This is a genomic window from Wolbachia endosymbiont (group B) of Aricia artaxerxes, assembly GCF_964026975.1.
Taxonomy (GTDB): domain Bacteria; phylum Pseudomonadota; class Alphaproteobacteria; order Rickettsiales; family Anaplasmataceae; genus Wolbachia.
Genome location: NZ_OZ034718.1, coordinates 576,713 through 1,038,085, shown reverse-complemented (window position 1 = coordinate 1,038,085; position 461,373 = coordinate 576,713). Strand labels below are relative to the sequence as shown.

General features: G+C 33.6%; 364 protein-coding genes, 4 tRNA genes and 37 pseudogenes (2 of these 405 only partly in view). 208 read left to right on the top strand and 197 right to left on the bottom strand.

What is annotated here, in order from left to right; genetic code table 11:
* Both AAGE00_RS04665 and AAGE00_RS04660 read right to left on the bottom strand, forming a co-directional pair.
* On the bottom strand, positions 1–1,234 hold the 5' portion of the coding sequence (locus AAGE00_RS04665; RefSeq protein ID WP_264704331.1) for a recombinase family protein. The gene continues 434 nt to the left of window position 1, outside the view; the window shows 1,234 of its 1,668 coding nt (coding positions 1–1,234); the start codon lies at positions 1,232–1,234; its stop codon lies off the left edge, out of view.
* Between the two features lie 325 nt (positions 1,235–1,559).
* Positions 1,560–2,306, bottom strand: a complete 747-nt coding sequence (locus AAGE00_RS04660) for a hypothetical protein (RefSeq protein ID WP_341815161.1) — start codon at positions 2,304–2,306, stop codon at positions 1,560–1,562.
* A 177-nt stretch (positions 2,307–2,483) separates the two neighbouring features.
* Here AAGE00_RS04660 and AAGE00_RS04655 point away from each other — a divergent pair, with 177 nt between their 5' ends.
* The 6 genes and pseudogenes from AAGE00_RS04655 (at position 2,484) to AAGE00_RS04635 (ending at position 6,083) form a co-directional block, all read left to right on the top strand.
* On the top strand, positions 2,484–3,437 hold the full coding sequence (locus tag AAGE00_RS04655; protein WP_341815160.1) for a hypothetical protein: 954 nt from the start codon (positions 2,484–2,486) through the stop codon (positions 3,435–3,437).
* A gap of 43 nt (positions 3,438–3,480) precedes the next feature.
* Entirely contained in the window at positions 3,481–3,813 is a 333-nt protein-coding gene (locus tag AAGE00_RS04650) for a helix-turn-helix domain-containing protein (RefSeq protein ID WP_264685158.1), read from the top strand.
* A gap of 40 nt (positions 3,814–3,853) precedes the next feature.
* A complete protein-coding gene (locus tag AAGE00_RS04645; RefSeq protein WP_341815159.1) occupies positions 3,854–4,231 on the top strand; it encodes a helix-turn-helix transcriptional regulator in 378 nt (125 codons plus the stop codon).
* A gap of 296 nt (positions 4,232–4,527) precedes the next feature.
* Entirely contained in the window at positions 4,528–4,659 is a 132-nt protein-coding gene (locus AAGE00_RS04640) for an ankyrin repeat domain-containing protein (RefSeq protein WP_007551899.1), read from the top strand.
* 3 nt (positions 4,660–4,662) lie between these two features.
* A complete protein-coding gene (locus tag AAGE00_RS07955) occupies positions 4,663–4,890 on the top strand; it encodes an ankyrin repeat domain-containing protein (protein ID WP_082246108.1) in 228 nt (75 codons plus the stop codon).
* A gap of 85 nt (positions 4,891–4,975) precedes the next feature.
* A pseudogene (locus AAGE00_RS04635) lies at positions 4,976–6,083 on the top strand (IS3 family transposase).
* Between the two features lie 667 nt (positions 6,084–6,750).
* Here AAGE00_RS04635 and AAGE00_RS04630 read toward each other — a convergent pair.
* Together AAGE00_RS04630 and AAGE00_RS04625 are read right to left on the bottom strand one after the other, a co-directional pair.
* Positions 6,751–8,841 (bottom strand): hypothetical protein, encoded by a 2,091-nt coding sequence (locus AAGE00_RS04630; RefSeq protein ID WP_341815158.1) that lies wholly within the window; start codon positions 8,839–8,841, stop codon positions 6,751–6,753.
* A gap of 8 nt (positions 8,842–8,849) precedes the next feature.
* Complete coding sequence (locus tag AAGE00_RS04625; RefSeq protein WP_341815157.1) at positions 8,850–9,701, bottom strand: hypothetical protein; 852 nt, start codon at positions 9,699–9,701, stop codon at positions 8,850–8,852.
* Between the two features lie 209 nt (positions 9,702–9,910).
* Here AAGE00_RS04625 and AAGE00_RS04620 point away from each other — a divergent pair, with 209 nt between their 5' ends.
* Positions 9,911–10,870, top strand: coding sequence for an IS5 family transposase (locus AAGE00_RS04620; RefSeq protein ID WP_341815149.1), 960 nt, complete (start codon positions 9,911–9,913; stop codon positions 10,868–10,870).
* On the opposite strand, the gene AAGE00_RS04615 is transcribed toward AAGE00_RS04620, so the two are convergent.
* Positions 10,854–11,450: a hypothetical protein gene (locus AAGE00_RS04615; protein WP_341815156.1), complete on the bottom strand. Its 597-nt coding sequence runs from the start codon at positions 11,448–11,450 to the stop codon at positions 10,854–10,856. The genes AAGE00_RS04620 and AAGE00_RS04615 overlap by 17 nt on opposite strands.
* A gap of 528 nt (positions 11,451–11,978) precedes the next feature.
* Here AAGE00_RS04615 and AAGE00_RS04610 point away from each other — a divergent pair.
* Positions 11,979–13,709, top strand: coding sequence for a recombinase family protein (locus tag AAGE00_RS04610; protein ID WP_341815180.1), 1,731 nt, complete (start codon positions 11,979–11,981; stop codon positions 13,707–13,709).
* Complete coding sequence (locus AAGE00_RS04605; RefSeq protein ID WP_213863718.1) at positions 13,702–14,316, top strand: RadC family protein; 615 nt, start codon at positions 13,702–13,704, stop codon at positions 14,314–14,316. The genes AAGE00_RS04610 and AAGE00_RS04605 overlap by 8 nt, the downstream gene beginning before the upstream one ends.
* On the opposite strand, the gene AAGE00_RS04600 is transcribed toward AAGE00_RS04605, so the two are convergent.
* The 4 genes from AAGE00_RS04600 to AAGE00_RS04585 all read right to left on the bottom strand — a co-directional run bounded on the left by AAGE00_RS04600 (position 14,233) and on the right by AAGE00_RS04585 (position 17,665).
* Positions 14,233–15,567, bottom strand: a complete 1,335-nt coding sequence (locus AAGE00_RS04600; protein ID WP_341815179.1) for a recombinase family protein — start codon at positions 15,565–15,567, stop codon at positions 14,233–14,235. The genes AAGE00_RS04605 and AAGE00_RS04600 overlap by 84 nt on opposite strands.
* A gap of 31 nt (positions 15,568–15,598) precedes the next feature.
* Positions 15,599–16,558, bottom strand: coding sequence for an IS5 family transposase (locus AAGE00_RS04595; protein ID WP_341815149.1), 960 nt, complete (start codon positions 16,556–16,558; stop codon positions 15,599–15,601).
* A gap of 86 nt (positions 16,559–16,644) precedes the next feature.
* Positions 16,645–17,043: a recombinase family protein gene (locus AAGE00_RS04590; RefSeq protein WP_341815178.1), complete on the bottom strand. Its 399-nt coding sequence runs from the start codon at positions 17,041–17,043 to the stop codon at positions 16,645–16,647.
* A 268-nt stretch (positions 17,044–17,311) separates the two neighbouring features.
* Positions 17,312–17,665: a hypothetical protein gene (locus AAGE00_RS04585; protein ID WP_341815177.1), complete on the bottom strand. Its 354-nt coding sequence runs from the start codon at positions 17,663–17,665 to the stop codon at positions 17,312–17,314.
* 139 nt (positions 17,666–17,804) lie between these two features.
* Between AAGE00_RS04585 and AAGE00_RS04580 the strand changes: the two genes are divergently transcribed.
* The gene (locus tag AAGE00_RS04580; RefSeq protein WP_341815149.1) at positions 17,805–18,764 is read left to right on the top strand and encodes an IS5 family transposase; all 960 of its coding nucleotides are present in this window, start codon (positions 17,805–17,807) and stop codon (positions 18,762–18,764) included.
* 29 nt (positions 18,765–18,793) lie between these two features.
* On the opposite strand, the gene AAGE00_RS04575 is transcribed toward AAGE00_RS04580, so the two are convergent.
* The 4 genes from AAGE00_RS04575 to AAGE00_RS04560 all read right to left on the bottom strand — a co-directional run bounded on the left by AAGE00_RS04575 (position 18,794) and on the right by AAGE00_RS04560 (position 21,453).
* A complete protein-coding gene (locus AAGE00_RS04575; protein WP_341815176.1) occupies positions 18,794–19,390 on the bottom strand; it encodes a hypothetical protein in 597 nt (198 codons plus the stop codon).
* A 287-nt stretch (positions 19,391–19,677) separates the two neighbouring features.
* Entirely contained in the window at positions 19,678–20,346 is a 669-nt protein-coding gene (locus AAGE00_RS04570; protein WP_265024777.1) for a RadC family protein, read from the bottom strand.
* 206 nt (positions 20,347–20,552) lie between these two features.
* Positions 20,553–20,915 carry a helix-turn-helix domain-containing protein gene (locus AAGE00_RS04565; protein WP_265032143.1) on the bottom strand — a complete coding sequence of 121 codons (363 nt, stop codon included), beginning with the start codon at positions 20,913–20,915 and terminating at the stop codon, positions 20,553–20,555.
* Positions 20,899–21,453: a helix-turn-helix domain-containing protein gene (locus AAGE00_RS04560; RefSeq protein ID WP_341815175.1), complete on the bottom strand. Its 555-nt coding sequence runs from the start codon at positions 21,451–21,453 to the stop codon at positions 20,899–20,901. Before AAGE00_RS04560 ends, AAGE00_RS04565 begins: the two co-directional genes overlap by 17 nt.
* A 121-nt stretch (positions 21,454–21,574) precedes the next feature.
* On the opposite strand from AAGE00_RS04560, the gene AAGE00_RS04555 reads away from it, so the two are divergent.
* Positions 21,575–22,540: an Rpn family recombination-promoting nuclease/putative transposase gene (locus tag AAGE00_RS04555; protein WP_264706885.1), complete on the top strand. Its 966-nt coding sequence runs from the start codon at positions 21,575–21,577 to the stop codon at positions 22,538–22,540.
* A 176-nt stretch (positions 22,541–22,716) separates the two neighbouring features.
* Entirely contained in the window at positions 22,717–23,676 is a 960-nt protein-coding gene (locus tag AAGE00_RS04550) for an IS5 family transposase (protein ID WP_341815149.1), read from the top strand.
* A 315-nt stretch (positions 23,677–23,991) separates the two neighbouring features.
* Here the strand turns inward: AAGE00_RS04550 and AAGE00_RS04545 are convergent, their stop codons facing one another.
* On the bottom strand, positions 23,992–35,844 hold the full coding sequence (locus tag AAGE00_RS04545) for an ankyrin repeat domain-containing protein (RefSeq protein WP_264686029.1): 11,853 nt from the start codon (positions 35,842–35,844) through the stop codon (positions 23,992–23,994).
* Positions 35,845–36,046: 202 nt separating this feature from the next.
* Entirely contained in the window at positions 36,047–37,294 is a 1,248-nt protein-coding gene (locus AAGE00_RS04540) for a hypothetical protein (RefSeq protein ID WP_264686030.1), read from the bottom strand.
* A 752-nt stretch (positions 37,295–38,046) separates the two neighbouring features.
* Here AAGE00_RS04540 and AAGE00_RS04535 point away from each other — a divergent pair.
* The 5 genes and pseudogenes from AAGE00_RS04535 (at position 38,047) to AAGE00_RS04515 (ending at position 47,040) form a co-directional block, all read left to right on the top strand.
* Positions 38,047–39,384 (top strand): hypothetical protein, encoded by a 1,338-nt coding sequence (locus AAGE00_RS04535; protein ID WP_096097233.1) that lies wholly within the window; start codon positions 38,047–38,049, stop codon positions 39,382–39,384.
* Between the two features lie 7 nt (positions 39,385–39,391).
* Complete coding sequence (locus AAGE00_RS04530) at positions 39,392–41,590, top strand: hypothetical protein (protein ID WP_096097234.1); 2,199 nt, start codon at positions 39,392–39,394, stop codon at positions 41,588–41,590.
* Between the two features lie 649 nt (positions 41,591–42,239).
* Positions 42,240–44,183 carry an ankyrin repeat domain-containing protein gene (locus AAGE00_RS04525; RefSeq protein WP_341815174.1) on the top strand — a complete coding sequence of 648 codons (1,944 nt, stop codon included), beginning with the start codon at positions 42,240–42,242 and terminating at the stop codon, positions 44,181–44,183.
* 356 nt (positions 44,184–44,539) lie between these two features.
* Positions 44,540–45,847 carry a hypothetical protein gene (locus AAGE00_RS04520; protein ID WP_019236482.1) on the top strand — a complete coding sequence of 436 codons (1,308 nt, stop codon included), beginning with the start codon at positions 44,540–44,542 and terminating at the stop codon, positions 45,845–45,847.
* A gap of 365 nt (positions 45,848–46,212) precedes the next feature.
* A pseudogene (locus AAGE00_RS04515) lies at positions 46,213–47,040 on the top strand (IS982 family transposase).
* A 52-nt stretch (positions 47,041–47,092) separates the two neighbouring features.
* Here the strand turns inward: AAGE00_RS04515 and AAGE00_RS04510 are convergent.
* The 6 genes and pseudogenes from AAGE00_RS04510 to AAGE00_RS04485 all read right to left on the bottom strand — a co-directional run bounded on the left by AAGE00_RS04510 (position 47,093) and on the right by AAGE00_RS04485 (position 52,702).
* Entirely contained in the window at positions 47,093–48,052 is a 960-nt protein-coding gene (locus tag AAGE00_RS04510; protein ID WP_341815149.1) for an IS5 family transposase, read from the bottom strand.
* 283 nt (positions 48,053–48,335) lie between these two features.
* Complete coding sequence (locus AAGE00_RS04505) at positions 48,336–49,892, bottom strand: recombinase family protein (protein ID WP_096097267.1); 1,557 nt, start codon at positions 49,890–49,892, stop codon at positions 48,336–48,338.
* A gap of 2 nt (positions 49,893–49,894) precedes the next feature.
* Positions 49,895–50,317 carry a DUF2924 domain-containing protein gene (locus AAGE00_RS04500; protein WP_019236408.1) on the bottom strand — a complete coding sequence of 141 codons (423 nt, stop codon included), beginning with the start codon at positions 50,315–50,317 and terminating at the stop codon, positions 49,895–49,897.
* A gap of 17 nt (positions 50,318–50,334) precedes the next feature.
* A complete protein-coding gene (locus AAGE00_RS04495) occupies positions 50,335–50,904 on the bottom strand; it encodes an ankyrin repeat domain-containing protein (RefSeq protein WP_019236409.1) in 570 nt (189 codons plus the stop codon).
* On the bottom strand, positions 50,905–51,612 hold the full coding sequence (locus tag AAGE00_RS04490; protein ID WP_230609168.1) for an ankyrin repeat domain-containing protein: 708 nt from the start codon (positions 51,610–51,612) through the stop codon (positions 50,905–50,907).
* Positions 51,613–51,888: 276 nt separating this feature from the next.
* Positions 51,889–52,702 (bottom strand): annotated as a pseudogene (locus AAGE00_RS04485) (IS982 family transposase).
* A gap of 227 nt (positions 52,703–52,929) precedes the next feature.
* Between AAGE00_RS04485 and AAGE00_RS04480 the strand changes: the two are divergent.
* Positions 52,930–53,259: pseudogene (locus AAGE00_RS04480) on the top strand (IS481 family transposase); the annotation flags it as partial.
* 225 nt (positions 53,260–53,484) lie between these two features.
* On the opposite strand, the gene AAGE00_RS04475 reads toward AAGE00_RS04480, so the two are convergent.
* Positions 53,485–55,245, bottom strand: a complete 1,761-nt coding sequence (locus AAGE00_RS04475; RefSeq protein WP_230609167.1) for a hypothetical protein — start codon at positions 55,243–55,245, stop codon at positions 53,485–53,487.
* Positions 55,246–55,640: 395 nt separating this feature from the next.
* On the opposite strand from AAGE00_RS04475, the pseudogene AAGE00_RS04470 reads away from it, so the two are divergent.
* The 4 genes and pseudogenes from AAGE00_RS04470 to AAGE00_RS07950 all read left to right on the top strand — a co-directional run.
* Positions 55,641–55,838, top strand: a pseudogene (locus AAGE00_RS04470) (IS5/IS1182 family transposase); the annotation flags it as partial.
* Between the two features lie 201 nt (positions 55,839–56,039).
* Positions 56,040–56,339, top strand: coding sequence for a transposase (locus AAGE00_RS04465; RefSeq protein WP_064085359.1), 300 nt, complete (start codon positions 56,040–56,042; stop codon positions 56,337–56,339).
* 415 nt (positions 56,340–56,754) lie between these two features.
* Positions 56,755–56,928, top strand: coding sequence for a DDE-type integrase/transposase/recombinase (locus tag AAGE00_RS04460; protein ID WP_230609163.1), 174 nt, complete (start codon positions 56,755–56,757; stop codon positions 56,926–56,928).
* Positions 56,929–57,032: 104 nt separating this feature from the next.
* On the top strand, positions 57,033–57,170 hold the full coding sequence (locus AAGE00_RS07950) for an IS3 family transposase (RefSeq protein WP_353272237.1): 138 nt from the start codon (positions 57,033–57,035) through the stop codon (positions 57,168–57,170).
* Positions 57,171–57,213: 43 nt separating this feature from the next.
* Here AAGE00_RS07950 and AAGE00_RS04455 read toward each other — a convergent pair.
* The 4 genes and pseudogenes from AAGE00_RS04455 to AAGE00_RS04440 all read right to left on the bottom strand — a co-directional run.
* Positions 57,214–57,562 (bottom strand): annotated as a pseudogene (locus AAGE00_RS04455) (ankyrin repeat domain-containing protein); the annotation flags it as partial.
* A 3-nt stretch (positions 57,563–57,565) separates the two neighbouring features.
* Positions 57,566–58,042 (bottom strand): hypothetical protein, encoded by a 477-nt coding sequence (locus AAGE00_RS04450; protein WP_230609162.1) that lies wholly within the window; start codon positions 58,040–58,042, stop codon positions 57,566–57,568.
* A gap of 7 nt (positions 58,043–58,049) precedes the next feature.
* Entirely contained in the window at positions 58,050–59,261 is a 1,212-nt protein-coding gene (locus AAGE00_RS04445; RefSeq protein WP_230609160.1) for a DNA modification methylase, read from the bottom strand.
* 70 nt (positions 59,262–59,331) lie between these two features.
* Entirely contained in the window at positions 59,332–59,832 is a 501-nt protein-coding gene (locus AAGE00_RS04440; protein WP_265024759.1) for a crossover junction endodeoxyribonuclease RuvC, read from the bottom strand.
* Positions 59,833–60,480: 648 nt separating this feature from the next.
* Here AAGE00_RS04440 and rhuM point away from each other — a divergent pair.
* Positions 60,481–61,442 (top strand): annotated as a pseudogene (rhuM, locus tag AAGE00_RS07945) (RhuM family protein).
* 1,013 nt (positions 61,443–62,455) lie between these two features.
* On the opposite strand, the pseudogene AAGE00_RS04410 reads toward rhuM, so the two are convergent.
* Together AAGE00_RS04410 and AAGE00_RS04405 are read right to left on the bottom strand one after the other, a co-directional pair.
* Positions 62,456–64,588: pseudogene (locus AAGE00_RS04410) on the bottom strand (AAA family ATPase).
* 303 nt (positions 64,589–64,891) lie between these two features.
* Positions 64,892–65,851, bottom strand: a complete 960-nt coding sequence (locus AAGE00_RS04405) for an IS5 family transposase (RefSeq protein ID WP_341815149.1) — start codon at positions 65,849–65,851, stop codon at positions 64,892–64,894.
* A gap of 102 nt (positions 65,852–65,953) precedes the next feature.
* On the opposite strand from AAGE00_RS04405, the gene AAGE00_RS04400 reads away from it, so the two are divergent.
* From AAGE00_RS04400 to AAGE00_RS04360, 9 genes and pseudogenes are all read left to right on the top strand, one after another.
* The gene (locus AAGE00_RS04400; RefSeq protein ID WP_341815173.1) at positions 65,954–66,442 is read left to right on the top strand and encodes a sigma-70 family RNA polymerase sigma factor; all 489 of its coding nucleotides are present in this window, start codon (positions 65,954–65,956) and stop codon (positions 66,440–66,442) included.
* A gap of 52 nt (positions 66,443–66,494) precedes the next feature.
* Positions 66,495–66,737: pseudogene (locus AAGE00_RS04395) on the top strand (AAA family ATPase); the annotation flags it as partial.
* Positions 66,738–66,853: 116 nt separating this feature from the next.
* Positions 66,854–67,813, top strand: a complete 960-nt coding sequence (locus AAGE00_RS04390) for an IS5 family transposase (protein WP_341815149.1) — start codon at positions 66,854–66,856, stop codon at positions 67,811–67,813.
* 43 nt (positions 67,814–67,856) lie between these two features.
* Positions 67,857–68,432: pseudogene (locus AAGE00_RS04385) on the top strand (AAA family ATPase); the annotation flags it as partial.
* Positions 68,433–68,455: 23 nt separating this feature from the next.
* Positions 68,456–69,013: pseudogene (locus tag AAGE00_RS04380) on the top strand (AAA family ATPase); the annotation flags it as partial.
* Positions 69,014–69,129: 116 nt separating this feature from the next.
* Positions 69,130–70,089, top strand: coding sequence for an IS5 family transposase (locus AAGE00_RS04375; RefSeq protein WP_341815149.1), 960 nt, complete (start codon positions 69,130–69,132; stop codon positions 70,087–70,089).
* A gap of 43 nt (positions 70,090–70,132) precedes the next feature.
* Positions 70,133–70,390, top strand: a pseudogene (locus tag AAGE00_RS04370) (hypothetical protein); the annotation flags it as partial.
* Between the two features lie 31 nt (positions 70,391–70,421).
* Positions 70,422–70,922 (top strand): hypothetical protein, encoded by a 501-nt coding sequence (locus AAGE00_RS04365; RefSeq protein WP_265024762.1) that lies wholly within the window; start codon positions 70,422–70,424, stop codon positions 70,920–70,922.
* 103 nt (positions 70,923–71,025) lie between these two features.
* Positions 71,026–71,253, top strand: coding sequence for a hypothetical protein (locus AAGE00_RS04360; protein WP_341814055.1), 228 nt, complete (start codon positions 71,026–71,028; stop codon positions 71,251–71,253).
* A gap of 135 nt (positions 71,254–71,388) precedes the next feature.
* Here the strand turns inward: AAGE00_RS04360 and AAGE00_RS04355 are convergent, their stop codons facing one another.
* Together AAGE00_RS04355 and AAGE00_RS04350 are read right to left on the bottom strand one after the other, a co-directional pair.
* Positions 71,389–72,459 carry a hypothetical protein gene (locus AAGE00_RS04355; RefSeq protein ID WP_265024763.1) on the bottom strand — a complete coding sequence of 357 codons (1,071 nt, stop codon included), beginning with the start codon at positions 72,457–72,459 and terminating at the stop codon, positions 71,389–71,391.
* The gene (locus tag AAGE00_RS04350) at positions 72,419–73,654 is read right to left on the bottom strand and encodes a hypothetical protein (RefSeq protein ID WP_265024764.1); all 1,236 of its coding nucleotides are present in this window, start codon (positions 73,652–73,654) and stop codon (positions 72,419–72,421) included. Before AAGE00_RS04350 ends, AAGE00_RS04355 begins: the two co-directional genes overlap by 41 nt.
* Before the next feature lie 146 nt (positions 73,655–73,800).
* Between AAGE00_RS04350 and AAGE00_RS04345 the strand changes: the two genes are divergently transcribed.
* The 15 genes from AAGE00_RS04345 (at position 73,801) to AAGE00_RS04275 (ending at position 86,655) form a co-directional block, all read left to right on the top strand.
* Positions 73,801–74,484: a hypothetical protein gene (locus tag AAGE00_RS04345; protein WP_265024765.1), complete on the top strand. Its 684-nt coding sequence runs from the start codon at positions 73,801–73,803 to the stop codon at positions 74,482–74,484.
* 13 nt (positions 74,485–74,497) lie between these two features.
* Positions 74,498–76,423, top strand: a complete 1,926-nt coding sequence (locus AAGE00_RS04340) for a DUF4815 domain-containing protein (RefSeq protein WP_265024766.1) — start codon at positions 74,498–74,500, stop codon at positions 76,421–76,423.
* Between the two features lie 17 nt (positions 76,424–76,440).
* Positions 76,441–77,619, top strand: a complete 1,179-nt coding sequence (locus AAGE00_RS04335) for a hypothetical protein (protein WP_265024767.1) — start codon at positions 76,441–76,443, stop codon at positions 77,617–77,619.
* A gap of 4 nt (positions 77,620–77,623) precedes the next feature.
* Positions 77,624–77,827, top strand: coding sequence for a hypothetical protein (locus AAGE00_RS04330; RefSeq protein ID WP_114516972.1), 204 nt, complete (start codon positions 77,624–77,626; stop codon positions 77,825–77,827).
* Entirely contained in the window at positions 77,814–79,247 is a 1,434-nt protein-coding gene (locus AAGE00_RS04325; RefSeq protein WP_265024768.1) for a hypothetical protein, read from the top strand. The genes AAGE00_RS04330 and AAGE00_RS04325 overlap by 14 nt, the downstream gene beginning before the upstream one ends.
* Positions 79,248–79,257: 10 nt before the next feature.
* On the top strand, positions 79,258–79,809 hold the full coding sequence (locus AAGE00_RS04320; protein ID WP_341815172.1) for a hypothetical protein: 552 nt from the start codon (positions 79,258–79,260) through the stop codon (positions 79,807–79,809).
* A complete protein-coding gene (locus tag AAGE00_RS04315) occupies positions 79,802–80,968 on the top strand; it encodes a phage tail sheath subtilisin-like domain-containing protein (protein ID WP_341814054.1) in 1,167 nt (388 codons plus the stop codon). Before AAGE00_RS04320 ends, AAGE00_RS04315 begins: the two co-directional genes overlap by 8 nt.
* A gap of 11 nt (positions 80,969–80,979) precedes the next feature.
* Positions 80,980–81,486: a phage major tail tube protein gene (locus tag AAGE00_RS04310; protein ID WP_341815171.1), complete on the top strand. Its 507-nt coding sequence runs from the start codon at positions 80,980–80,982 to the stop codon at positions 81,484–81,486.
* An 82-nt stretch (positions 81,487–81,568) separates the two neighbouring features.
* Positions 81,569–81,823: a phage tail assembly protein gene (locus AAGE00_RS04305; protein WP_262986551.1), complete on the top strand. Its 255-nt coding sequence runs from the start codon at positions 81,569–81,571 to the stop codon at positions 81,821–81,823.
* 115 nt (positions 81,824–81,938) lie between these two features.
* Positions 81,939–84,218 carry a phage tail tape measure protein gene (locus AAGE00_RS04300; protein WP_264954164.1) on the top strand — a complete coding sequence of 760 codons (2,280 nt, stop codon included), beginning with the start codon at positions 81,939–81,941 and terminating at the stop codon, positions 84,216–84,218.
* Entirely contained in the window at positions 84,218–84,574 is a 357-nt protein-coding gene (locus AAGE00_RS04295; RefSeq protein WP_213863735.1) for a phage tail protein, read from the top strand. The genes AAGE00_RS04300 and AAGE00_RS04295 overlap by 1 nt, the downstream gene beginning before the upstream one ends.
* Positions 84,571–84,711 (top strand): tail protein X, encoded by a 141-nt coding sequence (locus tag AAGE00_RS04290; protein WP_410542144.1) that lies wholly within the window; start codon positions 84,571–84,573, stop codon positions 84,709–84,711. The genes AAGE00_RS04295 and AAGE00_RS04290 overlap by 4 nt, the downstream gene beginning before the upstream one ends.
* Positions 84,712–84,797: 86 nt before the next feature.
* The gene (locus tag AAGE00_RS04285) at positions 84,798–85,757 is read left to right on the top strand and encodes an IS5 family transposase (RefSeq protein ID WP_341815149.1); all 960 of its coding nucleotides are present in this window, start codon (positions 84,798–84,800) and stop codon (positions 85,755–85,757) included.
* Positions 85,758–85,788: 31 nt separating this feature from the next.
* A complete protein-coding gene (locus AAGE00_RS04280) occupies positions 85,789–85,908 on the top strand; it encodes a tail protein X (protein ID WP_341815170.1) in 120 nt (39 codons plus the stop codon).
* The gene (locus AAGE00_RS04275; RefSeq protein WP_341815169.1) at positions 85,909–86,655 is read left to right on the top strand and encodes a phage tail protein; all 747 of its coding nucleotides are present in this window, start codon (positions 85,909–85,911) and stop codon (positions 86,653–86,655) included.
* Positions 86,656–86,667: 12 nt separating this feature from the next.
* Here AAGE00_RS04275 and AAGE00_RS04270 read toward each other — a convergent pair whose 3' ends face one another.
* Entirely contained in the window at positions 86,668–87,627 is a 960-nt protein-coding gene (locus tag AAGE00_RS04270) for an IS5 family transposase (protein WP_341815149.1), read from the bottom strand.
* 502 nt (positions 87,628–88,129) lie between these two features.
* Here AAGE00_RS04270 and AAGE00_RS04265 point away from each other — a divergent pair.
* Positions 88,130–88,830: pseudogene (locus AAGE00_RS04265) on the top strand (IS6 family transposase).
* Positions 88,831–88,913: 83 nt separating this feature from the next.
* On the opposite strand, the gene AAGE00_RS04260 reads toward AAGE00_RS04265, so the two are convergent.
* From AAGE00_RS04260 to AAGE00_RS04240, 5 genes and pseudogenes are all read right to left on the bottom strand, one after another.
* Complete coding sequence (locus AAGE00_RS04260; protein WP_213863747.1) at positions 88,914–90,317, bottom strand: phage portal protein; 1,404 nt, start codon at positions 90,315–90,317, stop codon at positions 88,914–88,916.
* Positions 90,318–90,445: 128 nt separating this feature from the next.
* Positions 90,446–90,643 carry a type II toxin-antitoxin system RelE family toxin gene (locus AAGE00_RS04255; RefSeq protein WP_019078751.1) on the bottom strand — a complete coding sequence of 66 codons (198 nt, stop codon included), beginning with the start codon at positions 90,641–90,643 and terminating at the stop codon, positions 90,446–90,448.
* Positions 90,644–90,736: 93 nt separating this feature from the next.
* Positions 90,737–91,024 (bottom strand): hypothetical protein, encoded by a 288-nt coding sequence (locus AAGE00_RS04250; RefSeq protein ID WP_007302904.1) that lies wholly within the window; start codon positions 91,022–91,024, stop codon positions 90,737–90,739.
* A 39-nt stretch (positions 91,025–91,063) separates the two neighbouring features.
* Positions 91,064–91,297, bottom strand: a complete 234-nt coding sequence (locus AAGE00_RS04245; RefSeq protein WP_213863749.1) for a gpW family head-tail joining protein — start codon at positions 91,295–91,297, stop codon at positions 91,064–91,066.
* A 1-nt stretch (position 91,298) separates the two neighbouring features.
* Positions 91,299–91,955: pseudogene (locus AAGE00_RS04240) on the bottom strand (terminase gpA endonuclease subunit); the annotation flags it as partial.
* 89 nt (positions 91,956–92,044) lie between these two features.
* On the opposite strand from AAGE00_RS04240, the pseudogene AAGE00_RS04235 reads away from it, so the two are divergent.
* Positions 92,045–92,745, top strand: a pseudogene (locus AAGE00_RS04235) (IS6 family transposase).
* On the opposite strand, the gene AAGE00_RS04230 reads toward AAGE00_RS04235, so the two are convergent.
* Positions 92,740–92,910: a hypothetical protein gene (locus tag AAGE00_RS04230; RefSeq protein WP_264953188.1), complete on the bottom strand. Its 171-nt coding sequence runs from the start codon at positions 92,908–92,910 to the stop codon at positions 92,740–92,742. The pseudogene AAGE00_RS04235 and the gene AAGE00_RS04230 sit on opposite strands and share 6 nt — an antisense overlap.
* A 580-nt stretch (positions 92,911–93,490) precedes the next feature.
* On the opposite strand from AAGE00_RS04230, the gene AAGE00_RS04225 reads away from it, so the two are divergent.
* The 3 genes from AAGE00_RS04225 (at position 93,491) to AAGE00_RS04215 (ending at position 102,909) form a co-directional block, all read left to right on the top strand.
* Positions 93,491–99,031, top strand: a complete 5,541-nt coding sequence (locus AAGE00_RS04225) for an ankyrin repeat domain-containing protein (protein WP_341815168.1) — start codon at positions 93,491–93,493, stop codon at positions 99,029–99,031.
* Between the two features lie 159 nt (positions 99,032–99,190).
* Positions 99,191–100,138, top strand: a complete 948-nt coding sequence (locus tag AAGE00_RS04220) for an IS5 family transposase (RefSeq protein WP_341815167.1) — start codon at positions 99,191–99,193, stop codon at positions 100,136–100,138.
* A gap of 26 nt (positions 100,139–100,164) precedes the next feature.
* Complete coding sequence (locus AAGE00_RS04215) at positions 100,165–102,909, top strand: ankyrin repeat domain-containing protein (protein ID WP_341815166.1); 2,745 nt, start codon at positions 100,165–100,167, stop codon at positions 102,907–102,909.
* Between the two features lie 319 nt (positions 102,910–103,228).
* Here the strand turns inward: AAGE00_RS04215 and AAGE00_RS04210 are convergent, their stop codons facing one another.
* Complete coding sequence (locus tag AAGE00_RS04210; protein ID WP_341815149.1) at positions 103,229–104,188, bottom strand: IS5 family transposase; 960 nt, start codon at positions 104,186–104,188, stop codon at positions 103,229–103,231.
* Positions 104,189–104,290: 102 nt separating this feature from the next.
* Here AAGE00_RS04210 and AAGE00_RS04205 point away from each other — a divergent pair, with 102 nt between their 5' ends.
* The 4 genes from AAGE00_RS04205 to AAGE00_RS04190 all read left to right on the top strand — a co-directional run bounded on the left by AAGE00_RS04205 (position 104,291) and on the right by AAGE00_RS04190 (position 106,328).
* Complete coding sequence (locus AAGE00_RS04205; RefSeq protein ID WP_341815165.1) at positions 104,291–104,533, top strand: hypothetical protein; 243 nt, start codon at positions 104,291–104,293, stop codon at positions 104,531–104,533.
* Between the two features lie 52 nt (positions 104,534–104,585).
* The gene (locus tag AAGE00_RS04200) at positions 104,586–105,116 is read left to right on the top strand and encodes an ankyrin repeat domain-containing protein (protein WP_265024771.1); all 531 of its coding nucleotides are present in this window, start codon (positions 104,586–104,588) and stop codon (positions 105,114–105,116) included.
* Between the two features lie 66 nt (positions 105,117–105,182).
* Positions 105,183–105,404: a hypothetical protein gene (locus AAGE00_RS04195; RefSeq protein ID WP_341815164.1), complete on the top strand. Its 222-nt coding sequence runs from the start codon at positions 105,183–105,185 to the stop codon at positions 105,402–105,404.
* A 15-nt stretch (positions 105,405–105,419) separates the two neighbouring features.
* Positions 105,420–106,328, top strand: coding sequence for a patatin-like phospholipase family protein (locus tag AAGE00_RS04190; RefSeq protein WP_265024773.1), 909 nt, complete (start codon positions 105,420–105,422; stop codon positions 106,326–106,328).
* A gap of 123 nt (positions 106,329–106,451) precedes the next feature.
* On the opposite strand, the gene AAGE00_RS04185 is transcribed toward AAGE00_RS04190, so the two are convergent.
* The 4 genes from AAGE00_RS04185 to AAGE00_RS04170 all read right to left on the bottom strand — a co-directional run bounded on the left by AAGE00_RS04185 (position 106,452) and on the right by AAGE00_RS04170 (position 110,516).
* Positions 106,452–107,375, bottom strand: a complete 924-nt coding sequence (locus tag AAGE00_RS04185) for a helix-turn-helix transcriptional regulator (RefSeq protein ID WP_341815163.1) — start codon at positions 107,373–107,375, stop codon at positions 106,452–106,454.
* A gap of 91 nt (positions 107,376–107,466) precedes the next feature.
* On the bottom strand, positions 107,467–107,694 hold the full coding sequence (locus AAGE00_RS04180) for a hypothetical protein (protein WP_341815162.1): 228 nt from the start codon (positions 107,692–107,694) through the stop codon (positions 107,467–107,469).
* Between the two features lie 82 nt (positions 107,695–107,776).
* Positions 107,777–109,444 carry a recombinase family protein gene (locus AAGE00_RS04175; protein ID WP_264704331.1) on the bottom strand — a complete coding sequence of 556 codons (1,668 nt, stop codon included), beginning with the start codon at positions 109,442–109,444 and terminating at the stop codon, positions 107,777–107,779.
* 325 nt (positions 109,445–109,769) lie between these two features.
* Complete coding sequence (locus tag AAGE00_RS04170) at positions 109,770–110,516, bottom strand: hypothetical protein (RefSeq protein ID WP_341815161.1); 747 nt, start codon at positions 110,514–110,516, stop codon at positions 109,770–109,772.
* A gap of 177 nt (positions 110,517–110,693) precedes the next feature.
* Between AAGE00_RS04170 and AAGE00_RS04165 the strand changes: the two genes are divergently transcribed.
* From AAGE00_RS04165 to AAGE00_RS04145, 6 genes and pseudogenes are all read left to right on the top strand, one after another.
* Positions 110,694–111,647, top strand: coding sequence for a hypothetical protein (locus tag AAGE00_RS04165; RefSeq protein WP_341815160.1), 954 nt, complete (start codon positions 110,694–110,696; stop codon positions 111,645–111,647).
* 43 nt (positions 111,648–111,690) lie between these two features.
* Complete coding sequence (locus AAGE00_RS04160; protein WP_264685158.1) at positions 111,691–112,023, top strand: helix-turn-helix domain-containing protein; 333 nt, start codon at positions 111,691–111,693, stop codon at positions 112,021–112,023.
* 40 nt (positions 112,024–112,063) lie between these two features.
* Positions 112,064–112,441: a helix-turn-helix transcriptional regulator gene (locus AAGE00_RS04155; protein ID WP_341815159.1), complete on the top strand. Its 378-nt coding sequence runs from the start codon at positions 112,064–112,066 to the stop codon at positions 112,439–112,441.
* 296 nt (positions 112,442–112,737) lie between these two features.
* Positions 112,738–112,869, top strand: coding sequence for an ankyrin repeat domain-containing protein (locus tag AAGE00_RS04150; protein ID WP_007551899.1), 132 nt, complete (start codon positions 112,738–112,740; stop codon positions 112,867–112,869).
* A 3-nt stretch (positions 112,870–112,872) separates the two neighbouring features.
* Positions 112,873–113,100 (top strand): ankyrin repeat domain-containing protein, encoded by a 228-nt coding sequence (locus tag AAGE00_RS07940; RefSeq protein ID WP_082246108.1) that lies wholly within the window; start codon positions 112,873–112,875, stop codon positions 113,098–113,100.
* An 85-nt stretch (positions 113,101–113,185) separates the two neighbouring features.
* Positions 113,186–114,293 (top strand): annotated as a pseudogene (locus AAGE00_RS04145) (IS3 family transposase).
* A gap of 667 nt (positions 114,294–114,960) precedes the next feature.
* Here the strand turns inward: AAGE00_RS04145 and AAGE00_RS04140 are convergent.
* Positions 114,961–117,051, bottom strand: a complete 2,091-nt coding sequence (locus AAGE00_RS04140; protein ID WP_341815158.1) for a hypothetical protein — start codon at positions 117,049–117,051, stop codon at positions 114,961–114,963.
* Between the two features lie 8 nt (positions 117,052–117,059).
* On the bottom strand, positions 117,060–117,911 hold the full coding sequence (locus AAGE00_RS04135; RefSeq protein ID WP_341815157.1) for a hypothetical protein: 852 nt from the start codon (positions 117,909–117,911) through the stop codon (positions 117,060–117,062).
* 209 nt (positions 117,912–118,120) lie between these two features.
* On the opposite strand from AAGE00_RS04135, the gene AAGE00_RS04130 reads away from it, so the two are divergent.
* The gene (locus tag AAGE00_RS04130; protein ID WP_341815149.1) at positions 118,121–119,080 is read left to right on the top strand and encodes an IS5 family transposase; all 960 of its coding nucleotides are present in this window, start codon (positions 118,121–118,123) and stop codon (positions 119,078–119,080) included.
* Here AAGE00_RS04130 and AAGE00_RS04125 read toward each other — a convergent pair.
* Complete coding sequence (locus AAGE00_RS04125; protein ID WP_341815156.1) at positions 119,064–119,660, bottom strand: hypothetical protein; 597 nt, start codon at positions 119,658–119,660, stop codon at positions 119,064–119,066. The genes AAGE00_RS04130 and AAGE00_RS04125 overlap by 17 nt on opposite strands.
* A 528-nt stretch (positions 119,661–120,188) precedes the next feature.
* On the opposite strand from AAGE00_RS04125, the gene AAGE00_RS04120 reads away from it, so the two are divergent.
* The 5 genes from AAGE00_RS04120 to AAGE00_RS04100 all read left to right on the top strand — a co-directional run bounded on the left by AAGE00_RS04120 (position 120,189) and on the right by AAGE00_RS04100 (position 124,894).
* Complete coding sequence (locus AAGE00_RS04120; protein ID WP_341815155.1) at positions 120,189–121,844, top strand: recombinase family protein; 1,656 nt, start codon at positions 120,189–120,191, stop codon at positions 121,842–121,844.
* 79 nt (positions 121,845–121,923) lie between these two features.
* On the top strand, positions 121,924–122,511 hold the full coding sequence (locus tag AAGE00_RS04115) for an L-threonylcarbamoyladenylate synthase (RefSeq protein WP_007302717.1): 588 nt from the start codon (positions 121,924–121,926) through the stop codon (positions 122,509–122,511).
* 17 nt (positions 122,512–122,528) lie between these two features.
* Positions 122,529–123,380 carry a DNA polymerase III subunit delta' gene (locus AAGE00_RS04110; protein ID WP_007302718.1) on the top strand — a complete coding sequence of 284 codons (852 nt, stop codon included), beginning with the start codon at positions 122,529–122,531 and terminating at the stop codon, positions 123,378–123,380.
* Positions 123,381–123,416: 36 nt separating this feature from the next.
* Positions 123,417–124,214, top strand: coding sequence for a hypothetical protein (locus AAGE00_RS04105; RefSeq protein WP_341815154.1), 798 nt, complete (start codon positions 123,417–123,419; stop codon positions 124,212–124,214).
* A 29-nt stretch (positions 124,215–124,243) separates the two neighbouring features.
* Positions 124,244–124,894, top strand: coding sequence for a VirB8/TrbF family protein (locus tag AAGE00_RS04100; RefSeq protein ID WP_007302720.1), 651 nt, complete (start codon positions 124,244–124,246; stop codon positions 124,892–124,894).
* A gap of 14 nt (positions 124,895–124,908) precedes the next feature.
* Here AAGE00_RS04100 and AAGE00_RS04095 read toward each other — a convergent pair whose 3' ends face one another.
* The 3 genes and pseudogenes from AAGE00_RS04095 to AAGE00_RS04085 all read right to left on the bottom strand — a co-directional run bounded on the left by AAGE00_RS04095 (position 124,909) and on the right by AAGE00_RS04085 (position 128,734).
* On the bottom strand, positions 124,909–126,408 hold the full coding sequence (locus AAGE00_RS04095; protein ID WP_372436128.1) for a proton-conducting transporter membrane subunit: 1,500 nt from the start codon (positions 126,406–126,408) through the stop codon (positions 124,909–124,911).
* A 276-nt stretch (positions 126,409–126,684) separates the two neighbouring features.
* Positions 126,685–127,103, bottom strand: a pseudogene (gene tnpA / locus AAGE00_RS04090) (IS200/IS605 family transposase).
* A 188-nt stretch (positions 127,104–127,291) separates the two neighbouring features.
* Complete coding sequence (locus AAGE00_RS04085) at positions 127,292–128,734, bottom strand: replicative DNA helicase (RefSeq protein WP_213863715.1); 1,443 nt, start codon at positions 128,732–128,734, stop codon at positions 127,292–127,294.
* A 102-nt stretch (positions 128,735–128,836) separates the two neighbouring features.
* Between AAGE00_RS04085 and AAGE00_RS04080 the strand changes: the two genes are divergently transcribed.
* The 5 genes from AAGE00_RS04080 (at position 128,837) to AAGE00_RS04060 (ending at position 134,840) form a co-directional block, all read left to right on the top strand.
* Positions 128,837–128,919: transfer RNA gene (locus tag AAGE00_RS04080), tRNA-Leu, on the top strand.
* Between the two features lie 22 nt (positions 128,920–128,941).
* Entirely contained in the window at positions 128,942–129,544 is a 603-nt protein-coding gene (locus AAGE00_RS04075; protein WP_007302723.1) for an RDD family protein, read from the top strand.
* 91 nt (positions 129,545–129,635) lie between these two features.
* Positions 129,636–132,137 (top strand): lipase family protein, encoded by a 2,502-nt coding sequence (locus AAGE00_RS04070; protein WP_213863714.1) that lies wholly within the window; start codon positions 129,636–129,638, stop codon positions 132,135–132,137.
* Positions 132,138–132,251: 114 nt separating this feature from the next.
* Entirely contained in the window at positions 132,252–133,571 is a 1,320-nt protein-coding gene (locus AAGE00_RS04065; RefSeq protein ID WP_213863713.1) for a dihydroorotase, read from the top strand.
* A gap of 84 nt (positions 133,572–133,655) precedes the next feature.
* On the top strand, positions 133,656–134,840 hold the full coding sequence (locus AAGE00_RS04060) for a ribonuclease D (RefSeq protein WP_012481740.1): 1,185 nt from the start codon (positions 133,656–133,658) through the stop codon (positions 134,838–134,840).
* Here the strand turns inward: AAGE00_RS04060 and coaE are convergent.
* Entirely contained in the window at positions 134,830–135,408 is a 579-nt protein-coding gene (gene coaE / locus AAGE00_RS04055; RefSeq protein ID WP_007302729.1) for a dephospho-CoA kinase, read from the bottom strand. The two genes, AAGE00_RS04060 and coaE, sit on opposite strands and share 11 nt — an antisense overlap.
* Positions 135,409–135,543: 135 nt before the next feature.
* Between coaE and AAGE00_RS04050 the strand changes: the two genes are divergently transcribed.
* From AAGE00_RS04050 to metG, 3 genes are all read left to right on the top strand, one after another.
* Positions 135,544–136,947 carry an NAD(P)H-dependent flavin oxidoreductase gene (locus AAGE00_RS04050; RefSeq protein ID WP_052264766.1) on the top strand — a complete coding sequence of 468 codons (1,404 nt, stop codon included), beginning with the start codon at positions 135,544–135,546 and terminating at the stop codon, positions 136,945–136,947.
* 83 nt (positions 136,948–137,030) lie between these two features.
* Positions 137,031–137,945 (top strand): hypothetical protein, encoded by a 915-nt coding sequence (locus AAGE00_RS04045; protein WP_096097170.1) that lies wholly within the window; start codon positions 137,031–137,033, stop codon positions 137,943–137,945.
* A 126-nt stretch (positions 137,946–138,071) separates the two neighbouring features.
* The gene (gene metG / locus AAGE00_RS04040; RefSeq protein ID WP_213863712.1) at positions 138,072–139,601 is read left to right on the top strand and encodes a methionine--tRNA ligase; all 1,530 of its coding nucleotides are present in this window, start codon (positions 138,072–138,074) and stop codon (positions 139,599–139,601) included.
* On the opposite strand, the gene AAGE00_RS04035 is transcribed toward metG, so the two are convergent.
* Positions 139,598–141,106, bottom strand: a complete 1,509-nt coding sequence (locus AAGE00_RS04035) for a WH2 domain-containing protein (protein WP_246485285.1) — start codon at positions 141,104–141,106, stop codon at positions 139,598–139,600. The genes metG and AAGE00_RS04035 overlap by 4 nt on opposite strands.
* Positions 141,107–141,201: 95 nt before the next feature.
* Here AAGE00_RS04035 and AAGE00_RS04030 point away from each other — a divergent pair, with 95 nt between their 5' ends.
* Positions 141,202–141,369: a hypothetical protein gene (locus tag AAGE00_RS04030; protein ID WP_246485284.1), complete on the top strand. Its 168-nt coding sequence runs from the start codon at positions 141,202–141,204 to the stop codon at positions 141,367–141,369.
* Positions 141,370–141,669: 300 nt separating this feature from the next.
* Positions 141,670–142,065, top strand: a pseudogene (locus AAGE00_RS04025) (hypothetical protein); the annotation flags it as partial.
* Positions 142,066–142,095: 30 nt separating this feature from the next.
* On the opposite strand, the gene AAGE00_RS04020 reads toward AAGE00_RS04025, so the two are convergent.
* Positions 142,096–142,434 (bottom strand): outer membrane protein assembly factor BamE, encoded by a 339-nt coding sequence (locus tag AAGE00_RS04020; protein WP_007302809.1) that lies wholly within the window; start codon positions 142,432–142,434, stop codon positions 142,096–142,098.
* Between the two features lie 129 nt (positions 142,435–142,563).
* Between AAGE00_RS04020 and AAGE00_RS04015 the strand changes: the two genes are divergently transcribed.
* Together AAGE00_RS04015 and AAGE00_RS04010 are read left to right on the top strand one after the other, a co-directional pair.
* Positions 142,564–143,553: a ribonucleotide-diphosphate reductase subunit beta gene (locus AAGE00_RS04015; RefSeq protein WP_213863688.1), complete on the top strand. Its 990-nt coding sequence runs from the start codon at positions 142,564–142,566 to the stop codon at positions 143,551–143,553.
* 75 nt (positions 143,554–143,628) lie between these two features.
* A pseudogene (locus tag AAGE00_RS04010) lies at positions 143,629–144,294 on the top strand (IS6 family transposase).
* Positions 144,295–145,047: 753 nt separating this feature from the next.
* Here the strand turns inward: AAGE00_RS04010 and AAGE00_RS04005 are convergent.
* Together AAGE00_RS04005 and AAGE00_RS04000 are read right to left on the bottom strand one after the other, a co-directional pair.
* Positions 145,048–145,947: a hypothetical protein gene (locus AAGE00_RS04005; RefSeq protein WP_213863689.1), complete on the bottom strand. Its 900-nt coding sequence runs from the start codon at positions 145,945–145,947 to the stop codon at positions 145,048–145,050.
* A gap of 128 nt (positions 145,948–146,075) precedes the next feature.
* Complete coding sequence (locus tag AAGE00_RS04000; protein ID WP_006012580.1) at positions 146,076–146,873, bottom strand: YgfZ/GcvT domain-containing protein; 798 nt, start codon at positions 146,871–146,873, stop codon at positions 146,076–146,078.
* 112 nt (positions 146,874–146,985) lie between these two features.
* Here AAGE00_RS04000 and AAGE00_RS03995 point away from each other — a divergent pair, with 112 nt between their 5' ends.
* Both AAGE00_RS03995 and groL read left to right on the top strand, forming a co-directional pair.
* Complete coding sequence (locus AAGE00_RS03995) at positions 146,986–147,276, top strand: co-chaperone GroES (RefSeq protein ID WP_007302813.1); 291 nt, start codon at positions 146,986–146,988, stop codon at positions 147,274–147,276.
* An 89-nt stretch (positions 147,277–147,365) separates the two neighbouring features.
* Entirely contained in the window at positions 147,366–149,024 is a 1,659-nt protein-coding gene (gene groL, locus AAGE00_RS03990) for a chaperonin GroEL (protein WP_007302814.1), read from the top strand.
* Between the two features lie 224 nt (positions 149,025–149,248).
* Here groL and AAGE00_RS03985 read toward each other — a convergent pair whose 3' ends face one another.
* Positions 149,249–150,208, bottom strand: coding sequence for an IS5 family transposase (locus AAGE00_RS03985; RefSeq protein ID WP_341815149.1), 960 nt, complete (start codon positions 150,206–150,208; stop codon positions 149,249–149,251).
* 231 nt (positions 150,209–150,439) lie between these two features.
* On the opposite strand from AAGE00_RS03985, the gene AAGE00_RS03980 reads away from it, so the two are divergent.
* Positions 150,440–150,943: a protein-disulfide reductase DsbD domain-containing protein gene (locus tag AAGE00_RS03980; protein ID WP_096097238.1), complete on the top strand. Its 504-nt coding sequence runs from the start codon at positions 150,440–150,442 to the stop codon at positions 150,941–150,943.
* Between the two features lie 143 nt (positions 150,944–151,086).
* Here AAGE00_RS03980 and AAGE00_RS03975 read toward each other — a convergent pair whose 3' ends face one another.
* On the bottom strand, positions 151,087–151,992 hold the full coding sequence (locus AAGE00_RS03975; RefSeq protein ID WP_341815153.1) for a hypothetical protein: 906 nt from the start codon (positions 151,990–151,992) through the stop codon (positions 151,087–151,089).
* Between the two features lie 624 nt (positions 151,993–152,616).
* On the opposite strand from AAGE00_RS03975, the gene AAGE00_RS03970 reads away from it, so the two are divergent.
* Together AAGE00_RS03970 and AAGE00_RS03965 are read left to right on the top strand one after the other, a co-directional pair.
* Positions 152,617–153,954 (top strand): alanine/glycine:cation symporter family protein, encoded by a 1,338-nt coding sequence (locus tag AAGE00_RS03970; RefSeq protein ID WP_213863695.1) that lies wholly within the window; start codon positions 152,617–152,619, stop codon positions 153,952–153,954.
* A gap of 380 nt (positions 153,955–154,334) precedes the next feature.
* Complete coding sequence (locus tag AAGE00_RS03965) at positions 154,335–156,548, top strand: hypothetical protein (protein WP_019236339.1); 2,214 nt, start codon at positions 154,335–154,337, stop codon at positions 156,546–156,548.
* Here AAGE00_RS03965 and AAGE00_RS03960 read toward each other — a convergent pair.
* From AAGE00_RS03960 to AAGE00_RS03950, 3 genes are all read right to left on the bottom strand, one after another.
* The gene (locus tag AAGE00_RS03960) at positions 156,535–157,125 is read right to left on the bottom strand and encodes a Maf family nucleotide pyrophosphatase (protein WP_007302819.1); all 591 of its coding nucleotides are present in this window, start codon (positions 157,123–157,125) and stop codon (positions 156,535–156,537) included. The two genes, AAGE00_RS03965 and AAGE00_RS03960, sit on opposite strands and share 14 nt — an antisense overlap.
* Positions 157,122–157,358 (bottom strand): translation initiation factor IF-1, encoded by a 237-nt coding sequence (infA, locus tag AAGE00_RS03955; protein ID WP_341815152.1) that lies wholly within the window; start codon positions 157,356–157,358, stop codon positions 157,122–157,124. Before infA ends, AAGE00_RS03960 begins: the two co-directional genes overlap by 4 nt.
* Before the next feature lie 99 nt (positions 157,359–157,457).
* Complete coding sequence (locus tag AAGE00_RS03950) at positions 157,458–159,215, bottom strand: hypothetical protein (RefSeq protein WP_341815151.1); 1,758 nt, start codon at positions 159,213–159,215, stop codon at positions 157,458–157,460.
* A 73-nt stretch (positions 159,216–159,288) separates the two neighbouring features.
* Between AAGE00_RS03950 and AAGE00_RS03945 the strand changes: the two genes are divergently transcribed.
* The gene (locus AAGE00_RS03945; RefSeq protein ID WP_341815148.1) at positions 159,289–160,245 is read left to right on the top strand and encodes an IS5 family transposase; all 957 of its coding nucleotides are present in this window, start codon (positions 159,289–159,291) and stop codon (positions 160,243–160,245) included.
* A 5-nt stretch (positions 160,246–160,250) separates the two neighbouring features.
* Here the strand turns inward: AAGE00_RS03945 and AAGE00_RS03940 are convergent, their stop codons facing one another.
* Together AAGE00_RS03940 and AAGE00_RS03935 are read right to left on the bottom strand one after the other, a co-directional pair.
* Complete coding sequence (locus AAGE00_RS03940) at positions 160,251–160,646, bottom strand: hypothetical protein (protein WP_341815150.1); 396 nt, start codon at positions 160,644–160,646, stop codon at positions 160,251–160,253.
* Between the two features lie 158 nt (positions 160,647–160,804).
* Complete coding sequence (locus AAGE00_RS03935; protein WP_007302822.1) at positions 160,805–162,082, bottom strand: adenylosuccinate synthase; 1,278 nt, start codon at positions 162,080–162,082, stop codon at positions 160,805–160,807.
* Positions 162,083–162,261: 179 nt separating this feature from the next.
* Between AAGE00_RS03935 and AAGE00_RS03930 the strand changes: the two genes are divergently transcribed.
* A complete protein-coding gene (locus AAGE00_RS03930) occupies positions 162,262–163,794 on the top strand; it encodes a hypothetical protein (protein WP_007302823.1) in 1,533 nt (510 codons plus the stop codon).
* Between the two features lie 371 nt (positions 163,795–164,165).
* Here AAGE00_RS03930 and argB read toward each other — a convergent pair whose 3' ends face one another.
* Together argB and yihA are read right to left on the bottom strand one after the other, a co-directional pair.
* Positions 164,166–165,074 carry an acetylglutamate kinase gene (gene argB / locus AAGE00_RS03925; protein ID WP_012481724.1) on the bottom strand — a complete coding sequence of 303 codons (909 nt, stop codon included), beginning with the start codon at positions 165,072–165,074 and terminating at the stop codon, positions 164,166–164,168.
* 4 nt (positions 165,075–165,078) lie between these two features.
* Positions 165,079–165,672, bottom strand: a complete 594-nt coding sequence (gene yihA, locus AAGE00_RS03920; RefSeq protein ID WP_007302825.1) for a ribosome biogenesis GTP-binding protein YihA/YsxC — start codon at positions 165,670–165,672, stop codon at positions 165,079–165,081.
* 113 nt (positions 165,673–165,785) lie between these two features.
* Here yihA and prfA point away from each other — a divergent pair, with 113 nt between their 5' ends.
* Together prfA and AAGE00_RS03910 are read left to right on the top strand one after the other, a co-directional pair.
* Positions 165,786–166,877: a peptide chain release factor 1 gene (gene prfA / locus AAGE00_RS03915; protein WP_007302826.1), complete on the top strand. Its 1,092-nt coding sequence runs from the start codon at positions 165,786–165,788 to the stop codon at positions 166,875–166,877.
* A gap of 118 nt (positions 166,878–166,995) precedes the next feature.
* Entirely contained in the window at positions 166,996–167,439 is a 444-nt protein-coding gene (locus AAGE00_RS03910) for a hypothetical protein (protein ID WP_012481725.1), read from the top strand.
* Between the two features lie 364 nt (positions 167,440–167,803).
* Here the strand turns inward: AAGE00_RS03910 and AAGE00_RS03905 are convergent, their stop codons facing one another.
* Both AAGE00_RS03905 and AAGE00_RS03900 read right to left on the bottom strand, forming a co-directional pair.
* Entirely contained in the window at positions 167,804–168,733 is a 930-nt protein-coding gene (locus AAGE00_RS03905; protein ID WP_007302828.1) for an AEC family transporter, read from the bottom strand.
* 291 nt (positions 168,734–169,024) lie between these two features.
* On the bottom strand, positions 169,025–169,483 hold the full coding sequence (locus tag AAGE00_RS03900) for a GNAT family N-acetyltransferase (protein WP_250147191.1): 459 nt from the start codon (positions 169,481–169,483) through the stop codon (positions 169,025–169,027).
* Between the two features lie 75 nt (positions 169,484–169,558).
* Here AAGE00_RS03900 and AAGE00_RS03895 point away from each other — a divergent pair, with 75 nt between their 5' ends.
* The gene (locus tag AAGE00_RS03895) at positions 169,559–170,719 is read left to right on the top strand and encodes a multidrug effflux MFS transporter (protein WP_264684792.1); all 1,161 of its coding nucleotides are present in this window, start codon (positions 169,559–169,561) and stop codon (positions 170,717–170,719) included.
* 440 nt (positions 170,720–171,159) lie between these two features.
* Here the strand turns inward: AAGE00_RS03895 and AAGE00_RS03890 are convergent.
* A pseudogene (locus AAGE00_RS03890) lies at positions 171,160–171,988 on the bottom strand (Mur ligase domain-containing protein); the annotation flags it as partial.
* 26 nt (positions 171,989–172,014) lie between these two features.
* Here AAGE00_RS03890 and AAGE00_RS03885 point away from each other — a divergent pair.
* Both AAGE00_RS03885 and AAGE00_RS03880 read left to right on the top strand, forming a co-directional pair.
* Positions 172,015–172,683 carry a septal ring lytic transglycosylase RlpA family protein gene (locus AAGE00_RS03885; RefSeq protein WP_012481726.1) on the top strand — a complete coding sequence of 223 codons (669 nt, stop codon included), beginning with the start codon at positions 172,015–172,017 and terminating at the stop codon, positions 172,681–172,683.
* 124 nt (positions 172,684–172,807) lie between these two features.
* A complete protein-coding gene (locus AAGE00_RS03880) occupies positions 172,808–173,767 on the top strand; it encodes an IS5 family transposase (protein WP_341815149.1) in 960 nt (319 codons plus the stop codon).
* A gap of 268 nt (positions 173,768–174,035) precedes the next feature.
* Here AAGE00_RS03880 and AAGE00_RS03875 read toward each other — a convergent pair whose 3' ends face one another.
* On the bottom strand, positions 174,036–174,671 hold the full coding sequence (locus AAGE00_RS03875) for a hypothetical protein (RefSeq protein WP_052264692.1): 636 nt from the start codon (positions 174,669–174,671) through the stop codon (positions 174,036–174,038).
* 161 nt (positions 174,672–174,832) lie between these two features.
* Between AAGE00_RS03875 and ubiH the strand changes: the two genes are divergently transcribed.
* Positions 174,833–175,990 carry a 2-octaprenyl-6-methoxyphenyl hydroxylase gene (ubiH, locus tag AAGE00_RS03870; RefSeq protein WP_007302833.1) on the top strand — a complete coding sequence of 386 codons (1,158 nt, stop codon included), beginning with the start codon at positions 174,833–174,835 and terminating at the stop codon, positions 175,988–175,990.
* A 250-nt stretch (positions 175,991–176,240) separates the two neighbouring features.
* Positions 176,241–177,197, top strand: a complete 957-nt coding sequence (locus AAGE00_RS03865; RefSeq protein ID WP_341815148.1) for an IS5 family transposase — start codon at positions 176,241–176,243, stop codon at positions 177,195–177,197.
* A gap of 122 nt (positions 177,198–177,319) precedes the next feature.
* Here the strand turns inward: AAGE00_RS03865 and AAGE00_RS03860 are convergent, their stop codons facing one another.
* Both AAGE00_RS03860 and AAGE00_RS03855 read right to left on the bottom strand, forming a co-directional pair.
* Positions 177,320–178,258, bottom strand: coding sequence for a gamma-glutamyl-gamma-aminobutyrate hydrolase family protein (locus AAGE00_RS03860; RefSeq protein ID WP_007302834.1), 939 nt, complete (start codon positions 178,256–178,258; stop codon positions 177,320–177,322).
* Between the two features lie 60 nt (positions 178,259–178,318).
* Positions 178,319–178,391 (bottom strand) — tRNA-Phe (locus AAGE00_RS03855).
* Between the two features lie 74 nt (positions 178,392–178,465).
* On the opposite strand from AAGE00_RS03855, the gene coaD reads away from it, so the two are divergent.
* Both coaD and AAGE00_RS03845 read left to right on the top strand, forming a co-directional pair.
* A complete protein-coding gene (coaD, locus tag AAGE00_RS03850) occupies positions 178,466–178,972 on the top strand; it encodes a pantetheine-phosphate adenylyltransferase (protein ID WP_007302835.1) in 507 nt (168 codons plus the stop codon).
* Between the two features lie 71 nt (positions 178,973–179,043).
* Positions 179,044–179,253 carry a zinc-finger domain-containing protein gene (locus tag AAGE00_RS03845; protein ID WP_007302836.1) on the top strand — a complete coding sequence of 70 codons (210 nt, stop codon included), beginning with the start codon at positions 179,044–179,046 and terminating at the stop codon, positions 179,251–179,253.
* Positions 179,254–179,268: 15 nt separating this feature from the next.
* Here AAGE00_RS03845 and AAGE00_RS03840 read toward each other — a convergent pair whose 3' ends face one another.
* From AAGE00_RS03840 to AAGE00_RS03830, 3 genes are all read right to left on the bottom strand, one after another.
* The gene (locus tag AAGE00_RS03840) at positions 179,269–179,895 is read right to left on the bottom strand and encodes a phosphatidate cytidylyltransferase (protein ID WP_007302837.1); all 627 of its coding nucleotides are present in this window, start codon (positions 179,893–179,895) and stop codon (positions 179,269–179,271) included.
* Entirely contained in the window at positions 179,885–180,580 is a 696-nt protein-coding gene (gene uppS, locus AAGE00_RS03835; RefSeq protein ID WP_007302838.1) for a polyprenyl diphosphate synthase, read from the bottom strand. The genes AAGE00_RS03840 and uppS overlap by 11 nt, the downstream gene beginning before the upstream one ends.
* Before the next feature lie 276 nt (positions 180,581–180,856).
* Positions 180,857–182,074: a hypothetical protein gene (locus AAGE00_RS03830; protein ID WP_007302839.1), complete on the bottom strand. Its 1,218-nt coding sequence runs from the start codon at positions 182,072–182,074 to the stop codon at positions 180,857–180,859.
* Between the two features lie 143 nt (positions 182,075–182,217).
* On the opposite strand from AAGE00_RS03830, the gene odhB reads away from it, so the two are divergent.
* The 5 genes and pseudogenes from odhB (at position 182,218) to AAGE00_RS03805 (ending at position 186,481) form a co-directional block, all read left to right on the top strand.
* Entirely contained in the window at positions 182,218–183,390 is a 1,173-nt protein-coding gene (odhB, locus tag AAGE00_RS03825) for a 2-oxoglutarate dehydrogenase complex dihydrolipoyllysine-residue succinyltransferase (protein ID WP_007302840.1), read from the top strand.
* A gap of 68 nt (positions 183,391–183,458) precedes the next feature.
* A complete protein-coding gene (locus AAGE00_RS03820) occupies positions 183,459–183,620 on the top strand; it encodes a hypothetical protein (protein WP_007302841.1) in 162 nt (53 codons plus the stop codon).
* Positions 183,621–183,914: 294 nt separating this feature from the next.
* A pseudogene (tnpA, locus tag AAGE00_RS03815) lies at positions 183,915–184,333 on the top strand (IS200/IS605 family transposase).
* Positions 184,334–184,440: 107 nt separating this feature from the next.
* Complete coding sequence (locus AAGE00_RS03810; protein ID WP_007302842.1) at positions 184,441–185,286, top strand: hypothetical protein; 846 nt, start codon at positions 184,441–184,443, stop codon at positions 185,284–185,286.
* Positions 185,287–185,704: 418 nt separating this feature from the next.
* Entirely contained in the window at positions 185,705–186,481 is a 777-nt protein-coding gene (locus AAGE00_RS03805) for an enoyl-ACP reductase (RefSeq protein WP_007302843.1), read from the top strand.
* 395 nt (positions 186,482–186,876) lie between these two features.
* Here the strand turns inward: AAGE00_RS03805 and AAGE00_RS03800 are convergent, their stop codons facing one another.
* Entirely contained in the window at positions 186,877–188,058 is a 1,182-nt protein-coding gene (locus AAGE00_RS03800) for a hypothetical protein (RefSeq protein WP_010406367.1), read from the bottom strand.
* 118 nt (positions 188,059–188,176) lie between these two features.
* Between AAGE00_RS03800 and ychF the strand changes: the two genes are divergently transcribed.
* Positions 188,177–189,271 carry a redox-regulated ATPase YchF gene (gene ychF / locus AAGE00_RS03795; protein ID WP_010406370.1) on the top strand — a complete coding sequence of 365 codons (1,095 nt, stop codon included), beginning with the start codon at positions 188,177–188,179 and terminating at the stop codon, positions 189,269–189,271.
* 5 nt (positions 189,272–189,276) lie between these two features.
* Here the strand turns inward: ychF and AAGE00_RS03790 are convergent, their stop codons facing one another.
* Both AAGE00_RS03790 and glpX read right to left on the bottom strand, forming a co-directional pair.
* Positions 189,277–190,734: a hypothetical protein gene (locus AAGE00_RS03790; RefSeq protein WP_264711296.1), complete on the bottom strand. Its 1,458-nt coding sequence runs from the start codon at positions 190,732–190,734 to the stop codon at positions 189,277–189,279.
* Positions 190,735–190,874: 140 nt separating this feature from the next.
* The gene (gene glpX / locus AAGE00_RS03785) at positions 190,875–191,798 is read right to left on the bottom strand and encodes a class II fructose-bisphosphatase (RefSeq protein WP_254230082.1); all 924 of its coding nucleotides are present in this window, start codon (positions 191,796–191,798) and stop codon (positions 190,875–190,877) included.
* Between the two features lie 212 nt (positions 191,799–192,010).
* Here glpX and AAGE00_RS03780 point away from each other — a divergent pair, with 212 nt between their 5' ends.
* Positions 192,011–193,270 carry an ankyrin repeat domain-containing protein gene (locus AAGE00_RS03780; RefSeq protein WP_341815147.1) on the top strand — a complete coding sequence of 420 codons (1,260 nt, stop codon included), beginning with the start codon at positions 192,011–192,013 and terminating at the stop codon, positions 193,268–193,270.
* Positions 193,271–193,347: 77 nt separating this feature from the next.
* On the opposite strand, the gene AAGE00_RS03775 is transcribed toward AAGE00_RS03780, so the two are convergent.
* Positions 193,348–193,421 (bottom strand) — tRNA-Arg (locus AAGE00_RS03775).
* Between the two features lie 151 nt (positions 193,422–193,572).
* Here AAGE00_RS03775 and AAGE00_RS03770 point away from each other — a divergent pair.
* From AAGE00_RS03770 to AAGE00_RS07935, 6 genes are all read left to right on the top strand, one after another.
* Entirely contained in the window at positions 193,573–194,310 is a 738-nt protein-coding gene (locus AAGE00_RS03770; RefSeq protein ID WP_007302769.1) for an ABC transporter ATP-binding protein, read from the top strand.
* A 140-nt stretch (positions 194,311–194,450) separates the two neighbouring features.
* Complete coding sequence (locus tag AAGE00_RS03765; protein ID WP_006013840.1) at positions 194,451–194,618, top strand: twin-arginine translocase TatA/TatE family subunit; 168 nt, start codon at positions 194,451–194,453, stop codon at positions 194,616–194,618.
* 126 nt (positions 194,619–194,744) lie between these two features.
* A complete protein-coding gene (locus tag AAGE00_RS03760) occupies positions 194,745–195,398 on the top strand; it encodes an exopolysaccharide biosynthesis protein (protein ID WP_007302768.1) in 654 nt (217 codons plus the stop codon).
* A 114-nt stretch (positions 195,399–195,512) separates the two neighbouring features.
* A complete protein-coding gene (locus tag AAGE00_RS03755; protein WP_007302767.1) occupies positions 195,513–196,169 on the top strand; it encodes an exopolysaccharide biosynthesis protein in 657 nt (218 codons plus the stop codon).
* Positions 196,162–197,556, top strand: a complete 1,395-nt coding sequence (gene cysS / locus AAGE00_RS03750) for a cysteine--tRNA ligase (RefSeq protein WP_012481729.1) — start codon at positions 196,162–196,164, stop codon at positions 197,554–197,556. Before AAGE00_RS03755 ends, cysS begins: the two co-directional genes overlap by 8 nt.
* The gene (locus tag AAGE00_RS07935; protein WP_012481730.1) at positions 197,525–197,938 is read left to right on the top strand and encodes a YqaA family protein; all 414 of its coding nucleotides are present in this window, start codon (positions 197,525–197,527) and stop codon (positions 197,936–197,938) included. Before cysS ends, AAGE00_RS07935 begins: the two co-directional genes overlap by 32 nt.
* A 30-nt stretch (positions 197,939–197,968) precedes the next feature.
* Here AAGE00_RS07935 and AAGE00_RS03745 read toward each other — a convergent pair whose 3' ends face one another.
* The 7 genes from AAGE00_RS03745 to hemJ all read right to left on the bottom strand — a co-directional run bounded on the left by AAGE00_RS03745 (position 197,969) and on the right by hemJ (position 207,378).
* The gene (locus tag AAGE00_RS03745; protein ID WP_007302765.1) at positions 197,969–200,902 is read right to left on the bottom strand and encodes an AsmA-like C-terminal domain-containing protein; all 2,934 of its coding nucleotides are present in this window, start codon (positions 200,900–200,902) and stop codon (positions 197,969–197,971) included.
* Positions 200,895–201,332: a ribonuclease HI gene (rnhA, locus tag AAGE00_RS03740; protein ID WP_007302764.1), complete on the bottom strand. Its 438-nt coding sequence runs from the start codon at positions 201,330–201,332 to the stop codon at positions 200,895–200,897. Before rnhA ends, AAGE00_RS03745 begins: the two co-directional genes overlap by 8 nt.
* Before the next feature lie 175 nt (positions 201,333–201,507).
* Positions 201,508–202,395 (bottom strand): heme o synthase, encoded by an 888-nt coding sequence (locus tag AAGE00_RS03735; RefSeq protein WP_213863697.1) that lies wholly within the window; start codon positions 202,393–202,395, stop codon positions 201,508–201,510.
* A 1-nt stretch (position 202,396) separates the two neighbouring features.
* A complete protein-coding gene (gene ctaD, locus AAGE00_RS03730; protein ID WP_213863698.1) occupies positions 202,397–203,947 on the bottom strand; it encodes a cytochrome c oxidase subunit I in 1,551 nt (516 codons plus the stop codon).
* Positions 203,948–203,962: 15 nt separating this feature from the next.
* A complete protein-coding gene (gene coxB, locus AAGE00_RS03725) occupies positions 203,963–204,727 on the bottom strand; it encodes a cytochrome c oxidase subunit II (RefSeq protein WP_213863699.1) in 765 nt (254 codons plus the stop codon).
* A 556-nt stretch (positions 204,728–205,283) separates the two neighbouring features.
* The gene (locus AAGE00_RS03720) at positions 205,284–206,795 is read right to left on the bottom strand and encodes an HlyD family type I secretion periplasmic adaptor subunit (protein ID WP_341815368.1); all 1,512 of its coding nucleotides are present in this window, start codon (positions 206,793–206,795) and stop codon (positions 205,284–205,286) included.
* 154 nt (positions 206,796–206,949) lie between these two features.
* Positions 206,950–207,378 (bottom strand): protoporphyrinogen oxidase HemJ, encoded by a 429-nt coding sequence (hemJ, locus tag AAGE00_RS03715; protein WP_213863700.1) that lies wholly within the window; start codon positions 207,376–207,378, stop codon positions 206,950–206,952.
* A 65-nt stretch (positions 207,379–207,443) separates the two neighbouring features.
* On the opposite strand from hemJ, the gene pdhA reads away from it, so the two are divergent.
* From pdhA to AAGE00_RS03700, 3 genes are all read left to right on the top strand, one after another.
* Complete coding sequence (pdhA, locus tag AAGE00_RS03710) at positions 207,444–208,424, top strand: pyruvate dehydrogenase (acetyl-transferring) E1 component subunit alpha (RefSeq protein ID WP_213863701.1); 981 nt, start codon at positions 207,444–207,446, stop codon at positions 208,422–208,424.
* Between the two features lie 205 nt (positions 208,425–208,629).
* Positions 208,630–210,054: an Asp-tRNA(Asn)/Glu-tRNA(Gln) amidotransferase subunit GatB gene (gene gatB / locus AAGE00_RS03705; RefSeq protein ID WP_213863702.1), complete on the top strand. Its 1,425-nt coding sequence runs from the start codon at positions 208,630–208,632 to the stop codon at positions 210,052–210,054.
* 132 nt (positions 210,055–210,186) lie between these two features.
* Positions 210,187–213,471 (top strand): ankyrin repeat domain-containing protein, encoded by a 3,285-nt coding sequence (locus AAGE00_RS03700; RefSeq protein ID WP_213863703.1) that lies wholly within the window; start codon positions 210,187–210,189, stop codon positions 213,469–213,471.
* Positions 213,472–214,151: 680 nt separating this feature from the next.
* Here AAGE00_RS03700 and AAGE00_RS03695 read toward each other — a convergent pair.
* From AAGE00_RS03695 to AAGE00_RS03685, 3 genes are read right to left on the bottom strand one after another with little or no spacing between them, the layout of a single operon-like run.
* On the bottom strand, positions 214,152–215,072 hold the full coding sequence (locus AAGE00_RS03695) for a tyrosine-type recombinase/integrase (RefSeq protein WP_010401376.1): 921 nt from the start codon (positions 215,070–215,072) through the stop codon (positions 214,152–214,154).
* A 2-nt stretch (positions 215,073–215,074) separates the two neighbouring features.
* The gene (gene lpdA, locus AAGE00_RS03690) at positions 215,075–216,454 is read right to left on the bottom strand and encodes a dihydrolipoyl dehydrogenase (RefSeq protein ID WP_052264753.1); all 1,380 of its coding nucleotides are present in this window, start codon (positions 216,452–216,454) and stop codon (positions 215,075–215,077) included.
* A complete protein-coding gene (locus AAGE00_RS03685; RefSeq protein ID WP_213863704.1) occupies positions 216,447–217,556 on the bottom strand; it encodes a PQQ-binding-like beta-propeller repeat protein in 1,110 nt (369 codons plus the stop codon). Before AAGE00_RS03685 ends, lpdA begins: the two co-directional genes overlap by 8 nt.
* A 315-nt stretch (positions 217,557–217,871) precedes the next feature.
* On the opposite strand from AAGE00_RS03685, the gene AAGE00_RS03680 reads away from it, so the two are divergent.
* Complete coding sequence (locus AAGE00_RS03680; protein WP_007302752.1) at positions 217,872–219,164, top strand: cbb3-type cytochrome c oxidase subunit I; 1,293 nt, start codon at positions 217,872–217,874, stop codon at positions 219,162–219,164.
* A 117-nt stretch (positions 219,165–219,281) separates the two neighbouring features.
* Here the strand turns inward: AAGE00_RS03680 and AAGE00_RS03675 are convergent, their stop codons facing one another.
* Complete coding sequence (locus AAGE00_RS03675; RefSeq protein ID WP_012481733.1) at positions 219,282–219,857, bottom strand: hypothetical protein; 576 nt, start codon at positions 219,855–219,857, stop codon at positions 219,282–219,284.
* 85 nt (positions 219,858–219,942) lie between these two features.
* Here AAGE00_RS03675 and AAGE00_RS03670 point away from each other — a divergent pair, with 85 nt between their 5' ends.
* The 12 genes from AAGE00_RS03670 (at position 219,943) to AAGE00_RS03615 (ending at position 234,830) form a co-directional block, all read left to right on the top strand.
* Entirely contained in the window at positions 219,943–222,516 is a 2,574-nt protein-coding gene (locus tag AAGE00_RS03670) for a valine--tRNA ligase (RefSeq protein ID WP_213863706.1), read from the top strand.
* Between the two features lie 41 nt (positions 222,517–222,557).
* Positions 222,558–224,588 carry a hypothetical protein gene (locus tag AAGE00_RS03665; RefSeq protein ID WP_341815367.1) on the top strand — a complete coding sequence of 677 codons (2,031 nt, stop codon included), beginning with the start codon at positions 222,558–222,560 and terminating at the stop codon, positions 224,586–224,588.
* A 219-nt stretch (positions 224,589–224,807) separates the two neighbouring features.
* A complete protein-coding gene (locus tag AAGE00_RS03660; protein ID WP_341815366.1) occupies positions 224,808–225,992 on the top strand; it encodes a hypothetical protein in 1,185 nt (394 codons plus the stop codon).
* Between the two features lie 86 nt (positions 225,993–226,078).
* Entirely contained in the window at positions 226,079–227,038 is a 960-nt protein-coding gene (locus AAGE00_RS03655; RefSeq protein WP_341815149.1) for an IS5 family transposase, read from the top strand.
* 107 nt (positions 227,039–227,145) lie between these two features.
* The gene (gene pyrF / locus AAGE00_RS03650) at positions 227,146–227,826 is read left to right on the top strand and encodes an orotidine-5'-phosphate decarboxylase (protein WP_012481735.1); all 681 of its coding nucleotides are present in this window, start codon (positions 227,146–227,148) and stop codon (positions 227,824–227,826) included.
* A 702-nt stretch (positions 227,827–228,528) separates the two neighbouring features.
* Positions 228,529–229,692 (top strand): phage major capsid protein, encoded by a 1,164-nt coding sequence (locus AAGE00_RS03645; protein ID WP_213863708.1) that lies wholly within the window; start codon positions 228,529–228,531, stop codon positions 229,690–229,692.
* Between the two features lie 74 nt (positions 229,693–229,766).
* Positions 229,767–230,324 carry a hypothetical protein gene (locus tag AAGE00_RS03640; protein ID WP_341815365.1) on the top strand — a complete coding sequence of 186 codons (558 nt, stop codon included), beginning with the start codon at positions 229,767–229,769 and terminating at the stop codon, positions 230,322–230,324.
* Between the two features lie 121 nt (positions 230,325–230,445).
* Positions 230,446–232,101 (top strand): hypothetical protein, encoded by a 1,656-nt coding sequence (locus AAGE00_RS03635; protein ID WP_341815364.1) that lies wholly within the window; start codon positions 230,446–230,448, stop codon positions 232,099–232,101.
* Between the two features lie 220 nt (positions 232,102–232,321).
* On the top strand, positions 232,322–233,110 hold the full coding sequence (dapB, locus tag AAGE00_RS03630; RefSeq protein WP_213863710.1) for a 4-hydroxy-tetrahydrodipicolinate reductase: 789 nt from the start codon (positions 232,322–232,324) through the stop codon (positions 233,108–233,110).
* Entirely contained in the window at positions 233,107–233,865 is a 759-nt protein-coding gene (gene pstB / locus AAGE00_RS03625) for a phosphate ABC transporter ATP-binding protein PstB (RefSeq protein ID WP_012481738.1), read from the top strand. The genes dapB and pstB overlap by 4 nt, the downstream gene beginning before the upstream one ends.
* Before the next feature lie 68 nt (positions 233,866–233,933).
* Positions 233,934–234,428: a hypothetical protein gene (locus tag AAGE00_RS03620; RefSeq protein WP_250147165.1), complete on the top strand. Its 495-nt coding sequence runs from the start codon at positions 233,934–233,936 to the stop codon at positions 234,426–234,428.
* A gap of 18 nt (positions 234,429–234,446) precedes the next feature.
* Positions 234,447–234,830 carry a hypothetical protein gene (locus AAGE00_RS03615; protein ID WP_250147166.1) on the top strand — a complete coding sequence of 128 codons (384 nt, stop codon included), beginning with the start codon at positions 234,447–234,449 and terminating at the stop codon, positions 234,828–234,830.
* A 131-nt stretch (positions 234,831–234,961) separates the two neighbouring features.
* Here AAGE00_RS03615 and AAGE00_RS03610 read toward each other — a convergent pair whose 3' ends face one another.
* The 4 genes from AAGE00_RS03610 to AAGE00_RS03595 all read right to left on the bottom strand — a co-directional run bounded on the left by AAGE00_RS03610 (position 234,962) and on the right by AAGE00_RS03595 (position 237,599).
* Positions 234,962–235,444: an IS630 family transposase gene (locus AAGE00_RS03610; RefSeq protein ID WP_265015457.1), complete on the bottom strand. Its 483-nt coding sequence runs from the start codon at positions 235,442–235,444 to the stop codon at positions 234,962–234,964.
* Between the two features lie 28 nt (positions 235,445–235,472).
* On the bottom strand, positions 235,473–235,808 hold the full coding sequence (locus tag AAGE00_RS03605; RefSeq protein WP_341813349.1) for an IS630 transposase-related protein: 336 nt from the start codon (positions 235,806–235,808) through the stop codon (positions 235,473–235,475).
* Positions 235,809–235,901: 93 nt separating this feature from the next.
* A complete protein-coding gene (gene dxr, locus AAGE00_RS03600) occupies positions 235,902–237,077 on the bottom strand; it encodes a 1-deoxy-D-xylulose-5-phosphate reductoisomerase (protein ID WP_213863711.1) in 1,176 nt (391 codons plus the stop codon).
* 27 nt (positions 237,078–237,104) lie between these two features.
* Positions 237,105–237,599, bottom strand: coding sequence for a hypothetical protein (locus AAGE00_RS03595; protein WP_007302735.1), 495 nt, complete (start codon positions 237,597–237,599; stop codon positions 237,105–237,107).
* A 286-nt stretch (positions 237,600–237,885) separates the two neighbouring features.
* Between AAGE00_RS03595 and proS the strand changes: the two genes are divergently transcribed.
* Positions 237,886–239,145, top strand: coding sequence for a proline--tRNA ligase (proS, locus tag AAGE00_RS03590; RefSeq protein ID WP_341815362.1), 1,260 nt, complete (start codon positions 237,886–237,888; stop codon positions 239,143–239,145).
* Positions 239,142–239,516: a holo-[acyl-carrier-protein] synthase gene (locus AAGE00_RS03585; protein WP_213863686.1), complete on the top strand. Its 375-nt coding sequence runs from the start codon at positions 239,142–239,144 to the stop codon at positions 239,514–239,516. Before proS ends, AAGE00_RS03585 begins: the two co-directional genes overlap by 4 nt.
* Positions 239,517–239,568: 52 nt before the next feature.
* Here AAGE00_RS03585 and AAGE00_RS03580 read toward each other — a convergent pair whose 3' ends face one another.
* From AAGE00_RS03580 to AAGE00_RS03560, 5 genes are all read right to left on the bottom strand, one after another.
* Positions 239,569–240,303, bottom strand: a complete 735-nt coding sequence (locus AAGE00_RS03580) for a hypothetical protein (RefSeq protein ID WP_213863685.1) — start codon at positions 240,301–240,303, stop codon at positions 239,569–239,571.
* 58 nt (positions 240,304–240,361) lie between these two features.
* Positions 240,362–240,751 (bottom strand): phage tail tube protein, encoded by a 390-nt coding sequence (locus tag AAGE00_RS03575; RefSeq protein WP_007302803.1) that lies wholly within the window; start codon positions 240,749–240,751, stop codon positions 240,362–240,364.
* Positions 240,726–241,127, bottom strand: a complete 402-nt coding sequence (locus AAGE00_RS03570) for a DUF3168 domain-containing protein (protein ID WP_033445336.1) — start codon at positions 241,125–241,127, stop codon at positions 240,726–240,728. The genes AAGE00_RS03575 and AAGE00_RS03570 overlap by 26 nt, the downstream gene beginning before the upstream one ends.
* A gap of 336 nt (positions 241,128–241,463) precedes the next feature.
* Complete coding sequence (locus tag AAGE00_RS03565) at positions 241,464–241,994, bottom strand: head-tail connector protein (RefSeq protein ID WP_007302801.1); 531 nt, start codon at positions 241,992–241,994, stop codon at positions 241,464–241,466.
* A gap of 102 nt (positions 241,995–242,096) precedes the next feature.
* On the bottom strand, positions 242,097–242,390 hold the full coding sequence (locus tag AAGE00_RS03560; protein ID WP_213863684.1) for a hypothetical protein: 294 nt from the start codon (positions 242,388–242,390) through the stop codon (positions 242,097–242,099).
* A gap of 694 nt (positions 242,391–243,084) precedes the next feature.
* Here AAGE00_RS03560 and dut point away from each other — a divergent pair.
* Positions 243,085–243,546, top strand: a complete 462-nt coding sequence (dut, locus tag AAGE00_RS03555) for a dUTP diphosphatase (RefSeq protein ID WP_052264873.1) — start codon at positions 243,085–243,087, stop codon at positions 243,544–243,546.
* A 68-nt stretch (positions 243,547–243,614) separates the two neighbouring features.
* On the top strand, positions 243,615–244,292 hold the full coding sequence (locus AAGE00_RS03550; RefSeq protein ID WP_213863683.1) for a hypothetical protein: 678 nt from the start codon (positions 243,615–243,617) through the stop codon (positions 244,290–244,292).
* A gap of 99 nt (positions 244,293–244,391) precedes the next feature.
* On the opposite strand, the gene nusB is transcribed toward AAGE00_RS03550, so the two are convergent.
* From nusB to yidC, 3 genes are read right to left on the bottom strand one after another with little or no spacing between them, the layout of a single operon-like run.
* Entirely contained in the window at positions 244,392–244,874 is a 483-nt protein-coding gene (nusB, locus tag AAGE00_RS03545) for a transcription antitermination factor NusB (protein ID WP_006014794.1), read from the bottom strand.
* Entirely contained in the window at positions 244,874–245,302 is a 429-nt protein-coding gene (locus AAGE00_RS03540; protein ID WP_052264871.1) for a 6,7-dimethyl-8-ribityllumazine synthase, read from the bottom strand. Before AAGE00_RS03540 ends, nusB begins: the two co-directional genes overlap by 1 nt.
* Complete coding sequence (yidC, locus tag AAGE00_RS03535; protein WP_019236304.1) at positions 245,280–246,989, bottom strand: membrane protein insertase YidC; 1,710 nt, start codon at positions 246,987–246,989, stop codon at positions 245,280–245,282. The genes AAGE00_RS03540 and yidC overlap by 23 nt, the downstream gene beginning before the upstream one ends.
* Positions 246,990–247,102: 113 nt before the next feature.
* Between yidC and AAGE00_RS03530 the strand changes: the two genes are divergently transcribed.
* Together AAGE00_RS03530 and AAGE00_RS03525 are read left to right on the top strand one after the other, a co-directional pair.
* Complete coding sequence (locus AAGE00_RS03530; protein ID WP_213863682.1) at positions 247,103–247,627, top strand: TIGR02281 family clan AA aspartic protease; 525 nt, start codon at positions 247,103–247,105, stop codon at positions 247,625–247,627.
* Positions 247,628–247,788: 161 nt separating this feature from the next.
* On the top strand, positions 247,789–248,748 hold the full coding sequence (locus AAGE00_RS03525) for an IS5 family transposase (RefSeq protein WP_341815149.1): 960 nt from the start codon (positions 247,789–247,791) through the stop codon (positions 248,746–248,748).
* A gap of 12 nt (positions 248,749–248,760) precedes the next feature.
* Here AAGE00_RS03525 and secF read toward each other — a convergent pair whose 3' ends face one another.
* Together secF and dnaA are read right to left on the bottom strand one after the other, a co-directional pair.
* On the bottom strand, positions 248,761–249,636 hold the full coding sequence (gene secF, locus AAGE00_RS03520; protein ID WP_341815361.1) for a protein translocase subunit SecF: 876 nt from the start codon (positions 249,634–249,636) through the stop codon (positions 248,761–248,763).
* Between the two features lie 157 nt (positions 249,637–249,793).
* Positions 249,794–251,176, bottom strand: a complete 1,383-nt coding sequence (dnaA, locus tag AAGE00_RS03515; RefSeq protein ID WP_213863681.1) for a chromosomal replication initiator protein DnaA — start codon at positions 251,174–251,176, stop codon at positions 249,794–249,796.
* A 325-nt stretch (positions 251,177–251,501) separates the two neighbouring features.
* On the opposite strand from dnaA, the gene AAGE00_RS03510 reads away from it, so the two are divergent.
* The gene (locus tag AAGE00_RS03510; RefSeq protein WP_007302792.1) at positions 251,502–252,239 is read left to right on the top strand and encodes a glutamine synthetase; all 738 of its coding nucleotides are present in this window, start codon (positions 251,502–251,504) and stop codon (positions 252,237–252,239) included.
* Positions 252,240–252,242: 3 nt separating this feature from the next.
* Here the strand turns inward: AAGE00_RS03510 and AAGE00_RS03505 are convergent, their stop codons facing one another.
* Positions 252,243–252,893: a hypothetical protein gene (locus AAGE00_RS03505; RefSeq protein ID WP_007302791.1), complete on the bottom strand. Its 651-nt coding sequence runs from the start codon at positions 252,891–252,893 to the stop codon at positions 252,243–252,245.
* A 161-nt stretch (positions 252,894–253,054) separates the two neighbouring features.
* On the opposite strand from AAGE00_RS03505, the gene AAGE00_RS03500 reads away from it, so the two are divergent.
* Positions 253,055–253,198: a hypothetical protein gene (locus AAGE00_RS03500; protein WP_341815360.1), complete on the top strand. Its 144-nt coding sequence runs from the start codon at positions 253,055–253,057 to the stop codon at positions 253,196–253,198.
* A 12-nt stretch (positions 253,199–253,210) separates the two neighbouring features.
* Here AAGE00_RS03500 and AAGE00_RS03495 read toward each other — a convergent pair whose 3' ends face one another.
* Positions 253,211–254,170: an IS5 family transposase gene (locus AAGE00_RS03495; protein WP_341815149.1), complete on the bottom strand. Its 960-nt coding sequence runs from the start codon at positions 254,168–254,170 to the stop codon at positions 253,211–253,213.
* Positions 254,171–254,272: 102 nt separating this feature from the next.
* Here AAGE00_RS03495 and AAGE00_RS03490 point away from each other — a divergent pair, with 102 nt between their 5' ends.
* From AAGE00_RS03490 to ubiA, 5 genes are all read left to right on the top strand, one after another.
* A complete protein-coding gene (locus AAGE00_RS03490; RefSeq protein WP_341815359.1) occupies positions 254,273–257,257 on the top strand; it encodes an efflux RND transporter permease subunit in 2,985 nt (994 codons plus the stop codon).
* 87 nt (positions 257,258–257,344) lie between these two features.
* Positions 257,345–258,898, top strand: a complete 1,554-nt coding sequence (gene nusA, locus AAGE00_RS03485; RefSeq protein WP_010407241.1) for a transcription termination factor NusA — start codon at positions 257,345–257,347, stop codon at positions 258,896–258,898.
* A gap of 7 nt (positions 258,899–258,905) precedes the next feature.
* Positions 258,906–261,227 (top strand): translation initiation factor IF-2, encoded by a 2,322-nt coding sequence (infB, locus tag AAGE00_RS03480; protein WP_052264741.1) that lies wholly within the window; start codon positions 258,906–258,908, stop codon positions 261,225–261,227.
* A gap of 9 nt (positions 261,228–261,236) precedes the next feature.
* The gene (locus AAGE00_RS03475) at positions 261,237–261,587 is read left to right on the top strand and encodes a ribosome-binding factor A (protein ID WP_006015187.1); all 351 of its coding nucleotides are present in this window, start codon (positions 261,237–261,239) and stop codon (positions 261,585–261,587) included.
* A 3-nt stretch (positions 261,588–261,590) separates the two neighbouring features.
* Positions 261,591–262,478, top strand: a complete 888-nt coding sequence (gene ubiA, locus AAGE00_RS03470) for a 4-hydroxybenzoate octaprenyltransferase (RefSeq protein ID WP_007302787.1) — start codon at positions 261,591–261,593, stop codon at positions 262,476–262,478.
* Between the two features lie 486 nt (positions 262,479–262,964).
* On the opposite strand, the gene AAGE00_RS03465 is transcribed toward ubiA, so the two are convergent.
* The 4 genes from AAGE00_RS03465 to mgtE all read right to left on the bottom strand — a co-directional run bounded on the left by AAGE00_RS03465 (position 262,965) and on the right by mgtE (position 271,708).
* The gene (locus tag AAGE00_RS03465; RefSeq protein ID WP_213863679.1) at positions 262,965–264,659 is read right to left on the bottom strand and encodes an ankyrin repeat domain-containing protein; all 1,695 of its coding nucleotides are present in this window, start codon (positions 264,657–264,659) and stop codon (positions 262,965–262,967) included.
* Positions 264,660–265,135: 476 nt separating this feature from the next.
* Entirely contained in the window at positions 265,136–266,152 is a 1,017-nt protein-coding gene (locus AAGE00_RS03460; protein WP_213863678.1) for an ankyrin repeat domain-containing protein, read from the bottom strand.
* 253 nt (positions 266,153–266,405) lie between these two features.
* Positions 266,406–269,834: an ankyrin repeat domain-containing protein gene (locus tag AAGE00_RS03455; protein WP_213863677.1), complete on the bottom strand. Its 3,429-nt coding sequence runs from the start codon at positions 269,832–269,834 to the stop codon at positions 266,406–266,408.
* Positions 269,835–270,337: 503 nt separating this feature from the next.
* Positions 270,338–271,708 carry a magnesium transporter gene (mgtE, locus tag AAGE00_RS03450; RefSeq protein WP_007302783.1) on the bottom strand — a complete coding sequence of 457 codons (1,371 nt, stop codon included), beginning with the start codon at positions 271,706–271,708 and terminating at the stop codon, positions 270,338–270,340.
* Positions 271,709–271,863: 155 nt separating this feature from the next.
* On the opposite strand from mgtE, the gene prfB reads away from it, so the two are divergent.
* Positions 271,864–272,965, top strand: a protein-coding gene (gene prfB / locus AAGE00_RS03445) for a peptide chain release factor 2 (RefSeq protein WP_230440360.1) whose coding sequence is annotated in 2 segments (ribosomal slippage) — positions 271,864–271,929 and positions 271,931–272,965 — 1,101 coding nt in all. Because the reading frame shifts where the segments join, the coding sequence is not laid out codon by codon here.
* Positions 272,966–273,210: 245 nt separating this feature from the next.
* On the opposite strand, the pseudogene AAGE00_RS03440 reads toward prfB, so the two are convergent.
* Positions 273,211–273,911: pseudogene (locus tag AAGE00_RS03440) on the bottom strand (IS6 family transposase).
* 68 nt (positions 273,912–273,979) lie between these two features.
* Positions 273,980–275,281, bottom strand: a complete 1,302-nt coding sequence (locus AAGE00_RS03435) for a Na+/H+ antiporter NhaC family protein (RefSeq protein ID WP_007302903.1) — start codon at positions 275,279–275,281, stop codon at positions 273,980–273,982.
* Between the two features lie 179 nt (positions 275,282–275,460).
* Here AAGE00_RS03435 and AAGE00_RS03430 point away from each other — a divergent pair, with 179 nt between their 5' ends.
* Together AAGE00_RS03430 and AAGE00_RS03425 are read left to right on the top strand one after the other, a co-directional pair.
* Complete coding sequence (locus AAGE00_RS03430; RefSeq protein WP_341815358.1) at positions 275,461–277,812, top strand: ankyrin repeat domain-containing protein; 2,352 nt, start codon at positions 275,461–275,463, stop codon at positions 277,810–277,812.
* Positions 277,813–277,920: 108 nt separating this feature from the next.
* Positions 277,921–278,844: an RluA family pseudouridine synthase gene (locus tag AAGE00_RS03425; RefSeq protein ID WP_007302901.1), complete on the top strand. Its 924-nt coding sequence runs from the start codon at positions 277,921–277,923 to the stop codon at positions 278,842–278,844.
* 7 nt (positions 278,845–278,851) lie between these two features.
* Here AAGE00_RS03425 and AAGE00_RS03420 read toward each other — a convergent pair whose 3' ends face one another.
* A complete protein-coding gene (locus AAGE00_RS03420; RefSeq protein ID WP_341815357.1) occupies positions 278,852–280,069 on the bottom strand; it encodes an MFS transporter in 1,218 nt (405 codons plus the stop codon).
* A gap of 222 nt (positions 280,070–280,291) precedes the next feature.
* Between AAGE00_RS03420 and AAGE00_RS03415 the strand changes: the two genes are divergently transcribed.
* Positions 280,292–280,924, top strand: coding sequence for a glycoside hydrolase family 25 protein (locus AAGE00_RS03415; RefSeq protein WP_007302899.1), 633 nt, complete (start codon positions 280,292–280,294; stop codon positions 280,922–280,924).
* 98 nt (positions 280,925–281,022) lie between these two features.
* On the opposite strand, the gene aspS is transcribed toward AAGE00_RS03415, so the two are convergent.
* Entirely contained in the window at positions 281,023–282,825 is a 1,803-nt protein-coding gene (gene aspS, locus AAGE00_RS03410) for an aspartate--tRNA ligase (protein ID WP_341815356.1), read from the bottom strand.
* A 131-nt stretch (positions 282,826–282,956) separates the two neighbouring features.
* Here aspS and AAGE00_RS03405 point away from each other — a divergent pair, with 131 nt between their 5' ends.
* Complete coding sequence (locus tag AAGE00_RS03405; RefSeq protein ID WP_341815355.1) at positions 282,957–284,333, top strand: ankyrin repeat domain-containing protein; 1,377 nt, start codon at positions 282,957–282,959, stop codon at positions 284,331–284,333.
* Between the two features lie 60 nt (positions 284,334–284,393).
* Here AAGE00_RS03405 and mutS read toward each other — a convergent pair whose 3' ends face one another.
* Complete coding sequence (gene mutS / locus AAGE00_RS03400; protein ID WP_017531728.1) at positions 284,394–286,895, bottom strand: DNA mismatch repair protein MutS; 2,502 nt, start codon at positions 286,893–286,895, stop codon at positions 284,394–284,396.
* Between the two features lie 113 nt (positions 286,896–287,008).
* Between mutS and AAGE00_RS03395 the strand changes: the two genes are divergently transcribed.
* On the top strand, positions 287,009–289,336 hold the full coding sequence (locus AAGE00_RS03395) for an ankyrin repeat domain-containing protein (RefSeq protein WP_213863756.1): 2,328 nt from the start codon (positions 287,009–287,011) through the stop codon (positions 289,334–289,336).
* 50 nt (positions 289,337–289,386) lie between these two features.
* Here the strand turns inward: AAGE00_RS03395 and AAGE00_RS03390 are convergent, their stop codons facing one another.
* A complete protein-coding gene (locus AAGE00_RS03390; protein WP_007302894.1) occupies positions 289,387–291,477 on the bottom strand; it encodes a heme lyase CcmF/NrfE family subunit in 2,091 nt (696 codons plus the stop codon).
* A gap of 146 nt (positions 291,478–291,623) precedes the next feature.
* On the opposite strand from AAGE00_RS03390, the gene AAGE00_RS03385 reads away from it, so the two are divergent.
* Positions 291,624–292,865 (top strand): hypothetical protein, encoded by a 1,242-nt coding sequence (locus AAGE00_RS03385; protein WP_007302893.1) that lies wholly within the window; start codon positions 291,624–291,626, stop codon positions 292,863–292,865.
* A gap of 214 nt (positions 292,866–293,079) precedes the next feature.
* Here the strand turns inward: AAGE00_RS03385 and AAGE00_RS03380 are convergent, their stop codons facing one another.
* Entirely contained in the window at positions 293,080–293,589 is a 510-nt protein-coding gene (locus AAGE00_RS03380; protein WP_341815354.1) for a RadC family protein, read from the bottom strand.
* Positions 293,590–293,691: 102 nt separating this feature from the next.
* On the opposite strand from AAGE00_RS03380, the gene AAGE00_RS03375 reads away from it, so the two are divergent.
* Positions 293,692–294,651 (top strand): IS5 family transposase, encoded by a 960-nt coding sequence (locus AAGE00_RS03375; protein WP_341815149.1) that lies wholly within the window; start codon positions 293,692–293,694, stop codon positions 294,649–294,651.
* Between the two features lie 45 nt (positions 294,652–294,696).
* Here AAGE00_RS03375 and AAGE00_RS03370 read toward each other — a convergent pair.
* Positions 294,697–294,888, bottom strand: a pseudogene (locus tag AAGE00_RS03370) (hypothetical protein); the annotation flags it as partial.
* A 730-nt stretch (positions 294,889–295,618) separates the two neighbouring features.
* Here AAGE00_RS03370 and AAGE00_RS03365 point away from each other — a divergent pair.
* Positions 295,619–296,725, top strand: a complete 1,107-nt coding sequence (locus tag AAGE00_RS03365; protein ID WP_012482049.1) for a D-alanyl-D-alanine carboxypeptidase family protein — start codon at positions 295,619–295,621, stop codon at positions 296,723–296,725.
* A 32-nt stretch (positions 296,726–296,757) separates the two neighbouring features.
* On the opposite strand, the gene AAGE00_RS03360 is transcribed toward AAGE00_RS03365, so the two are convergent.
* The 3 genes from AAGE00_RS03360 to AAGE00_RS03350 form a co-directional block, all read right to left on the bottom strand.
* On the bottom strand, positions 296,758–298,098 hold the full coding sequence (locus AAGE00_RS03360) for a DNA recombination protein RmuC (protein ID WP_007302846.1): 1,341 nt from the start codon (positions 298,096–298,098) through the stop codon (positions 296,758–296,760).
* A gap of 273 nt (positions 298,099–298,371) precedes the next feature.
* Positions 298,372–299,532 (bottom strand): porin, encoded by a 1,161-nt coding sequence (locus AAGE00_RS03355; RefSeq protein ID WP_265025370.1) that lies wholly within the window; start codon positions 299,530–299,532, stop codon positions 298,372–298,374.
* Positions 299,533–299,632: 100 nt separating this feature from the next.
* Positions 299,633–300,436 (bottom strand): hypothetical protein, encoded by an 804-nt coding sequence (locus tag AAGE00_RS03350; RefSeq protein WP_264685015.1) that lies wholly within the window; start codon positions 300,434–300,436, stop codon positions 299,633–299,635.
* A 372-nt stretch (positions 300,437–300,808) separates the two neighbouring features.
* On the opposite strand from AAGE00_RS03350, the pseudogene AAGE00_RS03345 reads away from it, so the two are divergent.
* The 5 genes and pseudogenes from AAGE00_RS03345 (at position 300,809) to AAGE00_RS03325 (ending at position 304,712) form a co-directional block, all read left to right on the top strand.
* Positions 300,809–301,509 (top strand): annotated as a pseudogene (locus tag AAGE00_RS03345) (IS6 family transposase).
* A 152-nt stretch (positions 301,510–301,661) separates the two neighbouring features.
* Positions 301,662–301,803, top strand: a pseudogene (locus AAGE00_RS03340) (IS66 family transposase); the annotation flags it as partial.
* Between the two features lie 493 nt (positions 301,804–302,296).
* On the top strand, positions 302,297–303,715 hold the full coding sequence (locus AAGE00_RS03335; protein ID WP_012481774.1) for an AAA family ATPase: 1,419 nt from the start codon (positions 302,297–302,299) through the stop codon (positions 303,713–303,715).
* Positions 303,716–303,784: 69 nt separating this feature from the next.
* On the top strand, positions 303,785–303,943 hold the full coding sequence (locus AAGE00_RS03330) for a hypothetical protein (protein ID WP_341815353.1): 159 nt from the start codon (positions 303,785–303,787) through the stop codon (positions 303,941–303,943).
* A gap of 68 nt (positions 303,944–304,011) precedes the next feature.
* A pseudogene (locus AAGE00_RS03325) lies at positions 304,012–304,712 on the top strand (IS6 family transposase).
* Between the two features lie 174 nt (positions 304,713–304,886).
* On the opposite strand, the gene AAGE00_RS03320 reads toward AAGE00_RS03325, so the two are convergent.
* The 4 genes and pseudogenes from AAGE00_RS03320 to AAGE00_RS03305 all read right to left on the bottom strand — a co-directional run bounded on the left by AAGE00_RS03320 (position 304,887) and on the right by AAGE00_RS03305 (position 313,440).
* Complete coding sequence (locus AAGE00_RS03320; protein WP_007302888.1) at positions 304,887–305,645, bottom strand: cell division protein FtsQ/DivIB; 759 nt, start codon at positions 305,643–305,645, stop codon at positions 304,887–304,889.
* Positions 305,626–306,579: a D-alanine--D-alanine ligase gene (locus AAGE00_RS03315; protein WP_012481821.1), complete on the bottom strand. Its 954-nt coding sequence runs from the start codon at positions 306,577–306,579 to the stop codon at positions 305,626–305,628. The genes AAGE00_RS03320 and AAGE00_RS03315 overlap by 20 nt, the downstream gene beginning before the upstream one ends.
* Positions 306,580–306,857: 278 nt before the next feature.
* Positions 306,858–307,558: pseudogene (locus AAGE00_RS03310) on the bottom strand (IS6 family transposase).
* 209 nt (positions 307,559–307,767) lie between these two features.
* Complete coding sequence (locus AAGE00_RS03305; RefSeq protein WP_341815351.1) at positions 307,768–313,440, bottom strand: ankyrin repeat domain-containing protein; 5,673 nt, start codon at positions 313,438–313,440, stop codon at positions 307,768–307,770.
* A gap of 1,150 nt (positions 313,441–314,590) precedes the next feature.
* Between AAGE00_RS03305 and AAGE00_RS03300 the strand changes: the two genes are divergently transcribed.
* Together AAGE00_RS03300 and AAGE00_RS03295 are read left to right on the top strand one after the other, a co-directional pair.
* Positions 314,591–316,030, top strand: a complete 1,440-nt coding sequence (locus AAGE00_RS03300; protein WP_230609244.1) for a hypothetical protein — start codon at positions 314,591–314,593, stop codon at positions 316,028–316,030.
* Positions 316,031–316,177: 147 nt separating this feature from the next.
* Positions 316,178–318,184: an ankyrin repeat domain-containing protein gene (locus tag AAGE00_RS03295; protein ID WP_341815317.1), complete on the top strand. Its 2,007-nt coding sequence runs from the start codon at positions 316,178–316,180 to the stop codon at positions 318,182–318,184.
* A gap of 297 nt (positions 318,185–318,481) precedes the next feature.
* Here AAGE00_RS03295 and AAGE00_RS03290 read toward each other — a convergent pair whose 3' ends face one another.
* The 9 genes from AAGE00_RS03290 to AAGE00_RS03250 all read right to left on the bottom strand — a co-directional run bounded on the left by AAGE00_RS03290 (position 318,482) and on the right by AAGE00_RS03250 (position 324,997).
* Positions 318,482–318,625 (bottom strand): hypothetical protein, encoded by a 144-nt coding sequence (locus AAGE00_RS03290; RefSeq protein ID WP_230609241.1) that lies wholly within the window; start codon positions 318,623–318,625, stop codon positions 318,482–318,484.
* Between the two features lie 93 nt (positions 318,626–318,718).
* Positions 318,719–320,194 carry a recombinase family protein gene (locus AAGE00_RS03285; protein WP_264374781.1) on the bottom strand — a complete coding sequence of 492 codons (1,476 nt, stop codon included), beginning with the start codon at positions 320,192–320,194 and terminating at the stop codon, positions 318,719–318,721.
* Positions 320,187–320,627: a DUF2924 domain-containing protein gene (locus AAGE00_RS03280; protein ID WP_341815316.1), complete on the bottom strand. Its 441-nt coding sequence runs from the start codon at positions 320,625–320,627 to the stop codon at positions 320,187–320,189. The genes AAGE00_RS03285 and AAGE00_RS03280 overlap by 8 nt, the downstream gene beginning before the upstream one ends.
* Positions 320,628–320,631: 4 nt before the next feature.
* A complete protein-coding gene (locus tag AAGE00_RS03275; RefSeq protein WP_341815315.1) occupies positions 320,632–321,096 on the bottom strand; it encodes an ankyrin repeat domain-containing protein in 465 nt (154 codons plus the stop codon).
* A gap of 38 nt (positions 321,097–321,134) precedes the next feature.
* A complete protein-coding gene (locus AAGE00_RS03270) occupies positions 321,135–321,839 on the bottom strand; it encodes an ankyrin repeat domain-containing protein (protein WP_264374784.1) in 705 nt (234 codons plus the stop codon).
* Positions 321,840–322,007: 168 nt separating this feature from the next.
* Positions 322,008–323,168, bottom strand: coding sequence for a phage tail protein (locus AAGE00_RS03265; RefSeq protein ID WP_341815314.1), 1,161 nt, complete (start codon positions 323,166–323,168; stop codon positions 322,008–322,010).
* Complete coding sequence (locus AAGE00_RS03260) at positions 323,168–323,962, bottom strand: baseplate J/gp47 family protein (protein WP_213864020.1); 795 nt, start codon at positions 323,960–323,962, stop codon at positions 323,168–323,170. Before AAGE00_RS03260 ends, AAGE00_RS03265 begins: the two co-directional genes overlap by 1 nt.
* Positions 323,963–323,964: 2 nt before the next feature.
* Complete coding sequence (locus tag AAGE00_RS03255) at positions 323,965–324,300, bottom strand: GPW/gp25 family protein (RefSeq protein ID WP_213864022.1); 336 nt, start codon at positions 324,298–324,300, stop codon at positions 323,965–323,967.
* Positions 324,301–324,307: 7 nt separating this feature from the next.
* Positions 324,308–324,997 (bottom strand): PDDEXK nuclease domain-containing protein, encoded by a 690-nt coding sequence (locus AAGE00_RS03250; RefSeq protein WP_341815313.1) that lies wholly within the window; start codon positions 324,995–324,997, stop codon positions 324,308–324,310.
* A gap of 102 nt (positions 324,998–325,099) precedes the next feature.
* Between AAGE00_RS03250 and AAGE00_RS03245 the strand changes: the two genes are divergently transcribed.
* Positions 325,100–326,059 (top strand): IS5 family transposase, encoded by a 960-nt coding sequence (locus AAGE00_RS03245; protein WP_341815149.1) that lies wholly within the window; start codon positions 325,100–325,102, stop codon positions 326,057–326,059.
* A gap of 12 nt (positions 326,060–326,071) precedes the next feature.
* Here the strand turns inward: AAGE00_RS03245 and AAGE00_RS03240 are convergent, their stop codons facing one another.
* The 10 genes and pseudogenes from AAGE00_RS03240 to AAGE00_RS03195 all read right to left on the bottom strand — a co-directional run.
* Positions 326,072–326,527 carry a DUF1016 N-terminal domain-containing protein gene (locus tag AAGE00_RS03240; RefSeq protein ID WP_341815312.1) on the bottom strand — a complete coding sequence of 152 codons (456 nt, stop codon included), beginning with the start codon at positions 326,525–326,527 and terminating at the stop codon, positions 326,072–326,074.
* Positions 326,511–326,765, bottom strand: a complete 255-nt coding sequence (locus tag AAGE00_RS03235; protein ID WP_264375275.1) for a PAAR domain-containing protein — start codon at positions 326,763–326,765, stop codon at positions 326,511–326,513. The genes AAGE00_RS03240 and AAGE00_RS03235 overlap by 17 nt, the downstream gene beginning before the upstream one ends.
* On the bottom strand, positions 326,766–327,230 hold the full coding sequence (locus AAGE00_RS03230) for a phage baseplate assembly protein V (RefSeq protein WP_264375274.1): 465 nt from the start codon (positions 327,228–327,230) through the stop codon (positions 326,766–326,768).
* Positions 327,217–327,699, bottom strand: a complete 483-nt coding sequence (locus AAGE00_RS03225; protein ID WP_264376267.1) for a hypothetical protein — start codon at positions 327,697–327,699, stop codon at positions 327,217–327,219. The genes AAGE00_RS03230 and AAGE00_RS03225 overlap by 14 nt, the downstream gene beginning before the upstream one ends.
* Complete coding sequence (locus AAGE00_RS03220; protein WP_264376268.1) at positions 327,696–328,202, bottom strand: phage tail protein; 507 nt, start codon at positions 328,200–328,202, stop codon at positions 327,696–327,698. The genes AAGE00_RS03225 and AAGE00_RS03220 overlap by 4 nt, the downstream gene beginning before the upstream one ends.
* 1 nt (position 328,203) lies before the next feature.
* The gene (locus tag AAGE00_RS03215) at positions 328,204–328,509 is read right to left on the bottom strand and encodes a hypothetical protein (protein WP_264685714.1); all 306 of its coding nucleotides are present in this window, start codon (positions 328,507–328,509) and stop codon (positions 328,204–328,206) included.
* A gap of 93 nt (positions 328,510–328,602) precedes the next feature.
* Complete coding sequence (locus tag AAGE00_RS03210) at positions 328,603–329,607, bottom strand: major capsid protein (protein WP_264376269.1); 1,005 nt, start codon at positions 329,605–329,607, stop codon at positions 328,603–328,605.
* Between the two features lie 37 nt (positions 329,608–329,644).
* The gene (locus AAGE00_RS03205; protein ID WP_264376270.1) at positions 329,645–330,013 is read right to left on the bottom strand and encodes a head decoration protein; all 369 of its coding nucleotides are present in this window, start codon (positions 330,011–330,013) and stop codon (positions 329,645–329,647) included.
* A gap of 77 nt (positions 330,014–330,090) precedes the next feature.
* Complete coding sequence (locus tag AAGE00_RS03200) at positions 330,091–331,134, bottom strand: S49 family peptidase (protein WP_264376332.1); 1,044 nt, start codon at positions 331,132–331,134, stop codon at positions 330,091–330,093.
* A pseudogene (locus AAGE00_RS03195) lies at positions 331,134–331,619 on the bottom strand (phage portal protein); the annotation flags it as partial. The pseudogene AAGE00_RS03195 and the gene AAGE00_RS03200, both read right to left, overlap by 1 nt.
* 220 nt (positions 331,620–331,839) lie before the next feature.
* Here AAGE00_RS03195 and AAGE00_RS03190 point away from each other — a divergent pair.
* Positions 331,840–332,784 (top strand): annotated as a pseudogene (locus AAGE00_RS03190) (IS110 family transposase).
* Between the two features lie 81 nt (positions 332,785–332,865).
* Here the strand turns inward: AAGE00_RS03190 and AAGE00_RS03185 are convergent.
* Positions 332,866–333,309, bottom strand: a complete 444-nt coding sequence (locus tag AAGE00_RS03185; RefSeq protein ID WP_341815311.1) for a hypothetical protein — start codon at positions 333,307–333,309, stop codon at positions 332,866–332,868.
* Between the two features lie 241 nt (positions 333,310–333,550).
* Between AAGE00_RS03185 and AAGE00_RS07930 the strand changes: the two are divergent.
* The 3 genes and pseudogenes from AAGE00_RS07930 (at position 333,551) to AAGE00_RS03150 (ending at position 339,930) form a co-directional block, all read left to right on the top strand.
* Positions 333,551–334,544, top strand: a pseudogene (locus AAGE00_RS07930) (virulence RhuM family protein).
* Positions 334,545–336,802: 2,258 nt separating this feature from the next.
* Positions 336,803–338,917, top strand: coding sequence for an AAA family ATPase (locus tag AAGE00_RS03155; protein WP_264685377.1), 2,115 nt, complete (start codon positions 336,803–336,805; stop codon positions 338,915–338,917).
* Between the two features lie 542 nt (positions 338,918–339,459).
* Positions 339,460–339,930, top strand: coding sequence for an NTP transferase domain-containing protein (locus AAGE00_RS03150; protein WP_341815310.1), 471 nt, complete (start codon positions 339,460–339,462; stop codon positions 339,928–339,930).
* Between the two features lie 29 nt (positions 339,931–339,959).
* Here AAGE00_RS03150 and AAGE00_RS03145 read toward each other — a convergent pair whose 3' ends face one another.
* Positions 339,960–340,919, bottom strand: a complete 960-nt coding sequence (locus AAGE00_RS03145; protein ID WP_341815149.1) for an IS5 family transposase — start codon at positions 340,917–340,919, stop codon at positions 339,960–339,962.
* 163 nt (positions 340,920–341,082) lie between these two features.
* Here AAGE00_RS03145 and AAGE00_RS03140 point away from each other — a divergent pair, with 163 nt between their 5' ends.
* From AAGE00_RS03140 to AAGE00_RS03100, 9 genes are all read left to right on the top strand, one after another.
* Positions 341,083–341,337 carry a hypothetical protein gene (locus tag AAGE00_RS03140; RefSeq protein WP_341815350.1) on the top strand — a complete coding sequence of 85 codons (255 nt, stop codon included), beginning with the start codon at positions 341,083–341,085 and terminating at the stop codon, positions 341,335–341,337.
* Positions 341,338–341,462: 125 nt separating this feature from the next.
* Positions 341,463–342,416: an NAD-dependent epimerase/dehydratase family protein gene (locus AAGE00_RS03135; protein WP_265024697.1), complete on the top strand. Its 954-nt coding sequence runs from the start codon at positions 341,463–341,465 to the stop codon at positions 342,414–342,416.
* Positions 342,373–344,700 carry a glycosyltransferase gene (locus tag AAGE00_RS03130; protein ID WP_265032314.1) on the top strand — a complete coding sequence of 776 codons (2,328 nt, stop codon included), beginning with the start codon at positions 342,373–342,375 and terminating at the stop codon, positions 344,698–344,700. Before AAGE00_RS03135 ends, AAGE00_RS03130 begins: the two co-directional genes overlap by 44 nt.
* The gene (locus tag AAGE00_RS03125) at positions 344,661–346,337 is read left to right on the top strand and encodes a WG repeat-containing protein (protein ID WP_341815327.1); all 1,677 of its coding nucleotides are present in this window, start codon (positions 344,661–344,663) and stop codon (positions 346,335–346,337) included. Before AAGE00_RS03130 ends, AAGE00_RS03125 begins: the two co-directional genes overlap by 40 nt.
* Before the next feature lie 4 nt (positions 346,338–346,341).
* Positions 346,342–347,331 carry a phytanoyl-CoA dioxygenase family protein gene (locus AAGE00_RS03120; protein ID WP_063630629.1) on the top strand — a complete coding sequence of 330 codons (990 nt, stop codon included), beginning with the start codon at positions 346,342–346,344 and terminating at the stop codon, positions 347,329–347,331.
* Positions 347,332–349,107 carry an ABC transporter ATP-binding protein gene (locus tag AAGE00_RS03115; protein ID WP_063630621.1) on the top strand — a complete coding sequence of 592 codons (1,776 nt, stop codon included), beginning with the start codon at positions 347,332–347,334 and terminating at the stop codon, positions 349,105–349,107.
* A gap of 1 nt (position 349,108) precedes the next feature.
* A complete protein-coding gene (locus AAGE00_RS03110) occupies positions 349,109–350,158 on the top strand; it encodes a GntG family PLP-dependent aldolase (RefSeq protein WP_341815369.1) in 1,050 nt (349 codons plus the stop codon).
* Positions 350,155–351,198, top strand: a complete 1,044-nt coding sequence (locus tag AAGE00_RS03105) for a threonine aldolase family protein (protein ID WP_211908064.1) — start codon at positions 350,155–350,157, stop codon at positions 351,196–351,198. The genes AAGE00_RS03110 and AAGE00_RS03105 overlap by 4 nt, the downstream gene beginning before the upstream one ends.
* A 140-nt stretch (positions 351,199–351,338) precedes the next feature.
* Positions 351,339–352,484, top strand: coding sequence for an MFS transporter (locus tag AAGE00_RS03100; RefSeq protein ID WP_341815326.1), 1,146 nt, complete (start codon positions 351,339–351,341; stop codon positions 352,482–352,484).
* Positions 352,485–352,501: 17 nt separating this feature from the next.
* Here the strand turns inward: AAGE00_RS03100 and AAGE00_RS03095 are convergent, their stop codons facing one another.
* The 7 genes from AAGE00_RS03095 to AAGE00_RS03065 form a co-directional block, all read right to left on the bottom strand.
* Positions 352,502–353,809, bottom strand: a complete 1,308-nt coding sequence (locus tag AAGE00_RS03095; RefSeq protein WP_264376873.1) for a UDP-glucose dehydrogenase family protein — start codon at positions 353,807–353,809, stop codon at positions 352,502–352,504.
* A gap of 47 nt (positions 353,810–353,856) precedes the next feature.
* Positions 353,857–354,756 carry a DMT family transporter gene (locus AAGE00_RS03090; protein ID WP_341815325.1) on the bottom strand — a complete coding sequence of 300 codons (900 nt, stop codon included), beginning with the start codon at positions 354,754–354,756 and terminating at the stop codon, positions 353,857–353,859.
* 456 nt (positions 354,757–355,212) lie between these two features.
* Positions 355,213–356,106 carry a helix-turn-helix domain-containing protein gene (locus tag AAGE00_RS03085; RefSeq protein WP_265044350.1) on the bottom strand — a complete coding sequence of 298 codons (894 nt, stop codon included), beginning with the start codon at positions 356,104–356,106 and terminating at the stop codon, positions 355,213–355,215.
* A gap of 49 nt (positions 356,107–356,155) precedes the next feature.
* Positions 356,156–357,061: a helix-turn-helix domain-containing protein gene (locus AAGE00_RS03080; protein ID WP_019236554.1), complete on the bottom strand. Its 906-nt coding sequence runs from the start codon at positions 357,059–357,061 to the stop codon at positions 356,156–356,158.
* Between the two features lie 79 nt (positions 357,062–357,140).
* Complete coding sequence (locus tag AAGE00_RS03075; RefSeq protein ID WP_341815324.1) at positions 357,141–358,271, bottom strand: hypothetical protein; 1,131 nt, start codon at positions 358,269–358,271, stop codon at positions 357,141–357,143.
* Positions 358,272–358,377: 106 nt separating this feature from the next.
* Positions 358,378–359,040, bottom strand: a complete 663-nt coding sequence (locus tag AAGE00_RS03070; RefSeq protein ID WP_230609182.1) for a RadC family protein — start codon at positions 359,038–359,040, stop codon at positions 358,378–358,380.
* 165 nt (positions 359,041–359,205) lie between these two features.
* A complete protein-coding gene (locus AAGE00_RS03065) occupies positions 359,206–360,117 on the bottom strand; it encodes a helix-turn-helix domain-containing protein (RefSeq protein WP_264376373.1) in 912 nt (303 codons plus the stop codon).
* 129 nt (positions 360,118–360,246) lie between these two features.
* On the opposite strand from AAGE00_RS03065, the gene AAGE00_RS03060 reads away from it, so the two are divergent.
* Entirely contained in the window at positions 360,247–361,176 is a 930-nt protein-coding gene (locus tag AAGE00_RS03060) for an Rpn family recombination-promoting nuclease/putative transposase (RefSeq protein ID WP_262986565.1), read from the top strand.
* A 347-nt stretch (positions 361,177–361,523) separates the two neighbouring features.
* On the opposite strand, the gene AAGE00_RS03055 is transcribed toward AAGE00_RS03060, so the two are convergent.
* Positions 361,524–369,050, bottom strand: coding sequence for an ankyrin repeat domain-containing protein (locus AAGE00_RS03055; protein ID WP_341815349.1), 7,527 nt, complete (start codon positions 369,048–369,050; stop codon positions 361,524–361,526).
* A gap of 102 nt (positions 369,051–369,152) precedes the next feature.
* Here AAGE00_RS03055 and AAGE00_RS03050 point away from each other — a divergent pair, with 102 nt between their 5' ends.
* Positions 369,153–370,112 carry an IS5 family transposase gene (locus AAGE00_RS03050; RefSeq protein ID WP_341815149.1) on the top strand — a complete coding sequence of 320 codons (960 nt, stop codon included), beginning with the start codon at positions 369,153–369,155 and terminating at the stop codon, positions 370,110–370,112.
* 12 nt (positions 370,113–370,124) lie between these two features.
* Here AAGE00_RS03050 and AAGE00_RS03045 read toward each other — a convergent pair whose 3' ends face one another.
* Together AAGE00_RS03045 and AAGE00_RS03040 are read right to left on the bottom strand one after the other, a co-directional pair.
* Complete coding sequence (locus tag AAGE00_RS03045; RefSeq protein WP_341815348.1) at positions 370,125–371,489, bottom strand: OTU domain-containing protein; 1,365 nt, start codon at positions 371,487–371,489, stop codon at positions 370,125–370,127.
* Positions 371,490–371,694: 205 nt separating this feature from the next.
* Entirely contained in the window at positions 371,695–372,954 is a 1,260-nt protein-coding gene (locus AAGE00_RS03040; RefSeq protein WP_341815347.1) for a hypothetical protein, read from the bottom strand.
* A 645-nt stretch (positions 372,955–373,599) separates the two neighbouring features.
* Between AAGE00_RS03040 and AAGE00_RS03035 the strand changes: the two genes are divergently transcribed.
* Both AAGE00_RS03035 and AAGE00_RS03030 read left to right on the top strand, forming a co-directional pair.
* On the top strand, positions 373,600–376,209 hold the full coding sequence (locus tag AAGE00_RS03035; protein WP_341815346.1) for a hypothetical protein: 2,610 nt from the start codon (positions 373,600–373,602) through the stop codon (positions 376,207–376,209).
* A 146-nt stretch (positions 376,210–376,355) separates the two neighbouring features.
* Positions 376,356–377,056: pseudogene (locus tag AAGE00_RS03030) on the top strand (IS6 family transposase).
* Between the two features lie 140 nt (positions 377,057–377,196).
* On the opposite strand, the gene ligA reads toward AAGE00_RS03030, so the two are convergent.
* The gene (gene ligA, locus AAGE00_RS03025) at positions 377,197–379,152 is read right to left on the bottom strand and encodes an NAD-dependent DNA ligase LigA (RefSeq protein ID WP_213863763.1); all 1,956 of its coding nucleotides are present in this window, start codon (positions 379,150–379,152) and stop codon (positions 377,197–377,199) included.
* Positions 379,153–379,306: 154 nt separating this feature from the next.
* Between ligA and AAGE00_RS03020 the strand changes: the two genes are divergently transcribed.
* On the top strand, positions 379,307–379,738 hold the full coding sequence (locus AAGE00_RS03020) for a hypothetical protein (RefSeq protein ID WP_250147183.1): 432 nt from the start codon (positions 379,307–379,309) through the stop codon (positions 379,736–379,738).
* Between the two features lie 16 nt (positions 379,739–379,754).
* Here AAGE00_RS03020 and tnpA (AAGE00_RS03015) read toward each other — a convergent pair.
* A pseudogene (tnpA, locus tag AAGE00_RS03015) lies at positions 379,755–380,173 on the bottom strand (IS200/IS605 family transposase).
* 224 nt (positions 380,174–380,397) lie between these two features.
* On the opposite strand from tnpA (AAGE00_RS03015), the gene AAGE00_RS03010 reads away from it, so the two are divergent.
* Positions 380,398–380,586: a hypothetical protein gene (locus tag AAGE00_RS03010; protein WP_017531751.1), complete on the top strand. Its 189-nt coding sequence runs from the start codon at positions 380,398–380,400 to the stop codon at positions 380,584–380,586.
* Between the two features lie 81 nt (positions 380,587–380,667).
* On the opposite strand, the gene pyrE is transcribed toward AAGE00_RS03010, so the two are convergent.
* The 4 genes from pyrE to hemC all read right to left on the bottom strand — a co-directional run bounded on the left by pyrE (position 380,668) and on the right by hemC (position 384,260).
* Positions 380,668–381,258 (bottom strand): orotate phosphoribosyltransferase, encoded by a 591-nt coding sequence (gene pyrE / locus AAGE00_RS03005; protein ID WP_213863764.1) that lies wholly within the window; start codon positions 381,256–381,258, stop codon positions 380,668–380,670.
* Position 381,259: 1 nt separating this feature from the next.
* The gene (locus tag AAGE00_RS03000) at positions 381,260–382,438 is read right to left on the bottom strand and encodes a dicarboxylate/amino acid:cation symporter (protein ID WP_213863765.1); all 1,179 of its coding nucleotides are present in this window, start codon (positions 382,436–382,438) and stop codon (positions 381,260–381,262) included.
* A gap of 68 nt (positions 382,439–382,506) precedes the next feature.
* Positions 382,507–383,391 carry a UDP-N-acetylmuramate dehydrogenase gene (gene murB, locus AAGE00_RS02995; RefSeq protein WP_213863766.1) on the bottom strand — a complete coding sequence of 295 codons (885 nt, stop codon included), beginning with the start codon at positions 383,389–383,391 and terminating at the stop codon, positions 382,507–382,509.
* The gene (hemC, locus tag AAGE00_RS02990; protein ID WP_213863767.1) at positions 383,382–384,260 is read right to left on the bottom strand and encodes a hydroxymethylbilane synthase; all 879 of its coding nucleotides are present in this window, start codon (positions 384,258–384,260) and stop codon (positions 383,382–383,384) included. Before hemC ends, murB begins: the two co-directional genes overlap by 10 nt.
* Before the next feature lie 119 nt (positions 384,261–384,379).
* Between hemC and AAGE00_RS02985 the strand changes: the two genes are divergently transcribed.
* Positions 384,380–384,664 (top strand): hypothetical protein, encoded by a 285-nt coding sequence (locus AAGE00_RS02985; RefSeq protein WP_250147184.1) that lies wholly within the window; start codon positions 384,380–384,382, stop codon positions 384,662–384,664.
* A 90-nt stretch (positions 384,665–384,754) separates the two neighbouring features.
* Here the strand turns inward: AAGE00_RS02985 and tnpA (AAGE00_RS02980) are convergent.
* A pseudogene (gene tnpA / locus AAGE00_RS02980) lies at positions 384,755–385,173 on the bottom strand (IS200/IS605 family transposase).
* Positions 385,174–385,399: 226 nt separating this feature from the next.
* Here tnpA (AAGE00_RS02980) and secD point away from each other — a divergent pair.
* Positions 385,400–386,914 carry a protein translocase subunit SecD gene (gene secD / locus AAGE00_RS02975; RefSeq protein WP_213863768.1) on the top strand — a complete coding sequence of 505 codons (1,515 nt, stop codon included), beginning with the start codon at positions 385,400–385,402 and terminating at the stop codon, positions 386,912–386,914.
* A gap of 279 nt (positions 386,915–387,193) precedes the next feature.
* Here the strand turns inward: secD and AAGE00_RS02970 are convergent, their stop codons facing one another.
* The 3 genes from AAGE00_RS02970 to AAGE00_RS02960 form a co-directional block, all read right to left on the bottom strand.
* The gene (locus AAGE00_RS02970) at positions 387,194–388,135 is read right to left on the bottom strand and encodes a P44/Msp2 family outer membrane protein (RefSeq protein ID WP_213863769.1); all 942 of its coding nucleotides are present in this window, start codon (positions 388,133–388,135) and stop codon (positions 387,194–387,196) included.
* A 59-nt stretch (positions 388,136–388,194) separates the two neighbouring features.
* Positions 388,195–389,421, bottom strand: coding sequence for a tRNA (N(6)-L-threonylcarbamoyladenosine(37)-C(2))-methylthiotransferase MtaB (gene mtaB, locus AAGE00_RS02965; protein WP_010402133.1), 1,227 nt, complete (start codon positions 389,419–389,421; stop codon positions 388,195–388,197).
* A 219-nt stretch (positions 389,422–389,640) separates the two neighbouring features.
* On the bottom strand, positions 389,641–390,195 hold the full coding sequence (locus tag AAGE00_RS02960; RefSeq protein ID WP_007301922.1) for a hypothetical protein: 555 nt from the start codon (positions 390,193–390,195) through the stop codon (positions 389,641–389,643).
* A 363-nt stretch (positions 390,196–390,558) separates the two neighbouring features.
* Between AAGE00_RS02960 and AAGE00_RS02955 the strand changes: the two genes are divergently transcribed.
* On the top strand, positions 390,559–390,807 hold the full coding sequence (locus AAGE00_RS02955) for a hypothetical protein (RefSeq protein WP_007301923.1): 249 nt from the start codon (positions 390,559–390,561) through the stop codon (positions 390,805–390,807).
* A 326-nt stretch (positions 390,808–391,133) separates the two neighbouring features.
* Here AAGE00_RS02955 and AAGE00_RS02950 read toward each other — a convergent pair whose 3' ends face one another.
* A complete protein-coding gene (locus AAGE00_RS02950) occupies positions 391,134–392,150 on the bottom strand; it encodes a hypothetical protein (protein ID WP_341815344.1) in 1,017 nt (338 codons plus the stop codon).
* 144 nt (positions 392,151–392,294) lie between these two features.
* Between AAGE00_RS02950 and recG the strand changes: the two genes are divergently transcribed.
* Positions 392,295–394,334 carry an ATP-dependent DNA helicase RecG gene (gene recG, locus AAGE00_RS02945; protein ID WP_052265032.1) on the top strand — a complete coding sequence of 680 codons (2,040 nt, stop codon included), beginning with the start codon at positions 392,295–392,297 and terminating at the stop codon, positions 394,332–394,334.
* Between the two features lie 730 nt (positions 394,335–395,064).
* Here the strand turns inward: recG and ykgO are convergent.
* The gene (ykgO, locus tag AAGE00_RS02940; RefSeq protein ID WP_006015378.1) at positions 395,065–395,193 is read right to left on the bottom strand and encodes a type B 50S ribosomal protein L36; all 129 of its coding nucleotides are present in this window, start codon (positions 395,191–395,193) and stop codon (positions 395,065–395,067) included.
* 61 nt (positions 395,194–395,254) lie between these two features.
* Positions 395,255–396,073, bottom strand: coding sequence for a pyruvate, water dikinase regulatory protein (locus AAGE00_RS02935; RefSeq protein WP_019236612.1), 819 nt, complete (start codon positions 396,071–396,073; stop codon positions 395,255–395,257).
* A 142-nt stretch (positions 396,074–396,215) separates the two neighbouring features.
* Between AAGE00_RS02935 and ccmC the strand changes: the two genes are divergently transcribed.
* The 4 genes from ccmC to guaA all read left to right on the top strand — a co-directional run bounded on the left by ccmC (position 396,216) and on the right by guaA (position 401,683).
* Positions 396,216–396,926 (top strand): heme ABC transporter permease CcmC, encoded by a 711-nt coding sequence (ccmC, locus tag AAGE00_RS02930; protein WP_007301928.1) that lies wholly within the window; start codon positions 396,216–396,218, stop codon positions 396,924–396,926.
* A 339-nt stretch (positions 396,927–397,265) separates the two neighbouring features.
* Positions 397,266–397,862 carry a hypothetical protein gene (locus AAGE00_RS02925; RefSeq protein WP_241653902.1) on the top strand — a complete coding sequence of 199 codons (597 nt, stop codon included), beginning with the start codon at positions 397,266–397,268 and terminating at the stop codon, positions 397,860–397,862.
* A gap of 564 nt (positions 397,863–398,426) precedes the next feature.
* The gene (locus tag AAGE00_RS02920) at positions 398,427–399,893 is read left to right on the top strand and encodes a type II secretion system protein GspD (RefSeq protein ID WP_213863770.1); all 1,467 of its coding nucleotides are present in this window, start codon (positions 398,427–398,429) and stop codon (positions 399,891–399,893) included.
* Positions 399,894–400,120: 227 nt separating this feature from the next.
* Complete coding sequence (guaA, locus tag AAGE00_RS02915) at positions 400,121–401,683, top strand: glutamine-hydrolyzing GMP synthase (RefSeq protein WP_052265035.1); 1,563 nt, start codon at positions 400,121–400,123, stop codon at positions 401,681–401,683.
* A 220-nt stretch (positions 401,684–401,903) separates the two neighbouring features.
* Here guaA and AAGE00_RS02910 read toward each other — a convergent pair whose 3' ends face one another.
* Positions 401,904–402,596 (bottom strand): TerC family protein, encoded by a 693-nt coding sequence (locus tag AAGE00_RS02910; RefSeq protein ID WP_026097226.1) that lies wholly within the window; start codon positions 402,594–402,596, stop codon positions 401,904–401,906.
* A 282-nt stretch (positions 402,597–402,878) separates the two neighbouring features.
* On the opposite strand from AAGE00_RS02910, the gene AAGE00_RS02905 reads away from it, so the two are divergent.
* From AAGE00_RS02905 to lepA, 3 genes are all read left to right on the top strand, one after another.
* Positions 402,879–404,255, top strand: a complete 1,377-nt coding sequence (locus AAGE00_RS02905) for a malonyl-CoA decarboxylase (RefSeq protein ID WP_019236618.1) — start codon at positions 402,879–402,881, stop codon at positions 404,253–404,255.
* 85 nt (positions 404,256–404,340) lie between these two features.
* Positions 404,341–405,363 (top strand): hypothetical protein, encoded by a 1,023-nt coding sequence (locus AAGE00_RS02900; RefSeq protein ID WP_019236619.1) that lies wholly within the window; start codon positions 404,341–404,343, stop codon positions 405,361–405,363.
* An 81-nt stretch (positions 405,364–405,444) separates the two neighbouring features.
* The gene (gene lepA / locus AAGE00_RS02895) at positions 405,445–407,241 is read left to right on the top strand and encodes a translation elongation factor 4 (RefSeq protein ID WP_213863771.1); all 1,797 of its coding nucleotides are present in this window, start codon (positions 405,445–405,447) and stop codon (positions 407,239–407,241) included.
* Between the two features lie 239 nt (positions 407,242–407,480).
* On the opposite strand, the gene AAGE00_RS02890 is transcribed toward lepA, so the two are convergent.
* Both AAGE00_RS02890 and AAGE00_RS02885 read right to left on the bottom strand, forming a co-directional pair.
* Complete coding sequence (locus tag AAGE00_RS02890) at positions 407,481–408,353, bottom strand: hypothetical protein (RefSeq protein ID WP_213863772.1); 873 nt, start codon at positions 408,351–408,353, stop codon at positions 407,481–407,483.
* Between the two features lie 95 nt (positions 408,354–408,448).
* Complete coding sequence (locus AAGE00_RS02885; RefSeq protein WP_341815343.1) at positions 408,449–408,820, bottom strand: glutaredoxin; 372 nt, start codon at positions 408,818–408,820, stop codon at positions 408,449–408,451.
* A gap of 68 nt (positions 408,821–408,888) precedes the next feature.
* Here AAGE00_RS02885 and ribF point away from each other — a divergent pair, with 68 nt between their 5' ends.
* The 4 genes from ribF to AAGE00_RS02865 are packed head-to-tail and all read left to right on the top strand — an operon-like array spanning position 408,889 to position 412,936.
* The gene (gene ribF, locus AAGE00_RS02880) at positions 408,889–409,821 is read left to right on the top strand and encodes a riboflavin biosynthesis protein RibF (protein WP_019236620.1); all 933 of its coding nucleotides are present in this window, start codon (positions 408,889–408,891) and stop codon (positions 409,819–409,821) included.
* The gene (gene lspA, locus AAGE00_RS02875) at positions 409,818–410,294 is read left to right on the top strand and encodes a signal peptidase II (protein ID WP_007301940.1); all 477 of its coding nucleotides are present in this window, start codon (positions 409,818–409,820) and stop codon (positions 410,292–410,294) included. Before ribF ends, lspA begins: the two co-directional genes overlap by 4 nt.
* 4 nt (positions 410,295–410,298) lie before the next feature.
* On the top strand, positions 410,299–411,627 hold the full coding sequence (locus tag AAGE00_RS02870) for a M16 family metallopeptidase (RefSeq protein ID WP_213863785.1): 1,329 nt from the start codon (positions 410,299–410,301) through the stop codon (positions 411,625–411,627).
* Positions 411,614–412,936 (top strand): pitrilysin family protein, encoded by a 1,323-nt coding sequence (locus AAGE00_RS02865; RefSeq protein ID WP_341815342.1) that lies wholly within the window; start codon positions 411,614–411,616, stop codon positions 412,934–412,936. Before AAGE00_RS02870 ends, AAGE00_RS02865 begins: the two co-directional genes overlap by 14 nt.
* Here AAGE00_RS02865 and purN read toward each other — a convergent pair.
* Complete coding sequence (gene purN, locus AAGE00_RS02860) at positions 412,930–413,496, bottom strand: phosphoribosylglycinamide formyltransferase (RefSeq protein ID WP_007301943.1); 567 nt, start codon at positions 413,494–413,496, stop codon at positions 412,930–412,932. The two genes, AAGE00_RS02865 and purN, sit on opposite strands and share 7 nt — an antisense overlap.
* A gap of 266 nt (positions 413,497–413,762) precedes the next feature.
* Between purN and AAGE00_RS02855 the strand changes: the two genes are divergently transcribed.
* A complete protein-coding gene (locus tag AAGE00_RS02855) occupies positions 413,763–414,179 on the top strand; it encodes a hypothetical protein (protein ID WP_007301944.1) in 417 nt (138 codons plus the stop codon).
* On the opposite strand, the gene AAGE00_RS02850 is transcribed toward AAGE00_RS02855, so the two are convergent.
* The gene (locus AAGE00_RS02850; protein WP_006015458.1) at positions 414,172–414,693 is read right to left on the bottom strand and encodes a Na+/H+ antiporter subunit E; all 522 of its coding nucleotides are present in this window, start codon (positions 414,691–414,693) and stop codon (positions 414,172–414,174) included. The two genes, AAGE00_RS02855 and AAGE00_RS02850, sit on opposite strands and share 8 nt — an antisense overlap.
* A gap of 103 nt (positions 414,694–414,796) precedes the next feature.
* Here AAGE00_RS02850 and AAGE00_RS02845 point away from each other — a divergent pair, with 103 nt between their 5' ends.
* From AAGE00_RS02845 to lgt, 3 genes are all read left to right on the top strand, one after another.
* On the top strand, positions 414,797–415,708 hold the full coding sequence (locus AAGE00_RS02845; protein ID WP_007301945.1) for an ankyrin repeat domain-containing protein: 912 nt from the start codon (positions 414,797–414,799) through the stop codon (positions 415,706–415,708).
* Between the two features lie 88 nt (positions 415,709–415,796).
* Positions 415,797–416,246: an SsrA-binding protein SmpB gene (smpB, locus tag AAGE00_RS02840; RefSeq protein ID WP_007301946.1), complete on the top strand. Its 450-nt coding sequence runs from the start codon at positions 415,797–415,799 to the stop codon at positions 416,244–416,246.
* A 6-nt stretch (positions 416,247–416,252) separates the two neighbouring features.
* Entirely contained in the window at positions 416,253–417,044 is a 792-nt protein-coding gene (gene lgt / locus AAGE00_RS02835; protein WP_007301947.1) for a prolipoprotein diacylglyceryl transferase, read from the top strand.
* A 214-nt stretch (positions 417,045–417,258) separates the two neighbouring features.
* Here the strand turns inward: lgt and AAGE00_RS02830 are convergent, their stop codons facing one another.
* The 4 genes from AAGE00_RS02830 to AAGE00_RS02815 all read right to left on the bottom strand — a co-directional run bounded on the left by AAGE00_RS02830 (position 417,259) and on the right by AAGE00_RS02815 (position 421,872).
* Positions 417,259–417,801, bottom strand: a complete 543-nt coding sequence (locus AAGE00_RS02830) for a hypothetical protein (RefSeq protein WP_007301948.1) — start codon at positions 417,799–417,801, stop codon at positions 417,259–417,261.
* Between the two features lie 84 nt (positions 417,802–417,885).
* A complete protein-coding gene (locus tag AAGE00_RS02825) occupies positions 417,886–418,413 on the bottom strand; it encodes a phospholipase D family protein (RefSeq protein ID WP_007301949.1) in 528 nt (175 codons plus the stop codon).
* 40 nt (positions 418,414–418,453) lie between these two features.
* Positions 418,454–419,941 (bottom strand): UbiD family decarboxylase, encoded by a 1,488-nt coding sequence (locus tag AAGE00_RS02820; RefSeq protein ID WP_213863775.1) that lies wholly within the window; start codon positions 419,939–419,941, stop codon positions 418,454–418,456.
* A 47-nt stretch (positions 419,942–419,988) separates the two neighbouring features.
* On the bottom strand, positions 419,989–421,872 hold the full coding sequence (locus AAGE00_RS02815) for a DUF3857 domain-containing protein (RefSeq protein WP_341815341.1): 1,884 nt from the start codon (positions 421,870–421,872) through the stop codon (positions 419,989–419,991).
* A gap of 339 nt (positions 421,873–422,211) precedes the next feature.
* Between AAGE00_RS02815 and AAGE00_RS02810 the strand changes: the two genes are divergently transcribed.
* The 3 genes from AAGE00_RS02810 to AAGE00_RS02800 all read left to right on the top strand — a co-directional run bounded on the left by AAGE00_RS02810 (position 422,212) and on the right by AAGE00_RS02800 (position 425,392).
* Positions 422,212–422,952, top strand: coding sequence for a DsbA family protein (locus tag AAGE00_RS02810; protein WP_213863776.1), 741 nt, complete (start codon positions 422,212–422,214; stop codon positions 422,950–422,952).
* Between the two features lie 191 nt (positions 422,953–423,143).
* On the top strand, positions 423,144–424,745 hold the full coding sequence (locus AAGE00_RS02805; protein ID WP_250147188.1) for a hypothetical protein: 1,602 nt from the start codon (positions 423,144–423,146) through the stop codon (positions 424,743–424,745).
* A 53-nt stretch (positions 424,746–424,798) separates the two neighbouring features.
* Positions 424,799–425,392: a TIGR02217 family protein gene (locus AAGE00_RS02800; protein WP_213863777.1), complete on the top strand. Its 594-nt coding sequence runs from the start codon at positions 424,799–424,801 to the stop codon at positions 425,390–425,392.
* 73 nt (positions 425,393–425,465) lie between these two features.
* On the opposite strand, the gene AAGE00_RS02795 is transcribed toward AAGE00_RS02800, so the two are convergent.
* Together AAGE00_RS02795 and AAGE00_RS02790 are read right to left on the bottom strand one after the other, a co-directional pair.
* The gene (locus AAGE00_RS02795) at positions 425,466–426,239 is read right to left on the bottom strand and encodes a hypothetical protein (RefSeq protein ID WP_213863778.1); all 774 of its coding nucleotides are present in this window, start codon (positions 426,237–426,239) and stop codon (positions 425,466–425,468) included.
* 194 nt (positions 426,240–426,433) lie between these two features.
* Positions 426,434–429,103: a 2-oxoglutarate dehydrogenase E1 component gene (locus AAGE00_RS02790; RefSeq protein ID WP_341815339.1), complete on the bottom strand. Its 2,670-nt coding sequence runs from the start codon at positions 429,101–429,103 to the stop codon at positions 426,434–426,436.
* A gap of 392 nt (positions 429,104–429,495) precedes the next feature.
* Between AAGE00_RS02790 and AAGE00_RS02785 the strand changes: the two genes are divergently transcribed.
* The gene (locus tag AAGE00_RS02785; RefSeq protein ID WP_007301958.1) at positions 429,496–430,863 is read left to right on the top strand and encodes a hypothetical protein; all 1,368 of its coding nucleotides are present in this window, start codon (positions 429,496–429,498) and stop codon (positions 430,861–430,863) included.
* 7 nt (positions 430,864–430,870) lie between these two features.
* Here AAGE00_RS02785 and trpS read toward each other — a convergent pair whose 3' ends face one another.
* From trpS to AAGE00_RS02760, 5 genes are all read right to left on the bottom strand, one after another.
* Positions 430,871–431,869 (bottom strand): tryptophan--tRNA ligase, encoded by a 999-nt coding sequence (gene trpS / locus AAGE00_RS02780; RefSeq protein WP_007301959.1) that lies wholly within the window; start codon positions 431,867–431,869, stop codon positions 430,871–430,873.
* 15 nt (positions 431,870–431,884) lie between these two features.
* Positions 431,885–432,445 carry a nucleotide exchange factor GrpE gene (locus AAGE00_RS02775; RefSeq protein ID WP_007301960.1) on the bottom strand — a complete coding sequence of 187 codons (561 nt, stop codon included), beginning with the start codon at positions 432,443–432,445 and terminating at the stop codon, positions 431,885–431,887.
* Between the two features lie 62 nt (positions 432,446–432,507).
* Complete coding sequence (locus AAGE00_RS02770) at positions 432,508–433,494, bottom strand: polyprenyl synthetase family protein (protein WP_052264648.1); 987 nt, start codon at positions 433,492–433,494, stop codon at positions 432,508–432,510.
* A 10-nt stretch (positions 433,495–433,504) separates the two neighbouring features.
* Complete coding sequence (rpsP, locus tag AAGE00_RS02765) at positions 433,505–433,819, bottom strand: 30S ribosomal protein S16 (RefSeq protein ID WP_213863779.1); 315 nt, start codon at positions 433,817–433,819, stop codon at positions 433,505–433,507.
* 134 nt (positions 433,820–433,953) lie between these two features.
* Complete coding sequence (locus tag AAGE00_RS02760; protein ID WP_213863780.1) at positions 433,954–435,753, bottom strand: peptidylprolyl isomerase; 1,800 nt, start codon at positions 435,751–435,753, stop codon at positions 433,954–433,956.
* 189 nt (positions 435,754–435,942) lie between these two features.
* Here AAGE00_RS02760 and AAGE00_RS02755 point away from each other — a divergent pair.
* From AAGE00_RS02755 to rho, 3 genes and pseudogenes are all read left to right on the top strand, one after another.
* A pseudogene (locus AAGE00_RS02755) lies at positions 435,943–436,715 on the top strand (IS5 family transposase).
* Between the two features lie 103 nt (positions 436,716–436,818).
* On the top strand, positions 436,819–437,424 hold the full coding sequence (locus AAGE00_RS02750; RefSeq protein WP_007301964.1) for a cell cycle transcriptional regulator TrcR: 606 nt from the start codon (positions 436,819–436,821) through the stop codon (positions 437,422–437,424).
* Between the two features lie 194 nt (positions 437,425–437,618).
* A complete protein-coding gene (gene rho, locus AAGE00_RS02745) occupies positions 437,619–439,025 on the top strand; it encodes a transcription termination factor Rho (RefSeq protein ID WP_213863781.1) in 1,407 nt (468 codons plus the stop codon).
* 265 nt (positions 439,026–439,290) lie between these two features.
* Here rho and guaB read toward each other — a convergent pair whose 3' ends face one another.
* Positions 439,291–440,778 carry an IMP dehydrogenase gene (gene guaB, locus AAGE00_RS02740; protein WP_213863782.1) on the bottom strand — a complete coding sequence of 496 codons (1,488 nt, stop codon included), beginning with the start codon at positions 440,776–440,778 and terminating at the stop codon, positions 439,291–439,293.
* Between the two features lie 123 nt (positions 440,779–440,901).
* Positions 440,902–441,696 carry a 16S rRNA (adenine(1518)-N(6)/adenine(1519)-N(6))-dimethyltransferase RsmA gene (rsmA, locus tag AAGE00_RS02735; RefSeq protein ID WP_019236635.1) on the bottom strand — a complete coding sequence of 265 codons (795 nt, stop codon included), beginning with the start codon at positions 441,694–441,696 and terminating at the stop codon, positions 440,902–440,904.
* Between the two features lie 77 nt (positions 441,697–441,773).
* On the opposite strand from rsmA, the gene AAGE00_RS02730 reads away from it, so the two are divergent.
* Together AAGE00_RS02730 and AAGE00_RS02725 are read left to right on the top strand one after the other, a co-directional pair.
* Positions 441,774–441,846, top strand: a tRNA-Thr gene (locus tag AAGE00_RS02730).
* A gap of 24 nt (positions 441,847–441,870) precedes the next feature.
* On the top strand, positions 441,871–442,581 hold the full coding sequence (locus AAGE00_RS02725) for a triosephosphate isomerase (RefSeq protein ID WP_213863783.1): 711 nt from the start codon (positions 441,871–441,873) through the stop codon (positions 442,579–442,581).
* Here AAGE00_RS02725 and AAGE00_RS02720 read toward each other — a convergent pair.
* From AAGE00_RS02720 to AAGE00_RS02700, 5 genes and pseudogenes are all read right to left on the bottom strand, one after another.
* Positions 442,519–444,210, bottom strand: coding sequence for a recombinase family protein (locus tag AAGE00_RS02720; RefSeq protein ID WP_213863784.1), 1,692 nt, complete (start codon positions 444,208–444,210; stop codon positions 442,519–442,521). The two genes, AAGE00_RS02725 and AAGE00_RS02720, sit on opposite strands and share 63 nt — an antisense overlap.
* Positions 444,119–444,394 (bottom strand): hypothetical protein, encoded by a 276-nt coding sequence (locus tag AAGE00_RS02715; RefSeq protein ID WP_017532679.1) that lies wholly within the window; start codon positions 444,392–444,394, stop codon positions 444,119–444,121. Before AAGE00_RS02715 ends, AAGE00_RS02720 begins: the two co-directional genes overlap by 92 nt.
* A gap of 106 nt (positions 444,395–444,500) precedes the next feature.
* Positions 444,501–444,971 (bottom strand): ankyrin repeat domain-containing protein, encoded by a 471-nt coding sequence (locus tag AAGE00_RS02710; protein WP_264376927.1) that lies wholly within the window; start codon positions 444,969–444,971, stop codon positions 444,501–444,503.
* A gap of 38 nt (positions 444,972–445,009) precedes the next feature.
* Positions 445,010–445,720, bottom strand: coding sequence for an ankyrin repeat domain-containing protein (locus AAGE00_RS02705; protein ID WP_135352802.1), 711 nt, complete (start codon positions 445,718–445,720; stop codon positions 445,010–445,012).
* A gap of 168 nt (positions 445,721–445,888) precedes the next feature.
* Positions 445,889–446,263, bottom strand: a pseudogene (locus AAGE00_RS02700) (phage tail protein); the annotation flags it as partial.
* A 220-nt stretch (positions 446,264–446,483) separates the two neighbouring features.
* Here AAGE00_RS02700 and AAGE00_RS02695 point away from each other — a divergent pair.
* Positions 446,484–447,428, top strand: a pseudogene (locus tag AAGE00_RS02695) (IS110 family transposase).
* 246 nt (positions 447,429–447,674) lie between these two features.
* Here AAGE00_RS02695 and AAGE00_RS02690 read toward each other — a convergent pair.
* The 9 genes and pseudogenes from AAGE00_RS02690 to AAGE00_RS02650 all read right to left on the bottom strand — a co-directional run.
* A pseudogene (locus tag AAGE00_RS02690) lies at positions 447,675–448,589 on the bottom strand (phage portal protein); the annotation flags it as partial.
* The gene (locus tag AAGE00_RS02685) at positions 448,590–448,814 is read right to left on the bottom strand and encodes a gpW family head-tail joining protein (RefSeq protein ID WP_019236402.1); all 225 of its coding nucleotides are present in this window, start codon (positions 448,812–448,814) and stop codon (positions 448,590–448,592) included.
* A 52-nt stretch (positions 448,815–448,866) separates the two neighbouring features.
* Positions 448,867–449,826, bottom strand: a complete 960-nt coding sequence (locus tag AAGE00_RS02680; RefSeq protein ID WP_341815149.1) for an IS5 family transposase — start codon at positions 449,824–449,826, stop codon at positions 448,867–448,869.
* Positions 449,827–449,945: 119 nt separating this feature from the next.
* Positions 449,946–451,772, bottom strand: coding sequence for a phage terminase large subunit family protein (locus AAGE00_RS02675; RefSeq protein ID WP_015588998.1), 1,827 nt, complete (start codon positions 451,770–451,772; stop codon positions 449,946–449,948).
* Entirely contained in the window at positions 451,769–453,253 is a 1,485-nt protein-coding gene (locus AAGE00_RS02670) for an ankyrin repeat domain-containing protein (protein ID WP_264376931.1), read from the bottom strand. The genes AAGE00_RS02675 and AAGE00_RS02670 overlap by 4 nt, the downstream gene beginning before the upstream one ends.
* A gap of 18 nt (positions 453,254–453,271) precedes the next feature.
* Positions 453,272–453,754, bottom strand: coding sequence for a hypothetical protein (locus AAGE00_RS02665; protein WP_015589000.1), 483 nt, complete (start codon positions 453,752–453,754; stop codon positions 453,272–453,274).
* A gap of 183 nt (positions 453,755–453,937) precedes the next feature.
* Entirely contained in the window at positions 453,938–455,830 is a 1,893-nt protein-coding gene (locus tag AAGE00_RS02660) for a hypothetical protein (protein ID WP_108784567.1), read from the bottom strand.
* A gap of 133 nt (positions 455,831–455,963) precedes the next feature.
* Positions 455,964–457,184: a DNA modification methylase gene (locus tag AAGE00_RS02655; RefSeq protein WP_253303060.1), complete on the bottom strand. Its 1,221-nt coding sequence runs from the start codon at positions 457,182–457,184 to the stop codon at positions 455,964–455,966.
* Between the two features lie 103 nt (positions 457,185–457,287).
* Positions 457,288–457,740, bottom strand: a complete 453-nt coding sequence (locus tag AAGE00_RS02650; RefSeq protein WP_226079873.1) for a crossover junction endodeoxyribonuclease RuvC — start codon at positions 457,738–457,740, stop codon at positions 457,288–457,290.
* 591 nt (positions 457,741–458,331) lie between these two features.
* Here AAGE00_RS02650 and AAGE00_RS02645 point away from each other — a divergent pair.
* From AAGE00_RS02645 to AAGE00_RS02625, 5 genes are all read left to right on the top strand, one after another.
* A complete protein-coding gene (locus AAGE00_RS02645) occupies positions 458,332–458,826 on the top strand; it encodes a sigma-70 family RNA polymerase sigma factor (protein ID WP_019236463.1) in 495 nt (164 codons plus the stop codon).
* Between the two features lie 94 nt (positions 458,827–458,920).
* Positions 458,921–459,742, top strand: a complete 822-nt coding sequence (locus AAGE00_RS02640; protein WP_264376933.1) for an ATP-binding protein — start codon at positions 458,921–458,923, stop codon at positions 459,740–459,742.
* 11 nt (positions 459,743–459,753) lie between these two features.
* Entirely contained in the window at positions 459,754–460,542 is a 789-nt protein-coding gene (locus AAGE00_RS02635) for an AAA family ATPase (RefSeq protein ID WP_341815337.1), read from the top strand.
* Between the two features lie 37 nt (positions 460,543–460,579).
* Positions 460,580–461,080, top strand: coding sequence for a hypothetical protein (locus AAGE00_RS02630; protein WP_264375362.1), 501 nt, complete (start codon positions 460,580–460,582; stop codon positions 461,078–461,080).
* A protein-coding gene (locus tag AAGE00_RS02625) for an AAA family ATPase (protein ID WP_264376934.1) crosses the window boundary here: on the top strand, positions 461,077–461,373 show its start. The gene runs 942 nt beyond the window's last position; 297 of the gene's 1,239 nt are visible here — the first part of the coding sequence; the start codon lies at positions 461,077–461,079; its stop codon lies beyond the right edge, outside the window. The genes AAGE00_RS02630 and AAGE00_RS02625 overlap by 4 nt, the downstream gene beginning before the upstream one ends.

Genomic DNA, 461,373 nt, shown 5'->3' with positions numbered 1-461,373 from the left:
TTTTTAGTTCTGAAAGCCTACGCTTGTATTCTTCTAAAATCCTGTTTGGATTTTTCAATAACTGCTTAACCTCTTCCCACACAGCTGTTTCTAATGCATCTGAGCGAATGGGTTTATTGTCACAAATCTTATTACCACCAAAACGGTAAGAATCTTTACCACTACAACGGTAATATGCATAATGACCACCTTCTTCTTCTCGTCTACTTCTCATGCAAGTTCCGTAACATCCGTAATTACAACGCTTACATATGACTAAACCTTGTAGTAAGTACTTTGCTCCTCTTTTTCTTGTCCTTGCTACTTTTCTATTTTCAGCTAATTGTTCTTGAACAATATCAAATATATCTTCATCTACTATATTTGGCACTTTAATATAAATCCAATTTGCTTTTTCAACAGGATAGACAGAGTGGTTACTTTTTGGCTGCTCACAAGAGCCTTTCTGTGGTCTTACTTGCTTTAATCTTACTCCTAACCTTCTTCTACCAAAAGCTGCTTGTCCTTTGTAAGCAGGGTTTTTCAACATACTCCAAATTGTACCTTTATTCCAGCGTTCTTTTCCTTTTTGTGTCTTAATGGACATAGTATTTAGCCGACGACATACTTCCCCAATACTTGTTCTTTCTCTGCCTATCCACAAAAATACTTTACGAACGACATCAGCTTCTTTTTCGTTAATCTCAAATAAAGCTTGTCCTCCTCCCATATGCTTATCTATATAACGATAACCATAAGGAGCTCCTCCCATTACATTTACATAGCCTTTGTTAGCTGCATAGATTTTACCACGACGACTTCGTTCCATAATTTTCGCACGTTCATATTCTGCTATCATACCTTGCATTTGTAACAGTAATTGAGATTCTGGGTTACCGTTAATCTCATAATTTAAAAAAACCACTTTTGCTCCTGCTTTTTCAAATTCTTCAATCAGCACCATTTGATATGCATATTTTCTAGATAAACGATCAGGAGAATGAATGTAAATCTTATCAATTTTACCTTCTGTTACTTTATCACGTAATTTTTCTAAATCAGGGCGGACTAAATGAGATCCACTGTAGCCGTTATCAATAAATTTATACTCACTTAACAATCTGTATCCGTCCAGATTAATTTGCTTCTCTAAAGCTGCAATTTGACTTTCTATCGTATTTCCTTCTACTTGTTTCCCCGAAGAAACTCTCGCATATAAACATACTGTTACCATTTGACCCTCCTTGAATCCCATTTTTATGTTTTAAGTTTTTTTGACTTATTTCCTTTGACACTACCTTTTCATAAGCATCTGATAAGCATTGTTCTGCTAACCGATTAGGTTCATAGCTACAGCTAATTTGGATAGCTAATCTCTTGTTTCTCATGACTTTTCCTTGAAATAATATGTTCATATCATTCCTTAAAGCCGATGGTTAATTGATTATTAGCGCTATAAGTAAATCGGACTCTTGGTTCTGGACACAGAAGTTTTCGAGAAATGGTTTTCTCTAGTTTTATTTTTATGTTTTTTGCAACATTGTCGGTAGTGTAAAAGCGCTGTTATCCGATATATCCACTTAGTCTCTTTTTCCATCTTTTCCAGTTTTCACTTCAACTTCACCATCACCTATTTTTAGGATATTGCCACCAAGATTTAAATCTCCCTTGCTCAGGCCCAAGTTTTTTGCACCTTCTATAACTTTTGCAACATCAACTATGCAGCTATGTGAAAATTCAATATAGAAGGTCTTATTATCGATTTCTACATTTTCAACAGTCCCTTCTATAGTAGCGTTCTCTCCAACTTCCCTGAGCTTTTTGAGTAGATTATATATTTGTGGCTCAATTTCTTTTTGCACTTTTTCAGTTATTTTCTTATCAACTTGTACATTAAATTCTGCTCCATTTAAGGCTAACTTCCTGATTATATCTTCTTGTTTATTTCCTTTGAATTCATCACGATAAATCTTAAACATTGTAACGTTAGCGAAGCTAAAGCCATCTTCATTGGCAGCATTTATTCTTATTCCTAAGTCCAAAGCTTCATCGATAACTTTACTTAACTCGTTTATATTTTTAGCTGCAATAGCTTTTTCCAGGAATTCATTTAGTTTCATATTTTCATATTCACTTAGTCTTGTCCTGCATAAAGCTGATCGAAATGGATTGAGCTTCTCAGGATATGTTAAGACAGGTAATTTACTAATCTTTTTATTCGCTGTTGGAGCAGCTTTTATTAAATTAGGCAATAATCCTTCTTTTGCTATTCGCTCTACCGCTTTTAACATTTTACTAGACAATCTTTTACTATTTATTTTTTTCATTGTAACTCTCACTTAATCTAATTACTATTCGATCATATCGTGATAAATATTATTTAATTGTTAATATTATACGACTTATTAATTTACTGTATATTATAATAACAAGTTTTACGGGCATTTACACTAGAAAAACACATCTTGTAAAAATTATTTCAATTTCAATCAAAGTTGGGTATTATGATTGTAAAACTGAAAGAAATGGATCTCTTGTCTTACTCCACTGAAAAGTTGAAGAAGCATTGTCAGCTACTTGATAATGAAGAAAAAATAATTCTATATGAGCAGCTGCTAGACAAGGCTAAAGACATACTTGAAAATTCAAGAGATAATGTTTCTGAACTGAAAAAGATCAGTAAAGCTGCTTTAGCAATAGAGGAAACTACCGATAAGCAGTTACTAGAAAAGTTTAATGATGACCACCCGCTAAGAGAATTGGATATTCTGATCTATTCTCCTCAAGGAAACACTGACGTAGCAAACTATTTATTCAGTATAGATAACTCATCAGAGCTTTATGATTTAAAAAAAGATAAGGATAAAGCTCTTTATAATGCAGTTAAGTCAAATGATGTTGAGCTCATAAAAAAGCTGCTCATGATTCTTGTACCTGAAAAAGTAAGTAATTTTGATACGAAATATTTGGAAGAATTAAAAATATCGTTATCAGGAATTCACAAAGAATTGCAATTATCACAAGATATGAAAAATTATCTTGTGAAGACGATAAAGTTCTATAGTTTTTTATGTAGTAATTTTAGCTTATTAGTTGCAAATCCTACTGATGTAAAAGCTATGATCAATCTGTTTGCTACCCAACCAAATATTGATTACCAAATAGATAAGCTTCTGCTTTCTTTTATTGTGAAAGATGTTGAGGAAAAAAAGCTAAACTCTGAAATTAGTCATATGATAGAACTTCTTGAGCAACACGAAAGATTTGCTGAGCTCGAATACAAGGTTAGAAGATTAAGATCAGAGTTTGCAAGTGGCAAAAGCAGATACTCGGCTGAAGTAATACGAAATAGCATTGCAGAACGAGAAAAAGAGATGAGGGAAATTGAGAAAAAATACGTAAGGCCAAACGATTTAATTAGCGAGAGGCAGAAATTATTAAAGCAATTACTTTGCTAGCTTTTTCATAAAATTTGTTGTAAATTTGAATAAGAGGTGAAAAGTGCAATTAGGTAAAAAAATAAAACAACTTAGGTTAGATCGTGCTTTGACACAGACCGAATTGGGAAAGAGAATAGGTGTTTCGTATAGACAGATACAAAAGTACGAAAATGGTTCAAATTGTGTTTTGGCCAGTAGATTATATGATTTAGCAAAAGCACTATCGATAGATGTTGCTAACTTTTTTACTGATATGCACACTGACTCACATGAAGCTTATGATGAAGAAATACTAAAGTTAGTCAAAGGATATAATGAAATTAAAGGCAAAAGGTTACGTAGTGTAGTTTATACATTGGTAAAATCTTTTTCTCAAAGTTATAATGAAAGTTAGTACTACTTTAATATACAAGTTAAGGTATTAATAAGTGATTGTGCAAGATAAACAACATCCTATTGATAAACAAATAGGTGAAAGAATAAGGAAAAGAAGGCTAATGTGTGGTTTTAGTCAAAGAGACTTAGGAAAAAAGCTTGAAATTTCATTCCAGCATGTACAAGGATATGAAAGCGGAGAGATTAGGCTTGTAGTTGATAGGTTATATAAATTAGCAGAAGTACTATCGGTTGATATGTCGTATTTTTTTACCAAAGCCTCTGAAGACTTACATGATAAGGCCTTCCATAGCGATGTAGGCAGCGAAGAAATATCAAGGCTAGTGAGGGAATATAGAAAAATTGAGGATGAAACTCTGCGTGACATTGTTCATTTAGTGATTAAGGCTCTTGCTAATACAGGCTTTAAAGCATAAATTCTCTCCTTGAGTCGTTGAAGAAAACTTAAACTTTCATTTTCTTCATCATTTTGCTTTTCTTTCACTTTGATGCGTGTAGTTATACCCTACACAAAGTATAATGTTTTAAAATAAAAACCTGCACCATGAAATATTGAGATTTAGAATATTAACTTATAAAGTCTTTTCGGCAGTTTTAGCGAGGGTTTATTAGCAAGGATGTTGGAGGTTAGCAATGACTATATCTGAAGGTGTAATACAGCGTATAAGGCATAATGATAAGAACGCGATAGGGGGATGATTTTTTGGTCAAGGTGGCTGTGCACCATCCAGCTAAGTTTGATAGCTTAGAAGTAACAAAATTTTTAGTAAATAATAAAGGTGTAAGTTTTAACGCTAAAACTAATGACGAAAACAAGCCTATTCATATTGCAGCTGATTTTTGAAATATCGATATTGTAAAATTTTCTCTTAATAAGGGAGTAGAAGTTGGTACAAAAGGTAAAAACAATTGGACTCCTTTGCATTATGCTACCAATAAAGGATATCTAGGAATTGTAAAGCTTCTAATAGAAAAGCAACAACAAGAATCATTTATTAATAATTCTAATATTAATAATTCTAAAACTACAGATCAGTCTACTATGCTGCCAAGGAAGGCCATTTACCATCTGTAGAATTTCTCATAGAATATAATGCACCCCATAAACTAGACCAAAAAAAAAATGGTTGATCCGAGTAGGAAAGTAAAGGGGTAAAAGTATGGCAACAAAAAAATATGAACCAGAGTTAAAAGCAAAGATAGCTTTGGAAGCAATAAAAAATCAAAGAAGCACAGCTGAGATATGTAGTGAATATAAAATACCATCAACAAATCTATATGATTGGCGTGATAGAGTATTGGCAAGGTTAAAAGACCTATTTGTTGAAGAAAGTGAAAGTGCGAGAAAACAAAGAATCTTAGCGCAAGAAATAGAAAGTTTACATAAAGTAATAGGAGAATTGACAGTGGAAAATAGTTATTTGAAAAAAAAATTACTGAAATAAGCAAAAAAGATAGAGTAAGATTTATAGAAAAAGATTCTGATCTGTCAATTAGGAAACAGGCTGATTTACTGGGGATTTGCAGATCTAGCCTATATTATAGGCCTATAATTAATAACGAAAGTGAAATTTGATTCAAGAAGTATATTTGGCTTCTGATTGCCGTTATGGATATCGTAAAATTACTGCTGAGATCATAGCGAGTGGAGTAGTAGTCAATCACAAAAAAATCTTAAGAATTATGAAAAAAATGAAGATTAGTGGGCTGTATTGTAGAAAAAGATGTAATACAAGTATTAAAGAAAAAAAGCATAAAATATATCCTTATTTACTCAAAGATTTGATTATTTGTAGAGTTAATCAGGTATGGGCTACTGATATAACATATATTATGGTAGAAGGTAAGTTTGTCTATTTTGTGGCAATAATGGACTTGTATAGTCGCTATATTATTGCTCATTCATTATCACCATATCTCGATGCTGGATTTTGCCTTTATACTCTCAAAGAAGCTCTAAAACAAGGTAAACCTGAGATTTTTAATAGTGATCAAGGGGTGCAGTTTACTAGCTACAACTTTATTATGGAATTAGAGCGTGCTAATATTAAAATCAGTATGGACCATAAAGGACGTTGCTTCGACAATATATTTGTTGAGCGCTTATGGAGAACTTTAAAGCAAGAAGCTATATATTATTATAGACCAAATAGTATCAGAGATTTGAATCTTATAATAAACGATTTTGTTGCTTGGTATAACTATAGAAGGCGACATCAGACTCTACATTATAAAGTTCCTGCTGATCTCTATTATCATAAACAGTAAATGAATATATTCATAAATACTTTAAATATGTGTCGACGTATTTATCAACATATTCATTTTAAAAATCGGATCACTTTGAAAAAAATGGTCTAGACAAATGGGTGCATTATAATGTATAACAATGTTACAAAAAATAATATCATAGAATTCAGTAGGATAATTCCTAGAAAACCCCTACATACTAAAAAAAGCAAAATGCTGTTAAAATGAGCTTAAGAATAAATAGCAAACATCTAACATAACAATTCTATTTGTAAATCAGGTGAGGCTTATCCTATAGAAAGCTTTCGAACTACGCAAGCGTATCTTTTGCCTTTAGTATTTCTTTATTGTTTAAGATAACTGTCTGAGCTCCTCTGCCTTAGCATTATATCTCCACTTTCTGCAAGTTATTCCATTAAGTAGTAAAAATATTAGACTTGCCGCAAAACTAAGAAAAAAAGACCAAAGATAGAGCAGATTGAACTTACAGTAAAAATAGAACAAAAAAACTCCAACAATAAATTATACAAACTTCATCAGGTTAACTTTAACTTAAGAAAACATAAATCAAATTTTCTTGCTCAAAGACCTTGCTTTTTCTCCAACCTTACTCAAACGTACTCTAGCTTAATGCATAATTTTACCCATAAACAACCTTATCTTTGGTACTTTTATTAGTTACAAGTCATCTAGAAAACCCAGATGCTCTACGAAGCCCACCAATCAATATCAGATCCTGCTCTTGTCCTACAGCATTTAATATAGCGTATAACAAAACCATCGCATCTCCCCCAGTAATACGCTTGCATCCTCCACAAAATTCGTATTCACTTAACTGTCGATTTGCCTCCACCCTTTTTCGTTCAACTTGTTCTGCGGTGTTAGCATACTTCAACTCTATTCCAATTGGATGAGTATCATCATTTTCCGCAGATTTTGATAATACTAGGTCTATTTTCCTTCCTCTCTGTAGCTGGAACTCAATAATTACCTTGGCAGGATTATCGCAACTTTGAAATATCCCACGCAACAAAGCCTGAAATTTAGCTTCATTGTTCACGAGTAGACGGTTTCCATTTAATAACGGAGACAACAGACGAGAAATCTCATTAAATAAAACTTCATACCTAGCCCTGTACTCACCATTAACATTACCATCATTACCAAAATTAGGCTCAGCACTCATCAACTGATCTGCAAGTTGATGTAAATTCCTAACATTACCCATTTGTTCTGAAAACCTTCCCTCGAAATAACCTTCACTATGAGAACGTGAGTAAGCACGTAGTGATTCGAATTTCTTTGCAGAAGCCACTTCCAGATGACCCTGGACATCTACTTCACAAAGTACTTGACGCACCTTAGCATCATCTGTGGCTTGAGGCAGTAACGACAGGTTCAATGCTTTGTCTGGTAAAGTCTGCCACTTTAAACGACGAAAAATGTGAAGCACAACAAAACCAATATTTGATAAAAATAGAGCTAAAGTTAACGCATGGCTTACAATATCTGCTGCATCTCCCCTACCACCTGTACGTTTCATTTTCTCTCCCTGAGAGTGGTTAAATAGATACTTGGTAACCCTTACCTCCCGCCCATCATTTGTTTCTAAGTCCCTCCTTGTAGATAAAACATTTCCAAAAACAAACGATGACGTACAGGAAAAAGTGTTACAATGAGGCGATTGAGTGAACTCTGATGCTATGGGTTGTAAAAAACGTTTTACATTTCCCCTAACTCCATTTCCATGAGGATGTAGTAAACCCGGTATTAAGGAAAGACCACCTTCTGAAAAGACCTGCACAGAAGTTCGGAGACCAGCACCTCCACGTAATTGAAAATTTAACGCTACACAAACAGCACTTGGTGATGAGGTATGAATAGGCAAAGACGAAACAGAACAACTTTTAGCATAATCTTTAGCTTGCTCTAATCCTTCCTCATCACCAACCTTCAACTCAATTATAATTGGAACCGAATCATTTGTCTGATCAACACCACGAACAAGCAAAACAACATCTGCATAACCTTTTCCTATAAGTAGCTCTGGGTAGAAATCAGCCACAGCTCGGTATCTAAAATTTACTAAAAACCCACACAGAAAACCGTGGTAATCAGACTCTGCACGAAACACTAAGCTATCTTCATGTTCATCATGGATATCAATAACATATTCCAAAATTCTTTTAACATTAGTACGCACTTCTCCTGTATCATCATTTGCCAACTCACTCATCAGGTCTAACAATTCACCTTGTTCTCTGATTGGGTTAATTTCATGAAAAATTGGAGCTCCAGGTTCATCACGTTGAGGAAATCTATCTATTTCATGAATAAACCTACATTCTTCTCCAAACCGAAATATTTTATACTCTTCCCAATCCAGATCCTTATCTTCCTGTAATTCTTGTGGAAGATTCTCTTCTACCTGCTGCTTCTCTTCTGCACTAAACCTTGACCCAGGGCTGTTCTCATTATCAGCAACAGTATAACACCTGACTATTCTTCTATTTTCTTTATTAGTGAGAACAGCAACTTTTAGATTTCCATAATTGTCAAAACGAAAATAGACTCTTTCATCTTCAACTAATATACCTGCATCATGTGCAGTAGAAAACATACCAAAAAAGAATGTAGGAAAAAAGCCAGGCTTATTAGCCGAATGCAAAAAAGATGGACAGTTGTTTAAAAAACCTACAAATTGTCTACTAAACTCATCACAACCTCCACTTAATAAAGCCCTAACTAATTCACGATCTTCATTATTACCATGCATAAATACTCCTATTTGTTAACAACTGCAGCAGGCGAAATACTAACATTAGTACCCACTAACGTAGATTGAGGACCTTCAGTGCTAGCAGAGAATAAATTCAAATTTCTCGCTGACTTACACAACTCTTCTATTAAATTGCAGGAGCTAGTTGCATCTATCATCTTAGAATTCCTTGTTTTATCTAAACTATTTGCTATCCTCTCTTTTAATGATTTAAAGCTTTTGTCTGAACAACAATCTTTAGCAAACTTTAAAATACTCAAGACCAAATCAACTTTTTCACCATCGCCAGCACTTTGAGTATCCTTGCTGTTCTCCTGATCTACAATCAAATTTGAAATTGCATTTTCCATTGCAACAAAAGCAATCCTATCTTTAAAAGGATCGACAACATTTATTTTATTTTGGTTAAATACACTAGATTCCCAAAGACTGCTAATAGCTGACCTTGCTTCATTCCTGTTATCCAAGTCATAATCTTTAGAAACTACAACAAATGAAAGCGATGAGAGAAGATGTGCATATCCTCTAGGTGAAAGCATTTTCTCTACTTCAGATCTTGAACATCCCTCGCTCAAGTACTGGATAACATACTTAGTTGTGCAAAGAAAACCGTGCTCTACTAAGTAACTAAGAGGACGATAGATCACACCCCTATCTTTCTTATTCGGTAGCCCAAGTAGTGACTTATGATCTACTTTTGCGCTTATGACTTTACCTAGAAGGGAACTTAAGGTAGAAGCAAGTTTATAGCTAGATTGCAATGGAGATAATTTTGCAATAGCAGAAACTAGCAATTTTTCTCTCTCTTCTTTCACTAATTTTTCTTCAGAACACAGACGATTATAGAAGTGTTCCACTCCCTTACTCCACTTGAAATCTACAGCCTTATTAAATCCATCTTCTGCTTCTATATTTTCTCTAAGGTTACCTGATTCTTGATCAATCCAGAAAGGCTTTGTTGCATAGCTAGTGTTGGTTGAGGTTATTGTAAGAAGAAAAGCTTTTTAATATATGGCTACTAACGAATTTTGTTGTAAAATAGGCATTTTTCAAACAAGTACAACTTATGCCACAAAAAATGAGAGTAAGTAACCAAAGAGAATATAACGAGTTTCTCAAAAAAAGAGGAAATGTTTTTCATTTTGTTAATCAAGCCATAGAAAATTGGTATGAAAATAGTCCAAAAGTTGCAGGTGGCAATAACACTTATAGTGATAAAGTTGTAATTTTAATACACATAATAGTTCATCTTTTTAGAATTGGCTTGAGACAAGCTGTAGGTTTTGTAAAAGGTTATATGGTACAAATAGGCAAAAAACTTAAGATTATCAGCTATACACAAGCTTCCAGAAGATTTAAAAAGCTTAATTTGAAGATTGATGACCATAGAAGCAATAAAGATGATCTGGAAAATGTTGAAATTGCCGTAGATAGCACTAGAGTTAGTATCTACAATAATAACGGTGGGCATAGTAAGCTTAATATTCGAAAAAGAAAATACAGTGGTTATGGTCAAGTAAGAAAATTACATGTTGTTTTAAACATAAATGATAAGAAAGCAATAAGCATGAACTACACTAGTGGTGTTGCTGTAGACTATTTGCCGGTCTGCGATATGTTAGAAGAAGTCAGTGATAAATATAACATTTGTTCTATTCGAGCAGATGCGGCTTATGATATAAAAAGTGTGTATAAAGAATGCAGAAAATACAATATTGTGCCTATTATTCGCCCTAGGAAGGATACTAAAATTTGTTTAGCTGACTACTTATCAGAAAGAAACAAGTATATTAGTAGAATTAGGTCATATGAGAATTATGAAGATGGTATTAATGAATGGAAGAAAAAAGTTAAGTATGGAGCACGGTCTTATATTGAAGTCTTTTTCTATAGGTTGAAGCAAATATTTGGGTTTGGCTTGAAAAATAAATCAGAGGTAAATCGTGAAAAAGAGCTGTTAATTAAGTGCTACTTATTGAACAAATTTACTGATATAGGTATGGCTGAATTTAAATTAGCTGCGTAAATTCACTGTGATTTACATGCCTATCAGTGCTATGCAACAAAGCCATCCAGAAATTGAAAACAGGATCACGTCTTCCCATGGAACTTAACAATTCAACTCTTGCAAGCTTATCACTGCAAGCTAAATTCCTATCTTCCTCACATGCACCTTTATGAGATAAGTCAGATCTAAAAGACTCTAACGCCTTGTCAAATAATTGCTTAATTTCACTCTCTACACACTCAATACATGCTATTTTATATATAGCAAATGGATTCAACACACCTGATTTAGCTAATTCTCCTACCAATTTAGCAACATCTAGTGTCGCACCTGACCAACAAGATTCATCACGAAACGCATTACATAAGAGGTCCGATTGCTCAACGGTTAGACCCTCTACTGTTACAGGGTGAGCCTTGACCCATTCCTCAATAGCTGAAGTTCTATCACCTTTAACAACATCCTTCAGCTTACTTATTACTTTGCTAGAGATAATCTCTTTATTTTTTTTAGGATCAGAACTGAGACGAGATCTTTTGCTTGGGCCTGCATTACCCTTCAAATCTTCCGTTCCACGTTTAGTTTTACTTTTTGGCATCTAATTACCTCAAAATCAAATATTCAATGAAGGTATTATACAAGCATTAGAATAATATATAAATCGAAAAATTAGTGTGCACCTAAATTTAAGCAGTAATTATAGACCTGCTGCAAAAGAGGAGATATTAAAGAGAGATGTAGCAAGAGGGAATGAGCTTAAATTATCAAATTAACGTTATTCTACTTTACCTCACTAGCATTTTCCTTACCTTGAGCCTTACTATTACTCACAAATATAAACGTTCGTTACATAGCTCTTAATATGTCTAAAGAGACGAAATTTCCCGAATTATTTATAATGAACCCTTACGATCACATTCTGGGGACGTACATCAGAAAACTTTTATATTATTAGTTTTGTAGTAAAATTATATGAGTACATCGTATCTATTAAATCAGAAGCTTTATGGATTACAGATTGAGAGCTTATTTGTTTGGGGTTATAAGCCTAATCGATTGGCAGATACATATCTAGCAGATGCTTATGAACAATTATTGAAATGTAAAATAAAGGAGGTGAAAGAAAATGACAACAGTAAGCTTATATGCAAGAGTTTCATCAAGACAACAAGCACAGGAGAATACGATAGAGAGTCAGATTGTAGAATTGGAGCGTCGCATTAGTAGCGATGGACATGAGTTATTAGATGAGCATAAGTTTGTCGATAATGGTTATAGTGGATCAAATTTAGAACGTCCTGGCTTAGAAAATTTACGTGATAGAGTAGCAGAAGGTAAGATTGATAAGATATATATTCATTCACCTGATCGGCTATCACGTAAATTTTCATATCAAATGATCTTACTCGAAGAGTTTAAAAAGGCTGGATCTGAAATAGTATTTTTGAATCATAAGTTTGATGATAATCCGGATTCCCATTTATTTCTACAGATTCAGGGAGCAATAGCAGAGTATGAACGTGCAAAGATTATGGAACGAAACCGTAGAGGTAAACTTCATGCGGCCAAAGCTGGGTGTATAAGTGTGATGGGTAGGGCGCCTTACGGTTATCGCTACATAGCAAAACATGTAGGTGAAGGAAGTGCTCAATTTGAGGTTGATGAAGAAGAGGCAAATATAGTGCGTAAAATATTTAGTCGGGTTGGCCAAGAAAGAGCAAGTATAGGAGAAGTTGTACATGAACTGAATAAGATACCGGTAATAACACGAACAGGAAAAAGGTATTGGAAAAGGAGCACTATTTGGAACATGTTAAAAAATCCTGCTTATATAGGACAAGCAGCTTATGGTAAAACTAGGACATGCTCAAAACCACAAGTAAAAAAATCAAAAAAAGGAACTTGTGGTAAACTTAAAAGTGGTCGCTTTAATAGTGATAAAGAGAATTGGACTTATATTCCAGTACCAAAAATAATCAATGAGCATTTATTTGATTCAGTGCAGGCACAACTAACTGAAAATAGGCAAAGAGCAAGAGTACGACAAAGAAGAGAAACATATTTATTGCAAGGTTTAATGGTATGTCAACGTTGTCAATATACTTATTGTGGTACAAACCACGTTCATAAAAAGTCGACATATTATTACTATCGTTGCTCTGGTACAAACTCTAGCAAATTCAATGGCAATAAAATCTGCGATAATAAATCAATACGCACTGATATATTAGATGGAGTTATATGGGAAGAAGTCAAGAGTATCTTGAAAGAGCCAGATAGGATTGCAAATGAATATCAACGTAGATTATCAGAGAACAAAAAACCTTTACATAATCAAACACGTGAAAAGCAAGAAAGTAAGTTAAGATTAAGTATCAAAAAATTTATTGATAGCTATGCTAAAGGGTTTATAAGCCAAGAAGAATTTGAACCAAGAATCACAACAATGAAACAGCATTTGAAAGAAATTGAAGAAGAGAAAGAAAGAACGCTTGATCAAAAAAAACTACAACAAGAATTGAGCCTTGTTACAGATAGCTTGAAAAACTTTTCCTCAAGTGTTGAATCAAAGCTTGATCAAGTGGATTGGCAGACTAAGCAAAATATTATTAGAATGTTAATTCATCAAATTGAAATCAATCACAATCACTTGTATATAGTATTTCGCATAAAAAGTCTTGCAAATTTTGATCAAAATAGCCATAATAGAATTATGCAATGTTGTACTAGCAGTCAAAGCAACAAGGACAACATTGCAAATTTAGAGTTCAAAAGGGTTATTCCTCGAGAACTACTGCGTCAGAAAGCTGGCGTTGAATTTGTATATAATGTTGACCTTGGAGGTTTTTATGAATAATAGTGAGAGAAAAGAAAAATTGGAAACTCGTATTCTATCAAGCAGAGGCAGGTCTTTATTGGATCACGAGCTACTAGAACGTACTCTGTCTGGATATGCAGAAGGAAGAGAAGTGGCAAAAAGGCTAATTGAGCTCTTTAGTAGTTTAGGAAGGGTAATTAATGCTGATTTTCATGAGCTAAAAAACGTTACAGGAATGAATGATGGAGCAATAGCAAATATCTTTTGTCTGAAAGAGATTTTTGATAGGATACTGAAAGGTAAGTTAAAAAAATTGTCAATTCTTGATAATAGAGAAGAGCTACTAAAATACTTTAAAGCAGCAATAGGGCAGTCACGAAAGGAAAGCTTACGAGTGGTATACTTAGATCGAAGTGGTCATTTAATATATGAGTATATTCAAGACTGTGGAACTATAGACAGAGTACCTCTGTATGTGAGGGAAATAATAAAACAGGGATTACTGATTGATGCAGCATCTGTTGCAATTTCACATAATCATCCAAGTGGAGATATAGAACCATCAAAAGAGGATGAGGATAATACACCTACGACAATGTTGCAAATTTTTATTTTCCTTTCCATTATGTCCAGAAGAGTTCGGTAGCTCTTTTACGCGAAATACCACATTTACGTCCTCAAGGTTAATTTCAATTCTCTTGACCAATGTTCTGATAATATCACGTTTAGTTAACCAGTCTGCGTTATCAAGGTTTAACGTAATATTGGAAGAAAAGTCTTCTAAATTGGCCACAACCAGAGTTACCTCCTGTTCTAATTCCTTTTGATAAAATATCTTTTTCTTCTCTTCTTTAATTGTTTTTAAGCTTTGTTTCATTGCTTTAATTCGTGGTTCAAATTCCTCTTGATTGATATATTCTTGAGCATAACTATCGATAAGTCTAGCAATACCACGTTTTAATTTATTTTCTTGTTTCTCTAGCAGGTCACTTTTTTGATCCAATGATGATTTTTTTAGTTCTGAAAGCCTACGCTTGTATTCTTCTAAAATCCTGTTTGGATTTTTCAATAACTGCTTAACCTCTTCCCACACAGCTGTTTCTAATGCATCTGAGCGAATGGGTTTATTGTCACAAATCTTATTACCACCAAAACGGTAAGAATCTTTACCACTACAACGGTAATATGCATAATGACCACCTTCTTCTTCTCGTCTACTTCTCATGCAAGTTCCGTAACATCCGTAATTACAACGCTTACATATGACTAAACCTTGTAGTAAGTACTTTGCTCCTCTTTTTCTTGTCCTTGCTACTTTTCTATTTTCAGCTAATTGTTCTTGAACAATATCAAATATATCTTCATCTACTATATTTGGCACTTTAATATAAATCCAATTTGCTTTTTCAACAGGATAGACAGAGTGGTTACTTTTTGGCTGCTCACAAGAGCCTTTCTGTGGTCTTACTTGCTTTAATCTTACTCCTAACCTTCTTCTACCAAAAGCTGCTTGTCCTTTGTAAGCAGGGTTTTTCAACATACTCCAAATTGTACCTTTATTCCAGCGTTCTTTTCCTTTTTGTGTCTTAATGGACATAGTATTTAGCCGACGACATACTTCCCCAATACTTGTTCTTTCTCTGCCTATCCACAAAAATACTTTACGAACGACATCAGCTTCTTTTTCGTTAATCTCAAATAAAGCTTGTCCTCCTCCCATATGCTTATCTATATAACGATAACCATAAGGAGCTCCTCCCATTACATTTACATAGCCTTTGTTAGCTGCATAGATTTTACCACGACGACTTCGTTCCATAATTTTCGCACGTTCATATTCTGCTATCATACCTTGCATTTGTAACAGTAATTGAGATTCTGGGTGGCTTTGTTGCATAGCACTGATAGGCATGTAAATCACAGTGAATTTACGCAGCTAATTTAAATTCAGCCATACCTATATCAGTAAATTTGTTCAATAAGTAGCACTTAATTAACAGCTCTTTTTCACGATTTACCTCTGATTTATTTTTCAAGCCAAACCCAAATATTTGCTTCAACCTATAGAAAAAGACTTCAATATAAGACCGTGCTCCATACTTAACTTTTTTCTTCCATTCATTAATACCATCTTCATAATTCTCATATGACCTAATTCTACTAATATACTTGTTTCTTTCTGATAAGTAGTCAGCTAAACAAATTTTAGTATCCTTCCTAGGGCGAATAATAGGCACAATATTGTATTTTCTGCATTCTTTATACACACTTTTTATATCATAAGCCGCATCTGCTCGAATAGAACAAATGTTATATTTATCACTGACTTCTTCTAACATATCGCAGACCGGCAAATAGTCTACAGCAACACCACTAGTGTAGTTCATGCTTATTGCTTTCTTATCATTTATGTTTAAAACAACATGTAATTTTCTTACTTGACCATAACCACTGTATTTTCTTTTTCGAATATTAAGCTTACTATGCCCACCGTTATTATTGTAGATACTAACTCTAGTGCTATCTACGGCAATTTCAACATTTTCCAGATCATCTTTATTGCTTCTATGGTCATCAATCTTCAAATTAAGCTTTTTAAATCTTCTGGAAGCTTGTGTATAGCTGATAATCTTAAGTTTTTTGCCTATTTGTACCATATAACCTTTTACAAAACCTACAGCTTGTCTCAAGCCAATTCTAAAAAGATGAACTATTATGTGTATTAAAATTACAACTTTATCACTATAAGTGTTATTGCCACCTGCAACTTTTGGACTATTTTCATACCAATTTTCTATGGCTTGATTAACAAAATGAAAAACATTTCCTCTTTTTTTGAGAAACTCGTTATATTCTCTTTGGTTACTTACTCTCATTTTTTGTGGCATAAGTTGTACTTGTTTGAAAAATGCCTATTTTACAACAAAATTCGTTAGTAGCCATATATTAAAAAGCTTTTCTTCTTACAATAACCTCAACCAACACTAGCTATGCAACAAAGCCATTCTGGGTTACCGTTAATCTCATAATTTAAAAAAACCACTTTTGCTCCTGCTTTTTCAAATTCTTCAATCAGCACCATTTGATATGCATATTTTCTAGATAAACGATCAGGAGAATGAATGTAAATCTTATCAATTTTACCTTCTGTTACTTTATCACGTAATTTTTCTAAATCAGGGCGGACTAAATGAGATCCACTGTAGCCGTTATCAATAAATTTATACTCACTTAACAATCTGTATCCGTCCAGATTAATTTGCTTCTCTAAAGCTGCAATTTGACTTTCTATCGTATTTCCTTCTACTTGTTTCCCCGAAGAAACTCTCGCATATAAACATACTGTTACCATTTGACCCTCCTTGAATCCCATTTTTATGTTTTAAGTTTTTTTGACTTATTTCCTTTGACACTACCTTTTCATAAGCATCTGATAAGCATTGTTCTGCTAACCGATTAGGTTCATAGCTACAGCTAATTTGGATAGCTAATCTCTTGTTTCTCATGACTTTTCCTTGAAATAATATGTTCATATCATTCCTTAAAGCCGATGGTTAATTGATTATTAGCGCTATAAGTAAATCGGACTCTTGGTTCTGGACACAGAAGTTTTCGAGAAATGGTTTTCTCTAGTTTTATTTTTATGTTTTTTGCAACATTGTCGGTAGTGTAAAAGCACTATTATCAGACACATCAACGTAATTCCTTTCACCTTCTTTTCCAATTCTAACTTCAACCTTACTATTTCCTATTTCTATAACATCACCTCCTAATTTTACCTCTCCTGTGGTTAATCCTAAATTTTTTGTACCTTCCAATATTCTTGCAATATTTACCTTACTACTCTCAGAAAATTTCATAAAAAACGTCTGATTATCCATTTCCACGTCTTCTATGATTCCTTCATTTTCAATAGCACTTTCACCGATTTCTCTCAGTTCTTTAAGCCACTCATCTATCTGTGGACGAACCTCTTGATAGAGTTTGTTATGCATCTCACTTATTCCCTTATCCTGCAAGGCTTTGTTGCATAGCTAGTGTTGGTTGAGGTTATTGTAAGAAGAAAAGCTTTTTAATATATGGCTACTAACGAATTTTGTTGTAAAATAGGCATTTTTCAAACAAGTACAACTTATGCCACAAAAAATGAGAGTAAGTAACCAAAGAGAATATAACGAGTTTCTCAAAAAAAGAGGAAATGTTTTTCATTTTGTTAATCAAGCCATAGAAAATTGGTATGAAAATAGTCCAAAAGTTGCAGGTGGCAATAACACTTATAGTGATAAAGTTGTAATTTTAATACACATAATAGTTCATCTTTTTAGAATTGGCTTGAGACAAGCTGTAGGTTTTGTAAAAGGTTATATGGTACAAATAGGCAAAAAACTTAAGATTATCAGCTATACACAAGCTTCCAGAAGATTTAAAAAGCTTAATTTGAAGATTGATGACCATAGAAGCAATAAAGATGATCTGGAAAATGTTGAAATTGCCGTAGATAGCACTAGAGTTAGTATCTACAATAATAACGGTGGGCATAGTAAGCTTAATATTCGAAAAAGAAAATACAGTGGTTATGGTCAAGTAAGAAAATTACATGTTGTTTTAAACATAAATGATAAGAAAGCAATAAGCATGAACTACACTAGTGGTGTTGCTGTAGACTATTTGCCGGTCTGCGATATGTTAGAAGAAGTCAGTGATAAATATAACATTTGTTCTATTCGAGCAGATGCGGCTTATGATATAAAAAGTGTGTATAAAGAATGCAGAAAATACAATATTGTGCCTATTATTCGCCCTAGGAAGGATACTAAAATTTGTTTAGCTGACTACTTATCAGAAAGAAACAAGTATATTAGTAGAATTAGGTCATATGAGAATTATGAAGATGGTATTAATGAATGGAAGAAAAAAGTTAAGTATGGAGCACGGTCTTATATTGAAGTCTTTTTCTATAGGTTGAAGCAAATATTTGGGTTTGGCTTGAAAAATAAATCAGAGGTAAATCGTGAAAAAGAGCTGTTAATTAAGTGCTACTTATTGAACAAATTTACTGATATAGGTATGGCTGAATTTAAATTAGCTGCGTAAATTCACTGTGATTTACATGCCTATCAGTGCTATGCAACAAAGCCATCCTGCAATAGATCGTAACTGAATATTGCTCCATTTAGCATCAATTCACATATTATGTCTTCCTTCTCATTTTTTTTGCATTTGATCAAAGGCATTTTCGATATTACTGTATCAGCAAAACTCTTCTGCCCTTCGCTATACGCATTTATCCTGATTCCAGCACTTAGTGCTTGGTCTATAGTCTTGTTCAGTTCTTCTACGCTTTTTGCCTTTACTACTCTACTTTTAAACCATCTTAATTCTGCATTTTCACTTGCACTTGGCTCTATCTTGCTTAAGGCTGGAATAAACGGATTTTGACGATTTGAAGATTTTTTGTTATAAACCTCACGTCCTTCTCCAAGATTGATTGATTTTTCAGAAACATCGCTAGGGGAAGGCACACCTTCAGGCTTCTCAAACCTGCTTTTATCATCAAATATTTTCGGATCAGTCTCATCTACAAGTATAAGCTGCTGATTTTTTTTGCTAGTACGCCTAATAGCACTATATAGTCCTTTTGGTAATTTTTTAGAATCAATGATTAACTCATAAGTATTTCCATCCATATCATCAAATGATACTGTTTTTTTAGTAGTCATATACCCTCCTATATTAAGCATATTATTCAAGTCTATAGAGCAATTTATTGCTTTACGATTAACTTAATACGCAAATTATAAAAAGATCTTGTATATTCTGCAACTATTTATAATAAAAGAATAGCTTTTTCAGGACTTTTATTCTTTAACTACAACTTAATATACAAACTATACAAAGATCTTTTATATTTTGTAATTCTCCAATACAGATTCTTGACTAAGTCTTTTTGCTACTTGATTTTATATTTCATTGTGTAGCCAAACTTCTCAAGCAATTGAAATTTGGTTTATAACAGCTCTCTTTCCTTAAAACTGCAATATCCTTTGTCTGTCATAATAATGTGATCCTCTAGTTCAATTCCCACTCCTTGACATGCTGATACTAATTCTCTAGTCATTACTTTATCATCTTCTGATGGTTCTAAACTCCCTCCTGGATGGTTATGAGCTAATATTATTGACGCTGCTTCCATTGATAACGCCTTTTTTACCACTTTCCTTTCAGATAAGTGTACTTCATCTATTGTACCAAAATACACTTCATCTCTTATCAAACGGTTCTGCTTATCCAAATATATTATCAGGACAGCTTCTTTTGCTGAAAAGCCTATGTTTACCCTTACATACTCTATCAGCTTTTCTTGGCTATCCATTACAGGGCCTCTTTTTAACCCTTCTCTGAGTGCTCTTTTATAAGCTTCTTTAACACATTCAATTGCTGCAGCTGCATGTTCGGTCATTCCTTCTATCATTTTCAGATCATCGATTTCTCGTCCTAAAATTTCTCCTATTCCTGGGCAGTTATCCATTAGAGTTTTAGTAACATCTTGTGCTTGCTTTCTGTCGTGAACTGCTCCTAGAAGCACTGACACTATCTCACGATCAAATAGAGCACTTCCTCCTCCACTCTGTAATACTCTCTCTATTTCTTCTGTAAGTTTTTTACCATTATTCATAAAATATACTCCTCGTTAATAACAAATTGTTTTTAATTATTTACTGCTGTTTTTTATCAGCATTGGCATAAAGCCATAGCTTCCGAGTGAAGTCAAATCAATTTTTCAATCTTTTTTACTTATTTTTTTATGAATAGGTTAAAATCTTAATAGATATTTATTTTTATCTAATTGAAAATTAATTCTTCATGTAAAAAAAATTGTTATTAATCAATTATTTTAGAAATAGCATCAGTAGAAAAACCTAACTGAAGTAAATTATTTGCAACTTTCATTTCCTCTATTTTATTAATCTTCTCTTTGTAAATTTGCTTTCTTTGCAAGAAAAATTCTACCCATATATTTAGCTCATCTCGTGATTCTTGGTTGTCAATTTTTCTATATTCTCTTGCCAAACTTAATAATTCATTTTCTCCTTCACAATCACTTTCTTTGTATTCCTTTATTAGATCTTCAGCATCTACTGACAATTCTTTTGCTATTTCCCATAACCTTTCACTTAAAATGGTGACACTACCTTGTTCATAGTGATGTATCTGTGAGGGTCCTATATTAAGCTTTTTTGCCAATTCTTCTTGTGTATATCCTCTTCCATTTTTTTATCTCTTGTCCTCCGTTTTGGCTTGTACAGCCGATATTCTCTCTATCAGCATATTCTTCAATTGGTAAGCCTGTTGCTCGATAGATAATGTCATTATCAAACCCTGCTTTAACTAGATTCTTTGCAATTTTTATTCTTGCTGCTTTTATATTACTTTCTTCCTCAGCTCGGATAGATTTGGTTAATGCATAAATTGCTTTGTGTCCTCCTGTTTTTTCTATAAAATTAGACATTTCCTGGGTCTTAGCTTTGTCGAAACAACTACTTTCTTTTAGTACTTTTCGTCTAGGAAAGAGATTTCCAACAGGAATTGATAATGCCCCTGCTAATATTTTTAACTTTTCAATTGGAATGCCACATGTTCCTTGTTCATATCTTAGCAGTGTATGATAGTTTATGTTTGCTTTGCCTGCTAAGTTTTTCAGGGTATATTTTCTTTTTAACCTCCAGCTCCTTACTTTTTGCGCTATTTGGTACCTTATGGAAACAGTAGTATGCTTTGCCATACAGAAATAGATATTATACAGGTTAATACTACCAAATAAAGATATACAAAATGTTTGCATTTTAGTTGAATATTTCTTCACAACTGTGTATAATTATTAATGCTTTTTATCTTACTTTCTCATGGCTCTTTCGAAGTTTCTCGATCCCAAGAATGATATATCGTTCAAGCGCATCTTTGGTACTGAAAAAAATAAGGACATTCTTATTCACTTCCTTAATGATATCCTTGGCTTCACCGGCAAAAGTACAATAAGGGATATAGAGTTCTTAAGTACTATTCAAGACCCTGATATTGCTTCTAAAAAACAAAGCATTGTTGATGTTCTTTGTAGGGATGAAAATGGGCTGCAAGTCATAGTCGAAATGCAGGTCGCTAAAACTAAGGGCTTTGAAAAACGTGCTCAATACTATGCTGCTAAAGCCTATTCAAGACAGGCTGATAAAGGCGATCAATATCATGACCTTAAGGAAATTATCTTTATTGCTATAGCAGACTGTATTTTATTTCCTGATAAGTCTGAGTACAAATCAAAGCATACTATTCGCGATGAAGATACTAATGAGCATGATCTAAAAGATTTTTACTTTATATTTATTGAGTTACCTAAATTTCCAAAAACCAAAGAAGATCAGCTTTCAAGTATAGTTGAAAAATGGGTCTACTTCTTTAGATATGCAGATGAAACTAGTGAAGAAGAGCTAGAGAGAATAATAGGAAGTGATCTAATAATTGAAAGAGCATATGAAGAACTAAATAGGTTCAACTGGTCAGAAAAAGAATTTATAGCCTACGAACAAGAGATCAAACGTATTCGTGATGAACAGGCTGTCCTTGCTCAAAAGCTCGATGATGCTAAACATGAAGGCATCCAAATTGGAGAAGAGAAGGGCAAGAAAGAAGGCATCCAAATCGGCCATGAAAAAGGTAGAGCTGAAGGTAAGGAAGAGGGTATAGCAGAGGGTGAACAACAGACTAAAATAGCTGTGGCCAAAAACTCACTCAAGGCCGGTGTCTCTATAGATGTTATCGCTCAAATTACCGGTCTCTCTCATTCTGAAATTTTACAACTCAAGGAAAAAACATAATTATTCACTTCAACATTTATGAAAACCTTCTCTAAGTTCGACATATCACCTAATTAAGAATGGCTTTGTTGCATAGCTAGTGTTGGTTGAGGTTATTGTAAGAAGAAAAGCTTTTTAATATATGGCTACTAACGAATTTTGTTGTAAAATAGGCATTTTTCAAACAAGTACAACTTATGCCACAAAAAATGAGAGTAAGTAACCAAAGAGAATATAACGAGTTTCTCAAAAAAAGAGGAAATGTTTTTCATTTTGTTAATCAAGCCATAGAAAATTGGTATGAAAATAGTCCAAAAGTTGCAGGTGGCAATAACACTTATAGTGATAAAGTTGTAATTTTAATACACATAATAGTTCATCTTTTTAGAATTGGCTTGAGACAAGCTGTAGGTTTTGTAAAAGGTTATATGGTACAAATAGGCAAAAAACTTAAGATTATCAGCTATACACAAGCTTCCAGAAGATTTAAAAAGCTTAATTTGAAGATTGATGACCATAGAAGCAATAAAGATGATCTGGAAAATGTTGAAATTGCCGTAGATAGCACTAGAGTTAGTATCTACAATAATAACGGTGGGCATAGTAAGCTTAATATTCGAAAAAGAAAATACAGTGGTTATGGTCAAGTAAGAAAATTACATGTTGTTTTAAACATAAATGATAAGAAAGCAATAAGCATGAACTACACTAGTGGTGTTGCTGTAGACTATTTGCCGGTCTGCGATATGTTAGAAGAAGTCAGTGATAAATATAACATTTGTTCTATTCGAGCAGATGCGGCTTATGATATAAAAAGTGTGTATAAAGAATGCAGAAAATACAATATTGTGCCTATTATTCGCCCTAGGAAGGATACTAAAATTTGTTTAGCTGACTACTTATCAGAAAGAAACAAGTATATTAGTAGAATTAGGTCATATGAGAATTATGAAGATGGTATTAATGAATGGAAGAAAAAAGTTAAGTATGGAGCACGGTCTTATATTGAAGTCTTTTTCTATAGGTTGAAGCAAATATTTGGGTTTGGCTTGAAAAATAAATCAGAGGTAAATCGTGAAAAAGAGCTGTTAATTAAGTGCTACTTATTGAACAAATTTACTGATATAGGTATGGCTGAATTTAAATTAGCTGCGTAAATTCACTGTGATTTACATGCCTATCAGTGCTATGCAACAAAGCCATTAAGAATCTGGTGAACTATCTAAAACAGCTATGAAGATTGCACAAAGAATTATATAAATTACTATCATAACGTTACCCAAACTTCTATATCAAAACTACGTGCTGTAAGTTCAATATGGAAAATACATTAATCACTTAGCATTTAATGTCTACTTCATCCATTTTAGCATTAAGACTATCAAACTTGCTACTGGTTGTTTCCCTAATTATTTTGGCTACCTTCACTTTAAATTTCCCACTACTTGGCATATTAACTCTTATATTATAACCTACCTATTGAGATTACCTACAAGCTTGGTTACTCCTATCTCAGAAAGACAAGTTGATACTTTGTCCTTTGAATGGCCTTGAACGGAAGCATTACTTAAATAACTTTGAGGCTCTAAATTCATTTGCTTTGCACCATCAACTTCTAATCTACCATCTCTGTTGTGTAATATCCGTTGTATTGATCGATTTAGTACAACATTTAGCCTGCTATTAAACTCTACCATAAACTTGTCAAACTTCTTCGAACTTAACTTACCAGGACATCCTGCTTCTCTACTAGGACATGCTTTCTCTAAATACGAACTTAAAACTCCTGAGATCTCATCAAATTTACCACTCATGATTTTTCCTGTAACTTCTTTCTGTATTTCCACAAAATCAATATTTAATCGATGCATTGATACACCACTTTTTAATCCAGCTTGCTCTATTACTTTCTTAAATACCTCTGTAATATTGAGTGCATAGCCCTGTGCTTCTAGTTGAGATATAGACTGATCTGCTGTAGAAATATACTTTTGACCCGTGACGTTTCTAACCAGCACATCAAGTAACATTATTGCACCATTTACATCCATCTTTGCATCAATTTGTGAGATTGGACTTTTAGTACCTGATACTACTTCAGGCAACTCAGAAGCTAATAACCCACTCACAGAGCTTTTTACCCAACCAAATAAATCATTTATCCATGAAGATGGTCTTGTGCTACTACTTGCTGCTATTCCAGGTTGATTACTTGAATCTACAGAAAGGAATTTATGTGATGAGTGATTATGATTGCGATTGTGATCCCCGTGGTGATGACGGCGTCTGCGTTGCACAGGTTTTTCTCCTTTTTCATTGAGTTTTTTCTCTAAATATTCTGCAATACTACTATCTCTAGCAATATCTAGCGGTGCCTTGCCGTAATCACCTCTAGCATCAAGATTAGCATGAGCATCGACAAGAACTTTTACTATATCAAGACTGTTGGTATCAGCAGCATAATGTAAAGGTGTCCAATTGTCTTTGTCTTCAGCGTTAACGTTTGCACCACGATTAAGAAGCAATTTGACCACATTTAGTCTTTCATTTAACACAGCTCCATGCAAAGGAGTTGCTTGATATTCCCCATTTTTAGTTTCAATATTAGCACCATTATCAAGAAGGAATTTTATTCTATCTAAATCACCGATTTCAGCAGCTGAATACAGTAGTGTACTGCCATCTTTGTCTTTGGTATCAATATTAGCACCTTGAGCAATAAGACCTCTAACTTTATTAAAATCACTATTTCCTATTGCGCTTAATAACTGTTTATCTAGGATTAATTGTGTTTGTTGTAAGTACTGTACAAGATTATTATGTCCCTTATCTCTAGCAATATCTAGTGGTGTGTTGCCACTACTATCTTTAGTACTAATATTAGCTCCATTATTTATAAGATGCTGCAATGTATCTAAATGACCACCCCAAGAAGCCAAGTGTAGTGGCGTCTCACCATTTTTATCAGCCTCATTAATACTTGCTCCTCTCATGAGAAAAAGTTGTATAACCTCTTCATCACTGCTCTCAGCAGTAGTGTATGTAGAACCTCTACCATATACATCTTGAATATCCTTGTGATTATTCATAACAGCAAAGTGAATAGGAGTCCTGCCAAGTATATCCTTAGCATTCACATTAGCTTCCTTATCAACTAAAAACTTAGCAATATCTGAATGACCTTTCAATGCAGCCCAGTGTAGTAATGTGCAGCCATATTTATCAGTCGCATTAACACTCACATCTTTACTAACAAGAAACTCTACTGTACCTAAATTACCACTCCAAGTATAATAAAACCCACCATGCGTTCTGTCGTCAATATCTTTCGCAATAAGATCACTAATTGTCTTTAGATCTTTTTCATTTTTTACAGTAAGTAACAATTCTTTATCTAAGTGTGCTTGCATAAAAACTTGCCTCATTGTATCAGAATTAGTATAACGTTCCTCATCTTCAGGAGTTCTACCACTGTTATCTTTAACATCAATATCAGCACCTTTACTTATAAGATACTTCACCATACCTAAATGATGAACAGAACATGAAGCATAATGTAGAGGGGTTTTACCATCTTTATCTTTAGCATTAACGTTAGCACCTCGATTTACAAGGCCTTGAACTTCATTAAAATCACTATCTTTTACTGCAGCCAGTAATTGCTCATTTAATTGAGCTTGTTTTAAGTATTTTACGATGCTATCATGCTTTCGGTCGATGGCGATATCTAGCGGTGTCTTACCATCCTTATCTTTAGCTTTGATATCTGCTCCCTTACTTGCAAGATACCCCACTACATCCAGATGGCCGCCACCAGAAGCCATGTGCAATGCTGTCTGCCCATCACTATCTTTTAGATTAACATCAACTTCCCCTTCATCTACAAAATACTTTACCACATCTAGCTTACCATTGTAAGCAGCATAGTGCAGGGGAACTCTACCGCCATTATCTTTAATTTCTAAGCTATTTTTTGCATCTGCTACAAAATATTTTACTATATCCAGATTACCACCATAAGCAGCAGAATGCATAACAGTCATCCCATTACTATACTTAGCATTCAAGCTAGCCCCTTGACTTACAAGATCTCTAACTTCATCAAAATTACCATATTGTGCTGCAATAAGTAATTCTTGATTTAGCTGCACTTGTTTTAAATAGTCTACAACATCGCTGCGCTCTTGATGAGTAGCAATATCTAGTAATGTTTTACCACCTTTGTCTTGAGTATAAACGTCAGCTCCCTTTTCTACAAGGTACTTTACTACACCCAAGTGACCATTCCAAGAAGCACAGTATAGTGGTGTTCGACCATATCTATCAACATCATCGATGCTCATTCCCTTGCTGAGAAAAAATTCTATAATGTTTGTATTATTATTTTCAGCAGCAACATGTATAGGTTTCCTGCCAAAAATGTTCTCAACGTTAATATTAGCACCCTTTTCTATTAAAAAGTTAGCGACTTCTAAGTAGCCTCTCCATGCAGCAAAATGTAGCGGTGTCCAACCATTATTATCAGACTCATTAATATCAACGCCTTTCCCAATAAGGTACTTTAGTATATCCAAATTACCACTATAAGAAGCATCACATATAGAGGGGCGACAACGATGATCTTTACCCTCTAAACTAACGCCATTTTCAACAAGGTATTTAAATATACCAAAGTGACCTTTTAATACAGCATTGCGTGCAGGGGTATTACCATCTCTGTCTTCAGTATTAACATTAGCTCCTCGATTGACAGAATCTCTTACTTTGCTCATATCTCCAACTTTTACAGCATCTAGCAATTCTTGATCTAATTCTCCCTTAGCATTACTAACAATATCTCTAACTTTTCTTACATTAGACCCACAATCTTCTATCTTCCATACACCTTGCATAACCTTGCCCCCTGGAATCCAAGTAAATACTCTTCTCCTATCTTTGTCATATTTAGCATAATCAGCAGCATACAAATACTCATTATGCTTAACATTCCTTATATTACATTTATCACCGTTAGGCTCAATCTTCCACACACCTTGTGTAACCTGTTCACCTGGAATCCAAGTAAATGCCATTCGTCTATCATTATCATAATTAAAATAGTTACTAGCAGCATACAAAGTTTCATTAAATGCAACATTCACTATATAAAAGTTGTCACCATCAGGTTTAATATTCCACCTAAACTTATCATTTTTTTCATTCTTTGGAGTCCAAGTAAATGCCATTCGTCTGTCGGTATCATAATTGAAACATTTGTTAGCAGCATATAAATATTCACCTTGATAAATATTCTTAATACATACTTTCGATGAAAATACTGCATTCCTTACTGATTCTGGCAATCTGCTTTTTAGTTTCTCAAGGTTAGATCTTTCTTCTTGATGAACATCAGGATAGTTCTTCATCTCGATTGCTTCTTTAACATAGTAAGCTAACTTAAATACTGCACTATTATTTAAATCATTATTTCTTTGCATTGCGTTAAATACAGCCACATAACCCAATATACGCTGACTAACATCATTATGGCTTTCTACACAACTTAATATTTTTTTCGTATCTACTTTCCTATATACGTCATTTATAACTCCCTTAATTGTATTATTAAACAACCTTTGATCGAAATTATAAATGTCATTAGCAAGTGTATTAACCGAACCATAACGATCATGTAACATACCATCCTTTAGCTTCTCTTTTACTACATTTTTTATTGAATATTTTAACTTTTCTACAAAAAACTCTGCCCATCTTTTTACGTTAGGCACGGTTTCTGCTTGATTAATAATCTCCTTCTTTAAAACCTTAACCGTTTCCATCATCTTATATGGATCGTTGTTTCTATCCTCAATACTTGTTGCATCCTTACTAAGGAAGAATTTGACCACATCTAAATTACCATTGCAACCAGCTATACGAAGAGGTGTTCTACTATCTTTATCTTCAGCTTTATCTTTAATATCATAACCTTTATCGATAAGGAACTCAGCTATATTTAATTTACCCTCCTGAGCAGCTAAGTGCAGAGGAAGGGCGTCCTTATTTTCAACACTAAAATCCTTTCTATCAAAAAGAACTTTTACTACATCCAACCTACCTCCTTGAATAGCCATATTTAAAGGTGTTAATTCATGCTCATTTCCAATATCTATACTTTTAATCTTTTTTATCAAATCCTCAGCTTTACTATTATTTCTTTGCAATGTTGCATTAAATACCTGCTCTTTTAATAAATCTACTGTTTCCTTATAAAAATCCTCTATAATATCTTCTGAATTACAAGTAGAGACTATGCATTTCAAATTAGAAACCATCGTATCATTAAAAGCAAACATCATTTCCCTTGCTGGTTGATAGGTATTCCAATTTTCTACTTTTGCTAAGGTATTATTCTTATGTGATAACACTAAACTATCATCAGCAATCTCTGTATCAAAATCCAATATAGACTTATCTCTAAAGTCAACTAAACCAACATCATTCTTATTAGTAGGTTGATTATGATAAATTTGTAATCCTTGTTCCTCTGGTTGATAGTATCTGAAAGAGCTAGGATTGATCTCTAGATGCTCAAGCCTTAAGTTTGTACTATCAATTTTATAAAGCTCATTGTTTATTCGTAATACAATTTGTTGATTCTCTGGATTTTGAAAATAATCAACTAAACCAATGGATAAAGACCATTTAGTACCTACACTATCAAATATTGTAATATCTTGTATCTTTAAACTATCCTCTGTAAGGTCAGAGATTGATTTGCCATAACATTCATTTATATAATCCCTTTTACCTTCTTCTATGCTTATACCATCAACATCTGTTACACTTAACTCAGCAAAATCAATGATACTATAAGGTATGTTTTGATAAGACACCACTTTGTTTTTTATTTTTAAATTGAGCCTTATTGGCGACAATGAAGTTTTGCTATTTAATGTATCTGGTAGTTTGATAATATACTGGTGTTGCCCTTTCTCTCCTTCTATTGTAATGTCCTGATAGTAATTACACAGCATCAGATAGTCATCATAACCATAGTTCCGTCCACCATTAAGGTATTTCTGATAACTACTTGTAACGTCAGAGCTACTATAGCTAAAATCAACAATGACTTGACCTGAGTACATGCCAGCAATTATCACTTTTTCACTAGGTACTCCCATATGGTTTTTAATAACTTCTACTTGAGATACTGGTATGTCAAAATTATTGTTATTGACAATATCTTTTGCAATTTGGTAAGTATCAAGTAATTGTTGGTCTAGAATACTTGCTTGTATAAATGCTTTTAACTTTTTTGCACTATTTTGTATTACCTCTCTACTAATATCACTTCCTGAACTTTTCAGCTCTTGATATCTAATATCTTCTATTGTATCAGACAAAGACTTATCTTGTATTGCAACAGACTCTGTTATTCCATTGCTATTTACTTGAATTACTAGATTTTTAAAATCATTGATTTTAGTACTTGAAACAATACTTTGTGTATTATTAGCTAAAACATCTAAGCTATAGCCGACCTTTTCTATATCTTCACTTATTCCCCACTGTGTGATATTAGCAACTTGAACCTTTATTATGTCAATATTTCCTTTTATTTTTCCTGTACTGCCCAAATCACTTACTATCTTAGCATTATCACTATCTTCATTAACAACAAATATTGTTTGTTTTAATCCCCTGTTATGCACATTTTCTTTGTTAACTACTCTAACTTCATAATCTTTGTCTGTGCAGTTAAATGAATTCTGCCAGACTTCTGCATTTTTTACATTAATCAATCTTGTTTTACAGTGAGTAGTAATATTTTGCTTGCTGTCAGAATTAGACACATAGTTATATGTGTTAACCAATCTTATGTTATTACTATTACCATAACGTATAGTTCTACCATGCAAATTTGCAACGACATTATTAGCCTTAACATTCATTACTAGAGTATTTTCTTTTCCTGGTCCACCTTCAAGAGTACCAGACGTATAGTCATTAATAATAAAAATAGTTTCATTATTTTTTGAGCCAACATAACGTATATTACTACCCTCTGGAATATGCATTACTGCTGGATAATTTGCTGCTGCTGTTAATGTTTTAGGTCCTGAAATATATAATACTGATCCTCTAGGAAATGTTTGCTTTTTTGTATTACTATGCTCTTTTCTTGTTGGATTAGTAAAGATAAAAGGTCCGCCTGAGAGAGTAAAGCTCTCTTGACAATTTCTATAAATTTTGCCACTGTTACATGGAGCGAACGCATCGTCACCTGTGTGCTTTGTATTGATTGTTTTGCTGCATTGAGATTTTTGTATCGGATTTGTTAATGGTGCATCTACAATTCTTAAGCCAAGATTTTCATACTCGTATTTTGTTAGATGAGGGATATGTTTTGCATCCGTATTAACAACATAAACTTTCTTTTCTTCAATCTCTTGATAGCATTGAGGACTATTCTTTATACCACAGATAAACCTTTCCCAACCTTCACTCATAACCAAAGTATAAGGTGTCATAGTCAATATCTTAGAGATATCAATAGAAGACAAATCTCTTTTTACACTAGAGGCTATATTGATCTTGTCAAAAGAGATATCTTTATATTTTTTTTCTAAATCACATGTCCACTTCATCTGCGTCGCACACTCAGGACCATACGGTGATGGCATAATACATATAGCCTGTGCACCCATATTTTTAATCACCTCACTATATTTCTCTTCAATGGAGATTACGTATTGTACAACCGCATCTATGTCATAATTGTCATTTAACAGTTTAATAGCTGCTTCTTTTACGTAAGTTAAATAACCTTTTATTCTAATTGTGTCTTCATATTCTTTTTCTACATCTCTTCCTGTAAAAAACTTGATTACCCCTGCAAAAAATACTTCCGCTTGTTCACCACCAGGTAATAGAGGTACTTGTTCTGCTATTGCTTTTGTATACTCTATTCTCTCATGAACTTCTACACCAATTGTTATTAATACATCAGCAACCATAGTAACTACTGCTACCCTACCTAAAACTTTACCTGCAGCAGATAACCCTCTTAAAATCTTAGTAGTAGCACTTACACTTTTTACTGTAAAGCTAACACTTGCACTTATAGGCCTTATGCTCATACTTGCTAGTTTTACACCACTACTAGCTGTCCAATAATAATTTAATGGATGATGATTACCTTGAGCTATTTCATTTATACTATACCCAAATTGATAAGCAATAGTTGCAAATGTAATACTTTGAACTATGGGGTTACTGATAATCTTAACAAACGTTTGACGTACAGGTTGTGGTACTTTACTAATCAATTTTCCTACTTTACTATTAGAAGAAATACTTACACTCGTCCTAACATCATCCATAGCATCTAGTATACCATTGATACCAAATACTTGCTTTAAAGCATTATTATCATGTCGTCCAAGTGTTGCTGTATCACCTATACTATCAAGCAAGTCATATATAGCCATCATGGAAAAAAACTTTCCACCTTTTGCTCCTTTTATTTTCGCTGAATCAAATTTATCACGATCAAATGCAATTCCTTTTTCTTGAAGGCTGCTTTCTACATTACTAATATAATCTGCAAAAACTTTTTCACCAAGATCATCAAAATGATTTTTAAACGTATCAAAAGTATCTTCCCTAACACCTTTTGCTAGCAAGTTCTGTTTAATTTCCTCTACAATATTAGAGTAATCTTGATTAGTTTGAACATCACCTATATCTTCAATGTATTTTTTATTCTCTAACAACTGCTTATCATTTGATAGTTGATGTAATTTATTATGAATTTTCTCTCTTTCTGCATCTGTAGTAAAATTTTTAATTATATCATCGAATTTTACTTCATAGCCATCGATGCTTAAATAATACTCAATATTTTGTCCTTTTATTTTTTCTTTTATAACGCGATCCTTATCTCTGCCTACTTTTACTAAGATCTCAATACCATCACTATAATCATCTACAAAATATCTTTCTGCATTCTTCATTTCTATAATATCACCTATTATCAATTTTTTATCATTACCATTGTTATCTTTTACTTTTACATCAGTCCTATCAGCATTGCCTATCATATCAAACACTTGCTCACGACCTATATCTACAATTTCATTAGTTAAATCCTTAGCATTATCAATATCAAATAGCTCTTTAACACGTTGCTTTTTTTCTTCCTTTGTAATCTTTTCTTCATCAAACGAATCTATGCAGGCCATACTTACACTTCTTTCTCTTCTTGGCTTTTTACTTGGTGGATACTCCGGCGATGAAGATTTTCTTTTAGAACACTGCCCTACAGTAGGCAACATATGATGTGAACTATGAACTACTCCAACAGGAATAAATCCTTCCTTGGTTGTCCTACTTGTTAAAATAAGTTTATTCGGATTATTAGATCCTTTATCGAAAACAACACCGATAAATTTTACCTCATCACCATCTGTAAGTGTTTTATAGGTAACACCTTCTTTGTACTCTTCATTTATTTGATCATTTGCTTCCCTCAATAAAGCTTGAGCCCCTTTACCCTGCCTTGATGCCTTAAGTTCTAACCCTATTGGAGTGTACTCCTCAGCATTTCCACCTTGAGCCACAAACTTAATACCATGAACTAGCATGTCAATACGTTCCCCTCTACCAGTTTGAAACTCAGTTAAAACTAATGCTCTAGTTTCTGGTGATTCCTGTAATTTTAAGTCACTATAATAACTAAACACTCCATTCAATATTCCCTGGAAATGAGCTTCTTTATTAACGAGACTCTTAAAAGGAAAGATTCCTTCTCCAATTTTTTCTAATAATCTACTATATCCTCTTATTGATAAGGATTGGATATCTAGTGCTTTATCAAATGTTTCTTTTAACTCATTAGGATAAGTAACTTCTTTAAAAGTACCTTGAAATCTATTATCTCCGTTGTTGTACTCTTGTAAAGAATTGTATTTTTCAGTCCAAATAGTAAGATATCTTTTAAAATCTGACTTGTACCTAGTATCAAAATTAAGATTTAATTCGATTATTTCCCTATTCCCTATTTCTCTATTTAATCTATCAAGAGGGAGCACTTCATCCAGCCCGTTCAGAACATCCTTTCTGTTAGCTTCAACAATATTTATTACATAAACCAACTTCTCTGTATTTTCTGGAATGAGCACCATTGTCACAACTGCATGACTCGCATCAAGATTAGCTGACAATCTCTCCCTGGCTCTTTCAGCTGCTAAACGTCCAGACCCACGAAGATTAGGACGTACCTCGGTAGGTATATTGTCTCCATAGATAAAAATGTATTTTTTAAAACCAGTTTTTAAATCTTCAACTCTATTTAGCAATAGTGATTGCCCTAGTAAAAATCTACTAAAATAATGTTTATCTCCCTTCTCAGGTGTACCAGGAAACGTATGATAAATACGTTCTAGATTATCTTTCACCTGTCCCTTTAATTCTATTGTTCCAATCCTTTGCGTATCCCAGTCATCAGCAGATTTTAGCATATCTTGAAAAAGAGGAATTATTTCTTCCCCACGATTTGATACTTTAATATCAGAGATAGGAGATGGATTATCAAGATTGACACCAACACATAAAATGTCATCTGCAGTGGTTAGAACTCGCTGAATATTTGGTTGAAAGCCTTGTGCATACTTTTCTGCTTGCTGCAAAGCCTTATCTGGAGTAGCATTAGAACCTGCTCCCGCTTTTAATTCAATAATAATGGGAATAGAATCCAATGCACGATCAGGACCACGAGCCAGCAAGATAATATCTGCATAACCCCTTCCTGCAAATTGCTCTGGGTAGACTCTAAAATTATACCTGTAGTGGAAATTCATGAAAACGCCTACCGCAAACCCATGATGTGCTGCTTCACGTGCTCTGCTAGCATAGATTAGTGAGTCTGCATATTCGGAGTGAATTGTGTAAATCTTATCAAGAATTCTCCTTAAAGATGCTTTAACTGTTCGCTGATTGGAAATAGCTAGCTTCGCTATATCGACTTCGGGATCCCTCCATAACCCTTTTCTCACTTTTTTAAATTGAACTTCAGAATTATGTTCTATGTCTACTCCTTTATCTTTCACATCAACAACTATTTCTCCCTGATGACCGGCATCTTTAATGATTTTTATTGATTTAACTTTAATTTTATCTAGGTTATTTTCGATAAGAGAGTAAAGCTTGCCTAATACCTCCTTCAATTCACCTTGATCAAACTCTTGAGTGTAAGAATGAGAACCACTTTCTGATATAACAAATAATTTTACTTTATCGATCACATCTTTTTGACTCTTCATTTCACCATTTTTTATAATAGCTACCTTCAAAGTCTTTGCACCGTCAAAGCTAAAATAAATCTCCTTGATGTCTAGCTTTTTTGCCATCTCTGTATCCAACAAAGTAGAAAAACTACCTAGGAAGAAGTGTGTAAAAAACCCTGCTTTTTCTACAGAGTGTAAATAAGATGGAATCTGATCCACAAATGACTGAAATCTCGGTTCAAAAGATTTAAAATCCTCATCTTGCCGGCTTATACCAACTTCTTTATCTGCTTCCTCTATCAATAACTGTATTAACTCAAAGTCTTGTGGTCTTACTTTACCCATGACTCTTTTTAAGCCTTTTGCAAGCTCTTTATCATTATCAATAATATTCCTTTCAAGACCAAAATTATAATGGTTTCGTTTACCTGGTGCACCAACATGAAATAATTGTATTTGAATATCCCCATTACCATATTGAGTCTCAACTTCACCAGAAACACTAATCGTTGCGCTAAGCATTCCACTCATTGCTCTTATTTCAGGTTCACCTCCCCAAGTATCAGGGTTCCTCATGTTTTCCAAGTAACGCTCAAAATCACCTTCAACAAAATCTCTGAACTCATTTCTATAAGAACTTATGTGATCAACTACTCGATTACGAAATAAGTTTCTTACTAAATTTGCAAATGTATCATCATAATTCGCAGCACCTAAATTCCGAACCAAACCTCTAATATGATCTAAATTTTGGGTTACAGTTCCATCATTTCCAAATAGTACTTCATACCTTTGTCGAAATAAAGCATCGTCGTTTCTGACGGGTATTAAGTAAGCCATAGTAACAGACCAAAACAAGCAACTACCGTCTCCTGGAACATCGATTCTCTTAATCTGACTTCCACTTTCGGAATCAACATCAGATCTCCGATAACGCTTAAGTTGAGAAAATTCTCTAGCTTGCTCTATATATTGCACTTCATCCGATAATTCAGTAATCTTTGAATTAACATCTTCTTTTTTTAGATGATCTGTTGGATATTGTATCTTGAACACAAACCCCCTTCATTATATTATACTAAACCCACTATACCAAGCTTATTGTATAACCATCAGAGATATCAATAATAAAAGCTATTTTTGCCTACATGCTGACTTGTGTATATAACATTTGTATTACAATGCAACATCTTTTTGACAGAAGCTAAAGTAGTAACAAGAAACCACCACCTACTTTATAGAATTGCCTTATAATACCTTAATTGCCTAACCCTAATTGCTCACATGCTTTGCTTAATTCAACTTCAGTTAAGCTAGTGAACTCTTCATCTGTAGACTTTCTATATGCTAGAAACTTATTCAATGAATCAGCATCTCTTTTTTCCAATATAGATCGTATGTAGCCTGCCTGTTTAGAACACATAAACTCTTTAACCTGATCAGAATTAGCTTTATTTAATAACGCCCATACTGGTTCCATACAGCCCTTTTCTACTAAAGGTGTTAATAAAACTGTACAGAAAAGAGGTGATTTATCCTCTAGTTCCTCTCTTATCACTAAAGCACGATGGCTATCAAATCCTTCCTTCATCCACATATGCATAAAAAGCTTTACACTTTCACTTACATAAGGCTCTGAATGTTTTTTGATTTCCATGTCTAACCAGATATTATAATCATCTTCTGGAACATCATTTGGCTTTAAACAATCAAATAATTCCTGAAATTTATCAAAGCGAAGTGCACCCTGTAGTGTATTCAAACTACCATAATAACCATTTTCAGCTAAGTCTCTTTTTAGAAGTTCTGGATATTTATCAGGACTTATTTGACTAAAACAAAACTCGAATATTTCAGGATAACTATTACAACGGTTCCCTGCTACATATACTGCTGTCTTCATCAAGATTTCATCCTTTTTCTGTTCACTCATCTCACTTTCAGGTAATGATTTTATTTTATTCCAAAAGAATTCCACTGCCTGCTCCTGCTTAAGGCTCACAGCACACTTAAGTCCATATTCATATGGATGACAGCCATCTAAATTTAATTTAGAGATATAACCGCTAATAAAATGTGACCAAAACTGCGCTAAAAGACCCGACCCGCAACACCTAACTAAGTGCTCATACTCCAATAGACTACTCTTACCTTGAGCTGATAATTCCTCTTTTCTTTCCTCAAACAAAGCAATAATATCTTCTTCTAGACAGCAACTACAGGCAATGGCATACTTATCAAAGAGATTACCTGAATCTGGCGCAATTAACTTTTTGCCTACGACTTGCCTATCAAGCTTAACTCCATGTAAATTGTCTACTTTTTTCCAACAATCCTCACTAGACAATACCTGTGCAAGAAAATTACGTCCTTTTTTGCCACTTTTTTGGTGCAGACGCCAATTTGCATAGCACCAGCGTTCAATTTGAAAAAGCTTAGATGCTCTATGGGGATCATCCTCTTTAATAGACGAAAACAAAACTTTTGGAATATCTGAACGCAACATAGCCACTACCTTAATTAATTAGATTATCAATTACATTTTAAGTATAGTATTCTATCTTTAAAACTTGTCAATCATTATTGTAGAAAATTTTCTAACCCAAAGTAGTTTTAGGCAAAAGTCTCTTAAGAAGGTCGGTACGGGATTTTTCTTTACCTTCAAATTCTGTTTTCATTATGAGTTTGCCTTAAATTCCTCCTTAAGAAAATTAGTATTAATCTAACAACGTATTTTACTAATAGCTTAAATAATATAGCCATTTTCAGTGCTCAAAACCAGGGACGGTGAGAACAATTTTTCTTGGAATCAGTTGGACTACCAAACGATACATACGAACTTTTCTAGATAATAATTTCATTATACGCTGAAATCAGCTATATTGGCTCACTTTTACTAAACCTACGTACGAACTGTTTTGCCTAAGCTTATGAAAATAATTTAAACCTTCTATTTTTATAACCTTATTTCTATGCGGCTTGTTCTCGCAAATATACGACCTTTTTTGCAATTTTAGAAAGAGTCAATAATTCAAATTTTTGCAGCACTAAAATAGACGTTTCTTTAGTTACAACAAGGTCTATTTTTTCGTAAATAAAAATGTTTTATAATAATTAATTATTAGAATGAAAATATCATACTTGGCTCTCAAGAAATTTCCTGTTGTGCAGTGGTAAGGTTTGGAGAAAAAGATTGACTTGGCAACGATAATTTACTAGACTAAAGTTTATATTAAAATACAAAATGGGGTTGCGGGTATGGAATCTGGTTTGGATCACAATTACAATAAAATACTTGATATATTAAAAGGTGCTATTAAAGGCGACGATAATCAAGTTAAAGCAAGAAAACACCTTAGAGTAGAAAGATGGTTGAGGGCTTATATTCAATTAATTGAAGATTTTGATGAGGAAAAACTAATTTTTTTTTCTGATATATTCTCTGATAATTCTTGTTGGGATGGAATAAAATTAAAGAATAAAGCTGTTGGTGAAAGGCTAACTGAAGAAAAAAATAAAAATGGAAAAGAAAATCCGCTTGATCTTGCAGATAGATATTACTTGGCATGTAAATATTGTCTAGAAGATAAGATTCCTGGATTATTTGAACAAGTATTTATGAGATTTAAGAGAAGTGCCTTTGAAGAAGATGGATCTGATGATGATCTGAGAAGAGAATTATTGGAAAATATCGAAGAAACTAGCCCTATAGAAGCTTTCTGGTCTTTTCTTATTGATAAGCAGATTGGAAAACTAAACGAATATAAATCAGTTGAAGGTTTGCAAAAATCCATACAGATAAATTCTAATAAAAACTGGGAAGAAGGTATAGAGTTCTTCTATAATAAATTACACAATGATTCCAGTATTTCTAGTCAAGATAAAGATGATCTGTTAATTGAAGCAGCTTTATCTGCAGTAAAGGGTTACAAAGAAGTAGACACCATAGAGTTTTGCCTGTCTAAAATGGATGATGAGCAAAAGAAAAAATTACTAGATAGAGATTATAAGGAAAATACTTATTATGCAGTGTTGAATGTGCTAGTAGGTCAGTATTACTTTGATTCTTTTATGGAATTAATCCGATTGTGTAGTCAGATTGAATGTGAACGTTACACAACTTTTTTATCTTCATTATCAGATCAAGTACTGAAGAATCCAGATCTGTCTGAAGAAACAAAAAAATGTATGATGAATGTTTGGGAACGTATAATAAAATTAAAAACTCAAGACCGCGGGGAGCAATCTATTTCCTCTATTTTTGTAGACTATTCAGTTACATATACAATAGCAAATTTAATTGTGGATCCAAGTAGACAAGGGGTAAGTAAAGAAGAAATATTAGGGAAGATATTAAAGCACGTAAAAGAAATGAGTGGTGAAGAGATGATAAAGGTTAAAGATTCTGTATTAAGTAAAATTCAGTTATTTCATGGGGGTAAAAAATTGCAGTTAGGAGAACAAGTATTTTCTAAATTAGCTCAAGAAGCTTCTAAAGAATCAATTTTGCGTGAAGCTGGTGATACTTTGCCACAGTCAAGTCTCAGTACGACTGATACCCCATATAATATAAAATCTTTAAGCCATAGCAAATAGGAGTAATATGCCAAGTAATGTCAAGCCGCTTGAGTTGGTACAGCTTCTGTTAATGAGAAATAAATCAAAAGACGAGTTCCTAGATTTTCAAAAAAGGTTCCAATCGTTTATCAATCAATCTCCTTCTTTTTTGCATTCAGTTGGAAAGCCAGGCTTTTTCCCTAGTTTCTTTTTTGGTATGTTTGCTACTGTATTAGACACAGAACTTGCTACTAAAATTGGTATTAAAAAACTTCATTTTCGTTTTGATGATAATAGAACTTTAAAAATAGCTATATTAACTAATGAGGGACTTAAGTGTATAACGATGTCTGATCAAGTTGATGGTAACATGCATCTAAAGTTCTCTCAAGGAGAGTTAGAAAAAATAGCACAGAAATGGAAAATGGGAGCAGAGTTTGATAAACTAGAAAAAGAAGAGCATGAAATAACAATTACAGGAAAAGAAGTAAAGTACGGAAAGGTTGATCCAGCTTTTAGTAAAAAGACTGATTATTCACAAAAAGGTTTTACAGAAATAGAAAAAGATCGTGACCAACAAGACCTAGAGAGCTTAATTTCAAAATTGAGTAATCAAGATTTCGAAGAAGTAAAAAAGAACGCTAGAAGAATGTTTAATTATATTACAAATGTCTATAAGAAATATGAAAAAGAAACTCTATTTAGCGGTAAAGAATCAAGTCATCATGGGTTTTTAGCTGGGTTTTTGATAAATTTTAAGTATCGTTTTCACCTAAAACTTTATCTCGAATTATTTGCTGGAAAAGGTTACGCAGACATTATTTTACTTGTGCGCGGTTCTGATAAGTCGCTAAGCTCTATTCCTATTATTATTGAGCTTAAAGCAGGTACTGGTGAGATAAGTACAGTGATAAAAGCATTGAAGCAAGCACAAGATTATGTTAAGGGCTCTTTTTCTAACTCTATAAGAATGATTACTATAGCTAATGAAGCTATTTGTGTAGGATTAAATTTTGACATGGTTCATCACGAAAATGTTAAAATTGATGTAGAAAATTTTCTTAGTCGAGAAGGTAATTCTGTAATAGAAAAGTTACTTGGCACTGAAGCAGCGAATGCTGAGGTGATAAGAACACAGCTAGAGTATCTTTACTATGGAATTGTTTGGAGCAATGGTGGAAGTGATAATATTAATTATGTCAGCAGAATGATCTTAGGTCAGCTAGTACTTATTTCTAATATTATTAAGCGTGAAAAGTTAGGTAAACATATTTTTATTTATGATCAAAATGATAAAATGGTTACTGGATCACAGAAACGCCCAGAAGCAGCAAAAGAAAGTATTGAGGATTGTGTTACAACTATAGTGCTAACTTTAGGTAAGAAGGTGCTTATACTCAACATAAATGAAAAAAATGAATTTGCATTGAGAGTGCCAGATAATAAAGGAATTCCTATTGAAAATATTAGGAGAATTCAAAACGTCAATGACATAAAGATACAAGAAATAACCTGTAACTTATACAGTACGCCTAGTAATAAGAATCCATTTGATCAGTACTGTAATAAGAATAAGGGAATTACAGTAAATACGTATGACTCATTGGACAAATACAAAAGAGGTAAAGAAATTTTACAAGGTAATTTTACTCGAATTGTGGAAAATAAAAAATTTAAAGCAGCTTTGAGCAAAGCTATAGAATCTGGTAAATATGATGATTACAAAAAACTATTTGAAGAAATTTCTCATATACTACATCCTTTCAAATCATTAATAAGCAATGAGGCTACATTTCAAGCTGTATTGCATGGTTTATTTAGTAGCTACGGAGAAGATAATATAAAAGTTATTACTGAATTTCAAATAGGTGGTGGAGAGAAGTTGGATGTTATTTTGGTTATAAATGCTACTGATCAAAAAAAAGAATACCCCCCAGTTGGAATAGAGCTAAAATTTGCTAAGAAAGGAGAATTGGATAAAAAAGAAAAAGATGCTAAGGACCAGTTGAAAAGATATAAAGAAGGTGAAGCGTATAAGGTAATTACTGATGCTGGCAAAGTGAAACTGATATATGCTGTTTTTAATAAAGGTGCAACAGATGAAGGTTCCCTTATAAAAATTGGTAATGAGTTTGTAGAGGTAGATGTAAGACATAGCTCTGTGGTTGCTTTTGGTCAACAGCCAGGTAGTCTCCAACAACCTTATGTTAAACAAGCAGGTCTATCTCGAGCAGTTAATCAGTGATCTAGTCTTAAGAAATAGTCATCTTAAGTAGGTTATGCTGTCGGGAAGTTTTGTGACAAAGTTATAGAAGGAAAACAAAATGATCCTGATACGAGTACATGGAGTGCTGTTAAAAGTTCGTTTTCCGATACATTTATTACTAAGCATAATATGAATTACATTTATAGTAATCAATCTCCAGTGAATTCCTTAGATAGCTAAGAGCTAAAAGTATGTATTGTGTAAATAGTTACCAAGGCTGGAAGGTTTTGAACTTTTTTTCACAACACTGATGTTCTTGCTAAAATATTTTTGAAAAAGTTAGTTGACTTATAAATAATTCTCTACTAATACTGGCATGTGTTTGTTTATTCTGCTGAAGTGGCTCCGCAGGTTACTGTATAAGCTTCAGCAGTTTCCGTGCTCCTTTAAAGCATCATGCTCTTATAGTAGTGATATCAAGTATAGGTCTTAACCATGTTGATTTATAGTAAAATTAGCTCAAATTTGGAGTCATAAGCAACTTTTAACCTCTCTATATACTCCATTGTTACTCACCATAAAAACTTAACAAAAGCTTAACGACGTGAGCAGTAAAAAGATTATGGTTATTGACTTAATGTTACATATCGCATACAATATATCATATATCTTAGCTTAAGGGGTAAGTATGAGTGAGTCTACTGGGATGGTAAAATCTATCATCAATCTACTAAAGCCAAAATCCAAATCAGAACTATATGATTTCGAATATGAGTCCATTATAGAACATCTATCATCTAAAGAGCATTTATTAAATGAGCTGATGAATGATATGTGGTACTCAGGAGACTTACCATCAGTCAGAAACTATAATGAACCATTATCTTTGATAGATAGCAAACTTGGATTAAGTGAACAAATTTGTGTTTGGTTTGCTCTGGACCATGATCTTACGCCAAGTCAAAAAATTTTAAACAAAAAGTTACTTAGTGCTCTAAAATGTTTAGCTTCTAACTGTGGTTCATTTGATAATACTGAGCCCCTTGAAGAATTTTTACATGATAATAAAAACAATAAAGATTTAAAAGTGATTCTTAACCTAAGAAGAGGAGAATCTCAATCAACAGTATTGCATGCGATTGCAGGAGCAAATATTGGTGGATTTCGTCGCATAGGAAATCAGGCTATAGATTTACTCTTAGAAGCAGGCGCAGATCCTAACATACAAGATAATAAAGGAAAAACACCATTATGCCTTGCTGCTGCCAAAGGTCATTACGATAATACAAACTCTCTCCTCTCAAAAGGAGCTAACCCTAATATAACAAGTAGAAAGGGTAAAACTCCACAACAAATAGCAACTAATAAACTCTGCTATAATATAGCAGAATTATTTTTAACTGATAAACAGAAAAAGATGAATAAGGAATTGTATGACTTACTTGCACTAGATTCAGACTGCACTAAAAATTTAAAGGAGTTTTTAAGTAAGCATAAAAGAGACTCAGACCTAAAAGTGGTGCTAAATATTCGGCACGGAATGGGTGAGTCAAAAGTGTTCTCATATGTTGAACGTTTTGCTTGGGACAATGAAGATCTTGCTCAAGAGTTAAGAAAAATATTTCTAGAAGCAGGAGCATTAGATTATGATAAAAATATTATTTATCGTCAGCAAAAGAAAGGACAGGTCAGTAAATTACTCGTTAATTTAACCTCAAATCAAAAGGAAAAGTTAAATGAGTTTTCTGATAAGGTGTTTCAGGCTCAAAACATGGCTGAACTTGAAGAGATTGTAAACGATGCTATAAAGTCTGGTGTACGATTAAACTATTCTCTTTCACAAGATTTCTTTTCAGGTAATGAGTACACTTTTACCGATTATGTGATGAAAAAAATCAGTGAGTTGGAAAAAAATCCTAAAGTTGCTAGTAATATAATATGTCAATTAGTATCAAAAGGGGCAGTGTTTGGTAATACAGTTGATGCTAACACACTGACATCAGAATTTAAAGAGCATAAAACTAACCTAAAAAAAGCTTATAGAGATTATATTAGCAATTCTCATAAGTTTATTGAAATCGCAAAAAGTGCAACCAATAGCGAGCTAAAAGATGCAAGAGTAGACAACTCCGTTTTTTACTTAGAATATTCTAAAGATAGTAAAATAGACATTATAAAGATAACAGATGGGGCAAGGGATTTAGGTCTAACAGATGGAGATGTAAAGTGTGGAAGAAATATAGTAAAGATCGGTAATAGTGAAGTAGAAATTAAAACTGAAGATGGCATAAGGAATTATACAGATCTTACAGAAGGCAGCAGTATAGTATTAACTTTCTATACTAGTTTGGGAGAATTGGAAGTTAGATTATATCCTGATGAGAACAATAAAAAATTGATAAGAGTAGAAGTGAGCGATGAAGATCTATTTGAAGAAATAGCAAGTCATGAAGAAATAGGGCAAAATTGCTTATTGGGAGGTTTATCGGTTATTGAAGCTATAGATCAAGGTGTTTTTGCTAGATCTGGTGGATTAATGCATCCTGAAGTAATAAGCGAGTCTAACAACAAATGGACAGAACGTGAAGAGTTAAGAAGAGTTTCTGACTCTAGGGGAGAAATTGCTAGGTAAATTATGCAGCTAACCACTTTTGCATCTAGAGTGATTATGCTTTAGTATATAATCAAGTTCTGTAACACTGTTCTAACCCCAACTATGAATTAGATTGTAGGTAAATTATTGAAAATCACTACTTTTTTAGTTAAGTTTGATCAAATTTAAAAGTAGCGTATGCATCATGCAGCTAATACCAACACTCATTGTTGGGAACGCAAATGATAAATTTGTTTAACTTCTCAATTATAGGCAAAAACAGCTCTTTTTCATGTGTTTCATAACTAACGGAAATTGGTATTAGAAAAATTATACTTGCATTAGCTTTTATTCATGCTAATTATGTACATAATATATCTATAGATTGAGGGATTATGATATTAGAATATATTTTAGGAACTAAGCAAGTTCATGCAAATGGTGGATTAGCTACTGAAGAACAGCACATGGAACGTTTTGGTCAGCAAACTCTGGAGCCTAGTCCATCATTGTTAGATCAAGAACAAACTGATGACTGGCATGAGTCCGTTGTTGAAGACAACAATACTGTTGTTGAAAGTTCTTTTATTCCAGAGAACTCAATTTTAATGAATTTAGCAAATCTGTTAACTGAAAGCGAAAAAGTTTCGATTGATGAATTTCATGACAAGATGGAAAGTATAATGAAAGAGTTTCATGAAAATAGATACGAAAGTTCTGCAAAGGTCACTCTAGAAAAGATGGAACGTTTAATAGATGAACATTTGAAAAGAAAAATAAAGCTAAATTTACGCTGTGATCACTATGAACGTAGTGTGTCGAATTTTATATTTAAAAAAATAATTGACATTGCTAATGCTAGCAGTGTTATGCGTATAACTCCTACTACTATATCACGTTATAAGGACAATGGGGAAGAGGCAATAGATGAGTGGGAAGAGGCTTTAGAACCTTTATTCAATATTGTCAATAAGCTGCTATTAGCAGGTGCAAAAATAGAGTCTGATTTTTACAATGATAGAATGATAGGTGAAACTATGTGGGGAAGTGATGAGCCTATTTTTACAGAGTGTAAAAAAATTAAGGACAAACTGAAAAGTATCGCATATGAAGGTTTAATAAATAAGAATGAACAAGTTCAAGATGATGATCTGCAAGTAGAAGTAGATAACAATCTTGTTCTTTTTAGGTGGCCAAAAAACAGTATTGTTGAAGTTGGAAAGGTTATGAATAGTAAGGTGAATGAAAACTTTAGTATAGAAAGTAGCATCCTACAGATTGGAGAGAGTATAGTAAGAGTTGAAAATATAGGAGGAAAAAGAAATTATACAGATGTCTTAGGAGATAGCATTGAAATGTCCTTTACCACTGAAGTAGGCGAGATTAGTATTCATCTGTATCCTAGTGATAGTAATATAATAAAAGTAAAGCTTGATGGAGAGAACCAGGAGAAGTTTAACAAATTAAAAGATAAATCAAGTCTAGGAGAAAGCTGCTTTTTAGGAGGAAAAAGTGTTCTACAAGCTGTTAACGATAAAGGTTTTGAAAGAAACGGTAGAATACTTATAGAGTCAGCTGAAACTATTAAACAATCAAATTTTGTAGTGAAAGAATCAGGTGTCCCATCTACTCTTATGAGGCCAATCGATAGTTTAGACCAGCTGCAAAAGGTGGGAGCTTCGAAAGAAATAGTAGTGTGTTAATGAAGTCAACTAAAATTAGTAAACAAAAGAAAGGTCTTGGAGGGTAAAAAAATTGATGTATCTTCAAAGTAAGATTTTCTTAGGTATAAACTATACTCTCAAGGTGAGAAGAAATAGTAGGGGGATAAGTGTTGACTTAATAATTTAGAGATTCTTCTAAAGAAATTATTTTTCTCTCTTGATGTTTATTCTTTTATAGGTATAGCCTTTTGTGTTTGATTGAATTGACTTTTGTGATACCTACAGAATTTCCTTTATCACCCCAACTATGGATTAAATAAAGAGATAAAAGTGCAGCTAAGAAGAGGAAAACAGGGTAAGCTCAAGTATTTTATCAATAATTAAGAGGTTACCCATGAAGAAAGATATTTTACTGTTGCGTCGAGGATTTTTGTCGCACAGTCGATGATAATTTTGCTAATATGCTCCTATCAAAAGGAAGAAAACCCACTAGAATAACGGACTTCGGAAATTCTCACCATAATTCTATTATATCATCAATCCCCTTGCAAAAGTTTCAAAGCTTTTTACCTACTTTATCTGCCACTTTATAAATCTGAGTTTTCTAAATTGCCAACATATGACCGATTTATCGCTCTTAAATCACGGGTTTTATGGATTACTTTTGCAATGGTTCTGCAAACAAGCAAAAATGACAGGTATTGCCTACATAGACACTTCTACAATCGCTGTTTGCCACAAAAAAAGAATCTCCAAGAACAAAGTTTTTGATGGTTTGGCAGAAATTAGTAAGAGCACATATGGTTGGTTTTTTGGCTTTAAATTGCACTTGGTAATTAATGAAATTGGAATCACTTACTCTAACCAAAGGTAACGTTGATGACAGAAAACCTGTGCCAACTCTCACTAAAAGACTGACCGGACTTTTGTTTGGAGATAAGGGCTATATAAAGAAAGAGCTCTTTGAGAAACTCTTTGATAGAGGCCTAAAACTCGTCACTAAAGTAAAAAAAGGTATGAAAAACGTACTCATTTCACTTAAAGAGAAGATTTTACTAAGGAAAAGATCGATTGTTGAGACTGTTTTCGACTCCTTGAAAAACAAATTTGAGATTGAGCACACAAGACACAGATCGCCAACAAATTTCCTAATTCATGTTTTTTCTGTTCTGATTTCCTATTCCATGCAGTCGAAAAAGCCCTCTATTTCTATGCCTTTCTTTGCTGGCTAATCCATAGTGGCTTTGTTGCATAGCACTGATAGGCATGTAAATCACAGTGAATTTACGCAGCTAATTTAAATTCAGCCATACCTATATCAGTAAATTTGTTCAATAAGTAGCACTTAATTAACAGCTCTTTTTCACGATTTACCTCTGATTTATTTTTCAAGCCAAACCCAAATATTTGCTTCAACCTATAGAAAAAGACTTCAATATAAGACCGTGCTCCATACTTAACTTTTTTCTTCCATTCATTAATACCATCTTCATAATTCTCATATGACCTAATTCTACTAATATACTTGTTTCTTTCTGATAAGTAGTCAGCTAAACAAATTTTAGTATCCTTCCTAGGGCGAATAATAGGCACAATATTGTATTTTCTGCATTCTTTATACACACTTTTTATATCATAAGCCGCATCTGCTCGAATAGAACAAATGTTATATTTATCACTGACTTCTTCTAACATATCGCAGACCGGCAAATAGTCTACAGCAACACCACTAGTGTAGTTCATGCTTATTGCTTTCTTATCATTTATGTTTAAAACAACATGTAATTTTCTTACTTGACCATAACCACTGTATTTTCTTTTTCGAATATTAAGCTTACTATGCCCACCGTTATTATTGTAGATACTAACTCTAGTGCTATCTACGGCAATTTCAACATTTTCCAGATCATCTTTATTGCTTCTATGGTCATCAATCTTCAAATTAAGCTTTTTAAATCTTCTGGAAGCTTGTGTATAGCTGATAATCTTAAGTTTTTTGCCTATTTGTACCATATAACCTTTTACAAAACCTACAGCTTGTCTCAAGCCAATTCTAAAAAGATGAACTATTATGTGTATTAAAATTACAACTTTATCACTATAAGTGTTATTGCCACCTGCAACTTTTGGACTATTTTCATACCAATTTTCTATGGCTTGATTAACAAAATGAAAAACATTTCCTCTTTTTTTGAGAAACTCGTTATATTCTCTTTGGTTACTTACTCTCATTTTTTGTGGCATAAGTTGTACTTGTTTGAAAAATGCCTATTTTACAACAAAATTCGTTAGTAGCCATATATTAAAAAGCTTTTCTTCTTACAATAACCTCAACCAACACTAGCTATGCAACAAAGCCATCCATAGTTGGGGTTTTATCAGACCCACCACATGATTCAGCGGGAGAAGGGCTATCAGGTTCTTACGCAATAACTTTGGAGTTCTGGAATCGTTTCATATGTATGTTTAAGATTATCACTATTTTTATTACATAGTTAAGTATCAGTTCCTGTAAAACTAGTTTACCTTAATTCTTTGTTTTAAAGTATTGGTTTTCTGGCACATAGTCTTTTCCATTGCCTATTGCTTTTGTAAATTGAGATTCTAAGCCGTAAAACTTCTCCAATTGGTCACTCCATAACATTGGTACTTCTCTTAAATAAGCTAGCTTCAAATCTCTTGGCTGTCTCCCATTTACTATGTCTTCCTTTATTTTTGGAGCTAAATAATTTAATCTCAAAATTTGCTGTATACGTCTTGTACCTATATTAATTTTGGCACTCATCTCTTTAACACTTCTATACTTTCCCTCTTCTAGCTGACGTTTCCATAGGTGAGCTCTCACCACTGCTTTCAGTAGTGCATTATTTGTTTTCCCTTCTGGCTCTACTACTGTGCATTTATTTCCTTTCTTTTTTATTGGTATAAATGTTTCCTCTGACTCAGAATGTACCTCTATTCCATCTTCTCTTATCATTACTCCCTTTATTAACTTTTTCACTACTTCTTTCTGCTTTCCAAAACTTAAATTTTCCCATTTTTCTTCGGTCTTTTCTCTCCAATTTTCATATATCTGCTCCGCTTTCCTCATCACTTCTTTTTCTACTTCTCCTGCTATTACATTTCGGTTTTCTGATTCACAACCTTTTCCCCTTAAATGATTGTTGCATACGTAATATCGATATCTCTTATTCTCCTTTTTTGCATATGTCAGTGTCATATTCACATCACAGCTCTTGCACTTAATTATTCCCCTAAGCAGTGCTTCCTCATATTTTGCTTTTCTATATGGTTGATTCCTTATCAATTCCTGCGCTTTTTGCCACTTTTCTTCTTCTATTATTGCTTCATGCTTTCCCTCATACTCTTTTTCATAATGTTTGATTTTTCCCATATATATTGGATTTGTTATTATTCTCCTTACCGTCGCTTTTTTAAAGATATCTGATTTTGTCCGGTATCCTTGACTATTTAACTCCCTTGCCAATTCTGCCATTGATTTTAGCTCCAAATATCTTTCAAATATGTGCCCTACTATTTTTGCTTCTTTTTCATTTATTATTAATTCTTTATCTTTTACATCATACCCAAGCGGTAAAGTTCCACCCATCCATAATCCCTGCTCTTTTGATGTTGCTATTTTATTTTTTACCCTTTCTACAATCATCTCTCTTTCTAGCTGTGCTGCTCCTGATAACACTGTTTGTACAAACTTTCCCATTGGCGTATTATTATCAAATATCTGCGTTACTGCTACAAAATTTACTCGGTGCCTTCTAAAAAATGATGTTACTTCAATGCTGTCTTTTGTCTCCCTTGATAGCCTATCCAGAGTATACACTACCACACAATCTACTTCTCCTCCTTTAACATCTTCAAATAATTCCTTTATTGCTGGTCTTTCTAAATTCTTTCCTGAGAAACCTCCATCATCGTACCTTTTGGCCAATACTACCCAACCCTCTCTGCTCTTTATGTACTTTTCACATGCTACTCGCTGCGCATCTAAACTGTTAAACTTTTGTTCTAGACCGTCTTCATTTGACTTTCTCGTATATATCGTGCATCTTACTTCTTTTAGCATTTTCAACTTCCATTTTTATCACGCATTCCAAATAATAAAGGTCCGTTGTAACTCATTCCCATTATTTTTCCGGCTACTGCTGACAATGATGTGAAAAATTCTTCTCGGTAGATTAAACCCTTGTCTGTTACCATTACCGCATGCGTTTCTTCCCCTCTCTCTAATATTAGCTCTGTTCCTGCTACTGGCAATTTGTCACTACTTATTCTTTTTCCCTTCTCTAGTCGATCTGCCAGATACTCTAGTCTTTTTGACCCTTTTCTTGACATTTTTCCATATGCTTCCTCCTGCATTCTATATGATAGTCTTGGTATCAGATATTTCTTTGAATGTTTAGGTGCCTCTTCCCCATATACCTTCTTCCATATTTTTCTCAGTTCTGATAACGATTTTCTCTCTAATAACAACACTTCCTTTTCTACCATTTTCTTCCTTTTCTCAATCAACTTCCATAACCTTCTACTAATTCTCTCATGATCTCTTCGCTATTTCCCATATATGCCAAATCTATCGGTGTATATCCTTTATCATCTTTCTCATTTACATCTCCCCTGGCTTCTAATATTGCTCTTACGTTCTTTATCTCCCTCATAAATACTGCTCCGTGTAGTGGCGTCCTTCCTATATAATTTCTAGTATTTACATCTGATCCTGCTTTTATTAGCTCCCTTACCGTTTTTTCACAGCTCATCATGCTTGCACAATGTAATGCCGTATATCCTCCATCATTTTTAGCATTTACTTCTCCTCCTCCTTTTATCAGTGCCTTAATATTTTCTACCTTTCCCAGAAATGCTGCTAGGTGTAACGGTGTATCTCCGCTATTATTTTCTATATTTATTTCTGCTCCCCTTTCTATCAGTAACTTGACTACTTTTTCATCAGAGAATTGTGCTGCTAGATGCAATACTGTATTACCACCTTCGTCTTTTTCATTTATTACATAAAATGAATTCTTCTTTAATTTTTCCAATCTCTTATTTAAATTGAACATCTTAGTTACCCCACCCATTTACCACCTTAAGTCTGTCTCATTAATCATTTCATTCACTTGGCTTATTATCTTGCTTGCTAAATTTTGACATTCCTCCTTTATTAGTGATTTGTCTCTTTTCCTTATTTCTCCTATCTCTATTATTTTTAGCTCCGGCATGTAGCTTCCATTCAACATGTCTGCTATTTCTCCCACTAGCCCCTCTATTCCATAGCAGGTCAGTTCTCTACTTTTTGTTATTCCTCCTTTTTCTCTCAAAAATTTACTCGCCTTTTCACTCTCTTTGCTATCACATAGACGATACTTTTCACTTTCCCATATGTAATACATTGGCGTTGCTCCGTACTTATTCAGTTGATTAACTTCAGCTCCAGCCTTTACCAGCTCTTTTATTATTTCAACTCCTGCTCCTCCTATTTTGCACGCAGAGTGCAGTGGCGTACATCCAGTGACATATTGAGTGGCATTTACTTCTGCTCCCGACCTTAGCAGCACTTTTACATTTTCTAAACTTTTTGCGAATACTGCACAGTGCAGAGGTGTATAACCATTTTTGTCTCTTGCATTAACCTCTGCTCCTTTTTTTATTAATAACCTTACTGTTTTGTAATCAGAGATTTCTACTGCTTGATGCAAGATCGTCTCTCCTTCTTCATTTCTTTTATTAATGTTTTTAAACCCGTTACTTGATACTTCTTTAAAAAACTTACTCTTGCTAAAACTCATTTCATACCTCACAAAATTAGCTTTTCTAGCGCCAGACAAATTTCTTATATTTACCTGCTGCTATTCAAGTCATGTCCTTTTTAGCATGAGAAAGCAAGTCCTTTTCTTTTTATTTCATACATTTTAACCTATTATTAATATAATATATGAGGATCTAAATATAAGTACTTAACTTATTATAGATACAACTTGACTACTTTTCCAACTTCTGTGCAAATGTCGATGTTCGTGCCATTTCAGTACTCCTGGGTAAAATACTAAAACCCCAGTTATGGATTAACCAAGGCAATAAAACTTAGAAATAGAAGGCTTTTTTGACTGCATGGAATATGAAATTAATGTAGAAAAAATATGTACCAGAAAATTTATTGGCGATCTGTGCCGAAGCTCAAATTTATTTTTTAAACAACCAAAGACTGTCTCAATAATCGACCTTTTTCTCAATAAAATCTTCTCTTTTAGTGAGACTAGTGCGTTTTTCATGCCTTTTTTCACTTTAGTGACAAGCTTTAAACCTCTATCGAAGAGTTCCTCAAAGAGCTCCTTCTTGATATAGCCTTTATCTCCGAACAAAAGTCCTGTCAGTCTTTTAGTTATAGTTGGCACAGGTTTTCTGTCATCAACGTTACCTTTGGTTAGAGTAAGTGATTCCAATTTCGTTAATCACCAAGTGCAATTTAAAGCCAAAAAACCAACCACACGTGCTCTTACCAATTTCTGCTAAACCATCAAAAACTTTGTTCCTAGAGATTCTTTTTTTGTGGCAAACGGCAATCGTAGAAGTGTCAATGTAGGAAGATTTTCGCTTGTTCGCAGAACCATTGAAGAAGTAATCCGTAAAACTCTCGGCTTTAAGGCAATAAATCTGTGATATGAAGGCATCTTTGAAAATTCTGATCTATAGAGTAACTTAAGGTAACAAAGATAAAAAGCCTTGAAGTTTTTACATGGCGATTGGTGGTATAACAGGATTATGGTTAGTATTTCTGAGTGCGCTATTTCTGGTTGGTTTTTTGCCATTTGATAAGAACTTATTTGCAAAATTTTCATCTACTACACGACAAAAATCCTCGACGCAGCAGTAAAATATCTTTCTTCATGGGTAACCTCTTAAATTATTGCTAAAATACTTGAGTTTACCCTATTTCCCTCTTTATTAATTCTACTTTTATCTGTTTTCTAATCCATAACTGGGGTTCTTAGAGCAATACAAGATAGTATAGCAAAACTCTCTAAACACTATAACCTCAACTCCAAAACTATTGTTAAGTGGAAAAAACGCTCATTCACTAAAGATGCTCAAACCATTCAATGCACCATAATTATGCTTTCAAACATATATTTGATCATGTTTATGAAGAAAATAATATCGAACATCGCTTAACAAAAGTCAGCCACCAGTCAACTAATGGGCAGGTTGAGCTTATTGAATAGAACACAATTCAACAGTCAAGAAATATTACTATAAGTCACATCAACAACTTAAAGAGCATCTCTATAACTTCGTTATAGCCTATCACTATGCGAAAAGACTTAAAACTCTCAAGGGTTTAAACACCTTTTGAATTCATATGTACAAAGTGGACAAAATCTCCAGAGTTGTTTATAGTTAATCCATGCCATCATATTCTGGGGCCATACATCTAAAAGGTTTAATATATTTTGCTCTATGGTTATCTTTTTAGATTCCTTGTCTATCCTATTCTGCCAATCTCCTGAACGGATACAAAAATAGTAATATCCTACATGCCTTGAAGCAGTTAATACATGTAAAGAGGCAAGCTCATCATGCAACTCAACCCACATAGACAAGGTTAACTGAAAAAATCAAGAACAGAAACAACAAGACCTCTCTTCACAATAAGTGATATTTTACCGCGCAAGATCCTTCTTAGATTCTTGACAACATTGTGCGTCCTGTAACATACCAGAGGGAACGTTATCAGAAAGAGAGGATATAGAATCAACATTACTTACACTAGCAACAGGTGATACATTTTCATCAGAATCAATATTACTTATACTAGTAGTAGAGCTAGCAAGAGGGGATACATTTCTAGAGCAAGAACTACTACCGTACAAGAAAGAAGTACTACCATGAACAATATCTGAAACAGGAGGAGAAGTAGGAAAAACATTAGGACGTCTAGAAAGATTAGGCATGCTATGGTAACTAGGCAAGAACTGGTGACGTGACATGGGAAATGGGAAGCCTTGAAAAGGTGGACGAAAACGATTAGGAAAGGGGTGAAAGGGCCTAAAAAATGGATGTAATGCAGGTGGACGGTTGAAATAAAGCGGGGGCTGGTACACTGAAAAGTGATCTCTATCCGCAAAACCTTGACGGCCACTTCTGCCTCCTACTCTATCATATGGCTTGCCAACATCAGAAAAACTCTCACATCTTTTATTTCTCACCTTTCCACGACTTTCATTACCACTCGAAGAGTCTTGTCGTGTAAAAAGCACTGTCCCATGTTCATCACTATCAGCCGCTCTGGACGAAGATGATTTACTTTCTGAACTTGGTTTCTCTTCGGAAATAGCACCCACACCATTAGAGACTGCCTTACAGTTTTCAGAACCCAACCTTTCACGATAGCTCTCACTCCTACTTGAAGAGTCTTGTCGTGTAAGAGACGCTGTCCTATATTTATCGCTATCAGCTGTTCTAGAGGAAGATGGCCTGCCTTCTGAACTTAGTTTCTCCCTAGAAATAGCACCTGTGTCCTTAGAGACTGACTTATGGTTTTCAGAATCCAACCTTTTACGGTAACTTTTACTCCTACTTGAAGAGTCTTGTCGTGTAAGAGAGGCTGTCCTACATTTATCGCTATCAGCTGTTCTAGACGAAGATAGTCTGCCTTCTGATCTTAGTTTCTCCCTAGAAATAGCACCTGTGTCCTTAGAGACTGACTTATAGTTTTCAGAATCCAACCTTTTACGGTAACTTTCACTCCTACTTGAAGAGTCTTGTCGTGTAAAACGTACTGTCCTATATTCATCGCTACCAGCTGTTTTGGAAGAGAATGGTCTACTTTCTGAACTTGATTTCTCTCTAGAAGTAGCACCCATGTCCCTAGGTACTTTTCTTCCTTCCATCTCCAGGAAACACAGATCAATTGCACGACGAAAGACTTGTTCCTTACTTTCCGATTTGGCAAATCTGAGCAGATTAGAAACATCTGACGAAGCATCACGGACAGAATGGATTAGCTTTTTGAAGGAAGAGTACAAGCGATCCCCTTTCTCAATGGAAGTCTCCAAACCCTCTACCATAGAAGAAAAAGTACTGATAGATTGAGAAAAGCTTTCCAAAAGACTAACAAAATCCTGCTTATTAGAATCAAATCGTGGTATTGATCCTAATGCTTCACCAGAGGAAACAAGCCTATAAAAATCCTCAGCATTGAAAGACACAAGCCCGGAGGATTCTTTCAGATTGTAGCACAAACTCCATAAAGCTCTAAAATCATTATCACTGGAACACTTTTGAATAAATTCATCTTTTGTCGCTAGCGCTACAGATTGCAATTGATCCACCTGTTCATTCAAACTTCTACTAACATCGAACAACGACTTAAGCTTGTTCTTCAAACAATTTAACAAGAAGAGAACTATACTATTGTCCATTTCTTTATACCTAATAACATACGTGCTCAGCTCATTGTAAGCCAATATCATAAGTACTTCAACAATTATTTTAAATTAACAATGTTTTATACCAAACATTCACTATTGGAAAAAAATGGAACAAGTTATAAATTTGCTTAACTCTCCAAATTAGAGGGAAAAAGAGCTCTTTTTCATTTGTTCTACTACCAATGAAACTTGGTATGAAACAGCTATATGCAGGTTTGCTGTAAAACTTCAGCAGTTTTCCACTCCTTTAAAGCATCATGCTCTTATAATAGTGATATCAAATATAGGTCTTAACTATTTTCATCTCAAGACCTTCTGCAAAAGGTGATTGAAAAAGTGATGTAAGAGAGGTAGAAGAAGAATAAGCAGATCAAGTAAGGTAAAAAATGAGCTTTAGTTACTATAAAATGAAGAAGCACCCAAGAAACTTTCGTAATATAACAGGTTTAACTATAGAGGAGTTTGAAAAGGTGGTGGAAAAAGTGAGGTCTGAGTGGAAAAAACTTGAAAAACAGAAAAAGTGCCATGGTAGAAGATCACAACTACCAACTCTGGAAGATAAGTTATTTTGCGTAATTTTGTACTGACCTTACCCAGAAAAAGTAGACAGGTAGTTAAGACGTTTTTTTCATGAAAATGATGAATCAAATTTTTCAGGAATGCAATAGTTAATAGTAGAATGTCTACGTTGTTTGTTATAAAAAATTGACCTTACCCAGAAAAAGTAGACAGGTAGTTAAGACGTTTTTGAAGTAAAATAAAACGTTTTTTCAAAGAGGTGTAGTATGACAAAAAGAAAAGAATATACAGCAGAATTCAAAATTGAAGCTATAAGACTAGTAAAAGAAACAGGTCAATCATCAGCAAAAATAGCAAGAGATTTGGGTATTAGCGGTGATTCATTAAGCAGATGGGTAAAAACATACAATGATAGAATGTCTGGAGTAGATGCGTTTCCAGGAAAAGGGAAAGTAGCTCATTGCGACAAAGAAAAGTTTGATTTAAAGAAAGAACTGGCAAGAGTAACTAGAGAAAGAGATATTTTAAAAAAAGCCCTGGGATATTTTGCAAACCAAAAAGAGTGAAATATTCTTTTATAAAAGAGCATGAAAACTGCTGTAAAATAAGAGAGCTATGCAGGTTTTTGAACGTATCTGCTTGTGGTTATTATAAATGGATTTCTAAGGAAAAAAGTAATAAAAAATCAACAAGAGAAGAGCTCATAAAAGATATTCAAAAGATATATCAAGCGTCACAATGCAGATACGGAGCTCCACGCTGAATTAAAGGTTTTAGGTAAAAATTATAACATCAAAACAGTGCAAAATGTTATGCAGGAAAATGGCATTCAAGCCCAACTTAGACGAAGGTTTAAGACTAAGAAACTTCAAACAGACAATAGAGTTATAACTCCTAACATATTGGATCAGAATTTCACCACTGATCAGCCAAACAAGATATGGGATTACATACATAAACACCAACGAAGGATGGCTATATTTGGCAGCAATAATAGATTTATATTCACGCATGGTAGTTGGTTGGTCAATGAGTAATTCAATAAATAAGCAATTAGTTATAGATGCTTTATTGATGGCTGTTGATAGGCGCAAACCCGTTAAAAATCTACTATTTCATAGCGATCAAGGATCACAGTACACCTCTAAAAATTAGAGATTTTTACTGAATACAAAAAGTATTATTTCTAGCATGAGTCACAAAGTTACGATAATGCTGTTTCGGAGAGCTTTTTTAGTTCACTAAAGAGGGAATTACTCATTGATACCTCACAACACTCCGCACAACAAGCTAGAACCGCAATATTTGAATACATAGAAATTTTTTATAACAAACAACGTAGACATTCTACTATTAACTATTGCATTCCTGAAAAATTTGATTCATCATTTTCATGAAAAAAACGTCTTAACTACCTGTCTACTTTTTCTGGGTAAGGTCAATTTCTTCATGTCCAGCTCCTGATGCTAAGTGTAACGGTGTATGTAGTAAAGCATTCTGCTCATTAACATTAACTCCTTTGTTGAGTAAAAACCTTACAGCATTTGCTTCATTCAACATCGCAGCTAAATGAAGTAAGCTATCTTTTCTTGCACAAGAGAGCGCACTTTTACCATCATCATCAGTGATCAGTGGATTAATATTTTTCCTATTGAGTAAGAGCGCAACCATACTAAGCTCGTTAATTTCTACTGCATAATGTAGCGGTGTCTTTCCATTTAATCCTCTGACATTAACATCTAATCCAGGTTAGACACTTTATTAATTCTAAACTTAAGTTAGCAGACATTATTTAAAACTTAATATTAGATAATTCTTGTAATGAGTTTGTAATCTCTTCGGTTAGCGCCATATGAATCTTTTCAGTGTCACTCAGTGATGCAAGTAGTGCTGACACTCTATTTGGAATATTAAGCAGATTATTACGGACAACTCTTGCTACATTAAATGCTTCAGTTTTTACTTCCTCTACTGCTACAAGTTCACCAATCTCAGCCCTAGCTTTTGCCTCAAGCAGTTTACCACGTTCCATTTCATTTTTTATTCTAGTTTTTAGCAACATCGTGGAAAGGTTACTTGTATTTTCGTTTTCTGGATTTTTCCTCCTCAGTGGCTGACTTGGATCTCTTATTGCCGCTACTGCTTCATTTGCTTGTTCTCTATTGATCAAACCATCCTCCAACTCAACTATTCCTTTCTTTACTAAATAACAGACATATTGCTTTGATACTCCTATCTCTCTTGCCCATTCTGTTTGTGTAATTTTCACTTTTTTCCTACTGTTTTTCTCCTTGAATTTCTGCAAAAGTTTTACCAGTACCGGCTAAAATGGCATCTCTTCCGGTATATATTTGCCAACGTTTTATGGTTACATCTACAAATTTTGAATCTAGCTCTATTGTTCTGCAAATTCTTCCTGTTCTCTCACATGCAATCAGTGTACTTCCAGAACCGCTAAATGGATCAAGTACTATGTCTCCTGGTCTGCTGCTGTTTACTATTGCTCTCTCCATTAGCTCTACTGGCTTCATCGTTGGATGTAGTGTATTATGCGTTGGCTTATCATAAAACCACAGATCACTTTGATTTCTACCACCATGCCACTCACGTTTATTGCCGCTTTTCCATCCATAGAGCATTGCTTCGTATTGTCTTTGATAATCAGACCTGCCTAGCGTAAAATGATTCTTTGCCCAAATGATAAATGTTGACCATTTTCCTCCTGCCTCTTCAAATGCTTTTTGCAACGTTGAAAACTCTGATGATGATATGCAGATGTAAATTGCACCTTTCGTATATGCTAAAATATGGGAACAGATGTCATAGAGAAAAAGTTCGTACTTTTCACCTTGATTATCATTTAATATCTTTTTGTCTTGGCTATTACCATAATCAACGTTATATGGAGGATCACAAACAGTAATGTCTGCCATTTTATCATCTAACAGCGCTTTATATGATTCAACTACAGAGCTATCACCACAATAGATTCGATGATCACCTAAAATCCATAAATCACCTGGTTTTGTTATTTCTACCTTTTTGTCATCAACAACTAAGTCAGAAAGATCTTCTTTTTCACTATCTAAATCATCAAGGAAATGTTGAACTTTTTCTAATTCAAACCCTGTCATTTTTAAGTCAAACTGTAAATCTTCTAACTCTTGAATTTCTACTTTCAAAAGCTCATCATCCCACTTTGCCCAATTAGCTGATTGATTTGCCAGCAATCGAAAAGCTTTGGTTTGTGGTTCATTTAGATTATCACTGAGGACTACTGGAATACTTTCCATACCAAGTTTTCTTGCTGCTTTAAGTCTTAAATGACCATCAACCACAGTTCCATCGCTTTTTGCAACTATTGGTATACGAAAGCCGAATTCCCTGATTGAAGCACACATTCTATTTACTACGTCATCATTTTTACGAGGATTACGCTTATATTCGACGAGGTTTTCAACAGGATAGTAGTGGATTGCTAAATTCATATAATTTAAATTCTTAATAATTAAAAGGTTAATATTCAAAATATGTCTGACGCTAAAGAAGGCCTGAGGTCTAACCCACCAAACCCGCCATTATGGCCGAAAGGACCCACTTTTTATGGGTTTTTGTCTTATTAATATCTTTACTAATATAGAACATTAATGCCAAAGCATCGGCCTCATTATCATCTCTAGGTGAAAAACTTTTTTCACGTATCGCTTCAATAACTTCACTCTTACTTGCATTGCCTTTGCCTGTTATAAAGCGTTTTATAGTTTTAACATTAACACCTTGGTAAGGAATATTGTTCTCTTCACACCAAGCAGACAGCACTGCAAGAAAACCACCATAGCAATGAGCTGCATCAGTTCCTAGATGTCTTCTCACTTCTTCAAAATACACTGCAGTGAACTCATGTTTCAAAGAATTAAGCCAATTACGAAAGTTTAAGAAACACATTCCACCTCCACTGAAACGGCTACCATGAAAGCTTTTGCTGCCACTTTCAATTACTCCATCTGTTAGAATTGCCCAGCCTGTCTGTTTACCGAGGTCCAGTGTTAGGATTGACATTATTTAAAACTATAAGTAGCACTGATTCCAAAATATCGTTTGGTTCCTCGAACGTACTATCAAAAAGCGGTTTATAGTTTTTTTGTTGGCCAACAACGGAAATTCGAGAATCATGTGCTACTGCAGAAAGTTGTTTTCTTGTTATATATATTCACCAAAATTACGAAAACTGTTCACTTTTTTTTTGCAAAGGATAAAAATCGTGTTAGACTTAAACGGAGATTTGTTCTGCAGTAGTAAGATTACCGACAATGCCATTTAATTAAATTTTAGAGGGTACTACGTGCGTTCTTTGGTGAATTGCTGTTGTTAATTATCTATAAAATCACATCTAGCTTTAAAACGAAGTTTTTACCTTATCTAAAAAAATACAAATCTACTCAATGTTTGTTTGCCGAGTTTCGGATTGACACTTAAAGTTTTTGTATTTGAAGCGCATCCACAAACTGCATCAATGCCCTTCTATAATATATATATACCGGATTTCTTACTACTTTTTCCGGGATTTTTTGAAAAAAAGTTAAAATAATTTCAAAACTGCTTACCAGCTAAAGAATAAAGTAGATAGTTCTCTATTTTTAGAGTTTTACAGTTGCTTGTCTTTTTTACAAATAACCTATATGCTATTTGAAGTAAGGTAGAGTAGATATGATAATAAATGAAAACGAAATTTTATTATATACAACTCCAGATGGAGATGTGAGAATTGATGTTTTGTATCGAGATGAAAACATTTGGCTTACACAAAAAAGAATGGCGGAGTTGTTTGATGTTAATATTAGAACAATTAGTGAGCATTTACAGAACATATTTGCTAGTCAAGAGTTAGATAAAGATTCAGTTATCCGGATTTTCCGGAATACTGCTGAGGATGGTAAACAGTACCCTACACAATTTTATAATTTGGATAGCTATTGGTTATCGAGTTAATTCTAAAAAGGCTACATCTTTTAGAGTATGGGCTACGAAAATTTTAAAGATCAAAGGATTTGCATTAGATAGCGAACGGCTAAAAAACGGCCCAAAGTTTGGTAAAGACTACTTCAATGAATTACTTGAAAAAATCAGGAGCATCCGAACGTAGGTTTTACCAGAAGATTACTGACATTTATGCTGAATGCTCTGCAGACTATGATCCAAATTCAGAAATAACAAAACAATTTTATGCAAAAGTACAGAATAAATTATATTGATGGCCTAACTGCAGCAGAGCTCTCGAGTTGACCACAAAAAACCAAATATTGGGCTAACTACATGGAAAGATGGTTCTGGCAACAAAATTCATAAGAGTGATGTGAGTACTGCAAAAAACTACTTGACTGAAAAAGAGTTGAGTGCATATTGTTTCCTAGATTATGCGGAACTTCAAGCAAGAAAGCATCGGCTAATAAAAATGCAGAATTGGGTTGAAAAGTTGGATGCATTTCTATTGTTCAATGATTATGAAGTACTTAAAGATGCTGAGTGCTGAAGTTGCAAAAGCTCTAGCTGAAGGAGAATACGAAAAGTATAGAGTTATACAAGATAAATTACATGAATCTGACTTTGATGAATTAATTAAAGCAAGTAAAGAAAGTGAGAAAATAACTACAACAAAAACCAGCTTGTAGTTGAGCTATCTGTGTTTGACATCTTGCTTTTGTTTTAATTTCAAGGGGGGTGAACCACCCTTTAGAAAGCCCTATCTGCCAATAAATAGTGAAAACATAAATCTTTGTCTCCATTATACTAGATAAACCTGGAGACGTAAATAAATAAATTTTGATCTTTGTCTCCATTTTAAGGTAGCTTCTGTTTCTTCTTTTATAGCAGCAACTCCAAACTTTTTTCCTTTAGATTCATCTACAAATTATTTATAGAGATTACCTAAAAATTCAACTTAAGAGTTTTAGATGAAAATAGTTATATTTCAATAAGACCTCCAAAATAACCAGCTCTGGTGATATATATTCACCGAAATTACAAAAACTGTTCACTTTTTTGAAAAAGTATTTTACAATAAATAAGAAATATGATAGAATAAGCTGAGGTTTTTTGTAGCAAGTAAAAGTTTAAGGTAAAAGATAATTTAGAAATGCCTCATAATCGAGTTTTAAGCTGCCTTACATAAGTAACTTAGTTCTTGGTAGTATAATTGTACCCTGGAGTCGTATAATCACTTTAAATTCGCACTAAATGCAATTGCCTCAAGGTTGTATTTTTTTCATTAAATTTAAGTAATGTTTTGTGGTAATCTCTCTAGGTCTTCTTCATTTCTATTTATCCAATATATTTTATATTTATTATTACTGTTATTATTTATTACTATTATATATATATAATATATAAGGGTTTTAGGAAGCTAGAATCCGCCTCACTGGCTGACTTTAGACATGTGGTTTCTAGGAACGCTTTTAGGAACGTAGGCAAAAAAGCTAGCTCTCACGCAGAATTTAGATTCCTGATTTCTAATTACTGATTTAGGAACCTAGGAATTAGGAATGTAATACAATCATTGATGGTGCTATTTCTTAAGTGCTAAGTTCTAGTTGAGTGGATGTAAATTGATAGTAGCTATATAGATTGAAATGGCAATAGAGAAAACTGGGTAAACTCTAAAATATTTTTACCCATAAAAAAAGACTTATCCTAACATTAAATTTTCCCTATAGCTAAAATCTTCAGCTCCAAGAGTGAATTTTCCTATACCACAAGCAAATGGTCCAGTTGGAATGTCAAGCCACTTATCCTCTCTTGAACCTGTAGACATCACTTTAACTAACTGCTTTACCTGCAAAAGTTCCTGTACCATACGCTCTAGTCTATCCCTTCCCATGCTGTGAAAAACTTCAGGTAGTCTATGGCGTTGCTTATATACTCCTGTGCTTCCTGTGTGAGTAAATGGATGCCCTGAAGCAGCAGATCGTGTAACTGCATCGATAAGACATATTTTAAGGTCTTTTTCACTAGTATTTTTAACTGTTAGTTGTATTGTTATATCTTCTAGTAGCCCTGTTTCCTGATTTCTTAGGTAAGTTCTTACAGTACGATCAGCTAACCCATTGGCCTTCACAACTGCCCCATGAAATAAAGCATTCTGTCTTGGTGTTTCTCCTACTGCCTTAAAGATCTCTAGCCTAGCTGTATTTTCTATTGGCCAAAAAGCGTATGAGCATCTAACACCATTAACAAGAGCAGAGGTACCTCTTATTGCATCTCTTGCTTGTTCAACAGTTAGTATAGGTTTTTCTCCTTTTGGTTTTCTCATGTGGTGAGCAGTAACAATTGAAGCTCCAGTACTATTTGCTAGATCAGACAATAGACACATCAGATAATCCCCTACAGCTGGGTCAGCATTTATATCTGCATGGATAAATTAAGCAAGTGGATCAAATACTATCAATTTCAGATCTTTAATTTTCTCGAGCTGTTTTATTATAGATTCGAATTCAGGAGAAACTTCGACAACTTTACCACGAACGTTTCTTAGTATTGTAAGTGATCCTCTGACGTTTGGCAGTGGTACAATAAATAGTTTGTCTTTATATTTTAATCTTTCACATTTAGGGTCAAGTCGTTCTAAGCGGCGATGTACTTCACCTGCATCATCTTCTGCTAAAAAGACTACCACTGATCCATGTTCAGTCACAAGCGAACCAAAACCACATATTTGATCTGTATCATTTACAACTTTGAGAGCCAAATCAAGTAGCAGCATTCCTTTTCCTGTGTCTCCCATAGCAGCAACTATTGAAGTAACGCCCAAAGGAAATATCCCTTCAACAAGAAATTTTTGCTCTGGTACTGGACCTACAAAGCGCTCTGCACTCCAATCTAAAATATTAAGTGGCTGTTTTATGGGTCTTTCTAAACTTTTCATATTTGAAGTATCAGTAGTTGGAATATCAGTAGCAGGTAAATTTATACATGGAGTTGAAGTTAAAAACTCTTTGACATCTATACCTTCCTCTACACAATCAGCAGCATCCCAGCCTTTTGTTTTATTTTGTGGAATATTAAGAACAACAAGTGATTCAACTCCGATTTCTAAAAGCTTTTTTTCAGCATTTTTAGCATATTTCTTACCTGCTTCATCATTATCTGGCCATATAATAATGTGTTTACCTTTTAGCGGAGTCCAATCAGTTTTCTCAATAGGTGCATTTGCTCCAGACATCGCTGTTGTTGCAGTTATTCCCTTCTCTATCAGCGCTTCTGCACATTTTTCCCCTTCCACCAGAACAATTTTATCAGACTTTAAGATTTCTGGAATATTATATAGAGGCCTTATTTCTGGTGATGCAAACTTAGATTGTTTGATATCAAAAGGCTTGTATACTTTTTTCTTTCCAGGAGGATCAGAACGATAAACTTTTACAATCACCTGACCATTTTCATCATAATAATTCCAACTTTGGGTAATGAATTTCTCAAAGTCTTCATCAACATATTGTTTCTCTCTGTATTTTTTATTATTTCCGAGCCATTCACTTATTGAAGCTATTACCTCAGGAAACTCTGTCCTTGCATTCTTTCTATGTACAGCTGCCCAAAGGTCGATAATGTCACCACCTTCTCCAGTTGCAAAATCATTCCATAACCCGGCTCTACTGCCACTTAGTTCTACTCTTAAACTTTTTCCTTTATTACCCCATATATCACCTACTTGAAACTCATTTTTGTGAAAAGTTCCGTTAGGTAGCAAGTACAAAAGACAAGATCTTAAGTTTAATAGAAGTTGTGCTTTAAGTTCTTGAACATTGTATGAATCACTCATGAAATTACCTGTAAGTTGAAAGTCTTGTTCTATATATTCACTGGATTTACAAAAACTGTTCAGTTCGTAGGTGCATTGTCTGATCAAAGTTTTGAGTGTCTGAGGTTTGAAAAAAGATTCCAGGTTTTCAGAGGGTAAAAAACTCACGATTGTCTGAGGTATTTTTTTCATGTCCTACAATATTTACTAAGAAAGTTTCATCCTTAAGTCTTTCATTTAAGGACACATCTTATGAAATCTCGAAACTCTTATTCAGGTAGGCTTTGTTGCATAGCACTGATAGGCATGTAAATCACAGTGAATTTACGCAGCTAATTTAAATTCAGCCATACCTATATCAGTAAATTTGTTCAATAAGTAGCACTTAATTAACAGCTCTTTTTCACGATTTACCTCTGATTTATTTTTCAAGCCAAACCCAAATATTTGCTTCAACCTATAGAAAAAGACTTCAATATAAGACCGTGCTCCATACTTAACTTTTTTCTTCCATTCATTAATACCATCTTCATAATTCTCATATGACCTAATTCTACTAATATACTTGTTTCTTTCTGATAAGTAGTCAGCTAAACAAATTTTAGTATCCTTCCTAGGGCGAATAATAGGCACAATATTGTATTTTCTGCATTCTTTATACACACTTTTTATATCATAAGCCGCATCTGCTCGAATAGAACAAATGTTATATTTATCACTGACTTCTTCTAACATATCGCAGACCGGCAAATAGTCTACAGCAACACCACTAGTGTAGTTCATGCTTATTGCTTTCTTATCATTTATGTTTAAAACAACATGTAATTTTCTTACTTGACCATAACCACTGTATTTTCTTTTTCGAATATTAAGCTTACTATGCCCACCGTTATTATTGTAGATACTAACTCTAGTGCTATCTACGGCAATTTCAACATTTTCCAGATCATCTTTATTGCTTCTATGGTCATCAATCTTCAAATTAAGCTTTTTAAATCTTCTGGAAGCTTGTGTATAGCTGATAATCTTAAGTTTTTTGCCTATTTGTACCATATAACCTTTTACAAAACCTACAGCTTGTCTCAAGCCAATTCTAAAAAGATGAACTATTATGTGTATTAAAATTACAACTTTATCACTATAAGTGTTATTGCCACCTGCAACTTTTGGACTATTTTCATACCAATTTTCTATGGCTTGATTAACAAAATGAAAAACATTTCCTCTTTTTTTGAGAAACTCGTTATATTCTCTTTGGTTACTTACTCTCATTTTTTGTGGCATAAGTTGTACTTGTTTGAAAAATGCCTATTTTACAACAAAATTCGTTAGTAGCCATATATTAAAAAGCTTTTCTTCTTACAATAACCTCAACCAACACTAGCTATGCAACAAAGCCATTCAGGTATTGATCCTAAAGTTGTTAATTTAATAAAATTTTACGCAAAATATTATAAATCGCTTACTGATCAAGATATTGAAGACATAGAACAAGACCTCTTCTGTGAGTTTCTTTCATGCATAGATCAGTATGATAAAACTAAGGGCAGTCTTTCAACCTTTGCTAAGCAAGTTGTTAAAAATCGTATTAATAATCTAGTCCGTAAACACTCACGTACTACTCCTAAGCTTGAAAATAATGTGCAACAAGAAAGTTACTGCTTTGAAGATGAAACGATACTACGTATTGATGTTGAGCAAATTATTTCAAAATTACCAAAGAAGTGGCAAGTTTTATGTGAACAACTTAAACATCACAGCATTGCTGAAGTTGCAGACATGAACAATATGTCACGGACTACTTTGTACAACATTTTCAAGAAAATGCGATCTAAATTTGCACCTGTTTACGGAAAAAAGCATAAGAAAAATTGAACAGTTTTTTGAAATTTGGTGAATTTATATATAAGTGCATATAGGTAAAAACATGAAAATAATAAACAGCGAAGAAAGAGCAAAAATAGTCACAGGTGTGAAGATAGTAATCTTTGGCCCTTATGGAATTGGTAAAACTAGCTTACTCAAAACTCTCGATGAATCAACAACACTTTGCCTTGATTTTGAAGCAGGACTTCTAGCTGTACAAGACTGGAAAGGAGATTCAATCAATATGCGCACTTGGAATGAGGCCAGAGACATTGCTTGTCTTATTGGTGGTCCTAATCCTGCATGGCTTTGTTGCATAGCTAGTGTTGGTTGAGGTTATTGTAAGAAGAAAAGCTTTTTAATATATGGCTACTAACGAATTTTGTTGTAAAATAGGCATTTTTCAAACAAGTACAACTTATGCCACAAAAAATGAGAGTAAGTAACCAAAGAGAATATAACGAGTTTCTCAAAAAAAGAGGAAATGTTTTTCATTTTGTTAATCAAGCCATAGAAAATTGGTATGAAAATAGTCCAAAAGTTGCAGGTGGCAATAACACTTATAGTGATAAAGTTGTAATTTTAATACACATAATAGTTCATCTTTTTAGAATTGGCTTGAGACAAGCTGTAGGTTTTGTAAAAGGTTATATGGTACAAATAGGCAAAAAACTTAAGATTATCAGCTATACACAAGCTTCCAGAAGATTTAAAAAGCTTAATTTGAAGATTGATGACCATAGAAGCAATAAAGATGATCTGGAAAATGTTGAAATTGCCGTAGATAGCACTAGAGTTAGTATCTACAATAATAACGGTGGGCATAGTAAGCTTAATATTCGAAAAAGAAAATACAGTGGTTATGGTCAAGTAAGAAAATTACATGTTGTTTTAAACATAAATGATAAGAAAGCAATAAGCATGAACTACACTAGTGGTGTTGCTGTAGACTATTTGCCGGTCTGCGATATGTTAGAAGAAGTCAGTGATAAATATAACATTTGTTCTATTCGAGCAGATGCGGCTTATGATATAAAAAGTGTGTATAAAGAATGCAGAAAATACAATATTGTGCCTATTATTCGCCCTAGGAAGGATACTAAAATTTGTTTAGCTGACTACTTATCAGAAAGAAACAAGTATATTAGTAGAATTAGGTCATATGAGAATTATGAAGATGGTATTAATGAATGGAAGAAAAAAGTTAAGTATGGAGCACGGTCTTATATTGAAGTCTTTTTCTATAGGTTGAAGCAAATATTTGGGTTTGGCTTGAAAAATAAATCAGAGGTAAATCGTGAAAAAGAGCTGTTAATTAAGTGCTACTTATTGAACAAATTTACTGATATAGGTATGGCTGAATTTAAATTAGCTGCGTAAATTCACTGTGATTTACATGCCTATCAGTGCTATGCAACAAAGCCATCCTGCATTAAGGTCTGATCAAGCGTATAGTCAAAAACACTATGAGCATGTCTGTAGCAAGCACAAAGATCTTCTTTCTAAAGTTTCTAAATACCGATGCATCTTTGTGGATAGTATAACCGTTGCCTCACGTTTATGTCTATTATGGGCAAGAATGCAACCTGAAGCTTTTTCAGATAGATCAGGGAGAGAAGATAAAAGAGCTGCTTATGGTACACTTGCTCAAGAGATGATGGCTTGGCTCAATCAATTTCAACACATCAGAGATAAAGACATTATCATAGTTGGCACATTAGGTCAATATCTTGATGACTGCAATCGTCCAACTTGGTTACCTCAATGTGAAGGGGCTAAAACTGCTAGTGAAATTCCAGGTATTGTTGATGAAGTAATTAGTATGGTTGGAATCAAGAAAGATGATGGCACAGAGAAACGTTCATTTGTCTGTCAGACTATTAACTCTTGGGGATATCCAGCTAAAGACCGCAGTGGCTGCCTGAATATGGTTGAAGAACCGCATCTGGGTAAATTACTTGCGAAAATTAAAGCCAAAACTTTGGCTCCTATTGCTTAATTAAAAATTGGAGAATAATTATTATGGAACAAAGCTTTTTCAATATCGGTCAAAAAGTTCCCTTTTTCAGTGTGAAAGAATATTTGGATGATCAATCACCGATACCAGAAGATATAATCTCACCAAGGATTCTGACAAAAAGAGGTCTATTAGTACTGGGTGGCCCTCCTAAAATTGGCAAAAGCGATTTTCTAATTTCATGGCTCGTCCACATGGCTGCTGGTAGATCATTTCTCGGTATGACACCAAATAAACCTTTGAAAATTTTCTACATGCAAACTGAAATTGAATATGAATATATGAAAGAACGGTTGCAACAACTTCAACTGAATAAAGAGCTTTTGGACATAGCTGCCAATAACTTAATTATCACGCCAAGAGTGCAATTATCATTTAGCAGTGAAGAAATAGATGAAATCAAAAATGTTGTCAAAGAGCGTTTTAAACCTGATATTATTGCGATTGACCCTCTTCGTAACATTTTTAACTCAAGTGAATATGGCAATGAAAACGACAATAGCGCTATGTTATTCTTCTTGCAAAAAACACTTGAAAGACTGAGAAATGTTATCAATCCAGATTGGCTTTGTTGCATAGCTAGTGTTGGTTGAGGTTATTGTAAGAAGAAAAGCTTTTTAATATATGGCTACTAACGAATTTTGTTGTAAAATAGGCATTTTTCAAACAAGTACAACTTATGCCACAAAAAATGAGAGTAAGTAACCAAAGAGAATATAACGAGTTTCTCAAAAAAAGAGGAAATGTTTTTCATTTTGTTAATCAAGCCATAGAAAATTGGTATGAAAATAGTCCAAAAGTTGCAGGTGGCAATAACACTTATAGTGATAAAGTTGTAATTTTAATACACATAATAGTTCATCTTTTTAGAATTGGCTTGAGACAAGCTGTAGGTTTTGTAAAAGGTTATATGGTACAAATAGGCAAAAAACTTAAGATTATCAGCTATACACAAGCTTCCAGAAGATTTAAAAAGCTTAATTTGAAGATTGATGACCATAGAAGCAATAAAGATGATCTGGAAAATGTTGAAATTGCCGTAGATAGCACTAGAGTTAGTATCTACAATAATAACGGTGGGCATAGTAAGCTTAATATTCGAAAAAGAAAATACAGTGGTTATGGTCAAGTAAGAAAATTACATGTTGTTTTAAACATAAATGATAAGAAAGCAATAAGCATGAACTACACTAGTGGTGTTGCTGTAGACTATTTGCCGGTCTGCGATATGTTAGAAGAAGTCAGTGATAAATATAACATTTGTTCTATTCGAGCAGATGCGGCTTATGATATAAAAAGTGTGTATAAAGAATGCAGAAAATACAATATTGTGCCTATTATTCGCCCTAGGAAGGATACTAAAATTTGTTTAGCTGACTACTTATCAGAAAGAAACAAGTATATTAGTAGAATTAGGTCATATGAGAATTATGAAGATGGTATTAATGAATGGAAGAAAAAAGTTAAGTATGGAGCACGGTCTTATATTGAAGTCTTTTTCTATAGGTTGAAGCAAATATTTGGGTTTGGCTTGAAAAATAAATCAGAGGTAAATCGTGAAAAAGAGCTGTTAATTAAGTGCTACTTATTGAACAAATTTACTGATATAGGTATGGCTGAATTTAAATTAGCTGCGTAAATTCACTGTGATTTACATGCCTATCAGTGCTATGCAACAAAGCCATCCAGATTCAGGCATAATACTCACCCACCATACAAAAAAACTATCCAAAAAAATGTTAGAAGAAGATCCATTTCAGGGTTTAAGCGGTGCTGGATCTTTAAGAGGATTCTACAGTACTGGCATGGTGATGTTTTCTCATGATGAAGAAAGCACTACCCGTCAAATAGTATTTGAGCTTCGTAATGGTGAACGTGTACCAAACAAACTTGTCGATAAGATAAATGGCAATTGGCAACTCGTAGACCAATGGAGTTGATTCTTTTTTTACTTAATTTATAGGAGACAATATGCTAGCAGATTTTTTAACTGATTTTAATAACGCAAAACTGCAAAGCAGTTTAATACCGAAAGGTACAATAGTCAAGGTAAAAATGGCAATAAAGCCTGGAGGTTATGAGAATTGGTTCACGAAAAGCTACACTACTGGTAGCATCTATTTAAACGCTGAATTTACTGTCACTGAAGGTCCATATGCAAAACGTAAGATTTATCAAGTAATTGGTATTAAAAGTGGCAAAGCAAGCGTTGAAGGAGAAGATACTTGGGGAGAAATGGGTCGTTCTATGCTTAGAAGTATTTTAGAGTCAGCACGGAACATTCATTCAAATGACACTTCAGAAAAAGCAGTTATTGCTAGAAAAGTCAACTCTATAGCTGATTTTAATGGGTTAGAGTTTACTGCAAAAGTTGGTATTGAGGCTGATCGATATGGAGAGAAAAACAAGATTGCTACGGTTATTACTCAAGAGCAACATCAAAATACTGAGCGTGATTGGATACCTTTCTAAAGCTGCTGTGTTTATTTGAAACAATTTTTATAGATGAATAAATCCCAAAAAACACTATTGATTTAAAGAATGTCTGTCTTATTTATCGCCTGGTATTAGTGATATGAATGCTGAACAACAGGTTTCTAAAGATAAAAACGGGGATATAGCTGAATTTTTGAGTTCAATTATAAGTGACATAAACCTTGTTAAAGAATTACTTACTAAACATAAAGGAACCATACGCTGGAAGAGAGAATATGATACTGTTTTACAGTTAATTAATGAGGAAGCGAGTAAGGGACGCTTTTTTACTAAAACCCAATTTTGCTATTTTTTTGAATGGTCTTAAGAGTCATCATTCTATTCTTAGATATATTAATGCCTTAGTTACTGAAGGTTATATAAAATTTCGTGAAAAAGAAGTACCAAGAAATAACAGACGCGTTAAAGTTATGTTACCATTAGACTGTTTTTAGCAATAGGGCTAGCTAGCACTTAAGTTAATGGTAGATGGATTAAGCCGATAGCCTGACCAGTTACACGCTTGTATCACATCATCGCGTTTTATATTTAGTCCCAAGGTGCTAGCTAGCTTTTCTGCTATTGTTTTTTGCATTCTGTTAAGAGGTCTGCGTACTTGCTGTTCTGGGTCTTCAATACCTAAACTATCTGCTATTTGAATGATACTAAGAAATTTATATTCTTTAACTGCTTCCAAGTCACGCAAAAATTGTTTAAGTAATACTCTAAAGATGCGGATGCTCGAAATTGCTTGTTTGCCTATAATTTCAATGTCATTAACATAAATAGTATTATCTTCAACTTTTAATCGCAGTATCTTTTTTTCTGGAAGAGTTGTTTCTTGCAGTGGAACATAAGGGAATGCTTGAAAAGAAACATTAGGTAATAGCTCTGGTACTCCTTTTTCAACTGCTTCGCTTAGTATTTGATTTAGAGTTTGATGTTTACAAATTAAATCAGCCATGGAAACAGTGTATAGGCTTAACAATATTTTTAAGTCTGCCTTTCCAAAAGTTATAAGAACAGCAACATTAGTTCTTAACCTATCTACAGTTAAATATGACTTATCAGTACATAAAGTTGGTATAATAACGCTTACTATTTTACTTTTAAAGCTTATATGATATATCCCATTTGCCGCCTTTTCCCATATGAGCCCTATTAATAGTTTTTCAAACCAACTTATAATTTTTTCCGTATTAAGTTTAATTGAAAGCACAAGATAACGCTGTTTTTTATAAGTATCAGGAAAAATATCACGACCACAATCCTCGCAAGCTAGATCATCACACTCTTCATCAAAATCATGAGAAATGATAACCTCGTTTTTGCAATAAGGATTTTGTATATTTGGAAAATCAAGATCTAAATCATTAGCGCAAATAACGAAGTAATGCTTCTCAAGTTTAACAAAATCAATCTGGTTGAGATACTCTGCAGCATCTATATAGTTCTCATCAGGATCTACCCAGGACCTATTTACTAACATAGTATCAATATCTTGAGAGTGTTTTCGACAAAACGGTAATTCCATAGCTATCTCTAATTAAAGACTTAAAATCATCTCGTTCTTTTCTATTGAGAACATATTCTGAGTAATCAATTTCTATATAATTTGCGTATTGCGTGTCTGTCTGAAAGGATAAAGTAACTTTTTTACTTTTGAACAATACTTTGATATGCTGAACAAGCGAAACATCATGCAGTACACTACCAACCGAAGGCTCTATCTTCTGCAACCACTCTTCAATATTATCCGTGTTTAACGTAAGATTAGTTTTAGATTTAGATGGACCAAATTTCAATTCAAATAGGCGAATATCAGGTACATGTTGTTTTACACAGTCATTCAAAAAAGTACTCACTTGTGCTGTTGTATTTTGGTGGCGCATGTTAGTAAATGAACATTCTCGTTGAAAATAACAGCTTACTATTTTATTTGCTATTTTTAATCCTTGATCAAAACTTTGAATAGATAGATTTACTTGGTTAGCATTTAAAGCAAAGTCAATAATAATTCTACTAGGTTTATAACCGTGTATTACCTTATTTGAACTCATTACCAAATCTTCATCTTTACTAGCACGTCGTATAAATAAGTAAATACTATTTTGGTAGTAAAAGAGTTCTTGAAACTGACTTTCAAAACTATCATTTTCGAATAGATCATGCTGTTTTAATATTTCCTGTATCGTACTTTTTGATAAAAAATCCTTAAATGAAGTGGACTTTTGTCTTGGAGGATTTTTTAATACGAAAGGTAAAAAACCTTTTTTCTGCACTTGATTAAAGCAGAAAATTTGTTTCAGTAAGTTATGATTAATTATAAAGAGAGTAAACAACAAGGACTTTTTGTCATATTTGTTATTTTGCAACAGAAATGATTTCAGAAGATCTTGGCTTAATACAGACTGTGCTACTTCAGCTATAGTTGTTTCTGATTTTGCACGACTAAAACGATTGACTAAGTAATAATCAAACAGAGATTCAGAAATTTTAATAAGCATCTTACGCTTTTGCTGAGTTGAAATATCATCGGATTTTTCGTAGTCTTTAAATAATTGCCTATTTTGCTTATTCTGAAAATAGTGGTTAAAAATCACACTTAATTGTCTACCAGAAAGAGAATTAAGCCAACTTTCACGTAAACTTGGATTTTGAAAGTCCTTAAGCAAAAAGGATACTGGCATTTCTAAATTATTTTCCCAAAATTCCTCACTAGCTATCATATATCTAAAAGTAAATATATTATGTCTAAAATAGATTAAAGATTAGTCAACAAAAATTTATTATGAAATAAAAGAAGAATTTTCCTAAAAAAACTGAACAGTTTTTGTAATTTTGGTGAATATATATACAGGAGTCAAATTTTCAAATGTCAATTCTTACACAGTCAGGAAGAGCAGCAATAGCAGCAAGCATAAAAGAGCAACCAATACATCTTGCTTGGGGCAGTGGTGATGCCAATTGGGAAAGTAGTCATCAAGTCGAAAAAGTTTTTGTTGAGGATGAAATAGCTCTAGATCACCATACTATTAAAGATGTAAGGGTTTTTACAGGACAAACAGTGTATCAATCCAGTATTGACTATATAGTTGAGAGCAGTAGTGGTATAATAAAACGTACGAAAAACAGCTCTATTGTAGAGAATAGTACAGTAACTATAGAATACATTCAAGACACACCACCAGAGTCCATTACATCTCAAAAACTGCTCAATGAGCTTGGCAGACGTACTGCAGATGAAGTGCTATTCTGCACAGGTGATGAAAACGGCGAACTTATAACTCCTTCTGGAAGGTTTAGGCCCTCAAATGTACCAACTAATAATCTTTTTCTCAAATTTACTTTCGATTTCACGGACGCAGCAAATCAAGTTATCAGGGAACTCGGGGTTATGGTTGGTACAAAGGTAAAGGAGAAAGCACCTCCTGGACAGAGATATTTTGAGCCAAAAGACGTGGAAAATCCTGGAATTTTGTTAGTTTTAGAACACACAGTACCACTGATCAGAACCGCAGCAACCCGGGAAACTTTTGCCTTTGTCGTTACATTCTGAAGAGGGGAAAAGAATGACTTTGAATAGCTATTATAATCGCTTTAATCCTGACAAAGAATACGAAAAAAGCTTATTTCTTGCAGGAAGAGGTCTACAGTCTGCAGAACTAAACGAGACTCAGGAATATGCTCTCTCTAAGCTTAAAGGTATAGGCGATGCAATATTTCGTGATGGCGATGTTATAACAAGAAGCAATTGTATTATAGATGGGGAAGCTGGTAAAGTTACACTTGAGTCAGGAAAAATCTATCTTCGTGGAGCAGTTAGAAAAGTAGAAGCAAAAGAGTTTGTTATTCCACTGAGTACCACAGTGCGTATCGGTGTTTATTATCTAGAATCTACGATTACAGAACTTGAGGACGAAAATCTTCGTGATCCTGCTGTTGGTACACGTAATTATCAAGAAGTAGGGGCAGCAAGGCTTAAAGTTTCCACCATTTGGGGATACCAAGTAGAAAGTGTTACTGTTAACTCTACAAATGGCGAATTTTACCCAATTTACAATATTGAAAATGGAGTATTGATAGAACATTCACCACCACCACAAGCAAATATAGTAACTACTGCTCTTGCTCGTTATGACAAAGAGGCAAATGGTTCCTACGTCGTAAATGGTCTTGAAGTAATGTTCCTGCAAAAGGAAGAGGGAGAAGGAGGAAAAAAAATATTTGTGATTAATGAGGGTAAAGCTCATGTTGATGGCTATGAGATTGAACTTCCTCACAGTATTCGTGTTTCTTTTGATGAAGATCCGGATATAAAATCAGTTGAATCAGAACCACATACTTTTCAGCCAAATAGCCAAAGAGTAATGGAACTTAAAGTTAATGATTTTCCAATAAGTGAAATCAAAAAAGTAGATATAACCGTTCAAAAAACCATTACCATTACTCATGGTTCATATTCAGGAGCTGTTGATCCAATACCTGACTCTGCGGTACTTGAGATTATTCAAATTAAACAAGGCAATGTTATTTATGAAAATAGTACAGACTATAAGTTAAATGCAGGAAACGTTGATTGGTCATTACCCAGCAAAGAACCAGCTCCTGGAAGTAGTTACCTAATAACCTATCGCTGTCGCACTCATGTAAGCCCTGAAGATATAAGTGAAGAGGGATGTAAAGTAAAAGGAGCAGTTGATAACAGTCTGGTTTTGATTGATTACACCTGGAAAATGCCCCGCTTTGATTTAATTACTATCGATAGCAAAGGAGTGGTAAGAAGAATAAAAGGAATTTCTCACCCTTGGCGACCATCAATGCCTAGAGCGCCTAGTGGACAACTTTTGCTCTGCTACATTCATCAGACGTGGAAAAAAGGCGAAGGGGTAAAAATAGTGAATAATGCTATTCATGCTGTACCGATGAATGAGCTTGAAGCAATGAAAAAAGGAATAAATGATCTTTATGCTCTTGTTGCACAGGAACGTTTACGCAGTGATGCAAATTCAAGAGAACCTACTACCAAAAAAGGAGTATTTGTTGATTCGTTTTTTGACGATGATATGCGTGATCAAGGAATTTCGCAGTCTGCAGCAATAGTAAATAGAGAGCTAGTTCTGCCAATAGATGTAGAAGTTGCAGATATTGAAAAAGGTGGGGAAAGATATCTTTTGCCTTATAAACTTGAACCGGTACTGGAGCAGCTTTTACAGACTAAAGGAGAAAAGATCAATCCATACCAAGCTTTTGATCCAGTCCCGGCACAAATTACTCTAAATAAAAACATTGACCACTGGACAGAGGTTATCACTCATTGGAAAAGTCCAGTAACTAGAGTATTTAATGTTAAAGAAACAACAGAATTGCTGTCAAGTACTTCATACGAAGCTGAATTTATGAGAGAAGCAGTACAAGATTTTGAAATTGAAGGTTTTGAGCTAGGTGAAAGGCTTAAAGAAGTAAAATTTGACGGCATCATTATCCAACCTATGTAAAAATAAAAAGAAAAAAAGTGGAAAATCAAGGACAAATAAGTGGAAAAATAAAAATCCCAGCAAATATTCCAGCAGGTACTAAATTAGTACAGTTTTACGGGGATAAAGGAAGCTATGGAGAAGCAACTTATACTGGTAAAAAAACTATTACCATAGAAGAGAGAAGAAGAGTTATCGCAGCAAGACGAGTTGATCCTTTAGCGCAAACATTTACTCTAAATGAAAGCAGACACATAGGAGGTCTAGACTTATGGTTTATAAATAAAGGCAAAAAACGTGTTGTTGTGCAGATTAGAGAAACGGCAGTAGGAATGCCCTCACAAACTGTCATTGCTGAAAGCTATATTGAGCCAAAAGATATAAAGATAGATGGCACGGCAACACGTATTACTTGGTCACCAGTGTTTTGCCATGCAGGAGAAGAGTATGCAATAGTTTTACTTACCGATGATTCAGAGACAACAGTCAAAATAGCAGAGCTTGGCAAGTATGATGCAGTAAATAGCCGTTGGGTAACAAGTCAACCATATCAAGTAGGAGTATTACTGTCATCTAGCAATGCAAGTACCTGGACACCGCATCAGAATTTAGATTTAACGTTTCGATTACTAGCTGCAAAATTTAGCGAAAGTTCTCACGTTATTGATCTGGGCAAAGTTACTGTAAATAATGTATCAGATTTAATTGTTTTGACGAACGTCGAAAAAGTAGCATTTGATACCAATGTAGAATTTATTCTGATAGATGAAGAGGGAAAAGAAAATTTTCTATCTGATAACTTGTCGCTCGCGCTGCGTGAAAGACTATCTGGAGAGTTAACAGTAAAGGCAAATTTAAAAGGGTCAAAAGAAAAAAGTCCAGTGCTATATCCTGGGTTACAGCTAGTTATGGGTAATATAGGGGAAAAAGGAGATTATGTTACAAGAAGCATTACAGCAGGAGCTAACACTAAAATTACCATAACATATGATGCGCTAATACCTGGCACTGCAGACGTAAAAGCATATGTGCAGAAAAGCGTCAAAGAATGGCAGCTAGTAAATTTAACCTCGGGAAAACCAATAGGGGAAAATTGGGTAGAGAGAACTCATGTGCTAACAAACTTTAATGGTAATGAGACAAGGATAAAATTAGTTTTAAGTGGAACAGTTGTCTATCGTCCTAAAGTCAAAAATCTACGAATCATTATCACTTAGCAGAATGTCAGATGATAAAACAAGCAGAGGGTATCCACTGCCTCATCCAGAGAATATTGCTGTGCAGGATGTTGTTCGTATCCGTACTACAATTAAGAAAATAGATGAAGATATCGCTAAAAGAGAGAATGAGCACAATAAGCTTAAAAAAGCATTTGAACGACTGAATTTTGAGACTTTTTTGAATTTTTGGAATGACCATTGCTAACGAAGCCATAGATGCATTGCATCAAAGAATTAAAGATTTAGCAGCAAATAGCACACCTGATCAATTAGCGTACCTTGCTAAATCATTAGAATCGATGATAGGTAAAAAAGCTATTTCTGATATTGCGCAAATGACTAAAGTAAAAGAAATAATTGATGCACTACAAGAAAGGCTTAGGGATTTAGCAGCAAATAGTACGCCAGATCAATTAGCATATCTTGCTAAAGCACTGGAATCAATAATCGACAAAAGTGCAGTTTCTGAAATTGTGCAGATGACTGATGGTAAGCTAAAAGAACTTCTTGATAGTGCAAAAAAACACTTAACTGATCTGGATAATAAAAAAGCTAGTTCTTTAGCAGTGATCTCTGAATCAGAGAAGCAGTTATTAAAGAGAATTGATGAAAAAGGGACAACAAATTTATCGCTACTTGATACGAGAAAGAATGCCAATATTGCAGCAATAAATAGCATTAGTAACAGTCATAAAGATGGTCTTAAGGGTTTAGTAGATAACTTTCGTGCTGTGAATGATGTGCCAAGTGGTTCGTCAATTATGAAAGAGATCAGGAGCAGAGAACCAACCAAGCTTAACTCCATAAATGATGTACCAAGTGGCTCATCAATCATGAAAGAAGTAAGAAAGCGTCACATGATTGAACCTGGAGCATTACCTTTCTTATTTGGTGTACTTGGCAGAAAAAATAATTATTTTGGCCACGGAACTTTTACGACAGAGCTTGGAAGGTGGAGTAGTGATATAACAAAAACCGACTATATGTTGCAATTACTAGCAGGTAGCCATACGTACAATACAGATTACGTTAGTTTTTATCGGCCAAGACAACTAAGTTTTATAGAGGGAAGTAAAGGAACATTTATTTACGGAGAGTTATGCACAAAAAGTTTTTCGGGTAGTTATGATGAGATATACTATTATCCGTATGCTGCACTTGGAGTAGTATTTGTAAAAAATACAACCAATGTGAACATAAATAAGACAATGGAATTTGTTGGATCATCGTATTCGAGTACGGAGTATGGGGGAGCAGGATTATTTGTGGGAACTCCTGATAACACTAATTCTAATAAATCAAGTATTTCAAAAATAGTATGGAAAAATGTTTACCAATACACGAGTTCTGATAGCAAGTTAGCCGGATCTGGTAATGTGGAGATTCCAGCAGGAAAAACAGTTGCAATATTACTTTACACATCATCTTATCTGTATTCCAGAACACAAGTTAGTCAAGGTATGCTTGCATCAAATTATGTACACAACTATGGTCAATTTATTCAGTGGGGGATTTATAACATACGTAGCAATGTTCTAACTACAGGACTTGAAGTAGATGTGGAGAGAACGCTAAAAGCTTGGCAATGTCCAGGATTAGAACGAACTAATCAAATATGGCAATGAGGAGGAATTTATGACTATTTATATACGTTTTGAAAACCACAAGCAGATTGAAACAACAACACTTGAAAACAAGCCAACTGGAAATGATTGGTATGAAGCACCAGAAGATTTTGATTGGCAAAAAAGCTATTGTTTAACAGAAGGAGGCAAAATTGCTCAGCGAAATCAAGAAGACATTGAATTGGAGTTACTGCAAAATGCGAAGTTTTCTGCACTTTCTAGTCTCCGTACTTATTATAATAACTATACTCACCAATACGCAGGATATTCTCATCAGAAGCTTAAGTCGTACGAAATACAAGCAAAAGCCGCAGAAAACATTCTAGCAGCACCAGAATCTATAGACGAAAAAGATGCAGAAATTATAGAGCCATTAGCAAAAGTACGTGGTATTACAGTTACTGAAATGGCAAGAATCATTGAAGAAAAAGTAAAAAAAGCAGTAAAAGAAATAATGAAATGTGAAGAGTTGGAAGACATTACCAAGAAGAAAATTGCAGAAGCCAAAAGTGTAGAGAACTTACTAAACGATTTTAAACAAAAGATGCAAAGAAATGGCTGAAGAATTTTTGCACGGAGTAAATGTTATTGAGGTAACCTCAGGGGCAAAAACAGTACGTGCAGCTAAATCATCAGTGATAGGTGTAATCGGTACTGCACCTGAAGCTGATGAGCAAAAATTTCCGCTAAATAAACCAGTGTTAGTTGCAGGAAGCTTAAAGGAAGCAGCAAAGCTCGGAAAGAGTGGCAGTTTACCTTCTGCAGTAAATGGAATATTTTCCCAAATCGGTGCAACAGTAGTAGTTATTCGAGTTGAAGAAAGTGAAAACAGCGATCCAAAATTAAAAGAAGAAGAGACGCTGAAGAATATAATTGGAGGAGTTGATAAAGAGACTGGAGAGTATCAAGGGATAGAGGCATTCCTCAGTAGTGAAAGCATAGTTCATGTTGCTCCAAGAATATTAATTGCACCTCAATTTACTCACCAACTACCAGAAGATGCAGTGGTTGCAGCATTAATTCCTATAGCAGAAAAGCTGAGAAGCATAATAGTAGCAGATGGACCAAATACTAATGATGAAGAAGCAATAAAATGGCGAAAGAGCATCGGCAGCTCAAGAGTTTACGTCGTTGATCCATGGATTAAGTTATTTATTGAAGGAAAAGAAGAAATCTTGCCAGCAAGCCCATTTGTAGCTGGTTTAATAGCGAAAGTAGATAGCGAACAAGGATTCTGGCACTCACCTTCAAATAAAGAGATAAATGGTATTGTTGGAACAAGCAGGCCTATTGATTTTACGCTCGGTAATACAAATTGTAGAGCAAACCATTTAAATGAAAATGAAGTAACAACGATAATTCATCAAAATGGCTATAGGCTTTGGGGCAATAGAACATGTTCAAATGACTCGAAATGGGCTTTTCTGTCAGTGAGAAGAACGGCTGATTTAATTAACGATAGTTTACTTAGGGCTCATTTATGGGCAGTTGATCGCAATATCACTAAAACTTATATAGATGATGTGATTGAGGGGGTGAATTCTTATTTGGCCAATTTAAAAGCCCAAGGAGCGATTATCAGTGGAAAATGCTATGCAACTCCCGAACTCAATACACCGGCGAATATTGCAAGCGGAAAAGTATACTTTGACTTTGAGTTTACACCACCATATCCGGCTGAGCAAATAATATTCAGATCCCATCTTGTAAATATAAGTTAGGAGAAAGCAAAGTGTTACCGAAAATACTGAGAAATTTTAACGTATTTGTAGATGGTCGTGGTTATGCAGGAAAAATAGATGAAATAACCTTACCGAAGCTTACCATAAAAACTGAAGAATATAGAGCTGGTGGTATGGATATTCCAATAAATATTGACATGGGCATGGAAAAGCTTGAAGCAGATTTTACTTTTGCAGAATATGATTCAGAACTTTTTAGACTTTTTGGTTTGATAGATGGAAATTCAGTAGCTTTGACGCTCCGTGGTGGAATGCAAGGGAGTGGTAGTAACGATATTGAAGCTGTAGTAATCAATCTCAGGGGAATATTCAAAGAATTTGACTTTGGTAGCTGGAAACCTGCTGAAAAAGCCACTCTCAAATGCACTGTCGCTGCTCATTACTATAAACTTACTATAGGTGGTAATGAGTTAATAGAAATCGATGCTGAAAATATGATTAGAAAGATAAATGGTGTTGATCAGATGGCACTACTTCAAACGGTGCTTGGAATATGAAGATTTTTAGAATTCTATTTTTTAGATGTTGATCAAATAGTTACAACATTTTACAAGATTTTATTTTTTATAGGAGAATTTTATGCAAACTATAACACTAAACAACCCAATAACAGTTGATGGTATTTCTGTCTCAGAGTTATCGATGCGTGAACCTAAAGTAAGAGATTTACTTACTATAGAACGCATAGAAGGCGAAGCTTTGAAAGAGGTAGCTTTAATTGCTAATCTAGCATCTGTGCCAAAAGAAGTAGTTGAAGATTTATGTATTAAAGATTATGTAGAAATACAAAAGGTACTAAAAGATTTTTTGTCGCCGCTGGAACAGAGGAGTTAAGATTCAATATTTTAAAACTTAGCTCAACAACAGGAAGTGGAATTGAGCAAATTATTAATATGAGTATAAAAGAGTTTCTAAAGTGGTTAGAAGTAAGTGAAGGAGTAACAAAAAAATGTCAATGCTTTCAATAAAGATCGGTGCAACGTTAGATGGCAGTTTTAATAGTGCAATGACAGGTAGTACAGCAAAGCTTTCTAAGTTGGGTGATAGTATAAAGCAGCTTGATTCGTCAATGAAATCTGTTTCCAAATTTAAGCAACTAAATCATGATGCCCTTGAAGCCATGAAGAATTGGAAGGAAGCGGAGAAGAAAGCAAAAGAATCAGCTGCAGTAATTGCTAAAGAGAAGAAGGAAAAAAAAGAACCAAGCAAAGCACTGAGAAATGAATTCGAAAAATTGAAAGCATCGGCATCAAAGGCAAAAGAGGCTTATATCAAAAAGAGAGATACACTTCACACATTAAATGAAGAAATAAGGAAAAGTGGAAAGGATATTAAATCTTTAGTGAGGGATCAAACTAAACTTGGTTCATCTATTGAAGTACTTAAAGGGAAATACAGTAAATTAGGATCTGTAATACAAAAACAGCAAAATGCTCTGGCAAAAAAAGCTTATTATAGGTCACAAGTAATGGAAACTATAGGACTAGGACTTTCACTTGCAGCACCAATTAAAGTTGCGATTGACTTTGAAAGTGCTATGGCTGATGTTAAAAAAGTAGTGAGATTTGCTGAAGATGAGGCAGCTCACAATCAAGGAGCCGCAGAATTTGGTCAGACATTGAAGGAACTGTCCCATACGATACCACTGTCGGCTGCTGAGTTAGCTCAAATTGCTGCAAGTGGTGGCCAGCTTGGTATCGACAAAGATAAGCTACTTGGATTTACCACAACAGTAGCTAAAATGGCCACGGCATTCGATATGTCCGCTGAACAAGCTGGTGATTCTATAGCTAAACTTTCTAACGTTTATGGAATTGATGTTAGCAAAATGGAACACGTTGGTAATGTAATCAATCACTTATCAGATAATACTGCTGCCAAAGCAAAAGATATGGTTGAAACTCTAGCAATAGTTGGTGGTACTGCAAAACAATTTGGTCTTGACATCAAGGAAACAAGTAGTTTAGTAAATGCCTTCGTTAGTTTAGGTAAACAACCAGCAAAAGCAGGAACTGCCATAAATGCTTTACTTTCTAAGCTCCAAACTGCTGAAGGGCAAGGCAAAGAATTTAAAGCAGCATTGGAATCCATAGGCATAACTGCAGAAGAGATGTCACAAAAAATTGCTCAAAATGGTCAAGAAGCATTACTATACTTTTTTAAAACTTTAGAGAAAACAGATAAACAAGAACGTTCGCAAATTCTTCTCAACCTCTTCGGTCAAGAATATCAGGATGATATTGCACTACTAGTTGGAAGCTTAAAGAATTATAAAGATGCCATAAATCATTTAGCTGACGAGAAAAAATTTAAAAAGTCCATGCAAGAAGAGTTTAATAATCGTGCAGCAACTACAGCAAATAACTTGCGATTATTGAAGAATGCGATAGCAGAGTTAGGAATGAACCTGGGCTCAGTAATGCTACCTCCTTTAAAGTGGATAAGTAATATTCTAAGAGAGATAACTAACCTCATAGCTTGGTTTGCAGAGAAGTGTCCAATTTTGACTACAGGAGTTATGAGCATAATTTCAGCTCTTATTATTGGTAAGATTGCAGTGGTAGGTTTTGGTTATGCATTTGCATTGGCTGGAGGTGGAATATTAACTTTTAAGGCTATTTTGCAGGGAACACTTTTGCCAGTATTAACTTCGTTATCAGCTCGAGTAATTCCAGCAGTGATCATGGGACTGAAAGCTTTAACGCTAACCAATCCTATAGGAGCTGCTATTGCTGGACTATCAATTGGTGCAGCGCTTGTAATCGCTAATTGGCAAAAGGTAAAGAACTTTTTCTCAAGTATCTGGAAATCAGTGACAAAACCTATAGAAAATTGGATTAGTGTAGAAAAATTGTTTAATGATAGTCCAATAAAAGCATTAAAGAAACCAGTAGAAGCAAAAATAGGCAGTGCAACTAGTGAAAATAGAAATGTTTTTAGTAAAGGAAATCCTTTATTAAATAATAATGCTTTTAGTGGAATTTCGAATAGTAGAACGAATATTGAAAGTGTGATTACAGAAAAAAGTTCTGCAGGAGATAATTCAGAGAAAGTTTTAAAAGACTGTGAAAAGTGTGAACAAAAAATTTTCAATCAAACTTTTACATTTAATATAAGTATAAAAGCAGAACCTAACCAAGATGTACGTAGTCTTGCTGATGCAGTAATAAAAAGAATAAGAGAAAAATCGCGAGACGTTCTATTTGATTCAATAGAACCAATTTACTAATGCTATCACTTGGTCAACATAAGTTTTCTCCAACAAGTGTAAGGTATAGTAAAGAAAATCGTTGGAGTACAATTGAGTCTATTGGTAAAATACCTTCATTACAAAATATTGGCCAAGGTACAGAAAATATAGACTTAGAAGGAATAATTTATTTCCATAATCTCAATGATTTAAATCAATTAAAAAGTATGAAAGAAGCTGAGAAAAATCAGGAACCAAGTATCTTAGTAGATAGTTTAGGAAATGTTTTGGGAAGATTTGTTATTGTGCGGTTAGAAGAAAAGCAAATGTCGTATTTTCCCTGTGGATTACCAAAAAAGGTTGAATTTAGCTTAAGTTTAAGGAGTTATGTATGACAGTACATTATATAGCACGAGAAAATGAAATGTTAGATTACATATGTTTTAAGCACTATGGATATAGCTCTGGAGCAGTAGAAATAGTATTGGAGGCTAATCCTGGTCGGCTTTGTTGCATAGCTAGTGTTGGTTGAGGTTATTGTAAGAAGAAAAGCTTTTTAATATATGGCTACTAACGAATTTTGTTGTAAAATAGGCATTTTTCAAACAAGTACAACTTATGCCACAAAAAATGAGAGTAAGTAACCAAAGAGAATATAACGAGTTTCTCAAAAAAAGAGGAAATGTTTTTCATTTTGTTAATCAAGCCATAGAAAATTGGTATGAAAATAGTCCAAAAGTTGCAGGTGGCAATAACACTTATAGTGATAAAGTTGTAATTTTAATACACATAATAGTTCATCTTTTTAGAATTGGCTTGAGACAAGCTGTAGGTTTTGTAAAAGGTTATATGGTACAAATAGGCAAAAAACTTAAGATTATCAGCTATACACAAGCTTCCAGAAGATTTAAAAAGCTTAATTTGAAGATTGATGACCATAGAAGCAATAAAGATGATCTGGAAAATGTTGAAATTGCCGTAGATAGCACTAGAGTTAGTATCTACAATAATAACGGTGGGCATAGTAAGCTTAATATTCGAAAAAGAAAATACAGTGGTTATGGTCAAGTAAGAAAATTACATGTTGTTTTAAACATAAATGATAAGAAAGCAATAAGCATGAACTACACTAGTGGTGTTGCTGTAGACTATTTGCCGGTCTGCGATATGTTAGAAGAAGTCAGTGATAAATATAACATTTGTTCTATTCGAGCAGATGCGGCTTATGATATAAAAAGTGTGTATAAAGAATGCAGAAAATACAATATTGTGCCTATTATTCGCCCTAGGAAGGATACTAAAATTTGTTTAGCTGACTACTTATCAGAAAGAAACAAGTATATTAGTAGAATTAGGTCATATGAGAATTATGAAGATGGTATTAATGAATGGAAGAAAAAAGTTAAGTATGGAGCACGGTCTTATATTGAAGTCTTTTTCTATAGGTTGAAGCAAATATTTGGGTTTGGCTTGAAAAATAAATCAGAGGTAAATCGTGAAAAAGAGCTGTTAATTAAGTGCTACTTATTGAACAAATTTACTGATATAGGTATGGCTGAATTTAAATTAGCTGCGTAAATTCACTGTGATTTACATGCCTATCAGTGCTATGCAACAAAGCCATCCTGGTCTTGCAGAGTATGGAAGTTTTTTGCCTGCAGGATTAAAGATCAGGTTACCTAGAATACAAGAGCAATTAAAAAAATCGAAGTTAAAAGTGTGGGGATAAATGAAACCTGAATTTAGCATTGAAGGAATAAAAGATCATGTAATATCGGTGCATCTTACTGATGAATCTGGTACTATAGATGATATCGCAGAGGTATGTGTTGATTATGGCAATGAAAATGTAGAAGTTCCAAATGAATTGAACATAGCACTAGGTTATAAGGAAACGGGAATCTTTCCAATGGGTGTATATACAGTCAATGAAGTTACGATACAAGGCCCACCTAAGACCCTACTAATAAAAGCTCATGCAACAAATTTAAGAATATCTTTGAAGGCAAAAGTATCAAAAGAATGGCGCCAAATTACCATAGAAAACTTAGTAAAAGAAATAGCTCAAAAACATGGATATGGATACAAAGTCGCTGAGGAATTTAAGAATGTATTGATACCCCATATTAATCAGGCAGATGAAAGTGATATAAGTCTGTTAACAAAGATCGCAACAGAGCGTGAAGCAATGGCAAAATTAGCTGGTGGGTATATATTGTTTATTTCAAAAAATATGGCAAAATCAGCCACAGGAAAAGCTTTAGGAACAACGACTATTAGAACTCAAGACACAATTAATTGGAAAGTGCATTTTACCGTACGTGATAAGTATAATTCAGTAGTAGCAAAATGGCACAGCTATGAAAAGGGCGAAACTATTAAAGAAACAGTTGGTAGTAGCGAGCCAAGTTATATTATGCTGGAACTTTACTCTAATGCAGAGTGGCTTTGTTGCATAGCACTGATAGGCATGTAAATCACAGTGAATTTACGCAGCTAATTTAAATTCAGCCATACCTATATCAGTAAATTTGTTCAATAAGTAGCACTTAATTAACAGCTCTTTTTCACGATTTACCTCTGATTTATTTTTCAAGCCAAACCCAAATATTTGCTTCAACCTATAGAAAAAGACTTCAATATAAGACCGTGCTCCATACTTAACTTTTTTCTTCCATTCATTAATACCATCTTCATAATTCTCATATGACCTAATTCTACTAATATACTTGTTTCTTTCTGATAAGTAGTCAGCTAAACAAATTTTAGTATCCTTCCTAGGGCGAATAATAGGCACAATATTGTATTTTCTGCATTCTTTATACACACTTTTTATATCATAAGCCGCATCTGCTCGAATAGAACAAATGTTATATTTATCACTGACTTCTTCTAACATATCGCAGACCGGCAAATAGTCTACAGCAACACCACTAGTGTAGTTCATGCTTATTGCTTTCTTATCATTTATGTTTAAAACAACATGTAATTTTCTTACTTGACCATAACCACTGTATTTTCTTTTTCGAATATTAAGCTTACTATGCCCACCGTTATTATTGTAGATACTAACTCTAGTGCTATCTACGGCAATTTCAACATTTTCCAGATCATCTTTATTGCTTCTATGGTCATCAATCTTCAAATTAAGCTTTTTAAATCTTCTGGAAGCTTGTGTATAGCTGATAATCTTAAGTTTTTTGCCTATTTGTACCATATAACCTTTTACAAAACCTACAGCTTGTCTCAAGCCAATTCTAAAAAGATGAACTATTATGTGTATTAAAATTACAACTTTATCACTATAAGTGTTATTGCCACCTGCAACTTTTGGACTATTTTCATACCAATTTTCTATGGCTTGATTAACAAAATGAAAAACATTTCCTCTTTTTTTGAGAAACTCGTTATATTCTCTTTGGTTACTTACTCTCATTTTTTGTGGCATAAGTTGTACTTGTTTGAAAAATGCCTATTTTACAACAAAATTCGTTAGTAGCCATATATTAAAAAGCTTTTCTTCTTACAATAACCTCAACCAACACTAGCTATGCAACAAAGCCACTCTTAATTGGGGGTATGTTCGACTTAGGAAAGGTTTTCATAAATGTTGGAGTGAATAAGTAGGAATATTATGTTTTTTCTTTGAGTTGTGAAATTTCAGAATGAGAGAGGCCAGTTGTCTGGGAAATAACATCAATGGGGATATGTGTGATTCATATAGGTTATTACAATAAAAATGTAAGATCAAATAGAAATTTGTACTTGTGATAGTTTATATACCTTATTACAATTATGGTGGGAAGTATATCAACAATAAAAGCCGCAAGTAAATGGACTCTAAAGTTAAGCTACGCCTGAATGGTTCTGTCGCATCTATAAATCCTGGTATGTAACATTTGTAGGAAAGTAGAAAAGAAGTGATATGATCATCTAAAAAAAAAGCAAAGATGTTTCGTATTAGTTCAAAATTATTGCCATATTTCAAAGGATTTAGCTTTTCAGCAGAGATAATAATGTTATCTGTATATATGAAATGTAGATTCTCTTTGAGCTATTGAGATTTGGAAGAAATGCTGAGTATAAGGGGAGCAAAAATTGATCATGCTACGTTACAAAGGTGGGTTATCAGATTTGTGCCACTGATAGATGAAGCGGTAAGGAAAAGGAAGAAGCAGGTTGGCAGTAGCTGGAGAATGGACGAGACCTACGTTAAATTAAACGGCAAATGGGTTTATCTATACAGAGCACTATTGGTAATACTGTAGACTTTCTGTTGTGTGCTCGTAGAGACAAGTCTGCGGCACTTGCGTTCTTTCGTAAAGCCTTTAGAGAGAATAACCTTCCTGAGAAAGTAGTAATTGATAAAAGCGGCAGTAATACTGCTGCTCTTGATGATTTGAATACAGAAATTTCTGAAGATTGTAGAATCATGGTTTTTCAAATAAAATATCTAAATAATATTGTCGAACAAGATCATAGATTTATCAAAAAACGAATAAAGCCAATGCTTGGTTTTAAGAGCTTCCACTCCGCAAAGATTACCATTACCGGCATAGAAAATATTCGTATGATTCAAAAAAGACAAATTATCGGGGCTAATGATAATGTTTCTACTTTTGAGAATTTTGCTATGCTAATTGCTCTATAACTCCCATAATCCCAGTTTAACGATCTTCTTGTACCACAATTTATAGATGCGACAGAATCAAATTTTCATAATGTAAATGAGATTTATTTTGTTTGTGTCCTGACATCAGAATCAAAGAGAAGGTTGAAAGAATCAGCACGCTTTTGATCTTCTGCTATTTCTTGATCAATTTCTTCTACATCGTAACCCAATTCTGAAACAACTTCTGAGCGACTCTTAAATCCATTTCTTACTGCCATCTGTTGTGCTTGTTGGTCTTTCAGTGGATCCACCCAATCAAACCCTTGAGATATCCATTTTACTTCTTTCAGCGTTTGATCATCTGTTGTAGAAAGTTTTCCAGATAAAAGAGCAAGCTCTAGCCATCTATTCCATATAGGTCTGCAAAACTGATATACCATAATATTATGCTGCAACATTGAGCATCTTCTTCTGAACTCTATTAACCCTGCACGAATAGATGAATAATTAACACCTGTTAAATCTCCTGTTAGTTGCTCATATGTTATTCCTGTGCCTATTGCAATAGCTCTCAGCTGCTGTCTCATGAACGCTTCATAACTTCCACCAACATCAGATGGTTCTGAAAATTTTATGTCTTCTCCTGGGTCTAAAAGCTGCATTGTTCCTGGCTCTAAACCTGATAGTGCTACTCCTTGCTCATTTGCTTCGCCTTCTCCTAAAATATTTGCTTCAGGATCGAGTCTCGTAATAAATCCAGCAAACATTGCTGCAGTTTTCTTTCTCACCAGCTCTGCATCATCATATTGATCAAGCTCATAAAGTTTCAGAAGTATACTCGAAAGCCATGGCTCTCCTCTAATTTGCCCAGGTCTTAATGGTCTATAGATATGTAAAACATCATTTGCTGGCACTCTCACTGATTCTCCAAATGAGCCTTCTCCTGGATGTTCTCTAAATAAGTAATATGCTTCTCTTTGCCCAAGTCTATTGAACTCAATCCCGTTTCTTATTACATTACCATTTCCTAAAGTTTGATTTGTTTTATTATCTAAATGTTCAGACTCAAGTACTTGCAGTTGTAATGGTACAGAAAATTTATCTTCCAGCTTTCTCGTTCTTAAACGTACAAAACACTCTCCTCCCTCTATCATACTTCTGCATACTAGAGCTTGTAATCCATAAAAATCACTTATTCCACAGCTATCTGCTTCATCTGTCCATTTCAGCCACAATCCTTGTACTTTCTTTCGAAATTCTCCATCTCTTGCTTTTGATTGTGGTTTTATTCCTGTTCCAATAGAGTTACTTACTATCGTATCAATTATATTTGCAGCGTAAGGATTTTTTCTCACCATATCACGTGATCTACTACGTAAAGTTTCAAGGCTTTGAGACAGCAAATTGTTTATACTTCCTAACTCTGGTTGAAAGTGAAAAAATCTTCTTCCTGAGTCTGCTGCATCCCACGCTGAGCCTTTTATCTTTGGCTTACTAAATAGTTGTTTGAACGATTTTAATAGCATTTTGCCTCTTTGATTATGCAGCAGTTTGTTGCGCAATTTGACATTAAAAAATTACAGCAAGCTGCTGGAGAGTCTGGCTGTTAACACTTTATAAATTATGCATGAGGCTCTTGCACAAATACCAACGCTTATTCTGGGCTGCGTTCATAAATGTCCTTCCGATGTCCCATTGCAGTAATAGTTACTGTGTGTTTTAAGTAGTTTATCCTATAAATTACACGATAATCACTTACTCGTATCCTAAAATACCCTTTGAATTCATGCGATAATGCTTTACCTATTGCTTTAGGGTTGGTTGCAAGACGACTATCTACAGCTCTTCTCACTCTAGATCTTATCGTTTGTGGTAATGCAAGAAAGTCCTCCTCAAGAACTCTTTTTGAATAGATAATATCGTATCCCAGCTTGTATCTCCACCTTTAGACTGTTTTTGCAGATAATATTCTATTCCAATCTACATCCTCACTTCTAATTTCTTCATCACCTCTAGCATCACGCTCAAGAGAAAGCTTAGCCAACTTTATATCTACTTCATCTATTTCATCATCTTCTTCAGATAATTTGCTTGCTTCAATTTCTTCTTCCACTAGGTCCTTTACAACTTCTCCTATAGTTCTATTTTGAACTTTTGCCATTTCTATAAGGTAGTGAGCAAATTCCCCCTCAAAATTTACATTAACATTAAGCCTTTCTTGACTTTGATCCATATTTTAACTAGAAAATACCAATTTTAAACTATAACATTTTTACACAATTTTGTCAATCCCCTTACTTGTCGCAATCACAATTCTTCTCTTCGGTCTCACACCTGCAACTTTCAGTTCAGCTTTAATACGTTGTCTTAAGCTTAGCAGGTCATTTATCTGAACTTCAGCATATCTCACAACATGGTCACCATATGCAATTGATACTACTCGCTCTCCGTTTTGCAGCTTCTTTATCGCTTCTTCGACTTGACTTAAATATTCTTGATTGTACATTTTACTTCTCATTCAACCATTTACTTTGCCTCACTTTTTTAGGCTTTTTGCTTTCCATTTTTCCACTTAAACTATTCCATTTACTCTCTGGCCATCTGTCTACTCCCAGTGCTATCGATGCTGCTCTTGCGTAAATTCGGCAATCTAGTACTTCATTTCTTTCTCTTACCTTCTGCCACTCTTGTTTAGTGTATCCTTTTACTACTTTGCTGACTAATTGCTCTGCCGTTAGTTGCTTAAAATATTCAGGTGCATACTCAGGAAAATGACAATATCCTGCTGGCACTTTTTCTTTTTCCCCGTTTTTTAAAACATTAAGTAATTGAAAAAGCTCTGACTTTAATATCGATACTCCTACTGGCCAGAGCTTTATTCCTCTCTTTAGCTTTTGACCACCAACTGTTATATCAACTCTACTTGGGCTACTCAGCGGCACTAGTGCTTTATTTACACCTTTCACTGCCATTACTCTTCCAGACCCTTGATGACTTCTCACCCAGTTGTAAACTTCCTGCGTTGCATACCCTGCATCAACTGCCATCATGCTTATCATATATTCAAGATCATTTTCACCGATAAAATGATGATTGAGTAACTCTGAAAGCTTTCCCCATACTTCTCCTACTCCTGTATCTCCTTCAAATACTCGGTAGTCTATTGGGTTCTGTCGCATCTATAAATCCTGGTATGTAACATTTGTAGGAAAGTAGAAAAGAAGTGATATGATCATCTAAAAAAAAAGCAAAGATGTTTCGTATTAGTTCAAAATTATTGCCATATTTCAAAGGATTTAGCTTTTCAGCAGAGATAATAATGTTATCTGTATATATGAAATGTAGATTCTCTTTGAGCTATTGAGATTTGGAAGAAATGCTGAGTATAAGGGGAGCAAAAATTGATCATGCTACGTTACAAAGGTGGGTTATCAGATTTGTGCCACTGATAGATGAAGCGGTAAGGAAAAGGAAGAAGCAGGTTGGCAGTAGCTGGAGAATGGACGAGACCTACGTTAAATTAAACGGCAAATGGGTTTATCTATACAGAGCACTATTGGTAATACTGTAGACTTTCTGTTGTGTGCTCGTAGAGACAAGTCTGCGGCACTTGCGTTCTTTCGTAAAGCCTTTAGAGAGAATAACCTTCCTGAGAAAGTAGTAATTGATAAAAGCGGCAGTAATACTGCTGCTCTTGATGATTTGAATACAGAAATTTCTGAAGATTGTAGAATCATGGTTTTTCAAATAAAATATCTAAATAATATTGTCGAACAAGATCATAGATTTATCAAAAAACGAATAAAGCCAATGCTTGGTTTTAAGAGCTTCCACTCCGCAAAGATTACCATTACCGGCATAGAAAATATTCGTATGATTCAAAAAAGACAAATTATCGGGGCTAATGATAATGTTTCTACTTTTGAGAATTTTGCTATGCTAATTGCTCTATAACTCCCATAATCCCAGTTTAACGATCTTCTTGTACCACAATTTATAGATGCGACAGAACCTCTCAAATACCTCTTCAGGAAAATCTTCAAATTCACAAGATGAATTGCCTTCAAGGTCGTTACTACCAAATAAATTATATTGTACTACCTGCTTAAAACTAAACATACCTATACCCCCTACTAAAATAAACAAGTAATATATTGTATGCGCTATATATCATAAATACAATCAATTTGAATATAATCTATTTACTAATTCGTATTGTGAATTTTTATAGAGTAGGTTTAGGTGTAAAATATTATAATACCATTAAAGCAGGTGAATAAAGCATAGTCTTTTTGAAAGGATAAATTTAATGAAAAGACCATACTAATTAGTGTTATAAGGAATTGAATTATTTACTTTCTCCAAAAAACATAAAAAGATCGTATATTTGTGAGAACAATTTAAGCAAAAGCTGCGTTATGAAAATAGAAGCTTGAAATTTTTGCAACAAAGCCAAGTAAATTGGTTCGCATGTAAATATGGCTGAAGTAGGCTAATATAGCTGCTTTTACTATATAATAAATTGATATAAAGAAAAGTTCGCACGGATCTAGCGGTAGACCAAACCATCCCAAAACAAACACTTCTCACAACAGTTGGTTTTGAGTTCTAAAAATGATTATATTATTAAAGATAGTAGAAATAGAGTATTATCTTATTATTGAATTTAAGATTGAAGAGCCTCTTAAGGGAGTGGGTAATGTTAATGCTAAAAGACGGTAAAGGCTACACTTTCCTGCATATAGCTGCAAGGTATGGTGATTTAGATATGGTAGAAAAGCTTCTAGATATGGGAGCTGATATTAATGCTAAGGATAATGATGGTTGTACTTCTCTGCATTTATCTGCAAGATATGGTCGTTTAGGAATATTAGAAAAGCTTTTAGATAGGGGAGCCGAGGTTGATGCTAAAAATAACAGAGGCTCTGCTCCTCTGCATATGGCTGCAGAGCATGGTCATTTAGAAGTATTAGAAAAGCTTTTAGATATGGGAGCTGAGGTTGATGCTAAAAATAACAGAGGCTCTGCTCCTCTTCATATGGCTGCAGAGCATGGTCATTTAGAAGTAGTAGAAAAGCTTTTAGATAGAGAAGCTAAGGTTGATGCTAAAAACAATGATGGTTTAACGCCCTTAGAATTGGCAAACAACGAAAATAAGTCAGAAGTAGTAAATTTTCTTTTAGGTTACAAAGATAAGTACGGTTATACGTTGTTGCATTATACTGCTTTAGATAATGACCCAAGTCTCATAGGCTTTTTATTAGAAAAAGAGATTGATGTTAATGCTAAAGACAATTATGGCTGTACTCCTCTGCATGTAGCTTCTTTCAAAGATCATCTAAATGTAGCAGAGGAACTTTTAGATAGAGGGGCTGATATTAATGCTAAAGACAATTATGGCTATACTCCTCTGCATGTAGCTTCTTTCAAAGATCATCTAAATGTAGTAGAGAAGCTTTTAGATAGAGGGACTGATATTAATGCTAAAGACAATTATGGCTATACTCCTCTGCATGTAGCTGCAAGATATGGTTATTTAAATATAGTAGAAAAACTTTTAGACAAGGGAGCTAAAATTGATGTTAAGAATAACATCGGTTATCCTATACACGAAGCTGCTCTAAATGGTCATTTAGATGTAGTAAGAAAGCTTTTAGAAAAAGGGGCTAATATTGATGCTAAAAATAGTGATGGTTTAACACCTGTAGAATTAGCAAACAACAAAAATAAGTCAGAAGTAGTAAATTTTCTTTTAGGTTACAAGGATAAGAATGGTTATATGTTGCTGCATTATGCTGCTAAGAATAATAACTCGGATTTAGTAGACCTTTTATTAGAGAAAAGGGCTAATATTAATGCTAAAGACAATAAAGGTTGTACTCCTCTACATGTAGCTGCAAGATATGGTCATTTAAATGTAGTAGAAAAGCTTTTAGATAAGGGAGCTAAAATTGATGCTAAAAATAATGATGGTTTAACACCTTTGGAATTAGCAAACAATGAAGGTAGATCAGAGATAGTAGTTTTTCTTATAAGCTACAAAAATGAGTACGGTTATACATTACTACATTATGCTGCTTTAGCTAATGATCCAAATTTTATAGACTTTTTATTGACAAAAGGGGCTGATATTAATGCTAAGGATAACGATAATTCTACTCCTCTGCATCTGGTTACAAGGTATGGTCATTTAGATATGGTAAGAAAGCTTTTAGATCAGGGAGCTAAAATTGATGCTAAAGACAACGATGGTTTAACGCCTTTAGAACTAGCAAACAATGAAGATAGGTCGGAGATAGTAGTTTTTCTTATAAGCTACAAAGATAAGAACGGTTATACGTTGCTGCATTATGCTGCTGAGAATAATAATTCAGATTTAGTAGACCTTTTATTAGAGAAAAGGGCTAATATTAATGCTAAAGACAATAAAGGTTGTACTCCTCTACATGTAGCTGCAAGATATGGTCATTTAAATGTAGTAGAAAAGCTTTTAGATAAGGGAGCTAAAATTGATGCTAAAAATAATGATGGTTTAACACCTGTAGAATTAGCAAACAACAAAAATAAGTCAGAAATAGTAAGTTTTCTTTTAGGTTGCAAAGATAAGTACGGTTATACGTTGCTGCATTATGCTGCTAAGAATAATAACTCAGATTTAGTAGACCTTTTATTAGAGAAAGGGGCTGATATTGATGCTAGAAACAATTATGGCTCTACTCCTTTATACATTGCTATTCTGAGTGGTCATTTAAATATGGTAAAAAAGTTTTTAGACAAGGGAGCTGAGATTGATATTAAAAATAATGATGGTTTAACATCTTTAGAACTTGCAAATAATGAAAATAAGTCAGAAGTAGTAAATTTTCTTTTAGGTTACAAAGATAAAAATGGTTATACGTTGCTGCATTATGCTGCTAAGAATAATAACTCAGATTTAGTAGACCTTTTATTAAAGAAAAGGGCTGATATTGATGCTAAAGACAATAAAGGTTGTACTCCTCTACATGTAGCTGCAAGATATGGTCATTTAAATGTAGTAAAAAAGCTTCTAGAGAAAGGGGCTGATATTAATGCTAAAAACAATGATGGTTTAACACCTTTGGAATTAGCAAACAATGAAGGTAGATCAGAGATAGTAGTTTTTCTTATAAGCTACAAAAATGAGTACGGTTATACATTACTACATTATGCTGCTTTAGCTAATGATCCAAATTTTATAGACTTTTTACTAACGAAAAGGGCTAATATTAATGCTAAAGACAATAAAGGTTGTACTCCTCTACATGTAGCTGCAGGGCATGGTCATTTAAATGTAGTAAAAAAGCTTCTAGAGAAAGGGGCTGATATTGATGCTAAAAACAGTGACGGTTTAACGCCCTTAGAATTAGCAAACAATGAAGGTAGATCAGAGATAGTAGTTTTTCTTATAAGCTACAAAAATGAGTACGGTTATATGTTGCTGCATTATGCTGCTTTTGCTGATGGCCAAGATTTGATAGGCTTGTTATTAGATAAAGGGGCTGATATTGATGCTAAGAATAATGATGGTTCTACTCCTCTGCATGTAGCTGCAAGTTATGGTAAGTTAAATGCAGTAAAAAAGCTTCTAGAGAAAGGGGCTGATATTGATGCTAAGGATAATGATGGTTACACTTCTCTACATATGGCTGCAGGGCATGGTCATTTAAATGTAGTAAAAAAGCTTCTAGAGAAAGGGGCTGATATTGATGCTAAAAACAGTGATGATTTAACACCTTTGGAATTAGCAGACAACGAAGATAAGTCAGAAGTAGTGAATTTTCTTGTAAGCTACAAGGGTATGTACGGTTATACGTTGCTGCATTATGCTGCTGAAAATAATAACTCAGATTTAGTAGACTTTTTATTAGACAAAGGAGCTGATATTGATGCTAAGGATAATGATGGTTACACTTCTCTACATATGGCTGCAGGGCATGGTCATTTAAATGTAGTAAAAAAGCTTCTAGAGAAAGGGGCTGATATTGATGCTAAAAACAATGATGGTTTAACGCCCTTAGAATTAGCAAACAATGAAGGTAGATCAGAGATAGTAGTTTTTCTTATAAGCTACAAAAATGAGTACGGTTATATGTTGCTGCATTATGCTGCTTATGCTGATGGCCAAGATTTGATAGGCTTGTTATTAGATAAAGGGGCTGATATTGATGCTAAGAATAATGATGGTTCTACTCCTCTGCATGTAGCTGTAAGTTATGGTAAGTTAAATGCAGTAAAAAAGCTTCTAGAGAAAGGGGCTGATATTGATGCTAAGGATAATGATGGTTACACTTCTCTACATATGGCTGCAGGGCATGGTCATTTAAATGTAGTAAAAAAGCTTCTAAAGAAAGGGGCTGATATTGATGCTAAAAACAGTGATGGTTTAACACCTTTGGAATTAGCAAACAACGAAAATAAGTCAGAAGTAGTAAATTTTCTTTTAGGTTACAAGGATAAGAACGGTTATACGTTTCTGCATTATGCTGCTAAGAATAATAACTCAGATTTAGTAGATCTTTTATTGACAAAAGGGGCTGATATTAATGCTAAAGATAATAGTGGAAATACTCCTCTGCATACGGCTGCTCTAAATGGTAAATTACAGGTATTAGAAAAGCTTTTAGATAGGAAAGCTAAGGTTGATGCTAAAAACAATGATGGTTTAACGCCCTTAGAATTGGCAAACAACGAAAATGAGTCAGAAGTAGTGAATTTTCTTGTAAGCTACAAAGGTATGTACGGTTATACGTTGCTGCATTATGCTGCTAAGAATAATAACTCAGATTTAGTAGATCTTTTATTGACAAAAGGGGCTGATATTAATGCTAAAGATAATAAAGGTTGTACTCCTCTACATGTAGCTGCAAGATACGGTCATTTAAATGTATTAGAAAAGCTTTTAGATAGGGAAGCTGATGTTAATGCTAAAGACAATAAAGGTAATACTCCTCTACATACGGCTGCTCTAAATGGTAAATTACAGGTATTAGAAAAGCTTTTAGATAGGGAAGCTAAGGTTGATGCTAAAAATAACAGAGGCTCTACTCCTCTTCATATGGCTGCAAAGTATGATCGTTTAAATGTGCTGGAAAAGCTTTTAGATAGGGGAGCTGAGGTTGATGCTAAAAATAACAGAGGCTCTGCTCCTCTTCATATGGCTGCAGAGCATGGTCATTTAGAAGTAGTAGAAAAGCTTTTAGATAGAGAAGCTAAGGTTGATGCTAAAAATAACAGAGGCTCTACTCCTCTTCATATGGCTGCAGAGCATGGTCATTTAGAAGTATTAGAAAAGCTTTTAGATATGGGAGCTAAGGTTGATGCTAAAAATAACAGAGGCTCTGCTCCTCTGCATATGGCTGCAGAGCATGGTCATTTAGAAGTATTAGAAAAGCTTTTAGATATGGGAGCTGAGGTTGATGCTAAAAATAACAGAGGCTCTGCTCCTCTTCATATGGCTGCAGAGCATGGTCATTTAGAAGTAGTAGAAAAGCTTTTAGATAGAGAAGCTAAGGTTGATGCTAAAAACAATGATGGTTTAACGCCCTTAGAATTGGCAAACAACGAAAATAAGTCAGAAGTAGTAAATTTTCTTTTAGGTTACAAAGATAAGTACGGTTATACGTTGTTGCATTATACTGCTTTAGATAATGACCCAAGTCTCATAGGCTTTTTATTAGAAAAAGAGATTGATGTTAATGCTAAAGACAATTATGGCTGTACTCCTCTGCATGTAGCTTCTTTCAAAGATCATCTAAATGTAGCAGAGGAACTTTTAGATAGAGGGGCTGATATTAATGCTAAAGCCAATTATGGCTATACTCCTCTGCATGTAGCTTCTTTCAAAGATCATCTAAATGTAGTAGAGAAGCTTTTAGATAGAGGGACTGATATTAATGCTAAAGACAATTATGGCTATACTCCTCTGCATGTAGCTGCAAGATATGGTTATTTAAATATAGTAGAAAAACTTTTAGACAAGGGAGCTAAAATTGATGTTAAGAATAACATCGGTTATCCTATACACGAAGCTGCTCTAAATGGTCATTTAGATGTAGTAAGAAAGCTTTTAGAAAAAGGGGCTAATATTGATGCTAAAAATAGTGATGGTTTAACACCTGTAGAATTAGCAAACAACAAAAATAAGTCAGAAGTAGTAAATTTTCTTTTAGGTTACAAGGATAAGAATGGTTATATGTTGCTGCATGGCTTTGTTGCATAGCTAGTGTTGGTTGAGGTTATTGTAAGAAGAAAAGCTTTTTAATATATGGCTACTAACGAATTTTGTTGTAAAATAGGCATTTTTCAAACAAGTACAACTTATGCCACCTATAGAAAAAGACTTCAATATAAGACCGTGCTCCATACTTAACTTTAAAAAATGAGAGTAAGTAACCAAAGAGAATATAACGAGTTTCTCAAAAAAAGAGGAAATGTTTTTCATTTTGTTAATCAAGCCATAGAAAATTGGTATGAAAATAGTCCAAAAGTTGCAGGTGGCAATAACACTTATAGTGATAAAGTTGTAATTTTAATACACATAATAGTTCATCTTTTTAGAATTGGCTTGAGACAAGCTGTAGGTTTTGTAAAAGGTTATATGGTACAAATAGGCAAAAAACTTAAGATTATCAGCTATACACAAGCTTCCAGAAGATTTAAAAAGCTTAATTTGAAGATTGATGACCATAGAAGCAATAAAGATGATCTGGAAAATGTTGAAATTGCCGTAGATAGCACTAGAGTTAGTATCTACAATAATAACGGTGGGCATAGTAAGCTTAATATTCGAAAAAGAAAATACAGTGGTTATGGTCAAGTAAGAAAATTACATGTTGTTTTAAACATAAATGATAAGAAAGCAATAAGCATGAACTACACTAGTGGTGTTGCTGTAGACTATTTGCCGGTCTGCGATATGTTAGAAGAAGTCAGTGATAAATATAACATTTGTTCTATTCGAGCAGATGCGGCTTATGATATAAAAAGTGTGTATAAAGAATGCAGAAAATACAATATTGTGCCTATTATTCGCCCTAGGAAGGATACTAAAATTTGTTTAGCTGACTACTTATCAGAAAGAAACAAGTATATTAGTAGAATTAGGTCATATGAGAATTATGAAGATGGTATTAATGAATGGAAGAAAAAAGTTAAGTATGGAGCACGGTCTTATATTGAAGTCTTTTTCTATAGGTTGAAGCAAATATTTGGGTTTGGCTTGAAAAATAAATCAGAGGTAAATCGTGAAAAAGAGCTGTTAATTAAGTGCTACTTATTGAACAAATTTACTGATATAGGTATGGCTGAATTTAAATTAGCTGCGTAAATTCACTGTGATTTACATGCCTATCAGTGCTATGCAACAAAGCCTTGCTGCATTATGCTGCTAAGAATAATAACTCGGATTTAGTAGACCTTTTATTAGATAAGGGGGCTGATACTAATGCTAAGGATAATGATGGTTACACTTCTCTGCATATGGCTGCAGAGCATGGTCATTTAAATGTAGTAAAAAAGCTTCTAAAGAAAGGGGCTGATATTGATGCTAAAAACAGTGATGGTTTAACACCTTTGGAATTAGCAAACAACGAAAATAAGTCAGAAGTAGTAAATTTTCTTTTAGGTTACAAGGATAAGAACGGTTATACGTTGCTGCATTATGCTGCTAAGAATAATAACTCAGATTTAGTAGATCTTTTATTGACAAAAGGGGCTGATATTAATGCTAAAGATAATAGTGGAAATACTCCTCTGCATACGGCTGCTCTAAATGGTAAATTACAGGTATTAGAAAAGCTTTTAGATAGGAAAGCTAAGGTTGATGCTAAAGACAATAAAGGTAATACTCCTCTACATACGGCTGCTCTAAATGGTAAATTACAGGTATTAGAAAAGCTTTTAGATAGGAAAGCTAAGGTTGATGCTAGAAATAACAGAGGCTCTACTCCTCTGCATATGGCTGCAAAGTATGATCGTTTAAATGTGTTGGAAAAGCTTCTAGAGAAAGGAGCTAAGATTGATGCTAAGAATAATGCTGGTTATACTTCTCTGCACTTGGCTGCTTTCACAGGTCATTTAGATATAGTAAAAGAACTTTTAGATATGGGAGCTAAGGTTGATGCTAGAAACAATGATGGTTTAACGCCTTTGGTATTAGCAGATAATGAAAATAAGTTGGAAATAGTAAATTTCCTTTTAAGTTACAAAAATAAGAACGGTTATACGTTGTTGCATTATACTACTTTAGATAATGACCCAAGTCTCATAGGCTTTTTATTAGAAAAAGGAATTGATATTAATGCTAAAGATAATAGTGGAAATACTCCTCTGCACTTGGCTACTTTAAATGGTAAATTACAGGTAGTAAAAAAGCTTCTAGAGAAAGGAGCTGATATTAATGCTAAAGATAATAGTGGAGATACTCCTCTGCATGTACCTTCAAGGTATGGTCATTTAGAAGTATTAGAAAAGCTTTTAGATAGGGGGAGTAAGATTAATGCTAAAAATAACAGAGGTTATACTCCTCTGCATGTAGCTGCAAGGTATGGTCATTTAGAAGTATTAGAAAAGCTTTTAGATATGGGAGCTGATATTAATGCTAAAAATAACAGAGGCTCTACTCCTCTGCATATGGCTGCAGAGCATGGTCATTTAGAAGTAGTAGAAAAGCTTTTAGATGAACGAGCTAAAATTTATGCTAAAAACAATGATGGTTTAACGCCCTTAGAATTGGCAAACAACGAAAATAAGTCAGAAGTAGTAAATTTTCTTTTAGGTTACAAAGATAAGAGTGGTTATATGTTACTACATTATGCTGCTCAGGATAATAACTCAGGTCTGATAGGCTTTTTATTAGAAAAAGGAGCTAGGATTGATGCCCAAAACAATGATGACTCCACTCCTCTACATCTGGCTGCTCTGAATGGTCATTTGAGCGCAGTAAAAAAACTCTTAGACAAAGGAGCTAGGATCAATGCTAAAAACAATGATGATTGTACTCCTCTACACTTGGCTGCGAGCTATGGTCAGTTAAAAGTAGTAAAAGAGCTTTTAGACAGAGGAGCCAATGTTGATGCTAAGAGTAATGATAGTTATACTTCTTTGCATTTTGCTGCTAAATTTGATCACTTGAATATAGTAAAATATCTCATAAAAGAAGGAGCTGATGTTAATGTTAAAAACAGTGATGGCGACACTCCTCTGAACATAGCTACTAAGCTTAATCGTTTAGATATAATAAAATACTTTAAGTCAGAAGGTGCTCTTCGTAGCCGTCGTAGTATCGAATCTAAAGAATTACCAAAAGAGATTGAAGATTTGCACTACTATTATAATGAGCTTGTATCAGATAATTCATTACAGAGTAATAAGATAGACTATAACAGGGAAAATAATAATCAAGCTGCAAGTGGGGCAAGTAAGCCATCTTCGTGGATAAACTGTTTATTTAGTTGGGTGAAAAGCTCTATGAGTGGGTTATTAGGTTCGAGAGCTACTCTGTCTGAGGAAAAATTAAATACTAAAAGTTCAATATCACAACCGATGGATGTAGATGGTACAATACTATTACTTGATGTGCTGGTTAGAAAGGTCACGGGTCAAAAGTATATTTCCACGGTAGGTCAGTCTATACCACCATTAGAAGCACAGGGCTATGCATTAAATATTACAGAGGGATTTGAGAAAGTAGTAAATCAAGCTGCATTAAGAAGTGGCATATCAATGCATCGATTAAATATTGATTTTGTGGAAATACAGCAAGAAGTTAAAAGAAAAATCATAAGAGGTAAATATAATGAGATTTCAGGAATTTTAAACTCACATATAGAGAAAGCATGTCCTGGCGGAGAAGCTGGTAAATTAAGTCCGAAGAAATTTGACAAACTTATAGCGCAATTTGATAAGGGCCTGCTAAATCAATCAATAGAGCAGATATTACACAACAGAGATGGTAGATTAGAAGTTGATGATACAAAGCAAATGAGTTTAGAGCCTCAAAGTTATTTAAGTAATGCTTCAGTTCACAGCCATTCAAAAGTATCAACTTGTCTTTCTGAGATAGGAGTAACCAAACTTGGAGGTAATATCAATAGGTAGGTTATAATATAAGAGGTGCAGCTATAATATGCCAAGTAGTGGAAAATTTAAAGTGAAGGTAGCCAAAATAATTAGGGATACCAGACCAAGTTTGATGGTCCTAATACTAAAATGGATGAAGTAGACATAAAATGCTAAGTGGTTAATGTGTTTTCCATATTGAACTTACAGCACGTAGCTTTGATATAGAAGTTTGGGTAACGTTATGATATTAATTTATATAATTCTATGTGCAATCTTTATAGCTATTTTACACAGTTCATTAGACTCTTAATGGCTTTGTTGCATAGCACTGATAGGCATGTAAATCACAGTGAATTTACGCAGCTAATTTAAATTCAGCCATACCTATATCAGTAAATTTGTTCAATAAGTAGCACTTAATTAACAGCTCTTTTTCACGATTTACCTCTGATTTATTTTTCAAGCCAAACCCAAATATTTGCTTCAACCTATAGAAAAAGACTTCAATATAAGACCGTGCTCCATACTTAACTTTTTTCTTCCATTCATTAATACCATCTTCATAATTCTCATATGACCTAATTCTACTAATATACTTGTTTCTTTCTGATAAGTAGTCAGCTAAACAAATTTTAGTATCCTTCCTAGGGCGAATAATAGGCACAATATTGTATTTTCTGCATTCTTTATACACACTTTTTATATCATAAGCCGCATCTGCTCGAATAGAACAAATGTTATATTTATCACTGACTTCTTCTAACATATCGCAGACCGGCAAATAGTCTACAGCAACACCACTAGTGTAGTTCATGCTTATTGCTTTCTTATCATTTATGTTTAAAACAACATGTAATTTTCTTACTTGACCATAACCACTGTATTTTCTTTTTCGAATATTAAGCTTACTATGCCCACCGTTATTATTGTAGATACTAACTCTAGTGCTATCTACGGCAATTTCAACATTTTCCAGATCATCTTTATTGCTTCTATGGTCATCAATCTTCAAATTAAGCTTTTTAAATCTTCTGGAAGCTTGTGTATAGCTGATAATCTTAAGTTTTTTGCCTATTTGTACCATATAACCTTTTACAAAACCTACAGCTTGTCTCAAGCCAATTCTAAAAAGATGAACTATTATGTGTATTAAAATTACAACTTTATCACTATAAGTGTTATTGCCACCTGCAACTTTTGGACTATTTTCATACCAATTTTCTATGGCTTGATTAACAAAATGAAAAACATTTCCTCTTTTTTTGAGAAACTCGTTATATTCTCTTTGGTTACTTACTCTCATTTTTTGTGGCATAAGTTGTACTTGTTTGAAAAATGCCTATTTTACAACAAAATTCGTTAGTAGCCATATATTAAAAAGCTTTTCTTCTTACAATAACCTCAACCAACACTAGCTATGCAACAAAGCCATGCAGAGTCAGCGCTGAGTGCAGCAAATGCCAAGTTGAAACAATTGAAGCGTAACAATGAAACTTTAGATATAACTATGCCTGGTAATCCTCAAATTTTTGCAGAAGCTAAACTTAATCTTATAGACTTTAACCAAGCGGTAGATGGTGAATGGATAGTTAATAGAGCGGAGCATACTCTAAATAGCTCAGGCTACCTTACTATGTTATCAGCATCTTTGAGTAAGTAACGTTAAGGAAAAATAAGTATATAGTCTATTCAATGTAAAGAAACTACTGAATATGAGTCAACTGAAATGTAATGAAAAGGAAAAAATACATTTTGTATGGTTTATAATATTAATGGTATGTGTTGTTATTACTTATTGCTACCAAAGATCTAAAGCTGCAGATAATTATAACAAAACATTACAAGTGGCTACTAATAATTGCAACTTAGAAATAGTAAAACTTTTAGTAAAAGACATGGCTCCAAACTTGAGTGGAACAACGTTACATTTTGCAGCAAGAAAAGGATGTTTAGACATTATCAGATTTTTAATAGAAGAGGAAAAAGTAAATATAAACGCACTTGATAGAAATGCATTTAAAAGAATAGCTTTACATCACGCTGCAGGTGAAGGACACCTAGAAGTTATTAAGTTTTTATTAGACAAAGGTGCAGACCCTACCATTAGAGACACAGATGGGAAAAACCCAAGAGATGTAGCTGTACTAAGATCAAGGCACAATAAAGATAAACCTTACAGAGAAATCATTAAGCTACTTGCAGAAGCAGAGGATCGATACGAATCAACAAAGAGTAATCACTGAAGCTATAAGTTTCTATAATCTGTATATAAACTTCCAAAACTATCCATAATGGATTAATATTCTTACATGAAAAAGCAAAAAATCCCAATAGCGGTAATAATAACAACAGCTGTACAGACTATAGGGTTCATATGGTGGTTGGCAAAACTCGACTTACGTGTACAAATCAATGATAAATTTATAGAAAAAAACCAAGGACTAATAGAAATAGTCTATCGACTTGAAGAGAGAGTGAAAAACCTCACTGAAGAAGTCAACGAACTTGAAGCTATTCACAAACACAAATAACGACTGAATTTTACAATGACTAGATATATCTTGTCTGTTGATGGCGGAGGCATAAGGGGCATAATACCAGCCATTATTCTAGCAGAAATAGAAAAGATGGCAAAGAAACCGATAGCTGAAATCTTTGATCTGATCGCAGGAACCTCAACTGGTGGAATTGTTGTAGCAGGATTATGTAAAAAAGATAAACCTCAATATTCTGCTAATGATTTAGTCGAGTTCTATCGGGAATATGGACCATATATTTTTAAGTCTTCATTTTTTAGGCGATCAATACTATCTTGGTTTCACTGCGCACAATATCCACATAAAAATATTGAATCTGTACTGGATAAATATTTTGGAGAGGATATTCTAAAAAAGACATTAAGTAATTTGCTAATCACAAGTTACGATATTAACAATAATTGTCCATTTTTCTTCAAAAGCTGGAAAGAAGGTAATATTAAGCTGAAAGATGCACTCAGAGCTACAACAGCTGCACCTACTTATTTCATACCAAAACATCTAAAAATCAACCAGATAGACAGAGTATTAGTGGATGGAGGGGTTTTTGCCAATAATCCAGCGGCTTGTGCATATGCAAGTGGTAAGAGGTTATTTCCAAATGATGATATTCTACTGTTATCGATAGGTACTGGCAGAACAGATAGAAGCATAGCCAATTCAAAGAGATTGGGAAAAATAGGCTGGATAAAACCACTACTACATGTGATGTTTGCCTCAAGTTTAGATGCAGTAAATTACCAACTTGATCAAGTTATAGGTGATAAATATATACGCATACAATCGCAACTAAAAATAGCATCACCTGACATGGATAATATTACATCAAAAAATATCAAATCTCTTCAGCAAGAGGCAAAGGCAATGATAGAGGACAATCAGGAACTGATAGATAAATTCTGTGATGTTATATCTTGATAAGTAGAGATGCCAAATTCTGCAGAGCTAAACAAGAGTTTAGAGTAGATATATTAACTACTTTTATTTATATCTTAATATATTATTTCTGAGTCAATAAACTATCGCTGTTTTTAACCCAGGCTAAGTTTTGAAAGCATAATTTTCAAGCTCCTCAATAGATAAATCTGCTATTTTAGAAATAGCATCAATAGAAACGTCCAACATACGTAAATTATTCGCAACTTTTATTGCCTCTGCTTTATAAATCTTTTCTTTGTAAACTTGCTTTCTTTGCGATAAAAATTCTACCCATATATCCAGTTCATCTCGTGATTCTTGATTGTCAATTTTTTTAGACTCTCTCACCCAACTTAATAGCTCGTTTTCTGCTTTGCAATTATCTTCTTCATACTTCTTCATCAGATCTTCAGCATTCACTGATAACTTCTCTGCTATTTCCCATAATCTTTCGCTTAAAATAGTAACACTACCTTGTTCATAGTGATGTATCTGTGATGGTCCTATATCTAGCTCTCTTGCTAAATCCTCTTGAGTATATCCCCTTATTATTCTCCATTTTTTTATCTCTTGTCCTTCGTTTGAATGCTCAGAGCCTTTTTTCTCATCATATTCTTCAGTTGATAAACCAGTTGCCCGATAGATAATATCATTATCAAACCCTACTTTCGCTAAGTTCTTGGCCATGCTTACCCTTGCAGCTTTTACATTATTTTCCTCTTCAGCTTGAATAAACCCAGTTAAGTCGCGAATCAACTTGCATGATTCTTGTCCCTTTATTTTTGCTATCATCCATTCTTTGTTAAAAGAACAATTTTCTCTCAGTACTTTTTGTCTAGGAAATAAGCTGCCAACATGAACTGATAATGCTTCCGCTATTACTTTTAATTTTTTAGTTGGAATGCCACATGCTCCTTGCTCATATCTTAGCAATGTATGATATTTTATGCCGGTTTTATCTACTAAATCTTTTAGGGTATACTTTTGTTTTAGCCTCCAGCTTCTTACTTTTTGTGCTATTTTGTATCTTATAGAGATATTTGCCATATCGTAACAATTTTACCGAAATAAACATCTGTTAGAAAGCCTTTTTCAATTTTATGGTTGTAAGTAAGAAGGGAAGAAAACCTCCCTTCGTTTAAAGTTTCCGAGAAGTTTCTTTACTACCTCCACATACCTTATCAACCCACGATAATGTTTCGCTATTACTAATTGTCTTTTCAACCTTATCTTTACTCCACTTGCCACTCCTAGGAAAACTTCCTTTTTCTACCGCTTCTGTGACCGTCATTCCTCCAAAAAAACACCCTTTTCCTATATTTTCCCCTCTCTTTTGTAGTTCAGACCACATTTCTTTATCTGCCACTCTGACCTCTACTTGACTGTCATTTTCCGCATTATGGTATACTACAATTTTTAGGCTACCAATACTTGTAGGAAATGTTATTTCAAATACACCTACGACAATGTTGCAAATTTTTATTTTCCTTTCCATTATGTCCAGAAGAGTTCGGTAGCTCTTTTACGCGAAATACCACATTTACGTCCTCAAGGTTAATTTCAATTCTCTTGACCAATGTTCTGATAATATCACGTTTAGTTAACCAGTCTGCGTTATCAAGGTTTAACGTAATATTGGAAGAAAAGTCTTCTAAATTGGCCACAACCAGAGTTACCTCCTGTTCTAATTCCTTTTGATAAAATATCTTTTTCTTCTCTTCTTTAATTGTTTTTAAGCTTTGTTTCATTGCTTTAATTCGTGGTTCAAATTCCTCTTGATTGATATATTCTTGAGCATAACTATCGATAAGTCTAGCAATACCACGTTTTAATTTATTTTCTTGTTTCTCTAGCAGGTCACTTTTTTGATCCAATGATGATTTTTTTAGTTCTGAAAGCCTACGCTTGTATTCTTCTAAAATCCTGTTTGGATTTTTCAATAACTGCTTAACCTCTTCCCACACAGCTGTTTCTAATGCATCTGAGCGAATGGGTTTATTGTCACAAATCTTATTACCACCAAAACGGTAAGAATCTTTACCACTACAACGGTAATATGCATAATGACCACCTTCTTCTTCTCGTCTACTTCTCATGCAAGTTCCGTAACATCCGTAATTACAACGCTTACATATGACTAAACCTTGTAGTAAGTACTTTGCTCCTCTTTTTCTTGTCCTTGCTACTTTTCTATTTTCAGCTAATTGTTCTTGAACAATATCAAATATATCTTCATCTACTATATTTGGCACTTTAATATAAATCCAATTTGCTTTTTCAACAGGATAGACAGAGTGGTTACTTTTTGGCTGCTCACAAGAGCCTTTCTGTGGTCTTACTTGCTTTAATCTTACTCCTAACCTTCTTCTACCAAAAGCTGCTTGTCCTTTGTAAGCAGGGTTTTTCAACATACTCCAAATTGTACCTTTATTCCAGCGTTCTTTTCCTTTTTGTGTCTTAATGGACATAGTATTTAGCCGACGACATACTTCCCCAATACTTGTTCTTTCTCTGCCTATCCACAAAAATACTTTACGAACGACATCAGCTTCTTTTTCGTTAATCTCAAATAAAGCTTGTCCTCCTCCCATATGCTTATCTATATAACGATAACCATAAGGAGCTCCTCCCATTACATTTACATAGCCTTTGTTAGCTGCATAGATTTTACCACGACGACTTCGTTCCATAATTTTCGCACGTTCATATTCTGCTATCATACCTTGCATTTGTAACAGTAATTGAGATTCTGGGTTACCGTTAATCTCATAATTTAAAAAAACCACTTTTGCTCCTGCTTTTTCAAATTCTTCAATCAGCACCATTTGATATGCATATTTTCTAGATAAACGATCAGGAGAATGAATGTAAATCTTATCAATTTTACCTTCTGTTACTTTATCACGTAATTTTTCTAAATCAGGGCGGACTAAATGAGATCCACTGTAGCCGTTATCAATAAATTTATACTCACTTAACAATCTGTATCCGTCCAGATTAATTTGCTTCTCTAAAGCTGCAATTTGACTTTCTATCGTATTTCCTTCTACTTGTTTCCCCGAAGAAACTCTCGCATATAAACATACTGTTACCATTTGACCCTCCTTGAATCCCATTTTTATGTTTTAAGTTTTTTTGACTTATTTCCTTTGACACTACCTTTTCATAAGCATCTGATAAGCATTGTTCTGCTAACCGATTAGGTTCATAGCTACAGCTAATTTGGATAGCTAATCTCTTGTTTCTCATGACTTTTCCTTGAAATAATATGTTCATATCATTCCTTAAAGCCGATGGTTAATTGATTATTAGCGCTATAAGTAAATCGGACTCTTGGTTCTGGACACAGAAGTTTTCGAGAAATGGTTTTCTCTAGTTTTATTTTTATGTTTTTTGCAACATTGTCGGTAGTGTAAAAGCGCTGTTATCCGATATATCCACTTAGTCTCTTTTTCCATCTTTTCCAGTTTTCACTTCAACTTCACCATCACCTATTTTTAGGATATTGCCACCAAGATTTAAATCTCCCTTGCTCAGGCCCAAGTTTTTTGCACCTTCTATAACTTTTGCAACATCAACTATGCAGCTATGTGAAAATTCAATATAGAAGGTCTTATTATCGATTTCTACATTTTCAACAGTCCCTTCTATAGTAGCGTTCTCTCCAACTTCCCTGAGCTTTTTGAGTAGATTATATATTTGTGGCTCAATTTCTTTTTGCACTTTTTCAGTTATTTTCTTATCAACTTGTACATTAAATTCTGCTCCATTTAAGGCTAACTTCCTGATTATATCTTCTTGTTTATTTCCTTTGAATTCATCACGATAAATCTTAAACATTGTAACGTTAGCGAAGCTAAAGCCATCTTCATTGGCAGCATTTATTCTTATTCCTAAGTCCAAAGCTTCATCGATAACTTTACTTAACTCGTTTATATTTTTAGCTGCAATAGCTTTTTCCAGGAATTCATTTAGTTTCATATTTTCATATTCACTTAGTCTTGTCCTGCATAAAGCTGATCGAAATGGATTGAGCTTCTCAGGATATGTTAAGACAGGTAATTTACTAATCTTTTTATTCGCTGTTGGAGCAGCTTTTATTAAATTAGGCAATAATCCTTCTTTTGCTATTCGCTCTACCGCTTTTAACATTTTACTAGACAATCTTTTACTATTTATTTTTTTCATTGTAACTCTCACTTAATCTAATTACTATTCGATCATATCGTGATAAATATTATTTAATTGTTAATATTATACGACTTATTAATTTACTGTATATTATAATAACAAGTTTTACGGGCATTTACACTAGAAAAACACATCTTGTAAAAATTATTTCAATTTCAATCAAAGTTGGGTATTATGATTGTAAAACTGAAAGAAATGGATCTCTTGTCTTACTCCACTGAAAAGTTGAAGAAGCATTGTCAGCTACTTGATAATGAAGAAAAAATAATTCTATATGAGCAGCTGCTAGACAAGGCTAAAGACATACTTGAAAATTCAAGAGATAATGTTTCTGAACTGAAAAAGATCAGTAAAGCTGCTTTAGCAATAGAGGAAACTACCGATAAGCAGTTACTAGAAAAGTTTAATGATGACCACCCGCTAAGAGAATTGGATATTCTGATCTATTCTCCTCAAGGAAACACTGACGTAGCAAACTATTTATTCAGTATAGATAACTCATCAGAGCTTTATGATTTAAAAAAAGATAAGGATAAAGCTCTTTATAATGCAGTTAAGTCAAATGATGTTGAGCTCATAAAAAAGCTGCTCATGATTCTTGTACCTGAAAAAGTAAGTAATTTTGATACGAAATATTTGGAAGAATTAAAAATATCGTTATCAGGAATTCACAAAGAATTGCAATTATCACAAGATATGAAAAATTATCTTGTGAAGACGATAAAGTTCTATAGTTTTTTATGTAGTAATTTTAGCTTATTAGTTGCAAATCCTACTGATGTAAAAGCTATGATCAATCTGTTTGCTACCCAACCAAATATTGATTACCAAATAGATAAGCTTCTGCTTTCTTTTATTGTGAAAGATGTTGAGGAAAAAAAGCTAAACTCTGAAATTAGTCATATGATAGAACTTCTTGAGCAACACGAAAGATTTGCTGAGCTCGAATACAAGGTTAGAAGATTAAGATCAGAGTTTGCAAGTGGCAAAAGCAGATACTCGGCTGAAGTAATACGAAATAGCATTGCAGAACGAGAAAAAGAGATGAGGGAAATTGAGAAAAAATACGTAAGGCCAAACGATTTAATTAGCGAGAGGCAGAAATTATTAAAGCAATTACTTTGCTAGCTTTTTCATAAAATTTGTTGTAAATTTGAATAAGAGGTGAAAAGTGCAATTAGGTAAAAAAATAAAACAACTTAGGTTAGATCGTGCTTTGACACAGACCGAATTGGGAAAGAGAATAGGTGTTTCGTATAGACAGATACAAAAGTACGAAAATGGTTCAAATTGTGTTTTGGCCAGTAGATTATATGATTTAGCAAAAGCACTATCGATAGATGTTGCTAACTTTTTTACTGATATGCACACTGACTCACATGAAGCTTATGATGAAGAAATACTAAAGTTAGTCAAAGGATATAATGAAATTAAAGGCAAAAGGTTACGTAGTGTAGTTTATACATTGGTAAAATCTTTTTCTCAAAGTTATAATGAAAGTTAGTACTACTTTAATATACAAGTTAAGGTATTAATAAGTGATTGTGCAAGATAAACAACATCCTATTGATAAACAAATAGGTGAAAGAATAAGGAAAAGAAGGCTAATGTGTGGTTTTAGTCAAAGAGACTTAGGAAAAAAGCTTGAAATTTCATTCCAGCATGTACAAGGATATGAAAGCGGAGAGATTAGGCTTGTAGTTGATAGGTTATATAAATTAGCAGAAGTACTATCGGTTGATATGTCGTATTTTTTTACCAAAGCCTCTGAAGACTTACATGATAAGGCCTTCCATAGCGATGTAGGCAGCGAAGAAATATCAAGGCTAGTGAGGGAATATAGAAAAATTGAGGATGAAACTCTGCGTGACATTGTTCATTTAGTGATTAAGGCTCTTGCTAATACAGGCTTTAAAGCATAAATTCTCTCCTTGAGTCGTTGAAGAAAACTTAAACTTTCATTTTCTTCATCATTTTGCTTTTCTTTCACTTTGATGCGTGTAGTTATACCCTACACAAAGTATAATGTTTTAAAATAAAAACCTGCACCATGAAATATTGAGATTTAGAATATTAACTTATAAAGTCTTTTCGGCAGTTTTAGCGAGGGTTTATTAGCAAGGATGTTGGAGGTTAGCAATGACTATATCTGAAGGTGTAATACAGCGTATAAGGCATAATGATAAGAACGCGATAGGGGGATGATTTTTTGGTCAAGGTGGCTGTGCACCATCCAGCTAAGTTTGATAGCTTAGAAGTAACAAAATTTTTAGTAAATAATAAAGGTGTAAGTTTTAACGCTAAAACTAATGACGAAAACAAGCCTATTCATATTGCAGCTGATTTTTGAAATATCGATATTGTAAAATTTTCTCTTAATAAGGGAGTAGAAGTTGGTACAAAAGGTAAAAACAATTGGACTCCTTTGCATTATGCTACCAATAAAGGATATCTAGGAATTGTAAAGCTTCTAATAGAAAAGCAACAACAAGAATCATTTATTAATAATTCTAATATTAATAATTCTAAAACTACAGATCAGTCTACTATGCTGCCAAGGAAGGCCATTTACCATCTGTAGAATTTCTCATAGAATATAATGCACCCCATAAACTAGACCAAAAAAAAAATGGTTGATCCGAGTAGGAAAGTAAAGGGGTAAAAGTATGGCAACAAAAAAATATGAACCAGAGTTAAAAGCAAAGATAGCTTTGGAAGCAATAAAAAATCAAAGAAGCACAGCTGAGATATGTAGTGAATATAAAATACCATCAACAAATCTATATGATTGGCGTGATAGAGTATTGGCAAGGTTAAAAGACCTATTTGTTGAAGAAAGTGAAAGTGCGAGAAAACAAAGAATCTTAGCGCAAGAAATAGAAAGTTTACATAAAGTAATAGGAGAATTGACAGTGGAAAATAGTTATTTGAAAAAAAAATTACTGAAATAAGCAAAAAAGATAGAGTAAGATTTATAGAAAAAGATTCTGATCTGTCAATTAGGAAACAGGCTGATTTACTGGGGATTTGCAGATCTAGCCTATATTATAGGCCTATAATTAATAACGAAAGTGAAATTTGATTCAAGAAGTATATTTGGCTTCTGATTGCCGTTATGGATATCGTAAAATTACTGCTGAGATCATAGCGAGTGGAGTAGTAGTCAATCACAAAAAAATCTTAAGAATTATGAAAAAAATGAAGATTAGTGGGCTGTATTGTAGAAAAAGATGTAATACAAGTATTAAAGAAAAAAAGCATAAAATATATCCTTATTTACTCAAAGATTTGATTATTTGTAGAGTTAATCAGGTATGGGCTACTGATATAACATATATTATGGTAGAAGGTAAGTTTGTCTATTTTGTGGCAATAATGGACTTGTATAGTCGCTATATTATTGCTCATTCATTATCACCATATCTCGATGCTGGATTTTGCCTTTATACTCTCAAAGAAGCTCTAAAACAAGGTAAACCTGAGATTTTTAATAGTGATCAAGGGGTGCAGTTTACTAGCTACAACTTTATTATGGAATTAGAGCGTGCTAATATTAAAATCAGTATGGACCATAAAGGACGTTGCTTCGACAATATATTTGTTGAGCGCTTATGGAGAACTTTAAAGCAAGAAGCTATATATTATTATAGACCAAATAGTATCAGAGATTTGAATCTTATAATAAACGATTTTGTTGCTTGGTATAACTATAGAAGGCGACATCAGACTCTACATTATAAAGTTCCTGCTGATCTCTATTATCATAAACAGTAAATGAATATATTCATAAATACTTTAAATATGTGTCGACGTATTTATCAACATATTCATTTTAAAAATCGGATCACTTTGAAAAAAATGGTCTAGACAAATGGGTGCATTATAATGTATAACAATGTTACAAAAAATAATATCATAGAATTCAGTAGGATAATTCCTAGAAAACCCCTACATACTAAAAAAAGCAAAATGCTGTTAAAATGAGCTTAAGAATAAATAGCAAACATCTAACATAACAATTCTATTTGTAAATCAGGTGAGGCTTATCCTATAGAAAGCTTTCGAACTACGCAAGCGTATCTTTTGCCTTTAGTATTTCTTTATTGTTTAAGATAACTGTCTGAGCTCCTCTGCCTTAGCATTATATCTCCACTTTCTGCAAGTTATTCCATTAAGTAGTAAAAATATTAGACTTGCCGCAAAACTAAGAAAAAAAGACCAAAGATAGAGCAGATTGAACTTACAGTAAAAATAGAACAAAAAAACTCCAACAATAAATTATACAAACTTCATCAGGTTAACTTTAACTTAAGAAAACATAAATCAAATTTTCTTGCTCAAAGACCTTGCTTTTTCTCCAACCTTACTCAAACGTACTCTAGCTTAATGCATAATTTTACCCATAAACAACCTTATCTTTGGTACTTTTATTAGTTACAAGTCATCTAGAAAACCCAGATGCTCTACGAAGCCCACCAATCAATATCAGATCCTGCTCTTGTCCTACAGCATTTAATATAGCGTATAACAAAACCATCGCATCTCCCCCAGTAATACGCTTGCATCCTCCACAAAATTCGTATTCACTTAACTGTCGATTTGCCTCCACCCTTTTTCGTTCAACTTGTTCTGCGGTGTTAGCATACTTCAACTCTATTCCAATTGGATGAGTATCATCATTTTCCGCAGATTTTGATAATACTAGGTCTATTTTCCTTCCTCTCTGTAGCTGGAACTCAATAATTACCTTGGCAGGATTATCGCAACTTTGAAATATCCCACGCAACAAAGCCTGAAATTTAGCTTCATTGTTCACGAGTAGACGGTTTCCATTTAATAACGGAGACAACAGACGAGAAATCTCATTAAATAAAACTTCATACCTAGCCCTGTACTCACCATTAACATTACCATCATTACCAAAATTAGGCTCAGCACTCATCAACTGATCTGCAAGTTGATGTAAATTCCTAACATTACCCATTTGTTCTGAAAACCTTCCCTCGAAATAACCTTCACTATGAGAACGTGAGTAAGCACGTAGTGATTCGAATTTCTTTGCAGAAGCCACTTCCAGATGACCCTGGACATCTACTTCACAAAGTACTTGACGCACCTTAGCATCATCTGTGGCTTGAGGCAGTAACGACAGGTTCAATGCTTTGTCTGGTAAAGTCTGCCACTTTAAACGACGAAAAATGTGAAGCACAACAAAACCAATATTTGATAAAAATAGAGCTAAAGTTAACGCATGGCTTACAATATCTGCTGCATCTCCCCTACCACCTGTACGTTTCATTTTCTCTCCCTGAGAGTGGTTAAATAGATACTTGGTAACCCTTACCTCCCGCCCATCATTTGTTTCTAAGTCCCTCCTTGTAGATAAAACATTTCCAAAAACAAACGATGACGTACAGGAAAAAGTGTTACAATGAGGCGATTGAGTGAACTCTGATGCTATGGGTTGTAAAAAACGTTTTACATTTCCCCTAACTCCATTTCCATGAGGATGTAGTAAACCCGGTATTAAGGAAAGACCACCTTCTGAAAAGACCTGCACAGAAGTTCGGAGACCAGCACCTCCACGTAATTGAAAATTTAACGCTACACAAACAGCACTTGGTGATGAGGTATGAATAGGCAAAGACGAAACAGAACAACTTTTAGCATAATCTTTAGCTTGCTCTAATCCTTCCTCATCACCAACCTTCAACTCAATTATAATTGGAACCGAATCATTTGTCTGATCAACACCACGAACAAGCAAAACAACATCTGCATAACCTTTTCCTATAAGTAGCTCTGGGTAGAAATCAGCCACAGCTCGGTATCTAAAATTTACTAAAAACCCACACAGAAAACCGTGGTAATCAGACTCTGCACGAAACACTAAGCTATCTTCATGTTCATCATGGATATCAATAACATATTCCAAAATTCTTTTAACATTAGTACGCACTTCTCCTGTATCATCATTTGCCAACTCACTCATCAGGTCTAACAATTCACCTTGTTCTCTGATTGGGTTAATTTCATGAAAAATTGGAGCTCCAGGTTCATCACGTTGAGGAAATCTATCTATTTCATGAATAAACCTACATTCTTCTCCAAACCGAAATATTTTATACTCTTCCCAATCCAGATCCTTATCTTCCTGTAATTCTTGTGGAAGATTCTCTTCTACCTGCTGCTTCTCTTCTGCACTAAACCTTGACCCAGGGCTGTTCTCATTATCAGCAACAGTATAACACCTGACTATTCTTCTATTTTCTTTATTAGTGAGAACAGCAACTTTTAGATTTCCATAATTGTCAAAACGAAAATAGACTCTTTCATCTTCAACTAATATACCTGCATCATGTGCAGTAGAAAACATACCAAAAAAGAATGTAGGAAAAAAGCCAGGCTTATTAGCCGAATGCAAAAAAGATGGACAGTTGTTTAAAAAACCTACAAATTGTCTACTAAACTCATCACAACCTCCACTTAATAAAGCCCTAACTAATTCACGATCTTCATTATTACCATGCATAAATACTCCTATTTGTTAACAACTGCAGCAGGCGAAATACTAACATTAGTACCCACTAACGTAGATTGAGGACCTTCAGTGCTAGCAGAGAATAAATTCAAATTTCTCGCTGACTTACACAACTCTTCTATTAAATTGCAGGAGCTAGTTGCATCTATCATCTTAGAATTCCTTGTTTTATCTAAACTATTTGCTATCCTCTCTTTTAATGATTTAAAGCTTTTGTCTGAACAACAATCTTTAGCAAACTTTAAAATACTCAAGACCAAATCAACTTTTTCACCATCGCCAGCACTTTGAGTATCCTTGCTGTTCTCCTGATCTACAATCAAATTTGAAATTGCATTTTCCATTGCAACAAAAGCAATCCTATCTTTAAAAGGATCGACAACATTTATTTTATTTTGGTTAAATACACTAGATTCCCAAAGACTGCTAATAGCTGACCTTGCTTCATTCCTGTTATCCAAGTCATAATCTTTAGAAACTACAACAAATGAAAGCGATGAGAGAAGATGTGCATATCCTCTAGGTGAAAGCATTTTCTCTACTTCAGATCTTGAACATCCCTCGCTCAAGTACTGGATAACATACTTAGTTGTGCAAAGAAAACCGTGCTCTACTAAGTAACTAAGAGGACGATAGATCACACCCCTATCTTTCTTATTCGGTAGCCCAAGTAGTGACTTATGATCTACTTTTGCGCTTATGACTTTACCTAGAAGGGAACTTAAGGTAGAAGCAAGTTTATAGCTAGATTGCAATGGAGATAATTTTGCAATAGCAGAAACTAGCAATTTTTCTCTCTCTTCTTTCACTAATTTTTCTTCAGAACACAGACGATTATAGAAGTGTTCCACTCCCTTACTCCACTTGAAATCTACAGCCTTATTAAATCCATCTTCTGCTTCTATATTTTCTCTAAGGTTACCTGATTCTTGATCAATCCAGAAAGGCTTTGTTGCATAGCTAGTGTTGGTTGAGGTTATTGTAAGAAGAAAAGCTTTTTAATATATGGCTACTAACGAATTTTGTTGTAAAATAGGCATTTTTCAAACAAGTACAACTTATGCCACAAAAAATGAGAGTAAGTAACCAAAGAGAATATAACGAGTTTCTCAAAAAAAGAGGAAATGTTTTTCATTTTGTTAATCAAGCCATAGAAAATTGGTATGAAAATAGTCCAAAAGTTGCAGGTGGCAATAACACTTATAGTGATAAAGTTGTAATTTTAATACACATAATAGTTCATCTTTTTAGAATTGGCTTGAGACAAGCTGTAGGTTTTGTAAAAGGTTATATGGTACAAATAGGCAAAAAACTTAAGATTATCAGCTATACACAAGCTTCCAGAAGATTTAAAAAGCTTAATTTGAAGATTGATGACCATAGAAGCAATAAAGATGATCTGGAAAATGTTGAAATTGCCGTAGATAGCACTAGAGTTAGTATCTACAATAATAACGGTGGGCATAGTAAGCTTAATATTCGAAAAAGAAAATACAGTGGTTATGGTCAAGTAAGAAAATTACATGTTGTTTTAAACATAAATGATAAGAAAGCAATAAGCATGAACTACACTAGTGGTGTTGCTGTAGACTATTTGCCGGTCTGCGATATGTTAGAAGAAGTCAGTGATAAATATAACATTTGTTCTATTCGAGCAGATGCGGCTTATGATATAAAAAGTGTGTATAAAGAATGCAGAAAATACAATATTGTGCCTATTATTCGCCCTAGGAAGGATACTAAAATTTGTTTAGCTGACTACTTATCAGAAAGAAACAAGTATATTAGTAGAATTAGGTCATATGAGAATTATGAAGATGGTATTAATGAATGGAAGAAAAAAGTTAAGTATGGAGCACGGTCTTATATTGAAGTCTTTTTCTATAGGTTGAAGCAAATATTTGGGTTTGGCTTGAAAAATAAATCAGAGGTAAATCGTGAAAAAGAGCTGTTAATTAAGTGCTACTTATTGAACAAATTTACTGATATAGGTATGGCTGAATTTAAATTAGCTGCGTAAATTCACTGTGATTTACATGCCTATCAGTGCTATGCAACAAAGCCATCCAGAAATTGAAAACAGGATCACGTCTTCCCATGGAACTTAACAATTCAACTCTTGCAAGCTTATCACTGCAAGCTAAATTCCTATCTTCCTCACATGCACCTTTATGAGATAAGTCAGATCTAAAAGACTCTAACGCCTTGTCAAATAATTGCTTAATTTCACTCTCTACACACTCAATACATGCTATTTTATATATAGCAAATGGATTCAACACACCTGATTTAGCTAATTCTCCTACCAATTTAGCAACATCTAGTGTCGCACCTGACCAACAAGATTCATCACGAAACGCATTACATAAGAGGTCCGATTGCTCAACGGTTAGACCCTCTACTGTTACAGGGTGAGCCTTGACCCATTCCTCAATAGCTGAAGTTCTATCACCTTTAACAACATCCTTCAGCTTACTTATTACTTTGCTAGAGATAATCTCTTTATTTTTTTTAGGATCAGAACTGAGACGAGATCTTTTGCTTGGGCCTGCATTACCCTTCAAATCTTCCGTTCCACGTTTAGTTTTACTTTTTGGCATCTAATTACCTCAAAATCAAATATTCAATGAAGGTATTATACAAGCATTAGAATAATATATAAATCGAAAAATTAGTGTGCACCTAAATTTAAGCAGTAATTATAGACCTGCTGCAAAAGAGGAGATATTAAAGAGAGATGTAGCAAGAGGGAATGAGCTTAAATTATCAAATTAACGTTATTCTACTTTACCTCACTAGCATTTTCCTTACCTTGAGCCTTACTATTACTCACAAATATAAACGTTCGTTACATAGCTCTTAATATGTCTAAAGAGACGAAATTTCCCGAATTATTTATAATGAACCCTTACGATCACATTCTGGGGACGTACATCAGAAAACTTTTATATTATTAGTTTTGTAGTAAAATTATATGAGTACATCGTATCTATTAAATCAGAAGCTTTATGGATTACAGATTGAGAGCTTATTTGTTTGGGGTTATAAGCCTAATCGATTGGCAGATACATATCTAGCAGATGCTTATGAACAATTATTGAAATGTAAAATAAAGGAGGTGAAAGAAAATGACAACAGTAAGCTTATATGCAAGAGTTTCATCAAGACAACAAGCACAGGAGAATACGATAGAGAGTCAGATTGTAGAATTGGAGCGTCGCATTAGTAGCGATGGACATGAGTTATTAGATGAGCATAAGTTTGTCGATAATGGTTATAGTGGATCAAATTTAGAACGTCCTGGCTTAGAAAATTTACGTGATAGAGTAGCAGAAGGTAAGATTGATAAGATATATATTCATTCACCTGATCGGCTATCACGTAAATTTTCATATCAAATGATCTTACTCGAAGAGTTTAAAAAGGCTGGATCTGAAATAGTATTTTTGAATCATAAGTTTGATGATAATCCGGATTCCCATTTATTTCTACAGATTCAGGGAGCAATAGCAGAGTATGAACGTGCAAAGATTATGGAACGAAACCGTAGAGGTAAACTTCATGCGGCCAAAGCTGGGTGTATAAGTGTGATGGGTAGGGCGCCTTACGGTTATCGCTACATAGCAAAACATGTAGGTGAAGGAAGTGCTCAATTTGAGGTTGATGAAGAAGAGGCAAATATAGTGCGTAAAATATTTAGTCGGGTTGGCCAAGAAAGAGCAAGTATAGGAGAAGTTGTACATGAACTGAATAAGATACCGGTAATAACACGAACAGGAAAAAGGTATTGGAAAAGGAGCACTATTTGGAACATGTTAAAAAATCCTGCTTATATAGGACAAGCAGCTTATGGTAAAACTAGGACATGCTCAAAACCACAAGTAAAAAAATCAAAAAAAGGAACTTGTGGTAAACTTAAAAGTGGTCGCTTTAATAGTGATAAAGAGAATTGGACTTATATTCCAGTACCAAAAATAATCAATGAGCATTTATTTGATTCAGTGCAGGCACAACTAACTGAAAATAGGCAAAGAGCAAGAGTACGACAAAGAAGAGAAACATATTTATTGCAAGGTTTAATGGTATGTCAACGTTGTCAATATACTTATTGTGGTACAAACCACGTTCATAAAAAGTCGACATATTATTACTATCGTTGCTCTGGTACAAACTCTAGCAAATTCAATGGCAATAAAATCTGCGATAATAAATCAATACGCACTGATATATTAGATGGAGTTATATGGGAAGAAGTCAAGAGTATCTTGAAAGAGCCAGATAGGATTGCAAATGAATATCAACGTAGATTATCAGAGAACAAAAAACCTTTACATAATCAAACACGTGAAAAGCAAGAAAGTAAGTTAAGATTAAGTATCAAAAAATTTATTGATAGCTATGCTAAAGGGTTTATAAGCCAAGAAGAATTTGAACCAAGAATCACAACAATGAAACAGCATTTGAAAGAAATTGAAGAAGAGAAAGAAAGAACGCTTGATCAAAAAAAACTACAACAAGAATTGAGCCTTGTTACAGATAGCTTGAAAAACTTTTCCTCAAGTGTTGAATCAAAGCTTGATCAAGTGGATTGGCAGACTAAGCAAAATATTATTAGAATGTTAATTCATCAAATTGAAATCAATCACAATCACTTGTATATAGTATTTCGCATAAAAAGTCTTGCAAATTTTGATCAAAATAGCCATAATAGAATTATGCAATGTTGTACTAGCAGTCAAAACGAGCAGTTGCTAATAAAATTTACTGTAAGTATACAACAGTAGCCATTTCGGTATCTTAATTGCTACCATATAGCGAGATAACTGTAAACCCAGAGCTATTGTAGACATAAGTTTTAGCTATATGGTATTTGAAGTAATAAATGCAATAAAAAATAATTTGTTAGCATGCTTTCCAACAGAGACAGTATATGCTCTTGCTTGTAATGCGCTAGGTAAAGAATCTATAGAAAAAATATACCGGATAAAGAAGCGTTCTCAAAACAAGCCACTCTCTATATTTGTTAGTGATGTTGATAGTTTGACAAATATAGCAAAGGTAAAAGAAGAATATATCAATTTAATAAACTACTTTTCTCCTGGACCAATGACCTATATTTTACCACTTCAAGATAACAGTATATTACCAAATGAGTTCTTTAAAGATAGTATAGGCATAAGAATTCCTGATCATCCTATTGCGATTTCAATATTAAATGAACTGAAAACTCCAGTAGTTGCAACTAGTATTAACATTTCAGGAGAAAAAAGTATATGCAAAGCAAGAGATATACCTCAGTCTATTAAGCAACACTTATCTGCAGTAATTGAAGATGATGAATTAGTTTCTGGTATAGAATCTACTATTATTGACTTAACTGGAGACAAGATTAAGGTTTTAAGAAAAGGTAAAATTTCATTACAAACAATAAATAACGAATTTTCAAACTAAGATCTATAGGAGAAAGAATGAAAAAGGTGATAGGCCACAACCAAGCAAAAAAAAAGATAATGAACAACTTGTCTGTTCAATCTTGGCTGATCTGTGGTAAAAAAGGCATAGGAAAAGCAACACTTGCACAATCCTTTTCTAATTGGTTTCTTATCAAAAATTACGATGAAGTAGCATTAGACTTACACATTGTTGAAGGTGATACAATAGGAGTGGAAAAGGTGAGAGAAATGAAAAATTTTCTGTACCTAAGCCCCATTCAATCAGAATATAAGATAGCTATAATAGATAGCTTGGAGGCAATGACTAGCAATGCTAAAAATGCAATATTAAAGATATTAGAGGAGCCGCCACAAAATTCTAAAATACTTATAATTAGCCATAAACTATATGATATACAAACCACCATCCGGTGTAGGTGCTTTCAGCTGAATTTACTTCCGTTAACTTACGATGAAACAAAGCAGGTTGTTTCATCTCAGTGTAAATTCGACGATAAAATATTTAGTGAGATCATTACTTTGTTTCCTGGAACTCCGGGAGTAATAATAAATGCAATAAACAGTGGTGCTTATGAGTCACATAAGCATTTTTATACATTTTTCCGTAATCTAAATAATTCTGATATAGTTAATAAAATAATTAATAGTGAAATTGAGCTAGAACTAGCATCACATATCATTCAAACCTCCATTTTAGAAAGTATAAAGAAAGAAGTAAATAATGTTGAAATTTTGCTAAGTCAATGGAAAGAAATAGATGAACTTTTCGTTGCTGCAAAGCAATTTCGCTTAGATAAAAAGCATGTTTTAGCTAATGTAGTTAACATCATGACACAAAAATATAATACTTTTAACATAAATTCATGATAAAATCCTGATAATTTAATACTTAAAGTATATAGTTTGACTGATAATAAATTAACTTTATGGCAATCAATAGAAGTTTTAACAAAAACCATATTGAACATGCAGAAAGAATTGAGTTTACTCAAGAATACAGCTTTAGACCAAGACGTCACTTTAGAAAAAGGGAAGGAGCTGTCAAGTGGTATCTATGAAGCAAATTTTAAGCTCAATAAGGCAATCAATAATATAGCTACTTTGCCAAAAATTGGCCATCGCATGCTCAGTGGCGAGTTAGTCATACTTAATCATATTACGAAAGAAGAAGTAAAGATTCCTAGAGATTTTCATTATCTTAAAGTTATTAAACTCAATCATGATGACTATAAACTAACGTTTTGTAATTTTTTAGGTAATGAGTTTTTTGAATATAAAAAGTATGATCCACAATATTCTGATCTTTCAGATGAATATAAATTCGTGGATTTTGGTAGTGTAAAAAAGACTAATAATCTAAAATTTAAGGAGTATGTTGGTCATGCACCTAAATTTTTTGCTGTAGAAGGTCTTATTGAGCCTGGATCTGAAAACCATGTAATTGATCTATTTGAGCTAGTCAGAGAAGGTAAAGGCAGAAAAGTGGGAACCCTTGCTGATGAATTTGGTTATTTTGATGATCAAAATAAATTACACTACTATAATTATCACAAAAGTGCAGAAAGTAATACTTATGATCCTGAAAGCTTCAGTGTAAAAATGATAAATTTAGATGTGAAGAAAATTGATAAATTTCATCTTATTGCAGAACAAGGTGATATAATCATTCATACTATTTTGGAAAATTTAGACATATTTTAAAGTTTTTTTAGAGTTATTATAATTAGGTTATGGAAGTTGAATCAGTAAAAAACAAAAGTTATTTCAGGAAAGCAGTAGAATGGTATTGCCACAGATACCTGTTCTGCGTTGTAGAAAGATCTTGGATGGCGTTAATAACGTTACTTCTCTTAGTATGTTTATTTTTATCATTACTAAACATATACCTATTACTTCCTGTTAAAAAAGATTTAAATTTTGTGAAGTACACGAACCACACAGAAGATGAGTTTTCTACAATACATAAACTTAGTTTTAGTAAAAAAGAAGATGAATACACTTCCATAGCAAGGTACTTGGTAAGTCAATACGTCGAAGCATACGAGTCCTCTCAGATCGTTGAATCAAAGTATCAAGAAAATTTTATAAAAAACAATTCTATATATAAAATCTATCAAGACTTTCAGGAAAAAGTAAACAATGAAGCTGTTTCATCCACAAAAAAAATTACCAACATAAACGTAACAACACTATCTATTGACCGATCGATCAAGGACTTAGTTAAATTTGCTGGAAATGCCACTGTACTTTTTGCAGCTGAGCAAAATAAGAAAATGAAAGACTATGCTGTGGAGGTTAGCTTTACTTTATCAAACATGAAAGCAACTCTAACTGGTATAATACCATTTAAATTTATTGTTAACGGCTATAAATACAGCTGATTACATTTAAAAAATTACTTGGTAGCTAAAAAAATAACTAAAGTGCATACAGCAGTAACAACTGGAGGTAAAATTAGAAGCATTGGTGTCTTTTTAATAAAATAATTTCTAGAAGGTTTTAAGAAAAAGGCATTGTAAATTATCGGTAAGAAGTATAGAGCGTTGAGTATAGTACTGACAATTAACACCAGAGCTACAAATACAGAAAGTGTTACATTACTAGAGTTAAAAACAGCTTGAAAAATGAAAAATTTGCTCCAAAAAGTCGGAGCAGGTGGTACCCCTATCATGGACAATGCACCTATAGTAAATGCTATCATACTAATTGGCATACTACGTCCTATACCGTGAATTCTATCTATGTATTTCTCACCTGTTTTCGTTATTATTGCTCCAGCAGTGAAAAATAAAGTGATTTTTGCAAATGCGTGGCAAACTAATTGAAAAATTGCAATCCTCATGCTAAATTCACTAAAAATTGAAGCGAACAATATAATATATGACAACTGAGAGATAGTAGAATAAGCAAGCAATTTCTTTAATTCCTTTTGCTTTAATGCAATTAACGATGCAGTAATAATAGTAAATCCAGCAGCGTACGGAAGCCATCCTCCAGCAAACCAACTTTGCTGTGCAAAACGTTGCATATTATCGATGCCAAAAGTGTATAATATAACTTTGATGATGATGAACACTCCTGATTTCACAACAGCAACAGCATGTAGTAGTGCGCTTACAGGAGTTGGTGCAACCATTGCTTTTGGCAACCAAAAATGCATTGGCATTAATGCAGCTTTTCCTATTCCATAAATCAGCATAGCAAAACACACTGCAATAAAAGTTATGAACGAAGTATCAAACTTGAATATTCCACCTCTTACAAAGTCTAAAGTATGGAATTCATTATATAAGAGACCTATTGCAGGAAAAAATAACACTAAAGAAGAGAAAAATAGTAAACCAAAGTAATAGCGTCCTGCAATTACTGATTCATTTGTTGAGTTGTGAGTAATCAGAGGGTATGTACTAATAGTTAGAAGCTCGTAAAAGACAAATGTAGTGAGCAAATCTCCAGAAAAAGCAATAAACATTGCACAGCTAATCGCTATTGAAAAAAAGCATAGAAAACTCGAGTAGTTACTATCAGCATAGTTATTTCGCATATAACATATTGCATATATACTGGTTAGTACCCACAAAAATGATATTAATAAACTGAATATTGCTCCACTAGACTCTAACTTTAAACTAATATGCAAATTATTACCAAAGTCCATGAGAATAAATTGAGAATGATCACCATACACCAAATATAAAGTGCATAGAGATGTATACGCAAATAGAAGCATAGAAGAAACAACAGTAATGCTATTGTTCACTCTGGGCCATTTACTAGTAAAAGAAATAGCTAATGCACTTAAAAGTGGGATCAACGCAGTAATTAACAAATAATTCTCAGTAATAAAAAGTGGCAAGGAAAGAGATATTAAAACAAAATCCATTAAGTAATTCATCTTTCTGTTTAGGTAAAGCTAAAATTATATTCAAGTTATAGAGAATTTGCTATTTTTTAGTTGTATATCGGAAATGTTAAATAAACCATACGCATCAAGTTAAGAAAAAGTGGCGTAAGGAAGAAAGGAAATAAGAAAAAACTATTTTATATATTAAGTAATAAGGTTAGTAATTTATAGATCTTTCTAAAAAATCATCTTATCCTAGATAAGAATTTCCTAAAAAATTCAACCACTATGGATTAAAATCCAAAGATTGAGAGAGAGCATAGAATGCTAACTTTCGACTTGAAAGTCACCAAATTTATCTTCTTTTTTAGAGTGATTTTCAATATAATTTTTTATCATTTCGTCAGTTACATTTCCGCTAGTCCTGACAAACTAGCCTACTGCCCACAACCCAATATCTCTTTTTTAGCTCTGGAAAGTTTTGCTGGATTTTTCTGGAACTTTTTCCTTTTATTAACTGCACTAACTTACTAATACTTAAGTATGGGGGTACAGAAACGTATACGTGTACATGACTTGACGCAACTCTACCTCTGATAATTTCTACTTGATTATTTGCACATACTTCTTGTACAACTTCTTTAGCTTTCTGTCCAATATCTCCAACTAGTACTGGATATCGATATTTTGTTATCCACACTATGTGATATATATACAGAGTGACTGCTTTTTCTATAATATTCCACATTCTTTCAGATTTTTCACCTTAAAATTATATTCTTAAAAGGATGGACTTCAAGTCCAGGGTTTTTCTCCCAAATTTGGGACAATAAATGTAACAAATAAAATGCCAATCTTAAATATTGCTATATTTTACGATAGCTAATTAATTTGGCACGTATGGTTTGTTAAACACTTCCAGAATTACTCACCGCTAAAGACTATATCTTTCTGTATAGTCTTTAAATGCACCTCTATTGGAGTCAAAATGTAGTTTCACACTGCCAATTGGCCCGTTTCTTTGTTTTGCAATGATCAGCTCTGCAATATTTCTAATTTTCTCCATTTTCTCTTGCCACTCTCGATGTTTATTACTTCCTTCATTTGGTTGCTTTCTTAATTCATAATATTCTTCTCTATAGAGGAACATTACTATATCCGCATCCTGTTCTATGCTTCCTGAATCACGTAAATCAGAAAGTTGTGGTTTTTTATCATCCCTTTGCTCAACAGAACGAGAGAGCTGTGATAGTGCAACAATGGGAATATTTAGTTCCTTTGCAATTGCTTTTAAACCCTGCGTCACTTCTGAGATTTCTTGCACTCTATTTTCACTACTCCTTTTTGTTGTTCCTCGAATTAATTGCAGATAATCGATAAATACCACCTCTACATTGTATAGCTGATATAGCAGTCGTATTCTGGTACGAAGGGCACTAATTGATAGAGCAGGAGTGTCATCTATAATGAAAGGTAATTCAGATAGTCCTGTACTAGCATTAATGAATTCATGTAATTCAAAATCACTAATTCTCCCAGTCATTGCCTTATAATAACCAATACCTGAATCTATGGTAATCAATCTTGCAGTCAATTGCTCTGCTGACATTTCAAGTGAGAAAAACGCTATGTAGTGTTGTTTGTCTGTTCTTTTTTGCAAAATCTTACAAGCATTAAGTGCGATGTTCAGTGCCAATGCTGTTTTTCCCATTGAGGGCCTTGCAGCTATAATTAACAGATCAGATTTCTGCAAACCACCAAGAAGCTGGTTTAGATCTTGAAGTCCGGTTGTAATACCTAGAGCCTCTGGATTATTTTTTAGCTTGCTAATCTTCTCAACCACATCTTTAATTGAACTTGCAAGCTTTATGTATGTTTTCTCACCTTGCTTTTTTACTGCTAAATTGAACAATTTTGTCATTGCTTGCTCAATTTGTACCTGTGCAGGATTTTCGATGTCATAGTTATAACTATCGTCAATTGTCTCTTGTCCGAGCTTGATTAAGCATCTTCTTAAATAAGTATCACGGATTATTCTGGTCAAGCTATAGATATCAAGAGCAATACTTGCCTTCGCTGCAAGCTTTGCTAGGTACTCAACTCCACCACATTCGGCAAATGCTTTATCATTTTCAAAAAACATCTTAAGGCTTAGTTCATTGGCAACTATGCCGTGTTTTCTGGTTTTAGATATCTGGGTAAAAATGCTTTGATGTAGTGGATCGTAGAAATTGTCTGCTGCAATTATATCTTCAACTGCATCACAAATTCTATTATCACGAATCATTGCACCAATGAGCATTTGCTCTGCTTCTAAATTATGTGGCAATTTACATATTTCTTCTCTTGAATTAATAAGGTTAACTAATTCATTCATTTTAAGTTTTTAGAGTAATGATTGATTATTGTAGAATATTCAATCTCGACTTAAAAGAGAAAAAATTTGACTAATCCTGTGTTGCTTATAGCATTAAAATAGGCCCCTGTGGTGGAATGGTAGACACGGCAGACTCAAAATCTGTTGCTTGCAAGAGCATGCTGGTTCAAGTCCGGCCAGGGGCACTCAAACATTGGAAAGTGCTTTATGTTACACAAGTTTTTTAATCGTTCATTTGCCATTCTTTCTTCTATAAATGCTATTCAAAGGATAAAGAAAGATGAAAATGGAATATGTTACGTAACGGGACTTAGACGCTATTTGTCAGTGCTGCTTGATTTAATCATCATCGTTTTATTTTTACAGTTTTGCGGTCAGGCCTTAAATCAACTCTTTATGAGCTCGGAGAGCAGTAAAATATTAGGCCAAATTGCTGCAAAATATCAAATGCAGGTGCCACTATCTGCAGAGGAAACAGCAATGCAGAGTAAACTAATAAAGTTACTAGTTCTAAATCAGATAGTTCAATTTATTATGCTTTTTAGTTATGTAGCATATATGTGGATAAGATTTGGCGCTACACCTGGAAAATTCTTACTTGGACTTAGAGTTGTGAATGCACAAACTTTTGAAAAATTGACTCTGAAACAAGCAACAAAGAGGTTTTTTTCCTTCATATTGTCAACTGCACCATTATTCTTGGGTTTCATATGGGCAAGTTTCGATAAACGCTGCCAAACTTGGCACGATAAGATTGCAAATACAGCAGTTGTCACAAACAAAAGTCTTAAGTGTGATAAAATGAACTAAATTCGTTTAAAATAAGAAAATTTTAATAGTTTTATTGATAAATTTGATCAAATGCTTAATTAATGATATACTAAAATAGTAGGTAAAAAATATGCCAAGTATTACTCATGATCAAAGTATGGATTCTATTAGCGATAGTATTGTACATATTGATGATAATGAAATAAAAGAATGCGTAATTGAGGCACTAGAACCATTTAAGAACGAATTAGAAGCTCAAAGTTTTGACCTTAATGGGCTAGGAACTTCTGACCTAGTTAAAGCATGGAAGAAGATAGAAGATTTTAAAGGTGCTGAGTTAAAGGATGCTTCTGACCTTGCTGATCTGATAAAAGGGCAAATTGCAGAATTTGATGAAGAAAAATTATGGAAAATGTGTACCTTTAGCAAAATTTCCTATGGTGATGTGGATAGAAAATTAGAGAAAGGTAAATACAAAACTAAAAGGAAGTTTGAAGAAGAAGGTTATCAGATTATAAGATTTTACGATAATGAACTTATTGAAGATAAATATTGCTCAGATGTTGATTATAAATTAGAGCAACACGATGTTGGCTATGCTTTAACTGGTAAAAATTCATATAATCGAGATGCTGGTTATATTTTTATTAAAGATAACGAAGTAGATATAGCTTACCATGGCACTCGTGATTTAAATGATGTGAAGGAAGATCTGCGTGCTTCTTTAACTAAGTTGCCATTTTTGTCTGGAGATAATTATGTTCACTCTGGTTTTTACTCTCTATTCAAACGTTCTTGGCCCAGCGTACATAAAATATTACAAGGGCATGCTAATGATAAAGGATTAGCAATCAAAGATTTAAAAATCAATGTTACAGGCCATAGCATGGGAGGTGCTCTTGCTAGTATAACTGCTTTATGTCTTAATAAAACAGAAGGTGCTGAAGATGTTCATGTTGCAACTTTTGGCTCTCCAAGAGTGTTCTACAATGGTGCTGCTGAAGTTTACAATGAGTGTCTTGGACATAATACTATTAGAGTAGCTTGTCAATCAGATCCGGTACCATGTTTGCCACATGGTAATGCTGGTATGCACTATAAACATGTAGGTAAACCATTAAAATTAGAAACAGGTAAAACTCTGGAGTATTTAGAACTACACTATCATAAAATCGATACCTATTATAACCTTATTGAGAAAATAGAGCAGGAAAAATTTAAATCGGATAGCGAAGCATCTAAGTATCGTCATATTGCTTATATTTGTGGCCTATTTTACCATGCAGTTTTGTCATATGTTGATGTGGATGATAAGGAATTCTTTGAAGAAGTCAGAGAAGAAAATGAAGGCATTAAGCTTTCTGAGATACCAATTCAACGTGCTCCAAATTTAGAAGAGGAATTTAGACAAGGAAAACAAAAAGTAGCTCAGCTTACTAATGAAAAAATTCAACTAGAGGGAAGGTTAAATAGTATACAACAAAGTTTGGTTGGAAAAACTAAAGAGTTAGATGATGAAAAAGGAAAATTAACACAAGAACAACAGAAGACTAATCAACTCAATGATCAAGTAGATAAACTTACTGCAGAATTTAAAGGGACAAAAGATCAGCTTGCAGAAAACAAAGCAGAGTTGGATGAGCAAATTAGCAAAGTAACTAGGCTTAACGGTACTGTAGAAAAACTTGAAGAAACAAATGCTGGATTAGAAAGAAAGAATAGTAATCTGACTAATCAACTGAAGAAGCTTGAGAAAGCAAAAACTAAGCTAGAAGAAAAGGTAGAATGTGCAGAAAAAGAGCTAAAGGATGCTAGAGCTCAATTCAGAGAGAGTGAGGGAGGGCTAAGGGAAGTAAAAGCTCAACTTGAACAGGAAAATAGTAATTTGTCTAGTCAAGCAAGGGAGCTTGAAAGGAAATGTGAGCAAACAGAAGTTCAACTTGTAGCATCAAAGCAAAAATTAGCTGAAGAAACTAGTAAAGTCATGCAACTTAGCAAAGAATCTAATGAAGCAAGAGCTCAGCTTGAAAAGAAGAAAAAAGAGATTGGAAGGCTAAAAGATCAAGTAGATCAAATGACTATACAAAACAATCAATTGGAAGGGCGGCTGGATGATGCAAAGCAAGGTCTAATTGATAAAACTGATGAAGTAACCCGATTAACACAGGTTGCTGATACGCTAAATGGTCGGGTAGCTCAATTGACTACACAAAATGATCAGTTGGAAGGGCAGCTGAATGATGCAAGACAATCGTTCGCTGATCAAATAATGCAACGCGAAAATGAAAATAACGACTTAAAGACAAAGCTGCAAGAAATTGAAAACAAAAGTGAAGTACTAGAGAAGAGTCTACAGAAGCAATTTGAAAGCAAGAATGAAGAGCTAAGTGAAAAATTCTTGAAAGCAAGAACTTACAGTAAAAGGCAAGGTAATTATGCTTCTGTTTCTTTTGTATTATCTGGAGCACTTGCTGTTGGTACAAGTCTAACAATTCTTCATTTAGCAATGTGTATTTCGCTTGCTGTAGCTGCATTAGCTTTTCTTACAGTAGGGTGTTACTGTTCTTATAAGGCAAATACCACATTTAACAATGTAGAAATCGAAAATTGTAGTTATAGAATAGCTGCTTAGATATTAAGTTAGTAATTTAAATACTCTTTATTGCTAGTTATTATGCCATCGCTTTAATTTGTTTGTGTTTTACTAAAAAAACTTTAGATTATACTTTATAATTGATACTAAAATATGATTTGGAGTTTATTGCAGACAGGCCAAAAGGAAGGCTATAAAATTGCGTATACCAATGCTCGTATTATTGACCCGGAAACTAAACTTGATATAAAAGGTTCATTGTTAACTGAAGGGGATAAAATTGTTGATTTTGGCGAATCGTTATTTTCAACAAGTGGGGTTGATGAAACAATAGACTGTAAAGGGCTTGTTCTAATGCCAGGCCTTATTGATATTCACGTGCATTTTCGTGAACCAGGTCAAGAGCATAAAGAAAATATACATACGGGTAGTAAATCTGCAGCTGCAGGAGGCGTTACAACTGTAGTTTGTCAGCCAAACACTGTTCCAGCGATTGATAGTGTTGTCTTGGCTCAGTATTTGAAATATAGAGCATTTGAAACTTCGCATGTGAATGTGGAATTTTACGCTAAAATCACCACTTCGGAAGAAAAATTAACTGAAATGGCACTCTTAAAGGAAGCAGGTGCAGTTGGTTTCACCGATGATGGTATGCCAGTTATGAATCCAATGATTATGAGACAGGCACTGCTTTATTCAAGTATGCTTGGTGTTCCTATTGCTCAACACGCAGAGGATTTAAATCTATCTGCTGGTGGCGCAATCAATGCAGGTAAAATTTCTGAAGAATTGGGAATAAAGGGAATCTTGAGTGCGTCAGAGTCGGTTATGGTAACTCGTGATATACTGCTAATGAAGGACATAGAAAATGTACACTACCATATTTTACATGTCTCTTCAAAAGATTCACTTGATGCTATTAAACGTGCAAAAGATTTGGGATTAAATGTTACATGTGAAGTAACTCCTCATCACTTTACTTTAACTGAAGATATAGTAAAACAACACGGAGCAATCGCAAAAATGAACCCGCCGCTTCGCACTGAAGAGGATCGTTTAGCTATGATTGAAGGTTTAAAGACAGGTGTGATTGATTGCATTGCAACCGATCATGCTCCGCATGATCTTAGTTCTAAAGATTTGCCACTTGAAAATGCTGCATTTGGTATTGTTGGCCTTGAAACAATGCTGCCCATTTCACTTGAACTATATCACAGTGGACAAATGGGTCTACTTGATGTGCTTGCAAAATTGACATATAAGCCTGCAGATATCATACATGTGCCACGTGGCCGCATACAGAAAAACCTTGCAGCGGACTTAATTTTAGTTGATTTGGATCATGAATGGAAAATTAAAGTTGACAACTTTGCTAGTAAATCAAAAAATTCCCCTTTCGATGGACGCAAAGTGAAAGGGCGCGTAATACGTACCGTTGTGTCTGGCAAAACTGTATATTTACAGAAGAATTAGTTATCATACAGTTGCGTTCTCAATTTCAATCAATTGTAAATATTCAATATAAGTGGTAAAATATAGCCACTGAATAAAAAATATATGCTAATTAGTACGACATCGGAGCTGGAGAATGCATGTGAAGAATTGATGGCAAAAGATCCAAAATTTATAGCAGTGGACACAGAGTTTATTAGAAACAATTTAACCTACTATCCTAGATTATCACTAATTCAAATTTCTTACGGAGAGAAGAGTTTTATTGTAGATGTGTTAGTACCGGGAATTGACTTATCGCTTATTAAGAAAATAATGCTGAATCGAGAAATAACCAAAGTTTTTCATAGTTGTCGGCAAGACATAGAATCCTTACTCACCGTGCTTAAATGTGTTCCTACTCCCATTTTTGATACCCAAGTTGCTGCTATGTTTTGTCATTATTATCACGACTTTATTGGTTATTCAAAAGTAGTAGAGCAATATCAGGGGGTAGCGCTGGATAAAATTAAAGCTAAAAATTCAGATTGGTTAAAACGGCCATTATCTGAGGATCAATTAGATTATGCAGTAAATGACGTGATACACCTATATGACCTACACCAAATATTGTGCAATAAACTTGAAGAAAATAATAGGATGGGCTGGTTTCAAGAAGAGATGGAATCAATAGTTGATGTCAATAAGTATTTGCATAATCCAAAAGATGCATGGAAGAGGATTAAATTTAATTATGAAGCAAATCCAAGGTTGATGTTAACTGTTAAAGCAGTTAGTGAGTGGCAAGAGACCTTAGCACAGCGTTACAATATAAATCGTAATAAGGTAGTCAATAATGCCGTAATAACTGGTTTAATTGAAAAAAACGTGGAACATATTGATGACATTTTAGATGACCTTAAGAGAAACACAAAAAATATAAAAGAGGAAGATTTATTAGAATTTATAGATATTTTCAATGAGAATGAGAAGGAATTTGTGCAGCAAAATTATACTCTGTCGGATAATTATGATAAATCTGTCTTTGATATACTCTCGATTATTTTAGAGAGCAAATGTAAGGAAAATAACATATCGAGAAAGTTAGTTTCGTCAAAAGATGAGTTAGCTGGATCAATATCTGGGAAGATAGATAAATTGTTCAAGGGATGGAGATATGATTTTTTCGGCAGATCAGTAGAATCGTTTTTGAATGCAGGCTCAAGGTTTGAAATTTTAATGGTAAAATCTGCTGATAGTACAGCTAAAATTCGGAGTAATCTTGTGGAGAATAACCGTATCACGTGTTGAGGTCTAACGAGTTTATTATATCTTTCACTTGAGAAAGAACATTTGCGCTGGTATCGATGATAAAGTCGCTCATTTGCTTTTTTTCTTCAATAGGGAGCTGAATACTAGACATTAGATCCAGCTTTTTTTTATCCATATTACGCTCACTAATCCTTTGAGCTTGCACAACGCTATCTGCATGGATAAAAACAATAAAATCGCAATACAAATGGAATCTCGTTTCCAGCAGGAGTGGAATGTCTAGAACTAGAAGTTTTCTGTTGTTTTCTTTCTCATGAGCAATAAAAAATTCTAATTCATTTTGCACAGCGGAATGTACTAAAGACTGGAATTGCTTCCAATTTTCATCATGTGCTAAAAAATATTTAGACAATACTGTTCTATCAATTTTTCCATTTACTACTACCCCAGGAAATTTTTCTTCTGCATAACTTATTATGTTTTTGTCCACTTTATAAAGCTGGTGTACGACAGAGTCAGCATCAAACAAAGCGGCACCAAATTCTTTAAAGCAATTGGCTACAAAGCTCTTTCCGACTGCAATTCCACCTGTTAGACCTATTATCATATATCAAAGACTTCTTAAAAAGAATATGTGTCGTAGCTGTTATGTCTACTTAAAACTGAATTTGTGTGCATTAAAAGAAAAGCTATTATTTTTTTAGCAATCAAGTAAAATAGAGTGAAAGATTAAGAGGAAATTTTGAAAAATAAGATAAAAAAGATAGCAATTTCAGGGAAGGAAGTATGGCCAATCATCGAGGGCGGCAAAGGCATTGCAGTCAGTGATGGAAGGTCAAGTGGAGCATTTGCTGCAGCAGATGCTGTTGGTACGTTTTCTGGTGCAAATGCTAAACTTATTGATGACAATGGTGAGTTGGTGCCGCTGATTTATAGAGGTAAAACAAGAAATGAAAAGCATGAGGAATTAATTAAGTATAGTATTGAGGCTGGAGTTAGTCAAGCAAAAATAGCGAATGAAATATCAAAGGGCCGTGGAAGAATACATATGAATGTGCTTTGGGAAATGGGAGCAGCAGAACAAGTCCTTCATGGCATATTAGAAAAAGCAAAAGGTTTAGTTCATGGCATCACTTGCGGTGCTGGTATGCCTTACAGGCTTGGAGAAATTGCAGCTAAATATCAAGTTTATTACTACCCTATTATCTCATCGGCGCGCGCTTTTAAAGCGTTGTGGAAACGTGCTTACCAAAAAATATCTTCTTTTTTACTTGGTGGAGTAGTATATGAGGATCCGTGGCTTGCTGGTGGTCACAATGGACTCAGTAATAGTGAAGACCCAGAATTACCGCAGGCTCCATTTGAAAGAGTTGCAGAGCTTAGATCTTTCATGAATGAGGTCGGTCTTTCTGAAACGCCAATTGTTATGGCGGGGGGAGTGTGGAATTTGAAGGATTGGGAACATTGGTTTGACAATTTACAAATCGGACCAATAGCTTTTCAGTTTGGCACTCGTCCACTTTTAACAAAAGAAAGTCCGATTTCTACAGAATGGAAAAAGAAGTTACTTACTTTAGAAGAAGGTGATGTATTTTTAAACAAATTTAGTCCAACAGGATTTTACTCATCTGCAGTAAGAAATAGCTTCATATATGAGCTACAGGAACGAAATTCACGTCAAATGAAATTTTCAGAAAATGTGAGTGGAGAGTTTAATAATGAATTTGCAATGGGTAGCAGAGGTAGAAAGATTTACCTCACTGCAAAAGACAAAGAGCTAGCAAATGCATGGATTAAAGCAGGGTATACAGAGGTAATGAAAACTCCAGATACAACTGTTATTTTTGTGACGCCAGGCAAATTTGCGGAAATAAGACAAGATCAAATTAATTGCATGGGATGTTTGAGCCATTGTCTGTTTAGCAATTGGAAAGATCATGGTGACCATTCAACAGGGCGAAAGCCAGATCCACGGAGTTTCTGTATACAAAAGACACTGCAAAACATTGTACATGACGGCAATGTTGAAAATGAACTCATGTTTTCTGGGCACAATGTGTACAAATTTAAGCAAGACCCATTTTATAAAAATGGTTGCATACCGACAGTAAAAGAATTGGTAGATAGAATATTGGTTGGTTTATGACTAACTTGACAAGAAGACATTATTCTATATAATTTATAGTAATAATTGTTTATTAATTTAATCTTAATTTGAGGGGAATATCTATGCGCGATAGTGTTTTAAAAAGGTACGCACTTGCCTATATAAAAGAAAATGGCAGTGATAAGAATGTTCAAGAATTTTTACGTTCTCGTGGTATGCAAAATATTGAGAACTGGAGTGATAAAAATTTTGAAAATGCGTATAAGGAATTTAGGCGCTATAACCCAACTAATGAACACAATATAGGAAGTGATCGACGTGATAGTAGGCAACAACCTACAAGCCCTCAGGTTACACACGTACATGTACACAATAATAGAGGTTTAGATTTTTGGGATTATTTACTACTTAGCAACCTGTTTAGTGGTCATACTACAGTGATAAATAACCTTGGTTCCGGTAGCAGTAACCAGCCATGCAGAGAAGATAAGAAAAAAGACGCAGAAGACAACAGGAAATTATTAGCTTTAGGGATAGTAGCTGTAGTTACGTGTGTTGCTTTCCATGCTTTAATGTGTGTTTGGTACAACAGCAGCGAAAAAACGGCTAGAAAATCAGAAAAGGTAGATTACCTGGATAATAAACTTAAAATGTTCAGAAATATAGAATTTGCAGTTGGTGCAATTTCTTTAGCAGCTTTGGTAGGTTGCGCTATTAACCCAGTCTTACCAGTTTGGGGTTTAGTCATTCTTGGTATTAATTCTCTTGTATGTTTTGCTGGTGGTGTGGCTTTTCATATGAAACATGAGAAAGAGTCAGAAAATATTAAGAAGGCTGAAGAAGCGGTAATTAACTATCATAAATCAGAACCTGGATATGATTTGGGAGATTCTTCTAATCTTGAACCACCACCTCCTTACTCTCCTCAAGATCCTAATACTGCTTCAAGTGCTCCTTCTTATGATGGCACACCTGGGTATGCATTTGGTGATCCTAATGCGACACAACAGTTTGGAGGTTGTGCTGCTAAACCATAAGTTACTAATCGAGAATACCGCTGCAACGCGCAGCGGTATAATGGATTTTCAGATTGCTTGTCTGGTAGGATATGTATTGATTTTTATTACTAGTGCAGATACGATAAAGCTTTAAACTAGTACAAAATGGAGCAATTTGAGAGCTTTTACATCACTACGCCAATATATTACGTAAACGACAAGCCACATATCGGCCACGCATATACTTCCCTTATCTGTGATGTTACAGCTAGATTTATGAAATTAGCTGGAAAGAACGTCAAATTTACTACTGGTACAGATGAACATGGACAAAAAATTGAAAAAGCAGCTAAAACAAAGGGAATAGAGCCAAAAGAATTTACAGATGAAATAAGTGTTACGTTCAGAAAATTAGCTGAGCTAATGAACTTTAATTCTGATGATTTTATCCGCACCACAGAAGAACGTCATGAACAAGCAGTTATAGCTCTATGGAATAGGCTTGAAGAGAGAGGGCAAATATATCTGGATTCTTACTCAGGTTGGTATTCAGTTCGTGACGAAGCGTTTTATCAGGAATCAGAGTTGATAGATGGCAGAGCACCAACAGGCGCTGAAGTTCAGTGGATAAAAGAAGAGAGCTACTTTTTTCGTTTGTCAAGTTGGCAAAATAAATTACTAGAGTTATACGAAAATCATCCGAATTTCATCTTTCCTGAGAGCAGAAAAAACGAGGTGGTATCGTTTGTAAAATCAGGACTTACTAACCTTTCGATTTCTCGTACTAGTTTTAATTGGGGAATAAAAGTACCAGGGAATGACAAGCACGTAATTTATGTTTGGATAGATGCGCTCACTAACTATCTCACGTCAATAGGCTTTCCTAATATAGAAGATGAGGAATATAAGAAGTTTTGGACAAACTCCTTCAACATTCATGTGATCGGTAAAGACATATTGCGTTTTCACGCTGTATACTGGCCAGCTATTCTTCTTGCAGCAGATTTACCACTGCCAAAGCAAATTGCAGTTCATGGTTGGTGGCTAAACGAGGGGGAAAAAATATCCAAATCCCTTGGTAACGTTATAGATCCAATTAATCTTGCAGAAGAGTTTGGTGTTGATCAACTACGCTATTTTCTCCTTCGGGAAGCAAGTTTCGGTCAAGATGGTAATTTCAGTAAGAAGAACATGATCAGCCGCATAAACTCAGAGCTGGCAAACAATATAGGCAATTTAGTGCAAAGAACAATTTCATTTCTGCACAAGCAATGCTTTGGAGTTGTACCAGTGGTCGATCGCAATTTGCTTAAAGATGATGAGAGTTTACCAAATTGCAAAGCCATAATTGATCAAGTAATGGATCATCTATCAAAGTATGAATTTAACCAGATTATACTCCTGATTATCAATATCTCTTCCAAGGCCAATGCTTACATAGATAAAAGTGCACCCTGGACACTCAGTAAAACCGATAGAGAGCGCATGAATTTAGTGATTTATAAATTACTCGAATATATCAGAATAATTGGTATTTTATTGCAGCCAATTGTTCCAAAGTCAGCAGAAATAATACTTGACCAATTACAGACTCCAAAAGAACAACGTGATTTAAAATCTCTGTGCAACGCATGTGTAAGCTTAGGTGTTACATTACCTAAGCCTACGCCGATTTTTTTGAGGTTTGATATTTAAAGAACCCTTAGTAAACCAGGCTGAATTGGTCGTTGTGTAGTTAATTTGCTTAGTTCAACAGAATCAACAAAGGTACCTTGCTGTTTTGATGTGTTTATACCGTTGTCTACTTTGGAAGAAATGACTTTATTTTTGTTTTGATCAAGCTGCTTTATGATCTCGGCTACAGGAGGATTTGATGAATCTTCTACCTCACCTGGTTTTGTTGAAGAAGAAGCTGAATATGGATAATTATCCCTATTCTTCATTTTCTCTTGTTTTATATTATCACACTGAAAAGACATAGAATCTTGGGATGTATCCCACTCTTCATCATCAGATACATTACTACTATTGCTCAATAAATTATTACTAGGGCTATTTAGTAATGGATTTTCACTGGACATTATATTCTTTAATACTATTGGTAAGTTTAGCGGTTTTACGGGTTTCTTTAGCTCTTTATTGGACGTGTTATTTGGTTCTATAAGTGATTCTTCCAAACTACAAAGAGAATCATCTTGTTTGTCTAAGGAATCTAGCTCTTCATCTTGAAAACCACTTTTATTTCTTTGCTTTAGAACTTTGCTTTTCAAACCCTCATTCATATAATTTCCTTGTTGAATACTCTCACTATTGTTTTGCTCTTTGTCAGTTTTTTGATTTTCAACTTTCCTTATTTGATGTACTTCTTTGTTTCGCGATTGTACGTCGCTCTCTTGCTTTTCAGCAACACTTTCCTCCTCTTGTTTTTGAGGTATTTTTAAACCATCCTTTGGAACTGGCTTCAAAATAACACCTTTTCTTATCTGTTCAAGCAGATCAGAACGATCATGCTTAGATTCATTAGCCTTTTTCGGTGCACCATTCTTAGGTTTCTCCGTATACTTGGAAGCTGTAGGAGGAGGCGGCGGAGATGGTAGTGGTGCAGCATTTTGTGGCAATGGAGGAGGTGGTGGAGGTAGTAGTGGTACAATGGGTATTCCAGACATTACTGGAAATGATGGTGTAGGAGTATTGCTATGTTCAAGTCCTTTTGCTTTCTGTAAATCTTGTGATTGTTTTCTACCAGGATCAACTCCTTTCTCGCTGTTTATTGCAGAAAGGTATGAATAGATAAGATATGCAGCTAAGCTCAACATAACCGATGCAGAAACAAAAGCAATAACTGCAGAAGAAACTGGCACTGCAGCACTACTTAATACTGCTGAAATGATAAAATACGTGCATACTCCAGCTACAGGACCGGATGTACACAATAACAAAATAGCAATTGAATATTTTAAGGCAGTTGCCTTTTTTTGTTCTGCTACAGATGACTTTTGATTTTCACTATCAGAGTGTACACCATTATGTTGTTCAGTCATAGGTTTTTTCGGCACACCCTGTTTAGTATTGCTTCTATCATTTTTAGTTTTGTCACTCGCATTATCTTCTTCTTTATGACTGAGCGCTATTTCTGGTTTCTGGATTCTTAACATGAGTACTATTCTTGCTTCCTTCATCTGCATTTTTGCTATCCACATTATTTTTTTCTTGTATTTTCTTAAATAGTGGATTTTCTGCAAAATTAAGAGATGATTGTTGAACAGGACTCTTAGATTGACCTTTTTTTGGTTCAGTGCGACTGCTAATTCCTGATGTAGCCAAATTAGAAGGTTTTTTATTATCCTGTGGAGGTGTCCAATTCTTTAAACCTTCGAGTGGTAAAGGAGGTGGTGGTGGAACTGATGCAGGTATTTTATTATTAGATGAATCAGTAGTAGGAATTTCTCTTCCTTATTATTAATATAATGTTATTAACAATTAAATTATTAGTACTTGTTAATAATTTTTGAGTAAGTTAACATTAAGATAATAAAATAAAAAGGAAAGAGAGAGGAGCAGTCTTCTAAGAAGAAATAGAAGCTATCTTAAACCTCAAGTCATCACTTTTTTACCACAGCACATCATCGATGTTTTGGTATAGAGTAATCAGAATCATAAAAATAGCTTAGTGTTAGATATTTTTATGATAACCTCTCTTAAACAATTGATATTTTACAGTGTTTTTGGTAAAATAATAGCTTAAGGCTTAGAATAAAAGTTTATGAGTGAAGCACAAGGTCCAAATATTGCAGAATGGCAGGCACAGCAGCAACACCAGGAAGCCGCTAGTGAGAAAAGTGGTTTCGGTCTTGGTCATAGTGACTCTGTTGCAACAATTGTGGATGGAATGAAGTGGATGTTCAACTTTCATGAAGGAGCAATTGCTGCTTATAATAATGTGTTTGAAGGTTTGGTAAGTGGTAGCAGTCTAGTAACGTTATTTGGGAAATCAGGTAATATGTTTGGCATAAAATTTCTTGAAAGTCTTGCTGAATATTTTTCAGGTGGAGGTGGAGAAGATATGCCATCAGAAGGAATGGGTATGGACTACGGTGATGAGGGGCATCATCCGGATGATTATCCCCACTCTAACAATGAAATAGCTCAAAGTGCTGATACTTGTGATGAAAAATAGATCAGCAAATTTTCAATCAACAACAGCTAAAGACCTTTCTGCAACGTTGATTTCTCTTATATCTGTAACTTCGTCATTCTGATTAAACGAAATTTGCAGAGACTTACTACTGTACTTCCTTTTTCCCAAGAAGTTAGCTTGTTTAATTTTATATGAGACATAGTACCAAACATTTTCGTCGAACTTTGATACTAGTGTTGGCGATCCTAAAGTATGAACCACTTTTTCTCTATCATCACCTACTTGTATTTTGCTCCACAGTTCAATATTAATGCCAGGAACTCCGTGATTGTGAATAGTGTGAGTGCAGCTCACTGTAAATAATAAAATAAAAGATATTAATACTCGCATTTCGTCAATTAATTATTTGAAATCATAATACACTGATAAACTATCTGTCGTCAAATTTCAAAAAAGTTAAATTGACTGATTCTCAATATCATTTAATATAATATTTACTTCAAAATAATTAGGTACCTTATGTCATTGCTAGAAGCAGATCCAATATACAAGCCTTTTAATTATCCTTGGGCATATGATGCATGGTTGCAGCAACAAAGGATACACTGGATACCTGAAGAAGTTCCGCTTGCTGATGATGTGAAAGATTGGAAAACTAAACTTTCGAATGTAGAGAAAAATTTATTGACCCAGATTTTTAGGTTTTTTACTCAAGCAGATATTGAAGTAAATAACTGCTATATGAGGCATTATTCAAATATATTTAAGCCAACAGAAATATGTATGATGCTTGCAAGCTTTTCCAATATGGAGACTATACACATTGCAGCCTATTCATACCTTCTAGATACGATTGGCATGCCAGAAAGTGAATATCAAGCATTCTTAAAATATGATGCTATGAGAAAGAAGTATGAATATATGTTAGAATTTGAGGAAAGTAAAAAGCAAGATAAAAAACATGTTGCTAAAACTTTAGCAGTATTTGGTGCCTTCACTGAAGGATTGCAGTTATTTGCATCATTTGCAATTTTGCTCAATTTTCAACGGTTTGGAAAAATGAAAGGTATGGGGCAAATAATTGCTTGGTCAGCACGTGACGAAACCTTGCACACCAATTCAATTATCAATTTGTTCAATACGTTTATTAAAGAGAATAATGAAATTTGGAATGACGAGTTCAAAGAAGAATTATATTCTGCATGTCACACTATTGTTGAACTTGAAGATGAATTTATAAGTCTTGCTTTTGATTTAGGAGATGTTGAAGGGCTATCTGCAGAGGAAGTGCGCAATTATATACGTTACATAGCAAACAGAAGGTTAACGCAATTAGGTCTTAAATCTATATATAATGTTAAAGATAACCCTATTCCGTGGCTTGATGAAATACTAAATGGCGTGGAACATACAAATTTCTTTGAAAATAGAGTAACAGAGTATAGCCGTGCAGCAACTCAAGGCACTTGGGAGGAAGCTTTTGCTAAAAACTATACAAAAAGTGAATAGCAGTAACTTCGGTTCTGTCGCATTTGTAGGGAAGTAGAAAAAAGAATGATATAATTGTCTAAAAATAAAGCAAAGATGTTTCGTATCAATCAAAAATTATTGCCATCCTTCAAAGGATTTAGCTTTTCAGCGATGTTATCTGTATACATGAAATGTCGATTCTCTTTGAGCTATCGAGATTTGGAAGAAATTATGAGTATAAGGGGAGCAAAAATTGACCATGCTACGTTACAAAGTGGGTTATCACCACTGATAGATTAGGCAGTAAGGAAAAGAAAGAAGCAGGTTGGTAGTAGTTGGAGAGACCTACATTAAATTAAACGGTAAATGGGTTTATTTATATAGAGCACTATTGGTAATACTGTAGACTTCCTCTTGTGTGTTAGTAGAGACAAGTCTGCAGCACTTGCATTCTTTCGTAAAGCCTTCAGGAGTAACTATCTTCCTGAGAAAATTGTCATTGATAAAAGCGGCAGTAATACTGCTGCTCTTGATGATTTGAATGCAGAAATTTCTGAAGATTATAGAATCACAGTTCTTCAAATAAAATATCTAAATAATATTGTTGAGAGGTTTATCAAGAAGCGAATAAAGCCTATGCTTAGTTTTAAAAATTTTCATTCCGCAAAGATTACTATTACAGGTATAGAAAATATTCGCATGATTCAGAAAAAACAAATTATCGGAGCTAATGACAATGTTTCTACTTTTGAGAATTTTGCTATGTTAATGGCTCTATAACTCCTATAATCCCAGCTTTAATGATCTTCTTTTCTATGGTTTATAGATGCAACAGAACCAGATAGGTTGCTGTGTAAAAATTTGGGAAATGTTTTTGTTAGTATTAAAAATTACATAATGTGTATTATGGAAAATATAAGAAACACAAGCTTTCAGCAAGAGAAAATGCAATTTTTGCTCTTCTCAAACAGCATAAAAAAGTGCCTGTTGAACCTCCAGATTAATGCTCAAAAATGTTCAATTGATACTTTAAAAGTATTACTTTAAAAATACCTAAAGTATCACTTCAAAAGCACTTAAAAATTTTATCTTTTAGGAAAAATTTTCCAAGACTACCCCCTTATTGGCTTTTGTTAGAAAAATATTAAAACTATAACCAAATATGTAATCTTTTATATGATTGTATTAGCTTAGCTCCCTTAATGGTTGTTTCTTTTTTTTTTAAAATATTAAAATAAATATAACTTTTCAGAGTTATCCACAGTTTTTTTATTCTCAATTATATATTAGTATTTGGAGATCATATTTATTATAAATCTCCAAAGTACTCAGAAATGTAAAATTATATACTCTACTAGGTTATCAACTTAGTTATTAACAATTCTGTGAATAACTTAAACAAGAAAAAGGGGCTTTTGCACGAGTTTATGGTTACACCTATTATCAGATCTAGGTACCCTGAATAGGATTAAGGGTACCTAACGAAGTAAAAAATTTGGAGAAAAAGGAAGAAAACTTCTTCGCTCTACTTAATTAAACTGATATACCTGTCGCTGTATTAGTTTCTTGTTTTACAGTGTCAAACCCTTTTGTCGTATAAACGGTATCTATACAACTCTTAGGCTTTAAAACATCGTACGTAATAGCACCAATCGTAGCTCCAACTAATAATGCAGCGACTAAAGCTATACCAATTATAGTCGGCAATGCCGTTAATGCGGCACCAGTACCAAAATACAATCCCAACCCAACTGCCAATGCAGTTATAGCACCACCAATAGCACCAAATTTCATTCCTTTCTTAGCTGCATTTTTCCTTAACTCACGGTTATCTCCAAAATCTAGTGTCCTTTCCATTCCCCTTAACGTTCTTGTATTGAACGGTTGTTCCGATTCGATTATACTGATTTCTTCTAGAAAATTTTTATATTTACTTTTCTCTTGATCATCTCCCAGTTTCCCCATCTCTCTTTCTAAAGCACCTTTAATCATATTACGATCTGAATCTTCAGGTAAAGCTTTCCAAAACTCTTTTAATCCAAATTTGTCTTTGATTAAATCTAAAAATTCAGTTATATTAACTGAAGATTCCACAATAATATCAGCCATTCTATAATCTTCGCGAATACCATTATCCGATTTTACAAAGCCAAGATCGATACTTAAAAATTCTTTTAATATATTTCTCTTTTTAACCATATCGAAAACGGCTGATTCGCAAATTTTATTCTTACCAAGAAGATCGAATAAAAGGCTAACTCTTGTATAAGGAGAATCTTCGTCTCCTTTTTCACCTCTATATAATTTAAAAACAGCAAAAAGATCTTCTGTTTTAGCTTCTTCAAGTATTTGAACTATATCCTTAGTTCCGGTTCCTTTTATTACAAGCCCTAGATCATTGAATAAAGTTGTTTGTTCTTCTGTTAACGCCATATCAAACTCTCCTACTAAAAATAATAATATACTTTAATTATGATACATTTAAATAATAAAGTCAATAATTTAACTAAATATCACAAACACTTAAACAAGAAAAAGGGGCTTTTACTCGAATAGATATTTTATAACGTCTTAATGCTAACTCCACCGACATATAAATTTGCGTGGCTTTTTCCAGTATTAAGCAATGCAAGTCCAATATTGTCGACACTAGAGCGTAGTTCTCCTACTTCTTCATTATGTTCACTGATTACTTTAGTGCCAATATTTGGAAGTGCATTTTTTCCCTCAACAAGGTAAAGTTTCCTTCTGAATTTTTCTTGTCTGCTCATTCGATTTACAACTTCCTGACCTATATAGCACCCTTTATTAAAGCTTATACCATTTATCTTATCGATTAAATATTGCAGCGGAAATGATGAATTTTGCACCATATCTTTTGCTCCATCTGGGACAAGGTTTTTAATTCTAACTTTTTCATACTGAATAAAATCTCCAACCGGTTCTTTTATTTCATCTTCATGTATGATCCTCATTCCTAGCAGCTTGTGCCTTGGATCTTGAAAAATAACTTGTGACTTACTACTACACTTCGCCAACTTAGCATCAAACAAAACTCCAACCTTATATAGTGAACTAATGTCTTTAATCCTCACTCTAAGGTAAGTTTTGAGCAAGTCTAATTTTTCAATTATTTGCTGTAGATGGGCATTTTCACACTCCAAATAAATATATTTATCATGCTCAATGAGGAAAAAATCGTACAGATATTTTCCCTGAGGGTTGAGTAATAAAGAGTAAATTGCCTGCTGGCTACTTAGTTTATTAATATCATTTGTTATAACACCCTGAAGAAAATCTCTCGTATCTGGTCCGTATAAAGATATTAGACTACGGTTTGCTAGCGGTATGTAACCCATAAAACTTCTGTTCAAATCTTAATTATACACTTTTACTAACTCCAACCCTTGAAATGTAACCTTTAGATGACTACATAGAATTGTAGGTTAATCTATTAATGAGGAAACATAAATGTCAAGTGTAAATTTGAATGTATTAGATGATAACGTGCTAATAAAGCCTATTACTGAAGAAAAACAAGGTGGAATTGTACTACCATCAAGTGCTGAAAAGAAGCCTACTAAAGGTGAAGTTATAGCAATTGGTAGTGGTTCACGCAACTCAAGCGGAGAGCGTATAGCTTTAACTGTAAAAACTGGTGATAAGGTTTTCTACAGGCAGTGGGCTGGCACAGAAGTAGAGCATGACAATGAAAAGTATGTCGTGATGAAGGAGTCAGACCTACTTGCTGTTATCAAGTAGGTATCCCTATTTTACTAAACTAATGCGCTATATAGTGCATTATGTATTTTAATATTCTAAATTTTTTATTAATTTAAGGAGTGATAAAAATGGCTAACATAGTAGTATCAGGCGAACAGTTGCAAGAAGCCTTTCGTGAAGTTGCAGCAATGGTTGACTCAACGGTGGGAGCAACTGCAGGGCCTAGGGGAAATACAATAGGAATTAGCAAGCCATATGGTGGACCAGAGGTCACAAAGGATGGCTATAAGGTAATGAAAGGTATAAAGCCTGAAAAACCATTACACTCTGCGATAGTAAGCACCATTGCTCAAAGTGCTTCTCAGTGTAATGACAAAGTTGGTGATGGTACCACAACATGCTCAATACTGACTAGCAATATGATAATGGAAGCTTCAAAGTCAATTGCAGCTGGAAATGATCGTATTTGTATCAAAAATGGAATACAGAAGGCAAAAGATGTGATATTAAAGGAAATTACATCAATGTCTCGCACAATTTCTTTAGAGAAAATGGATGAAGTTGCACAAGTTGCAATAATTTCTGCAAATGGTGATAAAGATATTGGTAATAGCATTGCTGATGCTGTTAAAAAGGTTGGAAAAGAAGGCGTCATCACTGTTGAAGAGAGTAAGGGTTCAAAAGAATTAGAAGTTGAACTTACAACTGGTATGCAGTTTGACCGTGGTTATCTCTCTCCATACTTTGTTACAAATAATGAAAAGATGAGCGTGGAGCTTGATGATCCATATTTGCTGATTACAGAAAAAAAACTTAATATTATTCAACCTTTACTTCCTATTCTTGAGGCTATTTTTAAGTCTGGTAAACCTTTGTTTATCATTGCAGAAGATGTTGAAGGTGAAGCATTAAGCACTTTAGTGATCAACAAATTACGTGGTCTAAAAGTTGCTGCAGTAAAAGCTCCAGGTTTTGGTGATAGGAGAAAGGAGATGCTCGAAGATATAGCAGCTTTAACAGGTGCTAAGTATGTCATAAAAGATGAGCTTGGAATCAAGATGGAAGATTTGACTCTTGAAGATCTTGGTACTGCTAAAAATGTTAAAATCACTAAAGACAATACCACAATTGTTAGTGAAGACAGCGACTGTGACAAACAAAACAGAGTAAATGCTAGAATTAACCAGATTAAATCTCAGATTGAAACTTCAACCTCTGATTATGACAAAGAAAAGCTAAGAGAGCGTTTAGCAAAATTATCAGGCGGCGTTGCTGTACTCAAAGTTGGTGGAGCAACTGAAGTAGAGGTAAAAGAACGTAGAGATAGAGTAGAAGATGCACTTCATGCAACAAGAGCTGCAATTGAAGAAGGGATAGTTCCAGGTGGAGGAGTTGCACTTCTTTACGCTGCATCTGCTCTTGATAAGCTAAAAGCTTCAAGCGATGAAGAGCAAATAGGTATCAACATTGTCAAAAAAGTTCTCAGTGCTCCAATCAAAAGATTGGTTAAAAATGCTGGTCTTGAATCTGCTGTTATAATTGACTATTTGATTAAGCAGAATGATAAAGAGCTTATATACAACGTTGAGGCTATGAACTACGCTAATGCATCAACAGCTGGTGTAATTGATCCGGCAAAAGTAGTTCGTATTGCTTTTGAAACGGCAGTGTCTGTAGCAAGCGCACTTATTACTACTGAATCTATGATAGTTGATCTACCAAACAAAGAAGAAAATGCTTCATCACCTATGGGTGCAGGAGCAATGGGCGGAATGGGTGGATTCTAAGTAAACAAGAGCCTTGGAGCAACTTGCTCCAAGGTATCTTTCTAGTTCTAAAAAGTCTTACATTTATAAAGGAAATAAATTTGTGATTTTCTATGCAAAGCCACTACTATTTATATTTGTTACGTCTCTTTAATATTATAACTGCTTAAAAATAAAAAAATAATATATGAAAGTTATAATGGCTTTGTTGCATAGCACTGATAGGCATGTAAATCACAGTGAATTTACGCAGCTAATTTAAATTCAGCCATACCTATATCAGTAAATTTGTTCAATAAGTAGCACTTAATTAACAGCTCTTTTTCACGATTTACCTCTGATTTATTTTTCAAGCCAAACCCAAATATTTGCTTCAACCTATAGAAAAAGACTTCAATATAAGACCGTGCTCCATACTTAACTTTTTTCTTCCATTCATTAATACCATCTTCATAATTCTCATATGACCTAATTCTACTAATATACTTGTTTCTTTCTGATAAGTAGTCAGCTAAACAAATTTTAGTATCCTTCCTAGGGCGAATAATAGGCACAATATTGTATTTTCTGCATTCTTTATACACACTTTTTATATCATAAGCCGCATCTGCTCGAATAGAACAAATGTTATATTTATCACTGACTTCTTCTAACATATCGCAGACCGGCAAATAGTCTACAGCAACACCACTAGTGTAGTTCATGCTTATTGCTTTCTTATCATTTATGTTTAAAACAACATGTAATTTTCTTACTTGACCATAACCACTGTATTTTCTTTTTCGAATATTAAGCTTACTATGCCCACCGTTATTATTGTAGATACTAACTCTAGTGCTATCTACGGCAATTTCAACATTTTCCAGATCATCTTTATTGCTTCTATGGTCATCAATCTTCAAATTAAGCTTTTTAAATCTTCTGGAAGCTTGTGTATAGCTGATAATCTTAAGTTTTTTGCCTATTTGTACCATATAACCTTTTACAAAACCTACAGCTTGTCTCAAGCCAATTCTAAAAAGATGAACTATTATGTGTATTAAAATTACAACTTTATCACTATAAGTGTTATTGCCACCTGCAACTTTTGGACTATTTTCATACCAATTTTCTATGGCTTGATTAACAAAATGAAAAACATTTCCTCTTTTTTTGAGAAACTCGTTATATTCTCTTTGGTTACTTACTCTCATTTTTTGTGGCATAAGTTGTACTTGTTTGAAAAATGCCTATTTTACAACAAAATTCGTTAGTAGCCATATATTAAAAAGCTTTTCTTCTTACAATAACCTCAACCAACACTAGCTATGCAACAAAGCCAGTTATAATTGCTAGTATATTACTATTAGTATAATACTATATTAATAAATGATTTATATAATATTTTTATTATAATAGATAGAACTTAAATTATTTTCTTCATAAATAGAGTATTTATGAAAATACGTATATACTCAATCCTACTTTTACTTTTTTCTTGCACTCAATTGTGCGCTGAAGAAGAAGTTGCAAAATTTGATCTGCTCATTGGTAAGATAAATAAAGCAAACCTTACCATTGAAGGCGCAATAAAGGTTACAATAAAACCAGGTTGGCATATATATTACAAAGACCCTGGAGATTTCGGCCTTCCTACTTCCTTTGACTGTCAGGGTAACATATCAAATATAGATATTCATTGGTCTACTCCCAAGGAACATGAAGATAAAGTTGGGGAAGTTACATTTGTTAGTAACATATATGAAGATATGGTGTTATTTCCCTTTAAAACTAATATCATTCCAAATCAGGAATACGTTGATATTAACTTTCATATAAAGTACGCAATATGTAAAGATAGGTGTATCCCTAAAAATGCCGAGATAAAAACCAGTCAACCACTAAAGGATTTTATGGATTCCGATATCAATAAACTCATAAATGAGTGGTATGAAAAATAGAGCTCCCAGCGAGCAAGTGATAGTTATACGATAGCTTAAAAATGTTATTCCTGTCCTGAATTTTCCAATAAAGATCTTTCCAAAAATTTCGATCATGAAGCCTTTTGGTCCCCAAAAGGCTTCATTTCAATCAATAACGAAAATTATAACTTTGAAAGAGCTGCTTGCTTATTAACTCCTGTAGTGATTTGTATGCTTTCCACACTTGTTGAAGGATAAAATCCTTTTATTACTTCAGAGCCTTCTCGCTTTAAATATGACAATGCTTCATATAAAGGCTTCGCTTCATATTGTCTTCCTACTTTTACTTCTTTATTTGCAGCTAATTGCTCCCAAGTGACACCATTGCTTTCAATAAACTCTACAGCACCATTATCACTAATGATAATTTTCATTTCACACTCTTCTCCTTCAGCATACCAATTTAAAGTCATATAATATGAGCCGTTAGCTACTTCATAAATTCTTGTTCCATTCTCATCAACTCTGCAGCGTATTCCCCTTGTTTCACATTTGCTTTTACTAGGCAGCAATAATGTAATTCCATCTACACCATATTTTCTGCATAGATCACTATTTAAAACATCAACCACATTTATTGATTTTGTAGGATCGCCAAGCATAATTCTGAGTGCAGGCTTAATCTTACCTTTCTTTCTACTTTCTTTAATTCCTATATATTCTAAAGTATTATCTTTTATACTTTCCTTTACATCTTTTGCAATTTTCTGAGCAATTGCACCTACGACATTTTTGCTATCGTACTTATTGGCATGTTTATATTCATACCTGCCATTAACCTCATATCTATACTTTTCCTGTCCTTCTTCATTGGAAAGTACAGTAGAAAAGTGTTTAAACCACTTTTCATCATCATCAATACTAACTTCTTCGTTCTTCTCTTCAGAATCGATAGTCACTTTACTACCTGGATTCACATTTTGAAAAAAATTATCTTTTAGGCGCAAATAAAAACGATTACTTTTATCAAAATAATCCTGATTATTAACTGCTTTTGGATTATCTACCACCATATTACCTCCACACATTAGCTATATAGAGGTATATATCAGTGTTGACCTTCTAGGTCAACACTAAACAATAACGAAAACTATAGTTGTTTCTTTTCACCTGCTAAAGATTGTGCTTGTGCTCCATCTACACTTGTTGAAGGTTGCTTCTCAATATGTGTGATTTAGATATTCTCGTGCTTCATCACTATATTTAATGCTCTTGTAGCTTAAACTTCTTATCAACACCTTGCCTAAATGAAAATATTCCTATTTCTTGGAAAAATTTGTTATATTTACCTTGGTTACTGACTCTCATTTTTTATGATATATTTATCCTTAAGCGGTTAAATGGCTATTTTATAATGAATTTTGTCAGTAATCGCTAGTTTTTCTCCTGCTATGCAACAAAGCCCTCTGGCATCCAGATTAGACACTAAGTTGATAAGTATAAAAGCAGCTAACCTTATGTAAAAACACAATATTCCAGTGTTAAGCACTGGAATGACATTGTATGAACATTGTACCATATTACAATCAGTTGTGATTGGTATGACAAGATTAAGAGGTGCTAGAATAATGAAACCGAAGTCATACATAGAAAATAGGTTAGGTATTTTTCAACTTTTGCTATATACTCAAGTAAAAATCTCTCTTTTACAGATGGATACAGTAAAGTTTGTTTTCTTACTGCCAACAATACTACTCATACTAGTTGCTGGTGTTTACCTATCGGTTAAACTAAAATGGTTACAGGTGTTTAGACTACCGTATGCCGTTTCACTTATTGGAGCTAAAAGAGGAGAAAATAAATTTTCTTCTATAGCCGCCCTGTTTACAATCTTAGGAGGAAATTTAGGAGTAGGAAACGTTTCAGGCACTGCTGTTGCTCTAAAAACCGGAGGACCAGGATCCATTTTATGGATGGCAATAATTATTGTTGTTACTTCTGTGATAAAATATGTTACTTGTTACCTAAGTATAAAAACCAGAAAAGAAAAAAATGGACGGTTTATAGGTGGACCTGTAGCCTACATGACTGATGCATTTAATTCTAGAAAAGCTACAGTTGTGTTTCTAGTTATTATGATGATGGTTTCAATAACAGTTGGTAACCTTGTTCAGGTAAATTCTCTATCAATACCACTCAGCATGGTAGATATACCTGTAGTCATTGGCGGCATTGTAATGGCCATAATATTTTTTGTTGTTGCAGCTCTCAGCTTAAAAAAAATTAAAATTTTTATATCGGCTATGATACCGATAATGACGGTAAGTTACCTGACACTTTGCGGTATCATATTATTGAAGTTTAGTGAAAATATTCTTCCTTCTCTAAAACTAATAACAAGCAATTTTTTCACAACTAGTAGCTTTAACTCTGGCTTATCTTTAGGTTTAATTTTAGAAATGTTGACTATTATTCAAGTAGGAACTCTGCGAGGTATTTTTGCAACAGATATAGGACTTGGCCTCGAAGGAATTGTACACTCCTCGATTACTCCTAAAAAAAATAACAATAAATTTATCATTGAACAGAGTCTAATCACAATAATATCTCCTTTTATAGTTGCACTCATAGTGTTCATTACAGCAATGGTACTGCTTGTCACAGATTCTTGGATTACTGATTTAGAGAGCACTAACATGTGCATTTTTGCTTTTAGAAAAGCTATGAATTGGCCCTATACTGACTATTTAATTATGGCTATAATGTTTTGTTTTGCCTTTACTACTATCTTTACTTGGTTTTTTTGTTCAAAACAAACAATACGCTATGTATCTATGGATAATAAATACACTAAAATCTGGACTGTAGTTTTTACCTTAATCATTCCATTTGGTGCAATCGGTGGAGTTAAGTTACTCTGGGATATCGCTGATATTTCAATTGCTGCTTTGCTACTCATAAACATACTTGCTATACTCAAGCTCACTTCTCAAGATCCAGAAGTATTTACTATGAGTAGCAAATACCTGAAGTTGCAAAAACAGAGCTAAAGCAATATTTTAAGTTGTCATCCCAGTCTGGAATCCAGCCTTTCATGAACTTCATCAAAAATTTTATGTTTTAACATAATACTTTTATGCTCACTAACTGAGTGCCACTGGATCCCAGTGTCAGCTACTCAAATGACATACTTTTTGGTGAAAATTACTCTTATATTACAACGTTTGTAGTTATGAATTTGACTATAGGATCAAGTCTAGAAAAATCTAGATTCCAGACTGGAATGACAACTTAAATTGCTTGATGTGAACATAAAATAGCTCATGTCATCACGTTAGCAATACAACTTCTTTAATAAAAACTAAATCAATTCCCGTAATAATTGTACTAGCTAAGGCTAAAAGGCAGAGGGTTATTAGTGAGGGAAAATATGAATACTCAAAGCACACAACAATATCATGAATTCATTCGAGGATTTTTTACTTTATTCGATGAAATAAAAAAGGAAGACGACCCAATTTATAATTCCAGAGTTGGTTTTAATGCAGTAAAGTTTCTAATAAAGCACCCCATCTGGAATTTGGAGACAGATGAAGACAAAAATAAAGCTTATGAAGTTATTCTTCCAGAGCAGAACAAGATAAAGAAAGCCGAACAAAAGCTTGAAAGTGAAGTTAAAGCAAGGTTAAAAGAGTATGTTGATGATATCGCAGGAGTTTCAATATATGGCGATCACGCAAGTATTACACTGGGAGATGACAAAAAAGAGTTTAAAATCAGCGAGTTTTTAAATAGTGACTTTTGTCAGAAGAAAGGAATTTCGGGATTTTCAACGCTGCATAGTGATGGAAAGAGCGGAATGCACGGTTTTGTTGCCGAAGAAGGAGAGAAAAGAATAAGGCATTATGTTGTAACCGATGGTTCATATGAAATGACTTTGAATTGGCATGACAAAAATGGCAAAAAATGTACTATCAAAATCAAGATTGATAAAGATGGTGTAGATCTCACTGAACGTAATGGTGTTACTGAGGAACAATTAAAAGCAAACACAGATGTAAAAATAGGTGGCTTATTCCTATATCAAATACAATTCAAGGAGAAAGGACAAGAACAAGAGAATCAACAATCATCTGAAACTTTCATAGAAAATGATATTAGTAAAGGTGTTGGCGTTCAAGCTACTCAAGATCAAGAAGTTAAGTTTAAGCATGCAACGACTAGCACTACACATTCTAATAACGCATCTGCTAAAAAGATTCCACCGTCACTGCCAACTAGAACTAGTTCATTACCTAATAATCAGCAAAAAGGTGAGTATCAGCCAATACGGATTAATAGTGGAAATAACTACAATTCTCCATATTCTGATCATTCAAACAGTACTGCTTTCACCAAATCTGTAAGCCAAAATCAAAACGATAGGCAGTCTACATTTACTACGTTTGGATATACTGCATCTGGAAGCCGAAGATCAGATGAAAGTGAGCAAATATCTAATAATCGGCAAAAAGGTGCAATTTTTGATCCTACAACTAATGAAAGCACTGCAGCAGCACAAGACGTTGCATTCAAAAAAGTTAAAGGTGCATTTAAGTATGAAAACGCTAAAGAATCAAGCAATACTGGAAATAAGCAATCACTAAATGATGTAGCTTCGATTCTTGCATGGAAAGCAAAAAATGAGTTATTACGTAGTGAAAGTAAGTATGGTGAAGAATTTTCTGACTTCGAAGATGGTTGGAGCGATAACGAAGATGAGTATATAACGCTTTCAAAACCTCAATCAGATTATAAACAAGAAAAAGATTATCTTAGCACTAAGGAAAACGAAGAAAGAGGAAACGATGAACAAAAAGAAACCGAACAAGAAAATGAATCGCTAGAATACAGCTCAACAGATATAAAAACAAACGATTCGGGCTATTCATCTCCAACTCACTCTAATCATGAACAATCTCGAGTAAATTCTGGACAGTTAAAAGCGAGCCTAATGAATGTTGAACAAAGAGATTATACCCTACTTACGGAATTTACCAGTAGGTTGGATAAAGAAACTCAGAAATTCCCGCTAAAACCAGTAAATCAAAAGAAAATGAGTGAACAAACAAAAGAACATTTATTAGCAGCTGGATTGCTAAAAGACAATGCAGCGGAGGAAGAAATAAACGACTCAGGTTACTCATCTCCAACTTACACTAGCCACGATAATTTTCAGGTAAATCCTGAACAATTAGAGAGGAAATTAGAAACCATTGAACCAAAAGATACATTGGAAAAATTGAATAAAGGATTGAGAGACCAGGCTACTAAAGATTTATTCTCAGAAAGTATGTTGAAAGAAGTAAAAGAAGGTAAAAAATATGACCCTGTACGTAAGTTATTAGAAAGAAAAGTAGCAGAACAAGAAAATGATAATACTAATCTGACTATAGACAAAAATAGCGAACTATATAAATTGCTAGAAAAAGATGCAGCACAACTGAAAGCTGGAATAGTAGAAGAGGAAAGAAAAGATACTTTAACAGAATGCAATGATAGTCCTGATCGCAATAGAATTGCATTAGCAAATAGAAATAGAATCTGGGCTAAACTTATTGCTGAAGAAAAACAAAAAAAGGACAGTGGTATTAGTATAGGTTAAAGTAATTACTTAGCAAGCAATTGGTTTCATGTAATGGTAACCCTATTACAGAAGAGTAAGAACCACGTAAAAATAATACAAACATTCCCGCAAGGCCTTGTATGTTGCATCCCCCTGCCCTGTTTTTCCACTCTTCTGATGCTAAATAATATTTAATTTCTTGTTCGCTGAGACGCTTAAATTTCACTATTGTAACTACAGTCCTAATATGCTGTTTAGATTGATCAGGAATTAATAAACACACACTGGTGTATACTCTATGCCTTCTTCCTGATAACAAGCGAACGCATTTTTCTGCTTGTTCAACGTTTTCAGCTTTGAGCAATATCCTTCTACCACAAGCAACAACTGTATCCACACCAAGCACAAAGTAATTTGGATTTGCACTTTGTATTTTCTCGGCTTTACTTTTTGCCATACGGATTGAGTAATCTTTTGGCAGTTCTTTCTTCAAAGGCGATTCATCTATATCTGCTGGCAAAACCAAACCTGGCTTAATATTTATTTGTTTGAGTAAGGCTACTCGCCTTTCTGATGATGAAGCAAGAATAAGATTATCTAGAGATTGTTCTATCACTTTAGCCTTTTTATTATCCTACCCTTTCTTGCATTCCTATCATAAATACTCATCTCAACTAACACTCTATCGCCTATAATAATACGTATTTTACTTCTTCTCACTCTTCCTGATACATGACAGATAATATCATGTTCATTGTCCAGCTTCACTCTAAATTCTGCTGCAGGTAGTAAAGCAGTTACTGCCCCTTCCACTTCAAAAATTGTTTTTGATTTGTCTTCTTTTATCATTGTCGTATTATAATTTAATAATCTTTTTCAGTCTACTATAGATTTTAAATTATTATCAATACAAGAGATTTTTGTGAGTATTCCTCTTGCAACTTATCTCTATATAATACGAGAGGAAAGCAAGTTACCTACTTTTCTACTCTCTGCCACCTTCTCAACAGAACTTATAGAACTTATGTTAGAAGATAAATCATTATCACAACTTTCCTCATCGCTATCAAGTCCACTATCAAAACTTGAAGATCTGGATAACTCTGTCTTCTTTTGTGAGGCACTATCAGGCTCACTAAAAACGTTTCCTGCTAGAGTATAAAATTGATGATTGAAGCTTCTTTGTTCAATAGAACTCATGTTAGAAGATAAACCATTATCACTACCATATCCGCCATCAGAGCTTGAAGATCCGAGTAACGTCATCTTTTCTTCCAGTGGAACACAAGACTCATTATTAGTCTCATTAAAAATATTTCTTGTTGGAGTATAAAATTGATTATTTAGGCTTCTTTGTTCATCAGCATGAATTTTTTCTCCCAGTCCATCAGCTATTTCTACAACTTTATCATCCCATTCATTCTCACACTCTAGTTTGCTTCTTAACTCTTCAACTTCCCATGCTAGTTTGTGTATCCCTTGTTCATAAGATTCCAGTTGTGCTTTATGCTCATCTTTCAACTCTTGCACTTGAAGTTTTAAATTGCTTATATACTGCTCCTTTTCCTTCATTATGTGTGCTGCTTCTTTTAATTTGTCTTCTAACTCCTTCTTTTCTGTATTAACATCTTTTAGCTTACCCTCTAGCTTTCCTTTTGCTTCACATACATTTTTAAGTTCTTGTGCTTTCTCTTGTAACTCTGCTAACACACTTGCTAACTTTTCATTTTTTTGTGCCAGTTCAGTTTGCAATTCTGTCTTTTTTCGCTCTTCTTTTCCAAAACTGTTTTGTAAATCAGTTATTTGTTGTGAAGCAACTTCTGGTTGAGTTTCAGTGTGCTGTAAATTGACTTCCAATGCATTGCTATTAATAGAAGGAGAAGAAGGAAGGCTATTATCAGCATCAACTTTATGATCTAACTTCCCCTCTGGTTCCTTACCTTGATAAGCCACCATAGATTCATTGTAAAAATTAATAGGAGTAGCCCTATCCTCTTCTAGTGATTCCATTACAGCATCATATAAGGAGAGACCTTGAATATATAATTCATCGTTTTGCTTTATTAATTCTAGAATCTCCTTCGATGACACAAAATCTTCACCATCAAATTTTAGTACTTCAGTTATGCCATCACTACTCACATTCATAATCATGGTACACATTCCTGATCCATCTTTTGCAGCCCAAGTGCTTGTCATTTCATAATATGCACCTTCTTTAAATTCATAATATCTTTTCTTATCTTTTTTATGAGCGTGTATTTCATGTTTTTTATTGCAATAGATATTCAGTTCTTTAATATCTTTCTCTTGCTGTAAAACGTCACTAATCTTTGTTGGCTCACTATTGTCGTAATGAGTAAGGTTAATATTCAAAACTTTATTATTATTGTCAATTTCTTCACAGTAAACTTGAAAGTCCTCTTTCCATTTTCCAAAATACCTACTTGCAACTTCTTTTCCTTCCTTTACTAACTCTATGTATTTACCTATATTTTTCTCAAAGTCCTCATTAACAGGCTTTTCTCTTTCTTTTACTGCTTCATCCACATACATTCGCTTAAAATCATTATCACCTATTAGATTACTAAAACGCCAATTACCATAAGCTTTTTGTATATCAGTAAAGTCCATCTTTTCTCTCAAAAGCGCTAATAAGCTTATCTTATCTCTCAAATTTTCTAACTCACAATGGCTTTGTTGCACCACTCAAGGAAAGAACAGGCAGTTACTGATGGAATTTGTTATAAAATAGATATTTAGCCGACAAAGGAAAAATATGCCAATAAGAATGAAAGTCAGTAACTGCAATGAATATAACAAATTTCTTCAAGAAAGGGGAAATGTTTTTCATTATATCAACGATGCCATTGAAAATTGGTACGAAAATAGTCCAAAAGTAGCAGGTGGCAACAATGTCTACAGCGACAAAGTAGTGATTCTAATTCACATAATAACCTATCTATTCAGGATTGGTCTTAGGCAAACAGTGGGATTTATAGAGAAATATCTTGAGCAAATAGGGAAAATTTTGCAAATTATCAGCTATTCGCAGGCTTCAAGAAGGTTTAAAAAGCTTAATATCAAAATCAACGACTGCAGAGTTGATAAGAACGATATGGAAGATATTGAAATTGCTATAGATAGTACAGGTATCAGCATCTACAATAATATTCCAGGCCATAGTAAGGCAAATGGTACAGATAGAAAGTATCGCCGCTATGAGCAAACAAGAAAGCTACATGTAATGCTAGAGATAGGTAGTAAAAAAGTTATAGCTGCAAAATACAGTAGTGGAGTTTATTCCGACCACTATGGAGCCTGTGATCTTATTGAAAGAGTGGATACCAAGTATAACATAAGCACGATATATGCAGATAGGGCATATAATCGAAAGAAGTTATACAAACTGTGCGATGAGCTTGAAATAAAGACAAGGATTCCTCCGCAAAATAATGCAGTAGAGCATCCAAAGTTGGATTATATGAATGAGAGAAATTCTACAATCAAGCTCATAAAGTCATATGATGAAGATGGTATGAAGAGGTGGAAAAAAGAGATAAATTATTGGAAGAGATCTTATATAGAAAGTTTTTTCTCGCGACTGAAGCAAATATTTGGATTTAGTTTTAGGAATAAATCTGAGATTAATCGTGAGAAGGAACTGCTACTCAAGTGTTATTTGCTTAACAAATTTACTGAAATAGGCATGGCTAAGTTTGATATAGCTTCATGAATTTATTATACATTACCCACTATCCGAAGAGCTGTGCAACAAAGCCACTCACAATCGAGAAAATCATCGAAACTGCATAACTTTTTATACAGTTCCCTATCTTCTATAATTGAGCGAAGAAATTTCATTATAGTAAGGTTCTTAATGAAAGGCTCATTTTTTTCTGCATCATTAATATAGCTTTTGAGAAATTGAAATATACCAAGCCCATCACTATCTTGGACAAACTTCTCTCTATCATTAACACAATTGTTGCCCTGTGATGAACATAATCTATTATGCAATTTTTGCAAGTCATGTATTGACTTAACTACATATTCTGCAACTGACAATTCTCTCGGCTGATCACTTGTTTTTTCCGCTCTTACTGCTTTGTCTCCCTTAGTCAAACCTGCAATCATAATACGCCTCCTTTAACTATGTTTATATTATAACAATCAACATGTATTTAAGAAAAATCACACTGCTCACTGTACGTTTACGCTGCTACTTTGCATAATAGATTGCTTGAAGTCACACAAGTATCGTTTTTTATTAGATAAAAGTTAACAAGACGTTTTCATAGATTTTTAAGCTTAATAACATCCTCTCTATTGGGACTAGTTGAAATTAGATGAATTGGTACACCTATTAATTCTTCTATTTTTCTCACATATTTCATCAAATTTGCAGGTAATTCCTTAACTGACCTTTTGCCTTGAGTTTTCTCTTTCCAACCAGGAAATTCTTCATATATTGGCTCTAATTCTTTTTGTATTGAATGTGATGCGGGTAAATAATCATACATTTTTCCGCCATACTTATAACCAGTGCCTATTTTAATAGTATCAAAAGAATCAAGAATATCTAATTTGGTTAATACAATGCTTGAAACTCCAGAGAGTTGTACGGCCTGGCGCACTAAAACTGCGTCAAACCATCCGCAGCGCCTTCTTCTATTGCTTACTGTTCCAAGTTCCTTACCTATAGAAAATAAGCTGTCTCCAATCTCGTTATTTTGTTCAGTAGGAAATGGACCATTACCCACTCTTGTTGTATACGCTTTTGCTACACCAATAATTTGAGCATTGTAGGATAATCCTGAGCCTGTTATCGCTTGCGATGCTACGGTATTACTTGAAGTAACAAAAGGGTAAGTTCCGTGGTCGATATCTAAAAATGCGCCTTGAGCGCCTTCAAATATTATTTTCTTACCTTCTTTCATAAAATCATTTAGTATCTTCCACACAGGTTTTTTATATAAAAGAATTTTTTCTGAAATCTCTTGAATTTCCTTTAATATTTCTTCTTTTTTAACTACCTGGTAGTTAAGTCCTTTTCTGATAGCATTATGGTAACTCAGGAGAGCATCCACTCTTTGATTGAGCTCATCTGTGTTTTCTAAGTCACAAAGGCGTATAGCTCTCCTGCCAACTTTATCTTCATAACATGGCCCTATCCCTTTGTTTGTTGTACCAATTTTGTGATTTCCGTTTAAATCTTCAAATAGCTTTTCCTTGTCCTTATGTACGCTAAGTATTAATGGACAGCTCTCGGATACCATCAAGTTGTTATAGTTTACGTCTACTCCTTTAACTTTCAATGACTCTATTTCTGAGACTAGAGCATGTGAATCAAGAGCAACACCGTTTCCTATAATAGATATTTTGTCCGCTCTCAAAACAGCAGAGGGCAGTAAATTTAATTTATAAACCTCATCATCTATTACTATAGTGTGCCCTGCATTATTTCCTCCCTGAAATCTCACAACTACATCTGCATTCTCAGAAAGATAATCTACTATTTTACCCTTGCCTTCGTCACCCCATTGCAGACCAACAATTACAATATTATTCATCACTATTTTCTAGATTAATACGTAAATATTAATGCAGCATGCTACAAATGAAAAGAGAAATCTACGCCTTTCCTATATCCCTAAAATAAAGAAATAGACTATCGACTTTTTTATATATTATAAAATTATTCATCATTATATGGTACAACTTACAGCATATTTATAGTAAGGTGTTAATTATGAAAGAGGCAAAGAAGAGTCCGGTAGTTAGATTAAAGGCCACAGCTAAAGAATTCAATTTTAGTAAATTAAGAGCAGATCAAGATAATAAATTAGCGAATTCCGGTGAAACAATGTTCTTAGATTTTCAAAGAATGAATTTTATTATTAATGAAAAAGAAATAGATAAAAATTTTATTATTGCATTTAAGGAAGGAGCTAAAGATTATAAAAATGAGATTTTTAACCGTGATAATTTTGATAACCTCTCTGAAGAAGGTAAAGCTTTTATGGAACCAGTACTTAAGGAGCTTGATCAAGATAGACTATCTGAAGTTTGGGAAAATCATTGTAATAGCCCTACAGTTGCTGATGAAAAAAAAATTGATGAATATAGAAAGGAATTTGAGAGATTTTATAACGCAGGGAGAAGCTCTTATCATCTATTCTCCAAAAAAGATTACCGTGCATTAGCAAAGGAAATTTTCAAGGAAATGTTCAGGTACGCTGGGGCAGAAGTTCCAAGTAATGCTATTTTAGAAGAGCTAGTCACCAATTGTAATCAAGCAGGGTATGAAGCTGGTATATTTAATGAATCTCATGCAGCACTCAGTAGTTGTAGCTTGATTCCACATAGTCCTAAAAAAGCGCTAAACATTTACTGCACTGATCACAACCACATAAAAGTGAAGTCTGATATGGCAATGCCTATAACCACGCTTAACAATCCGAAAGAGAAAATATGTGACCTATCCAGCTCATTAGAATTCACACTTGAATCTCAAGATAGCAAAAATGGTATAATATATAAAGAAGGTAAGTTATCACTTACTATTCCTGAAGAGCTAAAAAACTATAAAGATAATGGCAAGAGCTTGTTTGACATTATTAAAGAATATTTTCAGAAATTCTGTGCAGAACTAGGATTTAAATATGAGACAAAAATACAAATAGAGCATGACTTAGGTACTCAAATCAAAGTAAATAACTATTTAGATGGTACGATATCAACCATAGGATCAGATGCAAATGAAGAATTTATTAATCTTTTAAGCAAAAACCTCAGAGAGAAGTTATTGGAATCAGGAGTTGCTCTAGGAGGTGAAGACGTTGATGATATTATTGAAGTCAGAGTATCTGCAGTTATGGATCTACTGCGTGATTATACTAAATTAGAAGATAATAAAGAAAACAGAGAGTTATTAATAAGTGAAGTAGCAGATAATTTAGGGCTTTCCACTCAAGATAAAACAGCATCAGAAGTATTGATGGAATTAAACTCTTTACCTTCTTCGATAAAAGGTCAGGTTAATCATAATCAAGTGCAGTTTGTTGTAAATATTTTTACCAATTTAATTGTTGAAGGAAAAAGCGAAGTATACAAAGAAAAAAATGCAATTAATGCAATTGATGCAATTCATCAGAAGATAGATAAGGCAATTGTTGAGCAAGAAAAAAGAGCAACCAACAAACAAGATATAGAAAATGATAAATGGACAGATAAAATAAAAAAACAGAGATTATCTATGGAATCACATGGGCATTTGCATTAAAGATACTGTGTACAGAGGCGTAGTATGCTCAATTTTCGCCTTTCATTTAAAGCACTCAAATTGATCAAACACACTCAATCGAAAGCGTTTGTAGATTCGATATCTTGAGTAACTTGATGCAGAGAGAATTGTATACCTTAGTCAACTTTTCTAGCGGTATCCATAAGGTAAATCATTATTTGAGTGTTACACCCAAGCCCTCTTTATTTTCCTCTGTTATCAAGCTAAAAATACCATTTGGTTTCATTATGTATACGAAACTATTATGCTTGCAAGAAAAAAAAACCTAAAAAACTGGAAAAGAGAATAGGAATTTGACATAAGCTATTCCCAAATTTTCAATGTTCATATGGTTATAAGCAGTACAGCTATTAATCATCCATTATTGATATACCTGAATTATTCTCAGTAAATAAATCAAGTATAATGTTAGGTACTCTACCGTCAACTATGTGAACAACCCCTGCACATTCTTCTACCATTTTAGTATATGACATAAGCCTTTCAACAAATTTTTCTCCTTTAATTTTTCCACAATCAATCGATTCTTTTAAATTTTTAATCAAGACTCTTCCATTGCCAACTTTGTTTATTTCTTCATCTGTATCACTCAAGATTATCATTTTAGATGCGTAAACTGCAAGTGCAATTGCACTTGCAGTGCTATCAGTATCAATATGATATGTTTCTCCATTTTTTCCATAACCGATAGGTGCAATAACTGGTATAGAATCTGATTCTTCAATAAAGAATAATATATCAGGATTGATTTCAGTTGGTCTACCGATAAATCCCATGTCTAGTATTTTTTCAATATTATTTAATCTATTTTCCCTAAGCGTAGTGCTTATCTTTTCAGCTTTTATGAGGTTGCCATCTTTTCCACATAGTCCAATAGCTGAACCACCAGCAGAATTTATATGCTGAACAATTTTTTTATTAATTGAACCACACAGTGCCATTTCAATGATTTTCATAGTGCTTTTGTCTGTAAGTCTGACACCATTTATAAACTTATCATTCATATCTAGCATTTTTAACACTAAGTTAATTTCATATTCTCCGTCATGAACTACTACCGGATTTATACCAAGCTGTTTCAACAGAACAACATTATGCGCAAAAGCACTAAGCAGCGTTTCATCTGAGATTATTACACTGCTGCATTTGATGATAAAAGTTTCGCCTACAAATTTAGGTATGTTAGACAGAACTTCAAATAATATTTCTGTTTTTTCCTTCAATGGCATCTTACCATTTAAAGATTCATCACTTTTCATTTTTTTATCTTGTAAATTTGAAAAACTCATCTCTTACCTTGGTGATTTTATGCTTAACACGAATGCTTATTTGATGAATTGATACATGTTCATTATTAACCCACTTTTGAGTATTTTCTAGAATAGCATTTAGACTTTCCTGATTCACTTTATCTATTTTTGTTAGCACAATATTAAAGTTAATATTATTACATATTAACCAATAAACAAAGTCTTTGTCTATTTCTTTTAATCCTACCTTGCTATCTATAAGCACAAACACTCTTTTTAGATTTCTCCTGTGAATTAGATAGTACTCAATTAGGTTTAAGTATTGTACTGCTTCTTCCTTGCTTGCACAAGAATAGCCATAACCCGGTAGGTCGACAATCCTAAACTTATCATTGTACATAGAGTAAAAATTTATTTGTCTAGTGCATCCAGGTTTAGAAGAAACTCTTGCAGCTTTTTTGCTGTTTATCAGCAAGTTGATTAAACTTGATTTTCCTACGTTTGATCTACCAGCAAATGCAATCTCTGGAGCCGACTCATCTGGTAATGATTTTTTGTCTGAAGCTCCAAATATGAAGCTGCAGATTGATGTTATCTGTTTTGCCATTATACTTAGGTAGAAATATTCGAGACAATTATAGTGTTATTGCTTGATATAAGAAATTTTTTATTTCAGTATATATTACTTACTTAAACAGCTGAAAACTAGACCTGTACTATATGGATATAGAGAATAATTTACAAGACTTAAAAAAAAAGTTTTCTGATGTAGAGAGAAATCTGGAAAACCCTACCAATTTGAGTCAAAAAGAATTCGTTAGTTTTTCAAAGGAATACTCTGAACTCAGACCAATTATTGAGATAATCGATGAATATAATATATTAAAAGAGGAAATTTCAGATTTAGAAGAAATCATGAAAGATGAGAACAGCGATGGTGATATAAAAGAGTTAGCAAAAGAAGAACTTCTTGAGAAGCAAAAGATAGTATTACCGAAAGTAAAAGCAAAACTAAAGTTGGCATTATTACCCAAAGATGAAGATGACTCAAGAAATGCAATATTAGAAATTAGAGCAGGCACAGGCGGAGAAGAAGCAGCATTATTTGCAGCGATGTTATTTCGTATGTATCAAAAATATGCAGAAAGAAGAAATTGGAAGTTTGAGCCAATAAGTATTTCTAATACAGGTATAGGTGGCTATAAGGAAGCTTCTGCACTCATTAATGGAACAGAAGTTTTTGCAAGACTGAAATTTGAGTCAGGGGTGCACAGAGTACAAAGAGTGCCAGAAACTGAATCCTCAGGAAGATTGCACACTTCCGCAGCTACTGTTGCAATATTACCTGAAGTAGAAGAGGTTGACTTTGAAATAGAAGAAAAAGATTTACGCATAGATGTTTATAGATCCAGTGGTCCTGGAGGGCAATCAGTGAATACAACTGACAGCGCAGTAAGGGTCACCCACTTGCCAACAGGGATAGTTGTAATACAGCAAGATGAAAAATCGCAGCACAAAAATAAGGCTAAAGCGCTCAAAGTGTTGAGAGCAAGGCTATACGAAATTGAAAGACAAAAAAAAGAAATGGAAAGGTCAACAATGAGGAAAAGCCAAATTGGTTCTGGAGATCGCTCTGAACGTATAAGAACTTATAACTTTCCACAATCAAGAATAACAGATCATAGAATTAATCTCACTTCACATCGACTAGAACAGATTATAAAAGAAGGTGAACTAGATGAATTTATTGAGGCATTGATTTCACGAAATGAAGCAGAAAGGTTGACTGGAGGGGGTAATGTTACTTTTTGATGGAAATTTGAAACAAAGCATAGGTATCAGGTTAAAAAGAAGTAAAGTTAGTTGTTCATAAGGTTGACAATTATTTAAATTTATGCTATAATTAGCAGCTCTATAACTTACAGAAACCATGGAAGTTGACTTTAATCAATATGTTAATAGTAACACCTTAGAGTTAAATAATCTATATGTATATATGGAAAAGCTAGTAAACTTTTTACAGAAAAAGCAAAATATTACAAGCTTGACTTTATCTAATTGTTATATTGATGCTCAGTGCGGAGAAGTTTTAAATGAAGCATTAGAGAATATTAATCTTCCAAATATTACTGAGTGTAAATTAACTTCTAGCATTATTGGCGCAGAAGGCTCAATAGCAATCACTAAATTGTTAAAGAATGGTAACTTTCCAAATCTTATTAAACTTGATTTAATTTCTAATGATATTGATGTTGAAAGTGGAATAATATTAATGAGTGCGCTAAGGGGTAGTAGTTTTTCAAATATTAAAGAATTTAATTTACTTTATGACAACGTCTGCAACGAAGGCATAGCAGCATTACGTGAATCATAGAACAACAATATGCTTCCAAATCTTATTAAGTTTAGTTTTCCCTTTAGTATTACTAATGATAACAAAGATATGGAAATGTCAAACGAATACCTATTCGGTTAATAGCATCATATAGAAAAAGGCAAGTTACATTTATTTGTTGCTGCTCATAGAACATCCAAATTCAACTATAGACCTGCTAAAAGGTGTAGGAAATCTTACTGCTATTGACATTATTGCGAAAATTCCATCAATTGATAACTTCCTATTCTGTGTAAAAAAATAAGAAAGGAGAGGAAAAAAAGGATTAGTTTCTTTTATGATTATCCAAGAAGTCTAGTCTAAATTCAAGTTTTGTGAATAGGCCTAGCGCTTAAATTTTTGATTAAAAAGGGACAAGTTTAGTAAAAAATAATGATATTATAAGTGGAACATAAAATAGTCCCACTGCAGTACTAATTAGGAGCAATAAAGTAGCTTTATCTGGTTGGTAATTTAAAATATTAGCAAGTATTATACTGGATCCAGAAATTGGAATAATAGCCAGTAACATCAGTGCTTTATAGATGCTTTCATCATATATACCTGTAACATGCTTGTCTAGTAAGACAATTCCCAAAACAAATAACGGCCAGAATATGTACTTTGCTACAATAGTGGTCAAAGCAAGCTTCCAATCTACTTTAAAATTTGTAATTTGTGCAATACTTATTCCAAGCAGCACCATTCCTAATGTGATAAATGTACTTCTGATATTTATCATAACATCCGTCAAAAAAGTGGGTATTTGTATATCATATATACTTAAAAAGAAGCCTAGAATCATCGCATATAATGAAGGAAGTTTGAGTAACTTTAATATGCATTCTTTTGCAGTATAGATACCATTTGCAGCTATATAAAATCCCAAGCTATTTTCAAATAGTGCCATTCCTATGTAACAGACAACATACACAGACACTGAATCTTCATCAAATAAAGCCATGGCAATCGGTAGACCAAAATAACCCATGCTTGTGCTGCCCGAGCTAAACGCTAATATGTTTCTCGTGTTGTCCTTAAATAAAAAAGAAGAAAGATAATACACTGATAAGGACATAGTACTACCTATAAACCATATCAAAATCGGCAGAGAAATTACTTTTAAATTAACTTCTGTATGAGATACTCCGTATAAAATCACTATTGGATTAGCTATATAAAAGAGTATTTGAGATATAGTATTTCTATCAATTTTAAGATATCTTCCTGCTAAGTAACCAATAAGTATTGTAATGTAAATAGGTAATATTTTGAGGAAAAGAGTGAAGAACATACTAGCCTATTGTGATATCTTTGCTGATAAAGTGATATTAGATTTTAAGGTATTGTAAAAGCAAGTAAAATTTATTTTCCAATTAATCAAGTTCATAGTTAGTTAAAAAAGATTCACTGAGTGCCAAAATTTGTTCTTATATAGGACTTAATAATGATATTTTTATGACTAAATTATGTTAAGTTTGTATAAAGCTCCTTGTATATTTTTATAAGCCACTTTTAGTAATTTAGGTAGATTGTTGAAAAAACACTCATCTTGAATGGTTCTCAGGAATTCTTGCCTTAATCATTAAAATCGCACTATTACTTTCCATAATTTTTTAAAGCCAACTTTTTCGTAAACACGGATTGCACAAACATTTGCTATACCTGGGTCGACAAAGGCATTCTCATAAACTTTAAAGACAAATTTGTTTAAAAATATATTCAAAGCTTGTGAACCAACTCCTTTACCTACATAGTTCAGCTCTCCGATATACCAGTCTATAGCAGCACAACTTTCTGGAAGTTCTAAAGTGTTATAGATCTGTTTAGGTGGGAAATCATGTTTGTTGTAATATTGAATATAACCAATATCAACTCCATCACAATTAATAATGAATGCGTGCATTGGTTTTTCAATAATTTGTGTCTTAAATTTCAAACGTTTGAATCCTTTAACGTAGTTGCTATATTTTTTCTCAATTAACTCTGGTGTCCAATTTATATCCGTATCCCACCACTTCTTATATGGGGCATTTCTACCCATTTTAATAATAGTGAAAAATGTTCTTCTTTCAACGCTTTAAATGTGATATTTTTATTCATTAATTAAAGATTTTAAGTGTTACTACCGTTTTTATTAATTCTATCTCTAATTGCTAAGTTCATTGAAATTGATATTTCTGTACCTAGTTTTCCTGATATAGTACGCTATTTTAACGTACCGGAAGGCACAATTCAATTAACTATTGCTTATAATTTTTTAGGCGTTTGCATAGGAGGGTTATTTTTTGGTCCATTGTCTGAATGCTATGGCAGAAGAAGGATGATGATCATAGGCAACACTTTGCTACTCATCGGTGCTGTTGGCTGTGTTTTTGCGCTGTCAGTTTCTTGGCTTTTAATCTCTCGCTTTATTCAAGGCATTGGTGTTAGCACATCTGTAGTTGTGTTTGCAATTATTGCAGACAGCTATAAAGGCAACGAAGCAGTAAAATTTATTGGAATCATGAATTCTATTATCACAGTTCTCATAGCAATTGCACCAGTATTAGGCAGTTTCATCAACAAAATTGTTGGGTGGCGTGGTAACTATGCAAGTGTTGCAATACTTTGTTTCATCTCTTGGGTTTTGCTGCTTTTTCTGTTACCAGAAACAAAAAAGGACCGTGATATTTTTAGTCTAAAAAAAATGATGAAAGACTATAAAAAATTATTATCAAGTTCAAAATTTATGGTGTTGTCTTTGGCACAGAGCCTTTTTTCTGCGGCTTATATGTCATTCATTACTTGTGGCCCTTTTTTGTATATGGAAACTTTTGGTTTATCCAGCACTATTTATGCGCTACATCAAGGTGCAATGGTTGGGTCTTTCTCACTAATTAGCCTGTTTTCCAGTAAGATCTTAAAGAAACTTGGAGCAATTTGGTGTGTAATTTCCGGTACAGGCGTAATTGCTATTGGATCCCTATCACTTTTAATATTCAGTATAATCATGCCCAGTGCTTACTACTTAGTAACGCTGTCTATGGTTATTTTTTGTATTGGCTGTGGAATTTGTCAAGCAGTCATTTTCAATGCATCATTAAATATTTTCCCTGAAATGAAAGGCACAACTTCTTCTGCAATTTCATTTATTAGAGCTTCTATCATGGCTATTTTTATCGGCTTAACAAGCTACGTTTACGATGGTCAAGCAACCAGTGTAGCTATTCTTGTTTTTTTTGCAGTAGTTCTAATTTACTGTCTATTTATTGTTTTCAAGGTCTGGAAAAATCTATAATCACCATATAGATCCTTCTCATTTCTAGTTATTGCGGTAATATGTATTGTAACTTTGCTGGCTGCTCTAGATGTATCTCTTCCAAATCACCTAATCTATATTAGTTAAAGAGTATTATCTTGCTCATGCGTCTAAAGTTTGAGAGCCAATTTTCAGCAATCCAATCAAATTCCAATTTTTTTCAAACAACTGTTTCTTGCTATTTTTGTACCTTAAAAAATTTAGCTTACTTTTACGCTAGCTTGTTCAAATAGCATTAGTACGATTTACTTTTTTTGAATGTAGAGATTTTCTAGGGATTGTCCTCTTAAATTCTATAGTATCTTGTTTAACATTGAAACGAGAATCCAGTTTCAAGCATTGAAGTGACGAATCAAGAGCTGCTTTTATTCCACCACTCTCAACTACTCGAGTAGTGGACAATGGAATACGATTACTTTCGTTTATACTAATCAGCACGTCAAATTCTATGCTATTATTGTGTTGTTTGATGTTGCTAGCTCTAATTTTACCATTTCCAAACCAAAACTTTATAGAATTACTCGCATCATGATTGATGTCTGCAGAATCAGGCAAAATAGCAAAATTCGCGTTGTTTACAAATCTAGAAAACGCATTTTTGATGTCGTTAAATGTACCGTAATGGTCTATATGGTCGTCATTAATACTTGTTACAACAGCAATATCTGCAGGAATTTTTAACATAGTTCCATCAGACTCATCAGCCTCAATTAAGAAAATGTCACTTTTGCCAAGTTTTGCATTACTCTGATAGGAATTTAATATTCCTCCAACAATTACAGTGGCGTCAGCACCAGAATGATCAAAAATGGAAGCAATCATAGCTGTCGTCGTCGTCTTGCCACTTGAACCTGAAACTGCTATCACATATTTACCTTTCATAATTTTAACCAGCATGTCTGACCTATGCAAAACGGTTTTATTGTTATTTCTTGCTGCAACTAGCTCCACATTATCAGGTTTTATTGCGGAAGAATGTACAACTATTTGAGCTTGTCTAATACTACTTGCATCGTGACCAATATAGACCTCTATACCTAATTTTTGTAACCTATCTATATTGTCGTTTGATCGCGTATCACTGCCTTGAACTTTATAACTGGAATTATGAAGAATTTCAGCAATTGCGCTCATTCCAATTCCACCTATACCGATTATATGTATTACTTCTTTTTTAGTGCTGTGCATATTTGGCAGTAGACGTTTACTTATTACTAAATTTATTATAGTATAATTTAAAATCCTCATGGTATCGAACCATTTCACTAAGTACAATGATAAAAAAACTAGCCTTTCTATGTCTAATATTCGTTTTGATGAGTAGTTGTAGTTTTAGCAATAGGTGTAATCACACTGCAGGTCATTATAAAATTGGCAATAGCTATACAATAAATGGTATCACCTACCACCCAAAATACTGTAGCTGTTACGAAGAAGTAGGAATAGCATCGTGGTATGGAATAGAAGATCATGGCACAATTACAGCCAACGGTGAAGTGTTTAATCGTCACTTGATTTCTGCAGCACATAAGACCTTGCCCCTACCCTGCTTTGTTCGTGTTACTAATTTAGAAAATGGAAGAAAGCTTGTTATAAGAGTTAATGATAGAGGGCCATTTGTTGAAGGTAGAATAATAGACTTGTCAGAAAAAGCAGCACAAGTTTTAGGACTTCATAAGTCTGGGCTTGCGAAGGTAAAAGTCGAGTACTTAAGAAAGAGGTCAGAACAATTGATACAAAATACTCCTCATTACAAAAGGCAATATGAAAAAGAAATGCAGAAACGTCACCCAAAACAAAACAATGCAGAAAGTAAGGGATATGTAGCATTTTTTGTAAACGCTCAGGTAGCTAAATCAGCTGCATCAAAGCTTCGTAATCAAGGAATAGAAAATGTTAGATTGCTTTTCAAGAATGATCAATATTGCGTAAAAGTAAGTTAAAACCTGCATGGCTTTGTTGCATAGCTAGTGTTGGTTGAGGTTATTGTAAGAAGAAAAGCTTTTTAATATATGGCTACTAACGAATTTTGTTGTAAAATAGGCATTTTTCAAACAAGTACAACTTATGCCACAAAAAATGAGAGTAAGTAACCAAAGAGAATATAACGAGTTTCTCAAAAAAAGAGGAAATGTTTTTCATTTTGTTAATCAAGCCATAGAAAATTGGTATGAAAATAGTCCAAAAGTTGCAGGTGGCAATAACACTTATAGTGATAAAGTTGTAATTTTAATACACATAATAGTTCATCTTTTTAGAATTGGCTTGAGACAAGCTGTAGGTTTTGTAAAAGGTTATATGGTACAAATAGGCAAAAAACTTAAGATTATCAGCTATACACAAGCTTCCAGAAGATTTAAAAAGCTTAATTTGAAGATTGATGACCATAGAAGCAATAAAGATGATCTGGAAAATGTTGAAATTGCCGTAGATAGCACTAGAGTTAGTATCTACAATAATAACGGTGGGCATAGTAAGCTTAATATTCGAAAAAGAAAATACAGTGGTTATGGTCAAGTAAGAAAATTACATGTTGTTTTAAACATAAATGATAAGAAAGCAATAAGCATGAACTACACTAGTGGTGTTGCTGTAGACTATTTGCCGGTCTGCGATATGTTAGAAGAAGTCAGTGATAAATATAACATTTGTTCTATTCGAGCAGATGCGGCTTATGATATAAAAAGTGTGTATAAAGAATGCAGAAAATACAATATTGTGCCTATTATTCGCCCTAGGAAGGATACTAAAATTTGTTTAGCTGACTACTTATCAGAAAGAAACAAGTATATTAGTAGAATTAGGTCATATGAGAATTATGAAGATGGTATTAATGAATGGAAGAAAAAAGTTAAGTATGGAGCACGGTCTTATATTGAAGTCTTTTTCTATAGGTTGAAGCAAATATTTGGGTTTGGCTTGAAAAATAAATCAGAGGTAAATCGTGAAAAAGAGCTGTTAATTAAGTGCTACTTATTGAACAAATTTACTGATATAGGTATGGCTGAATTTAAATTAGCTGCGTAAATTCACTGTGATTTACATGCCTATCAGTGCTATGCAACAAAGCCAACCTGCATTACAGATTGTGTAGCATGACAGAAACTATTTGACAAATGAGAATGTTCCAAAAGCATGTGCGTTAAATTGAGAAACTATCGTGAAATATAGCAATATTTAAGATTGGTATTTTATTTGTTACATTTCAGGTAGTGACAGCTACCTCAGATGTAGCTGTAAAAAATAATCTACCACTTAAGAAATTTCATTAAAAAAATAGCATAATCTTATTTCTCTAAAAAATACTATCTTCAACTTGAATATGTTGAAAAATATTTTGCGTATTATCCAAAAAGTCATCCTTTATAGCAGCTAGCTCGGATTGTTTTTGAGATAGATTATCTTCTATTGTTCTATTAAAACAATCAAGATCATTGCACTTTAGTTGAGAGCGCATGTCTCCATTTTCATATAAACCTCGTATAACGTCATAATATGCTCGAGTTTCATCAGTTTCTGGTTGTTGCTTTTCTTTGAGTATTGCCTTTAATTTTGAATCTATGTCTAATTCTCTTTTTATAGCTTCAGTAGAATTTTTATGATATTTTTCATAATCTTCAAAACTTTTTAATATTTTACCTTTGATTTCATTTTGTAACATCTTTAGCAAATCTTTAGCATGAGGTTTTTCAATTTTTTCCTTCCACTCATCATACGTATATTCTTGTCGACTACCATATTTTTTATCTTGACACTCACTTCCTATGTTAAACAGCTCTTTGTTACAGATTTTATCACCCTTATAAAAGTAATCGCTTATATTAATTTTATCGCTAGTTAAAGTTTGTCTAATTGCTGCTTTATTTTCTGCAAGTTCTTCTCTGTACTTGCTAATGCAATTTAGTAATTCTTTTTTGCAATCTGTAGTCATAATCTAGCTCCTTTAATAAAATTAGACCTAATTTAGTGTAAAATAATTAATATTTTATTACTATTTTGGTTATAACTAAGATAGTAATGAGAAGTTCAGTGTCTACAAAGTTCGTTTAAACTATTTTCAAAATGGGTATAATATAATTTTAGGTTAATAAAATGAATTACGATGTAATCATTTCAGGTAGTGGGCTAATTGGTCTTATTACTGCTATTGGCCTGAGTAATGACTCTGTATCTGTAGCCGTAATTGAGAAAAATAGTTTACCACGTGCAGTTGATGATAATCGAGCATTTGCCATTTCTCAAGGATCAAAAAAAATACTAGAAAAATTAGGGATTTGGCGGCTCTTAGAAGGCGAAACTGAACCAATACTTGATATATGCATATTAGATGGAGATAGTCCATTTACTGTGCATTATGACCATAAAATGGTTGGTGAAGAGCCAATGGGCTATGTAATCAAGAGCGCTATTATATGGAATGCAATCAATAAAAATTTTTTGCATAAACTCAATATATATTCTCCACGTTCCTATAAAACAATCTCTTGTGACGAAGGATACATGGAAGTTACTCTTGATAATGATCAAAAATTGATATCATCACTATTTATCTGTGCTGAAGGTAAAAACTCTAGGTTGCCAGAGTTGTTTTCTATACCAATGATAAAATTTGATTATAAACAAAATAGCATGGTATTTAATGTAAAACATGAATTACATCACCAAAACTTAGCTGTAGAGCGGTTTTTTCCTGGTGGTCCATTTGCAATTTTGCCAATGAAAGGTGGCTATACTTCTTCAATAGTTTGGACAGAAAAATGCGAAATTTCAAAAATGCTGATGAGCTTATCCGAAGAGGAATTTGTCATAGAACTCAAAAAAAGATTTGGTTCTTATTTGGGAGAAATTGAATTAGAGGGTGAAAGAAGATTCTATCCTTTGAGTTTTTCTTTTGCAAGAAAGCTGCATAAAAGCAGAATTTTGCTGATTGGCGATGCAGCACATTCAATCCACCCGGTTGCAGGTCAAGGACTTAACCTTGGAATGAGAGATGTAGAGAGTGTTATTAGACAAATAACTGCTGCAAAATCCTCTGGCATTGATGTTGGCAGTAATTATCTATTGAAGAAAATTTCATATGACAGATACTTTGATAATTTTACTATGGCACTTGCAACTGATGGACTAAATAGAATATTTTCCAACAGAATACTTTGCGCTCAAGTTCTGAGAAATCTTGGTTTAATGGTAGTTGAAAATTCAGATTTTCTTAAAAAAAGCTTCGTTCGACATGCTATGGGGTTTATATAAATCATTAGATTTCTTTCATCATAATCAGGTATCATTAGAGTAGTTGACACTGGAGCTCAAATTCCATAATGTCATGCCAGTGCCCAGACACTGGCATCCAGAAAAATTTATAAGCAAACTTGAGTTATGCTAAATTTGATGAAACGAAAAACTGGATTCCAGTGGGCTTTGTTGCACCACTCAAGGAAAGAACAGGCAGTTACTGATGGAATTTGTTATAAAATAGATATTTAGCCGACAAAGGAAAAATATGCCAATAAGAATGAAAGTCAGTAACTGCAATGAATATAACAAATTTCTTCAAGAAAGGGGAAATGTTTTTCATTATATCAACGATGCCATTGAAAATTGGTACGAAAATAGTCCAAAAGTAGCAGGTGGCAACAATGTCTACAGCGACAAAGTAGTGATTCTAATTCACATAATAACCTATCTATTCAGGATTGGTCTTAGGCAAACAGTGGGATTTATAGAGAAATATCTTGAGCAAATAGGGAAAATTTTGCAAATTATCAGCTATTCGCAGGCTTCAAGAAGGTTTAAAAAGCTTAATATCAAAATCAACGACTGCAGAGTTGATAAGAACGATATGGAAGATATTGAAATTGCTATAGATAGTACAGGTATCAGCATCTACAATAATATTCCAGGCCATAGTAAGGCAAATGGTACAGATAGAAAGTATCGCCGCTATGAGCAAACAAGAAAGCTACATGTAATGCTAGAGATAGGTAGTAAAAAAGTTATAGCTGCAAAATACAGTAGTGGAGTTTATTCCGACCACTATGGAGCCTGTGATCTTATTGAAAGAGTGGATACCAAGTATAACATAAGCACGATATATGCAGATAGGGCATATAATCGAAAGAAGTTATACAAACTGTGCGATGAGCTTGAAATAAAGACAAGGATTCCTCCGCAAAATAATGCAGTAGAGCATCCAAAGTTGGATTATATGAATGAGAGAAATTCTACAATCAAGCTCATAAAGTCATATGATGAAGATGGTATGAAGAGGTGGAAAAAAGAGATAAATTATTGGAAGAGATCTTATATAGAAAGTTTTTTCTCGCGACTGAAGCAAATATTTGGATTTAGTTTTAGGAATAAATCTGAGATTAATCGTGAGAAGGAACTGCTACTCAAGTGTTATTTGCTTAACAAATTTACTGAAATAGGCATGGCTAAGTTTGATATAGCTTCATGAATTTATTATACATTACCCACTATCCGAAGAGCTGTGCAACAAAGCCATCCCAGTGTCAAGCACTGGGATGACAAGAAGAAAGAGTACTGGCATTACATTAAATGATTCTCCTTATTTTAGCATTAAACGCGATGAAGAAAATCATTTATAATCGCTATAGCAACTAGTGTTGAAACCTGACGTACCTTTTGGCTTGACAAACGAGAGTTTTTATCTGATTTGACAACAAGGGCTTCTAGATGACTTTGAAAGTAAATATTACTATGCTTATCTTCGATAGCTTCTATTAATCCGTCATTGGCAAACGCTGCAATTTTATATCCAAGTAGCTCTAGCCTTCTTCTATTCTCTGTAGTATTACTTACTGTACCTGAATGAGCATTCGGAAAATAAGTTGAAAACCAGCCATTTTGATTAGGTAGTAAAAATCTAGCTACCACTTTTTCCAAACTACTACCTGGAACAATTTTTATCTGCTGAAGAGGTATATTCTCTTTTTGTGGATAGGATGCTGATTTTAAATGATTCTTCTCATCATTAACAACATTTGTTATTTCAATTTCTTTTGCATGCATAATGTCTTGTAAACCACCGCATATGGCAAGCAAATGAATTGTAGGATTGTCATCTACTATTTTTACAATTGCTTCATTCACAAGCTGGCGGTAAGGGTTAAGAGCTGAATGAAAGTTATCTGAAATAAATATTCTGTTTATCTTTTGCTCTTTGATAAATTTTGCAACTTCAACTTTTATTCGATCTAGTATCAGCTTTTTTGCCAATATTTCATCTTGTTTTGCGAACTCTTCTTGGATTTCTTTTAGATTAATTATTTTGTCGTAGTCAATGAATATAGTTTTAACCCCAAAATTATTGAATATCTCATAGATATTTTGAGATTCATCTGTTTGCAATAAACCAACAATTATATTATAATTTACTGCATTTTCCACTGTCAAGGCAGGTAATTCTTTGTTTACTTTTTCACTATAAGCGATATTACTTAATAGTAGAAATGTAATTAATAGTATATTAAATATTCTATTGTAACATTTATACATTATTTCCTAAATAATTATATTAATATTATAATATATTATAGAACATTAAGAAAAAGAATGTGGCCTGAGCAGGAATCGAACCAGCGACACAAGGATTTTCAGTCCTTTGCTCTACCAACTGAGCTATCAGGCCAACTACGTACTTTCATTTTTAGATAAAAAACGTTATCATGTCCATCAAAAGTTTTTGAAGTATAGAAACAAAGAATGAACATTAGTAACAAAATAGGAATTTATCCTGGTACATTTGACCCCATAACTTTTGGGCACCTTGACATAATAAAAAGAGCATGTAAGCTAGTCGATAAGTTGATAATTGGTGTTGCAGAGAATGTTAATAAACATACTAATTTTGACATAAGACTGCGCACAAGCATGGCTAAAAATGAAGTGAAAGGAGCAGGAATTGATGCAGATATTATATCCTTTAATGGGTTGCTAGTGAAGTTTGCCAAAGAGCAAAATGCTTCTGTTATTATTAGAGGACTGAGAGCAGTATCGGATTTTGATTACGAGTTTCAAATGAGTTGGGTAAATTATAAGCTCTTTCCTGAAATCGAAACTATATTTCTTCCTGCATCTGAGGATACTCAATTTATCTCATCAAGTTTTGTAAAGGAAATAGCGAGATTAGGAGGAGATGTTAGCAACTTTGTGTCAAAAAGTGTCCAAAGTGAATTGATTAATCTAAATAGGGTAGAAAATGGAGAATAAGTATTTGTTGTCTTTTTTATTTCCAAACGAGTATGTTAGATGTGTAAAATATTGTAAGCTAAAGGAGAGACATGTTAAAAGTGAGGGATAATAATGTAATAGTTTGCTGCCGTGGTGATGAAAATGATGATGGTTCTGGTCATCCAATAGTATACTTACACAAAGAAGGAGAAATGTATTGTCCTTATTGTAATAAGTCAATGGATGAAATAGTGAGTGCCGAAGAATTTCAATCTGTTGAGGTGAAAGTAATAAGCAAGAAGGAAAGAACCAAAGGTTAATAGTACTTCATTTTTTTAGCTTATGTAAATAGCAATGAGAGGGGCAGTAAAAATGAAACTATCCATACGGTCGAGTACTCCTCCATGGCCTGGTATAATACCTCCACTATCTTTAACATTGTAAACTCTTTTGATGAGTGACTCAGTGAAATCTCCAAGTTGGGCTAGAATAGCAACTATCAAACCAATTATTGGAGAATAAAAAATTGGAAATAAACTCAAAAATATTGAGCCAAAAATTGTACACACTATTCCAGCTAAGACTGCACCAAAAAGTCCTAACCAAGTTTTCCCAGGGCTAATGATTGGACAAATTCTAGTTTTACCAAAATTTTTGCCGAAAAAATAGGCAGCAATATCGATGCTCCAAATAGTTAAGATAAGCCATACTAATGCATATTTTCCCTGTGGTAGATTATATAGGCATATTAGCGAGGCATTTGGTAGTGCGATTAATAGTAATGCGAAAATGTATAAGATTCTATTGCCCTGAGTTAGATTATACCATTCAAAAGAAGATAAAACTGCAATTGAAAAAATTAGTAGATAAAATGATAAATCACTGAAATATGTAGCAAAAGAAAATATGAGTAATATTACTATTGAGGACAATATTCTAACCATAAAGTTATTATCTACCATATTTTTTTTCTCTTTTCGTATAATCTTCTAGTGCTTTGGTCAAATCTTGACAAGAAAAATCGGGCCACAAAGTATCACAAAAATACAATTCAGCATAAGCTGCTTGCCATAATAAAAAATTGCTTAACCTTTTTTCGCCACCAGTGCGAATTAATAAATCCAATTTTGGCAAATCTTTAGTATACAGAAATTTTTCAAATTCCTCTTCCAATACGCAATCAATATTTCCTTTTATGACGTTGTTGATAGCATGTATAATTTCCTGCTTTGCTCCATAACTAACTGCAACAGTGAGTAATAGACCATCGTTCTTATGTGTCACTTCTTCTGCTTTTTTGATTTGATCGAATATTTTACTGGGCAATAGACTTAAATTGCCAATAAAATTTAACTTAATGTTACAATTGTAAATGAATTTCATTTTATCTTCATTAGTTAAAGTGTAGTAAAATAAATTAAATAGGTAGTCTGTTTCGTTTTCAGATCTGAGCCAATTTTCCATGGAAAATGCATACAAAGTTAAGTAAGGTATGGCCAGGACTGTGCAATGCTTAGCAATATCAAATGCAACCTCACTGCCTTTTCTATAGCCATCAATTTTTACCCTTCCTTGATTGTTTGCCCACCTACCATTACCATCCATAATAATTGCTAGATGTTTTGGCAGAGATTCTAGATTCAACATTTGAATTCAACCTGTTCTAATTAGCTTAATGTCTATATCTCTGTATGAAACGTTCACTATATCCACCTAAAACTATATTATTACTGAAAAATCATTGATAGTCTATATTACAAAAATTTTCTCAACCTCGGTGTCAGCTGCCAGTGATTTTACTAAGAAATATGGCAAAAATGGTCTAAATTGAGCGTGTTTTCTTAATTTGATGCGTATGGTTTATTTAACACCCTCTTAAATTTATAAAGCAAAACCTTGGATATAAACACTTTTTAAGCTATGTCATGATATGTAACTGACTTGCATTTTTTCTTTCCGTGTCCCACTTAAGACATTACTAGGCCCATTTTTATCTTCTAGTAGTTTTATAATATCGCTAAGACTAGAATGACTACACATGGATTTTAACTCTTCAAAAGGAGTAAAACCGATTCCATTAACAACTTTCTGATTTCCTAGTAATTCTATTGTATCTACGTAGTTAAGATTATCACGATAAAATATGAGTCGAAATTTTTTAATGTTAAAAGAAATGATATTCTCAACAACCTCCTGATTTTTTAGTAGTCTTACAATATCGCTAAAGAGAAACTTATCATTACAAAGTATGAATTTAAGTTTTTCATAATCAATAAAATTGATGTGCTCAACAACTTGTTGATTTTCTAGCAACCTTATAATCTTGTAACTGCTACTAGTATAATTGCTACTATTAAACTTATCGCTATTATGAATGAGTTCAAATTTTTCATAATCAATAAAACAGAGGTATTCAACAACTTTTTGATTTCCTAATAACTCCATAATATTTTCACCACTAAACTTATTACTCTTGAGTATAAGTTGAAGCTTTTTATCACCAATAGAGTTAATTCGATCAATAGAACTCTGATCTTTTAGTAATTCTGTAACATTTTGCTCACTAAGCTTACCATCACTCTCAACTATCATCCATTGAATAAGACGGATATTCCTAATATCATTTTGATTTTTTGGTGGTATTCCCACATCTGCATCGTTGCAAAACTGAACATCATCAACATGTTTTTCATTAATTCCTTTATTTCCTAGTGCTTCTTTAGCGAAGTTATTCGGATCATTTTTTTCATCTTCCTCGTAATCATAATATCCATAATTTTCTCCATTCTCCTCACTATCACTACTTTCGAATTCATTGTTGATATTGCAAATCTTTCCACCTTTTAGTATTTCTAGAATATTGTGCTCCGCAGGTGCATTATTTAGCATGGACCTAAACATTTCATCATCATAATCGTTGATGTGATTAACAATGCTCTCATCTAATAATAATTCTTCAATACCTTTGTGACTAAACTTATTATGATACTTGCATAAGATTTTAAGCTTACTGTAATCCATTGAATTGATGCCATCAACAACTCTTTGATTTGATAGTAATTCTCTGTTATAAGTCTTACATATCAGTTGAAGTTTTTCGTTATATAAGTCTTCTGCATTGCCTGCCTTATCAAAATCCATAATCTTATTTCAATTTACTTAGTATTTTAATTTTGCATGTATTAGGAGGAAAGAATCAAGCATAAGGCCTAATGAATTTATTAGTTTATTTATGTTTCTTTTCATGTATAAATTTATAGAAAGTTTTATATAGAAGTTATTTTATGAGCAAAATTATAGAAATCAGAGCGCCAAAAACTCTTGGTGGTGAATCAGTTACGGAAGGTATAGTAAAAATAAAGAAAAATATCGGCGAAGCAGTAAAAGTAGATGACTTGATCTTTGAAATTGAAACTGATAAAACGGCGCTAGAACTAACTGCAGAAGCTTCAGGACAAATAACTGAATTTTTTGTGAAAGAAGATGATATAATTAGCCCTGATCAATTACTGGCAAAACTTGCTGCAGGAGAAGTAGAAGAAGAAGTGAAAAAAGAAGATAAAGGCGAAGGCCCTGATAAAAAAGATGCCCCTTCAGCTCGTAAAATTATGGAAGAAAATGCAATTAGTGCAGAAAATGTAAAAGGAACTGGCATGGGAGGTAGAATAACTAAAGCGGATGTGATAGACCATATGAGTAAAGCTGAACAACCTTCGGTAAAACAATATGAATCGCCAAAAAGTGTAGTAAGTGGAGAGAGAAGAGAAGAGCGAGTGAAAATGAGCAAAATAAGGCAAGTAATAGCTGCTCGTTTGAAAGCATCGCAAAATACTGCTGCAATACTGACCACGTTCAATGAAATTGACATGAAAAACGTCATGGATCTGAGGGCAAAGTATAAAGAAACTTTTGAAAAGAAATATGGAATAAAACTGGGTTTCATGTCGTTTTTTATAAAGGCAGCAGTGCAAGCACTAAAAGAAATTCGTGAGATTAACGCTGAGATTTCAGGTGATGAAATTGTATATAAAAATTACTATGACATAGGTGTTGCTGTTGGCACTGATAAAGGTCTTGTTGTACCAGTTATTCGTGATGCTGATCAAATGTCATTTGCTGAAATTGAACTAACTTTAGTTGCTCTTGGCAAAAAAGCACGAGAAGGTAAGCTGCAAGTATCGGAAATGGAAGGTGCAACATTTACTATCTCAAACGGTGGTGTATATGGTTCACTTCTTTCTACTCCGATAATAAACCCTCCGCAATCTGGAATACTTGGCATGCACTCAATACAAAATAGGCCAGTTGCTGTGAGTAGCTCAATTGAAATCAGACCTATGATGTACATTTCCCTCTCTTACGACCACAGAATAGTTGATGGCAAAGGAGCAGTTACTTTCCTTGTTAAAATCAAAAATTACATAGAAGATCCAAATAGATTGGTTTTGGAAATTTAAACAGATTAAAAAAAGACAAGTAAGTTTTTCTGAAGTTTTTAAGGTGGGTGTTACAGCTGTACAAACATTTGTTTATAAAGGTAACTTATACGAAAAATGGTCAGTACGAGCATTGTGATTTAGGCCTAAAAAATGCGAGTAGCCCATTTGGTGTTATCCAAGTAGCTGACACTGGGATCCAAATTGCAAGTAATGCATTAGGTTGGGTGAGTATAGGTCTTGCGTTATAGAATAACATCATTTACTATGTGCCATATTGCAATGTTTGTAAAGTTGTGTGTGTGGTCCACCAAAAGGGTGTCAGCTACTTGCATGACACTATCTGCTATTTTTCCTTATCTGAATGAATACAAAACGGTTTTTGGTTACTCACGAAATAGATTTGTCCATTTTGCTCTTATTATTTAAAACGCTTTTATGTCAAATATATCAAATTTTTATTGTCCCAAATTTGGGAGAAAAACCCTGGACTTGAAGTCCATCCTTTTAAGAATATAATTTTAAGGTGAAAAATCTGAAAGAATGTGGAATATTATAGAAAAAGCAGCCACTCTATATATATATCACATAGTGTGGATAACAAAATATCGATATCCAGTACTAGTTGGAGATATTGGACAGAAAGCTAAAGAAGTTGTACAAGAAGTATGTGCAAATAATCAAGTAGAAATTATCAGAGGTAGAGTTGCGTCAAGTCATGTACACGTATACGTTTCTGTACCCCCATACTTAAGTATTAGTAAGTTAGTGCAGTTAATAAAAGGAAAAAGTTCCAGAAAAATCCAGCAAAACTTTCCAGAGCTAAAAAAGAGATATTGGGTTGTGGGCAGTAGGCTAGTTTGTCAGGACTAGCGGAAATGTAACTGACGAAATGATAAAAAATTATATTGAAAATCACTCTAAAAAAGAAGATAAATTTGGTGACTTTCAAGTCGAAAGTTAGCATTCTATGCTCTCTCTCAATCTTTGGATTTTAATCCATAGTGGTTGAATTGACATATGTTAAAAACATTCTAAGATAAGACTATTTATAGAATAAGGGGGTATATAATGTTAACTAATTCTTTTAAAAAAAGTTTTGAAGCTGTTCAAGGTATATCTGAATCAGTATCGAGTGATAAACCGAATAGGACTTTCAATTTTCCTCCGAATAATAGGGTGAGAGCAGATGATCATCCATTTTTAGGTACCAAGCATGACCGCAAAATTGAATATTTAGATTGTGATGATGAAGAGTCAAAAAGGCGAATTCTTGCTGATAGCTCTCCTTATAATTCAGAAAATGAAAATCACGGTAAATATCTAAAAGGCAAGATTATTGATGAAACTAAGCAAGAAATTGCTCAACACATAGAAAACAGTGATGTAGAATCTGTACAGCTTAGAGTGAGAAGTCCAATTAGAACTATGTTGACTGCAAGAACTGTGCTGAATGATAATAAAGGAAAAATAAACATTAGTAATATTTTAACTAATGATTTTTTTGAAAGCAATAGGATAACGGCGGTTACATTGTTGCTACCTGGAGATGAAAAAAGAGGAATGCGTGGACGAGTTGATGAGCATGGAGTAAGAATTTATGAAGTAGCTAATGGCTCATATAACATGACTTTGAATTGGTACGATGAAGAAAAAGAATGTAAAATGAAAATTAATATTAGTGATGACGGTTCTATCAAGCTTATTGAAAGCAATGATATCACTTGGGAGCAAATAGCTGCACATAAAGAAGTAAAAGTAGGAAAACAATACGAAGCGAAGTCCTTGTATGATGCACTATCCTACTTACGTAAAGAAGGTTCTGAAATAGTAAAAGTTTCACAGAATCCTTCAACAAGTATGGAAAGTGTGACTATATCAAAACAACTTTCTTCTGCTCAAGGAGTAAGTAAATAAGAAGACTTTATGAGCTGCTTGCAAATATAGGCAGCTTATATTTCAGTATCCTTATTTCATGTTCTCTAGAGTATTTTTATTTCCTGTAATCTTTTTATAAAAACCATAGGCGCCAGTTGGTTTTAAAGTAAAGGTCAAGTATCTGGAATTCTGGACATAAAATCCTCCTGTGTAAAAAAAGTTAGAAAAAAATGCAGTGCATATACGACAGATATACACTGAAGAATATATTTTTTAATAAATTTGATTAAAAAGTCTGCAGACTAAAGATAGATTTTGAGCTCTTAAAATATCTCTAATTGTAATTATAATGAGGTTGGAAATATGCGGAAGTAATTTTTATACGTTAGCTACAGTTAAAACATAATTGACTTTGCCTAGTTAATATTTCAAATTATAAAAAAGGCAAATAATTTCTATGATATTGCAGGGTAAAAAAGGGTTAATAACCGGAATAATAAATAAGAGGTCAATAGCATATGGTATAGCAAAGACTCTCTCAGAGCACGGAGCTGAGCTTGCAATCACTTATCAAAATGAAGTAATAAAAGAGAAATTATTACCAATAGCGAATGAATTAAATGTGGAGCTAACACTACATTGTGATGTTTCAAATGAGGAAATCATACATAGTGCTTTTAAAGAAATAGAGGAAAAGTGGGGTGCTATTGATTTTTTGGTACATGCAATAGCATATTCTGATAAAAATGAGCTCAATGGTAAATACGTCGATACTTCACTAAACAACTTTCTCAATGCAATGCATATATCGTGCTATTCTTTTACTGCTTTAGCAAAAAGCGCCGAAAAAATGATGTTAAATGGTGGTAGTTTACTTACTTTATCTTACTATGGTGCTGAAAAAGTTATGCCAAATTATAATGTGATGGGTTTATGTAAAGCAGCACTTGAAGCAAGTGTAAAATATATAGCATGTGATCTTGGGCCAAAGAACATCAGAGTAAATGCAATTTCTGCTGGTCCAATCAGAACTTTGGCATCTTCTGGAATAAGTGACTTTCACTCCATATCGGAATGGAATAGAATTAATTCTCCACTTAGACGCAATGTTACAATAGAAGATGTTGGCAAGGCAGCACTATACTTATTAAGCGACCTGAGTAGTGGTACAACTGGAGAAATTTTACATGTTGATTCAGGGTATAATGTTGTGGGAATGAAGATAGTAGACTAATACAGTACTGCAGATGCATGTGAAGCCTGTGTTTTTTTGTTATCCGAGTAATTGACATTGGAGCCCAGTGTCAGCTACTCGAATGACAACATTTTTTAATTAAATCTCGCACATTAACCATAGAGTTATTATTTTATAAGTATTTGTTGCTGCTGATCTTCTATTTTTACTTCCTCCATTTGGGTTAAGGGATTGTGCGTGAGGGTTGCTCTTGAAGTTGCCTTGCAAGGAAAAAGTCTTTTTCCTCCCGATCTTGGAGTTGCTTTGCAAGCAAGAAATCCTATTGTTCTTGTGTTTGTTTTGCTAAGACTTTATTCTTATTAAGCAGTGGTTAAAAATGAGCATGGCTTTTATTATAGAATGCCCCCCTATAGAAGTATATAGACTATGAAGACTTATCTTACAGGTTGTGGTACTTGTTGTTGATAAAATGTTTTTTCTACACGTGCTTCTTCCACACTGCACCTTCTTGATAAGACTGGCTCCTCAAGGCATTTTATACGTTGCTGTACATCATTAATGCACTGCCCTATAACATCACCAATTTTTCCATCAGCATTTTTTGCCAATAACTCATCAAACTCCCTCTCAATCTCTACTCTCTCAGAGATATCCTTTGAAAGATCACAATATTCCAAAATTTCATCTATCTGAAGTTGTTTTGCTAATAGAAAGTCTTCTTGCTCCTGCTGCTGTTTTATTAACTCTTGAGTTACAATTTTAGCCCTAGAGTAATGATTTCCTTCAAGATATATTGTTTCTCTCTCTTTACTACCCCATAACTCGTCATTTAATTTATAACTCTCACGATTAAACATCTGATTTAGTTGATCATTGTTTATCATTTCAGGATTTGGTTCAAACTTTTGTTGTTTCTCTCTGCCGCTAACTTTACAATGGACATTAATTTCAATGTTGGCTAAAGAAGCTAATAATTGAATTTCTTCAATAAAAGGAAAATAACTTTTACTTTCTATTGCTTCTAGATAGGATTGATAGAGTTCAGGTTTGTCAAGAAATGAGCGTGTAATAAAATCACTGTTATATTCGGCATTATAGTCACTCTCACCAATGCCATCAAGAGCCTCTGCATATTCACTTAGATTAAGCACAGCTTGATTATGCGATATATTAAATTTGCTAACAGCTCTACTTACTAACCTCTTCACATTACCTTCAGCATTTTCAATTTTCCTATTTGTTTGCTTAACCAGACCCTTTATTTTATCAGACTTGCCAGTTAAATCCCCTGGCTTATTAAAAAACATATTAAAAACCTTTTCTAGCTGATCCTTTAAAGGAGCTGGCATACTTGGATCATCTAAAGACGTAAATCGACTTAAAAATTTGTGCCATTCCATTCTCATATCTTGCGCTCTTTCAGCTTTATATGTACCAGAACTGTTATCACCAAACACTGCATGAAAAAAGCAATTGCCATCACCTGCAGTATCATATTTAACTACTTGGTTATTAGAAGGTTCTTTTTCTACATTACTCTCTGAAGTCTTGCGTCCTTTAGCATTTTCAATACTGTCAAAACCATTTGGTAATTTCCGTTTTCTAAGCCCAACCATAATTTCTACCTTAATTCAAGCTATATGTTATTATATTAACTAACTTATTAATAAGTAACTAATTAGGTATAGCAAAAATTTTTTAATTATGCAATAATTAAGGCTTTAAATAGCAAATATGAGCTTTAACTGTGGTATAGTTGGGTTACCAAATATAGGAAAATCAACTTTATTTAATGCACTTACAGAGTCAAGTGCAGCTGAAGCTGCAAATTATCCTTTTTGCACAATCGAGCCAAATGTTGGCAAAGTGCCAATACGAGATCAGCGTTTGAAACAAATTGCCTCGATTGCTCACTCAGGGAAAATAATCTACAATCAACTGGAAGTTGTCGATATTGCCGGCTTGGTTAAGGGTGCGAGCAAGGGTGAAGGACTAGGAAATAAATTTTTGAGTCATATCAGAGAAGTTGATGCCATTGTTCATCTGCTCAGGTGCTTTACGGATGACGATATCAGCCATGTAAACAGTAAAATAGATCCAATATCAGATGCTGAAATAGTGGAAATGGAGTTAATTCTAGCTGATATTGATAGCATAGAAAAAAGGCTTCCTCAATTGGAAAAGAAAGCAAAGCAAGGTGATAAAGAGCTAAAGAGACAACTTGAATTAATGCAAGAGGTATTAGCTACTTTAAAATTAGGTAAACCGGCAAGAAGCTTGGAGAATATCGATGAAGATGAGATGAAGTTGCTTCAATTGCTAACAACAAAGCCTGTTATGTATGTATGCAATGTTGAAGATACGAATATCATAACTGGTAATGAACTATCTAAAAGGGTGGAAAAAATGGCGGAAGAAAATAAAAGCAAATTTTATTGTATTTCAGCGAAACTTGAAGCAGATATTGCAAATCTTGATAGTGAAGAGGAAAAACAGAATTTTTTATCAGAATTTGGCTTACAAGAATCAGGACTTGATGGAGTAGCACGTATTATGTATGAAGTGCTAAGTATGATAACTTTTTTTACTGTGGGCCCCAAAGAAGCACGTGCATGGCCAATAAAGATAGGATCAACAGCTGACAAAGCAGCAGGTGTAATTCACACTGATTTTGAAAAGGGCTTTATAAAAGCAGAAACCATAAGCTTTGAAGACTATATAAAATATGGAAGCGAATTAGCTTGCAAAGATGCAGGGAAAATTCGCTTCGAAGGCAGAGATTATATCGTGCAAGATGGCGATATAATGCACTTTAGATTTAATGTCTAATTAGTCTAGCACCTTCCTGATGCAGCCCGTGAATTTTTATATTCTCTTCTCTCTTCTTCCTCTATCTCCTCTTCAGATAAAGGAGAGAAAGAGAACTGCCCTATCTCCAGATTATCAAGTTTAGTTCCAGGAGTTTCATCACATCTCTTTATTATCTCTTCCTGTGATTGTACATCTTGCTCCAGATATCCTTCTAAAAATTCATGTAAAGCTTTACCTTCTATAAGCACATCTTCGCTTTGCTCAGCTAATTTCAAAATTTCGTCTAGTTCAACATCTTTACCATTAATAGTTGCCTGACCAATCTCAATTTCACTAGGATTTACATTTAAACTAATAAAGCAGTTAACAGAATTACCTTTCTCATCTTCTGCACTCCACCTAATTTTCATATCGCATGTTGCATCTTTTGCAAAGCGGTAATTTCTTTTTCCATTATCATTCTTCTCAACCGTTGCTATTCTTTTATCGTTACTGTATATTTCTACTATCTTTACCTCATTTTTATTTCTTTCCATCCCTTCAATTTTGTCAGTGAAAAGACGGCTGATTTCTAAGCTACACCCAGGCTTAGAAATATTAATACTAAGATGATCATAATGATTAAGAGAACGTTTTGCATATGCGCATGGCACATAACATCCATCAAAAAAGGCAACTGCACTATCAGTTTTGAGAAATTCCTGTCCGTTACTCATCCCTTCTTCAACTCGAAGAAGATATCTACCCAACCTCTTTTTAAAATTCTTTCGCTTGTCTTCAGGAATAGACTTTTCATTCAATATACTTATTATTTCTTTTTGCTTACTTAATACTACATAATTAAAAAGGAAAATGTTCTTATTCCATCGATAATAATTCGCTATTTTGTCAAATGGATCTGCAGGCCAGCCTTTATTATAATTTACGTTATCCTTATCATCTTTACACAAATTATCCTTAAGGCCAAAATTCAATTTTCTAAAATCTGATAATACTTCTTCTACCCTATCTTCAAAAAATTGAAGTTTATTTTGAAATTCTTTCCCATAATTCATTTTCTCATTTATTTTAAGAAGATATTCACTAAATTTCTTCCTAAAATTTTCTTGATCTTTGTGGGCAAGCCTCTGATCTAATATATCTGTTATGTATTTTCGCTTATTCAATATTACGTAGTTAAAAAGGTCACTTTTTTTCCTCCTTTCATAATCTTCTGCTATTTCGTTAAAACACTCATTACTGTTCTTAAAATCCAATTTTTCGAAGTCTTGGAGCACGTTTTTTACATCATCCTCACTAAATTGAAGATTTGTTTGAGGAGACACGTCAGTTCTACTTTGATCATCAAGTTGAGGATTTTTTTTAGTAGATTGGACTAATAAACTTTCTGTGCTGTTAGAGAAAGAATGATTATTTTCTTCAGATTGAGAACTTTTCTTTTTAGACGTATTAGTAAAAAAATTAGTTAGTGAACTAAACATTAAGCACCTCTTAGTATTACTATTTAACTATAACTTAATGCCAAATGTTGTAAAGCTAAAATTAATATGTAAATTCATTTTTTTACAAGACAGCTACAGGTAGCTTCTACAAAATTATATAATTAGTATATAATAAATGTTCAAGATATTGATTTCGTTTGTATTTTTACTACCTTACCAGGTAATATTATTAATGAACGGGTCAAGCAGATATCTCGATTAAGTTTTACTCCATCCACAAGTTCTCCATTTGTTACTCCAGTTGCAATAAACACTGATTCACCCTTTGCCATATCTTTTATGGTGTAGATTTTTTCTGGGTCCGTGATATTCAAAATTTTTGCTCTTTCTCTTAACTGATCGGTGTCAAATATCAATCTTCCTTCCATCTGTCCACCGATTGAGCTTAGTGCTGCAGCTGCAAGCACTCCCTCTGGTGCTCCTCCTATGCCGATATACATATCGTGGTTGCCATTTATTAGTGAAACTACGGCTGCAACATCACCATCATCTATTAGTTTAACTTTTACTCCCAATCTCCTGATTTTCAATATTAATTCATCATGTCTTTCACGTTTAAGTACAGTTACTATAAGATCACTTGCTTTACATCCTTTTGCCTTGGCTAAATTGTCCAGATTCTTCTCAATCCTATTTTTTAGTGAGACTACACCCTCTGGGAGATTTTTTCCCACTGCTATCTTTTCCATATAAACATCAGGTGCATGTAAAAAATTACCTTTTTTTGTTGCAGCAAGAACAGACATTGCCCCTTGTTTATAATGAGCGCAAATCGTAGTGCCCTCAAGTGGATCAACAGCGATGTCAATCTCAGGGCCACTTCCTGTGCCAACTTTTTCTCCGATATATAGCATCGGTGCTTCGTCCCTCTCCCCTTCCCCAATCACAATTGTACCATTTATTTCCATTGAGTTTAGCACCGTACGCATTGCATCAACTGCAACCTGATCGGCCTTTTTTTCATTACCAAGGCCTGCCAATTTATATGCAGCAAGTGCTGCAGCTTCGGTTACTTTCACTAACTTATAAGCTAAATCTTCCATCATTTGCTCGAGAATTATAAATCAATATATATCATGCCATTTGATACTGCAAGATTCCTTGACTGACTTTGATAAAGTTGGTATAATAGAGCATTGTAATAGTAGGTTTAATTATATTGTACAGTCAGTAAGAAATCAAGGAATTGTGTCTAGATGCAGGTAGGTTTTTAATTAATGATAATAGGTACAACAATAAAATCACCCTTGAAAGCTTGCAAAATAGGTTAAGAAGAAAGACTAAATTTAAATACATTGATTTGCAAAGTAAATGCGAAGGGAACAATTCATTAGGAGACTTACTTCTAAAACTTGCAGATGAAAATGACAACCTAAATGTTAGAGAATTTTTCCTTGAAAACGGATTCAAGCTTCCTGAGCAAGAACAAGTAACTGCTGATGAAAACAAGGAAAAGGAAGAGCAAAATACACCTAATTTAGAAGAAGATAGAGCAGAACTTAGCAACAAAAATGAAGATGATCAATTTTCTACTTCATACAACAAGATAAAGAAAATTGTAGCTAGCAACCCTAATATAACTGCTGAGGAGTTTTGTAATGAGCTTGAAAAAGAGAAAATAGATATAAAAATAACAAACCAAGATGGTTGGACTTTGCTTTATTATGCTGTCCGTTCAGAAGGACCTGGTATTATCGACGATCGCATTATATTCCTAAAGATTGTTGAGTTACTCACAAATTTAAACATCGGAATCGATTTTAAAGATACTGCTTCCAAAACTGTGTTGGGTACAGCTGCAATAAATAAACAAGCTGATGTTATAAAGATACTCTTGGATAGTGGTAAATTTAATGAAGAAGAAAAATTTAACGCTCTGCGTCTTGCTATTATTCAAGGCAATGTTCAAGAAGTTAAAGCATTTTTAGGTTATGTAAATGCTGAAAGCAGACAAGCAGCTTTAGAGTGTGCTGTGAATAATACACAAAATAATACACAAGAAGAAATTACTCAGGTACTTTTAAACTTTATTACACCAGAAACACCCAATGTAAAAGAAAATAGAGCAAAACCTTGCAGCAGTAATGGAAATATTGGTAATAGACCTGTAGCAACAGTGCTCCCTGTTAGTACTAATGGTAATAATAACAAAAATGAAGCACCTGTATCAACAAGGACTGGCCCAACTGTCACACCAAATAATGATAAGAAAGCTAACGGCTTTGTAGAGGCTCAATTTTCTCCACCACATGAAAAAGAAACTAAATACAAAAAAAGTAAGGAGAGTTTTTACGCCTCATTAAGGAGTGATGTTGTTGGAGTTGTTATTGCAGGATTGTTTGTTGCTTCTGCTGTGATGGTTCCATCTTTAGCTGGTGCATTAGTTTGCAGTGTCCTAGCTATTTTAGTTGTAATAGTAACTGGATTACATGTAAAAAATTCTACACTGCCAAGTTATAGAGCAATGGAAGAAAATAAGGTTGAGCATATAAACCCAAGCATGCAAACGCTGTAAGTTGAGAAACTGGGACTCTAACTCCTAGAACGGTGTTGTAAACCTGTGTTAGTTTCTTCTACTTTATTAAGATTAAGTGGGACTAGTGCGATTCGAACGCACGGCCTTCGGATTAGGAATCCAACGCTCTATCCTACTGAGCTATAGTCCCATGTCTTCTGCTATTTATGCAAAATTATAGCAAAAAGTCTCGCATTTTTCTAGGCACCCTGTACAATTAATTCACAATAATAAAAAATATTTCTGTATTTCTTGAATGTAATACTGTTATATTTAATAATACGATTCCAATTGAAAGATTAATGCTAGTTAACAATATTAGTTACTTTTATAGTAATCAAGATGGCTTTGCTTTAAGCAACATCAACATTCAAGTGAAGAAAGGAAGTGTTGCCTGTTTACTAGGTCATTCTGGCTGTGGCAAGTCAACAATTCTAAAATTAATCGCAGGAATAGAAAATCCAAAATCTGGAACCATTGTTATAAATGATAAATTAGTTGCAAGTAACAAAGTGTCAATTGCTATAGAGCGTAGAAATATCGGATTGATTTTTCAGCATTCTGCATTATTTCCTCATAAAACAGTAATAGAAAATATAACTTTTGCTATTTGCAGTACTTCTAAGAAAGAAAAATACCTTACTGCATTGGAAATCTTAAAGCTATTTAATATAGAAAAATATGAAAACATGTACCCTCATGCTTTATCAGGAGGACAGCAACAATTAGTTGCAATAGCAAGAGTAATGGCGCAAAATCCTGATGTTGTTTTGCTCGATGAACCATTTTCTAATTTAGATATACTGCTCAAATATCGAATAAGGCACCATATATTGTCACTTTTTAGAAGCAAAAATATTCCTGTACTCATGGTAACTCATGATCCGCAAGAAGCGTTGAAAGTTGCAGATTTTATTTACGTGATGAAAAATGGTAAAATTATTCAATCAGGAGTTCCTAGCTACATATACCACAGACCTAAAGATGATACGTTAGCAAAATTTTTTAGTGAGCTTCCTTTTACTCTACAGCTAAACTAAACTTAATGTTAGGCTAAAACTATTATAAGATAATTAAAAACTCTTGATTTATAATTTAATAAAAGTGATATAATTTATGTATCACTTGGCTTCAGTCAAGTTTTAATACCTAAAAGTTAATATTTTCAACGGAGGTACAAATGAGTTTAGGTCCATGGCAGCTGTTTCTAGTCTTAATAATAATCTTAGTTCTGTTTGGTGCAGGTAGGTTACCACAAGTTATGGGTGATTTAGGCAAAGGCATTAAAAACCTTAAACAAGAACTTAAGGATTCAGAGAAACTATCATCTAATGAACCAGATCGTTAGCTTCCTTATGTTTCGTGACACGCACTAAAGTGCGTGTCATTTGTTTAAACAAGGCTAAAGAATTGAAGAGGTATGATTGAAGTACAGTAATAATTATGTTAGTTAGAATGTTATTAAAGGTTAATCGTGGAAGAAAGTGAGAAATTGACTGAAGATAAAAAATTGGCCTCTGATATTCTAAAAGAGGTTGCAGATACCAATAACAACGATAGTGATAAAGTAACATTGTTCGACATCAAAACAGCTTTACATGAGCGCGGTTTTGGTATTTTAATAATCATCTTCTCTTTACCGCTATCAGTACCTATACCTGTTCCACCTGGCTATACAACCATTCTTTCTATACCTTTAATCTTATTTTCACTGCAGCTTCTATTTGGGTTTGATTCTCCTTGGATGCCTAATTGGCTAGAAAGGAAATCTTTTCAACGTTCAACACTAGCTCTCGTGGTAGAGAAAACTTCACCTATATTAAAAAAAATAGAAAAGTTCATGAAACCAAGAATGTCTTTTATTTTTCTTGGTCCGGGTGAAAAGATTCTAGCTTTTATGATGTTGCTTTGTGCAATAATAATAGCTCTTCCATTACCTTTTACTCACTTCCTTCCTGCAATTGGTATAACTCTTATTTCACTCGGCATTATGGGTAAAGATGGATTTTTATCTACGTTAGGAGTGTTAGTTTCATTCTGTGCGTTATTGGTTACCCTTATTGTAATAGTTAAAGGACCAAAACTTATAGCCGGAACACTTTCTCTTCTTAAAAGCCTTATAACTTAAAAGCTTTACAACACTTTAATAAAAGAATGAAGTACAGCATGAAATGAATAATCGATATTGAAATATAGCAATAACTATGTTAGTTAGAAGTTATATTGTTATTAAAGGGTAACTGTGGAAAAAAGTGTGAAATTGACTGAAGATAAAAAATTGGCCTCTGATATTCTAAAAGAGGTTGCAGATACTAATAATAACGATAATGATAAAGTAACATTATTTGATATTAAAACAGCTTTACATGAGCGTGGTTTTGGTATTTTAATAATCATCTTCTCTTTACCGCTATCAGTACCTATACCTGTTCCACCTGGCTATACAACCATTCTTTCTATACCTTTAATCTTATTTTCACTGCAGCTTCTATTTGGGTTTGATTCTCCTTGGATGCCTAATTGGCTAGAAAGGAAATCTTTTCAACGTTCAACACTAGCTCTCGTGGTAGAGAAAACTTCACCTACATTAAAAAAAATAGAAAAGTTCATGAAACCAAGAATGTCTTTCATTTTTCGTGGTCCTGGTGAAAATATTTTAGCATTTATAATGCTGCTTTGTGCATTATCGATAGCAATCCCACTTCCTTTAACTAACTTCATTCCTGCAATTGGTACAACTCTCATTTCACTGGGTATCATGAGCAAAGATGGATTTCTCTCTATAATGGGAGTATTAGTATCATTGTGTGGGTTATTACTTACTCTTGTCGTAATAGTTAAAGGACCACAGCTTATATTTGGAGCATTTTCTTTTCTAAAAAGCTTTGTATATGGTTAAGCTTTACAACACTTTAACAAAAAAAAAAGAGCCCTTTACACCGATCGATAAAGATCATATAAAAATGTACGTTTGTGGGCCAACAGTATATGATACAGCACATATAGGTAATGCACGTTCTATTGTTGTTTACGATGTATTATTTCGACTGCTTAAATTTTGTTATGGAAAAGTTACTTATGTGCGTAATATAACCGACATCGATGACAAGATAATCAATGCAGCAAATGAGAAAAATAGTAATATAGAAAGCATTAGCAAATATTACACTAAAACTTTTCATGAAGACATGGAAAGCATAAATTGTGCAGAACCAACATATGAACCAAAAGCAACGGAAAACATAGATAACATTATCAAGTTAATTGAGTCTTTGCTGCAAGCTGGTCATGCTTATGAATCCAATAAACATGTATATTTTAGTGTAGAATCTTACCCTGAATACGGCGTTTTATCAGGAAAAAAAATTGATGAATTAAACTACGGTAGTAGAGTTGAAGTTGGTGAAAATAAAAAACACCCAGGAGACTTCGTACTTTGGAAACCTGCAAACGAAACTGACTATAAACTTTCAAGTCACTGGAATAGTCCATGGGGAGAGGGAAGACCAGGGTGGCATATAGAATGTTCAGCAATGTCATATGCTTACCTTGGCAAAGATTTTGACATTCACGGTGGGGGTATAGACTTGCAATTTCCTCATCATGAGAATGAAATTGCACAGAGTAAATCTGCATTTGCTGAGTCAACGTTTGCAAAATATTGGGTACACAACGGGTTTCTTACGGTAAATGAAGAGAAAATGAGCAAATCCTTATTTAATATAGTCAAAGTAAGGGATTTGTTAGATAGTGGAATAAAGGGTGAAGTAATACGTTATGCGCTGCTTAAAACTCACTACAGAAAACCACTTGATTGGACAGAAAATGTTATCTCTGAGTCGCAAGAAACTTTAAACAAGTTTTATCGGTTATTACGTAGTACATGTATTGAGGAAAGTGATACAGAAGTCTCTAAAGATTTTATAGAGGCTTTGAAAAACGATTTAAACATTCCTGAAGCTGTAGCCATATTGCATGAAATGGCTACAGAAATCAATAAGACAAGTAATGAATATGAGAAGCTCAAATTAACTAAGAAGTTTGTTAAAAGCGCAAGGTTCATTGGTATTCTTGAGTCAAGTTATCAAGAGTGGTTTGCAAGTGGTGTGAGTCATCAAGAAATAGAAAGGTTGATAGACTTAAGAAAAGTAGCAAAACAAAATAAAGATTATGATACTGCAGACAAAATAAGAGAGCAATTGAAACAAATGGGGGTTACAATTTCTGACAACGAAGATGGTACAACAACTTGGTATGGAAAATTATCTCCTATTGTTTATAGATAGCCTAGTATCATCGCTTATCTTACCCATACATCAAGGTTTTGTACTTTACACTATGTTATGCTTTAGGTCAAACTACGATCAACTACTTATATTACTTTTTGGAGTATTAGGATCCAGTCTTGGTGGAATAGCTAACTGGTATTTAGGTAGAATAACAATTTTTATCAGAAGATCACATCACAAATTAGAGAATGAAGACAAAACACCAAAAATTGTAAGGCACCTACTGATTTGTGCAGTTGCATTGCTTTCGTGGGTACCAGCACTTGGAAGTGTGACTCAGATTTTATCCGGTTACTTCAAGTTAAACCTTTATATTCTTGTTCCCTTAATTATTTTATCTAACTTCCTCTGTTTGTTGTATCTAACGTTTACCATCTAACTAAACATCAATAAACAACTTTTCTTCTGGTCATATTGAGCTAAATTTCTTCTTCAAACTACCTTTTAAAATGCTTTTATTACTTTTTGTCATAATACGATCAAATACTCCTAATAACCTCTTAAGTAAGCTTGGGGTTAGCGAAGAGATAGGATTAACAGATACGTTGTTGTTTTTATCATCACCATTTGCTTTGTAGTCTATTGAAATAATCCCCCTACTCTTTCCACCAGTCAGAAGTTTTCCGATTATAGGGATTTTCAACAAAGATTTGTTAATTGAGTATGCCGGTATTACTTGTCCTTCAACCTGGAATTTATAACCCTTAATATCGAGCGTACCACTAGTGCTAATGCCTAGTTCCGCTCCTTCAAGCCAAGATTCTTCAATTTCAACAGTGCCATCTTTATATGAAAAAGGTGCATTACACTTATAAAAATGTACACCTTCGTTCTTTATAGCATTTACAATACCAGGCAGTGAAGACATTGATAATAAAGTGGTAAGCAGTGGAGCATCTTTGATATAGAAATTGCTGATAGATAACATACCATAATGTTCTCCATTTTCTCTCTTAGAAGATAGATAAAGAGATAATTTGCCATTTTTAACTGATTTACCAATACCTAAAGAACGCAAAAGCATACCTGAATTATCCGAATATATTTCAAGCCCTATTTCACTATGTTCTACTAGTATATTACTGTTATCTTCTAAAAACTGTCCTGTGAATTGACTTCCACTACAATCACCTTTAGCACAAGTTACATTTAGCTTAGCATCTTTTATGATAATTCCTTCTTTCATAATTATATTATCAACATTCATAGTAACTTCTATTTTGTTATTTAATCGATTACTATCTTTGCCAAGTAAACCTAACACATCACTTAAGTTGATTTTCTCACCGTGAATAGTTATGGCATTTTTCTCCTTACCTGATTCAATTTCTATACTAAAATTATTATCAGGTAATTTAAAGTTGCTAGAATTTAAATATAGATTTCCATTTTCTACTCTTCCGCTAAATTTTATGTCTAGATCATTTCCTACAACATCTAGTTTATCTATTAGTAACTTACCTACTCCTTTTAGCCTTGTAGAAAATAAAACTTCATTGTGATCTTCAAAATGGTTTTTCCACCCTAAGTAGCTTGAACGCAACTCGAGCTCTGATAAATCTATATTACCATTAACATACCCTGTTTTGTCTTGATACATTACTGACTCTATATTTGCATTGATATAGCCATCACCGAAATTAAGTATTTGAGCAGGCAAATCTCCAGTCAAACTCCAGGCAAAATTTTCATTTTTATTGCTACTTTTGAGGTCAAATAGCAGCTGTGTATTATTTACCATACCACTGCCATTTAAATCAATAAAATCTCCGCCGAAATCAAGCTTAATCTCATATTTACCAAGACTGCCATTATACGCGACAAAATTATCAATTTCAGAATGAAATTTGGCTAAAAAATCTACTTTTTTATCATCAGCATTTAAATTAAAAATGTGAAAACTGAATACAGATTTTGCTATTCCACCTATACTGTCCCTTGTAATCTTCATCATATCATCCAGCTTAAATTTTATAGGTTCATATAACCCATAAGCATCACTTACAGCCTGACCATTAATTGTGAGAACAGAATCCTCTTTATTAAGAGATTGCATCTCAATTTCGCCACCATCAATATTGAAATTCTGGAACTTAGCGCTATTTACAATAATTTTGAGATTGTTATCCTTGAGGGTTAACTCACCGTTCAAGTTCTCTACTCGTTCAAAATCCTCATCAAATTGAACGCTGCCATTTTCTATATCAGCAACAATTACAATACCTGACAGATCATCATTTATTAAACTATCGATTTTACCGTTAAAACTTATAATTGTATTTATAATATTCCCATCAATATTATTACAATACCACTTTCTAAATTCATTGTTCACTAGACCATCTGGTACATAAGTACATAAATCTTTTGCAACAAGTTTACTAATATTAACTCTAAGCAAAGCATGATTTGTGCCAAAGTTCATTTTACCAATCAAAGAAAGGTAAGTATCATTTAACTTAAAATGAAAGTTTTTTATGCTAATGATTTCATCACTATATGTCAAATTTACATTTACATTAGTCAAGGCTAAGTTTTTACCTGAGTGACTCTCTGTATTTAACACGTATATGTTTCCGTCCACAACTTCATCCTTTCCATTAATTCTAATTGAAAAGTTTCCTTTGAATCCTATTTCTTTGTCCAAATTGTAACTTTTAACTAGTGTGGAAAATTCGTTAAATAGCCCCAACTTTAGGTTATAGAATGTTCCATAGAAATTTAGTAAATTATTACGGTTTTTTATCGTAATGGATAAATCATCTAGAAACCCTTTACCTTCTTTTGTATGGACACGAATATCCAAAACATTGAAATCTTCCCCCTTCCCTACATATACTTTATCAATAAAAAATTCACCTTCCATGCTTTTATTGATAGCAATGTTAGTAATTTTAATCCTTGAGTCTGCATTGAAGTAGAAAAAAAATTTTCTTATTGTCTTTAGCAGATTTTTTGTACTACTCATCTTCTCTGTCATTACAGATGTTATCTCTTTGCTCTCCTCCCTCTTGATATATATGTGTACATTATCAGCTAAAACCTGAGAGAACTTTTTGGAACTTAACTTAAAGTGTACGAAAAGCTCAGGAACTTCTATTGTAAAATCAGGATTTGTTATTTTTAAATCTGTAATGACTAGCTTGCCATCTTGATGCCAAATAACCGAAGTACTCTCCATGCTGACATCCGAATTGGTAAATATCTTTAATATTTTTTTCTTTATATAAAAATTAATATAACTAATATTGATTTCTAGAGGTCCCTCACCTTTAAAAAAGATAAAGAAGCAGGATATAAATAATAAAATTATAGAAAATGATATAGTAATTTTTTTAAGCATTGATTATTGCTTTTCTTGCTAGAATATCAGCTTCCTCATTGTATTTGTCACCATTATGCGCTTTCACCCAATTCCAATTAATTTCGTGTTGCAAAGCAGCATTATCTAATTCTTTCCATAATTCTATATTTTTTACTGACTTCTTATTACTTGTCTTCCAGCCGTTCATTTTCCACTTATTTATCCATTCTGTTATACCGTATTTAATATAGAGGCTATCCGTATACAAACTGATATTACAAGGAAATTTTAATACCTTCAGTCCATTGATCACTGCTGTTAACTCCATTTTATTATTTGTAGTATTTTCTTCTCTACCACAGATGTTCTTTCTATGATTTTGAAATAATATGATTGCTGCCCACCCTCCTGTCCCTGGGTTACCAGAGCATGCTCCATCTGTGTATATTGTCACTTCCTTTTTCTTCATCTTTAACTGTAGTGAATTAATAAAGTATATCGTTGCTTCTATAAAATCACAATTTTTATAGATATAGAGGCAATTTAAGCCGCACCTTTAAATTTTATTATGGAAATAAAAAAAAGTGCTACAACGAGCATTATTAGAAGAGAAAGTAAAAGATAGTTTTTATGTTCTTTCATGGTTAAAACAAATCAATAGAGCAGTAAATAACGCTGGCAAACAGAGAAAATAGATAAGAAATCGAATAAGAAAACATTTTTTTCTGCGAGCTATGACTCTTAAGCCTTATAACGGATGCAGCAGACCAAATAAAAACACACCCTTCAATAATTGCCATATTGAGGTAAAATAGAGCCTTTTTCAAAAATAGTGCTGGGAGTAAGCTAGTTAATACGAGTAACACGCTATAGATTAATATATATTTCCTCGTTTTTTCTGGACCATAAACGATATTGAACATTGGAATCGATGCTTTTGTATAATCTTCAGATCTATTTAAGGATAGAGCCCAAAAATGTGGTGGAGTCCACATAAAAATTATTAAAAATAGAATACAACTTTCCCAGCTTACAGAGTCAGTTACAACCGCCCAGCCAATCATTGGAGGAAAAGCACCTGCTGCACCACCAATAACAATATTCTGCGGAGTACGCCTTTTGAGCCAAATTGTATACACAAAAACATAAAATAATATGCTAATTGCAAGCAAAGCAGCAGAAACATAGTTCACTGCTATTGCCATGATAAATACTGACAATATTCCAAGAGTTATGCCAAATTCAAGCGCGCTTTCTGCAGAAACTCTACCTGAAGGTATAGGGCGGTTTTTTGTTCTCTCCATAAGCAAGTCTATATCTCTGTCATACCACATATTTATTGCACCTGCAGATCCTGAACCAAGAGCAATGCACATAAGAGATATTAGTGCAAGGAAAGGATGAATGCTACCTGGTGCAGCAACTATTCCAGCAATTGCAGTAAACACTACAAGGTACATTATCCTTGGCTTTAGCAAATGCCAAAAATCCAGTATTGTTGATTCAACATTTAGCAAAACACTTGTGTACATTCTATTTTATCACTGGTGGTTTTTCAAAAGTATGAAAAGGCGGTGGTGAAGATACCGTCCATTCTAAAGTGTCACCTTCCCAAGGATTATCTCCAGCTTTCTTGCCCCATTTGAAGAGATGTATAACTATAAACACAAAAAACATAACTGAAACAAAGGACATATATGAGCCAACTGAGGATATATAATTCCAAGGGATAAACGCGTCGGGATAATCAGGTATACGCCTTGGCATGCCGGCTAATCCCAGGAAATGCTGAGGTAAGAAAGTAACATTGGTGCTAATAAAAGTGAGCCAAAAGTGTACCTTTCCTAAACACTCGTTATATTGCTTACCTGACATTTTGCCTATCCAATAATAAAAACCAGCGAAGGCTCCAAATAATGCAGCAAGCGACATGACATAGTGAAAGTGAGCAACGACATAATAGGTATCGTGTAAAAGTTTATCTATTCCACCGTGAGAAAGAATTATCCCTGTTATACCACCTCCAACAAACATGAAAATAAAACCTAATGCAAACAGCATTGGTGTCTTCAATTCAATCGCTCCACCCCACATAGTTGCAATCCAACTAAAGACTTTTACACCAGTTATAACACCAATGAAAATTGTGCTAGTGCTAAAAAATATAGCAGCATCCTCGCTAAGCCCAACAGTAAACATATGGTGAGCCCAAACCATGAAGCCAAACGTTGCTATTCCTATCATGACATAAACCATTCCCATATAACCAAATACTGGCCTATGAGAAAAAGTTGACACAATCTGACTGATGATACCAAATGCAGGAAAAATAATTATGTAAACTTCTGGATGACCAAAAAACCAAAACAGATGTTGAAATAACACAGGATCACCACCACCAGCAGGATCAAAAAAGGAGGTACCTATATTACGATCAGTGAGCAGCATAGTTATAGCACCAGCAAGTACCGGTAAGGCAACAATTAACATAAATGACGTGAGTAAAATAGACCAAACAAATAGTGGTATCTTAGTTAGTGACATACCTTTTGCACGCATATTGAATATGGTAACTATAAAGTTGATCGCCCCAACAATTGATGACATACCAGCAATATGAAGTGCAAGTATAGCAAGATCAACTCCTGCACTTGGGTGGGACATAATTTGCGACAAAGGTGGGTATAAAGTCCATCCTGTTCCAGGACCTTCGCCAGCAAATACCGAGAGGATAAGCAAAATAAAAGATGAAACTAACAACCAAAAACTTAAATTATTCATACGAGGAAATGCCATATCTGGTGCACCAATCATGAGAGGTACGAACCAATTACCAAATCCTCCCATTAAGGCTGGCATTATCATAAAAAACACCATTATTACCGCATGCCCTGTAATCATTACGTTATATAGCTGGTAATTATTGTTAAGTATATTAATGTGCATTAGCTGAGTACGAATAATTACCGATAATAATCCACCAATAATTCCAGCTAATATGGAAAAAATAATGTATAGTGTCCCTATATCTTTGTGATTAGTAGAAAACAGCCAACGTCTTATACCTTTTGGTACATCACTCATATCTATACTCCAAACTTAACTTACTAATTTTTTATCTTCAATCCACTTATTAAAATCTTCTTTACTCACTGCTTCAACAACAATTGGCATAAATCCATGACCTTGACCACATAGTTCATAACATTGCCCATAATAAATACCGGGCTTTGTAACGTTAAACCATGCTTCATTCAGCCTACCTGGTATTGCATCAATTTTTATACCAAAAGCCGGTATTCCCCAGCTATGTATTACATCTCCTGCTGTCACTTGTAAACGAATATTAGTATTGATAGGTAAAATAACGTTATTATCAACAGAGAATAGTTTTAAATCTCTTTCGGTAAAGTCTTCTTTTCCTTTTATATAGCTGTCAAATGAAATACCTTGATATTCTGGGTACTTGTAACTCCAATACCATTGATGACCAATAACTTTTAGTGTTATGTCAGCTTTTGGCACTTTCTCCTGTAGTTTAATTAATTCAGCATTTTTAAAAGCCAATACCCCAACAATAATCGTTGGTATAACAAACCAGATAATTTCTACAAAGATATTATGAGTTATTTTACTGACATTTTTCACTTTGCCCTTACGAAAGCGAAATACTACATAAGCAAGCAGGGCCCATACAAAAAGCATAATTGCAATCATTACACTCATCACAAACGAATGTGACTTAACTACAACCTCCATTATCTCAGTTGCAGGCGCAGGAAATCCAAATTGCCAAGAAGTAGGAGCAGAAGCAATTGATATATTTGAGTAAAACATTATCAATAATGCAAATAACTTCACCATATTTTTTGCTGTAAAACTAACTGTATAATAATATATATACACTTACTATGCAAACAGAGATTATAGAATTTACACAAGTGTTTTGCTAAATATTGAATCAAAAGTAAATGATGATTAATGTTTTTTTAGCATTTAATAAATATAATAATACGATACTAACTTGAGGAAAAAGCATTTACATGAATCTATTTTAACTTAAAATATTATAATATTTTAAGTTAAGTATTTACTTTAAGGAAATTCTATAATAAGTTTAATAGTGTCTGTTATTGCTAATAACCCTCTAGCCTCACACCTAAAAGCAGTAACAGACACTATTAAACTTTAAGTAAGTTTGCCTATTTATAATTCATTGAGGTAAAAATCTTACTAATTCCTTTAATTCTATTATACAGCTGAGTTTACTAATTAACCTTTAATGTTTACGTTAGCATTTGCATCTTAAATCAAAGATTTACATATTATAGAAAATAATTATAAAATAATACACTACTTGTGTGTAAATTTTTTTGCATATCAAACTCTGTAAACAAATTTTCTAGAAAAGCCAAATAAATTATCTCTCTATGAAAGATCTATCGAATGTTGCAATTATAGGTGTAAACAAGAACGATAAAAGAGTGCGAGATTGAGTAACTATATATACTTCTACTGGCATACCAGGATATAGGTATACGTTTTTAAATTGAGCAAGTTCTGATTTTGGTATCACCACTCGCACTGAATAATAACGCCCCATCCTTGGATCATCAAGAGCATCAGGGGAAATATGGTTTACTATACCGTTAATTAAACTTAAGCGACGTGCACTATAAGCGCTCAGCCTTACTTTAACTTTCAGCCCTTCTAGTCCGTCGATAGAGACTATATTGCTATCTTTCTTTTTTGCTGACAGTATCTCTTCTATGTTTCTGGTTAGAACTTTAGCATCTATTATTAGATCATCATCTGATGGTACTATACTCAGGATTGGGACTCCAGATTGTATAACACCACCTTCAGTGTGGTATCTTATATCTGTAACTATACCATCTTGAGGTGATTTAATTATTGTACGTGCTAACGAATCTTCAGCAACCATCAGCCTCTCTTTTAAGTCTGCAATAGATGTATTAACTTCCTTAAGCTCAGCATTTGCTCTTTCTTGAGCATCATTCTTCACATTTATAATCTCTAACTCATTTTCTCCAATCTTTTGCTGTACTTGAGATATTGCAGAACGGTAATGTCCAACTCTACCCTCAATTTCAGCAAACTGTTTTTCTAAAGCTAAAATGTGTGGTTTGCTTATATGGCCACTATCAAGTAATTGTCTTTTTGTTTCTAACTCCTCAGTTATCAAGTCATATTGCTTATGGGCTGCATTTAGTTGAAAATTTAGCCCTGCTAATTCAGCATTTAACTGCTTTATACGTTGTTGCAGTATGTCAGTTTTTCCTAATATACTCTTTCTCTGAGAGTTGAACAACTTTACCTGATTCTTTATCGCTTTATTTACAAGTTCATCGTTAGATAATCTTTTAACCTCATCAGAAAATTCTAGCGTATCTAAGTCTCCCCTGATTGCAATAAGTCTTGCTTCAGTTGCCAAAAGTGATAAGAGTTTTTCTTTAATTATACTCAAATTTGCCTTTTCGTTAACATCACTTAATAAAACTAAAGGCTCATCTTTTTTAACTGCTTGACCTTCTTTTACTAAAATTTTGCTTATTATTCCCCCACCCAAGTGTTGCACTATTTTTCTATTTGAAGAGACAATAACTTCTCCACTTGCATGCACTGCTCCGTCAATTGGAGCTATAGCTGACCAAATACCACCTATTCCAAAAAAGATGAATATCACCACTAAACCAAAAAATAGTGGTCCCCATGTGACTTTTAGGACTTCATTTACGTTATTACTCTCACGTTTAAAAATAAAATTTATCATCGCATCAATCCATGCGAACGTCTTATCCAAAAATTGATATTTCTTCTTTCTATTTCCTGCCCTTTGCATATCTATATCATCACTACCAATAAGGCCTGTCAAAGAAAGTCCAGCACTAAGCTTTTTTAACTTACTCATTATAATACTACTGCGAATTCTTGTTAATCAGGATAACACACAAAAACAAAGAATCTATATCTTAAGTACTCTACTTAGACTATGGAACATCAGAATAAACTATTTAGTAACAATTCTTATACTCTATTGAATGGTTCAGCATTAGGCTAGAAAATCAAAAAGGTTTTACAATAACCATAATAACTATAATTATTATTAACACTGTTACTGCTTCGTTTAAAACACGAAAATAAACGTGAGTTTTCTTATTCAAGCCCACTACAAAATTTTTCCTATGCTTTGCAAGTAGGACATGAATAGCAAACATTAAGAATAATGCTAGCGCTTTTACATGAAACCACCCTTCGCGATATGCTTCCCTAATAATCATTAGCATAATTCCAAAACTAAGGGAGAAAAGCATTGCAGGGTTTATGATATATCTAAGGAGTCTCTTCTCCATTATTTGAAGTAAGCTGTCATTTTCTGACCCTGGTTTTACAGATGCATGGTAAACATAAAGCCTTGGCAAATAGAGCATACCTGCCACCCACATAATTACAGAGATAACGTGAAAAGCTTCAAGCCAGTGATAGTAGTCCATATAGATAGTATTATAAAATGTTAAAGATTTCTGGTATGATCTCAGTTTAATAAAAGAAAGTCAATATGAAAGCAGGAAATTTCACTAAAGAGCAAGTGATTGGGTTCTACAGAAAAATGCTTCTAATACGCAGATTTGAGGAAAAAGCAGGACAATTATACGGAATGGGATTAATAGGCGGATTCTGTCACTTATCAATAGGGCAAGAAGCAGTTGCAGTTGGGACTCAAGCTGCATCAAAACCTGGTGATGCTTTTATCACAAGCTATAGAGACCATGGCTTAATGCTTGCATGTAATTCTGATCCAAATGTTGTGATGGCAGAACTAAACGGCAAAGAAACAGGGTGTTCAAAAGGTAAAGGTGGCTCCATGCACATATTTGATGTTGAAAAAAATTTCTTTGGTGGACATGGAATAGTAGGTGCACAAGTCCCAATTGGGACAGGAATAGCATTTGCTAATAAATACAAGAAAAAAGATAACGTTGTATTCACATATTTTGGTGACGGTGCTGCAAATCAAGGACAAGTATATGAATCATTTAATATGGCATCTTTGTGGAAGTTACCTGTGGTTTATATCATAGAAAATAACGAATACGCAATGGGAACTTCTGTGCAAAGATCAACTTTAGTAACTGAACTATATAAAAGAGGAGAGAGTTTTGGTATTCCTGGAAAACAAGTTGATGGAATGGATTTTTTCTCTGTCTATGAGGTAACAAGTGAAATAGCTGAGCACGTACGTGGGGGAAAAGGACCTATCTTGCTTGAAATGAAGACATATCGATATCGTGGACATTCAATGTCAGATCCTGCTACTTATCGCTCAAAAGAAGAAGTTGAAGATATGAAGCAAAATCATGATCCTATAAGCACCTTAAAGCAGTATATAACAGACAATAAAATCGCTTCTGATGAAGAATGCAAAGCTATTGATAAGGAAATACGAGACTTAGTAAAAAAGTCAGAAGATTTTGCTAAAAGTAGTAAAGAGCCAGAGATTGATGAGCTGTATACTGATGTTTATAAATTTGTTAGCTAATCAGTTGCCATCAAAATTATGTTTTGGCCTACTATAGATATTTTTTGGCAGCACTTAACTTTATTATATAACAGCCTAGTCAATAGAAACTGTAGTAACTCTTATATTATTGATATACACCGCTCTTGGATCATAGGTTAAATGAGTTTTATTTGACTTTTTGTGCTAGTTTGCAGAATATAAAGTTATTAATTGAATAAAATACATGACAAAAGAAAACTGGGAGACAGTAATTGGACTTGAGGTACACGCTCAGGTTTCTTCTAAGACAAAGCTATTTTCTAGTTCACTAACGGAATTTGGCACTGAGCACAATACTCAAGTTTCTCTAGTTGATGCAGCAATGCCAGGTACACTACCAGTATTAAATTATAGCTGCATAGAGCAAGCAATATGCACCGGACTTGCAATTTCTGCAGAAATTAATAAATGCTCTTACTTTGACCGGAAAAATTATTTTTATCCCGATTTACCACAAGGTTATCAAATAACCCAATTCTTTGAGCCAATAGTTAAAAATGGTAAAGTGTTTATCAATAATAATGAAAAAGAAATAAGAATCGCAAGAATTCACTTAGAGCAAGATGCAGGAAAGAGTATTCATGAAGAAAGCAAAACTTACGTAGATTTAAATCGTGCAGGGGTTGCTTTAATGGAAATTGTTTCAGAGCCAGATCTTCGTTCATCTGCAGAAGCTGCAGAATTCATGAAAAAATTGAGGCAGATTTTGCGTTATATCGGTTCATGTGATGGTGATATGGAAAAGGGGTCGCTTCGCTGTGATGCAAATGTTTCTGTTCGCCCAAATGGTAGTAGTGCATTTGGCACCCGCTGTGAAATAAAAAACTTAAATTCAATACGTTATATTGTACAAGCTATAGATTATGAAACACAAAGGCAAATCAAAATTTTGGAAAACGGAGGAGAAATAAGTCAAGATACCTTATTGTTTGATGTCACTTTAGGAAAAACAAAAGTGATGAGAAGCAAAGAAGATTCAAGTGACTATAGATATTTCCCTGAACCTGATTTGCTACCTGTTGAAATAAGCCAAGACAAAATTGATTCTATTAAATCATCTTTACCCGAGTTGCCAGATCAAAAAAAACTTCGATACATAGAGGAATTAGGTATCAATGAATATGATGCAGACGTTATCACTTCTGATAAAGAAATTGCCGATTATTTTGAAAAATTAGCAAAAAAGCATGATTCAAAGATTGCAGTTACCTGGTTAACCGTCGAGCTTTTCGGTCGTTTAAATAAAACAAATATTGATATTGTTAGCTCTCCAATTAAAGCAGATGCTTTATCCGAGCTCCTCGACTTTATCGTCGATGGAACGATCTCTGCTAAACTTGGCAAACAAGTTTTTGATATTATGTTTGAAACTGGCAAACCGGCATCTCTCATCATAGAAGAGCAGGACCTAAAACAAATAACCGATAGAGGTCAAATAGCAGAAGTTATCGACACAATCATCAATAGCAACCAAGATAAAGTTCAAGAATACAAAAGCGGTAAAACAAAACTATACGGATTCTTTGTCGGCGAAGTCATGAAACTCACCAAGGGAAAAGCCAGCCCTGATGTCGTGAATTCAATTTTAAATGAAAAATTAAGTAATTAGTCACATTTTTTTATTTACATAACAGCACATCTCGTAGATATTCTCAGATTTACGCTACGATATCTGTATATCATAACATATAACTTTTTTACCATTTGTTGGTACTATTTTTAAAATTATGTGAGGTTGAGGATGCCTGAAACTTATCCTGCTTGGGGGTCAAAATGCTCTCGCCATGGTATTGACTATCAAGAGTTGTGGCTCATATTATTTCTCATGCGTGTGATGGATAAAAAATGTCCTTTCCTCCTAGATACAGAATTTAAGTCAGCTGCAGGCTTTGATGATGTTGTTCTCCAATGTAAGCAAAATAAAACAACAATACATAGGTTTGTGCAAGTCAAACACAACCAAGATGGAACTGAAAAAATCAGTGTAGGTAGCTTATTAACAAAGAGTGGTGAGTTTAATTTGTTGAAATACTTTATTGCTTATTTAAAGATCAAAAATAATGCAAAGTTTAGTGGTGGAACAAAGCATTTTCTTTTTGCTACGAATATGGATCTTGATTCACCATATTCAATACAACACGAAGTAAGAAATCTAAGAGCAATGTTAAGTGGAGAAAATAAAGGAAAAGAACTTTCATTTGTAAGAATAGACACAAAAGATGAGTTTCTGGATATAGGTGATAGTGCAAAATATAGAATTAGTGATTCAGATGGTAGTATTGCTCAATACTTGAAACAAAATATGGATTTTATAAAGCGTAAGATAGGTAAGGAAGTCAGCAATAAAGAGATAGAGGACTTTTTAAATGAACTGGTGTTCGTCGTTAACTTACCCCATGAAGCTCAGCTAAGAGAATTATTGCTAGGTGAGTTGAGTAGTAGGTTGAACAAAAAGTTTGGCTATATTGGTGACAATCAAATCTTTTGTAATAATCTTCTAAAAAAAATATCAGACTGGGTAAAAGATATAAAAGCGCGTCCTTTTTCGCACAAAGAGGGAGAAGAGCTTTTTCGAGAAATTGAGCAATTTCCTAAGACTTTAAGTGAAATAGAGAGAGAAGTAAAAGAAGGGAATAAAGGAATAGATGAAATAGTAGAACAACAGCGTAAGGATAGTAAAAAACTGCATGAAATACATGTAGCTGTAACAGCACAAAATAACAAGCAGATAGAGGAGCCTATTTGGTTTAATATAAAACATCCGGTTGAAATGTTTGTTGGAAGAAAAAATGAATTGCAAGAAATATATGATAGGCTGCATAAAAGCACTGACAAACCAATGGCAATATCGCGGATTGTTGTTATTGGCGGTTCTGAAGGAGTAGGGGAGAGTGAGTTAGCCAGAAAATATGCTTGTGAATATAAAGAGCATTATGATGGTAATCTTGTATGGGTAAATGCAGGAACACAAAAGGATCTTGAAGAATCGTTTAAAGGATTAGCTAAGGAGTTAAATAGAAGGTTACCTGAAGGTTCGAAAATTTTTATTACAGATGAAGATACTGAACAAGAAAAGGGAATCAGATCTATTATTAAGAGTGTATATAGATATTTTAAAGATGTAAAAAGTCTTTTTATTTTCGATAATGCAAGAGAATATAAAGACATCAGTAAATTTTTACCACTGTCTTTATATCCTGACTATAAAAAACCTTATGTTTTAATTACTTCTCGTGATAATAAGTGGGAAGCAAGAGGAGATATAGAAGTAATAAAGTTAGATATATTCAATAAAACGGAGGCTTTGGGATTTATTAAGAAGTCCTTAAATATAGATGACCCTTTACAGGATAAGGAAATAAAAGAGCTAATGGAAAAGCTGCAGTATTTGCCCTTGGCTTTAAAGCAAGTGGTAGTGTACATTCGCAACAAAAATAAAGAATCAAAGTTGAGAGGTTGTGGAAGATTTGAGATAAGTGATTACTTAAAGGAGTGTCAACGGTACACAGGAAAATCACTTAAAGAAGGAGTTTGTAAAGATGAAGATTGTTATGCTGAAGCAGTTTCAATAACTTGTACCATTACGATGACACATATACAAAAAGAATACGGCTGTGAAACGTTGAATATTCTGGAGATAATGGCCTACCTTGCTCCTGACAAGATTCATATAGAAGAAGTCTTTTCAAAGTTAATAGCAGAGGATAAGGAAAAGTTATGGAAGGCTGTTGAACTACTCGATAGATATTCAATGATTGACTTGAAAGAGGAAGTGGCAAGTATTCACAGAGTAGTGCAGGGAATAACTAGATTAAAATTACAAAAGGAGGGCCAAGAAGAGGAAGTTCTAAGGAAAGCTTTGGAATTGATAAACAGTGGTGGTTTAGCACAAGGTAGTATGAGCCATATTGCATTTGTATGGGGATACGCAAGTACATACGGTAAGTTGATTGATAACTTTTACTTTCACTCATTTTATGTATATGGAGGAACACTGTTTATAAGGAAAAGCACCCCTTTGCACTTGCTTGCTGAAAGTGGTGATTGTAAAGCAATTAGTGCAATAATAACACATATAGAAAAATATTACCCAGGTGAATTGGTAAAAATTGTTAATGTTAAGGACAATCACGGTCAAACTTTGTTGCATATTGCTGCTAAGAGTGGAAATTTGAATGTAATGAAATGTCTAGTCAATAAAGGTGCTAGCACTAATACTAAAGATAAATATTATAATACTCCATTGCATTCAGCTGCTTACGCTGGGGAATTGGATATAGTAAAATACCTGATTATTAAAAATAATAACATTAATGCTAAAGGCGAATATGGCAGGACTCCATTACACATTGCTGCTATAAATGGAGATCTAGATATGGTGGAATATCTAATCAAAAGGTATGCTAATATTGACGCTAAAGACAATTGTGGTATGACTCCATTACATTTAGCTGCTGACGTTGGGGAATTGGGTATAGTGGAACACCTAATTAATGAGGATGCTTATGTTGATGCTAGGGACGAACACTACAGAACCCCATTATTTTTTGCTGCTGAGAATGGAAAATTAAATGTAGTGAAGTGCCTAATTGAAAAAGGTGCTAATGTTAATGCCAAGAATGAATATGGCGAAACAGCGTTACACCGCGTTGTCTATAAAGCCACTTTCAGTGGAGACTTAAGAATAGTGGAGTTTCTAATCAATAAAGGTGCTAATGTTAATGCTAGAGATAGAAATAGTAGAACTCTATTACACTACTCTGCTTTATCTGGAAGCTGCAATATTGCAGAATGCCTTATTCGAGAAGGTGCTAATATTAATGCTAAGGATAAAGATGGCAACACTGCACTACACTTGGCTGTTATTAGGCAAAAGGTTGATATAACGAGGACGCTACTAAAACACAATGCAAACGTTAACGCTAGAAATAATTTAGGGAATACAGTACTGGACTGTGCAGTTGATAACTTCCAAGAACTTGTGGAGTTGCTTTTAACCCATGATGAAAGTGTTGAAGTAGCTTAAGAGAAAATTATTTATCTGTTTATTTTAACGTCCCAAAAATGTTTAACAAAAGTGTGTCAAACTGAATTTTTAGTTTAACTCAATTTTCAATAGATTTCTTGCATAAACAGGTGTCATCCCAGCTGGAACCCAATATCTGGATTCCAGTGTCACGCGCTGGAATGACATCAACTTTTGAATTCGAGTTATGCAAGAAATCCAACATATTAGGAACGACAATATCAGGTTGAGATGTAGTTCATATGTAAAGGTAACCTCTACTTTTCCTCAGCTTTCTTTCTAGGCTCTGTAAACAAAATTTTAAAGAAGCCATATAGTGTAGCTAGAGACATTTTTAGTCAACTGAGTAATTTTGTTCCTCTAGCCTGAGGTCAAAATAAATTTGAATGGGTTTCCCAGTACGTCAACAAGTGCATGAACTTTAGTCACAAATCCCCGTCCTCAATTAATTTGACCTGCTAACATTTTGTACACAGAGCCTAGCTCTTTTGCTATTTGCTTGACTTGTTTCTTTACATAGCTTCTAATTTAAATTCTGCTGTCTATTCTCTTTCATTCACAACCTTTTGCAAAACGTTTTGCTTTCTCTCTGCTGGTCACTATTGCTTATATAAAGCAAGTACAGTACTGAATGATGTTGCAAGCACTCAGTTCGGCAATACTATCGATTTAAGACGAAGTTAAGATTTCGATTTTTTATTCAAACTCTTCTGAAAGTTTTTATACATATTGAAGACATCTTGATAATTTAGGTGAGTGTAAACTTGAGTAGTTTCAAGGCTTGAGTGGCCAAGCAGCTGTTGTATTGATCTTATGTCAATATCTTCCTGAAGCAAATGAGTAGCAAAACTATGGCGAAATGCATGTGGAGATAAAATTTCTGGTAAGTTTAAAAATCTTCTTATTTTTTGCAAACGATTAGCAACATAAGTTCTTCCCAATTTTTTTCCTCTTACCCCGACAAAAAGATGTCCCGCTTCGTCAAAGTGGGGACAAGCTTTTATATATTTTTGTATACACTTTTTTACTACTGGAAGAATAAATACCTGCCTTTGTTTATCTCCCTTACCTGTTACTATTAAACTTTCATTGCTAATATCACTAACCTTAAGATTCAGTGCTTCAGTGATTCTTAAGCCCGTACCATATAGCAGAACGACAATTGCAATTTCTCTTTTTACCACCCAAGGCTCGCCTAGATCAGGCAATTTCATTTCTTTCAATAGAGTTTCTATGTTAGATATTGAAAGTGCTTTAGGTAGAGTTCTTCTCTGAATTGGCCTTGATAAAGAAAATACCGCTTCATTATTTATTTCATAATTGTTTTTTATATATTTGAAAAAATTTCTGATTACTGACAATGCGCGAGTGTTAGATCTCGCATTTACACCTCTTGCATAACGAGAGGTAAACCAACTTCTCAGTTCAGGTATGCTTAATTTTTCTAAAGAGCCAACATTTACTTCTTCACCAATGTGAGTATTTAGGAAACTTATAAGATCCTTGAGGTCCCTCATGTATGACTCCAAAGTGTTTGGTGAGTAAGACCTGTTGTACTTTAGCCAATCATACCATTTTTCAATGATTGAACCGAGGTCCACAGTTACTTTTTAAAGAAAGCATCGATGCACGCATCCCTAAAGGCTTCATTTATATCAGGATGAGAGTGACAAATTCTGTATATATCCTCTGCTGCTGCACCATATGCCATTGCAACCGCTGCTTCATTGATTAGCGTATCAGCGTATGCTCCTATGATATGTACACCGAGTATTGTATCTGCTTTGCTACAAGTCAGAACTTTCACGAATCCCTCAGCATCGTCAGTGACTTTTGCTCTACCGTTTGCAGCAAATTGACATTTACCAACTTTATACTTTCGACCAGCACTTTTTAGTTCTTCTTCAGTTTTACCGATTGAAGAAACTGCAGGGTGGGTGTAAATGACTGACGGTATGATTTCATAATCAACGTGAGGCAATTGCCTTGCTAGTATCTCTGCAACTGCCACCCCTTCTTCCTCAGCTTTGTGAGCAAGCATTGCTCCACCAATCACATCACCAATAGCAAATATTCCTTTTACGTTGGTTTCATAACTATTGTTGACTTTAATAAAGCCACGACTGTCTTTTTCTATTTTTTCAAGACCCTCAGAGCATGGTTTGCGCCCTGCTGCCACCAATACCTTATCCGCCTCTATAGTGTTTGTTTGATTATCTTTTACAGAGCAAACTTTCACACTCAAAGAGTTACTACTTTGTTTTATTCCCTCAACTTTAGTTCTAAGTAAAAATTTTATTCCTTGTTTTTGTAGACTAGAAAGTAGAGACTTACTTAATTCTCCATCCATTGCTGCAGCGATTCTGTCAAAAAATTCTACTACAGTGACTTCAGACCCTAGCCTCCTCCATACAGAAGACATTTCAAGCCCTATTGCCCCAGCTCCAATTACAACAAGTTTTTTTGGTACTTCAGTTAAAGACAATGCACCAGTTGATGAAATGATATTTTTCTCATCAATATCAATTCCTGGTAGAGAACTAACATCAGAACCAGTTGCAATTACTATATTTTTTGCCTTCAGTACCTTACCTTCAACTGAAACTTCAAGATTGCCTTGATCAAAAGAAGTAATTTTTCCAAGTCCATTGATCTTAGTAATTTTGTAAAGGTTAAACAGATATTCTATGCCTTTTCCAAGCTCCTGAACTCTAGCGTCTTTATAGCCTATCATTTCTCTCAAATCGAGACTTACATCCTTAACTTTTATGCCAAGTTTTGATAGATTATTTTTCGCGCTAGCATACTGATAAGAGGAATGGAGTAATGCTTTTGATGGTATACACCCAACTCGCAAACACGTGCCACCAAAAATGCTATTTTTGTCTATACAAGCAACTTTGAGTCCAAGTTTTGCAGCAGCAATAGCGCATTTGTAACCACCTGGACCACCACCTATAATAATCAAATCATAATCAGTCATAAAAAACAAACCTATTTTCTAAAGAATAAACACCATTTCCTTCAGTCGTTATATACATCTTACCATGGGTAAATACTGGAGCATGAAACACATTACCGGGTATTTTAATTACCCTTCCTGTACTTTCAGATCCAGGAAAAGCAAATATTGAACCTTTATTACTTGTTACCCAAAGCGTATGGGCATACATAATTGGAACAAACAATTGCACATTCTCTATAAAATCAGATGTCCAAACTGTTTTTCCACTTTGTATGTCGATGCCAATTACCTTATTATCTTTAGTCACCATGAAAATTCTTCCGCCTTCTTTTTGTTTCTCTGCAGGAATAAGAGGGCTATAATATGACTCAATGTTTGATATACTTTTTACTTGTAGTGGCCTTGACCATAAAATATTTCCTGAGTTTACGTCAATGCTATAAATATAAGAGTTGCTCGTAGCTATTAAGATATTATCGTGTACTCTAGGTGTAGTAGTTACATCTGTAAGCTGTGTGTCTAAAAGATTTGTAGCTAATTTTTGGCTCCATAGTTTTTTACCTTCTTCATTAAAAGCTATTAACTCTCCATTTGAAAATGGTGCCATTATTTTATCATTAGAGACTGCTGGTGAGATGGAATATAAACCTCGAACCTCATTTATACCATTTTGATAAGCCCAAATGGGTCTGCCATCTTTTATATCAAATACATTTAGATAGTTATCAATAGTCAATGCTACCAACTTATTGTTTATTACTATTGCTTTCCCTCTTGCCGGAGCTCTTAATTCTTTTTCCCATTGAATCTCCCCTGTTTTCGCATCTATTGTGTGTAGAATGTTATCCACTACAAAGAAAACATTTTCTTTGTAGCTCGATAAACTCATATTACCAATTTTTTTCCTACTTGAGAGGTATAATTTCCAATTTATAACTCTTGGGTTATCGATATCAAAGGAATATAAGGTACCGTGCTTGTCTGGTAAAATAACGCTATTTTCTGTAAGTATTGGAGCTACATATCCTTGAGATAATTTTTTATCTACTAAACTTATTCGTTCGCTTGCCATTGTATAGTTACTATACAATAACATTATCATGACAATTATTATTTTCATTATTTAGTGAAAACAAGATTCATTAATATACATACTAGAAACGTAAATCACAACGAAAATGTTCTTAATTGTGGATCAAAAGCATTAACGTAATGTCATACCATTATGTAAAGATTCTCTTACTGTAATAACTTTTATCAAGTATGGACTAAAAGAAATATCTATAGCTCAAACTAATGCTGTCAGTAATACTACTCCAATATGAAACAGGCAGCATTTTCAGGATGAAAGATATTGTTGTGATGTCATTCATTTGAACTACTCATATCAATTTGAAAAATGTATACTATCTTATGCTATAGTACCTAAAAATAAATGCTCAACATACAAAATAACGCTTCACTTTGCAGGCAATGGATATTCTTGGCAGTACTTGCTCTTGCTTGTTCTGGACTGCTGTCAATAATTGTTATTTTTCTACGATTGCCTTTTATTTCTTCTCTCATTCCTTCTGCACAATATATCTTTGATAATGCACTGGTGATACACGTAAATTTGTCAATTTTGGTATGGATGTGCTCTATAATATCTCTGCTCTTCATCATAAACTTAAAAAACACCAATCATTGGTTTAACTTCTCATGGATTCTCTCAATCCTTTCCATGCTGCTAATGTTTATATCTGCATTTGTTCCAAATACTGAAGTTATCAAAAGTAACTATATACCTGTATTACAAAACAAATTATTTTTACTTGGACTCAGTCTTTTCATTACCAGCATATTGATAAATACAGCTCTAGCCTACATATCAAATAAACAAGACTCATATCTTTCAATCGGACAAATTGGCCTGGTCATTATACTTGTGTCATCATTTCTTTGTGTTGTTTTAGCACATAAAAATATGCCTCCAGGTCTATATCACTCAGACAAGAATTTATTTTATGAATATCTCTTTTGGGGAGGCGGACATTTACTGCAGTTTGCCTTTGCTCAAGCAATGTTTTTAGTTTATTTGATCATACTGAATGCTCGCTATATTAGTCTAAATAAAATTACCATTTTACCACTATTTATAAACACAGTTTTGACCGTAGGTGCGCCGTTTATATACTTTATTTATTCGGCGGATAGTGCTGAATTGATACAGTTTTTTACCTGGCATATGAGAATTGCTGGAGCAGTTCTGCCGTGCTTTTTAACAATATTAGTGTATTGCAACATAAAAACTCTGCTCAATGATAAGGGCAATTATCTTCTTCACTCGTTTGTATTGTTCATTTATGGAGGTGTGCTTGGAGTGCTAACTATTGAAGGAAATGTCACTATTCCTGCGCATTATCATGGTTCTGTAGTTGGTATTACTATAGCTTTTATGAATTTTGTCTACTGGCTGTTACCAAAATTGGGCTGTAAAGAAATAAAAAGCTCCATAGTAAGATTACAGATTTATGCATATAGCTTGGGACATTTTCTCCACATTACTGGACTTGTTTGGCTTGGTGGATATGGTGCCTTAAGAAAAGTTGCAGATCTGCCAAGTATTTCATCAATGTTGGCACGTGCTTGTTTTATTACGGGTGGAGCTATATCAGTTATTGGTGGAATGTTATTCGTAATAATTGTGATTTTACATCTTCTTAAAGGCAAGGCTCGTACCAACTAACCCACAGAAACAAAACTAAAAATTTTAGTGTAAAATTACTATATTTACTTTGTACTATGGCTCAAACAACCTGCTTCAAATTTGGAAAGGCAGTGAAATGAAAAAAACTATATCAAGCTACACTGAATTCTTATTTGCTACTCCTTGTGGTTCTTGTGTTCCATTTACTTGAGAGCTAGGTTTCATTATTAAATCACCAGCTAAGAATGCAGATACTGTTGCTATAACAACGATTAACCACATGTCCAATTTATTTGTATGTTCAAGTGTAATATACACTACTAACCCAACAGCAAGACCAGTACTAGCAGTAGCGATATATGTTGCTTTTTCTTTTAGTTGTTTATTTGCTTCATTTTTGGTTTCTAATATTTTCTTTTCTTGCTGTAACTGCTGGATTTGAGTATTTATTTTTTGTTTCAGTTCATTCGACATTTCACTTTTGAGTTCATTTCTTATTTTATCTTTCAATGTAGTTATTGCCTCTTCTGGGCTTTTTTTATCTTTTAATTCCAGCACGTCTTCAAGCAATTCTACTAAGTCTACTTTTGCTGGGTGAGGCACATAGTATGGATTACTTAGAATATCTATAAGCTCTTTTAAGTTATGAAAGTTAAGCATAATAAACCTCAATACTAAAAATTTATTATGTAATACATTAAAAATTATAAGATCAAGAAAAATTTGTATCATAACAAGGCTAAATTAAATGGCAGACATTAAAATTGCTGTATTTGCTCAATTGTGATAACTTAAAGCTTAAAACTGAGAAATATTTATGTTAGAAGAAAAGTATAGCTTTAGGGAAATTGAAAACAAATACAACATATTATGGGAAGGGAGTAAAGTTTATAAATGGAATGGTGAAAAGGATAATACTTTCACTATAGATACGCCTCCACCAACGATATCTGGAAAGTTGCATATTGGTCATATATTTAGCTATTGCCATACGGACTTTATTGCAAGGTTTCAACGTATGCTGGGGAAAGATGTATTTTATCCAATTGGGTTTGATGATAATGGGCTTCCCACTGAAAGGTTAGTTGAGCAGACCTATAAAACCCGTGCAAAAGAAGTTGGCAGAGAAGAATTTATAGAGATGTGCCATGAAGTTATTGAGAAGTCAAAGCAGGAATTCAAGGAATTGTTTAAATCAGTCGGTATTAGTTATGACTGGAATTTAGAGTATCACACAATTAGTAAAGAAGCTGTGGCACTTTCTCAAATGTCATTCATTGATCTATATAATAAAGAGTATGCATACAAAAAAATGCAACCTATTCTTTGGGACCCAGTCGATAAAACTGCAATTGCACAAGCAGAAATAGAGGATAAAGTCTTTGAGTCATTTTTGAACACGATAGTTTTTTCCACTGAAGAAAATGAGCAGATTAAGATTGCAACTACACGGCCTGAGTTGCTTCCAGCATGTGTTGCAGTTTTTTGCCATCCAGAAGATGCACGCTACACTCAGCTGATTGGAAAAATAGCCGTAGTGCCAATAACAGGAGCAAAAGTTCCAATAATAGCTGATGATAAAGTTAAAATAGATAAAGGTACTGGGCTTGTTATGTGCTGTACGTTTGGTGATGAGCTCGACATATATTGGCAGCAAAAGCATGGTCTGCCGATGAAAATTATTATCGATCAGGATGGTAGGATAAGTCTAGATTCAGTGTATGGTAATAATAGATCCCAGTGTCAAGGCACTGGGATGACAAAGGGGAGTGACATTCCAGTGCTTGACACTGGAATCCAGACATTAGAGGAGACACACGCTCCAGCGCGTGACGCTGGAATCTACGATGAAGTAAATGGCCTAAGAGTTAAAGAAGCAAGAAAGAGAATTATTGAAATCCTAACTGAAAAGGGCCTTTTAATAGAAAGCACTAGCATTTCTCATTCTGTTAAATGTGCTGAAAGATCTGGTGCGCCGCTTGAAATATTACCTACTTATCAATGGTTTGTCAAGACTTTAGAGCAAAAAACTCAAGTATTAGATAAAGTGAGTAAATGTAATTGGCATCCAGAATCTATGCGTAAACGTATAGAGGTGTGGATAGAAGGGCTAAGTTGGGATTGGTGCATCTCAAGACAGCGTTATTTTGGTGTACCATTTCCAGTTTGGTATTCAAAACGTAAGGGAGAAGAAGGCAAAATCATTCTAGCTGAAGTAAAGGATTTACCTGTAGATCCACTCAAAGATTTGCCGAAAGGGTATATTAAAGAAGAAGTTACTTCAGATCAAGATGTGATGGATACTTGGGCAACAAGTGCGATCACTCCTCAATTAAGTGCACTGGCAGTAAACAGTGAGCTCGGTTTACCAAGCCATCGGTATGATAAGATATTTCCTGCAGATCTGCGCAGCCAAAGCCATGAGATAATAAGAACTTGGGCTTTTTATACGATTTTGAAGGCACATTATCATGCAGATTCACTGCCGTGGAAAAATATCATGATTAGTGGTTGGTGTTTGGCTGATGATAAAAAAAAGATGAGTAAATCAAAAGGTAATATCATCACTCCTCATGTAATGCTTGAAACCTATGGAGCTGACGTAGTACGCTATTGGGCAGCAAACTCAAGACTTGGAGTTGACACAGTCTACTCTGAAAATATCTTCAAAATTGGCAAACGACTTGTTACGAAACTTTGGAATGCTAGCAAATTTGTTTCCATGTTTATGGAAAAACATCAAGCATTGAGCATAAATTCCATCAGTGAGACGATGGATAAGTGGATATTGTCCAAATTATATAAAGTGATAGAAAAAACGACGAACAACCTATTACAGTTTGAATACTGCGAAGCTTTGAGCGCAATAGAAGAATTTTTTTGGAAAGATTTTTGTGATAATTACTTAGAGTTAGTTAAAAAACGTGCATATGGAGATGCATTGGACAGCGAGGCAAACATGAGTGCGAAACAGAGTTTGGCATATGTACTAAATATTATTTTGCGGTTATTTGCACCATTTTTGCCATATATTACAGAGGAAATATATCATCAGTTGTATAGTTATAACTCTGTTCACAATAAAAGTAATTGGCCTAACAAGGAAGAACTTATCTATGATAAGTATTCTGAAGAAATGGGAGATAATTTCGTGCAGATATTAAACCTTGTGAGAAAAATAAAAGCAGATAATAACGTATCAGTTAAGCATCTTATACAAAAGTTGATGATAAAAGCGAGTGTAAAAGAGGATGAGTTAAATTATTCTGCTCAGCATGATTTGCAGTCAGTTTGCAATGCTGAAGTGATAGAATGGGTTGAGGGTACAGAAGCAGAGCTTATAACTGAGAATGGAAAATTTACTGTAAGTTTATTGATTGATGTAACTTAGCATTCGTATTACTATACTAATTATTTAGTTGTGAGGTAATAATGATTGGTAATTCATATAATAATAAAATTGAAGAGCAAAAAGATGATTATCATGACTTCATTCAAAGGTTTTTGTTTTTGCTCGGTAAGATAAAAGAAAAGAATAAATCAATTCACACTGCTGTAGCTAGTCTTCACATATTATCTTTTTTAATAAAATACAATGCCAATTTTAATGAAGATGAATTGTATAAAGCCGTTATCCAAGATTTCAATAATGTAAAGGAGGCGAGACTAGAGCTTCAAGATAAGGCTAAAAAAGTATTGAATGGGTATATTGAAAGTGGTGTTGAAACAGTGTCAATATATGGTAGTTGTGCAGAAGTTAAATTGGGAGCTAATAAAAACAAATTCAAAGTCAGTGAGTTTTTGAATAGTAATTTCTGTCAAGATAATGGAATTTCAGGGTTTTCAACTCTGCATAGCAATGGAAAAAATGGAATGCACGGTTTTGTTTCTGAAGAAGGAATAAGGCACTATGTTGTAACTGATAGTGCATACGAAATGACTCTGAATTGGTGTGATGAGGACGGAAAAAAGTGCACTATTATAATTAATATTGATGCTAATGGTATAGAACTTATCGAGCGTAATCGTGTTACTGATGATCAATTGAAAGCAAATAAAGATGTAAAAATAGGTAACTTATTCTTGTATCAAATAAAATTTAGAAATAAGGAGAAAGGCAATCATAAATCATCTGAGATTGTGATAGAAAATAGTAATAGAAATATTAACATTCAAACAACTCAAGAAATTGAGCGTGGCATCAAAAAAGCTCAAATAGGTAGTACTAAAATGCAAGACAAAATTGCACAAGTTGTAGATGAAAGCTTAAACGAAAGAATTAATAAATTGGAAAAAGAAAATACAAGATTAACTGGAAATAATCAAACTATATTAGAACAATTACAGCAAAAAATGAGAGAGGTAGAGGAATTAAATGGAAAGGTAAGGGAAAAAGATGAAGTTTTGGCTGAAATAACACAAAAATTCGGGCAGCTAAGTGATTCGGTAGAGAGTGAATTTGAAAGGAGAAAAGTAGAGAAGGAAAAGTTAGAGGAGAAGTTAAGGAAAGCGCAAAAAGAGATACAAAAGTTAAGTAAAGAAAAAGCTGAATTAGTGCAAGAAAAGCAAGATTTAGAAGAATTTGCTGAAGGTCTAGATGTTAAAGTACAAAGACTAAAGGATCAAATAAGGCAATTAGAGTACAGTGTGGCTGTAGCAGTGAATGAAAATAAAAGATTAAAACAAAAATTGAATGATACTCAAAAAGAGTTGGATGGTAAGTATGGTGAAATCCAGAGATTAGAAAGTCAATCACACGAATTAGAAAGTCAAAAAATAACAGAATTGGAAATATACTTAGAAGAGAAAAAGAAAAAAATAGCAGAGTTAGAGGTGCTGTTGGAAGAAGAAAAGGGGGAAGTTTTTAGTTTAGAATCTAGATTATGTAATTCAGAAGAAGAAAAAAAACGATTACAAGAAAAGTTAAATGAAAAAACTCAAGAAGTGATTAAACTAACTGTAGATTTAGAAGAACTAAGTAAGCAATCGGAAGAGAAAGAAACTAAATATTTCAGTAGGATTAAAGAGTTAGAAAAAATTCTTAATAAAGAAAGAAAAAACAGTGAAGAGTTGGAAAATTATAGCATCAATCTGGAGGAAGAAAGTCAAATTCAACATGAAAAGTACAAAGAGTTACTATTTGAGAAGCATTCTATAAAAGAAGAAATTTCAGATTTGAATGATCAATCTTCATTAGTTCATCAGAATCGTGTGAGCTTAGCACAAGATTTGGCAAAAAACATGATATATTTGTTCAAAGAGAATGTAAGAGAAGGAGATAAAGTGATTATATCGCAGGAAACTGTATTAGAGATTTTGAATAGATTGGAGGAATTAATCAAGAATGTTGGAGTCAGTGATCAAGAAATAAAAGGAGTAATTGAAGAAATATCTGTACAAACTAATGATAGCCTTCCTCCTTCAGATATAAGTAATGGGAGATTTATCAGCACTACCAAATAAAGAGCTGGATGAAGCTTCATACTCAGAAGATTTTGGATATTCTAGTAGATGTTCTACTCCTAGATGTTCTACTCCTGTCTGATGCCACCTTGCATTTTGAGTTTAGTTAGAATATCAACTAAAGTTTATCACTGGTAAAATTGTGATAAGTGTTCTCCTCTACAGATAAGACAATTTTAATCAATATATACAAGACTGCTGCAGTTTTGTGTATAGGTGATGAGCAATTTACTTAATAAATATAATACATTTTATTTTATAGCTAGTTCTCTGGCTACTCTCACGTTACTTACATCTTTAGCGCTTATTAATGTACCTAGTTCTTTAATTCTCGCTTTAGCTGTATTATCTGTTTTGGCTTTTATGATTTTGTATAAAATAATTATTGACACTAGTAAAGTGGAGAAGAAATTTGCTCACAAAGAGCGTGAGTTGACTCAAGAAAAGCACAATTTATACGAGGAAGAAAGAAAATTTGGTCAAAAAATAGAAACTGAGAGGAAATCTTTTCTTAAAGAAAAAAAATCTTTGGAGGAGAAATTAGAAGCAAAAATGATCCATATAATTGGAATAACAGACGAATTAGAAAAAGTAACGAAGGAGAAAGATGAGCTTGCTGCACAAGAAAAAGAACTACTCCATAAAATCTCATATTTGTGTAAACAGTTACAGGAAAAAGAAGCTAATCTAACTGAGAGGAAAAAACTTATAATCGAATTGAAAAGAAAAATAGACAATGATAAATATGAGGAATTATATAAGGAAGTAGAGAAATTATCTAAAGAAAAAGAGGAGTTATCTAAGGAAATAGACAAATTACGTAAAGAGAAACATATACTGTATATGAAAAAAGAAGAATTACATAAAAGAAAAGAAGAACTTTGTGTGAAATTAGATGAATTACAATGTAAATTTAAAGAAATTGATCAGAAAAATAAAAACTTATCTCAAGAGTTAAAAAGGAAATTTGAAGAGCTAGATAAAGCAGACGGTTTAATTAAAAATCAATCTTTTGAGTTAGACAGAATAAGACAAGATTGTAATAACGAAGTGAAAAATTTAAGAAATTCACTTTTAGAGCGAGACAGTCAAATAAAACAACTTCAATATGTGATAGATAAGATAGAAGAATCAATAAGAGAAAATGAAACAATTAAAGATTATAGCAAAAAAATAATATTAGGGGAGACTCAGAAAATAAAATTTATATTAGGGCAGCTTGTGCAATTCAAGCCAATGAAAGGTTCCAAAACATCGGAGGAAACGTCTGATTCTTTACAGGAAGATCTTGGATATGCCAGTCGTTCACCCACTCCGACCAGATTATCGTGTTCAGTGTCTGTACAAAGCATTGCAAGTGGACCAATCCCTGAATGGCTTTGTTGCATAGCTAGTGTTGGTTGAGGTTATTGTAAGAAGAAAAGCTTTTTAATATATGGCTACTAACGAATTTTGTTGTAAAATAGGCATTTTTCAAACAAGTACAACTTATGCCACAAAAAATGAGAGTAAGTAACCAAAGAGAATATAACGAGTTTCTCAAAAAAAGAGGAAATGTTTTTCATTTTGTTAATCAAGCCATAGAAAATTGGTATGAAAATAGTCCAAAAGTTGCAGGTGGCAATAACACTTATAGTGATAAAGTTGTAATTTTAATACACATAATAGTTCATCTTTTTAGAATTGGCTTGAGACAAGCTGTAGGTTTTGTAAAAGGTTATATGGTACAAATAGGCAAAAAACTTAAGATTATCAGCTATACACAAGCTTCCAGAAGATTTAAAAAGCTTAATTTGAAGATTGATGACCATAGAAGCAATAAAGATGATCTGGAAAATGTTGAAATTGCCGTAGATAGCACTAGAGTTAGTATCTACAATAATAACGGTGGGCATAGTAAGCTTAATATTCGAAAAAGAAAATACAGTGGTTATGGTCAAGTAAGAAAATTACATGTTGTTTTAAACATAAATGATAAGAAAGCAATAAGCATGAACTACACTAGTGGTGTTGCTGTAGACTATTTGCCGGTCTGCGATATGTTAGAAGAAGTCAGTGATAAATATAACATTTGTTCTATTCGAGCAGATGCGGCTTATGATATAAAAAGTGTGTATAAAGAATGCAGAAAATACAATATTGTGCCTATTATTCGCCCTAGGAAGGATACTAAAATTTGTTTAGCTGACTACTTATCAGAAAGAAACAAGTATATTAGTAGAATTAGGTCATATGAGAATTATGAAGATGGTATTAATGAATGGAAGAAAAAAGTTAAGTATGGAGCACGGTCTTATATTGAAGTCTTTTTCTATAGGTTGAAGCAAATATTTGGGTTTGGCTTGAAAAATAAATCAGAGGTAAATCGTGAAAAAGAGCTGTTAATTAAGTGCTACTTATTGAACAAATTTACTGATATAGGTATGGCTGAATTTAAATTAGCTGCGTAAATTCACTGTGATTTACATGCCTATCAGTGCTATGCAACAAAGCCTCCCTGAATATGGATTGTAAAATGCAACAATTACTCTTATTATAAAAAAAATTATACAAGATAATGAACCCAATAATATGCGCACTGGATACACAAGATTTGAATGAAGCCATATCTTGGGCTAATGGTCTGCGTGATAAGGTTGGCATGGTAAAACTTGGGTTAGAATTTTTTGCTGCACATGGTCCTTCTGGAGTGAGAGAAGTTGCAAAATGCAATGTACCAATTTTTTTAGATCTAAAATTGTATGATATTCCAAACACTGTAGCTAGAACAGTTGAAGCAATAAAAGCTCTAGATGTTGAAATGCTAACATTGCATATCAGTGGTGGAACAAAAATGCTTAAAGAAGCACTAAGTATAGTGCAAGGAAAGAAAATAAAGCTAATTGGAGTAACAGTACTAACTAGTATGGGCAATGAAGATCTGAGTGAACTCGGAGTAGCAAGGGAGGCAAAATCACAGGTAATTTTGCTAGCAAAGCTTGCAAAAAAGATTGGACTACATGGAGTAGTTTGCTCTGCACTAGAAGCTCAAGAAGTGCGCCAAGAATGTGGTAAAGACTTTAAAATTATTACTCCAGGAATCCGTATGAATCGAGGTCATGATGATCAAAAAAGGACAGCAACACCAAAAGAAGCAATAAATTCAGGAGCTGATTATATCGTAATTGGCAGACCCATTACAGAGAGTAGCAATCCCGCAAGTAGTGCAGAGTTAATATTGAAATCCCTTACTGATTGAAGCAGGGCAGATAAGGTAGCATAGAGTAAAAGCAACAAACGGTATGTATCCGTTCAGCAGGGTGGCAAAACAAGGTAGACGAGAAAAGATAACTAAATGGGTGTCATCCCAGTGCTTGACACTGTTTACTATGCAAATTGCCACAATGTTCGTACAGCTGTGACTGAAATGATAAAAAGAGGATAATCAAAGGATACCATTTATTGTTTTGGCAAATTTGTACAGCTACGTACTTTATTTGCACATTCTTCTGAACAGATACGCAGCGAAAAAAAATGCTTGACACAAAAAAATGGATGCTGTATAGTGCTAACAATTAAGTATAATATTTACCATGGTGTAATACTACACTACCTTTTTTTACTTCAACAAGTAATCATTATTATTTTTTTCTCACTACCAAGTAGCTTACGTTCATTTGTATCTACCATGAAGCCAATGCTAGAATCGAGAAAAAAGACCGGTGAATGGCAGGTACGAGCATTATACGTATACAGTTGTATGAACGTTGTTTACCATAAGGGCGCCATCCCAGCACTGGGATCCATATTGTAAACAAGCGTTTGAGTTATACTAAGCTGCCATTCACCGGTCTTTTTTCTGAATGCAGTTTGCATGACAACAAAAAGGTACTGAGATTACTGATAAAGATTACCTTCAAACTACAATACTATTCTAATTTTATTTTTAAAGGAGGCTATTATGTCACTTACTGATATCGCTCACCGTGTTAATGAACTCGCTTCATCATGGGAGCAATTTAAATTAATAAATGATCGCAAACTAAAAGAAATCGAAAGCAAAGGACCTGAGCAGCTATGCAAGATAAATAGTAATATTGATAATTGCAAAGAGCGCTTAGATTTTATTGAAACTTCAGCTCAACGCCCAGAGATTAGCACAGATTTTAATACAGGTGATAAATATTTTTCTGATTATATTCGCAAAGGAATGGAAAGTAGGTTATCACACAAAACCCTAAGTGGAGATGACAATGATATTGGAGGGTATTTAGTTACTCCTCACATTGTAAAATGGATAAACAAGCGTATAGCTGATTCATCTCCAATGCGGCAAATATGTTCCAATCAAAGAATCTCTACTGAAACGCTGGATTATATTATAGAAGATTGTGACCGTGCTGGTGCAGGTTGGAGTGGTGAAACAGTAGAAGATGAAGATGGTGGCTATAAATCCAAATATGATTTTGCAAAAGACACAAGTACACCTAAAATTCAAAAGATTTCCATCACAACTTACGAGCTCTATGCTCAGCCGCAAATATCACAAAAATTGCTCGATGATGCATTTGTCAATGTTGAAAGTTGGCTTGTAGAAAAGGTTGCCGAAACTTTCAGTAAGAAAGAGAATGAAGCCTTCATTAAAGGTGATGGCACTTTTCAACCTAAAGGAATTTTAGCTTACGAAAATGGAAATGGTCATAATAAGATAGAGCAAATTAAAGCTGATAAGCTAGACAGCGATGCCATAATGATATTGTACTACTCTCTAAATGAACATTACTCTAAAAATGCATCATTTTTGATGAACAGAAGTACGTTAAAGGACGTGAGGCTACTAAAATCTGAAACAGGTCAGTATCTTTGGCAGCCGAGTTTATCGCTTGAAACTCCAGATACTTTGATGGGAATACCGGTATATCAATCTGCTGATATGCCACCTACAATGATTGCAGTAGCAGATTTCAAACAAGCTTATAAGATCGTGGATAACAGAGGAATGAGAATATTGAGAGACCCTTATACAAACAAACCTTATGTTAGATTTTTTGTTACTAAGCGTGTCGGTGGGGAGGTTGTCAACACCAGTGCTATTAAATTATTGAAAATTGCAAGCAAGTACTAAAATTTTTATGAAATAGTTGACATATTATACTTTTTATGTAATAATTAAATTATTGTTAATTTAAGGAGTAAAATATGTTAGAAAAAATAAAAAACTTTTTTCAGTCGATTGCAGGAAGAATTGCATCAGTCTGGAACAGCATTAAAAACTTGTGGTCTAGTAATAAGGCAAACCTAGTAAGTGACCCTAAGGAAAGGATAGTGGCGTTATCTTTTGTAAAATTGAGCGACGGTAAAATAGGGTTGGTTATACCGCAAGGTGTAACACTTCCAAACAATAAAGATAAACATGGTAATGTAATTAATGATGAGTTTCGTTTAGATTCACATTATAATAGAAAAGTATATATCACAGGTCGTTACGACTCGAAAATGGTGATAGAAAATGGCAAGATATGTCTATCTATAAATTCAGTTGGGACTCTAGATGGCAAAGAAGTTTATGGTGATAATAAACCAGAAGAAATGAAAAGGCTGCTAGATGTGAGCAATAAAAGTTGTATAGAAATACAATTGAATTCACCTAAAGTTATTGCAAATAATAGTAACACACCAAATTCAGAAACTACTAATGTAGAAGTAGAGCAACACGCTGCTGATACTAGTCAATCTCTTAATGCACAGTCACTATAGCAAACTGTTAAAAAGAGCACCTCCTTTGGTGCTCTTTTTCTTTATAAGTTTTCTCCATAGGGAAAATTGACAAATTAAATTTTATATATAATAATTAAATTATTAATTTAAGTAGTAAAGTATGTGGGAAAGTATAAAAAAATTTTTTAAGTGGATTGCTGATCGTACAGGAATTTCATGGATTGCAAGAAAAATTTCATCAGGTTGGAATTGGTTATTTAGCAGTAAAGCAAATGCTGCTCAAAAAAATATATCACCAAAGAGACCTTTAGATGAGAATGTAAATAAAAATAATACGTTGCCAAAAACTCTAGATGGTAATCAACTAATACTGCCAAAGCAGATAGATAGACCCAAAGTTTGTCTTGAAGTTATCGATGGTGAACTACTATTAACTATGATAAATAAAAATTATACAATCCTTGAAGAGAAATATAAAAATCCATATCAATATGATGAATTTCATGCATTTGTAAGATGTGACAGTGGAGATTTTCATATTACTGGTCCTTATCGCTCACAGAAAAATATAGGTGGTGAGAGGAAGTCTGTGTCAATAACTTCAGTAAAGAAACAAATTGATGAAGGTTCTGTATTAAGTAATCCATTAGAAATGATACGTGTATTAGGCTTAGGTAAAAACAAAGAGTTCGTTAAAGTGAATAAGATAAATTACAAGCCATTAAAAACAAAAAAAACATCAGTAGTAGGTGGGCTTGAATTTGAAGGGAATAACTTTTGGTTAAATTTGGAAGAGTGTATAAACATTAAGGATTATAAAAGTAGTTTAACCAAGAACGCATATCATCCTAAGTTTCTTGTATATCTAAAGTGTAATAAAGGAGAATATTGCATTACTGGTAGGAGTATTAATTCTCCTGAGTTTGCTAAACATTTAATTGTAGAATCGATAATAGAGAAGAACAAAGATGGGAAGTATATCGATAGCGATAAAATATTAGTTCAAGACAGTATTGAGAATGTGAAAAAAATGTTAGGATTGGAGAATGATGTAACAGAGATTAAAGTGGGTAGTATATCTAATCAGCCATTTGAATCTATAACACCTACTATTACGGCACAACAAGCGGGTGACAATACAACTATTGATCCATTGGCAGTAACAAGAGAATCTTCTACTATCAACATTTTTAACGGAAACTTAGAACTACGTCTTGCAGATGATATTCAACAAAATCTAGAGGATTATAAGCATCCAAGAAACAAAGGTAAATATCGTATGAAAATACACTGCAATAAAAATGATTTTAATATTAATTTTAGTAAAAGAGATAACGATGATGGTTCCGTATCTCTAATTATTAATATACTACAAAAAGATAAACTCCAACTTTTTCATGTATGGCAAATGAAAAAGTCCTTAGGCTTCAAGAAAGGTTCAACATTTGTTGTAATAGATTCTATTGAAAGTTTTAAAGCGCCAACAAATAATGGCGTGCCAAGTTCAGAAACTACTAGTCTGGAAACAAAGAACGCTAACTGTAATAAATCTCTATTAGTTAATGCACATAAAGAAAAAGATGAGCATAATACTGATGCTAGTCACAAGATAATACAACAAGAGGTTAATAATGAGGATAATGAACAAGAGAAGTTTTATGATGCAGAAAAGGAATTAGATGATGATTTTCATGATGCACGAGAGGAGGACCTTTGTAATGTGTTAAAGGCACAACCTCGCTCAATAACTGGAGAACCAGAAGCACAAATACATTATATCTCTAATCCGAGTATAGTAGGAAACGGTTATTATTAATTAGCAAACAAACCCTTCAAAAGGAGCACCTCCTTTGGTGCTCTTTTTTTCTTTATAAGTTTTCTCCATAGGAGAAAATTGACTAATTACAATTTTTCGTATCAATTTTCAATAGATTCATCGATGTATAGCTATAGTTTTATCAGTGTAAGGCTAAATATGCTAAGCTTATAAAGATGACAAAGCTTCAAAAAAAGCCTAACATAGTGGAAAAAGCTTTATGAAAATCAAAGTTGGAGTAATAGGCTGCTTAGGCAGAATGGGTAAGAAAATACTCAATGAATTAATTACGAATACCAAAGTGGAAATAGCAGGTGCTGTTGCTCGCTTGGGCAGTGAGTATATAGGCTTAGATATTGGGCCTATTGTAGGCAATAATTGCAATTTAGGAATCAAAATTACAAGTTCTATTAGTGAGGTATTTGAATCGTCCGATGTTGTAATAGATTTTACAACTAAAGAATGTATGCTAGAATGCCTTAAGGCGGCCGTGAAATTTAAAAAACCGCTAGTTAGTGGCACAACTGGAATAGAAGGTCTAAATTTAAAAGACTATGCTGCTAAAGTTCCAATATTATGGTCAGCAAATATGAGTATAGGAGTTAATGTGTTGCTGAAATTGGTAAAAGAAGCTGCCAAGCTTTTAGGTAATGAGTATGACGTTGAAATTTGGGAAATGCATCACAATTTAAAAAAGGATTCACCATCTGGAACAGCTATAGAGTTTGGTAAAGCAGTTGCTAACGCTGCAAAAGTGGATTTTGAGCTCAATCAATATTCACATAATAATTCAAATATAAGAGGGAAAGGAGGAATAGGCTTTGCAGTATCTCGTGGAGGTGGAGTAATAGGAGATCACAGTGTCATGTTTGTCAATTCCGATGAACGAGTAGAATTAAATCACAAGGCAATTGATCGTACAACGTTTGCTAGAGGGGCGGTTCAGGCAGCAATATGGTTGTGCGAGAATAAAACTCCAGGACTTTATTCAATGCAGGATTTAGTATGAACGATAAATACGCTTTCGTTAAAAATTTAAATCTTTGGTATGGCTCTAAACAAGTTTTATTCGATATAAATTTGAATATTTGCAAAAAGAAAGTCACAACTTTTATCGGACCTTCTGGGTGCGGTAAATCGACATTTTTGCGTTGTTTTAATCGTATGAATGATTACGTACCTGGATGTAAAGCGACCGGTGAGCTGGTAATCGATGGGCTGGGTAATATATATTCACGTGATATGGATGTTGTATTGCTCAGAGCAAAAGTTGGTATGGTATTTCAAAAACCCAACCCTTTTCCAAAGTCAATATATGATAATGTTGCTTATGGGCCTAAATTGCATGGCATGGTGAAAAATAAGCAAAAATTAGATGAAATAGTAGAAAGTAGTTTAACTAAGGTTGGTTTATGGGAAGAGTTGAAAGATAGATTGCAAGATAGTGCACTAAATTTATCTGGTGGCCAGCAACAAAGATTATGCATTGCTCGTGCAATTGCAGTAAAGCCAACTATTTTATTAATGGATGAACCATGCTCTGCTCTTGATCCAATGGCAACCAATGCAATCGAAAATCTTATACAAGAATTGAAATTGAGGTTCACCATAATTATGGTAACTCATTCGATGAAGCAAGCTAAAAAATTATCTGACAGCATAGTTTTCTTTTGCAATGGCAAGATTGTTGAATTCGGAAGTACTCAAGAAATCTTTGAAAATGCTCAGTCTCCTTTAACGAAGGAGTATATTCTGGATCATTAGCTTAATAATTGATATTTTAATTTTTTCTATGTATAATTTTATCAAGTTTATTGTGATAGGGGGTTAAAATGTTTAGTACAAGTGAAGCAACAAAAAAGTTGTTTAAAGCTATTGAATTTCAAAATGCTAGTGGTGAAAGAATAACACCTGAGGAAGCTTGGAATCATTTTCAACAAGCATTGAAAGAAGGAGCGAATGTTAACGCTTTTGAGGATGGGATGACACCTTTGATGTGCATTATTTCAGCTTTTGTTACTAGTAATAACGAGGAACATCAATATTTAGAGCTTATGGCTAAGTTGCTTGTACAGCATAAAAAAATTGATGTAAATATTAAAAGCAAGCAAGCTGTTATGGAGAGAAGACCAAAGGAACATGATGGTTATCCAGTTTACGAATTTGAGGAGAGAGAAGTAGTAGATAGGAGTCCATATCTTCGCTGCATATACCTTGACAATTCACAACCTGTTAATGAAGGATTTATACCTCAAAATTATGCTCGTGCAGAGGAGGAAATTAAGACCGGCAAGAAGGAAAAAAATACAGCTCTACACATTGCTTGAAAGTTGGGAAATGTAAACATGATAGAAATATTACTTACACATCCAAATATCAAACCTAATATTAAAAACTATGAAAACAAAAGTCCAAGAAATTGTATTGCAGGACATGTCAAGAAAGCAATAGAACCAGAATTCCTAAAGATAGAAGCAGTCGCTCAAAAAAGGAAACAAACTAATTATGCTTGTGCTTTTTTGTTATCTGGAGTATTTGCTGTTGGTCTATGTTTCGTAGTTGACAACCCAGTTCCACTTGCTGCAACTTCGTTGCTTTTTTTTGCAATAGGATGTGGTTTTCTGTATAGAGCAAATACAGTTATTAATGATGTAAGCTTCTCTCAAGTTATTGTGAACGAACGTGCTAGTGATTTATCTGTTCAGGTAAGGTGTCATTCCAGCACTTGATGCTGGTTTTCATTTAATCTCATTGAATTTAGCATAAGCTCAGTTTACTTGTAAATTTTTCTGGATCCCAGTGTCAGCTACTAGGATGACAGGAGTATGAAATGGGTCTACTTGACCATTTATAGTATTTTCTAAAATGGATGATAAAGTTCCATTATGGTATTACCAACCAAAAGCTGTAAGTCTGTATATTTATACATGAGAGGTCTGAGGCGGCTTTTGATGGTATGCCAACAGTATTCTATAGGATTCAAATCTGGTGAATATGTTGGAAGATACAGCAAATGACAGCCAAAAGACTCTATTAATGATTTTGTTTTAGTGGTCTTATGAAATGTAGCATTATCCATAACTATAGTTGTGCCAAGTGGCAATGTAGGTAATAACATCTTCTCCAACCATGTATTGAATACCTCTTTGTCACACCCACCTTTGAAAGTCATTGGTGCAATAAATCTCTTTCCAATCCACCCGGCTACTATACTGATTCTCTCTCGAGTTCTCCCTGGAATATCTGCATAAATTTTCTTTCCTCTTGGAGCGCGTCCATATTCTCGGTATAACTTATTATCAACTCCTGCTTCATCTATATATAAGATGCTGGAATGGTCTATTTTTGAGATTTTATCAATAAATTGCTCCCTATCTTCTTGATTGCGCTCTTGATATAGTGTGACTTTTTTTTAAAGTAATTTTTAGCTGTTTTAGTCTATACCAAATTGAGTTTATTCCAAATCCAAGATTTTGTTTCATCTCTGCCAGAGTATGATCTGGATTCTTTGTAACATATTCTTCGAGTATTTTGGGGTCTATTTTTCGAATAAAGCTACCGTTTTTAGATGGCTTGAGGCTTTCACCAGCAGCTTTCTTTTTTAACCAACGGTACAGAGTTGCTATTCCTATCTCCATAAGCTCTGCTACCTCAACCTTTGTCTTACCTTTTTCTATCATCAATACTGCCTTTTCCCTTAAATCCACACTATATGCCATTATAACTCAAATACTTTATTATACCTTTATCATTTACTTTAGGAAATACTATAGTTGTCTTTTCTCGTCTACCTTATTTTATCACTCTGCTGAACGGATACCTTTATTTTCAATAATTTTGTTAGCAATAATACGGCTTTCAAAATCGATACTTGTTATGTCAGATAGTGATTTAATATCAGAGTACTTGTCAAAATTTTCTATTGTTGATTTTACTACCTCTAATATTTCTAAGAAACCGATTCGTGACTTCAAAAATTCGTTAACAGCTATCTCATTTGCAGCGTTCAAAACAATACTATTTGTATGTGGAGAAGAAGAATTTAACACTTCCATGCTTAGCTTTAGTGAAGAAAAACATTTGTGGTCTGGTTCTTGAAAGGTCAATTTTTTTTGTTTTGTTAAGTCTAACTTGTAGTTCAAAGTTGATCTTTCTGGCCAAGACAAAGCATATGCAATGGGAATTTCCATATCAGTTTCTGCAAGCACAGCAAAGCTAAACCCATCCTGGTAAACTACAACTCCATGTACTATCGATTCAGGATGCACTACTGCTTCAATTCTATTTGGGCTAATTTTAAACAAATGATGTGCTTCTATTATTTCTAGTGCTTTATTCATCATTGTTGCACTATCAACTGATATTTTCTTTCCCATTTTCCAAGTAGGGTGACTTAGTGCCTGATTTACTGTGATATTTCTTAATTGTTCAAGGCTATAATTTAAAAATGGTCCACCAGAGGCAGTGAGTATAATCTTTTCTACACATTTATCATCATTTTGCAAAACTTGAAAAATTGCGTTGTGTTCAGAGTCGATGGGAATTATTTGTACGCTCCTTTCTTTAGCTTTTTTAAGTAGTAACTTACCACCGCAAACAATACTCTCTTTGTTTGCTAGAGCAATAACTTTAGTACCGCTTTCTATAACCTTTATAACTGGCTCAAGGCCTGCGATGCCAACTATTGCAATAACTGAGAGATCAACGGGTAGAGAAGCAACATTTGCTAGACCTGGAGCACCAACTTCTACTTTGACGTTTGTACCAAGTAGATCTTCTTTTAAATCTTTGTAGAACCTTTCATCAGAAATGGCAGCATATTTTGCATTAAGTAGATTTGCCTGTTGTGCTAGCAGAGCAAAGTTAGAATTGGCACTTAGTGCTTCCACCTGATATTCTTCCTTTCTCTTTAAGAGCAAATCTACAGTCTTTTTTCCAATGCTTCCTGTTGATCCTAAAACTGAAACTTTTTTCACTAATTACAATAAAATCTTCTTAGTTATTTAGTAACCAAGCTCATGATCATCACCAACAGATGGTGAAGGACCAGGTGAAAAAGATTGGCCATGATGATCACCTGCATCATGCATATCATGCAAACCATCAGCACTATGAGCCATTTCATTGCTAGCGTGGGGATAATCATCCGGATGATGCCCCTCATCACCGTAGTCCATACCCATTCCTTCTGATGGCATATCTTCTCCACCTCCACCTGAAAAATATTCAGCAAGACTTTCAAGAAATTTTATGCCAAACATATTACCTGATTTCCCAAATAACGTTACTAGACTGCTACCACTTACCAAACCTTCAAACACATTATTATAAGCAGCAATTGCTCCTTCATGAAAGTTGAACATCCACTTCATTCCATCCACAATTGTTGCAACAGAGTCACTATGACCAAGACCGAAACCACTTTTCTCACTAGCGGCTTCCTGGTGTTGCTGCTGTGCCTGCCATTCTGCGATATTTGGACCTTGTGCTTCACTCATAAACTTTTATTCTAAGCCTTAAGCTATTATTTTACCAAAAACACTGTAAAATATCAATTGTTTAAGAGAGGTTATCATAAAAATATCTAACACTAAGCTATTTTTATGATTCTGATTACTCTATACCAAAACATCGATGATGTGCTGTGGTAAAAAAGTGATGACTTGAGGTTTAAGATAGCTTCTATTTCTTCTTAGAAGACTGCTCCTCTCTCTTTCCTTTTTAAATAAGTTTACCTACAGGTCTGATTGTATTAAGATTACTTAGTACAATCAGATTTATCAAATGCGTTTATCTCAATATTACCTGCCAACTTTAAAAGAAACCCCGGCTGGTGCTGAAATTATTTCTCATCAATATTTGTTACGTGCGGGCTTAATCAAGCAGACAGCATCTGGAATTTATTCTTGGCTGCCGCTTGGCCTTTTGGTACTTAAAAATATTGAAAATATTATCAGAGATGAAATTGGTGCAATTGAAGTGTTGATGCCTTGTGTGCAGCCAGCAAGTCTTTGGCGAGAGTCAGGACGTTACGATGATTACGGCAAAGAAATGCTACGTATTAAAGATAGGCATGAAAGCGATATGCTTTTTGGTCCAACACATGAGGAGGTGGTAACTGATTTGATTAGAAATACGGTAAAAAGTTACAAAGATTTACCACTTTGTTTATATCAAATTCAGTGGAAGTTTCGTGACGAAGTAAGACCTCGTTATGGCGTTATGAGAGGCAGGGAATTTCTGATGAAGGATGCATACAGTTTTGATGTAGATTACGAAGGTGCACTGAATTCATATAATTTGATGTATAAAACTTACATAAAAATCTTCAAACGAATGGGGCTTACTCCAATTGGAGTGAGGGCAGATACAGGACCAATTGGAGGAAATTTAAGTCATGAATTTCATATATTGGCAAACACCGGTGAGAGCACTCTATATTATGACAATAAACTTTTTGAATTACTAGAAAGCGAAGATATTGAAAGCCTGAAGAGCATATATGCAGTTGCAGACGATATGCATGATCCTGAAAGTTGTCCTATAACGCAAGAACAGTTAAATGTTAGCAAGGGTATTGAAATAGGGCATATTTTTTATTTTGGTGATAAATATTCGAAACCTATGAAGGCAAGTGTTACTTCTCAAGATGGAAAAAATGTTAACATGCATATGGGTTCGTATGGTATTGGAGTTTCAAGGCTTGTTGGCGCAATAATAGAAGCTTTCCATGATGATAAAGGAATTATCTGGCCAGAGGCAGTAGCTCCTTTTAAAGTTGGTTTGATCAATTTACAAACAAAAGTAACGGAGGCTGCAGATAAAATATACAAAGCTTTGAAAAGCGATGAAGTGCTTTATGATGATACGGACGAAAGTGTAGGAGTGAAATTTGCCAGAATGGATCTGATAGGCTTGCCGTGTCAAATAATTATTGGAAAGAAAGCAGTAACTTCAAATATAGTTGAAGTAAAAAATAGGGAAACTGGAGAGGTAGAGGAAATACAAGTTGAAGAAGCAATAAATCGTTTTAGTGCAAAATGATATACGGTATTGGCACTGACATAGTATATATACCCAGAATATTGAGAATATCACAAAAATACGGGGAAAAATTTCTCAATAAAGTCTATACTAAGAAGGAGATAGAGATAAGCAAAAAATATAATAGCCAAGAAGTAAGAGCAAAATATTTTGCTAAACGCTTTGCTGCAAAGGAAGCTTTTGTTAAAGCGCTAGGCACTGGATTCAGCCAAGGAATTATAATGAAAGATATAGAAATATACAGTAATATCAGGGGAAAACCACATCTTGCTATCACAAAGGATTTCATCTCGAAAGACTACAAGATACACCTTTCTCTAAGTGATGATCAAGATTATGCTACTGCGTTTGTTGTAATTTCCGTTGAGTAGATATTGTTTAGTACATACGATTTCAAAAATTTTTTTGAAATTATACTTTGACCTACACAGATCGACCTTTCTGTGAATCCTGGTTTCTGCTTTCTTCAACTTGTTTTGCAAAAGACGTCTCTTGTGTATTCATATGTTGAAGTGGTTTAGCAATTTCGCGCACAACAGCAGCAACTGCAGTTAAAAACGCCTTGAATAATCCACCTAAAACTCCACCAACTGCTTCTCTACCGTACATAAGAGCTTGCTTTTCATTGTCATCAGCAGTTTCCCCTGCCCTCCTTCGTGGATCCATTCTATGAGCAATAACTGAAAACAACACCCCCCTAATTGAAGACTTCACTCGTGCTTTTGCCTTCTGAACATCCCCATCACTTGCTACTTCATGTTTTTCCCTACTATTCATTAGCTCCTTTTGTTGTTGAAAACTTAAGATCTCTTCCATCAGTTGTTTCTTTCTCTTTTCCAGAACTCTTTTCTTGGACTCTGATTTATCGCGAGTGTGTTTTGTGGTTTCAAGTTCTACATCAATATCCTCAGATGCTGCTTGGCTATATAAGGTTTCTATGAGCCTATCTATACTTCGCTTTACTTGCATAGTCCTTTCGTAACTATCTAAATTATCAACTCCTTCATCAATTTGACTTAAAATATCCTCGAAAGGTTTTAAATACTCTTTAAATTGCTCTTCGAGCTGATTTTCATTCTTCAAATTCCTTTCTCTTCTGTCATCGCTATTCTCTTCAACATTATCATCGCCTTCTTCGAAAAGATCCTCATCGTTCATAATTTTTTTTAATTTATTCCCACTTATTATTATTGTATATGAAAAAATTAAATTAACACTAATGAAAAGTGTTCACAACTTCAGCACTGGCTAAAACTACAGTGAAGCTGTCAAAAGTGGCAGGATCATAATATCTCTCATACAATTCAACCGAACACCTGAGTTTTATCTTCTCCTTAGCATTAAAACTAATCTCATAATCATTATTAGAGTTTAACATTGCAGAATTACGCAATAATTCATCAGCCAATACTGAATTTAAAATGCCATTAATTTTTATTGTAATCTTTCTACTTCCAGCACAATCAAGCACTTTTCTCCAGCCAAAAGAGGAAATATCTTTCATCTCCTCTTTGTTATTACGCAAAGTAAACCTTAAGTTTCGTATATTATTCAGCACAACAAAATTATTGTCATGACCTTTAATTTTCAGCTGTAATTTGCTCATCGCTACCTCCTTGTATTAAAATATCAAAATTAATTGTTGAATGTAAAACTTCATCATGCTGATTTATAACACAATTACTTTCCAAAATGGTCTCACTACTAATGCTCTTTACCACCAAGCCAACATGCTTTATAGCAGCAAGCATGCTGCTTATATGATAAGTATATATGTCGCATGAAAATCTTACTTTTGTAGCAAAATTAGATAGCATATGCAGGTTAACATAATTTACTATGCGCAATCTCAGATAAGGAATAGTAACCTGCTTAGGCAGGTAATCATAGATGTTAGTAACATATTTCTTTAAATCAGAGTTTGCTTTTAATGCTGCATAAATACTATCATACAACTCATTTATAATTTGAATTTTTTCCATCTCACAGATACGTTTACGAAGATTGCAATTTGCAGGTACAACAGATGGTATCATCCTAGTGCTTACTGCACGAACATTATCTGTCAAGAAGATGTCATCCCATCCCCAGACACTGGTTCACTTTATAATGATGTCGTTCCAGTAGCTCTTTCTTGTAATCCCAGTACTGGGATCCAGGAATTTTATTAAGTTGGTAAGCATAAAAGTAGCCGTTTTATTTTAAAATACAACGTTTTGATGATCATGAAAAAACTGGATCCCAGTACTGGGATGACATCGAAGGGGCTACTCGGATGACACCATCTGTTGTATCTGCTATTGAATGACAAACAGGAACTACAAAACAACCTTTGGTTCGCGAAATGGAGAATACACCTTCTTTACCTCAGATAAATGGCTACTTACTTCTGATTCACGATTTTTATAGAGAGCAGAAACATGCTGTATAATACCTAGCTTTATTTGCTCAGGAACACTATCATAACCAGCTTCATATACAACATCAGCCCTTATTATGTTCAAATAATTGAAAAATTCAATATAGCTTCCTATATCACTAAAATAATAACTAAGTTTTCTATTCTTATCAGTAGCCAATATTATTTTATTCACAGGACCATAGCTTAAATAGATTCTACGAGGTATATAACCTTCATATGAAACTTGCCACGTTTGCTTTACTAGAGACTTTTCCATATGCCACTGAGCATAATCAGTTGCCATAAAAATAAAACTTGAAATCAACTTATCATCTTGATCATTTTCAATTCGTAAAAAAGATTTAACCTCTCCTAAAGTTACTGGAAAAGATTTAGGCTTAGACTTACGTTGTATATTTATAATTGGATACTTTAGTCTTGTTGACATAACAACCCTCCTTTTCTATATATAGCTAAAATAAGTAAGACTTATCCATAAAAAATCTTACTTATTTTAGTTATCACTTAATATTAAATTGCAGCAGCAACTCTATCGTACAAGTATATTGAGAAGAGAACGTATTAACGCTGTTTCTCCTTTTTTATTGATCAAGTTTACTAAGCCGGATTTTAGTAGATTGACATTCTGAGAATGAATGTTATTGAAAGTGGAGTTTATCTCTTTAGCAAGTAGACTGCGAAATTTCTGCACACTTTCATATGCGATATTTTCAAGTTCATGTGCAAACTTATCTTGAGCTACAGCTGATATGTCTTCAACTTTCTCATTGAACTCTTCTAGCCTTCTTTCCTTACCTTTAAAATTTTTCGTAAAAGTTTTCATATTAATTGGCCTCAACTATTCTCATAATTATAATGACAATAAAAAGACTACCGAAGTAAAAAATTAGCACTACAATACTGCAAACAACAGCAGCACACCAAACCGGTTCACTTTATAGCGTAAATTCAAGTATGTCATTCAAGTAGCCCCTTTGATGTCATTCCAGCGCGTGACGCTGGAATCGAGTCTTTCAACCGTTGTGTTTTAGCATAAAGCAACTACTTTTGTGCTTACCAACCTAATAAAATTTCTGGATGCCAGTGTCTGGGCATTGACCATTTGCTGTATTCAAAAATGAATGTTCGTACAATTATGTGTCACGTGCTGGAACATAAGGTGTCATTCAAGTAGCCCCTTTTTTCTCATCCCAGTGCCCAGACACTGAGATCCAGGAACCAGCGTCACGCGCTGGAATGACACCCTCTATACAAACGTACTGTTTTAAACGTTTTATAAGCCCGTTTCAGCTTATATTAGGTAGAAATTATTGTGAAGACATAAAGTGCACATAGCGGAAAGATTTATAAGACGCCAACTGTATAATACTTTTGTCGTTTAATCTGAACAGATTGAAGGTAATAAAACACTTTGAATTTTATAGTAAGTAAGCTGAAAGATTTGTCAAGTAGTTTTCTTATCTTTTACAGGCATAATTTACATGCTACAATCAAATTTTCATAACTGGTGAATAAAAATGCAAAGAGACAAAATTAAAGTAGAAATAAAAAAGTTATCACATGGCGAAAGCCTGCCTCTTCCCTGTTATGCAACTATGCAGAGTGCTGGCATGGATCTTTATGCTGCATTGAATGACTCTGCTGTTTTAAATCCACTTGAGAGATTACTTGTTCCAACTGGAATTGTGATTGCAATACCAAACGGTTTTGAGGGGCAAATCCGCCCACGTTCTGGGCTTGCTGCAAAACATGGAATCACTGTCTTAAATTCTCCGGGCACTATAGACTCCGATTATCGAGGTGAAGTTAAAGTTTGCCTAATCAATCTAAGTAATCAGCCATATGAAATAAAAAGAGGAGATAGAATTGCACAAATTCTTATCACTCCTGTACCTGAGATAATTTGGAACAACATAGAAGAATTCTATGCAAAAGAAACTGCTCGCAATGAAGGAGGCTTCGGCTCAAGTGGTAGATAATTTATTGTTTATAAGTTGACAATAATAATTCTTTACATACAACTTTAATTAATTTAAATGAGGCAATTATGTTAATTTTTAAAAACCACCGTGGCCAGCTCCACAAAACAAATACTGCACTTTTAGTACTTACTTCTCTGTATGTTATAGGCGCAGCAGTAGCACTTTCATCACCATATTTGATGTCTTCAACTTATATACTTGCTCCACTTGCAGCTTTTGCAGCTACACCACTTGGAATGAGTGTTTTAGCATTTGTTACTGTTGCACTGATTAGTTTAGCAATATATTCCTTCATGAAAAATAATGAAATATCTGAACTTAAAGCTCCGAGAATTGTTGCTGGTAGCTCTCAAAGATACCTGATGTTGCAGGTAACAAATAAAGATCTTGAATTTATTGAAAAGAACTATAAGAACGAAAATGGTGAATATACTATAGATTTTACTAACTCAAAAGGCGAAGTATTCAAAGCTGAGAGTTATGGTCAGATCAGATATATTGATAATCCTGATCCAATCTTGCTTGGCAACACTAAACTCCTTGATATACATCAGCTATACAAGAAGAAAGGGGATAGTACATTTGAACAGATAAATTGTGGACAGGAGTTAAAAACGTTAGGTTTAAACGTTGAAGAAAATAATGTTCAAGAACTAACCATCGAATTTGTGCCAAGCTCAATTGTTAAGTCACCAAAAGTTGAACACGAAAAGCCAGAAAGATTATTAATCAGCCAAGTATAAAAGGAATAAGTCTTCCCTTCATTTTTTAGTGTTAATGACTTAAACTTATTGTAGAAACTGTCTCAAAAAATAGATATTCACATACTTGTAAGAAATTTGCTAAGGATTTTTATTTAGTCTGACTGCATCCTTTACCTTATCTAACAACCCATTAATAAAGCCAATTTTGTTTGGAGCATCAAGTAAATCAGATGCAATGTTAGTATATTCATTAATAACAATTGGTGCTGGTGTATCAAAATCAATTAACTCACATACTGCAATACGCAAAATAGATAAGCTTATAAGATTTAATCGTGAAAGTGACCAGCTTGGGTGTAAATAAGACTCTATTATTTTATCATATTCTTCACTGCTTTTTATAACCTTACATAACAAGTTTTCTAAGAACTGATGTTCAAATTCTTCACATTCAAATATATCTTTCAACGTACTTATGTAGTCCTTAAGCTCACAATTTTCCAATTTAAAAGTGCTTTTGTTGTAACTTACAAAAATATTTGAATAAGCAATTTGTACAGCAAGAAATCTTGCCGTACTTCTTTTTATGCGCCACTTTTTATCTACTGGTTTTTCCTCCATTATTTTAATTTATTGTGTAGATCTATCATATGCAAAACAGTTGAGGCTGCATGGCCACCAACGTTCTTTTTATTTTTGTCAGCTCTAATTAGTGCTTTATCTTTGCTGTCAGCGGTAATTACGCCCATACCAAGGGGTATTGCATAATGCATAATAACTTCATTTAAGCCTTCGATTACTCCTTTACAAACGTATTTATAATGATCAGTTTCACCGCGAATCACGCACCCAAGAGCTAAATAACCGTCATAATTAGCATTCTTGCTTTTTACTGCAAAGAGAATTGTAGCTGGTATCTCAAATGCACCAGGAACTTCAATTATGTCATAGCTTGCATGACTTTCTTTTAATCTATCGACTGCACCTTCAAGCAAAAGGTTCGCTATTTCGGTATAATAAATTGAATTAACTATTAGTATTTTCGACATTTATCCCGACTTTTCTTGTTAAGAAGAACTTTATTAAGTATTGTTGAACCAGAGTTATAATATTACTAAATATCCAATATATTACCAGGCCGGCAGGAAAAGAAGAAAAAATAAAGACGGAAATGTAAGGTAAAAACTTCATAACATTTACTTGAATATCATCTTTACTGGTTTGATCTTTCTCACTTAGCTTCTGCTGAATTATCATGGTAGCGCCGAAAATTATAGGTAAAATGCCTATAGAAATAGGAAAGTTATAATTAAACAACCCAAATAATGTAAAAATGTTTGTTGGATCAGAAGCTGAAAGATCCTTAATCCATAAATAAAAAGGGGCGTGTCTCATCTCTATAGTAACAAATAATACTTTATACAGAGCAAAAAATACTGGTATTTGTATGAGCATAGGGAAAATGCTCGACATTGGATTTACATTGTTTCTCTTGAACAACGCAATTGTCTCTTTGTGCTGCTTTAAGCTGTCATTTTTGTACAACTCTTTTATACGAGTTAATTCAGGCTGCAGGCTTTTCACCTTGAACATCGAAATATATGATCTATTAGATAAGGGAAGCATCAAAAGTTTGATTACTAAAGTTAGCAATAATATTGCTAAGCCAAAATTTTTCAAAACAAAGTTAAAATATTCAAGCAGTAAAAACACCGGCTTGGTTATAAAATAAAGAACACCAAAATCTACAGCCTTATCAAACAAAGGTATATTGAGAGTGTCTTTATAAGAATCAAGTAAATTCAATTTCTTTGCCCCAGCAAAAAAGTAGTTCAGAGTAGAAACACTTGCACCAGGGAGTATGTGTTTGTAAGGTTTAACAAAATCTACTTGAAACTTATCAATGTTATTAACATTCGTATGCTTAATACTTACATTTATTTGATCAGATTTTTCAGGTATGATAGCTGTAAACCAATATTTATCAGCAAAACCAAACCAACTTTTTTCACTTGTGCTGGCCTTTATTAAACGTTTCTTGGAAATATCCTTATATGTCCACTCCTCTAGTTTATTGTTAAATGCACCTAGTACTCCTTCATGTGATATCCAATAGGATTCGTTAATATTATCACGTTTACGATTGATTTTACCATAGGGAACCAAAACTACATTATCTTTTGTATTGTTTTCAATAATTTGCTCAACTTTAAACATGTAGTTATCGTCAAGGCTAATTTTCATTCTAAATAAAATGCCATTTTCATTATCCCAAAATAAATTGACCTCTTTTTGATTGAGTTTATCTGCTTGCCATACTGTTTTAGAATCTGGAACTTTAATCTTTTCATTCGGATCGAGCCACCCAAATTCTGCGAAATATACATCTTTTGATTCTGCAGGTGACAGTAACACCACTTGTGGAGAAGAAGAACTCGGTTCTAAGTGGTAGTTAGTTAAGATTAAGTCATCAAACCTTGCACCTTTCAGAGAAATTGATCCTTCAAGCATGTTATTGGTTAAATTAACTCTCTGTTCTCTAGTAGAATTAATAATTTCAGAACGATTTTGGTATATCATAGGAGCAAGGTCGTTAGAAGATTCGATATGTTCAATATTTTCAATCGATGGTTGGCTTTGGCTCGTGTTAAGAAAATTATCATAAATAATATGCCATAATACTATAATCAATATAGAAAGAATTGTTGCTAAAATTAAATTTTTTGCTTCTGACATGAAATTAAATCGAACATACCTCCTTAAAGTATATATTAAATATTGTACTAAAACAATAAAATTTACTTATTTTTAATAATAGCTTTTAACGCTAATCTTAAAAATTTACTCTTATGGCTTCAAATTTTAATAATATGAATGCAGCAAAAAATCTAGTTATTTGGCTACTGATAATAGTCATTACTGCAATGTTTATTGATTCACAAGGGGATAAACTAAGCAATAGGTTTCTGAGCACTTTTCTACCGTACAAAGGAAGGGTTCAAAATGGCGAAAGTATTGAATTTACAAAGTCATACGATGGACACTTTTATATTCAAGCTCAAGTCAATGATCGTAATATAACGTTTTTGCTTGATACCGGAGCAACTGATATTGTTCTATCGCAAAAAGATGCGTTACATGCTGGTATTAACTTACAAAACATTCAAGACTTTAAAATATATGAAACTGCAAAAGGTCAAATAAAAGCTGGTGTTGTTCACATCCCTCAAGTTAAAATAGGAAATTTTTTAATTAATGATGTACACGCTAGTGTTAATACTCACTCTATGTCCCATTCATTACTTGGTATGAGCTTTTTGAGATATTTTCATTTCACTATTAGGGATAATAAGCTAATATTATATCGTAGTTAAACGTTCTATACTCTACTTATCAACGCTCTGCAGGTCAATATAGGAGGGCTTTGTTGCATAGCTAGTGTTGGTTGAGGTTATTGTAAGAAGAAAAGCTTTTTAATATATGGCTACTAACGAATTTTGTTGTAAAATAGGCATTTTTCAAACAAGTACAACTTATGCCACAAAAAATGAGAGTAAGTAACCAAAGAGAATATAACGAGTTTCTCAAAAAAAGAGGAAATGTTTTTCATTTTGTTAATCAAGCCATAGAAAATTGGTATGAAAATAGTCCAAAAGTTGCAGGTGGCAATAACACTTATAGTGATAAAGTTGTAATTTTAATACACATAATAGTTCATCTTTTTAGAATTGGCTTGAGACAAGCTGTAGGTTTTGTAAAAGGTTATATGGTACAAATAGGCAAAAAACTTAAGATTATCAGCTATACACAAGCTTCCAGAAGATTTAAAAAGCTTAATTTGAAGATTGATGACCATAGAAGCAATAAAGATGATCTGGAAAATGTTGAAATTGCCGTAGATAGCACTAGAGTTAGTATCTACAATAATAACGGTGGGCATAGTAAGCTTAATATTCGAAAAAGAAAATACAGTGGTTATGGTCAAGTAAGAAAATTACATGTTGTTTTAAACATAAATGATAAGAAAGCAATAAGCATGAACTACACTAGTGGTGTTGCTGTAGACTATTTGCCGGTCTGCGATATGTTAGAAGAAGTCAGTGATAAATATAACATTTGTTCTATTCGAGCAGATGCGGCTTATGATATAAAAAGTGTGTATAAAGAATGCAGAAAATACAATATTGTGCCTATTATTCGCCCTAGGAAGGATACTAAAATTTGTTTAGCTGACTACTTATCAGAAAGAAACAAGTATATTAGTAGAATTAGGTCATATGAGAATTATGAAGATGGTATTAATGAATGGAAGAAAAAAGTTAAGTATGGAGCACGGTCTTATATTGAAGTCTTTTTCTATAGGTTGAAGCAAATATTTGGGTTTGGCTTGAAAAATAAATCAGAGGTAAATCGTGAAAAAGAGCTGTTAATTAAGTGCTACTTATTGAACAAATTTACTGATATAGGTATGGCTGAATTTAAATTAGCTGCGTAAATTCACTGTGATTTACATGCCTATCAGTGCTATGCAACAAAGCCATATAGGAGCAGAGATAAATATTGCGGAACAGGTGCCGATTGCAATGCCAAAAGAAATGATTAAGCAGAAGTCTCTGACCACACCTGTACAAATCAGCACTAAAGGAAGAGCAGCAAGAAGAGTAGTACCTGAAGTTAACATAGTACGAAATAGTGTAGAATTAATGCTAGCATCAACTATTTCATCCATTTCTACATCTTTTCTATTTTTTTTATACTCTCGAATCCGATCGTATATAACCACTGAATTATTGATTGAATAGCCAATCACGGTAAGTAGAGCTGCAACTGATGAAATATTAAACTCAATACTCGTTAAGCTGATAAAGCCAAGAGTTAAAATCACATCATGGATCAGTGCCATTATTCCACCAAGTCCACACTGCCAGCTAAATCTAAGCCAAACATAAAAAAATATTCCAATAATTGCAATTAACATGGCTGATATCCCTTCAAATATCTGCGTTGAGCCTATTTGTGGACCAACATAATCTATTTTACGATAAGTTACTAAATTACCTAATTTGCTTTCTAATATACTTTTAACCTTTTTAATTTTATCTTCATCTCCCTCATCTTTAAACCGCACAACTAAGTTATCACCAGCTTTTGAACTCTGTATCGTAAATCCACTCTCTTTTAATATACCGAGAATAGCATCATCCTTGCTTGAAGATTTTATCTCTATCAAAATTCCACCTGTAAAGTCTATACCCAAATTCATTCCACGCAGCATAAAAGTAAGCATTGAAAAAATGATAAGAATAACGCTAACAAGTGCTGTCAAATTTCTATATTTACTAAATCTTATATCAAGATTATCTGGAATAAGTCTAATTGCCATATTTCCTACTTAAATTGTGATTTTATATACTTTTTAAGCAATCGACTAGCTATTTTCTCTTAGCTTATACTAATAATGATCTTTGATTTACTTAATCTACTTGAACAAGATATTTGATCAAAAAAATGAAAACAGCCTGGTTGTCATTAATAAAGTGCTACTTAAACATCTTTTTTAATCGATTGATTTCATCAGCAAATTTTGGGTCAGTTCTTATGAAATTTTCCACTTGTTTGACTGCGTGTATAACAGTAGCATGATCTCTACCACCAAAATTTCTTCCAATATCTGGTAAACTTTTTTGCGTAAACTTCTTTGCGAAATACATAGCTATTTGTCTCGGCCTCGCAAGACTGCGGAGCCTTCTATTAGATTGCATATCTGCAATCTTTATATTGAAAAATTCAGCTATTTTTTTCTGTATTTCTTCTATTGTGATTGACCTATGATTTGACCTAAGAAGATCAATTAGGGTCTCACTAGCTGATTCTACTGTCATGCTTCTTCCAATTAAAGAGGTATGAGCAACCTTATTTAATGCTCCTTCTAGTTCTCTTATATTGGATTTTATATTCCTTGCCAAAAATTCTAGGACATCCTTTGGAACATACATATTCATTCGTTCCACTTTCGCCTGCAATATACCAAGTCTTAATTCAAAAGTTGTTTCATTAATATCTGCAACTAATCCCCAACCAAGTCGTGATTTTATTCTTTCTTCTACTCCATCAAGATCACTAGGAGACCTATCAGCTGATATAACCAATTGTTTATTTTGGTCTATCAATGCATTGAAAGTGTGAAAAAATTCTTCTTGTGTACTATCTTTACCACTGATAAATTGCACATCATCTACCATCAATACATCTACTGATCTAAATTGCTCTTTAAATAACATAATATCTTTGCTCCGCAGCGCCGTAATATATTGATACATAAATTTCTCTGCTGATAAATATACCACTTTTCTTTTTGCTGACGGAGAATTGACTATGTCCCAAGCTATAGCATGCATTAAATGTGTTTTACCAAGTCCCACTCCACCATATAGAAATAAAGGGTTGCTTCCTGATATTGGATCTATAGATTCCGCTACACGCTTTGCCGCTGTAAATGCTAACTCATTTGACTTTCCTACCACAAAATTATCAAAAGTGAATCTGGTATCTAGTGGTGAACCAAGATTATGATTATTTTCCTCTCTATTTTTTAGTATCGTATTAGAATTTGAATTTCTTTCTTCAATTAATTGAATATCAATAGAACATACACTTTGATCTTCGCTTTGCCATAATGACAATATTTTTTCCATGTAGTGAACTGTAATCCACTCCTTTATAAATCTTGTTGGTACAGACAACAAAACTTCTCCATTTCTGTTGCTGATAAATCTTAGTGAACTCAGCCAGCTGTTATATGTTGCTTCTCCATAGAGATTATGGAGATAATTTTGGATTTTTTCCCAAGTAACATTGTGGTCCGTTACTGTAATAATCTGATCAAAAAACATAGTAAAAACCTTAGGGTTAGTTAAGTTCATATACCACACCAAGAAAGAACAATAATCAGAAAGATGCAAGATAATCAATAGCTTACTGTAAGATAAAAAGCTAAACTACTTAATACATATCTAAAATTATGAGGATTTTTTGACGAGTTGTAAAGAGTATAAAAGCACTAAAATTGATCATTTTTTTGAAATAAAAACAATCAATTTGTAAATGTCGCTTGTACCGAGGATTAGAAGTATGTTATTAAAAAATAGTAATATATTATGTATAAATAAGATATTAAATTTACTGATAAATAAGTAAAGTACTTGTATAAATATAGCTGATTTAGTATAAATTTATTGAAGTAAATTTGTGATTATATTAAGTAATTTGAGTCATAATACTGTATTCGGTATTGAACTGGAGTTTTACACTGAGGGAATAAAAAAAGAATATTTATTTCTGAATAGCATCAAAAATAAAATAGCTTCTCTTGGATTTTTTTGTGAGAAAGAGAGTTCTTTAAACCAATACGAGATAAAAAGTGATTGTTATACGAGTCCTGATAATTTAATTATGCATTTTGAGTTAGTAAAAAAATTACTGATTGGAACAGCACAAGAGTTCGATGGTAATGTTTCTTTTAAAGCAAAACCTTATTTGGATAGAGCAGGCAGCGCACTAAATGTACATGTTAGCCTCATGGATTCAAATAATAATAACTTATTTTATGGCAATAAGCAAAAATATAGTGACCACCTGATTCACAGCATAGGTGGATTATGTGCAATGATGAAAAAACATATGTTGTTTTTTGCTCCAAATGATGATTCATATTTAAGATTTCAGTACCCAGATATTCATACTCCAACTACGATTAGTTGGGGAGTGAATAACAGAACTGCTGCGATAAGAATTCCCTATTTTGGCAACGATTCCAAAAGATGCCGCCTAGAGCACCGTGTTCCTGGAGCAGATTGTAACCTTGAAAAAGTACTCACAGCAATAATTGAAGGTATAGTTTTTGGTATAGAGAACAAAATTGCTCCGCCAAATAGAGTGTATGGCATTGCATCTGATCCTCAATATAAGATGGAGAGTTTGATATAGCAACTACCTGTTAAACCCTAACCCATTAAACTCCTTTGAGGTAATTGGCCATTCTAGCACTTTCCTCACATCATTATTTACATTCCCATACTGTAATAGCAAGTCTGCAGCAGATAGTTTCTGCGTACTTTTAGATGATCCAAGCCCTATATTGGTAAGGTTGCTCGGTGGCTGCTCAGGAAGTGGATTACCAAGTGCATCCATGTGTTTAGGTAAAGGTTCCATAACAATATTTGTAGCACTAGAAACGAAATGACTATCTGTAGTATCAGCACTTTTAGAAAGTGAATTACCTTTGAAATCCATATGTTTAGGTAGTCCATTTTTCATTTCTTCTTCTGCTCTTTTATTTTTTAATTCTTCTTCTAGCTCAGTTTCAGTTCTTTTTGGTTCTTTTACGGTATCTTTTTCTTCACCTTCATCAACACTGCTATACCCTTCATCTTCTGACATATCATCAGTTTTAACAGACTTAGGTCTTGCTTTATTAAGCAATGAAAGTAATGCGTAAGTAACTGCAGCAGCAGTAACTATAATGGCTATCTTTGCAGCAATGTGAATCATTGTTAAAAATACTAAAGTTGATGAAACACCAACCAACCCAGATACGATCGCTTTATTCTTGCCTTCTATCACACTTAAAACTGCTACCACAATAATCCCTCAAATACCATACTAAAGTCATATTATATAGAAATTTTCTTACGCTTGCAAAACTGTAAAAATTTTAATCATTTACATAAAGCTATATGAGGATTAATTAATATATAATTTATCTTAGCTATAATATGATATAAATACGTATAATGTTTGGCATGAAAAGCTTACTTGTAGAGAGGAATAGAACAGTAATATTATTGCTTATCGTGATTTTTACCTTCGGCTCATACACTTATATAAAGATGCCAAGAGAAAGCAATCCTGATAGGCTTTGTTGCATAGCACTGATAGGCATGTAAATCACAGTGAATTTACGCAGCTAATTTAAATTCAGCCATACCTATATCAGTAAATTTGTTCAATAAGTAGCACTTAATTAACAGCTCTTTTTCACGATTTACCTCTGATTTATTTTTCAAGCCAAACCCAAATATTTGCTTCAACCTATAGAAAAAGACTTCAATATAAGACCGTGCTCCATACTTAACTTTTTTCTTCCATTCATTAATACCATCTTCATAATTCTCATATGACCTAATTCTACTAATATACTTGTTTCTTTCTGATAAGTAGTCAGCTAAACAAATTTTAGTATCCTTCCTAGGGCGAATAATAGGCACAATATTGTATTTTCTGCATTCTTTATACACACTTTTTATATCATAAGCCGCATCTGCTCGAATAGAACAAATGTTATATTTATCACTGACTTCTTCTAACATATCGCAGACCGGCAAATAGTCTACAGCAACACCACTAGTGTAGTTCATGCTTATTGCTTTCTTATCATTTATGTTTAAAACAACATGTAATTTTCTTACTTGACCATAACCACTGTATTTTCTTTTTCGAATATTAAGCTTACTATGCCCACCGTTATTATTGTAGATACTAACTCTAGTGCTATCTACGGCAATTTCAACATTTTCCAGATCATCTTTATTGCTTCTATGGTCATCAATCTTCAAATTAAGCTTTTTAAATCTTCTGGAAGCTTGTGTATAGCTGATAATCTTAAGTTTTTTGCCTATTTGTACCATATAACCTTTTACAAAACCTACAGCTTGTCTCAAGCCAATTCTAAAAAGATGAACTATTATGTGTATTAAAATTACAACTTTATCACTATAAGTGTTATTGCCACCTGCAACTTTTGGACTATTTTCATACCAATTTTCTATGGCTTGATTAACAAAATGAAAAACATTTCCTCTTTTTTTGAGAAACTCGTTATATTCTCTTTGGTTACTTACTCTCATTTTTTGTGGCATAAGTTGTACTTGTTTGAAAAATGCCTATTTTACAACAAAATTCGTTAGTAGCCATATATTAAAAAGCTTTTCTTCTTACAATAACCTCAACCAACACTAGCTATGCAACAAAGCCATCCTGATATACAGATTCCTATAATTAGTGTATTTGTCGGGTTTCCTGGTATTTCTGTCGAGGATAGTGAAAAGCTATTAGTGCTTCCTATAGAAAATGAACTAAGATCCATCGAAGGTGTAAAAGAATTGAGAGCTTTTGCAACTAATGATGGTGCTCACATGATAATCGAATTTAGAACAGAGTATAATAATAAAGAAGTGCTCGATAATGTCCGTTCAAAGCTTTTAAACATAAAATCAAAATTACCTATTGAAGCAGAATCTCCGATAATCAATGAAATAGACTTGAGCTTATTTCCGATACTAAACGTTGGCTTGATTGGTAATTTGCCGGAAAGAACTTTAACTGAAATAGCACGCAAACTAAAGAAAGAAATAGAATCTCTGCCAAATGTTCTTAAAGTTGAAGTAGCAGGTATGCGTAAAGAAACAGTGGAAGTTATAATTGAGCCCACAGTTCTAACAAAATATAACATTCAATCAAATGAGATATTTCAAGCTATATCAAACAACAACAGATTGGTAGGAGCCGGATCACTAGAAAATGATACCGGTAAATATTCGATTAAAATATCAGGGTTATTAAAAGACATAGAAGATATTATGAATATTCCTATTAGATCTCAAAGTGATGCAGTTTTGAGAATCAAAGATATAGCAAAAGTATACCTTGGGTTTGAGGATCACCAAGGATTTGCTCGTATTAATGGACTACCTAGCATTGTACTAGAAATTTCAAAACGTAATGGAAAAAACATAATAGACACGGTAAATCAAGTAAAATACTTAATGGACAAAGCAAAAGATCAATTACCTGAAAATTTAAAAGTAGTTTATTTGAATGACCAGTCAAAAAATGTACGTGATGTGCTTGACGACTTGGAAAATGGTATAATATTTGCCGTATTACTAATATTAACCATAATAATGCTCTTTATGGGAACAAGGGCTGCTATTCTTGTTGCACTATCAATACCTGGCTCCTTTCTAATAGGAATAATGGCTCTTTACCTCATGGGTATTACTCTAAATATAGTTGTGCTCTTCAGTTTAATTATGGCAGTTGGCATGCTGGTTGATGATGCAATTGTAATCAGCGAATATGCTGATAGAAAGATGATTTGTGGCATGGATAAAGTAGAAGCCTTTTGCACCTCAGTTCATGATATGTTTTATCCAGTTTTATCATCAACATTGACTAAATTAGCAGTGTTTTTCCCTCTGTTACTCTGGCCCGATACAGTCGGTAAATTTATGCAGTACATACCAATTACAATAATTCTAACTTTAACTGGATCGCTAATTATGGCTTTGGTTTTTATACCAACACTTGGTGCAATATTTGGTAAACCTTCAATAACTTCAAAAAAAGAAATAATAAGAATGAGTGCTATAGAAAGTGGTGAGGTAAAAAATACTGGGCTTATAATAAGAACTTATGTACGTATGTTAGAGAAAGTCTTAGATCACCCCAAAAAATTTGTATGTGTTGTTGTGTTTGTTTTATTTTTGTCTAGTATATTATATTTTACTTTTGGTCCTGGATTAAAGTTCTTTCCGAATGTATATTCAGATAACATTTTAATCAGCGTTAAAGTAAAAGAAAGCTTATCAGCCAAAGAACGAGATTTGATACTTAAGAAAGTAGAAGAACGTATTTTGGGTGTTGAAAAGGAAATTTATGTTTTTTATGCTCGATCAGGAAAATTTTCAGACAACGTTATTGCCAAAATTCAATTGGAACTTGTAGATTGGCGCTGCAGGCGCAAAGCTACGCAAATACTAAATGATATAAGGAGTAGTGTACAAAACATAAAAGGAGTAATAATTGATGTACAGGAACAAAAGTCAGGACCATCAGCTGACAAGCCAATACAAATTAACTTAAGCGGAAGTGCATCCAACTTGAATTCAGTAGCAGAGAAAATCCTAAAAATTATGGACCAACCTTCATCTGGATTTATAAATATTCAAGATAGTAGATCAGCACCTGAAATAGAGTGGAATATGAGTATTGATAAGAGTAAGGCTACAAGCTCTGGAGTAAGTGTTGCAACCATCGGTGATTTTATAAAGATGGTTACAAATGGAGTATTAATTGGAAAATATAGACCAAATAACGCAGATGAAGAAATTGATATTGTACTACGCTTTCCCAGAAAGAATCGCAACATGAAAACTATAGATAACCTTTTTATTAATACAGCAAATGGACCATATTCTATGAGTAGCATAGTGAAATACGTTCCCGAAAAAAAGGCAAATAAACTAAGTAGGATTGATGGATCACGCACAGTAACAATCTCTGCTGACGTTGATACTGGCTATCTTGTTGATGAAAGAGTTAAGTTCATTCAAAATTCGATTACTCAAGACTGTAGTAAAGGAGTAAAGATTGATTTCAAAGGTGATAAGGAAGATCAACAAAAATCAGGAGCATTTTTATTAAAGGCTTTTATATTAGCAATTACATTGATGATATTGGTGCTAGTGGCACAGTTTAACAACATATACTATACATTTATCGTAATGACAGCAGTGTTTTTATCAACAACATGTGTATTTTTCATTTTCTTTCTTATTCAGAAAGTTTTTGTAGTTGTCATGTGTGGAGTGGGGATAATTGCTTTAGCAGGAATTATAGTGAATAATAATATACTATTGCTTGATGCCTTTCATCAGCAAATTAAGGTGCGCAAAAATAACATTAAGCAATGTATAATAAACGCTTCAATTTCTCGCATCAGGCCAATACTACTTACCGTTGCAACTACAGTTCTTGGTTTAATACCGATGATTACTAGGTTAAATATCAGTTTTTTTACGCTACAAATCACATATGATGCTCCATCAAGCCAGTGGTGGGTTGATATTTCAGCAACCATAGCAAGTGGAATATTGGCTGCAACGGTCTTAACTTTATTCTTTACTCCGGCATTGCTTATCATACAAAGACATGAAAAAACTTGACTTAAATTAGCAATCATTTAACATTTAAGATAGCGTTCTTTACCTGTTGAAGCTATAATTATAACTAATTAAATTGGATTTATTTATATGATTGCTAATCGTAAAAGCAGTGTTAAGCAGAAAAGCAACAAGAATAACATAGTTGGAAGCCTTGATGTAATAAAAACAGCGGGAGAGCTCTCACTTCAAAAAGGTTTGGATTTTAATATTATAATAAATGCACTTAAAAGTGCTATCGAAGCAGTAGCTCAACAAAAGTATGGTAGCAAAAGTAAAATTGTAGTTAATATAGATAGAAACACAGGCAAAGTTACCTCATATAGACAACTAAAAGTCATTAATGATGAATCAAATGAAAATGAGTGTGACTTAATTAAGTTGACACAAGCTAAGTTAATAAAAGAAGATGCAAAAGTTGGAGATACTATTAGTGAGTTGATTTCTCTTAACACTGATCTTGTTTCAGCAAGAATTGCCCAGCAAAAGATTTCTGAAATAATCAAAAATGAAGAGTTAAAAAAGCAATATGAGGAATTTAAAGATAAGGTAGGAGAAATGAGGTATGGCATCGTTAAACAAGTAGAATATTCAGATCTTATTATAGACATAAACGGAATTGGAGCATACCTCCCTTTACGAAACTTAATTGGTGGTGAGTCATTTCGTGAAGGCGATAAGGTTAAAGCTTACATACAGGCTGTTAAGCGCTCTGACGATGGACGTCAAATCATTCTTTCTAGGACTCATGAAGGCTTTTTAGAGGCATTGTTGAATCAAGAAGTACCAGAAGTTGCTGACGGATTGATAACAATTAAAGGTATAGCTAGAGACGCTGGTTCAAGATCTAAAGTTGCTGTTTTTTCATCTGATAAGAATATCGATCCAGTAGGTGCTTGCGTTGGAGTTAAAGGAGATAGAATAAAAACTATTATACACGAATTAAACGGTGAAAAAATCGACGTCATACATTACTCATCAGATTTGGGTCAATTTGTTATTAAAGCCATTACTCCTGCAGAAGTATCAAAGGTCATTATTGACGAAAATGAAAATTGTATAGAGTTAATAGTTGCTGAAGATCAATTGAGTTTAGCTATAGGAAAAAAGGGTCAGAATGTAAGATTAGCTTCAGAGCTTGTTGGATGGAAAATTGAGATATTAAGCACTCAGCAAGAATCAGAAAGAAGAAACAAAGAATTTAGTCAATGTTCAGTTTTATTTGCTGAAGCTTTAAACTTAGAAGAGATTATGGGCCAATTATTGGTAACAGAAGGTTTTTCAAGTGTAGAAGATATATCTAACACTTCAATTAAGGAACTTGCTTCAATAGAGGGCTTCAATGAAGATATTGCAAATGAACTTCATAATAGAGCAAATAATTACCTGAAAGCAGAGAATGATAGAAAAATAGAAGAGCTAAAAAATTTAGGTATGGAAGACGATGTAATCAACTTAGCCTTATCAATAGATAATAAAATTGCTCTTAGTAAACATAATATTAAAACTTTAGAGGACATAGCAGATTTATCAAATTATGAGTTTTGTAGCATACTCTCTTCCTCAACTAATAATAAAGACAATCTAAAAGATACAGCAGATTTAATAATCATAGAAGCACGTAAAAAGCTTGGATTAATATAAAAACAATATGAATAATGAAGATATCAGTAATAAAAAATTAACCCTACAAGGCTTAAGCAAGCTTAAATTAGACATTAATTTAAACTCTTTAGATAGTCAAAGTACTGGTACTACAATAGTAAAAAAAAGAAGAAAAATTCATTCTGCAGAAGAATATAGTTTATTTGACGAGAGTAAATTAGGCTCTTTAACTGAAAAAGAACAAATTTCCCGCATTAATGCTGTACAGAATGCTACTTTGCTGAAAGAAAGGAATCAGAGAGAACAAGAAGAGAAAATAAAAAAAGAAGAAAGCAATCAAGAAGCTGAAGATAAAAATGAATCACACTCTGTACCTAAAGAAATAAATAAGGAAGTTTTAAGTAATACTAACTCAGTTGAACAAAAAGAAGATAGTATTGAATATGAGAACAATGATAAAAAGTCTTTTAAAGCTAGCAAAGATATATACTCTAAGCATTCTAAGCTAGTAATTACACAGGCAATAGATGAAAGAAATGAATACCTCCCTGTATTTAAGCAAAAATTTGGTATAAGAAGTAAACAATCAAAGTTTACTAAGGGTAAAAATATATCAAGAGAAGTTATTATACCAGACAAAATAACTATCAGGGAGTTATCTATTCGTATGGCAGAAGATAGCAAGAATGTGCTAAAAATGCTCAAAGAAGAAGTTGGGGAGAGCTATAGAGTAGATGATCTAGTAGATCCAGATATAGCATGCGAAATAGCAAAAAAATTTAATCATACGGCTAAACGAGTAAGTGATGCTGATAAAGAAAAGAATTTACTCTTCATAAGCAACAGAGAAAACTTACCTAAAAGACCAAAACCACCTATCGTTACTTTTATGGGACATGTGGATCATGGTAAAACATCATTGCTTGATGCATTTCGTGAATCCAATGTTGCAGAAAGAGAGTCAGGTGGCATCACTCAACATATAGGTGCTTATCAATTAACGACAAAAAATAAGCAAAAAATTACTTTCATTGATACACCAGGGCATGAGGCGTTTACTGCAATGCGTGCACGTGGTGCCAATATTACTAATATAGTTGTGATAGTAGTTGCAGCTGATGATGGAATCATGAAACAAACAGTTGAAGCAATAAACCATGCAAAAGCAGCAAATGTCTCTATTATAGTTGCCATTAATAAAATTGATAAATCACAACCTGGCGATGTAGAAAGAATAATTAATAGTTTGCCTCAGTATGACCTCATCCCCGAAGAACTTGGTGGTGATGTTATAATTGTGCCAGTATCAGCAAAAAAGAAAATCAACTTAGATAAACTAGAAGAGGCAATTTTATTAATTGCTGAATTAATGACGCTAGAAGGAATAGAGGATTGTCGAGCACTTGGATGGGTAATAGAGTCCAAAATAGATAAAGCTAAAGGAATATCAGCTACATTAATAGTTGAAGAAGGAACATTAAAGATTGGTGACATATTGATAGTTGGTACAACATACAGCAAAGTACGCAGTATGGTTAATCACCTTGGTCAAAGAGAAAAAGCGTCACTACCTTCTACTCCAGTTGAAGTTACTGGTTTAAATGGTGTACCAAATGCTGGAGATAAATTTGTTGTTGTAAACTCTGAAAGGCAGGCTCGTGAAATTGTTGAATACAGGTTAGAATTAATCAAGAAAAAGCAAGAAGATTTAGACGACAGTAATTTAGATATATTCAGTCGTAATGATAGTGAAACAGAAGAACTATCTGTAGTTTTAAAGTGCGATGTCACTGGTTCTATTGAAGCAATATCAAGCTCAATTGATAAGCTTGGTAAAGATCAAGTGAAATTAAATATTCTACACAAAGCAGTAGGAGGAGTAACAGATTCAGATGTGCTGCTTGCAGAAGCATCAAGCGCAGTAATTTTAGCTTTTAATGTAAAAGTGGATTCAAAAATCAGAGAATTAGCAAAACAAAAAGGTATAGAAATACATACTTACAATATAATATATGAGCTTATTGAAGACATGAGGATGTATCTAACTAAAATGTTAAAGCCTGTTACACGAGAGGTTCGTGTTGGTTCTGCATCTGTAAGGCAAATATTTAATTCATCCAAAGCCGGTAATATCATCGGATGTTATGTCACTGATGGAGTTATAAAAAAAGATTCTCTAATTAAGGTAGTACGTGGCAGCAAATTGGTGCATGAAGGAAAGTTAAAAGCACTACGTAGATTTAAAGATGACGTTAAAGAAGTGGGTGTAAATTTTGAATGCGGAATATCGCTAGAGGGTAATATCGATATTAAAGTTGGAGACATTTTGGAAGCTTATCAATTAGTGCAAGAAGAAAGGACGTTATAGTAGTTGAATATGAAAAAGGAAATTAGAAACCTAAAAGTAGCATCGGTATTACATAGGGCAATATCAAAAGTCTTAATGGAAGGTAATGTTCTTAATGAAAAAGTAGTAGTATCTGATGTAAAGCTAAGCAAAGATTTGAAGAAAGCAGATGTATATATTGTGTTATCTTCATTAAACATCCAAAATGATAATGATGATATCAGCACTGTTGTTAATGAAATGAACCAATCTGCATGGTCAATACGTAAATCTATATTGTGTTATGTTGATTTGCGATTTATACCTGAGTTAGTTTTTAAGCCTGATTTAGCATTCGATAATTTTGTCAATGTAAGCAAAATATTACATAATCACACTTAATTAATGTATTTCAACCATTATTTCTCATTAATGAGAATACACAGTTTAACAGGTTTGTGGCTTGTGCTATTTTCTAGCTTAAGCGGCATTCTTTTAGCCTCAACTTCTCTATCGTATCAGGCTCTTTTTCTCCTTGTTTTGTTTACTATAGGTGCATTTTTAATGAGACCCGCAGGGTGCATAATCAATGATATCTTCGATAGAGAAATAGATGCGCACGTTGAACGAACAAAATATAGGCCACTTGCAAGTGGTGCATTAAACATAAAGCAGGCTTTGGCTTTACTTTCACTGTTACTGTCTATTGCCCTGGTAATCTTATTATTAACCAATAAAACTACTCTTATACTTGGAATAATTTCAATGTGCATGATAGTTATCTACCCCTTGCTAAAGCGTTACGTTTGGTGGCCACAATTGTTTTTAGGGTTTACTTTCAACATGGGATCACTCATGGGTTCAGCAGCAATAACAAACCAGATTAGCATAGAATCCTTGCTATTTTATATAGGATGCGTCTTTTGGACGCTTAGTTATGATACTATATACGCTCATCAAGATAAAAAAGATGATGAGAAATTAGGAATGAAATCTACTGCATTATATTTTGGCAATACAACAAAATCTTGGTTGAAAAGATTTTATTTAATATCCTTAATGGCATGGTTGTACGCTGGTATACTATCATCATTAAATAACATCTTTTATATTGCTTTACTTGCCATAGGATTCATATTTCACCACCAACACAAAAATTTCAATCCAGACGATTCTAATCAATGCATGTCCATATTTAAAAATAATTCCCAGATAGGACTCCTGCTCTTTTTCGGTATCCTTTTAGATAGAATTCTAAATTCTACTTTTGTATCCGTTCAGATGCATGGCTAATGTGTAAATATCGAAGCAAAAATGGTGTCATTCCAGTGTCAAGTACTGGGATGACAGGGGATGACACCATTTATTTCTATGGCTGTCTTTTCTATCTTATTTTGTCACCCTGCTGAACGGATTCTACTTTTTAGAACATATCTTGAAAGGAAATCAGGAAGATAATATGATAGGATCAGTAAAAAATATATACCAGGTGATGTAAGTGACAAAGAATGGAAATTTCTTGAGCCAAGAGTTGCACAAGGTGTGGCCAAGAAAGCACAAAATAAGAACAATTATTAATGTTATACAATACATAATGAAAGGTATTTGCCAGTAGAGCAAAAGATTTTCCTCTATGGAAGACAGTGTATGATTATTTTTTTAGGTGGCGTAATAGTCACACATTGGTTGAATGCATACAAAACAAAGGCTAGTGTGCCCATTGATGTTATAAGATCAAATTACCAACCTTTTACTAGATGAAATCAAAAAGCTAAGGAATTAAGCCTTACCTTGATTTATTAAACCTCTATCCTGAATTAAATGACCTTGAACAGAAGTATTACTTAAATAACTTTGAGGCTCTAAGTTTATTTGCTGTTCTTCAACTTCTAATGTACTATCTCTATTGTGTAATATCTGCTCTATTGATTGATTTACTATTAAATCTAGTTCCTTATTAAATACAACCATAAATTTGTTAAACTTCTTTGGACTTAACTTACCTGTTTCTCTATCGTGGCATGCTTGCTCTACATATGAGTTTAAAAATCCTGAAATCTCATTAAACTTACCACCCGTGATTTTTGCAGTAACCTCTTTCTGCATTTCTACACAATCAATATTTAACCGATGCATTGATACCCCACTTTTTAATGCAGCTTGTTCTACTACTTTCTCAAATTCCTCTATAATATTTAATGCATAGCCCTGTGCTTCTAATGGTGATATAGACTGAACTACTGTGGAAATATACTTCTGACCTGTGATTTTCCTTATAAATACATCTAATAAAAGAAGTACACCGTTGTTATCAATACCTTGAACTGTAATAGCTTTAGAAGGTTCCATACTTATAGCTGCCTTAAAAGGAGAAGAAATAAACTGAAAAACACCTTTAACAGTATCTACTGTAGTGTAAGCAAAAATATTGATCCATGAAGATGGCTTGCTTGCTCCGCTTGTAACTCCTATTTTATCATTTTGCAATGAATTTTCATCTTCTTTTACAATACTACGGCGATTATGGACACCTATTGATAGAGAACTGCCTTCCTCTTGTGAGTATCGATGACGCCTATGTCTTATAAAATGTTGTGTAGTTTCTTCATTTTTCCTTATTCTTTCCTCTAGAAGGTTTCGTATTTCTAAGCTGTTTTCTTCATTAAGCGTATTTGCCATGGCTAAAGCTCCTCTAGCATCAACATAATCACTTTTATCAAGAATGAGCTTAACTATATTTAAATTACCATAAGCAGCTGCAAAGTGCAAAGATGTCCAACCATCTTTATTTTTAGCGTTAACGTCAGCATGATTACTTATAAGAAATTTAGCTACTTCTAAATGACTGCTTTTAACAGCCCAATGCAAAGGAGTATTGCCATTATTGTTCTTAGCATTAATATCAGCTCCTTTCTCTATAAGCTCTTCTACTATACTTAACCTACCATAACTTGCAGCCCAGTGTAAAGGGATATTACCATATTTGTTTCTTTCATTAACATTAGCTCCTTCCTTTATGAGCTTTTCTAATACATCTAAATGACTATTTTTAGTAGCCAAGTGCAAAGGAGTATCGCCATTACTGGACTTAGCATTAATATCAGCCCCTTTCTCTATAAGCTTTTCTATTACACTTAAGCTACCATAACCTGCAGCATAGTGCAGAGGGACATTGTCATATTTATTCTTCTCATTAACATTAGCTCCTTTCTCTATAAGCTTTTCTACTATATTGACATTCTGATTAAGAGCAGCCCAGTGCAGAGGAGTAGCATCGTGATTGTTCTTAGCATTAACATCAGCCCCTCCCTCTATAAGCTTTTCTGCTACCTGTAATTCATCTGCAAGAGCAGCTAAGTGCAGAGGGGTATTGCCATTATTGCCCCTGGCATTAACATCAGCCCCTTTATTGATAAGATCCGCAACTTGATTGGCATCTCCACTACGTACAGTAGCAAATAATTCATTAATCATTTAACCCTCCATAAAAACAACTCAATTTCAAAGTAAGAAAAAAATCTTTTTCTGAATAAAACAGCTACCTCATAATATAAAGAAAAATATTTTCACTATCATATTTATTGTACATAAAAAATTAATAGCTCAATATACTTTTCATGAAATACTCCATCTCTAAAACTTGTCAATCCCTATTTAGAAGTTTTTTTGATAATCTTTAATGAAAGTTCTTAACGAATTAATACTGACTTAATAGTATATATTACTAAAAATTTAAATAAAACAACCATTCCCAACAACTAAAACCGGCTAGTGAGAGAAGAGTTCGTTTTGGGATGGATTGGTCTGTTGCTGGAACTCAAGAACTGCTGCAAAAGGAAAGCCCCAGTTTTCATAGTAATTATGATATTAAAAAATCACGTTTAAAAATACTTTATACAAGTGAGAAACACCTCTTTTTGTTTTTGCAGCAGGTTTCCATGTATCCCTCTTTAATTAAGAGACTGACTAGCTCCTTGAGTTTGTTCAGTGTTTGGGTGATGAAGATTGCTGTTTACACCCTCGTTTCCAATTGTCTCTACAAACGCCTGTAATTTTAGTTTAGGAGCGTACCTCTTTTCAACATTAAAGTCTACAAAGTAAAATAGTGTATTATTTCGGACTCCTACTCTTTCTTCTTTAAAGTCATTTTTGTGCACCTCAAAAAATCTCTCCATGCCAAAGAATTTCGCCTTTTGAAAATCATATCTATAATGTGTTGATAGAAAATCCACCAATGGTTTATTATTGTGCAGGAAAATTTCTTTTTTTACTTCATCAGCCTTATTAATTAAAATATGTGCATATTCTGGATATAGCTTTTTTAAATTCTCTTCATTATCAAATTCATTACGTACGTTTTCATTTTGCTCCCATATGCCAGCCATTTTATTAACGTCATTTTCCCTCAAAAAGTCATATAGTGACTTATTTCTTTCTTTAATCTTTTTAACTTCTTCTTCACAATTTTTAAGATGCTGTAAATAATTGTTATACCTCTCGGTTGAAGTGGTTATAAATTCATTTTTCTTTTGTAAATTTTCCTCACTTACATATAAGCCAGCAACTTCTAGTCTTGCTATGTGATTTAGTATAACCTCACAAATATCTGTAAAGCCTATTTCAGTAGCCCGATGCAAAGGAGTTTTTTTATTCTTATCTTTTGCATTAATATCTGCTCCTAAGTCTATTAGAACTTTTACTATCTCTGTATAACCCTTTACAGCAGCTATATGCAAAGGAGTTCGTTCATTCTTATCTTTTGCATTAATATCTGCTCCAGCTTCTATTAGAACTTTTACTGCCTTTGTAGAGGAATATTCAGCAGCAGTATGCAAAGGAGTTCGTTCATTCTTATCTTTTGCATTAATATCTGCTCCAGCTTCTATCAATCTCACAATTTCCTTCATATTTAGTGTTCTAACAGCATCCAAAAGTTCTGTTGATTTCGTTTCTTCTAGTTGTGGCATAAATTATCTCTAAAAGTTTGCTTGACTTTTCTTTACTATTCCTAAATAAATTATTACTAATTTAGTATATCTTTTTGTTAAGAATTTAAACGATATATCTACTTTCAGCAGCCAAAATCAAGGGCTGTGAGAAGTGTTTTCTTTGGAATCGTATGGTCTACCACTTGTTCTACGCGAATTTATATCAATTTATTACTTTATTTCTCTGTTTTTTTGAAATTCCCCTCATAAAATTAAATAGCTTACTGTAAAATTATAGTCTTAAGTCCTTGTTTGCAGGTTGTACAGAGACGCTGTTAAATGAAGATATAGGTGACCTATGAGTTAAGTTAACTGTGCTTTTATCTTCAAATTGCAATGCTTCACTTATATTTTTTAATTTTCTTTTTTTAGGTAGTGTATGTTCATCAAATGTCTCTAGGTTTCTTTTATGTGATTGTGTTTTTAAGTATGGAGCTGAGTACACAGTAGATTGAGGTTGATAGCAACAAATACTACTTGGGTAATAATTGTTAGTATAATGGTACAAATCATCGTTGAGTTCAAGTTTCACATTAGCTCCTTGTTCTAAAGAAAAAAGGGACCTAGCGCTGTCGTAGCAATGAAACTTAACATCGTAGTTCTGAGAAATATTATTACTAATATCCTCTAGATTCGTATTAACGTTATTCATTACAAGGTAGCGAACAGTGCTTGAGTGACCATATATATCAGCAAAGTGCAAAGGAGTCGTATGATCTTCATTCTGTAAATTTATATCAGCCCCATGCTCTACGAGGTAGCGAACAATTCCTAGGTAACCATACATAGCAGCAAAATGCAAAGGAGTCATACCATCCTCATCCTGTAAATCTACTGTAGCCCCGTACGCTAGAAGGTACTCAAAAATCTCCAAGGAATTATGTTCAACAGCATAGTGCAAATAACCTTTACCTTCTCCATCTTGTAAATTTATACAAATCTCTTCTTCCTCTATAAAGTATCTAACGACCTCTAAGCAATTATTTTCAATAGCATAGTATAAAACAGTACTATCAAACTGAAAATGTTCGTTATCAATAAAATACCTAACTATTTCTAGTCGATTATGGAGAGCAGCACAGTCTAAAAGGGTAAGGCTCGGGTCATCACTTACCTTAAAATTAGCCCCTTTTCCTATAAAGTATTTAACTAACGCTAAATGACCATATATAACAGCATATTCTAAAGGAGTAGATCCATCTTTATCACCGATATTAACAATTTTACTTAATTTACTTAGATCTACATTCTCGAATATAAGCTTAATAACTTCTTCATTATCATCTATGGCCAGAAAATGTAAGATATTCATTCCATAATAATCAGATTCAATAAATTCATTAACTAACTTTTTATATTCACTTGCATAATTCCAAATGGATATGATATGGCTTACATTTTTACAGTTATTATTCATCAATGATGTCATTATTTTTCTTAAAAATTCTTCTTCTCTTTTTTCTTTTCTTTGCTCTAACCTTATAATTTTTTGTACTTCTTGATGAATTTTTGCTATCCCTTTCTCTAATCCAATCAATGAGAACTGATTAAGTAGATCAAGTGCATTCAAAACCCTTTGTTGATTTTCTTTTGATTCCCTCTTGAAAAAAATTTCTTTTGTATTAATTTGATTAGGGTCCAGGTAAGCCATGAATACTAAAATAACATATGCTTGCTGTCCAACATTTTTTTCTTCTTTTATTTTATCAATGTTAACCTTCAAAGCTTTAAAAGATTTTTTATTAACAACTTGTGTCTCCAAAAAATCAGTTTTTGATTGCTGAGCTACTCTATATTCCTCCAGATATTCTCTAATACTAAGACCTTTTTGTTTAATGCATGATGTTGCTGCTTTCAAATCTAATGGAAAACAATTAAACTCTTCTATTAACTCTGATATAGATTTACCTTGTGATTCATCTTCCCCTAAGGCTTTTCGAGTAAATTCCTCGGCTTCTTCTTTTTTTAAATTACCCAACTTTATTTCTTCTATATCTTCTATTTCTTCTTTCCAATTCTTGTTAGGAGAAGTAATTAAAACGTAAGGTTTTTCTCTATTAGAAAAAACAGGAAAGCTTGATGGCAAAAAATTTTCAATCTCCTTATAACTACTAGCATCATCGAAAACAAACAAACTTTTTGTGTCTTGAAGATACTCATATACATCCTCGACAATAGATTTAATGTTTCTCTCTCTCCTTTGCTCACTTTTTCTAGAAATCCCTAACCTTTCAGCCAACCCATGAAATGAATTTGAAAGCTTGTTATATGACGAGGCATCTATCCACATAATCCTTGCCCAAGTACCCTTACGCCTTTCACTAAACCCATAGCCTCTAGCAAGTTCGCTTTTCCCTATTCCAGACTTCCCACTAATTAAGACTACTCGTGACATTTTTACTTCTTGACTACTACTGTGTAACCTTAGGTTCAAATTTTTTACCACCTCTTTTCTTTCAATGAAATTTTCTGGTGTCTTGCCAAAACTATAGGAAAATTGACGCCTATCTTCATCTTGTTTTCTAAGATGTTCTTTTACATCTTCTATATCTTTCCTTTTCACAGGATCTTGTCCATTAATCTCCTTTAATATAAAACGAGCTAATTCTTCTTTTTTTTCATCATTTAAAATATACACATATCCTTCTATGGGTGCTTTAATGGATACATACTTTTGTTTTACCTCTTCCCACTTTCTTAACTCCCATTCAAAGGGAAGCCGATAGCCGTATTTTTCAGCACATCTATATTCCTCTAGATTATGTTCCTCAGAATTATATTGATAATAATTAACAGTTTCATCTTCTTCTTTTTTCTTTATTCCTACCCATTCATACAATTCTGAGGTTACTAAACTTTCACCACCTTGCTCATCTTTTATTTCATATCCAGGACGCGTAAAATATCCTTTCTTTTTTGACTTATCTAGAACAACACCTTGTGTTATAAGATCAACAGAAAAGTCTTGTTCCTCAGAAGTTAAAAGGTAATTCATTGTTCTATGTACAGCATCTATTGCTAACTTCTTAACTCTCCTATGATAAAAAGAGGGATTGATATCTACAACCTTTATGAATGGTTCCTCAAACCTGTGAAAAATTTCTAAGCCAGCTTTTACTAAAATCTCTCTCATTTCAGCTTTGTAGCAAGGTATAATTATTGTAAAAATATTTTTCGCTCTTTTCTTATGCTGTTTTCCTATAACACAATAATTGATACTCTCATTAACTTTAACACTAAATAATTTTAGTGGACTTGCTGGAATAGTATTATTCAAAATAGAATTAAAGCTGGCTGAAACTTTACTTATTTTTTGTATATTTGAATCTGGTTCTGCCTCCTCAAAATATTTAGATAATTTTTCCTCGAATTCTTTAACAAAAGTCTTAACAAAAAAAGTTGCTTTTTCCACTACTTCATTATCTGTAAGACTTATAACATTGGCTGTATCATTCGATGCGCTATACCATACACTACCGCTGCTTATAGATGAAGATCTTGTTACTCCAAGACTCTCTTGACTTGGTCCACACTGAAGTTCTCCACTAGATAATCTATCTTCATGATCAAGACCTCCTTTTGCTCCTATTGTTGACTCATCATCTACATAATCAATTCGATCATCTGCTACTTGTTCTCCTTTATTTCCTTTACCTAACATAAAACCCCCTATATTTTAATATTCATACTTGATTATTTTACCGTAAATCTCTTTTCTGAAGATTGGTTTTAATATCTAATTCATTTGATTCTTATACAGCTGTACTAAACTGCTCTACAAATTTACTGTAGAAACCTTACGGTAATCCTAGGTAACTTTAATTGCTGAGTAACAGTGTGCTTTTCTTTTGACTTCTGACTAAATTAGATATATTCTTAAAAAATCGAGAATTGCTTTCTGAGTGATATACATAATACAATGCATCTAACTCACACCTCATGTTTTCATTACGTTAGACTGCATTGTAGCTAAAAAGATCTAGCAAAGCAAGAATTTTTTTGCATACTTTAGCATCTTATTTTAGTTTTTATTTTAAAACTAAAGCAGCTCAGTTTCATGTACTTTTACTTCTTTATCGACTGTTATTTTTCTTCTTCAATGCACCTGTGAGTAATGATAACGTGGCAGTTAAAGCTTGTAAAGCAATTTTTATATAGCAAGATTCAGCTATTTAATAAAAAGATCGTGGCTAGACCAAAAAATATAAGAGCTGAGAGAATATCAGTTGTTGCTGATGTTAAGATTGAAGACGAAACAGCAGGATCGGATCTTAAACGATGAAGCATTATAGGAATAAAAGTGCCGATAAATGTTGCAATGATCGACATTGCAATCATGGAAACTACGAAAATGATCTCTACTTTTAAACTATGGAACCTTATTGCTAATACTACGAGCGAAATTGTAGATAAAATCACTCCATTTATAAGACCTATTAAAAATTCTTTCATCAGTATTCTTTTTGCATTTTGCTCAGTTAGATATTTTGTTGCGATTGCCCGGATAGTTAGTGTTACTGTTTGGGATCCTGCATTTCCGCTCATCGATGCAATGATTGGCATAATTATTGGCAGTACTATAAAACTTTGTATTACGTTATCGAAAAAGCCAACTACTATAGAACATATTGTTGCAGCTAAGAGGTTAAACAGTAACCAAGGTAGTCTTTTAATTATAGTTTTATGTATAGGGGCATTTATATCAGATTTAGAAGATACACCGCTTATTTTAAGCACATCCTCTTCTGCTTCTTGTTGAACAATTTTGATTACATCTTCAATAAGGATTACACCTATAATTTTACCATTCTTATTTACTACTGGAGCTGATAATAGAGAGTAATCTTTAAATATTCTTGCTACTTCTTCTTGGTCCATTCCAGTTTTAATTATTTTTATATCTTGACTCATTATCTCTTTTATTATTGTTTCTCCTGAGTGAGATATTACCTTATTTAAGTTGAAAATGCCTATGGGTTCTAATTTTGAGTTAATGATGAAAATTTGATAAAATGTTTCTGGTATTTTTTTATAGTTGCGCAAGAATTCCATTAGCTGATTTATCGTCCAATAATATGGAGCTATAACCATATTTTTATGTATCAACCTTCCTGCACTTTCTTCTGGGTATGATAACAATTCCTCTACTAATTTTTGAGTTGCATTGGGTAAGTAGTTAAGTATATTTTCTATAGACTTTCTATCTAAATCTTTCACTATAGCTACTATGTCTTCTATATCAAGAAGCATTAGTAACTTTGCTGTATTTTCTATTCCCAATATTTCTATGATCTCTACTTGTAAATCTGGTACTACATGTACTAAGGCATCACTTAACAAATGTTGATCGAGGATATTAACTAATTTCTCCCTGTGATCATTGATCGAAGTAGATAAAAAATAAGCTAACTGAACGCTATCTATCGTTTTTACAATATTACGAACATTCTCTAATTCTTGATTATCGAGAGACTCTATTAAATCATCAATAGCCTTTTTGTCTAAACCATAATGAGAACTTGTTTTAATATTCATTACTTTACCTTATTTTTTTAATAAATATACACACTTGATTTTATTGAACATTCAAGTATAATAAAATTATTTTGAATTAACTATTATATGGTTAAATTTCTATTTTGTTTGCTGTTATTGTTAGTGATAATAAATATATTAAAGTCTAAAGTATAATGAAAACCCATCCAGAAATCCTTGAATACTTTCAAGGCTTAAATAAAAGTATTTCTCTTATCAGGAGGTGTCTTTGACATAGAAAAATTGAAGTTGCGTCTTGAAGAGCTGGATTCTCAAGCGTCGAATGATAATCTGTGGCAAGATAATCAAAAAGCACAAGAGATTTTAAAAGAACGCTCTAAAATTAAGCATGAAATAGAATCGTTTTCAAAGCTAGAAAGCGATTACAACGATTCTATCAGCTTGATGAAATCTGCTATTGATGAGAATGATGAAGAATTTTTTTCTGAAGTTAAAGGTGAGTTAGTAAAGCTAGAGAAATTAATCAAACTTAAAGAGACAGAATCCTTATTTACTGGTGAAGCAGATAACAATAACTGCTTTTTAGAAATCCACTCAGGAGCCGGTGGAACAGAGAGCAATGATTGGACTGAGATGCTCATGCGCATGTATACAAGATGGGCAGAAATTTATCACAATTTTAAAGTTGAAGTTGTAGAAAAATTAGATGGTGATGCAGTTGGTATAAAATCTACAACAATAAAGATCATCGGAGAAAAAGCTTACGGGTGGGCAAAAAGCGAAAGTGGAGTTCATAGATTGGTTAGAATATCACCATTTGATGCAAATGGTAAACGTCATACCAGTTTTGCAAGTGTAGGAGTAACTCCAGTGATTGAAGATTCAATAGATATTGTTGTGGATGAAAAGGATTTAAAGATCGACACTTACCGTGCTTCTGGAGCAGGTGGTCAGCATGTCAATAAGACTGAAAGCGCGGTACGTATTACGCATATTCCAACAGGCGTTGTAGCTCAATGCCAAAATGGTCGTTCTCAACATAAAAATAAAGATGAAGCACTTAAACTACTTAAAGGACGTTTATATCAAATTGAATTGGAAAAAAAAGAACAGAAAATGGCCGAAGAATATGGCAAGAAATGCGATATAGGTTGGGGCAGTCAGATCAGATCGTATGTTATGCATCCATATCAAATGGTAAAGGATTTAAGGACTGGACATGAAGTTGGCAATATAAATTCCGTTTTTGATGGCAATATAGATTGTTTCATAGTTAGTGTATTGGAGTTAAAATGAGATTTATTAAAAAGCTAAGTTTTATGCTCTGCTAATAAGGGGAAAAGAAAACCAAAATCTATTGAGAAAAATGGAACAATTTTGTGAATATATCTATTATCCAAGTAGCTGATGAAAATGGCAACTCGTTTCTTATGGGCACAAAAATGTAATATGAAGAGAAATCTTCGTACATTAAGTTGTAGCGGTTCTGTCGCATCTATAAATTGTGGTACAAGAAGATCGTTAAACTGGGATTATGGGAGTTATAGAGCAATTAGCATAGCAAAATTCTCAAAAGTAGAAACATTATCATTAGCCCCGATAATTTGTCTTTTTTGAATCATACGAATATTTTCTATGCCGGTAATGGTAATCTTTGCGGAGTGGAAGCTCTTAAAACCAAGCATTGGCTTTATTCGTTTTTTGATAAATCTATGATCTTGTTCGACAATATTATTTAGATATTTTATTTGAAAAACCATGATTCTACAATCTTCAGAAATTTCTGTATTCAAATCATCAAGAGCAGCAGTATTACTGCCGCTTTTATCAATTACTACTTTCTCAGGAAGGTTATTCTCTCTAAAGGCTTTACGAAAGAACGCAAGTGCCGCAGACTTGTCTCTACGAGCACACAACAGAAAGTCTACAGTATTACCAATAGTGCTCTGTATAGATAAACCCATTTGCCGTTTAATTTAACGTAGGTCTCGTCCATTCTCCAGCTACTGCCAACCTGCTTCTTCCTTTTCCTTACCGCTTCATCTATCAGTGGCACAAATCTGATAACCCACCTTTGTAACGTAGCATGATCAATTTTTGCTCCCCTTATACTCAGCATTTCTTCCAAATCTCGATAGCTCAAAGAGAATCTACATTTCATATATACAGATAACATTATTATCTCTGCTGAAAAGCTAAATCCTTTGAAATATGGCAATAATTTTGAACTAATACGAAACATCTTTGCTTTTTTTTTAGATGATCATATCACTTCTTTTCTACTTTCCTACAAATGTTACATACCAGGATTTATAGATGCGACAGAACCGTTGTAGCTGCGCAACGTCTGCCATTGATGATTATTTCACCTACTGTAACTGCTGCTAAAATAAAGCAGTAATAAACTTGTGTTAACAAAGAAATAGGTGAGACAGAAGCAATGCTACCTGCTAGCAGCAGCTGGGAACCATAAGGCAAAATGCCTTTTGTAACGCAAGCAAAAATGTCTAACAAGTATGCACTACGGTATGACGGAATATTATGCTTTTGCGCGAGCCTTTTTGCAATATCGCCACTTAATAAAATAGCAATGGTATTATTAGCAACTAAAACAGTAAACATAGATGCTATGCCCGCTATTACAAATTCAGCTTTAGTTTTTGTGATATTGCTTTCATCGATAAGTTTGTGTAATGCCTTTTGACCCTGCTTGTACATTATATGACTCAATCCGCCAATAAATAGAGCAAATATCACTATCTCGTTTACTTTTTTGAAACCGTCATATATGTCATGAGAGAGTTGAATGATAGTATAGTCAAAAAAAGCCATCCCTAATACACTAGCAACAATTATATTTATAGTTATTGTTACTAAAGTAGTAACTTCAAATAACCCCATGATTATTAAAGAAATATAAGGAATAATCTTTATTACTGATAAATAATCTAAATTTGATGTAGGAATAATTTTTGTACTATCTGCCATAATTGCCAGATAGACAAGCGTTATAATGCTGGCAACAAATGCTACTTTAGAATTCACTTTAAGTTTATCCTTTATCGTGGCCCCCTGTGAAGAAACAGATGCAATAGTAGTGTCAGATATCATTGAAAGATTATCACCAAATACGGCACCTCCAACTACAGTTGCAGTTCCTATTTCAAGACCAAAAGCCCCATTTTTTGCTAAGTTAACAGCTATTGGTACCATTAATACAACAACTCCCATAGACGTACCAATTGCAGTTGATATAAAAGCGGAAGCCAAAAATACTCCAGGCAGTAGTAATCTTGCTGGAAGGAATTTGAGAATTAAATCAGCAACAGTATCTGCACTACCAATTGATTGAGTCACCACAGAAAATGCTCCAGAAAATAGAAAAGTTAAACACATAGTAAGGGTGTTTTTATCGCCCATACCCTCGATGACAGTATCGATGTGACGTTGAATTTTACCTGCACTGCATGCAACAGCAAAAAATAGCGCCGGTAGTAGGCAAATTACCGGTGAAACTTGGCGAAGCGGATTATCAATTCCAATAAAGAAAAAATAGACACCACTTCCAAGGTATAAGATTAAAAAAATAACCAAAGGAAAAAAAGCTGTCATTTTACTGCCTTAAAAGCTATGATTATAATCAATTAAGTGATTTCAGGCAAGCTTGGTTTTCTGTAAGTTAATAACAGTCCTTTTAGACTCTCAAGTTACGCTATGGAAAATGCGTTGACTATTCTACCATAATATATAGCATCAAAAAATACTCTATAGTATGAGGTAAAGCCATGGTAATGACATATGAACAGTGGAACATAATATTAGGTGTAATTGATCAAGAGGTAAATTTAAGTGAAGACAATGTAATTGAAAGAATAAAAGAGCTATTAAAGGAAGTAAAGATACTAGGGCAAGCAGAAATATTAAGAATGTTAGAAGAGATATCGCATGGATTAGAAGTACCAAGCAAGATTCCAAGAGTACAAGAGACACAAGAGCCATTAAAAAAGAGACTAAAGGTGGTAAATGTACCGCAGACAAAAGAAGAAGCAAAAAAGATACTAAAGGAGTCAAGGGTATCAAATGCTCAACAGATGGTAAAAAGAATGCTAAAAAGGTTAGGTGTACAAGAGACATCAGAAGAATCAAAAGCAGTGGCGCTAGAGGATGTGCTAAATGCACGAAAGATCTCAGAAAAGGTACCAGTGATGCTAGATGTAGGAAAGATATTAGAGACACTAAAGGCACTAAAGAGAGCAAGTAAAAATGTGTATAGAGAGTGGGAGAAAAATAAGTTTGATGTAAATCATTGGTTTAAAGTAGATTGTTTGCATGAACGCTTTTCATACACGTTATTGTATTTAGCTATTGATTTTAAGCTGAACAATTTAATAAATGCTATGCTTAAAGTAAAAGGAATCGATATTAATGCACCAAGTCCGTTTTCCGAATGGACTGCTTTACATTGGGCTGTTGAAGATAGGAACACAGAAGTAGCACGCAAGCTAATAGAAAAAGGGGCAAATGTTAATCAGTTGGATTCATCTCAACGAACTACTTTATATCAGCCAGCTGTAAATGGCGATATAGAAATAACAAAAATCTTAGTAAAAAATAATGCAGATGTTAATGCAGAGGATCTAGCGAGATTGACTGCTTTATATAAGGCTGCCGATAATGGCCATGAAGAAGTAGCAAAGTACTTAATGGAGAATGGAACAGATGTTAAGAAGAATGGAGCGCTTAAACTTACTCCTTTACATATTGCTGTTGCAAATGTTGATGAAGCAATGGTGAATTGTATAATAAAAAATGATAAGAATATTGTTGAAAATATTGAGATAGTAGATGTATTTGGATGGAGTCCTTTATATTGGGCTGCTGCAAAGAATAATACATTAATATTAGAGATCCTATTACAGGCCACATCACGATATAGAGCAAGTGTTGATATAGAGGATAAGTTAATTGGGCGATCTCCCTTACATATTGCTGCTACGAATGATAATGTGGAAGCAGTAGAGCTCTTAATAAACTATGAAGCAAATGTTAACCATAAGGATGCATGGGGATGGACTCCTTTTAATTGTGCTGCCGCAAAAGGCAATAGAAAAGTAATGAATTATCTAATAGCCCATGGAGCAAGTATTGAGACAAATGATCCACAGAAAATATTACTTTCTATTTGTCCATATAATTATCTAGAAGCAGTAACTACTATAACACAACTTGGAATATGGAAGGATGTGATGAAATTGATGGTAGCTGAGTTTTTACGTTGTGCTGCCGGACATGGTGATACACTAATGGTACATGCTCTATTAGAATCTGGAATAAATGCTAATGCACGTGACGATTTAGAATCAACTGCTTTACATAAAGCTGCCAAAGGTGGCCATGCGGAAGTAGTAAGGACCTTAATTTTATATGGAGCAAATGTTAATGCACAGGATAGCTCAGGGCAATCTCCTTTAGCTTATGCTTTCGAACATAGACACTGGATAGTAGTAATGACTTTACTATGTTATGGCGCAAGTACTTTATTGCCTGATCACTGTGGTGAAACTGTAAGAGATTTAGCTGAACATCAAGGCATAAGTAATCTTCTAGTGGAAGCAGAACAAAGAGCACTAGATATACTTACGCGGCTTAACTTAGAATCAAGTATACTCAGAAACAAAAAATTAATGACAGTGCAACACATAGAATCACATATGTTGAGAGAAATAGAATCACATAATCTATCTATCAGCTTTGAACGTATGATAAGAGATCAAGCTAATCAAATTGAACAATTACAGTATAACGCTAAACTTAATGAAAAAGGAGTAGCATTTATAACTGACCACATTAAATGTGTGCAGTTAGAGACTAACACTAAAGCGTGTTCAGCTGAAATGGATGGAGTAAAAGAACAAATATTACATAGTCCTTGCAGGTGGTCATATCGCACTAAAAATGTTAATGTAAGAAGAGTAACATCTTTAGCTAACGGCATTGAGTGTATGAAGTTAGGGCCTAACACTGAAGCGTGTCAAGGCCCTAGTACTAAAGAGCCTAATACTCACCTCTCTATGATCGAGAAACTATCATTGTTACCACTTTACTCAGCTGTAGGAAAATATGAAGCCGTTATAAATAGTTAAATAATCCTCTAAATTCCAGCACGTAGCACTCGATGCAAGTAGCTGAAACTGAGAAGTACATTAGGTATGTTAGATTTTAGTTTACACAATAAAATTTTTATAAGTAAGATGTCAGAAGGTATCAAAACCATATTAGTAGAAGACAATAATGTTAGGCTCGATAGGTACATTAGAAGAATTTTTCCCAATTTGAAACAATCTGCAATTGAGAAGTCTTTAAGGAAAGGATTAATCAAGGTTGATAATTGCACGGCAAAATCCAGCGATAGGGTAAGCTCTGGGCAAACTATAATGATAAGATACTTAGACTATATTGAGAACACTAATTCTGACTGCAAATATAATGAAAAGTTAGTGAATCTACTAAGAGAGAACATATTATATGAAGACGAATATATACTAGCTATAAACAAACCCGCAGGGGTCATTGTTCAAGGCGGCATAAAGGTAAAAATTAGCATTAGTGATTTACTTGACCAAATAAGAGAGAGAGAAATATTTAAAATTGTTCACAGGCTAGATAGGGATACAAGCGGAGTAATAATATTCGCACGCAATGCCAGCGTTGCCAAATACCTTATGGAAGAATTTAAAGGACGGAGGATAAAAAAAACTTACCTAGCATTAACTTTTGGTATACCGAGCAAAGATAATGGAACAATAGACTATCCGTTGGTGAAAAAATATATTTCAGGGCAAGAAAAAGTAGTCGTTGATGAAGATTCACCTCAAAATGCCACTACGCATTTTTTAATTATAGCAAGGTTAAAACATAATGTTGCTTATTTAAAATTACAACCAATTACTGGCAGAACTCATCAATTACGTGCACATTTAGCTCATATAAATTGTCCTATTCTTGGTGACGGTAAATATGGCGGTAAAAAAGCTTTTATTGATGGAGTAGCAAATCAGATTCACCTACATTCATATTCTTTGTCTTTAAAATTGCCAAATAATAAAGAAGTCACTATTACTGCTCCTGTCCCTAAACATATCGAAAAATCTATTGAAGCGCTATCTTTTGACTAAAGCGATTTCACCAATCAATTTTTTTGTCTTTGGCTTTAATTTGAAGTACAGATATTAGGCTAATCAATGCACAAACAGTAAGGTAAATCCCTGCGGCAAGTTTTGTTTCGGTTTTTTCTATAAGCCACATGCATATCGATGGAGAAAGGCCGCCAAAAATACCTGCAGATATGTTATGTGCGAGGCTAAAGCCGGTGCACCTAACTTTTGTTGGAAATAACTCGCAGGCAAGAGAATTATATATTCCAAAAGATGCACCTATCGGCACACTTATCAACAGAAAAGAGAGCGTGACAATATAGTGGTTATCATTTGATAATAGCGAAAGTACCGGCAAACCGGCGCAAGCTAGAGCTACTAATGTAGGAATCATTACATTTTTTCTTCCAACTTTATCAGACAGTATTGCAAATAGCACTGCGGACGTTCCAAATGTAATTTCAACTATAATCCTTACTACATTTTTAATATCAATACCTGACAGAGTAAGCGCTTTTACAGATATGTTATAAAACATTATTACCGAATAAACGATTGCATTTTGAGCGATACCAAGCCCAATTGCTAATATAAATGCTTTTTTGTAGGTTTTGATTAATTCTAAAAATGGAGAATCAGATAAGCTTCTATTTTGATCATGAATTTTATATGCTAAGCTCTCTTCCATTATATATCTTGTTAAAAAGCCTATTATGCCCATAATGAAGCAGAAATAGAAGGGCAACCTCCAGCCCCAAATTTCATAATTTTCACCTGTAAACTTTTTGCAAATAGCTATCATTACAAAGCATGTGATAGAACCGAGAGCACCACTAAACGCTTTCATGCTCCCTAAGAATCCTAGATTTTTTTTATCGCTTGAATGCTCTATTAAAAAAGCAGAGTTAACACTTGTTTCTCCACCTGCTGCCATTCCTTGTACTATCCTACAAAACAGAAGCAGTATAGGAGAAAATATTCCTATTTCTCTAAAGCTAGGTATAACCGCAATTGCAGTAGACGATATCGAAGCTAATATTACGGAAGTCAGTAAAATTTTCCTCCTGCCATACTTATCTCCAATGTAACCAAAAATAAACGCACCAAGTGGTCTAAATCCAAAGCCAATTGCAAAACTGCCAAGGAATTTGATTTTTTTTATGTAGTCGCTTTCTGATGAAAAAAAAACGTCACTTATTATATGCGTCAAAACTCCAAACAGAGTTATTTCATACCATATAATCATATTGCAGATTATACTTGATAGTATTGCTTTTTGAATATCGCTCGTAATTTTTAACTCACTATAATTTAACTTACTAATAACAAGTATTTTTGTCTATAGATTGTAGTTTAGAACTTTGTAACTGTTTTAGTATAAAATTGTTTACAATATGCTCACAAGATATTCATTAAATTTTCACTATTATATTCTATATTCAACATTTATTGTAATTATGAGGTTAGTATGAGTGAAAAAGGTATAGACGTATCTCATTGGAATGGAGAGATTGATTGGTTGAAAGTTGCAAAGGATGAGGTAAGGTTTGCATTTGCCAAAGCAACTGAGGGAGAAACTTTTCAAGACACTAAATTTGGACAAAATTTTCAAAGTATGAAAGATAATAATGTGCAAGCTGGGGCATATCACGTATTTAGGATGACCTCAACACCTGAAGGTCAGTTGAATAACATAGTTAACGAACTTAAAAAAGCTAATTTTGAGCCAGGTACAAATAAGTTAGCTGTTAGTGCTACAACTGGTATTTGCGAAGGAAGAACAACAAAATGTGATGATCCTACAAAACACACTAACACACAGAGAGCCGAAAAACTTCATTCTTTATTGACTCAATTGAATGAAAAAGGATACAGTCCAATTGTATATGCTTCACCAAAAACGTGGAATGATTACTATACACAAGAAGAACATAATTTTTCTCACTACCCATTATGGGTTGCTGATTGGAGAGGAAGATCGGAGCCTGAATTACCTAAAGATTGGAAGGATGCGGGTAAAAACTATACTTATTGGAATTACACCTCTCAAGGAGAAGTAAACGGAATAGAGGGCCAAGTCCCGCTAGACCAAACTTTTTGATATCCTAAAACTATAAAGTAGTGCTAGGGCCTAGCACTACTTTAACAGAATTCAATATTCTTGTTTTTTCCCCACCTAAACTCAAGTTATATACAACTTTATTCAACAACCTTTAAAGACAACTCACGTAAATGCTTATCATCTACTTTAGAAGGAGCGCCCATTAGAACATCTTCTCCTTGCTGATTCATAGGAAAACAGATTACTTCACGAATATTCGGCTCATCTGCAAGTAGCATAACCATTCTATCAACCCCTGGCGCTATTCCACCATGAGGTGGCGCTCCAAACCTGAATGCACGCACAAGCGCGCCAAATTTTGTATCAACTTTCTCTTTACTGTAGCCTGCAATGGCAAAAGCTCTGTACATAATATTCAGTTTGTTATTACGAATTGCTCCACTTGACAGCTCTATTCCATTGCAAACAAGATCATATTGGTAAGCAAGGATATCCAGCGGATCTTTTTCTTCTAAATCTTTCAAGCCACCATGTGGCATAGAGAATGGGTTGTGAAAGAAATCTATTTTTTTGCTCTTATCGTCATATACAAAATATGGAAAATCAATAATCCAACAGAATTTGAAGATATCGTCATCTATTAATCCCAATTCTGAACCTAAAAGAGTGCGCACTTTCCCTGCAATTGTTGCTGCTTCATTTTCCTTATCAGAAGCAAAAAATACACTATCTCCGGGCTTTACATTCGTTATTTCTTTTATGGAATTTAGCCTATTGTCATCGAGGAATTTAGCAATTGGCCCTTTTGCGATGCCATCTTTATCAAACGTTATATATCCAAGACCTTTAGCACCGAATTCTTTTTGCGCATGTTCTATTTTTTTATCAAAAAAACTGCGTGGTTCCTCTGCTGTTTTAGGAGCAGGGATGGCTCTGACTACCATACCTCGCTCGATATTGCTTTTGAAAATATTGAACTCTGAATCACGGAAAATCTCTGTAACATCGCTGATTAATAATGGATTACGCAGATCTGGCTTATCAGATCCATATTTGAGCATTGCTCCTTTGTATGTAATACGTGGAAAATCTTTATCAACTGATTTGCGAGAAAATTTGGCAAACACTTTATATAAGGTAGATTCAATAACCTGAAATATATCTTCTTGAGTTACAAAAGACATTTCAAGATCTAGCTGATAAAACTCCCCAGGAGAACGGTCAGCCCTTGCGTCCTCATCACGAAAACAAGGTGCAATTTGAAAATATTTATCAAACCCTGAAACCATAAGCAACTGCTTAAAAATCTGTGGAGCTTGTGGTAATGCATAGAATTTACCAGGATTTAGTCTGCTTGGCACTAAATAATCACGTGCTCCTTCAGGAGAAGAGGCAGTAAGTATGGGAGTTTGAATATCTAAGAATCCTTGCTCTATCATGAGCCTCCTGAGCTCTGAAATGATCTGTGAACGTAGAATAATGTTATTACGAACCTTTTCACGTCTTAAATCAAGAAAACGATATTTAAATCTCATGTTTTCTGGGTATTCTTGCTCACCGGCGATACTTGCTAATATACTCCTTTCTTCTTTTGCTATTTCTTCATCACAGTGGAACTCAACTTCAGATTCAACTTGTAAATTACTAACTATAACTTCAATTTCTCCTGTGGAAATAGAGCTATTTACCGTATCTTCAGTTCTAGCTTTGACTATTCCTGTGACAGTAATCACACTTTCTGATTTTAAATTCGAAATTTCATCAAAAAAATCTTTATCGTTATTGAATACCAACTGAGTAATCCCATGAAAATCTCTTAAATCAACAAAGATTAGGTTACCATGGTCACGTTTACGGTACAGCCACCCAGAGAGAGTAACTTCCTTTTCTACATCATTCTTCCTTAATTCATTACACTCGTGAGTTTTATAACAGTTCATTTAATTGAAATTTCTAGAATACAAAAAGATTATAAAATAAATTAACCTTTGGGCAAGATAATATCTAAAGATCCTTTATAAGCAATTCTGATTTAGATATACTTTTTTATTATGTGTGTTGAGGTGTATTTATGAACCCTGAAGAATTAAAAGAAATTTTAGCTAAAAAAGAGAGGGTGAATGCTGTAATAAAAGATCTTGTTGATACTGTCACCAAAAATGATTTAGAAAAAGTAAAGTCAATTTTTGAGGAAAATAGTTCCATTATTCGAGATGTTGTCACTGAGGTTAATTCCCAAAGCGGTACAAATTTATTAAAGTGTTCTACTAATAACAAAATGGCCGAATATCTAATAGAAAAGGGTATAAGCTTTAGCGCTGCAGTCACAAAGGCAGTTAAAAGAAGAGATTTAGAGTCAGTAAAATCAATCTGTCAGATTAACAGCTTAATAGCTAAAGATGAGTTATCGCAAAATCCTGAGCCACTAGAATCTGCAACTTATGATCACAAATTTAATGATAAAATTGCAAGGTATTTGATTGAACAAGGTGCAAATCCTAATGCAACTGATCATCTTGGTCGTTACTTACTTCATCTGCAAACTGCACAAGGCAATTTCGAAGGAGCTAAGGCTTTAATAGAAAACGGTGCGGATGTTAACTTAATAAATCAAGAGGTAAAAAGCTATCAGAACTTAATTATTGGTGGTAGTGCGTTAAAGGGTCAAACTGCGTTGAATTTTGCAATTAGAATATATTACAGACATAAAGACATAGACGATCAAAAATCTGATAAAACCTTAAAATTTATAAGTTATTTAATAGAACACAAAGCAAACTTAAATATCAAAGATTGTAATGAGATGGTCCCTTTAGATATTGCTATATTTCATAATTCTCCAAAGATAGTAGAATTATTGATAAAAGCTGGTGCTGATCTTAATGTTGGAAGGAAAAAAGCAGAAGGTGTTTTAAAGTATGCAATTACTGAAGGGCATATAGATATAGGGAAAGCTACAATTCGATATATTTTGGAACATGACTCACACTGGTTAACAACTTCAAATAAACCAGATCTTCTCAATGACCAACAAGAGTTATCAAACTATTGGGATGAATATAAAGCTCAAGTTAAAGAGCTTCATGATATAGTGGAAGATAGAATTGACTTGACTGGTGACGGCTCTACCCGTCCTATAATGAGAACAGTGAGTGGCTTTTTAGATCATGAAAGTAGAAAAAATCTAGTAAAATCATCATTTATATCTAGTGCTGAGGCACCAGAAAATTTTTGTCCGAGAAAGCTGGCTGTTATAAGTGTAGCTGCAATAACTTGCGCTTTAGCATTATATTTTCTTGCTCCATTAATCATTGGGTCTTCTGCTGGAATTGGTACTCAACTAGCATTAGGAGCTGTAGGTGCAGTTGTAGGTGGTGGAATTGGAATCTTGACTAATGTGGCAATCGATCAATGCTACGTTAATTCAGTTACTCAGAAAGCTGACTAAAATTAAAGCGCCATAGATTGCTAAAATCCATAATTGTGGAGTAATATAATGTTACTTTCCTCAAGCCTTTAGCTCCTCAAATACTTCTCTTGCTCTGTTTAAAACAGAATCAGGAAAACCAGCAAGTTTTGCTACATGTATTCCATATGACTCATCTGCAATGCCTTCAATTACTTCATGTAAAAAGATGACTTCTCCTTTCCATTCTTTTATTTTCATACAAAAACATTTCACATTTTCTAAGTATTCACCTACTTTAGTCAATTCATGATAATGAGTTGCAAAAATGGCGCGGCACTTATTTACATTGTGAATATGTTCAATCACCGCCTGTGCAATAGATAATCCATCATACACCCCTGTGCCCCTACCAATTTCATCAAGTATCACCAAGGAACGGTCCGTTGCCTGATTTACTATCGTTGCTGTTTCGATCATCTCTACCATGAAGGTAGAATAACCAGCTGTTATATTATCCGTTGCGCCAACCCTGCTGAATATCTTGTCAATCACTCCTACATGCGCACTCTCTGCTGGCACAAATGACCCCATGTGAGCTAAAACTGCAATGAGAGCGTTTTGCCTCAAAAAAGTGCTTTTTCCAGCCATATTAGGACCAGTAATTAGATGTATACCAGCTAAATTGATGCTATTTGCAATGAATTTATCGTTAACTTCAACCACTGGGTGTCTTCCGCTACAGATATTGAACTCTTTGCTGTCATCAATAATGGGTTTTACGTAATTATTTTGCACTGCAAGCTCTGCAAATGCGGTTCTAATATCAAGTTTTGCCAAAGCATTTGCAGCAAGAGCAATTTTTTCAGATTCTTTAGCGACTTCACTACACAGTTCACTAAAAATTTTCATTTCTAAGCCGATTGCAGCATCACGTGCCGTAAGAATTTTATTTTCTAGTTCTTTCAATTCATTAGTAGTGTAGCGCATGCTATTTGCTAAGCTTTGTCTATGAATAAATATATCCGAAGTTATTTTGTGATTTGCCGACACTTCAACGTAATAACCAAGTATATTGTTGTGTAATATTTTGAGTGCAGCAATGCCAGTTAGGTCGCGATAAGATTCACGGAGCTTAGTTACCAACTTGTTACTGTTGTTCAATATATAAGATAACTCAGATAATTCTGAGTTGTATTTTGGATTGATAAATCCTCCTTCTTTTACGGAACTGAGGTTGTTATCAAGTATAGCGCTGTTTAGAAGCTCGAATAGATCTTTATGATTACCAAGACTTTTATGTATTGTGCTTAGTTCACTCTCGTCACTACTTATCACCTGAACTGGTTCCTTTTCTCTGGTCAAGCACTGGAATGACATCTGAGAGTTAATTTCTGATTTTTCACTTAAACAATAATTATGCAAGGTAGACAGAAACTCAGACAACTCTAAAGTTTTTCCTAGGCCTATTTTTAATAGGTTCATATCCTTTGGTGAACCACGCCCTAGTATTAGGCGCGATAAAGACCTCTCAATATCTGGAATGTTAGATAATATCTCTCGTATTTTTCTGCGTGGCTCATGATTATTTACAAAAAATTGAGCGGTGCTGAGCCTCAAATTAATTGCCTTAGAGCAAGCAAGGGGTGAAGCGAGCATTTGTTTGAGCAGGCGTCCACCAGAGGCTGTTACTGTGTGATCAATAACTGAAATTAGTGAACCTTTCTTTTCACCAAATTGAGTTGAAAACAACTCAAGGTTTCTCCTTGCTGAAGCATCAATAAGCATGAAATTTTGTTGCTTATAGGTTTTTGGGAATTCAAGCCTTGGAATGGAGCCCCTTTGTGTTACTCTGACATATTCAAGCAGTGCACCACACGCCATGATTTCTACTTTGCTGAAATTTCCTATACTCCCAAGTTCCCTGATTTTATAAAACTCGCATAACGTTCTGTGAGATTTACTATACTCAAAAAAACTCTGTGCGTGTTGTGTAATTGATATTTTATAATTTTTTAAAATCGATCTAATTTTTTCGTCCTCAATGAATTTTTCAGAAATTAATAATTCTCTTGGTGATATACGCAATAAATCACTATCTAGAGCCTTCAAACTTGTTAAAGTGTGAAAAAATTTTCCCGTCGATAATTCAAGCCAACTAATAGCATATTCATCATTTTGTTCAACTATGGATGCGAGATAATTATTGCTTTTATCCTCCAGTAGTGAATCTTCTATAATTGTACCTGGAGTTACAACTCGCACTACATCACGTTTTACTATGGATTTATAGCCCCTCTTTTTTGCTTCATCAGCAGTTTCTAATTGGTCACAGATTGCTACTTTGAATCCTAAATCTATTAGCTTGTGCAGGTAAGACTCACTACTGTGTGCTGGCACTCCACACATTGGTATTTCTTGCCCATTTGAATTGCCCCTCTTGGTTAGCACTATATTCAGCAATTTCGCAGCTTTAATAGCATCATCGAAAAACAACTCATAAAAATCTCCTAGCCTATAAAATAGCAGATGATCCTTGTATTGAGCTTTCAGGTTCAAATATTGCTCCATTACAGGGGTATTTTTTTCTCTTATTAAGTTCATAACATTTTTAAATATGTTAGCAGCAAACCGCTTACTCTGGTGTTGGTTATTTTATTATGGATCAATAATTTTTTTTAGCTATAGTACAAAAACAAATAGTTTGAGGTAGAATTATGGAATATGAACGGTTGTTAAAAATATTAAGGACAATAAGTGACTTAAATGAGAACAATATAATCGAAAGGGTAAAAGAGGAATTGGAAAAAGAAGATCCAGACACGTACAAAAAGTGGCAAGATAATGGATTTAACATAAATTATACATTCGATGATCAAAGTACATTGTTACATATAGCTGCTAGAAATGATCTTGTAAAGATAGCAGAGCTTTTAATAAAAAAAGGGGGTAATGTTAATACAGCAGATCAAGATGGATGGAATCCTTTACACTTTGCTGTTGCAAGTGGCAGTATAGGAGTGGTAGAGATTCTCATAGCAAACGGGGTTAATGTTAATGTAGCAGATCAAAATGGGTTTACTCCTTTGCATTGTGCTGCTCACAATGCAAATAAAGAGATAGTAGAACTCCTATTAGACAAGGGGGCTAATGTTGATGCAGTAAATCAAAATGGGTGTACTCCTTTGCATTGTGCTACTATCAATGGACATGAAGAAATAGTAGAACTCCTATTAGAGAAAAGGGCTAATGTTGACGTAGCGGATGAATACGGGCGTACTTCGTTATGCTGGGCTATTAGAAATGGCTATTCAGAAATAGCAAGAATTCTACTTGAAAACAAAGCAGATCCTTTATTGGGACATAAAAGTTTTAACACATTAAAGCTTTTAATTGAATTAATAAAAAATGATTTTAAGCACTCTAAGAAAGCAGAAGAAACACAGCAACAAGAAGATGATGAATATGAATTGATTAAATACTCGTTGCTACTTCGCAATGACTGCTCCTTAACGGATGTTGTCGAAAGAAGTGCATTTGGCAAGCTGATATCTACGTGGCTTGTTGACATGTCCAACTTAACAGAGAGTCAGAAGGAGTTGAATAAAAAATTCTTAAGTACTTTTAAAGACTTTCCACATGTTACTTATAAGGATTATAAGAACGATGTTGAAAAAATTAAAAAATTTTTACTAGATCATAAAAGTAATCAAGATCTAAAAACCATTCTCAACCTTAAAAGAGGAGAATCTAAACTGACAATACTGCATATTCTATCAAGTATGGAATGTAGCAATTCAAAAGAATGCATAGATTTACTGTTGAATTCAGGTGCTGATCCTAATGAAAAGGACGACACAGGAAGAACGCCTTTGCATTATGCTACTCGTTCTGGTCATTGTGATACAATTATCAAATTGCTTCTAAGGAAAGGAGCTAATCTTGATATAAAGGATAAAAAAGGTAAAACCCCAATAGAATTTGCAGTTAATAATCCCAACCTTAATATTAAAGAGTACTTTTTAACTGATGATGTTATTTATGGAACTTTTCGTAAAAAAACACAAGTTGACTATAATGGAAAAAAGTATTTGTGCAAAAGTGTAAATCTATGGGGAGAGGATTTTCTACTAGATGAGCAAGATCCAGATAAATATTCTGATAAATTAAATGAAGTTCAAGACATAAATCAGCTAGAACAGGTTGTAAATGAAGCTATAAAATCTAAGGTAAGGTTCAATCTTACTTGTGAGGGAAATATATATGAAAATACTTATGAGAGTAAGTATAATTTTACAGATTATGTAATAAGAAGAATTAGTGAATTAAAGATTTTTCAAGTTGAAAGGGACATAGAAGTTGCTAGTCGCATAGTATGTAATTTGGTAAAAAGAGGTGCAGTATTTGAAACTCTAAGTAGTATAATTGTAATTGATAAACTAGAGAAGTTTAAAGACCACAAAGCTAATCTGAAAGAAGCACGTAAAAGCTATATACATTATTCTCTAAGGTTTTTGGAAGCTGCAAAAAACGCAACTACTGGCAAGGTAAAAGAGGCAAAAATGGACAACTTCACTTTCTACTTGAAATACTCAAAGAATAGTATAGTCGAGGTTGCAAAAATCATAAATGGAACAGATGAAAGCACAGAATTTCGAAGAGACGTGATAGCAATCGGTGAAAGCGAGATAGAAATTTTAACGGAAGGTGGGGTAAGAAATTATACTGACCTTATAGGTAATATAGTACTGACTTTTCATACTGATTTGGGAAAAGTAGATGCTAGATTGTATTCTGATGTGCAAGATGAAGGAAAAATTATAGTAGAAGTGAGTAACAAGGAGGAAATATTGGAAAAGTTTAAAAATTATAAAGAAGAGTTAGGTGAGAACTGCTTGCTTGGTGGTTCTTCTGTCTACGACGCTATTAAGCAGGGATATTTTAAAAGGCCTGAGGAAGTAGATTCCATATATCATGTAAGTTCTTCATTAGAAAATATATCTTTATTTCCTATTGTACAACAGAACACAGAGAAAATTCGCTAGCGAGGTTAGTGTTGCTTAGCTTAAGTTTAAATTGCCAAAAAATGCAAACTTTATGATACTGAAGGAACTACTTTTTTGGTAGAAGGCAAAGCAGCAAGGAGCGAGCCAAAAGCGATAAGAAAGGATCCTAGCCAGATTATAGACATTCCAGGTTTATAGTGCACTTTAGCTGCGATTTTGCTCTTACTCTTATCAATCTCTCCAATTACAACATAAATATCAGAAAATAAATTGTGGTAGATACTGCTTTCAACATTTTTCTGACCTTCCGCAAGGTAAAATCTATATTCAGGAGTTACTTCACCTAATATCTTATTATTCAGCAAATTCCTGATATCCATTGTACCCCTCACTGCATGGAAATTTTTTTCTTTTATTAGCTCAATATTTCGTAAAGTAACTTTAAATTTATTGACTGTTATGCTGTCTCCTATTCCCAAGTAGTTTTCTTTTTTCTCCTGCCAACCAACGGAATAAGATATACCAAGCACTAGAATTGCCACTCCAGCATGAGCAAGCATCATTCCATAGTAGGACTTAGAAACTCTTCTTGCTAATAAAATTGATTCACCAAATGCTACCTTAAATAAACAAATTCTTTTACTATATGCTTCTAAAACAAAGATTAATAATGCTATGGAGATGGTAATTGATAGCACAATCATTAGCTCCATGTGAAAGATAAACGGCAAAATAGCTGCAGCACTACAAAATGAAAATCTATATTCACGGAATATTGGCAATAGACTATTTCCCTGCCAACTGCAGTATTGCCCTATCATGGTGAGTACTAGAATAGCTAGTGCAATAGAGTTAAATAAAGAATTGTAATATGGTGCTCCAACTGAAATTAATTCACCGGTTAAATACTCAAGCACTGTAGGGTATAAAGTGCCAACGAACACGATGAAAAAGGCAGTGATGAATAATAAATTGTTCATCAGCATCATCGTAAGGCGTGAAAAGAATCTTCTACCTTCTGTCACTTGAGTAGCAGATTTCTTTTCAGATTCCAATATCGAATACTGGAAAGATGTGTGATTCTTTCTCGTAAACACTACAAATATTACTAAGCTACTGACTGTAATTACACCAAGTAGAGCTAATATATACAGTCCATATCTTGGGTCATCTGCAAACGTGTGCACTGAGGTAAGTATTCCTGAGCGGACTAGAAATGTTCCAGTCACACTCAATATAAAAGTTGTAAGCGTAAGTAAAATAGCGAAATTCCTTAAAGTATTGAAATTTCGTACAACGAGCAACAAATGTGTCAGCGCCACTGCAATTAGCCAAGGCATCAAAGAAACGTTTTCCACTGGATCCCAGAACCAAAATCCACCCCAACCGAGTTCACGATATGCCCACCAGCTACCCAAGCTGATGCCCAAAGTGAGCAGCGACCAAGAAATAAGTACCCAAGGCCTGACAATTTTAGCCCAAACATTTCCTTCAGTATTTAAAATTAATCCAGCTATAGAGAGCGAAAAAGGAATGCTAAATCCAAGGTACCCCAAATATAATACCGGTGGATGAATAGCAAGGCCTATATCCTGCAATATCGGATTAAAACCCAGTCCATCTGTTTCAATGCCTGGCATTTTAGTGAAGGGGCTGGATTCAAGTAAAGTGAACAGTAAAAAACAAAAGCAAATCAAGCCTTGGGTGATAAGAGATATTTTTTTTAATTTACTACCATTAGTTCGTTCTGGTGTCATGCAAGTAGCTGACACTGGAATCCAGTTTTTATTACACTGCCATTTGATGTACTCATTTGCAATTAAATTGTCTGGATCCAAGTAGTCAAGCACTGGGATGACAGAAGGTATATAAATATCCATTAGTAATAAATACATGACAAGCACTAAGGTCCAAAGCAACATAGACCCTTCTTTATTTCCCCAAACACCACAAATCTTATAGATTAAAGGTTTTGTTGTGTGTGAGTGGTAATATACGTTTTCAAGTGAGAAATCATTTTTAATGTGGCAGTAGATCAAAATAGCCATTGATGCTGACACACAAAAAAATATGGCAGAGGAGACGAATCGGTAAGAACTAAACGGTAGAAACAAATACGTTAAAGATAACAAACAGGCTACCAATAACAATATATTCCCAAATTCAGGCATAAGATTCATATAATGATATTACTAATAATAAATTGGGAGTTAAAGTTTTAATATAGGAACAAAGTTAATCTTCAATTATATTAATAGTAAGTAAAAATTAAGCATTAAGCTTTTATACTTTATATTATATAACATTAATATTGTGAGGTAATATTATGGGCACAACTAAGATTAGTGAATTTCTATTCAATATAAAAGGTAAAGTGGCAAAACAACATGCTGAACCAATAATTGAAAAAAATCTCTATACTATTTTAGGATTCAAAGATGTAGAAGATTTAGAACATAAGACAAGTAAGTCCGTTAACAAAAAAATTTGGCAGCTATTTATTGATTGCTTTACAAAGGAAATAGATTATGTAGCAACTAAGCAAGTTGTAAAAAACGTTGTTTGTAATATTGCCAAAAGTGCCCAAGGCAATGCTTTTACTGAAGCTGAAAGCTTAATCTTAAACGAAAAACAAGATAATAAAAAGAGAGAAAGAGCGATTAAAAAAGCTACTAGTATTTTAAAAAAAATCAATCCAGAAAAAGCCTTCAATGAACTTTCAGTAATAAAAAAACAAGCCGAAGATTTTTTACAAACCGATTTTTATAAGGCGCAGAGCAAACCACTGCCAGGATTTGCTACATCTGGTGCACAGCTTTTTGCGGAAACTTTGAAATATATAGAAACACTAGAAAAATTATCAGAAGTTAAAAAGGAAGATTTAACTAAGAGTTTCCTATTAAATTATATTAGTTCACTGAACAAAAAGTATCCTAAATCACAAGGTAAAAGGGAAGATGCTATACGAATACTATCAAGCGATGAGTTGAAGAATTTTTATAATAAAGGTGTAGAGGAAGGAATACTACAACCGCTGGTATCATATAAAGAATGCAGAAATCTGTATGATAAAATGAGCCAAACAAAGGATGAATGTATAATCAAAAAAGAAGAACATGAGAAAGCAAGTAAGTCAATAACCAGTATAATTAGTGACATAAAAAAATGTAGAGAAGCAGTCCTTAGTTGCAAAAATTTTCAGAGCTCCTACATAAAGGAAAAAGCAGAACACCCATTTAGAGGCACCTCATGTCAAAAAATGATTGATATATATCAAGAGAGAATTGCTGGATATCAGGAAAAAATTCGTCAAAACCTAAACCAAATAAGAGCAATATTAAAAGATACGCCGCAAGATGTGGAAAAATTTAAGGAAATAATCAATTGTGTGCATGAAGCAGAGCAGTATGATGAAATTTTTGATTCGGCTTTAATTTGTTTATCGAACATACAGAATAAGCTAGATATTCAACCAGAAAATCCCCTAACAGAACTCAGAGCTTCACAAATCAACGTTGAAATTGAGCTAACTAGGCTCTGTGAACAAAATATTAGAGTAAGCATGTGAGTGCTTCAACAAAATTCAAAAAACCAATAAAGACCTCATAAGTCTTATCAAAATAGGAGATTTCTAATAGTGGCAAATACCATGTATTTCTTTCAATTTGCCACTACCTAAATCACACATTGTCTTCCAGAAGGAAAATTTTTGTTCCACTGGCAACCACCTCATGTATAGCTTTACTTTCATAATAAGAAAAATGGCAAAAGCAATTTTAGATCTACTCTAATAAAAGCCTATTTTCCTTGAAACTAAAATAGCTACTAAATGTGATAATAATATGATCTATTAATTCTATTCCTATGCTTTTGCAAGCTTCTGCAAGCTGTCTAGTGAGAAACATATCGCTACTTGAAGGCTGTATATCTCCACTTGGGTGATTGTGGGATATTACAATCGATGTTGAGCCAATCAAAAGAGCGCGTCTTATGATCTCTCTAACGTAAATAGGAGTTTGATCTACTGTACCAAAGTTCTGCAGATCTTCCGCTATTAGACGATATCTTTTATTCATATAGATGACGCGAAAATTTTCTTTATTAAGGCTTCCTATACTTACTTTTAAATAATCAAGCAAATTTTCCCAGTTATTGATTATAGGTAGGTCCTTTATTTCTTCTCGTGCAGAACGAACAAAAGCCTGTTTCACACAAAAGATAGCAGATATGGCTGCATTATTAACTCCTTCAATATTTTGCAGTGCTTCTAAATCGGCATGGCTTTGTTGCATAGCTAGTGTTGGTTGAGGTTATTGTAAGAAGAAAAGCTTTTTAATATATGGCTACTAACGAATTTTGTTGTAAAATAGGCATTTTTCAAACAAGTACAACTTATGCCACAAAAAATGAGAGTAAGTAACCAAAGAGAATATAACGAGTTTCTCAAAAAAAGAGGAAATGTTTTTCATTTTGTTAATCAAGCCATAGAAAATTGGTATGAAAATAGTCCAAAAGTTGCAGGTGGCAATAACACTTATAGTGATAAAGTTGTAATTTTAATACACATAATAGTTCATCTTTTTAGAATTGGCTTGAGACAAGCTGTAGGTTTTGTAAAAGGTTATATGGTACAAATAGGCAAAAAACTTAAGATTATCAGCTATACACAAGCTTCCAGAAGATTTAAAAAGCTTAATTTGAAGATTGATGACCATAGAAGCAATAAAGATGATCTGGAAAATGTTGAAATTGCCGTAGATAGCACTAGAGTTAGTATCTACAATAATAACGGTGGGCATAGTAAGCTTAATATTCGAAAAAGAAAATACAGTGGTTATGGTCAAGTAAGAAAATTACATGTTGTTTTAAACATAAATGATAAGAAAGCAATAAGCATGAACTACACTAGTGGTGTTGCTGTAGACTATTTGCCGGTCTGCGATATGTTAGAAGAAGTCAGTGATAAATATAACATTTGTTCTATTCGAGCAGATGCGGCTTATGATATAAAAAGTGTGTATAAAGAATGCAGAAAATACAATATTGTGCCTATTATTCGCCCTAGGAAGGATACTAAAATTTGTTTAGCTGACTACTTATCAGAAAGAAACAAGTATATTAGTAGAATTAGGTCATATGAGAATTATGAAGATGGTATTAATGAATGGAAGAAAAAAGTTAAGTATGGAGCACGGTCTTATATTGAAGTCTTTTTCTATAGGTTGAAGCAAATATTTGGGTTTGGCTTGAAAAATAAATCAGAGGTAAATCGTGAAAAAGAGCTGTTAATTAAGTGCTACTTATTGAACAAATTTACTGATATAGGTATGGCTGAATTTAAATTAGCTGCGTAAATTCACTGTGATTTACATGCCTATCAGTGCTATGCAACAAAGCCAATCGGCATTAAAAACTTTATTTAAACTGCCCAAATTTTCTATCAAACTCTTTGCTACTGGCTTTACATCGATTCTACTATATGCTGAATATAAAATGTGTTCTAAAATCTCATAATCAAGCAATGATTGTCCGTTATCTAAAATAATTCTCTCTCTTAGGCGCTTTCTATGACCTTTTTTGTAATCTTTCATTATTCATGAATTGCTTATCTCTTATAATAAGAAATTGAATTTTTAAGTAAAATATTTAATAAAACACATGAAGCATAATTGTAAATTTTTGAAGACAGCAAATGAAAGTAGCCCCTCTCTTGTCATCCCCTGCTCCCTCCTTCTTGTCATTCAAGTAGCCTCATCCCAGTGTCCCTTCTATATATCATCCCAGTGCTCCTTCTATGTCATCCCAGTGCTCCTTCTATGTCATCCCAGTGCTCCTTCTATGTCATCCCAGTGCTTGACACTGGTTTCTTACCAACAAAAACCTAGCATAACTTTTGTGCTCAAAAAATTTCCAGCATCAAGTGCTGGCCTGAAGCTTTAGCTGTAAATGTTAAGAAATTTACCAAGCGAAAAAAAAGGCAAAAAAATCCCCGTGTAACGAGTTTTGACCCTATAATAATGTAAATTGGCGCTGTAATAATGTGCTAACGCTTAAAATAAGCGCGTTTTGGCTGAATGTAGAAAAAATAAAAAAGACATGCAGCCGCTATAATTTTTATGTAATTTGCCAATAAATATCTGAGTTTTTTACTGAATTTTTGTTGTTGAACCCGCGCGGATCGAAAACAAGGATAAATACTCTTATTGTCATAATAAGGGGGCTGGCGCAGTTTGTCAAGGAAGTTTTATGCGAGAGATCTATTGAAATGCTCGTGCAAAATCATACTATTAATTAGTACACTATAAATTTAAAATTATAAATATGTTAAGCAAATTAGTAACTTTGCTATTAATTTTTATATTTCCTTTTTACTCATACTCATATCAGTTTAGAACCAAAGCAAAGCAAGCAATTGTCTTAGATTTAGCTTCAGACTCGTTCATTTTTGAACACAATTCCAGGGAAAAAATGGCCCCATCTTCAATGAGTAAGTTAATGACTTTATATGTAGCTTTTGACTATCTAAAAGCTGGAATAATAAAAATGGAAGATAAATTTCGAGTAAGTAGAAAAGCATGGGAAAGGAAAGGCTCTTCTATGTTTTTGAAAGAAGGTCAATTTGTTACGGTAAAAGAACTACTTGAAGGAATTACAATTGCCTCAGGTAATGATGCATGCATAGCGCTAGCCGAGGGTATCGCAGGATCAGAAGAGAATTTTGTTGCTGAAATGAATGAAGTTGCACAAGATTTAAATCTTAATGATAGTCATTTTGTTAACTCAAGCGGGTGGCCAGATGAAAACCATTTTATGAGCGCAAAAGACTTGGTAACACTGGCAAAAAGGATTTTTACTGATTTTCCTGAATACTATGATCTATTCTCTGAACAATATTTGACATATAACGATATTGTACAAAAAAATAAAAATCTTTTACTTTTCCATGATATTGGAGTTGATGGTCTAAAGACAGGTCATACAAGTGCTGGTGGTTATGGAATTATAGTATCTGCAAAACGGAACGATAGGAGAATTTTTGCTGTTGTGAATGGTTTGGACACCGAGAAAGAGCGAATAGAGGAAGCAAAAAGACTAATACAATATTCCTTAAATCATTTTAATACCAAGAAAATATTTGCTAAGGATAGCGTAGTTGAAGAAATAAATATTGTTTATGGAAAAGATAAAAAGGTGCCCGTTACAGTTGCAAACGATGTTACCATAACTTATAACCGCAGATTACATGATAAAATTAAAGTGCGTATTGAGTATAAAGATATGGTACCCGCACCAATTAAAAAAGGTCAAGAAGTGGGCAAAATTTTTGTAGAAATACCTGGTACTGAGCAACAAACTATACCTGTTTATACAGCAAATGATGTGCAGAAATTGAGCTATATAAAAAAAATTTTTAGAAAGTTGTTTTAATCAGCAAATGTAAGTTAAGGAGACCTGAAATACTAATCTACTTTCAACCTCTCAGCATGTAAACTGCGTGGTAAAGATTCCAACTCTTTTGCAGCAGTGAGTTCTTTATTTTTTGCATGTATACCAAGCTTATTGAATTCTCGGGCAGCAGGAAACACTCTTGCCTCAAGCGAACCAGCAGTTTTATTGTAATGATCAACAGCACTTTTTAAGCTTCTGCGTAAATTATCAAAATTTTCGCCCATTGTGCAGATTCGCTCATATAAAATATGGCCTAGTTCACTTATTTTCTTTGCATTTTCAGCTATCATCTCTTGCTTCCATCCATAGGCTACTGCCCTAAGTAGCGCGATTAAAGTGATTGGTGTTGCAATAATTACTTTTTTTTCTATTCCAATTTCTATCAAAGCTGGTTCACATTCTAGTGCTGCACTGAAAACCCCTTCTCCTGTTAAAAAAAGTACCACAAGCTCTGGCGTATTTTCAAATTGGTTCCAATATTCCTTTCTGCCTAGATCATTTATATGTTTTTTTATTGCCAGAGAATGATTCTTCAATTTTTCCTTTTGTATCTGTAAATCATTTTGCGACATAGCATCCATGTAAGAATCAAGTGGTACTTTAGCATCTATTATTATTTGCTTTCCTGATGGCATTTTTATTATCAAATCAGGACGCAACAAATTGTCCTCATTTTTATCAATTACTGAAGCTTGAGTCAAAAAATCGCAATATTCAATCATTCCCGCCATTTCTACTACTCTTTTTAGCTGCATTTCACCCCATTTTCCCCTAATGTGAGGCTTCCTCAGGGCGTTAGCAAGGCTAGAAGTTTGACTCATTAATGCTCCAATTTGCTCCCTTAAACCTTCATAGGCCCCTACCCTCTCCTTCTCTAGGTCACGTATTTCACTATCGAATTTTTCTAACTTTTCTTTTATTGGAGTGACAACTTCGTTGATCGTTGCTTGCCTTTTTTTGAAATCACTTTCTGTTTCTTTTAGCTTACTATCGATTACTTCCTTCGCTAAATTCAGAAAATTATTGTTGTTTACCTGCAAAGCATCAAGAGAGAGAGCTTTAAAAGTGTTTGTAAGCCTCTCCTCTGCTTTTGTCAGTAATTCTATTTCCTTTTTCTTTTCCTCACGCTCTTTTTGTAGAATTACTTCAAGCTCTGCTTTTTTGACTTTCAACCCAACTATCTCTTCATCCTTATTCAGTAAAGTTCGCTTTGCCTCTTGAAGCTCACGCTCTAATTTAAGTTCAAGATTTGCTTTCTCCTCACTTAGCTTTCTATTCTTTTTTACGACGAAAAAGAGAAATAACAGTAAAAAAAGAAAATTTAACCCGAGAACTATAGAATTGAGAAGCATCAGAATACAGAAAAAACCGCACTCACAATACTATCTAATTTTTCTATATATAAAAAAGAAAAAAGAGAATCAAATGAGGTACTCTTTTGTGAAGGATTTGGTTTACTAATTAATAATCGCCTACACTTGGATTAGTGACATAATGTCTTTTTATTAAAAATCTTATATAATAGTTATTTTTATCATATCAAATAGCACATATATTAACAACTCGATTTTACTCTCATTGCTTACTATTTACCACATTACAACACTTACAAACCGGTTATTTCATTAAAAACTTAGCTTCAGCCCAGCCAAAAGCACATACCCGGAGTTATTACTTTCGATTTCAGGTTCTTTGGTACTAAATTTTACAATATCGAAGTAGTATGAAGTGCCAAGAGCTAATGGATATTCAAGACTGAAAGCCTGTGATGTTAATTCGTTTGTACCTTTGCCTACAATATCCCTGCTACTACTAAAATATGTTAAGCTCACTTTACGAGAATCAGAATGATAAGCAACACCTGCATTTATATAATTCATATTACTTGTTTCAGGACTACGTTTCTCACCAGATTTACCGCCATTACCGTACGAAAAAATGCAATCAAGTTCAAAAAGTTTTAGCTTCAAGCCAAAATTCCAGTGTAGCAATTGATTACGGCATTTATAATTTTCAGAAGTACCATCCGAGCAATCAGTTAAATTTTCTCTTGCAAACTCACCAGTAAAAGCAGTAGTAAAATTTATTTCATCTGATAAGCCATTTTTATAGGAAAGACCAGCGGCTATTAGATTGTTATATTGCAAATTATTTTTTCCTGGAACATAACTGAGTCCAAGTTGAAAGTTATAGATTTCAGGAGAAATATAGTTTATCGTTGGTTGTTTTAACTTCAGCTCTAGTCCATTATAGTCGCTGTAAATATTGGGTTTTACCCAAAATACCTCATCTTTATCATACCCAGGATCATTATCTTTTTTTTCATTACCGCGCAAATTTGAGTAATTTGTCCAATGACCATTTATTCCTCCGGCAGCTGTGTAAATTTTTGAAGTGTTAATTAACATACTCTGACTAACTAAACTTCCTTTACCATATTCAATTGATCCAAATTCCTGGTTCTTTATGATAAAATACCACTTCTCCATTTCTAACTTTTCTATGTCTAGTGCCTTTAAGTTTGCAATACCAGAAACTCCTACCTTAACATTAAACCCCATTTGTGTATTTGGATAAACTTGCTGCAAATAAAGAAAGCGCAGGTCTGAATAGCTTGAGGTCTTGTCTTTTGTAGAGCTAAAAGAATCTTTATTGAAAGCGTAGCCAAATCTTAAATCTACTTTTCCATCTAGTTCTACATAAAACATCTCCTTATCCAGAATTACCCTAGCGTTAGCACTTCCTCCCACAAGTAATGATAAAAATAGTGTGATTAGTAACCTCATAGGTAAGCTTAAATTCTTAATATAAGCTTAACAGAAATAAAAAACAATCCTTATATTGTGTAGAACTTAGATACTACAAACCAATTAATGACAAAAGCGTTTAAGCATTCTTCACACTATGTTTTTGAATTATATTTCCATAAATAATTGATATGCTTGATAGTTTTCGCTTTAATAACTGCTTGTTAATGGAAGAATGTATACGATTAACTATTTTAGATGTGTTATTTGCATCACAGTTCATCAAAATAAAAAGTACCTTATTCTCATCAATACATCCTAAAAAATCATCACTACGGCAATTTTTATAAAAATGTTCTATGATAATTTTTAGTGTATCATTTTCCTTATTACAACTGCTGTTTAAACCTATTATTCCTATAACTGCATTAATTTGATATTCAAAGGCAAAATTCAATATGACATATAACTCCAAAATCGTTGAATCATTGTCTGGTATATCAAACAAGTTGTGTTTTTTATATTTCTTACCCATCAGATATTTATCCCTAAACATTGCTAGCTTATGAAACAGGCTAATGTCACGTATCAATAGCTCATAATTAATCTTGCTATTAGTAAATTGCGTTGTGCGAAAAACTTTTACCTTTGTTTTTATATCTTCTCCTTTAGCGTCGATTAAAGAAAAGCCTATCACTTTTGGCAATATATCGGGCAAATCGCGCCCATCTTCAGTATACTCCAAATAGCTTTTCATATCTTCAGCTGCTCTTGCACTTAAAATATTGATTAACGGCTTATTAAGTAAATTCCCTTCTTCACATTTTAATAAATTCCTTGCTGCTTGATTGAGTCCCAAGATTAACACGTTTTTTTTCTCATTATCCTGAGAAACAGATATCACAGCATCATCTTTCCTTCTTGCCGTTATAAAATCTTCCATGCTTTCATTCTATAAAATGTATTTACCAGTATAATAAAGTTGTATTAAGATTTATTTACCTATTGATATACTTAATCAAGTATAGGCAAGCATAACATAACCAGCTATTTCTAAGTGATGATAAAGGAAGCAAAATTACAAATGTAATTTTGCTTGTTTTCTTTAATACCTTCATCACAACAACTGATTTTGCTGTATTGGATTAGATGGTTGAATATAACCTAAACTACTGTGACACGATTCTTCGTATGACGGTGGTGATGAACACGATTCCTCGTATGAAGGGGTTCTGTCGCATCTATAAATCCTGGTATGTAACATTTGTAGGAAAGTAGAAAAGAAGTGATATGATCATCTAAAAAAAAAGCAAAGATGTTTCGTATTAGTTCAAAATTATTGCCATATTTCAAAGGATTTAGCTTTTCAGCAGAGATAATAATGTTATCTGTATATATGAAATGTAGATTCTCTTTGAGCTATCGAGATTTGGAAGAAATGCTGAGTATAAGGGGAGCAAAAATTGATCATGCTACGTTACAAAGGTGGGTTATCAGATTTGTGCCACTGATAGATGAAGCGGTAAGGAAAAGGAAGAAGCAGGTTGGCAGTAGCTGGAGAATGGACGAGACCTACGTTAAATTAAACGGCAAATGGGTTTATCTATACAGAGCACTATTGGTAATACTGTAGACTTTCTGTTGTGTGCTCGTAGAGACAAGTCTGCGGCACTTGCGTTCTTTCGTAAAGCCTTTAGAGAGAATAACCTTCCTGAGAAAGTAGTAATTGATAAAAGCGGCAGTAATACTGCTGCTCTTGATGATTTGAATACAGAAATTTCTGAAGATTGTAGAATCATGGTTTTTCAAATAAAATATCTAAATAATATTGTCGAACAAGATCATAGATTTATCAAAAAACGAATAAAGCCAATGCTTGGTTTTAAGAGCTTCCACTCCGCAAAGATTACCATTACCGGCATAGAAAATATTCGTATGATTCAAAAAAGACAAATTATCGGGGCTAATGATAATGTTTCTACTTTTGAGAATTTTGCTATGCTAATTGCTCTATAACTCCCATAATCCCAGTTTAACGATCTTCTTGTACCACAATTTATAGATGCGACAGAACCAACATCTTTGCTTTTTTTTTAGATGATCATATCACTTCTTTTCTACTTTCCTACAAATGTTACATACCAGGATTTATAGATGCGACAGAACCTTATGTTGTCTATCGTAAGAATTCATATTTTGCACAGTCAGAGCGAGGGAATAGATTCCTTGAGCGGATAATTTCTCTGTATCTCACTTGGAGACAAAAAAAAGTTAAATCCATTTCAAAACCTTTTATCTATTGTCTCTTAAGCCGCACCTCTGAACGGATACCCGTAATTGGGTTTTAAAGCGATTCTACAACCTCAGGGTACAACTATACCACCAAGACCCAAGTTACTCACATAGGGTAGCTTAAAACTCGATTATGAGGTACTTCTAAATTATCTTTTACCTTAAACTTTCACTTACTAGAAAGAGCCCTGTTCAATTTTATTATGTTTTTTATTCCTTGTAAAATATTTTTTCAAAAAAGTGAACAGTTTTTGTAATTTCGGTGAAACAAGAGCTGGTTTTGGAGGTCTTATTGAAATATAACGACTTTTATCTAAAATTCTTAAGTTGAGTTTTTAGGTAATCTGTATAAATAATTTGTAGATGAAGCTAAAGGAAAAAAGTTTTGCCATAAACATAAGCTACAAAACCCTCTCAATAATTCAAGATGGAGACAAAGATCTAAATTTATTTATTTACGTCTCTAATTTTATCTCGTATAATGGAGACAAAGATTTATATTTTGTGTTTTATGTCTCCATTATTTATTGGTAGAAAAACTGAGTTAAAACAACTACTGGAGCTTACAGAAAAAAATACTGCATCTTTTGTAGTAGTCAAAGGAAGGCGTCGTATAGGAAAAAGTCGTTTAATTCAAGAGTTTGGTAAATACTTCGAGCAATATTACTCCTTTATAGGTTTGCCACCAGAAAAGCATACTACAATGTCCTACCAACTTAATGAATTTTCTAGACAAGTTGCTAGACAATTTAATACATCTTTTGCTAGGTATGATGACTGGAGCGATTTACTATGGGCAGTTGGTGAACGTCTACTATCAGGAAAAACATTATTGCTGTTTGATGAAATTTCTTGGATGGGCTCAAAAGATCCAACCTTTTTAGGCAAAATAAAAAATTTTTGGGATACGCAGCTAAAAAATAATAACAAGTTAATTTTCGTTGTTTGTGGATCAGCTTCATCCTGGATCGAGAAAAATATACTTAGCAGCACTGGTTTCGTAGGGAGAATATCGTTAACTTTAACACTCGGAGAATTATCACTTTCTGATTGCAATGAATTTTGGCCGAAAAATATTTCAGCATATGAAAAATTTAAGGTGCTTGCAGTAACTGGCGGAATTCCAAAGTATTTAGAGGAGGTAAATTTTAAACATAGCGCTGAAGAAAATATTAAAAGGCTTTGTTTTACAAAAGGTGGGTTTTTAGTTGAAGAATTTAATCAAATATTCTCAGATTTATTCATGCGAAAAACGGCTTTTTATAAGCAAATAGTCAGAGCTCTTTCTACTGGAGCTAAAGAACAAGAAGAAATTTGTGCTACTTTAAATATCGTAAGACATGGACGCATTTCTGAGTATCTATATGAACTTGAGCTTGCTGGTTTTATTGCAAAGGATCATACTTGGAGTATAAAAACTGGTACTGATTCACGACTCAGGAGGTACAGACTTCAAGATAATTATTTAAGGTTTTATCTAAAATATATCGAAAAAGATCTAGGAAAAATTAGTCGTGACACCTATTCTATAGGGTTCTTACCAGAGTGGTATACAATTATTGGGCTTCAATTTGAAAATTTGGTGCTGAACAATAGAAAGAGTATACATAATATCTTAGGAATTGATAGAATAATAAGCGAGAATCCATTTTTTCAGAAAAGAACACGTAATAGTGCAGGTTGTCAAATTGATTATATGATTCAAACGAAGTTTAACACTCTCTACATTTGCGAAATCAAATTTTCAAAAGATAAAATTGGTCATTCAATAATACAAGAGTTACAAAAGAAAATAGATGCACTAAATCGTCCAAAAGGCTTTTCATGTCGTCCAGTCCTTATCCACGTTAATGATGTAAGTGATGATGTTATAGATAGTGGTTACTTTTCACACATAATTGATTTTGGAAAATTATTAAATTGTAAGTAATGGTTTTTCTGACTTTAAAATAGTGTCTTTTTAGTTTTTATGTTTATTCTTAACTTATAGAGGTTGCTTATGACTGATACTTTAACTTTAAAAGAGGGAGATATTGAAACTACTGCTTTTGATAATAGCAATTTTACTAGAGTATTACACGATGGAGAATGGTGGTACGTAATAACAGAAGTAATAGCTTTTCTGACAGGTAGTAAGAAGGTTCTGTCGCATCTATAAATCCTGGTATGTAACATTTGTAGGAAAGTAGAAAAGAAGTGATATGATCATCTAAAAAAAAAGCAAAGATGTTTCGTATTAGTTCAAAATTATTGCCATATTTCAAAGGATTTAGCTTTTCAGCAGAGATAATAATGTTATCTGTATATATGAAATGTAGATTCTCTTTGAGCTATTGAGATTTGGAAGAAATGCTGAGTATAAGGGGAGCAAAAATTGATCATGCTACGTTACAAAGGTGGGTTATCAGATTTGTGCCACTGATAGATGAAGCGGTAAGGAAAAGGAAGAAGCAGGTTGGCAGTAGCTGGAGAATGGACGAGACCTACGTTAAATTAAACGGCAAATGGGTTTATCTATACAGAGCACTATTGGTAATACTGTAGACTTTCTGTTGTGTGCTCGTAGAGACAAGTCTGCGGCACTTGCGTTCTTTCGTAAAGCCTTTAGAGAGAATAACCTTCCTGAGAAAGTAGTAATTGATAAAAGCGGCAGTAATACTGCTGCTCTTGATGATTTGAATACAGAAATTTCTGAAGATTGTAGAATCATGGTTTTTCAAATAAAATATCTAAATAATATTGTCGAACAAGATCATAGATTTATCAAAAAACGAATAAAGCCAATGCTTGGTTTTAAGAGCTTCCACTCCGCAAAGATTACCATTACCGGCATAGAAAATATTCGTATGATTCAAAAAAGACAAATTATCGGGGCTAATGATAATGTTTCTACTTTTGAGAATTTTGCTATGCTAATTGCTCTATAACTCCCATAATCCCAGTTTAACGATCTTCTTGTACCACAATTTATAGATGCGACAGAACCAAAACCCATACTCACCCAACCTAATCAATTACTTGCAATCTGGATTCCAGTTTTAAGCTACTCGGATGACAGAGAAAGGGCTACTTGCATGAAATGAAAAGGAGCACCGAGCAGATCACTTCTTCACAAAGATCTTATCAGCAACACGCATATCAATTATGCTCCAATTGCTAAAAGTAAAGTCGGTTGTATTTTGCAAGTGGCTTAAATAATCCCATGCGCTATAAGGATTATCTTCAGGCAATTTTACTGTGGAACTGTCATCGAGTATGATATTCCATCTTCTATTTCCTACATAAATACAAGAAGAAATATGATCACTTAATTGAGTTTTTCTCTCTAGTATATCTTTAATGAATTTTAGATTTGATAACGAATTTTGTCCTTTAATTACAACGAGGTTATCTATCGGGTAGTCATTTACGATCACTTTACCTTCAGAATCAATTACTGAAGTTCTGTTATCATCTTTCCAAAGAGCGAAAGGTGTATGTTCATCTACATCAATGTGTAAGGTATTAGGTAAAATTCTATAAATTTTTACATATTTTATCCATTTGCTTACAGATTGTATATTATCTGTTAGTTTTGAGAGTGATACATACATGATAGGTTGCGTTCTATCTACTAAACTTAGAATGTCCTTTTCATTTGTAAATTTGTTTCCAGTAACGGTTACTTTGTCGATTAAAAATCCATTGCTAAGTAATAAGCTCGATAAGCGATTGTTACACCAAGTAAAGTAGTAATTGAATCGATTTGTTATTTTATCAAGTGAACTATAAAGTACTAATGTGAGAAAAAGTGCAGTGATAATAACAAGAGCGCACTTGCGCAAAAAACTTCTTTGGCTTCTAGTAACATTGTTCAACATCGGCTTGATCTCTAATATTCCTGTGGTGTAAACTGTCTTCGACAATAATTTTGACTAATTCATTAAAATCAATTCCTCTTGTCAATTTTGCAATTTCTGGTACTAACGACAATTCAGTAAAGCCAGGATGTGTATTAACCTCAAGCATTTTTAAAGTGTTATTTTGGGGATTATAACGGAAGTCTGAGCGGGAAACAGTTTTACATCCTAAAAATTGATGAACTTTTAACGCGTGTTCCAAGGTTATTCTATATATGTTGTTAGGAATTTCAGCAGGAAATATATGTTCTGCAAATCCATCTGTATACTTTGCTTCATAATCATAGAATTTATTTTTCGGTCGTATTTCCATAGTGCCAATTGCTTCATTCAGTAATACAGCAGTATGTAACTCTATACCCGGTATGTATTCTTCTATGATCATCTTTTCCATTATAGTAGAACTATTATTTTTCAGCTCTAAGTAATCCTCATGTGAGAAAATCATGTGTACTCCAATGCTTGAGCCTTCGTTAATCGGTTTTAAGACGTACGGATAATCAACTTTAATATTATTTTTTAGCACATCTTCTCGACTAATTACATAGCCTCTTGGAGTGTCGATATTAAGAGAATGGAATATATGCTTTGACATCACTTTATTCATAGCAACAGCCGAAGCCATAACTTCTGAGTGTGTATATTTTATACCTAAAATCTCCAGTAAACCTTGAATACAGCCATCTTCACCATAAGGTCCATGTAGGGCAATAAAAGCAAGAGCGGGATTAGTTTTTTTAAGCTTTTGAGCAATGTTGCTATCAACATCTATTTCTATTGCATTATATGAAAGGCTATCAAGCGCCTTCTTTACTGCTTTTCCGCTCATAAGCGATATTTCTCTTTCGCAAGAAAATCCACCACTTAAAATTGCTATATTTGGAACCATAAGCACCCTAATATTTTGCTATATATCATATATAAAAGATACTTTTATCTTCAATAGAAAAAACGCTTTGAAAAATTCCACAGCTGTACAGATATTGAAACTTGCAGATGGTGTCATGCAAACTGGTTCCTTTATGATCAGACACCAGATTGCAAGTAAAACTGGAAGATCTTTTTCAGTAATATTCTTTAAAAATTTAATTTTGTAATCCACTTGATTTCCACTGGTTCTGTCGCATCTATAAATTGTGGTACAAGAAGATCGTTAAACTGGGATTATGGGAGTTATAGAGCAATTAGCATAGCAAAATTCTCAAAAGTAGAAACATTATCATTAGCCCCGATAATTTGTCTTTTTTGAATCATACGAATATTTTCTATGCCGGTAATGGTAATCTTTGCGGAGTGGAAGCTCTTAAAACCAAGCATTGGCTTTATTCGTTTTTTGATAAATCTATGATCTTGTTCGACAATATTATTTAGATATTTTATTTGAAAAACCATGATTCTACAATCTTCAGAAATTTCTGTATTCAAATCATCAAGAGCAGCAGTATTACTGCCGCTTTTATCAATTACTACTTTCTCAGGAAGGTTATTCTCTCTAAAGGCTTTACGAAAGAACGCAAGTGCCGCAGACTTGTCTCTACGAGCACACAACAGAAAGTCTACAGTATTACCAATAGTGCTCTGTATAGATAAACCCATTTGCCGTTTAATTTAACGTAGGTCTCGTCCATTCTCCAGCTACTGCCAACCTGCTTCTTCCTTTTCCTTACCGCTTCATCTATCAGTGGCACAAATCTGATAACCCACCTTTGTAACGTAGCATGATCAATTTTTGCTCCCCTTATACTCAGCATTTCTTCCAAATCTCGATAGCTCAAAGAGAATCTACATTTCATATATACAGATAACATTATTATCTCTGCTGAAAAGCTAAATCCTTTGAAATATGGCAATAATTTTGAACTAATACGAAACATCTTTGCTTTTTTTTTAGATGATCATATCACTTCTTTTCTACTTTCCTACAAATGTTACATACCAGGATTTATAGATGCGACAGAACCAAATTACAAGCATGATCAAAGATTAAAGTCAATTCAAAAACACAACGTTACTTAACTATTTAAAATTCAGACTTAATCTGACAAATCAGTTGTTATGACCTATATGAATCACACAGATAAAATTAAGCAACTTGACCAGCAGAAGTAACTCCTCTCAGGCTCTTATTATCCGTAGGTTCTATAGTAATGCTGTTAAGTGAAGATATTGGCCGCTGTGACTTTTTCAAATTGCTATTTTCCCATTGTATAAATCTTTGTATTTGATCGTCATAATGATTCAGTTTATATTTCAGCTCAATGAGTGACCCTTCTCTGTCTAGTGATAGATTTACAGTCTTCTGAACACCTAGAGATGTCACTCTCATATTTTCCAAATTTCTTCTTTTAGGTGATATACACTGACCCTTCACTGAGCCTGATAAAGTACAATCTTGCAACTCTGAGACTTGCTGCTGATTATCCATTTTTCTCCTTTTAGTTTTTGTACTCTCTGTGTCTAGAAAACTTTTGTTTTCTAGCAGTAATTCTTCACTTGATACTGAAGAAGAACTTTCGCTATTTTTTTCTACATAAAGCTCTTTTAAAATTGAGACACCCTTAGCATTCAAATCAGATTTTTCAAATTGTAAGAGCGATTCTCTATAAAGCTCTTTTAAAATTGAGACACCCTTAGCATTCAAATCAGATTTTTCAAATTGTAAGAGCGATTCTCTTTTTTCTATCTCATTTCTTAAATATGTTAACTTGTCTTCACCTTCAGTAAATAATTCTTGTATAGCATTTACAGTTCCTAAAGTGTCAGGATGATTTACTCCTATCACTTTCTCCTGTAATTCTTGCAATTGTTGGAGTTCTTGTAATGCTTTTTCCTTATCCCCTAAGCAGCTATGTAAAACAGCTATATAAAACTTCACAGATAGTACGTTAGGATGATTATCTAAAAATCCATAATTTTTTTGTAGCTTCAGTACTTCCTCAAAATATCGCAATGTTTTTTCTCTTAATTCCCTCTGAATGACTTTTTCTACTTCTATTTCAACAAAATAAGGAGCAGGTTGTAAGTACTGACTACCTTCTTGATTTATTAGAACATCTTGTAGATTCCTAAATAAAGCTTGTATACTCAATTCACGAGGTAAATCCTCTTTATGTGATAACTCTCCTTCATTTATAGTTACTTTTTTTCTTTCTTGAACCATAAAGAAATATGCTAGGGCATAGATATATTTTGTATCTAAATTATAAAGTTCATACATCTCGGAAGGATAAAGATAAGGATCATCATCGGAGTAAAAATCACCTAGTTTAAGGAAAATTTCATCTCTCAGTCGTCTTACATAGTACAAAGTTGTAAATGCATCAGTATATCTTTTTTGCATCACAAATACTTCAGCTATAATAACTGCTATATCTAGATGTTCTTCCATAAGTTCCATGATGTCTTCTCCATATAAACTATTGACTATAAAGTTATTGTATTTAACGTATGACAATGCTTCTTTATAATTTTTTTGTTTGAGATAAGTAGAAAGTATTTTTTTATCCAAAGTAAGAGAAGGAAATGTATCATTTACCTTCTCGAGTTTTTTTAAATCCAGAAAGATTTTTAACGCTCTATCATATAGTCCCAAACCAGCTTGCGCGCAGGCAAACTCATATTTAATTAATCTTGAATATCTATCATCTACAGCAAGTAATTGATATAATTGTGACGTGAGATTGATAACTTTTTTATACTCATGTAACTCATTTAAGCTACTCAAAACTAAACAAGGAAAATTCTTATTTTCTTCTATTAGATAGTCATATTTTTGACTATGATCAAACAAGGATAAGAGATGAACTACATCTAAAAATCCTCCTTCAGCTTCAGATACCAGTTCTATGACACAACTTAATATGTGTTTTTCCTCATCTATGCTAAGCCATGAACGCACTACTTTTTTGACCGATTCATGCATAATGTAAACCTTGTATTTATCTGATCCTTCTACATAAATTATGGAATACTGCTCTAGCAATTCGAAAATGGAGTATAGTCCATCCTCATATCTAATCCAGGTAAGAAATAAACTGGGATCAATTGCACTATGATCAAAATAAGCCATAATACTTAAAATTTTTAGAATTTTCTCTCCAGAACTCATCTTTTCTATTGTTTCCATCGAGATTAGTAATGTTATTTGCAATATTCTATCGTATTCATTTTGTCCAGTGTTTCGTGGAAATTTCTGATTAAACCTTTCGTATTCTATTAAATATTCAAAAATTCCAAATGCTTCGCTCAAAGAGCTTGATCCTTTGTTTTTAATACATGCTGCTGCTAGATTTATAGACAATGGAAAACATTTTAGTTTTCTTATGAGCGCTTTTATTTGTTCATCTTGCGATCTATCTGCCATCTCTAAAATTATTTTGACAAGTTGTACAGCTTCTTTTTCTTCAAGACTATCTAAAGATACTTCTGCTATATCTTGATAATCTTGATCAGAAGAAGTAAACAGGCAATCAAAACCACCTCTTTGACCTCTGATCTTTAAAATCCTCTCTAGATCTTCTTTTTTAACTCCCTGAAAAAGGAATAGGCATTTTTTCTTTTCTTTATTTCCTACTCCTCCTTCCATAAACATGGCTAACCTATCTCGGGTAAAGGAAGCAAAAGAACTTTCTATGGATAATATATCTTGAGTACTCACCTCATAGGCATGAAGATAAGCTCCTTTGTTTTCTTCAACAAACTTTCTAGCTAATTGAGTTTTACCAATACCAGATGGACCTACTATTACTACCGCTCCCCCCTGCAATTTTGTATATATCTCATCTATTTGTTCTTGCCTTCCAGTGAATTCTTCTACTGGATCACATACATCCTGAAAATTCATTTTACCAAATAGAAATCCTAATTTTTTTACATTTGATAATCTTTTTATACTAGACCGAAAACTCCTAGATCTTGCTGCATTATCATGCTCTGATTCAAGTAGGTTGCTATAGTCTTGAGCGACTGTTTCAGCATGCTTTACAAATGCTTCTTTTACTTTTAGATAATAAGATAAATTTGGAATTGTTTTTAAATTGTTTTCCATCGAATATATAACATCACTATTTTTTCCAGCCCTTTCTATTATCTTTTTGCCTTTCCTTATTCCTTCTCCTTCAACTAAGTATCTCATATTCATATCTAAACTTTGTTTGCATCCTTGACAGAAAAGTAAGATATACTCGCTTAAAACGCTTACCTCTTGTTCAATATGAGATTTAATTTTTACTATAAGATCCTCAATTACCTTTTTGCTTGGCATTTGGATTTCTTTATTGACAATATAAAATACCTGCTCCACTTTAGCCTTAAACTCTTGTATATTTAAGGCATCTAAAGTATACACATAATTTTCAAGTTCTACGTTTGTAGTTTCTACTCTAATATATCTTGTCTCATATGTTCTTTTCGACTTTTCACCCATAAGGGAACGGCGATAACCATACTGACTAGATTTATCTTCACTTCTTTTTCTATAATATATAAAAGAGCCTTCACTTCCTTCTGCAATTCCGATATTTTCATATAAATCTTTAAGGTTATAACTTATTTCTCCATACTGCGCAGACACCTCTTGCAAATATGTATTGAGAACAAGGGTTTCAGCTATCCCTAGCTTGCTCAAATCTCCCTTGTATTCTTTCTGAATATAATATTCGATGATCTTATCTACAATGTCATCTGCTATCTTTGAAACATGATCAAAGCCTATTTTCTCAAACTGCATTTCAAAACTTTGAAAAATATTGCATCCAGCATCTACTAATATTTTTCTAAAGCCCAGTTTATATTCATTAAATGTTTCTATTAAGTCTGATAGATTAATAAAATTTTTTGTCGCTTTTATTACATTACCTGTTCTCAAAGATGCCCTCATACCAAACATTGCCAAGTCATCTGTATGTATTGAACATCCAAAAATACTCCGCACAGATCTATTAGTGTTCATTCCATCAAAAAATATTCTGTTCCCCTCTCTCAGCATACTCGCAAGCACATCATATATAATGATCCTCGTTTCAAATGATTGAATGAAACTCAGAACAAACTTCATCAAATTTGAATACTCTACTTGATAAAATTGATAATGATTACCTCCTTTGTAGGATAAGTGTATTTTATTACAGTATTTTTTCTCTTCATTGTATATAAGATCTTTTGAATCTTTCTGAGACACTATTATCGCTGTATTTAGTAGATCAGACATTGAATTTATTTCATGCTTTCCACCCCAAACTCCAGTAAGTTCCATGCACTTTAAGTATGTGTCAAATACAAATTCTTGAACTTGATTACGTTTTTTTATCTTATTAAGTTCAGTACAAATTTCCTTTACTGCATTTTCGTCAAAAAAATTGGGTTGGAGTTTACTAATATCAATATTATACTGCTTAATTTTTTCAGCACCGAATTCATGTTCAAACTCTTTTTTAAAGGTACCTCCTGTAAAATAACTTCCACTGTGACTCTCAAAAAGATCCATAATTTCAACCTTATTTTCAAATCTTCTTTGGCTGAAACATACTGCATCAGCAACCTCACAACGAAATGTCTTCGTTACTAATTGCTTCATTACACTATCTTCATAAATATTTGCATTACTTTGCATTAGCCTTTGAATTGAATGTACATCATGGTCGCTCGCAAATAATTCTTTAAACCTTTCATGGAAGGCATAATCATCAAATTTTACGGGAGCTAAGTAAGCTAAAGCAACAGACCAAAATAAGCAGCTGCCATCTCCCGGTACATCAACTTCTTCATATGAAATAAGTGGTTGCAGTATCTTAGCGATATCTTTTCTGTTATTATCTTTAGCAATATCTATAGGAGTCTTTCCCTCTCCATCTAAAACATCAACTTGCGCTCCTATCTTTAGCAAAAATCTGACAATTGTTAACTCTCCCAGGCAAACAGCAATATGCAGCGGTGTATCACTGCATTGATTCACTCGAAAATTAACGTTTAGACTCGGATATACCTTAAAAAAACTTTTCAGCTTTTCAAGCTTTCTATCTTCTAGAATACTAGAATCCTCTATAATATTAGTAAACTCTCTTATTAATAGTGTCTCGCTCAAGATTGGCTCAAAATGGAAACCTCCTTTATTTATTATATGTATAGTATTTTTTTCATTATAATCTGTACTTACAGGTTTGGATGTTAACTCATCAATAAGATACCCTGACCATCCACATATATGAAGATCTTCAATAACATGCAGCTTAATATTATATTCATTACAAATCATACTTCCCTCAATTTCAGGCCTACCCCATATAGGAATCTGCAACGTACTTCCATACTTTAAATCAGTTAACAATAAAAACACGTCTTTATTGTCCCTCTGCATTTTTTCTATATCTTCAATACTGTATTCTATACCAATCAAATAAGTCTTCCATAATTCATCATCATTAATACCAGGCTCTGGGAGTATTACTGTAGAATCTTCACGGTTTCTAGCATCTGCTATAATCTTTTCTTTCATTTCTTGACTAATTAAAGCTTGCTTCCTACAAACTTCTCTCAAAGATTTCACAGTAAAGTTTGTTCCAGGATTTAATTGCTTAAGTCCCTGTGCAACTGCATCAAAGAAACAATCTCCTCCTCCAATTGCTTTTCCTATTGTAAAACCTTCTGGCAGCTTTAATATTTGCTGACTGCTAGATAGTAGTGTGTCTTCTTTTTGCATTCTTATTAACCTAGATTGATTATCTATTACTTGTTCCTTTGTATTTTCTTTACCTAACATAAAGCCCCCTATATTTTAATATTCATATTTTGATGATTTTGTCGTAAACCTCTTTTCTAAAGATTGGTTTCAACATTTGATTCTTATACAGCTGTACCAAAACAATTTGCTGTAGAAACCTTAAGTTAATTTCAAGTAACTTTGATTGCTGAGTAACAGTGTGCTTTTCTTTTGATTTCTTACTAAACTAGATATATTCTTAAAAAAGCCAGGATTGCTTTCTGAATGATGTACATAATACAATGCATCTGACTCAATACCCCATGTATTTATTATGTTAAACTCGACTATAGCTAAAGAAATCTAGCAGAACAAGAACTTTTTTCATGTTTTAATATTTTTTTAAAACTAAAGCCAGTGCTTGCAAAAATACTTCTATTTTTTTACTTTAATGTACTAACTGATCCTTTCTACTTTTAAATAAATTAATACCCACTTAATCTCACACATCACTAAAAACCTAAACGACACAGCCATTTCCAGAACCCAAAACTAGCTAGTGAGAGAAGAGTTTGTTTTGGGATGCGTTGGACTACCGCGCGATACATACGAACTTTTTTGTATTCTGACTTTGCTATACGCTAAAACTAGCCATATTAGCCCATTTTATCCATATATACATACGAACTGTTTTGCCTAAGCTTATGGAAATAATTTAAATCTTCTATTTTTATAACCTTATTTTTACGCAACTTGTTCTCAAAAATATACGATCTTTTTTGAAGGAGTAAACAATTGAATTGTTTATAACACTAGCTAGCATGGTATCTTCACTAAAATATTTTTTGAAAAAGTTAATTGACTTATAAATAATTCTCTACTAATACTGGCATGTGTTTGTTTATTCTGCTGAAGTTGCTCCATACAGGTTTGCTGTAAAAACTTCAGCAGTTTCCGTACTCCTTTAAAGCATAATCCATCACGCTCTTAATAATAGTGATATCAAATATAGGTCTTAACTATTTTAATCTATAGTAAAATTAGCTCAAATTTGCAGTCATAAGCAACTTTTAACCTATCTACATACTCCATTGTTACTCACCATAAAAACTTAACAAAAATATGAGTAGTAAAAAGATTGTGTTGAAATTAGCTTGACCAATATTATATATTGTACATAATATATTCTATATCTAGGCTAGGAGGTAGTATGGATACAGAGTCAGTAAAATATGTTGTAGAATCTATCAGTGAACAAAAGCTAGGAGAGGAATTAAATACTGAGCCATGGCATTCAAAAATTGAGTGTAATAGCAATGAGGGACCAACGCCTGAAGATGACATAACAGATTTAGATGATTATAGTTTGTTTGTTCAAGGAATAAGTAATCGTTCGGAATGTTATGACCTTGATCAGAGACATGAAACTAGGGAGGCTGTTGACACATGTGTAAAACATACATTGTCGTATCAGAGTGAAACTGATGATAGTGATTTATATTGGAAAAATTACCCTATTAGTCCAAGAGACTCTGCTTTAATTAAGTTAGATCTACTACTGACTGAAAGTGAGAGAAGTCTAATTGATGAATTTCGTAAAGAGTTAAAAGATGTAGTAACAAAAAATGATCAAGGTTATAGGGATAAGCATGAAAATTTTACAAACACTGCTTTAGAGCGTATAGAGTGCATAACAAATAAATATTTGCAAAAAGGGATAAGACTCAATTCAAAATATAACGATGATAAGTATACTATAACAAGTTTAATTTTTAAGGAAATAAGAAATATCCCTGATAGAATACGACAGCATAAGGGATTACCACCTTATGAGAGTTTATCAGACGATAGTGAGACTATAACAAGTTTAGTTTCTAAGGGAATAAGAGATATTCCTGCCTACGAGGGTGTATCAGATGATAAAAATATAGGTATTATACGCAATATCATGAGTAATTTACTATTAAAAGGTGGAAGAGTAAAATGCAGTTCCTTTTATGATGATAAGTTATTGTATGCAACTTATGGGTTCAGTTATGAGATTTTTGCAGAACGTGAAGAAATCGATAACAAGCTAAAAAGCGTAGCAGATGAAGGTATTATAAACAGTAGTGCCCAAGGCAAAGCTTTACACGTAGAAATGGATAATGGATATTTTTATGTAAAATATTCGCAAGATAGCACTGTTGAGGTTGCAAAAGTTATAAATAATCCAAAAGTGAAAGATTTAAGTTTTAGACATCATATATTTCATGTTGGAAAGAGTATAGTAAGAGTTGAAAATGTAGGAGGAAAAAGAAATTATACAGACGTTTTAGAAGGTGGCATTGAAATGTCTTTTACTACTGAAGTAGGAAAGATTAGTATTCATCTACGTTCTAGTGATAAAGACAACAATAAAATTGAAGTAAAGATAAGTGACGATGACAAGAAGAAACTTGATCAATTAAAAGATAAGGAAGAAATAGGAGAAAATTGCTTACTTGGTGGATATTCAGTACATGATGCGATTAAACGAGGATATTTTGAAAAACATGAAACACTACGTCAATCTTCTGAAAAAATTACCTTATCTAATGAAAAGAAAAAAAATAGTTGGTGTGAGATAGTAACAAATTCAAAACAGACAACAAGCCGTACTGTAGGGTAAATGCTAAACTGCTTGATTGTCTAAAGATCTTATATTACTCACCATAAAAACTTAACAAACGACATAAGTAGTAAAAAGATTATGGTTATTGACTTAATGTTACATATCGCATACAATGTATCATATATCTTAGCTTAAGGGGTAAGTATGAGTGAGTCTACTGGGATGGTAAAATCTATCATCAATCTACTAAAGCCAAAATCCAAATCAGAACTATATGATTTCGAATATGAGTCCATTATAGAACATCTATCATCTAAAGAGCATTTATTAAATGAGCTGATGAATGATATGTGGTACTCAGGAGACTTACCATCAGTCAGAAACTATAATGAACCATTATCTTTGATAGATAGCAAACTTGGATTAAGTGAACAAATTTGTGTTTGGTTTGCTCTGGACCATGATCTTACGCCAAGTCAAAAAATTTTAAACAAAAAGTTACTTAGTGCTCTAAAATGTTTAGCTTCTAACTGTGGTTCATTTGATAATACTGAGCCCCTTGAAGAATTTTTACATGATAATAAAAACAATAAAGATTTAAAAGTGATTCTTAACCTAAGAAGAGGAGAATCTCAATCAACAGTATTGCATGCGATTGCAGGAGCAAATATTGGTGGATTTCGTCGCATAGGAAATCAGGCTATAGATTTACTCTTAGAAGCAGGCGCAGATCCTAACATACAAGATAATAAAGGAAAAACACCATTATGCCTTGCTGCTGCCAAAGGTCATTACGATAATACAAACTCTCTCCTCTCAAAAGGAGCTAACCCTAATATAACAAGTAGAAAGGGTAAAACTCCACAACAAATAGCAACTAATAAACTCTGCTATAATATAGCAGAATTATTTTTAACTGATAAACAGAAAAAGATGAATAAGGAATTGTATGACTTACTTGCACTAGATTCAGACTGCACTAAAAATTTAAAGGAGTTTTTAAGTAAGCATAAAAGAGACTCAGACCTAAAAGTGGTGCTAAATATTCGGCACGGAATGGGTGAGTCAAAAGTGTTCTCATATGTTGAACGTTTTGCTTGGGACAATGAAGATCTTGCTCAAGAGTTAAGAAAAATATTTCTAGAAGCAGGAGCATTAGATTATGATAAAAATATTATTTATCGTCAGCAAAAGAAAGGACAGGTCAGTAAATTACTCGTTAATTTAACCTCAAATCAAAAGGAAAAGTTAAATGAGTTTTCTGATAAGGTGTTTCAGGCTCAAAACATGGCTGAACTTGAAGAGATTGTAAACGATGCTATAAAGTCTGGTGTACGATTAAACTATTCTCTTTCACAAGATTTCTTTTCAGGTAATGAGTACACTTTTACCGATTATGTGATGAAAAAAATCAGTGAGTTGGAAAAAAATCCTAAAGTTGCTAGTAATATAATATGTCAATTAGTATCAAAAGGGGCAGTGTTTGGTAATACAGTTGATGCTAACACACTGACATCAGAATTTAAAGAGCATAAAACTAACCTAAAAAAAGCTTATAGAGATTATATTAGCAATTCTCATAAGTTTATTGAAATCGCAAAAAGTGCAACCAATAGCGAGCTAAAAGATGCAAGAGTAGACAACTCCGTTTTTTACTTAGAATATTCTAAAGATAGTAAAATAGACATTATAAAGATAACAGATGGGGCAAGGGATTTAGGTCTAACAGATGGAGATGTAAAGTGTGGAAGAAATATAGTAAAGATCGGTAATAGTGAAGTAGAAATTAAAACTGAAGATGGCATAAGGAATTATACAGATCTTACAGAAGGCAGCGATGTAGTATTAACTTTCTATACTAGTTTGGGAGAATTAGAAGTTAGGTTATATCCTGATGAGAAAAATAAAAATTGGATAAAAGTAGAGGTGAGTGAAGAAGGCCTACTTCTACTTGATAAAATAGAAAGTTATAATGAAGCAATAGAAGATTGTAATGAGGGAATAGAAAATTATGAAGAAATAGGACAAAATTGCTTACTGGGAGGTTTATCAGTCATTGAAGCCATAGACCGAGGTGTTTTTGCTAGATCTGGTGGGTTAATGCGTCCTGAATTAATAAGCGAATCCAATAAGCAGAAGGGTTCATGGGTAAAACGTGAAGAATTAAGAAGAGTTTCTGATTCTAGGGAAAAAATTGCTAATTTACCATAAAAGTTGAAAATTATTATTTAAATATAAATTACTACAGTTAATAAATTATTGCAAAGGAGTCGAATCGATATCAATAATCTTTTAAGAATACTCTTTTATGTTGTTTTTCAGGAAAATGAGATGTCATTGTACAGGAGCTGGCCACAAGGTGTATTTTCAGGATATGAGACTGTATTAAAACACGATTGGCTGAGCCGACCTTTTACAGAATTTTTTTTCCAGATCTATAGCTCTTTTCACAATAATCCAAATAAATCATAATATGCTACTGGCCTACTATAGCCATAAACACATATCTTACCCTGTTCGGACTACTATAAGAAAAGCTATACTATTAAAATATGCAGCTAAATTGTATACATTGTCTACCACTGTTGCATCTAGTATGCTAAAATCTTCATCATCTATATTAATATTTTCGCATAATTGATTTTGTAACATCGACTTACATCAATCTCAATATCTTTTGGCATGGCCCTTTGTAGCAGCTCCTTCTTGCACATACTCTTTTCAATCTCCCGTTGCTTTTGTAAATTAAGATGCTAATCCATAAAATTTCTCTAATTGCTCGCTCCACAACATCGGTATTTCTTTCAAATCAGATAGCTTCAAACCTCTTGGCTGTCTCCCATTTACTATGTCTTCCTTAATCTTTGGTGCTAAATAATTCAACCTTAAAATTTGTTGTATACGTCTTGTACCTATATTAATTTTGGCACTCAGCTCTCCTACACTTGCATATTTTCCCTCTTCTAGCTGCCGTTTCCACAGATGAGCTCTCACCACTGCTTTCAGTAGCGCATTATTTGTTTTTCCTTCTGGCTCTACTACTGTGCATTTGTTTCCTTTCTTCTTCATTGGTATAAATTTTTCCTCTGATTCAGAACATACTTCTATTCCATCTTCTTTTACCATTACTCCCTTTATTAACTTTTTCACTACTTCTTTCTGTTCTCTGAAACTTAAATTTTTCCATTCTTCTCCCCATTTTTCATATAGCTGCTCTGTCTTTCTCATTACTTCTTTTTCCACCTCTCCCGCTACTATAGTTCTGTTTATTGATTCACAACCTTTTCCCCTTAAATGGTTATTGCACACGTAATATCGGTACCTTTTATTTTCTTTTTTTGCATACGTTAGTGTCATATTTACACCACAGCTCTTGCACTTAATTATTCCCCTAAGCAATGCTTCCTCATATTTTGCTTTTCTATATGGTTGATTCTTTATCAATTCCTGCGCTTTTTGCCATTTTTCTTCCTCTATTATTGCTTCATGCTTTCCTTCATACTCTTTCTCATAATGTCTTATCTTTCCCACATATATTGGATTTGTTATTATTCTTCTCACCGTCGCTTTCTTAAAGATATCTGATTTTGTTCTGTAACCTTCTCTATTTAACTCTCTTGCCAACTCTGCCATTGACTTCAACTCCAAATATCTTTCAAATATGTGCCCTACTATTTTCGCTTCTTTTTCATTTATTATTAATTCTTTATCTTTTACATCATATCCAAGCGGCAAAGTTCCTCCCATCCATAGTCCGTGTTCTTTTGATGTTGCTATTTTATTTTTTACTCTCTCTACTATCATCTCTCTTTCTAGTTGTGCTGCTCCTGATAATACCGTTTGTACAAACTTTCCCATTGGCGTATTATTGTCAAATATCTGCGTTACTGCTACAAAATTTACTCTATGCCTTCTAAAAAATGACGTTACTTCGATGCTGTCTTTTGTTTCCCTTGATAGCCTATCTAATGTATATACTACTACACAATCTACTTCTCCTTTTTTTACATCTTCAAATAATTCCTTTATTGCTGGTCTTTCTAAATTCTTTCCTGAGAAACCTCCATCGTCGTACCTTTTGGCCAATGCTACCCAGCCTTCTTTGCTCTTTATGTACTTCTCACATGCTACTCGTTGCGCATCTAAACTGTTAAACTTCTGCTCTAGACCGTCTTCATTTGACTTTCTCGTATATATTCCACATCTTATCCCTTTACACATTTTCCTTTCCCTTTTGATCACGCAAACCAAATAGGAGCGGCCCATTGTAACTCATTCCCATTATTTTCCCGGCTACTGCTGATAATGATGTGAAAAATTCTTCTCGGTAGATTAAACCCTTATCTGTTACCATTACCGCATGCGTTTCTTCCCCTCTCTCTAATATTAGCTCTGTTCCTGCTACTGGAAGTTTGTCACTACTTATTCTTTTTCCCTTCTCTAGCCGATCTGCCAGATATTCTAGTCTTTTTGCTCCTTTTCTTGACATTTTTCCATACGCTTCCTCCTGCATTCTATATGCTAATCTAGGTATCAGATATTTCTTTGAATGTTTAGGTGCCTCTTCCCCAAATACCTTCTTCCACGTTTTTCTCAGCTCACTCAAAGGTTTTCTCTCTAAATTCATTACTTTCTTTTCTACTTCTTCCTCCATATTTTTAGCCCTTCATAAATAGCTTCTCAATTCTGTCTGTTTCTTTCTTTAATACCTCGGTTATCTTTTTGCTACTTTTAGCATAATCCATCGCTGTCATTCCAAATTTATCCGCTTGCTCTATTTCAGCCCCTGCTTTTACTAGCTCCTCCACTATTTCCACTTTCCCCACCATACATGCAAGGTGCAATGGAGTGCATTTATTTTCATATTCTTCCGCATTTACATTCGCTCCTGATTTTATCAATTCTCTCACGGTTTCTAGACGTTTCTCCGTTACCGCTAGATGCAGTGCTGTATATCCTTCCGCATCTGCTACATTCACATTCGCTCCTTTTTCAACTAATAACTTCACTGTTTTTGCGTCTACCGCGTAATGCAGAGCTATTCTGTCTCTTGCATAAATATTTTTATATGAGTTCTCTGATAATTCTTTTGCTGATTTATTAAATTTGCCAAGCTTTAACATAATCCACCTCACCTTTTCTTTAAAATCAAGTCCCCTTTTTAAGCCTTTCTTCCTACTACATTTTCTACCTCATCTATCATTTCATTCACTTGGCTGATTATCTTGCTTGCTAAATTTTGACATTCTTCCTTTATTAGTGATTTGTCTCTCTTCCTTATTTCTTCTATCTCTATTATTTTTAACTCCGGCATATAGCTCCCATTCAACATGTCTGCTATTTCTCCTACTAGCCTCTCTATTCCATAGCAGGTCAGTTCTCTACTTTTTGTTATTCCTCCTTTTTCTCTCAGAAATTTACTTGCCCTTTCACTCTCTTTGCTATCACACAGACGATACTTTTCACTTTCCCAGATGTAATACATTGGTGTTGCACCATACTTATTCAGTTGATTAACTTCAGCTCCTGCTTTTACTAGCTCTTTTATTATTTCAACTCCTCCTATTTTGCATGCAGAGTGGAGTTGCGTACATCCAGTGACATATTGAGTGGCATTTACTTCTGCTCCTTCCCTTAGCAGCACTTTTACATTTTCTAAGCTTTTCGCAAATACTGCACAGTGTAGTGGTGTATAACCATTTTTATCTCTTGCATTTACCTCTGCCCCTTTTTTTATTAATAATCTCACTGTTTTGTAATCAGAGATTTCTACTGCTTGGTGCAATATCGTCTCTCCTTCTTCATTTCTTTTATTAATATCGTTACTTGATACTTCTTTAAAAAACTTACTCTTGCTAAAACTCATTTCATACCTCACAAAATTAGCTTTTCTAGCGCCAGACAAATTTCTTATATTTACCTGCTGCTATTCAAGTCATGTCCTTTTTAGCATGAGAAAGCAAGTCCTTTTCTTTTTATTTCATACACTTTAACCTTATATTAATATAATATATGAGAATCTAAATATAAGTACTTAACTTATTAGACATATTACTTGACTATTTTTCCAACTTCTGTGCAAATGTCTATGTTCGTGCCACTTCAGTACTCCTGGGTAAAATACTAAAATGTAATTTTCTAATTCATGTATCGAATCTTTTTGGTCTGAATCTAAATCGTTTTCATACTTAATATTGTGTTCTGCTAAACCATATTTTGTAATCTTCTGATCTGTATAGTTTTCTATTTTGTAGTGGTGAGTAACGCTAAACCTTTCTAAAATTGGCTTGTGTTTTAAACTCCAATGCTGCCCTGAAAGTTTATCGCTTCCCAATACAAATTTATTTCCTCTTTCTTCTACGCTACTTACTGGAAAGCACCCATTTATTTCTCCTAATTTCCAGCTATCTGACAGTACAATCTGTGCTTTGGCAAACTTAATTTCTGGTAATAAACTCTGTGGTAATGGATATAGTGCTTTTAAATTGTACCACTGATGATTTCTTTCATAGATGCCTTTGTAATCCTTTGTGTGAGGCTCTGTTTCTCCAAGTACTGCTACATCTAATCGATATATGTCATTACTAAATGCTTGCTCATAATGAACCCGAAAAGTGCTAAACTTAAAATTTGGATTTAAGCTTTTTAGCTCAAATGTGTTCTTTCTACCAAATGACAGTACTGGTCCATCTTTTTCAACTTTTCTACCTGAATAGTCTGACAATAAGCTGCCGAATAAACTTTCATCTAAAATAAACCTATCAACGTTATGGTGATCATTGAAAATCCTCATTAGCCTTGATCTTGCTGGTAATGATAGTTTTGCAAGTTCTACTACTGCATCCACAAAAAAGTCATTTGGGACATCCTTTATTCCTATTTGCAACTCGAAAAAATGTTTACCAGGTGGTTCTTCTATGATTGTAATATCTTCTATATTTGCCCATTTTAGTGCTATTTTTAGTGATGCTGGAGTTCCTCTCAGTCTTTGAAATTTTACTCCTTCTATTACGGCTTTTCTTCTATCTTTTACCCAGCGCAGTATTTCTTCTAAACCATATTCTTCTATTATCCAAGGCAATGTTTCTTCTTTAAGACTAAACTTAAATCCTCTGATACAGCTCGGATCAACCTTATAATCTGTTGCATCAACCAGTGCTTGCTCTTGCTTTGTTGCGTTTGGGGGTAATAGCATTACTCAATCTTTAAATTTCGCAAATTTGCACATTCGTTACCTAGCACCACAACATCCTCTCTTGGCTCGATCAATTCCACATTTTCTACACCATCTACAAATAGGTTTGCTATTATCCATGATTTTGTAACATTCCATCCCAACCTTCTACTTGCTTCAAACTTCTCAATAAACTGCTTCTTGATTTCCTCCTTTGATATTATAGGACTTATACTCATTCTGCTGTGAATATCTATTTCCGTAATATTGCAACCTATCACTGTTACTGTATCTGTTAAAACTCTTATATCATCTCTAGTAACTTGCTTTCTTACAATTTCAAGTAGCTCTTCTGACACTATGCCAGTTGTGGATAATTGTGTTGATAAGATTGAAATTTGTACTTTCCCTGGTATAGTTGATTCCACTAGTGCATCTTTTACTCTACTATCTGCTGACAGTGCATGATATCGATAGTGTTCTTTGCTTCCACACGTGCTTGAGCCCACTATTTTTGCTTTAATTCTTTTTCTAAATCGTTCATCATCTTCTTCTTTTTGCCTCTCCACTCCATAAAACTCAGCTAAATTATCAAGATCTTCTCCCGTTGCAAATTTTAGTAAATTACCCTTTACAGCTTCGTTTATCCTTTGTCTGAGTAACAACTCTCTCCATGCTGCTACTTCTAATACCTTCATTGCTGGATCCGATTCTACTAATCCTGAAAAGGTTTCATCTCTACGGACTAACTCTTCTTTCATTCTCGAAAAGATTTCCTCGAAATTTGGCTTTTCTACAATATTTAGCTGCTGCATCTTTAAACTACAATTTCATCAAAATGAATGTTTTTCCCGCTTGGTAAGTATAATCCTTCTAGATCAAGCGTTACTTTTCCTTCTTTCACCTCTGTCATTTTTACTTTTTCTAGCTTAAATCTTTCCTCCCACCTTTGTAGAGCTTCTGCTACTGCTGAATAGATTTCCAAAGTTAAATCTCTATTTATTGGCTTATCTACTAATTCAAATAGTCTTGACCCATAATCTCTCTTCATTATTCTACTGTTAATAGGAGTGGTCAGTATATCAATTATCGACTGCTTTAAGTGCTCTATTCCTTCAAGAGCTTTTCCCGTTTTAGCATCCATTCCTCGCATATATTTTTCATGGCTCTGACTGAATACTTGCATGTTTTTCACGTGCTATAGAAATAGCCTTTCTTAACTTCTTTTCAAGAATTTCTTTAGAAGGAAGCTGTGTTAAATACTGTGCAACATGAATATTAGAGCCTTCGAGTTCAAGATATTCTATATCCTCTTGATCCTTATCAGCACATAAAATAATCCCTAACGGTTTTTCTTCACCTGCTTTTCGTTCATTTTTATCTAACCAATTTAAATACCATTCCATCTGTCCTTTATAAGCTGGTTCAAAGCGACCTATTTTTAGTTCTATTGCTATAAGGCGTTTTAATCCTCTGTGAAAAAATAGCAGGTCCAAATACCTGTCAGTTGTTTTAGTACTCATCCTTTTTTGACGTGTTACAAAACAAAAATCATTCCCAAACTCTTGTAAAAACTTTGTCAATTCATCCAAGATTATATTTTCTAGATCAGTCTCACTATAACTTGATGGCAATTCCATGAAGCTAAGGAAGTATGGGTCATGAAAAATGAATTCTGGTGCTAACATATTTTCTTCACGTAAATTTTTTATACTCCTTCTTATGAAATCTTCAGGTTTTTTTGCTAGTGCTGTACGTTCATACAACATAGTATCGATTTTACTACGTAGTGCCCTAACACTCCACCTTTCAATACGACACATTTCTATATAATAATGGCTTTGTTGCATAGCTAGTGTTGGTTGAGGTTATTGTAAGAAGAAAAGCTTTTTAATATATGGCTACTAACGAATTTTGTTGTAAAATAGGCATTTTTCAAACAAGTACAACTTATGCCACAAAAAATGAGAGTAAGTAACCAAAGAGAATATAACGAGTTTCTCAAAAAAAGAGGAAATGTTTTTCATTTTGTTAATCAAGCCATAGAAAATTGGTATGAAAATAGTCCAAAAGTTGCAGGTGGCAATAACACTTATAGTGATAAAGTTGTAATTTTAATACACATAATAGTTCATCTTTTTAGAATTGGCTTGAGACAAGCTGTAGGTTTTGTAAAAGGTTATATGGTACAAATAGGCAAAAAACTTAAGATTATCAGCTATACACAAGCTTCCAGAAGATTTAAAAAGCTTAATTTGAAGATTGATGACCATAGAAGCAATAAAGATGATCTGGAAAATGTTGAAATTGCCGTAGATAGCACTAGAGTTAGTATCTACAATAATAACGGTGGGCATAGTAAGCTTAATATTCGAAAAAGAAAATACAGTGGTTATGGTCAAGTAAGAAAATTACATGTTGTTTTAAACATAAATGATAAGAAAGCAATAAGCATGAACTACACTAGTGGTGTTGCTGTAGACTATTTGCCGGTCTGCGATATGTTAGAAGAAGTCAGTGATAAATATAACATTTGTTCTATTCGAGCAGATGCGGCTTATGATATAAAAAGTGTGTATAAAGAATGCAGAAAATACAATATTGTGCCTATTATTCGCCCTAGGAAGGATACTAAAATTTGTTTAGCTGACTACTTATCAGAAAGAAACAAGTATATTAGTAGAATTAGGTCATATGAGAATTATGAAGATGGTATTAATGAATGGAAGAAAAAAGTTAAGTATGGAGCACGGTCTTATATTGAAGTCTTTTTCTATAGGTTGAAGCAAATATTTGGGTTTGGCTTGAAAAATAAATCAGAGGTAAATCGTGAAAAAGAGCTGTTAATTAAGTGCTACTTATTGAACAAATTTACTGATATAGGTATGGCTGAATTTAAATTAGCTGCGTAAATTCACTGTGATTTACATGCCTATCAGTGCTATGCAACAAAGCCTATAATAATTACGCTTCAGCTCATCAGAAATTGCAATAATTTCTACAAAATGTGACCAACTCAATTGTTGTGACAGTGTCGCGACAATCTCTTGATCAGGAAAGAATTTAGAAAATTGCACCATACGAAATAATGACGCTCTATCAAACCCACGTCCATATTTAATCTGAAGTTCTTTTGCAAGTTGGGAGATGATTTGCTTCCCATAATCTGCGCGTTTGTGCTTTAGAATATCTTGATCAATTCTGGAGCCAATTTCCCAGTTTAACAATACTAGAGTAGAGTTGAATTGAACAGAAAGATGATTCTTTGCTCTATCTATTAAATTACTAATGTCTCCTAATAGGCTAATAGTTATATCCATGTTCATAACTTTATTTTTGGTAAGTATAGCAGATGGTTTATTTTTATCCTGAAAAAACATTACTACTACCACTTATTACTTTAGAACCACAAGATATTGAATCTCCAACTCTTCCTATACTATAGCCATTTGTAAACACTGTTTTTGACCCTTTAGTTAATGCTCTTCCTTCTGTAAAATTATCTCCTTTTCGGCAAACTGGCTTACCATTTACAAAAACATTGTTACTCCCACTAATGCAAAAATGCGGTGTTACTTCTACACAATAATCTCCTACTCGTACAACCGATTTATTCATTTAATTAAGGTTTATTCTATCTGCTTTCAGTTTTATTTCGCTCTTCGTCATCTCTATGCTCGATTCCCCAGCTTTCAGTGTTATTTTGTCTACTACTTCAATCTCTAAATGATGCTTTCCTTTATCATATGTAAACTTCGTCCCATCTTGAAATTTTATACTATTTATTTCTTTTTTATTCTCTGGTGCAGAGTATTTTTCCTGATATATTCCTCCTAATACCACTCCTAATGATAGTTCACCAAAAGGAGAAAATATCATAACCTGTTCACCGATATCTGGTGGAGACCAATCTCTATCTTTTCCTGCTTTGCTCGTTATCCATGGTAAATAATCTGTTAAAAATTCTCCTATTTTAACTCTTACTTTTGCTTTTTCATAATCTATTTCTTTTACAACTCCTATACGAACAATGTTGGCCATTTTCCTCTGTAGTTCCGAAATTGCAAAATTATTTTCTAACATTTATTTCACCGATTTCTATTTTGTGTGGCATAAATTTTCCTTCTTTCCAAATAGATCGCCCTACGTGTATTGTATGCACCCATTCAACCATCCACACTAAATATGCATCGAGCTCTGGTCTAAAGTCATCTCCTCCTCCTGATATAAATTCTCCTGGTGAAACATTTTTCACGTTCCAAGTATTTTTATTTACTACTTTCGCAACCTCAGCAGCTAATGTTCTGACAATAATAGGGGCATTTTCTATTGTGCTATCAATCACAATTCGTGCTTCAAATCTTGCTTTCAGCGCTAATTCCTCTGTTCCAGGATCTTTTCCCGATTCTAAACTCACAAGCTCTACAAATAACGCTGGCGCTAATAATTCTTTTCTTATCGATGGATAAATTTCACATGTCTGTATAGCCGGTATTTCTTCCTTTAACTTAGTACAAATTGCTTGATGTAAATCTTTCCAGAACTTTGTCATATCTTTAACATATAGTTTAGCTCATGCTTAAAGTATTTCTCAAACACTCTCTCACTCTCATAATCAACAAGATCTTTTATTATTCTTGAGCCTTCAGGTTCCAGTGGTAGCTTTACTTCTTGTATTGGCAATGCTGCTCTTCCTTCACGTTTAAACATACCGCTATTTCCTTTTGGCATAACTGCTGCAAATCCTCCTATAAACTCATGCTTTCCTACTTTCGATCCTCTTCTTGTTTTTTGTATTTTACCAATTGTCGATGCTCTAATGTCGTAGAGATTTGCTCTAATTAACACTTCTAATCTGCTTGTTTTTGCTTTAAAAATTCTTAATCTCTTTCTTATAAAACTTAATTTTATCTTCTTTTCCTCACTAATTTCTTTTGCTGTCTTCAATTTTAGCCATAGTGCTGTTCTGTTTAACGCTCTCACTATTGCTAATTCTATTTTTTTTCTTTTAGCATTTACACTTTCTATTACCTCAACTTCTATATGAATAGACATTTTACACCCCAGACGCTTTTATTTTCCACGTTATTCCAGACTTGTCTCTAAGTGGCGGTGAGTGTACTTTATATCTTCGATCACCTATAACAAAAACATCTCCTACAATTGGCTTTAACACATCAAACGCACTTACTTCTAACGCTAAAGTTTCTCCTACAAATTGTCCTTCACCAATTTCGTATAATTTATCTGGCTGTTGCTTTAATACTTGTACCATGTATGACTTATCCTTTGATTTATACAAAGCCACTTCTCCTAAATGGGCAAAACAATCTTCTAATAATCGCTTAATATTCTCTTGCATATTTCTTTTTGATATACTAACCTTTACATGCTAAGAAAGCGCATACCGGTAGAGTCGTTCTGTGCCTCACCAACTTGTTACTCTACCAGTATGTTATGCTATAGCGACTTTTACTAATACGCCAGGTCTATGGCACATTGGCAGAGGATTTGACTGTGTATGTAAATCTGTTCCTCTATCAAATCTCCTTGGCTCTTGTTTTGCATAGAGTGGCTGTCCAAGAGTATTTACTGTTTCATTAAAGTCTGCTGGTGCAAAATATGTTGTAAATGTACTTGCTGTTCCTACTGGAAAACAGTGCCCTGTATCTCTTTCTATAAATCTTCTCACCGTTCCTTCAGGATCAGTTGCTTGCCCTCTATATTCCTCAAATGTTATTCCACAGAATGTAAATCCTGACCTCATATCATTCCTTAGCGCTGCTCCTTCTTGCCATCTTTCATATGCTTCTTTCACTTTACTATGCGAAGTTAATGCATCAAAAAACTCAGGGCTTACCAAGGCATGAATTCCGGTCATATATTCACCACTTAGATTATCTTCTATATGCCGGAGTACTTCCAGACACTTACGCTTTACATCTGTTGTTGCTGTTCCTAGTGCAAAATTTACTACTTTTGGTGTTATTTCAAATTCGTTGTACAGATTTAGTAATTCTGACCCATCAGCATCTAAAATTATTCCTTTCAGCGCTCCCATACGCAAATGCTCCAACGTTATTGCATGTTTATTTCTCATTAGCTGCAAATGGTCAGTTATTACATCTGCCAGCGCTTTCAGTTCACTCTCTGATCCAAATGCCCTTATTCCTTGCACTTCTTCTGGCAGGACTACATCATCATGTGGAATATGTGGAACCGTAAATGTTCTTACCTTTCTTTTGCCACGTTTTCCTATTGTTGCTGGTGCTCCTGGAACTTGTGTTGGCAATAGACTTAAAACTCCGTTGTGTTCTTCTATGGTAATATGTCTAAATCTTACTGACCTACTTGGAAACAAATTTAAATTTTCAACTCGTCCATAATTTATCGGCAATATATTCATTGCATTTGTTAGTGCCGTCATGCTAAATGCTGTGTTTGTAAATGGATTTTGCATTTTTTATTTTCCCCCTTTTGTGTTTTTAATAGTTTTTTTAAGCTCCCTTGCGGATAATGATCCCTCGTCCTTCAAGTTGCTTTATTGCTGCAGCTTTCTGTTCTTCAGTGATATTTGCTGGCCACACAACCGCACGATCAGCTAGCATTGCAACACGAGTAATAATTACTGCTTTAGCATTTTCTGTCGCATTTACATCACTTACTATTGCACCTATTGCTGTTTGTGTACCATCTGTGGCAGTTGGATTTATTATCTTAACCATGCTATCTTTATCGAGAGCCACTACTGTACCAAGTTTAAGATTTTGTCCCTTTGCTACTGTTATCTGATCTCTTGAATATAGACTTGACACCTCATACTTTAATAGGTCACCAAGATTATTTTGTTCGCTTATACAACTCATAAAATTTCCTCATTTATTTTCCCCTTTAGTTTTACCGCCATGTTTATAATTGTTGTACGCGGCGGTTATAAAAAAACTTAAATACTTGATTGTGCTCTAGCTTTAGCTACTTGTATCATCAAATCTTCTCCTGAATTCTGTGGTATTGCACTCAGTATCTCTGTCTTCTTTGTTCTCTCTGCAAGTAATTCCATTAAAACCTCCCTTGCTTGCTCAACACTTACGCCCTGCTCAATAAATTCTCCTATCTTTTCTGGCATCTTCGATAAATTACATAAACGTATTAATTCAAGAACTTCAGTACGATACTTGGTTAAATTATCAGTTTCTAGGTCATTTGTAGTTTGTTCATTCATAGTAATACTCCTGTTTTTATTAATAGATGAAAGAATTGTAATTCCGTCTGCAAGGCCTATTTCTACTGCTTTCTCCCCAAAATATAGCCCTGCTTCCGTTGATTTGATTGCTTCTATAGAAAGATTTCGATTACGTGCTATTAGCTGGACGAACATCTCATATAAACGATCTATTTCCTCTCTCAAACTTTTTAAACCTTCAGAGTTAATAGGCTCATGTGGATTTAAATCATTCTTTCTCTTGCCTGTAAAAATAGTTGTGTATTTTATTCCACATTTTTCATCAAACCCACTTTGATCTATGTGACTTGCTATTACTCCAATACTGCCAACACCAGAAGTGCGGGTGAGAAAAATCTTCTCAGCGCTTGAAGCTATAGCATATGCAGCAGAGTATGCATCATCGTTTGTTATTGCCACAATTCTCTTTTTTGCTCTTGCACTGTAGATAAAATCAGCTAAGTCGAAAATACCGTTTACCTCTCCTCCGGGACTATCTATGTCCAGTAAAATAGTCTCTATACTACTATCTTCTAATGCTTGCTTTACTTGTACTTCTATTTGCTCATATGATGTCATCCCGAGCATTTCATCAAACGCACCCGGTTTTTTAGTTAAAATTCCATGAATTGGTATAATTGCAGTTCTTTCTACGTTACTTTTGATGGAGTGCTTTATGTTTTTAAACGTGGGATGTTTTTGATTGTTTAATGACAATAGCTCAAAACTCCTTGGTTCAAGCATTAATGGTTTTCCTAAGAGCATCATAATCCTTTACAATCAGAGTCAAATATTAAGTTGAGACTATTTGCACGCTTTTGATCTTCTGCTATTTCTTGGTCAATTTCTTCAACATCGTAACCCATTTCTGATACTACTTCCGATCGACTCTTAAATCCATTCCTTACTGCCATTTGCTGTGCTTGCTGGTCTTTCAGTGGATCCACCCAATCAAATCCCTGTGGTATCCATTTTACTTCTTCTTTCACTACTTTTTCATCTGTACTCAGTTCTCCAGAAAGTACTGCTAACTCTAGCCATCTACTCCATACTGGTCTGCAAAATTGAAATACCATAATGTTGTGTTGCAGCATAGCACATCTACGACGAAACTCTATTAATCCTGCTCGAATGGATGAATAATTAACACCTGTTAAATCTCCTGTTAGCTGTTCATATGTTATCCCTGTACCAATCGCTATTGCCCTGAGTTGCTGTCTTATAAACGCTTCATAACTTCCTCCAACATTGTAAGTTAAAAATATGATATAAAGGAGATAAGAGGGAGATAACCCTACTCACTATAGGAATAGAGTTATCACGGGCGTGTGCGACCGACCAACTGTTGGTATTATAACCGTTCGGATCAAGGTACACTAGCCCATCTCTCGATACGTTTGAATAGTTGCATGGGACATATGTATGCACCCGTTTACAATCTTAAATTAATTAAAACTAATCGAGGTTATTATGATTACATCTTATCAAAATTTTATTGGCATTGATATTGGAAAATTTAAAAATGTTGTTGCAGTTCACAAACAGAAGAACGCTGTCGAATTCGACAATGATACTGCTGGCTGGCAACAATTGTTTCAAGATTTTTCAAATATCTTACCTAATTCTTTAGTAACTCTGGAAAACACTGGAAAATATGAGCTTGGCTTAGCACATTTTCTTGTTGATAAAGATATTGCTGTACATCGAGCTAATACTCGCAAAGTAAAAAGCTTTGTTCTATCTCATGGAACTTTAGCAAAGTCTGATCAATCAGATGCAAGAGCCCTTGCTCAGTAAGGGTTTGAACGCTATAGTACTCTATCTCTATTTGCACCTATGTCAAAAGAACAAACAACCTTAGTTGCACTTTGTCAACGTCGTGATGACATTACAAAAATGAGAGCTCAAGAGAAATCTAGGCTTGCAGCACCTGAAAACGACCATATAAAAGAAAGCTGTCAGAAAACTATTGAATTCTTTAATAGCCAGATAGATGAGCTCAACAATACCATACAAAAAATTATTGATGAGAATCCAGAGTTACAAAAGCGCCAAAAAATCCTTAAAACAGTTCCAGGAATAGGTGCAAAATTATCTCAAGATTTTCTGTGTCTAATGCCAGAACTTGGTTATGTAAGTAGGGGAGAAATTGCAAGTCTTGCTGGAGTTGCACCTCATCCGAAAGAAAGTGGTAAAACTATTGGTTATCGCAGAATAAGTGGTGGCAGAAGCAACGTTCGTGAAAAGCTTTTTACAGCTGCGATGTCTGCTTCAAGGTCTAAGTCTGCGCTTGGTGCCTTCTATTCAAGGCTTGTTGGTAAAGGTAAAAAGAAGATGGTGGCTATGACAGCTCTAATGCGTAAAATCATAGTAATTTCCAATGCGAGGCTTAAAGAAGCAGTCAATGTGAATTAAAAAAATCTGCATAGAAAATAGGTTAACGAATATGTGGATAAATACGTCTACACACATTTAAAGTATTTATACACATATTCGTTAACCATAAGATCTAAGCAGTAACTGTTGTTTGATACAAAATTTTTCTATGATTAAGTTAGGGTTTTTATTGTCAAAAATGCACTTTTTACTCGAATAAAAAACAAAATTACAAACAAAAGTTGTAATGAAACTAAATTCAAAAAATTTTAAAAAACATAGTTGATTGTATGGTACGTGATGTTCTTCACACCAAGCAGACAGCACTGCAAGAAAACCACCATAGCAATGAGCTGCATCAGTTCCTAGATGTCTTCTTACTTCCTCAAAATACACTGCAGAAATGTCTTTCAAAGAATTAAGCCAATTACGAAAATTTAAGAAGCACATACCGCCTCCACTGAAACGACTACCATGAAAGCCTTTGCTTCCACTTTCAATTATTCCATCTGTTAGAATTGCCCAGCCCGTTTGCTTGCCAAGGTCGAGTGTTAGGATTGACATTTTCTTTGTGTTTGAAGCGTATAGAGGTAAACTAACCTCGTTGAAACAATGCCCTTCTATTATATATATACCGGATTTCTTACTACTTTTTCCGGGATTTTCTAAAAAAAAAGTTAAAATAATTTCAAAACTGCTCACCAGCTAAAGAATAAAGTAGATAGTTCTCTATTTTTAGAGTTTTACAGTTGCTTGTCTTTTTTACAAATAACCTATATGCTACTTGAAGTAAGGTAGAGTAGATATGATAATAAATGAAAACGAAATTTTATTATATACAACTCCAGATGGAGACGTGAGAATTGATGTTTTGTATCGAGATGAAAACATTTGGCTTACACAAAAAAGAATGGCGGAGTTGTTTGATGTTAATATTAGAACAATTAGTGAGCATTTACAGAACATATTTGCTAGTCAAGAGTTAGATAAAGATTCAGTTATCCGGATTTCCCGGAATACTGCTGAAGATGGTAAACAGTACCCTACACAATTTTATAATTTGGATAGCTATTGGTTATCGAGTTAATTCTAAAAAGGCTACATCTTTCAGAGTATGGGCTACAAAAATTTTGAGAGATTTCATCATCAAAGGATTTGCATTAGATAGCGAACGGCTAAAAAACGGCCTAAAGTTTGGCAAAGACTACTTCAATGAATTACTTGAAAAAATCAGGAGCATCCGAACGTAGGTTTTACCAGAAGATTACTGACATTTATGCTGAATGCTCTGCAGACTATGATCCAAATTCAGAAATAACAAAACAATTTTATGCAAAAGTACAGAATAAATTATATTGGGCGATTTACGGCTTGACTGCAGCAGAGCTATCGAGTTGATCATAAAAAACCACATATGGGACTAACTACTTGGAAAGATGGTCTAGGTAATAAAATTCATAAGAGTGATGTAAGTGTTGCAAAAAACTACTTGACTGAAAAAGAATTAAGTGAACTAAATCACATTGTCTCAATGTATCTAGATTATGCAGAACTTCAAGCAAGAAAGCATCGGCTAATGAAAATGCAGAATTGGGTTGAAAAGTTGGATGCATTTCTATTGTTCAATGATTATGAAGTACTTAAAGATGCTGAGTGCTGAAGTTGCAAAAGCTCTAGCTGAAGGAGAATACGAAAAGTATAGAGTTATACAAGATAAATTACATGAATCTGACTTTGATGAATTAATTAAAGCAAGTAAAGAAAGTGAGAAAATAACTACAACAAAAACCAGCTTGTAGTTGAGCTATCTGTGTTTGACATCTTGCTTTTGTTTTAATTTCAAGGGGGGTGAACCACCCTTTAGAAAGCCCTATCTGCCAATAAATAGTGAAAACATAAATCTTTGTCTCCATTATACGAGATAAAATTAGAGACGTAAATAAATAAATTTTGATCTTTGTCTCCATTTTAAGCGGTACATAAGTTTTAGATGCAGAAAAAGCTCAATAGAAAAAAATGATTCATTTCTGTAATTTTAGACACCTATGCCTAAAGAACAAACAAATCATATCCTCTTTTTCCGGAATACTCAATAAATTGGCTGAAATCTTGAACGGAATACATATTGTAATTTAATTGTTAGGACATTTATATTATAAGCAAAGCAGAAATTTAATAACTAAAGGAGAAAACCTATGTTTTAAAGCTAGCCACAACTTTTAAGCAAAAAAATACTCCCCTGATTAAAGATCGCTTATAAAACAACTCTAAACTCAACTAAAAGGTATTTTAATTAATCTTACTATCACGAAAGAAACTTACATATAAGTTTAACACGGTTTTCATGCCTTGTAAAGAAAATTTTTTAAAAAGAATTTAACGTTTCCTGTCTCAAATCCTTTTTTTTTAGAGAGCTATCTATAAGAGTTAAAAAATTAAAGAATAAATAAGAATGAAAAATATAAAATATAAATAGGGTATTATTATATACCTTATTTTTATTATTTATAATAATAGGGTTTTTCTCTAAACTAAGAAACACTCAAAATCAGCCAAGGAACAGCCTTTTATGATATTATAGTAGTTTGCTTGACTTGTAACCTTAAATTATGTTAAACTCCCCTACAGTAGCCCACTTCTCAGCTTAATGAGATTTCATTTTCCAATCTAAAATGGCTTAAACTGCCAAAAGTCTATATAATCTCGAATCTAAAGTACTTAATTCACAAATAATTATTATTAATAGTTTTACTAATATAGCATTTTTACGGCTACCTCTTATAGACGGAAAATCTCTCACCTGGGTATATTGTAAACACGTTAAGCTCTATTAAAGTTTAATAGAAAAATCGTAATAAAAAAAATTTTAGAGCAATTCATATTTCAAACCACATTTACAGTATATATCTGTTATGGAGGAGAAGAAAAGTAGTAGATAGCTTATTTGATTATGTAAGTGTCTCATAAGGAAAGTATAGTATATTTTGCAACATAATGCAGATGCAACTTATAGGTGGCCTTTTTGTTTAAAGTTAAAATGAAATTAAATTTTGTAATTTTTTTGAGGAGTGTAAGTTGAGAGCAGAGCTAAATTTTCAATACCACCATTGTCCTTTACAGAATTTGCGTTACCTGTTCATTTTTGTAATTTCAATGAAAAATTTTTAGAGCAAATCATATTTCGGACTGCATTTTTAGTCGTTAGAAAAGTAGGTCATTTAGTGGAGTATGAAAGCGGAGTTGTGCAAAATTTTTTAAAAAAGTGAACAGTTTTTAGAATTTTTGTGAACATATATAGTAAGGAAATAGTGTAAGTTTAAAGTCAGATGTTTTTATAATAAGGAGTAAACGTGTTTTGGAAAAATTTCCCTCACTTCCGGAAAGATCGATAAGGGATCCGGTATACTATAGTCAATGGTACAGAAATATAAGCATCTCTTGAGTTATGTTAATAAGTGAACTTAGTTTATGCAGTAAGCAACTGTTATAAATTTTCTAGCATATAGGTATATTTACTTATTAAAGTAAGCTTCAAAATGCAAATCATTTGGCAAACCTACCAAATAACCAGATGAACTTACAAAGAGAAATACAAGAAAATCAATACCTTAAGAGAATTTCAAATGGCAAATAAAATTTCATTTGGCAAAATTGCCAATCGGCTCCAAAGCTGCGTATATGTGGAGGTTTAACCAAAATGTTAAATGGCAAATTTCCTTATATATAATATATATTACATACTATAAATATGTAATATATCAATGTGACAAAATAGAAGCATTATGATTATTTAATAGGAAGTTGACATAGTGAGGAAAATATTGTAGAATTATATTAGAGTATTTTGTCTTAAAAGAAAGAAAACTCTAAGAGCCTTCAATCTTACCTTTACTGTAAACCTGAACTGACTTCCTTCACTTATTAATATATTTTTCAAGCTTTGCCAAGAGAACCACCTACTACATTTTTTACTTCATGATAAGAGAACAAGACCGCAACCAATACAGCCTTGCTCAAAAACCTTTCAAACACTTAACTTTAAAAGGAGCTTCAACCTATGGTACAAGATTTTTTAACTGATGTCAAAGAAAAAAATACTTTAAATTATGATTTTAACGACGCTGTCTCACATTTAGAACCATTAGAACAATTTGATGTAGAAGAAATAAAAAGACAACTATTATTAAACATCAGATCATGCCTTTCTTATTTATTTCCAAGAGGAACTTTTCATGGTGACAAATTTCAGATAGGTGATGTACAAGGTAATAAAGGCAAAAGCCTCAAAGTTGAATTAGCGTATGGCAAGGTCGGATTATGGATTGATTTTGCAACTGGGGACGGTGGTGACATTATTGATCTTTGGGCAGCTGCACATGGGAAAAACGCTAAAATAGAATTTGTTGAAGTAATTTCTTCGATAAGTGAATGGATAGGATGTAACAAGCGACCTACTAAAGAGCAAAAGAGAATAACTCAATGGGACTATCTCGATCAGGATAATCAGTTGATTGCCAGCAAATATCGTTATGATACTGCTTCAGGAAAAAGTTATCAACCATTTGATGCTAAAAAATCTACCTTTACTGCACCTGAGATCAGGCCTCTGTATAACATTCCAGGCATCACTAAATCTGATAGAGTGATATTGGTAGAAGGGGAAAAATGTGCTGAGCTACTCATAGAACAAGGGATCACTGCAACAACAGCAATGTTTGGAGCAAAAGCACCTATTGAGAAAACTGATTGGACTCCACTTAAAGGTAAACACATTATTATATGGCCAGATAACGATGATCATGGAAAAGATTATGCTCAAGAAGCCGCAAAAAAGCTTTCTGGTTTTGGAGTTGCATCACTTTCTATTCTCAAGATTCCTCAAGATAAGCCAAAATCTTGGGATGCTGCAGATAGTGTGCTAGAAGGAATGAACGTTGAAGAATTTATCCTTAACAACAAAAGCCCTTATTCTTCAAGAAAGTCAAAAAGAATTGATACTACAGTTTGGACCAATATCCCTCCAGAAAGAAAGTGGGTTATTAAGGATTGGCTCCCTGTAGGAAGTGTTACAGCTCTTTATGGTGATGGTGGTGTTGGAAAATCTCTCCTTGCTCAACAATTAATGACAGCCGCTGCTTTTGGTAAACCTTGGCTTGGAATAGATCTGGAAAAAATAAAGACATATGGTGTGTTCTGTGAAGATGATGAAGAAGAACTTTGGCGTCGGCAATGCGCAATAAATGAATTTTATCAATCAGGTATGGAATCTTCTGATTTTCAGGATAATGTTGGCTTATGGTCACGAGCAGGGCACAATAATCAACTTATGGTTTTTAATAACAAAGATACTGGTCAATTAACTACGTACTTTCAAGAGTTACTTGAGGATATTGAATCGTTTCAGCCGAAGCTTGTGATATTAGATACAGCAGCAGACCTATTTGGAGGAAATGAAAACGACCGTTCTCATGTGAGACAATTTATTCAAGGTTGTTGTGGTCGAATAGCTCAAGCAATAAAAGGAGCTGTTTTATTACTTGCCCACCCTTCTGATGCGGGAATAATACGTAAAACTGGCACAGGCGGTTCAACAGCATGGAATAATACAGTAAGGTCTCGTTGGTATTTGACTAGACCAGATAAAGCTAATGCTTCTCCTGATGAGAGAATTTTATCGCGCAAAAAATCTAACTATTCGCAGTGCAATAACGGGCAAATGACACTTTACTGGAAAAATGGGGCATTTGTACATGACAATTCAGTTTTAAATTCAGAACCAATAATCAGAGATCAATATAGTAAAAAGTTGGATTTAGAACGGATGAGAAAACATGAGGTTATCTTGAATTTAATTCGCAGTAGCGCATATCAAGGTAATATTTATACTGCTGGACAATTTGCAAAGCGTTTTGAAGGAGAAGAGGGGCTTGGCAGTGAGCGCAATATTAGAGAAAGAATAAATAATCTTGCAACTCTTGGACAGATTAAATTCTTTCGTAATGCTGCAGGATATGGGACCAATTCTAAATATGGATTTCTTTGTGTGCAGGATATGGAATTTAAAGTTTCAGTAGGAGATAAAGTAGAGCACAAGTTAATAAAGCCAACACATTACTATCTACAAGCAAATGGTGCGGTCTTGCCTATTAAAGATTTAGATGTTTTGTGGTAATTTTTCAAAAAGTTTCTGAAAATAGCAATTACTTTTATTCAAATTTTCAGGATGTTGAGAGCATTTAAGAGGGGCAAGTGAGTTTTCTAAAAAACCTTCATACAAAATTTTCTTTACAATGAATAAAAATGACGATAAAATTATGTGCAAGTTTATTTTATACTAATAGAATTAGTATAAGTACATTTTATTCAAATTTTAAAGGGCATTACAGACGCTAAAGAGATACAATCGATTGGGTTGGACACACTCGCTTTAGAACTTAATTACAGGCTTTTTGGTGAATTAAGCAGTAGTTACCTTATTTCAAACAGAGTGGTCTAAGAGGTTTCATCAATAAAAACCATACTTGAAAGTAGCACACACTCAATTATAACTATGGGGCGTCTCTTTCTAAAATTTTACTTAAGAATTACTACAGATGCTAATTTAACGAATTTTGTCTGTTCGATGGTAGTTATTTTCCTCTAGAAAATCAAAGTGGACTTTACATCTTACTAATTATAAATTAACTTACTACCTAATCAATTCCTGAATTATGTATGAGTAAAATTTTGATAATATTAGCAGCAGGAAAGAGCAGTAGAATGAATTCTGAATATCCAAAAGCGTTGCACCAAGTGGGAAATCTTACTCTTTTAGAACATATAATTTCTAATGCAAAATCGCTGAGTCTAAAAAGCTTATCAATTGTTGTTAACAACTCCCTTCTAAAAGATTTAGAAAACTTTGATACTCTAAAAAGTATAATCGATCAATACAATATAAAACTAATAATTCAAGAAGATATTACAGGCACTGGCACTGCAGTTAAAATTGCTCTAGAAAATCTGGAGGAGTTATCTGATCAAGACATAGTTTTAATACAGTATGGAGACACTCCTTTTATATCTAGCGATACAGTTATGAAAATGACTGATTGTTTAAAGTATAATAATTTAGTTCTTCTTGGATTCAATAGTCAAGATGAACAATATGGAAGATTAGTAATTGATAATGGCTTTGTTGCATAGCACTGATAGGCATGTAAATCACAGTGAATTTACGCAGCTAATTTAAATTCAGCCATACCTATATCAGTAAATTTGTTCAATAAGTAGCACTTAATTAACAGCTCTTTTTCACGATTTACCTCTGATTTATTTTTCAAGCCAAACCCAAATATTTGCTTCAACCTATAGAAAAAGACTTCAATATAAGACCGTGCTCCATACTTAACTTTTTTCTTCCATTCATTAATACCATCTTCATAATTCTCATATGACCTAATTCTACTAATATACTTGTTTCTTTCTGATAAGTAGTCAGCTAAACAAATTTTAGTATCCTTCCTAGGGCGAATAATAGGCACAATATTGTATTTTCTGCATTCTTTATACACACTTTTTATATCATAAGCCGCATCTGCTCGAATAGAACAAATGTTATATTTATCACTGACTTCTTCTAACATATCGCAGACCGGCAAATAGTCTACAGCAACACCACTAGTGTAGTTCATGCTTATTGCTTTCTTATCATTTATGTTTAAAACAACATGTAATTTTCTTACTTGACCATAACCACTGTATTTTCTTTTTCGAATATTAAGCTTACTATGCCCACCGTTATTATTGTAGATACTAACTCTAGTGCTATCTACGGCAATTTCAACATTTTCCAGATCATCTTTATTGCTTCTATGGTCATCAATCTTCAAATTAAGCTTTTTAAATCTTCTGGAAGCTTGTGTATAGCTGATAATCTTAAGTTTTTTGCCTATTTGTACCATATAACCTTTTACAAAACCTACAGCTTGTCTCAAGCCAATTCTAAAAAGATGAACTATTATGTGTATTAAAATTACAACTTTATCACTATAAGTGTTATTGCCACCTGCAACTTTTGGACTATTTTCATACCAATTTTCTATGGCTTGATTAACAAAATGAAAAACATTTCCTCTTTTTTTGAGAAACTCGTTATATTCTCTTTGGTTACTTACTCTCATTTTTTGTGGCATAAGTTGTACTTGTTTGAAAAATGCCTATTTTACAACAAAATTCGTTAGTAGCCATATATTAAAAAGCTTTTCTTCTTACAATAACCTCAACCAACACTAGCTATGCAACAAAGCCATTGATAATTACGGAAATGTTCAAAAAATCCTAAAAAATGGAGATAAAATGCTTCTTGCAAACTCTGGAATAATAGTTTCATATGCTAAAGATCTTTTTACCTTAGTAAAAGAAATAAAATTTAATAATTCGACCAATGAATATTGTCTTAATGATATAGTACCCATTGCAGCAAACAATAACTTGAGTGTAGGTTATGTAGTTTCTGATGAAAGAGAAGCAATGGGAGTAAATAATAAGGAGGATTTGATTAAAGCCGAACACTATTTTCAAGAAAGAAGGCAGCCAACTTTTATTTCATAACTACATTTTTTTATTCACTAATTTAAGTTGACATTTATTTTATACTGGTTTTATAATACCTTTTAATTCTTACTTGTAAGATAATTGGTACGACAAATTTTCCTAGTTGTAGTGAGAGGGTATACATGGGGATATTAATAACAGGTGCTGCAGGTTTGATAGGGTCAACCTTGGTGAAAAAGTTAGAAAATCAGGGCCATGAAGTAATAAGCTGTGATATTAGGTTTCACAACAATCCACTCAGTTTTTTTTCAGAAGATATAGTACCACTACTTGCTCAGTGTACAGGAATTATTCATCTGGCTGCAATTTCTCGAGTTATACATGGTGAACTTTATCCTGAACTGTGTAGAAAAATTAATGTTGATGGTACAATGCAGTTTTTAGGGTTATGTAAGTCACTTCCAAATAAACCGTGGTTTATATATGCAAGTAGTAGAGAAGTCTATGGAGAGCAGAAGGAACTGCCAGTTACAGAATCTGCTAGTATCGATCCAATAAATAATTATGCCAAAGGTAAAGCATTTATTGAGGAACAAATAACAAGTTCAAAAGATTTTAATGTAGCAATATTACGCTTTTCAAATGTATACGGTGGTTTACTAGATCATAACAGTAGAGTAATTCCTGCACTCTGTATTAATGCATTAAGAGGTGATCCAATTAAAATAGAAGGTAAAGAATGTGTTTTTGATTTTACCTATTTGGATGATGTTATAGAGGGTATATGCTTAACTGTTCAATATTTACAAAGCGAAAAATCTTCTCTTCCTGCTATTCATCTTACTACTAATAGCCCATGTACTTTAGAAAACTTAGCAAAAACAATATTAAAAGTCACAAAAAGTGATTCTAGAATTGATTTTTATCCTCCAAGAAATTTTGATGTAACTAAGTTTCATGGTGATTTTACTAGAGCTAAAGAGCTACTTGGTTGGTCTCCAAAACATTCATTAGAAGTAGGATTAAGTAAATTTATAAAAAGTCTACAAAACAATACACAAGAATATCCTAACAATATAGATATGGTAATATATGAAAATATTAAAAGTTATTCATGGTTACCCTCCTTATTATAGTGCTGGTTCAGAGGTTTATAGCCAAACTCTTGCTCATGAACTAGCAAATAACAATGAGGTACAAGTATTTACTAGGTATGAAAATAGCTTTTTACCTGATTTTTATTACACTACAGTTCTAGATCGTAGTGATTCCCGGATTTTACTGCATTTAATTAATATACCTACAGCTAAATATCGTTATAAATTTATCAATGAAGAAGTAAATATAAAATTTAAAAGAATAATAGATAACTTTCAGCCAGATCTTATACATTTTGGTCATCTTAATCATCTATCAATTACTTTACCAGAAATTGCTTTTAAAGAAAATATACCTACAATTTTTACGCTACATGACTTTTGGTTAATGTGTCCAAGAGGAAGGTTTATTCAACGTAATTCTGAAGATTTATTACAGCTTTGTGATGGACAAAAGGATCAAAAATGTGCAACCCAATGTTACAAGGGATATTTTACAGGAGATGAAGAATTCCTGAATTCAGACCTAAATTATTGGGAACAATGGGTTGCAACTAGAATGAAGCACACAAGGAAAATAATAGACTATATAGATTACTTTATTTCCCCATCGAAATTCTTGATGGATAAATTTACTCAGGATTTTAATGTTCCGATAAACAAAATTTCTTATCTTGATTATGGTTTTGATCTCAATCGTCTTAAGAATAGAAATAGAGCACAAGAAAAAGAGTTTATTTTCGGTTATATTGGTACTCATACTTCCGAGAAAGGTGTTGATCTATTATTGAAAGCTTTTTCTCACTTATCATCTAAAGCAAAACTTAGAATTTGGGGAGCAGAAAGAGAAGAAACTAACGCTTTAAAAGCGATTACCGATCAATTTTTACCTATTGTTAAAGAAAGAATAGAATGGATGGGAAGTTATGATAACAAGAATATAGTTACTGACGTATTTAATAAAGTTGATGCAATAGTCGTTCCTTCAATTTGGGGTGAAAATTCACCGTTAGTAATACATGAAGCACAGCAACTTAGAATACCAGTTATAACAGCCGATTATGGTGGCATGGCAGAATATGTAAGAGATGGACTGTTGTTTAAGCACAGAGATGCAAGTAGTTTATCAGAAAAAATGCAAATCCTATCTACAGATCAGGAGTTATATAGTAAACTTACCCAAAAAGGCTATCCTTATACTAAAAATGGAAATATACCTTCTATAAGTGAGCATACTGAAAAACTTAACAAGATTTACCGTAATGCTATTAAAAAGAAAGGCAAATCAGTAGCTGTTAAACCCGGTCCTTGGAGAATTACTTTTGATACTAATCCAGATTACTGCAATTTTTCTTGTATAATGTGCGAATGTTTTTCACCATACAGTAAAGTTAAAGAAGAGAAGAAAGCTAAAGGAATAAAACCTAAGATACTATCAATAGAAACTATCAGAAAAGTAATTAAAGAAGCAGCTGGTACACCTTTAAGGGAAATCATTCCTTCTACTATGGGTGAGCCTTTAATGTATAAAAGCTTTGATGAAATAATCAATTTGTGCCATGAGTTCGGCCTTAAGCTTAACCTCACAACCAATGGTTCTTTTCCCATTAAAGGAGCTAGAAAATGGGCTGAACTATTGGTACCAATTTTATCTGATGTTAAGATTTCCTGGAATGGGGCAACTAAAGAAACTCATGAAAGAATCATGAAAGGTTCAAAATGGGAAGTAGTGACAGAAAACTTAAAAACTTTCCTTGAAGTTAGAGATAAATACTTTAGCGACACAGGTGAAAGGTGTACCGTTACTTTACAATTAACATTTTTGGAAAGTAATTTACATGAACTCTATGACATAGTTAAGATGGCCATAAAAAACGGCATAGATAGAGTTAAAGGACATCATCTTTGGGCACATTTTGAGGAAATTAAGGATCTATCTATGAGAAGAGATGAGTTAGCAATTAGTAGATGGAATACAGAGGTGAGAAGGTTATATGAGCTTAGAGATAATATGCTATTACCAAATGGTAAAAAGATAAAATTAGAAAATTTTACAATTCTTTCTCAAGAAGGTATTAAGGATTTGGCTCCAGGTGGTCAATGCCCATTTTTAGGTAAAGAAGCATGGATAAACAATGAAGGAAAGTTTAGTCCTTGCTGTGCTCCAGATGAACTCCGTAAGACATTAGGAAATTTTGGTAATGTTAATGAGGTTAAACTCGAGGAAATATGGCAGAGTAGTGAGTACCTAAGCTTACAAAAGAATTATTTAAATTACAAATTATGCAAAACATGCAACATGAGAAAACCTTTGATCAATTAATCAAAGATAATCTTAGATCTATTAAAATTTCACCGTGTGAGAGCTTTCACGAATTACTAGGAAATCCTTTGTATGAAAATAGGTTTATAAAGGTTGGTAAATTTCATGAGCCCGGTCTTGCACCGGTTTATGATCAGACAGGTGCTTATCATATCAATGTAAGAGGAGAAGCAGTTTATCATAATAGATTTCTAAAAACTTTTGGATTCTACTTTAATAGAGCAGCCGTAGAAGATGATACAGGGTGTTACCATATTGATTCATTTGGATGTAGAGTATACAAACAGTCTTATCAATGGATTGGAAATTATCAGGAAGATGCTTGTGTAGTTAGAAGACATGATAAATGTTTTCATATTAATTTAAATGGCAACAGGATTTATCAGGAGGAATATGATTATGTTGGAGATTTTAAGGATGGTATCGCTGTAGTCTATAAGGATGGTAAAGCTACACATATTAATCATCATGGAAAGTTAGTACATAATAAATGGTATAAAAAACTTAATGTTTTTCATAAAGGGTATTCTATTGCAGAAGATCAACATGGTTGGTTTCATATAGATATTAATGGTGATCCTGTTTACCAGCAGAGATTTAAAATGGTAGAAGCATTCTATAATGGGATGGCAAAAGTTGAAACTTTTGAAGGTCTGTTAGGACAAATCGATATTACCGGAAATGTAAAGTTTAGTATTTTTGATTTAGGTAAAGAATCTCAAGTGCATAGGATTTCTGCAGAACTTTCAGCCTTTTGGAAAACTTACCTAACAAGCATTGCTATTGAACTTGATTTGTTAAATATTTTACCTGCAACTATGCCAGTTTTATCTAAAAAGATAAACATTATCGTACCAAATCTAGAAAGGCTGTTAAGGGCGTTGTGGGAAATAGGGTTTGTTGATTACGATAAGGACGAGGACTTATGGAAACTATCATCAAAAGGTAAGTGTTTTAAGGAAATACCATTTTTGCCAAAAGCAGCAACAATGTGGGCAAGAGTTGCCGCTGAAAAGAATTGGTTAAAGATTGCTGATATACTAAAACAGGAGTCAATCTCTTCATTTGAATCTTTTAAGGAAAGAGAAGCATCAGAAGATAAGAAAATAGCGTTTTACCAAGCATTGCTAGGATATTCTAGATTTGATACTAAAGAGTTTAATTCTAGGATTAATATAGATGGTGCTAAGAATATATTGCTATTTGGTGTACACTCTTTATTTCTTGCTTATTCTGATATACACAATAAAGGTTCTATAGGCCTATATAACGAACATAAAGTACCAAGACAGTTAGTAGAAAATTTAAAAGTCAAACTTATAACTCAGGAAGAACTATCAGTTACAAATTATGAATTAGGTGTCTTTTGCCGCTTTCTACAGCACTATGATGATGATAAAGTATTGTCTTATTTAAAATTGGTCAAAGGAATATCTCGTATTTTATTGATAGAAACTATTTTAGATTACCGCTCTCCAACTGGAGGCTCTGTAGATATTAATGTCATGGTTGAAACAGGAGGTAAACTAAGAACATTAAACGATTGGGAAAAAATACTCAAACAAGTAAAAGGATTCAAAATTTTTGCTGTTTTACCTTTAACAGATTACTTATCAGTTATTGATGTCAGGTGTTAATCACATGGAAACATTACAAAAAAATGGTTTTTTTATTATCAAAAATCTGGTTCCTTTAGAGCTAATAACTCAGTCTTTAAGTGATATAACAAATAAGATATCAAAGCTATCCCAAGAACTAAGTGTTTCAACTTCTGACTACTTAAACTGTACCGGCAGATGGGGCACGTCATCTCGAGTAACTAGAATTATCTCTCAAGCATTAGATAAAATTATTAAAAATTACCTTGAAAAGTCACTTCAGTGTCAGATACTGCAGAAAAAATCAAATGTTATATGTAAAACTGCTGATTTAATAGATGCAGTTCCCTTCCATCAAGACATCTCCTATAGTTTCAATGATCCTTACCACTTTTCTGTTTGGTTAGCTTTGAATAATGTAAGTGAAACTTCAGGTGCACTGCAAATTATAGAAAACAGTCATAAATGGGAAATACAGCCTTTAGTTGATTTTTGGTACCCATATTTTTTTGATCAGTACTCAAGTAATCGGGAAAATTACAAAATTAAGTCACTACCTATTTCAGCAGGAGATGCGATAGTTTTTGATTCACGGTTATGGCATGGTAGTGATAAGAATACAGATGCTAAAGATAGATTTGCTTATGTAACAAGGTGGATTATAAAAGATCAAGACCTTCCCTATGTGCCAAAACCTCAGCCTTCAGTTTTTGGTATACTCAATTGTGGTGAGTTAACAGAATCTATACTGAGAGAATGCTTGTCATTGTTTGGCTACCAGGAAAGTATAAAAGCAAAAAACATGGAAGAACTTATCAAGAGCTGGTTAGCCTTTATTACAGACACAACTACAAATATTTCTGAGATCGACACTACTGAGGCTAAGCGAGATTTATATAAGCTGCTTATTCTAAATCAAGCATCAGCACTACATGATGCTGGAGACATCTCAGGAAAAATATACAAAAATTTATGGTTTTCACTACTTGTATTTCTCAATAAAAAAGTTAAAGTAGTGGAGCTAGCATTGTAAATGAACAGAAGTAGAGTTGATAGCTTCAAATGTGTATTGATGTTCATCTTGAATATAGTATCTAAATTCAAGCTTAATGTACTTATAATGTCTTTAGTTGCTCTGGTGGTAGCTGTTGATTTGTCTTTTAGAAAGTATTTAGTAAAAAATATTCTAGATACAGCTGTAAAATATCAGGAAGGTAATGTAATTGAAAATCTTTTATTACCTGTAAGCGCTTATCTTGGCATGGCATTACTTATCACTACTGCTTTTAGATTCTATGGCTATTTTGTTGACATTCGAATGTTTACCTTAATGCGTCAAAAAATAGCTGATATATCTTTTTGTAGGCTACTCCAACAAGACCATTCCTATTATCAGAACAATTTATCTGGAAGCTTAGTACATAAGGTCAGTAGCTTAATGGATAGTGTGATAGAGTTAATAAGATTGCTTATAGATTGTTTTTTCGGTTACAGTATAGCATTAGTCTTAGCTATTTATACCTTATCATTAGTAAACATAAAGTTTGCAATCGCTACATTCACTTGGGTAAGCATTTTTATTTTAGTCTCGATTTTCAGCTTTCGTGTACTTACTGAACTAGCTGATAATTACTCTAAACAAAATTCACAAGTAATAGCTAGTATAGCAGATAGTATTTTAAATGTTATATCAGTAAGGCTATTTTCTCAGCAAGCACATGAGAGACACAAATTTTTTCAAATATGCAAGAAAAGAACTATTGCAGAGAGAAAATTGCAGTGGGCATACTTTTGTCTTTGGTTTATATATGGCTATTCATTCGATATACTCCAAGCAGTAAACTTGTATTTTTTAATTCATGATTATCAATTGAACAAAATCGCAATAGGAGATATTGTTCTTGTACTTGGAATTAATATATCGATTATAGAGTTTCTTAACCATCTAACTAGAAATCTTACCCAATTTTCTACTCATTTCGGCAAAGTTTCAGATGCATTGCCAATCTTGAATACCGTACCAGAAATTCAAGATAAGGAAAATGCTAAAGAATTAAATTTATTAAGTGGAAGAATAACGTTTAACAATGTTTCTTTTTCTTATGAAGGTCAGGAGCCATTATTTCAAGATTTCTCAGTTACCATTAATCCTTGCGAAAAGGTAGGTCTAGTTGGTTATTCTGGAGGTGGTAAATCTACTTTTATAAACTTAATCCTAAGGCTATTTGATGTTAAAAAAGGTAATATAGAGATTGATAATCAAATAGTATCAGAAGTTACACAGAGTTCTTTGAGGCAACAAATATCTGTAATACCTCAAGACCCATTGTTATTTCATGATACTATTTTAGCAAACATCATATATGGTAGACTTCAATCTACTATCGAAGAAATAATGAGAGCTGCAAAGCTGGCTGGTATTCACGATTTCATTATGACTCTACCAGATCAATATGGAACTACAGTCGGAGAAAAAGGCATCAAACTATCTGGAGGAGAAAGACAAAGAATAATAATAGCAAGGGCATTTTTAAAAAACGCTCCAATATTATTTCTTGATGAACCAACTAGTCAGTTAGATTCTATAACAGAAAAAACAATTCAAATGAGTTTATTTAAACTGATGCAAAATAAAACTACGATTACTATAGCACACCGTATTTCTACACTTTTACACATGGACCGAATTCTAGTATTTAACAAAGGAAAAATTGTCCAAGATGGTAAACACGCTGAATTAGTTTCTAAGCAAGGTCTTTACAAGGAACTTTGGAATGCTCAAATTGGTTGTTTGAATGGCAAGAAATAAGATGGAAAAAATTATTGATCTGAGAAGTGACACTACAACTCTGCAGAGCTCCAACGTTATACATGCAATAAGTAATGCAACTGTTGGAGATTTTGCTTATGGTGAAGACAAAAGCTGTAATGACTTATCAGAATATTGCAAACAATTATTCAAAGTAGAAGAAGCATTATTTGTAACCAGCGGTATGCTTGCAAATAGATTAGCCATTGCCAGTCAAACAAGTCCTGGTGATGAACTAATAACTAATTATAATTATCACATTAATTTTTTCGATAGTGCAGGCAATGCAAAAGTAAATAATATCGTATTTAATTGTATTAGAAATAATAGCGGAATCTTAGATGTTGATGAAGTAGAATATGCTATTAATTCTAAGCCGAGGTATAAAATTTTTGCTCAGGTGAGTCTTGTTTCTATAGAAAATAGTATAAATGGGTTTAATGGTAAAATTTATCCTTTTGAAAAACAAGTCGAGTTATATCACTTTTTAAAAGCTCACAATGTAAATCTTCATTTAGACGGTGCAAGAATATTTAATGCTCATATCGAAACAAATATTGCTTTAGCAGATTATGCTAAATATGTGGATACAATGAGCTTTTCTTTTACTAAAGGACTTGGCGCTCCTTTTGGTTCAATGCTTATGGGTAAAAGAGAGATAATTGAAAGGGCTAAAAAGCTACAGGTTTGGCTAGGTAGTGGTTATCATCAGATAGGGTATTGTGCTAATGCAGCAAAATACGTACTACAGAATAATATCTCTAGGCTTAAAGAAGATAATAAGCTCGCTAAATTGTTTGCAGATAAGATTAAAGAAATTCCACACATAAAACTGGTACTACCTTATCCAGAAACTAATATAGTAAGCTTCAGTATAAAAGCACTAAATGTAACTAATGAGGTTTTCTTGAGTAAGTGCCAAGCTTATGGTTTATTGCTTTTTCCTTGGCTCGAGTCTCATATAAGAGCAGTTACCCATCTTGGCACAAAGGAAACAGAAATCATGAAAGCTGCTGAAATTATAAAGGAGGTTGTGTTAAATTTAATATGAGAATAAAAATAGATTTCTTTAGCGATTCAAACACTGACCCTTCAGCTAAAATGAGGGAAGCGATGGCTAAAGCAAAAGTTGGAAACGAAGCTGCATGTGAAGATCCAACTGTAAACGAATTAGTGGCAACCGCATGTAAAATATTAGGTAAACCTGCAGGAATCTTTTTGATTTCAGGAACGATGTCCAATGTAATTGCTTATAAAGTACACATTCAAAGACCTGGTGATTACTTGCTGCTTGATGAAACTTCACATCCACTCATAGTACAATCTGGCTTGATCGCAGCCCAGGCACATGCCACTCCTTTGCCCATCAAAGGTACGAGAGGAATATTTACTGGAGAACAAATTGTTGAGTTTATTACTCGTCCTAGTTTAAGAAATATTCCGAGAGTTGGGCTTGTTTCTATCGAACAAACGACAAATTTTGGTGGTGGAGCTGTGTGGCCTTTAGAATATATTCAAGAGATCTCAAGTCTCTGCAAAGAGAATGACGTATTCACTCATTTAGATGGAGCAAGACTGTTCAACGCTTGTGCTCATACTAAAATATCTCCAAAAGAGTATGCAAGTTATTTTGATTCGATATTTATTGATTTTAGTAAAGGATTAGGTGCTCCAATGGGCGCAATATTGCTTGGAAGTGAAGATTTTATTGAAAAAGCTTGGTACTATAAGTTTCAAATTGGCGGAGGTATGCACCAAGCTGGCATTATTTCAGCTGCATGTTTATATGCTCTACATAATAATGTAAATTCTTTAGAAGAAGATCATAAAAAAATGCAGCACCTTATAGAAGGCCTAGGCTCTATAGATCAAGTTATAATTGATATCGACCTGTATAAAACTAATATAGCGTATTTTTCATTACATACTAATTGTATATCTACTCAAGAATTAATAAACGTACTAATGACAAATTATGGAATTAGAATGGCTAACATCAAAGGTAAAATCAGAGCTATAACACATAGAGATATAAGCTATGAAGATATTAATACTACTGTATCTGCTATAAGAAAGATACTAAGTAAGTAATTTTCTGCACTAATTGTTTGCAAACTTCTTGTCAAACAATATTATACCAATATAGTATTATGCTAGCATCTGCATAGAGCTATTTGGGAATAGGTGTGAACTTTGTCTTCTTTCAATATTTACTATTCTTCTGTGGATATATGCTGCTTTATTTATCAAGACAAAGTATACCAATTGCTCTACCACTGTTAATAGATACTGACCATGTAAAATTAAGCTATTTTTTTGCCTGCTTTTCTTTTTTTTATGGAGTATCAAAATTTGTTAATGGAATAATCATGGACTCCAAAAATAATCCATTATTTATGTTTGGGCTATGCAATATTGCAACTGGATTATTAACCATTGGTATAACTTTATCATATAATAATCTAACTTTATTACTGTTAACATTAATATTATTAGCTTGGACACAAGGGTTAGGTTGGCCAGCTATTACAAAGTTTATGGTTACAAACTCTAGCATCTCTTCAATTGCATCATCATGGGGAGTTATGAGCTCATCTCAGCAACTTGGTTCTTGTATTACTTTAATTGTATTACCAAGTATAATTAAAATATATGATGCAAAAAGTGCATTTTTGTACTCTGGTTTCTTATGCTTACTTTTTGGAATTTATATAATATTAAAGGCATATTACAAAGAAAGTGCCAACTTTACTACCTATTATAAGGTGCAGAAATCTCAAATAGGTATCAAGGTAACAAGTTCCATATGGTTTCTATGTTGTGCTACTTTTTGTGCTTATATTATAAAAATGGGAATCTTCTTTTGGTTTCCTATAATTTTAAAGAATAAATTACAAATTTCTCTTGTACAATCCTCACTAATAACAGGCGTATATGATTTAGGTGGAATCCTTGGAACTTTAATAACAGGAAGAATTAGTGATATGTACTTCTTTCAAAATAGAAGCTTGCTGGCATCACTTTATATGTTGGGTATAGCACTCACTTTTATTGCAATGAACTTTGGTCAAAACATAATTCTTATGAACCTTGGTGCAATCTTATCAGGATTCTTTATATTTGGAGTGCAAGTACTGACAGGTGTTATAGCTGTAGAAATTGCTCCACAAAATAATGTATGTGCAATTGTAAGCTTAACAGGATTATTTGGGTATATTGCAAGTTCAATATTTTCATGCGTGCTCTTAGGAGTACTTGTTAAGCACTGTGGTAACAGTATTATGTTTTCATTTTTTTCCATTTGCTCTGTTGTTGCACTCGTTTGCTTTTCCATACTATCAAGCAAAGATCTAAAAAAACTAAGTAAAGCGGTGTAAAAAAAATTTCTCAACAGTTAAACTTTGTAGATAGACTTTTTACCCAAGGAATAAACATGGTAACCATATCTTAGTAATAGCTCGCTATCTAATAAATTACGGAAATCAAAAACATTAGGTGCAGCCATAATACTCTTTAAACTTGCAAAATCTTGATTTTTAAATTCTTTCCACTCCGTTAACAATAACAAGGCTTCCGCGTCCCTTGCAGCCCCTATAGCATTGTCCGCGTATTCTATATCCTTTAGAACTTGCCTAGCATTATCCATCCCCATTGGGTCATATGCAGTAATTTTAGCCTTGTTATTCACTAACAATTGTGCAATATCTATAGCTGGGCTATTTCTTACATCATCAGTACCAGACTTAAAAGTTAGCCCCCATATTGCTATTTTTTTATTTTGGACTCCATTTAATACATATTCTACCTTTTTAGCAATGTTTGTTATATGATTATAGTTAGATTCTTTAACTGAATTTAAAATTTGTAGCTTAACATTGTAGTCTTCAGCAAGCCTTAATAAAGCTGACAAATCCTTAGGAAAACATGATCCTCCAAATCCTGGACCAGCTTTGAGAAATTCCTTACCTATTCTATGGTCCATTCCCATACTGTTAGCTAAAAGGTCAATGTCTGCTCCTAATAGCTCACATAAACCTGCCATCTCATTGATAAAAGCAACCTTTGTTGCTAGAAAGGCATTAGAAGCATATTTAATCATTTCAGCAGTAACTGTATCAGTGACTATTAACGGAATATTCTTATCTATAAATGATCTATATATAACTTCTAGTTTTGCCCTAGCTAGCTTAGTTTTTACTCCTATTATTATCCTATCTGGGTATAAAAAATCTGATACTGCAGAGCCTTGCTTGAGAAACTCTGGATTAACTCCTAAATCAAAGTTATAGCCCTTATTAGATAAATAATTATGTATATTTTCTGCAGTACCAGGAGGAACAGTTGACTTTATCACTATTAAGCAATCTTGATTAACTCTCTCAGAAACTTCACTTACTGCATTATATACATTCTTTAAATTTGCATTTCCTAGGGAGTCTGATGGAGTATCTACAGTTACAAATACTACTTCTGTATTGGGATTTATTTGAGAATACGAATCAAAAAATCTTATCCTTTGTGACTTTATATTATTCTCTAAATAATCTGCTAATCCAGGTTCATATAGAGGAATTTTCCCTGATTTCAAAAGTTCAATCTTCTCAGTATTTATGTCAATGCAATCAACTTTATGGCCCTGCTCAGATAACATTGTACCAGATACTAATCCTACATACCCTACTCCTATAATAGTTATGTGCATTTTATTATCACCTTAAAAATATAGCTTAGCATCTAAAATAAATACCATTAACAATTATAAACTTTTGTTGTTACATTATTTTTCTTAATTGCCTTACCTTCCGAATAAGCTATAAATAAGGTTGATGGTATTAATATCAAAGTACCATATAAAGCACTTTTATCAGGTAATTCATTAAATATAACGTATGCTACTATTGCAGAAATTATTAGCTCTATGTATCTATAAGGTGCAAGTGCAGTAGCATCAGTAAGAGCAAAAGCTTTTAACATGAAGAACAGAATTAGGTTTGAACTTATTCCTAAAATCAGCAGTAATACTAACTCCAACAAGGAAGGCATATGCCAATAAAATAACAAAGATGGAGTGGAAAAAATTGTTGTTGTTAGAGCTGAGTAAAATAATATACTTATTATTGTCTCCTTCATTACAAGCTTCTTATTAAGTACATCTAGTATAGCGAAGATTAATGCGGATACAATAAAAATAAGAATTTTAGGATTAAAATCCTCACTATAAGCTTTAGTAGTAATAGCAATACCAATAAAACCAATGACAGCTACTACCCATCTTTGCCAAATTATATTTTCTTCCAGAAAAGGAATTGCAAGAAGCATAACAAATAATGGTATTGAGAAACCTATAATCGTTGCAGTTACTATGGGGAAAACAGTCAACCCGTAAGTCCATAAGGTCATTCCACAAAACAACAACCCACCCCTGGTTATTTGAGTAGATATTTGACTTGTTTTAAAAGTTTCTATTCCATAGTAAAACATAAAAGGTACAAGGGTAATAGTGGTAAACAGAAAGCGGAAAAAAATTATTTCAAAACTCTGAAGGTGTAAACCGAGACACTTTGATATAGTATCATTAACTACACTACTAAGTAAACTGAGTATAAACCAGGTAACTCCAAGCAAATAAGCTCTTAGTCTGTGATCCATAAAACTCCAAATTTAATATTTTATGAGATAACTTTACTGTACAAAAGATCAATAATAGAAAAGGTTTCTTCTATCTACTGTTTAACCATATTCATAAATATTTAGTAGAAATAATTTGAGAAGTGTTATATAAAATGCAGCTTTATTGCATAATTTTAATAAACAGAAATGCTAACTGATTTTTTTGTAATATATGATAATACTTGCGAATACTCTCACATTATCAGGAAAAGTAATCGGGAGTACTGACGGCTGTGGCGATTTTACCAACTAGCTCCTCTGCTAGCATTAGCAATATGTGTTTTCAGCATCAATTTTAAAAGCATTAAATTTGAAGTTTATCAAACAACACGAATTAGCAGCAAAACTTTATGAAAATGCTTCAGTTGAGTTAGCTAAACAAGGATTTATAATGGTTAATATATTGACTATTTTTACTTGTATCTTAAACACAATTCAATTTTCACACTCATCGGCAGTTAGGCCACTTGCTCGCAAAATAACATCAGTAGAAACACCCGCCTTCACTAGATTTTTCGCAACCTTGATCTTTTCTGTTTTTTTAACTTTCTCTTTGCTATTCTTCATATCCCTAGATAAAAATTTCTTCACTAATTCTTGCTCTTCAGTTTTTCTTAGTAAATTAAGTAGTTCACTATCTTCATTTGTTTTAGGCAGCAGAACTTTAATATTCACTGATAATTCCCCTGCTATTTCATATAATTTATCAAATGATATTTCAGTATATCCTTTTTCATATTCGTGTATTTCCTTGAGTGTTACACCAACTTTATCCGCCAAATCTTTTTGAGTATACCTTCTTATCAATCTCCATTCTCTTATTCTTTGCCCTACTCTGTAATATATAGAATCAGTGCAGATTTCTCTCTCTGTATTATCATACTCGTAAATAGATAAGCCGGTTGCTTGGGAAATTATGTCAACTGAAACTCCTTCTTTAACTAGATTTTTTGCTACTTCTAATCTTGCCTCCTCTTGATTGATTTTCTCGCTAATATGAACAAACCTGATTAATGAAGGTACTATTTTGCCTAACTTTTGATTCTCGTATATTTTCGTTAGATAGAGTATTTCCTCGTCTTCATAGCTGTCTTCCCTTACTATTACTGGTTCAGGTAATAAATCTACAACGTCAACTGATAATACTCTTGCTATTATATATAGTACTTCAATTGGAATAGGAATATACCCATCTTCATAGCTGTTTACTTCTTGGTATGTTAAACCTATTTGACTTGCTAATCCTATTTGAGTATGCCCTCGCATTAACCTACAATTTTCTATTCTTTGCCCTATTCCGTAACTAACATTGCTTGCAGAAACAAACATTTATCCTCCATTTAAGAAAAAAACTTTATTGCTATAATTTTTTTACGAGCTATCCATCTAAAACCATATCAATAGATAAACCTACCGCTTGCAAAATAGTATCAATAGAAATTCCACCTTTTACTAGATCCTTTGCAACTTTAATCCTTTCTATCTCTCTCACTTTCTCCTCACAAATACGTATCCCTTCAAACAAAGATTTTATTAGTGCATGACGTAGTTCTTGGCTCTCAATTTCTTTGTATTCTTTAATCAAATTCGGTAGCTCATTTTCCACTTTACTACCTTCATCTTCCTCTGTTAGTAGATCTGTAATACTAATCGATAATGTTTCTGCTATCTCATATAATTTTCCCAGTGGAGTAGCTACGCGTCCTTGTTCATAGTTGCTTATTTCGTCACGTGTTGTACTCATTTTCTCCGCTAAATCCTTTTGAGTATACTCTCTCACTAGTCTCCATTCCTTTATCTTTTTGCCTATTTGGTAGTAGATAGAACCAACTTTTTCTTCAACACATTCATCAGCAGACAGACCAATTGTTTTTGCAACAATATCAACAGAAACTCCTGCTTTAACCAGACTCTTTGCAATTTTTATTTTTTCCGATTTTCTACTACTTTTCTCACTAACTTGGACAAATTTGGTTAGCAAACAAAACATCTTACGTAACTCCTGATCGTTAATCTTTTTATATTCTCTTACTAGATTTAATATTTCTTCTTCATCTTCAAGACAGCTTTTTGATACAGGAATAAGATCCGTAATACTGATTGATAGTGCCTCAGTTATAGCATACAACCTTTCAATTGGAACTCTACGATTCCCTTTCTCATATTGCAATATCACCCAGTATTTTACACCAATTTTCTCTGCTAAATCTTTCTGAGTGTACCCTCGCTCTAACCTCCAGCTTTTTAATTTTTCTCCCACTTTATAATCTAGACTTTTTTCCACAAAAAGAACCTTGCATATAATATTTTCTATTATAGCTCAAAGGCTCCAGATATAATAGCCAGACTCTGGAACCTTTAAATTAAAGTGCCCTACAAGTTTCTTTACTATTTTCACGTACTTTGTCTGCCCATGAAAACAATTTTTCACTTACTTCCTTCTGCTTTTCACTCCATATGCCACATCTAGTGAAACTACCTCTTTCTACCGCTTCTTTAAGTTTCACTCCTCCAAAGAGACAGTTTTTTCCTATTTCTTCGCCTCTTTTTTGTAACTCAGCCCACATTTCCTTATTTTCTACTCTCACTTGCACCTGATCTGCCTCTTGGTACAATATAATATTTAGCTTACCAATGCTTGTAGGAAATTCTAACATGATAGAGCTGCCATCTGAAATATCGGTATAGTTTCTTATACCTCCCTTCTCACTTTTAACTTCAACTGCATCATTACCAATTTTTAAGATATTACTTCCTAACTTTCTGTTTGCTTCCAGTATTTTGGCTACCTCTACCTTACTATTCCCAGAAAATTCTATATACGATGTTGTATTATCTATCTCAACATCTATTAATTCTCCTTCTTGCACAGCATTTTCGCCAGCTTCCTCTAGCTCTTCTAGTTGCTTATCTATCTGTGGCTGAACTTCTGGCTGTAGCTCATTATAGATTTCACCTATCAGTTTATTCTGCAGTAGAGTATCATGAAACTCTGCACCACTTAGCATTAATTTACGTATTAGCTTTTTACGATCAGCCTTATCAAATTTATGAAAATGTGTGCCCAGTATCACATATTCCGCGAAGCTCCATTCTCCATCATTACATGCATTTAGCCTTGCTCCAGAAGCTAGTACTTTGTCTATAACTTTGTGCAATTCATTTACGTTTTTTGCCTCTACTATAGAACTCTTAAACCAGCTCAGCTTCTCTGTATTTGGCTTTATTTTTTGCAAAACTGAGGCAAATGGATTTTTATCTTCTTGATCACTTACAGGTTTTGTGCCATATATATAATCAAGTCCTTTTCCATAGTTGATTTTGTTTTCGCGAACGTTTCTGCTAGGGAAAGGCATTGTATCTTCCAGTTTTATCTCCTTCTGGCTATTAATTTTACTCACAAATTTAGACTGCTCTATATCAACGCTTTCAAGAGCACCAAATATTTTCTTGTGATTAACATTAGTCTTTTTATTCTGATCTTTACTAGTCATATAAACCTCATATTAAAAATACTTTTTAAGTGTACAATAAACTTTGTTATTATACATTATATTACTCATTATAAATTAATATGAGTAGATTTGCAAATACTTTCTGCTATAACAATCCGTTTTCTCTAAAGCTAAAATAACCCCCACTTGTAATGATAATATGATCAAATAATCTAACGCTTACAGTACTACATGCTGCTGCTAAGCTCTTTGTTACTTCTTGATCTTCTTCTGAAGGTTCTAAACTTCCCCCAGGGTGGTTGTGTGACATTATTACTAATGTTGCATTCTTTATTAATGCTTTTCTTGTAATTTCCTTTATGTATACTGGTGCTTTTTCCATTTCACCAATATAGGATTCTTCTCCAATTAGTTGACGCCTTTTATTCAAGTACAGTATTTTTACACATTCCCTTTCTGAGTGGCCTATACTTACGTTTAAGTACTCTACTAGCCCTTGTAAGTCCATTATTGGCTCACTTTTGAGCTTTTCTCTCAGTACCCTTTCTAGTGTTTCCTTAACACACATAATCATTGCTACTGCAGAATCAGTTACTCCTTCTATAACTTTCAGGTCATCCATTTCTCTACCTAAAATCCTTCCTACTCCTGCATAAGTATTCACCAGATTTTTAGCAATTTCTTGAGCTTGCGGCCTTTCATGTACTGCACTTAAAAATGTTTCCATTATTTCACGATCAAGTAGTGCTTTGCCTTTGCTTTCTAATATTCTGAATTCTATTTCTTCTTTATTCTTATTATTATTCATATAATTTACCCTTCACTAACAACAAACTTTTTTTTTAATATTTACTGCTTTATCAGCATTGGCATAGAGCCATAGCTTCCGAGTGAAGTCAAATCAATTTTTCAATCTTTTTTACTTATTTTTTCATCAAAAAGTAAAGATATTAATAGATACTGATTTTTTATTTTAAATTTGTTGAATTTCGTCTAAAGAGATGCCTACTGTTTTTAAAATAATATTGATAGAAATTCCTTCCTTAACTAAATCCTTTGCAATTTTCATCTTTTCTGCTCTTTTCACTTTCTCTTCGCAAATTTGTATGCTTTCAAACAGAGATTTCATTAGTGCATGACGTAGTTCTTGGCTTTCAATTTTTTTGTATTCTTCAATTAAATTAGGTACCACTTTATCATCTGCATCCTCTGTTAGTTCAAGTAGGTCCATGATATTAATCGATAACGCCTTTGCTATCTCATATAATCTTCCCAGTGGAACAGCAGTTCTTCCTTGTTCATAGTTGCTTATTTCATCACGTGTTGTACTCATTTTCTTTGCTAAATCCTTCTGAGTATATTCCCGCACTAGTCTCCATTCTTTTATCTTCTTTCCTATTTTGCAGTATATAGAACCTATTTTTTCTTCAACACATTCATCAGCAGAGAGGCCAATTGCTTGTGAAACAATATCAACAGAAATCCCTGCTTTAACCAGGCCCTTTGCAATTTTTACTTTCTCTGCTTTTTTACTACTTTTCTCACCAACTCGGGTAAATTTTGTTAGCAAGTAAAACACCTTGCGCAACTCTTGATCATTAATCGTTTTATATTTTCTTACTAGATTTAATATTTCCTCTCCCTTATCTTCAAAACAGATTTTTTCATTTGATACAGGAATAAGATCCGTAATATTAATTGATAACACCTTTGCTATAGCGCACAACTTTTCAATCGAAATTTTTCGTGTTCCTTTTTCATATTGTAGTACTATTTGATATGTTACGCCGATTTTTCCCGCTAAATCTTTTTGAGTATAGCCTCGCTTTAACCTCCAGCTCCTTACTTTTTGTGCTATCTGATACCTTATAGAGATATTTGCCATAAATATTATACAGTTTAATACTACCAAATAAAGATATACAAAAGGGATGCTTCTTTCTATGTTTGAATTTTAGTTGAATATTTCTTCACAATTGTGTATAATTACTAATGCTTTTTAGGTTAATTCGTCATGGCTCTTTCGAAATTTCTTGATCCCAAAAATGACTTGAGCTTTAAAAAGATCTTTGGCTCTGAAAAGAATAAAAATATCTTAATTCACTTCCTCAACGATATCTTAGGTTTTTCTACTTCTGATCAAATAATGGAAATTGAATTCCTTAGTACCATTATGGATCCTGAAATTGCCTCTGACAAACAAAGCATTGTTGATGTTCTTTGCAAAGACTCTATTGGTAATAGATTTGTTATCGAAATGCAACTCGCTCGTGATAAAGGCTTTGAGAAACGTGCTCAACTTTATGCTGCTAAAGCTTACTCTCGGCAATTAGATAAATCTGGTAATTACATTCATCTTCAGAAAGTCTTCTTTATTGCTATTTCCAATTGTAACCTTCTGCCTGAAGAAGTTGACTATATTTCTACTCATAATATACGCGATATCAAAACCAATGGGCATTACTTGAAAGATTTACAATTTGTCTTTATTGAGTTGCCTAAATTTACAAAAAATAAGGTAGAGCAATTAGAGAATACTACAGAGAGATGGTGTTTCTTTTTTAAATACGCAGAAGATACAACTGAAGAAGATCTAAAAAAGATAGCAGCAGAAGCTCCGATAATAAAGCTAGCATATGATGAATTAGACAGGTTTCGCTGGAATGAAAAGGATTTGATCGCATATGAAGAAAGAATATTGAGCGTGCAGAAAGAAAACGCTATCCTTGCTCAAAAACTCGATGATGCTAAACATGAAGGAATCCAAATTGGAGAAGAGAAAGGCAGGAAAGAAGGCATCCAAATCGGCCATGAAAAAGGTAAAATTGAAGGTAAAATTGAAGTTGCAAAAAATTCACTCAAGGCCGATGTCCCTATAGATGTTATAGCTCAAATTACCGGTCTCTCTCATTCTGAAATTTTACAACTCAGGGAAAAAACATAAATACTACAACTTATTCACTTCAACATTTATGAAAATCTTCTTTAAGTTAGATATATTCCCTAATTAAGAATCTAATGAACTGTCTAAAATAGCTATAAGGATTGCACATAGAATTATATAAATTACTATCATAACGTTACTCAAACTTCTATATCAAAGCTACGTGCTGTAAGTTCAATATGGAAAACACATTAACCACTTAGTATTTAATGTCTACTTCATCCATTTTAGTATTAGGACCATCAAACTTGCTACTGGTTTCCCTAATTATTTTGGCTAATTTTGCTACCTTCACTTTAAAATTTTCACTACTTGGCATTTTATAGCTGCACCTCTTATATTATAACCTACCTATTGATATTACCTCCAAGCTTGGTTACTCCTATCTCAGAAAGACAAGTTGATACTTCTGAATGGCTGTGAACTGAAGCATTACTTAAATAACTTTGAGGCTCTAAACTTATCTGCTGTTTTTTTGTACCATCAACTTCTAATGTACCATCTCTGTTGTGTAATATCTGCTCTATTGATTGATTTAGCAGACCCTTATTAAATTGAGCTATAAACTTGTCAAATTTCTTCAGACTTAATTTACCAGCTTCTTTACCAGGGCATGCTTTCTCTACATACGATTTTAAAATCCCTGAAATTTCATTAAATTTACCACTCATGACTTTCCTAGTAATCTCTTTCTGCATTTCCATATAATCAATATTTAACCGGTGCATTGATATGCCACTTTTTAATGCAGCTTGTTCTACTACTTTCTCAAATTTCTCTGTAATATTCAATGCATAGCCCTGCGCTTCCAGTAATGATACGTTCTGATCTGATGTAAAAATGTATTTTTGACCCGTAACCTTTCTAACAAGCACATCAAGTAACATTATCGTACCATTTACATCTATTGGCGCATCAACTTGTAAAATTGAACTTGTAGTACTTGATGTTTCCTCAGGTAAAACAGCTCTAAACCCACCTACAGAACTTTTCACCCAACTAAACAAATCATTTATCCATGAAGATGGTCTTGTGCTACTACTTGCTGCTATTCCAGGTTGATTACTTGAATCTACAGAAAGGAATTTATGTGATGAGTGATTATGATTGCGATTGTGATCCCCGTGGTGATGACGGCGTCTGCGTTGCACAGGTTTTTCTCCTTTTTCATTGAGTTTTTTCTCTAAATATTCTGCAATACTACTATCTCTAGCAATATCTAGCGGTGCCTTGCCGTAATCACCTCTAGCATCAAGATTAGCATGAGCATCGACAAGAACTTTTACTATATCAAGACTGTTGGTATCAGCAGCATAATGTAAAGGTGTCCAATTGTCTTTGTCTTCAGCGTTAACGTTTGCACCACGATTAAGAAGCAATTTGACCACATTTAGTCTTTCATTTAACACAGCTCCATGCAAAGGAGTTGCTTGATATTCCCCATTTTTAGTTTCAATATTAGCACCATTATCAAGAAGGAGTTTAACTAGGTTTAAATCACCGATTTCAGCAGCTGAATACAGTAGTGTATTACCGTTCTTGTCATTGGTATCAATGTTAGCACCCTGAGCAATAAGACCTTTAGCTTCATTAAAACCATCGCTTTCCACAATAGTCAACAATTTTCTATCTAATTGTACTTGCTTCAAAATTCCTGCTATATCTAGGTAACCTTTTCGAGTAGCCAAATCTAAAGATGTTTGGTTATAAATATCTCTAACTTCAATATCAGCACCTCTGCCAAGAAGGAGTTCGACTGTATTTAATTTGTTTCCTTGTATAGCTACATGCAATGGTGTCCAACCATTATTGGTTATATTATTAATACCGCTAATATCCTTGTCTAAAAGAAACTTAACTATTTCAAGACTACTACTGTACTGGGCAGCTACATGTAATGGTGTATTACCATACACATCTTTAGCATTAATATTAGCATTGTTATTGAAGAGAAACTCAACTACACTAAGTTTATCACGAGAAGCAGCAAAGTGTAAAAGCGTCCAACCGTACATGTCTTTAGCATTAATATTAGCCTTCTGATTAATAAGATCTTTAACTTCATTAAGACCTGCATCTTGCACTGCAGCTAACAATTTTTTATCTAATTCCGTTTGCTTTAGAAACTCTGCTACATTTGTGTCATTCTCTTGAGCAGCTAAGTCTAAAGGTGTTTTACTATCCTTATCTTTAACACTGATATCAGCTCCTTTGTTCACAAGAAATTTTACCACATCTAAAGCATTGTAATATACAGCATAGTGTAGAGGTGTCCAATCACTACTGTCTTTAGTATTAATCATAGTTTCTTTATCTGAAAGAAATTGAAATATATCATTAAATAGACTCATATTACCATTGTAAACGGCATAGTGCACGGTAGTCCAGCTTGTTGAGAATTTATCTTTATCTGCAACGTCATCTTGATTTCTTTCAGCAGTTTTATCAAGGAAAAGATTAACTATATCCCACTTGCCATTTTTAGCAGCATATTGTAGCGGTGTATAACCGAACTTATCTTTTTCATTTATGAGAGACTTTAATCTTTCTCTTTGGCGAACTGCTTTTACTAGTTCATCAGGTTCTGAATACAAATTATCTTCAAAATTCATACTTTCAATTTTACCTATAAGAAACCTAATAGAACGCAATTTGCCTTCTTGAGCAGCAACATGAAAAAGTGTTTGGCCATCGTTATTTTTAGCTTCAATGTTAGCTTCGCACCCAGCCTTCTTTTGGCAAATCTCTGAAGCTTTATTAATCAGACCTTGTATTTCTGCTATATCAGACAAACTAAACCTGTCTAATCTCCGGATTATTATTGGTTCTAACCCTAAATCGAATTCCAATGTAGAAATCCTATAAGACTCAGAATTATTCCAATTTTTTACATTGATTACATGGTTAGATACTTCGTCGGAAAACACCAAATCTGTATTACTACTGGAAACCCTAATCTGATCTGGAGTAATATCTTTTAATATCACTACTCCTATGCGTTCTTCATCTTGCCCCACCGAAGTTAAAGTGCCATCTTGATTATGTGTGATACTGATAGACTTAGTGAAATCTATAACATATTCTTTTATAATTTTTTCATAATCATTCTTAAGTTTATCTTGATAGTCCATTATTCCATCAACCTCTTGCTGTAAACCTAAATATGGAAAAAAATTACCATTGTTCCACAGAAGAAAATTAACATCTCTCCATTTACTTTGGTCATTATAAAAATCTTCTACTCTAATAATAAAAGGAATCTCACCTTCTCTTGTTAATAAGAGATCATCTTCATCTTTATATTTCTCGATATCTTCAAGATTAGAATCAATCACTAAATGATCACCTTCAAAATCCTTAGGCAACAAAAACATATTCTGAGTCTGTGTGGCATGGAAAAAGGGAGATAATTTGCCACTTTCTACGGAAGAGCCAGCACATGACATTGATTGTACATAAGGAATAAAGGTTTCTCCTTTACTGTTCATAACCATAAGGTGCCTATAGCTGTTACCCTTAAGATAATTTCTTACTTGAACATGAGTATTACTATAGTTTAAATGCAAGTTACACTGTTGAATTGAAAACTCCTCAGGAACTTCTGGCATAACCAACATATCTAATTTTTTATCACCTGAGTTATTATCAATAATAATCTCTCTTTTCTCTGTGTTGCTATCAATAACATACATATCACTTCCATTTCCACCTCTAGCAAACATACTCCTTTGGTCAAAATTTATTATATCTTCTCCTGAAGAACCAAATACCATATGTTGGAATGCGCTATTGCTTTGTAGTTTTGCTCTAACAACACCAAAGACTTTATAGTCCTTATTATTAATGAGTATTTCCTTGTAATGATTTTCTGCAGCATCAAAGCTATCAAGAGAATGTTCTGTATGTAACTCGAACGAGTTAATTTTTGTAATGGATGATTCTAGTTTCTCAATTTTAGGAATAATATTACTACCATTTTTATCTATCAGCATAAAATTAGGTTGATTACTGCCTTGCTTAATATAATTTTTAATATCAAGGGTATATTGATTACCTTGACCCAGCCCTATTTTTAAAGATAAAGTATTATTAGTCGAGAAATAAGATATTTCATCACAATCATCTAGCAGATTAGTTTCCGGAAAGATTACAGTTCCCGTTCCTTTTACATCAATTTCTGAATATAAATCTTTAGCCTCGTAATCTGTGGTTTTTATATAAAAGGTATAATCATTTTCTGCACCTGTAACTTTAGTGTATGGCGCAATAGCTACTTTTTTACAATTATCAACTGTATCCTTCTCATTTTTGCTCAAACCTCCACCACTATTTATAAAGACGTCACGATTATCGTTTCTAGTAAGGCGCCTAGAATTATATGTACATAAAACATTATCTGTCTTATTTTGCCTTCCAATATAGCTATACCTGAAAGCATCGACATTGCTATCAACATAATCATTGATCAATCGATGAAGATTTGTTGTTAACCTTAAAAGACCGGGAGCGTTAGGTCTAAAACGATAGTCAATTTTTGCTTGTACAAAGTCGTATTCTGTTGATTGACTTAGGTCAAGTATATTAGTAGCATTACTTCCACCAATAATTTTACCCGAAAAACCTCCAGGTTTCACAAGAATAAATTTGTTAACAGTATTATTACCACCAGTTATTCCTGTGTTTCCTCTAAAAATCAAGAAGTAGTTATTTAATGTATTACTTCCAACAATGGTACCTTCATCTATGCTTTCTAAATTATAAAGAATTATTGTACCATTTTGCATTCTTCTTCTATCAGCAATAACCATTGTATTTTCACAGTGATGCACAGCTGTTGGAACTGATTTTTTAATACCTTTTTCATAAATTTCGCTAGTGACTTGTGGTAAGCAAATTATCGTAGCATTTTGAATTGGGTCAGGTATAACACGTGAAAGGTTTGTTGTATCAGCATCTGTTCTATTCATTAGAATCTTTCCATACCCTGCATGAAGAGATGGCGTGTCGCTATCCACCCCAAAACCAACTCCATAGGCAACTACATCATTAGGGCTATCACTTAAAGCTTTCCAGGCTCTTTTAGCTTGACTATTAACCATATTATTTCTGGCTGCAAGGTGTTCCAGATCATATGGCATAGATGAAAGTAAAAGCGTATGCAAAAAGATATCGAAATTCTCACCATGAGTTGTATCATACTTCTTTTCATACTCTATAATATTGCTAATACCACTATAAACTCCATGAGTTACCATGAGTCCAAATCCAACTCCAATACCAACTCCAGGCAGACTAGCTGCTGTAAGAGCAACACCAGAAACAAATGACACACCAGAAAAGGCTATAGAAGCTATATTATCTCTTATCTCCTTTTCTCCACATGGATTATTACTATCTTCTCTATTTTTACAGTCTACAAGGTTATTTGCTGATATGCCTATATCAATAATATCAAATATACCAGCTATAGCTCCTGCCGTGCCTTTCGCTATTTTACTTCCAAATTTTACTCCTGCAACTTGAACAACAAATTTTGTCTGCTTACCTAAAGTACCCGGTATAATCCTTCCTACAACTTTTTCAGCTGATGTTACAACTTTTGGAGCAATTTTAACCATTACATTCTCAATTGGTTGAGACGCAAAAGACCATCCTATTCCACCTAGATTTAATCCACAATCCGTTGCTGTTCCATCCTTGCAAGATACAATAGCACCATGAATTCCTCTTATTAATTGTATTCCACCTGCAGCATTCATTAATCTGCTTTTTAATTTCGGGTTTTTTGTTAAATCACTGTTTTGCTGTAAAACGTCACCATATAAATCCTTGATACGCTCATTCTGAATATAGCGCTCATACCCTTGGTCTCCAATCACCTTATCAACTAAATATTTATAGTCACCCTCAATATTTTTGTTTCCAATAAACTCTATTAGCTGAGCATTTTTCCCTTCATCTTGACTGCTTTTAACATAAGTTAGGAACTTTTCACTATCAATTATAACCTTACCTACATTATTTTTATCTACCCTTCCTTTACTAAACTTTTCCACATCATCCTTTGAAAATAAACATTTAATACTTCTCTTCTTTCTATTGCTTTGCTTTGCACAGCCATTAAGATTTAACTTATTCAAAGATTGTGTTGCTTCACCAGTAGGCAGCATATGAACTGAACTATGAACTACTTCAACAGGAATAAATCCTTCCTTGGTTGTCCTACTTGTTAAAATAAGTTTATTCGGATTATTAGATCCTTTATCGAAAACAACACCGATAAATTTTACCTCATCACCATCTGTAAGTGTTTTATAGGTAACACCTTCTTTGTACTCTTCATTTATTTGATCATTTGCTTCCCTCAATAAAGCTTGAGCCCCTTTACCCTGCCTTGATGCCTTAAGTTCTAACCCTATTGGAGTGTACTCCTCAGCATTTCCACCTTGAGCCACAAACTTAATACCATGAACTAGCATGTCAATACGTTCCCCTCTACCAGTTTGAAACTCAGTTAAAACTAATGCTCTAGTTTCTGGTGATTCCTGTAATTTTAAGTCACTATAATAACTAAACACTCCATTCAATATTCCCTGGAAATGAGCTTCTTTATTAACGAGACTCTTAAAAGGAAAGATTCCTTCTCCAATTTTTTCTAATAATCTACTATATCCTCTTATTGATAAGGATTGGATATCTAGTGCTTTATCAAATGTTTCTTTTAACTCATTAGGATAAGTAACTTCTTTAAAAGTACCTTGAAATCTATTATCTCCGTTGTTGTACTCTTGTAAAGAATTGTATTTTTCAGCCCAAATAGTAAGATATCTTTTAAAATCTGACTTGTATCTAGTATCAAAATTAAGACTTAATTCGATTATTTCCCTATTCCCTATTTCTCTATTTAATCTATCAAGAGGAAGAACTTCATTCAGCCCGTTCAAAACATCTTTTCTGTTAGCTTCAACAATATTCATCACATAAACCAACTTCTCTGTATTTTCTGGGATGAGCACCATTGTTACAACTGCATGGCTTGCATCAAGGTTAGCTGACAGTCTTTCTCTGGCTCTTTGAGCTGCCGGACGTCCAAGCCTACGAAGATTAGGATGCACTTCAGTAGGTATATTGTCTCCATAGATAAAAATATACTTTTTTAAACTTGTTCCTGAATCTTCACTTAATAATAATGATTGCCCTAGTAAAAACCTACTAAAATAATGATTATCTCCCTTCTCTGATGTACCAGGAAACGTATGATAAATACGTTCCATATTATCTTTTATCTGTTCTTTTAATTCTCTTTTACCAATCTCTTGCGTATCCCAATCATCAGAGGATTTTAACATATCTTGAAAAAGAGGAATTATTTCTTCTCCACGATTTGATACTTTAATATCAGAGATAGGAGACGGATTATCAAGGTTGACACCAACATATAAAATGTTATCTGCAGTAGTTAAAACTCGCTGAACATTTGGTTGGAAACCTTGTGCATACCTCTCTGCTTGTTGCAAAGCCTTATCTGGAGTGGCATTAGGACCTTCCCCTGCTTTTAACTCAATAATAATGGGAATAGAGTCTAATGCACGATCAGGACCACGAGCTAGCAGGATAATATCTGCATAACCCCTTCCTGCAAATTGCTCTGGATAAACTCTAAGATTATACCTATAGTGGAAATTCATGAAAACGCCTACCATAAATCCATGATGTGCTGCTTCACGTGCACTACTATCATAGATTAATGAGTTTTCATATTTAGAATGAACTTCACTAATCTTTCCAAGAACTCTCTCAAGAGATCTTTCAACTATTGCCTCATCAGAGCCATTTAGCTCAGCTATATCAACTTCTGGATGGCTTTGTTGCATAGCTAGTGTTGGTTGAGGTTATTGTAAGAAGAAAAGCTTTTTAATATATGGCTACTAACGAATTTTGTTGTAAAATAGGCATTTTTCAAACAAGTACAACTTATGCCACAAAAAATGAGAGTAAGTAACCAAAGAGAATATAACGAGTTTCTCAAAAAAAGAGGAAATGTTTTTCATTTTGTTAATCAAGCCATAGAAAATTGGTATGAAAATAGTCCAAAAGTTGCAGGTGGCAATAACACTTATAGTGATAAAGTTGTAATTTTAATACACATAATAGTTCATCTTTTTAGAATTGGCTTGAGACAAGCTGTAGGTTTTGTAAAAGGTTATATGGTACAAATAGGCAAAAAACTTAAGATTATCAGCTATACACAAGCTTCCAGAAGATTTAAAAAGCTTAATTTGAAGATTGATGACCATAGAAGCAATAAAGATGATCTGGAAAATGTTGAAATTGCCGTAGATAGCACTAGAGTTAGTATCTACAATAATAACGGTGGGCATAGTAAGCTTAATATTCGAAAAAGAAAATACAGTGGTTATGGTCAAGTAAGAAAATTACATGTTGTTTTAAACATAAATGATAAGAAAGCAATAAGCATGAACTACACTAGTGGTGTTGCTGTAGACTATTTGCCGGTCTGCGATATGTTAGAAGAAGTCAGTGATAAATATAACATTTGTTCTATTCGAGCAGATGCGGCTTATGATATAAAAAGTGTGTATAAAGAATGCAGAAAATACAATATTGTGCCTATTATTCGCCCTAGGAAGGATACTAAAATTTGTTTAGCTGACTACTTATCAGAAAGAAACAAGTATATTAGTAGAATTAGGTCATATGAGAATTATGAAGATGGTATTAATGAATGGAAGAAAAAAGTTAAGTATGGAGCACGGTCTTATATTGAAGTCTTTTTCTATAGGTTGAAGCAAATATTTGGGTTTGGCTTGAAAAATAAATCAGAGGTAAATCGTGAAAAAGAGCTGTTAATTAAGTGCTACTTATTGAACAAATTTACTGATATAGGTATGGCTGAATTTAAATTAGCTGCGTAAATTCACTGTGATTTACATGCCTATCAGTGCTATGCAACAAAGCCCTTCTGGATTATTCCATATTCCTTTTTCTATTTCATGAAATTCTTTACTAGCAGGGGAATCAAGTATCTCTTTAACTTCCATATTAACAAAAATTCCATCCTTTCCTTTGTAGATCTGTACTAATCTGGATTTTATTCTATCTTGAATTTCATTCTTAATATTTTGCTCAACGTTCCGATTTCTAATCCTACTCCTATCTATATTATTTCTTAATATGTTCTCCAACTCATTAACAGTAAACTGATGGCCACGCTTACCTTCTGAAATGGAAAATAAATCTATATTATTAATAGCATCTTCAGCATTTCCAATTTGACCATTTTTAAAAATAGCTACTTTTAAAGTTTTCGAAGTATCAAAACTAAAATAAATCTTTTTAATATTTAACTTTTCTGCAATTTCTGTATCCAGCAAAGTAGAAAAGCTTCCTAAGAAGAAGTGTGTAAAAAATCCTGCTTTTTCCACAGAGTGTAAATAAGATGGAATTTGATCCACAAATGACTGAAATCTTGTTTCAAAAGATTTAAAATCCTCTTCTTGCTTGCTTGTGCCAACTTCTGTACCTGCTTCCTCTATTAACAACTGTATTAATTCAAAGTCTTGAGGCCTTCCTTTACCCATGACTTTTTTTAAACCTTTTGCAAGCTCTACATCATTATCAACAATACCTCTCTCAAGACCAAAATTATAATGATTTCGGTTACCCGGTGCGCCAACATGAAATAACTGTATTTGAATATCTCCATTACCATATTGAGTTTCAACTTCACCAGAAACACTAATTGTTGCGCTAAGTATTCCACTCATTGCTCTTATTTCAGGTTCACCTCCCCAAGCATTAGGTTTCCGCATGTTCTCTAAGTAACTCTCAAAATTGCCCTCAATAAAACCTCTAAACTCGTTTCTATGAGAACTTATATGATTAACTACTCGATTGCGAAATACATTTCTTACTAAGTTTGCAAATGTATCATCATAATTCGCAGCACTTAAATTCCGGACCAAACCTCTAATATGATCTAAATTTTGGGTTACAGCTCCTTCATTTCCAAATAGTACTTCATACCTTTGTCGAAATAAATCATCGTCGTTTCTGACAGGTATTAAGTAAGCCATAGTAACAGACCAAAACAAGCAACTACCATCTCCTGGAACATCGATTCTCTTAACCTGACTTCCACTTTCGGAATCAACATCAGATCTACGATAACGCTTAAGTTGAGAAAATTCTTTAGCTTGCTCTATATATTGTATTTTACCCGATAATTCGGTAATTTTTGAATTAACGCCTTCTTTTGTTAGATGATCTGCTGGATATTGTGTCTTAAGCATAGAACCCCCTTCATTATATTATGCTAAACCCACTATATCAAGCTTATTATATAACAATCAGAGATATCAATAATAAAAGCTATTTTTACCCATATGCTGGCTTATGTATATAACATTTGTATTATAATACAACCTCTTTTTGATAGAAGCTAAAATAGTAATAAGAAACCACAACCTGCTTTATAGAATTGCCTTATAACACCTCTTAATTACCCAACTCTAATTGCTCACATGCTTTACTTAATTTAACCTCAGTTAAGCTAGTACACTCTTCAACTGTAGACTTACCGTATGATAAAAATTTATTTAGTGAATCAACATCTCTTTTCTCTAATACAGATCGTATATGCTCCGCTTGTCTAGAATCCATAAACTCCTTGATTTGATCAGAATTAGCTTTACTTAATACCGCCCATACTGGTTCCACACACCCCCTATTAATTAGAGGTACTAACAACCTTCCTTGAAACACTGGGCTACTTCTCATTTCTTCATTTAGTAATAAGGCACGATGGCTATCAAACCCTTCCTTTGTCCACATATGCATAAAAAGCCTTATTCCTTCATCTACGCAAGATTTTGAATAGCTTTCTATTTTTCTTATATACTTTAACCAAACACAATAATAATCTCCTGAAACATCACTTGGTTTTAAGCAATCAAACAATCTTTGAAATTGATCAAAGCGAAGTGCACCCTGTAGCGTGTTTAGACTACCATAATAACCATTTTCAGCTAAGTCTCTTTTTAGAAGTTCTGGATATTTATCAGGACTTATTTGACTAAAATAAAACTCGAATATTTCAGGATAACTATTACAACGGTTCCCTGCTACATATACTGCTGTCTTCATCAAGATTTCATCCTTTTTCTGTTCGCTCATCTCACTTTCAGGTAATGATTTTATTTTATTCCAGAAGAATTCCACTGCCTGCTCTTGCTTAAGACTCACAGCACATTTAAGCCCGTACTCATATGGATGACAGCCATCTAAATTTAGTTTAGAGATGTAACCACTAACAAAATGTGACCAAAAAACTATTAAAAGGTTGCCTCCTAGAGTCTTAACTAAGTGACCATACTCCAACAGACTGCTCTTACCTTGAGCTGATAGTTTATTTTTTCTCTCTTCAAATAGAGCAATAATATCTTCTTCCAGGCAATAACGACAGGCAATCTCATATCTTTTATCAGTACTAAAAGGACTATTTGAATTTTGCACAATCAATTTTTTACCTACCATTTGCCTATCAAGCTTAACTCCGTGTAAATTGTCTACTTTTTTCCAACAATCCTCGCTAGACAATACCTGTGCAAGAAAATTACGTCCTTTCTTGCCACTTTTTTGGTGCAGACGCCAATTTGCATAGCACCAGCGTTCAATTTGAAAAAGCTTAGATGCTCTATGGGGATCATCCTCTTTAATAGACGAAAACAAAACTTTTGGAATATCTGAACGCAACATAGCCACTACCTTAATTAATTAGATTATCAATTACATTTTAAGTATAGTATTCTATCTTTAAAACTTGTCAATCATTATTGTAGAAAATTTTCTAACCCAAAGTAGTTTTAGGCAAAAGTCTCTTAAGAAGGTCGGTACGGGATTTTTCTTTACCTTCAAATTCTGTTTTCATTATGAGTTTGCCTTAAATTCCTCCTTAAGAAAATTAGTATTAATCTAACAACGTATTTTACTAATAGCTTAAATAATATAGCCATTTTCAGTGCTCAAAACCAGGGACGGTGAGAACAATTTTTCTTGGAATCAGTTGGACTACCATGTGTACCGTTCGAACTTTTTAATATATTAGGTTTACTATACGCTAAAACTATCCATATTAGGCTATTTCAGCTAAATTTACATATGAACCAATTTGTCTAAATTTGTTGTAAAGATTTCAAGCTTCTATTTTCACAATCCTGCTTTTATTTGAGCTGCTCTCACAAAGGTAGGCACTTTTCTTGCGTCTTTTAAAAGAGTAAATGATCAAATTTGTTGTAACGCTATAGAATCCAGTATTTTCTGCAAACTATAATATAGTTCAGTTAATATATTAGTAAAGTTGACAATTGTTAAAATATTAATTAGAATATTAACAAGGTAAAAATGAATTTCATTCAGTATACTAGAGGAAACAGATTACGTTTGCATGATCAAGAAGTAGATATCAATAAATTGATAAGCTTTTTGCAAGAGAACAAAAATATTATAGAACTTTCTCTCAGTTCTTGTAAGATTGGTAACGAAGGAGCAAAAGCTTTAGCTAATAGTAATCTTACAAACCTTACTGAACTTGATTTACATCGCAATAATATTGGTAACGAAGGAGCAAAAGCTTTAGCTAATAGTAATCTTACAAACCTTACTAAACTTGATTTGTGGTTTAATGATATTGGTAAAGAAGGAGCAAAAGCTTTAGCTAATCTTACAAAGCTTACTCAACTTAATTTAAGTTACAATAATATTGGTAACGAAGGAGCAAAAGCTTTAGCTAATCTTACAAAGCTTACTCGACTTGATTTAAGTTACAATAATATTGGTGCAGAAGGAGTAGAAGCTTTAGCTAATGGTAATCTTACAAAGCTTACTCGACTTTATTTAAATGACAATAATATTGATGCAAAAGGAGCAAAAGCTTTAGCCGAATCTGAGAAATACTGCGAATTCATAGATAAAATTACTCAGATAGAAGGTAATAACGAACCTATGGGTTTTTGTAAACGTCTGAAAAAATTATGGTCTCAAGCAAGAGCAAAATCTAAGAGTAATGTTCGCAAGCTAGATGAAAGCACTATAAGGAGTTTGTTTTTTGATCTTGCACAACACGGTTATACAGGGGGAATAGAGGTTTTGCTGGATGACTATGATAAATATCCTTTTCTAATTAATTCAAGAAATGAGCAAGGACACACACTATCTCATTTCTATAATCACGACCCTGGAATGCAAAGGTTTTTCTTTGAACGTGGTATGATACCTAAACAAAGACCTGAACAAAAAAGAGATGACTTGCGCATTGTACAAGACCGTCAATCTGTCCATGCAAGTCCAGCAGTTAAAAAAACAAACTTTCTTGCTAAAAAACTGGTTGAATCGACGAAAGCAGATGAAGAACAGTTAAAGCAAGCAGCTACTTCTTACGTAGAAAGTATAGAACTACTTAAACAATATCAGAATGATCCAATAAGACTAAATCTTCTTAGTGTAAATGACAAAGAAAAAAGAAGTGTGATGGAGAAAACATTAGGTGATAATCCTGTGCCGAATGATAAAGATTTTATTGGGGATATTATTGATAAAGTTAAGGAAGCACTAAAAAAGAAGTATTTAAAAAAGAACTCCCACGATGAATATGACCAAGGATATCCTACACAAGGATTACAATATGATTATACAAAAGATGATGCAAAAATTACTATACCTGAATCTATAGGCCGTATAAAACTACTTATTGATAATTTTTCCATTCCATTGAAAGAAAAAAAAGAATTGCTAGTTACTCTCATTGCACAAAACCAAGATTTAGTAATGAGCAAACTCTCTTCAGTAAAAAGAGAACTTGGAGATTTCGATACAGAACAACTTGATAAAACGAAACTACATACATTGTTAAATGATATAGACGACAATAAAAAAGTAGATGTGTTATTTAAAGAAATCAGTGATCTAGATATAGAAAAGATCTGGAGAGAGCAAAAAGAGTTCATTCTTCTAAAACAAATATATATAGCGTCAACAACATATGGTGAAGGTAGCAGTGCCTGCATTCAAGGTACATGGAGTCAAATTATTAATAGTATAGACGAAATTAGCTCTGAGATCTTGGAACAATATGATCATTATTTAGAAGAAGAACTAAAGCTAGAAGAACAGAAAAATGCTATTACAGAAGAGAACATTAAACCATTTCTGGAAGGTTTGGCTAAGAATCTAGTTCAACATGCGGAATCTCATCCAGAATTGAAAGAAGCTCTTAAAGATTTTGCTGTGTGCAATGTAAATATTGATGATCCTGAAGAAATTACCTTTGAACAGCAAAAAATTTTAGCAGAGATAAATAAATATTTTAGTGAATATATTAAAAATGCTTTACCGAATTACAATAGAAATATACCAAATAATGATGAATACAAACTTATCATCGAGAAACTGTCAGAGGTAAAAGAAATGCAAGATTTTGCACAAGAGCCATCTAATCAGCAGGAGAATACCATAAGAGAAACGGAAGCTCAAATTGATGAGAATAGTGAGGATAAGTTTTTTGATGCAGAAAATTATAATAAAAGTCGTGCAACTATTAGAGAAAGCGACACAGATGAAGAATTTAAAGATGTTAATGAGTCAATTTTTCTAGAGGAAAATAATACACAATTAGTTCCAGAAAGATTACACTCAGAAACTTCAGTTGTAGCAACAGATCAAACAAATGGTATTCAAAATAATAATCAACAGCCAGGTAATTTAAATAATGATGCTTCACGAAGTAAAGAAAAAAATAAACGGCCTACTGTATGTGCTTTCACATTAGCAATAGCTGGAATTATTTCAGGAATAGCTATTGCAGTTTACTTAGAAATGCTAGCAGTGGGCGTAGCAGTTGGAGCTTGTTGCTTAGTTGTTGCCGCAATCATACACTATTGTAATAAGCCTTTAAAGTCACTTGAGAATAGCAATGATGAAGCTGTAGTGAATCAAATAACAGTGAAAAATATATAACTTAAGGTAAGAAATATGGTTCTGTCGCATCTATAAATTGTGGTACAAGAAGATCGTTAGGTTCTGTCGCATCTATAAATCCTGGTATGTAACATTTGTAGGAAAGTAGAAAAGAAGTGATATGATCATCTAAAAAAAAAGCAAAGATGTTTCGTATTAGTTCAAAATTATTGCCATATTTCAAAGGATTTAGCTTTTCAGCAGAGATAATAATGTTATCTGTATATATGAAATGTAGATTCTCTTTGAGCTATTGAGATTTGGAAGAAATGCTGAGTATAAGGGGAGCAAAAATTGATCATGCTACGTTACAAAGGTGGGTTATCAGATTTGTGCCACTGATAGATGAAGCGGTAAGGAAAAGGAAGAAGCAGGTTGGCAGTAGCTGGAGAATGGACGAGACCTACGTTAAATTAAACGGCAAATGGGTTTATCTATACAGAGCACTATTGGTAATACTGTAGACTTTCTGTTGTGTGCTCGTAGAGACAAGTCTGCGGCACTTGCGTTCTTTCGTAAAGCCTTTAGAGAGAATAACCTTCCTGAGAAAGTAGTAATTGATAAAAGCGGCAGTAATACTGCTGCTCTTGATGATTTGAATACAGAAATTTCTGAAGATTGTAGAATCATGGTTTTTCAAATAAAATATCTAAATAATATTGTCGAACAAGATCATAGATTTATCAAAAAACGAATAAAGCCAATGCTTGGTTTTAAGAGCTTCCACTCCGCAAAGATTACCATTACCGGCATAGAAAATATTCGTATGATTCAAAAAAGACAAATTATCGGGGCTAATGATAATGTTTCTACTTTTGAGAATTTTGCTATGCTAATTGCTCTATAACTCCCATAATCCCAGTTTAACGATCTTCTTGTACCACAATTTATAGATGCGACAGAACCTTCAATTGTATTAAATAAGAGTCTGATATTAGTTTTCAATTCTTCTATCAGTTAATTCATTCCCGTCAGATTAAGTTGTGTTTAGCACAATCTGTTCCACTGTTCTTCATCTAAAATTTCCACACCCAATTCCATTGCTTTTTTATATTTTGAACCTGGATCTTCTCCTGCAATTAAATAGTCAGTTTTAGTAGAAAGGCTTGAACTGATCTTTGCCCCTAAAACTTTAGCTCTTACTTTTGCCTCCCCTCTACTCATAGCACGTAGCTTACCAGTAAACACTATAATTTTGTTATTCAAAAAAGAATCGCTAGAGTTGGAGCTCACGGGAAGAATTTGCAGATATGCAGTAAGATCATTTAACATTTTAATGTTACGTTCCTGAGAAAAAAACGATTTTAAAGATTCAGCTACTTTTTCTCCTATACCATCTATACCTACCAACTCAACATCATTTGATGACATCGAATTATACCAGTTATCATAAGATACATAATAATTTGCGAGCAATTCTGCTACAACTTGGCCGATAAATCTGATACCCAAAGAAAATATGAACCTATCTAGAGAGATTACTCTTCTGCTTTGTATAGCACTTAATAGATTAGCTATTGACTTCTCGCCCCAACCATGATGCTCTTTTAAGGAAAACTCTTTTAATCTTTCCTCTAAAATAAAAATGTCTGGAATTTGTCTTATTAGTTCCAGATCATAAAAAAACTTTATTTGTTTTTCACCAAGGCCAACAATGTCAAATGCATCTTTTGACACAAAATGTTTTAGTTTTTCTACTATTTGAGCCTTGCAATTAAATTCTTCAGGACATCTTACTGCAACTCCTTCAATCTGCACTTTACTACCACATTCAGGACATATGTCAGGAAACACAAATTCAGGCATATTTGCATGACGAGAACCTTCATCTACTTTGACAATTTGAGGAATTACATCTCCAGCTCTTTTAATTGTTACAACATCTCCTTCTCTTATATCTTTACGTTTTATCTCATCTTGGTTATGTAGACTTGCTCTGCTAACTAGCACTCCGCCAATATTAACTGGTACCAAATCTGCAACTGGAGTTAAAACCCCCGTTCTACCCACCTGTATAAATATTTTATTTAACTTTGTCTTCGCATAAATCGCAGAAAACTTATATGCAAGCGCTGAGCGTGGCGCTTTGTGTGTACTTCCCAGACGACTTTGTAGCACCAAATCATTCACTTTATAGACTATCCCATCGATATCATAATCCAAGTTATAACGACAATCATAGATCTCGTTATAGAACTTTAGCATTCCATTCAAACTACTTGTTAAGGAACGATGCTCATTTACGCAAAAACCAAGTTTCTCAAGTTTTTCTAGTACTTCACTTTGACTTTTCTCTATTCCACCAATTAAAGAATAAGCAAAATATCTAAGAGGCCTTTTTGCTGTAATGTTCGCATTCAATTGCTTTAAAGAACCAGCAGCTGCATTTCGAGGATTAGCGAATTCATTATTTTCATTTAACTTTAAAAAGTCGCTGTTACTGATATATATTTCACCCCTTACTTCTAGTCTTCCTTGCACATCTTGTAAAAACTTAGGAAAGCCTTTTATTGTTGCAACATTGTGAGTTACATCCTCTCCTACAAAACCGTCACCTCGAGTTGCAGCTTTAACAAATTTCCCATCTTCATAAATTGCAGAAAATGACAATCCATCAATTTTTGGCTCACATAATATCTCTATTTCATCTGCAATTAAAAATCTCTTTATTTTAGACAAAAATTTTTCTACACCTTGCTCATCATAAGCATTCTCAAGAGAAAGCATAGGTTCTTGATGTTCCACCTTAGAAAATCTCTCATCAGGCGGAGCACCAACACTATCTTGTGTTGCATAAGCTTCTGGCTCTATTGCAGCTAACTTTTTTTTCAGTTCATCATATTCAGCATCACTTATCTCTGGCTTACTTTTTTGATAATATAAGATATTATGATAATTAATTTGATTTTGCAGTTTTTCTCTCATCTTTTCCAAGTCAGTCATGATACCAATATAATGCTCTTTGCCGTCAAGTCATGAATTTTTTCAAAAGGTACTATAAATTTATACTACTGCCCTGAAAAGCAATACTAATATTAATATAATTTTTGTACTTGTATATTAATGTTAGTATAGTTTTTAAATTAAGGAGTACATTATGAAAGAATACAATTACAAAAATTTGGCTGACGAATCAAACTTCGGCTCTCAAGTGTATCGTGCAGGAATGTTTGATAAAATTCTTGGTATAAGCAAAACAGCAAAAGAAGCTGCGAATCAAGTAATATCTAAAATGGGTAACGATTTAAAACTAGAAGCTAGAAAAGCAGCTCAAGATGAAGTAAAAAAAATAGAAGGAAAAATGCTAACTTTAGCTGAAGAAAAAGCTAACAAAATAGCTAGCGAAAAAGCTAATCAAATAGAAAAAAAAATATCGACTTCAATTGATAAGACAGTAAAGTCAGTAGAAGCAAACGCTGAAAAAGCAGCAAAAAATGCAGCTGAAAAAGCAGTGAAAAAAGTAGGACCAGAAGTTGCAGATTTGCTAAAGCCAGAATTCAACCACTATGGATTAAAATCCAAAGATTGAGAGAGAGCATAGAATGCTAACTTTCGACTTGAAAGTCACCAAATTTATCTTCTTTTTTAGAGTGATTTTCAATATAATTTTTTATCATTTCGTCAGTTACATTTCCGCTAGTCCTGACAAACTAGCCTACTGCCCACAACCCAATATCTCTTTTTTAGCTCTGGAAAGTTTTGCTGGATTTTTCTGGAACTTTTTCCTTTTATTAACTGCACTAACTTACTAATACTTAAGTATGGGGGTACAGAAACGTATACGTGTACATGACTTGACGCAACTCTACCTCTGATAATTTCTACTTGATTATTTGCACATACTTCTTGTACAACTTCTTTAGCTTTCTGTCCAATATCTCCAACTAGTACTGGATATCGATATTTTGTTATCCACACTATGTGATATATATACAGAGTGACTGCTTTTTCTATAATATTCCACATTCTTTCAGATTTTTCACCTTAAAATTATATTCTTAAAAGGATGGACTTCAAGTCCAGGGTTTTTCTCCCAAATTTGGGACAATAAAAACTCAGGTAGAAGAAGCAGTAAAAAAATACACTGAAGAAAAAATTGAAAGTCTTATCAAACCTGAAATCACAAGCAAAATAGGTGATTTCCTCACTGAACAAAGTGAAAAATCAAGCAAATTTCTAGAATATGAAATGAATAAGTTAATCGAAAATGCACATAGGGATTTGGATACAAGAATAGACAAGATTGAATGCGAACTTATAGAAGCAAAATCTGAAGTTTTAAAGACTGCTGCAAATAGTTTGAATGAGAGTGCAGACTTATTGTTTTCTGCTGCACGAGATGAAACATGTGAAAACCAAGATTTAGTGTATTTTTAATCATGAAAGGGGTTTTATGGGCAAAATTTAAAAAACCCATAAAACCCTTAGCTAAACCAAGAGAAAATATACTATATAGAATTACTTTGTTAAATATTCTCTACTCCCAGGTTTCGTTATGGGTAATTGTTTTAACTCACTTGGCAGTTCTTTCTCGCTATAGTTTTGAATGTTCAGTTCAATCAAAGATATAATAGAAAAAGGTAGTTTTGTTTCACTACTTCTCTTTATCAAAGAAGCTTCAACAACAACTTTACCTCCCTTCTCTTCTGCACATTTTACTGCTTCAAGTGAAGATTTACCTGTGGTAATCACATCTTCAATTAGTAATATCTTCTCACCTTGTTTAATCTCAAATCCACGGCGTAATTCAAATTTACCATTAACACGTTCGCAAAATATTGTTCGGATTCCAAGCTGTCTACCAATCTCATAACCCACAATTATTCCACCAATTGCAGGAGATAGTATTAAGTCTATGGGTTCAACAAGCTCTTTTCTTATTTTATTTGCCAATAGCTCACAAACCTTCATTGCTCTGCTTGGATTTTCAAAAATTTTAGCGCATTGTATGTAAGTGTTGCTGTGCAGCCCTGACGAGAGTACAAAATGTCCGTGCAAAATCGCACCAGCCTCTTCAAACTCTTTTATTATCGGATTGTCTAGTATCATTCTAAGTTTTACATTCTTTATTAATTATCTGCGTTACACAGACATCAGACCAAACATTTATTGCAGTTTCAAACATATCAATGATTGTATAAATAGGTAAAATCAGCCCCATAATGTACAAAGGAACGTTCATTGATACCAAATAACTAGTTGCCATAAAATAGCACCCCATCGGCACTCCAGCGTTGCCAATTGCAGCTCCTGTAGCTAAGAAAATCCATATGAACATCTCACTTAAGGAAAATGTGTGCCCATTCATCTCCGCAACAAACATCACTGTGATTAAAATAAATGCAGCACACGCATTCATATTGATAGTTGTACATATTGGTAGAATAAAAGATGACAATTTCTTTGGCACTTTTAGCTGATTTTGCACACAGTCTATGGTTGTCGGTAGTGTCGCACTGGATGATTTAGAAAAAAATGCCAGTATGAGTGCCGGCATAACTCCCCTTAGCGTCTGAATTGGTGATATACCTTTATACCACATGAGTAGTGGTAAAATCACAAATGCTTGCACGAAATTTGCAGACATTATGCAAGCAAAATACCAAAAAAGACTATGGAATTCGCTGCCACCTTTTAACTCGTATAAAAAACATGTGATAAAAGACCATACAGCAAGAGGAATAAACTTTAACAACCCTTGAGCAATTTTAAGAAGTGTATCAAACAGTGCAGAGAATATTTGGTGTAATATATCCTGTTTTTCTTTTGAGAGCGAAATAATAGCTCCACCCATCAAAAAAGCAATCAATATGCTGCCAATAACGTTATTTTCAAGAAAAACTTGCACAAAATTTGATGGAATGAGTGATTTTAAGTATGAGAAGTAATTGTGGTTGCTGTCACTCACACTTTCTATTGTGTTACTTATGAAATTTTTTCTTACTGGATCTATGAATAAATAGAAAGATAGCGCAACAAATGCAGCTATAATGGTTGTAAGCAGCGTATAAAACAGCGTCTTCTTAAGTAATACTTTAATTTCAATTGAGTCTTTAAGCCCTGAAATTGTGGATACGATAGATAGAAAAACCAAAGGTAAACTGATTAATTTCAACAAACTGATGAATATATCACTAAATAGCTTTGCTACTTCAAATATCACTTCATTATTTAAATAGTAAGCGACAACTGCAAATAGTATAGAAAAGAATATTGCAAGTTTGCGCATTGAAAATAAAACCTCAAAATAATATTATACAATAATTTTTGGAATTAGGTTAAGATAATCAGCAGCAGCTATCTACCTAACACTCTTATCTCCCACTCAAGTTCAATGTTAAATTTATCTTTTACTGCATCTTGTACTCTGTTGCCAAGGTTTTCTAAGTCAAGTGCAGTTGCATTATTGTAATTGAGTAGAAAATTACAATGTTTCTTAGAAATTTTAGCTCTACCGTTACTTAATCCTCGGCAGCCAGACTCATCAATCAGTTTCCATGCCTTGCAGCCTATTGGATTTTTGAATATACAACCAGCAGTTTTTCCTCTTACTGGTTGACTTTTATTTTTTTTATCAATAACTTCTTTCAATCTTTGCAATATAAGCTCATACTCTGAACTTACTCCTTTAAATTCAGCTTCAATAAAAATCCACCTGCCTTTTAGACTATGTCCACGATAAAAATATCCCATTTCTTCGCTGGAGAATTCATATAAATTTCCATCTTCTAGATTCACTGCCCTTATAAATTTTACAACACTCGCAATATCACTACCATATGCACCTGCATTCATCTCTACCCCACCGCCAACTGTTCCTGGAATTCCAGCAAGAAACTCAAGCCCACTAATTTGCTGTTCTCCGGCAAAGTATGCAAGGTTACTAAGCAGTGCAGCACCACCTGCAACTATGGAGCTATTATCTTTACATTTAATATACGCAAATTCCTTACCTAATTTCACCGTTATTCCTCGAATGCCACTATCTTGCACTATTATGTTGGATGTTGCACCGATAACGCTAATTGGTAACTCCGCATCTTTTATCAAGCACATTAGATCTTCAATGTCACGTGGCTTAAATAGTACATCAGCTTGGCCACCAACATTTAACCAAGTCATTTTAGACATTAAAACATTATAACGGTAGATTCCACATACTTTAGGTAAGCTTATAAGCATTTTGATTTTAACTCTAATCCTGCATCCATACCCATTTTTTCTGCATCTTCTACAAACGAAGTGCGTTCAGTAAAGTATATAACTCTCTCGCCCGCTAACATACAATAAAGATGTAGCATGTTTTCACTCACATATTCTGCTAAAGCTGCAAGCGGCGTAAAGCATGAACCATTTACTGTCTTCATGAAACTGCGCTCTGATTTTGCCCTTATAAAAGACATATTATTATTAATTTTCTCTAAAAGATCGATAACTTTTATATCATTCTTTCGGCATTGAATGCAAATTGCCCCCTGCCCTACTGCGCTTAACATGACTTTTGGTGGCAATACCTCTGTAATTAAGTAATATTTTTTTAATCTTATCAGCCCTGCTTCAGCTAAAATCATTCCATCAAAATTCTGATTTTGCAGTCTAGTTGTCACATTTCCACGCAGTGGCACTACATTTAAGTCTGGCCTGAGATTTAACAGCTGAACTTTTCTTCTTATTGAAGAAGTTGCAATTGTAGCCTGCTGTGGCAAAGTTTTTAGGCTCTTATATTTATGAGAAATAAATACATCACATGGACTTAGCCTCTCTAAAACACAAGGAATTGTTAAGTCCTTCGAGAAAAACGCAGGTACATCTTTTAGCGAATGAACCGCCATATCTATATTATTTTTGAGTAATTCAGCCTCAATCTCCCTGAGGAACAGTCCTTTACCTCCTATTTCAGCAAGATTTACATTAACATACTTATCACCAGAAGTTTTGATTTTAATGATCTCAACGGATAGATTAGGAAAAGACTCTAATAATCTTTGTTTTGCTTCCAAAGCTTGGATGAGCGCAAGGTCGCTTCCTCTCGTACCTATTTTAACTAGCATATATCCTTCATATTATATGTCTATATTCTATGCCCATTTTTTATTATCTCCAATTTAGTTATTGAACATTTTACAATTAGCCCTTAGTATCACGAACATTTAGTAATCTAGGAGTATGTATGTTTGATATTTTAAAAGATTCTAATGGCAGATTTAATAAAAAGAATATTTTACCTCTTGTATGTACTACTGTCGCTATTATTCTAACAGCATTAAGTGCAGTAGTAGCAATTCCCAGATTTTCCTCTCATCCTTCTCTATCTAGTCCTCTCGGTTGGAAAGATTTAAGTTATAATAAATTTCTTGCTAATCACATACCACTTAGCATAGTTATTTTCTTAACACTTGGTTTATGCACTTACCTTGCAATTGACAAAATTAGACAAAACAAACAGAGAATCTGAGAGCCAACTCTGAACCTAATACATGTGTTTATACTGCTTCATTCAACCACTATGGATTAAAATCCAAAGATTGAGAGAGAGCATAGAATGCTAACTTTCGACTTGAAAGTCACCAAATTTATCTTCTTTTTTAGAGTGATTTTCAATATAATTTTTTATCATTTCGTCAGTTACATTTCCGCTAGTCCTGACAAACTAGCCTACTGCCCACAACCCAATATCTCTTTTTTAGCTCTGGAAAGTTTTGCTGGATTTTTCTGGAACTTTTTCCTTTTATTAACTGCACTAACTTACTAATACTTAAGTATGGGGGTACAGAAACGTATACGTGTACATGACTTGACGCAACTCTACCTCTGATAATTTCTACTTGATTATTTGTACATACTTCTTGTACAACTTCTTTAGCTTTCTGTCCAATATCTCCAACTAGTACTGGATATCGATATTTTGTTATCCACACTATGTGATATATATACAGAGTGACTGCTTTTTCTATAATATTCCACATTCTTTCAGATTTTTCACCTTAAAATTATATTCTTAAAAGGATGGACTTCAAGTCCAGGGTTTTTCTCCCAAATTTGGGACAATAAATGATGTTCTAGAAGAACAAAATCAATTATAGAGATATTGGTTCTAGGCTTGTTTTTTATCTTTCACGGACCTTTTCATTTAGGTGCTTGTGATTAGCAACCATTCAGTTTACACTGTACCTAAGTACAGTTTAAATTTATGCTAAACAAGCTCACAGTTAAATCTCTTTCAGTGTTACTAATTTTTTTGCTGTCCTTATATATAATACTGCCAAATTTTATTGATAATAAGTTCTTTACCTCAAAAAAGAGAATAAATTTAGGGCTTGACCTGAAAGGTGGATCATCTCTGCTTCTAAATGTAGACTTAGATTTTTACTTCAAAGAGAAACTAAGCATGCTAACCGATGAAATAAAAGAAGGTCTGTTAACACAAAAGATTGAATTTAGCGCAAAAAACGATAAACAAGTGGTTGTAACTTTAAATAATATTGATGATTACAAAAAAGTTTCAACGTTAATACATAAAATAAACCCAAATTTAGAATTGAGTAGAAAAAATACTGCAATTTTCATTTCATATAAACCGCATTATAAGAATTCATTAATCAATGAAGTAGTTTCAGAGTCAATAGTTAATGTTCAAAGACGCTTAGATAAGCTTGGTACTAAGGAAGTAAGTGTGCAAAAACAAGGACAAAATAAGATATTAGTCCAAGTTCCTGGAGTAGAAGACACTCAGCAGATAAAATCTCTGCTTGGCAAAACAGCCAAGCTGGCCTTCCATTTGGCAAACACCAATGTAGCTAAAATGCAAGATATCGATCATGACACTACGATTATGCTCAAGGATTCTTTGGGTAATTCCTACCCGATATTCCGCAAAACTGAAATAGGCGGTGATTCATTAGTTAACGCATCAGTTAGATTTGGCAATTTAGGTAAACCAACAGTACATTTCAAATTCGACAGCATAGCAAGTAAAAAATTTGCAAAAATTACTAAAGAAAATGTAGGAAAGCCTTTTGCAATTGTTTTAGATAACACAGTCTTAACTGTACCAACAATACGTGAACCTATTCTAAATGGAGAGGGAGAAATTAGCGGTAATTTCACTGAAAAACAAGCGAGTGAACTTGCAATACTTTTAAAATCAGGTGCACTACCTGCACCACTTAAAATAATTGAAGAAAAAAACATTGGTCCAAGCCTTGGAGAAGAGTCAATAAAAGCAGGAGAAATTGCAGCAATAATCTCTATCATAGCCGTTGGTTTATCTATAATCATTACTTACGGCAAATTAGGCTTATTAGCGTCTGTTGCACTCGTTTTTAATGTAATCTCTATACTACTCATTCTTACCTTACTTGAAGCAACTCTTACTCTCCCTGGAATTGCTGGAATTGCGCTAACTGTTGGCATGTCAGTGGATGCAAATGTTTTAATATTTGAACGCATCCGCGAAGAAATAAGAGCAGGAAAAAGAACAGCTCGTGCCATTGAAGAAGGATTTAAAAACGCAATAAAAACAATTCTTGATTCAAACCTCACTACACTAATTGCTTCAGGAATAATGTTCATTATTGGTAGCGGAGCAATTAGAGGATTTTCTATCACTTTATCGATAGGAGTTTTATGCTCGATGTTTTCTGCAATTATAGTCACAAAACTTCTGATAGAATTGTGCATCAACCCACAAAAGCTAGTACTTTAGTATCTGTTCAGCAGAGTGACAAAATAAGATAGACGAGAAAAGACAACTAAATGGTTGTCATGAAAGTAGCTATCCAGTCTTTTCGTCGTCAAAAACGTTGTAACATGCTCACCAATTTAGTGAGCATAAAACCAATATATTTGTGGAAGAAAAGGAAAAAAGAAACAGAAACCATCTTCAGGCTATCACAAAGGATATGGCCATAAGATTAAAGATATGGATAGATTTATCAAATTTCTGAATGGAAATCAGGATATTAGAATTGAAAAGATATTATTACTAAAAATTAAACATCAAACCAACTTCAATATTATGAGTGGATATATCATCTGCAATAGGTATTGGGATACTAAAGTAACGATAGCCGAAAAAGGTTTTAACTTCTGGGATTATTGAGTAGTCAACACCAAGCTTTATTTGATAAGCAAACCAAGGAACATTCAGTGGCATTGAATTTTCTGGTGACCCATTAATCTTTTTTAATCTAAAAACTGTTGGCCCTATACCAAGACCAATATACGGAGCAAATTGTGTATCTTGAATGCTGGAGTTATAATAGAAGTTTAATAAAAATGCAAACACGCTTGCTGATTTCTCAAATACCGGAGGAGAATTACTATCTTTAATATTGGCTGTAGAATACATAGCTTCAAAATCAACTCGGCCATTTTCCCCAGCATAGTAACCTAAAGATACGCTCCTAAGCCACTGGAAATCAATTTTGCCGTTAAATTTCTCTATACTCTGAATTTCATCCACTAATCCCGCTTTGATAAACAATGATACTACTTTTTCTTGCAAAGAAAGATTAGGATTAGCTGTATTGATTAAATTAATAAACCTTTCTCCTATTGCCTTTATACCCTTTACAAATGTTTCTGAATTATCATTGTATATCTTACCACCGTTAGCACTAACATAGAAATCAAGTTTTTTTGATTTTGCCTTTGTAGGTTCAGCTTGATCTGTAATACGTGGCAACATATTTTTCTGACCAGCTGCTTGGAAAATAGAAGGTGAACTACTTTTAAGTTCTTGATATTTTATTGGTATTTCTCTTTCAGCAACCTCTTCAGAACGTATTACACTTTCATTATTATCTGTTTCTAATTTTAACGGTTGTACTTGCTCAATGTGTGTATTGTTACTGATATAAGTAATAAAAAAATAGACACACGGAATGAAGATGAAAAATAAAGCAATAGATATTCTAATTATCATAAATGAATTATCACTTATAGTATAACTACTATATCATATATTCCTTTAATGTACAAAAATTAAGAAATAATATTTCCAATTAAACAATTATTTTCTATTCCTTTAACATGAGCTTTCACAATACTTTTAGCTTGAACTCTTGATGTAAGTTTTATTAATGCAAAATTTTCTGTTCTACCAATATTATTCTGCTCAACCAAAACGCTTTGCTCAGTGCCGAGCAAAGATTGATAAAAACTGCTCATCATTTCTTTATTTATTTCTCTTAGATGCTTTACTCGTTCTTTACGTACATTCTCTGGTATTTGTGGCATCCGTGCAGCAGGTGTGTTTTTCCGCTCTGAATATGGAAAAGCATGTAGATAAACTACATTTATTTTTTTCAGTAAATCAACTGTATCCTGAAACATTTCATCAGTTTCTGTTGGAAATCCAGCAATAATATCAGCGCCAAATGCTATATTAGGTCTTAAGCTCTTCATTTTATGATAAAATTCTATCACTTGTTCTCTATTGTGACGACGTTTCATTCTCTTTAGTATTAAATTATTACCAGACTGTAGACTCAAGTGTAAGTGAGGCATAAGTCTTGACTCATTAGCTATTAAATCCATTAGTTCATCATCAACTTCAGCAACATCAATAGAGGAAAGTCTTAGTCTCTTTAACTGTGGTATATCCTTTAAAACTCTTCTAATCATTGAACTGAGTGATTGCTTACCAAACAAATCTGTACCAAAATCAGTAATATCAACACCTGTAAACACCACTTCTTGATACCCATTTTCTATAAAAATCTTAATTTGCTCTATAATATTGTTTACTGGCACAGATCGATTATTTCCTCTTGCCTCAGTAATTGAGCAAAATGTACAACTATGATTACAACCATTTTGAATTTCAATAAATGCCCTTGATTTATCTTCAAATCCATTAATGAGAATAGGTTCTACTTGGTTATCACTGACTAAGATTTCATCATTATTTAGTAGATAATTTTCAGCTCTTAGCTTGTCTTGATTACCTAGCACTTTACTTACACCAGGAATATCACTATATGATTTAGGATCTAATTGAACGGCACAGCCAACTACGATAATTTCTTTACTTGGGTCGTTTTTATAGATCTTACGTATTTTTTGCTTCACTTGGCGTTCTGCTTCGTTTGTCACTGCACAGCTATGCACTACAACAACATTTTCTCTCTTTGCTTTTTTTAATGCTTCTTTGATTAACTCACTCTCGTAGAAATTTAGACGACAACCAAATGTTATTACTTCATTCATGCTTTTGCTTTAATAGATCTAAATTATATCAAATATCCAAGCAAAATGACTATTTTTTTGGTAGATATTATAATTTAAGCATAACCTCTAGAGTTGAAAATCACAGGAAGAATTTGTAGATATACAGTAAGATCATTTAGCATTAAAAAAAGCTTAAGGCCAATGATGTTAACCTCAAGCGAATATAAACCAAAAAACATTTTGCTAAACCTTGAAGCTCTACCATGCAAATTCATCTATATCATTTGGTACATAAGTGTCAGAATAAGCTTCATCCAAACTTTCTGCTTTCCATGGAAGCCATGAAGAAGGTTTTATCTTCTCTAAAACTTTACCTGGTATTGATGTTATCTCTTGCTTTACGTCTTCTTTTAATTTTTCTATTTGTAACCGAGCAAAATCTTCCACGCGAACCATGAGTTTATCTGTTAGCTCTTTTATCATGTCTTGATTTTGTTCTGCAACTTTCTTTGTAATAGGTACGACAATTTTACTTATAATCTCCGTTCCTAATGGAACAACGATTTGCTTTGCAACCTGATCACTAACAGGTTTAATAAGGTAATCTGCTATACTCTTTGCTGTATCTCCAGTCAGATTTGTTACTTTTTTTAAACTATCACCAATAATACCATAGTTTTTTTGGTACATCATATCTTCATCAGCAACTTCATATCTTCCTAAATCATCATACATTCCCATTTGTTGGTGAGACAATCCATTTGCATCAGATACATATCCGTATTTATTAAGTGAATTGGAATTAGACCGCATAACATTCTTCTAATTATTTATATATCCCTATTTTAGTATGAAACAACTAACAAAACATTAACTTTTAAGAACTCTTCTCAATTAATACATCAATAAAGGTAAGACCATATAATTTTCTCCTTTCTTGATACTATTCTCCTCCGAACTTAGTTCACACAGTTATTCAGACACTTCTGAATTTACCACCCCAAATTCCACTGCTTTTTTATATTTTGACTAGGTCTTCTCCTACAATTAGATAATCAGTACTCTTATCTGAAATGTACCATATAACTACACCAAGCTACAAATATGACACAAGAGTTTAGATTATTTTAGTTATTCTCTTGTATAAGATACTCTTTATATCAAAAAGAGGACCATATGAGTGAAGCAACTTTTTCTGAAAAAAATCAGCTTTCTAGAGAAGACATAGCAGAGTTAACAGAACTTATGTGTCTTGAACGAAGTGAAGTAAGTGAAAGTGGAACAGGGCTATTAGAACTTATAGCTGAACAGGAGCAAATACTTGAGGATTTAGGAATAGAATCAAAAGAGCTTTTATGTTCTCAGCATACAGGAATGTATGAGAACCTTAGTCAGCCCTATTCTACGGATCTCGAGGTTTTATAGCAGATATATAGATTATCATTATTACTGATACCTACTCAAGAGTTGCTATGGCAAACAGAGAAAACTGCAATTACTGCCGCTAATCTTTTTAATATATCTTTCTTTGATGGTGCTATTATCGCGCATTTTGACTGATATGGGCTATGATAAACCAGAAAATCACAGCTATATTTAGGAATTGAGACAAGGCCTCATTTAGGTAAATATTGCTATGCAGACTTTTCTTGATAGCAAGCATATTGCTTTTTAGAAAAATATTAGTAGCATCAAACATAGAGATTGACATTAGTTTTTCTGTCAGATTAAGTTGCGTCTAGTACATATTATCAAGGTGAAATTTCACGTTTTTTATTAAGAGGATCCACATCTGGATCTTCTATATAGTTTTGAGGTTGTTCTTGAAACACAAGACGTGCTCCCTCAAAGTTATACTCCTCACCTTCATATAAAGAATCTTCTTCTTCAAAATTGTGTTCTATTTCTACTTCAAACTTGAATCCTAACTTCTCGCAGAATTTGTAGAAATATTCTTTAATGGTATCAAATAAACTTCTGCCATCAATTTTGTAATCTCTCAATTTTCTAGGCACAGTAAGTGACAATTTGCCATCTTTATATATCACATCATCTTTCCCATCTTGAGATTCAAGTGTAAATTCTAGTGAGCTGGATAGATCGCATACCTTGTCACCTAATTGAACATCACTCTCTTGGGAGAGTATTGGTAATGTCATATCAGATCTAACACTCACATTATTTTGGTCAACATAATAGATATTTATAACTTTTTTAGGTGAGAGTATTTTCAATGAATGTTGGCTAAGTGCAAATTGAGATTCTATAAATACACCAGCTTCATACCCTGCCTGATTACAATTGGTAACCAATTCCTCTAAGAGAGAGTCACTTGGAACCTGAGCGTTGGCATATTCAAATATTTCCTTAAAAACTTCTTTTGCAAATGCACGATAACTCTTGTTTTTATCTCCTTCTTTCGGTAATAGATGCGTGTGTTCTTTGCCTAAATCGTAAAATCTTTTAATCTCTTCTTTATATTGATCAGTTTTTTTATCACTAGGGATTTCCGGATCTTCACAATATTCTTCCCAAATCTTATCAAATCCTTCCTTATTTCTGTTTACCAGCGCTTTAATTAAGATTTTGTCTATATTTCTGTCTTTAATAACAAAGTCCATTCTGTCAAAATCTTTATATATAGCTTCACCAGAATTTGCTGCTTTATTATCTCTTGGAGCTCTTAACTTACTGAAATCAAACTTTTCTGCCTGAGCTTTTAGTGTAACGACTGGATTTTCATTTTTTTCCTGTGTAGAGTTGTTCATTGTTAATACTTTGATATGAATTGCTGATAGTATAATAATACATAAAAATAGTTAATATGTCAATAATATACTTAACATAGACAGTCATAATAGGGTGACAGGATTTTAGTAAGGCTCTATTATGAATAAACGGTTTTACACAGTATGAATGTTGATGAGCAGTCAAGTGTGCTGACTTTTCTAAATAGTAAAATTGAGAATATACCAAAGTTTCATTCCGCAATATTGCCTAAACTTTGCGGTGGAGACAGAGTAATGGACTTGCTGTTTTATAGGCCGCTCAGTTATGTGGATAGAAGTAAATCACTACCTGATGCTCAAGTAGGAGAATTTACAACTTTTATGGCAAAAGTGTATGAGCACCAGCGCCCCACTGTTAGAGGTAGGCCATATAAAATAATCGTTGAAAGTGAAAGTCAGTATTTATTTATAGTTTTTTTTAATTACTCAGTTAAATATTTGTATAAATTATTTCCAGTTGGAACAGATATAGTAATCAGTGGTAAACTTGAAAAGTTTGCCGAACATTGGCAAATTACTCACCCAGATTATATGTTATCTGATATCAATCAATTTAAAGAAATAGCCTGCATAGAGCCAGTTTACCAATTATGTCGCGGTATTACTAACAAGAGCATTAGAAACATAATAAGTTCTAATCTAAAAGATTTGCCTGATTTGCCAGAGTGGATAGATGAAACATTAATCAAGCAAAAGAAATGGCTGAATTGGAAAGAAAGCATCATAAGATTGCACAGACCGAGCTCACTCGCAGAAGCAGAAGTTTGCAGAGAAAGACTTGCTTATGATGAGCTATTTGCGTACCAGTTGGCACTAAAGCTTGCAAGGGAAAATCATGTAAAAAAAGAGGGAAAAGAATTTATAATATTGAGTAAATACAAAGAGCAGGTCTTAAATGAATTACCGTTCCAATTAACAAATGATCAAATTCGAGCGATAGATGAAATCTCAGAAAGACAAAAATCCAGATACCGCATGGTAAGTCTGCTGCAAGGTGACGTTGGGAGTGGCAAAACTGTAGTTGCACTCTTTGCGATGCTGAATGTGGTAGAAAATAACATGCAAGCAGCTCTAATGGCACCAACTACTATCTTGGCTGAGCAACATTATAATTGGATCGAAGAAGCTCTATCTTGTACTGATATAAAAGTTGCTTTGCTTACCGGTAAAACTGCGCGCAAGGAAAGAAAGATTATTATGAACGAACTTGCAAGTGGTATTTTAAATATAGTAATTGGTACTCATGCATTATTTCAAGCTAACGTTACATTTAAAAATTTAGGACTCGCAGTCATAGACGAACAACAGCGATTTGGAGTGATACAGAGGAATCGGTTGGTAGGAAAAGGAGAAAATACCGATATACTTTTTGTTACTGCAACTCCCATTCCAAGAACCTTGCAGCAAGCTATGTATGGTGATGTTGAATGTTCTATTTTAAGGGAAAAACCAAAATCTAGATTGCCAATAAAAACCGTTATTATGAACGTTAAAAAAGTATCAGATATTATTCAAAGACTGAAAAATGCTATAAATAGAGGCGAAAAAGCATATTGGATTTGTCCATACATAGAAGAAAACGAAGAACTCAATATTGCCGCAGCAGAAATGCGCTTTCAGGAACTACAAAAGACATTTTTTGATAGAGTCGGAATAATACACGGAAAACTAACTCAAGAGCAGAAAGATCAAGTGATGTTTTCCTTCAAGAGAAATGAATTTTCTCTGCTTGTTGCAACCACTGTGATAGAAGTTGGCATAGATGTACCAGATGCAACTATTATGATTATAGAGAATGCAGAGCAGTTCGGGTTATCGCAATTACATCAGTTAAGAGGTAGAGTAGGACGAGGAAATAAACCGTCTTTTTGTGTACTGTTATATGACAATCTCAGTAAAAGTTCGTATTCAAAGTTAAAGATTATGTGTGAGTCACAAGATGGATTTTATATTGCTGAAAAGGATATGATGCTGAGGGGTAGCGGAGATATTCTAGGCACAAAACAATCAGGGTGCATGGAGTTTAAATTTGCTGATTTATATGAGGACAGAGAATTGCTCAACCTTGCATATAATAGTGCAAAAGGTACAATAGCTAATTTTGAATTACTGCTTGATATATTTGAATATAGAAGTAGACTACATTTTTCAAAATTTCAGTAATCTTCCAAGCCATAACCTTCATGAGTAGAAATTCCTTGACAGACGGGAGTATTTAACAAACCATATGCGTCAAGTTAAGGAAAAATAAGAGTGAAGAAGAAGTTTTTACCATAAGAATAAATTGTGCAGAGTTAATAGCAGGCCCTGTAAACAAAATGTTAGCAGGTCAAATTAATCAAGGGCAGGAAGTATAAAAATGGAAAAAAAGCGGTAACTTAGCCTAATGACAATAAATATATATATAGAAGGTACCGTTTTAAAGAGCACAAAAGGAATACACAGTAAAAGCGAGAAGAAGTTGAGAATATGTATGGAAGCAGTGTGGAGAAGTGGCTGCCAATGATCAAAAATTTACCACAATTACAGAAGTATACACAAGAGGTTTAAAAGGTGATGCAAAAAGGGAATTTTGGCAAAATGACTTAAGTATGCACAACAAGATTTGCATAATTGATGATCAGATGTCATTCATGCTCAGCCTATATATAGAAAAAATTCTCAAGCTCAAGAGGGCTTAGGGTGGAACTAAAATTCATGGACTTGTTGACGCACGTAATTAATTTCTTTTTTTTAAGTTAATTAATGTTAACAAGCCACGTCTGCCTGTAATCATGTTAATACCAAAATATAATGTAAGAGAAGAAATGGGCAGTACTATGCAACAGTTTTTGTTTCTTTCTAACCATGCTTCCATATGAAAAACATATGACATAAAAAGGAAAACAAAAAGCTAAGAACCTTGACGCGCTTTACATCTTGGCTTTACCTTATTTATAATATAAACCTTACCACCCCTTTTCACAACTTTACAATTTTTATCTCTGTTACGATGAGATTTTAGCGATCCTTTAACTTTCATATCTACAGTAAGAATAGAATTACCTTACATTATTATCACTTACAGCGAGTTAGTCAATTGATTAAATTTTATTAAAATATTGTATAATTGTTGCTGATACTTCTTCGATCGACCTTTGCGTAACATCAATAATTGGCCAGTTATTTTGCTTAAAGAACTCCTCTGCTTCTTTAATTTCCTTTTCTACTTTTCTAGGGTCAGCATATATATTATTACCTTCATTATTAATTGAAGTCAGTCTATTTTTGCGTATTTCTATTAGCCTTCTTACGTCTATTGTTACTCCTATAGTCAGTTTATTTCTTAATTTTGCTAAGTCGACGTAAAAGGGTATCTCGCTAACAAAAGGAACATTTGCAACTTTATAGCCTCGGTAAGCTAAATACATACTAGTGGGAGATTTTGATGTGCGTGAAACTCCAACCAAAATTATATCGGCTTTATCAATATCTTGAATATTTTGTCCATCATCGTGATTGATGGTATAATTTATTGCCTCAATACGCTGAAAATACTCGTTATTTATTTCAGTATACAGGTCAAGTTTTTCATCCTTTTCAATTTCAAGATAGGATGAGATTTCTCTAATAATATGTGATAATATTGCTCGATATGGAATTTTTAACTTGATACAATTATCTTTTAGATATTTTCTGAGCCCATCATCAGTAATAGTGCATATAACAAAGTTATGCTCATCACTTTTTCTCTCAATTTCCTCCAGAATTTTATCGATCTGCTCTTCTCCTTTTACAAAAGACCAAACATATTCGATAGTTTCTACAGAACGAAAATGTTTCAGGGCTGATTTTGCAACTGATATAACAGTTTCACCACTTGAATCTGACACTAAGTGTAGGTTAAGCTTTTTAAGGGTCATCAACGTTATACTAAAAATAATAGCAAGCAATCTGCTACTGAAATTGTGCTAATTTATTATACTACGTAAATATAGAAAAACTATCTTGTTGATAAAACTCAAACTAATTGATAAATTCTTAACACAATTATTCTCAAAACAAATGTTTTTATTAAAGCCTACAAATTTCACTTCTTTTACTAAAAAAGCTCTACCTTGGCTTGGGGTTATTTGTTTCGCATGTTTTTTAATTGGAATGTTCTTAGCATTATTCTTCTCCCCAGGAGATTATAAACAAGGAGAAATCGTACGAATTATGTATCTTCATGTGCCTTCTGCATGGCTTGCTCTTGGAATATACGGACTCATTGCATCACTCAGTTTCATTTCATTGGTGTGGAACAATAGCGTTGCTAGTGTTTTGGCACATGCTGCTGCTCCTGCAGGGACAGTCTTTTCGGCAATATGCTTAATCACAGGTAGCGTCTGGGGAAAAGGAACATGGGGTACTTGGTGGGTATGGGATGCAAGGCTTACTTCAATGCTGATTTTGTTTTTTCTGTATGTTGGTTATCTTTCATTGTGGAGCGCTTTTGATAATCAAGCAAGAGCAGAGAAATCATCAGCAGTATTTGCCATTTTTAGTGCTATAAATATTCCCATAGTAAAATTTTCTGTGAATTTATGGTCTACTCTTCATCAGCCAGCAAGTATTTTTAGAAAAGGTGGAGTAGCAATAGAAGGTTCTTTACTGCTGCCACTCATTGCAATGTTTATATTTTGTACCACACTTTTTTTAGTAGTGTGGATACTTAATGCCCTTCATTTAATTAATTTGCAGAAGATAAAGAGAGAAATCAGCATGCGATATTAGGTATATAGTTCCAGAGTGTAATGTTGTGAACAGCTACGGAAATTAAAATGTAGAGCAATCATCAGCAGAGACTGAGTGGTATAAAAAATAGCTGAAGAATGTAAAAAAGGAAGTGGTATAGATAAACCTGTTACCGATAGAGAAGGTGAAATTGATACGGGCGAACCTGTTACTGATGAAGGAGAGAATGAAAATGGAGAAATTACATCTCGAAAAGTAACCTCAGATTGTTCCAAGTATGAAAATTGTGGGCCATATTCTCATTTTTATAAAGTTGATAATAAGATAGGTTGTCAAGGTTTTAGTGCATCTGATTTACTAAAGGAATTATATCCTGAGATGTACAGTAATCCTAAGATTGCAAAATATATAGAAGAGGGAGCAAATGGTAATTATGGTGCAGTAAATTTTAAATTTGCCTTTACAGAGGATCTTAATTCAATATCCTGGCTTGGTAATATAGAATGTGAAAAATGTGTGGATGATCAAATAGAGTTAGCGTGTCAAGAAGAAGAGATTAAGAGTTTCTGTTACCCGAACGTTTACCGTAGTAATCCAGAATTCAACAAGAGCTTTTTTTCCAGAGGAGCATGTCCTAATCTCTTTAGAGAGTCCAGTGAAACAAGTGTTGTAAAAGCAAAACAAGTTGCACCATTGATACTTGTTAATACCTTAGGACAAATGATAGATAAAGAGGGTAATAACACTAAAGTATACTATGATGCATTGAAGCGTTATCTAAATGATGATAGTAAAATCAAGGATTGTGGAGATAATCAAAAGTGTAAGGATTATATTCCAATTATGGAGAAAGTTGCATGGAATAGTGATAAGGAAGTACTATTAAAAACTGCTGTTAATAATACGCAAGAAGCAAATCCTTACTATTATGGAAATGAGGATAATTCTACTTCCGTTGAATTTGGTTCTATATAAGGCTGAATTTGTCTAATTTTTTCTACACTAGACACAATTTAGTCGTATCTGAACAAATACATAATCTATATAAAGAGGACGTAGGTACCATCTGTCCTTTTAAGGCATTTATGTCAATGATATGCGTAATCCATGATTTTAAACATGATGATCCTCCTAAGTAATACAAAAAAACTCAGAAAAATGTATATAGCTATGATAGAAGTTATCTATACATAAGTACAATATACTTTAACTAGAGATTATAAATTAATGAAGTTGAAAAGTCTGCAGACGAAGATAGATTTCGAGCTCTAGAATATCTTCACTATCAAAATAACAAAGCTGTCAAAATTTGTCAAGTAATTTTTATCGCAACTGTACAAACATTGCACAGGACAAATTTAAAATGCTGTAAAATGGTGTCTGTTCAGACGCATGTGAAACCAGTGCTTCTTTTCATCCCACTTCCATGCGGCTAAACCCTTTTCATAATCTCCTATCTATCATTTCTTAAACCACTCCCCTGAACGGATACAATTAAATACATTTTTAACATTTTTATAGAAAACTATTAGTATAGATTTGTATGCTGCCCTCATGGCTATTTTAAAATGTTTAATACTCCTTTTCATTATTTCTTGTACACATCTACCTAACAAGCAAAATTCTGTTAATATAGACAATTATAAGCACGATTATTCGTTGCAACAATATAATACTCCTTTGAAGAATAACGAACCAGCAATACCAGAAATGATACCTTTACCGGTAGAGTTTCCCGATCTTACAACCAGTAATCAGTTTCTTTCGATTAATGTTGATGAAAAAGTACCAGTAAAGGATTTACTGATTGAGATAGGAAAACTTTCTGACGTTAACTTAGACATAGATCCCAAAATATCAGGTAATATTATTTTAAAGCTAAAAGATAAGAACATAAACGAAGTAATTCAGAATATAGCCAACAGCGCCAAATTGCGTTACTCAATGAATAATGGTGTAATTAGAATTGAACAAGATTTGCCATATGCACAAAATTATTACGTAGACTTCATCAATATTCAACACTCTGCTCAAAGCAATTTTGTCGTTAGTGGCAATGTTACAAGCAGCGATGCTGACAGGAATGTTAGAAAGTCTCAATATAGCAGTGACTTATGGAGTTCATTAGAAAAAGGCTTAAATGCAATAATGGATGTTAATGGAGTGGATGATGGTGAATTTCTTTCATCCAACAGAGAAGCTGGTGTCATTATTCTAAATGCTAGAAAAGATATTCACAAAGCTGTTGAAGAATATATTAATAAAGTTAAGAAATTGGCGTCTTCTCAAGTAATGATCGAGGCCAAAATAGTTGAAGTTGTATTAGACGATAAATACCTTTCTGGTATCAACTTAAATGATTTGCATAATGAAACAAAATCTATAACAAATCAAGATAGTTCCATTACTAGCCTGGTAATGAACTCTGATTTAGAAAATTTAGTAAAAACTTTAGACAAGTTTGGCACTTCAACCGTAATTTCAAGCCCTAGAGTACATGCTATAAATAATCAGCAAGCAATGATTTCATTTACTAAAAACCATATCTATTTTACTTCCGATATACAGAAAGATACCGGAAACTCCAATCATGCCTTAATTACCAAGATGAATAGCACTCCAATAGGTGTGGTGTTAATAATCCACCCAAGCATTAACATTGATACTAATGAAATATTCATGGATATACATCCAACCTTATCAAGAATTAACGATTACACTAAAGACCCAAATATAGAATATGTCGCACAGCAGAATAAAATGAAATTAAATAGTGACATTCCAATTATTGAAACCAGAGAAATGCACTCTACGTTAAAAATTAAGAGCGGCGAAGTTATGGTAATTGGTGGGCTTATAGAGCATAGAAAAGATAACCAAAACTTATTGCATCAAAAGTCAAAAAAACTGGCTAAGACAGTAGAAACCGTCATCTTCCTGAAAGCAACAATCGTACCAACACTTGGTTTATTAGATATAAAAGATAGGAATTTATATATATATTAAACGTATCCGTTCAGGCAATGGCATCAACTTAAGGAAAGATGTTGGGGTTGCTATTATGATAAGAAGAGAGTATCAGAATGATAATTAAGACAGCTTAATCACAAATCTGTTGCAGTAAATTTAAGTTACTTTAGTCATATATTAAAGTTTTTAAACAGGTCTTAGTTTACTTACTTTACTGTTTTCTTTATTATCAAATATTGCTTTAAATAATATGGAGGAGCACATTGTCAGCAATTGCCGTTATTGATTTTGGTTCACAGTTTACACAGCTTATTGCAAGACAAATCAGGGAAATGGGCGTTTACTGTGAAATATTTCCAAGCAATATCGATTTCGAAACAGTATCAAAATTCAATGGATTTATTTTTTCTGGAGGACCGCAATCTGTAAATGACAATTGCTCTGAAGTAAGTGAAGTAGCACATAAAATTATAAAACTTAACGAAACAATAAACACTCCTATACTTGGAATATGTTATGGACAGCAACTCATTTGTCATTATTTCGGGGCAAAGGTAAGAAAAGAATTCAATCAGGAATTTGGCAAAACTAAAATCAAGATACTAAAAGAATCCCCAATTATAAAGGATACTTGGGACGTTAATTCCGAAGTCGATGTGCTAATGAACCATGCAGACAGTGTCGAAACTATACCGCAAGGATTTACTGCTATTGCCTCAGGTATAATAAATCAAACAATCGCAATAATTGCCAACGAACAGCGGAAGATTTACTGCACTCAGTTCCATCCTGAAGTTAAGCCTACGACAAATGGTAGTAAACTTCTCTCTAATTTCTTAGATATTGCAAATTGTGAGAGAGATTGGACAATGAAGTCATTCATTGAAAAACAGAAGGAAAAAATTCAAAACTTAGTAGGGGAGAAAAAAGTAATTGCTGCAGTAAGTGGGGGGGTTGATTCAAGTGTTGCAGCAGTTCTTACACACAAAGCTATAGGAAAACAATTAAACTGTATTTTTATCGATACTGGGTTATTGCGTAAGAGCCAGACCACTGCTATGTTAAAAGAAATTCCAATAAATTACGTTGATAAATCAAACTTGTTTTTAAGTAGGTTAAAGGGAATAACTGATCCGGAAGAAAAGCGAAAAATTATCGGCAATACTTTTATCGAAGTATTTGAAGAAGAGGCAAAAAAAATAGGTGATGTGGATTTTTTAATGCAAGGCACCATTTACTCTGATGTAGTTGAATCAGGGCACGCTTCAGGAAACACTAGTACAATTAAATCTCATCACAATGTTGGTGGGTTGCCAGAAAAAATGAATCTGAAATTAGTAGAACCTTTACGCTATCTCTTTAAAGATGAAGTAAGGCTGCTTGGCAAAGAAATTGGGCTTTCAGATGAGATAATATTTCAACATCCATTTCCTGGGCCTGGACTTGCAGTGAGGATCATAGGTGAGGTTGATGAAGAAAAGGTACGAATATTGCAAGAAGTAGATGAAATATATATCAACACAATGAAAAATTATGATCTGTATGATAAAATATGGCAGGCTTTTGCTGTACTGTTACCAGTAAAAACTGTGGGAGTTATGGGAGATAATCGTACATACGGATATGTTTGCGCTTTAAGGGCTGTGACTTCATCTGATGGCATGACAGCTGATGCATTTCCATTTGAAAATAAAGATCAACATTCGTTAGTATTTTGGAGGTTTTTGCAAGACGTCAGTAGTATAATTGTTAACAAAGTTTCCGGAGTAAATCGAGTTGTGTATGATTTAACTTCCAAGCCACCAGCAACTATTGAGTGGGAGTAGCAATAATTTCATTCCAGTTTCAGCTACTCGAATCACACCAAAGAGGCTGGTTGCATAACTCAAATTTTAAGGAAAACTATTTAATGTCATTCCAGCGCGTAACGCTGGAATCCAGAAAAAAAGAACCAGTGTCAGCTACTCGGATGACATCGAAATGTTCGTACAGATATTCGTCACACACCGGAATAAAAATTAGACTTTTGCCTTGTGCAAAATAATTTCAAGGCCGCATTGTCTTTATTTTGCTTATAGCTTCCACAAGCACTGCAAACATAAATGAAGAATACAAATATGCTTTTGGTAGTTCTATGTGAAGCCCTTCAAGTGTTAGATATACACCGACGAGTAAAATAAATAGAATGGCAATTACTTTTAAGCTTGGGTTGGATTTTATTACCTGAGCGGTATAATTTGATGAAAATAGCATCGCTAATATGGAAAATGTAAATGCTATGGCAATGATTATCATATTGTGAGTTAATGCTATGGCAGTTAATATTGAATCAACCGAAAAAACTAAGTCTATTAATATAATTTGTAGCACAACTAAAAAAAATTGTGATTTAACATTTGCCTTTGTTTTGTTCTCCTTATGTACAAAAATTTCGCTCCATAACTCTATAGAACTTTTAACAATAAGGAATAACCCTCCTGCAATCATAAGTAAATCCTTTACTGAGATATCTAGCGATACAGCGTGAAATATAGGCTTTTGCATTGATAGTATATATGATGTAAAAAATAGTATTACAAAACGCATCAATAGCGCTAAGCCAAAACCTATAAGGCGGGCTCTTTCTCTCAGCAGATTTGGCACCTTATCTATTGCTAGAGAAATAAAGATTAAATTGTCTATACCAAGTATAGTTTCAAGTAGCGTAATTATCAATAAAGTCCAAGCATCAGCTAGCATTTTCATTCCAAAGTCAGATTTTGTACTTTACAATAGATGTGTAAAAATTAAGTAACTTCGACTAGGTAATTAAAAAATCAGCCTTACCCGGAAAAGAAAGAGGCAAAAGGGCATTTTTATAATAAAAGTACTTTTGTAAGAGAAATAATGAAATTAAAAATCTAACTCTCTTTACGAAAATTTTAAATAGATTGTAAAATAGTTGTACCATGAAAATATATGCCTTCTTTATAGACTAAGATTTTTCTTTAAATTAAGATAGATACACGATAAAAGGAACATATGACAAAAGAATCATTAGCAAAAACTGATATAGTAAAAGTTGAAGATAAGAAAGCAACAAAGGGATTTTTTAAAATATTAGGTGAAGTAGCAGATGCTGTAAGGTCATGGGTTGGCAATATTGGCCCTGATTTAAGTAGTAGTCGCGATGTCGATAGTTTAGTCTTGAAGATGAACGAATGCTTAAACCCAAAGGGGGGTGAAGTCTCAGCACGTAAGAACACCGTATCTCTTGGTAATTTGTACTTGAGTTTATCAGAGGCAGGTCAAATAAAATTTTTACAAACCCTGGCAGAAAAGTTCAATCCGGATAAAACGAAAATAGATGAAGAAATGAAAGTATATAAGAAAAATCAAGATTCTGAGTCGAGCTATAAGTTTGAACAAGACTTAATAAAAGTCCTTGAATCACCACGCTCTAAAATATTGAAGCAGTTTATCTCCTTACCGGAGGGCCTTAAGTTTATTGTTGATATGCGTTCTGATGTACTCAAGCTGAAGAATCAATATAAAAGTCTAAGTCCACTAGAAAACGAATTAAAAAGTATACTTTGTACTTTGGTTGATGTTGATCTACTTGATCTTCATCAAATCACCTGGGATTCACCTGCATCATTGTTGGAAAAACTTATAAAATATGAAGCTGTACATAAAATTTCCTCTTGGGGTGACTTAAAAAACAGACTAGATTCTGATCATCTCTGTTTTGCTTTCTTTCATTACAAAATACCAAATGAACCTTTAATTTTTGTAGAGGTTGCACTGATGAATGAGATTGCAGATAGTATTCAACACGTTTTGGACGAGTCAGTTCCTTCAAGTGACCCAAGCAGTGCAAGTACTGCTATATTCTATTCAATATCAAACACTCAAACTGGTTTATCTGGAATTAGCCTCGGTAACTTTTTAATAAAGAGAGTCGTAGAAAAACTATCGCAAGAATTTAAAAGCGTAAAAGTGTATGCAACTCTTTCTCCAGTTCCTGGATTTACAAAATGGCTAAAAAATCAAGACGTAGCTTTATTAGGTAAGCTTAATATAAAACAATCAGGTACAGAAATTTTAGAAAGCATAAAAACTAACATTGAATGCGAAAAACAGTCCCTACTGAAACTTTGTGCACATTATTTGCTAAAGGTTAAAAGCAGTGGTGGAGGTGCTTATGATCCAGTAGCACACTTTCATTTAAGCAATGGTGCATCAATCAAACAAATCAACTGGATGGCTGATACTTCTGAAAAAGGCATTAGTCAGTCAGCCGGAATAATGGTGAATTATCTGTATGAGCTGCCTAAAATAGATAACAATCATGAGAATTATATGATTAATAAAGTGATTTCTCATTCAAAAAAAGTGTCAGCTATGTTAAAGGAATAATAGGAAGTGCGCAAGCATATAGAAAGTGCTAACATTCCCTAATGTTTATGTATATAATATTAAATAGTTTTATGAGGTAAAATGTATGAATAGTGATGAATTAGAAGAATTAAAGAAACTAAAACAAAAGATACAAGATGCAGTAGCACATAAAAAATTGTATGGTGTATTATTTGCAGATTCTAAAGAGATAGAGTTATTCAATAATTGTATTAGCAGTATTAAAAGTAATGGAATAGGCAAAGAGGAATCAAATGAATTGATAACCATTTATAAAGGACTTAATTCAATATTTGATAACATTAGTTCTGACTGGGATGGCAATAAGGGTAGCCTAAATGCTCAAAAAATTATTGTACATTATCAAAACTTAGAGTCTATCTTAAAGATAGTAAACATAATTAAAGAATTGAAGACAAGATTGGGCCAAGCATTCGTGATCTTCGACTTTGATGAATCCGGGTTAATCCAGGATATCGAATCACTCCAAAAAAAAATGAAAGAAGTGCTAGAAAACATGCAACAACAAGAACAAAGTGCAGCAAGGAAAAAAGAGTTAGAAGAGAAAGCTAAAGCAGAGTTTAGCAAGTATATAGAAAACGGCACTATTGATGCGATGTCAATCAAAAGGGATAGTAATTCAGATCTTCTTTATACAATAATTAAGCTAAAAGAAGACAATAAAAGCACAGATATTAAAGTAAGCGAATTTTTAAATAGTGATTTTTGTAAAGAAAACAATATTGCCGGTTTTCTTCTTTCAAGTGGAGATCAAAAAGAATTTATCAGTGGTAAAATACATGAGGGGATTAGATATTATCATATAGGTACCACAGTTCAATATGGAATAAAGTTTAACTGGTATGTAGACGGAAAGGAATGTAGCATTACATTAGGTGCTAACAGTGATGATAGTATTAGAATAATAAGTGATAGACCAACTGATGCGGATTTAGAAAAAAATAAAGATGTAAAGATTAAAGTTGGTGATGCTTACCTAAGCCTTGCTGATGCAGTAAAAACGTGTAGACAGCAAGAAGATCCAAGTAGCACAGTGAAGCAAGCATCAGCTAATGAGCATTGCCGTCCATTGGCAAGGACAGCTTAATGTTTTTAGCAAAGAGAGATATAAGTAATTGCTCTTGTAATACTTAAAATGTAAAATAGATCTACTTAAATAAGTAGATCTATGAACAATATAAGAAATTTTGCAATAATAGCACATATAGATCATGGGAAGTCAACTCTTGCTGATCGTTTGATAGAAGAATGTAACGGTCTTGAGACAAGGGAAATGACCAATCAGGTACTTGACTCAATGGATATAGAGCGTGAACGCGGAATCACAATCAAAGCACAAACGGTAAGACTCAATTACACTGCAAATAATGGTAATAAATATTGCCTCAACCTCATGGACACACCAGGTCATGTTGACTTTTCATATGAAGTCAGCCGAAGCTTAGCTGCATGTGAAGGCTCACTTTTGGTGGTGGACAGCAGCCAAGGAGTTGAAGCTCAGACTCTGGCAAATGTGTACAAGGCAATTGACAATAATCATGAGATAATAGTTGTGCTCAATAAAGTTGACCTTCCTGCTGCAGATCCAGAAAAGGTAAAGCTTCAGATTGAAGAAGTAATTGGTATTGATGCAAGTGAGTCAATTTTGATATCGGCAAAAACTGGTCTTGGGATAAAGGATGTACTTGAAGCTATAGTGACAAAACTTCCCGCTCCTCAAGGTGATACAAATGCTCCACTGCAAGCAATTTTAGTTGATAGTTGGTATGATCCTTACCTAGGAGTAGTAATTTTAGTGCGAGTTAAAAATGGAGTACTAAAAAAAGGCATGAGAATCGTTATGATGTCTAATAATGCTACATATCAGGTCGATAATATCGGTATTTTCACTCCTAAAAAAGTTATGACTGGTGAACTTTCAGCAGGTGAAGTTGGTTTTATAACTGCTTCAATGAAAGAAGTAGCAGACTGCAAAGTAGGAGACACTATTACTGAAGAGAAAAGGCCGTGCAGCAAGGCATTACCTGGCTTTAAAGAAGTACATCCTGTAGTATTTTGCAGTATTTTTCCCAATAACACAGATGATTTTAAATATTTAAGGGAAGCACTAGAAAAATTACATTTAAATGATGCTAGTTTTACATTTGATGCTGAAACGTCAAATGCCCTAGGTTATGGATTTCGTTGCGGTTTCTTAGGAATGCTACATCTTGAAGTCATTCAAGAAAGACTCGAAAGAGAATTTGATTTAGATCTAACAGCAACTGCACCGAGTGTTATATATAAAGTTGAAACACAAAATGGTAAAGTTTTAAATATCCATAACCCAAGCGATATGCCAGACCCTACAAAAATTGAAATAGTGGAAGAACCGTGGATCACTGCAACTATAATGGTACCTGATCAATATTTAGGAGAGATTCTATCTCTGTGTGAAGAGAGGAGAGGAGAACAGCAGGATTTATCTTATGTTGGTAATACGACAACAGCACTACTGAAGTATAAATTACCGCTGTCTGAGGTTGTTTTTGATTTTTACGATAGACTAAAATCAATTTCCAAGGGATATGCAAGTTTAGATTGGGAAATATCCGATTATCAGGAAAGTCAGATAGATAAATTAAGTTTTTTAGTTAATGGAGAACCTGTGGATGCGTTAGCCTGCATTGTTCATAAAAGCAGGGCAGAAAAAAGAGGCCGTGAAATATGTGCACGTTTGAAAGACTTGATACCACGCCAGCAATATAAAATCGCGATTCAAGCGGCAGTAGGCGGAAAAATTATTGCTAGAGAAACGATTAACCCGTATAGAAAAGATGTAACAGCCAAGCTCTATGGTGGAGACGTTACACGAAGGATGAAGCTGCTTGAAAAGCAGAAGAAAGGTAAGAAAAGATTGCATTCTGTAGGAAACATAAACATCCCACAAAATGCTTTTATTGAGGCTTTGAAAATAAATGATTAATATATATTCAAAAACATAAATTTAAAGAACTAAGTGATATTTTCTCAATAAATTTACTGACATTGATATGGGTAAATTTGAAATAGCTATGTGAATTTGTAAAACACTATATAAGATACCATACAACGAAATCATCCCAGTGTTAAACGCTGGGATGACAGAGAGCAGCTCAATTGCTCCACTCAATCAGTAAAAATCAGATATATGTAGACATTGGCTAAAACCATTCCAACAACATTTTAGTGAAACTTAACAAGCTTATCTATAGTTTTAATGATGATTCTTGGAGTATTTGGAGAGACTTCTGAGCCCAGTCTATTTAACCGCTCTATAGCAAACCCGCTGTTCTCATTTATTATGAAATCACATAAAATATTTTCTATATCTTTAATAACACTTTCATGCTTTCTCAGAGGATGGTTATTCGGATATCTATGAATGGTTTTGATGCTAGAATACTCAACGAAAGCTTGATCTTTAAAAGCAAGTTGTCTCAATTTCTCTTTGAATTTTTCTTCTTCATCTCTTGCTAAAAGGCAAGACTTTATCAGTGATTTTATAATCGAGTTTATAGCCTGATGTATTTCAGAATGCACTATAACTTTGATGATATTTTCTTCCACTATGCAATCATAAGTGCTTTTTTCGCTCTTTAATGACTCTATAAGCATTTTGCTATTTTGCGAATTCAATTCCAGATTCTCTTCACTTATAGGAGTCATTATAAAGGTATTCTTATTTACCCTGATGTAAAATTGTGGCAACCCTTTAGAACAGGCAAATGCTACATCCTTAGACTCAAGTGCGTGATTGTATGAAGAAGAAAGGGTGCTTGCTATAACGCTACTTGGTACTTTCATTCCATGATTACTTAGGTGATTTAACACATTCTCAACATCATGATATGTAAAACCTGTATCTTTTATCAATTCAACAACTTCTATGCAATTGTGTTGTTTATACTCTATTGTCACTTCTTCTGTAAAAAGAGTTTTAGCTGCTATATGCTTATCAAGCACTGTGAAAATCTTGATGAAACTCTCTAAATCTTGTTTGTTAATTAATTCAATACTAATTAAGTTTTTGCTAACAATTATAATATTTTTTATCATTTTTTCCCACTAAAAAAACTCACTAGATGAATTGTATTTTTAATTCATTAAAAATTGTTTAAAGTGGGTATGCCAGCAACAGTAAGACAAAAAAATCACATAAAATCTTCATTATGTATTATATTACATCCCTCGTGTTCATCACTGCCGCTTGTGTAAGCTGTTGCATTAATGCTATCTTCATTGTTATTTAACATATTATCCAACTTTCCTTCTTTTTCAAGATCCATCAATTTGTCACATCCAGCAATATGCTGTACATAATCACCATTTTCATCAGTAATAAAAATTTGTGGAACTGTCCTGACGTTATATTTTGATTTTATACCGTCAAACAAATCCGAGTTTCTAAGTACATCAATTTCTTCGTATTTCACACCTTTTTCATCCAATAACTCTTTTGCTTTCTTGCAGAATGGGCAGTACTTCTTCACATATATTACAACTTTTCCTTTAGTGTTTTTCACGATTTATCTCCATAGTTCATAAAATACAACTATTATATATAAAAAATATATATAAAATATCAAATTGTATGAAAATTATTTACAACTGTGAGCAAGGGATAAAAGATAATGTGGCACTAACTTTCGGAAATTTCGATGGCGTTCATTTAGGACATAAGTTTGCAATTTCCAATCTAAAGAAGGTAGCACAAGAAAGAGGATTACCCTCTGCAGTTTTAACTTTTGAGCCTCACCCATCAACTGTTTTATTTAGTAGGAACAATTTTAGGTTAATAGACCAAGAACAAAAAAAGGAACTAATCAGCAGCTATGGTATAGATTACTTGTATATTATTAATTTTAATAGAGGTTTTTCTGAGGTTAGCTGCGATGACTTCATTGGTAAGATTTTGGTAAAGAAGTATGGTGCTAAACATATAACTGTTGGAGAAAGTTGTACTTTTGGTCACAAACGATTGGGTAACATATTAACTCTAGAAAAATATTCTCAGATGTATGAATATTCTTTAACTAAATTAGAGCCATTGATAATCGATAGAAAAATTTGCTCTTCTTCCTCAATCAGAGAGTGTTTACAAAAAGGCGAAATAGAAATTGCTAATAAATTGCTTGGTAGGTCTTATCAAGTTTCTGGTATTGTAACAAAAGGTGCATGTAGAGGTAGAGAAATAGGGTTTCCAACCATAAACATTCCGATAGAAGATTACATGATAAAACCTAAGCTTGGTACATATTACGCCAAAGTTGCATTTTCTGAAAATAGTTCAAGTTGGCTATATGGAGTAGTCAACATTGGTATGAGACCTACATTTAAGGACTTAAAAAAACCTATAGTAGAAATGCATATATTTGACTTCAACGAAAATGTATACAATTTTAAGGTTGACATACAACTTTTAAAATTTATTAGGGCAGAAAAAAAATTCCATAGTATTAACGAGTTAACAAAACAGATAGACCGTGATATAATGAAGGCTTACCAGTTAAAGATAAACTTATGAAAAGGATATGTTTAGTTATTATATTGATTATAGTATCATTCGATCAAACAAGTAAATTGTATATAAACTCTTTGATTGATGAGGGGGAGTCAATCGAGATTACTAGTTTTATGAAATTAGTTGAAGTTTGGAATTCAGGAATTAGCTTTGGAATGTGTAGTACTCTGCCGCATGGCAGCTTCTTTTTTTCAGCATGTTCAATATTAATAATTGGTATACTTGCATACTTGATATATAAATCTAATGATAAGTCAATTTACCTTAGTTTTTCTCTGATGATTGGTGGAGCGATCGGAAATGTAATTGATAGAATCTATTGGGGAGCTGTATATGACTTCATATATTTTCATATCAATGATTGGTATTGGCCAGCCTTTAATTTAGCAGATCTATCTATAGTTTGTGGAATGTGTACATTGTTATATAAGTGGTATATATATGATAGGTCTATCTCTAAGCAAAATGAGGAATGAAATAATGCTTCGCAAATTCTTTAGTTTTTTTATACTATCTGTGTTTTTTTTCATTTGTCCGATTTCTTTGGAAGCTGAAATCATAAAGCATGCTAAGCTCAGTAACGGATTGGATGTTTATGTAGTACCTAATCACCGAATTCCAGCTGTTTTTCATGCAATAATATATAAAGTTGGGGGAATGGATGACCCAATTGGCAAAGCAGGATTGGCTCACTACTTTGAACACTTAATGTTTGAAACTACAGGAAAATTTAAAGACATAGAATCCACTTTGGGCAGCATTGGGGCCCAATTTAATGCTTTTACCACTAAAGAATACACCTGCTACTACGAATTAGTTCTCAAAAAAGATTTACCACTAGCAATGGAAATTGAAGCAGATAGAATGGGCAATTTTGATGTTACTCAAGACAAAATAGATAGAGAAAAAAATATCGTATTAGAAGAAAGAAAGATGAGATTTGATAATAATCCTGAAGCTTTACTATGGGAGGAAATGAACAGTGCATTTTATCGTAATGGTTATGGTAGGTCTGTTATTGGTTGGGAGAGCGATATTAAAACTTACAATCAAGATGACATAACAAGGTTTCATGATAACTATTATCATCCAGGTAATGCTATACTGCTCGTTGTTGGTGATGTAGAATTTGAAGAAGTAGTGGGATTAGCAAAGGAAAAATATGGTGCAATTAAAGCTGAGCCTGTAGTGAAGCATTATCCGAACCAAGATTCAATACATAATGCAGATATATCGGTAATTTTAGAAAGCACTGAAGTAAAAGAGCCAGTTTTATACTTTCGCTATAGTGTTCCTTTATTTGAGCAAATAAGTGAAACTTTTCCTGTTGATTTGGCAGTTGATGTTTTGGGGAATGGCAAGTCTAGTAAGCTATATAAAGATTTAGTTCTAGATAAGAATGTAGCAGTAGAAGTGTTTGCTTATTATAATAGCTTAGCTTTTAGTAATGGTTACATTGAGATTCGGGTAACTCCAAAAAGCGGGGTGAATTTGGATGCTGTTGCAAGAGAGTTAGAAAATTCTATTAATCACTTTAACTCTGAAGGAATAATAAGTGAAGAGTTGCAAAGTACAAAGTCTAAATACAAAGCAGCACAGCTTGATAATCTATCTGATTTAACTAATATAGCAATGTTTTATATACCACGTCTAGCACTAGGTATTCCACTTGATGAAATAGACATTTCATATAGCAAAATTAATGATGTCAATCTAGAGGATGTAAATAATAAAGTTCACGCTATCTTTTCTACTAATAAATTAGTTGGTCGTTTGCTACCAAAAGGAGGTAATAATGAAGATAAGTAAATATGTATTTCTATTTTTTTTCTGTCTAGGCTTTAATTTGCAAGCAAGCAGTCACTTAAATATAGAGGAGGTTACTACTAATAAAGGATTTAAGTTTTTATTTGTTGAAAACCATGATCTACCAAAAGTTTCACTTAATATATCATTCAAAGATGCAGGTTGTGTGTATGAAAGTGCAGAAAAGCAGGGGCTTGCTTGGTTTACTTCTCTTGTAATTCAAGAAGGAGCAGGAAAAAATGATGCCAAAGATTTTGCGAAAAAGCTTGAGGATAAAGGAATTAGTTTAAATTTTACTGCTGGTTTAGAAGCATTTAGGGTTTCATTAAACACTTTATCTGAGAATCTAGAGGATGCAATTTCACTACTGAGTGATGCTGTAATGCGCCCTAAAGTTGATCCTGAGGGGTTAAATAGAGTATTCGAAAAAGCCAAAGTAAACTTTAATAATTTTGAAAAAGACCCTTATTTTATTGCTGCAAAAGAGTTAGATACATTGTTGTTCAAAAAACATCCTTACTCAAGAGATCCATATGGAACTCTAGACACTATAATGAACATTACTAGAGACGATGTTTTAACATACATAAAGCGTAGTTTTACTAAGGATAATATCGTTATTAGTATTGTTGGTTGTGCAACAAAAGAAGAAGTTAGTACGCTGCTCGATAAATATTTATCTAAGTTACCATCAAAAAGATCGAAAGTTAGGAAGGTATCTGTAAAAAATGAATTTGGGCCTGCAGAAAGTAAGAGCGTTTTTATGGATATACCACAGAGTGTAATACTTTTTGCTCAAAAAGGCATAGCATATGAAGACCCTAATTACTATAATGCTAGTGTTTTGATTAATGCGCTTGGTGGTATGAGTCTAAACTCAATACTGATGAAAGAGTTGAGACAAAATCTAGGTATTACTTATGGTGTTAGTGCACGTAATGTTCCTAATAAGCATGGAAATATTATATCTGGATTTATGAGTACTGATAGTTCCACTGCTAGCAAAGCTATATCAGCAGTAAAAGATACATTTAGCAGAATAAAAGAGGAAGGAATTGACGAACAATTATTCAAGGATGCAAAAACCAGTTTAGTAAATAACCTTATCTTCTCTTTTCTATCCAATAATGCGAATACAGCAACGTTACTGGATAGTATGCAGATAGATGATCGTGATATTAACCATATAAATAATTATGCAAATATCATTAATGATGTTCAATTGGAAAAAGTAAACAAGCTGGCAAGTTCTTTACTGAATCCTGAAAATTTATTTTTTGTTGAAGTTGGAAGAAACGCTCAAGGTCAATAGTTAATACCTTCTACTATTGATCTTACTGCTTTTACATAACACTTATGCTCTTCAGCTAGAATGCGCTCTGAGAGACTGTGAACATCATCATTTGGTAACACTGGAACAGTAGCTTGAGCGATTATGGCTCCAGCATCAATTTCAGGAGTAACATAATGCACAGTACATCCTGTAATTTTTACACCCGCTTTCAGAGCTTGCTCCTGAGCATTTAGGCCCTTAAATGACGGAAGTAAAGAGGGATGAATATTTATAACTTTGTTATGCCATTTATTCAGGAAATTGGCCTTTATAATTCTCATAAACCCTGCAAGGCAAATTAAATCAACCTTATGTTGAACAAGTATTTCATGAATTTTATCAGTATCAAGTGGCTTATCTTCAACAACAAACGCTGAAACTCCTGCTTGCTTTGCTATTTTAAGGCCTCCAGCTTCACTATTATTTGTGATAACACACACAGTTTCAGCAGGGAAATTCTGATCTTGACATGCTTCTATTAAAGCCTGCATGTTTGATCCTCTACCTGAAATTAGTATTCCGAGTTTTATCTTTTTCATTTTAGTGCAGCCGTAAGAACGGATATTAATAAAATAGCTCAAAAGGAAAGTTTATTTTAGAATAAATACTATTGTGTAGCAATATTTTACACTGCTGAATAACATGGAATTAAAGAAATCATTCAGTTTGAAGTAACTTTAACATTTCATTTTAGGAATATTATACAATTTATGGTAAATAAATGCATATTTTTATGGCTGCGTTATTATTTATTTAACAAAGTATTAGTATAATTTACTACACTGAATTAAATGGAGAAAATTCAATGAATAAATTACCAAGCAATGCAAAAACAAGCAAGTCTCAGGTTACTCAGTGGGAGGTAATAAAAAATTGTGAATATTCTGATAATTGTTTATCAAAAGTAGTAACTTTATACGTCATTAAAATGGCAGAATTATCAGATATTTATACGAGTAATGAACCTGAAATTAATACTATACTTACAAGAATAAGCATAACAAGTGAAAATGCATTTTTAAATAAGGTTGTTGATATTGAAATTATGGAGGGCATTTTTCCGTACAAATTCAACAGCAAGAAGAAAAATAACATATCAAGGCTAGAAGATTTGTACAATTATTTATGTTCTACTGTTATTGATAGCCTTCCAAAAGAAATGCTTGAAAGCCTAAGAAGAGAATACAGAGACGCTGTTAACTTATTTAAAGCAATTACTTAACTAGGTGTAACATTTTTAAGACTTTACCTTCTATTTCAGAAATGCCACTTTCAAGATCTTTATCTATCAAACATATGGTAGATAAATATGTTTTCTGCTTCTTTTCAACATTGATAGTTAAAGTTCCAGGAGTAATCGTAACCGAGTTAGCAAATAATGCAATGGTCTTATCATTATGTCCTATGCATTCTCTTACAATAACAATTGGCTCAACTGTAGATTTGAATCGTAGCACCTTTTTTGTTACATAAATACTTGAAAAAATAATTTGGTAAATTAGCCAAGGTATATAACTTATAAGCTGATAAAGTGACAGCCTACCACTATCATTTAGAATTTGACTAAGGGCACTTTCAGCATCAATTAACCTTTTAAAGATAATCAATGTGAACACAGAAGAAAATACTCCACAGAGAATAAAAAAAGGCTCAAAATAACCAGACAATGTAATCCATAGAGAAGACAAAATCACAAATGATAGAGAAAAAAACTTAATATTTTGCCTGACTTTCATGATTTGGAGTATAACTTAAATGATTTTTTAGAAAAATAAAAAGTTCTTGATTTTTGTGTCAAAGAACATAATAACCAAGTTATTTTAATAAGTAGTGGAGATTATGACGCTTGATGATTTTCTAAAAATGCTTGAAGAAATAAATGATACTTCAGGTTTAAGCAAGAACAACATAGTTGAACGAATAAAAATAAAATTAGAAAGAATTGATTTACGGAGGTGGGAAGATAGTGGATTTAATATCAATCATATATTCACTACACATAGTGATCTAGATCCTGTAGAAACTACATTGTTGCATTTTGCTGCTAAGAGTGGCTATGAGAACATAGTAATAGCTCTAATTGAATATGGAGCATATGTTGATGCATGGGACAGCGATGGATGCACTCCTTTACATTTTGCTGCTGAATGGAACCACAAAGGCATATTAGACATTTTAATTGAAAGTGGAGCAAATGTTAATGCGTGGGACAATGATGTATGTACACCTTTACATCTTGCTGCCGAAGGTGGGAATGAAAGTGTAGTAAGAGCTCTAATTGCATGTGGAGCAGATGTTAACGCGCAGAACAATGATGGACACACTCCTCTACATTTTGCTACTAAGAGTGGCTATGAGAACATAGTAATAGCTCTAATTGAACACGGAGCATACGTCGATGCGTGGGATAATTATAGAAGCACTCCCTTGCATTTTGCTGCTGAAAGTGATAATGAAAACATAGTAAGAACTCTGATTGAACATGGAGCATGTGTTAATGTGTGGGATAGTTGTGGACGCACTCCTTTACATTTTGCTAGCGATCATGAAAGTATAAGAGATATTTTAATTGAAAGTGGGGCATATGTTAGTAAACAGAACAATAATAGATATGCTCCTTTACACTTTGCTATTGAATGGGGCTGCAAAGATGTGATAAGTTCTTTGTCAGGTAATGCTAGTCCTAGGGCTGAAATGGCAGTAGGAAGAGTGGAACAAATTACACTTGCAGGAAGATTGGAGCTTTTTTAACCAAACTTGCATTTACTGAGATAATTGTTTTGTTATGAATTAAACCAAAAGTTCTGTAATATATTGAAGCTTAAAGATATCTTTAGATATGGAAGTTATTGCAGAAAATAGAAAAGCAAGGTTTGAATACTTTATCTTAGAAGAATTTGAAGCAGGTATGATCCTCTTAAGTAGTGAAGTGAAATCACTAAGGGAAAGAAAAGCAAACATTTCTGATGCTTACGTTACTGAAAAAAAAGGTGAAATATGGCTAAACAATATGCATATCGCAGAGTATAAAGCTGCAAACCAAAAGAATCACAAGCCAAAAAGAGAACGAAAATTGCTTTTGCATAAAAAAGAGATAAATAAGCTAATTGGTCAAATCAAAACCTCTGGAATAACTGTTGTGCCACTTTCTATCTATTTTAATGATAAAGGGTTGGCAAAAACTAAAATTGCCATTGTGAAAGGAAAAAAACTCTATGATAAGAGAGCAACCATAAAGCAGAGAGAGTGGGAACGTGAGAAAAGTAGATTGTCTAAGAATAATTTGTAGTAAAATATGTCTTTAAGTCCAGTTATTTTTAGCATCGGTCCTGTTTCTATATATTGGTACTCTTTAGCATATGTTTTGGGTATAGTTTTTGCATATTGGTATTTACATAAGCTAGACAATCAAAAAATATTTACTAAGAATTTTTACGATTCGTTATTAACAGCCGTTATTATAGGCATTATCCTTGGAGGTAGGCTTGGGTACGTATTGATATATGATCCAGTTCTCTATATAAGCAATCCTATCGAAATACTAAAGACCTGGGAAGGAGGTATGTCATTTCATGGCGGTGCTATAGGAGTTTTGCTTGCAGTAATAATCTCCTGTAGAAGACATAACATTCCTATATTTTACACACTGGATCTAATTTCTTGTGGAGTTCCGATAGGTTTACTTCTAGGCCGCATAGGTAATTTTATAAATGGAGAGTTATTTGGCAGGGTTACAACTATGCCGTGGGGTATGGTATTTCCAGAAAGTGGTGATAATTTATTGCGCCATCCAAGCCAACTTTATGAGGCATTTTTTGAAGGAGCGCTACTTTTCGTAGTTGTAAATTCACTATTTTACTTGAACAAAATGAGATTGTATTATGGTGCAACAACTGGAGTTGCAGTTATGTTGTATGGAGTAGCACGTTTTATGGTTGAATTTTTCCGCGAGCCAGACTATCAAATTGGCTATTTATGGTTCAATTTAACTATGGGACAGTTGCTTTCTATACCTATGATTTTGTTGGGAATGCTTATATATTTAGGTGCGTTGAATTTTAGGTTTAATACAAAATCTATTCAATAGACAAGAGGTAAGTTGAATAAAAAAATATAGTAGAAGTTTATCTACTACATAGCATGTACAACTGTACGAACTTTTCGTGTTGCAGAGAATAAACGTGAGGGCACAAACCTTTTGTTGCATAGCTATGAAACAAACTTAGTAGCTACTGACCAAATTCATTATTAAGTAGATATTCATTTTTCAACAAAATCCCCTTGATTTAGAAGCTACTCTATTAAAACATATTTTTAAACTTTTGCCAAAACCCTGGTTTATTATCATTAACCTTTGTGAAGGCTATGTTTAAACTGTATCTTGGATCGTTTGGCACATCATATCTAATATTCAGTATTGAAACTTCGTTTTTATTATGAACAGAAACATCGTCATATGATAACTTTGTCGTGTAGCACTTTATATGCTTTTGCTTATCATATACTATATCACCTGATTCCCCTTCTAGTTCTACAAATTTAGTTTTTTTCTGACATTCTTTTATTTTTATTAGATCCTTGTCTAGTGATATTGAAACCGGTAGTGTATTACCAGCATACTCTTTAGCTAAAAGCTCACTTTGAGGATACATTTTTATTTCCCTTCCAAAATGTGAGTCTATAAAATTATTGCTCCAAAATTTGTCTCCAGAATGTACATATTTGTCAGTAGCATACGGTACACCACCATAATTGCATTGAACTTTGTAATCTCCAACACCATTATTTTGAAAAAAATCATGAATGGCAGCGTAACTATCAGCAGCATCATTTATGTAATCCATTACCTACCCCTTAAAACCTTTTAATTTATTATATCACAAGAAATTAAATCTATCAATAAAAAGACTTTTTTTGATATCAAGTATCTAGGGAGCATATTGATAGGATTGTGACATTCGTATTTCCCAGTTCTTCACATACTGCTGGACTAATTCAGGATAATTTTCAATAATTAATAAATTTTCAGCGTTTCCCTTTTCAGCTGTCTTACTGAGGTTAAACGATCCTGTGATGACTTTTTGATTATCAACAATTATTACCTTATTATGAGCAATTTTTGGCTTATTATCGATCCAAATCGGTATTCCATTTGAAAACAATTCGCTTATGACACTATATTTTGAATGGAGTTGTGATTTATCTAAGACGACTTTAACATCAACACCACGCTCTTTGGCGTTAATCAAAGATTTTGCAACTGTTCCAAGAGTAAATGTATATTCTTGAACTAAGATAGATTCTTTAGATTGGTCTATCTCGCTGATTATCGGTACAGCACAGTCTTCTTCAGGTGAGAAGCAAACTGTTGCTTTTGGGCAAGGCGAGAATGTAGGACCCACATAGTAATACAGAGAAAAACATGCCGACAAAAATAAAAGATATAAAAGCCTCACAAACCACACCTAAATACACGGCGGTAGTCTACATCATAGTTTAATCATCTGTCAACCCATATTCCTTCCACTTCTCTGTAACTTTCTTTATTATTTCCTCGCTCATTTCAATTTTTCTTCCCCATTCTCGTTTGGTTTCAGGTGGAAGTTTGTTTGTTGCATCAAACCCTATTTTACCTCCGAGACCACTTTCAGGGGAAGCAAAATCTAAATAATCAATTGGGGCATTCTCTATCGTAATTGTATCACGCACAGGGTCCATTCTTGTTGACATTGCCCACATCACCTCTTTCCAATCACGTATATTTATATCATAATCAACAACTATAATAAATTTCGTGTATAAGAACTGTTTGAGAAAAGATAGTGTGCCCATAACAATTCTTTTTGCATGCCCTGGATAAGCCTTTTTTATCGACACTACCACTATTCTATATGAACAACCTTCTGGGGGCAGATAAAAATCTACTATTTCCGGAAACTGATTGATAAGAATCGGCACAAAGATTTCGTTGAGTGCTTCACCAAGAATTGATGGTTCATCAGGTGGTTTGCCAGTAAAAGTGCTGAGATAAATTGGATCTTTGCGCATTGTAATTGCAGTGATGTTAAACTCAGGAAACTGTTCAACAGCATTATAGTAACCGGTATGGTCTCCATATGGCCCTTCATCTTGGTAATTATCCAAACTTACATATCCTTCCAAAACAATTTCTGCATGAGCTGGAACCTGAAGAGGAATAGTTTTACAATTTACAAGCTCAAGTGGTTTTTTTCGCAGCAGCCCGGCAAATTGGTATTCTGATAAAGTCTCCGGCACCGGAGTTACCGCAGCAATAATTGTTGCAGGATCGCTACCAATCACAGCAGCCGCAGGAAACTTCATATTTTGTCCCCTCTCCTTCCACCGTTTATGGTGACCTGCACCACCACGATGTGCAAGCCAGCGCATGAGAGTCGTTTTTTTATTCACAACCTGCATACGATATATTCCAAGATTGAAATTATCTTGCTTGTCTGCTGTTGGTCCTTTTGTTACCACAAGTGGCCAAGTGATAAGCGGTGCAGGCTCGTTTGGCCAGCATGTCTGAATAGGTAGCAAACTAAGATCCACCTCATCCCCAGTTAGCACCACCTCTTGACATGGGGCTTTGCTCACAACTTTGCTCCGCATCGACAATACAACTTTTAGTAGAGGAAACATTTTCACAGCATCTTTGAAGGTTTTTGGTGGCTCAGGTGATCGCAAAAATGCTAGAAGTTTACCCAGATCCCTTAATTCATCAGAATTTATACCAAGTCCGAATGCAATTCTCTCAATAGTACCAAATAAATTCACTAAAACGGGAATTGAATTTTTGCCATTTTCTGTGACAACATTTTCAAAGATGATAGCTGGTCCCTTGTTTGACAAAACCCTACGATGAATTTCTGTCATTTCAAGAATAGTTGAAACTTCTTTTTTAATTCTAATTAGATCTTTTTTTTCTTCTAATGCTCTGATGAAGTCGCGTAAGTTATTGTACATATTTTAAAAATTTTAAGCCTTTTAAGAAGTGCTTTTCCCAGCACAACTCATTCACTTATTATTATAGAGGCTCTAGAAAAATTATTCTCCAATTCGCTTTTTAAGTTTTTATATTCAGCAGTCTTTAATTCTTCATTGGTAATAAAGCTTTTCTTTATGGTTATTAAATTGCTAAATTCGGTTCCATCATTTTGATATTTACAGAACCTATTTACATATAACCAAGGAGAATTTATTTCAAAATTCAAATTTTCACAATTTTTAATTTTGATATCTTTTATTATCATATGGCTTTCCTTAGTTTTAGGAACACCAATAAAAAGATCTGACACTTGGTCAGAAGCTGTATTGACAACATCATTAAGCCAATTATCTCCTAAATTCAAAGCAGGTCCTAGATTTGTCTTAAAAATCTTATTTTTTTGCTGAAACTCATATTTGATTGTAAGATCTTCTACATTACGTAAAGTAAGGTCAGGCAATTCTAAGAACTTCTTTTCTTCTTCATCAAGATATACTCCACTAATCATACGAAAAACAGAATCCCTTAATTGCTCATTTGAATAATACAATCCAACCCCTGTTAAGCCTAAGGCTGCTTCCCCTTGCACGGTAAGCTGGCCATATTCATTTACAACATTATCTTCTATAGTTAATTCACTATGGGATATCACTTTTGAATTTTCACCTTGTACAGCAGGAATCTTTATGTAATCTGCTTCCTCAGAATCGAGTACTAGAGCGTTCCTATCAGCAATGTCTGGAAAAATACCCTGTGCCATACTGACGGTATTAGTTGGATCGATCCAATATATTTTTCCATCTCTATTTGTTACTTTGAGCATCACATGATTAAAATTACCCATATTAGGTAATGCTTCAGGATTAGAAGTGCTAGTAGTTCCTCTCATAACTAAAATAGGTTGAACTTTATAACCAAGTTTTTGCAGAATAGCAGCCGTGCTAGCAGAAAAGTCTTTGCAATCCCCGACTTGAGAATCAGCAATTTTCTCCAAATCTCTCGGAAAAAATTTTCCTGACACTGTACGCCAGTCTCCCATGTACTGAACTTTTTCATTCAATAAAGAAGTGACTGCATTAATTTTCTCCTCATCGGTACTCTCATTGTCAGCAAATTCTGCTATAGCTTCAAAAGTTGCAGGAAGCGGCTGATTGATAACGCTATGATATCCAGGAGCTAATTTTTTAGCTAAATCCTCCCATTCAGATAAGCTTGAAAGTGATACCCAAGTGTTGTGTTTTATGTTCAATATTCCATTATGTGGTTCATTTGTTGTGTTTTCATAAACTGCTTTCTTTAAAGCAATGCTTATAGAGTGTATATCATCATTTTTTTCCTCAGCGATTTCTAATACTTCTCTTGGATCATTAACTTTAATCTCCAGGGGTAATTCAGAATTGATTTTAGTATTTTCTGCTTGTAAATAAGCCCCATGATAAGAAAAGCTCAAGCCATAAAAGTTATCAACAGGAACCTTTTTGTTAACTTGTTTATACCTTAAATATACTTCTGTACCAATTTCTATTTTAGGAAACGATATAGTTACTTGCCTTAGCTGATCGAAGCCTTTACTAGGACTAGCTAGCGGTTTATCCTCTATCATGTCTTCAGTGACTATATATTCCTCTCCGTTATAAGCTGTTTTAGCTTCTAAAACAGTCAAATCTGCACTATCATCATTGTAGATTAAACTATACAGAGAAAATCTATCACGCCCAGACTCCTTGAGTATTTTTGCTTGTAGTTCTACTTCCGTTTCGTAGGTACCATCTCTATTAACATTAATGTTAACATTAGAAAACTTAACCTCGACAGAAGCATCTTCGTACTTACTCCACCTTGCTTCAGCTGTCGAAGCTACAAAAAATGCTAACATTGCTAAGTTAAAGACAGCTTTTAAAAACCTCATTTTTTACTTACATTTATTGAAAAATCATTCTATTATATCCGAACAACACTATCGGAAATGTAAGACTTAGTGTGTTCATATTACTTAGCGACGCGCTTACCGATATTATATGCAGCGATTACAAGATAATCAACTTTTTTGCTTACAATTTGCTAGAAATAGCGGTAAAGACTATCTAAATCTTTATAAATGCCTTACTTTGCAAAATTTTTCATCACCAAATCTTATGATGAACTTTACAAAAATATCTTAAATTTCATTTTATAAAGTTTGCATTTCTTGATAAAAATGTTTTAACATTAAGCATTTCTTTAATATTTGTATTCTTTAAGTAAGTATATGTCTAAGATACCATTTTTATTGATTTTTATACTTGCAGTAGCAAGTTTACCAGTAATAAACAATTGGCTTTCACACCGCAGTCAGAACTTAAATGATGATTATATAGGTGAGAGATTGGATAATTACATCAGTAAAAATTTTGATAGAGTTCTAAAAGCTCTCCAGGAAGAGTCAGCTAAAAATAGTTATGCTAATGCAACCAAAAATAAAATTTCTCAGCATAAAAATGAAATATTCGACTCTACTTATCCTTACTCAGGAAATGAAAATAGCAATATCATAGCTGTAGGTTTTTTTGACTATTCTTGTGGATATTGCAAAGCTATAAAGAACGATGTAAAACAATTGATCAATGATGGCAAAGTTAAGTATATCTTTAGGGATGCTCCAATACTTGGTAACAATTCTTTAAAGGCAGCAAAAGGTGCTTTAGCAACTTATTTTATCGATAAAGAAAAGTACTTAGATTTTCACTATGCTGCACTAGATCACAGAGGAGAATTTTCAGACGAAACTATATTAGATATAGTAAAAAATATAGGGATCAACGAGAACGATTTTAATAACTCTATGAAAAATAATGCAGACAAAATTGAGCAAATGATAAACAACAGCAAACTTTTAGTAAGGAATTTAGGAGTAGGCGGTACACCTTTTTTGATAATTGGAGATAGTCTTTTTGTAGGAGCAACTGATTTAAATGTGCTACGCAAAAAAGTGGATGAGTTAAAAGATTAATAAATTCCCTGCTTGACAGCATAAGAGAGTTTAAGTATAGTTAAGATATACTAAGTAACAATATGTATAGGCTACATATTAGTTCAAGAAAAGTAGGTGATGTTTGCTTGCAACACAGCACGACCTTAAGTAATTAGCCTTCCTAGGCTGATTAATCTATTAAAATACAATCATTATTTTGGAGTTATAACATGAAAAATTTCAACAGAAAACCAATTGCTCTTTTTCGGCAAGTCGAAAAAAGCACAAAATTAAGTCAATTTTTATTGAAGAATCTAGACTCTTTTTATTCTCAAAGGCTAGGAAGACTAGTTGATAAATTTCGGGCACAAAAAACAAAAAAAAGTAATTCATTGACTGATCTAAAGAAAGCTTATCCTGAAAAGCTAAAAATAGGAGCTTCTATATCAGAAGGAGATTGCTTTTTTGACTCCTTGGCTCAAGGATTGAATGAGCTAAATATAAAACCTGGTCATCGTTTTACCGCAAAATCATTAAGAGAAGATTGTGAAAATTATGCTAAAGCAAATGCAAATTCGTGGGTTTATAAAAAAATAACAGGAGATGCTGAAGAAGGAGGATATTTTGTAGGTGAAGGAAATTTGGATAGCAAAGTAATAGCGAAGGAAAGAAATAGCGAAGATGAAAAAGGCATATCTGCACAAACAGACTGGTGTAAAGGTGAAGAAATAATAACCAAATATACAGAAGAGGAGTTTTTCAGCTGGTTACTAGAGGAATATCGTGAAGATAGAGAAGGGAAGATTTTAGAGATTTTGAAAAGTAGATATGGCACAGATAATGATTTGTTACTAGAAGACTATAACGAATATGAAACAAGTAAAGATAAAGAAGAAGAAATAAGCGAAGATGAAGAAGAAATAAGCGAAGATGGAAAAGAAAAAGGAGAAAAAGTTACTATTAAGCCAGATAATTCCAAGTCTTTTTCTAAATATCTAAACAACATTAAAAATATGTCTACAGAAACTAATTCTCTAGCTATATGGGGTCGTCCAGAGATTGAAGGGAGAATGATATGCGACAAGTACAAAGTGGAACTTTATATTTATTCAATAGAGGAAGATAGTCAAAAAGTTACGGTAACTAAAATTACAGGACATGATGATGATCCAGAAGTTTTTATACAAGATATAAATCTCAATCAACTAGAGATAGATAGTAGCAAAAAAACTGTAGGAGTAGTGAATTACATGAGGCATTTTGTGCCACTTCTTAGCAAAATCCCTTCTGATATAACAGAAAATCAATCAGTTTCTAATGAAGAAATCTTTGGTGAGGTTACAGAAGCTTCTGCTTCTGATCAATCAGAGCAAGAAGAACAATATAATATCAGAACTAGCAAATCAGCAATTGTGCAAGATCATGAAACACAAAAAGAGAGAATTAATACCAGCGCTAGTGAGCCAATTCATACAGATACAGTAATTACTATTTCTCATCAACAAGGGCAAGAAACACAACAAGAGGAAATAGAAAAGAAATTAATCAATAGTTACAGAAGAGAAGCTATTTATAGCATAGCTGCTGTAATAACAGCTATAGCATTCACAGCATCTGCTATAGCTGCTGTTTTTACTCAACCAATGCCTTTAGCATGTTTTGCTGGAGTGGCTTTAGTTGTTGCATGTATTTGTGCATATCAGTTAACGCAGAGTCATCAAGACATTAACGAACTGAAAGGTAAGGTAGGAGAAAACAACACCTTTACTTTTTTAGAAGAAACGGGATTTAAAATTTATAGCCTGATTGATAAAGCAGCTTCAAAAATTTAAGATCTTTCCTACTTCATCTATATCAACTCAACTTTATTTTTACAGGAGGACATATGTCATTTACAGAAATTAGATTTCCAGAAAATATATCTTATGGCTCTACTGGAGGACCTGAATTTTCCACTGACGTTGTAACAACTCATAATGGTTGTGAGCAGCGCAATATCAATTGGTCTCGTGCACGTGCCAGGTATAACATAGCTTATGGAGTTAGGTCAAACGAGCAGCTAACAGAACTCATAACATTTTTTCAGGCACGAAAAGGTAAAGCAATAGGATTTCGTTTTAAGGATTGGTCAGACTTTACCGTTATCAATCAAGAAATTGGCATAGGAGACGATAAAAAAACGATCTTTCAACTGATGAAAACTTACATAAGTGGAAAAGACAAGCATACACGAACTATTAAAAAGCCAGTGCATGATACAATAAAAATTTACCTAGATGGTGAAAAGACAGAAAAATATTCAGTGAATTATTCAACTGGAGAAATAGCATTTATGAAACCACCAGCAAAAGGCAGAATAATTACTGCAAGCTTCGAATTTGATGTACCAGTACGATTTGATACAGATTACCTAAACGCTTCTATTGATAACTATGGCAGCAATAGCTGGAACAATATTCCCTTGGTGGAAGTGAAATAAAGTTAAAGTATGCTCCATAAAAGTTAAGCGATACTGAGGCTCATATTTAAATGAGCCTTGCACATTTTAAAGTCTATCGCCCATTACAATGTTCCACACTCGAAATTTGAGGAAATTCTAATGTAGTGTTTTCTCTTTCTTGTAAAATAGAAAGTTTTAATAATTCTTTTAGAACTAACTTTACAAGTGTTGTACCATTTTCCTTAAAGAGGTAGTCCATCCTATTGGTTTTCTGTATGTGATTGACAAAATTTCTAGCTTCCTCATTAAAAGCCTCGATTGTGTTGATACAAGATAATACTAAATCCGAGCTATTTATTGCTAAAATTCCATTTACGAAAATATCTAATTTTGTTTTATCTTCAGTCAAATCTTCAGCTAACCTATTTCTAATATCATCATTCTCAAACAAAATGTACTCTAGGTACGAAGCAGACTCAATAAGTATAAAGTCTTCTAAAGGTACTGATTCTAAACATTCGTCAATATAAGTAAGTATTCCAAACTCAGTAATACACCCTTCTTTTCTCACAACATAGCACTTAGGAAGACCACGATACATTGATAGCAAAGAAAAAAGACGTATTATACTTGTACCTCTATCTTTCATTTCCTCGAGAAGCTTTCTATCATTTATTAGTTTGTGCAAAATGTAATCCGTAGCAGGACCTGGTTTACGAAAACGAAACATATTATTTTCTGCAAAAATAGCCTCAGCTAATTCGATAGACTTTTTATCCTCATCTATAAAAGCCTTTTTGTCTCTATTTAACCGTATGATTTTAGCCTTGCTATCGCTGCGTAGTCTAGTTTGCCCTATTAGCCTCTCAAATATTTCTGTCTTCATATATATCTTAATATAGTTAATATTAATATTAACTATATTAACTATATTAAGAAAAATAAATGAAAATGTTAATAAATATTATACTTTTATAAAAAAATAAAAGTCTTTTTATATTTGTATAAGTATATAAAAGGTTTGATTGTTGTAAGTTATCTAAGTGCTAGAGTCTAATTAATAAGTCTGCTTGAAGCCGCTCAGTGTTTGTACAGTTGTACCTGCGCAACTTGCTTCAAAATTTCTGCTTGTTGCTGAGCATGGATATTAGCATAACCACATGCAGGAGATGCAGCAGCAGGTCTTGCAATGCACTTAGGTCTTTTTGCTTGAGCATTGAGGCCAGACAATACCTCTTCTATCAATGGGTTGACAAAGAACCATCCTCCCATATTTTTTGGTTCCTCTTGACACCATATAATTTCAGCGTTCTTATATTTTTCGAGTTCATTGTTTAGTTTATCGGCCGGGAATGGATAAAATTGTTCTAAACGCACTACTGCTATATCGTTTATTTTTTGTGCTTCAAGCATTTCAATTATGTCGTAATAAACTTTACCACTACATATTACAACTTTACGTATTTTATCACTTGCAACTAAACCTGTTCTACACTCTGGAATTACCGTAAGAAATTTTCCTTCAAAGTCAGAAAGGTTAGAAACTGCGCTTTTATGACGCAATAGTGATTTAGGTGTAAACACCACTAAAGGCTTACGAAAATCTCGATTAATTTGTCGGCGTAAAGCATGAAAATAATTCGCAGGAGTAGAGCAATTAACCACCTGCATATTATCCTCTGCACAGAGCTGCAAAAACCTCTCTATACGAGCAGAACTATGCTCAGGCCCCTGCCCTTCATAACCATGAGGCAAAAGTAGAACTAGACCACTTGACCGCAACCACTTTGTTTCTGCAGATGAGATAAATTGGTCGATCATAATTTGCGCGCCATTTGCAAAATCACCAAACTGCCCTTCCCAGAGCACAAGTGAATAAGGAGAATCAAGGCTATATCCATATTCAAAACCCATCACAGCATACTCAGATAGTGCGCTATCTATAACTTCAAAGCGAGCTTGCTTCTCACTTATGTTGTTCAGTGGAATAAACGTTTCTTCTGTTACTTGATCAACAAGTCTTGAATGACGGTGCGAGAAGGTACCGCGACCAGAATCTTGTCCTGACAAGCGCACTCCTATTCCTTCTTTAAGCAATGACGCGAATGCAAGACTTTCACCAGTTGCCCAGTCTATGTTGCTACCGGAATTTATACTGTCTATTCTGCCATCAAGTATTCTTCTGACTTTATTATTGAGATTAAAACTACTTGGAATATTGCTATTTATGTGTACACCCAATTTTTTTAGCTCATCTGGTGAAACACCAGAGTCCGTATAATATTCACTCAAATCGTTCAACTTTGCTCTCCTGAGTTTTAACCACACTCCATCAAACCAGTCAGCTTTCTTCGGAGTATAAGTCGTTGACTCAGTAAGGCTTTTATCCAATCTTGTTCTAAATTCGCTGCGTAATTTACTTACTTCATCGCTACCTAGCACTTTCTCTGCAGTCAGCTTCTCTTCGTACAGCGTGCCTGGAGTTTTATGCTTTGATATTGCTTTATACATAAGTGGCTGAGTAAAATTTGGCTCATCGCCTTCATTATGGCCATATTTGCGGTAGCATATTATGTCAATCACCACATCCTTTTTAAATTTCTGCACATACTCCATTGCCAAATTCGCAACAAAACTCACAGCTTCTGGATTATCTCCATTAACATGAAATATTGGAGCTTCTATTGATTTTGCTACATCAGTGCAATAAAAAGATGAGCGTGCACAATTAGGATTTGCAGTAAAACCAACTTGGTTATTAATGACAATATGCACGATACCACCAACTTTATAACCTTCAATGTTGCTCAAAGTCAGGGTTTCAGCAACCACTCCCTGCCCGATAAAAGCTGCATCACCATGAATTGATATGCCAAGCACAGATCTCGTATTTTGTTTTGCTCTTACTCTTCCAGCTAGAACCGGATTTACCGCCTCAAGGTGAGATGGGTTAGGACATAAACTTAAGTGTATTTTTTTACCACCAGCAAGTGCTCGATCAGAAGAGTAACCAAGGTGATATTTGACATCACCAGACACCTCAAGACCACTTGGATATGCAAGGTTGCCTTGAAATTCAGACAGCATTGCCGCATAATCTTTTCCCATCACTTTGGTTAGAACATTGAGCCGTCCTCGGTGGGCCATACCAAGAACTATTTCTTCAATACCAAAAGCTGCAGAATCACTAATAACTCTTTCAATTGCAACAATGGCTGACTCCCCACCTTCGATAGAAAAACGCTTATATCCAGGAAATTTCATATGGAGAAATTGCTCGAACATCTCAGATTCAATCAAGTGCCTTAGTATTTCTTTTTTATCCTGAAGGCTTAGCGTATAGACCTGATTTTCAATTTTCTCCTGCAGCCAAACTCTTTCCTCATAAGAGGAAATATGCATAAATTCAAAACCGATATTCTTGCAGTAAATATCTCTGTAGATTCTAGTGTCACTTGTAGGAGAAAGATTCAAGTATTTTTGATAATCTATTTCCTTATTTACATGCGGTGATAATGGATTTAAGTCTGCAAAAAAGTGACCATAAAATCTGAAAAAATTTGCTAAATCATCAACATCTACCTTAGCTTCATTCTGTGCCCTGCAGGGTTCTGCTTTATTAACTTCTAAATTGCTCGAAAAAATTCTGTGCCAATCTTCTCCAATTGATTTATCGCCTTGCAAGTAACGGCTATAAATTTCTTCCACAAATTCGACATTATCGCCATAAAGGCAGCTTAAATTCGACATAATCACTACAAAAGATATCAAATACTTATAAGTATAACTTAAGTTTTTTAAAAAAGAACTCCTTTAGTTTCTAATTATTAAGTTATACAAACACTGTAATCCGAGTTTTCCAGAAAGGGTGTCATTCTAGACTGACATCTAATCTTTCCATAAATGCTGTATTTCAACATAAAACAACTATACTCATCAACTTGTGCCCAATCATAATTCCTAGATTCCAGTGTTAGCTACTTGTTTTTTGGATTTCTATACTATTGCTGATTGAAGATTATTGAAATTTTTTGCACATTAAGGAACGCAAGCGTTTATGAGTCAGAGGATAAGTCATATAACATTTACTCGGTCTTAATACTTTGAATTTATATTTAAGTAAACGATAAACAGTAATTGGTATGAGTGATCTATTTAAAAGTGACAATTATGATAAAAATCTCAATTCTTTGATAAGAGTCATAAAGCTGAAGGATACAAAAAAAATTAATGAACAATATGATGAAACACTGAAAGATTTATCTCAAGCTCTGAAGAATTTTACAAACAACGCAAAAGATGTAGCCAAATTTGTTATATATAGCGACTTGAATAATTATGTAGAACCTTTGAGCACAAAGCCACTCGGTTTTATTGGAACATTAAAAGGGATATTAGATAGAGTCTTGGGAAAAGATATTCCAACTAATGATAATGACATAAAAAATTTTGTTGGTGATGAATTATCAGGTTTCACTATAGAAAAAGCAGCCGAATACACAAATATTTTAAGTACAATTAATCTATTCAAGAAAGGACTTAAAGAAATTTTAGATTCGAAACAGAGTGGAAAAGGCAATAAAGAACATAAATCATACGAAGTAAGCACGGAAAATAAAACGACATCAAAGCAGAAGGAAGATACTCCTAAGCTGCAAAAAGGAAAACAGCCGGCAGGAAAATCAGGTATGAAGAAAATAAAACGGCCAACAACGGCACCTCCGCCACCTCCTACTGCCTCAAAAAAGGTACACTTTAAACCAGAAATAGAGAATGTATCTCCTGAAGATTCAGGCTATGAAAGTTCATTAAGTGAAGAGTCTGGAAATGAGGAAATATCAAATTATCAAGAGAAAAGTAGTAAATCTTCAACAAAAGATTCGGAAGACTCAAAGTTAGCTAAAAAGGAGCCAACTCACAAAACGAAACCTAAGAAAAATGCAGGAACAAGAAGAGGATATAAAAAGAGACAGGCTCCAGAGCCACCAGCGCTAAACGCTACCAATCAAGAAATTAAGCAAGAAACTAAAGAAGATAAATCTGAAATACTGTCAAATCCTAAAAGGCTAGATATTGTTGATCAACAAGTGAGCACGAAACCAATAATAGTAGAAGTGACTTCGCAAAAATCAGCTGAAAGTAAACCAATCCTGAAAAAATCTGCTGATAAAGCATCATCAGAAGTAAAAGCGGTTATTATAAAAGAAAAAGTAAATAGCAAGAAGGACGGTAGAGTAAAGTCAATAGTAGGAAAGTTTGAGCAAAATCAAGTTGCTAAGAGCAAAGCCACCCCTGCAACACAAGCAGATATCGGTATGAAGAAAGATCCTGCACCATCGCAAGAAACTGCCTCCCAATCTCACTCATTTCCGGTAGGAAATAAAAGATCTAAAATGAACCCCATAACAGCAAAGTCCGATTCTAAACTTCCGGTTAGTAAAAAACCTCTTCTCACTCATGTTAGTGTAAAGAAAATAGCTGCACGATTTGAAAGCCATGGGAAGAAATAGTTGTAACCTATTGAACAAACCCTATAATATCCTTGATCTTTTTTATATTGTTATTTGCAATCTCTGCTGCTTTTTCTGTACCTTCTTTTAATATTTTATGTAAATGGAGCTGATCCCTCAAAAGACCGTTCAACTTCTCACGTATGGGTGATATAACACTGATGATTAAGTCAGCTAACTCTTTTTTAAAGTGTTTCATATCATGTTTATTCACTTCTTCACACACTTTTTCCACATTTAAATCACTAAGCACTGAATAAACGTTTACCAAATTGTTTACTTCTGGACGGCACTTTAAAGTAGCAAAATCAAAGCCTAGAATTGAATCTGTTTTTGCTTTTTCTATTTTCTTGACAATCAAGTCATCTGTATCGTCAAGGTTAATGCATGAGTATTCTGAAGAATCAGATTTGCTCATCTTGCTTGCTCCATCTCTTAAGCTCATTATCCTTGATGTACAATCCAAAGTTAAGATTTCAGGTATGATGAAATGACTACATTTATAATGATTGTTAAAAGCTGATGCAATATCACGTGCAAGTTCTAAATGCTGTTTTTGATCATCGCCAACAGGAACATATTTAGTTTGATACAGCAATATATCCGCAGCCATAAGTACTGGGTAGCTATATAACCCAAGAGAAGCTTTTTGTCTATCGCTTCCAGCCTTATCTTTAAATTGAGTCATACGATTAAGCCAACCAATTGGTGTATAGCACCCTAGCAGCCAGCCCAATTCTGCATGACCACTAACTGCGGATTGATTGAAAATAATCGACTTTTCCGGATCTATTCCACATGCAATATAAGTTGCTGCTGCTTTAAAAATATTATTTTTTAATTCATTTGCGGGAAGCTTATTTGCTGTGATTGCATGCAGATCAACAACACAAAAAAGAGATTTATATTTATCCTGCAAGCCTATCCACTGCTTAATTGCACCAAGATAATTGCCCAAGTGTAATACTCCACTTGGCTGAATACCTGAGAAGACAACTTCTTCCATACCTTGAGTGTTTTATTAGTTACTTTCGCAATCAGCAGATTTTTTAGAAAGAATAACCATTGCAGGACGAAGCAACCTATTTTTAATGGTATAACCAGTTTGTAGTACTTCTACAATAGTGCCAGGCTCTTTTTCATTATCTTCTCTTTCCACAACAGCTTGATGTAAATTGCTGTCAAAAGAGTTACCTATTGGATCTATTTCTTCTATTCCATGTTTTTTTAGATCACTCACAATCTTTTGGTGCGCCACTTTTATTCCTTCATGAATAGGATCACCATCTTTCAAGTTTTCCATTGCTTTTTTTAAATTGTCACAAGAGTCGATCATATCACGTGCAAATTTTGTGACTGCATAATCACTTGCATCGCTAATTTGCTTTTGCATTATACGTTTAACGTTTTCATTATCCGCAACAGCGCGACGTAAATGATCTTCAAGCTGAACTGCACGTTCTTTTAATATATTAAGCTCTTCACTTAAATCACCTGTTTGCTGATCTTCTTGATCATCCCCTTTTCGTTTACTGACCATATCTGCAAATTTCTTTTTTTTCTCTTTATTACTATCTGACATATCATTCACCCTTACAAACTTAATAAATATATAACAATCAATCTAAAAATATCAAGCGTTAGCTATCCTTGTCTTTCTATGCTTGCATTTAAAAAGTCAATCAAAGCAGTTTTATAAAGAGAATCAGAAAAAGTATCAATATTACTTTGCGCCATATTAATATAGTGTTTAGCTTCTTCCATAGAAACATGAATGGCATTATGATGATTAATATATTGTAATGCTTGGTCAAAATTGTGTCTAGCTGAAGAAAAAGATTTCTCCCAGAATTTTTGTTCTGATGAGCTGCCTTTTTCATATGCTATAATAGAAGGTAAAGTGACTTTACCTTCAAAGAAATCTTTTCCAAGTTGCTTTCCTAAAGTGCATTGATTAGCAGTATAATCTAGCACGTCATCAATTATTTGGAATGCCATGCCAAAATTAAACCCGAAATTCCTTAGCCTCTCTGTTTCGTCACTTGTGGCTCCAGATACTACTGATGCAGCCTCGGAGCATGCAGAAAATAAAGATGCTGTCTTTTCTCCAATGATATTAAAATAATTTTTCCTAATTGTGTTAGGGTCAAAACGCGTTGTCATCTGCTTTATCTCACCCTTGACAAGCAAATTAGATGCCTTAGATAAAATAGAGAGAACACTTAAATTCCCACATTCTATAAGCCATCTAAATGCTAAGGTCAATAATAGATCACCAACTAAAATGCTTGATTTATTCCCCCAAATTTTATTTGCTGTTGCAACTCCATGGCGTGCCTTACTTTCATCAAGCACATCATCATGAAGTAAAGTAGCGTTGTGTATAAATTCTACCGATGCAGCAATGTTGACCCTACTCTCTCCAGAGTAATTCAGCATTTTACATATAATAAAAATGAGCTTAGGCCTTATCTTTTTTCCTCCTGAATTAATAAGATGAGATGTAATATCGGTAGCAAGCTTAGTACCTTCATCATTGACATTTTTGAAGATAAAGTCATTCATAGCCAATAAATCAGAAGATACAATATCATCTAATTTACTACTTTTTGTTAAATCAGTGTTTAGCATTCAAGAGGACTTATGCTTCTTGCCCTTGTACTTTCTCAACTTTTTTCTTTTCTGTTTTTTTCGATTCTGTTTCTAAATCTACTATGCCTTTTTTAATGAACCACATTACCCTTTCAGTTGCTTGCGCTCCTACACTTAGCCAATGTTTTAATCTATCAGCTTTTACCACAACACGATTTTTATTGTCTTTTGGCAACATTGGATCATATTGTCCTATTCTCTCAATAAAGCGCCCATCTCTTGGTGCTCGTGAGTCGGCTACAACTATCCTATAAAAAGGACGTTTCTTTGCCCCAAACCTTGCTAACCTTATTTTAACTGCCATGTCAACCTTTATTCATATATTAATTACAATTTAAATACAATAAACAGCTCAAGTCAAACTAATTGTACCTCTTTTACCTAAAAATACAATATAGCCCCCTCTAATCACTCATAAAAGGAAGATAATAAACTTTTTTATATATCATCAATCATAGCATGATTAACTTCTACTCTATACTTTGATTTTAGATAGCTAATTAACTGTTCCTTTAGCGATATCATCACACGTTTTCCGGTGTCAAGCATGTTTAATTTACCATTTGATGAATGCATTTGTTTTAGAACGCCTATTATAATTTCATTATTGTATTGAATAGGATCTGTTACCGAATTAGTTGTTTTCATATTGAAAATCTCTTCTATGAAAGAAAAAGGGTAGTTTTGTTCATTGCGTTGTATTTGCTGGCCTTTAACCAATTTTATACCTTGCATTTCTTCCAAATCTGTCTTTTCTCTTAGTTGAACTGCTACTTCTTGTCCCATTTTAAACATTCTTTCTTTTATAAATTCACTACGCCAAAGCTTTATGGCTGATTCCCTACTTTCTTCAAAATTTTGTAATTTAGGAGGAACGATATCACTGATTTTTACACCAACAACAGTATCTCCAACACCCTTAAAATAATTCTTCTGATCTTTCTCGCGTGAAAAAATGAAAGAAATGAAATCACTGGAATTTCCTACTTCATTACCACTTTGGTCTTTCCCACTAGCATCTACTGGACCAATGGTTTGTATAGGTAAATTGTAATTATTGGAGATTTCTTCAATCGTTGCACCATTGTATATCTTATAATTCACTTGATTTATGAAATCATTGACTTTTTCAAAAGACTTTTGATTGGTTAAAACTGACCTTATGTCTTTTTTTAAATCAACCAAGTCTTCATCAGAGATTTGATGTATGCTTTCTACCTTTATTACGTGCCATCCAAAATTGCTTGTTAAAACTTCACTTACTTCACCTGTTTTGAGAGCAAATACCTTTTCTCTCATATTTTCAGGTAAGAAATCCTTAGTTATATTATTTACTCTGGTTTCATCGAGTTTCACTTTATTAAACTCTTCTATTATTTGTTCAAAGCTTGCTTTACTTTCTTCAAGTGCTCTTCTTGCTATTTCAGCTTTTTCTTTGGTAGGAAATATCACATTGAATATGTCTCTTTGATTTTTAAGTTCCTGATGTTCTATTATACTATCAACCTCTTCATCTGAAATTCTGATTTGATCTTCAAAATATTTTTGATCCAGAGAAATGTATTGCGCAGTTCGATACTCAGGGTAATAAAAATTGGACTTATTTCTTTCATACAAATCAAGTAAGGCTTGATCATCTGGTTCAGGAACGTCTGTAATTGCATTCTCAGTTATTTTAACAATATCAACTACTCTAGTTTGGTAGCGATTTTTGTATATCTGCTCATCAACACTCTCACCAAAAGTTACCGGATAATTATCTTTAAATAACGAAGTCATGAACATCATTGCAGGCAGGATTTTCTCTAGTTTTTCTATATATTCCTTTTCTGTTATATGCAGGCTATTTAGAGTTTGATGGAATTTATTATGGTCAAATTCTCCTTTATCGTCCTGAAAGTACTTGGTATTTTTTATGTGGCTTTTGATAGATTCTTCTCCAACTTTTAATCCAAGTTCGCTAATTAGGTTAAACAATAGTTTTTGCTCTATAAGTGCGTTAAGTAAATCATATTTCAGCTTTTTTACTTGTTCTTTACTTACATCAGATCCAGAAATTTGCTTTTTATAATTTTGATATAGTAATTTATATTCATCTGATGTTATAACTTCCTTTCCTACTTTAGCTAATTCTTTCCTTTCATCATCATTTGATAAAAGATTGCCAATCCCCATAAAGATTAATAAGCAAACTAAAAGGAGAACGATTGCCTTGGTAAAAAAATTTCTAATACTCATTGTAAACTTAGTTAACTAACACTTAAATTTAGAATAGCAATAATTTAATATTTGTAAATCTATTAACAAATTAGCTAATATATGTAATATTGTAGTGTATTAAATTGAATGGAAGCTTATATTAACCTAAGAGCCTGTAAGTGATCTCTGAATATGGTAAGATGAGGTATAGTTGACATGAGGTAAAGTATGAGGAATACATATCCAAGTGACATAAGTTGTGAAAAATTCGAAAAGATTAGACTAATTTTAGAAAGCGTGCGAAAGAAAACAAAGCCAAGAAGATTAGGTTTATATGAGTTATTTTGTGGTGTGCTTTATGTACTAAAAAGTGGCTGTCAATGGCGAATGCTTCCAAAAGAGTTTCCAAGATGGCGAAATTTTTACGATTACTTCAAGAAATGGAGTAAAAAAACGAATGAAGATAGAGAAAATGTTCTAGAAATTGTCTTTAAAAAAATTGGTTGGAGAGAACAGTGGTCGAAATACCAAAACAAGCTTCTGCATCATTGATGCCCAAAGTGTAAAAAATACCGATACTGCTGAAGAAAAAGGTTATGATGCTGGCAAGAAAATTTCAGTAATAAAGCGTCATATCGCAGTTGATACACAAGGTTTGACACACGCAATTCATATAACAACGGCAGAAATAACTGATCGTAGCAGTGCTTTGACAATGGTTAAAAATGCTAAAGAAAGTCTCTCTGAAGTTAAAAACATACTGGTTGATGCAGGCTACACTGGAGAAAATTTTGCAACACAGATAAAAGTAACTATTGGTGCAACTGTTGAGGTGAAGCACCTTTGCTGTATTGCCAAAAAGATGGGTTGTTGAGAGATCTTCTTTTGCCTGGTTGGAAAAATGTAGGCGACTTTGGAAAAATTGCGAGCGTAAATTTAATACTAGCCTACAAATTTGCTTTTGCTTCTTTCCTCTTCAAAAGATTATGAACAGGTTCTAAGAGATAAGAAATATAAACCAAAAAGCCATTGGATGACAAAGTTAATGCTTTTTTAGTTTTAATGGTTTATATTTTATTTCTATAACAGCAAAGGAATATTAAAATGGGAGATGTTTTTTCGATGTCAATGGAATCTTCTAAAGACAATAAAGATAGAAATGAACAATTTCTCATGCAAGTAGCTGCTTGGTTGGTTGATAACACTAGCTTAACTTTTGATCAAATAGCACAATGTTGCAAGTTATCCCTTGAAAAAGTACAAGACATAGCTGATGAGGAAATAGAAGTTGAAAAGTATGACCCTATTATTTCTGAAATAATTACTGAAAAAGAAATCGATAATTGCAAAAAAAATCCAAATCGTGTACCAAATTTGATTATAAAAAATATGAAAAAAAGGGCAAAGACGATTAGCTTTCTTGCCTTTGCTTCCACAGCAAGGCGTAGAGATAAACCTAATGCGATTTATTATTTGGTAAAAAAATTTCCTATCTTGAACAATAATGTAATAGCTAAGCTAGTTGGTACAACAAATTACACAGTTGAGCAGGTAAGAGATAGATCTCATCATAACATACTCAATATCAAACCTCAAGATCCTGTACTACTTGGTTTATGTAGCCAGGAAAATTTAGAAGCGGAAGTAGAAAAAGCGAAAGTAGAAGAAGAGAAGAAACAAAGATTAAAAAATATAAATAATAGCTATTGATGATTCTCAAATTCTTGTACTTTGTTAATATTAAATTGACTTGACTTGTTAGTTTTTATCAGTATAATGCAAGTAAAGTATCTAGTTTAATAATAATTAAGTCTAAATACGCACTGAAAACTAGCTCAGCCTAATTTATTGTTTTATATTCACGTTTTAGGTTAGTAAGCATCAATTAAAATTTTTGGAGGATTATGACAACAATCAATGAAGATGTCTTAGCAAAAGAAGGGGTTGTAGGTCAACCTGAAAAAAGCGAACAAATTCATAATGCTGACGCAGTAAAACAAATGACCAGTGAAGGTGCTGAAAAAAACAAGAAAACATTGGACCTGAGCGAATTGAAAGAGAAAACAGCAGAAGAATTGTTAGAGCTAGCTGAAGAAAGAAAAATTTCAACTAGTGGTAAAGGCAATGGCAGGATGCTAAAACAGGAAATGATATTCAGTTTAATGAAGAAAATGAGTGAAGAAGGAGGCATAACCACAGGAAGTGGAGTAGTGGAAATATTGCCTGATGGTTTTGGTTTCTTACGTTCATCAAGTGCAAATTATGCTCCAAGTACCGATGATGTTTATATTTCCAATGGCCAAATAAAGAAGTTTAATTTACGTACAGGAGATATGGCATGTGGAGAAATAAGGCCACCTGGTGATAAGGAAAGATATTTTACTTTAACTAAGGTTCACAGTATAAACTCTACTGAAATCAGTGAATTAAGAAAGTACGTACATTTTGATAATTTGCTTCCACTTTATCCTGAAAAAAGCCTCATCCTTGAAAACAACAGTAGCGGAGATAATAAAAAAGATATAAACATGCGTGCTGTAGATATAGTTACACCTCTTGGAAAAGGACAAAGAGCATTGATAGTTGCTCCACCTCGTACAGGAAAAACGATATTGCTTCAGCAAATGGCTCACTCTATAGCTACAAATCATCCTGAAATAGAACTAATAGTATTACTTATAGATGAAAGACCCGAAGAGGTGACAGATATGATACGCTCTGTAAAGGGTGAAGTGGTAAGCTCTACATTTGATGAACCTGCCTACCGTCATGTCCAACTTGCTGAAATAGTAATAGAAAAAGCTAAAAGAATGGTTGAACACAAAAAAGATGTAGTGATTTTGCTTGATTCTATAACTCGCCTTGCACGTGCTTATAATGCAGTCATTCCTTCGTCTGGAAAGGTTCTAACCGGTGGTGTAGATTCAAATGCGCTGCAAAGACCAAAACGCTTTTTTGGAGCAGCTCGTAATATTGAAAATGGTGGTTCTTTGACAATCATCGCTACAGCCCTTATAGAAACTGGTTCAAAAATGGATGATGTTATTTTTGAAGAGTTTAAAGGCACAGGTAATGCTGAAATTATACTAGATAGAAAACTTGCTGATAAACGTATATTCCCTGCTATTGATATTACAAAATCCGGAACAAGGAAGGAAGAGCTATTAGTTGATAAGGCCATACTAAATAAAATATGGGTATTGCGTAGGATACTTAACCCTATGGGATCTGTTGAAGCAATGGAGTTTTTACGTGACAAATTACTTTTAACAAAGAGCAATGCTGACTTTTTTAACTCCATGAATCACTAAAAGTAAGCCAATTCTGATGGAGCAAAAAAGCAAAGCTCTCTTATAGCTAAAATAATTTGGATTTATCAAAATATATTAAGCTGGCAATCTACCTTAAGTTGCTATTCCAACTTATAGCACTGATTTTGATCAAAAATTTTATGTAGTCAGTTTATTTACAATCGATTTTCCAGTGTCAGCCACTTAGATGACATCTTTTTGACTCTTAATATTAATATCAATTGTGTACCAGTGTTGAAATGACCCACTCAAAAGGGGATTGTATTTACTCTGAATCAGATGATAAATTAGATGCTTGGTAAGCGTAATTTGGAGCTTCCTGTGTAATGATTATATCATGAGCATGACTTTCTCTTAACCCTGATGAAGTAATAGTGACAAATTTGCAGTTTTTTTTCATCTCTTCTATATTACGGTTGCCAGTGTAACCCATTGCAGCTTGCAACCCACCAATTAACTGACAGATCACTCCTGAAGCTGGACCTTTAAAAGGAACTCTTGCTTCTACTCCTTGTGGGACTAAATCAAGTTTTGAATCTTGAAAATAACGGCTAGCTGACCCTCGTTTCATTGCACTAATAGATCCCATTCCTCGATATTCCTTATATGCTCTACCCTTATACATGATAATCTCACCTGGGCTTTCCTCAGTACCAGCAAAGATTGAACCTATCATCACAGTATCAGCACCAGCTGCAATAGCTTTTGCAACATCTCCCGAATATTTTATTCCACCATCAGCAATTAGTCTGACGTTTTTTGTTTTACAAACCTCTGCAATATTCTTGATCGCAGAGAATTGTGGCATACCAACGCCTGTAACTATTCTGGTAGTACAAATTGATCCTGGCCCTATTCCAACTTTCACTGCATCAACACCAGCATCAATCAACGCTTCAGCAGCCTCCTTTGTTGTAATATTTCCGCCGATTAATTGCGTATTCGGATACATCTTTTTTATTTCCTTAATAGTGCTGACAACGTTCTCGGAATGACCGTGAGCGGTATCTACAATAACCACATCAACTTCTTCTTCGACCAAAGCTTCACATCTTTCTATACCGTCTTTTTTACCAGTACCAATTGCAGCGGCAACTCTGAGTCGACCTTTACTGTCTTTACATGAATTTGGATATCTATTGTATTTTTCGATGTCTTTAACTGTGATTAGACCTATGCAACAAGAATTTTCATCAACAACCAAAAGCTTCTCTATTCTATTTGCATGCAACAATTTCATTGCTGAGGCGCTATTTACTGCCTGCTCTCGAACTGTTACTAACTTATCTTTTGTCATTACCTCGGAAACTTTTATATTCATGTTCTGGTCTTCAATAAACCTCACATCTCGATTAGTTAAAATTCCCACTAACTTGCGTTGATCAACTACAGGAATGCCGGAATAATTATACTCTCTCATTAATGAAACTGCTTCTGCAACTGTTTTATCTGGGGAAATTGTAATTGGGTTATACACGATCCAGCTTTCATATTTTTTCACCCTTCTTACTTCTAACACTTGTTCATCTATTGATAAATTCTTATGTATGCAACCTATTCCACCATGTTGGGCAATAGCTATTGCAAAGCCTGATTCAGTGACAGTGTCCATTGCAGAGGATATGAGAGGGATATTTAGTTCTATATTATTTGTTAGATAAGTTCTTGTGTCTGCATCACGAGGCAATACATCAGAATAGGCCGGTAAGAGAAGTACATCGTCAAACGAATAACAAGCTTCCATTTTTTTCATATGCTTTATTTAAAGCTTATACGCCAATTAATGAAATTGCAATAGAGCTTTTGCAAAATTAGCCTGGCTCCAGCTATTTTTAGATCAAAATAGGATAGAAGAGGTATGTAGCTCCTAATATATTTATCGCATAATTATATTATTTGCTAGCAAACAGAACTGCTCAATAGTTAAGCTTTCTGGACGTTCGTCTCCACTCAGTTTAGCATTCTCAAGAGTAGTTGAGACATCACTAGTTATACTTTGCAAGCTATTTCTCAGCATCTTTCTTCTTTGAGCGAACACAGCACGTGTTAGCTTTGTTAAGGTTTCTAAATTTACTGCAAATCTTGGAGTGGGTAAAGGTTTTACTGTAATTACTGAAGAATATACTTTTGGTCTTGGAAAAAATTCCTTAGGTTCAATATCAAATTCCTTTTTTATGTCGCATAGTAACTGGCTTAGCACTGATAGGGAACCATAATCTTTAGAATTAGGTTCTGCTGTAATACGCTCTGCTACCTCCTTTTGGAACATTAACGTCAAATTCGTAAAAAATTTTATATTATTTAACCACTTTAAAAATAACGCTACTGAGATATTGTAAGGCAAGTTAGCAATGACTTTGACTGGACATTCTACCAGCTCTTTTTCTACAACATTAAGTGCATCTGCTTCTATAATTCTATATTTTCCCTGATGCTCATTTAGCAATTGTTCGTGATGTTTCACTAAACTACTATCTTTTTCTATAGAAAGTAGAAACTTTGGATTATATGCCAATATTTCTCTTGTTAACGCACCATACCCAGGACCAATTTCAATAACATTAAAATCTTTCAGGCTACCAGCTAAGGCAACTATTCTTTTTATTATCTCATTCGATAAAATAAAATTTTGCCCTAGACTCTTTTTTGGCTTCAGTAAAAATTTTTTCATATGATCTTAGTATGCAGTATTTTAAAAATTAGTTGACGAAAATTCATCAATAATTGTATATTGTCAGTGTATTTAATGCCGGCTTAGCTCAATTGGTAGAGCAACTGACTTGTAATCAGTAGGTTGTCAGTTCAAGTCCGACAGCCGGCACTCTCATTCATATAAGAAAAATTGATGTCTTTTTTAATAGTAGCAAATTGGAAAATGAATGGAACACGTTCTTCATTTGTTGACTTTATAGGCAAACTTAACAACAAGAGCAACGAAATTACCTCTAAATTAGTAATTTGCCCTCCTTTTACATCATTTCAAAGCAATATAGAGTTGAACAACAATATTAAAATAGGAGGACAGAATTGCCATCATAAAGAGTTCGGTTCTTACACAGGTGAAATTAGTGCAGGAATGTTGAAGGAACTAGGATGTAGTTACGTAATACTTGGACATTCTGAAAGGGCTCATGAAAAAGATAGTGAAATAAAACTTAAATCGAAAACAGCAATAGAATCAGGATTACACCCAATCATCTGTGTAGGTGAAAACTCAGAAGATTATAAAAATAAAAAAACAAAAGAAGTAATAGAATATCAATGCAAAAACCGTTTGCCAACACAAGGTGAATATACCATAGCATACGAACCGATATGGGCAATAGGAACAGGAAATGTGCCAAATAATGACGCAATTGCTGAGGTGATAGAGATAATAAAATTGTGTACTGGTAAAAAACACATTATATATGGTGGCTCAGTCAGCTCAGAAAATATAGGAAACTTGCTCAGTATTCCAAATCTGTTGGGAGTTTTAATTGGTAGTGCAAGCTTAGATTTTGATCACTTTTATCAAATTATACAACAAGTCAAGAAAAAATTTTCTCTTAATTAATTCTAAAGGATAAATACTCTTATTGTCATGACGTCCAGTACAATGTTGCAAATTAAAAATCTCTCCATCCTGTGCTGGTTCTTCTATTCTAAACGCCACTTCTACCTGGTCATAACCAATCTGAATTCGTTCTACTAATGCTTTAATGATGCCACGCTTAGTTTGCCAATCTAGCTGTTCCAAATTAGATTTTACACTGGAATAAAGACTCTTTATACTGTTGATGATAAGGTTCATTCCCTTCTCTATCGCTTTTTGATCAACTACCTTTTTCTTCTCTTCTTCTATCCCTCTTAAGCGTTCCCTCATTCTTTTCATCGTCTGTTTAAATTCTTCCTCACTTATATATCCTTTATCTCCTACATTTTCTTGACTATAATAGTCTTCCATTAACTTTTCGATGCCTTGTTTTATTTGATTTTCTCTTCTTGCAAGCTTCTTATCTGATGATTCATCATTTTTATTTTCTGCAATTCTACGGTGATACTCATTTTTTATTATCTCTGGGTTTTTTAGTAAATTTTTCACCTTTTCCCATATAGCTGTTTCTAACATATCTGTACGGACCAATTTATTAGTACACTTCTCCCTACCATCAGTAATACGTATAGTACTACTACAGCGATAATAGCTAAACTTTTTTCCCTCAACTCCACATTGTGCACCACTATACGCATATCCACAGTTTTGACACACAACTAGACCTTGTAATAGGTATTTCTTTTTTCCTCCCTCTCTCTGCATCCTTGCTCTTTTTCTATTTTCATCCAGTTGCTTTTGCACTTTATTAAATAACCCTTCATCAACTATTTTTGGTACTGGTATATAAATCCAGCTGTCCTCATCTGTGCGACAGATAGAAACCTTTTGTTTATTTCTTTCTCTTTTTTCAACCCTCTTTAATTTACCAAACGCTGCTTGTCCTTTATATGCTGGATTTCTTAACACCTTCCAAATTATTATTGGACACCACACCTTCTTTCCAGTTCTTGTTCTAATTGACTTATCTCTTAGTCTACGTATCACTTCCCTTATACTTATTCTCTCTTGCCCTACCCACATGAATATCTGCTTTACTATTTTTGCTTCCTCTTCATTTATTTCAAACTTTGTCTTTTCTCTATCTACATGCTTTATACGATTATAACCAAAAGGTGCAATGCCAATTACACTTACACAGCCTTTTTTTGCTCTATGGAGTTTTCCCCTACGACTACGTTCCATAATCTTTGTACACTCATATTCTGCCACTAATCCTTGCATTCCCAATAACAATTTAGACTCTGGATTATTTTCAGTCTTATGATTTAAGAATATTACTTCTACTCCTGCTTTTTCAAATTCATCAAGTAGTATCATTTGATGTGCAGATTTTCTTGATAGTCGGTCAGGTGAATGAATATAAATTTTATCAATTTGATCTTCTCCTACTTTATCACGTAATGCATCTAAACCTTCACGTTCTAAACTCCACCCACTAAGCCCATCATCCTTAAATTCATACTCATTCAGTAACTCATGCTTATCTGCAGCAATTCTATGCTTGAGCTCGGCAATTTGACTCTCTATTGTATTGTTCTGCGCTTGACTCTTCGATGAAACTCTTGCATATAAGGCCACTGTTATCATTTTTCTTTATCTCCTTTTCATTGTTTCTTTTTACCGCATACCTTAGTAACAGCTCATAGGCGTCTGCTAGATGTTGTTCCGCTAATTCATCTGGCTCGTATCGGCAAGTTAATGTTCTTTTTCTCATAGTTTCTCCTGCAAATGTTTTTGTAGTGCAAGGAGCCTTACCACTCCTTTTTTCCATCAATCCATTTACTCTTATGAAAAAGACCAACTTTTATCAGCTACAGCCTTCAAATTTGGTCTAGCCCTTCCTTTACCAACTGCTGTTGCGCTTTCTGATACGACTCTTATTTTTTTAACAAACTTTCCATTTTCTCTGTTTCTTTCTTTAATACCTCGGCTATTTCTTTGCTATTTTTCGCATAATCCATCGCTATCATTCCAAATTTATCCGCTTGCTCTATTTCTCCTCCAGCTTTTATCAGCTCCTCCACTATTTCTTTTTCACCTACCATGCACGCAAGGTGTAGAGGTATGCATTTATTTCCATATTCCTCAGCATTTACGTCTGCTCCTGATTTTATCAATTCCCTCACGATTTCTAGACGTTTCTCCGTTACCGCTAGGTGCAGTGCTGTGTATCCTTTCACATCTGCTGCATTCACATTCACTCCTTTTTCAACTAATAACTTCACTGTTTTTGCGTCTACTGCATAATGCAGAGCTGTTCTTTCCTTCTCGTCTCTTTCATAAATATTTTCATATGAGTTCTCTAATAATTCTTTTGCTGACTTATTAAATTTGCCAAGCTTTAACATAATCCACCTCACCTTTTCTTTAAATTTAAATCCCTCTTTTAAACCTTCCTTTTCGCTACCTCATCTATCATTTCGTTCACTTGGCTCATTATTTTGCTTGCTAAATTTTTACATTCTTCCTTTATCAGTGATTTGTCTCTCTTCCTTATTTCTTCTATCTCTATTATTTTTAACTCCGGCAAATAACTCCCATTCAACATGTCTGCTATTTCTCCCACTAGCCTCTCTATTCCATAGCATGTCAGTTCTCTATTTTTTATTACTCCTCCTTTTTCTCTCAAAAATTTGCTTGCCTTTTCACTTTCTTTGCTATCACACAGAGAATACTTTTCACTTTCCCAGATGTAATACATTGGTGTTGCACCATATTTATTCAGTTGATTAACTTCAGCTCCCGCTTTTACTAGCTCTTTTATTATTTCAACTCCTGCTCCTCCTATTTTGCATGCAGAGTGCAATGGCGTACATCCACTGACATATTGAGTGGCATTTACTTCTGCTCCTTCCCTTAGCAGCACTTTTACATTTTCTAAGCTTTTTGCAAATACTGCACAGTGTAGTGGTGTATAACCATTTTTATCTCTTGCATTTACCTCTGCCCCTTTTTTTATTAATAACCTCACTGTTGTGTAATCGGAGATTTCTACTGCTTGATGCAAGATCGTCTCTCCTTCTTCATTTCTTTTATTAATGTTTTTAAACCCGTTACTTGATACTTCTTTAAAAAACTTACTCTTGCTAAAACTCATTTCATACCTCACAAAATTAGCTTTTCTAGCGCCAGACAAATTTCTTATATTTACCTGCTGCTATTCAAGTCATGTCCTTTTTAGCATGAGAAAGCAAGTCCTTTTCTTTTTATTTCATACACTTTTACCTATTATTAATATAATATATGAGGATCTAAATATAAGTGCTTAACTTATTAGAGATATTATTCGACTATCTTTCCAACTTCTGTGCAAATGTCGATGTTCGTGCCACTTCAGTACTCCCGGGTAAAATACTAAAATGTGCTTTTCTAATTCGTGTATTGAGTCTTTTTGCTCTGAATCTAAATCGTTTTTATAGTAAACGTTGTGTTCTGCTAAAACATATTTTCTGACCTTCTGATCTGTATAATTTTCTACTTTATAGTTGTGAGTAACGCTAAATCTTTCTAAAATTGGCTTGTGTTTTAAATTCCAATATTGCCCTGAAAGTTTATCGCTTCCCAATACAAATTTATTTCCTCTTTCTTCTACGCTACTAACTGGAAAGCACGTATTTATGTCTCCTAAATCCCAACTGTTGTAAGTTAAAAATATGATATAAAGGAGATAAGAGGGAGATAACCCTACTCACTATAGGAATAGAGTTATCACGGGCGTGTGCGACCGACCAACTGTTGGTATTATAACCGTTCGGATCAAGGTACACTAGCCCATCTCTCGATACGTTTGAATAGTTGCATGGGACATATGTATGCACCCGTTTACAATCTTAAATTAATTAAAACTAATCGAGGTTATTATGATTACATCTTATCAAAATTTTATTGGCATTGATATTGGAAAATTTAAAAATGTTGTTGCAGTTCACAAACAGAAGAACGCTGTCGAATTCGACAATGATACTGCTGGCTGGCAACAATTGTTTCAAGATTTTTCAAATATCTTACCTAATTCTTTAGTAACTCTGGAAAACACTGGAAAATATGAGCTTGGCTTAGCACATTTTCTTGTTGATAAAGATATTGCTGTACATCGAGCTAATACTCGCAAAGTAAAAAGCTTTGTTCTATCTCATGGAACTTTAGCAAAGTCTGATCAATCAGATGCAAGAGCCCTTGCTCAGTAAGGGTTTGAACGCTATAGTACTCTATCTCTATTTGCACCTATGTCAAAAGAACAAACAACCTTAGTTGCACTTTGTCAACGTCGTGATGACATTACAAAAATGAGAGCTCAAGAGAAATCTAGGCTTGCAGCACCTGAAAACGACCATATAAAAGAAAGCTGTCAGAAAACTATTGAATTCTTTAATAGCCAGATAGATGAGCTCAACAATACCATACAAAAAATTATTGATGAGAATCCAGAGTTACAAAAGCGCCAAAAAATCCTTAAAACAGTTCCAGGAATAGGTGCAAAATTATCTCAAGATTTTCTGTGTCTAATGCCAGAACTTGGTTATGTAAGTAGGGGAGAAATTGCAAGTCTTGCTGGAGTTGCACCTCATCCGAAAGAAAGTGGTAAAACTATTGGTTATCGCAGAATAAGTGGTGGCAGAAGCAACGTTCGTGAAAAGCTTTTTACAGCTGCGATGTCTGCTTCAAGGTCTAAGTCTGCGCTTGGTGCCTTCTATTCAAGGCTTGTTGGTAAAGGTAAAAAGAAGATGGTGGCTATGACAGCTCTAATGCGTAAAATCATAGTAATTTCCAATGCGAGGCTTAAAGAAGCAGTCAATGTGAATTAAAAAAATCTGCATAGAAAATAGGTTAACGAATATGTGGATAAATACGTCTACACACATTTAAAGTATTTATACACATATTCGTTAACCATAAGATCTAAGCAGTAACTGTTGTTTGATACAAAATTTTTCTATGATTAAGTTAGGGTTTTTATTGTCAAAAATGCACTTTTTACTCGAATAAAAAACAAAATTACAAACAAAAGTTGTAATGAAACTAAATTCAAAAAATTTTAAAAAACATAGTTGATCTGATGGCTCTGAAAATTTTATGTCCTCTCCTGGGTCTAAAAGCTGCATTGTTCCAGGTTCCAGGCCAGATAGTGCTACTCCTTGCTCACTTGCTTCACCTTCTCCCATGATATTTGCTTCTGGATCAAGTCTCGTAATAAATCCCGCAAACATTGCTGCAGTCTTTTTTCGTACTAATTCTGCATCATCATATTGATCAAGTTCATAGAGCTTTAGCAGTATACTCGAAAGCCATGGCTCTCCTCTAATTTGCCCAGGTCTTAGTGGTCTATAAATATGTAAAACATCATTTGCTGGTACTCTTACTGATTCTCCAAATGAGCCTTCTCCTGGATGTTCTCTAAATAAGTAATATGCTTCTCTTTGCCCAAGCTTGTTAAACTCAATCCCGTTTCTTATTACATTACCATTTGCTAAAGTTTGATTTGTTTTATTGTCTAAATGTTCAGACTCAAGTACTTGCAGTTGTAGTGGTACAGAAAATCTATCTTCCAGCTTTCTCGTTCTTAAACGTACAAAACATTCTCCTCCCTCTATCATACTTCTGCATACTAGAGCTTGTAATCCATAAAAATCACTTACTCCACTACTGTCTGCTTCATCTGTCCATCTTAGCCATAATTCTTGCACCTTCTTTCGAAATTCTCCATCTCTTGCTTTTGATTGTGGTTTTATTCCTGTTCCAATAGAGTTACTTACTATCGTATCAATTATATTTGCAGCGTAAGGATTTTTTCTCACCATATCACGTGATCTACTACGTAAAGTTTCAAGGCTTTGAGACAGCAAATTGTTTATACTTCCTAACTCTGGTTGAAAGTGAAAAAATCTTCTTCCTGAGCCTGCTGCATCCCAGGCTGAACTTTTGATTTTTGGCTTGTTGAATAATTGTTTGAAGGTTTTTAGTAGCATTTATAAAATTCCTTTACTCGTTGAAAAAATAATTTTCCTCTTTGGCTCCACTCCAGCAATCTTTAGCTCAGCTTTAATTCGTTGTCTTAAGTTTAGTAAATCATTTATATCTACTTCTGCATATCTTACCACATGATCACCATATGCAATTGATACTACTCGCTCTCCGTTTTGCAGCTTCTTTATCGCTTCTTCGACTTGAATTAAATAATCTTCGTTATACATTTATTACTGGCTTTGTTGCATAGCACTGATAGGCATGTAAATCACAGTGAATTTACGCAGCTAATTTAAATTCAGCCATACCTATATCAGTAAATTTGTTCAATAAGTAGCACTTAATTAACAGCTCTTTTTCACGATTTACCTCTGATTTATTTTTCAAGCCAAACCCAAATATTTGCTTCAACCTATAGAAAAAGACTTCAATATAAGACCGTGCTCCATACTTAACTTTTTTCTTCCATTCATTAATACCATCTTCATAATTCTCATATGACCTAATTCTACTAATATACTTGTTTCTTTCTGATAAGTAGTCAGCTAAACAAATTTTAGTATCCTTCCTAGGGCGAATAATAGGCACAATATTGTATTTTCTGCATTCTTTATACACACTTTTTATATCATAAGCCGCATCTGCTCGAATAGAACAAATGTTATATTTATCACTGACTTCTTCTAACATATCGCAGACCGGCAAATAGTCTACAGCAACACCACTAGTGTAGTTCATGCTTATTGCTTTCTTATCATTTATGTTTAAAACAACATGTAATTTTCTTACTTGACCATAACCACTGTATTTTCTTTTTCGAATATTAAGCTTACTATGCCCACCGTTATTATTGTAGATACTAACTCTAGTGCTATCTACGGCAATTTCAACATTTTCCAGATCATCTTTATTGCTTCTATGGTCATCAATCTTCAAATTAAGCTTTTTAAATCTTCTGGAAGCTTGTGTATAGCTGATAATCTTAAGTTTTTTGCCTATTTGTACCATATAACCTTTTACAAAACCTACAGCTTGTCTCAAGCCAATTCTAAAAAGATGAACTATTATGTGTATTAAAATTACAACTTTATCACTATAAGTGTTATTGCCACCTGCAACTTTTGGACTATTTTCATACCAATTTTCTATGGCTTGATTAACAAAATGAAAAACATTTCCTCTTTTTTTGAGAAACTCGTTATATTCTCTTTGGTTACTTACTCTCATTTTTTGTGGCATAAGTTGTACTTGTTTGAAAAATGCCTATTTTACAACAAAATTCGTTAGTAGCCATATATTAAAAAGCTTTTCTTCTTACAATAACCTCAACCAACACTAGCTATGCAACAAAGCCTTTATTACTTGCTGATCCATTTGCTTTTGACTATTTTCTTTGATTTTTTACTTTCCGGTTTTTCACTTAAACTATTCCATTTACTCTCTGGCCATCTATCTATTCCCAGTGCTATCGATGCTGCTCTTGCATAAATTCGGCAATCTAGTACTTCATTTCTTTCTCTTACCTTTTGCCACTCTTGTTTGGTATATCCTTTTACTACTTTGCTGACTAATTGCTCTGCCGTTAGCTGCTTAAAATACTCAGGTGCATACTCGGGAAAATGACAATACCCTGGCGGTGTTTCTTCACCTTCTTTTAAAATATTAAGTAATTGAAAAAGCTCTGACTTTAATATCGATACTCCGACTGGCCAGAGCTTTATTCCTCTTTTCAGCTTTTGCCCTCCAACTGTTATATCTACTCTACTTGGGCTGCTCAGCGGCACTAGTGCTTTATTTACACCTTTCACTGCCATTACTCTTCCAGACCCTTGATGACTTCTCACCCAGTTGTAAACTTCCTGCGTTGCATACCCTGCATCAACCGCCATCATACTTATCATATATTCAAGCCCATTTTCACCAATAAAATGATGATTGAGGAGCTCCGAAAGCTTTTTCCATACTTCTCTACTTCCTGTATCTCCTTCAAATACTCGGTAGTCTATTGACCAACTTTCACGACTTTTTCCCCATGCTACAACTTCCACCTCTAGACGATCTTTTTGGACATCTACTCCTGCAGTAAGTACCACTTCTCTCCTTGGTACTGTGCCAATCTGAAAAAATTCTCTCCTGTTAAATAATTGCTTCCAATCAGGTACTTCTCCTTTATCTACCCAGGTTTCTCCAAGCGTTGTGTTGATCCAAACTTTCAGTAATTGTTCACTTTCCTTTGCATGCAGAAAATCCTCTACTGCTTGTTGCCAACTATACCACCCAACTGGGCTATAAAGACTTGAAAGGTGAAATCCTATTACTTTGCTATTGTGTACTTGATTTGTAGCTCTCCATTCTCCACGTTCAAGCATCTCTGTCTTTTGATGATTTTCTATCTTTTCACCACATTCTATACATATATAGTGTGCTGTACTTGGATTTTTATCTTCCCATTTTATTTGTGACCATTTTAGAACTTGATAGTAATTACAATACGGACAGGGAACAAAAAAATATCTCTTATCTGTTGCTTCAAATTCTTTCTCAATTCTGCTTATTCCATGAATCGTTGGTGTCGATACTAAAAAAATCTTTCGCCTTGCAAATGTATTAGTTCGAGCAATACTGAGCAGTACTGGATCTCCTTCTCCTCCTGAATCTCCTGGGTAGGCATCTATTTCATCAAGAAAGAGATATTTTACTGGCATAGATCTCAGTCCTACACTACTATTCGCTCCAGTTATTACTACTATTCCACCTGGAAACTCCTTACTTTGTACAGTATTCCCTGAATCTCTTGACCTTGGGTCTTTTACTTTACTTTTTAAACATGGTGTACTCTCTATTAACGGTGCAAATCTTCCCTTCGACCAACGTTTTCCCATTTCAACTGTTGGCTGTACTACCAGCATTGGACCTGGTGTTTGATCGATGATATAGCCAATCCAATTGTTGCCAGCTTCTGTTCCCCCAATCTGCGCTCCTTTCATGAATACTACTTTTTCTGCAGGTGAAGATGGTGATAGTGAATCCATTATTTCTTTTAAATAAGGAGTTCTTTCTGTTCTCCATTTACCTGGCTCTGATGCTGCAGTTGGCGCTAAAACTCGATACTCATTCGCCCACTCTGATACTTTAAGCTGGGGATCTGGCCTTAAACCTTCAGAAAAAGATGTAGCGTATATCATTGTCTGCATCTACTCATAACTGGTTCTATCTCGACATCATTAACAATAGAACTACACTCATCCAATTCCATAAACATCTTTTTCTGAAATTCGTTTTCTATATATCTTTTGCTCATCTCACTTATCATTATTGCTATAACAAGCGCAAATACCCCTGTTATTGTTGCAAAAATGATTGCACTGCTTATTGTTGTTGTTATCAACCCTATATATACTGCTACTGCTATTGCGCTGACTGTAGTATAGATGCAGATAATATTATTATGTTTTTTCGTCCTTTTATCTGCTATTTCTCTCTGTGCTATATATTTATTATGAAGGGTTGGAAAATTAACAACGGTATCTCTGCAGAGCAAAGACCCATTTTTTTCAGTAAACAAAACTTTAAGTAACTCTAAATTGTTTGATTTAATTGCTAAATGTAAAACAGGTGTATAATTTGCTCCTTTTTTCAGCAATAACTTTACTACATGTAAATGCCCTTTTTCCGCAGCAAGGTAAACCGGTGATAAACCTTTATTATTTACAATATCAATATCGATTTCTTCTCTTAAAATTGCATCTACAATCTCAATTTCTCCTCTTTGTGCAGCTAAATGGAGTAGACTATTCTTTTCAGAACCGTATTTATTACTCATCAAAGCCTTCTTTATCTCAGGTTTAGCGTAATCAAATGGTGTTTTACCGCTATCGTCTTTTACCAGAGGGTCTATATCTTCTCGCGTTAGTAAAACTTCTATTGTTTTTAGTCTTTCAGCATAATGTAGTGGTGTTTTATTTTCGTAGTCTTGCAAATTTACTTGAGCATTAGGCTCCTTTATTAAGGATTTGAGGATATCAAGACATAAGTCTCTTTCATCGTAATTAGCATTACTTACAGCTATATGCACAGGTGACAATTTCATTGAGTTTTGTCCCATGCGTGCACTATTCACATCTGCTCCAAGCTTCAGCAGTAACTTTACTATCTCCAACTTTTTATTATTAACTGCATAGTGCATTGGTGTCTGATTTCGTGCATCAAAGACATCTATTTCAGCTTTTCCTTCTCTTATCAAAATCTTTACAACTTCTGCATGTCCTATGCCTGCTGCTAGATGTAATGGAGTATGGTGCAAAGCATTTCGTACATTAACGTCAATACCTTTTCTGATCAAATATCTCACTGCATTAATTTCACCTATCATTGCAGCTAAATGAAGTAAGCTATCTTGTTCTGACCCGTACTTGTTATTAATTAGTGCTTGTAATATTTCTGCTTTTTTCCCTTCTTTGGCGTAATCAAGAGATGTTTTACCTTCATTATCTTCCACAAAAGGATTAATGTTCTTCTTCGTGAGTAACAAATCTACCATGCTTAATTCATCAAACTCTATAGCGCAATGCAGTGGAGTTTTTCCGTTTAACCCTCTGACATTAACATCTAATCCAGGTTGATTGATTAAACACTTTATTAACTCTAAACTTAAGTTATCAGCCATTTTGTATTCAAAATCTTTTTATATTTTAAATTTAGCGTTAGATAATTCTTCAAGTGAGTTTGTAATCTCTTCAGTTAGCGTCTCGTGAATTTTTTCAGTGTCACTCAGTGATGCAAGCAGTGCTGAAACTCTATTTGGAACATTAAGCAAATTATTACGTACAACTCTTGCTACGTTAAATGCCTCACTTTTTACTTCCTCTACTGCTACAAGTTCTCCTATTTCAGCTTTTGCCTTTGCTTCTAGCAACCTTCCTCGCTCCATTTCATTTTTTATTCGCGTTTTTAGCAACATTGTAGAAAGGTTATTTGTATTTTCGTTTTCTGGATTTTTCCTCCTAAGTGGCTGACTTGGATCTCTTATTGCTGCCACCGCTTCATTTGCTTGTTCTCTATTGATCAAACCATCCTCCAACTCAACTATTCCTTTTTTTACTAAATAACAGACATATTGCTTTGATACTCCTATCTCTCTTGCCCATTCTGTTTGTGTGATTTTCACTTTTTTTTCTCCTCTCTCTTGTTTCTACGAATTTTCTTCTTGAATCTCTGAAAAGGTTTTGCCAGTATCAGCAATTTCCTACCTGTTTATACTTGCCGGCGTCTTAGAGATATTTTACTAATATAGAGCGAAGTACTCCGGTTTATAGCTGCTTTCTTTTTACATAGTGAAATTTGGCCATTTTCAACTAATACTATAAATTGCATCTTTGTAGTTATGAGATTCAACCACTACTTGCTCTAGCGTTAAACTGCTGCATTTGGCATCTTTACTATGGTTTTCTTCAAGCACTTTTGTCCTTGCTTCCTTTATTTCCTCAATGAACTTTCCATTAACTTTTTCTGGTTCAATTCTTTCCTCACAATATACAAGATTTGTGCAATTTGTTTTTCTGTAGTAATGTACTCCAAGGAATATCACTGATAGTGCAAGTATACTCGAGCCTATAAGTAGTGATAACCCTACGTTATTAATCAAAGCGTTCTGGTAAAACTTCTGTACACTATTAATACCACCTTCTACATACAGTAATAAAGGCAATACTATATTTGCAGCAACCAAACTGCTTAATAATGCTGTAAATAATGGCCTATCTTTGATTACTGATTCTACTTTATTTCTTCTACTAATGACTTTGTCGTCAATATTAATGAAGTTGTTCTTACCCTTCCAAGCGTTAAGTGTAAAATGTGAATGAGTACCATTGCTGTATTCAAGTTTGAATGATTTTATTACTTTATCTTTTGGTTGATACTTTAGCACCTGATTCAAAGTTTCATTCGCATTCTTTCCTCCTATTTGACACTCTTCAGTATCTCTAAATTGCTTTATTCCACAAAATATTGTGCTAATTGCAAGCAATGAAGTAATTGCTATCATTGGCATAGTAATATAGAGAGGGCTGTTTGCAAAAAATGCAATAAATTGTCCTTTATCCTGTAGATATACCAAAGCTGCAGAAGCGCTAAGTGCAACAGCAGCTATACCGAAAATTACAAATTCCTTCTGCTGCACTGCATATTTTACTCTTGGCAAAATTCTATTTGTTTTCTTTTCTTTTTTAATTAACGGGGTTTCTTCATTATCACTTTTTTCTGATGAGCTAGTTGAAAGTGTAACTGGACTATCATGATTTAATGACATATTCTCCCATCCTTGACTGCCACAAAACTCACTCATTTCTGTTACTTGAGAATTTGATCTTGTCATCTCTGCACTTCTATTGTCTATTCCACTATCACTTCCTTCCAAACTCTTTTTTAAAAATTTTGTATTCAGATCTACAGGTTCACCAATTATATCTTCTGATCCTTTCTTAATTGATGTTTCTTCAGAATTTGACTTTTCCATCTCCGGACTTTGATCGTTTATTTCACCATCTAAACCTCTTTTCGAGAATTTTTTATTTTTGTCTATAGTTGCATACATAGGTTCTCCTATAGCTTCTTGCTCATCACATTTTTCTCCATTTAATTGGAAAGAAGAATGTGGTAGCTTTGGTGGTGCAATATCCTGAATAATACTCAACCGATGATTTTCTGCTGTTCTAGGTGAAGGTGGAGCTACATTTCTAATATTGTCCTTCTCCAACATTCCATTCCTAGGTAACGGCTTTGGTTTATCTCCTAATTCTTTATCCTCTTCCTCTTTTTGCATTTCTTTTGTATTGTCTATTTTGGGGTTGGAAGATGTGTTGGATGCTGCCTCAAGCTGATCAAGAGAATACGGACGGTTATATTCTATTCCATTTGCCTCACAAACTGCATTAAATTCGTCCTCTATGTCTTTACCATCATCAAATACTAAAGAAGAACAACTCACTGAAAAATCAGCACCTGCTTCGTCTATTTTTGCTGTAATACTGCTATCGCTACTATTGCTAATCACATTTAAAGAAGCTAGTTTGCATTCAGTGTTCAGGTCAGGTTCTTGCTTCGTACCTTTTTCAAACAATTCAATTCTCTCCTTAACAGATAGTGTAGAATTTGAAACATTATTTTCTACTTCTTCAGAAAACGATGCTTCATTATTTGTTTGCGACGTTACTACTCCAGCTAACGTCTTTTCTTGATTCATTAAGTACACCACATTTAATCCAAAGTTATTTGTTACGCTAAACTCATTAAAATACGGTATATACCAGTAAATTAATATTACAACTACCAAGGCTTACTAAATTTCTGTTTGCGTTATCTTTTCCACTTTTTTCTTACTGTTTTTCTTCTTGAATCTCTGAAAAAGTTTTACCAGCACCAGAAAGAATTGCTTCCCTACCTGTGTACACTTGCCAACGTTTTATGGTTACATCTACAAATTTTGAATCTAGCTCTATTGTCCTACAAATTCTTCCTGTTCTCTCACATGCAATCAGTGTACTTCCAGAACCGCTAAATGGATCAAGTACTATGTCTCCTGATCTGCTGCTGTTTACTATTGCTCTCTCCATTAGCTCTACTGGCTTCATTGTTGGGTGCAGTGAGTTATGTATTGGCTTATCATAAAACCACAGATCACTTTGATTTCTACCGCCATGCCACTCACGTTTATTGCCGCTTTTCCATCCATAAAGCATTGCTTCGTATTGTCTTTGATAATCTGATCTTCCTAGCGTAAAGTGATTCTTCGCCCAAATGATAAAAGTTGACCATTTTCCTCCCGCTTCCTCAAATGCTTTTTGCAACGTTGAAAACTCTGATGATGATGCACAGATGTAAATTGCACCTTTAGTATATGCTAAAATATGAGTACAAATATCATAGAGAAAAAGCTCATACTTTTCACCTTGATTATCGTTTAGTATCTTTTTATCCTCTCTTTCTTGACTGCTACCATAATCAACGTTATATGGAGGATCACAAACAGTAATGTCTGCCATTTTATCATCTAACAGCGCTTTATATGATTCAACTACAGAGCTATCACCACAATAGATTCGATGATCACCTAAAATCCATAGATCACCTGGTTTTGTTATTTCTACCTTTTTGTCATCACCAACCAAGTCAGAAAAATCTTCTTTTTCACTATCTAAATCATCAAGGAAATGTTGAACTTTTTCTAATTCAAATCCAGTCATTTTAAGATCAAACTGTAAATCTTCTAACTCTTGAATTTCTACTTTCAAAAGCTCATCATCCCACTTTGCCCAATTAGCTGATTGATTTGCCAGTAATCGAAAAGCTTTAGTTTGTGGTTCATTTAAATTATCACTTAAGACCACTGGTATACTTTCCATACCAAGTTTTCTTGCTGCTTTAAGTCTTAAATGACCATCAACCACAGTGCCATCACTTTTTGCAACTATTGGTATACGAAAGCCAAATTCTCGAATAGAAGCACACATTCTGTTGACCACATCGTCATTTTTACGTGGGTTACGCTCATATTCAACTAGGTTTCGAGTAGGATAGTAGTGGATTGCTAAATTCATATCTTAATAATTAAAAAGTTAATATTTAAAATATATCTGACGCTAGAGAAGGCCTGGGGTCGAACCCACCAAACCCGCCATTATGGCCGAAAGGACCCACTTTTCATGGGTTTTTTGTCTTATTAATATCTTTACTAATATAGAACATTAATGCCAAAGCATCGGCCTCATTATCATCTCTAGGTGAAAAACTTTTTTCACGTATCGCTTCAATAACTTCACTCTTACTTGCATTGCCTTTGCCTGTTATAAAGCGTTTTATAGTTTTAACATTAACACCTTGGTAGGGAATATTGTTCTCTTCACACCAAGCAGACAGAACTGCGAGAAAACCGCCATAGCAATGCGCTGCATCAGTTCCTAGATGTCTTCTTACTTCCTCAAAATACACTGCAGTGAACTCATGTTTCAAAGAATTAAGCCAATTGTGAAAACTTAAAAAACACATTCCACCTCCACTGAAACGGCTACCATGAAAGCTTTTGCTTCCACTTTCAATTACTCCATCTGTTAGAATTGCCCAGCCGGTTTGCTTGCCGAGATCTAGCGTTAAGATTGACGTACAAAAACTCCTTTGTGTAATTAAAGTTCAATGCCCTGTATAATATATATGTACGATGACTCGCAAATTCGTCCGCAATTTTGAAAAAAAATTAAAAAAAATTTCATATCCTGCCATTTGAGTTTTTTTCATCTTTACTTATCTTAATAACTATTTTACATAACTTATATTACGCCAATATTTATATTATTATATTATCATATATTATATTTTACCTGTATTTAAATATATATATAATATATATAAGACTTCAGTAATCCGTAAATCCTCTTCACTGGCCGATTTTAGCCACTTAACTTTAGAAACGGCTTTTAGGAATAGAACATAAAAAAGACAATATTATCAATAACTTAACGATCACTGCTTTCTGAAATACTAATTAGTAACTCAGAAATTAGGTACGAAATTGGTAGTTTTTTACCTATGAAAAAGTAGCTTCAGTAGTGTATCAAAACGTTTAAATCTTATTTTAACTTTTAAAGATTTTATTCTTTTAGATAAAAAAATTATTACTACTTTTTTATAATAAATTAGTCATACAAAGTCTTGGTAAAAATCTCTATTCATGAAACTTTTGGAGTTTTTATGAAGAATTCTTATCAAGGAATCGATTCTACAATTGTTAAACATGTGAGATTTCAAGCTTCGCGCCTTAAATCCAAAAGCTGTTTTATTAACGAAAGTCTCGAAGATATAGAACAAGAGCTTTTTTGTCAGGTTTGGCAATATCTTAACCAGCACGATGAGAAAAGAAGTAGTTTTAGTACTTTCGTTGCTAGATTAGCTAATTATTGTGCTCGCAATATGTTACGCAATCAGTTGTGTCTAAAACGTAATATAACTTTTGATGATATAAACGACGATATTCCAGATCATAGGAACTCGGAAATCGAAGCGATAATTCGCACTGATATAAATAATATAATTTCAACTTTGTCTGAAAAAGATAGTAATTTATGTCAATTACTTAAGGTATTTACTATTACTGAAGTTTCTGTAATAACCAAAATACCAAAGACAACTATCTATCGCACACTAGAACGAATACGCGATAAATTCTCAGTTTTAGAGAAGTTATAAGCTCTCGATTATATTTGCTCAAAATTTTTTTTTTGCAAATTGCGGACGAATTGCCTAGGTCATCGTACATATATATTTAGGTACTGGGAGAAAAATGAAAATAATGAACAGCAATGAACGGCTAAAAGTTCAAACAGGTATAAAAATGGTCATCTTTGGTCCTTATGGTATAGGTAAAACTAGTCTCTTAAAGACCATAAATGAACCAACACTTTGTCTTGATTTTGAGGCAGGTTTACTTGCTGTTCAAGATTGGCAAGGGGATTCTGTAAGTATTCGTACTTGGAATGAGGCAAGAGATATTGCATGTCTCATAGGTGGTCCTAATCCTGCGTTAAAATCTGACTCAGCATATAGCCAAAGACACTATGAGCATGTATCCAGTAAATACAAAGAGCTTGCTTCGGAGTTTCTCAAGTATCGATGTGTTTTTATCGATAGTATTACAGTAGCCTCGCGTTTATGTCTTTTATGGGCAAAAATGCAACCTGAAGCTTTTTCTGAAAGATCAGGAAAACAAGATATGAGAGCTGCTTACGGGTTACTTGCTCAAGAAATGATGGCTTGGCTCAATCAGTTTCAACATATTCCAAATAAAGACATCATTACAGTTGGAACTCTTGGACAATACCTCGATGATTTCAATCGCTCAACTTGGCTACCTCAATGTGAAGGAGCTAAAACTGCAAGTGAAATTCCAGGTATTGTTGATGAGGTAATCAGTATGGTTGGAATCAAGAAAGATGATAGTACAGAGGTTCGTTCATTTGTCTGTCAGACGATTAATTCTTGGGGATATCCTGCTAAAGATCGAAGTGGTTGCCTTAATATGGTTGAAGAACCGCATCTAGGAAAACTTCTTACAAAAATTAAAACTAAAGCTTTTGCAATTCAACCTGTCACGCCCAACATATAGGAGGTTATTATATGCTACAAAACTTTTTAACTATTGGTCAAAAAATTCCTTTTTTCAGTGTGAAAAAATACTTGGACGATCGATCGCCAATACCAGAGGATATAATCTCACCAAGAATTCTAACTAAAAGAGGTTTGTTAGTATTTGGTGGCCCTCCTAAGATTGGCAAAAGCGACTTTTTGATCTCTTGGCTTGTTTACATGGCTGCTGGTAGATCATTTCTCGGTATGACACCAAATAGACCTTTGAAAATCTTCTACATGCAAACTGAAATTGAATATGAATATATGAAAGAACGTTTGCAACAACTTGATAATGAACTTTTGAATGTAGCTGCTAACAACTTAATCATTACGCCAAAAGTGCACTTATCATTTAATCATGATGAAATAAGTGAAATTAAGGAGATTGTAAATGAACGCTTTAAACCTGATGTTTTGGCCATAGATCCATTACGTAACATCTTTAGCAGTGAATATGGAAATGAAAATGACAATAGTGCTATGCTGTTTTTTCTGCAAAAGACTCTTGAAAAGCTACGCAGTGCTGTCAATCCAGATGCTTGTATTGTACTTACTCATCATACAAAAAAATTATCAAAAAAGATGCTCGAAGAAGATCCATTCCAAGGCCTAAGTGGTGCTGGATCTTTACGTGGATTTTACAGTACTGGTATGGTGATGTTTGCTCATGATGAAGAAAGTAGTGTACGCCAGATAGTATTTGAGCTTCGTAATGGTGAACGCGTGCAAAATAAACTTGTCGATAAGATAAATGGTCATTGGCAGCTAATGGAATAGCTAATTTTCACTTTAAAGTCAACTTATAGGAGAGCGTATGCTACAAGATTTTTTAACTGATTTTAATAACGCGAAACTGCAAAGCAGTTTAATACCAAAAGGTACAATAGTCAAGGTAAAAATGGCAATAAAGCCTGGAGGTTATGAAAATTGGTTCACTAAAAACTACACTACTGGCAGTATCTATTTAAATGTAGAATTTACCGTCACTGAAGGCCCATATGCAAAACGCAAGATTTTTCAGATTATAGGTATCAAAAATGGCAAAGCAGAAGGTGAAGAAGACATCTGGGGAGAATCTGGACGTTCTATGCTGCGTAGTATTTTGGAATCATCCAGAAATATTCATGCAAATGACACTTCAGAGAAAGCAGTTACCGCTAGAAGAATAAACTCTATAGCTGATTTCAACGATTTAGAGTTTACAGTAAAAGTAGGCGTTGAAACTAATAATACATACGGAGATAGAAATAGGATTACTACAGTTATTACTCCAGAATTACAAAAAAGTTTTCAAGATGATTGGTTGCCATTTTGAAGTATGACGAAGGAAAGTTGTGGGCTGCTGTTATTACTAGAGCTATTCAGGATGCAGCAGGAAAAAACCCTAAACTTAAAAAAGAGGCTTGTCAATGGATTCGCTCACGATCTTTTGAAACTGTTTGTGAGCTGGCTAATCTTGACTTTAAACGTCTAAAAAATATGTTGAACAAATTTGGAATAAACAAGGAGAATTTTATGGATTTTTCATCTAAAAATGCTTTGAAAATAAAATCATTATTAATTAATAACATCAAAGATTGTTTATCTTATTTGTTACCTGAAGGCAAA

Coding starts and splice junctions, on each gene's coding strand:
- AAGE00_RS04660 (WP_341815161.1), bottom strand. CDS start 2,306: ATGAAAAAAATAAATAGTAAAAGATTGTCTAGTAAAATGTTAAAAGCG.
- AAGE00_RS04655 (WP_341815160.1), top strand. CDS start 2,484: ATGATTGTAAAACTGAAAGAAATGGATCTCTTGTCTTACTCCACTGAA.
- AAGE00_RS04630 (WP_341815158.1), bottom strand. CDS start 8,841: ATGCATGGTAATAATGAAGATCGTGAATTAGTTAGGGCTTTATTAAGT.
- AAGE00_RS04620 (WP_341815149.1), top strand. CDS start 9,911: ATGCCACAAAAAATGAGAGTAAGTAACCAAAGAGAATATAACGAGTTT.
- AAGE00_RS04615 (WP_341815156.1), bottom strand. CDS start 11,450: ATGCCAAAAAGTAAAACTAAACGTGGAACGGAAGATTTGAAGGGTAAT.
- AAGE00_RS04610 (WP_341815180.1), top strand. CDS start 11,979: ATGACAACAGTAAGCTTATATGCAAGAGTTTCATCAAGACAACAAGCA.
- AAGE00_RS04605 (WP_213863718.1), top strand. CDS start 13,702: ATGAATAATAGTGAGAGAAAAGAAAAATTGGAAACTCGTATTCTATCA.
- AAGE00_RS04600 (WP_341815179.1), bottom strand. CDS start 15,567: ATGCAACAAAGCCACCCAGAATCTCAATTACTGTTACAAATGCAAGGT.
- AAGE00_RS04595 (WP_341815149.1), bottom strand. CDS start 16,558: ATGCCACAAAAAATGAGAGTAAGTAACCAAAGAGAATATAACGAGTTT.
- AAGE00_RS04590 (WP_341815178.1), bottom strand. CDS start 17,043: ATGGGATTCAAGGAGGGTCAAATGGTAACAGTATGTTTATATGCGAGA.
- AAGE00_RS04585 (WP_341815177.1), bottom strand. CDS start 17,665: ATGCATAACAAACTCTATCAAGAGGTTCGTCCACAGATAGATGAGTGG.
- AAGE00_RS04580 (WP_341815149.1), top strand. CDS start 17,805: ATGCCACAAAAAATGAGAGTAAGTAACCAAAGAGAATATAACGAGTTT.
- AAGE00_RS04575 (WP_341815176.1), bottom strand. CDS start 19,390: ATGACTACTAAAAAAACAGTATCATTTGATGATATGGATGGAAATACT.
- AAGE00_RS04570 (WP_265024777.1), bottom strand. CDS start 20,346: ATGAATAATGGTAAAAAACTTACAGAAGAAATAGAGAGAGTATTACAG.
- AAGE00_RS04560 (WP_341815175.1), bottom strand. CDS start 21,453: ATGGCAAAGCATACTACTGTTTCCATAAGGTACCAAATAGCGCAAAAA.
- AAGE00_RS04555 (WP_264706885.1), top strand. CDS start 21,575: ATGGCTCTTTCGAAGTTTCTCGATCCCAAGAATGATATATCGTTCAAG.
- AAGE00_RS04550 (WP_341815149.1), top strand. CDS start 22,717: ATGCCACAAAAAATGAGAGTAAGTAACCAAAGAGAATATAACGAGTTT.
- AAGE00_RS04540 (WP_264686030.1), bottom strand. CDS start 37,294: ATGTTGCGTTCAGATATTCCAAAAGTTTTGTTTTCGTCTATTAAAGAG.
- AAGE00_RS04535 (WP_096097233.1), top strand. CDS start 38,047: ATGGAATCTGGTTTGGATCACAATTACAATAAAATACTTGATATATTA.
- AAGE00_RS04530 (WP_096097234.1), top strand. CDS start 39,392: ATGCCAAGTAATGTCAAGCCGCTTGAGTTGGTACAGCTTCTGTTAATG.
- AAGE00_RS04525 (WP_341815174.1), top strand. CDS start 42,240: ATGAGTGAGTCTACTGGGATGGTAAAATCTATCATCAATCTACTAAAG.
- AAGE00_RS04520 (WP_019236482.1), top strand. CDS start 44,540: ATGATATTAGAATATATTTTAGGAACTAAGCAAGTTCATGCAAATGGT.
- AAGE00_RS04510 (WP_341815149.1), bottom strand. CDS start 48,052: ATGCCACAAAAAATGAGAGTAAGTAACCAAAGAGAATATAACGAGTTT.
- AAGE00_RS04505 (WP_096097267.1), bottom strand. CDS start 49,892: ATGCTAAAAGAAGTAAGATGCACGATATATACGAGAAAGTCAAATGAA.
- AAGE00_RS04500 (WP_019236408.1), bottom strand. CDS start 50,317: ATGGTAGAAAAGGAAGTGTTGTTATTAGAGAGAAAATCGTTATCAGAA.
- AAGE00_RS04495 (WP_019236409.1), bottom strand. CDS start 50,904: ATGGGTGGGGTAACTAAGATGTTCAATTTAAATAAGAGATTGGAAAAA.
- AAGE00_RS04490 (WP_230609168.1), bottom strand. CDS start 51,612: ATGAGTTTTAGCAAGAGTAAGTTTTTTAAAGAAGTATCAAGTAACGGG.
- AAGE00_RS04475 (WP_230609167.1), bottom strand. CDS start 55,245: ATGGACAATAGTATAGTTCTCTTCTTGTTAAATTGTTTGAAGAACAAG.
- AAGE00_RS04465 (WP_064085359.1), top strand. CDS start 56,040: ATGACAAAAAGAAAAGAATATACAGCAGAATTCAAAATTGAAGCTATA.
- AAGE00_RS04445 (WP_230609160.1), bottom strand. CDS start 59,261: ATGAATTTAGCAATCCACTACTATCCTGTTGAAAACCTCGTCGAATAT.
- AAGE00_RS04440 (WP_265024759.1), bottom strand. CDS start 59,832: ATGTCAATCCTAACACTGGACCTCGGTAAACAGACAGGCTGGGCAATT.
- AAGE00_RS04405 (WP_341815149.1), bottom strand. CDS start 65,851: ATGCCACAAAAAATGAGAGTAAGTAACCAAAGAGAATATAACGAGTTT.
- AAGE00_RS04400 (WP_341815173.1), top strand. CDS start 65,954: ATGCAACAAAGCCATTCAGGTATTGATCCTAAAGTTGTTAATTTAATA.
- AAGE00_RS04390 (WP_341815149.1), top strand. CDS start 66,854: ATGCCACAAAAAATGAGAGTAAGTAACCAAAGAGAATATAACGAGTTT.
- AAGE00_RS04375 (WP_341815149.1), top strand. CDS start 69,130: ATGCCACAAAAAATGAGAGTAAGTAACCAAAGAGAATATAACGAGTTT.
- AAGE00_RS04365 (WP_265024762.1), top strand. CDS start 70,422: ATGCTAGCAGATTTTTTAACTGATTTTAATAACGCAAAACTGCAAAGC.
- AAGE00_RS04360 (WP_341814055.1), top strand. CDS start 71,026: ATGAATGCTGAACAACAGGTTTCTAAAGATAAAAACGGGGATATAGCT.
- AAGE00_RS04355 (WP_265024763.1), bottom strand. CDS start 72,459: ATGGAATTACCGTTTTGTCGAAAACACTCTCAAGATATTGATACTATG.
- AAGE00_RS04350 (WP_265024764.1), bottom strand. CDS start 73,654: ATGATAGCTAGTGAGGAATTTTGGGAAAATAATTTAGAAATGCCAGTA.
- AAGE00_RS04345 (WP_265024765.1), top strand. CDS start 73,801: ATGTCAATTCTTACACAGTCAGGAAGAGCAGCAATAGCAGCAAGCATA.
- AAGE00_RS04340 (WP_265024766.1), top strand. CDS start 74,498: ATGACTTTGAATAGCTATTATAATCGCTTTAATCCTGACAAAGAATAC.
- AAGE00_RS04330 (WP_114516972.1), top strand. CDS start 77,624: ATGTCAGATGATAAAACAAGCAGAGGGTATCCACTGCCTCATCCAGAG.
- AAGE00_RS04325 (WP_265024768.1), top strand. CDS start 77,814: ATGACCATTGCTAACGAAGCCATAGATGCATTGCATCAAAGAATTAAA.
- AAGE00_RS04320 (WP_341815172.1), top strand. CDS start 79,258: ATGACTATTTATATACGTTTTGAAAACCACAAGCAGATTGAAACAACA.
- AAGE00_RS04315 (WP_341814054.1), top strand. CDS start 79,802: ATGGCTGAAGAATTTTTGCACGGAGTAAATGTTATTGAGGTAACCTCA.
- AAGE00_RS04305 (WP_262986551.1), top strand. CDS start 81,569: ATGCAAACTATAACACTAAACAACCCAATAACAGTTGATGGTATTTCT.
- AAGE00_RS04300 (WP_264954164.1), top strand. CDS start 81,939: ATGTCAATGCTTTCAATAAAGATCGGTGCAACGTTAGATGGCAGTTTT.
- AAGE00_RS04295 (WP_213863735.1), top strand. CDS start 84,218: ATGCTATCACTTGGTCAACATAAGTTTTCTCCAACAAGTGTAAGGTAT.
- AAGE00_RS04290 (WP_410542144.1), top strand. CDS start 84,571: ATGACAGTACATTATATAGCACGAGAAAATGAAATGTTAGATTACATA.
- AAGE00_RS04285 (WP_341815149.1), top strand. CDS start 84,798: ATGCCACAAAAAATGAGAGTAAGTAACCAAAGAGAATATAACGAGTTT.
- AAGE00_RS04280 (WP_341815170.1), top strand. CDS start 85,789: ATGCAACAAAGCCATCCTGGTCTTGCAGAGTATGGAAGTTTTTTGCCT.
- AAGE00_RS04275 (WP_341815169.1), top strand. CDS start 85,909: ATGAAACCTGAATTTAGCATTGAAGGAATAAAAGATCATGTAATATCG.
- AAGE00_RS04270 (WP_341815149.1), bottom strand. CDS start 87,627: ATGCCACAAAAAATGAGAGTAAGTAACCAAAGAGAATATAACGAGTTT.
- AAGE00_RS04260 (WP_213863747.1), bottom strand. CDS start 90,317: ATGCTATTAAAATCGTTCAAACAACTATTTAGTAAGCCAAAGATAAAA.
- AAGE00_RS04250 (WP_007302904.1), bottom strand. CDS start 91,024: ATGGATCAAAGTCAAGAAAGGCTTAATGTTAATGTAAATTTTGAGGGG.
- AAGE00_RS04245 (WP_213863749.1), bottom strand. CDS start 91,297: ATGTACAATCAAGAATATTTAAGTCAAGTCGAAGAAGCGATAAAGAAG.
- AAGE00_RS04230 (WP_264953188.1), bottom strand. CDS start 92,910: ATGTTTAGTTTTAAGCAGGTAGTACAATATAATTTATTTGGTAGTAAC.
- AAGE00_RS04225 (WP_341815168.1), top strand. CDS start 93,491: ATGTTAATGCTAAAAGACGGTAAAGGCTACACTTTCCTGCATATAGCT.
- AAGE00_RS04220 (WP_341815167.1), top strand. CDS start 99,191: ATGAGAGTAAGTAACCAAAGAGAATATAACGAGTTTCTCAAAAAAAGA.
- AAGE00_RS04210 (WP_341815149.1), bottom strand. CDS start 104,188: ATGCCACAAAAAATGAGAGTAAGTAACCAAAGAGAATATAACGAGTTT.
- AAGE00_RS04205 (WP_341815165.1), top strand. CDS start 104,291: ATGCAACAAAGCCATGCAGAGTCAGCGCTGAGTGCAGCAAATGCCAAG.
- AAGE00_RS04200 (WP_265024771.1), top strand. CDS start 104,586: ATGAGTCAACTGAAATGTAATGAAAAGGAAAAAATACATTTTGTATGG.
- AAGE00_RS04195 (WP_341815164.1), top strand. CDS start 105,183: ATGAAAAAGCAAAAAATCCCAATAGCGGTAATAATAACAACAGCTGTA.
- AAGE00_RS04190 (WP_265024773.1), top strand. CDS start 105,420: ATGACTAGATATATCTTGTCTGTTGATGGCGGAGGCATAAGGGGCATA.
- AAGE00_RS04185 (WP_341815163.1), bottom strand. CDS start 107,375: ATGGCAAATATCTCTATAAGATACAAAATAGCACAAAAAGTAAGAAGC.
- AAGE00_RS04175 (WP_264704331.1), bottom strand. CDS start 109,444: ATGGGATTCAAGGAGGGTCAAATGGTAACAGTATGTTTATATGCGAGA.
- AAGE00_RS04170 (WP_341815161.1), bottom strand. CDS start 110,516: ATGAAAAAAATAAATAGTAAAAGATTGTCTAGTAAAATGTTAAAAGCG.
- AAGE00_RS04165 (WP_341815160.1), top strand. CDS start 110,694: ATGATTGTAAAACTGAAAGAAATGGATCTCTTGTCTTACTCCACTGAA.
- AAGE00_RS04140 (WP_341815158.1), bottom strand. CDS start 117,051: ATGCATGGTAATAATGAAGATCGTGAATTAGTTAGGGCTTTATTAAGT.
- AAGE00_RS04130 (WP_341815149.1), top strand. CDS start 118,121: ATGCCACAAAAAATGAGAGTAAGTAACCAAAGAGAATATAACGAGTTT.
- AAGE00_RS04125 (WP_341815156.1), bottom strand. CDS start 119,660: ATGCCAAAAAGTAAAACTAAACGTGGAACGGAAGATTTGAAGGGTAAT.
- AAGE00_RS04120 (WP_341815155.1), top strand. CDS start 120,189: ATGACAACAGTAAGCTTATATGCAAGAGTTTCATCAAGACAACAAGCA.
- AAGE00_RS04115 (WP_007302717.1), top strand. CDS start 121,924: ATGGTATTTGAAGTAATAAATGCAATAAAAAATAATTTGTTAGCATGC.
- AAGE00_RS04110 (WP_007302718.1), top strand. CDS start 122,529: ATGAAAAAGGTGATAGGCCACAACCAAGCAAAAAAAAAGATAATGAAC.
- AAGE00_RS04100 (WP_007302720.1), top strand. CDS start 124,244: ATGGAAGTTGAATCAGTAAAAAACAAAAGTTATTTCAGGAAAGCAGTA.
- AAGE00_RS04095 (WP_372436128.1), bottom strand. CDS start 126,408: ATGAATTACTTAATGGATTTTGTTTTAATATCTCTTTCCTTGCCACTT.
- AAGE00_RS04085 (WP_213863715.1), bottom strand. CDS start 128,734: ATGAATGAATTAGTTAACCTTATTAATTCAAGAGAAGAAATATGTAAA.
- AAGE00_RS04075 (WP_007302723.1), top strand. CDS start 128,942: ATGTTACACAAGTTTTTTAATCGTTCATTTGCCATTCTTTCTTCTATA.
- AAGE00_RS04070 (WP_213863714.1), top strand. CDS start 129,636: ATGCCAAGTATTACTCATGATCAAAGTATGGATTCTATTAGCGATAGT.
- AAGE00_RS04065 (WP_213863713.1), top strand. CDS start 132,252: ATGATTTGGAGTTTATTGCAGACAGGCCAAAAGGAAGGCTATAAAATT.
- AAGE00_RS04060 (WP_012481740.1), top strand. CDS start 133,656: ATGCTAATTAGTACGACATCGGAGCTGGAGAATGCATGTGAAGAATTG.
- coaE (WP_007302729.1), bottom strand. CDS start 135,408: ATGATAATAGGTCTAACAGGTGGAATTGCAGTCGGAAAGAGCTTTGTA.
- AAGE00_RS04045 (WP_096097170.1), top strand. CDS start 137,031: ATGCGCGATAGTGTTTTAAAAAGGTACGCACTTGCCTATATAAAAGAA.
- metG (WP_213863712.1), top strand. CDS start 138,072: ATGGAGCAATTTGAGAGCTTTTACATCACTACGCCAATATATTACGTA.
- AAGE00_RS04035 (WP_246485285.1), bottom strand. CDS start 141,106: ATGTGGATAGCAAAAATGCAGATGAAGGAAGCAAGAATAGTACTCATG.
- AAGE00_RS04020 (WP_007302809.1), bottom strand. CDS start 142,434: ATGCGAGTATTAATATCTTTTATTTTATTATTTACAGTGAGCTGCACT.
- AAGE00_RS04015 (WP_213863688.1), top strand. CDS start 142,564: ATGTCATTGCTAGAAGCAGATCCAATATACAAGCCTTTTAATTATCCT.
- AAGE00_RS04005 (WP_213863689.1), bottom strand. CDS start 145,947: ATGGCGTTAACAGAAGAACAAACAACTTTATTCAATGATCTAGGGCTT.
- AAGE00_RS04000 (WP_006012580.1), bottom strand. CDS start 146,873: ATGGGTTACATACCGCTAGCAAACCGTAGTCTAATATCTTTATACGGA.
- AAGE00_RS03995 (WP_007302813.1), top strand. CDS start 146,986: ATGTCAAGTGTAAATTTGAATGTATTAGATGATAACGTGCTAATAAAG.
- groL (WP_007302814.1), top strand. CDS start 147,366: ATGGCTAACATAGTAGTATCAGGCGAACAGTTGCAAGAAGCCTTTCGT.
- AAGE00_RS03985 (WP_341815149.1), bottom strand. CDS start 150,208: ATGCCACAAAAAATGAGAGTAAGTAACCAAAGAGAATATAACGAGTTT.
- AAGE00_RS03980 (WP_096097238.1), top strand. CDS start 150,440: ATGAAAATACGTATATACTCAATCCTACTTTTACTTTTTTCTTGCACT.
- AAGE00_RS03975 (WP_341815153.1), bottom strand. CDS start 151,992: ATGTGTGGAGGTAATATGGTGGTAGATAATCCAAAAGCAGTTAATAAT.
- AAGE00_RS03970 (WP_213863695.1), top strand. CDS start 152,617: ATGGATACAGTAAAGTTTGTTTTCTTACTGCCAACAATACTACTCATA.
- AAGE00_RS03965 (WP_019236339.1), top strand. CDS start 154,335: ATGAATACTCAAAGCACACAACAATATCATGAATTCATTCGAGGATTT.
- infA (WP_341815152.1), bottom strand. CDS start 157,358: ATGATAAAAGAAGACAAATCAAAAACAATTTTTGAAGTGGAAGGGGCA.
- AAGE00_RS03945 (WP_341815148.1), top strand. CDS start 159,289: ATGCCAATAAGAATGAAAGTCAGTAACTGCAATGAATATAACAAATTT.
- AAGE00_RS03940 (WP_341815150.1), bottom strand. CDS start 160,646: ATGATTGCAGGTTTGACTAAGGGAGACAAAGCAGTAAGAGCGGAAAAA.
- AAGE00_RS03935 (WP_007302822.1), bottom strand. CDS start 162,082: ATGAATAATATTGTAATTGTTGGTCTGCAATGGGGTGACGAAGGCAAG.
- AAGE00_RS03930 (WP_007302823.1), top strand. CDS start 162,262: ATGAAAGAGGCAAAGAAGAGTCCGGTAGTTAGATTAAAGGCCACAGCT.
- argB (WP_012481724.1), bottom strand. CDS start 165,074: ATGAAAAGTGATGAATCTTTAAATGGTAAGATGCCATTGAAGGAAAAA.
- yihA (WP_007302825.1), bottom strand. CDS start 165,672: ATGGCAAAACAGATAACATCAATCTGCAGCTTCATATTTGGAGCTTCA.
- prfA (WP_007302826.1), top strand. CDS start 165,786: ATGGATATAGAGAATAATTTACAAGACTTAAAAAAAAAGTTTTCTGAT.
- AAGE00_RS03910 (WP_012481725.1), top strand. CDS start 166,996: ATGGAAGTTGACTTTAATCAATATGTTAATAGTAACACCTTAGAGTTA.
- AAGE00_RS03905 (WP_007302828.1), bottom strand. CDS start 168,733: ATGTTCTTCACTCTTTTCCTCAAAATATTACCTATTTACATTACAATA.
- AAGE00_RS03900 (WP_250147191.1), bottom strand. CDS start 169,483: ATGGGTAGAAATGCCCCATATAAGAAGTGGTGGGATACGGATATAAAT.
- AAGE00_RS03885 (WP_012481726.1), top strand. CDS start 172,015: ATGATAAAAAAACTAGCCTTTCTATGTCTAATATTCGTTTTGATGAGT.
- AAGE00_RS03880 (WP_341815149.1), top strand. CDS start 172,808: ATGCCACAAAAAATGAGAGTAAGTAACCAAAGAGAATATAACGAGTTT.
- AAGE00_RS03875 (WP_052264692.1), bottom strand. CDS start 174,671: ATGACTACAGATTGCAAAAAAGAATTACTAAATTGCATTAGCAAGTAC.
- ubiH (WP_007302833.1), top strand. CDS start 174,833: ATGAATTACGATGTAATCATTTCAGGTAGTGGGCTAATTGGTCTTATT.
- AAGE00_RS03865 (WP_341815148.1), top strand. CDS start 176,241: ATGCCAATAAGAATGAAAGTCAGTAACTGCAATGAATATAACAAATTT.
- AAGE00_RS03860 (WP_007302834.1), bottom strand. CDS start 178,258: ATGTATAAATGTTACAATAGAATATTTAATATACTATTAATTACATTT.
- coaD (WP_007302835.1), top strand. CDS start 178,466: ATGAACATTAGTAACAAAATAGGAATTTATCCTGGTACATTTGACCCC.
- AAGE00_RS03845 (WP_007302836.1), top strand. CDS start 179,044: ATGTTAAAAGTGAGGGATAATAATGTAATAGTTTGCTGCCGTGGTGAT.
- AAGE00_RS03840 (WP_007302837.1), bottom strand. CDS start 179,895: ATGGTAGATAATAACTTTATGGTTAGAATATTGTCCTCAATAGTAATA.
- uppS (WP_007302838.1), bottom strand. CDS start 180,580: ATGTTGAATCTAGAATCTCTGCCAAAACATCTAGCAATTATTATGGAT.
- AAGE00_RS03830 (WP_007302839.1), bottom strand. CDS start 182,074: ATGGATTTTGATAAGGCAGGCAATGCAGAAGACTTATATAACGAAAAA.
- odhB (WP_007302840.1), top strand. CDS start 182,218: ATGAGCAAAATTATAGAAATCAGAGCGCCAAAAACTCTTGGTGGTGAA.
- AAGE00_RS03810 (WP_007302842.1), top strand. CDS start 184,441: ATGTTAACTAATTCTTTTAAAAAAAGTTTTGAAGCTGTTCAAGGTATA.
- AAGE00_RS03805 (WP_007302843.1), top strand. CDS start 185,705: ATGATATTGCAGGGTAAAAAAGGGTTAATAACCGGAATAATAAATAAG.
- AAGE00_RS03800 (WP_010406367.1), bottom strand. CDS start 188,058: ATGGTTGGGCTTAGAAAACGGAAATTACCAAATGGTTTTGACAGTATT.
- ychF (WP_010406370.1), top strand. CDS start 188,177: ATGAGCTTTAACTGTGGTATAGTTGGGTTACCAAATATAGGAAAATCA.
- AAGE00_RS03790 (WP_264711296.1), bottom strand. CDS start 190,734: ATGTTTAGTTCACTAACTAATTTTTTTACTAATACGTCTAAAAAGAAA.
- glpX (WP_254230082.1), bottom strand. CDS start 191,798: ATGGAAGATTTAGCTTATAAGTTAGTGAAAGTAACCGAAGCTGCAGCA.
- AAGE00_RS03770 (WP_007302769.1), top strand. CDS start 193,573: ATGCTAGTTAACAATATTAGTTACTTTTATAGTAATCAAGATGGCTTT.
- AAGE00_RS03765 (WP_006013840.1), top strand. CDS start 194,451: ATGAGTTTAGGTCCATGGCAGCTGTTTCTAGTCTTAATAATAATCTTA.
- cysS (WP_012481729.1), top strand. CDS start 196,162: ATGGTTAAGCTTTACAACACTTTAACAAAAAAAAAAGAGCCCTTTACA.
- AAGE00_RS07935 (WP_012481730.1), top strand. CDS start 197,525: ATGGAAAATTATCTCCTATTGTTTATAGATAGCCTAGTATCATCGCTT.
- AAGE00_RS03745 (WP_007302765.1), bottom strand. CDS start 200,902: ATGCTTAAAAAAATTACTATATCATTTTCTATAATTTTATTATTTATA.
- rnhA (WP_007302764.1), bottom strand. CDS start 201,332: ATGAAGAAAAAGGAAGTGACAATATACACAGATGGAGCATGCTCTGGT.
- AAGE00_RS03735 (WP_213863697.1), bottom strand. CDS start 202,395: ATGTACACAAGTGTTTTGCTAAATGTTGAATCAACAATACTGGATTTT.
- ctaD (WP_213863698.1), bottom strand. CDS start 203,947: ATGAGTGATGTACCAAAAGGTATAAGACGTTGGCTGTTTTCTACTAAT.
- coxB (WP_213863699.1), bottom strand. CDS start 204,727: ATGGTGAAGTTATTTGCATTATTGATAATGTTTTACTCAAATATATCA.
- AAGE00_RS03720 (WP_341815368.1), bottom strand. CDS start 206,795: ATGAGTAAGTTAAAAAAGCTTAGTGCTGGACTTTCTTTGACAGGCCTT.
- hemJ (WP_213863700.1), bottom strand. CDS start 207,378: ATGGACTACTATCACTGGCTTGAAGCTTTTCACGTTATCTCTGTAATT.
- pdhA (WP_213863701.1), top strand. CDS start 207,444: ATGAAAGCAGGAAATTTCACTAAAGAGCAAGTGATTGGGTTCTACAGA.
- gatB (WP_213863702.1), top strand. CDS start 208,630: ATGACAAAAGAAAACTGGGAGACAGTAATTGGACTTGAGGTACACGCT.
- AAGE00_RS03700 (WP_213863703.1), top strand. CDS start 210,187: ATGCCTGAAACTTATCCTGCTTGGGGGTCAAAATGCTCTCGCCATGGT.
- lpdA (WP_052264753.1), bottom strand. CDS start 216,454: ATGACTGATTATGATTTGATTATTATAGGTGGTGGTCCAGGTGGTTAC.
- AAGE00_RS03685 (WP_213863704.1), bottom strand. CDS start 217,556: ATGAAAATAATAATTGTCATGATAATGTTATTGTATAGTAACTATACA.
- AAGE00_RS03680 (WP_007302752.1), top strand. CDS start 217,872: ATGCTCAACATACAAAATAACGCTTCACTTTGCAGGCAATGGATATTC.
- AAGE00_RS03675 (WP_012481733.1), bottom strand. CDS start 219,857: ATGATACAAATTTTTCTTGATCTTATAATTTTTAATGTATTACATAAT.
- AAGE00_RS03670 (WP_213863706.1), top strand. CDS start 219,943: ATGTTAGAAGAAAAGTATAGCTTTAGGGAAATTGAAAACAAATACAAC.
- AAGE00_RS03665 (WP_341815367.1), top strand. CDS start 222,558: ATGATTGGTAATTCATATAATAATAAAATTGAAGAGCAAAAAGATGAT.
- AAGE00_RS03660 (WP_341815366.1), top strand. CDS start 224,808: ATGAGCAATTTACTTAATAAATATAATACATTTTATTTTATAGCTAGT.
- AAGE00_RS03655 (WP_341815149.1), top strand. CDS start 226,079: ATGCCACAAAAAATGAGAGTAAGTAACCAAAGAGAATATAACGAGTTT.
- pyrF (WP_012481735.1), top strand. CDS start 227,146: ATGAACCCAATAATATGCGCACTGGATACACAAGATTTGAATGAAGCC.
- AAGE00_RS03645 (WP_213863708.1), top strand. CDS start 228,529: ATGTCACTTACTGATATCGCTCACCGTGTTAATGAACTCGCTTCATCA.
- AAGE00_RS03640 (WP_341815365.1), top strand. CDS start 229,767: ATGTTAGAAAAAATAAAAAACTTTTTTCAGTCGATTGCAGGAAGAATT.
- AAGE00_RS03635 (WP_341815364.1), top strand. CDS start 230,446: ATGTGGGAAAGTATAAAAAAATTTTTTAAGTGGATTGCTGATCGTACA.
- dapB (WP_213863710.1), top strand. CDS start 232,322: ATGAAAATCAAAGTTGGAGTAATAGGCTGCTTAGGCAGAATGGGTAAG.
- pstB (WP_012481738.1), top strand. CDS start 233,107: ATGAACGATAAATACGCTTTCGTTAAAAATTTAAATCTTTGGTATGGC.
- AAGE00_RS03620 (WP_250147165.1), top strand. CDS start 233,934: ATGTTTAGTACAAGTGAAGCAACAAAAAAGTTGTTTAAAGCTATTGAA.
- AAGE00_RS03615 (WP_250147166.1), top strand. CDS start 234,447: ATGATAGAAATATTACTTACACATCCAAATATCAAACCTAATATTAAA.
- AAGE00_RS03595 (WP_007302735.1), bottom strand. CDS start 237,599: ATGAGTGAAGCACAAGGTCCAAATATCGCAGAATGGCAGGCACAGCAG.
- proS (WP_341815362.1), top strand. CDS start 237,886: ATGCGTTTATCTCAATATTACCTGCCAACTTTAAAAGAAACCCCGGCT.
- AAGE00_RS03585 (WP_213863686.1), top strand. CDS start 239,142: ATGATATACGGTATTGGCACTGACATAGTATATATACCCAGAATATTG.
- AAGE00_RS03580 (WP_213863685.1), bottom strand. CDS start 240,303: ATGAACGATGAGGATCTTTTCGAAGAAGGCGATGATAATGTTGAAGAG.
- AAGE00_RS03575 (WP_007302803.1), bottom strand. CDS start 240,751: ATGAGCAAATTACAGCTGAAAATTAAAGGTCATGACAATAATTTTGTT.
- AAGE00_RS03570 (WP_033445336.1), bottom strand. CDS start 241,127: ATGGAAAAAATTCAAATTATAAATGAGTTGTATGATAGTATTTATGCA.
- AAGE00_RS03565 (WP_007302801.1), bottom strand. CDS start 241,994: ATGTCAACAAGACTAAAGTATCCAATTATAAATATACAACGTAAGTCT.
- AAGE00_RS03560 (WP_213863684.1), bottom strand. CDS start 242,390: ATGAAAACTTTTACGAAAAATTTTAAAGGTAAGGAAAGAAGGCTAGAA.
- dut (WP_052264873.1), top strand. CDS start 243,085: ATGCAAAGAGACAAAATTAAAGTAGAAATAAAAAAGTTATCACATGGC.
- AAGE00_RS03550 (WP_213863683.1), top strand. CDS start 243,615: ATGTTAATTTTTAAAAACCACCGTGGCCAGCTCCACAAAACAAATACT.
- nusB (WP_006014794.1), bottom strand. CDS start 244,874: ATGGAGGAAAAACCAGTAGATAAAAAGTGGCGCATAAAAAGAAGTACG.
- AAGE00_RS03540 (WP_052264871.1), bottom strand. CDS start 245,302: ATGTCGAAAATACTAATAGTTAATTCAATTTATTATACCGAAATAGCG.
- yidC (WP_019236304.1), bottom strand. CDS start 246,989: ATGTCAGAAGCAAAAAATTTAATTTTAGCAACAATTCTTTCTATATTG.
- AAGE00_RS03530 (WP_213863682.1), top strand. CDS start 247,103: ATGGCTTCAAATTTTAATAATATGAATGCAGCAAAAAATCTAGTTATT.
- AAGE00_RS03525 (WP_341815149.1), top strand. CDS start 247,789: ATGCCACAAAAAATGAGAGTAAGTAACCAAAGAGAATATAACGAGTTT.
- secF (WP_341815361.1), bottom strand. CDS start 249,636: ATGGCAATTAGACTTATTCCAGATAATCTTGATATAAGATTTAGTAAA.
- dnaA (WP_213863681.1), bottom strand. CDS start 251,176: ATGAACTTAACTAACCCTAAGGTTTTTACTATGTTTTTTGATCAGATT.
- AAGE00_RS03500 (WP_341815360.1), top strand. CDS start 253,055: ATGAAAAGCTTACTTGTAGAGAGGAATAGAACAGTAATATTATTGCTT.
- AAGE00_RS03495 (WP_341815149.1), bottom strand. CDS start 254,170: ATGCCACAAAAAATGAGAGTAAGTAACCAAAGAGAATATAACGAGTTT.
- AAGE00_RS03490 (WP_341815359.1), top strand. CDS start 254,273: ATGCAACAAAGCCATCCTGATATACAGATTCCTATAATTAGTGTATTT.
- nusA (WP_010407241.1), top strand. CDS start 257,345: ATGATTGCTAATCGTAAAAGCAGTGTTAAGCAGAAAAGCAACAAGAAT.
- infB (WP_052264741.1), top strand. CDS start 258,906: ATGAATAATGAAGATATCAGTAATAAAAAATTAACCCTACAAGGCTTA.
- AAGE00_RS03475 (WP_006015187.1), top strand. CDS start 261,237: ATGAAAAAGGAAATTAGAAACCTAAAAGTAGCATCGGTATTACATAGG.
- ubiA (WP_007302787.1), top strand. CDS start 261,591: ATGTATTTCAACCATTATTTCTCATTAATGAGAATACACAGTTTAACA.
- AAGE00_RS03465 (WP_213863679.1), bottom strand. CDS start 264,659: ATGATTAATGAATTATTTGCTACTGTACGTAGTGGAGATGCCAATCAA.
- AAGE00_RS03460 (WP_213863678.1), bottom strand. CDS start 266,152: ATGCCACAACTAGAAGAAACGAAATCAACAGAACTTTTGGATGCTGTT.
- AAGE00_RS03455 (WP_213863677.1), bottom strand. CDS start 269,834: ATGTTAGGTAAAGGAAATAAAGGAGAACAAGTAGCAGATGATCGAATT.
- mgtE (WP_007302783.1), bottom strand. CDS start 271,708: ATGAATATTAAAACAAGTTCTCATTATGGTTTAGACAAAAAGGCTATT.
- AAGE00_RS03435 (WP_007302903.1), bottom strand. CDS start 275,281: ATGACAGCTTTTTTTCCTTTGGTTATTTTTTTAATCTTATACCTTGGA.
- AAGE00_RS03430 (WP_341815358.1), top strand. CDS start 275,461: ATGACATATGAACAGTGGAACATAATATTAGGTGTAATTGATCAAGAG.
- AAGE00_RS03425 (WP_007302901.1), top strand. CDS start 277,921: ATGTCAGAAGGTATCAAAACCATATTAGTAGAAGACAATAATGTTAGG.
- AAGE00_RS03420 (WP_341815357.1), bottom strand. CDS start 280,069: ATGATTATATGGTATGAAATAACTCTGTTTGGAGTTTTGACGCATATA.
- AAGE00_RS03415 (WP_007302899.1), top strand. CDS start 280,292: ATGAGTGAAAAAGGTATAGACGTATCTCATTGGAATGGAGAGATTGAT.
- aspS (WP_341815356.1), bottom strand. CDS start 282,825: ATGAACTGTTATAAAACTCACGAGTGTAATGAATTAAGGAAGAATGAT.
- AAGE00_RS03405 (WP_341815355.1), top strand. CDS start 282,957: ATGAACCCTGAAGAATTAAAAGAAATTTTAGCTAAAAAAGAGAGGGTG.
- mutS (WP_017531728.1), bottom strand. CDS start 286,895: ATGAACTTAATAAGAGAAAAAAATACCCCTGTAATGGAGCAATATTTG.
- AAGE00_RS03395 (WP_213863756.1), top strand. CDS start 287,009: ATGGAATATGAACGGTTGTTAAAAATATTAAGGACAATAAGTGACTTA.
- AAGE00_RS03390 (WP_007302894.1), bottom strand. CDS start 291,477: ATGAATCTTATGCCTGAATTTGGGAATATATTGTTATTGGTAGCCTGT.
- AAGE00_RS03385 (WP_007302893.1), top strand. CDS start 291,624: ATGGGCACAACTAAGATTAGTGAATTTCTATTCAATATAAAAGGTAAA.
- AAGE00_RS03380 (WP_341815354.1), bottom strand. CDS start 293,589: ATGCAACAAAGCCATGCCGATTTAGAAGCACTGCAAAATATTGAAGGA.
- AAGE00_RS03375 (WP_341815149.1), top strand. CDS start 293,692: ATGCCACAAAAAATGAGAGTAAGTAACCAAAGAGAATATAACGAGTTT.
- AAGE00_RS03365 (WP_012482049.1), top strand. CDS start 295,619: ATGTTAAGCAAATTAGTAACTTTGCTATTAATTTTTATATTTCCTTTT.
- AAGE00_RS03360 (WP_007302846.1), bottom strand. CDS start 298,098: ATGCTTCTCAATTCTATAGTTCTCGGGTTAAATTTTCTTTTTTTACTG.
- AAGE00_RS03355 (WP_265025370.1), bottom strand. CDS start 299,532: ATGAGGTTACTAATCACACTATTTTTATCATTACTTGTGGGAGGAAGT.
- AAGE00_RS03350 (WP_264685015.1), bottom strand. CDS start 300,436: ATGGAAGATTTTATAACGGCAAGAAGGAAAGATGATGCTGTGATATCT.
- AAGE00_RS03335 (WP_012481774.1), top strand. CDS start 302,297: ATGTCTCCATTATTTATTGGTAGAAAAACTGAGTTAAAACAACTACTG.
- AAGE00_RS03330 (WP_341815353.1), top strand. CDS start 303,785: ATGACTGATACTTTAACTTTAAAAGAGGGAGATATTGAAACTACTGCT.
- AAGE00_RS03320 (WP_007302888.1), bottom strand. CDS start 305,645: ATGTTGAACAATGTTACTAGAAGCCAAAGAAGTTTTTTGCGCAAGTGC.
- AAGE00_RS03305 (WP_341815351.1), bottom strand. CDS start 313,440: ATGTTAGGTAAAGAAAATACAAAGGAACAAGTAATAGATAATCAATCT.
- AAGE00_RS03300 (WP_230609244.1), top strand. CDS start 314,591: ATGGATACAGAGTCAGTAAAATATGTTGTAGAATCTATCAGTGAACAA.
- AAGE00_RS03295 (WP_341815317.1), top strand. CDS start 316,178: ATGAGTGAGTCTACTGGGATGGTAAAATCTATCATCAATCTACTAAAG.
- AAGE00_RS03290 (WP_230609241.1), bottom strand. CDS start 318,625: ATGTTACAAAATCAATTATGCGAAAATATTAATATAGATGATGAAGAT.
- AAGE00_RS03285 (WP_264374781.1), bottom strand. CDS start 320,194: ATGTGTAAAGGGATAAGATGTGGAATATATACGAGAAAGTCAAATGAA.
- AAGE00_RS03280 (WP_341815316.1), bottom strand. CDS start 320,627: ATGGAGGAAGAAGTAGAAAAGAAAGTAATGAATTTAGAGAGAAAACCT.
- AAGE00_RS03275 (WP_341815315.1), bottom strand. CDS start 321,096: ATGTTAAAGCTTGGCAAATTTAATAAATCAGCAAAAGAATTATCAGAG.
- AAGE00_RS03270 (WP_264374784.1), bottom strand. CDS start 321,839: ATGAGTTTTAGCAAGAGTAAGTTTTTTAAAGAAGTATCAAGTAACGAT.
- AAGE00_RS03265 (WP_341815314.1), bottom strand. CDS start 323,168: ATGCTATTACCCCCAAACGCAACAAAGCAAGAGCAAGCACTGGTTGAT.
- AAGE00_RS03260 (WP_213864020.1), bottom strand. CDS start 323,962: ATGCAGCAGCTAAATATTGTAGAAAAGCCAAATTTCGAGGAAATCTTT.
- AAGE00_RS03255 (WP_213864022.1), bottom strand. CDS start 324,300: ATGCGAGGAATGGATGCTAAAACGGGAAAAGCTCTTGAAGGAATAGAG.
- AAGE00_RS03250 (WP_341815313.1), bottom strand. CDS start 324,997: ATGCAACAAAGCCATTATTATATAGAAATGTGTCGTATTGAAAGGTGG.
- AAGE00_RS03245 (WP_341815149.1), top strand. CDS start 325,100: ATGCCACAAAAAATGAGAGTAAGTAACCAAAGAGAATATAACGAGTTT.
- AAGE00_RS03240 (WP_341815312.1), bottom strand. CDS start 326,527: ATGTTTTTTCAGGATAAAAATAAACCATCTGCTATACTTACCAAAAAT.
- AAGE00_RS03235 (WP_264375275.1), bottom strand. CDS start 326,765: ATGAATAAATCGGTTGTACGAGTAGGAGATTATTGTGTAGAAGTAACA.
- AAGE00_RS03230 (WP_264375274.1), bottom strand. CDS start 327,230: ATGTTAGAAAATAATTTTGCAATTTCGGAACTACAGAGGAAAATGGCC.
- AAGE00_RS03225 (WP_264376267.1), bottom strand. CDS start 327,699: ATGACAAAGTTCTGGAAAGATTTACATCAAGCAATTTGTACTAAGTTA.
- AAGE00_RS03220 (WP_264376268.1), bottom strand. CDS start 328,202: ATGTCTATTCATATAGAAGTTGAGGTAATAGAAAGTGTAAATGCTAAA.
- AAGE00_RS03215 (WP_264685714.1), bottom strand. CDS start 328,509: ATGCAAGAGAATATTAAGCGATTATTAGAAGATTGTTTTGCCCATTTA.
- AAGE00_RS03210 (WP_264376269.1), bottom strand. CDS start 329,607: ATGCAAAATCCATTTACAAACACAGCATTTAGCATGACGGCACTAACA.
- AAGE00_RS03205 (WP_264376270.1), bottom strand. CDS start 330,013: ATGAGTTGTATAAGCGAACAAAATAATCTTGGTGACCTATTAAAGTAT.
- AAGE00_RS03200 (WP_264376332.1), bottom strand. CDS start 331,134: ATGCTCTTAGGAAAACCATTAATGCTTGAACCAAGGAGTTTTGAGCTA.
- AAGE00_RS03185 (WP_341815311.1), bottom strand. CDS start 333,309: ATGTCAATCCTAACACTCGACCTTGGCAAGCAAACGGGCTGGGCAATT.
- AAGE00_RS03155 (WP_264685377.1), top strand. CDS start 336,803: ATGGTACAAGATTTTTTAACTGATGTCAAAGAAAAAAATACTTTAAAT.
- AAGE00_RS03150 (WP_341815310.1), top strand. CDS start 339,460: ATGAGTAAAATTTTGATAATATTAGCAGCAGGAAAGAGCAGTAGAATG.
- AAGE00_RS03145 (WP_341815149.1), bottom strand. CDS start 340,919: ATGCCACAAAAAATGAGAGTAAGTAACCAAAGAGAATATAACGAGTTT.
- AAGE00_RS03140 (WP_341815350.1), top strand. CDS start 341,083: ATGCTTCTTGCAAACTCTGGAATAATAGTTTCATATGCTAAAGATCTT.
- AAGE00_RS03135 (WP_265024697.1), top strand. CDS start 341,463: ATGGGGATATTAATAACAGGTGCTGCAGGTTTGATAGGGTCAACCTTG.
- AAGE00_RS03130 (WP_265032314.1), top strand. CDS start 342,373: ATGAAAATATTAAAAGTTATTCATGGTTACCCTCCTTATTATAGTGCT.
- AAGE00_RS03125 (WP_341815327.1), top strand. CDS start 344,661: ATGCAAAACATGCAACATGAGAAAACCTTTGATCAATTAATCAAAGAT.
- AAGE00_RS03120 (WP_063630629.1), top strand. CDS start 346,342: ATGGAAACATTACAAAAAAATGGTTTTTTTATTATCAAAAATCTGGTT.
- AAGE00_RS03115 (WP_063630621.1), top strand. CDS start 347,332: ATGAACAGAAGTAGAGTTGATAGCTTCAAATGTGTATTGATGTTCATC.
- AAGE00_RS03110 (WP_341815369.1), top strand. CDS start 349,109: ATGGAAAAAATTATTGATCTGAGAAGTGACACTACAACTCTGCAGAGC.
- AAGE00_RS03105 (WP_211908064.1), top strand. CDS start 350,155: ATGAGAATAAAAATAGATTTCTTTAGCGATTCAAACACTGACCCTTCA.
- AAGE00_RS03100 (WP_341815326.1), top strand. CDS start 351,339: ATGCTGCTTTATTTATCAAGACAAAGTATACCAATTGCTCTACCACTG.
- AAGE00_RS03095 (WP_264376873.1), bottom strand. CDS start 353,809: ATGCACATAACTATTATAGGAGTAGGGTATGTAGGATTAGTATCTGGT.
- AAGE00_RS03090 (WP_341815325.1), bottom strand. CDS start 354,756: ATGGATCACAGACTAAGAGCTTATTTGCTTGGAGTTACCTGGTTTATA.
- AAGE00_RS03085 (WP_265044350.1), bottom strand. CDS start 356,106: ATGTTTGTTTCTGCAAGCAATGTTAGTTACGGAATAGGGCAAAGAATA.
- AAGE00_RS03075 (WP_341815324.1), bottom strand. CDS start 358,271: ATGACTAGTAAAGATCAGAATAAAAAGACTAATGTTAATCACAAGAAA.
- AAGE00_RS03070 (WP_230609182.1), bottom strand. CDS start 359,040: ATGAATAATAATAAGAATAAAGAAGAAATAGAATTCAGAATATTAGAA.
- AAGE00_RS03065 (WP_264376373.1), bottom strand. CDS start 360,117: ATGGCAAATATCTCTATAAGGTATCAGATAGCACAAAAAGTAAGGAGC.
- AAGE00_RS03060 (WP_262986565.1), top strand. CDS start 360,247: ATGGCTCTTTCGAAATTTCTTGATCCCAAAAATGACTTGAGCTTTAAA.
- AAGE00_RS03055 (WP_341815349.1), bottom strand. CDS start 369,050: ATGCAACAAAGCCATCCAGAAGTTGATATAGCTGAGCTAAATGGCTCT.
- AAGE00_RS03050 (WP_341815149.1), top strand. CDS start 369,153: ATGCCACAAAAAATGAGAGTAAGTAACCAAAGAGAATATAACGAGTTT.
- AAGE00_RS03045 (WP_341815348.1), bottom strand. CDS start 371,489: ATGCTTAAGACACAATATCCAGCAGATCATCTAACAAAAGAAGGCGTT.
- AAGE00_RS03040 (WP_341815347.1), bottom strand. CDS start 372,954: ATGTTGCGTTCAGATATTCCAAAAGTTTTGTTTTCGTCTATTAAAGAG.
- AAGE00_RS03035 (WP_341815346.1), top strand. CDS start 373,600: ATGAATTTCATTCAGTATACTAGAGGAAACAGATTACGTTTGCATGAT.
- ligA (WP_213863763.1), bottom strand. CDS start 379,152: ATGACTGACTTGGAAAAGATGAGAGAAAAACTGCAAAATCAAATTAAT.
- AAGE00_RS03020 (WP_250147183.1), top strand. CDS start 379,307: ATGAAAGAATACAATTACAAAAATTTGGCTGACGAATCAAACTTCGGC.
- AAGE00_RS03010 (WP_017531751.1), top strand. CDS start 380,398: ATGAATAAGTTAATCGAAAATGCACATAGGGATTTGGATACAAGAATA.
- pyrE (WP_213863764.1), bottom strand. CDS start 381,258: ATGATACTAGACAATCCGATAATAAAAGAGTTTGAAGAGGCTGGTGCG.
- AAGE00_RS03000 (WP_213863765.1), bottom strand. CDS start 382,438: ATGCGCAAACTTGCAATATTCTTTTCTATACTATTTGCAGTTGTCGCT.
- murB (WP_213863766.1), bottom strand. CDS start 383,391: ATGCTTATAAGCTTACCTAAAGTATGTGGAATCTACCGTTATAATGTT.
- hemC (WP_213863767.1), bottom strand. CDS start 384,260: ATGCTAGTTAAAATAGGTACGAGAGGAAGCGACCTTGCGCTCATCCAA.
- AAGE00_RS02985 (WP_250147184.1), top strand. CDS start 384,380: ATGTTTGATATTTTAAAAGATTCTAATGGCAGATTTAATAAAAAGAAT.
- secD (WP_213863768.1), top strand. CDS start 385,400: ATGCTAAACAAGCTCACAGTTAAATCTCTTTCAGTGTTACTAATTTTT.
- AAGE00_RS02970 (WP_213863769.1), bottom strand. CDS start 388,135: ATGATAATTAGAATATCTATTGCTTTATTTTTCATCTTCATTCCGTGT.
- mtaB (WP_010402133.1), bottom strand. CDS start 389,421: ATGAATGAAGTAATAACATTTGGTTGTCGTCTAAATTTCTACGAGAGT.
- AAGE00_RS02960 (WP_007301922.1), bottom strand. CDS start 390,195: ATGCGGTCTAATTCCAATTCACTTAATAAATACGGATATGTATCTGAT.
- AAGE00_RS02955 (WP_007301923.1), top strand. CDS start 390,559: ATGAGTGAAGCAACTTTTTCTGAAAAAAATCAGCTTTCTAGAGAAGAC.
- AAGE00_RS02950 (WP_341815344.1), bottom strand. CDS start 392,150: ATGAACAACTCTACACAGGAAAAAAATGAAAATCCAGTCGTTACACTA.
- recG (WP_052265032.1), top strand. CDS start 392,295: ATGAATGTTGATGAGCAGTCAAGTGTGCTGACTTTTCTAAATAGTAAA.
- ykgO (WP_006015378.1), bottom strand. CDS start 395,193: ATGAAAGTTAAAGGATCGCTAAAATCTCATCGTAACAGAGATAAAAAT.
- AAGE00_RS02935 (WP_019236612.1), bottom strand. CDS start 396,073: ATGACCCTTAAAAAGCTTAACCTACACTTAGTGTCAGATTCAAGTGGT.
- ccmC (WP_007301928.1), top strand. CDS start 396,216: ATGTTTTTATTAAAGCCTACAAATTTCACTTCTTTTACTAAAAAAGCT.
- AAGE00_RS02925 (WP_241653902.1), top strand. CDS start 397,266: ATGTACAGTAATCCTAAGATTGCAAAATATATAGAAGAGGGAGCAAAT.
- AAGE00_RS02910 (WP_026097226.1), bottom strand. CDS start 402,596: ATGCTAGCTGATGCTTGGACTTTATTGATAATTACGCTACTTGAAACT.
- AAGE00_RS02905 (WP_019236618.1), top strand. CDS start 402,879: ATGACAAAAGAATCATTAGCAAAAACTGATATAGTAAAAGTTGAAGAT.
- AAGE00_RS02900 (WP_019236619.1), top strand. CDS start 404,341: ATGAATAGTGATGAATTAGAAGAATTAAAGAAACTAAAACAAAAGATA.
- lepA (WP_213863771.1), top strand. CDS start 405,445: ATGAACAATATAAGAAATTTTGCAATAATAGCACATATAGATCATGGG.
- AAGE00_RS02890 (WP_213863772.1), bottom strand. CDS start 408,353: ATGATAAAAAATATTATAATTGTTAGCAAAAACTTAATTAGTATTGAA.
- ribF (WP_019236620.1), top strand. CDS start 408,889: ATGAAAATTATTTACAACTGTGAGCAAGGGATAAAAGATAATGTGGCA.
- lspA (WP_007301940.1), top strand. CDS start 409,818: ATGAAAAGGATATGTTTAGTTATTATATTGATTATAGTATCATTCGAT.
- AAGE00_RS02870 (WP_213863785.1), top strand. CDS start 410,299: ATGCTTCGCAAATTCTTTAGTTTTTTTATACTATCTGTGTTTTTTTTC.
- AAGE00_RS02865 (WP_341815342.1), top strand. CDS start 411,614: ATGAAGATAAGTAAATATGTATTTCTATTTTTTTTCTGTCTAGGCTTT.
- purN (WP_007301943.1), bottom strand. CDS start 413,496: ATGAAAAAGATAAAACTCGGAATACTAATTTCAGGTAGAGGATCAAAC.
- AAGE00_RS02855 (WP_007301944.1), top strand. CDS start 413,763: ATGAATAAATTACCAAGCAATGCAAAAACAAGCAAGTCTCAGGTTACT.
- AAGE00_RS02850 (WP_006015458.1), bottom strand. CDS start 414,693: ATGAAAGTCAGGCAAAATATTAAGTTTTTTTCTCTATCATTTGTGATT.
- AAGE00_RS02845 (WP_007301945.1), top strand. CDS start 414,797: ATGACGCTTGATGATTTTCTAAAAATGCTTGAAGAAATAAATGATACT.
- smpB (WP_007301946.1), top strand. CDS start 415,797: ATGGAAGTTATTGCAGAAAATAGAAAAGCAAGGTTTGAATACTTTATC.
- lgt (WP_007301947.1), top strand. CDS start 416,253: ATGTCTTTAAGTCCAGTTATTTTTAGCATCGGTCCTGTTTCTATATAT.
- AAGE00_RS02830 (WP_007301948.1), bottom strand. CDS start 417,801: ATGGATTACATAAATGATGCTGCTGATAGTTACGCTGCCATTCATGAT.
- AAGE00_RS02820 (WP_213863775.1), bottom strand. CDS start 419,941: ATGTACAATAACTTACGCGACTTCATCAGAGCATTAGAAGAAAAAAAA.
- AAGE00_RS02815 (WP_341815341.1), bottom strand. CDS start 421,872: ATGAGGTTTTTAAAAGCTGTCTTTAACTTAGCAATGTTAGCATTTTTT.
- AAGE00_RS02810 (WP_213863776.1), top strand. CDS start 422,212: ATGTCTAAGATACCATTTTTATTGATTTTTATACTTGCAGTAGCAAGT.
- AAGE00_RS02805 (WP_250147188.1), top strand. CDS start 423,144: ATGAAAAATTTCAACAGAAAACCAATTGCTCTTTTTCGGCAAGTCGAA.
- AAGE00_RS02800 (WP_213863777.1), top strand. CDS start 424,799: ATGTCATTTACAGAAATTAGATTTCCAGAAAATATATCTTATGGCTCT.
- AAGE00_RS02795 (WP_213863778.1), bottom strand. CDS start 426,239: ATGAAGACAGAAATATTTGAGAGGCTAATAGGGCAAACTAGACTACGC.
- AAGE00_RS02790 (WP_341815339.1), bottom strand. CDS start 429,103: ATGTCGAATTTAAGCTGCCTTTATGGCGATAATGTCGAATTTGTGGAA.
- AAGE00_RS02785 (WP_007301958.1), top strand. CDS start 429,496: ATGAGTGATCTATTTAAAAGTGACAATTATGATAAAAATCTCAATTCT.
- trpS (WP_007301959.1), bottom strand. CDS start 431,869: ATGGAAGAAGTTGTCTTCTCAGGTATTCAGCCAAGTGGAGTATTACAC.
- AAGE00_RS02775 (WP_007301960.1), bottom strand. CDS start 432,445: ATGTCAGATAGTAATAAAGAGAAAAAAAAGAAATTTGCAGATATGGTC.
- AAGE00_RS02770 (WP_052264648.1), bottom strand. CDS start 433,494: ATGCTAAACACTGATTTAACAAAAAGTAGTAAATTAGATGATATTGTA.
- rpsP (WP_213863779.1), bottom strand. CDS start 433,819: ATGGCAGTTAAAATAAGGTTAGCAAGGTTTGGGGCAAAGAAACGTCCT.
- AAGE00_RS02760 (WP_213863780.1), bottom strand. CDS start 435,753: ATGAGTATTAGAAATTTTTTTACCAAGGCAATCGTTCTCCTTTTAGTT.
- AAGE00_RS02750 (WP_007301964.1), top strand. CDS start 436,819: ATGGGAGATGTTTTTTCGATGTCAATGGAATCTTCTAAAGACAATAAA.
- rho (WP_213863781.1), top strand. CDS start 437,619: ATGACAACAATCAATGAAGATGTCTTAGCAAAAGAAGGGGTTGTAGGT.
- guaB (WP_213863782.1), bottom strand. CDS start 440,778: ATGAAAAAAATGGAAGCTTGTTATTCGTTTGACGATGTACTTCTCTTA.
- rsmA (WP_019236635.1), bottom strand. CDS start 441,696: ATGAAAAAATTTTTACTGAAGCCAAAAAAGAGTCTAGGGCAAAATTTT.
- AAGE00_RS02725 (WP_213863783.1), top strand. CDS start 441,871: ATGTCTTTTTTAATAGTAGCAAATTGGAAAATGAATGGAACACGTTCT.
- AAGE00_RS02720 (WP_213863784.1), bottom strand. CDS start 444,210: ATGATAACAGTGGCCTTATATGCAAGAGTTTCATCGAAGAGTCAAGCG.
- AAGE00_RS02715 (WP_017532679.1), bottom strand. CDS start 444,394: ATGGAAAAAAGGAGTGGTAAGGCTCCTTGCACTACAAAAACATTTGCA.
- AAGE00_RS02710 (WP_264376927.1), bottom strand. CDS start 444,971: ATGTTAAAGCTTGGCAAATTTAATAAGTCAGCAAAAGAATTATTAGAG.
- AAGE00_RS02705 (WP_135352802.1), bottom strand. CDS start 445,720: ATGAGTTTTAGCAAGAGTAAGTTTTTTAAAGAAGTATCAAGTAACGGG.
- AAGE00_RS02685 (WP_019236402.1), bottom strand. CDS start 448,814: ATGTATAACGAAGATTATTTAATTCAAGTCGAAGAAGCGATAAAGAAG.
- AAGE00_RS02680 (WP_341815149.1), bottom strand. CDS start 449,826: ATGCCACAAAAAATGAGAGTAAGTAACCAAAGAGAATATAACGAGTTT.
- AAGE00_RS02675 (WP_015588998.1), bottom strand. CDS start 451,772: ATGATATACGCTACATCTTTTTCTGAAGGTTTAAGGCCAGATCCCCAG.
- AAGE00_RS02670 (WP_264376931.1), bottom strand. CDS start 453,253: ATGGCTGATAACTTAAGTTTAGAGTTAATAAAGTGTTTAATCAATCAA.
- AAGE00_RS02660 (WP_108784567.1), bottom strand. CDS start 455,830: ATGAATCAAGAAAAGACGTTAGCTGGAGTAGTAACGTCGCAAACAAAT.
- AAGE00_RS02655 (WP_253303060.1), bottom strand. CDS start 457,184: ATGAATTTAGCAATCCACTACTATCCTACTCGAAACCTAGTTGAATAT.
- AAGE00_RS02645 (WP_019236463.1), top strand. CDS start 458,332: ATGAAGAATTCTTATCAAGGAATCGATTCTACAATTGTTAAACATGTG.
- AAGE00_RS02640 (WP_264376933.1), top strand. CDS start 458,921: ATGAAAATAATGAACAGCAATGAACGGCTAAAAGTTCAAACAGGTATA.
- AAGE00_RS02635 (WP_341815337.1), top strand. CDS start 459,754: ATGCTACAAAACTTTTTAACTATTGGTCAAAAAATTCCTTTTTTCAGT.
- AAGE00_RS02630 (WP_264375362.1), top strand. CDS start 460,580: ATGCTACAAGATTTTTTAACTGATTTTAATAACGCGAAACTGCAAAGC.